Raw genomic sequence first — 457,830 nt, 5'->3', positions numbered from 1 at the left:
TCGTACTCCGCGAGGGAAGCGTTGAACTGGTCGGACATCTGGAGAATCTCCCTACTTGGCGCGCTTGTAGAACGGAAGTGCGACGACCTCGACCGGCTGCTTCTTGCCGCGGACGTCGACCAGCAGTGAGGTGCCGGGCTCGGCACTGGCCCGCGACACGTAGGCCATGGCGACGGAGTAGCCGAGGGTCGGGGACAACGCGCCCGACGTCACCTCGCCCACGACCTCGTCGCCGTTGAGCACCGCGTAACCGTGGCGCGGGGCGCGGCGCTCGGGGGTCTTCAGTCCGACCAGGACCGAGTCCACCCCGGACTCGGCGACCTTGGCCAGCGCGTCGCGGCCGACGAAGTCGCCGGGCTTGTCGAGCTTCACGACCCGGCCCAGATTCGCGTTGTACGGCGTCAGCGACGTCGTGAGTTCGTTGCCGTACAAGGGCATTCCGGCTTCGAGACGCAACGTGTCGCGGCAGCCGAGACCGCACGGCTTGAGTTCGTGCGCCTCGCCGGTGGACAGCAGCGCGGCCCAGACGGCCGGCGCGTCGGCGGGAGCGACGAAGAGCTCGAAGCCCTCCTCACCCGTGTAACCCGTGCGCGCGAGCAACGCGTCGACCCCGGCCACGGTGGAAGGGTACGAGGCGTAGTACTTGACTGACGCCAGATCCGTCTCGGTCAGGCCGGACAGGATCTCGACCGACTTCGGGCCCTGGATCGCGATCAACGCGTAGTCGGTCGACCTGTCGGTGACGACGGTGTCGAAACCGGCGGCGCGCTCGACGAGGGCCTCGGCGACGACAAGAGCGTTGGAGGCGTTCGCGACGACCATGAACTCCTGGTCGCCCAGGCGGTACACGATCAGGTCGTCGAGCACGCCGCCGTCGGCCTGGGTGATCATCGTGTAGCGGGCCTTGCCGACGGCCAGCGCGGAGATGTGGCCGACCAGCGCGTAGTCGAGGGCCTCGCCCGCCTGCGGTCCGGTCAGGACGATCTCACCCATGTGCGTGAGGTCGAACAGGCCCGCGGTGGTGCGCACCGCGTGGTGCTCGGCGAGCTCGGACGAGTAGCGCAGCGGCATCCGCCAGCCCGCGAAGTCGGTGAACATCGCGCCGAGCTGCTCGTGCTCGGCGTTCAGAGGCGTGAGGCGGGACATCAGAACGCTCCTCCAGGGTGCGCCGAAGAGCCGGACGCGGCCGGCTGAGGCATCAGAAGAATGACACGGTCCATCGGAGACTCCTCACTAGAGCGAGCCTCCCCCTCTGTCATGAGCCTGAGAGCTTCACCACCGAAGTGGCTTGCACCGTGGGCGAGGCTGCCGAGCAGCCTGCTTTCCAGAGTTGCCTTCGTCGCGCGGTACCTGTGCCTGAGAGATTCCGGGGAGGGATTGCTCCTTCGGCGCCCCTGCTGGAGGGGTCTCTTCCGCGCGACATCGACGGCCGTGTTCAGTTGGTAGCCCCAGACGCTAGCAGGCCAAACGTCACAGCGGCACGCCCTGCGCCGTCTTCTCGACCACCTTGCGCTCCGCCCAGAACGACAGGAACGGGACCGTGCCGGCGAGCAGCACCAGCAGGGTGCCCTTGATCGACCAGCGCAGCTTGAGCGCCAGGTCGACGGAAATCACCAGGTAGATGGCGTAGAGGAAGCCGTGGATCGGGCCGACGACCTTCATCGCGCCGCCCATGTCCGCGGCGTACTTGAGCACCATGGCCACGACCAGGAGCAGAAGGAAGACTCCGACCACGTAAGCCATGACCCTGAACCGGGTCAACGCACCCTTCATCTGCCCGCCTTCGCTCAACGACCGTCCCGCGCGTTGAGGTTCGCGAGCATGCGGTTGTAGGCCGCGAGCTCCGCGTCTTCTTCGTCGTCGAAGTGCTCGACAGGCGCGGGTTTGACGGCGTCAACGGTAGCCATCGGCTTCGGGACGGCCGCAACCGGCTCGGGTGCGAGATCCGCGTCACGGTTCTGGCGCGCCAAACGACGGAACCGCCACACCATGAAGAGGGGGAAGAGGCCGAAGAGCGGCCACTGGAGCACGTACCCGAGGTTCTGGAACGTGCCGCTGGCGGACTCGAAGCGCTGCCACTGCCACCAGGCGAGTCCGCAACAGGCGACCAACGCCGCCAGACAGGCGAACGCGATCAGCAACCGTTGGGGAGTAAGGAGGCCGCGCACGACCTCCACACTACTTGGGTGAGGCCTCCGCACCGGAGGCCGCCCGTGAGGGGTGCATGGATGTGGGGCTGCCGCCTCCGACAGCCCGGTCCACTACGCCACGCCGTCTCGGCGCTGCCTCTGCAGACGAGCAACGCACCAGGCCGCGGCGGAGCCACGACGAAGGTGCTGGAGAACCGTCATCGGTCCCAGGCGCCTCCCGAGATCGGCAGGAGACAGGCCGGCCGCGCGGTAGTCGAGCGCGCGCTGGTCCAACGGGCTGATGCCCGCGTCCCACCACTGCTCGGCTTCGGCGACGTCGCCCACCAGCTGCCAGTAGCTCGCCGCGGCGGCGAGCAGTGCCTCGGGTGCCTCCGGCGCCCGCTTGCGCATCGCGGCCACGTAGGCCGGATCCGCCGAGTCGACCTTGACCAAGCCACGCGACCCACTCCTGCCTCCCCGCTGCACGGGGATGCCTGGCGCCGAGGGGGGAGCCTCCGCGAGCCACGCGTTCTTGATCCGGTTCACCTCCTGCATCTCTGCGTCGTCAGACCGTTCAGCCGCCCACTGCTGCAACAGCTCGTGGACCCCGGAGTCCTCGACCATATGTGCCTCCTCGTCGGTCGGGGATCGGCCATTGCAGCGGAAGGTATTCGGTAGGTCTGACAATCGCCAGACCCTGAATCCCCAGAACACCCGTTACCAGTGCGTGATTGGCCTCATTCCACCCATCCGGCTCAACGCAGACGGCCGAGGATCACCGAACGTCACTAGTTGAGAGGGGTGGCCGTGCCGAAGAGGCTCCTGACGAAGGTGATGATCGACTCCGCGCCGTCCCGCAGCCAGCCGAGAGCCGTCTGGACCGCCGAAGCGGACTCTTCTGGCCGGGTGATCAGGAGGAACAGCACCAGCGCGACGCCCGCCAGCACTAGCACCTTCTTGAGGTTCACAGGTACCTCTCCGTCCGTGTGGTTCACCGGTCAGGCGGCGGACCGCCCGTGTCACCCGTCATGGTCCCTCATTCACCCTTGCGATGAACAACGACCACGCCCAACTCGTCCCAGGATCCACCAGCGACGCACGCCTGCACGACGGCCAACGTCACCCGAATGGCGGCTAAAGACAGGCCTCAACAGCGCCGATGTCCTGGGCACGAGGTGAACACGGGCTCCCTCGCATCCCACAGCTTGGAAGAGAGACTGTTGCACCGGGGCTCACCCGGATGCCGAACTCACCCCATCACGCACCGTCACGCCTTCGTGGCGCTATTAATGCGCACCCGAGCATTCATCCAATTACTCCAGACCGCCGCAGTTCCATAATTCGGCCGTCCGCCACACCCATGTCGGCAAGCACTTCCCCGGTGTTCACCCCGACGGGAACCGGGGCCGTCGGAACCGCCGCGGGAGTGCGGTCGAACCGGGGCGCCGGCGCCGGGTGCGGAGCACCGGCCACGTCGACGAACGCGGCACGCGCCTCGTTGTACGGATGCCGTGCCGCTTCGGCGGGGGTCAGCACCGGAGCCAGGCAGGCGTCCGTGTCCCGCGCGAGGTCCGCCCACTCGTCCCGCGACCGGGTCTTCACCGCAGCCGCGATGCGTTCCCGCAGCTCAGGCCAGTTCGCCGGGTCGTTGCGCGAGGGCGCGTCCTCCAGGCCCAGCACGCGCACCAGGTCGGCGTAGAACCTCTCCTCCAGTGCGCCCACCGCCACGTACTGCCCGTCGGCGGCCTCGTAGACGTCGTAGAACGGCACTCCACCGTCGAGCATGTTCTCGCCGCGCCCGCCCGACCACATGCCCGCTGACCGCATCCCGTGCAGGAACGTGGTCAGCAACGCCGCCCCGTCGACCATCGCGGCGTCCACGACCTGGCCGCGTCCGGAGCGCTCCCGTTCGTACAGTGCGGCGAGCACGCCCAGCGCCAGCAGCAGCCCTCCCCCGCCGAAGTCGCCCAGGAGGTTGATCGGGAACGACGGAGGCCCCCCGGCACGTCCCAGCGGCTCCAGCGCGCCCGCGACGGCGATGTAGTTGATGTCGTGGCCGGCGCGGTCGGCGAGCGGCCCGTCCTGGCCCCAGCCGGTCATGCGTCCATATACAAGGCGCGGGTTGCGGGCGAGGCACTGCGCGGGCCCGATGCCCAGCCGTTCGGTCACGCCCGGCCGGAAACCCTCGATCAGCACGTCCGAACGCTCGACCAGCCCGAGAACCAGCTCAGCACCCTCTGGCGTGCGGGTGTCGATCGCGACCGAGCGCCGGTTGCGGCCGAGGAAGTCGCCGGGGATCGTCTGCACGCTCCCCGGCTTGTGCACCTGGATCACGTCGGCGCCGAGGTCGGCCAGCACCATGGCACCGAACGGCGCGGGTGCGAGACCGGCGAGCTCGACGACTTTCAGACCTGCGAGGGGCCCGGTCACAGGGACCTCGCGATGATTTCCTTCATGATCTCGTTCGTGCCGCCGTAGATCCGCTGGACGCGGGCGTCGGACCAGGCACGTGCGATCGGGTACTCGTTCATGTAGCCGTAGCCGCCGAAGAGCTGCACGCACTCGTCGACGACCTTGCCCAACCGGTCACTGGCCCACCACTTCGCCATCGCGGCCGTGGGGATGTCCAACTCACCGCGAAGGTGCTTCTCGACGCACTCGTCGATGAACGCCCTGGTCACAGCTGCTTCGGTGGCGCACTCGGCGAGCTTGAAGCGGGTGTTCTGGAACTTCATCAGCTCCTTGCCGAACGCCGTGCGCTCCTTCACGTACTTGAGCGTCACGTCGACGGCCGCCTCGATGCCCGCGATGCAGCAGACGCCGATGATCAGGCGTTCCTGCGGCAACTGGTGCATCAGCTGGACGAAGCCGAGGCCTTCCTGGTCGCCCAGGAGGTTGGAGGCGGGCACCCGGACGTCGTCGAAGAACAGCTCGGCGGTGTCCTGGCCCTTCATGCCGACCTTGTCGAGCACGCGGCCGCGCCGGATGTCGTTCTCCACGACGAGCAGCGAGATGCCCTGCGCACCCTGGGCCGGGTCGGTCTTGGCCACGACGATCACCAGATCGGCGTGCACGCCGTTCGTGATGAACGTCTTCGAGCCGTTGATGACGTACTCGTCGCCGTCCCTGACGGCCTTCGTCCGGATGCCCTGCAGGTCGGAGCCCGCACCGGGTTCGGTCATCGCGATCGCGCCGACGTACTCGCCGGACGCGAGCTTGGGCAGCCAGCGCTGCTTCTGCTCCTCGGAGCCGTAGGAGTTGAGGTAGTGCGCCACGATGCCGCTGTGCACGCTGTTGCCCCACGAGCTGTCGCCGGCCCGTGCCTGTTCCTCCAGCAACACGGCCTCGTGGGCGAACGTGCCGCCACCGCCTCCGTACTCCTCGGGGATGCTGATGCACAGCAGCCCGAGCTCACCGGCCTTGCGCCACAGGTCGCGGTCGACCTGCTTCTGCTCGGCGAAGCGTTCCTGGTGCGGCGCGACCTCCTTCTCCATGAACGTGCGGGCGAGCTGGCGCAACTGGTCCAGGTCGCTGTCCATCCACCGCGATCGACGCTCTGCCATGCGGTCCACGTAACCACCGGGCGGTGATCCACGCCATGACCGCCGCGCCTGCACGGGCCCGAAAAACTGAGCGAAATTCCCACCCCGGTCGTCCAGACTGCCTCGTATGCAGATCCACCAGGTCATGCCGGACGAGTGGGAGCTCTGGCGCGACACCCGCCTGGACGCGCTGGCCAGCGACCCCGAGGAGTTCGGCTCCACCCTGGCGCGCGAGCAGACGTACACCGAGAACGAGTGGCGTGACCGCGCGGCGGAGGGCCTGAAACTCGTCGCGCTCGACGCCCGTCCCGTCGCCCTGGTCGCCGCCACCGCGCGGCCAGAGGGCCTCTACCTCTACTCGATGTGGGTGCGCGACTCCCACCGCGGCCGGGGCGTCGGCGAGGCGCTGGTCAGAACGGTGCAGGCGTGGGCGGCCGAGGAAGGCTGGAAGGTCGTGCGACTGCAGGTGTACGACCACAACCTGCCTGCTCGCCGCCTCTACGAACGCCTGGGTTTCGTCGACGCCGAAGAACCGGAGCACATGGAGTTCCGGGTGAGCTAATCGGTCACCCTTCACGGTCATGGCCAGCCCCTGCGCGCGGGCCTAGCGTGGTGTCATGAGCGAAGCCTTGATCTTCGACGCGGTGCGCACGCCGCGCGGCAAGGGGAAGCGCGGATCGCTGCACAGCGTGAAGCCCGTCGATCTGGCCGCCGGTGTGCTGCGCGCGCTGTCCGAACGCAACTCTCTCGACACCTCCGCGGTGGACGACGTCGTGTTCGGCGTGGTGTCCCCGCTCGGTGAGCAGGGCGGAGACATCGCCCGCACCGCCGTGCTGGCCGCCGGATGGGACCAGCGCCCGGCCGGGGTGCAGCTCAACCGGTTCTGCGCGTCGGGCCTCGAGTCGGTGAACCTCGCCGCGGCCAAGGTCGCGTCCGGGTTCGAGGACCTGGTGGTCGCGGGTGGCGTCGAGTCGATGTCGCGCGTGCCGATGGGCTCGGACGGCGGCGCGTGGGCGATCGACCCCGCGACGAACTTCGACCTGTCGTTCGTGCCGCAGGGCGTGTCGGCCGACCTGATCGCGACACTGGAGGGCTTCTCCCGCACGGACGTCGACGCGTGGGCCGCCCGGTCGCACGCCCGCGCGTTCGAGGCGCAGAAGGACGGCCGGTTCGAGCGGTCCGTGGTGCCGGTCGTCGACCAGAACGGCACGGTGGTGCTCAAGGAGGACGAGACGATCCGTCCCGAGTCCACTGTGGAGTCTCTCGGAAGGCTCAAGCCCAGCTTCCAGTTCCACGGCGACCTCGGCTACGACACCGTCGCGATCGACCGCTACCCCACCGTCGAGCGCATCAGCCACGTGCACACCCCGGGCAACTCCTCGCAGATCGTCGACGGCGCCGCGGCGATGCTGATCGGCTCCGCGGCCACGGGCAAGGCTCTCGGCCTGACCCCGCGCGCCCGGATCGTCTCCGTCGCCGTCGTGGGCACCGAGCCGACGATCATGCTCACCGGACCGGCACCGTCCGCGCGCAAGGCGCTGGACAAGGCTGGCCTCTCGGTCGAGGACATCGACCTGTTCGAGGTCAACGAGGCGTTCTCGTCGGTCGTGCTGAAGTTCCTGCGGGACATGGACATCCCCGAGGACAAGGTCAACGTCAACGGCGGCGCGATCGCGCTGGGCCACCCGCTGGGCGCCACCGGCTGCATGATCCTGGGCACGCTGCTGGACGAGCTGGAGCGCCGGGACCTGCGCCGCGGCCTGGCCACGTTGTGCGTGGGCGGCGGCATGGGTATCGCGACGATCATCGAGAGGGTCTGAGGCATGCCGTTCCACTACGACAAGGGCGAGGACGGCATCGTCACCCTGACGATGGACATGTCCGGCTCCGCCAACGTGATGAACGACGAGTACCGCGAGCTGATGGGCGACGCCGTCTCGAAGCTCGAGGGCGACGAGATCACCGGCGTGATCATCACATCCGCCAAGAAGACGTTCTTCGCGGGCGGCGACCTCAACGTGCTGATCGCGATCACGCCGGAGAACGCCTCGCAGGCGCTGGAAGGCGTCGAGGAGCTCAAGTCGCAGCTGCGCCGGCTGGAGAAGCTCGGCAAGCCGGTCGTGGCGGCGATCAACGGGACCGCGCTCGGCGGCGGGTTCGAGATCGCACTGGCCTCGCACCGCCGGATCGTGCTGAACGACAACAGCATCCGCGTCGGCCTGCCCGAGGCGACGCTCGGTCTGCTGCCCGGCGGCGGTGGCGTCACGCGCATGGTGCGCCTGCTGGGCGTGCAGAAGGCGTTGCCGTTGCTCATGGAGGGCAAGCAGCTGCGGCCGGAACGCGCGCTGCAGGCCGGAATCGTGCACCAGGTCGTGGACACCCGCGAGGAGCTGATCTCCGAGGCCAGCGCGTGGATCCTGGCGAACCCGGCGCCGACGCAGCCGTGGGACGTGCAGGGCGCGGGCGTGCCGGACCTGAAGTTCGGCGACCCCAACAGTTACGGCCTCCTCGCCGCGGCCCCCGCCGTGCTGAGCAAGAAGTCGCACGGCGTGTACCCGGCGCCGGAGAAGATCATGGCGACGGCCGTGGAGGGCGCCTACGTCGACTTCGACACGGCACTCCAGATCGAGGGCCGCTACTTCGTGGAACTGGCCTCCGGTCAGGTCTCCAAGAACATGATCACGGCGTTCTGGTTCAACCTCAACGAGGTCAACGGCCGCGCGTCCGCGACGGGACAGCGCGTGGCCAAGCTGGGCGTGCTGGGCGCGGGCATGATGGGCGCTGGAATCGCCGAGGTGTCCGCGAAGGCCGGTATCGAGGTGGTCCTGAAGGACGTCAGCCTCGCAGGTGCCCAGAAGGGCGCTCAGGGCCTGGAAGGCATCACGCCGACCGACTCCGACGACGACCTCGCGGGCTGCGACCTGATCATCGAGGCCGTGTTCGAGAACCGCGAGCTCAAGAACAAGGTGCTGCCCGCCGCGGAGGCGAAGGCGTTGCCGGACGCGGTGATCGCGTCCAACACCTCGACGCTGCCGATCACCGGCCTCGCGTCGGCGGTGACGGCGCCGGAGCGGTTCATCGGCCTGCACTTCTTCTCGCCGGTGCCGAAGATGCGGCTGGTGGAGATCATCCGCGGCGAGAAGACGTCCGAGGAGACGCTGCAGCGCGCGCTGGACTACGTGCGGCAGATCGGGAAGACGCCGATCGTGGTCAACGACTCGCGCGGTTTCTACACCTCGCGGACGTTCGGCACGTACGTGATCGAGGCGATCTCGATGCTGGCCGAGGGCGTGTCACCGGCGTTGATCGAGAACGTGGCGAAGAAGTCCGGCATGGCGGTCGGCCCGCTGGCGGTGTCGGACGAGGTGACGCTGTCGTTGCAGCTGAAGATCCACGACCAGACCGTCGCCGACGACCCGTCGCTGGTGTCGGAGAGCCCGGCGTACGACCTCATCCGCGAGCTGGTGTCCTTGGGGCGTAGCGGAAAGTCGACGGGCGCGGGCTTCTACGAGTACCCGGAGGGCGGCAGGAAGTTCCTCTGGCCCGAGCTCACCACCCGGTACGCGAAGGCCGACGCCGGGGTGTCCGAGCAGGACGTGCGCGACCGGCTGCTGTTCGTGCAGTCGCTGGAGACCGTGCGGTGCCTGGACGAGGGCGTGCTGACGTCCGTGGCGGACGCGAACATCGGCTCGATCTTCGGGTTCGGCTTCGCGCCGTGGAGCGGTGGCACGCTGCAGTTCATCAACTCCTACGGCGTGCAGGCGTTCGTGGAGCGCGCGGACTACCTCGCCGACACGTACGGGGAGCGGTTCCGGCCGCCCGCCTCGCTGCGGGAGCGCGACAGGTTCTGACCTTTTGGGACGTTTTGGAGTGCTTGCGGCCGTCCTCGTGGCGGCCGCATTCTCTTTCACATGAGAAAATTCTTCGTTGCGATGGTGTCCGCCGCGGCCGCGATGCTGGCGCTGGCGGGTCCCGCGTCGATCGACACGTTGTTGCCGGCCACCGACACGGTCGCCGTCGGCGACGCCTGGGACTGGTGAGTCAGGCCCGGTAGGAGCCGGGAGACGAGCCGGTCCAGCGTTTGAAGGCCCGGTGGAAGGCGCTCGCCTCGGAGAACCCGAGGCGCAGCGCCAGTTCCTCCACCGACTCCCCGCCCCGCACCAGCGACGCCACCGCCTGGTCGCGCAGCAACTGCTCGCGCACCTCGCGGAACGACGTCCCCTCGCCCGCCAGCCTCCTGCGCAACGTCGGTGCCGACACCCCGAGCTGCGCCGCCACGGCCTCCAGCCCGGACACCCCGCGCCCGAGCAACCGCCGCACGTGTCCCGCCGTGTCCGCGCCGTGGTCCCGGCGCGACAACAACTCCGCCGGCGAGTGCCGCAGGAACCGCTTGAGCGCCGCCTCGTCCTGCACGACCGGCATGCGCAGGAACTTCGGGTCGAACGCGATCGTGGTGGCGTCCGCGTCGAACCGCAGCGGACAGCCGAAGATCAGGTGGTACTCGGCGGCGTGCGCGGGTTCCGGATAACCGAACTCGGCGCCCTGCAACGGAATCCGGCGGCCGATGAGCCACGACGAGAACCGGTGCCACAGCACGAGCAGCGACTCGGTGAGGAAGTGGTCGGGGTCGCCGGGGATGTGGAGCGTGAAGCGGCCGTCGTCGAGCGACAGCTCCAGCGGGTCGTCGAAGAGCGCGTAGAAGGCGAGCCCGCGTTCGAGGGCCGACTCGAGGTCCGGGCAGTGCACGGCGAGCAGGCACATCATGGCGAACGTGCCGCGCTTCGACGGCCGTGGCCCGAAGCCCATGAACTCGTCGTCGAGGACTTCCCAGAGCGTCTGGATGAACTTCGTGTACTGCGCGGGAGTCACGCGCGCACGATCGTCCGCGAGAAGGCTTGAGGGGATGCCCGCGCCGTGCAGGACAACGGACGGCTCCGGGCACGCGCGGAGCGCCGCACGCACGTAGTGGATCGCCACGGTCCTGGTGTGCACGAACCACAGTAAACGCCACAGGCGGTGACGCGGCTCCGGGAGAGCAGGAGTCGCGTCACCGCCGCCGTGGGCCCACCCAGTGAGCCGTACTCCTTGCCAACGGGGCTTCCGCACGCCCATCGGCAAGGGACGATGTTGTGTTCGTTGACGTTAACGCTATGTGGTCTAGACCAAGAAAGTCAATAGTGCGAAGAGAGCAGCCAGGAGGCCGATGTTTCAGGCTTGTTCCAGTGGCGCTACAGCGAAGCCCGCACTGAACCGCTGGCACCAGATCACGACACTCCGAATGCCGGAAACATCCACGCCGGAAGGAATTTCGTACACCTGGTCGCCACGATTCCCCTTCAGCTTGCCGAGGCTCGTGAATCCCTGCCCGAACGTCTTCTCCGACGAGCCCGACGCGTGCGGCGACAGGTAAACGTAGAGGTCAGGGCCATCGCTCGTGTTCAACGCGGCGAACTGGACCGAATGCCCGCCACCCGGCAGCCTGATGAGGCTCGCCTTACCCGTGGTCGCGTGCTCAAGAGAGCGCCACTGTCCCGCCGCGACCTCTTTCGCCGTTTCGGCGGGCACCGGGACGGATGTGGAGACAGGCACTGATACAGGCGTTGAGACAGACGTGGAAGTCGGCGCGGCGGGCACGAGCAACGCGTCGTTCGTTTCGCGAACCGTGAGCAGCCTCCACGGCTGGAACAGGTACAACCCGACCCCGAGCGCGACGACGAGCAAAACTGACACGGGAATCAGGAATCGGCGATGACGCATACCGAAAATACTGGCCCAAACCGGACCGAAAAGAGCTTACGGAGTTGTTAGGGTCCCTGCCGTGGCGACACAGGCGAGGATCGGCCAGGCCGTGCTCGGCGTCCTGATGGTCGGCTGCGCGCTGACAGGCCTGTTCCCGAGACCCGTACCGCTCCTCTTCGCCATCGCGGCGGTGGGCACGGCCAACGCCGCGTTCCCGCTGATGCGCACGTTCGGCTCGGCGCTGCTGGGCGGGGTGGCGGCCTCCTCGATCGCCCTCTCCTCGGTCCCGTTCGTCACCTGCTCCTCGGAACGCTTCACCGACGTGTTCACCTGCTCGGGTGACGCTCCGACGTGGCATCTGACCGGAACCGTGCTGGTGGCAGGCCTTGCCGGGGCCAGTTTGGTGCTCGCCCGGATAACGGATCAGTGACGGCGATCACTCAACCGGGGCCGTCAAGGAGCCGATAAGGCATCCAGGCGAGCGTTCTCCTGCGACCGGGCCACCCGGTAATCTGCCGAAGAGCGTGATCGCCTGACTTCACACCGTGAGCATTGACGAGGAGGACTGCTGTGCGCGCACTGTGGGCCGCAGGTGGTTCCGCTGTGCTCGGGTCAGCGTTGCTCGGCGTGCTGGTAGGCATGGCGATCCACGGGGCGGCCGGCGAAGAACCGCCGGGCAGACCGCCTGCGTCCACCTGGATCTCGTCCACCCCCGGCACCGCGCCGAGCTCGACGGAGAGCTCGGCCGCGAACAGCAGCAGCGCGTCATCGAGCCCGAGCAGCTCGACCCCGAGCACCCAGCAGACGCCGAAGAAGACCACCCCGCCGCCGGCCGCGACGAACCCGGCCGAGGCCCCGCCCCCACCGGCGCAGACGACGACGGCGCCACCGTCCTCGTCCGGCTGGCCGTGCAGCCCGCTGAACCCGCTGCCGCCGCCCACCTGCAAGAACCTGGGCGGCTAGGCCGTGTCCTGCAAGTCTCGTCCGCGATAGTCGCGGCCGAGGGCCCCGGAGGCGGCACCGCCGGAACGCCCGAATACGCCCGGTATGAGGGCGCTCCGGCGGCACCGCCTCCGGGTCTCTCGACCGTGACTCTCATCGAACGGACCTGCAGGACACGGCCTAATCCCAGCACTCCGTCGCGCACGCGTTGATCGTCGTGCGCGACGGGGTCAGGACTTTCAGGCGGACTCGCGCCGCACCAGCACGGTGGGCAGCATCTGCTGCTTGCGCTTCACGGTCTCGTCCCTGAGCAGCTTCATCAGGTGCTCGACCATGTGCTTGACCTGCTCGTCCGAGTCCTGCCGCACCGAGGTCAGCGGCGGCGAGGTGTGCTCGGCGATGGTCACGTGATCGTCGAACCCGACGACGGCGACGTCTTCGGGAACGCGCTTCCCGGCTTCGTGCAACGACTCCAGCGCACCCGCGGCCATGAGGTCGGAGGCCACGAACACGGCGTCCAGCGCGGGAACCCTGGCCAGCAACGAGGACATGGCCTTCCGCCCGCCCTCGCGGGTGAACCCGCCGTCCTCGGTGAGCCGGGCGGTCCCCTTGTCGTCCAACGACATGGCGGACTTGAACCCGTTCAGCCGATCTATGGCGGACAGCTCGTCCAACGGGCCGGAGACGTGGACGATCTTCTTGCGCCCCAGCGACTTCAGGTGCTCGGTGGCGAGAACGGCGCCGCCCTCGTTGTCGTTGTCCACGAGGTGCATCCCCCGCAACGACCCCCAGGGCTTGCCCGCGTAGACCACCGGCAGCGGCAGCTTCTTCACGACGGAGACGACCTCGTCGTTGCGGTGCGGTGCGAACACCAGGGCACCGTCGACGTGGCCGCCGGCCAGGAACCGGTGCGCACGGGCCTGATCGTCCGGCGAGTGCACCAGCATCAGCACCATCTGCACGTCGACGTCGGCCAGTGCACGCGCGCCCGCACGGATCAGGCGCGCGAAGTGCGGGTCATCGAAGATCTTGGGCTCGGGCTCGGAGAACAGCACGGCCACGGCGCCGGTGCGGCGGGTGACCAACGCCCTCGCGGCGCGGTTCGGCTGGTAGCCCAGTGCCGACACGGCCGCGTTGACCGCCTCCAGCGCTTCCGGGCTGACCCGCGGCGACGCGTTCAGCACTCGTGACGCCGTGGCGCGGGAAACCCCTGCCCTCGCGGCAACGTCTTCCAACGTCGGACGCGCGTGGTTGGACACGAGCACCACCACTCCTCGATGAAAACCTTTGAGTCGCTAAGCAGCTTAGCCCCAAGCGATCTCCGAGGAGGGTCTCCGCGCTGATCAACGTGTTTTTTCGGCGACGTCCGTCGTGATCGGCGTCTTCAGAGCACGCGCGCGTGGCGTGATCGACACCCTCAGCAGACCGTCCTCCCGGCGTGTCGTGGTGGCGAGCCCGGCGCGGGCGGCGGTCCGGACGAGAGCGGTCTCCGAGGGCAGGCACCACGCCACGAGCTCCGAGAATCCGGCGGCGCGGGCGTCCGCCGCCAGCGCGTCGAGCAGGGCCGCGCCCACACCCCGGCGTTGCCAGGCGTCCTCGACCAACAGCGAGACCTCGGCGCAGTCCGGTGTGCCGGTGTGGATGAGCTGACCGAGCGCCACGACCTGGTCACCGCACTGGCCGACGATCGTGGTGCCGCGGGGCGGGCTGAGCAGGCGGTGCAGCCAGCGGCGGGGCACGGTGCGCATGCCGGAGTGGTAGCGGTTGAACATCGTCCGCATCGAACTGCGGGCGTGCAGGCCCGCGACGGCGTCCTCGTCGGAGGCGGAACCGGGGCGCAGGACCAGTGCCGCGCCGTCATCGGTGAGCAGTGCTCGCATCGACGGCGCCGGCGCGTCCACGAGGTCCAGCAACGCCTGGGCGCGGGTGAGTTCGACCTGGGTGAACCGGGCCCAGCCGCGCCGGGCCGCCCACTCTCCCAACTGGACCTGGCCGTCGCCGGCCTCGCCCACCGTGACGGAGTCGGCGGCCAGCACCTGACGGAGCGCCTCCCCGGTCTGGTCCGGGTCGGTCAGCGCCATCCGGGCCGCTCGCAGCACGGCGGTCGGTTCGTCCACGAGATCCCGGACGTCGGCCCTGGTGATCCCGACGCACTTGGCGCCCTCGCTGCGCACGGCCTCGACGAGGTCGGCGGGGAGCACGCCGGCCGCTGCCCGCACGACGATCTCGTCCAGCACCCCGCCGGGGACGGGGATCACGTGCAGGGCGAGAACGTTGCAGTCGGCGGCGGCCAGCCGGACGGTGACACGCGCGAGCGCGCCGGGGCTGTCGCTGAGTTCGAAGCGCAGGCGCCAGGTCGTCGTCATGACGTCAAGAGTTCATGGAAGTTGTTGCCGCGAGGCGAACCACGGGTAAAACGATTCTCATAGGGTCGCCGCATGAGGAGAACACTGGCCGTAGGCCTCACTTTGCTCACCGTCACGGCACTGGCCACGCCCACCAGCGCCGCTCCCGCCACGGCCGGCCAGAAGCCTCCCCGGCAGGCCACGCTGACGAACTTCGCCTTCCTCCCGGCGCTGACCTTCCTGCCCGGCAGCGAACCGAGCGGCGCGGCACTGGGAACGGCCCCGATCAACGGGGTCACGCCGCCCTTCGAGGACCAGCCGATCCAGGGCTTCAGCGGCCTCGTCCGCAACAGCGACGGCACGTTCGACGCCATTTCCGACAACGGCTACGGCACCAAGGCCAACAGCGCGGACTGGCTCCTGCGCATCAACCGCATCGCGCCGGACTTCACAACGGGCAGGGTCGACGTCGTCGGCGGCATCACGCTGACCGACCCGAACGGCCACATCCCGTTCCCGCTGACCAGGCAGGACCGGGTGATCACCGGCGCCGACATCGACATCGAGTCGGTCACCCGAGGCGCCGACGGCAGCTACTGGATGGGCGACGAGTTCGGCCCGTACCTGCTGCACTTCGACCGCGCGGGCCGTCTGCTCGCCCCACCCGCGCCGCTGCCGGGCGTGCGGGCTCCGGAGAACCCCGCCGGCAACCCGAACCTGGGCGGCAGCAAGGGCTTCGAGGGCATCACGCTCTCCCCGGACGGCAAGAGGATCAACGCGCTGCTGGAGGGCACCGTCGCCGGTGACACGCCGGGCACGCTGCGCCTCAACGAGTTCGACATCGCGTCCAACTCGTTCACCGGCACGACGTGGAAGTACCAGCTGGAGGACCCGAACTTCGCCATCGGCGACGCCATCGCGGTCGACGCCAACCGGCTGCTGATCATCGAACGGGACAGCGCGCAGGGCGCCGACGCGATCGTGAAGCGCGTCTATCTCGCGGACAAGCGTGACAAGAACAAGGACGGCAAGCTCGACAAGACCGTGGTCGCCGACCTGCTTAACCTCGCCAACCCGAAGCACGTCGGCGGGCAGGCGGACCCGTTCAAGTTCCCGTTCGTCACGATCGAGGACGTCACGATCCTCGACGACCGCACGATCGCGGTGCTCAACGACAACAACTTCCCGTCGTCGTCGGGCCGCACGCCCGGCAAGCCGGACGACAACGAGTTCATCACCATCAAGCTCGCCGAGAACCTGCACGCCGACCCCAGGGTCCTCCGCAGGCGCTAAACGAGAGAGCGCTCTCACCTGTGGACACAAGTATCCGCAGGTGAGAGCGCTGAGGCCCCCTCGGCCCGTCCTGTCGGCTAAACGGTGTAGCCGTGCGCGGGAAGCCCGTTCTGCCCGATGATCCGGGACAACGCGGCCGCGCTCTCCTTCACGGTTCGCTGCTGCGTCTCGAAGTCGACGTGCACGATGCCGAACCGCTGCGAATATCCGGCCGCCCACTCGAAGTTGTCGAGCAGCGACCACGCGAGGTAGCCGCGGATGTCGGCGCCTTCGGAGATCGCCCTGTGCACCGCGCGAACGTGGTCCACCAGGTACTTCTTCCGCTGCACGTCGTGCACCTGGCCTGAGGGGTCGACGACGTCCGGGAACGCGGACCCGTTCTCCGTGACCACCAGCGGCACGCCGCCCGCATCACGGGAGAGGCGCACCAGCAGTTCGGTGAACGCGTCGGCGTTCTGCTCCCACCCGAACCCCGTGAGCTCGCCCTGCGGCGGCTGCAACGCCACGCCGCGCAGTCCCGCGTGCGGACCGGCCGGCACGAAGTCGGGATCGGCGGGGGCGACGCGGGTCGGGTTGTAGTAGTTCACGCCGATCCAGTCGATCGGGGTCGCGATGGTCTCCATGTCCCCGTCGCGCACCACGTTCGTCCAGTCGCCCAGCCACGACGTGTCCTGCAGGACGTCGAGCGGGTAGCCGCGGCCCAGGACCGGGTCGAGCAGGATGCGGTTCTGCAGGCCGTCGACCTTGCGCACGGCCTCCTTCGACGCCTCCGAGTCGCTGTCGCCCCAGATGGTGCTGAAGTTCAGCACGATCGAGAGCCGGTGCGAGTCGGGTGCCTGCGCGCGCAACGCCTGCGTGGCGAGCCCGTGGGCCAGCAGCAGGTGGTGCGCCGCCTCCAGGGACGCCGTCGCGTCGGTGATGCCCGGCGCGTGGATTCCGTTGCCGTAGCCCAGGAACGCCGAGACCCACGGCTCGTTCAGCGTCGTCCAGGCCTGCACGCGGTCGCCGAGCCGTTCGTGCACGATGGCCGCGTACTCGGCGAAGCGGTAGGCGGTGTCGCGGTTGCGCCAGCCGCCGAAGTCCTCCAGGACCTGCGGCAGGTCCCAGTGGTACAGCGTCGCCAGCGGCTGGATGTTCTTCTCCAGCAACGAGTCCACCAGCCGGTCGTAGAACGCGAGCCCGCGCTCCTCGACCTGGCCGCTGCCGCTGGGCTGGATCCGCGGCCACGCGACGGAGAACCGGTACGAGGCGAGCCCGAGGGACTCCATCAGGTCCACATCGGACTGATAGCGGTGGTAGTGATCGCAGGCCGGGTCTCCCGTGTCGCCGGCCAGCACCTTGCCGGGCGTCGCGGCGAACGTGTCCCAGATCGAGGCGCCGCGACCGTCCGCGGTGGTCGCGCCTTCGATCTGGAACGCCGCGGTCGCCGCTCCCCAGAGGAAGTCCGGCGGGAAGGTCAGCACATCCCGCCCGACCTCGACGTCCGAGTCGGTCGTCATTCTCATCCCTTCACCGCGCCCTGCATGATTCCGCCGACGATCTGGCGCGACAGCAGGACGAAGATCGCGATCACCGGCAGCACCGCGATGGAGGCACCGGCGAGCATCAACGAGTAGTCGGTGTAGTACCCGCTGGCCAGCGTCGACAGGGCGACCTGCACCGTCGGGCTGTCGTTGGGGTCGAGCACGATCAACGGCCAGAAGAAGTCGTTCCACGCCGTCATGAACGTGAACATGCCCAGCACCGCCGCCTGTGGCCGCACCGCGGGGAACCCTACGTGCCAGAACGTCCGAAGCACCGAGCAGCCGTCCATCCGTGCGGCCTCGATCAGCTCGTACGGCACGGTCTCCTCGCACGCCTGACGCATCCAGAACACGGCGAACGACCCGATCAGCACCGGCACGATGACCGCCTGCAGCGTCCCGTACCAGTCGAGGTCGGACATCAGCATGTACAGCGGGATCACGCCGAGCTGCGTCGGCACCATCGCGGTGCCGAGCACGACGAGGAACAGCGAGTCGCGGCCCTTGAACCGCAGCCGCGAGAACGCGAACCCGGCCAGCGTGCCCAGCACGACGTTCGAGATCGCCACGCTCGCCGCCACGACGAACGAGTTCTGCATGGCGAGCCAGAAGTCGACGGTGTCGAAGACGCGGGTGATGTTCTCGACCAGGTTGCCGCCGGGAATCAGCGGCGGGACCTTCTCGCCGAGGACGGAGTTGTCCTTCGACGCGACGATGAACGAGTAGTACAGCGGGAAGATCGAGGCCGCCAGCACGGCGACCAGGAACCCGTAGAGCAGCGGACCTGCCTTGGCGTTCTTCATGGTCACTCCTTGCCCGCGATGCGCCGGGTCAGCGTGAAGTTGATGACCGCGACCACGAGGACGACCAGGAACAACATCCACGCGACGGTGGCCGCGTAGCCGGCGTCGAACAACCGGAAGCCCTTCTCGTACATGTAGAGCACCAGCGTCTGGAACTGCCGGTCGGAGCCGCCGGTCGAGTTGTTCGCGGCGAACCCGGGGTCGAACAGCGCGGGCTCGGCGAACAGCTGCAGACCGCCGATCGTCGAGGTGACGACGGTGAACAGGATCGTCGGTTTGATCGACGGCACGGTGATCGACCAGAACATCCGCCAGCGACCGGCACCGTCCAAGGTGGCCGACTCGTACATGTCCTTGGGCACCGACTGCATCGCCGCCAGGTAGAGCAGCGCGTTGTAGCCGGTCCAGCGCCACATGACCATTGTGGACACCGCGAGGTGCGAGGCCCACGTCTCGGCACGCCAGTCGATCGGGTCGATGCCGACGAAGCCCAGCAGGAAGTTCACGATGCCGAAGTCGCGGCCGAAGAACTGCGCGAACACCAGCGCCACCGCGGCGACCGAGATGACGTTGGGCAGCAGCACGCCGGCCCGCCAGAACGCACTGCCTCGCAGGCCTCGGTCCAGCAGCGCGGCGAGCCCCAGCGCGGCCAGCAGCTGCGGCACCGTCGAGAGCACGAACAGGCTCAGCGTGTTGAACAGCGCGTTCCAGAACTTGGTGTCGCCGAACAGCTCGACGTAGTTGGCGAGACCGACGAATCCCTGGTTGCCGTCGATCAGCTGCCAGTCGTGCAGCGACACCCACGCCGTGTAGATCAGCGGGTAGAGGCCGAAGATCCCGAACACCAGGAAGAACGGCGCGATGATCAGGTACGGCGTGTACCTGGCGTCCCAGTGGCTCAGCCGGAAGCGCTTCGGCTCCTTGGAAGGCGAAACCGAGACGGCCGGGGCCGTCTCGGTCTCTTGACGCGTCACCGTCACTTGGCGGCGTCCGTCGCTTCCTTGAGCGCCTGCGTCCAGGCGTCAGCAGCCGACTGCTTGCCCTGCTCGACACGGGTCAGCGCGGTGCCGAACACCGGTCCGACCTTCGAGTCCTTCGTGCCGCGGTAGGTCGGCTTCAACGACTCGGCGGAGGTCGCGAAGATCTGGCCGACCGGAGCCTTGTTGAAGTAGTCGTTGACCGTGGCCTGCACCTCGGCGTCCTGGTAGACCTTCGGCTGGCTCGGCAGGTTGCCGGTCTCCTTGAAGATCCGCTTCTGCTGCTCGGGGGCCGTGAGCCACTTGATCAGCTCGTAGGCCTCCTTGGGGTGCGCGCCCTGCTTCGGGATCGCGAGGAACGAGCCACCCCAGTTGCCGCCACCGCCGGGCGCCGTCGTCACGTCCCACTTCCCGGCAGCCGCGTCGCCGGCACCCGCCTTGATCAGCGCGAGCGCCCAGGCCGGGCAGGTGGTGGTGGCGAACGAACCCTGCTTCAGCGCGACGTTCCAGTCCTGGCTGAACGGCTCGAGAGCACCGGTCTGCTTCTTGGTGCCGAGCGCCGCCGCCGTGTCGAACGCCGTCTTGACCTTGTCGTTCTTCTCCGCGATGTACGAGTCGTCCTTCGCGAAGTAGCCCTCCTCGGTCTGGTCGAGAATCGCCTTGTAGACGTTGCGGCCGGTGTCGACGAACTTCACATCCGGCGTCTTGGCCGTGAACGTGTCCGCGGCCTTCGCGTAGTCGGCCCACGTCGGCCACAACTTGGCGACCTCGGCCCTGTCGGTGGGCAGACCGGCCGCCGCGAACAGGTCGCTGCGGTAGCAGAGCCCCAGGCTGCCCATGTCCGTGCCCAGCCCCAGCACGAACTCACCGCCGTCGGCCGTGCCCTGGTTCCACTTCCACCCGGCCCACTGGTCCTTCAGATCCTTGGCCCCGTACTCCGCCAGGTTCACGAACTTGTCCTTGGAGGCGCGGAACTGCGAGACCACGCCCTCCTCGAGGGCAACGATGTCCGCGGCACCACGGCCACCCGCGAGCTGAGTCGCGAGCTGCGTGTTGTGCTGCTCCATCTTGACCTTGCGCTGCTCGATCTTGATGTTCGAGTGCGAGGCCATGTACTCCTCGATGAGCTTGTCGTACCCGAAGTCGGAGAACAGACCCAGCGACAGCTCGATCTTGCCGTCGGCCCCGGAACTCCCGCCGCATCCTGCGACCAGAACCATCGCGAGGGTCGCAGCGACGCTGCCGACCAGTCTTGTGCTCATCCGTCCTCCTCGACGACGCCGTGAGCGGCGCTTAACTGTGATGAGAGCGCTCTCACACTCAACCGGAGAGGCGCGGGTGTCAAGCGGTCGACATCGTTCCGTAACTTTGTCGTGGCAGGCAACAAAAACCTGGACCGAAACGCCGAGCGTCTCGGATGGGGCGGCCACCGGGCCCCTGAGAACGACGAAGAGGGACGACCGGGCCCTCGCTCCGGTCGTCCCTCACCCCAGGTAGAGGGGGTTGCGGGCCAAAAGTGACGCGTGCTGCTCAAGATTTTTTCCGAGGTCGTGGTTCAGGTGTTGTCAGGCGGGTGTCGGGGCGGGTTGTTCATGCAGGTGAACATGTATTGAGTGGCTTGCGGGCCGAGGCGTGCGGCGCAGGTTGCGTGCGGGGCGTCGGGTTCCAGCAGGGTGGGTCGCGTTCCGTGCGGGCGGTCACCTTGCGAGGGTGGTCTGCGGCGCGGGAGCGGGTTGGCCGTGAACGCAGCGGAGGCCCGGTGCCCCGACAGCACCGGACCTCCACCGATCCCCCGGTCGTGCGGCCCCTGTTCCGCACTCCCGAACCCGCCTGGCCGCGGCCCCCGACTGCCGGGGCCAGGCGGGGTGTCCTACGCCTCCGCCATGCCCGCCACCACGGAGTTCCGCGCGGCCCGCCGAGCAGGCAGGGCTGCGGCGATGACCGCCGCGACCACGGCCAGCCCGAGCATGATGCCGATCTGACCGAACGGGATGGAGAAGCTGATCTTGAACTCCGAGTTGGAGATCGCCTCGACCAGCAGCCACCCGAATCCGGCGCCGAGGAGTACGCCCACGACCGCGCCGATCAGCGCCATCAGGATCGACTCGACCACCAGCATCTGCCGCAGCTGGCCCCTGGTCAGGCCCAGCGCCCGCAGCAGGGCGGACTCGCGGGTCCGTTCCAGCACCGAGAGCGTCAGCGTGTTCGCGATGCCGAACAGGGCGATGATCAGCGCCAGGCCGACGAGGGCCCAGATGAACATCAGGATCTGGTCGATCTGACCGTTCAGCTCCGCCTTGGTCTCGGCGGCGGAGTCCAGGACCGCCACCGGCGAGGTCGCGATGAACCGCTCCAGGTCAGCGCGGGCCACCGTGATGTCCGTGCCGGGCGCGAGCTTGATCAGCACGTTCTGGTAGCCCTTCGCGGGCTCCTTGAGCAGCGACTCGGCGGTCTTGAGCGTCACGATGCCGGTGCCGTAGGTGTTGTCCTTGATCAGCGCGACGACCTTGAGGTCCTTGCCGCTGATCGGGACGGTGGAGCCGATGGCGACGCCGGCGACCTTGGCCTCCTTCTCGCGCATCGCGATCTCGCCGTCCTTGAGCCCCGTCAACGTGCCCGCGGCGAGGTCCGGCCGCACCAGGGACCCGAGCGCCTCGACCGGGTAGCCGGTGACGTCGGCGTACTCGAGCTTCGGCGACTCGCCGTACGCCCTGAGCTCGGGCGCGACCATCTCGACGTTGCGCACCTTGGCGAGGTCGTCGGTGAACTTCAGCGAGAGCGGCTGGCTGTACACGTTCGACTTGATCGCGTAGTCCGCTGGGAACCGCTTGTCGACCTGCTCGTTCATGGTCGCGCGGCCACTTCCGGCCACGACCGTCACCATCGCGACGATGGTCACGCCGATCATCAACGCCGCTGTCGTCGCGGCCGTGCGCTTGGGGTTGCGGCCCGCGTTGGCCGAGGCCAGCTTCGCCGGGACGCCGCGCAGAGCCTTGCCGAACAGGCGGTTCACCAGCGGCACGTAGAGCGGGCCGAGCAGCAGCACCGCCAGCAGCAGCACCATCGTGGCGCCACCGGTGATGAACATCGCCGGCTCTTCCTTCTCCTGCTGGAGTCCGAAGTAGACGGCGGCGCCACCGGCCAGTGCGATCAGCGTCGCGATGATGATCCGCAGCTTGCCGGTGCGGGCGACGTCGTCGGAGCTGTCCGGCTGCGAGCGCAGGGCGGCCACCGGGGCGACCTGCGTGGCACGACGGGCGGGCAACACGGCCGAGAGCACGGTCACGACCACGCCGACACCGAAGCCCGCGGCGATGGTCACCCACGAGATCGGCAGGCGGATCGGGGCGTCCTCTCCGCCGGGGCCGCCGACGGTGCTGATGAACGCCTGCAGGCCCGCCGAGACGCCGACTCCGCCGAGAAGGCCGAGCACGGACGCCGTGAGGCCCATGAAGAGCGCTTCGGCGAGCACGCTGCGGAACACCTGCGAGCGGTTCGCGCCGACGCAGCGCAGCAGTGCGAGTTCCTTCGTGCGCTGGGCGACGAGGATCGTGAAGGTGTTGTAAATGACCATGCCCGCGACGACGAGCGAGATCGCGGCGAACGCGAGCAGAAACGTCTTGATCTCGCTCGCGGCGTCACCGACCTGGGCCAGCGTGGCCTGGGTCAACTGCTCGCCGGTCTGCACCTCGTAGCCGGTGCCGATGGCCTTGGTGACGTTGTCGACGAGCTGCTGCTGCGACACACCGGGCTTGGCGACCGCGACGATCTCGTAGATCCGCTGCGCCGGGACCACCGTGCGCAGGCCCTCCGGCGAGACCAGGACGTGGTCGCTGCCGGACATCGAGATGCTGCTGGCGCCCTGCTGGTAGGTGCCGACGATGGTGAACGGGTGCTCGGCGTTGCTCTCGTCGAGCAGCTTGAGCTTGTCGCCGACCTTGAGCTTCGCGACCTGTGCGGTCTTGACGTCGATCGCGGCCTCGTCGGCCTTGACCGGGAACTTGCCGTCCTTGAGGTCGAAGTCGCGCAGCTTCTCCGTCGTGGGCAGCGGCTGCACCAGCGCGCTGCGCGCCTTGCCCTCGCCGCTGAGCAACGCGGCGCTGCCGAACTCACGCGAGTCGGCGCCCTCGACACCAGGGGTGTTGCGGATCTTCTGCAGGAAGTCGGCGGGGATGCCGTCCTCCCGGTTGGGGCTGTTCTCGCCCATGTGCACGGCAGCGTCGACGTTGCGGGCGCTGCGGGCGAAGTTGTCCCTGGTCTGTTCCCCGACGGCGTCGCCGAGCACGAGCGTGCCCGTCACGAACGCGACGCCGAGCGCGATGGCGATGCTGGACAGCACCAGCCTCGCCGTGCGGGCCCGCAGGCCCGCAAGGATCGTCTTCAGCATCGGTAGCTCACGCCCCCAGGTGCGTGAGGGCGTTGACGACGGACTCGGTGGTGGGCTGGTGGATCTCGCCCGCGAGCCGGCCGTCGGCGAGCAGCACCACGCGGTCCGCGTAGCTCGCGGCCACCGGGTCGTGCGTCACCATGATCACGGTCTGGCCCATCTTGCGGACCGACATGCGCAGGAAGTCGAGCACCTCGGCGCCGCTGCGGGAGTCCAGGTTGCCGGTCGGCTCGTCGGCGAAGATGACCTCGGGACGGGCGACCAGGGCACGGGCACAGGCCACGCGCTGCTGCTGGCCACCGGACAGCTCGGTCGGGCGGTGCGTGAGGCGGTCGCGCAGGCCCAGCACGTTGACGATCGTGTCGAACCATTCCTTGTCGGGCTTGCGGCCGGCGAGCTCCAGGCCCAGCAGGATGTTCTGCTCGGCGGTCAGCGTCGGCAGCAGGTTGAAGGCCTGGAACACGAAGCCGACGCGGTCGCGGCGCAGCTTGGTCAGGTCCTTGTCGTTCAGCTTGGTGATCTCGGTCTGTCCGATGTGGATCGCGCCGCTGTCCACCGTGTCCAGTCCCGCGAGGCAGTGCATCAGCGTGGACTTGCCGGAGCCGGATGGGCCCATGATCGCGGTGAAACGGCCGGCCTGGAATGCCACGTTGACGCCGTCGAGCGCCCGCACCGCGGTGTCACCCTTGCCGTAGACCTTCACCAGGTTGTGGGCCGCCGCAGCGGTCCGGGTGCCGACCTCGGACGCCAGTGCTGACATGTACTTGCCTTCCTCACAGGGGGTGTTTCCTTGATGAGGAAGAAGCTATGAGGAAGCTGAGTGCGCGGACATCAACTCCGCGACGCGTAAAGCATCAGCCTGAGGTATGACAACCAGCGCTATTCCAGCAGACCCCGGTCGTACGCGATGGCCACGGCCTCCGCCCGCCGCGACGCCCCGAGCTTGGCCATGATCCGGGAAAGGTGCACGGAAACGGTCTTCTCGCTGATGTAGAGCTCCTCGCCGACCTCGCGGTTCGTCCGTCCCGCGGCCACCCGGCCGAGCACGTCGCGTTCCCGGGGGGTGAAGAGGTCGACCTGCTCGCGCACCGGTTCGTCAGCCCTGAGGGTGATGCGGGCCCGCTTGGCGCACGACGCCACAGCCTCGGCGAGCGGAACGGCCTTGAGCCTCGTCGCCACCTCGTCGGCCAGGCGCAGCTGCTCGGCCGCCTCCTCGCGGCGATCCGCCCCGAGCAACGCCTCCGCGAGCCGCCACCGGCACAGCGCCTGCTCGAACACGACCCCGTAGGCGAACTCGTCGACGGCGGCCTGCCACAGCTCCGGGTCGCCCGCTCCGGTCAGCCTGGACTCCTCGGCGAGCCCGCGGGCCAGCCACGCACGTCCCTCCGGACCGAGCACTCCGGCGCGCGGCTTGCCGTTCTCCGCGGTCAGCCGCACGTGCTCGGCGAGTTCGTGTCCCGCAGCGACCGCGTTCTTCCCGGCCTCGGCATCCCGCTTGCGGCGGGCCTTCGCGGCGATCTCCGCGTGCGCCGCGATGCCGATCGCGCCGATCCTGATGCCCGCGAGCATCCACGGACCACCGAGCTTGCGCGCCCACGCCAACGCGTCCGTGACGCGCTCGACGGCCAGTTCGGGACGGCCGCGCCACAACGCGAGCTCCGCGCCCGTACCGCCGTTGATCAGCGCGATCTGGATGTCGCGGTGCCAGTCGCTGCGCAGCTTCGTGATCATCCGCTCGGACTCGGCCAGGTCGCCGCGCGAGACCGTGAGGTGCGTGCTCGCGGACGCCAGCCGGGCCAGCACCGTCGACGACACGGACATGCCGGGCGGTTCGCTGGCCCACGCCGCGTAGTCCCAGTCGCCGATGTAGTAGTGCACGAGCACCTGCAGGATGCGGATCTCCAGCCCGTACATGCTCCACGTCAGGCCGGTCTCCTTGGCCCGGTCGCCCGCGAGGTTGTAGACGCGGGCGGCCTCGGCCAGTTCGCCGCGGTCGTAGTGCATCAGGCCGTAGTAGTACCAAGCCCTCAGTTCGTTGTTGAATGCTCCGACCTCGCGCGCGCACTGGATCGCGCGCTCGAAGCTGGCCTTCGCCTCGTCCGGCTGGCCGGCGTGGTCGTCGAGGATCGCCAGGGTGCCGAGCCCGTCCGCGACCGCACCCGGCGCGTTCGCCGTCTGGCCGTCCGCGATCGCGAGTTCGGCGGCCTCCCTGGCCTTGGCGTCCTTGCGTTGCTGGCGCAGGGAAGACGCCTTGCCCGCGAACACACGGGCGCGGGTGGGGCTGGGCTCGCGGTCCTGCACGAGGGCGAGCGCCTTGCCGAGGACCAGAAAGTGCTCTTCCTCGTTGCCGTCGAGGATCGAGAGCGCCTGCGAGAGCCGCAGCCAGACCTCGGCGGCCTCCTCCGGCGACTGCTCGGCGCTGATGGCCTTGGTGGCGCTGCGGGCGAACGCGACCGCGCGTTCCGGCTGCCCGGCCGTGCCCGCGACCCAGGAGGCGCGCCGCAGCAGCACCGACTCGTCCACATCGGACGGACGAGCGGCCTCGGCGACGGCGTTCCACAGGTTGAGCGCCTTCTCCAGGTACCGCAACGATTCCGCGGGCGCGCCGGCGCGTTCGGCCTCCTTGGACGCCTTGATCGAGGCCTCCAGGGCCTGCGGCAGGTCGTGGCTCTCGAAGGCGTGGTGGGCCAGCGCCGCCGCGCCACCGCGTTCGTCCGGCCGCTGGGCCAGGTGACGTGCGTAGGCGGCGTGCAGCCGGCCCCGTTCGCCGGGCAGCAGGTCGCCGTAGACCGCCTCCCGGACCAGGGCGTGACGGAAGGCGTAGACCTCGTCGTCGTTCACGACGAGCAGGTGGTGCTGGATCAGCTCGCGCAGGGCCGTGTCGAACGCGATGTCCGCCATGCCCGCGACCTCGTGCAGCCGGTAGTGGCGGACCCGGCGGCCCCAGACCGACGCGACGCGGACGACGTGCTGTGCCTCGGGGCCAAGGCTTTCGACCCGGCTGAGCAGCACGTCGGCGAGCGCGGAAGGCAGCGACCTGGCGTCGTCACAGGTGGCCACCGCGATGAGTTCCTCCGCGAAGAACGCGTTGCCCTCGGAGCGTTCCGCGACCTGCTGGACGACGTCCTCCGGCAGATCGTCGGACAGGGCCTCGACGAACCGGCGGGCGTCCGCTGCGTTGAACGGCGAGAGGTCCAGGCGGTCGACGGCGGGCAGCCGGACCAGCTCGGCCAGCAAGGGGCGCAACGGATGGCTGCGGTGCAGGTCGTCCGCGCGGTAGGTGCCGACGACCAGCAGACGCTGGGAACGCAGGCGGGACAACAGGAACGACAGCAGGTACCGGGTGGACGCGTCCGCCCAGTGCAGGTCCTCGACCACGAACAGCACGCGCTGCCGTTCGGAGAGATCACCGAGAAGCCCGAGCACGGCGTCGAACAGCTGGAGCTGTCCCACGTCCTGCTCGGGCCTGCGGCCTGGAATCAGGCTCGGCGCGATCATGCCCTCGGTGCCGGGCTCGCGTTCGGCGGGCAACGTCAGCTGCGGCAGCAACATCGCGAGCGCCGGCCGGTTCGCCACGTCGCTCTTCAACTTGCCCAGCGCCTCGGCGAACGGCAGGTACGGCAGGCCGGTCTCGCCGACGTCCAGACACCGTCCCATGAGGACCAGGGTGTCGTCGGCGCTCGCGGCCAGTTCGTCGATCAGCCGCGTCTTGCCCACACCGGCGTCACCGGCGAGCAGCACCGCCCCCGCGGTGCCCTCCCCGGCCTGTGCCAGCGCGGCACGCAACCGGTCCAGTTCCCGATCGCGTGCGACCAACGGAATTCCGGAACCAAGGCGCGCCACAAGAGGCATGCTCGCATAAGTCATGAGCGGGTGCTGCTGGGTTTTCCAGAGGTGCGGTGCATCACCCGGCTCAGCCACGACGGCCCGTTGCCGTTCGAGCGCTGCCAGTTGCACGCCGCGGTACCACGTCGGTAGTCGATTTCTGCCTTGATCGCCTCAGGGGTCCATTCGGTCATGGACCTGAGGTTCGTCCTGAGGGTCCCGGTGAGGCATCGGGCGATCACGCAGTCCTGCCCGCAGGACCCCTTACCCGACCGTCACCGCACGTGCGCGAGCCAGCCGGGCCCTTACCCCGTCGGCCTCCGGCGCTCCCAGCTCGCTGAACAGCGCCAGCGCGCGCTGCCAGTGCGCCGCCGCCCCCGCCGCGTTCAGCTGCTCGAACACCGCCGCGAGCCGGTCGTGCGCCAACGCCTGGTGGTACGGCGAGACGGCATCGCACGCCACCGCCAACGCCGTACGGGCCGAGGACAGCGCACCGTCCGTGTCACCGGTCTCCAGCAGAGCCGTGGAGATGTCGACGTGACAGGCCGCTTCCCCGCACTGCTCGCCGACCTCGTGGTACATCCGCAACGCCACGCGCAGCCACGGCATCGCGTCGTCGAAGCGCTGGGTGCTCAGGTACAACAGGCCGAGGTGGTGGTGGGCGTTGGCCTCGGCCCACTTCGAGCCGGCGATCCGCGAGATCTCCATGGCCTCGCGGTAGTGCGCCTCGGCCTCGGCGGCCCGGCCCAGGTCCTGCAACGTGCCGGCGACCGTCGTGAGGGCACGCGCCTGCTGGTGCACGTCCTCCTTGCGGCGAGCCACTTCCAGCGCGCCCTGCTGAGCCTGCAAGGCCTCTTCGAAGCGTTCGAACTGCAGCAGCGCGACGCCGAGGTTGAACTGCATGACGAACCGGGCGTCGTCGTCGTTCAGCGCGATGGCGGCCTGCAACGCGGCCTCGGTGAGGCGCAACGAGGTCTCGCGCTCGGTCCGCAGCCAGAGGTATCGCGACAACGTGTACGGCAGCTGCCACGCGTGGACGTGCCAGCCGGAACCCGAGGCGAGCTCGGCTGCGGCGATGAGGTTGGCGCGCTCGGCGTCGAACCAGGCCGTCGCGTCCGCGGCACCGGAGATCGCCGGCACGTGGACGGGCCGGTGCTCGGGCGCGACCAGGACGCTGCCGCGGTTGATCGGCAACAACCCGTCTGCGAGGTCCGCGCAGTGCAGGTAGTAGTCGAGCATCCGGCCGGTGGCGGCACGGCGTTCCGGCTCGGACAGCTCTCCGGCCAGCGTCTTCGTGTAGACGCGGACGATGTCGTGGGCGACGTGCCTGCCGGGTTCGCTGACGGACAGCAGGTTCGCGGCGGTCAACGCGTCCAGCGCGCGTTGGGCCTCCAGCAACGCCACGTCGCCCATCGCCGCGACCACGTGCGGGGTCAGGTCCGCGCCGGGGTGCAGGCCCACGATCGCCAGCAACCTCGACGGTTCCGCGGGCAACGCACGGCGTGAGGCGTCCAGGGCGGCTCGTACGGTGCCCTCACCGTCCTCCAGGCCGAGTGCGGCCAGGCGGCCCTGCTCGTCCTGCAGTTCCTCGACCAGTTCGGCCACGCGCAGACGAGGGGACACGGCGAGACGGGCCGCGGCGATCCGCAACGCCAGCGGCAGGCCGTCACACAGTTCGGCAAGTTCGCGCAACGCACCGGCCTCGATGTCCGACCGGCCGGCGATGCGGCCCAGCACGTCGACGGCGGCGTCCGGGTCGAGCATGTCCAGCTCGATCAGCTTCGCCTCGACCTGCGCGACCAGCCCGACCAACCGGCGGCGCGAGGTCACGACGACGCACGAGGGCGCTCCCGGCAGCAACGGCAGCAGATCGGCCGAGCTGCGGACGTTGTCGAGCATCACGAGCATCCGGCGATCGGCCAGCAACGTGCGCAGCAGCGCCGAGCGTTCGTCGACCGAGACCGGGGTGTCGCTGGCCGGAACGCCCAGCGCGCGCAGGAACCGGTTGAGCACCTCGCCGATCTCCAGCGGCTCCCGGTTCGGGTCGTAGCCGTGCACGTCGACGTAGAGCTGGCCGTCCGGGAACTCCTCGCGGACCCGGTGCGCCCAGTGCAGGGCCAGCGCGGTCTTGCCCACCCCCGCCGGACCGGTCACCAGCATCACCGGGCCGTCGTGGCCGCGCAGCAACGCGTCCATGAGGCCGAGTTCGGGGTCCCGGCCGACCAGCGCGACCGGAGCACGCGGTAACTGGGCGGGGATCGTCATCGGTGTGGGTTCGGGAGCACTCGGCTGTTGCGGCACGCGGACCGGCGCGCGTTCCGGCTCGGGACTGTCCCCCGCCAGCACCGCCTGGTGCACCCGGCGCAGTTCGGGACCCGGCTCGACGCCGAGCTCCTCGATCAGCACGGCGCGGGCCTCCCGGTACGCGGCCAGCGCCTCGGCCTGACGGCCCGCCTGGACCAGCGCCCGCATCAGCAGGCCGTGGCCGCGTTCGCGCAACGGGTGCTCGGCGACCATCGACCCCAGTTGCGAGACCAGTTCAGGGCCCTGCCCGATCGCGAGGCCCAGCTCGGCGCGTTCCTCCAGCACCGCCAGCCGGCGTTCCACGAGACGGCCGCGTTCGACGTCGGCGTGCAGGCCGGAGACACCGCCCAGCGGTTCGGCGCGGAACAACGCCAGCGCGTCGTCCAGCTCGACCGCGGCTCCGGCGAGATCACCGGCGGCACGCATGCGGTTCGCGAGCAGGACCTGACGTTCGAACACGTCGAGGTCGAGGGCTCCAGGCTCGACGCGCATCAGGTAACCGTCGCCGACCGAGGTCAGCAGCTCGGCGGGAGCCCTGCGCGCACGGGTCGGTTCGAGCGCCCTGCGCAGTCCGGCGACGTAGGTCTGGACCAGGTTCACCGCACTCGAGGGCACGTTGTCGCCCCACACGGCCTCGATGATCTGCCCGCGGTTGACCGGTGTGTTGCGCTCCAGCAGCAGGACCGCGAGGACGGCGCGCTGCTTCGCCGCACCGAGATCAACCTCTTGACCTGCGCGAACGACTCGGAGAAGGCCGAGAACCTCGAACCGAAGGGGTTCCTCGCCGTGCGTCACCGATATGTCCTTCGCCCGTGGTCCACCTGGAGCTTGAAGATCACTTCAGTAGGGCTCCAGTCGTGCTGTAGAAGCCATTCTTACGCTTAGCGTGTCCAACCAACCACAGACCGCGAGATCAACGGAAACCGAAGATCAGCGAGTCTGAGCAGGTTGGACCGGACAGCGGAACACCCGCTGCTCCCCATGATCGACGTGGGTCGGCCGGCGTGCAAGGGGCATCCAGCCCGCGGCGGCGGAACGCCGGCCGGCCCACGTCCCCTTACGCGAGAAGGCCCCGGCTGGTTGATCCAGCCGGGGCCTTCCTCGTTCTCGTCTTTCGATCAGCTGACAAAAGACCCTGTCTTCGCGGCGGTGAGGAACGTGTCCCATCCCGCGCCGCCGAACCTCAGCCGCGCCCCGTCCGCGTTCTTGCTGTCACGAACCGCCGCGCCTGATGGGACGAGCGCGATCTCGACGCACTCGGGCCCACCGGCCGACGACCTGCTGCTCTTGCGCCAACGCAAGCTTTCCACTCTGTTCACTCTCCGGTCGCGGTCACGCGAGAGTGCGAGCGATCTCCGTGATCAGGATTGACGATTCCCGCGGGGTCAGGGCGGAACTCACGAGACGCTCGAACATCTCGGCGTAGGAATGGACGTCCGACTGTTGTTCCAGGTAGACGCCGCTTCTGGTGCTCTCGATGTAGACGACGTCGGAGTCGAGCTGCTCGGGAAAGCTCAGGATGACGAACGGGCCGTCCATCGCAGCATGACCTCCGGCGCTGAACGGCACGACCTGCATCGTGACGTTCGGGAACGCACCGACTTCGAGAAGACGCGCCATCTGCACGCGCATCACCTCGGCGCCGCCGACGAGCCTGCGCAGGGCGGCTTCGTCGATCACGACGTGCAGGCGCAACGGGTCGTCCTCGCTGAGCAGGGCCTGCCTGGCCCTGCGCAACCGGACGCGGCGGTCGATCTCGGCGGCGCGCGCGTCCGGCAGCACCTGGGAGATCAACGCCCTCGTGTACGACTCGCACTGCAGCAGGCCCGGGATCATCAGCCCCTGATAGGTCCTGATCGAGTCCGCGTCGGCCTCGTACCCCACGTAACGACCGGGCACGATGTCGCCGAACTCGTCCCACCACGCCTTGCGACGGGCTTCCCTTGCCAGCTGAACCAGTTCCTCGAGGGTGGCGGCGTCCGCGCCGTAAACGTTGAGCATGTCCCGCACGTCACGCGGGCTCACCCCAACACGGCCGGTCTCGATGCGGCTGATCTTGGAGGCCGAGCACTCCAGGCGCTCGCCCACCTCCTCGATCGTCAGCCCTGCCACTTCACGCAGCCGCCGGAGCTCGCTCACGAGCCGGCGCTTGCGCAGAGTCGGGCTGCTACCCCGCATGACTCCTCCTGGACGGCATCCAACCTCCTGGCCGTTCCCAGTTTGAGAGCAAAGGAGCTCGTCGCAAAGAGACGTCATCCATTCGTGTACTGCAACTTGCAGATCGCAGGTTCGACGCGACAGTCTGCTGGGGCTGCTTACGTAAGGACTGGAGCTCTGAGCCTGATGGCCGTCACGGTGTTCAGCCAACTGGACAAGTCGCTGCACTCCCACCTGGCCACACTCACCGACCTCGCCGCACGTGGCGACGACCAGACCGCTCTCGTACTCGCCAGGGTTGAGTTGCCGAGGGTGGTCGCGGTGGTGAAGGCGTTGCTCGACGAGCACCAGCCCGACGAGCACGGCCGGTGCGCGACCTGCAAGCGCGGCTGGTTCTCACGGCGAATGCCCGCACCGTGCCGTGCTTATCTCTCGGCGCAGCTGATTTTGACCGTCGTCGGCCAGGAGACTGCGCACGGCAAGCATCTGCGCTCGGTAGGCTGAATTCCGGAACTCGATAGTTCTTCAGTTCCGACCCGACTTGGGCCGGCTCCGCACCCCCCGACCGGAGCCGGCCCTTCTTCGTGATCACCTCGCGTGACGGCGCCGCCCAAGATCAACACGGTTGGCTGAAAGATCTGTCACAGCACCGATTCCGGCCCCATCATTGAGGGCGACGCGGCCTGATCCCGCCCCATGATGCCTGTGCCGACACGGAGGTGTTCCCGTGCCGACCCCGCATGACCGCGCCGACGCGCTCGATGCCGTCCGGCCGCGCCGCATGCTGCCCTTAGAGCGCGTCTAGAGCGCTCCTCTTCAGCTCGCCTCCCCTCCCCGCCCTGTGCAGCCGTCGCACAGGGCCATGCCGCTATTCAGCAAAGGGAAATCTCGTGAACCATCAGCCCAGGTCCAACACCGGCGACCACACCCCGCACGGTCCACCGCTGATCCTCAGGAACGACCTGCCCGCGAGCTTCGTGCTGTTCCTCATCTCGATCCCGTTGTCGCTCGGCATCGCGCACGCCACGGGCGCGCCGCTGATGGCCGGGATCATCTCCGCGGTCATCGGCGGCGTGGTCGTCGGCGCGATCAGCGGAGCGCCGTTGCAGATCAGCGGGCCGGGGACCGGGCTGGTGGTGATCGTGGCCGGGCTGGTCGCGCAGTTCGGGTGGGCCGCCACCGCGGCGATCACGCTGGCCGCCGGAGTGCTGCAACTCGCGTTGGGGCTCACCGGGATCAGCCGCCTCGTGATGTCGCTGTCCCCCGCCGTGGTGCACGGCATGCTCGCGGGCATCGGCATCTCCATCGCCGTCGGGCAGCTCGTGGTGGTGCTGGGCGGCACGGCGGCGTCGACGGTGCCGGCGAACCTCGCGCTGCTGCCGGGAGAACTGGTCGGCGCCCACCTCGGGTCGGTGCTGGCCGGCGCCGTGGCGATCGCGGTTCTGCTGCTGTGGCCCCGTGTTCCGCGTGTCTCGCTGATTCCGGCGCCGCTGGTCGCCGTCGCCACGGCCACCGCGCTGGCGTTCGTGCTGCGCCTCGACGTCGCCAGGGTCGACCTGCCCGACAGCCATGCGCTGGTGTTCCCGGAGATGCCGCGAGGCAGCGTCGGCACCGTGCTCACGGCGATCGTCACGGTCGCGCTGGTGGCGAGCATGGAGTCGTTGCTGTCGGCCGTCGCCACGGACCGGCTGCACGACGGGCCGCGCGCCCGGCTGGACAAGGAGCTCATCGCGCAGGGCACCGGCAACGTGCTCGCGGGCGCGCTCGGCGGGTTCCCGATCAGCGGTGGCCTGGCACGCAGTTCCACGAACGTCGCGGCGGGCGCGAAGACCCGGTACGCCGCGATCTTCCAGGGCGTGTGGATCGCGGTGGCGGTGCTGGCGTTCGCACCGGCCCTGGAGCTGATCCCGTTGTCGGCACTCGCGGGTGTGCTGTTCGTCGTCGGACTCCGGCTCGTGTCGGTCGCCCGGATGCGGAACCTGGTGCGGCACCGGGAGTTCCTCGTCTACGCGGCGACCGCGCTCGGTGTCGTCCTCTTCGGACTGCTGGAAGGCGTGGTCGCCGGGCTCGCCATCGCGCTGCTGCGCGCGTTGTACCGGCTGACGCACTGCTCGGTGCGGGTCGAGAGCAACCGGGTGTACGTGCGGGGATCGTTGGTGTTCCTGGGAGTCGGGCGGCTCGTGCGGGAGCTGCGCAAGATGCCGCAGGGCGAGACGGTCGTACTGGAACTGCACGTCGACTACCTGGACCACGCGTCCTACGAGGCGATCAACGACTGGCGCGAGGGCTACGAACGGCTCGGTGGCCGGGTTCAGGTCGACGAGGTGCACGACACCTGGTACGACCGGGCGAACCAGGGCAAACCGGGGCGGCACAAGACGTTGCCCGGCCCGCTGCCGCGCTGGTTCGCACCGTGGTCGCACTGGCAGGGCACGCCTGGCCCGGTGACGCTGCCGGAGCAGCGGTCGTCCGTGGAAGGCGATCCGATGCTGCGCGGGATGCACGAGTTCGAACGCCGGTCCGCGCCGTTGGTGCGGCCGTTCCTGCACGAGCTGGCGGTGCGCGGACAGCGGCCCCAGCAGCTGTTCATCACCTGCGCGGACTCCCGCGTGGTGCCGAACCTGATCACCACGTCCGGGCCGGGCGACCTGTTCTGCGTGCGCAACATCGGCAACCTGGTGCCGATGCCGTCGGCGGGCGACAGCTCGGTCGGGGCGGCGATCGAGTACGCCGTGGAGATCCTCAACGTCAGCACGATCGTCGTGTGTGGACACTCCGACTGCGGTGCGATGAAGGCCTTGGTGAACGGGTCCGCGTCGCGCGGCTCGCACCTGCACTCGTGGCTGCGCAACGCCGAGCCGTCGTTGATCCGGTTCCACGCGCCGACGGCGCCCGGCTGCACGGACCTGCCGGTGGCCGACCGGCTCGCCGTCGCGAACGTCGCGCAGCAGCTGGACAACCTGCTCGCCCACCCGAGCGTGCGGGAGGCGATCGCCGCGGGCACGCTCACGTTGAAGGGCATGTACTTCGACATCTCGAACGCCCGCGTGTACCTGGTCGACCCGGACCGCAACGGGCTCGAACCGGTGACGGCACCGGCCTAGTGGCGCGACTCGGAACGTCGGCGAGGTAATCCACGCTCAGCAGGGCACCTCGCGGCGCCGCCCCCACGCCCCCGTACAACCAGTACGAAGACGTGGGGCGACACCACGATGTACCCGTCTGACCGCGAATTCCCCCGGCAACATTCCGAGCCACACCACTAGAAAAGCGAGGAGCCGCCCCGAAAATGATCGGGGCGGCTCCGTTGACGCTTACTGACTAGCAGCTGCCGATCCAGGAGCACTCCACGTCGAAGCGCTCCTTCGCGGGAACCTTCGTGCGGTCCTGCGCCGGGGCCTTGCGCTGCTGCGGCACCGACTGGACCTGCGGCGACACCAGCTGCGTGCCACCGTCGGAGGCCAGGCGCACGGCGATCCTGTCCTCGATGCTCTTCGGGCTGTTGAACAACAGGACGTTGTTCTGCACCACCGAGAACACCAGCTCCCGGCCGGCCTGCGTCTTCACGTAGCCGGACAGGCCCGAGACGCCGGACAGCGACCCGGTCTTGGCCTTCAGGTTGCCCGCGGCCGGGGTGTTCTTCATGCGGTTGACCAGCGTGCCGTCGACACCGGCGACCGGCAGCGACGCCTGCCACGCGGCGAACCACGGCTTGGTCTTCGCCTTGACCAGCACCGAGGTGAGGTCGTCCGGCGAGAACTGGTCGAGCCGGGACATGCCGGAACCGTCGAAGACCTCGACCGCGTTCGGGTCGACGCCCATACCGGACCACTTGGTGCTGAGCTGGTTGACGCCGTTGGTGAACGAGCCACCCGCGGTCTTGACCAGCACCTCGGCCAGCATGTTGTTGCTGTCCTTGAGCAACGGGACGATGAGCTCGCTGAGCTTCATCGACGTGTCGGTCGCGAGGACGGCGGCATTCGCCGGCGCCTTCTGCCTCTTCACGCCACCGGTGACGGTGATCCCGTTGGCCTGCAACGCCTTCTGGAACACCGACGTCACGAGCCCGGTCGGGTCCTTGACCGTCGAGAGCGCGGTGGTCTCGACGGACGTGGAACCGCTGACGAAGATCCGGTTCGTGCCGTGCTCACGTTCCACGGAGACGCCGCCGTTGCCGGTGGTCGCCGTGGACACGATCTGCACGTGGTCGTTCGCCGGTTCGGTCGTGACGACTGCCGGGGCGCCCGCCGCGGCGCCCGGCTTGACGCGCACGATCACGGTGCCCGCGCTGAACTTCGCGTCCGGCGAGAGCGTGAGCGCCGACGTCTCCGCGCTGTAGGCGTACGGCTCGTCGTCCCACGCCCAGCCCGTGCCGTACGGCTGCGCGTCGAACTTGGTGTCGTCGATGACGAGAGCGCCGTTCACCGTGGTGACACCGCTGGCCTTCAAGGTGTCCGCGAGCTGCTGGTAGCGCAGCCGGGACATCGTCGGGTCGCCGCCACCGCGCAGCACCAGGTCGCCGTCGAGCGCCGTCCCGGTCCTGGTTCCGGCCGAGACGAGCTCGGTCTTCCAGCGGTAGTCCGGGCCCAGCAGTTCCAGCGCCGTCGTCGTGGTGAGCAGCTTCATGTTCGACGCCACCTGGGAACGCCTGCTGCTCTGCCTGGTGTAGATCACTTCACCCGAGTTGGCGTCCCGCACGACCAGGCCGACATCCGCGCCCTTCAGCGCGTTGTCGGCCAGGATCGTGTCGAGATCAGCCGTGAGGGCCTCGTTGCCGACCGCCACGGCGCCGCCGCTGGACGTCAGGGTCAACCCTGCCGTCACAGCGACGACCGCCCCCAGAATGCCTAATTTCACGCTTCCACCTCTGATCGATCACCCGACCACAACGTGTGGAAGCTACCGGGCTTGTCGATGCGCCTGTAGGTGTGTGCCCCGAAGAAGTCCCGCTGTCCCTGGACGAGCGCGGCCGGCAGACGTTCCGACCGAAGTCCGTCGTAGTAGGCCAAAGCGGACACGAAGCCCGGCGTCGGCACGCCGGATTCCACTGCTCGCACCACAACCCGGCGCCACGCCGCCTCGGCGTTCTGCACCGCGTCGCGGAAGTAGTTGTCCACCAACAAGGACTCGATGTCCGCGTTCGCGTCGTAGGCCTCGCGGATGCGGTTGAGGAACTGCGCGCGGATGATGCAGCCACCACGCCAGATCGTCGCCATCGCGCCGAGGTCGATGTTCCAGTCGAAGTTCTTCGACGCCTCACGGATCATGTCGAAGCCCTGCGCGTACGCGACGACCTTCGACGCGTAGAGCGCCTGGCGCACGTCGTCGACCAGTTCGGCGTCCGGCTTCGCGACGACCTCGCTGGCACCGAACGCCTCGCGCACGGCCTTGCGCTGCTCGGTGTGGCCGCTCAGGCTGCGCGCGAACACGGCCTCGGCGATACCGGTGACCGGCACACCCAGCTCCAGCGCCTCCTGCACGGTCCAGCGGCCGGTGCCCTTCTGCTCCGCCGCGTCCTCGATGACCTGGACGAGCGGCGTGCCGTCCGCGTCGACGTGCTTGAGGACCTCGGCGGTGATCTCGACCAGGTACGACTCCAGGTCGCCCGAGTTCCACTGCGTGAAGACCTCGGAGATCTCCGCCGGCGTCTGCCCGCCGATGCGGCTCAGCAGGTCGTACGCCTCGGCGATCAGCTGCATGTCGGCGTACTCGATGCCGTTGTGCACCATCTTCACGAAGTGCCCGGCGCCGTCCGGCCCGACGTGCACGCAGCACGGCTGACCGTCCACCTTGGCCGCGATCTCCTCGAAGACCGGCCCGACGTGCTTGTAGGACTCGGCGGGACCGCCCGGCATGATGCTCGGGCCGTTGAGCGCGCCCTCCTCGCCACCGGAGATGCCGGCGCCGACGAACAGCAGCCCCTTCTCCTTCAGCGCGGCCTCACGGCGACGCGTGTCGTTGAAGTGGGCGTTGCCGCCGTCGATGACCATGTCGCCGGGTTCGAGGATCCCGCTCAGCTCGTCGATGACGGCGTCGGTCGGGCCACCCGCCTTGACCATGATGATGATCTGGCGCGGCGTCTGCAGGCTGTCGACCAGATCCTGCAGCGTCTCGGCGCCGACGAAGTCGCCCTCGTGGCCGTGCTCGTCGAGCAGGGCCTTCATCTTCGCGGGCGTCCGGTTGTGCACGGCAGTTTTGAAACCGTGCCGCGCGAGATTCCGCGCGAGGTTGCTGCCCATGGTGGCAAGACCGGTGACCGCGATACGTGCTTTGCCTTCCGTCATGCGCCACAGCCTGCCGTGTTCTCGGTGATTACGCGAGACGTCACAGGGTGTTCTCAGACTCCGTTTTACCAGGTGAACCGCGTCACGTGCCGGTACGTATTGCTAGGCGTAAGTTGGCTGCATGACGGAATTCACGAGCGTGGGACGCTCGGCGACCGACCGTGCCCCCAGGTACGGCTCGCAGCTGGTGAAGCACTTCACGGCCAAGGACCTCGAAGGGTCCTGGGAGGACACCCGCGGCTTCGTCCGCTTCTCGGCCGGCCTCGCGGAGTTCGAGGCCGCGGACGACGCGTTGATCATGCGCGTGGTCTGCACGTCGGAGGAGGACGTGGCCCGGCTGCAGGACGTCGTGGAACGGCACCTCGTCCGCTTCGGAACGCGCGACGAACTGTCCGTCACGTGGGACTCAGGTAGCGAGAACTGACGCCGCCAGCCCGATGAGAGCGGTCCCACAGACCCTCTCGAACATCGCGCGCGTCCTGGGCCTGTTCAACAGCCTGCCCAGCTGACGCGCAGACGGCACCACGATGACCCAGAACACCGCGAACACCCCGACCGTGACGGCGCTCAGCACGGCCGCCTGCGGAAGGGGCGCGGCGTTCGGGTCCATCGCCTGCGGGATGAGGCTCAGGAACGTGAGCATCACCTTGGGGTTCAACAGGTCGCACAACATGCCGCGCAGGAACACGTTCTTCTGCTGAGGCTGCTCTTCGATCGGCTTGTTCGCTGACCTCAGGGTCATGAACCCGATGTACGCGAGGTAGACCGCGCCGATCGCCTTGACCACGAACAGCGCCGCCGGAGCCGCCGCCACGAGCGCGGACAACCCGACCGTCGCGAGCGTCGCGTGGATCAGCAGCCCGGTGAGCACCCCGAGAGCCGCCTCGATGCCTTTGCGGAGGCTCCGGACCGCGTTCCCCATGACCAGTACGAAGTCGGGACCGGGCACGACCGTGATCACCACGAGTGCCAGCAGGAACGACGTCCACGCGATGTGCATGGCGCTGATCGTCTGTGGTTTGTTCGTGCGAGTTCCAGCAGGTCAGTACGATGTTCGGTTATGCGCGAACAAGCCGAACTGGATTCGGTCGACTGGCACATCCTGGAGGAGCTGCAGAACGACGCCACCCTGCCGAACCGCGCGCTGGCCGAGATCGTCGGCCTGGCGCCGTCGTCGTGTTTGCAGCGGGTGCGGCGGCTGCGCGACCTGGGCGTGATCACGGGGTGCCACGCCGTGGTCGACCCGGCTACGACAGGGCTGCCTCTGGAGGCCGTCATCTCGGTGAACGTGCGGCCGCACACCCGGACCGTGGTGGCCGGATTCCGGGCGTTCGTGATGGCGCAGCCGGAGACCCGGTCGATCTTCCACGTGTCCGGGCAGGCCGATTTCCTGATCCACATCGCCGTCGCCGGGTCCACGCATCTGCAGGCGTTCCTGATGGACAAGATCGCTTCGCGGACGGAGGTGCGGAACCTGACGAGCTCGGTGGTGCTGGAGCGGGTGGAGACGCGTGCGTTGACGCCGCCGGCGAACCTGCGGCCGACTCACCGGCGGCGCAAGGCCTAGCGCAACCGAGTCAGCCTGTCGAGGTCGAACGCCAATGGCGCAGGCTTGCTCAGCTTCACTTCACCCGTGCAGTCCTCTACAGGTTCGTAGATTCCATCGATCAATTCGAACGTCGTGAGGCTGATCGGTTCACCGAGTTCAACCAGCCAGTAGTGCGGGATTCCCGCCTTCGCGTACTGCATGGGCTTCGCCACGCGATCCACTCGCTCCGAGCCTGGAGACACGATCTCCACGGCGAGCACGACGTCCTCCGCAGCGAATCGCTTCGGGTTGCGGTTGGCTGCCTCGGTCGTCACCACGACGATGTCGGGCTTGCGCACGGTCGGCCGATCCGAGCTGTCCAGTGTCACATCGACATCGGCGTAAGCCGTGAGACTGTCGGGGAGTTGCTCGTCGAGCCAATAGGCCAGCCGGTTCTGAGCCTTCTGATGAGGGGGTACAGCAGCAGGTACCACGTGCAGGACTCCATCTACGAGCTCGAGGTTCTTGTCCTCTGGCATCGCGTCCCACTCGTCCAGGCTCATCAGGTGATTCCGCCACGCTCCCGAAGTCACGTGCGCACCTTCTTTCCGCCCTGAAGTATCCGCCACCAGTCAGTCTAGGCATCGGTTCAAGCAACACACGGCTTGATCACTCACAAGCGTGGTTCGAACAGGGGTGCGAGCTCACTCCCCATCGGGTGACGACTTGATCACCCGGATCAGCCCTTCCTGCACCACGGTGGCCACCAACGCCCCGTCCTGGGTGAAGAACCGCCCGGTGGCCAGCCCGCGATTCCCCGAAGCAGACGGCGAAGTGGTGTCGTACAACAACCACTCGTCGGCCCGGAACGGCCGGTGGAACCACATGGCGTGGTCCAGAGACGCCCCAAGAACCTTGTCCAGCCCCCAATAAACGCCGTGCCGAGCCAGCACCCCGTCCAGCAGCGTCATGTCCGAGGCGTACGTCATCACGCAGAGCTGCAGCATCGGGTCGTCCGGCAGCTTGCCGTCTGCCTTCATCCACACCTGTGACGCGGCTTGGCCCGGACCGTCCTCACGCGACTCCCACGGCGGCTCGGTCACGTAGCGGACGTCGATGGGGCGCGGGAACTTCAGGTTCACCAGCGGGTAGCTCTTGGCGGACTCGCTCCACGTCGGCAGCGACTCGGGGTCCGGCACGACGGGCATCTCCGACGAGTGCTCGACGCCCTGCTCGTCCAGCTGGAAGGACGCGGACAGCGAGAAGATGGCCTTGCCGTGCTGCACGGCCACGACGCGGCGAGTGGTGAACGAGCGGCCGTCGCGGATGCGGTCCACCTCGTACACGATCGGCACGCGCGGGTCGCCGGGGCGGATGAAGTACGAGTGCAGCGAGTGCACGCGCCGTTCCACCGGGACGGTGCGGCCCGCGGCGACCAGGGCCTGGCCCGCGACCTGTCCGCCGAAGACGCGCACGGGCGACTCGGCGGGCGACACACCTCGGAAGATGTTCTCCTCGATGCGTTCCAGGTCGAGCAACGCGACCAGGTCGTCCACTGCGGATTGTCCACTCAGGCCCGACGGGCTCGAAGCGGCGGCACGGGCGGCCTCAGTCACGGTGGAACTCTCCTAGGTCTGGGCAAGGCACCGGCCCTGCTCCCGGCACACGTCCAGTATGCGGGAGCAGGGCCGGCATCACGACAGGCCTGACTGAGAGTCAGAGCACTTACGCGTGGTCGTCCTCGCCCAGGCGGTGCACCCGGATGAGGTTCGTCGAGCCGATGGTGCCGGGGGGCGATCCGGCGACGACGACCATGAGGTCACCGGCGGAGTAGCGGCCGATCTCGATCATGGCCACGTCGACCTGGCGGACCATCTCGTCGGTGGACTCGACGCGCGGCACGATGAACGTCTCGGTGCCCCACGTCAGCGACAGCTGCGAGCGCACGGCCGGCTCCGGCGTGAAGGCCAGCAGCGGCAGGTGCGTGTGCAGGCGGGCGAGGCGGCGGACCGTGTCACCGGACTGCGTGAACGCGACCAGGGCCTTGGCGTTGAGGCGCTCGCCGATGTCGCGGGCCGCGTACGAGATCACGCCGCGCTTGGTGCGCGGGACGTGCGTCAGCGGCGGCACGACGACCGACTCGGTCTCGACGGCCTCGATGATGCGGCCCATGGTCTCCACGGACTCGATGGCGTAGCGGCCGACCGAGGTCTCGCCGGACAGCATCAGGGCGTCCGCGCCGTCGAGCACCGCGTTCGCGACGTCGGACGTCTCGGCGCGGGTCGGGCGGGAGTTCGTGATCATCGAGTCGAGCATCTGGGTCGCGACGATGACCGGCTTGGCGTTCTCGCGGGCGATCTGGATCGCGCGCTTCTGCACCAGCGGGACGTGCTCCAGCGGGAGCTCGACGCCCAGGTCACCGCGGGCGACCATGACGCCGTCGAAGGCCAGCACGATGGCCTCGAGGTTGTCCACGGCCTCCGGCTTCTCGATCTTCGCGATCACCGGGAGGCGCTTGCCGCCGCTGCGGTCCATGACCTGGTGGACCAGGTCGATGTCGGCCGGCGAGCGGACGAACGACAGGGCGATGAAGTCCACGCCCAGCGAGAGCGCGAACTCGAGGTCCTCGATGTCCTTCTCGGACATGGCGGGCACGGAGACGTCCATGCCGGGCAGCGAGAGGCCCTTGTTGTTGCTGACGGGACCGCCCTCGGTCACCTCGGCCACGACGTCGGAACCTTCGACGTCCACGACCACGAGCGCGACCTTGCCGTCGTCCACGAGCATGCGGTCGCCGACCTTGGCGTCCTTCGCGAGCTCCTTGTACGTCGTCGACACGCGGTCGTGCGTGCCCTCGACGTCCTCGACGGTGATGCGGACGATGTCGCCGGTGTTCCAGTCCACCGGACCCGCGGCGAAACGGCCGAGGCGGATCTTGGGGCCCTGGAGGTCGGCGAGGATTCCCACGGCGCGGCCGGACTCGTCGGCTGCCGCGCGGACCATGTCGTAAACCTGCTTGTGGTCGGCATGGCTGCCGTGGCTGAAGTTCATCCTGGCCACGTCCATACCGGCCGCTACCAGGTCACGGACCTTTTCCGGCGTGCCAGTGGCGGGACCGAGGGTACAGACGATCTTTGCGCGTCGACTCACGTGTAGAGAGAGTAGACCCCGTTCCTGGACCGATCCCGAACTACTACTCAGTAATGTTCTTTCCATGGGTCGAGTACTGCCTTTTGTGATCGCGGCGTCGCTCAGCGTCGTCGTGTTGTTCACCCCCGAGTCAGGTGTGCCGAGCTCACCACCTGGTACGGACAAGGTGGTCCACACGCTGCTGTTCGCACTGCTCGCGTTCACCGGCCTGTACGCGAAACTTCCTCGCATTTTGCCGCTGCTGGTCGTCTACGCAGGCGTTTCGGAGGTGCTCCAGCAGTTGGTCACGCCTCTTCACCGCAGCGGCGACGTGCTCGACGCGCTGGTGGACGTCCTCGGGATCGGTCTGGGCTGGGCTACCGCGACCTGGTGGTCTCGCTCACACCGACGTGGTCCTCGCACCACGCGTTGAGGTCCTTGAGCTGCTTCCACGACTTGCGCACCCGGTCAAGGCAGCCCGGCTCATGCAGCACGTCGTCCGGCTCCCAGACCTTGCGGACGTAGAGCGACCGGTGCTTGAGCAGGTCCAGGTGCGGGTGGTCGTCGGCGAACCCGCGCGGCTTCGACTTCATCACGTCGCCCGCCACCTGCCAGCCCTGCTTGACCAGCTTGTCCACGATCTTGCGCAGCAGAACGCCGTGCGCGCCGACCGAGGCCCGGTACCGGGCGAGCTGGTCGGACTGCATGTGGAACGAGCCGCCGCCGGTCATCAGGCCCTCGGGACTGAGCTGCACGTAGTACGCGCCGCCGCCGCGCCCCTTCTCGATGACAGCGCCGCAGTGGTCCTTGTACGGCGTCTTGTCCTTGGCGAACCGCACGTCGCGGTAGGGCCGGAACACCTTGCCCTCGCCGAACTCCTTCTCCAGTGCGAGCAGCAGCGCCTCCATCGGGGCGCGCACGTCGCGCAGGTAGGTCTCCTTGTTGTCGTCCCAGTACGCCTTCGAGTTGTCCAGGACCAAGCCGTCGTAGAAGTCAATGGCGTACTCGCCGAAACCGTCGAACGTCACCGAGTCAGCCTAGGCGGATCGCCCATGTGCGTGAAAATTCGTTTGAGAACACACAATCAGGCCATAATCCGGTGAATGCCACGCCGTATCAACGCGCTCGCGACCTGGCTCCTCCAACTCGGGCCGGACGAGGTGGCCGCGATACTCCTGTACCGCCGCGACGTCGCCGACCGCTTCATCCGGACGTTGAAGGACCTCGCGACACAACTGACCGACTCCGACTCGGTGCACGCCGTCGAGGACACGCTGGACCAGGGCGCGCTCGACGTGCTCGGCGCGATCGTGGCGCAGAACAACACGGGGACCGTCGACACGGTCTGCGCCGAACTGCACTGCACGGTCGGCGATTTCGAACGGGCGCTCGGTGAGCTCAAGCAACGGGCGCTGGCCTGGCCGGAGGGATCACGACTGATCGCGGTGAACTCGGTGCGGACGAGCGGTGCGGCACAGGGCGAGCTGACGTTGCGGCCGAAGACCCCCGGCAGGCGCAAGGCGTCCCAGGTCTCCCCCATCGTGTCCGCGATGTCCACTGTGGACGGAGTGGCGCGGCTGCTGGCGTACTGCGAGCAGGACACGTTCGACGCCCGCTACACCGGTGGCGTGGCGACCGTGGAGATCCGGCGGGTCGCGCGGGCGCTGCGGGTCTCGGACGGCGTGCTGCGGCTGTGGCTGGAGCTCGCGGCCGAGGCCCAGCTGGTCGGCGTGGAACGGTCGCGGCTGCTGCCGACCAGCCAGGGCGACGCGTGGCTCGACTCCCAGCCAGGTCCGCGACTCTCGGCGCTGGTCGCGGCGTGGCGGCGGATGGACTGGCGGCCGGAACCGGACCAGGCGCGGGCGGCGTTGCGCGACTACACCGGCGCCGCCGGGCTCCTGCTGCGCCGCAGCGCGCTGGAGCGGTTCTCGGCGGAGGAGGCCTTCACGAACATCAACGAACTCGTCGACGATCTCGTCTGGGAACGCCCCGCCGTGCACGACCCGCGGGCGACCATGGCGGTGATCAGCGAGATGGAGTCGCTGGGACTGGTGGCCGGTGGCGCGCTCACGCCGCTGGGAGTGGCGGTGCTGCACGACGGCGACGTCGACACCGCGGCCGGCGAGCTGATGCCCGCGGCGACGGAGAAGGCCGCGTTCCAGACGGACATGACCGCCGTGGTGAACGGCCTGCCGTCGCCCGAGCTGAGCGCGACGCTGAACCTGGTGGCGGACCTGGAGGACAACGACGCCGCGCGGGTGTGGCGCCTGTCCGCCGGCTCGGTGCGGCGTGCGCTGGACTCGGGGCTGTCCGCCGACGAGGTGCTCGCGCGGCTGAACGCCGTGTCGGAAGCCCCGTTGCCGCAGGTGATCGAGTACCAGGTGCAGGACGTGGCGCGGCGGCACGGACAGCTGACCGTGACGGACGTGGTGAGTTGCGTGCGGGGCTCCGATCCCACGCTGCTGCAGGAGATCGCCCGGTCGAAGCGGCTCGCGTCGCTCAAGCTGCGGTTCCTCGCGCCGACCGTGCTGGCGTCGGCCCAGCCGATGGCCGAGACGCTCGCGGCGTTGCGCCGGTGCGGGTACGCGCCGACCGGACTGGACGCCGGTGACAGGTCCATTGTGGAGAGTGTCGGCCGGCTGCGGGCCTCCGCCCGCGGCGAGCGCAAGCCGGAGCGGTGGTGGCGCACCGAGATGAACGACCTGGAGCTGACCCAGCTCGCGGTCCGGCTGGTGGAGCAGGAACGGCCGAGCGTCGGGCCCGGCGCGCCACGGGCCAACGCGGCGCGGATGCTGCGCGACCAGAACGTCTTCCTGCGTGACGAGGAGGTCGTGCTGCTGTCGTCGGCGCTGGTCGACGGGAGCCGCGTCGAGATCAAGTACGCGACCGGGCCGCGCAGGACCGACACGCACGTGATCGTGCCGACCAAGCACCTCGAAGGCGTGCTGAGCGCGGACTGCGAGGACGGGTCGAGCAGGGAGTTCGACATCGGGCACGTCCGCAAGGTCGCGCTGCCGGAATGAACAGCTGGTGAAGTCCCCCGGCGTGCGGTGATCACCTGCCGATACTGGAGGTGTGGCCGATCCGTTTTCCGCCGGACTGCTGATGGTGCTCGAGACCGTGCTGGAGCGCGTGCTGCTCGGTCTCTTCGACGTCGTGCACAAGGGCACCAGGGACAAGAAGCGCCAGCGCGAGCTGACCAGGCCGGGACCGCTGGTCGAGCGGGTCAGCTCCGAGCTAGCGCGCGGTGAGCTGAGCGCCGTCGAGCAGCACGAGTGGCAGGCCGCCGTGGACGCGGTGCGCGAGTCCATCGAGGCCTCCTTGCCGTTGCGGCCGGAGGAAGCGCTGCGGGTGATGCTGACGCCCGAGTCGCTGCGTGCCCACGTGATGTCCAGGTCGGAGAAGATCCGGCGCGCGGCGGGGCTGTCCGAGCAGGCCACGGCCGTCTACGACGCGTTGCTGCTGCGGGTGTGCGTCGCGGTCGTCGAACTGGTGTGGTCGCAGCCGGAGTACGCGCGGCGGCTCGCGGTGGAGACGTTCCGGACGGGCCGGGCGACCGCCGACGCCGTGGCACGGCTCGCGGACCAGCAACAACTCGCGCTGACGGCGTCGCACCGGGACTTCGAGGACCGCTACGCCGAGCAGGTCGCGCACGCGCTGGGAGGGCTGGAACTGTTCGGGGTGTCGCGCGGGCGGGCGCCGCGGCGGCAGTCGTTCGACACCTCGTACGTGTCGCTGGCGGTGGCGCGGGTCGGGGACACCGACGAGCTGACCGGGGCCGGGCTGCCGGTGGCGGCGGCGCTGGCGGACACGCCTCGGGTGCTGATCCGGGGCGGGGCGGGCGCGGGCAAGACGACGTTCCTGCGCTGGCTCGCGATGAACGCGCTGGGCGAGACCAGGACCTCGGGCGACGAGTGGCTCGGGCTGGTGCCGTTCTTCGTGCCGTTGCGGCAGTACACGTCGCTGCCGAAGCCGGAGGAGTTCATCTCGCCGACCGCCTCGATGATCGAGGAGGAGAAACCGTCCGGGTGGGTCACCGCGCGGCTCAGGGAGGGACGGGCGCTCGTCCTGGTCGACGGCGTGGACGAGCTGGTGTGGGAACGGCGGGCCGAGGCACGGCTGTGGCTGGAGAAGCTGGTCAGCGCCTATCCCGACGCCCGGTACGCGATCACGACCCGGCCGGCCGCGGTGCCGGAGGACTGGCTGGAGGACGTCGGCTTCAGCGCGTTCGACCTGTTGCCGTTGAGCGACAAGGGTGTGCGCGACTTCGTGGAGGCCTGGCACACCGCCGCCCGCGACGAGCCGGGGCTGACGCGGGACGCTCGGGTGTGGCTGACCGAGTGCGAGGCACGGCTGGTGGCGACGCTCGCGAAGCGGCCCGACCTGCGGCGGCTGGCGTCGAGCCCGTTGCTGGCCGGGCTGTTGTGCGCGTTGCACCAGGACCGGAACATGCACCTGCCGCGCGATCGCCGGTCGCTGTACGAGGCCGCGCTGGACCTGTTGCTGGTGCGGTGGGACGAGGACCGGGGGCTCGCGCTGCCGTCGTTCTCCAAGGAGGAGCAGCTCGTTCTGCTGCAACGGTTCGCGTACTCGCTGGTGCGCAACCGCGAGCTGATGGTGCCCCGCGAGGAGGCCGTGCACCGGCTCGGGAACGCGATGCGCGGGCTGCGGTCGCACGACATCGACCCGGACGAGGCGATGCAGCGGTTGCTCGAACGGGCCGGGCTGCTGCGGGAGGTCGCTTCCGAACGCGTGCAGTTCGTGCACCGGACGTTCCGCGACTACCTGGCGGCCAAGGAGGTCGTGGACGCGGGTGACCTGAACCTGTTGGTGGACAGGGCACATCTGGACGAGTGGCACGACGTCGTGGTGATGGCGGTCGCGCACGCCCGGCCGCGCGAACGGGCTCGTGTGCTGATGGACCTGCTGGCGGGCAACGACGACACGCGCAAGGACGAACGCGGGCGGGACAAGCTGCGGCTGCTCGCGCTGGCGTGCCTCGATCAGGCCGACGTGATCGAACCGGAGACCGCGCGGGCCCAGGTGACGGCCGCCGCCGCGGCGCTGATCCCGCCGAAGAGCTTCGCGCACGCCGACGCGTTGTCCGAGGCGGGGTCGTTCGTGGTCGACCTGCTGCCGGGACCGGAAGCATCTGAGGAAGCCGCGTACATCGTGCGGACGCTGGCGAACATCGGGGGCGAGGCCGCGTGGGAGCGGATCGCGGAGTTCGTGGCCGTCGACCACGCGATGGTCATCGACGAACTGCTGCGGGCGTGGCGGAACACGCCGGACGCGGAGAAGTACGCGAAGTCCGTGCTGTCCAAAGTGGATTTCGGTGACCGGCGGGTGGACGTCCGCGGCTGGCACCGGATCCAGTTCATCATGCACCTGGCGAAGCTGCGGTACGTGCGGTGCATCGGCAACATCAACCCGCTGGACCCGTTGGGCGCCATGCCGTCGCTGCACCGGCTGGAGCTGTGGCAGAACGAGGTGATGCGCGATCTCTCGCCGCTGGCCGGGTCGCGCTCGCTGAAGGAGCTGCACCTGAGCCGGTGCCGTCCGCTCGGGCGGATCGACCTGTCGCCGGTGAGGGACCTGGACGAGCTGCACCTGCACTTCAGCAGGGTCGAGCTGGAGTCGCTGGAGGGCGGTGCGCTGCGGCGACTCCAGATCCGCGACTCGGCCACCGACGAAGGCCTGAACTCGTTGCCCGGACTGCCCGCGTTGCGCGAGCTCGCGATCGACCACCGCCCGCCCTACCCGCTGGCGGGGCTGGAGCGGTGGCCGACCATCACGACGCTGGAGGTGTTCGGCGTGCCTTCGGCGGACGACCTGCGCGTCCTGCCGGTGCTGGAACACCTCGTGGTGCACCAGCCGGAAACGCCCGCCCGGCTGGAAGAACTGCGTCAGCGACTGCCGGGGATCAGCATCACCAGTTGATGTCGTCGAGGCTGCCCAAGGGCTTGCGCTCCGCCTCTTCCAACAGCTGCACAGACGCGGTGTCGGCCGCGTGCAGCTCGGCCGGGAAGGTGAGGCTCAGGCGCTTCTCCAGCTCGGGCAGCGACACCTGGAACACCCGGAACTCGTCCAGGTCGAGAGCCTCGGCCAGGACGATGTTCTGGGTGAGCAGGAACGCGCTGCAGCGCAGCTCGCCGGCCACCACGAACGCGATCGCCTTGTAGAACTCGCGCGGGATCGCGACGCTGCGGAACACCCTGTCGTCGGCGTTGAAGACCGGGCCGCCGTAGACACTGACCTTGAGGTTGTCGACGTCGACGTCGGCGAGCACCGCGTCCTCGAGCCGGCCCCATAGCCCTTCCTTGGTGCTCTGGTTGAAGTCGTCCATCTGCGGCGTGATGTTCGTGAAGAAGAACGAGTCCTTGTTCGCCTTCTGCGCCTCGGCCTTCGGGCCCCAGCACAGGTCGGCGCGGCGGGCGAGGTGGCCGCGGTCGAGCCGGTTGTCGCGGTAGAGCTCGTCGCCGGTCTGGAACTCGGCCGGGACGCGCGGGTCCTTGACGAACGGGATGCCGGTGCGGCTCAGTGCCTTCATCTCGCCGCCGTCGATGTTCCACGCGACCCAGCTCGCGAACTTGCGCGACTTGCTCATCGCGAGCGAGAAGTGCGTGTAGTCGATCGTGGTCGAGCCGTCGAGCTCGACCGCGTCGGCCGCTCCCGAGTCGGTCAGGACCGGGATCCCGGCAGTCGTGCCGAGGAACTTCGCGTCGAAGCCTGCGCTGGTCATGTGTCGCCCCCTACTGGTTCATCTTGAGGGTCGACGTCTCCCACAGGGCCGTTAGCCGCATACACCCGAACGGCCCAGTGTTCATCAGCTCTTCTTGACCAGTTTCCCGTCCGCCGCGATGAGCTGAACGGTGAAGGCGCCGCGACCCCGCGGTTGCGGCGCCTTTCGCTACCTGCCGACGAGGTCGACGGTCTTGCCCGCCCGCCGCGACTCGTCCACCCACTGGTCGATCGCCTGCCCGCAGGCCTGGTCGAGGTGCCGGACCCCGCTCAGATCCATCCGGACGTGCTCGCGGTCGACCCGATCCAGTTCGTCCAGCAGCCGGGGCAGCCGCAGGAAGGTCGCGTTGCCGCGCAACGCCACCCCCTCGGGCGTCACGACCACCGACAGCCTGGACACGTCCCAGGCCGTCTTGATCACCGCCGCCAGCAGGCCGGCCACGGTGCCGGTCAGCAGGTCGGTCGCCACGATGAGCCCGGCGGTCAGCACGAAGATGAAGCTCTCGGCCTTGTCCGTGCGCCACGACGTGACGACTTCCCGCAGGCCCAGCAGCTTCCAGCCCGCGTGGACCAGAACGGCCGCCAGCACGGCGACCGGGATCAGCGTCAGCAACCCCGGCAGCAGCACGACGAACAGCAGCAGCCACACGCCGTGCAGCACCCTGGACGCCTTCGTCCGGGCTCCTGCCGACACGTTGGCCGCGCTGCGCACGATCACCGCCGTCATCGGCAACGCGCCGAGCAGGCCGCAGATCGTGTTGCCGAGGCCCTGCGCGACCAGTTCCCTGTTGTAGCGCGTGCGCGGGCCGTTGTGCATGCGGTCGACGGCGGCCGCGCTGAACATCGACTCGGCGGAGGCGACGAGGGCGAACACCACCGCGGTGCCGATGATTCCGGTGTTCAGCAACGAGAAATCAGGCAGGTGCACGTCCGTCGACAACGTGCCGACCGTGATGCGGTCGACCGATGACGCGAACACCGCCGCCAGCGCGGTGCAGACGACCACGCCGACCAGAATGCCCGGCACGACCCGCATCGGGGTTCGCTGCCACAGCAACATGATCAGCACGGTGAGCAGGCCCAGCGCCAGCGCGACCGGGGACACGATCAGGTGCTTGAGCTGGCCGAAGATCAGCACCAGCCCGATGCCCGCGAGCATGCCCTGCACCACGGACGGGGAGATCGCGCGGAACCACCGTCCGCACCTGGCTAAGCCCAGCGCCGCCTGCAGCAGGCCGGCGCCGAGGACGATCACGCCCAGCGCCTGGATTCCGTGCCGGGACACGGCGTCCGCCACCAGCACCGTCAGCCCGGCGGCCGGTCCGCTCACCTGCATCGTGCTGCCCGGCAGCAGGCCGACGACGATGCCGCCGACCACGCCGGTCACGATGCCGAGCTCGGCCGGCACTCCGGACGCCACCGCCACACCCACGCACAGCGGCAGCGCCACGAGGAACACGACGACCGACGCGCCGAGATCGGTCCAGTACTTCTTCATCACGTCAGAAACCCCTACAGCGGAAGGAAGGCGTGCTCGGCACACGCGGAGACCTCGCCGGTCTCGATGTCGTAGAACCAGCCGTGGACGCGCAACGAACCCGAAGCGACCTTCTCGGCCACGAACGGGTACGCCAGCAGGGTTTCCAGCTGGGCGCGCACGTGTTCCTGTCCTTCCGTCCGCATCGCCGGATCGGACGCCTTCCGCGGCCGTCCGGGACGCAACCAGCCACGCATCGCGGGCAGGTGGTCGATGCCGCCGCCGTTCAACGCGCCCACCGCACCGCAGTGCGAGTGGCCGCAGACGACGATCTCGCTGACGCCGAGCTGCAGCACGGCGAACTCGATCGTCGCCATCTCGCTGGACGGCGCGGTCAGCGAATAGGGCGGGATGACGTTGCCCGCGGTGCGGAGTTCGAACAGCGAACCGGGCTCGGCGCCCGTGATCGCGGCCGTCACGATGCGCGAATCGGCGCACGTGATGAACATCGTGGTGGGTTGCTGACCAGCGGCGAGCTTGCGGCCGAGTGCGCGGGAACGCGATGCGGCGTGTGCGCGGGCATGCTGAACAAAGCGATGGAAGTCCATGGGAGTCCCTCACTGCTAAGGAAAAGTGTTTCGGATGATCGGGAAGTGGAGACTTCGATCAGTTTCGGAACACCTGCAGCGCAGGGGGTGTGCGCCAGACCACTATTGGTTCGGCGTTGGACACGAGCGTGAGAACACCGGGAACGGCGCGCGGCGTGAACACCGTGAAGAAGGACGGGGCGGCCACCCCGGACGTGCGGTCGACGGACGTGACCAGCAGGCGCAGGCGGCTCGTCTCGCGCTCCTCGCGCGGAGCTTCTTCCTTGGGGACAGAGGTCTTCGACTTCGGCGGCGGCGCGCCGATCGACACGGTGGACACGGCCGGGGTCAGCACGGCGCACAGGGCGACGACGACAGCGAGAAGAACGCTGCGCATGCTCACACCCCCCGACCGAGTTGATCTACGACTATCAGTTTCGCCCAAAGTGGACAAGTTCCGCGATATACGAGACCGACTTTGACCGAATCACACACTAGTTTCACCCGAAAGGGCTTCTCATTTCACGGAAACGTACGTATGCGGAGAGTGGTCCTGCCGCGTTGTAGATGCGCCAATTAGTGGACGACCGGCCGCCGATCCCTGCCAGCTCTGCACAATCGGTGACCGAATGCCAAAGGAGACGGTCGTGGCGAGGGTGTTCATCAGCCACGCGACGCAGAATGTGGCGATCGCGACACATATCCGCAACTGGCTCGAAGGTGACCACGAGATTTTCCTGGAAGTTCACCCCGAGGACGGGATCCAGGTCGGCGAGGCGTGGCGCGAGCGTTTGCACCACGAGCTGCGCAGGGCGGACGTCGTCGTGTGCGTCGTCAGCCAGGCTTCGGTCACGTCGAGCTGGTGCAACGCCGAGATCGCCATCGCCGACGCGCTGGGCACTCTCCTGCTGCCCGTGCAGCTCGACGGCGTCATCCACCCGTTGATCGGGCACCTCAACCACATCCCGCACGCCACCGCGCGCGAGCATCTCGAGAAAGCGCTGCGGCGGTTCGACACCGATGGCCGCAAGCTCGCGAAGGACCAGGAACCGTTCCCCGGACTGGACGCGTTCAGCACGGCGTTGAGCGCGGTGTTCTTCGGCCGTGACGCGGAGACCCGCGCGCTGGCCCGCAAGGTGCGCCGCGGGCCCGGTCTGCTCGCCGTCGTCGGCCCGTCCGGCTGCGGCAAGTCGTCACTCGTGAGGGCAGGCCTGCTGGCCCAGCTCGCGGACGACTCGCGCTGGCTCGTCATGCCGCCGTGGCTGCCGGGCAACGACCCGCTCGACGCGCTCGCCCGCGCGGTGCGCAAGACCGCCGCCCACGTCGGCCTCGACTGGACTGTGCAGGAGACCAAGGACCGGCTCGTCCTCGACGGGCTGCGCGGCGTCGCCCAGGAGCTCGTGGACGAGGACCGCAGACTGCTGATCACCATCGACCAGGCCGAGGAGCTCTTCACCCGCGCCGGCGAGAAGGACCGCCAGATCGTCGCGAGCCTGATCAAGGACGCGCTCGCGGACAACGTGCGGGTGGTCGCGACGCTGCGGTCGGAGTTCCTGGACGACCTGCGGACGTTGCCCGAACTGAGCGGTGTCCACCTCGGCAGCTACGTGCTGGCGCCGCTCGCGCGCGAGGTGCTCAACATCGTGATCACCGGCCCCGCCCGCGTGGCCGGGCTCAAGGTGCACCCGGAGCTGGTCGCGCTCCTGGTCGAGGACACGGCGAGCGGCGAGGCGTTGCCGTTGCTCGCGTTCACGTTGCAGCACCTGGCGATGGGCGTCCCCAGGGGCGGCACGCTCTCCAGCGAACTGTACGAGCATTTAGGCGGCGTGCACGGCGCTCTCGCCCGGCACGCAGACGACGTGCTCGACAGCGCCGTAGCGGAAACCGGGATGGGCAAGGAGGAACTGCTCGCCCGGCTCGCGGCCCTGGCCACGCTCGACCACACCGGCAGGCCGACCCGCAAACGCGTCAGCCCGGCCCAGCTGGACTCGCACGCCCGCGCCGCGCTGGAGGTGTTCGTCCGGCACCGTCTGCTCACCGCGAGCGGCGACAAGCAGGGCCGCTGGATCGGCGTGGCGCACGAGGCGTTGTTCACCGAGTGGCGGCCGTTGCGCGGTGCCATCGAGGAGCGGCAGATCGGCCTGCGCGCGGCCCAGTCCGTCGAGCTGGACGCCTCGCAGTGGATCGAGGGCGAACGCGCGGATCACCTGCTGCTCAACGAGGACACCTTCGCCGCCGTCGCGCCGCTGGTGGCGAACGACGACCTCTCCCCCGACGCCCGCCGGTTCCTCGCCATGAGCCGCAATCGGATCCACACGCTGCGAGGACAACGCCGGCGCGACCGCAGACGCACGGTCAGCTGGCTGGCGGTGTTCCTGGCCGCCGCGATCGGCGCGGCGGGGCTGGCAGCCTTCCAATGGCACAACGCCAGCGTCGACCGTGACAGGGCGACGGCACGCGCGCTCGTCGTGCAGGCGCAGGTCGCGCGCAACTCCTCGCCACAGCTGGCTTTGCGGCTCGGTCTGGCCGCGCACTCGCTGGCGCCCGACTCGGACACGAACGCCGAACTGGCCACCACGTTGCACAGGTCGTTCGGGGAGAGGTCGCCCGGCTCGTTCGCCCGTGCCTGCCAGGTCGCATCCGGTGGCCTGAGCCAGGTCGAGTGGCAGCGGTACCTGCCGGACCTGGCCTACCGCGACACCTGTGCGCCGGCTAGCGGGTGATGCCGAACTTCTCCCCGACCAGCCGCCAGAACGCGGGCACGGCGTCCTCGGCCGGGCACTGCACGATCTCCCGGGCGCCCTGCCTGCGTCTCTTGCGGCCGTCGAAGGTCAGCATGACGAACCCGTCCGGCACCGGCGGCAGCGACGACGGCGAGAACACCCTGATCGTCTCGTGGTTCCAGGACTTCGCGTCCAACGACACCACGACGATGTCGTGCATCGAGGTGGTCACACCCAGATGATCGGCCACACCGCTGGCGAGGACGCTCGCGACGATGTCCCGCATGTACTGGTGCGACTCGAAACCCTCGTGCTCGCGGCGCAGTTCGTCGAACCAGTCCGCGACGTCCGCCCAGTCCCCACGCATGGTCGCAGACCCTAGAGAAAGGCGAACGCCCCGCGCGACGTCATTGTCGCGCGGGGCGTCATGCTGCTCTCCGCTGGTCTGACGCCGTTGTCAGACCACAGCGAGCGGAAGCTGGTTCGGGATGACCGGCGACGGCAGGTTCGAGGAACCCGTGAGGAACCTGTCCACGGCGTTCGCCACGGACCTCCCCTCGGCGATCGCCCACACCACGAGGGAAGCGCCGCGATGCGCGTCCCCGCAGACGAACACGCCGGGCGCGGTCGTCTGCCAGTCGGAGCCGCACGAGATCGTGCCGCGCGCCGACAGGGAAATGCCCAGGTCGTCCAGAAGACGCATGTGCTCGACGCCCTCGAAGCCGATCGCCAGCAGCACCATGTCCGCGGGCAGGACCTCGATCTCGTCGGTCAACGGCACCACGGAACGGCGGCCGGACGAGTCCTTCTCGACGCGCACCTGCTGCAGTTCGATGAAGCGCACGTGGCCGTCGTCGTCACCCACGAAACGCTTGACCGCCACGGTGAAGCGGCGTTCGCCGGCCTCCTCGTGCGCGGGGTACGTGCGCAGGATGTGCGGCCACACCGGCCACGGCGAACGGTCGTCGTCGCGAACGGACGGCGGCGTCGGGTACTGGTCGAGCTGCGTCACGGACAGCGCGCCCTGGCGGGTCGCGGTGCCGTAGCAGTCGGCACCCGTGTCGCCGCCACCGATGACGATGACGTGCTTGCCCTCGGCCGAGATCCCGGACGGGCCGTCACCTTCGACGGCGCGGTTCGCGGGCACCAGGTGGTCCATCGCGAGGTGCACGCCCTTGAGCTCACGTCCAGGAGTCGTCTTGTCGTCACGGCCCCGCAGAGCGCCGACGGCGAGCACGACCGAGTCGAACTCGGCACGCAGTTCCTCGACCGTGATGTCGACGCCGACCTCGCAGCCGGTCACGAACTTGGTGCCCTCGCGGCGAAGCTGGGACAGGCGCCGGTCGAGGACCTTCTTCTCCATCTTGAACTCGGGGATGCCGTACCGCAGCAGGCCACCGAGCCGGTCGTCCCGTTCGTACACCACGACTTCGTGGCCCGCGCGGGTCAGCTGCTGCGCGGCGGCGAGTCCGGCGGGACCGGAGCCGACGATCGCGACGCGCTTGCCGGAGGACACCGTCGCCTGGGCCGGCTGCACGTAGCCGTTCTCCCACGACACGTCCGCGATGGTCTCCTCGACCCGCTTGATCGCGACGGCACCGCCCGCGTCGTGCGAGATCGCCAGCACGCAGGCGGCCTCACACGGCGCAGGGCACAACCGGCCCGTGAACTCCGGGAAGTTGTTGGTGGCGTGCAGGCGGTCCGAGGCGAGCTCCCAGTCGCCGCGACGCACCAGGTCGTTCCACTCGGGGATCAGGTTCCCGAGTGGACAGCCCGCGGTTCCGCTGTGGCAGAAGGGAATGCCGCAGTCCATGCACCGCGTCGCCTGTGTGCGCACGGCGTTGTTGCGGTCGACCGGGTCCTCGTGGAGGTAGACCTCGTTCCAGTCCTGCAACCGTTCCGGCTTCGGGCGCTTGGGCGCGTCGGAACGGGTGTGCTTCATAAAACCCTGTGGATCAGCCACGAGACGCCTCCATGACAGCCGCGTCAACGTCCCGGCCCTCGGCGCGCGCCAGACGCATCGCGTCCATCACTCGCTGGAAGTCGCCGGGCATGACCTTCGTGAACGCACCGGCTCGCCGGGTCCAGTCACCGAGCAGCGACGCGGCGACGGCGGAACCCGTGGCCTTGTGGTGCTTGGTGACGGCGTCCTTGAGCCAACGCAGGTCCTCGGCGCTGAGGCGCTGCAGATTCACCATCTCCTGGTTCACCGACAACGGGTCCAGGTCGAGTACGTACGCGATACCGCCGGACATGCCGGCCGCAACGTTGCGCCCGGTCGGCCCGAGCACCACTGCCCGGCCGCCGGTCATGTACTCGAACGCGTGGTCGCCCACGCCCTCCGCCACCAGCAGCGCGCCGGAGTTGCGGACGCAGAAGCGTTCGCCGACGCGTCCGCGCAGGAAGATCTCGCCGGACGTGGCGCCGTAGCCGATCACGTTGCCCGCGATCACCTGGTCCTCGGCGCGGAACGGCGCGTCCTCGAACGGCCGGACGATGATCCGCCCGCCGGACAGGCCCTTGCCGACGTAGTCGTTCGCGTCGCCGACCATCTCCAGCGTGATGCCGCGCGGCAGGAACGCGCCGAGCGACTGGCCGGCCGATCCGGTCAGCCTGACCTGGATCGTGTCGTCCTCCAGGCCCTCGCCACCGAAGCGGCGGGTGACCTCGGCTCCGAGCAGCGTGCCGACCGTGCGGTTGACGTTGCGGACGGGCAGCTCCAGCTTGACCTGGTGCGCGTCCTCCAGCGCCGCCTCGGCGAGCTGGATCAGCGTGCGGTCCAGTGCCTTGTCGAGGCCGTGGTCCTGGTCGCGGATCTTGCGCTTCGCCGTCGGGTACGGGGTCTCCGGCACCTCGAAGACCGGGTCCAGGTTCAGGCCCGCGGTCTTCCAGTGCTCGATCGCCTCGTCCTTGTCGAGCAGCTCCGCGTGACCGACGGCCTCGTCGATCGTGCGGAAACCGAGCTCGGCCAGGATCTCGCGGGCCTCCTGCGCGATGAACTCGAAGAAGTTCACGACGTGGTCGGCCTGACCGGTGTAGCGGGCGCGCAGATCCGGGTTCTGCGTGGCGACGCCGACCGGGCACGTGTCCAGGTGGCAGACGCGCATCATCACGCAGCCGGCGACGATCAGCGGCGCCGTGGCGAAACCGAACTCCTCCGCGCCCAGCAGCGCGGCCACGACCACGTCCCGGCCGGTGCGCATCGCGCCGTCGACCTGGACGGTGATGCGGTCGCGCAAACCGTTGAGCAGCAACGTCTGCTGGGTCTCGGCGAGGCCGATCTCCCACGGCGTTCCGGCGTGCTTGAGCGAGTTCATCGGCGAGGCGCCGGTGCCGCCGTCGTAGCCGGAGATCAGCACGACGTCCGCGTGCGCCTTGGCCACACCCGCCGCGACCGTGCCGACACCGATCGACGAGACGAGCTTCACGTGAACCCGTGCCTGCTCGTTCGCGTTTTTCAGATCGTGGATGAGTTGCGCCAGATCCTCGATCGAGTAGATGTCGTGGTGCGGCGGCGGCGAGATGAGACCGACGCCCGGCGTGGAGTGCCGGGTGCGCGCGACCCACGGGTAGACCTTGAAGCCGGGCAGCTGGCCGCCCTCGCCGGGCTTCGCGCCCTGCGCCATCTTGATCTGGATGTCCGTGGCGTTGACGAGGTACTCGCTCGTGACGCCGAACCGTCCACTCGCGACCTGCTTGACCGCGGAACGTCGTTCCGGGTCGTACAGGCGCTCGCGGTCCTCGCCGCCCTCACCGCTGTTCGACCGGCCGCCGAGGCGGTTCATCGCGATGGCAAGGGTTTCGTGCGCCTCGGCCGAGATCGAGCCGTAGGACATGGCGCCGGTGTTGAAGCGCTTGACGATCGAGCTGACGGGCTCGACCTCGTCGATCGGGATCGGCGTGCGGCCCTCGTTGCGGAACTTGAAGAGCCCGCGCAACGTGCCGCCCTGCCGGGAGATGCGCTCGACCTCCGCCGTGTACTGGCGGAAGACGTCCTCCTTGCGCGTCTTCGTGGCGTGTTGCAGCAGGAACACCGTCTCCGGCGTGAACAGGTGCAGTTCGCCTTCGCGGCGGTACGAGTACTCGCCACCGACTTCGAGCCTGCGGTGCGCACGATCGGTGGGGTTGTCCGGGTACGCGCGGCGGTGGCGCAGCGCCACCTCTTCGGCGAGCACGTCCAGGTGTACGCCGCCGAGCTTGGACTGCGTGCCGGTGAAGTACTCGTCCAGCAGGTCGTTCGACAGGCCGACCGCCTCGAAGATCTGTGCCGCGGTGTAGGCACCGACGGTCGAGATGCCCATCTTCGACATGATCTTCAGGACGCCCTTGACGAGCGCCTTGACGTAGTTGCGAACGGCCTTGTGCGCGCGGACGCCGGAGATGGCGCCCTGGCTGATCAGGTCCTCGATCGTCTCGAACGCGAGGTACGGGTTCACCGCGGCGGCGCCGTAGCTCAGCAGCGCGGCGACGTGGTGGACCTCGCGGCAGTCACCGGACTCGACGACCAGCGCGACCCGCAGGCGTTCCTTGGTGCGCACCAGGTGGTGGTGCACCGAGGAGACCAGCAGCAGCGACGGGATCGGCGCCATGCGGTGGTCCGAGTCGCGGTCGCTCAGCACCAGCGTCCGAGCACCGTTCGCGATGGCCTCCGACGCCTCGCGACGCACGCGCTCGATCGCGGCGGTGAGCGCCTCGCCGCCGCCGTCCACTTCGTACAGTCCGGACAGGACGGTGCAGGCGAAGCCCGGCAGGTCGCCGTCGTCGTTGATGTGGATGAGCTTGGCGAGCTCGTCGTTGTCGATGACCGGGTAGTCGAGCGTCACGTGGCGGCACGAGACGGGGCCGGGGTCGAGCACGTTCTGCTCGGGACCCATCACGCGCTTGACGGACGTGACGATCTCTTCGCGGATCGCGTCCAGCGGCGGGTTCGTGACCTGTGCGAAGTTCTGCACGAAGTAGTCGTAGAGCAGCCGGGAACGCTGGCTGAGCGCGGCGACCGGGGTGTCCGTCCCCATCGACGCGAGCGGCTCCATGCCATTGATCGACATGGGCGTGAGCAGGATCCGCAGCTCCTCCTCGGTGTAGCCGAAGGTGAGCTGGCGGCGCACGACCGACTCGTGGCTCTGCACCACGTGCTCGCGGTCCGACAGGTCGGCCAGGTCGAGCAGGCCGGCGTGCAGCCACTCGTCGTAGGGCGACTCCGAGGCCAGCGACGACTTGAACTCGTCGTCGTCGATGATGCGGCCCGCGGTGGTGTCCACGAGGAACATGCGGCCGGGCTGCAGGCGGCCCTTCGCGACCACCTGGTCGGACGGCACGTCGAGCACACCGGTCTCGGATGCCAGAACGACGCGGCCGTCGGCGGTCTGCCACCAGCGGGCGGGACGCAGGCCGTTGCGGTCGAGGACCGCGCCGACGAGGTCGCCGTCGGTGAAGGTGACGCAGGCCGGGCCGTCCCACGGCTCCATGAGGCTCGCGTGGAACTGGTAGAAGGCGCGGCGCTTCGGGTCCATCGTGGCGTGGTTCTCCCACGCCTCCGGGATCATCATCAGCACCGCGTGCGGAAGGCTGCGGCCGCCGAGGTGCAGCAGCTCCAGCACCTCGTCGAACGACGCAGAGTCCGAGCCGTCCGGGTTGCAGATCGGGAACAGCCTGGCGAGGTCGCCGGGGATGAGTTCGCTGTCCAGCAACGCCTCGCGGGCGCGCATGCGGTTGCGGTTGCCGCGGACGGTGTTGATCTCACCGTTGTGCGCGACGAACCGGAACGGGTGCGCGAGCGGCCACGACGGGAAGGTGTTCGTGGAGAAACGACTGTGCACCAACGCGATCGCCGAGTAGAGGCGCTCGTCGTGCAGGTCGGGGAAGAACGCCGGCAGCTGCTCGGTCGTCAGCATTCCCTTGTAGACGATCGTGCGCGCCGACAGGGAAGGGAAGTAGACGCTGCCCTCGTGCTCGACCCGCTTGCGCAGGCAGAAGGCCAGGCGGTCCAGGGCGATCCCGGCCTCGTCGCGCGTGCCCTTCACGAAGAGCTGCGCGAAGTGCGGCGCCACCGACATCGCGGTCGGGCCGACGTTGGCCTTCTCCGGTTCGGTCGGGACGTCGCGCCAGCCGAGAACGACGAGGTTCTCCTCTTCCGCGATGCGTTCGATCTCCTGCATCGCGGTGACGCGTTCTTCGGATTCAAACGGAAGAAAAGCGATTCCCGCCGCGTACTGATCGCGTTCCGGGAGGTCGAACTCGACCACAGCACGCAGGAACTCGTCCGGCAGCTGCAAAAGAATGCCAGCACCGTCACCCGAAGTGGGTTCGGCGCCCGCGGCGCCCCGGTGCTCCAGGTTCGCCAGCGCTGTCAAGGCATCGACGACGATGCCGTGGGAACGCCTGCCCTGGATGTCGGCCACCATGGCGACGCCGCACGCGTCGCGCTCATCAGCCGGGTCGTAAAGACCCTGGGGGCCGGGGATGGCGGAGAAGATCACTTCGCAGACCTCCTTCGTCGTCCTCGCTAAAGAACAATGTCCTCGTGCTCAGACCTCGTACCAACAGGTGGGAGCACGGGACGACGATGGCCCGCGTGTTGACGCGACTTTAACAGCCGCGAAACCCAGAGACACCCGCCAATGGGTGATCTAGGTCATGGATGTGTAACGATTCCCGGGCGGGGAGCGACATTGCGGCCAACATCGGCGTTCGTTACAGCCGGGTTAGCGTAACCGAACGTTCAACTTCGGCCAGCCGGATGAGAGTTGCGCGACATTCCCGGTTTGCCACTGGATGAGCTGGGTACCCAGACGTTTTCGCTGGTCGAGCCATTGTCGTCCCAGTTAGCGGACGCTCACTCGAATCCGGCCACAGCCACCGCGTCACTGTCCACAGGGGCAGACCGTGACTGTTCCCTGCCAAACGAGACCGAGGCCCCGTTCACCCCACGCCGCATGCGGGGAGAGCGGGACCTCGGCATACATGGAGGTCTGAGGTCTCGTGGCCGGAGGCGAGGAGACGCCTCCGGCCACGGACGTTCTCAGTGAGCCGCGACCGGCTCCTTCTTGTCGTCGCCCTCGGCGCCGGTCTGCTGAGCCAGCAGGTCGTCGACGTCGACGCTGTCGGGGTTGTCCAGCACCTCGCGCAGGCGGTCCTTGTCGAGACCCTTCTGCCAGGCGGCCACGACCAGCGAGCCGACACCGTTGCCGATCACGTTCGTGATGGCGCGGGCCTCGGACATGAACCGGTCGATGCCGACGATCAGCGCGATGCCGACCGCGGGGATGGCCGAGTGCGCCTCGAAGGCCTGCAGCGAGGCGGCCAGGGTGACGAGGCCGGCGCCGGTGACGCCCGCCGCGCCCTTCGACGCGATCAGCATGAACAGCAGCAGGCCGATCTGAACGCCGATCGACACGTCGTGACCGGTGGCCTGGGCGATGAAGATCGCACCCATGGTCAGGTAGATGCAGGTGCCGTCGAGGTTGAACGAGTACCCGGTCGGGATGGTGAGGCCCACGACCGACTTCTGGGCGCCCGCCGCCTCCAGCTTGACCATCATGCGCGGCAGCACCGACTCGGACGACGAGGTGCCGAGCACGATCAGGATCTCGTCCTTGATGTAGCGCAGGAACTTGAAGAGGCTGAAGCCCGCGAACTTCGCCACGAGGCCGAGCACCACGACGACGAACACGATGCAGGTCGCGTAGAACGAACCCATCAGCCAGAGCAGCTTGCCGAGCACGCTGCCGCCGAACTTGCCGACGGTGTAGGCGATGCCGCCGAAGGCACCGATCGGCGCCATGTACATGACGATCTTGATGATGCCGAACATCACCTTGGAGAGCGTCTCCATCGCGGAGACGACCTTGGCGCCGCGCTCACCCATGCCGGCGACCGCGACGGCCACGAGGATGGCGACCACGAGCACCTGGATCAGCTGGCCGTCGGTGAACGCGCTGACGAACGACTTGGGCACCAGGCTCAGGATGAAGCCGGTGACCCCGGTCTCCGCGGTCGAGGCGGACTTGAGCGTCGCGTCGGCCTGGCTCGCGTTCAGCGTGATGTCACCGCCGTGGTGACCCGGCTGGACGATGTTCACGACGATGAGGCCGATGGCGAGCGCCACCGTGGTCATCGCGGTGAAGTAGAGGATCGTCTTGAGCGCGAGCCCGCCCGCCTTGGCGAGGTTCCCGAGGCCCGCGATGCCGACGATGATCGTCGCGAAGATGGTCGGCGCGATGACGACCTTCACGAGGTTCACGAACAGGTCCGCGAGCCACTTCATCTCGGCAGCCTGTTTGGGGAACAGGAAGCCGACGGCAGCGCCCAGCACGATGGAGACCAGCACCCAGAAGTAGAGGTGCTTGTAGATCGGTTTGCGCCCTGTGGTCGTGGTGGCCACTGTTCCTCCTTGAACTACGTGTTGGGTGAGAGAGTGAGCCGCGCCACCCTGCCCGACAACCCGGCGTGAGGAAACTTCAGACAGCCCTGACGTAACAGCTAGGCTTCATCGGTGTCGCTTCGTCGTCGCACGCTTCTGGTAGGGGCCGGACTGGCTCTCGCCGGGTGTACTCCGCGCAGGGTCGAGGCGCCCGCCGAGCTTGTGCTCGCGACCGGCCCGGAAGGCGCGGTGTTCCGCGAGGTCGGGGGCGCTCTGGCGGCCGCGCTGGCCGAGCAGCTGCCCGGCACGAAGGTCACCGCCATCCCGACTGCCGCATCGGTGGAGAACCTGCAGCTGCTGCGCTCCGGTGAAGCCCAGCTCGCGCTGTCCTCTTTGGACCCGATCGACGACCCGCAGAGCGTCCGCGCGGTCGGCCGCCTCTACGACAGCTTCATGCAGATCGCGGTGCCGTCGGCGTCACCGATCCACACCTTCGAAGATCTCGCGGGCAAGCGGATCTCGCTGGGTCCCAAGGGTTCCGGTACGGAGTTCACCGCCGAGCGGATGATGGAGTTCTTCGCTCTGTCCGCAATGGACGAACGCATGGCGCACGCCGAGGCGTCCCGCCGCGTCGCCGACGGGTCGTTGGACGCGATGCTGGCGCTGACCGGCATCCCGACGCCCGCCATAACTGATCTGCGAGGCAACGTGCGGCTGATCAACATCCCGGACGAGGCGATCAAGCTCGCCGAGAAGTACAAGGGCCCGTACATCCCCGCGACCATCCCCAGCACCACCTACGAGAACGTGGCGGCGAACCAGACGTTCGCGGTGCCGAACCTGCTGCTGGCGCGCGAGTCGCTGAGCGCGGACGTCGTGGAGGTCGTGACGCGCACGGTGTTCACCGAGACCGCGCGAATCGTGGAAGGGCACCCGGAGGCGTCGCGGATAAACGTCCGCACCGGCATCGCGACCGGTCTCGTGCCGCTGCACGACGGCGCTATGCGCTGGTTCCGTTCCGTGAAGCGCTGAGGGCGACCTTCACGTCCAGGCCCGGGCCCGCGTCGTGCAGGGTGAGCGTGCCGCCGGCCGACTCGATCAGCTCGGCGCAGATCGCGAGCCCCATGCCGGTGCCTGGGACGTTCTGGTGCTTGGTGGCGCGCCAGAACCGCTGCAGCGCGAGCTCGCGTTCCTCGGCGCTCAGGCCGTCGCCGTCGTCGACAACGTGCAGCTCGCCGGGCCTGCCGATGACCACGACCTCGGTGGCGTTGGCGAGCCGGATGGCGTTGCTGACGAGTTCGTCCAGCACGCTGCCGAGGCCGCCGGGCGGTTCCTGCATGGTCAGGCCCGCCGGGACGTCGATCTTCAGCGTGATCCCGGACTTGCTCGCGAGCGCCTGCCAGGCCGCGCGGTGCGTCGCGAGGAGCTGGTCGATCTCGACGGGCTCGGTCTGCCGCGCGCTGTCGAGCCTGGTCGCGGCGAGCAGCGTGTCGAGCACGCGTCCCATCTCCTCGGCCTCCTCGACCGCGATCTGGTGCGCTTCCCGCGCGAGCTCGCCGTCCACGTGCGGTTCGAGGTTGTCGACGGCGAGCCGCAGACTGGCCAGCGGGTTCCGCAGCTGGTGCGACGCGTCCGCCACGAACGCCCTCTGCCTGTTCAGGGCCTTGCCGACGACGTCGACCATGATGTTGAAACTGCGCGCGAGCCTGCGAAGCTCCTGCGGCCCGCCGACCTCGTCCGCCCGCACGTCGAGGTTGCCCTGGGCGACGGCCGCGGTGGCCTCGTCGAGCCTGCCGACCGGGCGGAGCACCCACCGCGACATGGGCCAGGCGGCGGCGACCACGGCCAGCATCGGCGCGAGACCGGCCAGCGCCATCAGTCCCCACTGGCGCAGCACCTCGTTGCGCAGGCCGCCCGTCTGCGAGATGGTCACGACGGCGGCCACCACTTCGCTGTCCCGTCCGACGGGCTCGACCACGACCATCGGCCCCGTGCGCCACGGCCAGCCCGTGTACTCGGGCTCGGGTCGCACGCCGCCGTTCAACGCCGTGTTGAGGGCCCTCGCGACCTCGGGGTCGTTGCTGGGGTTGAACCCCTGCCGCGACGACATGAGGATCCGCCGGTCGGCGCTGACCAGGGCGACCGGGATGTCGTAGAGGTTGTCGTAGCGCTGGATCTCCTGGCTGAGTGCTTCCAGCCGGTCCGACTGCAACGCGCTCTCGCCGAGCGAGGCGAACCTGCTGGCGTCACCGAGGCGGTCGAGATAGGTCGTCTGCGTCTCGCGCTGCACGACCGCGGACGCCAAAGGGATGCCGAGCGCCGCCACGAGGGCGACGAGCAGCGGAACGGTGATGACGAGCAGTCGGCGGAGCATCGGTTGCGATTGTTCCGCACGCACCTGTGGATGTCTCTTGGAGGCTCGTCACGTGGCGAGTCGGTAACCCACGCCCCGGACCGTCTCGATCTTGGCGTGGCCGCCGAGCTTCCCGCGCAACGCCGCGATGTGCGTGTCCAGCGTCCGTGACGGCGCCTCCCAGTGCGCCTGCCACACCTGGTCCACGATGAAGTCGCGGCTCACGACCTCGCCCTTGCGGGTGGCGAGAAGAGCGAGCAGGTCGAACTCCTTGCGGGTCAACGAGAGCGGCTCACCGTCCAAAGTGACCGCACGCGTCGAGGTGTTGATCTGCAGCGGCCCGATCCGAAGCGGCCCTTCGCTCTCCGGTTCCGCGCGGTGCGTGCGCGTTCTTCTGAGGACGGCCTCGATCCGTGCGAGAAGCTCGGACGTGCCGAACGGCTTCACCACGTAGTCGTCAGCGCCCGCACGCAGACCGAGCACGCGTTCGCGTTCCTCGCCACGCGCGGTCACGGTGATCACGGCGGTGCCCGGACGGTGCCGCAACTCGCGCAGCACGTCCAGACCGTCGCCATCGGGCAGGCCGAGGTCGAGCAACACCACGTCGGCAGGTGCGGCACGCAGCGCGTCAGCGGCCGTGGCCACCCGATGCACCTCGTAGCCCGCATGCCGCAGTGCGGTCAGCAGGCCTCTGGCCACCCGGTCGTCATCCTCGACGACGAGCACGCGCACAGATCACTCCGGTTTGACGGACTCCGGGGAGTTCTTCTTGTCCTTCTCGGCGACGTCACCTTCGCTGCCGTCCTCGGCGACGTCGGTGACGCTCTTGTCCTCTGCCGCTTCCTCAGCGGCTTCCTGGGATTCGCCCGGCACCTCGGTCGTGCCTCGCAACGCGGCGACGTCCTCACGCTCACCACGCGACTTCGCGATGATGAAGTACGCGATCGCGCCGAAGAACACGATCGCCGACACGAACACGTTCACGCGCGTGCCGAGAATCAGCGTCGCCTCGTCGGTGCGCATCAGCTCGATCCAGAACCGACCGGCCGTGTAGCCCGCGACGTACAGCGCGAACACCCGCCCGTGACCGAGCCGGAACTTCCGGTCCGCCCACACGATCAGCAGCGCGACACCGAGGTTCCACAGCAGCTCGTAGAGGAACGTCGGGTGCACGACCTGGATCGGCGTGTGATCGATGGCGATACCGGCCAGCGCGTCCTCACGCCCCTCCTGCGTGACCCGGCGGTAGATCTCCAGACCCCACGGCAACGTCGTGTCGCCGCCGTAAAGCTCCTGGTTGAAGTAGTTGCCGAGCCGCCCGATGGCCTGCGCCACCACGATGCCGGGCGCGAGCGCGTCCGCCATCGCCGGCAGCGGAATGCCCCTGCGGCGGCACGCGATCCACGCACCGACGGCACCGAGTGCGATCGCACCCCAGATGCCGAGGCCGCCGTTCCAGATCTGCAGCGCCGCGAGCGGGTCCTTGCCCGGCCCGAAGTACTTCTGGTTGTCCGTGATGACGTGGTAGAGCCGCCCGCCGACGAGGCCGAACGGCACCGCCCACACGGCGATGTCCGTGACCTCGCCCTTGATGCCGCCGCGTGCGACCCAGCGGCGCTCACCCCACCAGATGGCGACGATGATGCCGGCGATGATGCACAGCGCGTAGGCCCTGAGCGGGAGGGGACCGAGGTACCAAACACCGCGGTCGGGACTCGGGATCGTGGCCAGGAGGGCGTCCAACACGGCGCCCACCGTACCGGTCGGCTTGTGAGCGTCTCGTGGGGACGCGCGATCGTTATCGGCCCGAACCCTGTCGGCGCCGATCACCGGACTCGGGGTTCGGGACCTTAGGGGGTTCGTGATCGCCGAACCGAGATACTCGGACGCGGTCTGGGCGGACTCCCGAAAGGTCGGACATGACGGTCCTGGTGGTCGGCGGCGGTATCGGCGGGCTGGCGACGGCGCTCGGGCTCGCGCGGGCCGGGCAACGCGTGACGGTGCTGGAGGCCGCGGCGGTGTTCGAGGAGATCGGCGCGGGCATCCAGGTCGGGCCCAACGGGTTTCGCATGCTCGACTCGGTGGGTGTGGGTGGCGCTGTGCGGGCTCGGGCGGTGCACGTGGACGAGTTGCGGTTGCGGTGCGGGGTGTCCGGGCGGCAGATCGCCGGATTGCCCGTCGACGAGGGCTTTCGGGAGCGGTTCGGCACTTATGCGGTGGTGCATCGCAACGACGTGCTCACGCCGTTGCTCGACGCCTGCCAGAACGACGAGCGGATCGACCTTCGGGTGAGCAGCGGCGTCGAGGCCTACACGCAGGACGCGGGCGGGGTCACCGCGGTGTTGCGGTCGGGCGATCTCGTGCACGGGGAGGCGTTGATCGGCGCTGACGGGTTGCGGTCCGCGGTGCGGCGGCAGCTCGTGGGCGACGGGGATCCGCAGGTGTCCGGGCACACGACCTTCCGCGCGGTCATTCCCGCTCAGAACGTGCCGCAGTCGTTGAAGGAGAACGTCGTCACGCTGTGGGCGGGGCCGCGCTATCACGTCGTCTGGTACGTGATCGCGGGCGGGCGGTACGTGAATCTCGTGGCCACCGTGGACAACGGCGCCACGGACCCCATGACCGGCAAGCCCGTCGAGCACGCCGAGGTGATGAAGCACTTCACGCCGTTGTGCGACGACGCGGCCCGGATCATGGAGCTCGCCGACGAGTGGCGGGCGTGGGTGCTGTGCGACCGCCCGCCGATCACGAACTGGCAGGACTCGCGGGTCGTGCTGCTCGGTGACGCAGCCCATCCCGTGCTGCAGTACGCCGCTCAGGGCGCCTGTCAGGCGTTGGAGGACGCCGTGTGCCTCTCGTCCGTGTTCGACCCCCGTGACGTGGCCGGCTCTTTTGCGCGGTACGTGGCGCTCCGCTCGGAGCGGACCGCGCGCGTCCACCACGCGTCACGGTGGATGGGGCGGGAGGTCTATCACCCGGCCGGCGAGGCGGCGGAGGTCCGTGACGCGATGTTCGCCTCGTGGACCACGGCCGACCTGCACGAACGGCTGGAGTGGCTCTACGGCTAGGAGGGCAGTTCGATCGTGACCGGGAACGGCCTGTCGAAGGTCAGCACGCCGTTCACGCTCCGCGCGATCTCGACGTACTCCCCCTCGTCTCCGAGTTCAAGCAGCGTCGCCTCGACAACCTTCTTCGCGGGATCGATGATCAAGTAGTAAGGAACTGAGGCTTCCGCGTACACATGACGCTTGAGCACGAGGTCGTTCATTCGCGTGCTCTTCGAGAGCACTTCGCCTGCGAGCACGAGGTTCGACACCGGGAAGGTGATGTCAGCATCACACGGCTTCACAACTGTGAAGTCCGGAATCAACAAGCGGCCGGTCGACAACGCGACATTGAGCTCGACAGTCGCCTCGAACTCAGCCGGACACGCGCGATCCAGCGTGGCGAACACTCTGCCCACCAGCCGCTGGTGCCGGTAACTCCCCAGCGGGCTCACGAGAAGCATCCCGTCGACGAGTTCGATGCGCTGACTGTGCTCCTCGGGGAGAGCGAGGACGTCTTCGAGCGTCCACGGCCCTTCGTGGGCGGGCAGCAGGACATCGGATCGAGCTTCGGCTGGCGCCGCCATTGGGCATCACCTCCGTTGACCGCCTGCGCACCACCAGTGTGGCACGCCGGTCGGATGGCTGGCTTGTGCATGAGCCCACGATCGCAGCTCAGACCGACAGTCAAACGGGGTTTTGGCCCCAACCGACGTAGATTCACTCGATCAGGTGTTCGAATCCATGTCATGCTCTTGGAGGAACATCAAGACCCCCCGGCAGGCAAAGCAAAACCGCCCGGCCAGAAGGCCGAGCGGCTTCACCGAACACAAGGAGAATCAGACGGTCGCCGGAGCCGACCGCACACCCTTGGCGAGGTCGGCGGCCAGCGCGCGCACCGCGGCGTCGCCCTCCGCCACGGCCGAGACGAACGCCGATCCGACGATGACGCCGTCCGCGAACCCGGCGATCTCGGCGGCCTGCGCACCAGAGCGCACACCCAGCCCGACGCCGATCGGCAACGAGGTGTGCTCACGCACCCGCGCAACCAGCTCGGGGGCTGCAGACGACACGACGTCACGGGCGCCCGTGACGCCCATGACCGCGGTGGCGTAGAGGAAGCCTGAGGACGCACGCGCGGTCATCGCGATGCGCTCCTCGGTCGACGACGGCGCCACCAGGAAGGTCCGGTCGAGCCCGTGCGCGGCGGAAGCGGCCATCCAGTCCTCGGCCTCGTCCGGAACGAGGTCGGGCGTGATGATGCCGAGCCCACCGGCGGCGGCGAGGTCGCGTGCGAACGCGTCCACGCCGTAGCGCAGCACCGGGTTCCAGTACGTCATCACGACCGCACGCCCACCGGCGTCGGTCACGGCGGACACCACGTCGAACAGGTCGCGCACGCGGAAGCCCGCGGCTCGCGCCTGCTCGGCGGCGGCCTGGATCGTCGGGCCGTCCATCACCGGGTCGGAGAACGGCAGGCCGACCTCGACCAGGTCACACCCGGCCTCGACCATCGAACGGAGGTAGTCCTTGGAACCTTCGACCGTGGGAAAACCCGCGGGCAGGTAGCCGATCAGTGCGGCACGCGACTCGGCGCGCGCGGCGGAGAAAACGTCGGACAACGACATCAGGCCTGTCCCCCGTCAGCGAGGCCGAAGTACTTCACGGCGGTGTCCATGTCCTTGTCGCCGCGTCCGGAGAGGTTCACGACGAGCAGTCCGTCCGGCCCGAGCGACGGCCCGAGCTTCAGCGCGCCCGCCAGGGCGTGCGCGGACTCGATCGCCGGGATGATGCCCTCGGTGCGCGAGAGCAGGGCGAACGCTTCCATGGCCTCGTCGTCGGTGACCGGGAAGTACTCGGCGCGGCCGATGTCCTTGAGGTGCGAGTGCTCGGGGCCCACGCCGGGGTAGTCGAGACCGGCGGAGATCGAGTGCGCCTCGGTGATCTGGCCGTCGTCGTCCTGCATGACGTACGACATCGCGCCGTGCAACGAGCCGGGCGTGCCGGCCGTCAGCGTCGCGCCGTGGCTGCCGCTGTCGAGACCGGAGCCACCGGGCTCGACACCGACGAGCCGGACGTCGAGGTCGTCGATGAAGCCGTGGAAGATGCCGATCGCGTTCGAGCCGCCACCGACACAGGCGACGACGGCGTCGGGCAGCCGACCGGCCTTCTCGAGGATCTGCTCGCGCGCCTCGATGCCGATGATCCGGTGGAAGTCGCGGACCAGCAGCGGGAACGGGTGCGGGCCCGCGGCCGTGCCGAGCAGGTAGTGCGTGTCGTCGACGTTGGTGACCCAGTCGCGCAACGCCTCGTTGATCGCGTCCTTCAGGGTGCGCGACCCGGACTTCACCGGGATGACCTCGGCGCCCAGCAGACGCATGCGGGCGACGTTCAGCGCCTGGCGCTCGGTGTCGACCTCGCCCATGTAGACGACGCAGTCGAGGCCGAGGAGCGCGCACGCCGTCGCCGTCGCCACGCCGTGCTGGCCGGCGCCGGTCTCGGCGATGACGCGCTGCTTGCCCATGCGCTTGGTCAGCAACGCCTGGCCCAGCACGTTGTTGATCTTGTGCGAACCCGTGTGGTTGAGGTCCTCGCGCTTGAGCCACACCTGCGTACCGGCGTGCTCCGCGAACTTCGGGGCCTCGGTCAGCAGGGACGGACGGCCCGCGAAGTCGCGGAGGAGACGCTGGAACTCGTTCACGAACTCCGGGTCGAGCCGCGCCTTGTCGTACTCGGCGGCCAGCTCGTCCACCGCGGCGATCAGGGCCTCCGGGACGAACCGGCCGCCCCACGGGCCGAAGTGGCCACGTGCGTCTGGATCATGCGGTGTGGGCGTGAACTGGCCCATCGGGTAGCTCCTCTAGCGCTGTAATCAACCGTGCCTTACCGGCTCGGCCGGGGGCACGCGGGGTGTGAGCCCGCGGTCACGAGCTTGTTCACGGCGGCCTTGGGGTCTCCGCTGGTCACCAGGCTTTCGCCGACGAGCACCGCGTCGGCACCGGCGCCGGCGTACGACATCAGGTCGCCGGGCCCGGTCACGCCCGACTCGGCGATCTTGATCGTCTCGAAGGGTAGTCCCGGAGCGATCCTGCCGAAAACGTCTTTATCGACCTCCAGCGTGTGGAGGTTGCGCGCGTTCACGCCGATCACCGACGAACCCGCTTCCAGAGCACGGTCCGCCTCTTCGGCGGTGTGCACCTCGACGAGCGCCGTCATGCCGAGCGATTCCACCCGATCGAGCAGCGACACGAGCGCGTTCTGCTCCAGCGCCGCCACGATCAGCAGCACCAGGTCCGCTCCGTGCATGCGGGCCTCGTGCACCTGGTACGGCGACACGATGAAGTCCTTGCGCAGCAGTGGGATCTTCACCGCCCTGCGCACCGCGTCGAAGTCCGCCAGCGACCCGCCGAAGCGGCGCTGCTCGGTCAGCACGCTGATCACCGACGCGCCGCCCGCCTCGTACGCGGACGCGAGGTCGGCAGGCTCCGGGATCTCCGCCAGCGCCCCCTTGGAGGGGCTGCGGCGCTTGACCTCCGCGATGACACCCACGTTCGGCCCACGCAGCACCGACAGCACGTCGAGCGGCGGAGCGGTTTTGGTCGCGCGCTCCTTGACCACCTCGAAGGACAACTGAGCCTCGCGAGCGGCGAGATCCTCACGCACACCTTCGAGGATCGACTCGAGAACCGTCACAGTGTTGCTCCCCTTCCCGCTACGGGGATGCTAACCCCGCCGGAGTAACGCCTCCGCCACCGGGGTTCAAGTGTCCACGCAGCTAACCGAGGCTGTGCGCCTGTCACATGCGTGAACGCGGATGAATGATCTTCACTCGTTCGAGGCAGGTCCGCCGGGGGTCTTATCGTCGGTCGGGTCATCCCCACGCTCCAGTGCGCGCCACAGGTCCGTCTCGGGGTCGTGCGCGCGGGCCTTCTGCCCGCCCATCCCGATCTTCGGCATCCTGGCCCCCAGCGCTACCTGAAGCGCGCCGGAACCCGCCATGAGCACGCCGCCGGCCGCCGCCAGCCAGTGGCCGGAGGCCGCCGCCACGATGCCGACGACGATCAGCACCGCGCCGAGGGCCCGGCGCGCCACCCCGCTCAGCGCGACGACCGCCGCGACGGACGCGAGGCACAGCAGCGCGACGGGCACCGAGCCGGCACCCCAGAAGGCGCCCGCCGCGCCCATCAGCAGGAGCGCGGCGGTCCACAGTGGAGAGTTAGCTTTCAACTGCCGGCGCCATCGTCTGGGCGGTGGCGATCGCGGCCAGCACCGCTCCCGCCTTGTTCAGGCACTCGTTGTCCTCGGACAGCGGGTCCGAGTCGGCCACGATGCCGCCACCGGCCTGCACGTACGCCACCCCTTCGCGCACCAGGGCGGTGCGGATGGCGATGGCGGTGTCCGCGTCCCCGGCGAAGTCGAAGTAGCCGACGACGCCGCCGTAGAGGCCGCGGCGCGTGGGCTCCAGTTCCTCGATGAGCTCCATCGCGCGCGGCTTGGGCGCACCGGACAGGGTCCCGGCCGGGAAGCACGCGGCGACCGCGTCGTAGGCCGTCTTGCCCTCGGCCAGCTCACCGGTCACGGTCGACACGATGTGCATGACGTGGCTGTACCGCTCGACCTTGAAGAAGTCGACGACGTGCACCGAACCCGGCTTGCAGACGCGGCCCAGGTCGTTGCGGCCGAGGTCGACGAGCATCAGGTGCTCGGCGCGCTCCTTGTGGTCCGCGAGGAGGTCCTTCTCGAGCAGGGCGTCCTCCTCGGGGTCCTCGCTGCGCCAGCGGGTGCCCGCGATGGGGTGCGTGGTCGCCTTGCCGTCGCGCACCGTCACCAGCGACTCCGGGCTGGATCCGACGATGTCGAACCCGTCCAGGCGCAGGAGGTACATGTACGGGCTGGGGTTCGTCGCGCGCAGCACCCGGTAGATGTCGAGCGCGTCGGCGTCCGTCTCGATCTCGAACCGCTGCGACACCACGACCTGGAACGCCTCGCCCGCGCGGATGGCCTCCTTGGCCTTCTCGACGGCCGCGAAGTGCTCGGCCTGCGAGCGCCGGCGCCGGAACTCCGGCTTGGGCCGCGCGAACACGGCGGCCGTCGGCGGCGCGGGCGTGTGCAGCGCCGTCGTCATCTCGTCGAGACGGCGCACCGCGTCGTCGTAGGCGGCGTCGACCCGTTCGGTCGAGTCGTCCCAGTTGATCGCGTTCGCGATGAGGGTGACGGTGCCCTCATGGTGGTCGAGCGCGGCGAGGTCGGTCGCCAGCAGCATGACCAGCTCGGGGATCTTCAGGTCGTCCTCGGCGATGACGGGCAGCCGTTCCAGGCGCCGCACCGCGTCGTAGCCGATGTAGCCGACCATGCCGCCGGTCAGCGGCGGCATGCCGGGCAACGGGTCGGTGCGCAGCACCTCGATGGTCTCGCGCAACGCCTGCAGCGGGTCACCGCCGTCGGGCAGGCCGACGGGCCGCGTGCCCGTCCAGTACGCCTCGCCGCCGGTCGCCGTGAGCGCCGCCGTGGACCGCACGCCGATGAACGACCATCGCGACCAGGAGCGGCCGTTCTCCGCCGACTCGAAGAGGAACGTGCCCGGCTGATTGGCCCCGAGCTTGCGGTACAGGCCGACCGGGGTCTCCGCGTCCGCGAGCAGCTTGCGCACCACCGGGATGACCCGGCGGTTGACCGCGAGCTCGCGGAACTCCTCACGCGTTGGGCTGACGGCCCCAAGACCAGCGGCGGCCACAGCCCCGATGACGCTCACCATGCCGTCAATTGTTGCATAAATTCAACAACTGTTGAACTATGGCCCGTGTGGAGCAAGTGAACCAGAAACGCCGAGGCCGTCGCGCCGCGGGCGAGGACACCAGGGCCGCGCTCGTCGCCGCGGCCCGCGAGGTGTTCGTGGAAAAGGGCTACGACGGTGCCACCGTACGCGCGATCGCCGCCAAGGCGGGCGTGGACGCCGCCATGGTCAACCACTGGTTCGGCGGCAAGGAAGGCCTGTTCGCGCAGGCGGTGCTGCAACTCCCCTTCGACCCTGCCGAGCTCCTCAAACGCCTGCTCGACGGCGCGGTCGAGGACGCGGGACAACGCATCGTCCGCACGTTCGTGACGGTGTGGGACGCGACCGGCGGCGGCACGTTCGCGGCACTGATCCGCAGCGTCACCAGCCAGCCCGAGGTGGCGGGCGCGCTGAAGCAGTTCCTCATCAACGCGATCTTCAAGAACGTGCTCGCGGAGATCGGCGCCGAGCACCGCGAACTCAGGGCCACGCTGTGCGCGACCCAGATGGTCGGGCTCGGCATCGTCCGGTACGTCGTGCGCTTCGAGCCGCTGGCGTCGGCCGACGTGGAGACCGTGGTCAGGACGATCGGCCCGAACCTCCAGCGCTACCTGACCGGCGACCTGGACTGACCGGTCACGCGTCAGCGAGCAGCACCGTGGCGTCAAAGCACGTGCGGTCGCCCGTGTGGCAGGCCGCGTCCACCTGGTCGACGGTCAGCAGCAGCGTGTCGCCGTCGCAGTCGAGCCGCACCTCGTGCACGTACTGCGTGTGCCCGGAGGTCTCACCCTTCACCCACAGCTGCTGACGGCTGCGCGAGTAGTACGTGGCGCGGCGGGTGGTGAGGGTGCGGTGCAACGCCTCGTCGTCCATCCACGCCACCATGAGCACCTCGCCGGTGCCGCGTTGCTGGGCGACCGCGCACACCAGGCCGTCCGGCGTGCGCTTGAGCCGTTGGCTGATGGCGGGATCTAGCGCGTTGCTCAACGGGGACCTCCCAGGTGTTCACGAGCCGGTCCGGTGTTGAGCAGGACCACTCCGTAGATGTGCACGGCGGACAGCACCCCGGAGGCGACGCGGGCCCACGCCGGTCCTTCGGCGAGCACGATGACCAGGTGCAGCAGCCCGACGAGAATGAAGACGATCATCGCCGGGTAGTGCATGAAACGCAGGCGCAGCAACAGGGCGGCCGCCACGGGCAGTTCCACGACCGCGAGGAACGACGGCAGCTTCAGCACGTCCGCGTCGCCGGTCGAGCGCCACAGGATCAGCCCGACCACGAAGAACACCAGGGCGCCGCCGAACGCGACCGCCGAGGCGACCCGCACCTCGACGGGCTTCATCGCACCACGACACCCGCCTGGCGCAGGCCGTCCTTGACCTCGCCGATGCGGAGTTGCCCGAAGTGGAAGACGCTCGCGGCCAGCACGGCGTCCGCGCCCGCGGCGACGGCCGGCGGGAAGTGGTCGACCGCGCCGGCGCCGCCGCTCGCGATCAGCGGCACGTCGACCTCGCGGCGCACCAGGTCGATCAGCTCGAGGTCGAACCCGGCCTTGGTGCCGTCGGCGTCCATCGAGTTCAGCAGGATCTCGCCGACGCCCAGCTCCTGGCCCTTCGCGGCCCACGCGATGGCGTCGATGCCGGTGCCGGTGCGGCCGCCGTGGGTGGTGACCTCGAAGCCGGTGCCGCCGGGCACGCGCCGGGCGTCGACCGACAGCACGATGCACTGCGCGCCGTACCGCTCCGAGCACTCCTTGAGCAGCTCGGGACGTGCGATGGCGGCGGTGTTGAGGCTGACCTTGTCCGCGCCTGCGCGCAGCAGCTTGTTGACGTCCTCGGGGCTGCGCACGCCGCCACCGACCGTGAGGGGGATGAACACCTGCTCGGCGGTGCGGCGGACCACGTCGAACGTCGTCTCGCGGTCGCCACTGCTGGCGGTCACGTCGAGGAACGTCAGCTCGTCCGCGCCCTCGGCGTCGTAGGCCCTGGCCAGCTCGACCGGATCGCCCGCGTCGACGAGGTTGGTGAAGTTGACGCCCTTCACCACCCGGCCCCGGTCGACGTCGAGACAGGGGATGACACGGACCGCGACTGACATGCGGGAAAGCCTACAAGGGGCGGGCGAGGACTACGCTGCGCGGCCATGATCACCGAACTCGGCGAAGGCAAGTACCTGCTGCTGACGACCTTCCGCAAGGACGGCACCCCGGTGCCCACGCCGGTGTGGGTCGTGCCGGGCGAGAGCGACGGTGTCATCTACGCCTGGAGCGGCCGGGACACCGGCAAGGTCAAGCGGATCAGGCGCAGCGGCGACGTCGAGATCGGGCCGTGCGACGTCCGCGGCAACCCGAAGGGCGACTCGGTCAAGGCCCACGCGGCGCTGCTCGACGACGAGGCGAGCGATGACGTGCGGTCGCGGATCACGAAGAAGTACGGGCTGTTCGGCTGGATGACCGTGGCCGGCAGCAAGCTGCGGCGCGGGCGGACCGGGTCGGTCGGCATCCGGATCACTGCGGCGAGCTGAGCGATCAACGTCGAGTCAACGTTGATTCGACCGATCAACGTTGACGGACTCCGGTCCACATTGACTCAACGTGGACGCCGTTGGATCAACGTGGACCAGCCCCACTCAAGCCCGAAATCGATACTGTCCACGCCGATGACAACGTTGTCTTCTGCCGTTCTGTGCATGGTGACCGGACGCGTCAACGTTGATTCCCTCGCGTCCATGTTGACTCAACGTGGATCAAGCGCGTCAACATTGAGTCCACGTTGATGCGTCAACCCGAGGTTGACCCGACGCTCGGCGTCAACCTAGAGTTGACGCGTGATCCAGTTGACCGACCTCATCGTCACCGTCGCCCGAGAGGCCGACGACGCGCTGGTGCGCCTGGCGAAGGCAGTCGAGCTGAGCGGTCAGCTCAACGAGCTCGGCGACCACCTGATCGGCCACTTCGTGGACGAGGCACGTCGCGGTGGGGCGAGCTGGGCCGAGATCGGCGAGAGCCTCGGCGTGACGAAGCAGGCCGCGCAGAAGCGGTTCGTGCCCAGGGAGTCGCCGGAGCTGTCCAAGCCCTCGACGGAGCGCTACACCCAGCGGTCGCGCCGGGTGATCGCGCTGGCCCGGCACCACGCGCGGTTCAGCGAGCGGATCGGCACCGAGCACCTGCTGCTGGGGCTGCTCGACGAGTCGGCGGGGCTCGCGGCCAAGACCATCGCGAAGCTGGAGTCGGGCGACGGCAGCACGCGGATCGCGACCCTGAACCGGCTCGACACCGAGGCCAAGCAGCGGCCGGAGAAGCAGCCGTACACGACGCACTGCAAGAAGGCCCTGGAACTGGCCGTGCGCGAGGCGCTGCGGATGGGCCACATGTTCATCGGGACCGAGCACATCTTGCTCGGCGTCCTGCTCGAAGCGGATGGGACCGCGGCCGACGTGCTGCACAACACGGGTGTGACGCACGCGGCCGCGGCCGCTCACATTGAGACCGTGGTCAACGGACCGCAGCGAGTGCTTCCGGGAGCGTGAAGTTGCCGGCGTACAGGGCCTTGCCGATGATCGAGCCCTCGACGCCGTCACGCGACAGCTTCGCGAGCGCGACCAGGTCGTCCACAGTGGACACCCCGCCGGACGCGATCACCGGGGCGTCGGTGCGGGCGCAGACCTCGCGCAGCAGCTCCACGTTCGGGCCCGTCAGCGTGCCGTCCTTCGACACGTCGGTGACCACGTAACGCGTGCAGCCGTCGCGGTCGAGCCGGTCGAGGACCTCCCAGAGGTCGCCGCCGTCCGACGTCCAGCCGCGGCCCTTGACCCGGTGGCCCTGCTCGGTGATGCGGACGTCGAGGCCCACCGCGATCTTCTCGCCGTACGTCGCGAGCGCCTTCGCGCACCACTCCGGGTCTTCCAGGGCGGCCGTGCCGAGGTTCACGCGAGCGCAGCCGGTGGCCAGGGCGGCCTCCAGCGACGCGTCGTCGCGAATGCCGCCGGACAGCTCGACCTTCACGTCGAGCTCGCCGACGACACGGGCGACGAGCTCGCGGTTGGAGCCACGGCCGAACGCGGCGTCGAGGTCGACGAGATGGATCCACTCCGCTCCGTCGCGCTGCCACTGCAGGGCCGCGTCGAGCGGCTCGCCGTAGTTCGTCTCGGTACCGGCTTCGCCCTGCACGAGCCGGACGGCACGACCGTCGGCCACGTCAACAGCGGGGAGGAGTGTGAACGTCACCCGAGCAGCCTAGCGTCCCCCAGCACGAGGGCGGCCACGCGCTCCTGGGCCTCCGTGGTGCGCGGGAACTTCGACGGGACCGGCGTGCCGGGGCCCGTCGCGGCAGGTCCGACGCCCGTCCACGGACCGAAGACCATGATTCCGACGAACGCGGGGTGCTGCCGCGCCAGCGCCATGTACAGGTACTGGGTGCTTTCGAGGTCCGCGTCGGTCCGGTCCGCGCACCACGACTGCGGCGCGGCTTCCGGCAGCAGGAAGAGCTCCTTGCCGGGAGCGCGCTCTTCCAGCTTGGTCATGCGCGCCTCCAACGCCTCGTACCCGACGCAGTACTCGTCGAAGCCGACCCAGTCGACGGCGGCGGGCACGCGGAAGGTGTCGTCGACCCGGACGCCAGCCTCGATCAGCATGACCTTCTTACCGGGAAAGGTGTTCTTGATCTGCTGGGCGGAGAACTCGACGTCCGCGAAGCTCGCGCCGTGGTGGAACGGCTCGTCCTGCAGCACGAACCCCGCCACCCGGTCTAGATAGGGCCGCACCTTCGACGCGAGGACCTGCCAGCGCTCGGCGGCGTTCGGGTACAGCGGGCAGCCGGCCGCGTCGCAGTCGAAGAACTCGTTGCCCGTGTGGACGACGCAGCCCTCAGGGGCGCAGTCCCGCAACACCTCGGGGCGGTAGGCGTCGGCGTCGCTGATCTGCACCCAGTTGAGGTTGCTGCGGCCGCGCACCTCAGGCAGGTGGTTGCCACCCGCGAGATTCAGCCGTGCGCCGAAGTAGCCGTAGTAGCGCAGCTGCGACCCCGGCGGCTTGCGCAGGTCGTCGGAGTTGAGCTGCTCGATGCGGAGATCGTCGACGAGGCTGACGGTCTTGTCGTTGTCGGAGTAGCGCCCGAGGTAGACCCACAGCCGTTCGGTCGGCACCGCCGTGCCCAGCGTGATCGTCTCGCGCCTGCCGTTGACCGTGAGGTCGAGCTTCGCCCCGGCGAGCTTCAGCGTCACGTCGAACGAGCCGTCGTCCTTGGCCGCGACGAACGCCGGCAGCGTCACGACGGGCTTGCCCGGCTGGAAGACCTGCACGCCTCCGTTGGCGCGCACCAGGAAGCCGAGGTCGATGTCCTGATTGGACACATAACCCCAGCTGTTCGCCGAGCGTCCCAACGCGATCGACGACCAGTCGCCGGACGTGCGGTCGCCCGCGACCGGGGTCAGCGTCGCCGAGATCGTGGACCCGGTGGACGGCGCGTCGAGCCGCACGGCCGTCGTACCGAGGTGCATGGACAGCTTGCCGCGATGGTTCGGGTGGCCGACCTGCGCGAACCACGGGCGCGGCACGTCACCGGTGTTCCACTTGCCGGACACGCGGCTGTACGTGACGGCGCCGGTGCCCTGGCGTTGCTTGAGGTTGTCGTTCAGGCCGTAGGTCGGGTCGGCGTCCACGGCGTTGTCGAAGGTGTCGTGGAACGGTGCCGGTGCGGCGTGCGCGCCCCCAGGCACGGCAACGCAGGCAGCCACGAGCGCGGCTACCGTCAGCAGTCGTGTGATCACGAAAAGCTAGTCAACCAGTTCTGCAGCAGGTGTGCCCCGGCATCGCCGGACTTCTCCGGGTGGAACTGGGTCGCCCACAGCGGCCCGTTCTCGACGGCCGCGACGAACTCGTCGCCCGAGTGGTCCGCCCACGTCACCAGCGGCGGCTTCAGGTGCTCGGCCGGCTCCAGCTCCCACCGGCGCACGCCGTAGGAGTGCACGAAGTAGAAGCGCGTGTCCTTGTCGAGGCCCGCGAAGAGCTTCGAACCCTCGGGCGTGCGCACGGTGTTCCAGCCCATGTGCGGCACGATCGGCGCTTCGAGCCGCTCGACGGTGCCGGGCCACTCGCCGCAGCCCTCGGTCAGGACGCCGTGCTCGATGCCGCGCTCGAACAGGATCTGCATGCCCACGCAGATGCCGAGCACCGGACGGCCGCCGGCGAGGCGCTCGCCGATGATCCGGGCGCCGCGCACCGAGTTGAGGCCCTCCATGCATGCCGCGTACGCGCCGACGCCGGGCACGACGAGGAGTTCCGCCTCGCGGGCGGCCTTCTGGTCCGACGTCACCTCGACATGGGCGCCGACCCGCTGAAGCGCGCGCTCGGCGGAGCGCAGGTTGCCGGATCCATAGTCAAGTACGACGACGCGTGCCACGCCGACCAGGCTAGTCGGTGGGGACCGCACCCTGCGTGACCGGTATGACCGGCAACACCGTGTTGATCGGTTTCGCGCGCACGAGCCGGCGCCTGAGCATGACCAGCAGGCCGCACATCACCACGAGGAGCACACCGCCGACGACGTAGTAGACGACCGCCGGAATGTTGAGCAGCACCGTCACCAACGCCGTCAGCACGATCAACGGGAAGATCAGCGCGAGCGGCCACATCTGCGCGCGCGGCGGTTCGAGCGTCCGCAGCACGAAGTCCGCCCGGCCCTCCTCGGTGAGCTCGGCGACCCGCGCGACCTCCTGCAGCCCCGCCGCCCGGAAGAAGTCGGGGATCGCCGCGTGGCCGTTCTCGAAGTCGCGGATGCGTTCGAGCGTGCCCTTGCGACTGGCCGCCGGGTACAGCGCGGTGAGCTTGTCGATGGCGTCGAGCTGCCACTTCTCCTTCTCCCGCAGGTTGACCATGCCCGCGGTCATGCGGTCGAAGGCCAGTCCGACGGGTCCCGACTGCTTCGCCTGCGCCGACAACCGCAGCACGGCCTCGCGCGAGCCCCACATCGAGGCGCGGCCGAGCGTCGTGGTGAACATGTAGAGCAACGCGGCTTCGTCGTTCCAGACGGCCAGCGCGGCGCCACCCCCGAGCTTGCGCACCCTGTTCGTCATGTACGCGGCCTCGTTGAGCTTGGTGGCCGGAGGAGGCAGCAGCACCGTGCCGGACGGGACCGGAACGAGCGCCGCGGGGCCCACGTTGCCGCTGTGCATGGCCTTCTGCAGTTCGGCGGCGTTCAACGGGGTCCAGATCAGCATTCTCACGCTCAACATCATTCCTGGTCCGTCTCGCGCGTCCGTGCAGACATGCCAAGGTTTTCGCGTTTCGAGACGGGCAGGGGTGCGAACGGCGGAAGGGTGCGCCGGGCATCCGGCCCGATCGCACCCTTCTGGCTCTCGATCACACCGTGCGCGAAGGCGCTCCGGTCCAGTCATCCCCCATGACTGCCAACATGTTTCTTCACCCCCTGAAGAAACTCCGCACAGCGCTCCCCAGCCCGACCACGTCGAGATCATGCGCCGCGTCATGGTCCTCGGCCGTGCCGTAGTTGCGGAGCTCTGCGTGTCGTTTGACACCTGTAGAACGAACGCGATGCGGGATTTGTTGCAGTGTCTCGGACACAAGATGAGACGAGGTTCCCTCCAGGTACGGCTCCACCACCATCACGTCGGCGTGATCGGTGTCCTGCACCGCCTTGCGCAGTCCGTCCGAGTCGAACGGCCGGACCGTGGCCGCGTACAACACCGTGACGTCGGCGTTCTCGGACTCGACGGCCTCGAGCACGCGGTCGAGCATCGGCCCGACGGCGACCACCACGCCGCGCTTTCCGTGGCGCAGCGTCGTGAACCCCTCCCCCACCGGATACGCCTGGGCGTTCTCGTGCAGCGAAAGCCTCATGTAGACCCGGTTGTCGTCCTTCAGCGCCTGACGCAGCAGCGGCGTCACCTCCTCCGGGTGTCCAGGTACGTGAACGGTCCAGCCGGGCAACGTGTCGAACAACGCGACGTCGCCCGGTGACTGGTGCGTGCGACCCCATGCCGGGTCGTCATAGGACGCGCCGATGCTCACGAACACCGCGCCCACGTCCTGATGTCCGATGTCGAGCTTGATCTGCTCGTACGGCCGTTCGACCAAGAACGGCGCGTAGCTGTGCACGACCGGACGCAGCCCCGCGAGCGCCAGACCGCTCGCCACGCCCACCATGGTCTGCTCGCGGATCCCGACGTCCACGACGCGTTCGTTCTCTTGAGGGAACTCGTTGCTGGAGATCACCGCGGTCACCACGGCGATGCGCGGGTCGGTGGCGATCTCGTCGTTGACCGCCTTCACGAAGGCCTGGCGCATGGTGGTCATCAGTAGCTCTTCTCGATCTTGGCGACCACCGCGTACGGGCGGTCGTGCGGCGCGGTCAGTGCGGTGAAGACGGCCTCGTGGTCGCGGCCGTCGACCTCGGCGGTCTGCCAGCCCTCGACGGCGAAGCGCTGGGCGATGCCGCCGGGCCAGCCGTACATCGCGGACTGGTTGTCGATCACGATCGTGGTGAGGTTCGAGACCCTGAGCCGCGACGCCACGGCGATCGCCTCGTGGTTGCTGCCCTCGTCCAGCTCACCGTCGCCGACCAGCACGAACGTGCGGCCGCGGCTCCCCGCGACACGCTGCCCGATCGCCGTGCCCACCGCGATGGGCAGCCCGTGGCCGAGCGAGCCGCTGCTGATCTCCACGCCGTTCACGAGCACGCGGTCGGGGTGCTGGCCGAGCGGGCTGTCCCACGACGTCCAGTCGTCCAAAGTGGACTCCTCGATGAACCCCTTCTCCGCCAGCACGGCGTAGTAGGCCATCGGGCCGTGTCCCTTGGAGAGCAGGAACCGGTCGCGGTCCGGATCGGCGACAGTGGCGGGCGTGACGTTGAGGACCTTGTCGTAGAGGACCCAGAGCACGTCGATCGTGGAAGCCGCCGCCCACTCGTGCTTCTCGTCCCCGGTCATCCTCGCGAAGAGCTCTGGTAGCCGCTGCATGCCACCAACTGTTCAACCTCGACCATGCTGGAGGTCAAGCGGTTACCATGATCCGGTGAGCAAGTTGCCGGAAATGCTGACCATCGGCCAGGTCGCCGAGCGCAGCGGCGTCCCCCACACCGCCCTGCGCTTCTACGAGGACAGGGGTCTGATCGCCTCCGTCCGCACCGCGGGCAACCAGCGGCGCTACCTGCGCTCGGTGCTGCGCCGGCTGGCGTTCATCCGCACCGCGCAACGCGTCGGCCTCACCCTGGAGGACGTCCGCGACGCCCTCGCCCAACTGCCCGACAGCCGCACGCCGACGAAGTCCGACTGGGAACGCCTCTCCCGCTCGTGGAAGACCGAGCTCGACGCCCGCATCGACGCCCTGTACCGGCTGCGCGACCGCCTCACCGGTTGCATCGGGTGCGGCTGCCTGTCGTTGCGCAGCTGCGCGTTGCAGAACATCGACGACGAGCAGGCCTCACACGGGCCGGGGGCTCCGAAGCTCAAGCCCGCCCTCGAGGGCGGCACCGTCTAGGAACTCCCGCACCGCGCGCAGATAGCCGCCGGGCTCGTCCACGTGCAGCATGTGGCCCGCGTCGTCGAGCACCACGGCGCGGGCCCGCGGGATCAGTTCGAGGGTGGGCTCGACCAGGCCGACCGGGAACGTCATGTCCTGCCGGCCGTGCAGCAGGAGCACCGGAATGCCGAGGTCGGCGATCCGCTGCGCGGCATCGGGAAGCCTCGGTGAGGTCAGGCCGCCTGTCTGGAGCTGGCGCACCCACTCCGCGCCGAACCGCACCTGTCCCAGCCGCTTCAGGTAGCCCGGCACCTGCCCGGCACGCCGGACGTTGGCCTCCACGCCCGCGAACGCGTCGGCCCGCACGCACTGTTCCGGCGTGAGGTCCTCGCGTTGCCACGGATCTTCTTGGCCCGCCATGATCTCGTCCCGCTCCGTCCATCCGTCGAAGGCGTCCGGCGGCACCGGCAACACACTGCTGCCCGACACGATCAGGCTGCGCACGCGTTCCGGATGAGTGATCGCGAACCGTTGCGCGACCATGCCGCCGTAGGAGTGGCCGAGGACGTCCGTCAGCTCGACCTCGAACGCGTCCAGCACTCGCACGAGGTCTTCCACGACGCCGTCCGGGTGGTACTCGGGCGCTCGCCCTGACCTGCCACACCCGCGCAGGTCCGGCATCAGCAGCCGGCAGTCCAGCCGGTCGAGCGGTTCGCGGAGGTAGCTGTGGTCCCAGTCGGGGCCGCCGTGGATCGCGAGCAACGTCCCGTCCCCGGTGCCCTCCTGCCAGGCCACGAAGATCTCGGTCTCGCCAGGAACCCGCCGCTCACGCCACATCCGGCCCATGAAACCGCAAAACCGGTGGACGCGCTGTGGTTTCCTGGTCGGGAAATGGAAGACGAACGAATGATCCGCCTCTCGAAGCGGATGTCCAAAGCGCTCCGGCACCAGCCCGAGCGCGTCGGCCTCACCCTCGACCCGTCGGGCTGGGTGCCGGTGGCCGACCTCCTGACCGCGCTCGGCATCTCCGAGGCCGACCTGCGCGAGGTCGTGGACCGCAACGACAAGAAGCGCTTCAGCATCGACGGCGACCGCATCCGCGCGAACCAGGGCCACAGCATCGAGGTCGACCTCGGCCTGCCGACCGCGATCCCGCCGGACCAGCTGTTCCACGGCACCGTCGCGCAGTACCTCGACGACATCCTGCGCGACGGCCTGCGCCCCATGTCACGCCACGACGTGCACCTCTCGCCCGACTGCGAGACCGCGCGGCGTGTCGGGGCCCGGCGTGGACGGCCGTTGATCCTGACCGTCGACGCCAGGGCGATGCACGCGGACGGGCACGAGTTCCGGCTCAGCGCCAACGGGGTGTGGCTCGCGCAGCACGTTCCGGCCGGCTACCTGGCCACGACGTGAAACGGACCGTCGAGGACGGCTACGACGCGATCGCGCAGCGGTACCTCGACTGGTCCGCACAGATCGCCGACGACCCCAGGCTGCGCTATCTCGCCGAGTTCGACGAGCGGCTGCCTGATGGGGCGAAGGTCCTCGAACTCGGCTGCGGCGCGGGCATTCCGTGCGGTCAGAAGCTCGCCGAACGGCATGACGTCCTCGGCGTCGACCTGTCACAGCGGCAGGTCGAGCTCGCCCGCGCGAACGTGCCGGCAGGACAGTTCGCGAAGGCGGACATGACCGCGCTCGACTTCCCGGACGGAGAGTTCGACGGCGTCGCGGCGTTCTACTCCATCCTGCACGTGCCGCGCGCCGAACAGCCCGCGCTCATCGCGAAGATCGCGCGCTGGCTCAAGCCCGGTGGCCTGTTCCTGGCCTCGCTCGGCAGCGGCACGCCGGACGTCACCGAGACCTGGCTCGGCGTCGAGATGTTCTTCGGCAGCAACACACCCGACGTGAACCGGGACCTGCTCGCGCAACACCTGGAGATCGTCATCGACGACCTGGTGACCATGCACGAGCCGGCCCCGGCGACGTTCCACTGGGTCCTCGCCCGCAAGGGCTAGATGAGCCAGAGGACGGCGCCGCCCACCGCCACGACGGTCAGCACCAGCAGGACGATCGCCATGAACTTGGCGGTCTTCCAGGTGGTGTAGACGCCACCGGCCAGGAAGCCCGCGAGGGCCAGCAGGCCGATGACGACGACTTCCTTCGGCATCAGAGGACGCCCTTGGTCGACGGGACGCCGCCGACGCGCGGGTCGGGCTCGGTGGCCGTGCGCAGGGCGCGGGCGATGGCCTTGTACTCGGCTTCCGCGATGTGGTGCGGGTCGCGGCCGTACTCGACGCGCACGTGCAGTGCGATCTGGGCGTGGAAGGCGAGCGACTCGAAGACGTGCCGGTTCAGCACGAACGGGTAGTTGCCGCCGATCACGAAGCTGTTGAACTGCTCCGGTTCGCCGCGGTGCACGGTGTACGGGCGGCCCGAGACGTCCACCGCGGCGTGCGCGAGGGTCTCGTCCATCGGGATCCAGCAGTCGCCGAAGCGGCGGATGCCCTTCTTGTCCCCCAACGCTTCCCGCAGCGCCTGGCCCAGGACGATCGCGATGTCCTCGACCGAGTGGTGGGCGTCGATGTGCGTGTCACCGGTGGCGCGGACGATCAGGTCGAAGCAGCCGTGCACGCCGAACGCGGTGAGCATGTGGTCGTAGAACGGCACTCCCGTGCTGATCTCTACCTGGCCGGTGCCGTCCAGGTCGATCTCCACGTAGACCGACGACTCCCTGGTGGTGCGTTCCACCTTGCCGACACGACTCACCGGCTGACCTCCTTGCTGGCCGCGAGGAAAGCGTCGTTCTCCTCGGGCGTTCCGATGGTCACCCGCAGGTGACCCGCGATTCCGACGTCCCTGATGAGCACGCCGTGGTCCAAATAGGACTTCCAGACCTCACGTGCGTTCTCGAACCAGCCGAACAGCACGAAGTTCGCGTCCGACGGGACGACCTGGAAACCCATGTGCGCCAACGCCGAGGACACCCGGTCGCGTTCCGCGGACAGGCGAGCCACCGAACCCAGCGTCTCCGGGCCGTGCCTCAGCGACGCCCGTGCGGCGGCCTGCGTCAGAGCGGACAGGTGGTACGGCAGGCGCACCAGTTGCAGCGCGTCGACCACGGCCGGGGCCGCCGCCAGGTAGCCGAGACGGCCGCCGGCGAACGCGAAGGCCTTCGACATCGTGCGCGAGACGATCAGGCGCGAACCGAACTCGTCCAGCAGCTTGATCGCGCTCTCCTGCGGGGAGAACTCCGCGTACGCCTCGTCCACCACGATCATGCCGGTGGTGGAGGCGATCAGCAGGCGCAGATCGTCCAGGGGGATCGACTGGCCGGTCGGGTTGTTCGGCGACGTCACGAAGACGACGTCCGGCCGCGTCTCGGCGATCACCGCGGCGGCCTTCTCCACGTCCAGCGAGAAGTCGGAACGGCGCGGGGCCGGTGACCACTCGGTGCGCGTGCCTGCGGCGATGATCGGGTGCATCGAGTACGACGGCTCGAAGCCCAGCGCCACCCGGCCCGGGCCGCCGAACGCCTGCAGGATCTGCTGGAGGATCTCGTTCGACCCGTTGGCGGCCCAGACGTTCTCGGACGTCAGCGTCACCGAGGTGGCCTCGGTCAGGTACGCCGCCAGGTCCTCGCGCAACGCCACCGCGTCACGGTCCGGGTAGCGGTGCAGCTCGCCGGCGATCTCGGCCACCGCCGCGACGACGTCAGCGGCCAGCGCGTCGGTCGGTGCGTACGGGTTCTCGTTGGTGTTCAAGCGATACGGGACGTCGAGCTGCGGCGCGCCATAGGGCGTGCGGCCGCGCAAGTCCTCGCGCAGGGGCAGATCCGACAGCTCCACCCGCGCGCCTACGACTGGCTTCATCGAGAGAACCTCGCTGTGACAGCCTGCCCGTGCGCGGGCAGGTCCTCGGCGTTGGCGAGCGCGACGACCTTGTCCGCGACCTCGCGCAGTGCTTCCTCGGAGTAGTCGATCACGTGGATGCCGCGCAGGAACGTCTGCACGGACAGCCCGGACGAGTGCCGCGCGCAGCCACCGGTCGGCAGCACGTGGTTCGAGCCGGCGCAGTAGTCGCCGAGCGACACCGGCGCGTACGCACCGACGAAGATCGCGCCCGCGGACCGGATCCGCGCCGCCACCTCGCGTGCGTCGCGCGTCTGGATCTCCAGGTGCTCGGCGGCGTAGGCGTCGACGACCCGCACACCTTCATCCACAGAGGACACGAGCACGATGCCGGACTGCTTGCCGCCCAACGCCGTGCGCACGCGCTCGCTGTGCTTGGTGGCACCGACGCGCTCCTCCAGCTCGGCGTCCACCGCGTCCGCGAGCTCTTCCGAGTCCGTCACCAGCACCGACGCCGCGAGCGGGTCGTGCTCGGCCTGGCTGATCAGGTCGGCGGCCACGTGCACCGGGTCGGCCGTCGAGTCGGCGAGGATCGCGATCTCGGTCGGTCCCGCCTCGGAGTCGATGCCGATCAGGCCGCGCAGCAACCGCTTGGCCGCCGTCACGTAGATGTTGCCGGGACCGGTGATGATGTCGACCGGGGCCAGTTCGGCACCGTCGGTGTCCACGCCGCCGTACGCCATGAGCGCCATGGCCTGCGCGCCACCCGCGGCCCAGACCTCGTCAACGCCCAGCAACGCGGCGGCGGCGAGGATCGTCGGGTGCGGCAAGCCTCCGAACTCTGCCTGCGGCGGCGAACACACGACCAGCGACTCGACACCGGCGATCTGCGCCGGCACGACGTTCATCACGACCGTCGACGGGTACACGGCGAGCCCGCCGGGCGAGTAGAGGCCGACGCGCGCGACCGGCACCCACTTCTCCGTCACGGTGCCGCCGGGCACGACCTGCGTGGTCGTCTCGGTGCGGCGCTGGTCGGCGTGCACGCGCCGGGTGCGCGCGATCACCTCTTCCAACGCCTCGCGGACGGCCGGGTCGAGCGAGGACAAAGCGGACGCAATGGCAGAAGCGGGCACACGGACAGAATCGGGACGAACGCCGTCGAACTTCTCCGTGTACTCGAGAACCGCGTCGACACCGCGTTCGGCGACCGCGGCCACCATCGGACGTACATGATGCAGAACCGCGTCCACGTCCACCTCGGCGCGCGGCACGACGGCGCGCAGCTGAGCAGGGGTCGTGGTGCGACCTCGCAGGTCGATGCGGTTGAGCATGCCCGACAGCCTAGTTCCTGCGGAAATCTGTCAACGGTCAGCCCGCTAACGGCGCTACCTCAGCCTGTGACACCACGGCCACGCTCGGTCGAGCACCACTCCGTCGCAAACCCCTGCTGATGATGGAGGACCCATGTTCACCAAGCGCCGCGGCAAGATCGCCGCAGTGCTCGCCATATGTCTGCCCGTGCTGGTCGCGGGCATGGCGGCACCCAGCAACGCCGACTCCGGCCGTTACCTGCTGGAAGTCACCGCGAACACGTCCGCCGAACGCACCCAGGTCGCCCAGATCGGCGTCGACGTGCTCGGCGCGGCGAAGCTCACCACGATCTCGGTCGTCGCGGACAAGGCGCAGTACCGGGCCCTGCAGGCCACCGGTCTGCCGCTCAAGTACGTCGGCGACTTCGAGAAGGAGCTCAAGAGCCTCGGCAAGGTCGACTTCTCCGACCCGCAGCCGGGTCAGGTCGGCACGCAGGACTTCCCGTCCGGCTACACGGGCTACCACAACTTCGCGGAGATGACCGCGGAGCTGCAGCAGACCGTCCGCGACCACCCGACGCTCGCGAGCCTGCGCAGCATCGGCAAGAGCTACCAGAACCGGGACATCTGGGCGCTCAAGGTCAGCGACAACGTCGCGACCGACGAGAGCGAACCCGAGGTGATCTTCACCTGCAACCAGCACGCCCGTGAGCACCTGACGGTCGAGCAGTGCCTGCAGATCATCAAGCGCTACACCGACAACTACGCGAACTCGGCGATCAAGAACCTCGTCGACACGCGCGAGGTCTGGTTCGTCCCGATGGTCAACCCGGACGGCGTCGAGTACGACATCGCCACCGGTTCGTTCCGCGGCTGGCGCAAGAACCGCCAGGGCAACGGCACCGACCTCAACCGCAACTGGGGCTACAAGTGGGGCTGCTGCGGCGGTTCCAGCGGTTCCACCACGTCGGACACCTACCGCGGCACGGCGGCGTTCTCGGCGCCGGAGACCACCGTCATCAAGAACTTCGTGGACTCGCGCGTCGTCGGTGGCGTCCAGCAGATCAAGACGAACATCGACTTCCACTCGTTCTCGGAGCTCGTGCTGTGGCCGTTCGGCTACACCACCGCGAACACCGCACCGGGCCTGGACGCGACCGAGGAACGCGCGTTCCGCACGCTCGGCCAGCAGATGGCCGCCACCAACGGCTACACGCCGGAGCAGGCGAGCGATCTGTACATCACCGACGGCAGCATCGACGACTGGATGTGGGGCCAGCACAAGATCTGGTCGTACACCTTCGAGATGTACCCGAGCAGCGGTGGCCTCAACAGCTTCTACCCGCGTGACACGGTCATCGCGGCGCAGACCAGCCGCAACGACCGCGCCGTCGACCTGTTCGTCGGCTACTCGGACTGCGTGAAGCGCGTCATCAACGTGAGCTGCTGATCCGGTCCAACGCCTGATCGATCTCCTCCGGCGTGACGAAGTAGTGCGGGGAGGCCCGCACTACTTCGTCCAGGCCCCGCCTCGTCATGTCGATCAGCGTCGACCCGCTCTGCGACACCGTGACGGCGACGTCGCGCTGCCAGAGCCGGTCCTTGAGCTCCATCGCCGGCACCCGGTCGCTCGTGAACGTGACGATGCCGGACTGCCGTTCGCCGAGGTCCTGAACGGTGATGCCGGGAATGCTCGCGAGACCCGTGCGCAAACGCTTGGCGCGGTCCCCCACCTCGGCCTCGACGACGTCCAGCCCCTTGGCCAGCGCGTACTTCGCGGCGGCGATCATGCCCAACCGGTCCGCGACGCTGTACTCCCACAGCTCGAACACCCGCGCGTCGTCCCGCGGCTCGTAGCGGTCGGGCGCGACCCACTCCGCCGCGCTGTGGTCCATCAGGCGCGGCTTCAGCCTGCGCCGCACCTCGTTCCGCACCACCAGCGCGCCCGTTCCGCGTGGCCCGCGCAGCCACTTGCGGCCGGTGCAGACGAGCATGTCGTAGTCGTGGCCGCGCAGATCGATCTGGCCGGTCGACTGGCAGGCGTCGAGCAGCACCAGCGCGCCGACCTCACGCGCCTTGGTGGTGACCTCGTTGACGGGGTTGACCAGGCCGCCGTTCGTGGGCACGTGCACGAGCGAGATCAGCTTGACCCGCTCGTCCAGCTCCAGGGCGCCGACGTCGAGCTGCCCGTGCCGGTCGGAAGGCATCACCTCGATGGTCGCGCCGGTCTCCTCGGCGCGGCGCAGCATCGGCACCGCGTTGCCGCCGTACTCGACCTCGGTGACCAGGATGCGGTCGCCCTTCGCCAGCGGGACGGCGTCGAAGGCCGTGAGCCACGACCGGGTCGCACTGTCGGTGAAGGCGACCTCCGAGGGCTCGCAGCCGAAGAGCTCGGCCAGCACGCCGTAGCCCGCCTCGATGTCGTCACGGCGTTCCGCGGCGGCCCGGTAGCCGCCGATCTCGGTCTCCCTGCGCAGGTGCCCGACCACCTCGTCGACCACTTCGGCCGGCGGGATCGAGGAACCGGCGCTGTCCAAGAAGATCAGGTCGCTCACCCGCCCCACTGTGCCACCATCGAACTCATGGGGGATCAAACTTTCGGTTACAGCGCACAGGTAAGACCGTTCCTCTGGGTGTTCATCGTGCTGACACCACTGGAGATCCTGCTCGTGGAGCTGATCGTGCCGTGGTTCTGGCTGCGGGCCGTGCTGCTCGCGTTCGGGGTGCTGAGCGCGTTGCTGCTCGGATGGCAGCTGTGGATGCTTCACAAGTTCAAGCACTCGGTGGACGACCGGTACCTCTGGCTGCGGTACGCGCGTGAGTTCGAATACAGGATTCCCTTGGCCGCCATCGAAAGCGTGACGCAGGGCACGACGAGCCGGACGTTGCACAGGACGCGGTCCGTTGTGGACGGCACGCTGGTGCTGGAGATCTCCAGCTCCACCAACGTTTCACTGCGGTTGAACGAACCGCAGGTGATCGATCTGGGCCGGCGCGGGGCGCACGACGTGACGAAGATCGAGTTCTGGGCCGACGACCCCGGCGACGTGGTTCGCGCGCTGCGAAAATAGGCTCACCCACATGGTGGAGATCCCCTACGGCAAGCGCATGCGGCCGAGGTACCTGCGGTTCCTGATCATCACGGCGGTCGGGATCGCGCTGGTCGCGTTCGCCCTGGACATCCCGTGGCTGCTCATCACGCTGATCGTCCTGGGTGTGCTGAACGCGGTCGTGTGCGTGAGCGCTCTCTACGTGCTGGCCAAGCAGCCGCACACGGTCTCCGAGGAAGAGCTGCGGCTGCGTCAGCTGGGGTTCTTCGACTGGCGCCTGCCGACCTCCGACCTCGGCGTCGCTCAGGTCGCCGAGCGCACCCACAAGGGGCAGCGCAGCGTCGAGGTGATCGGCGACGCGCTCGTCATCCAGTCGCTGACCAGGACGAACGTGTCCGTGCCGTTCCAGGAGCCGCAGCTCGTGAACCTCGGCAAGACGGGCGTGCAGCAGGTCGAGCGCGTCGAGTTCTGGGCGGACGACCCGGACCGCGCCGTCCGCGAGATCAACGCCCGGACTACTTAGGCTCCCACTTCTCCAGGTTCCACCACGGACCCCAGGCCAGCGCGCCGTAGGAGTTCGGGTCGACCACGGGCTGGTAGCCGTTCCACGAGTCGCGCATCACGTACGCGTGCTCGGGGAAGACCAGCACCGCCATCGACGGCGTGGCGATGAAAGCCTGCTGGAAGAGCTTGTACGCCACCGCGCGCTGCGCCGGGTCGATGATCCCGCGGCCGTTCTCGAGCGCGGCGTCGGCGGCGGGGCTGCCCTGGCCGCGCAGGTCGTAGAGCATCAGGTCGGGGTCGAACGGCGAGCCCTCGCCGTAGAGCAGCGCGTCCTGGGCCATCCGCGGCCGGATCGCCTCCCACGACAGGCCCGCGAGCTGCACGTCGACGCCCACGGCCTTGGCGTCGGCCGCGAACGCGGTGGCCAGGTCGGCGCGCAGGTCGTCGCCCAGCGGGTACATCAGCGTGAAACGGGCCGCGACGCCCTCGCGGACCCGGATGCCGTCCGTGCCGGGCACCCAGCCACCCACGTCGAGCAGCCGCGTCGCCTCGGTCTTGTCGAAGCGGAACTTCGCGGTCGGGTCGAACTCCTCCGCCAGCGCGTCCGGCACCGGCGTGTACGCGAGGGTGCCCTTGCCCTCGAGCAGGCCGTCGATCATGCCCTGGCGGTTCGCGGCGAAGTTCATGGCGAGCCGGACGGCGGCGTTGCCGGTGACCGGGCCTGCCGAGGGCAGCCGCACGGCGCGGTAGTCGGCGCTGCGGTGGTAGTTCACCTGCAGGCCGGACTTGGCCGCGAACTGCGTGGCGATCTTGGGCGGCAGCACCGTGCCGTCGAACTCGCCGTCCTGCATGCGGCGGGCGCGCTGGTTGTCGTCGGTGACGAAGACGACCGTCAGCTTCTTGACCTTCGGCGCGCCATCGAAGTAACCGTCGTTGGACTCCAGCAGCAGCCGGTCGCCCTTCTTCCACTCGGTGACCTTGTACGGGCCGGTGCCGATCGGCTGCCCCTCCGGCTTCGCCTGCTCGCTGGGCAGGATGCCGAGCACGAGCAGGTGCGGGAACGCGGCGTGCACCTGCGTCAGCGTGAAGCGGACCGTTGACGGGTCGACCTGCTCGACGCCCTTGAGGGTGCTGAACCGCTCCTTGACCGGGTTCTGCAGCGCGGCGGTGTACGTGGCCACGACGTCCTCGGCGCCGAACGTGCTGCCGTCGGTGAACTTCACGTCGCCGCGCAGCTTGACCGTCCAGCTCAGACCGTCCGCCGCGGGCTCGGGCAGATCGGCCGCGAGCTGCGGGGTCAGCGACCCGTCCTGGCGGTGTTCCACGAGCCCGTCGTAGATCTTCGACACGCCCTGCGCGCCGTAGCCGAGCAGCGGGTTCAGCGTCGTGGGCTCGTCGCGGTCCGCCAGCACGATCGACGTGCCGTTCTGCCCACCGTCCGGGCGGGGCGTGGGGGTCTCGGTGCAGCCCGCGACGGCCAGCAACACGACTAGGAGCAGTGGGGAACGCACGAGTCGGACCCTACAGTGATCCCCATGCGCGTCGCCGTGAGTCAGATCAGCTCGACCACCGATCCCCGCTCCAACCTGGAGCTCGTCCGCGACGCGGTGCGCAGGGCCGAGGGCGCACGGGTCGTTCTGCTGCCCGAGGCGACGATGTGCCGTTTCGGCGTGCCTCTCGGGCCCGTTGCGGAGCCGTTGGACGGGCCGTGGGCCTCGGCGGTGCACGAGATCGCGGCGTCGCACGACGTCGTGGTGGTGGCCGGGATGTTCACGCCTTCCGGTGACCGGGTGACGAACACGCTTCTGGTGACCGGGCCCGACATCCACGTGGGCTACGACAAGATTCACCTGTTCGACGCGTTCGGGTTCCAGGAGTCGCGGACGGTCGCGCCGGGTGTCGAGCCGGTGGTGTTCGAGGTGGACGGCGTCACTCTGGGCGTCGCCACCTGTTATGACATCCGCTTCCCCGAGCTGTTCACGAGGCTGGCGGACAAGGGCGCTTCGGCTGTGCTGGTCGGGGCGTCGTGGGGTGCCGGGCCGGGCAAGAAGGAGCAGTGGGAACTGCTCGTGCGGGCGCGCGCTCTGGACTGCACGTCGTTCGTCGTGGCCTGTGGGCAGGCCTATCCCGGTGATCTCGGGTCGTCCGCGCCCACCGGGATCGGGTACTCGACGGTCGCCGACCCGTTCGGGAACGTCGTCGTGCAACTGTCGGAACAGCCCTCCGACACGATCGTCGATCTCGACCTCGCGTCGGTGGAACAGGCCCGCGAGGTCCTGCCCGTGCTGGCGAACCGGCGCTTGACCTCCAGTTAGGTCGAGACCACAGGATCGAGGGCATGACGCTTCCCGAACTGCCCTCCTTCGTCCACGACCGCAAGAACCTCGACGGCTTCACGCTCTACCGCTCCGGCGACCCGCGCGACAGCCGCGAACCCGGCTGCGTCGTGCTCGTCACCGTCGACACCGACAGCGAGGCGACCGCACGAGCGTGGGTCGACTCGGTGTTCGTCGCGCTCGCCAGCGAGCCGAACCCGCACCCCGGCGGCATCTCCGCCGCCTTCCACATCAGGGACGACGGCCGGCGCGTGATCAACTACGCGGAGTGGGTCAGCGCCCAGGACCACGTCGACGCGCTGTCGGGCCGCGGCGGCGGTGTCGGCTCGGCGACGGCCGACTGGCGCCGGGTGCAGAACTTCCCCGGCGTCCAGCACGTGGGCGTCGAGCGGTACCGGCCGCTAGCGAAGGTCCAGGCCGAGGTCGAGTGACGGGCTGGAGTGCGTGAGGCCGCCGACCGCGAGGTAGTCCACGCCGGTCTCGGCGTACTGGCGGGCCACGTCCAGCGTGAGCCCGCCGGACGCCTCCAGCTTCACGCCGTCCGGACGGACCTTCACGGCCTGAGCGCACTGCTCGGGCGTGAAGTTGTCCAGCAGCACCAATTCCGCGCCTTCGGCCAGTGCCTCGTCGAGCTGCGCCAGGCTGTCGACCTCGACCTCCATCAGCAGCTCCGGCGCGTGCGCGCGGGCCGCCCGGATCGCGGCACCGACCGAACCGGCCGCGGCGACGTGGTTGTCCTTGATCAGGATGGCGTCGCCGAGACCCATGCGGTGGTTCACGCCGCCGCCCGCCCGCACCGCGTACTTCTGCAGCAAACGCAGGCCCGGCAACGTCTTGCGGGAGTCGCGGACGGCCGCGCCGGTGCCCTCGATCGCGGTCACCCAGCGGGCGGTCTGCGTGGCGATGCCCGACAGGTGGCAGATCAGGTTCAGCGCCGTGCGCTCGACCGTGAGCAGGCCGCGGGTCGGGCCGGTGAGCACCAGGGCGGGTTCGCCGGGAACCGCCTTGTCGCCGTCGGCGGCCTCGGACAGCACCTCGATCTCGGGCAGGTAGCGCTGAAAAGCGGTGCGTGCCACGGAAACCCCGCACAGCACGCCGGCTGCGCGAGGGGTGATCTCCGCGGTGGCGACGGCCTTCTCCGGCACGGTCGCCAGCGTCGTGGCGTCCAGGCCGTAGCGGAGGTCCTCCTCCAACGCGAGCTGGATGACCCGGTTCGCGTCGTCCCAATCGATGGTCATGCGACACCCTCTGCGAGAACAGGATCGGCCAGCACGGGCTGACCGGTCGGGGTGAGCCGGACGAGCTGACTGCGTTGCCACGCGGCGGAACGCTCGGTGAAGTCCGTGCGAACGTGGCAGCCACGCGACTCGGTGCGTTGCTGGGCCGCCGCGATCAGGGCGCGGGCGGCCATGGTCAGCGCCGCGTCCTCGACCAGTTCGCGCGACTCCAGCTGCTTGTCCACAGTGGACACGTCGAGCACCGAGCCGACGACGGCCAGGCCTTCGGCGTCACGGCCGATCGCGGCGTAGCGCGACATCACGCGCTGCAGCAGGTCCCGGTCCGCGACCGGGGCGGTCGGGAGGACGGGGTCCGCGGACCGGGCGGGTGCGACCAACCCGATCGCGAGATCGGCGGCGATGGTCTCGGCGGCACGGGTGCCGCAGACCAGGCCTTCGAGCAGGCTGTTGGAGGCCAGGCGGTTCGCGCCGTGCAGGCCGGTGCGGGCGACCTCACCGACGGCGTACAGGCCGATCACGCCGGTGCGGCCGTCGACCGTGGACACCACTCCCCCGCAGGCGAAGTGTGCTGCCGGAGCGACCGGGATCGGGTCCACGGCCGGGTCGACGCCCACCGAGACGCAGGCCGCGAACACGGTCGGGAAGCGGGTCGCCATGTCCTGCAACGCCGTCGCGTCCAGGAAGACGTGGTCGTCGACGCCACCGGGTTCCGCCGCCATGTGCCGGGTGATCGCGGCCGCCACGACGTCGCGCGGGGCCAGGTCTTCGAGCGGGTGCACGCCCTTCATCACGCGGGCGCCGGTCGCGTCGATCAGCACGGCGCCTTCACCGCGCACGGCTTCCGTGACGAGCGGGCAACGGCCGCGCGCGCCCCGGCCCGTGTAGAGGACGGTCGGGTGGAACTGGATGAACTCGACGTCCGCGGCCAGCGCGCCGGCCCTGAGCGCCAGCGCCAGCCCGTCACCCGTTGCCACCGAGGGGTTCGAGGTCGCCTGGTACATCTGGCCGAGGCCGCCGGTCGCCAGCAGCACGGCGGGCGCGGTCAGCACGCCCGGCACGCCGTTGCCGTCCAGCACCAGCAATCCCGCGACGGCGCCGAGCGGCGTCTTCACGGCGTCGACCGCGACGTGGTTCTCCAGCAGGGGAACCCGTCCGTCCACAGTGGCCTTGAGCAGCGCCCGCTCGACCTCGGCGCCGGTCGCGTCGCCACCGGAGTGCACGACGCGGAACGCGCTGTGGCCGCCTTCGCGGGTGCGTTCGAGCAGGCCGTCCGGCTTGGCGTCGAACACGGCGCCGCGCTCGCGCAGCCGGGCGACGGCCGCGGGACCGTCGGAGATGATCGCCGCGACGGCCACGTCGTCACAGAGGCCCGCGCCCGCCGTCAGCGTGTCCTCGATGTGCCGTGTGACCGAGTCGCCGGGATCGTGCTGGTCCTCCATGACGACGGCGACGCCGCCCTGGGCCCAGCGGGTGTTGCCGTCGTCGCCCGCGGCCTTCGTGACGACCAGGACCCGAAGTCCCAGCTCACGAGCCCGCAGCGCGGCGGTCAGACCCGCCACGCCCGTGCCGACCACGATCAGGTCGGCTCGCGCCTCCCAGCGCGCGGCCATCACTCACCGCCGCCGGGCTTGCCGATCTCGATCATGCGCTGCACGGCACCCTGGGCGCGCTGGGCGGTCTCCAGGTCCACGTGCACCTCGTCCAGACCGTCACGCACGCAGCGCAGCAGCGCGGCCGGCGTGATCATCTTCATGTAGGTGCAGGACGCGCGGTCGTTCACGGCGCGGAAGTCGATCTCCGGGGCGGCCTTGCGCAGCTGGTGCAGCATGCCGATCTCGGTCGCGACGAGCACCTTGGTGGCCTTCGTGCTGCGGGCCGCGGTGATCATGTCGCCGGTCGAGAGGATCTTGACCTTCTCCGCCGGGACGATGCCCTCGCCGCTCAGGTAGAGCGCTGACGTCGCGCAGCCGCACTCCGGGTGGATGAAGAGGTCCGCCTCCGGGTTCGCGGCGGCGCGCTCGGCCAGTTCTGGGCCGTTGATGCCCGCGTGGACGTGGCACTCGCCCGCCCAGATGTGCATGTTCTCGCGGCCGGTCTCGCGCCTGACGTGCGCGCCCAGGAACTGGTCCGGGAGGAACAGCACCTCGCGGTCGGCCGGGATCGAGCGCACCACGTCGACGGCGTTGGACGACGTGCAGCAGATGTCCGTCTCGGCCTTCACCTCGGCGGTGGTGTTCACGTACGACACGACCACCGCGCCGGGGTGCTCGGCCTTCCACTCGCGCAGCTGCGCGCCGGTGATCGAGTCGGCGAGCGAGCAGCCCGCGCGCTCGTCCGGGATCAGCACGGTCTTCTGCGGCGCGAGGATCTTCGCCGTCTCGGCCATGAAGTGCACGCCGCAGAAGATGATGGTCTGCGCGTCCGACTGCGCGGCGATCCGGCTGAGCGCGAGGGAGTCGCCGGTGTGGTGGGCGATGTCCTGGATCTCGGGCAGCTGGTAGTTGTGCGCCAGGATGACGGCGTCGCGCTCCTCGGCGAGGCGCAGCACCTCGTCTCGCCACGCGGCGTTCGGCTCGACTCCGCCGTACACACCCGACGCGGTTCGCTCCACAGTTGCGGTAGCGACCATCGCTGCCTCCTCGATCCAGGGTTTTCGCCTACTGGTCGAAAACGTGGCCGATAGTATCAGCCAGGTGGCAGGTGTGGGGCACGAAGTTCTGGCCGCTGTGTTGCGGGTGAGAGGTGCGTCACTCCAGGTCATGCTGTGGGAGCGCGCTCGGGAACCGCACGCTCACCGCTGGTCGTTGCCGGGTGGCGAGCTCCGGGTGGACGAGGACGTCGAGTCCTCCATCCGGCGGCAGCTGGCGGAAAAAGTCGACGTGCGACAGTTGTCACACGTCGAGCAGCTGGCCGTTTTCAGCGCCCCGGACCGCGTTCCCGGTCCCCGCGTCGTGGCGACGGCGTTCCTCGGACTGGTCCCTTCGGACGTCGATCCGGAGCGGCCGGCGGACACCGAGTGGCACTGCGTGGAGAAGCTTCCTCTGATGGCGTTCGACCACGCCTCCATCGTGCATCGAGCGCGGAACAGGCTGGGCTCGAAGCTGTCGTACACGAACATCGGCTTCGCCCTCGCACCACCGGAGTTCACGATCTCCCTGCTGCGCGACCACTACTCGGCGGCACTGGGCTACCGCGTGTCCGCCACGAACCTGCAACGCGTGCTCTCGCGCCGGTTGTTGCTGGAACCCACGGGTGGTACCGCTCCCCCCGGCCCGTCCGGCGGGCGCCCGGCGGCCCTGTTCCGGTTCAGCGCCAAGGGAATCTTGGTCACCGATCCGTTCGCCGTGCTCAGACCGCCTGGATCCGGCCGTCCGGCGGGCGGCGGAGGCACCACGTAACGTTGGGCGCGTGGCAGAGACGCTTCCGTTGTTCCCGCTGGGCACCGTGCTGCTGCCTGGGGCGTCGTTGCCGTTGCACATCTTCGAACCGCGCTACCGCCAGCTCGTCGTCGACCTGATGACGGGCTCGCTGTTCGGCCGCACGTTCGGCGTCGTGTGCATCAAGGAGGGCTGGGAGGTCGGAGCCGACAACGTCCACTCCCTGAAGGACATCGGCTGCTCCGCCGACCTCCTCGACGCCCGCCCGCTGCCCGAGGGCCGCTTCGACATCGTGACCCGCGGCGTGCGCCGCTTCCGGCTGCTGGACGTCGACACGACGACCGCGCCGTACCTCCTGGCCCACGTCGACTACCTGGACGACGCCCCGGTACCCGAGGCCGCACTGGAGGTCGTGCCGATCCTGGAACGCGGCGCCCGCGCGGCCCACGAGCGTTACTGCGGCGCCGCCTGGCACCGCGAGGACTGGTCATCGCCCGCCGAGGACAGCGACCTCGGCGCGCTGTCGTACCTGCTGGCCGCCGACTGCCTGCTGCCCGTCGAGGACCGGCAGCGGCTGCTGGAGGAGAGGTCGCCGGCCCGTCGGCTGCGGCTGGTGCGGCGGATGCTGCACCGGGAGACCGGGATTTTGAGCGCTTTGAAGGCGGTGCCGGTGCCGTTGACGGAGTTCGGGCACGTGCCGAGCCCGAACTAGCGCCGCGCACTGAACGCCGACGAGGTGGTTCGCACTCGGCAGGACCGAGGAACCCCTGGAACGGCCGACTTCCCGGCCGCCGCGGGTTCTCGCTGTCCTCGTGCTCAGGGCCCCTGAACATCGCCCCCGAATGCCTCTGCACTTCACGGGGCCACCCTGATCCGCACCACCGGAACGCCCGCCTCCCACGAGGGTCGCCGAGCTGTGCCCGCAGCACCGTTGAGCCGCGCCGCCAGGCGCCATCAAGCCCATCCCCGGCACGCCGATCGTCGGATCGTTGAATTGTGGCCTTGTGGGATTGTTGAACAATCCTTACTCTGAGGTCCACATCACACTCGACCACTCCTCCACCACGCTGCGAGGTGTCCCATGAGCACGTCCATGACCGAGGAGACAGGCCGTTTCGCCTGGTTCCGCAGTCTCGGCCAGAAGGGCAGGCGCGCGTTCGTCGGCGCCTTCGGCGGCTACGGGCTCGACTCCTACGACTACTGGGTCCTGCCCCTGAGCCTGGTCGCGATCAGCGGCTACTTCGGCCTCACCAAGGCGGAAGCAGGCCTGCTGGGCACGAGCACGCTGCTCATGAGCGCCATCGGCGGCGCGGTGGCGGGCGTCATGGCCGACCGGTTCGGCCGCTCGAAAACGCTGATCATCACGGTGGCGGCGTACGCGTTCTTCACCGTGCTGTGCGGCTTCGCGACCAACTACGAGACCCTGCTGGTCTTCCGCGCCCTGCAGGGACTGGGCTTCGGCGGCGAGTGGGCGGCCGGGGCGATCCTCGTGGCCGAGTACTGCAAGCCGAAGTACCGCGGCCGCACGGTGGCGTTCGTCCAGAGCGCGTGGGCGGTCGGCTGGGGGCTCGCGGTCATCGTCAACACACTGGTGGCGAGCTTGGCGGACCCGGCCATCTCCTGGCGCATCATGTTCTGGACGGGCGCGCTGCCCGCGATCCTCATCTTCTACGTGCGCCGCAACGTCGAGGACGCGCCGGAAGCCAAGGCGCAGCTCAAGGAACGCGGCACGTTCCCGAAGATCTTCCAGGGTCCGATCCTCAAGACCACGGTGTTCGCCGCGTTGCTCGCGACCGGCGTGCAGGGCGGGTACTACACGCTCGCGTTGTGGCTGCCCGCGTTCCTGCAGACGGGGCGCGGCCTCACGGTCATCGGCACGGGCGGGTACCTCGCGTTCCTCATCGTCGGCGCCTGGATCGGGTACGTGTGCGGTGGCTACCTCACGGACTACCTGGGGCGCAAGAAGACCTTCGTGGTCTTCGCCGTCGCCAGCGCGCTGCTGATCGTGGCCTACACGCAGATTCCCAACGGCGCCAACACGTTGGTCATGTTCCTCGGCTTCCCGCTCGGGTTCTGCATGTCCGCGATCTTCAGCGGGTTCGGCAGCTACCTCAGCGAGCTCTACCCGACGCAGCTGCGGGGCACCGGCCAGGGCTTCACCTACAACTTCGGGCGCGCGTTCGGCGCGGTGTTCCCCGGCGTGGTCGGCTTCATGGCCGACCGGCTGGGCATCGGCGGTGCGATGCTGTTCGGGGCGGCCGCGTACGGAATCGCGGTCATCGCACTCATCTGGCTGCCGGAGACGGTCAACAAGGAGCTGGAATGACGACCGCGGGACAAGCGCCGGGACAGGCGCAGGCCAACCTGATCGCCATCCCCAGGGACTGGGCGTACGACTTCCTCCTCTTCACCCACCGCAACCCCAAGCCGTGCCCCGTTCTCGACGTGCTGGACGCGGGCGAGACCGTCAGTGCCCTCAAGCAGGACGCGGACGTGCGCACCCACGCACCGCAGTACCGCATCTGGGAGAACGGCGAGCTCGTAGCGGAACCCGAGAACGCGACCGAGCACTGGCGCGACGACCTGGTGACGTTCCTGATCGGCTGCAGCTTCACCTTCGAGACGGCACTGACCAACGCCGGAGTGCCGCTGCGGCACGTGGAGCAGCAGAAGAACGTCTCCATGTTCGTCACGGACATCCAGTGCAGGCCTGCCGGACGGTTGCACGGCCCGATGGTCGTGTCGATGCGCTGGATTCCGGAGTCCCTTGTGGACATAGCACACAAGGTCACCGCGCTCATGCCGTCGGTGCACGGGGCACCGGTCGGCGCGGGAGACCCGAAGATGCTCGGGATCAGGAACATCGGCGAACCGGACTTCGGCGACTCCGTCGAGCACGAACCCGGTGACGTGCCGGTGTTCTGGGCGTGCGGCGTGACGCCACAGGCGGTGCTGATGAAGTCCAAGCCACCGTTCGCGATCACGCACGCGCCCGGTCAGATGTTCGTCACGGACATGCCGGACTTCGCCTATCGGGTCGGATAGGCCACCGCGAGGGCGGCGCCTCAGCCGAGGCGTCGCCCCAGGTCGTCCAGGCCGTTCCACGCCGTGCAGCAGCCGTACGCCAGCGCGGCACCGAGCGGCCACGCCAGAAGTCCCCACCACGTCTCCAGTGCGGGCGCGATGAGCAACGTGTCGTTCGGCTTGATCGACGCTGGCATCGGATAGCCGCCCAGTGCGAGCTTGACGCCCATCCACTGCGCCATCCACCCCGCCGCGAACGAGCCGGCGGTCATCCCCAGCATCACGACGGGCCCGCGCCGCTGCCGCAGCAGCCACGTCGCGATCCCCGTGACCACGCCGGCGCCGAACCCGATCAGCACGAACACCATCAGCGCGTCGAGCCGGTGGTAGCTCTCCACCCCGATCGGGTAGAACTTGCCGTCCTGCGGCGAGACGATCTTGAGCTGCGCCGGGGCCAGCCACGACCACAGGTACGCGGCGGGCAGCCCGAACGCGAACGTCGTCAGCGCCACCACCAAGCCCGGCAGCAGGTCCCGCTTCACCACGACCTTCGGCCGTGGCCGCATGTAGTAGTGGTAGACGTACGGCGGCTCCGGCACGGGTTCGATGCGCACCGGCGCTGCTTTCTCGTCCATTCGCGAGAGGTTACTACCGAGCCGACATGGTCTCTCCGTGGCGGCTGCAGCGCGCCGTCCAGCCGTCCGGGGTCACCTGGACGACCATGCGGCGCGCGCACTCCGCGCAGTACCGCGGCGGGTCGATCATGGACAGGCGCTGACGGCAGAACGCGTGGTCGCCGTCAGCTTCCTCTTTGCCGCAGAAGGAGCAGTACACGGTCGTAATCATCACAGGGTCTGGCTGAGCGCCTTGATGGGCATCGACAGTTCTTCGAGCATGTCGAGGTCCTGCTGCGCGGGACGGCCGAGGTTCGTCAGGTAGTTGCCGACGATGATCGCGTTGATGCCGCCGAGCATGCCCTGCTTCGCGCCCAGGTCGCCGAACGTCAGCTCACGGCCGCCGGCGAACCGAAGGATCGTGCGCGGCAGCGCCAGCCGGAACGCGCCGACCGTGCGCAGCGCCTCGGCGCCCTCCACGACCGGGTAGTTCTCGTACGGCGTGCCGGGGTTCGGGATGAGGAAGTTCAACGGAACCTCGTCCGGCTCCAGCTCCGCGAGCTGCACGGCGAACTCCGCGCGCTGCGCCAGCGTCTCCCCCATGCCGATGATGCCGCCGCAGCAGACCTCCATGCCGGCGTCGCGGATCATCCGCAGCGTGTCCCAGCGCTCCTCCCAGGAGTGCGTGGTCACGACCTCGGGGAAGTGCGAGCGGGCCGTCTCGAGGTTGTGGTTGTAGCGGTGCACGCCCATCGCGACGAGCTCGTCGACCTGCTCCTGCGTGAGCATGCCGAGCGAGCAGGCGATCTGGATGTCGTTGCCGTCCTCGCGGATGGCCTTGATGCCGTCGCGCACCTGCGAGAGCAGCCGCTTGTCCGGGCCGCGCACGGCCGCGACGATGCAGAACTCGGTCGCGCCGGTGTCGCGGGTCTGCCGCGCCGCGCGGACCAGGCCGGGGATGTCGAGCCACGCCGAGCGCACGGGCGAGGGGAACTGGCCCGACTGCGAGCAGAAGTGGCAGTCCTCCGGGCAGCCGCCGGTCTTGAGCGAGACGATGCCCTCGACCTCGACCTCGGGGCCGCACCAGCGCTCACGGACCTCGTGTGCGAGCGCCAGCAGGTCGGGGACCCGGTCCTCCGGGAGCTCCAGCACCTTCAGCACCTGAGCCTCGGTGAGCCCGACGCCTCGTTCGAGCACCTGCTCACGAGCTTCGTCGAGCACGTCGATCTGTTCCGGTGCTGCGGTCACGGTCTCTCCTCCTCCTGTGGCCTGGCGTGCACTATGCCGCACTGAATCCTTCATCGTGGAGCGACGTAGATCACTGGACCGCGAATTGAGCCGCGAACGTCTCCGGGTCGAACTCGCCGCCGAACCACGGTGAAAACGATCTCTTGGCAACGGCCAGGAAATCCACAGAACCGAGCTTCGTCACACCTTGGGGCAGAGCGCCGAGCAACGGGGCGCCCGCCGCCTCCGGCAGGTCGGCCAGGTTCGTGAGCGAGGCGAGGTCCGGGTGCAACGGCCAGCTGCCGACGACGACCCCGATCGACTCGAGCCCACGCCGCTGCAACGCCTCGGCCGTCAGCGCGGTCGTGTTCAACGTGCCGAGCCCGGCCTGAGCCACGATCAGGACGGGTGCGTTCACCGCCCACGCCATGTCGGCCAGGGTCGTCCCGCCCTCGTCGAACCGCACGAGCAGCCCGCCGGCGCCCTCGACCAGCACAAGGTCGTGGGTCTTGTCGAGCGCGGAGACCTCGGCCGCGACGTCTTGGGGACGCACGGTCGCCATGCCCGCCCGCTTCGCCGCGGTGGCGGGCGCCAACGGGTCGGGGTATCTGGCCAGCTCACGGGTCGTCACGTCGCCCGCCAGCCGCGCCACCTCCGCCACGTCGCCAGGCTCGCCGGGCAGCAGGCCGGTCTGCGCGGGCTTGAGCACCGCGACCCGTCTGCCTTCTGCCCTGGCCAGCGCCGCGATGCCCGCGGTGACGGCGGTCTTGCCGACCTCTGTCCCGGTTCCGGTGATCACCAGCACGCTCACAGATCCTCACCTTAGGCCTTGCACCCCACTCGGGGCCTCGCAGGCCGCTCGCGGAGTACGGCGGTCACATAGGGTGATCCCATGACCGAGCAACCGATCGTGATGTACGGCGCCGAATGGTGTGGCGACTGCCGCCGGGCCAAGTCGTGGCTGACCCGCAACAACGTGCCGTTCACCTACGTCGACGTCGAGAACGACGACGAGGCGCGGGACAGGGCCATCGCGATCGCGGGCCGCAAGAACATCCCCGTCGTCGTGCTGCCGAACGGCGAGTTCCTGGTCGAGCCGACCGACACTCAGCTCGCCGCCGCGATCACGCCCTGACAGATCGCCGCGATGTCGTCGTCCGTGCTGATGAACGGCGGCATCGTGTAGATCAGGTCGCGGAACGGCCGCAGCCACACGCCCGCGTCCACAGCGGCCTTGGTGGCTCGTGCCATGTCCACCGGCTCATGCAGCTGCACGACGCCGATAGCGCCCAGCACGCGCACGTCCCGAACGCCGGGCAACGCGCGTGCGGGCGCGAGTCCGGCCGTCAGACCGGCCGAGATGCGCGCGACCTCACGCTTCCAGTCCTGGGACAGCAGCAGGTCGATCGACGCCAGCGACACCGCCGCCGCCAGCGGGTTGCCCATGAACGTCGGCCCGTGCGCGAGCACCGGCACCTCGCCCTTGCTGATCCCGTCGGCAACCCGTGACGTGCACAGGGTGGCGGCCATCGTCAGATAACCGCCGGTCAGCGACTTGCCGAGGCACATGACGTCCGGGCTGACGTTCGCGTGGTCGGCGCCGAACAGCTCGCCCGTGCGCCCGAAACCCGTGGCGATCTCGTCGAACACGAGAAGCACGTCGTGCGTGTACGCGAGTTCACGAAGAACGTGCAGGTAGCGCGGGTCGTGGAACCTCATGCCGCCCGCGCCCTGCACGACCGGCTCGACGATGATCGCCGCCAGCTCACCCGCGTGCTCCTCGATCAGGTCGGCGAGGTGCTGGACGTACGCGGTGTCCATCTCCGCCGGCGGCGCGTCTGCGAAGACCTGCTCCGGCAGAATTCCACGCCACAACGAATGCATCCCGCCTTCGGGATCGCAGACGGACATCGGGTTGAACGTGTCGCCGTGGTAGCCGCCGCGCCACGTCAGCAGACGGTGCTTCTCCGGCCGGTTCTGCGAGCGCCAGTACTGCAGGCACATCTTCACCGCGACCTCGACCGACACCGAGCCGGAGTCGCACAGGAACACGTGCTGCAACTCAGAAGGCGTGATCTCGACCAGCTTCGCGGCGAGCCTGATCGCGGGCTCGTGCGTGAGCCCGCCGAACATCACGTGGCTCATCCGGCCGATCTGGTCGGTGACGGCCGCGTCCAGCACGGGGTGGCGGTAGCCGTGGATGGCCGCCCACCAGGACGACATGCCGTCCACGAGCTCGCGACCGTCCGCCAGCGTCAGCCGGACACCCGAGGCTTCCGAGACGAGCAACGGTTCCTGGGTGCCCGGCATCGGGCCGTACGGGTGCCAGACGTGCGCCTGGTCGAGCTTCAGCAGGTCGTCCACCCGGCTGAGATTAGGCGAGGCGCACCGGCAGGGTGTGCAGGCCGCGGACCAGCGTGCTGTCCCGCCACCCCAACGTCTCCGGCTCGGCGGCGAGCGTCAGGTTCGGGAACCGGGCGAGCAGCTGCGTGAGTGCCACGTCGAACTCCAGCCGGGCCAGCGGGGCGCCCAGGCAGAAGTGGATGCCGTGGCCGAACGCGACGTGGCCCTGCGCGGACCGCGTCACGTCGAGCTGGTCGGCGTTCTCGTAGCGCTGGGGGTCGCGGTTCGCGGCGATCAGCGACACCAGCAGGATCTCGTCGGCGGGCACGGTGACGCCACCGAGCTCGATCGGTTCCTTGGTGTAGCGGAACGTCGCGAGGTTGATCGGCCCCTCCAGCCGCAGGAACTCCTCGGTGCTCGCCGGGATCAGCTCCGGGCGGTCCTTGAGGACCTGCAGCTGCTCCGGGTTCTTCAGCAGCGCGAGCACCGCGTTGGCGATGAGGTTCACCGTCGTCTCGTGGCCCGCCACGAGCAGCAGGAACGCCATCGAGATCAGCTCTTCGGTGCTCAGCCGGTCACCGGAGTCATCGGTGTGCACGAGAGCGGAGAAGAACGAGTCGTTCGGCTCGGCCTCGGCGATGGCCGTGACGTGCTGGAACAGGAAGCCGGCCATCGCGGAGGCCGCGGCCTGGACCTGCTCGGGCGTGCCGAAGGACAGCAACTGGTTCGACCACTCGCGGAAGTCGTCGCGGTTGTCGATCGGGATGCCGAGCAGCTCGCAGATGACCGTGATCGGCAGCGGGAACGCGAAGGCCTCCAGCAGGTCGACCTCGTCGCCGTCGTTCAGCTTGGCGATCAGCTCGGCCGCGATCTCCTCGACGCGAGGCCGCATGAGCTCGATGCGGCGGGCGGTGAAGGCCTTGGTCACGAGCTTGCGCAGGCGGGTGTGGTGGGGCGGGTCCAGGTTGAGCATGTGGACGGCGAGCGTCGGCTCTACCTCGCGGCGTACGTGCGTCGCCGTGGAGTGCTTGGCCATCAGGTGGCCGCCCTCCGCGATGTTCTTGCTGACCCTGGGGTCGGTGAGAGCGATCTTCGCCTCGTCGTACCGAGTGACGAGCCAGGCTTTGAGGCCGTGCGGCAGGATCACTTCCTGCACCGGCCCCTCGGCGCGCAGCAGGCCGTGCACCGCGTGCGGGTTCTGGATGTAGTCGTCGGGCAACCGGGTGAGTGTCGTCACCTCACCCAGTTAACCCCGTTTACTCAACCCTCGCCACTATTTCTCGAGCGGCCTTCGTTCCTGGACCGTCCACGTGTTGCCGTCCAGGTCCGCGAAGTCGAAGAAGCTCGCGTAGTTGCGGCGAGCGGGGTCCCTGCCGGGGACGAACTCACCCTGCCAGTCGGGCATGCCCGCCTTGTGTCGCAACGGCCCTACCTGCAGCCCACGCCCGGCGAGGTCGCGGTGCGCGGCCTCGATGTCGCTCACCACGAGGTAGTTGCCGATTCCCGTGCCGAACTGGATCGAACACGCTGATCCCGGTGGAGTGAGCTGTACGACGCGGAATTGGTCATTCGGCCGATAGTCGACATCCAACTCGAATCCGGCCATTTTCGTGTAGAAGGTGATGGCCCGATCCACGTCGCTGACGGGCAATGTGACGACCTCGATGCGGTAGTCCATGTCAGACCAGCACCTCGCCGCCGTCGACGCCCAGCGAGATGCCGGTCATGAACGAGTTGGTGAGCGCGAAGAACACCGCGTCGGCGATCTCCGGAGCCTGTCCGACGCGTCCGGCAGGGCTCGTGGCCTCGCGGGAAGCGAACAGCGCGGCCTTCTTCTCCGCGCCGAGGCCGTCGTAGGCGCCGGTGTCGACGGTGCCGGGCGAGATCGCGTTGACCCGGATCGGCGCGAGCTCGACGGCGAGGCTCCTGGTCACCGCGTCCACGGCGGCGTTCGTGGCACCGACCGCGAGCATGCCCGGCATGACCTTGCGGGCGGAGGCACCGGAGAAGAAGACGAACGAACCGTCGCGCGGCATGCGCGGCGCGAAGTGCCTGGCCAGCAGGATCGGGCCGATGACCTTGACGTCGAACGAGGCCCGCACGGCGTCGCGGTCGAGGTCCGCGACGGTGCCACGCGCCCTTGCCGACGCGGTGGACACGACGTGGTCGACGCTCCCGATCCGTTCGGCGAGCGCGGCGACGCTGCTCTCGTCGGTCAGGTCGACGTGCTCGTCCTGGTTGCGCCCGGCCAGGACGACGGTGCCGCCGGCGTCGCGCACCCTGGCCGCCACCGCCCCGGCGATGCCGCTGTCACGACCGATGACCAGTACCTTCATCGCTGCTGCTCCTTGATCTCGTCGGGAGTGAGGCCGCGGTCGACGCCGTGCGGCACAACGGTTTGCCCTGGCTCCAAGGCCAGCTTCCGGTCGTCGAGGTAGACGTCGACGACGCCGGGTTCGAAGGAGACCCAGTCCGAGATCCGGGCGGACTCGGCCCACGCCTCTGGGTACGACCAGGCGGCGCGCTTGCGGTCCCCGATGTCGTAGTAGCTCGCCAAACCCTTGTAGGGACAGAAGGTCTCGCCTTCGACGTCCTTCAGCGCCGACGCGTCGATGTCCTCACGCGGCACGTACCAGCGCGGCGCGAAACCCGATTCGTACAGCGCCAGCGGCCTTGTCGTGTCTGCGATGACACGGTCGCCGTCGCGCACGACGAGGTGGCGTGTGGCCTGCCGGATGTCGACGCGGTGGTACGGATCGGCCGCGTGTCCGACGATGCGCTCGTCTTCCTCGTAGAACGCATCCATTGCGCGCCAGGCGAAAGCGACCCGATTCTCCAGCACCTTCGCATGGGTGGGCAGGTCGATGTGCTGCCACGCCGCGTGCTTCGCCGTCCCCACCGCGAACCACGCCGTCGCGCCGAGGTCGCGGTGGTTCGTCGTGCGTGTCTCTTCTTCGAGGCCCGTGACGTCACCTCGCGGGAAGTACGCGACCGGATAACGGCCAGGTTCGTGCAGCAGCACCACGTCCTCGCTGTCCGCGACCCACTCGCCCGCAAGCTGCACCCGCATCCGGCGGCGCAGTGGTTCGGCGAACAACAGCCGCTCCGGCAACGGCTCCGGCGTGAGGAACCGGCCCACGGCCTTCGCACCCAACGGCCCTTGCTGCCACGACAGACCCATGACCATCTCCTAACCCTTTAAGTGATGGTTGCTAGTTAGGCAGAGTGTCCTATAACCTGTAAAGGGTCACTTTGGAGGTTAGGAATGGACGAGGGACTGCTGCTCGGCCTGCTGAACACGACGCCGGTGATGGACGGCGTGCAGCATGACGAGCTCGCGGAGGCAGGTCCGCGGTGGCTGACCGAGCACGACCAGCCCGCCTCCGACGACGAGTGGCGCGCCCTGGTCGCAGCACGTGACGCCCTGCAGTCCGTGGTGCGGGGCCAGGCCGGACCTGCGACGCTGGCACCGTTCGTCGAGGACGTCCGGCAGTCGGCCTCCGTCGACGCGTCCGGCGTGGTGTGGCACCTCGACCTGCCCGAGGGACGGACCGCCGCCGCACGGGCCGTGCTCGCCTGGGACGCGCTGCGGGTGTCGAGCCCTGGCCGGTTGCGGGCGTGCGCGAACCCCGAGTGCCGGCTGTTCCTGATCGACCACAGCAAGCCGAACAGCGCCCGGTGGTGCTCGATGGCCGTCTGCGGCAACAGGATGAAGGCTCGCCGCCACTACCAGCGCACGCGAGGGGACAAGTGATGGCCCGCCTGCTGTCGCTCAACGTCGGACTACCCAAGGACGTTTCCTGGCACGACCGGACCGTCCACACCGGAATCTTCAAGCAGCCGGTCACCGGGCCGTTGACGGTCCGCAGGCTCAACATCGACGGTGACGGTCAGGGGGACCTCGGCGGGCACGGCGGCGAGAACCGCGCTGTTCTTGTCTACCAACGGGAGTCGTACGAGCACTGGCGGTCGGAGCTGGGCCGCACCTTCGAGTACGGCCAGTTCGGGGAGAACTTCACCGTCGAAGGCCTGGCCGACGCCGACGTGCACATCGGCGACCGGTTCCGCATCGGCACGGCCGAGTTCGAGGTCACCCAGCCGCGCGTCACCTGCTACCGCGTCGGCATGCGGCTGGCCGAGCCGCGGATGCCGTCGTTGATGGTCGCGCACGGCCGCCCCGGCTTCTACCTGCGGGTCATCACCGAGGGCGAAGTCCAGGCAGGCGACGAGATCGTGCGCACCGAGGTAGGCCGGCACCGGATGAGCGTGGCCGCGATCGACGCGTTGCTGTACCTGCCGGACCGCGACACCGAGCAGCTCGAGAAGGCCGTCGACATCCCCGCCCTGAGCCCTGGCTGGCAGGGTTCGTTCCGCGACCTGCTGACGCCCGCGGAGCCTGAACCCGTTGGCTGGCAGGGATTCCGCCAGTTGCGGGTCGAGGCGATCGTGCCGGAGAGCCCGTCCGTGACGTCGTTCCACCTCGCCGCCGAGGACCTGGCGCGTCCCGAACCTGGTCAATACCTGACCGTCCGCGTGCCGGCAGGCGTGCGGAGCTACTCGATCTCCTCGGACTCGTACCGGATCAGCGTCAAACGCGACGGCGTGGTCAGCACCTGGCTCCACGACCACGTGAAGGTAGGCGACACCCTCGACGTCGCCGCTCCCCGAGGCGACTTCACGCTGCACCCCGGCGACGAACCGGTGATCCTGCTGTCCGCGGGAGTCGGCGTCACCCCGGTGCTCGCGATGCTGCACGCCCTCAAGGGCACCGGCCGCGAGGTCTTCTGGTTGCACACCACCCGTTCCACCGACAACGCGTTCGCCACCGAAGTGCGGCAACTCAGCCCCGCGCACGAGCTCGTCCACTACTCGGACAACGGCCGGCTCACCCGCGAGAACCTCACCGACCTACCTGCCAACGCGAGCGCGTACCTGTGCGGCCCCAACGCTTTCATGGACGACATGCGCGAGGCCCTCATCGGCCTCGGCCTCGACCCGGCCCGCATCCACACCGAACTGTTCGGCGCCCGCACGGCCATCAACCCAGGCCTGGTCGGCACCGCAACCGTTGCACCGCACCAACCTGCGCTGGAGGGCACCGGCCCGAAGATCACGTTCTCCCGCAGCGGCCTCACGGTGGCGTGGCGCGAAGAGGACACGAGCCTGCTCGACCTGGCCGAGGCCTGCGACGTCCCGACCCGCTGGTCGTGCCGCACCGGCGTCTGCCACACCTGCGTGACCCCGGTGCTGTCCGGCACGGTCGTCAACCGGCCGGACCCGCTGGAACCGCCGGCTCCCGGCAGCGCGCTGATCTGTTGCGCGCGACCGGAAACCGATCTGGTCCTGGATCTCTAACGGTGGATCGTGATGCCGCGGATCGTCTTGAGGTCACCGAAGAGCGACGGCGTCGTGTTCACCCGGAAGTTGCCCACCACCATCATCTCCTTCGACTTGTCGCGCTTCTGCACCTCCAGGTGCACGGCGACCTGACCCTCGTGCGTCTTGAACACGCTCTTCAGTTCCTCGATCAGCTCCGGCGTGAGCGTCTTGGTGTGCAGGCCGAGGACGAGCGGCGGGTCCGCGCCGGGGTTCGCCTCCGCGTCGCTGATGTCGAGCGGGACGACACCGTCACCGAAGATCGCCATCTTGTCGTCGCGCCAGTTCACCCTGCCCTTGATGCACACGGCGGAGTCGAGCTCCAGGTCGTCGCGCAGCACCTCGTAGGACTTCGGGAAGAACAGGACCTCGATGGACGCGTCCAGGTCCTCGATGACCGTGATCGCCCACGGCAGGCCGTTCTTGTTCACCCGGCGCTCGATCGACGAGATCATGCCCGAGACGATCAGCTCGCCTTCCTTGGGCGGATCGTCGAGCACGACGGCGATCGGCCGTGGCGCGTACTTGCGCAGGATCCGCTCGGCGCCGTCGAGGGGGTGCGAGGACACGTACAGCCCCAGCATCTCCTTCTCGAGGCTCAGCATCTGCTTGCGCGGGTACTCCTCGGCGCCGAACTTGAGGTGCGCCAACGGAGAGCTGCTGTCGTCCTGGTCGTCGGCGCTGTCACCACCGAACAGGTCGAACTGTCCCTCCGCCTCCTTGCGCTTGATCGGGACGACGGCGTCGACCGCGTCCTCGTGCACCTGGATCAGCGACAGGCGCGGGTGGCCGAACGCGTCGAACGCGCCGGCCTTGATCAGTGACTCGATCACACGCTTGTTGCAGGCGACGAGTTCGGACTTGTCCATGAAGTCCGTGAAGGACGTGTAGGCGCCCTTCTCCTTGCGGCTCTTGATGATCGACTCGACGACGTTCGCGCCGACGTTGCGGATCGCGCCCAGGCCGAAGCGGATGTCCGTGCCGACCGCACCGAAGCGCAGCGCCGACTCGTTGACGTCCGGCGGGAGGACCTTGATGCCCAGGCGGCGGCACTCGGCGAGGTAGACCGCGGACTTGTCCTTGTTGTCACCGACCGACGTGAGCAGGGCGGCCATGTACTCGGCGCGGAAGTTCGCCTTGAGGTACGCCGTCCAGTACGAGATCAGGCCGTACGCGGCCGCGTGCGACTTGTTGAACGCGTAGCCGGCGAACGGGAGGATCGTGTCCCACAGCGCCGTGATCGCGTCGTCGGAGAAGCCGCGCGGGTCGTTGCGCATGCCCTGCTGGAAGCCCTCGAACTCCTTGGCGAGGACCTCGGCCTTCTTCTTGCCCATCGCCTTGCGGAGCACGTCCGCGCGGCCCATGGAGTAGCCCGCGACCTCCTGGGCGATGAACATGATCTGCTCTTGGTAGACGATCAGGCCGTGCGTCTCGCCGAGGATCACTTTGAGCGGTTCCTCGAGCTGCGGGTGGATCGGCTTGACTTCCTGACGGCCGTTCTTGCGGTCCGCGTAGTCGTTGTGCGCGTTCACACCCATCGGACCCGGGCGGTACAGCGCGCCGACCGCGACGATGTCCTCGAACGTCGTCGGCTGCATGCGGCGCAGCAGGTCGCGCATCGGCCCGCCGTCCAGCTGGAACACGCCGAGCGTGTCACCGCGGCCGAGCAGCGCGTAGGTCTCCGGGTCGTCGAGCGTGAGCTTGTCGAAGTCCGGGACCGCGTCCTTGCCGCGGTTGGCCTCGATGTTCTCGATCGCGTCGCCCATCACCGTGAGGTTGCGCAGCCCGAGGAAGTCCATCTTGAGCAGGCCGATGTTCTCGCACGACGGGTAGTCCCAGCCGGTGATGAACGAGCCGTCGTCGCGGTACCAGAGCGGGATGGACTCGGTGAGCGGGTCCTTCGACATGATCACCGCGCAGGCGTGCACACCGGCGTTGCGGATCAGGCCCTCGAGACCGAGCGCGGTGTCGAAGATCTCCTTCACCTGCGAGTCGGACTCCAGCAGCGACCGGACCTCGGCGGCCTCGCCGTAGCGCGGGTGGCTCTTGTTGACGATGCCGTTGAGCGGGATGTCCTTCGCCATGATCGGCGGCGGCAGCGCCTTGGAGATCTTGTCGGCGATCGCGAAGCCCGGCTGACCGTGGTGGACACGCGCCGAGTCCTTCAGCGCGGCCTTGGTCTTAATGGTGCCGAACGTGATCACCTGCGCGACCCTGTCGGCGCCGTACTTCTCGCTGGCGTAGCGGATCATCTCGCCACGACGGCGGTCGTCGAAGTCGATGTCGATGTCGGGCATGGCGGTGCGCTCGGGGTTCAGGAACCGCTCGAACAGCAGACCGTGCGGGATCGGGTCGATGTTCGTGATGCCCATCGCCCACGACACGGCGGCGCCCGCGGCGGAACCACGGCCGGGACCGACGCGGATGCCCACGCTGCGGGCGTAGCTGATCAGGTCGGCGACGATCAGGAAGTACGCCGGGAAGCCCTTGTCGATGATGACCTGGGCCTCGAAGTCACAGCGCTTGATGTACTCGTCGGGGACTTCCTGGCCCGTGAACCGCCACTCCAGGCCGCGCTGGATCTCCTTGCGGAACCACGAGGCCTGGTCCTCGCCCTCGGGCACCTCGAAGTTCGGGATCCGGTCCTTGACGCTCCAGATGTCGTCGTAGGACTCGACCATCGACGCGACGAGCAGCGTGTTGTCGCACGCCTCCGGCAGGTCCTTCCAGATCTGCCGCATCTCCTCGGACGACTTCAGGTAGTAGCCGTCACCGTCGAACTTGAACCGGTTCGGGTCGGTCAGCATCTTGCCGGACTGCACGCAGAGCAACGCGGAGTGCGTGTCCGCCTGGTCCTTGGTGACGTAGTGGCTGTCGTTGGTCGCCAGCGGCGGGATGGCGAGCTTCTTGCTGATCTCCAGCAGGCCGTCGCGGACCCGGCGCTCGATCTCCAGGCCGTGGTCCATCAGTTCCAGGAAGAAGTTCTCCTTGCCGAAGATCTCCTGGTAGTCGGCCGCGGCCTGGAACGCCTCGTTGACCTGGCCGAGCCGCAGCCGGGTCTGGACCTCGCCGGACGGGCAGCCGGTCGTGGCGATGATGCCGTCGGAGTGCTCCGCGACGAGCTCGCGGTCCATGCGGGGCTTGTAGTAGTAGCCCGTCTTGCTCGCCTCGGTGTGCAGGCGGAAGAGGTTGCGCAGGCCGTCCGCGTTGCGCGCCCACATCGTCATGTGCGTGTACGCGCCCGCACCGGAGATGTCGTCGCTGCGCTGGCCGGGATCGCCCCAGGCGACCGGCTTCTTGTGCAGGCGGTTGTGCGGCGCGAGGTAGGCCTCGATGCCGATGATCGGCTTGATGCCGGTCTTCATCGCCGTTTGGTAGAACTCGTCGGACCCGTACATGTTGCCGTGGTCGCTCATACCGACAGCGGTCATGCCGAGCCGCTCGGCTTCTTCGAACAACGGGGCCACCTTGGCCGCGCCGTCGAGCATCGAGTACTCGGTGTGCACGTGCAGGTGCACAAACGAGTCCGCCACGGTACCTCCAGGAGATCGAACGGACGCGTGGGAAGGACGCGAAATCCGGATCCGCCAACCCTATCCCGCCTCGAAGATCACCTCACGGAGGCTCGGGGGTTTGTCGCCGTGATCTCGATCCGGACAGGCGGTGGCACGGTGTTCCAGACCGCCAGGTAGCGTTCTTTTCGTGGTGCCCCCCGATCCCGTAGACGCCCGCCTGCTCGCTGTTCTCGCCGAGTCAGGTCGCGCCGCCGTGCACGAGATCGCCCAGCGCCTGGGGATGGACCCGCGCGAGGCCGCCATGCGTCTGATCACCCTCTCCGGCAGCGGCCTTCCGCTGCTCGTGGGCGTGGAGTGCGACCCGAACGGGGTGCGCCGGGCGCTGGCCAACGCCGCCGCCTACGGCAGTTACGTGGGCGGTCCGCCGTCCGGCCCGTACGCGGTGAACCAGAGCGGCCCCCACCCGGTCCAGCAGCAGCCCTACCCTCCTCAGGGTCCGGTCAGCCAGCCGTTCCCGGCCCAGCCCCAGGCCACCTGGGGCCCGCCCCAGTCAGCGGGCTGGGTGCGCGCGGACCAGCCGCAGCCCAAGCCTGTCGTCTCGCGGACCGGCAAGATCGGCACGGCCCTGGAGGCGGACAGCCTCGAAGGCGCCCGCCTGTCGATCCAGCTGATCGAGGTCGTCGACCCGGCGGACTTCCTGTTCACCGCCGCCGGCTACAAGCTCGCCGAGGGCGAACGGTCCGTGGTCGTGCACACCGAGGTGACGAACACCTCGCAGGTCCCGTACACCTCGCTGCCCGACATGTACCTCGTCCTGGTCACCAAGACCGGCGAGACCGTGACGAAGGCGCCCGTCTCGCTGTCCTCCCGGCCCGCGCACAAGCTCGGCGTGGCGCCGGGCGAGACCGCGGGCGGCCACAGCGTGTTCGTGCTGCCGGACGAGACCCAGGTGATCCAGGTCCGCTGGAGCGTGCGCCCCGAGGTGGACCTGAACACCCTGGTCTGGACCGTCGAGGACTAAAGCAGGGCCAGTGCTGCCGCGTGCACGCCAGGTGCGGCGGCCAGGTACTCGCGGGTCGTCAGCTCCCACGGCTTGCCGTCGAGATCCGTGACGACACCGCCCGCCTCCTGCACGAGCAGCACACCGGACGCGTGCGCGCGCACGTTGTCGTACTGCCAGTGCACGTCCATCCGTCCCGCCGCGACCTGGGCGAGCTGATGGGTCACCGGCACGGAGATCCGGACGTAGAGGGCTTCCTTCGCCATCGCGCTGTAGGCGGCGCCGACGCGGTCCGCCATCTCCGGGCCCTGGCCGGGCTGAGCCTGACCGGTGCCGGCCAGCGCGCCGTCCAATGAGGTCTTGTCCGAGACCTTGAGCCGGACACCGTTCAGGAACGCGCCGCCGCCCTCGGTGGCCGTGAACATCTCGTCGAACAGCGGGAAGTAGACGACCGCGAGCACCGGGCGGCCGTCGCGGACCAGGCTCACACCGATGTTCCAGTCCGTCATGCCGTGGACCGCGTTCATGTTGCCGCCGACCGGGTCGACCAGCCACCACTCGCCTGCTTCGAGCGGGCCGGAGCCGTGTTCGTCGTCGAGCCAGCGCGCGTCCGGGCGGATCTCGGCCAGTTCCGGCCTGAGCAGGTCGACGACGGCGGCGTCGTTGGCCCGGACGGCCTCGACGATCTCGGCGAGGCTGGAGGCGCGGGACTCCGTCGAGTAGCGCTTCAGCATGCGCGCTCCGGCACGGCGGACGGCGGCGGTGGTGGCGGTGAGCACTGCTTCCTCCAAGATTGACTGTCATGCAAGCGGATCTGAATCTGTTGACCGTGCTGGACGCCCTGCTCGACGAGGGCAGCGTGATGGGGGCGGCGCAGCGGCTGCACCTGTCGTCACCCGCGGTCAGCCGCACGCTCGGGCGGATCAGGAAGGTGACCGGCGACGACATCCTCGTGCGGACCGGCCACACGATGACGCCCACGCCGTACGCGCTGGGGATCGCCGACGAGGTGCGCCGGCTGGTGCGCGAGGCCAACGCCGTGCTGGCGCCGAGCCGTGAGCTGGACCTGGCCGAACTGGAGCGCACGTTCACCATCCAGTGCCACGACGCCCTCGCCTCGTCGGTGGTGCCGGCGTTGATCGCGCGGATCGCGGAGCAGGCGCCCGGCGTGCGGTTGCGGGTGCTCGCCGAGCAGTCCGCGGACACCGACGACCTGCGGCACGGCCGGGTCGACCTCGAACTCGGCGGCGGCACGCCCGGCCTCCCCGAGTTCCGCTCGGAGACGCTCGGCACCGACCCGCTCGCCGTGGTCATGCGGTCCGGCCATCCCTGCGCCGAACTGGATCTGCGCGCGTACGCGGCCTATCCGCACGTGGTGGTCTCCCGGCGCGGCCGGCTGACCGCCCCGATCGACGAGCTGCTGGCTGCGGAAGGCTTGCAGCGCAAGGTGATCGCGACCGTGGCGACCGTTCACTCGGCCCTGCAGATCGCGGCGGCGAGCGACGCGCTGATCACCACGACGGCGATCCTCTGCCGGCCGTTGATCGAGGCGTTCGGGCTGGTCACCCGGCCGCTGCCGGCCGAGTCACCGGAGGCGTCGATCAACTGCAACTGGCACCAGCGCTACGACTCCGACCTCGCCCACGCGTGGCTGCGCGACCTGGTGCGGACGATCCTCGCCGAGGTCCTAGCCCGGTAGCGGCAACGCCACGGCGCCGGGAAAGCGCGGGTTCTCGGCCTCGTCGAGCATCGCGGCGGCGACGGTCTCGCGGCTGACCTTCGCGGTGAGGTCGAACGGCGGCGCGTCGTCCAGGCCGACCGTGCGGCCGGGGCTCCCGGGCTCGTCGCTGAGCACGCCGGCGTGGAAGACGGTGCCACCGGCGGCGAGGACGGTGTCGTCGGCCGCGATCTTGTCCGGGATCCGGTCGCCCATCACCTTCCACAGCACCGCGGCGCCCTCTCCCGCCGCGTCGGCGGAGGCGCCCGTTCCGTACGCGCCGAGCCAGATGATCCGGCGCGGTCCGGCGGCGACCACGGCCTTGGCACCGTCGAGCAGGACGCCCGCCCGGTCCGTGCCGAGGCCGGACAGGACGACGGAATCGGCGTCGATGCTCAACGGCGTGCTCACGTCGCCGGCGACCTTGCGCAGGTTCGGGTGGTCGAGGGTGATCCGGCTCGGGTCGCGGGCGATCGCGGTGACGACGTGGCCGCGCTCCAACGCCTGGCGGGTGAGGGCGAAACCGGTCCGGCCCGAGGCCGCGAGAATGGTCAGGTGCATGCCGAGAACGCTATTGAGCACACCGATTAACATCAAGTGCAATGTCGTCAACCGGTGATTTACCCAAACGCAATCAGCCTTCTTCGCGCAGCTTTTCCAACGCCGCGGACAGGTCCTCCGGGTACTCGGACGTGAACGAGACCCACTGGCCGTCCGCCGGGTGGTGGAAGCCGAGCTGACGCGCGTGCAGCCACTGCCTCGTGATCCCGAGCCGCTTGGACAGCGTCGGGTCGGCCCCGTAGGTCAGGTCGCCGACGCACGGGTGGTGCAGCGCCGAGAAGTGCACGCGAATCTGGTGCGTGCGCCCGGTTTCCAGGTGCACCTCGACCAGCGAAGCGGCCCGGAACGCTTCCATCACCTCGTAGTGGGTGATGGACGGCTTGCCGTCCTGCATCACGGCGAACTTGTAGTCGTGCTTCGGGTGACGGTCGATCGGCGCGTCGATGGTGCCCTTGATCGGGTCCGGGTGGCCCTGCACAATCGCGTGGTAGACCTTGTCGACGGTCCGCTCTTTGAAGGCGTGCTTCAAAGCGGAGTACGCGGACTCGGACTTCGCGACCACCATCACACCGGTCGTGCCGACGTCGAGCCGGTGCACGACGCCCTGGCGCTCGGCGGCACCGGACGTGGCGACGCGGTGGCCGGAGGCGAGGAGCCCTCCGACGACGGTCGGCCCGGTCCAGCCCGGCGACGGGTGCACGGCGACACCGACGGGCTTGTCGATGACGATGATGTCGTCGTCCTCGTGGATGATGACCATGCCCTCGACGGGGATCGCCTGGACGGTGACCGGCTGCGGTGGCGCGGGCAGCGTGATCTCCAGCGTCGACCCGGCGATGAGCCGGTCGGACTTGCCGACGACCCGGCCGTCGACCAGCACCTCGTCGGAGTCGACGATGGCCGCGACGACGGTGCGGGACAGGCCGAGCAACTTCGCGAGGCCGGCGTCGACGCGCATGCCGTCCAGACCGTCGGGAATCGGCAGCGTTCGGTATCCGCTCACGCGGGGTGCCTCGACCTTCTTCTCCTTGCAGAACCCGCTGAATCTACCAGGAGCAGCTACTTCGACTCCGCCGCACCGTCGGACTCCGCGGTGGGCGTGGGCTCCACGACGAGCGCGGGCTCGTCCTTGTGGACGGTCCCGTCGTAGTCGTGCCGCAGCAGCGCCAGCACGATGATCGTGGCGCCACCGCCGACGATCGCCATGTCGGCGACGTTGAACACGGGCCACACCCGGCCGTACGGGTCGAACAGCGACAGGAAGTCCACGACGTGGCCGCGCATCGGGCCCGGCTCGCGGAACAGGCGGTCGGCGAGGTTGCCGACGGCGCCGCCCAGCACCAGGCCGAGGCCGACGGCCCAGCCCTGCGAACGGAGGTTGCGCGCGATCCAGAGGATGAACCCGGCGACGCCCAGCGCGATCAGCGCGAGGATCCACGTCTGCCCCTCGGCCAGTCCGAACGCGGCTCCGGGGTTGCGGACGAACGTCAGGTAGAGCACGCCGCCGAAGAGCTTGATCGGGTCGGCGCCCTCGAGGAACGCCACGGACACGACCTTGGTGAGCACGTCCAGGGCCAGCACGCCGCCGGCCAGGAGCGCGAGGATCTTCGTCCGCGGCTCCGGCAACGAGCCGGAGATCGAACCGGAGATCGAGAACTCGTCGTCGTCCTCCTCCGCCTTCGCGGGGGACTCCGCCGGTTCCTCCTCGGTCCTGCCCGCGGCCGGTTCCTCGACCACGATCGCGGGCGTCGCGGCCGTCTCAGGCTCGCTGACCTGCGCTTCCACCGGCTTGTCAGCGACCTTCCCGGCAGCCTTCTCGGCAGCTTTCTCCGCGGCCTTGGCCTCGTCACTCACCAGGTCATTGTCCACTACAGGGACTACGCGAGGAACGGCGGCAGGGTTCGGTTGTCGTCCTGGGGAACCCAGCGGCCGTCGCGCTGCGCGTAGGTCCACTTCGGACCCTCGGTGACGAGAGTGCGCAGCGCCGCGACCAAACGGTCCACGTGCTCGGGCGTCGTGCCGAGGCCGATCGACGCGCGCACGGCGCGTTCCTCGTGCGCTCCGACCTGCTTGACCAGACGCCCCACGATCACGTGCGCGCAGAACGCTCCGTCACGCACACCGATGCCGTACTCGGCGGACAGCGCCGCCGCGAGGAAGCCCGCGTCGAAGCCGGAGATGGTGAAGCTCACGACGCCCACCTTGTCGGCGTCGGTCAGGATCGCGAGCTCGCGCAGGCCGGGGATCGAGCGCAGGCCGTTCTGCAGGCGCGTCAGCAGTTCCTGCTCGTGCGCGACGGTCTGCTCCCAGTGCCGCGACAGGATCTCGCAGGCCGCGGCCAGGGCGTGCACACCGACGACGTTCGGGCTGCCGGCCTCGTGCCGCTCGGGCACCGCGGACCAGGCCACGCCGAGGCGGTCGCCGTGGTCGGTCACCTTCGAGGTCGCACCCCCGCCGACCAGGTACGGCTGGGCCTGCTGCAACCAGTCCGCGCGACCGACCAGCACACCCGCGCCGAACGGCGCGTAGATCTTGTGGCCGGAGAACGCGATGTAGTCGACGCCCAGCTCACGGGCGTTGATCGGGCGGTGCGGGGCGAGCTGGGCCGCGTCGAGCGCGATCCGCGCGCCGTGCCGGCGGGCGACCTTCGCGAGCTCCGCGACCGGCCACAGCTCCCCCGTGACGTTGGACGCCCCGGTGACGATCACGAGCCGAGGGCCGACCGGGGCGGCGGCCAACGCCCGGTCCAGTGCGACCACAGCAGCACCGGACGAAGACGGAGCGGGAACACGCTGAACGTTCGGCCCACGCCACGGCAGCAGTGCCGCGTGGTGCTCGCTGTCGAACAGGACGACGGCGGTGTTCTTGGGAACGCTGCGCGCCAACAGGTTCAGCGAATCGGTGGTGTTGCGGGTGAAGACGACGGCGTCGGAGGAGTGCGCCCCGACGAACCGGCGGATGCGGTCGCGGGCCTGCTCGTAGACGCGGGTCGAGACCTGCGAGGCGAACCCGGCGCCGCGGTGCACGCTGGCGTACCAGGGCAGCAGCTCGTCGACGGCGTCGCGCACTTCCTGCAGACAGGGCGCCGAGGCCGCGTGGTCGAGGTTGGCGTAGGTGACGCGCTCTCCGGTGACGAGCGGAACCCGCAGGTCAGCGCCGACGACAGCCGGAACGGCGGTGGTGGTTCCAGGGGTGATCGCGAGCGTCATCGAGCTGCCTCCGAGGCCAGGGGCCCCGTTGTGCGAAGGCCCGCGCTTGACCGGCGCCCCACGCGCCGGACCAGGTCCTCACCAAGGGCACCCCACCGCGGTTGGAGGGTTGCCGGCCAGCAAGCTTGGGCTTGACGCTGGCTCTCATGACCTGTCAACGACGTTAGCGGAGGCCGACGCGCTCGTCGACACCTGATTCAGATGCTGGGAAGCGTCGGTGACCGACTAATCGCCGGTCTCGCCCTTCCACCGTGCGTAGCGACCGGCGCGGTCGACGGCACGTACGCGCCGCTCAGCGGCATCGCGCGCTTCCTCGGTGGTGACGATGAGCAACTGGTCGTCCGTCTGCAGCCGGGTCGTCGGTTGTGGCGTGAAACTCTTTCCCGAGCGCACCACGAGGCTGACTGTGGCGCCGACGGGCAACCGCAGTTCGGTCATGTAGACGCCGTGCAGCTTCGACCCGCGCTGGATGTGCACCTGCAGCAGTTCGGCGCCCAGCTCGTCGAGCGGCGAGGAGTCGACCTGCACCTCCTGCGCCTCCCCCGTCTTCACCAGCCCGAGGCGCCGGGCGAGGAACGGCAGCGTCGTGCCCTGCACCACCGTCAGCACGATGACCAGCACGAACACCACGTCGACCAGTTCGCGCGCGCCCTCGACCCCCTGGATCAACGGGATCAGCGCGAACACGATCGGCACCGCGCCGCGCAGCCCCGACCAGGACAGGAAGGCCTGTTCCCGCCACGGCACCTTGAACGGCAGCGAGGCGAGGAACACCGACAGCGGCCGGCCCACGAACGTCAGCACCACGCCCGCGACCAGGGCGGGGAACAGCACGTCGAGCAGCCGCGACGGCGAGGCGTAGAGGCCGAGCAGCACGAAGAGCCCGATCTGGGCGAGCCAGCCGAGGCCTTCGGCGAACGAGAGGGTGTCGGCGCGGTGCGGCAGGCGGGCGTTGCCCAGGACCAGCGCGGCGACGTAGGTGGCGAGGAATCCGGAGGCGTGCGCGAGGTCGCCGGCCGTGTAGGCCATCACGCACACCGCCACTGTGGCGAGCGGGTACAGACCGGTGGAGGGCAGTGCCGCGCGTCTGAGCCCGGCTCCGCCGAGATAGCCGAGGGCGACGCCGATGAGCGCGCCCACGCCCAGTTCGTAGATCACCAGCAGCGGCGCGGTCCACGAGATCGCGTCCGACGAGGCCAGCAGCACGACGGCGATGTAGACGGGCGCGTCGTTGAGGCCGGACTCCAGTTCGAGCGCACCGGTGAGCCGCGGCCCCACGCCTAACGAGCGCAGGACGCTGAACACGGCGGCCGCGTCGGTGGACGACAGCACCGCGCCCCACAGCAACGCCATCCGCCAGTCGAGTCCGAGCAGGTAGTGCAGTGCCGTCCCGGTCACCGCCACGCTGACCACAACGGCCACTGTGGACAGTGCGACGCCCAGCCACAGCGAGGACTTCACCGCGTTCCAGCGGGTCGTGATGCCACCCTCGGTCAGGATCAGCACGAGCGCCGCGATGCCGAGGGACTGCGTCAGGTCGGCGTCGTCGAACTTGATGCCGAACGCGGCCTCGCCGAGCAGCACGCCGATGCCGAGGTACAGCAGGAGTGAGGGCAGCCCAAGCCGAGTCGACACCCGCACCGCGATCACGGAGATCAGCAGTACGGCCGCGCCGATGCCCAGAACGACCGTGACGTCACCCACCTGGACCATTCTGGTTGATCACCACCGATTCCGACGAATCCGACGATCGCCTCTACCGGGCTCATGCGCGGTGGAGCATGTTGATCTGTGGCTCAATCCCTAACCCTGCACGGAGTTGAACCATGAGGATCCTGATCGCGCTGGCGGCCGCCTTGATGGTGACCGGAGCAACAACAGCGCAAGCGGCCGCCCCTGCGGCTCTGGCGGCACCGAACATCAGCGTCGCGAACGTCCAAGCACACCTGAACCAGTTCCAGTCGATCGCGAACGCCAACGGCGGCAACCGCGCTCACGGACGACCGGGGTACCTGGCCTCGATCAACTGGGTCAAGAGCAAGCTCGACGCGGCCGGCTACACGACGCGCGTGCAGTCGTTCACCTACGGCGGCGCCACCGGCTACAACCTGATCGCGGACTACCCCGGCGGCGACGCGAACAACGTCGTCATGCTGGGTGGTCACCTCGACAGCGTCACGGCGGGCCCCGGCATCAACGACAACGGCACGGGTTCCGCGTCGATCCTGGAGGTCGCCCTCCAGGTGAAGGCAACCGGCTTCCAGCCGACCAAGCACCTGCGGTTCGGCTGGTGGGGCGCGGAGGAACTCGGGCTGCGCGGCTCGACGGCCTACGTGAACTCCCTGTCCACCACCGAGAAGTCGAGGATCAAGGCGTACCTGAACTTCGACATGACCGGCTCGCCGAACCCCGGCTACTTTGTCTACAACGGCGCCGACGGCCAGCCCACCGGTTCGGTGGCGCTGCAGCAGCGGCTGCAGGCGGGCTTCAACACGATCGGCGTCCAGACCGAGCTGACCAACGTCGGCGGCCGCTCCGACCACGCGGCGTTCGCACGGGCGAACATCCCGACCGGCGGCACCTTCACCGGCGCCGAGCAGACGAAGACCTCGGCGCAGGCGGCGAAGTGGGGTGGCACGGCCGGTCAAGCCTTCGACCGTTGCTACCACCGCTCCTGCGACACCACGTCGAACGTCAACGCCACGGCTCTCGACCGCAACGCGGACGTGATCGCCTACGCGTTGTGGAACACGGCGGCCTGATCATTTCGCGGTGAGCACCTGCACGGCCTCGTCGAGCACCGGTTCGACGAGGCCGGGCAGGGTCGCCCACATCTGCGCCTGGCCGAGGTAGAGGCTGAACGCGATGAGCGCGCGCTTCTTCGCGTGCTCGTGGTCGAACCCGAGCTGCTCGAACAGCTCGGTCAGGTAGCTCAAGCGTTTCTCCGTGACGCGCCGCAGGACCGGCGCGATCACCTCGTTCTCGGCGCCCGCCTGCAACGCCATCTCCACCGAGCCCTTGCGGCCGCGGTCGAGCACCGTGCCGAACAACGTCCTGAGCTTGTCCCGCGGTGACTTCTCCGCCTCGACCAGCTCGATGACCTTCTCGGTGTGCTCCCGCTCCCACCGCTCGACCGTCGCCTTCAGCAACGCCTCGCGGTTCGGGAAGTGGTGGTAGACGCTGCCTTTCGTGGCCCCGGCCTGTGCGGCCAGCGGTTCGATCGCCACCGCGGTGAGCCCGCCGTCGGCCAGCGCTCTCAGCGCTATCTCAGTCCAGTCATCGCGATTCCGCCGCACCACGCTTCCATACGCTACCGTACGTTTCAGGAACATACGGCAGCGTATGGAAGGGGATCCTCATGATCAGGAACGTCCACACCCGCGACCTCGGCGTGCCCGCGGGCCCGTTCGTCGACCGCATCCAGGAACTCTGGCCACCCGCGTGGGGCAAGCAGGAGTTCGACCGCCCGCTGGGGGTCGGCGCGGACGGCGGCCACGGCCCGATCCGCTACCGCTGCACCTCGTTCACACCCGGCGAGTCGATCACCTTCGCGTTCCGCGACGGCCACGGCACGCACACCCTGTCGGCGTCCGGCACCGTCGTGCGGCACGACCTGGTGGGCGACTTCCCGCTGGTCGCGCGGATCCGCTGGACGCTGGTGGTCCGCTGGCTGCACGACGCGTGCCTGGAGGACCTGTTCGACAACTTCGAACGCGCGGCGGGACGCGAGCCCGCCGCACCGGCCAGGTGGTCGCCCTGGGTCCGGCTGGTGCGGCGGGTGGTCGAATCGCAGATGAACCGTCAGGCGCAGCGCAGCTTCACGGGACCCGCGAAGTAGAGCCCGCCGAACACGTCGCCGTTCTCGGCGAGCACGTCCGGGAACACGTCGTGGGGCAACGGGTCGACCCTGCCGTCCGCACGCTGCACCGCGGCCCCCGACTCCCAGCGCGACATCTCGTCACCAGCGTCGTTGGCGGCCAGGACAGCGCCGCCGGGCAGCGTGCGGACGATCTCGCCCCGCAGGTTCCACTCCACCGAGATTCCCCGGTAGTCACCCTCCACCGCCGACGCCCCGTAGACGCGACCGTCCCGAATCAAACTCGGGAACACCTGGTAGTGCCCCTCCAGCGGCTGGAGTTCGACGCGCTCGCCCTGCCGATTCCACACGTAGTACCGCTGCGGCCCGTCTCCGCCGACGCCACCGACGACGTTGCCCGCGTCGTCGATTCCCTCAGTCCACCACGACCGCCCGTCGTCGGTGCCTTCGAGCAACCGCGGCAAGGCCACCCCGGCCGGCCACACCGCCAACGCTCCACCGGACTTGCCGACCACCTCACCGTCGGCGTTGATCGAGTGCACCGTCGACGACCTGCCGGGCAACTCGCCAAGCTTCTCCTCGCCACGCCACCGCCCGTCCTCACCGGCGCTGAGCAGCACACCGTTCCGGTTGATGTCGACGGAAGACCGCTGTACCGGGAACGTCACCGTCTCCGGCACCTCCTGATGCCAGACCACGACCGACTGGCCCCAGGTCGTCGAGGCCAGCCAGTCGCCGGCGCCGGCGAGAGTGCCGATCGAGGACTGACCTGCTGGAATCGGCAGATCAGTCCTGATCCACTCGCATCCCGTCTCCGCTTGTGCGGCGGTGGGTGCGACCAGCACACCCGTGATCAACACAGCGGCGCCCACCGTCAGGCGCCATCCCCCAGCAACCACGTGCCACCCCATCTCGGAGAGATCGACCGATCACCTGGAGGTGTCCGCTTCGGCGCAGGTGTTGCATCCAAAAGAAAAACGGCGTGTGCGGTGGACGAACCCACCGCACACGCCGTCAGCAGCGCCGTACTTACGCCTTCGCGACAGCGACCTTCACCTTCAGGCCGTCGCCGACCGTGCCCTCAGAAGAGCCCTCACCGAACACCACCGACGTCGTCAGCGTCTCGGCCTGCACGAACGACAGATGCGGCTCCACGGCGGAACGCACCGCGTCCGGAAGCTCCAGCGTCAGCGTGATCCGGTCGGACACGTCGAGCTGAGCGTCCTTGCGCGCCTGCTGCACCACGCGCACCAGGTCACGCGCGACGCCCTCGGCCTCCAGCTCCGGCGACAGCACCGTGTCGAGCACGACGACACCGGCACCGCCCGGCAGAGCGGCCGTGGCGGCGGGATCCGTTGCCACCAGGCGCTGTTCGTACTCGCCCTCGAACAGCTCGACACCGGCGGCGACGATCTTTCCGTCCACTTCGGACCAGTCACCGGCCTTGACGGCCTTGATGACCTTCTGCACGTTCGGCCCGAGCCGAGGACCGGCGGCACGCGCGTTGACGACCAGCTGGAACTGCCCGTGGGCGTCGACGTCCGTGGACAGCGACACCTCCTTGACGTTGACCTCGTCGCGCACGATCTCGGCGAAGTCCTCCAGCGAGCCCGCCACCGGCGACGCGACCGTCAGGCGCGCCAGCGGAAGCCGCACGCGCAGCTTGTTCGCCTTGCGCAGCGACAACGCCGTCGAGCAGACGTCACGCACCTCGTCCATCGCCGCCACCAGCGCGTCGTCCGCGGGCAGGTCCGACACCGACGGGAAGTCCGTCAGGTGCACCGAACGGCCACCGGTCAGCCCGCGCCACACGACCTCGGTCGTGTACGGCAGCAACGGCGCCGTCACGCGCGTGACGACCTCCAGCACGGTGTGCAGGGTGTCGATCGCGTCCTGGTCACCGTCCCAGAACCGCTGCCGCGACCGCCGCACGTACCAGTTCGTCAGCACCTCCAGGTACTCGCGCACCAGCTGGCACGCACCGGAGATGTCGTAGACGTCCATCGCCGCCTGGACGTCGCGCACCAGGTCGTGCGTCTTCGCCAGCGCGTACCGGTCGAGCACGTTCTTCGAGTCGACGCGCCACGTGCCCTCCTTCCCGGAAGCGTTGGAGTACAACGCGAGGAAGTACCAGGAGTTCCACAGCGGCAGCACCGCCTGGCGCACCGCGTCCCTGATGCCGCGCTCGGTCACCACGAGGTCGCCACCGCGCAGGATCGGCGACGCCATGAGGAACCAGCGCATGGCGTCCGAGCCGTCGCGGTCGAAGACCTCGTTGACGCTCGGGTAGTTCTTCAGCGACTTGGACATCTTCTGGCCGTCGTCACCGAGCACGATGCCGTGCGCCACGCAGTCGCGGAACGCGGGCCGGTCGAACAACGCCGTCGCGAGCACGTGCATGGTGTAGAACCAGCCACGCGTCTGCCCGTTGTACTCGACGATGAAGTTGCCCGGGTAGTGGTTCTCGAACCACGTCGCGTTCTCGAACGGGTAGTGCACCTGCGCGAACGACATCGAGCCCGACTCGAACCAGCAGTCGAGCACGTCCGGGATGCGCCGCATGACGGACCGACCGCTCGGGTCGTCCGGGTTCGGCCGCGTCAGGTCGTCGATGAACGGCCGGTGCAGGTTGTCCGGACGCACGCCGAAGTCGCGCTCCAGCTCGTCCAGCGACCCGTACACGTCCGTGCGGGGGAACTCGGGGTTGTCCGAGGTCCACACGGGCAGCGGCGAGCCCCAGTACCGGTTGCGCGAGATGTTCCAGTCGCGCGCGTTCTCGAGCCACTTGCCGAACTGGCCGTCCTTGATGTGGCCGGGCACCCAGTTGATCTGCTGGTTGAGCTCGACCATCCGGTCCTTGAACTGCGTGACCGCGACGAACCACGCCGACAGCGCGCGCTGGATCAGCGGGTTCGCACACCGCCAGCAGTGCGGGTACGGGTGGTCGTAGGTCTCGTGGCGCAGCAGCAGGCCCGCGTCCTTGAGGTCGCGGATGATCAGCTTGTTCGCCTCGAAGACGTGCACACCCTGGTACGGCGCCACCTCCGCGGTGAACTTGCCGTCCGGACCGACCGGCACGACGACCTCGATGCCCGCCGCGTCCGTCACGACCTTGTCGTCCTCACCGAACGCCGGTGCGATGTGGACGATGCCCGTGCCGTCGTCGGTGGTCACGTAGTCCGCGGCCAGCACCTGGTGCGCGTTCTCGCGGCCCACGAAGAAGTCGAACGGCGGCAGGTACTTCTTGCCCAGCAGGTCAGAACCCTTGTAGCGGGCGACGACCTCGGGCTCCTCGCCCAGCTCACGCGCGTACGCCGCGACACGGGCCTCGGCCAGCAGGTACTTGTCGCCGTCGGAACCGACCACGGTCACGTAGTCGACGTCCGGGTGCACGGCGGCGGCCAGGTTGCTCGGCAGCGTCCACGGCGTGGTCGTCCAGACCAGGGCCTTCTCACCGGACTCGAGGCGCAGCGCGACCGTGACGGCGGGGTCCTGCCGGTCCCGGTAGGCGTCGTCCATCTTGGTCTCGGTGTTCGACAGCGGCGTCTGGCAACGCCAGCAGTACCAGAGCACCCGGAAGCCCTCGTAGATCAAGCCCTTGTCCCACAAGGCCTTGAACGCCCACATGACGCTTTCCATGTAGTCGAGGTCGAGCGTCTTGTAGTCGTTGTCGAAGTCGACCCAGCGAGCCTGCCGCGTCACGTACTCGCGCCACTGGTCCGTGTACTGCAGCACGGACGTGCGGCAGGCCTCGTTGAACTTCTCGATGCCGAGCTCGTCGATCTCGTGCTTCTGCGTGATGCCCAGCTGCTTCTCGGCCTCGTACTCGGCCGGCATGCCGTGCGTGTCCCAGCCGAACCGGCGCTCGACGTGCTTGCCGCGCATCGTCTGGTAGCGCGGCACGACGTCCTTGACGTAGCCGGTCAGCAGGTGCCCGTAGTGCGGCAGGCCGTTGGCGAACGGCGGGCCGTCGTAGAAGACGAACTCGTTCTCGCCGCTCTCGCCCACCGGGTTGCGGTCGATGCTCGCCTGGAAGGTCTCGTCGTCCTTCCAGTACCCGAGCACGTCCTGCTCGAGGTTCGGAAAGGACGGCTGCGCCGGGACCTCGTTCGCTCCGGCCCTGGGGTAGGCCATCTTCACTGCTCCTCGCGGTCAGATGCGACACGCGAGGACGACACACCGATGTGGCTCGGTCCGCCGCGGTACCACCCCGCTTGCCCGTCTGACGACGAGCCTCTCGTTCTTCGGCTGTGACGGGCCGGTCCCGTCCGGTTCTACTGAGGCGCTCGCGCACCCGTTCTTCCGGAGGCTCCCCGGTGATGGCCGGATCGGTGCCTGTGAGTTACAGAGTAACCGCAGGCGCAAACCGTATGCTCGCGCGATGACGTTGACCATCGCGTTGTCGATCGTGCTGGCCCTGCTGTTCGTGGCGACGGGCGCGGGCAAGCTGTTCGGGGCGAAGGCGTCACTCGAGGCCCGCGACCACTTCCGGATGAACCCGGCGCTGTGGCGCACCATCGGCGCGCTGGAGTGGGCCGGTGCGGCCGGCCTGGTCGTCGGCCTGGTCACGTGGGAGTGGGTGGCGCACGCGGCCACCGTCGGGCTCGGGCTGCTGATGGTCGGCGCCACGATCACCCGGCTGAGGTACGACTCGAAGCCTTCTGGCGTGGTCGTGGACCTGGCGCTGCTGGCGTTGCTGATCATGCTGCTGTTCCTGGACCGGTGAGGCACGAGTTCCGCGTCCTCGGCGCACCTGAGATCCGGCTCGGCGCCGACCTCGTCGACGTCGGCCACGCCCGCCAGCTGAGCGTGCTGGCGGTGCTGCTGGTGGACGTCAACCAGGTCGTCGGCATCGACAAGCTGCTGGCACGGGTGTGGGACGACGCGCCGCCGCGGCAGGCCAAGGCCGCGCTCTACAGCTACATGTCCCGGCTGCGGACGGCGCTCGACGGCACCCCGATCGTCCGTCGCTCCGGCGGGTACGTGCTGGAGACCGACCCCGCGTCCATCGACCTGCACCGGTTCCGCTCGCTCGTCGCGCTCGGACGCCCCGACGAGGCCATGGCGCTCGTGCGCGGTGAACCGTTCGCGGGACTGCACGGCACGTGGTTCGCCGGTCTGCGCGAGACGCTGGCGGGCGAGATCACCGCCGCCGAACTCGACCGCACCGACGCGCGCCTGGCCGCCGGTGAGCACCTCTCGCTGGTCGCCGAGCTGACCGCCCGCACGTCCGAACGCCCGCTCGACGAACGGCTCGCGAGCCAGCTGATGCGCGCGTTGATCGGCGCCGGCCAACGCCCCGAGGCGCTCGCCCACTACTCGCAGCTCCGCGACCGGCTCGCGGACGAACTGGGCCTCGACCCCGGTCCCGCGTTGCGCGACCTGCACGCGTCGCTGGTCCAACGTCCACAGTGGAGTCCGCGCCAACTTCCCGCCGCCCCAACGGATTTCGCCGGCATGACGGCCGAGCTCGCGGCCCTCGACCTGGCCGGGCCGATCGTCACGATCACCGGCCCGGCCGGCACGGGAAAGACGCGGCTCGCGTTGCACTGGGCGCACGAACACGCCGCCGACTACCCGGACGGCCAGTTGTTCGTGGACCTCGACGGCTCCGATCCGGCCGACGTCGTCCGCGGGTTCATCATCGCGCTGGGCACCAGCCCTGACGGCATCCCACCGGAACCGCACGCGCAGACAGCGCTCTACCGCACGTTGCTGGCCGACCGGCGGATGCTGATCGTGCTCGACAACGCCGCGGACACCGCCCAGGTCGTGCCGCTGCTACCGGGCACGCCGCGGTGCCGTGTCGTCGTGACGAGTCGCGAACGCCTGCCCGGCCTCGTCACCGCGCACGGCGCACGCCCGGTCGTGCTCTGAGTAGAAATACTCATGGTGCGCTGAGCGGCGCCTCCCCCAGACTTCTCGACGAGGTGATTGGGGGATCACGTGAAATTTCTGGCGCTCGCCGCTGTGCTGAGCACCACCGTCGTCGCTCCGGTGCAGGAGTTCTCCTTCGAGGCCGAAGCCAACGCATGGCCGGTGCACGGCCGTTCCGCGCACCTGTCGGCGCCGACCGACGAGATCCGGGTCGGGCTCCGTCGAGCCGACAACACGATCAGGATCCACGCCGAGTACAACGGCCTGCGGGACTACCTCCTGGTCGAGCTGAAACGGCACGACGAACAGCTGATCACCGCCGGTTCGTACCACGACGAGCAGGTCAGGGTCTTCGGCGACGGCTTCGTCTGCACCGACGACACGGCCGACTTCACCGTTGACCGCGTCGAGTACAACGACGACGGGTGGACCGACGTGTTCGCGGCGTCGATCACGCACACCTGTGGAGACCAGCCCTTCAACGCGTTCCGGGCACGGGTCGACTTCAACCGCTGACATCCTGGGGGAACCATGATTCGCGCAGTTCTGACCGCATCCGCACTGCTGCTCGCCACCGCCACACCCGCGTCGGCCGACGCCACCGGCTACCTCTTCTGGGACTCCGACCCGAAGGCGCACCCGACTCAGGGCCGCTCCGGCAGCTGGACGCCGCCGGAGCTGTTCTCCGTGCGCGAGGACCCCGAGGAGGGCAACCTCATCCGGATCAAGGGCGAGTCCTCCGACGGGTGGGAGTACCTCATGATCGAGCTGTACCGCCACGACGGGCAGCGCATCACGGAGGGCCACTTCGAAGACCAGAAGGTCCTGGTCGTGAACCGCGGCCTCGGCTGGTACGACAACGCCGGCGACTTCGACGTCGACCACATCGCCTACAACGACGAGGGCCTGATCTCGGAGTTCGACGGCGCGATCGAGCACCACTACGAGGACGGGCCGGACGGCACGTTCCGCGCGAAGGTCAGCTACCGGCGCTGACGTCGGCGACAGTGGTCGTGTTCCGCCTGGACCGCCTGCGGAGCACGACCACCCCGACGACCACCAGCAGGAGCAGCACCACCCCACCCGCGATCGGCATCAGCCAGCGGTCGAGAAACGTCGGTGACGCCTTGTTCTCGCGGACGAACGCCCGGATCCGGTCCCGCAGCGCCGCGTCCTTGGTGAGCTCGCCGAACATCGCCGAGCCCGGCACGATCTCCAGCTTCGCGTTCGATGCGGCGCCGGCCACGTCCCGGGCATGATCGGGGAGTCCCACGGACTCGACGGCGTCGTCCTGCGCCGCGATGACGAGAGACGGCACCCGGACGGCGCCGATGTTGTCCACGGCGTTGAGGTCGGCGCTTTGCGTCTGGAAGGCCCGGAACGGTGAGAGCAGGAACATGCCCCTCAAACCGGGGATCTTCTCCGCCACCGTGGCGATCGCGGTGGCACCGGTGCCGGCACCGCCCGCGATGATCGAGGAAGCACCGCGGCTGTCGAGTTCCCGTGCCGCGCCCAGGACGTCGAGGTCGTACGAGTGCCTGTTCTCCTTGAGAGCCATGCTGCGCATCTCGTAGAGCAGCACCTGGTGGCCGTCGTCCGCGAGTTGGCGCGCCAGCGGCAGCCACTCGCAGACGGTCTCCAACTGGGCGTGGGCGAGGAGGACTCCGCTGGAGCCGCTGCCGAACACCAGTCCGGGCAGCTCGACGCCGTCCTCGGCCTTGAACGTGATGGCGTCCTCGCGCAGGTCGGCGGGCACGCACGGGTGCAGCTCGGTCTTGGGCTGCGCTACGGCTGGTGCGGTACCGGCCAGCACGAACCCGACAACGACCACGGCCCCCAGAAATGATCTCAGTGGCATGGCGGATTCATAGCGCACGAAGACATCGGTCGTCCGCGAAACGGACGCAACCGGTCCGTTCAGGCGTCGCGGGAGGCGGTACGGCTCCTGCGCACCAGCACCGCGTCAGGGGTGCAGTGGGCGCAAGGCGTGAACTGCAACTGCCGTGCCTCCTGCACCGGGAGGCCCAGTGTGGGCCTCCCGGCAAGCCAGGAGCACGAGCTCAGGTGATACCGGGGCCGCTCGTCCAGCACCCGGACCTCGTCCACCAGATCGGCCACGACGAGCAGGTCCGCCGCGTCGGTGTCCTCTTCCAGTGGTTCCTCGTCAGCAGGCGGCGTGTCGGCTTCCGCCGGCACCACCACCCGTTGATCATCAGCTGCAGCTTGTTGATCTACACTCTGCGCGTCGGCAGCGGGGTCCCCCGGTCGCCGTCGCCACCAGTCCCAAGCAAGGACCAGGGCGGCGAGCACGCTCGCGCCCACGGACGACCACGCCCAGATCGTGTTGGACGTGGCCAGCGCAGGAACGAGCAACCCGAGGGCTGCCAGCACCAGAAGTAGAACTACGAAGAGCACCTAGCGAACAGTAGTTCAGCCCGCTTCAGCGCGTGCGCCGAACGAGTAGCCCTGGGAACGACCCTCGGACGGAGCGGCCGGGCCGCGGTCCTGGAGGTCGCGCAGGGACGACTCGAGCATCGTCTTCAGTCGCGTGCGGTACTCGCGCTCGAACGTCTGCAGCTTGTCGATCTGCTTCTCGAGCGTGTTCTTCTCCTGGGTGATGTTGCCCATCACCTCGGCGTGCTTGCGCTGCGCGTCACGGTCCAGCGCGGTGGCCTTCTCACGGGCCTGCCGCTCCAGAGTCTCCGAACGCGTCCGCGCGTCGTTGAGCATGGTCTCGGCACGCGTGCGTGCCTCGTTGACCATCGTGTCTGCCTTGGCGCGGGCCTCGGACAGCAGCTGCTCGGACTTCGTGCGGGCCTCGGACAGCATTCCGTCCGCCTCGGCCTTCGCCTCGCCCGTCAGCCGGTCCGCCATCTCCTGGGCGAGACCCAGGACCTTCGCGGCCTGCACGTGGTGGTCTCCGCCACCACCGGGGGACGTCTGCTCCATGACCGAAGGCGGCGGGACCGGCGCCAGGCGGCGCGGCTCCTCGACCGGCATACGGGTCGTCATGGGGCTGGAGGAAGCCTTGGCACGCGCGTCGTCGAGGTCGGCGCGCGACGTCTCAAGCTGCTGGTCGAGCTGCTCGACCTGCTGACGGAGGTCGTTGTTCTCCTCGATCAAGCGGGCGAGCTCGCCCTCAACCAGGTCGAGGAACGCGTCCACCTCGTCCTCGTTGTAGCCCCGCTTGCCAATCGGCGGCTTGCTGAATGCAACATTGTGCACGTCAGCGGGGGTCAACGGCATCGGATCACCTCTCGCACTCCTGGGCTGCGGTCATCCCACGGTTCCCCGTCACCTGGGATCTGCGAATCGCATCAGAATGATAACGACTAGCCACAGCACAATAATCGATAGGTCCAGCCCGACGCCCCCGATCCGCACAGTCGGGATCACCCGACGGAGCCAACGGACCGGTGGGTCGGTGACCGTGTACACGGTCTCAAGCGTCACGGCTACGCCGCCCGCGGGGCGCCATTCCCTCGCGAACGTCCTCACCATCTCGACCACGACACGCGCGGTCAGGAACAGGGAGAACGCGAACAGGACGTAGAAGATGACGAGACGGATCGGGTCCACGGCTCAACTCTAACCGTGGTTCCCGAACCCACCTTCCGCCAGCTTCCTGCGGTCCTCCGCCGTGACGTCAACGTTCGGCGGTGAGAGAAGGAACACCCTGCTGGTGATCTTGTCCATGGACCCGCGCAGAGCGAACGCGAGTCCGGCCGAGAAGTCGACGAGACGCTTCGCGTCCGCGTCGTCCATGTCGGTCAGGTTCAAGATCACCGGTGTGCCGTCGCGGTAGTGCTCCCCGATCGTGCGCGCCTCGCTGTAGGTACGGGGGTGAAGCGTGGTGATGCGCGCCAACGGGTTACTTGCCGGTTCGGCAACGGGACGCAGCCTGCTCACGGGCTCGCGCTGCGGCTCGACAGCGAGTGCGCCGTGCACGGGTGCATCGGCACTCCAGCGTCGCGTGCTCGAGGGGCTGCCCCCGCGCCGCGACTCCGGCTCGTAGTCGTCCGACTCGTCGATGTCGGCCCGGTATCCGGAGCCCTGGAGCTCCGACCGGCCCGGTGTGAACACGCGGTTGCGCCGCGGATATGGGTCGTAGTCGTCGGCCTCGGCCGCGTACTCGGACCGGTAGTCGCCGTAGCGGCCGCGGTCGTCGTCGTAGCCGGGGTCGTCTGCGTACTCGGCGGGGACCATCCCGAAGTAGGCCTTCAGCTTGTGCAAAGCGCTCATTCCAGCCCCTCCTCGGCGGTTCCCCACTCTTAGGGACGGTGCGGACGGTCCCGAGGTTCCCGACAACCTACGGCGAGATTAGTCGCCGGCTGCCGAGCAACGCCGTTCCGACACGCACACAGGTCGATCCGTGCGAGATGGCATCTTCCAGGTCACCGCTCATTCCCGCTGACACTCCGATGGCAGTGGGATGATGATCACGTAGGCGAGATACCACCGAAACCAACGCCTGAAACGCCTGCGATGGGTTCATCGTCCGGGGCGCGACAGTCATCGCACCTCGGAGAATAAGATCACCCGAACGAGTGATCACGCCAGCCAGTTCCGCCACATCCGCAACAGCAACCCCACCGCGCGACGTGTCCCCGTCGATGCTGACCTGCAGCAACACGTCGAGCGTCCTGCCCTTCGCGTGCGCCGCCCTGGCCAACGCCTCCGCGAGCCGGACGCTGTCCACCGAGTCGACCTGATCGGCCCACTCGACGACGGACTTCGCTTTGTTGCGCTGCAATCGCCCGACCATGTGCCAACGAGCTTCTTCGAGATGTCTCAATTGGCCGACCTTCTCGCCGGCCTCCTGATCGCGATTTTCCGCGAAGTTCCGCAACCCGAGCCCGTAAAGGATCTCCACATCGCTCGCAGGCCAGGTTTTCGTCACCGCGAGCAACATCACCTCGTCCCGCCCCCGCCCCGCCGCCTCACATGCCTTGGCGATGCGTTCCTCGACCTCGGCGAGGTTCTCCTTCAGCTCCTCGGCCCGGTTCACGGCTCGATCCAGATGACCGACGCGAGCCGCCCGGTGGGCGCCTGCCGCCGATGGCTGAACAGGTCCTTCTCCTCGAACGTGCAGCGCGGGTCGACCCCGATCTTCCCGACCCCGGCGCTCCCGAGTTGGTTCCACAACCCGGCCCGAAGATCCAGTGCGGGCGTACCCTTCCGCGACTTCGACGCACTACCAGGCAAGTGCTTCTCGACGTCCCGCTGCATGTCAGCAGGCACCTCGTAACACTCGCCACACACCGAGGGCCCAAGCAGAACCTCGATGCGCTCAAGATCGGCCCCCAGCGCCATCATCGCCTTGAGAGCCTCGACAACCACCCCGACCCGAGCCCCAACGCGCCCAGCGTGCACCGCCCCGACAACCCCGGCCTCCGAATCACCGAGCAACACCGGCACACAGTCAGCCGTCAACACGACAAGCCCGAGACCAGCCCTTTTCGTCACAACGGCATCGGTAGCCTCAAGCGGCTCAGCCTGCGGCCCGTCCACGGTGGCAACAGTGCGCCCATGCACCTGCTCCATCCAGACCAACCGGTCGGGCGTAAGCCCAATGCCCTCCGCGAGCCGAGCACGATTGGCCTCGACCGCCTCCACGTCATCCCCGACGTGATCGCCGAGGTTGAACGACTCGTAGGACCCCTTGGACACGCCACCGGCGCGGGTGGTGACAACACGACGAATGCGCACCCCCACACCCTAGTTCGCACCAGCGACACCCTCCGGCGAGCCGTCCCAAGCCCAACGCACGCTCACGGCAACAAGCCCCACCCGCCCGCGAAGCCGAAGGCGAGCCGCCCCACCGCGATGCCGAAGGCGAGCCGTCCTTACCGAGCGGGCCCGGCGGTGGGGTCCCGTCACGAGTCGCACCACAGCTCTTGCTGCACCTGAGGGGTGAGGTCAAGTCGACACGCTTTTCGTCGACTTGACCTCACCCCTCAGGTGTGGCCCGCTCTTGGTTCGGCTCGTGACGGGACCCCACCGCCAACGCAACCCCACTACGAAACAGGCAGCCGCCCAACGCAACAGGCGTGCCATCAACCCACAGACGGCGCCACCCCCCCCCGATCAGATTGCCGGGGGTCTGGGGGCAGAGCCCCCAGGGAAAGCACCCAACGCAACCTGGCCGCCCGCAAGGTGACCACCCGCCCGCAAGGCGACCACCCGCCCGGTCGCGCCCACCACCCCAACGCAAGCCCCAGGCAACCCAACCACCCGCAAAACCACCGCCCGCCAGGCCACCACCCCACAGAGCCCAAGCTGACGCAGGCGTCCCCCCAATAGAAAGACCCCCTGAGCCCAAACGCTACTCAGGGGGTCCGACAAGATCATCACCACAAGTCACAACTCACAAGACCGCAACACCCACGGCCCATCCCAACACAGCCGCACCAAGCAGCCGCGCCGGCAACTCACCGCCGCATGAACGGCGGCACGTCCACCTCGTCATCCGGGTCCTCGGTAACCGGCACCGGCCGAGAAGGCAACGACCCGTTCGGAGACAACGACCGAGGCACAGAAGGCACGTACCCGTTCCCCTGAGCCGGCGAGGGCTGCGGCGGCACGGTGGTGTGAGGCTGCTGCACAGGCGGAGCCTGCCGAACCTCGGGCTGGGCCTGCTGCACGTGCTGCACCGGCTGCTGAACCGGAGGCGCCTGCACGGGCGGCGGAGTCTGCGCCACCGGCTGCTGGACGTGCGTGGGCACCGCGGTAGCGGAGGCGATGGGCCCGGTGGCGGTCCGAGGCTGCGAGGACAGCGCCGTCGGCTCCAGCTTCTTGTGCGTGGGGCCGCCGCTGTCGAAGCCGGCCGCGATCACCGTGACCCGGACCTCGTCGCCCAGGGAGTCGTCGATGACCGTACCGAAGATGATGTTCGCGTCCGGGTGCGCGGCCTCCTGGACCAGCGAAGCGGACTCGTTGATCTCGAAAAGGCCCAGGTCGGAGCCGCCGGCGATCGACAGCAGCACGCCGTGCGCGCCTTCCATCGAGGCTTCCAGCAGCGGCGAGTTGATGGCCTTCTGGGCGGCCTGCACCGCTCGGCCCTCTCCTCTGGCCGAGCCGATGCCCATCAACGCCGAACCCGCGCCGGACATGACCGACTTGACGTCGGCGAAGTCCAGGTTGATCAGACCGGGGGTCGTGATCAGGTCGGTGATGCCCTGGACACCGGAGAGGAGCACCTCGTCCGCGGACCGGAAGGCGTCCATCAGGCTGACGCCGATGTCGCCGAGCTGCAGCAGCCGGTCGTTGGGGATGACGATGAGCGTGTCGCACTCGTTGCGCAGGGCCTGGATGCCGTCTTCCGCCTGCTTGGCGCGGCGCTTGCCCTCGAACGAGAACGGGCGCGTCACCACGCCGATGGTCAGTGCGCCGAGCTTGCGGGCGATCGAGGCCACGACCGGCGCGCCGCCGGTGCCCGTGCCGCCGCCCTCACCGGCGGTCACGAAGACCATGTCGGCCCCCTTGAGGACCTCTTCGATCTCCTCGCGGTGGTCTTCGGCGGCCTTGTGCCCGACCTCGGGGTTCGCACCCGCGCCGAGGCCACGCGTCAACTCGCGGCCGATGTCGAGCTTGACGTCGGCATCAGACATCAGCAAGGCCTGGGCGTCGGTGTTCACCGCGATGAACTCGACGCCCTTCAGCCCGACCTCGATCATGCGGTTGACGGCGTTGACGCCGCCTCCACCGATGCCGACGACCTTGATCACCGCGAGATAGTTGTGCGGGGGCGTCATCGGATCCGCCTTCCTGATCGTGGTCCGCGCTGTGGTGCTGGGTGAGATGCACCCGGATTGAAACTCTCAACCTCTCATCGAGGTTCAGAGTTATGTCAACCCCGTATGTTCCTGCTGGACGGTAAGCACCGGCGGTGCGTCGGTCCAGCAGCCACGCCGTAGGGTCCCAACACTGTGCGCTACTACTCCCCGGTCGTGCCGTCAAGTAGTTGCGTACGATCCTGAGGACGACGCACCGCAAGCCTAGTCGGACGTCGAATCAGAGATCGTCTCGCCCATCCCTACGTCACTTCCACACCTTTCCAGGTGTCCCGTCGCTACTGTCGGTAGATGGGGATGAAGATGCTGAGCGTCGCGCTGGCCGCGATCGCTCTGGGGGCAGTGACGGTGGCGCCCGCGAGCGCCGCGACCGGGAACGACATCATCGAGATCAGGAGCGTCGCGCGGGGCGACTGCCTGCAGCCGGACAGTGCGCAGCCACACGCGGGTCCCGGTGCCGGAGCCTGCACCGGTGAACTCTCCCAGCGCTGGGAGGTGATCCCGGTGGGCGAGGGCAGGCAGCTGTTGCGCAATCTCGCGAGCACCGAGTGCCTGAGCGAGAAGTACGGCAGCTACTACTGCGACGACGAGGCCGCCGACATGCGCGTCGAACTGGTGCCGGACGGCTCCGGCCCGGTGCGCCTCAAGATCGTGGACGAGTACCTCACGGGCTTCACGTTCAGCGACGGATCGCGCGCCTTCTGGTTCTCCGGCTTCAGCGCCGGCGACGAGCAGCGGTGGCAGGTCCGCCAGGTGGGCAGGACGACCCCACCCGCCGACACCGCCGGTCAGGTCGTGAACATCCGCACGGTCGACTTCACCTACGGCTGCCTCTACCAGACCACCGACAACAAGCTCATGCCGTTGCAACTGCCGTGCGGGAAGACGGACTACCAGAAGTTCCAGCGGATCGAGCTCGGCAACGGGCGGACGGCGCTGCGTGGCCTGGCCAACGGCAAGTGCGTCGCCGCGAGCGCGAGTCAGCCCCTGGAGATCGAGGTGGTGTCCGACTGCTCACCCGACGACGTCCGCCAGCAGTGGAGCATCGAACCCACCATGACCGGGGCGGTCCGGATCCGGGAGGCCTCCGGCGAGCGACTGCTCACCCCCGGCGACGGCTGGGTGTTCCTGTACCCGCGCCAGAACAACTCGTGGCAGCTCTGGGAGCTGACGGCGGCCTAGTCGCCGACGGTGCCGTCCAGCAGTTCCCTGACCACGTCCAGCTGACCGGCGTGCCGGGCGGTCTCCTCGATGACGTGCGCGAGCACCCATCGGGCCGAGACCGTCCGGTCGCCCCGGAACGGCACCTCGGCGTCGAGCTCCAGGCCGGCGAGGATCTCCCGGCTCTCCGAGCACTGCGCGCGGTAGTCAGCGAGGAACCCGGCGAGGGTCTCGCCCTCTTCCACGCGCCAGTCCGCGTCGGGGTCCTCCATCGTGTACGGGGCCCGCGACGCACGTCCCGCGAGCACCACCTCGAACCAGTGGTGCTCCACCCACCGCACGTGCTTAAGCACACCGGCCGCCGTCGTGAGCTTCGACGGCAACACCGCCCGTGCCGCGTCGCCGTCGGCCAGGCCCTCGACCTTCAGCTCGATCGTGGCGCGCAGGTAGTCGAGCAGGGCCGTGTACGTCGCACGTTCATCGGCGACGAGTGGTGGTGCGGTGCGTGTCATGCGGCGCAGCCTGCATGAGGGTCAACGCGGCCGCACCGCATTTATCCGCTGGGCCGCGAGCCGTCCGGAGATCAGCACCGGGGGCACCCCGACGCCCGGTGTGGTCCCCGCACCCGCCAGCGCCACGTTCTCGGCGCCCCGTACGACGTTGCGCGGCCGGAACGGTCCCGTCTGCGCGAAGGTGTGCGCGAGCCCGAACGGCGTCCCGGCCGCGTTGCCCCAGTCCGTCGGCGTCACGAGCACCTCGTCCCGCACCGCCGCGCCGAACCCGTCCAGCCCGCGCGCTTCCAGCGTCCGCACCAGTTCGTCGCGGTAGCGGGGCCCGACGCGCGCCCAGTCGATCGGCCCGGTCCTGAGGTTCGGGCACGGCGCCAGCACGTAGTGCAGCCCGTCCTGCGCGTGCGTGACGAGCAACGACGGATCGGACATCAACCGTCCCTTGTGGACGATCTCGTCGAACGTGCCCCGCCACGCCGCCCCGAACAGGATGTTGTGGTGCCCGAGGTCCCACGTGCGGTCCGTCGCGGCGTGCAACACCACCGCAGATGGCGACCACCGATGTGGCAGCACCCTCTGCGGTGACTTCCCGAGCAACCGGTAGGCGTCCGGCAACTCACACGCCAAGACCACCGCGTCACACTCGATGCGCTCCTCGGCGGTGTGCACTGCCACCACACGCGCACCGCGCCACTCCAGCCGAGTGACCGTTGCGTCGTAACGGAACTCCGCACCGTGCTTCGTCGCAGCAGCAGCCAACGCCTGAGGCACCGCGTGCATCCCGCCACGTGGGTAGTACACGCCCGCGATGGTGTCCATGTATGCAATGACCGCGTACGCCGCGAGAGCCCGCTGCGGCGGCACACCGGCGTACAAAGCCTGGAACGAAAAGAGTCTGATCAGCCGTTCGTCTCGCAAGAACCGCCGCAACTGAGGTTCCAGCCGCCCGAACCCGCCCAGCGTCGCGAGCTTCACGAGCTCCGGCCGCAGCAGGTCGAACGGCGAGTCGAAGTTCGCGCCGATGAAGTGCTCGCGCTGCACCGAGTACAGCTCCCCGAGCCATCGCCGCAGCTCCCGGTACCCGGCCGCTTCCCTTGCCCCGCAGACGGTCCGGACCTCGTCCTCCATCGTGCCGGCATCGGTGTGCACCGCGATGGAGGACCCGTCCGCGAACCGGGCGCGATAGGCGGGATCGACCCGGTCGAGCGTCAGCCAGTCGGAAAGCCGTTCCCCCACCGCATCGAACGCCTCCTCCAGGTACTCGGGCATCGTCAGCACGGTCGGTCCGCTGTCCGCGGTGAACCCGCCGACGCGAACGGTGCCGGCCCGGCCACCCGGTACGCCGGACTTCTCGAGCACGGTGACCCGGCGACCGGTTCCCTGCAGGTGCAACGCGGCCGACAGGCCGGAGAGACCGGCGCCCACAACTACTACGTGGCCCGGCATGAGTACTTCCTTCGGGTGACAACGATCAATCTGGCTAATACCGCGAGTGGCTGTCCGATGAGCACGTTAGTCGTTCATCACCAGGAGGCATGTCTTGGCACCCGCACCCGCGTCCGTGCGTTCGCTCGTCATCGAGGCGATCGTGTTGGAACTCGTCACGAGCAGGCTGGGCAGCCTCGTCGTACGGGTCGCGATGGCGCGGCTGAAGCCGAACGGCTAGCGCGATCCTCAGGAGAATCCCTTGTGCTCCCAGCCGAATCCTCGGTCCCCGTACCGGCGTCCGCGCCGGCTTCCGACGCCGTCAAGGCCGCCGGCACCACGGCGCTGACAGCACGACCTCGAACTGAAGGACCGCAGTGGAACCATTTCCACCAGTAGTGACCGTAGGACCGGAGCCACCACCGAGACGCCGGCCGCCGTGGCTGGCGATCGGATTCGCGCTGGTGGCACTGACAGCGGGCGGAATCGGCTTCGGACTGGGCAGGGCCACCGGTCCCGACCTGCTGCGCTCCGCCGGTACGAGCTCGGCCACGCCGTCCACCTCGGCCTCGCCCAACGTGTTCACGGTCAGCGGCTCGATGACCGTCAACGGCAGCTGCGGATCGGGCGGCTACAGCGACATCCGGCTCGGCGGCCAGGTCGAGATCGTCAACCAGGACACCGAGGTGCTCGGCGTCGGCACGCTGCAGACAGGCGCGGGAGCCCGGTGCTCGTTCAAGTTCACCGTGAGCGGCATTCCTGAGGGAGAGCGGCTCTACGGCGCGAAGATCGGCAACGCCAACCGCGGTGTGATCTGGAAGGGCCAACAGGAAGCCAGGACTGAAGGCTTCCACCTGACGCTCGGCTGAGGTCTAGGAAACCGTGGCCAGGTCAGGCGATGACACGTCGTAGGTCTTGCCCTCCCGTGTGAGCAGCACGAGCAGCACGGCCCCCTTGCGCGCCGTGTCGTCGGAGCTGCCCCACTTCACCACGCGGTCGCCCGTGAGCGTCAGCTTCACGTCGGCACCGGTCGTCGCCGCCACCGACACCACCTCGGGCCGCAGCTTCTCCGGCAGCCCGTTCACGACCCCGACCACGGCGCGAGTGGCCGGGTCCGAGGACGAGGGCAGGGTGAGCACCAGTTCGGGGACGCCCGGTGCGGCGGCCGGGAGGATCGCGTAGTCCTTGCCGGTGGAGTCGATCAGGTGGAAGCCGTCGGGCAGCTTCACCGAGCCGACAGCTGCGCGTTCGGTGATCAGCAACCGGACCGTGCCGGGGAGCTGGCGTTCGACCTCGACCGCGGCGACGCGCGGGATGCCCGCCACGCGGTCGTGGATCTCCTTGAGGTCCAGGCGCGCCAACGGGGAGCCCGAGTCGATCGCCGCGACGGCACGGACCTCGTCCTCGGTGAGCGCCACGTTGCCGCGGACGTCGACCTGGCGGACGCCCAGCAACGGCGTGAAGAACACGCAGTAGGCCAAGGCCAGCACGGAAAGTACGGACAGCAACGCCACCAGGCGGCGACGCAGGATCACCCTGCGCCGCGCCCGGTACTCAGCACTCTTCGGTCTCCGGTTCGCGGAGCGAACTCGCGTGGACCTGCCGCGAACCGGTGCGCTCATGACAGGGCGCTGACGATCTCGGGGCCGAGCATCGTCACGTCGCCCGCACCCATGGTCACCACCAGGTCGCCCTCACGCACCAGTGACGCGACCAGCGCCGGCACTCGGTCGAACGAGGGCTCGTAGTGCACGGAGGCCGTGACCTGGTCCGCGATCAACGCGCCGGTCACGCCGGGCTCCGGCTCCTCGCGGGCGCCGTAGACGTCCAGCACGACGACCTCGTCCGCCAGCGACAACGCGGCGGCGAACTCGGTCGCGAACGTACGGGTCCTGGAGTACAGGTGCGGCTGGAACACCACGATCACACGGCCCGCGCCCGCGACCGGACGCGCGGCACGCAGCTGTGCATCGACCTCGGTCGGGTGGTGCGCGTAGTCGTCGTAGACGGACACGCCGTTGCCGCGGCCCTTGAACTCGAACCGCCGCCGCACGCCACCGAACGCGGCGAGGCCTTCGAGCAGTCCGGCCTGGTCGGCACCAAGCTCCAGACCGGCCAGCAGCGCGGCGATCGCGTTCAACGCCATGTGCTCGCCCGGCACCGCGACCCTGACCTCGATCGCCACACCGTCGATCTCGACCGACGCCAGTCCACCGGACTCGAGCGGCTTGTAGTCGACGAGACGCGCGTCGGTGGCCGAACGTCCGTACTCGCGCACACGAATCCCACGCGCACGAGCCTCGGTGATCAGCCGTGCCGCACCGGGATCGTCCACACAGGACACCAGCACGCCGCCGGGCACGATCCGTTCCAGGAACGAGTCGAACACGGCCGTGTAGGCCTCGACGGTGCCGTGGTGGTCGAGGTGGTCGGCTTCGACGTTCGTCACGACGGCGACGGACGGCGAGAAGAACAGGAACGAGCCGTCGGACTCGTCCGCCTCGGCCACGAACACGCCGCCGGTGCCCTGGTGGGCGTTGGCGCCGGACTCGTTCAGGTCGCCACCGATGGCGAACGACGGGTCGACACGGCAGTGCTGCAACGCGACGGTGAGCATCGACGTGGTCGACGTCTTGCCGTGCGTTCCGGCGACACACACGACGCGATGGTCTTCCATCAGCGCCGCGAGGGCCTCGGCGCGGCGCAGCACGGTGATGCCGCGCTCACGGGCCGCCGCGTACTCCGGGTTCGTGTCCTTGATCGCGGTCGACACCACGACCTCGGTCGGACCGCCGACGAGCTGGTCCAGGTTCGACGCGTCGTGGCCGACGGCGATCCGCGCGCCCTGAGCGCGCAGGGCCAGCACGGTCCGCGAGTCCTTGGCGTCCGAACCGGACACCTGCACGCCGCGGGCCAGCAGGATGCGGGCGATGCCGCTCATGCCGGCACCACCGATGCCGACGAGGTGAACTCGTTCGAGACTCACTTCTTGATCACCTCCAGCACGGAGCGGGCCAGGATCTCGTCCGCCTCGCGACGGCCGGTGCCGAGCGTCGCCGCGGACATCTGCGCGAGCCGGTTGCGGTCCGCCATCAGCGGCACCACCAGCGACGCGACCTTCTGCGGCGTCAGTTCCGAGTCCGGCACCAGCAGGCCACCACCCGCGGAGATGACCGGACCGGCGTTCAAAGCCTGCTCGCCGTTGCCGATCGGCAGCGGCACGAAGATCGCGGGCAGGCCGACGGCCGACACCTCGGCGACGGTCATCGCGCCCGAACGGCAGAGCACGGCGTCCGCGGCGGCGTACGCGAGGTCCATGCGCTCCAGGTACGGCACCGGCACGTACGCCGGAGCGCCCGGAACCTGTTGCACCGCAACGGAGTTCTTCGGGCCGTACGCGTGCAGCACACCAACGCCGGCGCGGGCGAACTCCGCCGCCACGGGCGCCACGGCCTCGTTGATCGAACGCGCGCCCTGCGAACCGCCGAACACCAGCAGCACAGGTGCGTGCGGGTCCAGGCCGAAGAAGCGGCGGGCCTCGTCGCGCAACGCGGCGCGGTTCAGCGTCGTGATCGACTGGCGCAGCGGGATGCCGATGATCTCCGCGTCGGTGAGACCGGAGTCCGGCACGGCCGCGGCGACGTGCGCGGCGAACTTGGCGCCGACCTTGTTCGCGAGCCCGGCCTTGGCGTTCGCCTCGTGCACGACGATCGGGATGCGGCCACGCGCGGCCAGGTACGCGGGCAGCGCCACGTATCCGCCAAACCCGACGACGACGTCCGCGCCGACGCGCTCCAGCACCTCACGGGTCTGCTTCACGGCGCCGCGCACGTTCAGCGGCAGCTTCAGCAGGTCCAGCGTGGGCTTGCGCGGCATCGGCACCGGCGGGATCAACTCCAGCGGGTACCCGCGGGCCGGCACGATCTTGCTCTCGAGGCCGCGCGCGGTGCCGAGCGCGACGACGCGTGCGTCCGGCCGCAGCCGCATGACCGCGTCGGCCAGCGCCAGTGCCGGCTCGATGTGACCCGCGGTGCCACCACCTGCGACCACGACGCACGGACCACTGGGGGCAGGGTGCCCGGTCAAGACTTCTCCCGATTTGGTGTTGGCGTAGGGATGATCGATCAGTTGTATCGCCCGCGACCGCGGGTCGACCTGCCTTGCTCTGAACGGCCCTGTGTCCGCCGCGATTCGCGGCGACGGTACTCCGAAGGCGGAGCTGAGCGTCCAGCCATACGACGTTCGTCGACGACCGGAAGTTGCGCGGTGCGCCTGCCCGGTGCGCGCGGAGGCGTGGACGGACGGACCGGCTTGCGCTTGGCGGGCGGCTTGTACGCCTCGGGCGCGGGCAGCCTGAGCAGCCCGCCGACCCGGCCGGGGCCAAGCGAACGCAGCGCCGCCACGGCCTCGGGCTCGTGCCGGGCGCAGTTCGCGAGGATGCCGAACACGACCATGGTCGTCACGATCGAGGTGCCGCCGGAGGAGATCATCGGCAACGTGAGGCCCGTGACGGGCAGCAGCTGCACCACGTAGCCGATGTTGATCGCGGCCTGCGCGACCAGCCACACCGTCAGCGTCGCGGACACGATCCGGATCCACGGGTCGGTGTTGCGCGACGCGATCCGCAGCCCGACCCACGCGAGCATGCCGAACAGCACCAGCACCAGCGCGCAACCGACGAACCCGAGCTCCTCGCCGATGACGGCGAAGATGAAGTCCGACTCGACGTTGGGCAGGTACCGCCACTGCGAGCTGCCCCGCGCGAGCCCCTTGCCGAACAGCCCGCCCTCGGCGAGCGCGAACATCGCCTGACGCGCCTGCAGGCCGGCGCCGTCGGGGTCGGCGTCAGGGTTGAGGAACGACGTCACGCGCTGCAGCCGGTACGCGGCACCGATCGCGAGCACGACGGCACCCGCGATCGCGCCACCGGCGATCACGCCGAACAACCGCATCGGCGCGCCCACGAACCAGAGCAGGCCGATCAGCACCACGCCGAGCGTGATCGTGCCGCCGAGGTCTGGCTGCAGCATGACCAGCGCGAACACCAGCATCGCGACCGGTACGACGGGCACCAGCAGGTGCCGGTACTGCGAGAGCAACGCCCGCTTGGTGACCAGGACGTGCGCGCCCCACAACGCCAGCGCGAGCTTCACGGCCTCGATCGGCTGGAAGGAGACGGGCCCGAGCATGAACCACGACCGGGCGCCACCGCGGACGTCGCCCAGCGGCGTCAGCACCAGCGCCAGCAGCACCACGCCGATGGCCATCGCGGCCGTCGAGAAGTGCCGGAGCTTGCGCAACGGGAACCGCAGCATCACCCAGAACAGCACGGCGCCGATGCACACGTAGATCAGCTGCTTCTGGAACACGCTGTACGCGGACACGCCCGACGCGACCTGTCCCGGCGCCGAAGCCGACAGCACCATCACCAGGCCGAGCACGGTGAGCATGCCGAAGATCGCGAGCAACAGGTGGAAGTCGGCCAGCGGCCTGCTCATCCACGACGTCAGACCGCTGCGCAACGAGGCGACGCGGCCCGCGGGACGAACCTTCCGCTTGCTTCTCGGCTTGTCGGCGACGACGGTCACCAGATCATCGTCTCCTGTGTCAAGCGCTCGAACGGGGATTCCTGGGGCGTGTCGTCCCTTTCGCTGAGACGTCTCACCCCTTTCGAACCCTACCGGCCACCCGTAAGGCGCTTTACGGCGTCCGTGAACGCCTGCCCGCGGTGGGCGTAGTCGCTGAACATGTCCATCGACGCCGCCGCCGGGGCGAGCAGCACCGTGTCACCGGGCTGCGCGAACTCCTGCGCGGTGCGGACGATCTCCTGCATCGGGTCCTCGTGGTCGGCGACGTCGAGCACACGCACCGGCACGTCCGGCGCGTGCTTCGCCAACGCGTCCGCGATGACCTGACGATCGGTGCCGATCAGCACCGCTCCTCGCAGCCGATGGGCCTCGGTGCGGACCATGTCCTCGACCGACGCGCCCTTCAGCAGGCCGCCGGCGATCCAGACGACGCTGCCGAACGCCCGCAGGGAGGCCACGGCCGCGTGCGGGTTCGTCGCCTTCGAGTCGTTGACGTACTTGACGTCCGCGGCGTCGACCGTGACGAGCACGGCACGGTGTGCGGCCGGTTCGAACGCCTCCAAGCCCTCGCGCACGGCCTCGGACGGCACGCCGTACGCGCGCGCCAGGGCCGTGGCGGCGAGAGCGTCCGCGATGCCGGGAGGGCCTGCCGGGCGGATCTTCGCGATCTCGACCAGCGCCTCGTCGTCGGCGAACGCGCGGTCGACCAGCCAGCCGTCGCGCACGCCGAGCTGGCCGTCCTCCGGCTCGTCGAGGGTGAAGCCGATCCGGTCCCGCGCGGGTGAGGCCTCCAGCAGGTCGCCGACGAGTTCGTCGTCGAGCCAGCCGATCGCGACCTCACCGGTGAGGATCTGAGCCTTGGCCTGGGCGTAGGCGTCCATGCCGCCGTGCCAGTCGAGGTGGTCTTCCGCGAGGTTGAGCAGCGCGCCCGCCTGCGGTCGGACCGAGGGCGCCCAGTGCAGCTGGAAGCTCGACAGCTCCACGGCGAGCACCCGGCGGCCGGCCAGCAGCGCGTCCACGACCGGCAGGCCGACGTTTCCACAGGCCACGGCGTCCGCGCCGGCGGCCTGCAGGATCGACTCCAGCATGCCGACCGTCGTGGTCTTGCCGTTCGTGCCGGTCACCGCGAGCCACACCGGCGGGTCGGCGAGTTCGGTGCCCATCCGCCAGGCCAGCTCGACCTCGCCGATCACCTCGATGCCCGCCGACGAGGCGGCCGCGAGCAACGGGCTCGACGGCTGCCACCCCGGACTCGTGACGACCAGCGATGTCCCGGCGGGAGGCTCGACCAGCCCCGGCACCAGTTCGACGCCTTCGAGCATGGTCTCCAGGGCCGCCAGCCGTTCCGGCGACGAGTCCGTCACCACGACCTCGGCGCCCGCCGCGAGCAACGCCTCCGCGGCGGACCTGCCGGTCACTCCAGCACCGGCCACCAGCACCTTTGTTCCGGCCAGCTTGGTCATAGCTCTAGAAACCGCCCGTCAGCCACTCGCTGTAGAACACGCCGAGCCCGAACATGCAGCAGATGCCGCCCATCAACCAGAACCGGATGATGACAGTGGTTTCCGCCCAGCCCGCTAGCTCGAAGTGGTGGTGGAACGGTGCCATTCGGAACAGGCGCCGTCGTGAGGTGCGGAAGACCGCGACCTGCAACGCCACCGACAGGGCCTCGACCACGAACAGACCACCGATGACGATCATCAGCAGCTCGGTGCGGGTCGCGATCGCGAGACCGGCGACGAGGCCGCCGAGCGCGAGCGAGCCGGTGTCACCCATGAAGATCTTCGCCGGAGCGGCGTTCCACCACAGGAAGCCGATGCAGCCCGCCATCGCGGCCGCGGCGATCACCGCGAGGTCCAGCGGGTCGCGCACGTCGTAGCACCCGGCCACGGCGTAGCTCGAGCAGTTGTAGCGGAACTGCCAGAACGAGATCACGACGTACGTGCCGAACACCATCGCCGACGAGCCGCCGGCGAGGCCGTCGAGGCCGTCGGTCAGGTTCACGGCGTTCGACCACGCGGCGACCATGCCGTAACAGAAGACGATGAACCCGATGACGCCGAACGAGACCACGGTGATGTCGCGGACGAACGACAGGTTGACCGACGCGGGCGTCAGGCCGTCCTTGTTCGGGAACTGCAGCACCAGGATCGCGAACGTGATCGTCGCGATGAACTGGCCGACCAGCTTCGCCGTCTTGTTCAGGCCCAGGTTGCGGGCCTTGCGGATCTTGATGAAGTCGTCGAGGAAACCGACGATGCCGAGCGACGTCGTGAGCATCAGCACGAGCAGGCCGGACGCCGTCGGGGTCTGCCCCGACGCCGAGGCCGACATCGAGTTCACGAGGTGCGTGCCGAGATAACCGGCCCACATCGCGACCAGGATGGCGAGGCCACCCATGGTCGGCGTGCCGCGCTTGGTCTTGTGGTGCTGCGGACCGTCCTCGCGGATCTCCTGGCCGAAGCCCTGGCGAGAGAAGACCTTGATCAGGTAGGGCGTCAGCAGGATCGACACTGCCAGTGCGATCGCTGCGGCGATCAGGATGCTCTTCACTTGGTTCCTGCCTCCAGCAGGGCCTCGGCAATGCGCCACAGGCGATAGGCGTTCGATGCCTTGACCAGCACGACGTCACCGGGCCGGACTTCCCCCTGGAGCAGCGCGATCGCCGCGTCCGCGTCCGGCACCCTGACGGATTCGTCTCCCCAAGATCCTTCCAGGTGCGCACCCTGGTGCATCGCGCGGGCCGCCTCACCGACGACCACGAGCTTGCTGATGTCCAGGCGCACCACCAGGCGGCCGATCTCGTCGTGCTCGCGCACGGCGTCGTCGCCCAGTTCCGCCATCGGGCCGAGGACGGCCCAGCTGCGGCGGGCGGGCGTGGTGGCGCGCGAGATCGTCGCCAGCGCCTTCAACGCCGCCCGCACCGAGTCGGGGTTCGCGTTGTACGCGTCGTCGATGACGGTCAGGCCGTCCGCCCGGTCGGTGATGACCATGCGGTGCGCGGAGACCCGTTCGGCCGCGCCGAGTCGCTGCGCCACCTCGGCCGGCGTGGCGCCCAGTTCGAGCGCGATCGCGGCCGCGACCAGCGCGTTGCCCACCTGGTGCGGGCCGTTCAGCGACAGCTTGACCTGGGCGTCGCCCTGCGCGGTCTTCAGCGTGAAGCTCGCGCGGGCCTGCTCGTCCAGCTCGATGTTCTCGGCGCGGACGTCCGCGTTCGAACTCTCGCCGACCAGGACGACCTTGGCCTTCGTGCGGCTCGCCATGCCCGCGACCAACTGGTCGTCGGCATTCAGAATGGCGACGCCGTCCTCCGGCAGCGACTCGATCAGCTCGCCCTTGCCCTGCGCGATGCCCTCACGGGAGCCGAACTCGCCGACGTGCGCGGTGCCGACGTTCAGCACGGCGCCGATCTTCGGCGGGGCGATCTCGGTGAGGTTCGCGATGTGGCCGATGCCGCGCGCGGACAGTTCGAGCACGAGGAAGCGGGTGTCCTCGGTGGCGCGCAACGCGGTCCACGGGTGGCCGAGCTCGTTGTTGAACGAACCGGGTGGCGCGATGGTCTCGCCCGTCGGGCTGAGCACCTGGGCGATGAGGTCCTTGGTGGACGTCTTGCCCGCCGAGCCGGTGATGCCGATGATCGTGAGGTCCTTGAGGCGGTCCGTCACGTGGCGGGCGAGCTTGGCCAGGGCTTCGAGCACCGCGGCGCCCTCGCCCGTCTTGTCGCCGGCCAGCACGTAGGCGTTGGCGTGCTTGGCCTGCACCGGCGGCGCGATCACCGCGGGAGCGTCGACCTCGCGGCCGGCCAGCACACCGGCCGCGGCCGACGCCATGGCCTGCGCGGCGAAGTCGTGGCCGTCCACGCGCTCACCGGGCAGTGCCAGGAAGAGGCCCCCCTCGGCGACCTTGCGGGTGTCGAACTCGATGGAGCCGGTGACCACCGGACTGCCATCGGTCGCGTGCAGGCGTCCGCCGACGATCTCAGCGATCTCGGCGAGCGTGAGTGCGATCAACGGTGCGCCTCTCTGATCGCGGCGGTCAGCGTCTCGACGTCCGAGAACGGTTGGATCACGCCGGCGATCTCTTGTCCCGTCTCATGTCCCTTGCCCGCCACGACGACGACGTCGCCCGGAAGAGCCAGCTCGACGGCCTTGCGGATCGCGAGCCTCCGGTCGCCGATCTCGAGCACCTCGCCCCGGTTCGGCGCGGCGAGAGCCCCTTCGAGCATGGCGGCCCGAATAGAGGACGCGTCTTCGCTCCTGGGGTTGTCATCGGTGATGATCAACACCTCGGCCCGTTCGGCGGCGGCCTCGCCCATCAACGGCCGCTTGGCGCGGTCCCGGTCGCCACCGCAGCCGAGCACGATGATCACCCGGCCGTCGGTCTTGGCGCGCACGGCGTCGAGTGCGAGCGCGACGGCGGCGGGCTTGTGCGAGTAGTCGACGACGGCCGTGAAGTCCTGGCCCTCGTCGATCCGCTGCATGCGGCCGGGCACCTGGACGTTCTTCAGACCCTCCGCGATCGCCTCTGCGCCGATGCCCTCCACGTGCAGGCAGGCGATGGCGAGCAGGGCGTTCGCGATGTTGAAGCTGCCCGCGAGCGGGAGGTGGATCCGGATGTCGCCATCGGGGCCGTGCGCGGTGAACGTCTGCTCACCGGTCGGGCTCACCTCGACGTCGCCGGCGGTCCAGGTGGCGGGCTTGGTCGTGGCGACGGTGATGGTGCCGGGCTTCACGAGCCGGTCGCCCCACTCGCCGTCGACGCAGACGACCTCCTTGCGCGCGCGGCCGTCGAACAGCTGCGCCTTGACCTGGAAGTACTCCTCCATGTCGGCGTGGAAGTCGAGGTGGTCCTGGCTCAGGTTCGTGAACGCGCCGATCTCGAACTCGGTGGAGGCGACGCGGCCCATGTGCAGCGCGTGGCTCGACACCTCCATCGCCACGTCGGTGACGCCGCGCTCGGCCATCACCGCGAACAGCGCCTGCAGGTCCGGCGCCTCTGGCGTGGTGTGCGAACTGCCGAGCTGCTCGGTGCCGATGCGGGTGCCGACCGTGCCGATCAGGCCGGTGTTCTTCCCGGCGGCGCGGAGCACGGCCTCGATCATGTAGGTGGTGGTGGTCTTGCCGGACGTGCCGGTGACACCCCACAGCTTGATCTTGGTCGACGGCTGTCCGTAGACGTGCGCGGCGAGCAGCCCCACGACCTCGCGGGGGCGTGGGTGGATCAGCACGGGCACGTCTTTGAGGGCGTCGCGGGCGGCTCCGGCCTCGTCCGTCAGCACGGCGACGGCACCGTTCGCGATCGCCGTGGCGGCGAAGTCGGCACCGTGCGCGTTGGCGCCCGGCAGCGCGGCGTAGAGGTCTCCGGCGACCACGTGCTGTGCACGCAGAGTGACCCCCGTCACCTGGACGTCGGCATGCGCTGGCCTGGTCAGGTGCACGTCGGCGACCGCGGCGAGAGCAGCCACGGAAGCAGGGCGAATGGCGTTGGGGCGGGGCGGGGCGGTCGCGACCTTGCCCTCGAGCTTGGCAGGCACGGGCAAGAGGCTACCGGCGTGCACGGAGTGGCCGAGCGGCGCGTTGGCGTTCGGGTGATGATCAGCGGCTCTGGGCCGTTCGAGTGCGCTCGCCGCTGGTCCTGTCCAGCGAGCCCGTCCGGCCGAACAAGTTCCTGCCCGCTTTGTGACTTAGGGCCCTGTGACCACTGGTGCGGCTGCGGTGAGGTAGGGAGCGGCAGGAGGCGGCAATGAACACCAGCACGGCGGTGGAACCCAGGAGATTTTCCTTCTGGGCACCCGATTTCAGTCGTTCCGTGACAGTCGGAGTCGACACTTCCGAGTCCGCGTATCACGCTTTCGAGTGGGCCGCGCGGCACGCGTGGTCGCTCCGGACGGATCTTCAGGTGTACCTCGCGGACCCCGGCGACACGACGGTCCAGCGGGTCCTGGAACGACTCCCCATGCTCACCGCCCACTTCCGCCCGAGCGGAGACGACCCGGTGGCCGCACTGGTGAGGGCGTCGGACTCCAGCGCGACCTTGGTCTTGGGGTGCAAAGGCGAACAGCACCGCAGCCTGGGGCTGGGCTCCCTCGTCCTCCCGGTGTTGCGCCGCGCGCGGTGCGGCGTCGTGGTGGTGCGCGGACGCCCTGAGGCGATCCGCGGCGAACACGGCTGGATCACCGCTGCCGTCGGCGGGTGCGAGGACCCGGTCGTGCTGCGGCGCGCGGTCGAGCTCTGCCGCACCCGCCGAGCGCGGCTCCGCCTGCTGCACATCCACCTGCCGGCCCAGCACGGCGTCCCGGTGCCGCGCGACGAGGCCACGATCCGCCGGGCCGTGTTGTTCCTGCGCACGACCGCTCCCGAACTGACCCCCGAGGTCCTGGTGGAGTCACGGCATCCGCACGAGGCCCTGGCCGCGCTGGACTCCGACCTCGTGGTCGTCGGGCGAGGCGGGCAGCACGACGGGGTCGGACTGGTCACGCGGGCCGCGCTCTACCACGCGTCCTGCCCGGTGCTGGTGGCCCGGCCGGAGCCGATGCACGACGACCGGGCGAAGCTCTAACAGCTCTTGCGCAGCACGGTTCCCGTGGTGCCCGGCAGGGCGACGAAGGTGACCGGGGCGTTGTGCTCGTTGAACTGCGTCTCGGCGAGCCGGACCGTGATCGGGGCACTGCCCGTCTTGTTCGCGTTGACGATCACGGTGCCGCACTCGAAGTCGCGCTGGTGCACGTTCGCGGCCACCTCGTGGTGCTCGCCCAGCGGCGCGCCGAGGTCCCAGTCGTACTCGGTGCGCCACTGCGAGGGGCCGTCGTAGCGGTCGGTCTCCGCGATCTCGGAGATCGCGGTGTGCTCGCCCTTGGCCAGCAGGTAGCTCGCGAAGGCGTAGCGGAACGGCTGCTCGGCGCCGCTGTGGTGCGGCTGGACCCAGGTGATCTTGCCCTTGGCCTCGTTGGCGGTGATCTGGGCGATCTGCCTGCTCCAGCCCTGCGAGTACTCGGAGAGCAGGTCCTTGTCGCCGAAGGTCAGCCACCACTCGTCGAAGCCGCCGTCGAGGTGCTCGACGTACGAGTCCCAGGCGCCGTCGTGCAGGCGGGCGTTGGACATGTTCGCGACGGTCTTGAGGCCCGCGTCCACGAACTTCTGCCTGGTGTTGGCGAGCATGGAGCGGTAGGCCTCGCGCATCGACTCGTCGGTCGGATACGCGGCCGGGCAGACGCCGTCGTGGTAGGTGTCGCAGGCGAACAGGGCGTTGTCCATGAACACGCCGTCGAAGACCTTGGCCGAGGACGCGACCACGTTGTCCGCCCAGGCGTTCTGGTAGCCGGCGTTGCCGACGTCCATCTGCCAGTGGCCCTCGTAGCCGTCGTACTCGAAGCGCTTGCCGGCGGAGTCGAGCAGGAACCACGACGGGTCGGCCTCGCAGTAGCCGACGCCGGTGGGGAGATCGGAATCGTCGGCGCCGTTCGAGCACGCATAGCTGCGCGTCGACGAGAGATCCTTGTAGACAAAGGTCTGGATCTTCGGATTGGCGGCCTTGAACTTCGCGGCAAGATCGGTTTCCCAGGCGTTGAGCACCACGTAGGAACGGCGCTGCGCCTCGGCGGCGATCATTTGATCATTTGTCGGGGTGCTGTTCATGTGCAGCCAGAAGGACTCGGTCTTCCATTCATCCTCACCTGCTTGAGCTGCGGGAACCATCGTCACCGCCAGGACCCCTGCCAAGATCGAATATCCGAGGAAACGCACGCCAAACCCCATCTCGCCTTGCCACTCCGGTTTCGGAGTATTAGACGTGATGGATTGCGTCTCATTACGAAGAATTTTCACTGTGAAACACTGGAATGTCCTGTTGTCACGCCTGGGCGTGGTTCAGGTCACTTGCAAAGCGGGCGTGCTCCACCAAGAATGCGCGCCCGCTGAATTGATCTACAGCTGCAACTGCACGAACGGCGTCTGCTCGACCGACATCGGCAGCTGGAACCGCTGGGTCAGGAAGGTCGCGATGTCGTGGAACAGAGGTGCCGCCGACGAGCTGAACTGGCTGCCGGTCGGCGCGTCGAGCATGATCCCCACGACGTAACGCGGATTGTCCGCGGGGAGGATGCCCGCGAACGTGATCCAGTACTGGGACTGGGAGTAGCACTTGCAGTTCTGGTCGATCTGCTGCGCCGTGCCGGTCTTGCCCGCGACCTGGTAACCGGGCAGGGCGGCCTGCTTGCCGGTGCCGTTCTGGTTCGCGTCCCGCGGGTCGGACTGCGTGACCGAGCGGAACATCTGGCGGACGGTCTTCGCGGTCTCCGGCGACACGACCCGCACGCCGTCCGGCCGCTGCTTCTCCGAACGCGCGCCCTCCTCGCCGATCTCGGCGCGGATCAGCCGCGGCGGGACGCGCACACCGTCGTTGGCGATGGCCTGGTACATGCCGGTCATCTGGAGCAGCGTCATCGAGAGGCCCTGGCCGATCGGCAGGTTGCCGAAGGTCGAGCCGGACCACTGGTTGAGCGGCGGGACCTGGCCCGCCTCCTCGGCCGGGACACCGGAGTTCGTGCGGCGGCCGAGACCGAACTTCTGCAGCATCTCGGCGTAGCGCTCCTGGCCGACCTCCTGCGCGGCGAGCAGCGTGCCGACGTTGGAGGACTTGGCGAAGACGCCGGTGAACGACATGGGCACCGTCGGGTGGTTCCACGCGTCCCTGATGGTCCGGTCGGCGACCTTGAGCGACCCCGGCACCTGCAGCACGTCGTCCGGCTTGAACAGGCCGTACTCGACGGCGGCGGCGGCCGTGACGATCTTGTTCACGGAGCCGGGCTCGAAGCTGTACGCGACCGCGGTGTTGCGCTTCTGGTCCTCGCTGGCCGTGCCGAAGTTGGTCGGGTCGTAGGTCTTGTCGTTGGCCATCGCGACGATCTCGCCGGTGCGGCTGTCCAGCACGACGGCGGAGGCGTTCTTGGCGCCCGACTTCTTCGCGTAGTCGGCGACCATCCGCTGCACCGCGTACTGGGTGTCGATGTCGATGGTGAGCTCGAGGCTCTTGCCTGGCTGCGGCTTCACGAGCTCGCGCTCGGTGTTCGGGATGACGAGGGTGTCGTCGCCCGACATCGTGTCGACCACGCGCCGGCCCGTGCGGCCCGCGAGCACGTTGTCCTGGGCGTTCTCCAGACCGAGGATGCCCTGGACGGTCGGCGGCTTCTCCTCCTGGCGCCAGTTCGCGGCGCCGATGATGTTGGCCGCCAGGTCGCCGTTGGGGTAGATGCGCTTGGAGCGGTACTCCGAGCCGATCTCCGCGGGGAACTTCTCGACGATCTTCGCGGCCTTGGCCGGTTCCGCCTCGCTGACCAGGACCTCGTAGGAGATGTCCTTGACGAGCTGCTGGTAGACGGTCTCCTCGTCGGTCTTCTCCCCGTTGACCTCCGGCCCCAGCGTCGACGAGATGAACTTGGCCATCTCACGCCCGCGGTCCTCGTAGGTCCCCGGATACTTCTTCTCGTCCTTCGCGTGCGCCTCGTCCCAGGCCTTACGCGCGCGCTGCGGAAGGATGTAGAGCGCGCGCACCTCGATCGAGAACGCGAGCTGGTTGCCGTTGCGGTCGAGGATCGACCCGCGCTCGGCGGGGATGTCGATGGGCGTCGTGCGCTGCTTCTGCGCCTGCGCCGACAGCTCGGCCGCCTGCAGGCCCTGCACCTGCACGAGCTTGACGCCCGCGATCAGCAGGGCGCCGATCAGCAGGATCCGGCCGACGCCGATGCGCAGCCTGCTGTTGCCACCCAGGCGCGCGGCCGGGCGGGAGCCGCGAACCGACAACGGCCGGCGCGGTCCCCTGGTCTGCGGACCGGGCATCAGCCACCCGCCGGAGGCGTCTGACCCGCCGGAGGAGTCTGGCCCGCGGGCGGTGCGGGCGGCTCGGAGGACGGCGGAGGCGGAGGCGTCGACTTGGTCGGCGCGCTCGGCTTGCCGAACTCCTCGATCGAACCGTCCGGGTTCTGCCGCAGCCGTGCCGGGTTCGACGGCTCGACCAGGCCCATCTCCCCCGCGCGGCGCGCGAGGTCGGTCGGCGACTCGAGCAGCGCCACCTCGCGGCGCAGCTGCTCCATCTGCAGCGTCAGCTTCTCGGCCTCCGCCCGCGCCTCCTGCAGCCGATAGGTGTCGGCGGCGGCCTGGGTGGAGAAGTACATGATCCCGGCGACGCCCGCGCCCAGCACGAGCATCACCAGCACGACGAACGGAGCCTTGGACACGGCCTTCTGCTGCGGGCTCGCGGAACCGCCGCGCAGGTTCGAGGCGCGCTGGGCCCGGCGCGCGTAGGCACGCTCGGCACCGGCGGTCCGCCGCCGGGCCTTGTCCTTCTCCTGGACCTTGTCCTGCTTCGGGGAGGGGTCGCGGGGTGACGATCCACCGACCCGTGCGGGTGCCGTCATCTCGGCTCTCCGATCCGCTCCGCCGCCCGCAGGCGCACCGGCGCCGCACGCGGGTTGTCCTCGATTTCCTTCTCGTTCGCGAGCTCCGCGCCCCTGGTGAGCAACTTGACCTCGGGTCCGTGACCCGGCAGCTCGACCGGCAGGCCCGGCGGCGTCTTGGACTTCGCCAGCTCCGCGATCGCCTGCTTCACCATCCGGTCCTCGAGGGACTGGTAGGACTCCACGACGATCCGCCCGCCGACGCGCAGCACGCCCAGAGCGGCGGGCAGAGCCAGCCGCAACGACTCCAGCTCGCCGTTGACCTCGATCCGCAGCGCCTGGAACGTGCGCTTCGCCGGATGGCCACCGGTGCGCCGCGAAGCCGCGGGCACGACGGCGTAGAGCAGCTCGACGAGCCGGCCCGAGTTCGTGAACGGCTCCTTCTCGCGCTCCCGCAGCACCGCGGAGGCGATCTTGCCCGCGAACCGCTCCTCGCCGTAGGTGGAGAGGATCCGCGCCAAGTCGCCGTGCCCGTACGTGTTCAGGATGTCCGCCGCCGTCATGCCGGTGCCCTTGGACATCCGCATGTCGAGCGGGGCGTCCTTCGAGTACGCGAACCCGCGCTCCTCCTCGTCCAGCTGCAACGAGGACACGCCGAGGTCCATCAGCACACCGTCCACGCGCGAGTAGCCGAGGTCTTCCACAGCTTCGTCGATGTGGTCGTAGGTGACGTTGACGAGATGAACGCGGTCACCGTGGCGAGCGAGACGCTTGCCAGCCATCTCGATGGCCTGCGGGTCTCGGTCGAGCCCGATGAGGATGAGTTCGGGGTGGGCGCTCAACAGCGCGTCGGAGTGGCCGCCCATGCCGAGCGTCGTGTCGACGACGACGGCGGGCTTGCCGGAGAGCGCTGGAGCGAAGAGTTCCAGGACACGATCCAGCAGCACCGGAACGTGCCGCGGCTGATCCATGGTCTCTCTACTCCCCTTATGCGCGTTTCGGGTGACGTCAGGTCCCCGCCCGCCCGTCGAACCTGGCGCCGGGGAAGGTGCGCCAGGGCCGATTCTCGAGCGGACCGAGGCCTCACGGCACCCGAATCGCGTGTGGAACATCCGGCCTGTTGCTCGGCTGACCGCCATCAGAAGACGCCCGGAATGACCTCCTCGCGAGCGGTGGCGTAGCCGTCCTCGTGCTCGTCGAGATAGGTCTGCCAGGCCGCCGCGTCCCAGATCTCCATCCTGGTGAACGCGCCGACGACCACGCACTCCTTGGTCAGCCCGGCATACCGGCGCAGTTCCGGTGCGATCAAGACGCGGCCCTGACCGTCCGGACGCTGCTCGTCCGTCCCTGCGAACAGATACCGCTGATAGGCGCGTACGGCGTCGTTGGTGAACGGCGCCTCGGCGACTTTCTTCGCCATCTGCTCGAACTCAGCCCGGGGAAACACGTACAGGCAGTGGTCCTGGCCCTTGGTGACCATGAGACCTCCCGCCAGTTCGTCCCGGAACTTCGCAGGCAGTGTCAGCCGACCCTTGTCGTCCAGGCGCGGGTAGTGAGTGCCGAGGAACATCGGCAGCCACCTCCCTCACCGGGCGACGGACCGGCAGCGGAGCCCCCGTCTGCCCCACCGGCCGCCACAGTACCCCACTTTTCACCACAGTCAACGTTGAAACAGGTGTCCACACAGCATGTCGTGACACATTTTCCCAGGTAGACGCCGTGGGGGAGCGTGGGGGGACGGTGGGGGAGCTGGTCAGTCACCACCTTCGCGGGTGAGGGTTCAGCCCGGAATTAGCACTCGAACGGCCTAGAAATTTCCGTCAAAACCAAGAGTTGCGGCGAGTTGGTGGGGGAAGGTGGATGCTGGTGGAGCGAACCCGATGTAGCCCGCAGGTGTAGGGCACTTAGCCGTGGTTTGACACACTGCGTGAAACGCTCACACGTCCGTGTTCCGGACACGGCTGCTGGAGGTTTAGTGACGCCGGGAAGCCCAAGCGCGAACAGTCATGCGCCGGTCGATCAGATTCTGGGAGAGTTGCACGGCGCCGTTCAGCGGATCGCCGCGAACGTCGAGCGGGTGCTCGTCGGTAAACCAGACGTGGTCCGCCTTGCGCTCGTGACGCTGCTCGCCGAGGGGCACCTGCTGGTCGAGGACGTGCCGGGTGTCGGCAAGACCTCGCTGGCGAAAGCGCTTGCCCGCTCCATCGACTGCACCGTGAGCCGAGTGCAGTTCACGCCCGACCTGTTGCCGAGCGACATCACCGGCTCCTCCATCTACAACCGGCAGGAGAACGACTTCGAGTTCCGGCCTGGACCGATCTTCGCGAACATCGTCGTCGGCGACGAGATCAACCGCGCCTCCCCCAAGACGCAGTCCGCTCTGCTGGAGTGCATGGAGGAGCACCAGGTCACGGTCGACGGGAACACGTACCCGCTGGGCGCGCCGTTCATGGTGATCGCGACGCAGAACCCGATCGAGATGGAGGGCACCTACGCCCTTCCGGAGGCACAGCGCGACAGGTTCACCGCGCGCGTGTCGATCGGGTACCCGGACCCGCAGGCCGAGCTGGCGATGGTCGACGAGCACGCGGGTCACAACCCGCTCGACGACCTGCGGCCGGTCTCGGACGCCGCGCAGATCCTGCGGCTGGTCGAGGCCGTGCGCCGGGTGCACCTGTCCCCCGAGGTCCGCAGGTACGCCGTCGAGCTGGTCTCGGCGACGCGGCGCCTGCCGGAGCTGCGGCTCGGTGCCTCGCCGCGATCCACGTTGCACTTCGTCCGCGCCGCACGCGCGCAAGCCGCGCTGGCCGGCCGTGACTTCGTGGTGCCCGACGACATGCACGCGATCGCGATCCCGGTGCTGGCCCACCGGCTGGTGCTCACGGCGGAGGCGCAGGCCGCTCGCCGGTCCCCCGCCGAGCTGATCAGGGCGCTGTTGCAGCGTGTGCCGGTGCCGACGGCGGCACTCGACCCGAGCGCGGCGTTCGTCCGCAGCATGAACAACAACAACGCAGGGACGCCACGCTAACGATGCGCACCGCACTCTCCGGTCTGACCACACGCGGAAGATGCTTGCTGGCCGCGGGGTTCGCCGCCGGAGTGTGCGCCGCGGTGCTGAACGAACGCGACCTGTTGCGGGTCGCCGCGTTCGTGATCGCGCTGCCCCTGCTGGCCGCGTGGCTCGCGACGAGGGCTCGGGTGGGGTTGCACGCCGCCCGGTTCCTCGCCCCGAGCCGGGTGCCGGTGGGTGCGGCGTCCGAGGTGAAGCTCGACCTGCGCAGCACCGGCCGGCTGCCCACGGGCGGGCTGATGCTGGAGGACACGGTGCCGTACGCCCTGGGCGCGCGGCCGCGGTTCCTGGTGGAGCGGTTGCCCCGCAACACGCCGACGACGTTGCGCTACCCGCTCAAGCCGGTGATGCGCGGTGTCCAGCAGGTCGGCCCGCTGATGGCGCGGATCACCGACCCGTTCGGCCTGGCCGAGTTCGACCGCGAGCTCGCGGGCCGGTCGCGGCTGGTCGTGGTGCCGCGCGTGGTCCGGCTGTCGGGTCTGCCCGGTGGTTCCGGCATGGGCGCGGGCGACGACGGCTCGGTGCGGCTGCGGGCCGGTCAGGGCGAGGACGACGCGATCGTGCGGCAGTACCGGCAGGGCGACGACCTGAGGAAGGTCCACTGGCGGTCGACGGCCCGGCGCGACGAGCTGATGGTGCGCGTCGAGGAACGTCCGTGGCGCGGCGGCACGACCGTGCTGCTCGACCACCGGGTGCACGCGCACCGCGGTAGCGGGCCCACGGCGTCACTGGAGTGGGCCATCTCGTTCGCGGCGTCGATCTGCCTGCACCTGCACCACTTCGGCCATCAGGTGCGCCTGGTCTCCGAGGACGGGCGGGTGCTCGCGGGTGGCTCGGCCGAGGGCGGGCACAGCGACCACGTGGTGCTGGACTCGCTCGCGGCGTTGCAGGGCTCGCACCGCCGTGAACTCACCGGCGGAATGGACCCCGGCGCGGGCCAGGAGGTCATCGCGGTGCTCGGCGCGCTCTCGCCGGCGTCGGCGGAGGAACTGATCCGGTACCGGCCGCGCGGTATGCGCAGCATGGCCGTGCTGCTGGACGTGAACGCGTGGGCGGGTGGCACGGACGCCGCCGCCCCGGACCCCGAGGACGCCCGGCGGCTGCTCAACGGCGCGGGCTGGGGCGTGGCGATCGCGAAGCCGTCCGCGTCGATGCAGCAGGTGTGGCAGGAGTTGTGCGCCTCGGCCGGTAACCGGGGTCCGTCGGTGCGCTCGGAGGTGGGCTGAGATGGGGACCCGTTCCGCTCCGGCGACGAGAGGGACCGAACCCGAGTGGTTCACCTCGGCGACGCCGTGGATCGCCGCGCTGGCGGTGCTCTGCGCGTCCACCGCGCTCTCCGGCGTGATCGAGGGCGACCTGTGGCTGGCGCGGATCGGCGTGGTGATCGTGGCTATCACCGTGACCGGCGCGTTCCTGCGCGCGACCCGGCTGACTCCGCCGCTGGTCGCCGTCGCCCAAGTGTTCGTGCTGTTGTGCCTGCTCACGGCGTTGCACACGCGGTCGGGCATCTTCCTGTTCATCCCCGGCCCCGATGCGCTGGGCGAGATCGGGGACGTGCTCGCGGACTCCGTGGCACAGGTGCAGACCGGGGTGCCGCCGGTGCACGCGTCGCCGGCGATCCAGGCGCTCGTGGTGCTGGCGATCGGCCTGGTCGCGGTGCTGGTCGACACGCTGGCCGTGGCCGCGGCGGCTCCGGCGGCGTCCGGGCTGGTGCTGCTGTGCGTGTTCGCGGTGCCCGCGTCGCTGGCCGACGAGATGCTGCCGTTCTGGACGTTCATCCTGGGCGCGGCGGCGTTCGCGATGCTGCTCGCGGTCGACGGCCAGCACCGGCACGAGGCGTGGCGCGGCCGGCTCGGTTCCGGGTCGGCGAGCGGGTCGGGCGGGTCCGCGACGTCGGTGGCGGCGATCGCGATGGTGATCGCGCTGATCGTCGGCGCGGGCTTCACGCTCGTCGGCACGGTCGGCAGGCTGCCCGGCGGCGGTGCCGGTGGCGGCGGCAAGGGCGGCATCGGGCTGAGCGAGATGACGTCGCTGCGCGGCATGCTCAACCGCGGCCGGACGGCCGAGGTGTTCTACGTGCGGGGCATGACCGACCCGATGTACATGCGGGCGTCGACGCTGGCCCAGTACGTGCCGAACAAGGGCTGGGAGCGCGGCAGCCCTCCTGGCGGCCAGCCCGCGCGCGGTGAGCTTCCGCCGCAGCCGGGCGATCGCGGCGAGGGCAAGACCACCCGGATCAACATCGAGCCGCGCGACTGGCGGAGCTTCTGGCTGCCGACCTACGGCGCCGTCCGCCGCATCGACACCCCGGACGACGACTACCAGTTCGACGCGAAGAAGGGCGTGATCTACACCCAGCGGGAGCGCGAACCGGAGTCGTACGAGATCGACACGGTGATGTCGACGCCGACGAAGCAGTCGCTGCGGCTGGCACCGACCCAGGCGAACGCCGTCGATCGTGAGTACTACAAGTTCGACGGGGTCGAGCAGGAGGTCGTGGACCTCGCGAAGAAGGTCGTCGAGGGCGCCACCAACGACTTCGACAAGGCGGCCGCGCTGACGGCGTTCTTCAACAGCCCCACCACCGATTTCAAGTACCAACTCGAGACCAAGGGCGACGTCACGACGGACGCGCTGAGCGACTTCGTGCTGCGGAGCAAGGTCGGCTACTGCGAGCAGTTCGCCTCGGCGATGGCCGTGATGGCCCGGGTGGTGGGTCTGCCGTCGCGCGTGGCGATCGGTTTCACCGCCGGTGTGCCGGCCGCGGACAACGCGTACCGCGTGATCAGCACCGACGACGCGCACGCGTGGGTCGAGATCTTCTTCCCGAACTACGGCTGGATGACCTTCGACCCGACCCCGGTCTCCGACGGCCGCGGCATCGTGCCGCCGTACCTGCGCGAGACCGCGCCTGGCCAGGAGGAGCAGCCGACCGCCGAGACGACGGCGACGTCGGTGGCGCCGTCCGCGACCGGCTCGGCCCAGGCCTCCACCTCGCCCGACGGCACCGACGGCGACCAGGGACTGCCGCAGGCGGGTTCCGAAGGACCGCAGCCTTGGCACCTGTGGGCGCTCGGCGTGGTGCTGGTGCTGGCGGCGTTGCTGTCGATCTTCCTGGTGCTGGCTCTGCTCGGCGTGATCAGCGCGGGCCTGATGGGCGTGTCGTGGGCGCGCAAGCTGCTGATACCGGCCGCGGCCGGGTTGTGGCTGATCGGTGTGGGGCTCGCGGCGGCGTTGCTGTCGTGGTGGCTCGCGGCGGTGCTCGTGATCGCCGGGATCGTGTTCACGCCGTTGCTGGTGCGTGCCGTGCGACGGCGCAACCGCCTGCACGCGGTGACGGCGCTCGGTCAGGGCGCGGCCACGGCGGCGTGGAGCGAGCTCATGGCGGAGTCGATCGACCGCGGCGCGCCGGTGCCGGCCGCCGAGACGATCAGGCTCGCCGCCCGCCGGTTGGCGCGCGAGCACAACCTGGACGACGCGGGCAAGAACGGGCTGCGGCTGGTGATCGGGGCGATCGAGCGTTCCTGGTACAGCCCGAACCCGACCGCCGACCCGGCGTTGCCCGGTGCGCTGGCCGCGGTGCGACAGTCGTTGCGACAGAACTCGCCACTGTCGTTGCGCGCGAAGCTGTTCCCGAAGTCGGTGCTCAAGCCGACGCCCGCGCCGACGGCCGAGACGCCCGACCGGGAGCCGGTCGGGGTGTAGGTCCGTGACATGACGATGGGCCCGCTCCCTGTTCGGGGGGCGGGCCCATCGCTTTGAGGCTTGGTCGGTTACTGCTCTTCGTCGAAGCGGCGGCGGAAGCGCTCTTCCATCCGTTCGGAGAACGAGCTGCGGCTGCGCGCGGGCTTGCCGTCCTCCTGCGCTCCTTCGGCGACCTGGTCACCGCGACGCAGTGTCGTCAGGGTGATGAGCACACCGAAGAACATGAGCAGGAAGCCGAAGACGCTCACCACGGGGATGCTGGCGATCGCGAGCTGCGGGAGCATCACGCCGGTGATGAGCGCGGCCACGCCGACCACGAACAACACGATGCCCTGCACACGGCGTCGCTTGGACGGCCGCCGCAACTTGGCGCCCCGTACGGTAGATGCGAACTTCGGGTCCTCGGCGTAGAGCGCGCGCTCGATCTGGTCGAGCAGTCGCTGCTCGTGCTCGGAGAGTGGCATCGTTCCTCCTCCGGCACAGCGGTCGCGGGCGCCGGGTGTTTTCGGTTTCCGCCGAACCCGGCGGACGACCCACCCTGGGGACGTCACCTTCCAGGATACGATCCGCGCGCCTCGGCGACTACCCAGTCGGCCTTCTCATACGGTCTGTTCTGTCACCATCATCCTCCTGGGGCAGTGGTGAGGCCTTCGTGAGGCTCTTTCCAGCCCGTTGTGGCCTTCCGTTCACACCTCGTTCGGCCGCGGGATCCATCCGGGACAGCCCCGCTTGCTCGGATCAGAGCCATGACCGAACTCATCGTCAACGGCGCCGCCGAGCAGGGCCTGACCGGCTGGCTCGTCGTCGCGGGCGCCCCCGTCGTGCTGCGGTACGACACGGGCCAGGGGTATCCGGGGCCCGGTGATCCCGGTCCGGCGCGGCGCGGCTCGTCGTTCTTCGGCGGCGGCGACACGCCACTGAGCACGCTGCGACAGAGCGTGACATTGCCGCGAAAGCCGTCTCAGTTCGCCGTGTCCTGCTGGCTCGGCGGCTACGCCGCGCAGCAGGACGGCGCCCGGCTGTCGGTCGAGTTCCTCGATTCCGGCGGCACACCGCGCGGTCTCGTGGTGCTCGGACCGGTGACGGCGGAGGAACGCTCCAGCCGCACGGGCCTGGTCGAGCGTTCGGTTCGAGGCACGGTGCCGCCGGGGAGCAGGACGGCGGTCGTGACGCTGCAGATGACCCGATCCGGTGGTGGTACGTCGAACGACGGCTACGCGGACAACATCTCGTTCACGGTGGAGGCCCGCTGATGCTGAACCGACGTGATCTCCTGCGCGCCGCGGCCGCCGCCGGTGCTCTCGGCACCGTGTGGCCGTTGTCGGCCGGCCTGTCCCCCGCGCAGGCTCACGCCGCCGCGCTCGACCTGGGCGCGTCGTGGGACGCGGCGCCGTTCTGCCTGGGCGTCGGATCCGGGGACCCGTTGCCGGACAGCGTGATCCTGTGGACGCGACTCGCTCCCGAACCACTGGCGCACGAGCAGCCGTTGCCCGAGATCGTCGAGGTCGAGTGGTCGGTCGCGCTGGATCGCACGATGCGTTCGCGCGTCGCGTGCGGGACCGTTGCGGCGTCGAACCTGTTGGGGCACAGCGTGCACGTGCCCGTGCACGGTCTCCGTCCAGGCCGCACCTACTACTACCAGTTCTCGGCTTTGGGCAAGCGTTCTCGCGTCGGACGCACCCGCACGGCCCCGGTCGGGCCGGTGTCCCGCGTCCGGTTCGCGACGGCGAACTGCCAGGCGTTCCACGACGGCTTCTACGCGGCACATCGCGGAATCGCGGCCGAGAACCTCGATTTCGTCGTGCACCTGGGCGACTACATCTACGAACACGGCCAGGTCGGCGGCACGCACGTGCGTGATCACGAGGGCCCCGCCGTGCTGTCCCTTGCGGACTACCGGCGCCGCCACGCCTTGTACAAGGGCGATCCGTCGCTGCGCGACGCCCACGCCGCCCATCCTTTCTTCTTGACCTGGGACGACCACGAGGTCGCCAACGACTACAGCGGAACCGACGGCTCCGCGCCGTTCGTGAAGCGCCGTGCCGCCGCCTACCAGGCCTGGTACGAGCACCTGCCGATCCGCGCTGGGAGCGCTCTCGAACCGCGGATCCACCGCCGCCGCCAGTGGGGGTCCCTGGTCGATCTGACGGTGCTGGACCTGCGGCAGTACAGGTCCGCGCAGAACCTCGCCGACGGCACGATCCTGGGCGCCGAGCAGAAGAAGTGGCTGCTGGACGGCATTTCTTCGGCCAGGGAAGCGTGGCAGGTGTGGATCAACTCGATCATGCTGTCGCAACTGGCCCGCACCGGCGGCGGCTACTACTTCACCGACCAGTGGGACGGGTTCCTGGCCGAACGCCGCGAGGTGCTCGGCCACGTCGCCGCGGAGGGCCTGAAGGACCTCGTCGTGCTGACCGGCGACTGGCACTCGGCGTTCGTGGACGACATCCGGCCGGACTTCGACGACCTCTCGTCGCCGGTGATCGGGACGGAGTTCACCGCGCACTCCGTCACGTCCGGCGCCTACTCGCCGGAGTGGAACGCGGTGAACGGGCCGGTGATGGGGGCGGCGAACCCGCACCTGAAGTACTTCGAGGGCAACAGGTACGGCTACGACGTGTACGAGGTGACGCCGCAGCGGTTCACCACGCACATGAAGGTGATCGGGGATCGGCGGGACGCGTCGTCGCCGGTGTCGACGCTGACCACGTTCCACGTCGATCGGGGGAAGGCCGGGAGTTACGAGGACCCGGCGACCATCGGCTCGCCCGCGCAGTACCGGCGGCCATGAGGGCGGCGCTGAAACGGCTCCGAAAACGGCCGTGAAAAGTGTCAGACCCGCTGAGTAAGCTCGGATTCGGGGGATCCCGGGCCCTGTGAGGCCGGAGGGTGGATCCCCCGAATCCGATGCTAGTCAGCGGGTCTGACAGTTCTGGACCGACAGTTCGAGGCAGGTCAGTCCTGGTCGGTCAGTTCTGGTCGGTCAGTTCTGGTCGGTCAGTTCTGGTCGGTCAGTTCTGGTCGGTCAGTTCTGGTCGGTCAGTTCTGGTCGGTCAGTTCTGGTCGGTCAGTTCTGGCCTGAGTCGGTCGGCCAGTTCCGGTCGATCAGCTTGCGATCTTGTAGGCGTGGATGATCGTCACCTCGCCGGTGTTGCCCGCCGCGTCCGTGGTCTTGGCGCGCAGCGAGGCGAACTTGGCGTTCTTCGGGTGGTGCACGATCGCCTTGTCGCCGGCGACCTGCACCTGCTTCCAGGTCGCGCCGTCGTCGAAGGACACCTCGACGGTGACGCGCTTGACCTTCGGCGTGTTCTGCGCCTGCTCGACCTTCAGCGGGACGAGCAGCACACGACCGTGCGCGGTGTCCTTGTCGTCGAGCTTCGGCAGGAAGCGGACCACCGTGAGCGGGAGGTGCGTGATCTCGCTGGTGTGCTTGGCCTTGAAGGTCCAGGCGCCGCTCACCTTGTTCGACAGCTCCGCGTCGCGGCTGTGTTCCATCTCGGCCCGGTAGGTGCCTTCTGCCGCCGGGACGTCGAAGATCGCGGCAGGACGGTCCTGCTCGCCGAGCTTGGTTCCGTTGTGGAACAACGAGGTCTTCGCCGTTCCGCCGGTGAACCTGCCCGCACCGCCGTTGCTGTCGGTGAAGAGCGGCACCCTGACGGCGATCTGGTCTTCGAACCTCGCGAGGCCGAAGCCGGGCGCCGACGGGACGGACGGGCCGAAGATCGCGGCGCCGAACGTCTGCGAGTACTTCTTGCCGCCCTTGAAGGAACGGTTGGGCGTCTCGGTCGAGTACTCGTTGTTGTTGTCCGGGCCGACCCGGTCGTAGATCCAGCTCCACGTGCCGGTCACGGTCGAGACGTAGTCGATCGCGCGGCCGCCTTCCGGCACCCGCGTGAACCAGCCGAAGCCGCCGCTGCCGTCGACCGGGTTCGGCATGACGGCGATGCCGTGCTGACGGCCCTCACCGGCGTAGCGGAAACTCGTCGTCATCTCGGCCAGCTCGTTCGCCTTGGCGGTGCGCTCGTAGCCGGTCGGCATGCCGTTCTCGGTGTACATCAGGCGATAGCTGACCGGGGTCTTCTCGTCGCGTGGTGTGCCCTCGAGCTGCTCGGCGATCGTCGTGGTGAAGCCCGGTGCGGCCGGTCCGATCTGGGCGGTGGACACCTGTCCCGCCAGTCCGTCGAAGAACGCCCAGCCGTGGCCGAAGGTCCTGCCCGCGACCTTGGTGGAGTAGCCGATGGTGCCGATCATGCCCTTGGCCGCGGCGTCAGGGGTCTTGAGTGCGACCGGCTTGGCGTTGCGCGCGTCGATCGTGATCGACCCCTTGCCGGTCACCTGGAACTTCGGCTGCACCTGGAACGCGACCTTGAAGTCCGGGGTGATGATGCCGCTGTCCACGAGGTACTCGCCCTTGGGCAGGCGGACGTTCTTGGCCAGTCCCGGATAGGCCTTGCCGGTCTTGGTGTTGACGAAGACCGTGCTGTGGGACTCGGCCGGGTTGCCGTCGCTGCCGAGCACCGAGACCGCGGTGTCATAACTCTCGACCTCGCGGTTGACGCTGACGAGCGTGCGCAGGCCGTTCGACGCGACGATCGCGCCGCTGTAGGCACCGTCCGGCGCGTTCGCCTTGGTGTCAGCGGTGATCACGGCCTTGGCCTCGCCGCCGGCGGGGATCGTGATCTTCGCAGGAGACACGGTGAACAGACCGGCGGGCGAGGGCTTGCCGTCCGGTCCCTTGACGTCCACGCTCAGGTCGAGCGTGACGGGCTCCTTGCCGGGGTTGCGGTAGGTGACCTCGCGGACGACCTTCTGGTCGTCGTCGTGCGGCCACTGCTGCACCCCGAAGTTGATGTTCGCCGGTTCGGCGATCACCTGCTGTGCCAGCATCTTCGGCACGTCCACGCGACCGGTGCCCTGGTCGAACGCCGTCAGCGACGGGTTGGCCTTGGCCGACGCCATGATGGTCGCCTTGAGCCGTGCACCGGTCCAGTCCGGATGCTGCTGCTTGAGCAGCGCGACGACACCCGCGACGTGCGGCGTCGCCATCGAGGTGCCGGACATCGAGACGTGGCCCTGCGTACCGGCCTCGGCCGCCACGATGTCGACGCCGGGCGCGGTGACGTCCGGCTTCACCGCACCGTCCGCAGCCGGGCCACGGCTGGAGAACGGCGCGATGCCGTCGTTGCGGTCCACCGCCCCGACGGTCAGCGCGGACTCGGCGCTACCGGGCGAGCCGATCGTCTCCGGGCTCCCGGAGTTGCCCGCCGCGATGACGAACAGCGCGCCGGTCTCCTGGGAGATCCGGTTGACGGCCTCCTCGATCGGGTCGATCTCCGGGGTGTCACCTCCTCCCAGGCTCATGTTGATGACGCTCGCGCCCTGCTCGGCCGCCCACTGCATGCCGCCGAGGATCGCCGACTCGCTGCAGCCGCCTGGCTGGCAGACCTTGCCGTCGAGGATCTCCGCGTCCGGCGCGACACCGCGGTACTGGTCGCCCTTGCTGGCGATGGTCGACGCGACGTGCGTGCCGTGCCCGACCTCGTCGGTGTTGTCCGGCGAGTCGGTGAAGTTCTTCTCGGCGATCTGCCTGCCCTGCAGATCCGGGTGCTTCTCGTCGACGCCCGTGTCGAGCACCGCGACCTTCACGCCCTTGCCGGTGACACCCGCCTGCCAGGCCGCCGGCGCGCCGATCTGCTTGGTGCTGCGGTCGAGCGACACCTTGCGGACGCCGTCCAGCCACACCTTCTCGACCGCGCCACCGCGCAGCGACTCCCAGGCGCTGCCCGACTTCTCGACCGTGCCGGTCACCAGTCCGTTGACCGATCCCTTGGCCGCCAACGCCGTGACGCCCGATCGTGCGCCCGCCGCCGGCCGCACGATCACAGGAACGGTGGTGCGCCGCGAGTCGTCGTAGCCGAACTCGGCCAACGACGTCACGTCGAACAACCTCGGGTCGAGCTTTCCGCTGTCCACCAACGCGATCGCGTCCGCGGGCACCACGTGCTGATGTCCGTCCCGCGTGAAGGTGCGCACCGGAAGCCTGCCCCGGCCGGGACCCGGCACGACCCGCACGACGCGGTCTCCCGCCAGCTCCACCCGGTCACCGGTGATCAGCGTGACGCTCCGATCCCCCTGCCCCGATGACTGCTCGCCCGCGTGCGCGACGGCCGTCGTCCCCGTGATCGTTCCGGTGGTGACGAGGCCTGCCGACAACGCGAGCGCGGTGATCCCCCGACGGGCACCTCGCTGTCCTGCTCTCACTGGTCTACCTCCAGCGCTAGATGAGGTGTTGCGTCAGTGACCGTAGGGACACCGAGCGTTACCCCACCTCCATCTGAAGGCCGGAGCTGCACAGGCGGATGTCATCCCGCAGAGGTACGCGGACTGGCCGATCGGCTGGTTGACACACCTCCTGTCGTTTCGGGCCGACCGTCATTTCGGGATTGAGTCGTGACCGTGCTTTCGTGCACACTTCGTGCTGTCGTCATCTGGGGGCGGCGCCGGGGGCTTTGGGGGAAGGTCGCTCTACTCATGCGTGTTTCGTTGCGTGCTGCCATTTCGGTCGCACTGCTCGTCGGTTTCTACGTCCTCGCCTTCGGGTTGATCGGCGGCCTGCTCGCGCTGGAGACCTACGCCCTGATCGAGCGGCCGTTCGTCGGCTTGAAGCTGGCGCTGTTCGTCGTGCCAGCGGTGTACGCGCTGGCCAAGGGCCTGATCTCACTGGAGCGCCGCGAGCGCGATGAGGTGCCCGGCATCCTCGTCACGCCCGAGGAGCAGCCCGCGCTCTGGGACCTCGTCCGGCGCCTGGCCGCCGACGCGGGCACCCGCCCGCCGGACGAGATCCGGATCCTCGCCGCAGTGAACGCCGGTGTCGCCGAGGACACCCGTTTCCTGGGTCTGCGCGTGCTCAAGCGCAGGATGTTCATCGGTGCTCCGCTGCTCACCTCCTTGACCGAGAAGCAACTCATCGCCGTGCTCGCCCACGAACTCGGGCACTACGCCAACAAGGACACGCGCCTCGCCGGCGTCGTCGTCTCGGGCCGTGACGCCATGCTGCGCGCCGGTTCCCACATGAACGCCGAGCAGTGGTTCCAGCGCATGATCGCCAAGCTGTTCCGCGGCTACGCCAAGCTGTACCTCCGTGTCTCCCAGGCGATCAGCCGCCGTCAGGAGTTCGCCGCCGACCGCCTCGCCGCCACCCTCGCGGGTTCGTCCGCCGCCGCGTCCGCACTGCGCGAACTGCCGGTGATCGACGCCGCGTGGAACCTCTTCACCAACCGTCACCTGACCGTCGCGTGGGAGCTCGGCTACCTGCCCACGACGTTCTTCGACGGCTTCGCCCGCCTGCGCACCTCCCCCGAACTCCACGAGGAGCTGGAGGAGATCCGCCAGCACCCGCACGACCCGGACCGCGGCCCGTACGACTCGCACCCGCCACTGCGGGACCGCATCACCGCGATCGAGGCACTCGGCCTCGAGCCCGAGTCGGGCTGGGGCGACCGCCCGGCACTGGAACTGCTCGCCGACCCGATGCCGTTGCTCGACGCCGCAGTGCTCAGCACCCTGGTGTCCGACGCCGCCGAGAAGGAACGCGTCGACTGGGCCACGCTCGGCCACATCGGCGCCAGAGCCCGCGTCGTGCGCGGCACCCAGCGGCTGCTGGAAACGTCCGCGGTCAAGATGAACCAGCGCCCGTCACTGACCACCGTGCTCGACGCGCTGGACGCCGGCCACCTCGCCGACCTCGGCACTCACCTGCCGGGCAACTCGGGCGCCGGTGCCCGAGCCCGCCGCGAGATGGCCCGCGGCGAAGTGCTGCCCGAGCTGTCCGCGTTGGTGGCACTGGCCTTCTCCGACGCGGGCCTCGCCCGCTGGGAGCTCGACTGGCTGGGACGGACCACGTTCGTCACCTCCTCCCACGAATTCGACATGGCCGAACACCTGGACGCCGCGGTCGCCGACCACGGCAGCACCGAGGGCCTGCGCGCCGCGCTGGCCGTAGCCGGTGTGGCCCCCGACTACCGCCCCGCGCACTGAACGTTCAGGAGAAGAACCCGTGGTGCTCTCACTTCTCTTCAAGCCCAAGGAACTCATCACCGTCATCCGCCTCATGCGCGAGGCGAAGCGGCTGGGCGTGGAGATCGACGAACTCCCATCCGACGTAGTCGCGGCTCACGTCCTGCCCAAGACACACCCCGAGCGCTACGGCCTCGTCCCCGACGCCGAGGTGACGGCCACGTCGCCGATCGAGGACCTGGCCCTCGCCGCCGTGAAGGACGACGTCCGCGCCGGCAACTGGGAGAACGCCGCCGACCTGGTCACCGCCACCCACGGCGACTGGGACCGCCGTCAGCGCGTGGTGTGGGCCTTGGCCGATCTCGCCGCCAAGGACGACGCCTGGATGAACGCCTGGCAGACCGCCCGCCCTGGCGACCCGCACTGGATCGTGGTGCACGCGATGTCGCTGGTCGCCCTGGCCTGGGACATCCGCGGCAGCGCCACCTCCTCCCAGACCACCCGCGAACAGTTCGAGGGCTTCCACCGAGTCCTGTTCGAGGCGCGCGAGGCCGCCGGCATCGCCGCCACCGTGCTGCCGGACGACCCGACGCCGTGGAACACGATGCTGACGCTCGCCCGCGGCCTGCAGGTGGACCACGACGAGTTCCGCGCGATCTGGACGGAACTCATGTCGCGCGATCCCTTGCACCACAACGGACACTCGCAGGCTCTGCAGTACTGGTGCCGCAAGTGGCACGGATCCGACGAGGAAGCCCTGGCGTTCGCCCTTGAGGCGGCAGCCAAGTCGCCCAAGTTCCTGTCGCTTCCGCTGCACGCCGCTTACGAGGCGGAGAGCACCTCGCCGGACATGTGGAAGTCGCCTGCGGTCGTGGGTTCCCTGGACGCGCTGCTGGCACGGCTCGCGGACGAGGGTGCCGACACTTATGCGCTTCGGGATGACCGCGGATATGCGATCTACGCTTTGCTTGAGCTGCAACGGTTCGAGGAAGCCGTGGGACAGTTCCGGGCTTTGGGAGCGTTGGCGGACGCTGGGCCGTGGGACTACTTCTCGGAGCCCCGGTTGAAGTTCCTGAGCTTGCGGGGAATCGCGGTCAAGGCGGCGGCCAAGGGCAAGGGCGTCAAGGCTCCGGTTCGGTAGAGATGGCCCGCTCCTTTCGGTTGGAGTGGTTGGGTTCTCGAGCCAGGCCGGATCCGGTCGGGCAGCGTCGGCGCGGCTTGGACGAGCCCGAATGCTTTGTGGGCGTGCGTGTCAGCCGATCGGTAGTGGGGTTCGGGCCTGCGGGACCGCGAGCGGGCGGCGGTCCATCACGGCCAGTTCCAGTTGGCGGGCCGGGGAGTCGCCCAGCAGTTTGCGGGCCAGGGTGGTGCCCTTGCGCGGGGCCAGGGCCAACTCGGCACGCAGGGCTTGGACGCCGACGTAGTGCGACACCTCGTCGAGGATGGCCCTGGTGTCCGGGATCGAGCGGGTGCGGCGGATCGCGTCCACGGCGGCGCGTTCCAGGGGCGCGACGTGGAAGCCCCTGCGCAGGGCCGGTTTGGGGAGGCGGTCCGTTCGTTCCAGGTGCAGGGTGGCGTGGCCCCAGGCTCTGGAGTGGCGTGGGGCCAGGACGTGGATCGCGTCCGCCGCCGGTAGGACGGATCTCATGCCGTGCAGGTAGAGGGCGTCGAACGCGGTGAGCATCGCGCCCTCGCCCGAGTAGAGGAGAGCCGCCTGCACCAGTTGTTCGCGTGACGGGCCTGCCCTGGACAGCAGGAAGATGGTCGGGAACAGGCGTTGCCAGGGACCGCCTGGGCGGGAGCGTTGGTCGATCAGGGACGAGGACAGTCCTATGTGGATCAGGGCTGCGACCGGGGCTACTCGGTGGACGAAGAGGGTGCCCAGGGCTTCCAGGTCGATGGGGTGGCGCATGGGTCAATGGTGCGGCTGGGAAGAGCCGGGGAACCGGGGGCGAGCGCAACCTGTGGACAACTTCGAGGTTGTGGACAAGTCGCGATCACTCGGGCTTCGGTTCGAACTCCGCTGTCCTTTTCGGACTCTCGCGCAGCAGCGACGCAGGCCGCACGGCCAGTGAGCCGAAGCGGGAACGGGCCTGGTCAGCGGCTTGCTCGGCTTCGCGCCAGCCATGTTCCGGGGCATCGAAGATCAGCTGCTGGGCGGAATCGGCGTTGTCAAGACCCTCTATTCGGACGCCGATCAGACGAACCGCGCCGGGTGGGGTCTGGGTGTCCAGCAGCTCGACGGCGATCCGGTAGACCTCCTGCGTCACGTCGGTCGCCACCGGCAGCGTGCGCGAGCGGGTGATCGTCGTGAAGTCCGAGAAGCGGACTTTGATCGACACGGTGCGGCCGAGCAGCCCCTTGGCGCGCAACGAACCCGTCGAACGCTCGGAGAGCCGCAGCAGTTCGCGGCGCAGCAGCGTGCGGTCCGCGACGTCGACCTCGAAGGTCTCCTCGGCGCCGATCGACTTCTCCCGCGACTCCGGCACCACCGCGCGTTCGTCGACCCCGGCGGCCAACGCGTACAGATGCTCCGCCAACGCCACACCGATCTTGCGGCGCAGGCGCGTGAGAGGCATCGCGGCGACGTCGGCGACGGTCCCCAGGCCCAGTTCCTCCAGGCGCGCGGCGGTTTTCGCGCCGACGCCCCACAACGCGGAGACCGGCAGCGGGTGCAGAAAGTCCAAAGACGCGGAGTGGGGCACGACCATCATGCCGTCGGGCTTGCACATGCCAGAGGCGAGCTTCGCGAGGAACTTCGTCGAGGCGACACCGACGGAACAACTCACGCCGTGAGCCGCGAACACGCGGGACCTGATCAACTCCCCCACGCCACCGGGTGTCAGGCCGAGCCGGCGAAGCGCCCCGCCGACGTCGAGGAACGCCTCGTCCAACGACAGGGGCTCCACCAGCGGCGTGATGTCGCGGAAGATCGCCATGACCCCGCGCGAGACCTCCTGGTAGAGATCGAACTGCGGCGGCAGGTACACGGCGTGAGGCGCCAACCGGCGAGCATGCGCGGTGGGCATCGCGGAACGCACGCCGTACTCACGCGCGAGGTAGTTGGCGGAACACACGACACCACGCCCGCCGACACCCCCGACCACGACGGGCACGGACTCGAGCTCAGGACGTTCGCGGATTTCCACCGACGCGTAGAAGGCGTCCATGTCGACGTGCAGCATCCGGCAGCCCGTGTCGTCAGGCCAGACGCCGTCACGCGCACGGAACCGGTCGACCAGGCCGCGTGGCAGGTTCGCACTGCGACCCATGAACACCCCTCTCGAACGTCAGTTCGAGGCAAATCCTACAGTTTGTACACGCGCGCCGCGTTCTCCGACGCGATGAGCCGTGCGATCCGGTGCGCGTCCTCCTCGGCGAAGGCATCGCGCCGCAGTCCATCGGCCAGAAAGTCCGACAACGCACGCCGGAACAGCAACGCACCGAGGTAGTACAACTCGGGCAGAGCGAACGCGTCGGACGAGAACAGGAACTTCCCGTACGGCACGATCTCCAACGCCTCCGCGAACACGCGCGACGCCTGATGCCCCAACCCGTGCGTCGCCAGCCCGAGGTCGCAGAACACGTGCGGGAACACCTGCGCGAGATACCCGGCCTGACGGTGGAACGGGTAGTTGTGCAGCAGCAACACCGGCACACCCAGCCCCGCGGTCGCGCGCAGGAACGGCGTCAGCAACGACGGATCGCAGCGGTGCAGATCGATGTCCGAATCCCCGTAGCCGACGTGGAACTGCAACGGCAGCCCGGCGTCCAACGCCTCCCACGCCAGCCACGTGATCACCACAGGGTCCTCCAACCGCCCCGCCGACCACGCCGACACCGCCCGCTCCACGTCCGCGTCGGCAGGCCGCACGCCCGAAAGACCCAGCCCCGTCCGGTACGCCGCAACGGACTTCGCCCCCACCGCTGAAGACGACGCGAGCCGCGACCGGACGGCCACCAGGAACTCCGCGGCGGACACCGACGGCCGCAAGGTCTCCGCCAGCACCTCCAGCCGCACGATCTCGTGCGCGACACCCCCGCCCAGCCCGGCCAGCTCCTCCGCCGACAACAACCGCTCCGGCTGGAACCCGCCGTCCACCAGGAACGTGTGGATCCCGGACGCCATCAGGAACGTCCGCGACACCTCGGCGATGTGCAGCGAGTTCCGCCGTTCGAGGTACTCCTCGGCCGGCGCGTGCCGGGGCAGGTCCAGCAACGGGGCGCACCACCTCCGCACCGCGAACCCGATCGCCGAGTCGAAGAACGACCCGCCCAGCGCAGAGACCGCATCGGCCTCCAGCAACAGCGACTCGAAGTCCGGGCGCGTGCTGTCGACCCTCAGCACACCGTGGCAGTGGTGATCTATCAGCCCGAGTTCGGCGACGAACGGCAAGATGCCCATAATCTTAGGATCGTGGACTCTGCGGAACGGGACCAGCGGTTCGACCGGGCGACGGAACTCTTCGACGGGCTCAACGCGCGGAACGTGAGCGTCGTGGCGCTCACGTGGGTCGACAACAGCGGCATCACCCGCACCAAGTCCGTCCCCCTGCGCAGGCTGGCCCACGCGGCGGCGCACGGGGTGGGCGCGTCACCGGTGTTCGACGTGTTCCTGTTCGACGACTGGATCATCCAGGGCCGGTTCGCCGGCGGCCCGGTCGGCGACCTGCGGCTGCACCCCGACCTCGACCGCCTCACGGTGCTCGCGGGTCAGCCGGGCTGGGCCTGGGCACCTGCCGACCGCCACTTCCAGAGCGGCGTCCCCTACCCGATGGACCAGCGCCTGCAAGCCCGGAAAGCGCAGAAGAACCTCGCGGACAAAGGCCTCACCGCCCAGGCGGGCTTCGAGATCGAGTGGTGCGTCGGCAAGTCCGGCACCGACGACTGGGTGCCCGCGACCAGCGGATCCGCGTACGGCCACGCCCGTCAGGTCGAGCTGTCCGCCTACTGCGTCGACCTGCTCAACGCCCTGGACCAGCAGGACGTCGAGGTCCTCCAGTTCCATCCCGAGTACGCCGCCGGCCAGTTCGAGGTCTCCACGGCACCGGAAGGCCTGGTGGCGGCCGCCGACACCGCCGTGCTCGTCAAGGAGACCATCCGCGCCGTCACGATCCGGCACGGCCTGCGTCCGTCGTTCTCCCACAAGGTCGTCAACGGCGGCGTCGGCAACGGCGGCCACCTGCACCTGAGCCTCTGGCGCGACGGCACGAACCTCTTCGACGGCTTCCAGGACGAGGCCAGGCGGTTCAGCGCGGGCGTCCTGACCCACCTCCGCGCGTTGTGCGCGGTCGGCTGTCCCTCTCTCGCGAGCTACCTCAGGCTCGTGCCGAACACGTGGGCCGCACCGTTCGTGGCGTGGGGCGAGGAGAACCGCGAAACGGCCCTGCGCCTGATCAAGGACAACCTCGAGATCAAGTGCTTCGACCTGACCGCGAACCCGTACCTGGTGGTCGCGGGTGTGGTGGCGGCCGGTCTGGACGGCATCGCGACCGAGGCCGTGCTCCCGGAGGGCCTCAACGTCGATCCGGCGCTGCTCGGTGACGTCCAGCGGCTGCCCACGTCGCTGAAGGAGGCTGTCGACGAGTTCGAGAAGGACACAGTGCTCACCGAGGCGTTCGACCTGGAGCTGGCGGGCACGCTCGCCGACGTGCGGCGCGGCGAGATGGAGCGCTACAAGGACGCGAGCCCGCAGGGCATCGCCAACATCACTCGCTGGCGCTATTGAGTTCCTTGCGCAGCCGCGTCAGCGCCCGGTGCTGAGCCACCCGTACGGCGCCGGGCGTCGAACCGACCGCTTCGGCCGTCTCCTCCGCTGACAACCCCACCATCACGCGCAGCACGACGATCTCGCGCTGCTTCTCGGGCAACACGCGCAGAAGCGTCGCCATCTGCTCGGAGAGTTCCCCCTGCATCGCCCGCTGCTCGGGTCCGGCCGCCGTGTCCATCGACTCCGGCAGCTCGGGCACCGCCTCGGAGCGGTTGCGCGAGAAGCTGCGGAACGAGTCCGCCACCTTGTGCGCCGCGATGCCGTAGACGAACGCCAGGAACGGACGCCCCTGATCGCGGTACGACGGCAGCGAGGTCAGCACGGCCAGGCACACGTCCTGCGCCACGTCGTCCGCCGACGCGAACGACCCAACGCGCGCACGGCAGTACCTGACGACCAACGGCCGGATGGTGCCGAGCAACCGTTCGATAGCGGCGCGATCACCGGTGACAGCGCGTGCGACGTGGTCGTCGGCCTTCTCGGGACGACCGGTGTAGTACGACGGCGAAGGTGGGTCGACCGGCTCTTTCCCACCTACGGCAGTCCGCTCCACCAGAGCGTCGACAACGCCTGGAGCAGCGGAGACCGGCCCACCGACGGACGAGCCCCTGACGGCTTCCGCGGGCACCTTGCGGTGCAGGCCGGGTGTGAACTCCACTCAGATCACCGTTCCTCTTCTGGACGCCGGCGCACCGCGAGACGCGCCCGCCGGATCCGTCCTTCGACCGCGCGCGGGGTGAGTCGCACCAACTCGGCGATCTCCGCATGCGAATAGCCCTGGTCATGAAGGAAGAGCAACCGCCTGCCGTCCTCGCTCAGCGTCGCGAACGCGGCGTTCGCGGCCTGCTGTTCGATGACCGCGTCCTCGGGAGTCCCCTCGGCCACGACGTGTTCGAGCGAGGCCAGGGTGTCCACGAGCCGCACGTCCTGCCATCCGTGCGCCTGCGTCTGCCAGCGCCGGTAGACGTTCGGGAACGCGAGCACGCACGCGTTGACGAAGTACTCGTTCAACGGCTGTCCGCGCTCGACCGACCACTCCCTGCCGAGCAAACCCCGGTCACGGAAGTAGACGAAGCCCTCGTAGACCGCGTCGTTCGCCATTTCCTCGGCCTCCTGCAGCGAGATCTCCTGCTGCTGCAGGTAGCGGCCGTGCCTCCCGCAGCGGGAGAACATGGCGCCGGACCGCACGAGCCTGGTAACGAACGTGAGGCCGTACCCGAGAAGCTGGCGGTGGAACTGGTCCCAGCGTGGCCCGGAAAGCCCCGACTCGCGGAAGTGCTGCACGAGCACCCCGTCGACGCGCAGCCGGTCGGCGGCAAGCGCTGAGTCCGAACTTCCCATGCCCCCTGGTCCCTATGTCGGTGTCTTCCTGCCCTCTAGGTATGTCGTTTGGGTGCGTCTACCCCACGCACTCGCCACGAATCGTCACAAATGCAAACGAATGTCACCCGATCGGGACAGCCAATGCGGCAATTTCCTTGCGAAGGCGACCCAGCGCCCGGTGCTGGGCAACGCGCACCGCACCCGGCGTCGAGCCCACGGCGTCCGCGGTCTCCTCGGCGGACAGCCCCACCACGACGCGCAGCACGAGAATCTCGCGCTGCTTGTCCGGCAGGAGGTGCAGCAGCCGTCCCAGGGTGCCGTTCAGCTCATCGCGGAGGACGAACTCCTCCGGTCCGGCGCCTCGCACCTCCTGATCGGGCACCTCGGCCACCGGCTCCGCACGGTTACGTCCGAGAGCCCGATGCGCGTCGGCGACCTTGTGCGCGGCGATGCCGTAGACGAATGCCAGGAACGGCCGGCCCTGCTCGCGGTACTTCGGAAGGGCCGTCAGCACGGCCAGGCAGACCTCCTGCGCCACGTCGTCCGCAGTTGTCGCGGAACGTCCGACACGCGCACGACAGTACTTCACCACCAGCGGTCGCAGGTAGCGAAGTAGCTGGTCAGTGGCCCTGTGCTCGCCTTGCACCGCCAGGCTCACCAGCTCTGCGGATAAAGCCGAACTCTCCATCCGAAGTGTCCCCTCGTCGACGTCCCGTGGAGGAGACGTGCGACGCGTCACTCCTTATGCGGAAAGTAGGGAGAAACTTCAAACGTCACCCGTTTGCAGCAACGAAGAGCGGTTGGTAATAGGCGTGGAGCGACCACTCCCCGTAATCGAAACCGGCTCGTTCCGCCAATCCGGTGATTTCGTGACGAGTAATCGCCCAATACCGTGCCTTGCCCACCACGACCCGCCACGGGTCGGCTTCGTGCAGTCGGAACATCTCCAGTTCGTACTGGTCGCCGTCCCAATGCCAGAGCTGGAACCACACGACCCGCCCCGGTCCGACGGACGGAGGGGTCGACAACGGCCGTTCGCCGCGGATCGCGTCGTAGTCGCGCGTTGAGAGGATGAGCCGGCCACCGGGACGGAGCACGCGCCGCATCTCTCGCAACGCCGCCAGCACGTCCTGGGCGGTCAGCAGGTGCGGCAGCGCGTTGTCCGCGGCCAGCACGACGTCGAACGAGGCATCGGCGAACGGCAGTGAGCGCATGTCCGCGGCGAACGCGGGCAAGGTGACGCCACGCGCAGAGGCCTCCACAACGGCCCGAGAGGCCGCCTTGGGGCTCAGATCGGTGCCCACGACCTCATAGCCGCGCAGAGCCAGACCGATCGCCTGTGTGCCGATGCCGCACGCGCAGTCGAGAACGCGCGCGCCCCGCGGGATGAACTCCGCGAGCTGCGACGCCTGCCGGGCCATCGACGCGTCCCAGTCCAGGAACATCAGGTCGTACGTCCCGGCCAGCCCGTCGTAGAAGGCGCCGGTCAAATCAGCTCCTCGACCCCCACGGACGTCCTCAGTTTCGCCAGCGCACGGTGCTGAGCCACCCGCACGGCACCCGGCGTCGAACCGATCGCCTCGGCCGTCTCCTCCGCCGTCAGACCGACGACCACGCGCAGCAGCAGGATCTCCCGCTGCTTGTCCGGCAGCCCGCGCAGCAGCTGGCCCAGCCGCACCGAGAGCGAGCCGAGCAGCGCGTTCTCCTCGGGGTCGACGGTCAGCGACGGCCCGTCCGGCACCTCGGCGACAGGTTCGGAGCGGTTGCGCGCCGAGACCCGATGCGCGTCCGCGACCTTGTGCGCGGCGATGCCGTAGACGAACGCCAGGAAGGGTCTTCCCTGCTCACGATAGGTGGGCAGGGCCGTCAGCACCGCCAGGCAGACTTCCTGCGCCACGTCGTCCGCCGACGCGTACGCCCTTTCATTGCGACCGACGCGCGCACGGCAGTACCGCGCCACGAGTGGTCGCACGGAGCCCAGCAGCCGTTCGACGGCGTGCCGGTCACCCGCTACGGCCTCGTTGACCAATGAGGCCAGCAGGTCGGAACTTTCCATCGCGTTGGTCCCTACGTCGGCGGCGGAGGCCATTATCTTTCGCCGCCGCCTTGTTTGGGACCACTCATCAGGGTCATAAAAGTCCCGAATGCAAAGGGTTTCACACGGCGGTGCGGCGGGCGAACACGTGCAGCCGGGCGGCGACGTCCCTGAGCGGGGACCGCGTGGCCGCGGCCAGTTCCAGCTCGGCGAGCGCGTCGGCGGCACCCGGATTCGTGTCCAGCACCACACCGGGCACGAGGTCGGAGACGATGCCATGACCTTGCAGGAGCTCGACGGAAAGCCCCGCCTCGAGAACCAGTTTCTCAAGACCCGGGACGTCGAACCGGCGCTGCAACGGGTCACGGGTACCCGCGAGCTGACCGGCGTCGTCGTCCAGCAACCTTCGCGCGTCGACGATACGGCCGGCGATCGCGCGGTGCAGGATCGCCGCGAACCGGTTCGCGACCAGCACCGACACCGCGCCGCCGGGTGCGACCGCGGCGGCCAGCGAGGCGAGCGCGGCCGGGGCGTCGTCGACGACCTCCAGCAGCCCGTGTGCCAGCACCAGATCGGCCTCACCAGCGGGAACACCCAACGAGTCCGTGTCGCCCTGGACCGCGTTGATGGTCACACCGGCCTCGCGCGCACGGGTGTTCAACGTGGCCAATGCGTTCGGCGAAGGCTCCACGACCGTGACCGCGCATCCCGCTGCGGCTAGGCGCACGGCCCAGACGCCGCTGCCGCCTCCGACGTCGAGCACACGGGGCGGTTCTCCACCCCTGCGCTCGCGTGCGGCGGCCAATTCGGCGTCGAGCACCCTCTGTACGGCGTCCGGTCGCATGTCCAACAGAGTAGGAGACCCTAGAGTAGGTCTGTGCATACGGTGTCCGTGCTCAGCCTCAAGGGAGGCGTCGGCAAGACGACGGTGGTGCTCGGCCTGGCCTCTGCCGCCCTCCGCCGTGGCGTCCGCACGCTCGTGATCGATCTCGATCCGCAGTGCAACGCCACGTCGACGCTGGAGCCCGAGGAGTCCAAGGCCAGCATCTACGACGTCCTGCAAGACCCGTCCGAGGAGAACGTCGAGCAGGCGATCCGCCCGAGCAGGTGGGGCGACGGCATCGACGTGTTGTCCGGGTCCGAGGACGCAGAGCTGCTCAACCACCCGGATCCGAACGAGTCCCGGCTGCATCGTCTGAAAGACGCGTTGCGCACGTTGCGCGACATGTACGACGAGTTCCCGTACCAGCTCGTGCTGCTCGACTGCCCGCCGTCGCTGGGCCAGCTGACCCGCTCGGCACTGGTGGCGGCCGACCGCGCGCTGCTGGTCACCGAACCGACGATGTTCGCGGTCGCGGGCGTGCAGCGGGCGTTCGAGGCGGTGCAGAACGAGCGGGAGAGCAACAACGCCGACCTGCAGCCGCTGGGCGTCGTGGTGAACCGGGTGCGGCCGCGCTCGCACGAGCACCAGTTCCGCATCGAGGAGCTGCGCGACATCTTCGGGCCGTTGGTGATGCCGGTGGCGTTGCCGGACCGTCTCGCCGTGCAGCAGGCACAGGGCGCGTGCATGCCGATCCACGAGTGGGGCACGCCGGGCGCACGTGAGGTGGCGCTGGCGTTCAACCTGCTGCTCGCCCGCATCCAGCGCATCTCGCGGAGCCGGCGCCGGGCCGTGCACCACGACTTCGACGACGACGAGATCCAGGAAGCGGTGGATGCCTGAGGGGGACACCGTCTTCCTGGCCGGCCATCGGATGCACGAGGCGCTGGCCGGGAAGACGCTGCGGCGCGGCGAACTGCGCCACCCCCGGCTGGCCGCACTCGATCTGGCCGGCCTCGACGTGCTCGGCGTGCGGACGTACGGCAAGCACATGTTCACCCACTTCTCCGACGGCAACAGCCTGCGCAGCCACTTCCGCATGGACGGCGCGTGGCACCTCTACCGGCCTGGCGAGCGCTGGCGCCGTCCCGCGCACCAGGCCCGTGCGGTGTTCGAGGTCGACGACCGGCAGGCCATCGGATTCGCGCTGCACGACATGGAGTTCGTGCCGACCGCACGCGAAGATGAACTGATCTCACATCTCGGGCCGGATCTTCTCGCGCCGGACTTCGACGCCGCTGAGGCCGTTCGGCGGTTGACCGCCGACCCTTCCCGGCCTGTCGGCCTCGCATTGTTGGATCAACGGGTCATGGCCGGCGTCGGCAATCTCTACCGCGCGGAAGTGTGTTTCCTGTTGCGTGTTCTGCCGACGGTCCCGGTGTCATCTGTGGATGCCCCGCGTGCGGTTGCGTTGTCACGCAAACTCTTGCAGGCCAACCAGTGGCGGCCGGAACAGAGCACCACGGGCGACCTGCGCGTGCAGCACTACGTTTTCGAGCGGACCGGCAAACCCTGTTTGCGTTGTCGCACAAGAGTCCGATCGGACGAGATCGACGGCAGATTTGTGTACTTCTGCCCAAAATGCCAGTCCGGTTGAACCGAGACGCTCTCCTGGCCGTGTGCCCCAATATGGCGGTAAATCTGGATGCGTTGCGCCCCGGCTTCACCGACGACCCCTATGCCGTGCTCAAGAGCCTGCGCGACGCGGGCCCTGTGCACCGGGTCGAGACCTTCGGCGTGCCGATGTGGCTCGTGACCCGATACCCCGACGTGCGCGCCGCGTTGGACAACCCGCTGCTGTCCTCGCACGGCTCCGCGCTCAGCGAACCTCTGCGCGGCCATCCGCACTTCGCGTCGTGGTGGTTCGGCGATCTGTCCGAGCACATGATGAACAGCGACGAGCCTGATCACACCCGCCTGCGCCGCGCGGTGTCGAGCCAGCTCACGCCCCGCCGCATCGCCGCCCTGCGTCCCCGGATCGAGCAGGTGGCCGCCAAGCTGGCCGACGGTTTCGCCGACTCGGGGCGCTGCGACCTGATCGCGGACTTCGCGGCGCCGCTGCCGATCACCGTGATCATGGAACTGCTCGGCGTTCCCGCCGTCGACCAGGAGAACTTCCGCTACTGGGCGGACGTGGTCACCGGGCTGGCGGACGGTGACGCGTCCTCTGCCCGTGAGGAGACCTCCGGCTACCTGCGCGACCTCGTGACGCACAAGCGCACGTCGGGTGACGACGACCTGATCGGCGGCCTGGCCCGCGCGACCGGCGAGTCCGCGCTGTCCGACAGCGAACTGGCCTCGCTGGCGTTCCTGCTGCTCGTGGCGGGCTACACGACCGCCGTCGACCTCGTCGGCAACGGCGCGCTGGCGTTGCTGCGCAACCCCGAGCAACTCGAACTGCTGCAGCGCTCGTCGACCCTGCTGCCCGGTGCCGTCGAGGAGTTCCTTCGGTTCGACGGGCCGATCTCGCACCTGCTGCGGTTCGCCACCCAGCCGCTGACGATCGGCGGCGTGCAGATCCCGGCGGGCGACGTCGTGCTGCTCTCGCTGGCCTCGGCCGAACACGACCAGAACCGCTATCCGCGGGCCGACCAGCTCAACATCGAACGGGCCGACCGCCAGCACCTGGCGTTCGGGCACGGCATCCACTTCTGCCTGGGCGCGCCGCTGGCCCGGCTGGAGGGCGAGGTGGCGTTCCGGACGCTGCTGGGACGCTGCGCCGGGCTGGCGCTGGACACCTCGCAGCCGCTGGGGTGGCGGGTGTCGCTCGGGAGCCGCGGGTTGCGGGGGTTGCCGGTGACGTTCCGGACGAAGCCGCGGATGCCGCTGGACGAGCAGGCGACGATCAAGGTGCCCAAGCCGATGTGACGCTGTGGAGCCTGTCGAGCTCCTGCCGCGCCTCGTCGAGGTGGCCCGCGTCCATCAGCCTCAGGAAGTGGTGGCCCAGGCCGGACGGCATCGGCAGCAGACCCTGGAAGCCCCGCCACAGCTCCTTCGCGACCAGCTCCTGCTCCGCGGACAGCTCGACGTGCAGATCGAAGTACCCGGCCCCCTCCAGGGTCTCGGCCCAGGCGGCGATCTCGTCCGCGTTCGGCTCGTCCGCCCAGGCCGACCTCGGTTCGAGGCGCTCGGCCGCGTTCTCAACCGAGTTGCCCACCGCCACGCTGACGGCCAGCGTCACGTCGTAGTAGGGCCTACCTGGCCGCCACAGCGCGATGAACGCTTCTTGTGCGGTGGCGCCGCCTGCGAGCAGAGCGCGCGCCTCTTCGGTGATGTCCCCCATGCCGCTCATCATGCCCAGGTGCGTAACGGTGTGGAGCTAAGTCGGCAACCATTAGCGTGAGTCAGCCGATGACAGCACCACGACATCCACCACCGCCGTCTCCCACCCGCGCGGCACGTGCGTTCGAGGAGATCTACGAGGCCGAGTTCGACGTGGTCACGTCGTACTTCGCGCGGCGCACCGCGGACCCGCAGACGGCCGCCGACCTGACCGCGGACACGTTCGTCGCGGCCATCACGTCGTTCGGCACGTTCGACCGCAGCCGGGGCACGGCGCGAGGCTGGGTTCTCGGCATCGCACGGCGGGTGTTCGCGCAGCACTGCGAGGCCGTCACACGCGGCCGGAGCGTGGTCGCGCGCATTCACGGACGGCGCGTGCTCGACACCGACGAGATCGCCGACCTGGTCACGCGCATCGACGCGGAACGGGAAGGCCGTGAGCTCATCGCCGCGATGGCGGCACTCAGTCCCGCCGAACGCGAGGTGATCGAACTCGTCGATCTGGTCGGGATGGCACCGAAGGACGCCGCGAAGGTGCTGGGCATGTCGTCCGGCGCGCTGCGGATCAGGCTCTTCCGGGTGCGCGGCAAGGTCCGCGACCTGGCATCGAACGGGGGACAGCGATGACGACGTTCAAGGACAACCTGCTCGACGACCTGATGCGCGAGCACGGTCAGACGGTCGAAGAGGCGCCAGAACAGCGCAGGAGGTCCGCACGGCCGTTGCTGGCCGCGGCCGGTGCGCTCGCCATCGCCGGTGCGGCGACCATCGCGATCACCGGCACCAGCAGCGAGGCCTACGCGGTCACCAAGAACGCCGACGGCAGCGTCACGGTCACCATCCGGGACATCAAAGGAGTCGACGCGGCCAACGCGAAGCTGCGCGAGTACGGGATCGGCGCGAAGGCCGTGCCGATGTCACGGGACTGCGCGGCCCTGGACGAGACCAAGATGGACCTCCTCGGCGGCTACGTGCTTCCCCGCATCTCGGACAACGGCTCGGTCACGATGAGCCCGGGTGACGTCCCGGCCGGATACTCGGTGCTGCTCGGCGTCTCGAACCTGCCGAACCGCAACACCGGGCTGGGCTTCACCGGCCCGATCCGCAACCCGGCGCCGGACTGCCTGGCCGAAGTCGGTAACTAGAGGGGTGCGCGCCCACCCTGAGCTGGCGTTATAGGGTGGGCGCGTGGTGTACAAGCAGGTGGTTCGCAAGGCGTTGTTCGGAATGCACGGCGGCGACGCGGAGCGGGTCCACGAGACCACGCTCGACGTCATGGCCAAGTTGAGCCCGCTGGCGAAGTTCGCCCGCAACCAGAACAACCCGCGCACCGTCTTCGGTGTCCGCTTCCCGAACCCGGTGGGTCTCGCGGCGGGCCTGGACAAGGACGGGCGCGCGCTGCCGGCGTGGGCCGCGCTGGGGTTCGGGTTCGTCGAGGTCGGCACCGTCACGTGGCACGCGCAGCCGGGCAACCCGAAGCCGCGCCTGTTCCGGCTCCGCGAGGACGAGGCGATCATCAACCGGATGGGCTTCAACAACGCGGGCGCGCAAGCGCTTGCCGCGAAGCTCGACAGGACGCCGCTGAAGGCGCCGCTGGGCATCAGCCTCGGCAAGTCCAAGATCACGCCGGTCGAGGACGCCGTCCAGGACTACCTGAACTCGCTGAACGCCCTGAAGGACCACGGCGACTACTACGCCATCAACGTCAGTTCGCCGAACACGCCCGGTCTGCGCAGCCTGCAGGACAAGGGCGCGCTCACCGAACTCGTCCAGACGCTCACGCGGGCCACGGACAAGCCGATGCTGGTCAAGATCGCGCCGGACCTCACCGAGGACGCCATCACCGAGGTCATCCAGGTGTGCGTCGACAACGGCATCAAGGGCCTCATCGCCACGAACACCACGTTGAGCCGTGAGGGCCTCACGAGCGCTCATCAGAGCGAGACCGGCGGTCTGAGCGGCAGGCCGCTCACCCAGCGCGCGAACGACGTGGTCCGGTTCATCACGAAGAACAGCGACCTGCCGGTCATCGGCGTCGGCGGCATCGCGACCGCCGACGACGCCAAGCGCATGATCGACGCCGGCGCGAGCCTCGTGCAGATCTACACCGGGTTCATCTACGAGGGCCCCGGGCTCGTGTCGAGGATCAACCGGGCACTGAGGTGAGCGTGCGTTCGACGTGCTCCCAGCGGCCGACCGGACGGTAGCCGCGCAGCACGGTGAACAACGAGCGCAGCACCGCGACGAAGTCCACGAACACGATCACCATCAGCAGCGGGTAGGCCAACGGCGCCAAGGCCAGCAACGGCGCCTTGGCCCGCCACGGTTCGGAGATGTCGCCGATGATCGTGAACAACGCCACGCCCGTGTAGACCGCGCACAGCAGAAGAATGCCGGTGAACCAGCCCGTCTGGAACGTCGCGGTGACGACGACGTAGATGAACACCGGCTCGAACAGCACGAGGACCTCCCCCGCCGCCGTGTACGGCAGGTGCACCCACGAGAGAAGACGCGTGCACGACCTGCCGAAGAAGAGCGAACGGTGCTTGTAGAACGCCTGCAGCCGTCCGAACTTCCACCGGAACCGTTGCCGCAACAGGCCTTTGAGCGACGGCACGGCCTGCGTGTACGCGATCGCGTCGGCCGCGAAGATGATGCGCCAGTCGAAGTTGCCGCGCACGGACAGGATCTTCATCGAGAAGTCGATGTCCTCGGTCATCGTGTCGGTGTCGAAGTATCCGCACGCGCGCACGACCGACGTCCGGAACATCGAGCCGACACCGCCGATGACGTACTCGCAGTTGAACACCGTGTAGCCCTGCTTGAGCCGGTGCACCACCGCGTACTCCAGGCGCTGCACCCAGCCCAGCACACCGCGCTGGTCGGCGATCTTCACGTTCGCCGCCGCGGCGAGCACCATCGGGTCGGCGAAGTGCGCGACCATCTTCGAGACGGCGGTGCGGGACAACGTCGAGTCGGCGTCCAGCACCATCACCAGGCCGTCGCCGACGAGGTGCATGCCGGCGTTGATCGCCGCCGCCTTGCCCGTGTTCTCCTGTGAGACGACGTGAACGCGGGAGCCGAAGTGCCGCAACGCGGCCACCGTGCCGTCGACAGAGCCGTCGTCGACCACGACCACCGACACGTCCCCGTAGTCACTGTCCAGAACGGACTGCACCGCGCGGGCGACGCACAACTCCTCGTTGTAGGCCGGGATGACGACCCACACCGTTGGCGCGTAAGGCAACGGACGTGAGCGGCACAACGAGAGATCGTAGAGATCGGCCGCCACCAGAACGACGCACACGCGGACGACACCGATCATCGCCAGCGGAACCATGAGCCACGCGAGCGACGTCATCGGCGATGGCGCAGCAGTCGGATGCGGGTCGCGGCCAAGCTGCCCGCGATGATCGCGCAGGCCATGAACAGCACCACGAAGTACGCGGCGACCATGGTGAATCTCCCTCCCTGGACCGGAAACTGGATCGGTCCGAAGTGGAGGGACGAAAACCACACAAACGGGTGTCGGTCAGTTACTGCGTGCAGCCTTGAGCCAGCGCATGATCGGATGCAGGATCACGACGAGCAGCGAGCCCCACACCATGCCGCCCATCTCCAGGTCGCCGATCCCGATGGTCAGGTCGCCGACACCGGCCACGAGCGCGGCGCCACCGACCATCGCGTTCACGGGGCTCGCCAGGTCGACGCCGCGGTCCATCCAGATCCGCACGCCGACCAGCACGATCAGGCCGTAGAGCACGAGCGTGCAGCCGCCGAGCACGCCCGGCGGGATGGTCCCGAACAGCGCGATGGCCTTCGGGGAGAACGCCAGCAGCGTGGCGAACACACCGGCGAACGCGAACGCCGCCGTCGTGTACACGCGGGTCACGGCCATCACGCCGATGTTCTCGGAGTACGTCGTCGTCCCGGCGCCACCACCCAGACCGGACAACGCGGTCGACAGCCCGTTCGCGATGATCGCGTCGCCCGCGCTGCCGTCGAGGTTGCGCCCCGTCAGCGCCGCGACAGCCTTCACGTGCCCGACGACCTCGGCCACCAGCACGATCACCACGGGCAGCATCAGCAGCACCACGGACGGCCGCAGCTCCGGCTGGTACAGCTTCGGCAGGCCGACCCACGCCGCGTCGCGCAGCGCGGTGATCCGCTCGGACGACACGGCGCCGAACGCCAGGCCGCCCATCCAGATCGCCACGAAGCCGATCAGGATCGAGAACCGGAACACCAGGCCGCGGCCCAGCACGCCGGCCAGCAGGATCACGGCGGTGGTCAGTGCGGCGACCAGGGGCTGCTCGGCGAAGTTCGAGGTGGCCTGGTGCGAGAGGTTCAGGCCGATGATGATCACGACGGCGCCGGTGACGACCGGCGGCATGACCGACTCCAGCAGCCGCACGCCGAGCGCCTTGACCGCGATGCCGACGACGATCACCAGCAGACCCGCGGCGACGACACCGCCGAGCTGCGCGGAGATGCCCTGTTCGCGCGCGGCCACCAGCGGCGCGACGAAGGCGAACGACGAGCCGAGGTAGCTCGGGACGCGGTTCTTGGTGATCACCAGGAACAGCAGCGTGCCCAGGCCCGAGAACATCAGGGTGGTGGCGACGGGCAGACCGGTGGCGGTGGGAACGATCACCGTCGCGCCGAACATGGCGACCAGGTGCTGCACTCCGAACCCGATGGTGAGCGGCCAGCTCACCCTCTCCTGGGGTGCGACGGTCTCACTGTCGGTGATCCGACCGTCCCCGTGCACGGTCCACAACGCCAACGCACTGCCTCCCGGCAATTCAGCCGGACTTCCCGCAGACCGGCCCCGGAATCCTGCCACGCCATGTAGCGGCTACGGCTAGATAACGGTCCGATAATCACACGATTGCCCTAAGGATCTCCAGAGAGAACCGCCGAATAGGCGCACTCGATTACGGAGCGTCACATTCTACGCGCTTAATAGCCTGACACGTCTCGCATCGCGGACGCGAGACCGGCCATGTGGTCCGTGGCGTCGTCCAGCACCTCGCCCGGGTTCTGGAACTGCGTGCTCGCCGCCAGGGCCTTGCCCGCCTCGGCCACCAACGCACAGTAGCGGTCCACGCCGTCCGCCAGTTGCCCCCGGAGCACCCGCACGCCCTCGACCAACGACGCACGCTCCAGCGGCGGCGCTGTGTCACGAGCGCGTTCGACGGCCTGGAGCTGTGCGGAGACCGCGCGGATCGCCGAGGAGGCCTCCTGGGCGGTCTGGCGGGCGTGCTGGACGGACTCGGTCGGCATCGACGTGAGCGCCGGCGAGTCGAGCTGCACGAGCAGCTGGGTCATCGTGTCCTCGGCGCCGTGCAACTTCTCCATCGGAACGCGCGCGGACGAGATGTGCGCCGGCAGCGGCGGCCGGGGCGGTGGTGGCGGTGCCAACGCGAGCCGTTGCCGGGCGACGCCCAGCTCACGCAGTTTGAACCCGCTGCGCACGGCGAGGACGGCGGGCACCGCCGCGCCGATCGAGCCGGTGACGGCGGCCCACGTGCCGAGCACGCCGGTGAAGCCCAGCACCGCGAGGGTGCCGAGCATCGAGATGACGATCAGCCAGAACGTCAGCACGGCGTTCGTGCGCTTGCGCTTGCGCTCGAGCTTGGCGCGCGGGTCGTTCCACTTCTGCATGCGGTAGCGCGCCTGCTCGGCCAGCGGGTGGCCCTGGAGCGACGCACCCAACTCGTTGACGACCTTGCGGACGATCTCGTTGTTGGGACGGTTTCTCCAGGGCTCCATGATCACCTGCTGGCTCCTTCTGTCCCGCTCAGTTCTGCTGAGCCGGCGGGACCTGCTGCTGCGTGGTCTTCTGCTCTGACTGGACGCGCTGCGCGATCTCGGCCTGGATCTGCGCGGCCGCGCTGTTGCCCGCGGTCACCTGGGCCGGCGTGTTCGCCTGACCACCGTGCATGGACGCGCGGATCTGCTCCAGACGCGACGAACCGGCCATCTGGGTCGTCGAGGCCTGCACCTCGAGCATCCGGCCCTGCACCGAGTTCTGGGCGAGCTCGGCGGACCCGATCGCGGTCGCGTAGCGCTTCTCGATCTTGTCGCGAACCTCTTCCAGCGACGGCACGTTGCCCGGCGCGGCGAGTTCGCTCATCTGGGTCAGCGACGCGGAGACCTGCTCCTGCATCTTGGCCTGCTCCAGCTGGCTGAGGAGCTTGGTGCGCTCGGCCAGCTTCTGCTGCAACATCATCGAGTTGCGCTCGACGGCCTGCTTGGCCTGCGCGGCAGCCTGCAGCGACTGGTCGTGCAGCGTCTTGAGGTCTTCGATGCCCTGCTCAGCGGTGACGAGCTGGGTGGCGAAGCTCTGCGCCGCGTTCTCGAACTGCGTCGCCTTCTGCTCGTCGCCCTTGGAGCGCGCCTCGTCGGCGAGCACGAGGGCCTGACGGGCGGAGGCCTGCAGCTTCTCGACGTCGCCCAGCTGGCGGTTCAGCTTCATCTCCAGCTGACGCTGGTTGCCGATGACGGCCGCAGCCTGCTGAGAGAGGGCCTGGTGCTGCCGCTGCGCCTCCTCGATGGCCTGCTGGATCTGCACCTTCGGGTCAGCGTGCTCGTCGATCTTCGACGAGAACGACGCCATCAGGTACTTCCAGAACTTCACGAACGGACTGGCCATCTCCTACGCCTGCCTTCTCGGTGCCGGTGTTGGATCCATCGTCTCAATTGTGCGTCGGCGTATCCACCGACACGGGGAGATATCCGGGAACACCCTGACCCACCCCGGGACTTAGGAGTACACGCCTGACGACGTGCCAATCCTGCCCGCCCCCGCGCCAGGAGACGCGGTGACCCAGCGTGCTGTGGCCAACCCGTTGCCTGCTAACCGGCACGCCGCCCTCGTTGTCAGTTGAACGTGCGACGGGCCGAACTTGTTGCAGACGGTCACGTGGCGGCGGCCACAGTCGGTGACACGTCACCCGAATGCAGGCGACCCCGCTCGCCATCGGGGCAAGCGGGGTCGTGGATGACATGGGGTTACGCCGCGACGACTGCCTTGGGCGTCTCGCCGATCTTGCTCGTGAGCCTGTGAGTCAGCATGGGCTGCAGGCGCAGATCGGACAGGTCGTCCGAGAGCGTGGACGGCAGCACGCGGCCACCTTCCAGCTTGCCCCGGTCCGAACGTCCGTCCGGGACGGTGTCGGGAACCGTGTCCGGCGTCTGCTGGACGGCGCCGATGTCGGAGGCCACGTGGTGCAGCAACTCGGACAAGGGCAGTTCTAAAGCGTCACATATGGCCGCGAGGAGCTCGCTGGACGCCTCTTTGCGGCCGCGCTCCACCTCGGACAGGTACCCCAGGCTCACGCGGGCGGTCCGAGAGACCTCGCGCAGCGTGCGGCGTTGGTTGGTGCGGGCATGGCGAAGTCGATCACCGATCGCCTCGCGTAGCAGCACGGTCATCGCGCGCCTCCTTCCGGCCGGCCGTGTCCCTACGTTACCGATCGACACCGACAACGGGCACTGACTTCCGAACACGTCCGCCAAGGGCGAACGAACGCGGAGTCATCATTTGTTCCCGGCGTCGGTCACCAGCAGGTAATCCGAGAGCAGGACCAGCGCTTTTTCCACGGCGGCGGAACGGACCGCTCTGCGGTCGCCACTCACCGTGATTGTCCGCACTGTGGACACTCCAGGGCCGCTCAAGCCGATGTGGACCGTCCCCGGAGCGACTCCGTCCTGCGGATCGGGGCCGGCGACCCCGGTGAGCCCGATTCCCCAGTCCGATCCGCACCTCTTCTTGGCGCCTTCGGCCAGTTGGATCGCGACGTCGGGATGCACGGCTCCGTGCTCGTCGAGCAACCGCTGGTCCACGCCCGCGAGCTCGTGTTTGAGCTCGGTCGCGTAGACGATCAACCCACCGCGGACCACGGCACTCGCCCCCGGTGTGTCGACGATCGTCGCGCACAGCAGACCCGCGGTCAGCGACTCGGCCGTGGCGACGGTCTGGTTCTTCGCTTTGAGCAGTTCGACGACGCTGGTCACAGCACCGCCCGTCCTGCCCTTGCCTTCATCTTGAACGCGTGGATGACGTAATCGATTCCCGTGACGATGGTGAGGACCAGCGCAACGGCCATGATCACCCACGCGATGAGTTGCAACACGTCGTTCTGCGGGAGCACGAACAGCCCGATCGCGATGACCTGGGCCAGCGTCTTGGCCTTGCCGCCGCGGCTGGCCGGGATGACGCCGTAGCGGATCACCCAGAACCGCAGCAGCGTGATGCCGATCTCGCGCACGGCGATGGTGATCGTGATCCACCACGGCAGCACGTCGAGGATGCTCAGGCCCACCAGCGCGGACCCGGTCAGCGCCTTGTCCGCGATCGGATCGGCGATCTTGCCGAAGTCGGTGATGAGCCCGTGCTTGCGGGCGAGCGTGCCGTCGATGTGGTCGGTGAAGCTCGCGACGGCGAAGATCCCGAACGCGATGAGGCGCCACGTCGTGTCGAAGCCGCCCGCTTCGAACAGGGAGAACAGGAAGACCGGAACGAGCAGCATCCGCGCCACCGTGAGGACGTTGGCGACGTTGAGCAGCGGGACCTTCCTGGCCTCAGTCATGTCGCGATGACCTCTACGACCAGGTCGACGCCCTCGGAGTCGACCACGCGGCAGCGCACGAAGTCGCCGCGCCTGAGACCCTCGGCCTCGAGCACGATGCACTCGCCGTCGACCTCGGGCGCCTGGTGCTCGGCCCGGCCGACGCAGTCGCTCTCGTCGTCCTCCTCGTGCTCGATCAGCACGACGACCTCGTCGCCCACCCGGTCCTCGGCGCGCTGGCTGGTCAGCTCCTCGACGAGGTTGCCGATGCGCTGCACCCGTTCCGCGATGGTGTCGGCGTCGAGCTTGCCGTCGAGCCCCTCGGCCTCGGTGCCGTCCTCGTCGGAGTACCCGAAGATGCCGACGGCGTCGAGTCTCGCCTCCGTGAGGAAGCGTTCGAGTTCCTGCAGGTCCGCCTCGGTCTCGCCGGGGAAGCCCACGATGAAGTTGCTGCGGATGCCCGCCTCGGGCGCGTGCTCGCGGATCTGCCACACGAGCTTGAGGAAGCTGTCGGTGTCGCCGAACCGGCGCATGCGGCGCAGCACGTTCTCGCTGGAGTGCTGGAACGACATGTCGAAGTAGTTCGCGACCTTGTCGGTCTTCGCGATGGCGGCGACGAGGCTGGGCTTGGTCTCGGCCGGCTGCAGGTAGCTCACGCGCACCCGCTCGACGCCGGGAATGCTCGCGAGGCGCGGCAGCAACTGCTCCAGCGCACCCTGGTCACGCGGCAGGTCCTTGCCGTAGCTCGTCGAGTTCTCGCTGACGAGGAACAGCTCCTTGACGCCGTTCTCGGCGAGCCACATGGCCTCGGCCACGATCTCGTCCGGGAGCCGCGACACGAACGCGCCGCGGAAGCTCGGGATGGCGCAGAAGCTGCACCGGCGGTCACAGCCGGACGCGATCTTCAACGGCGCCACGGGAGCGTCGTCCAGACGCCTGCGCTGGACCTTGGTCGGTCCCCAGCCGTGGCCGGGCACCTGGACGTCCTTGCTGGCTTCCTGGCGCTTCACCGGCGTGATCGGCAGCAGCGTGCGGCGGTCCACCGGCACGTGCGACTCGACGGGCTTGCCGTGCAGCACGTCCTGCAGGCGTTCGGCCAGGTCGTTGTACTGGTCGAAGCCCAGGACCGCGGCCGCCTCGGGGAGGCTGTCCGCGAGCTCCTTGCCGTAGCGCTCCGCCATGCACCCGACCGCGACCACCTTGGCCCCGGTGTCGGACGCGGCGAGCAGCGTGTCGACGGAATCCTTCTTGGCCTGCTCGACGAAGCCGCACGTGTTGACGACGACGACGTCCGCGCCCTCGTCCACCAGCTCCCAGCCGCCCTCACCGAGGCGCCCGGCGAGTTCTTCGGAGTCGACCTCGTTGCGGGCACAGCCCAGGGTCAGCAGCGACACACGTCGCGGAGTGGTGGGAGAAGACACGGCGCTCAGAGTAACCGGGTCGGGCTGTCAGGCCGGAATCGTGCCCACCTCATACTTGATGGTTGTGACCAGTGGGGTAGTCGTGCGGCGCGCCCGCACCAGTGATGTGCGCGCCATGAAGGCGCTGATCGACGGGTACGCGGGCAAGGTCCTGCTGTCCAAACCGCTGGTCACGCTGTACGAGGCGGTCCAGGAGTTCTGGGTGGCCGAGGAGGACGGCGAGCTGCTCGGCGTCGGCGCCCTGCACGTGATGTGGGAGGACCTGGCCGAGATCCGATCCGTCGCGGTCTCCCCCATGGCACTGGGCAAGGGCGTCGGTCACCGGATCGTGGCGCAGCTCATCGCGACGGCCAGGGAGCTGCAGCTCGCGCGCATCTTCGTGCTCACGTTCGAGACCAAGTTCTTCACCAAGCACGGCTTCGTCGAGATCGAGGGCACGCCGGTGAGCCCTGAGGTCTACGAGGAGATCATGCGGTCGGTGGACGAGGGTGTCGCCGAGTTCCTCGACCTGAGTTACGTGAAGCCGAACACGCTCGGCAACAGCCGGATGCTCCTGGAGTTGTAACTCTTCGAGTAATTACTCGAAGAGTCTTGACTCAAAGAACCACGCGCACCAGGATCTGCGGTGTGCCCGAATCGCTGACCGTCGACGAGCTCGCTGCCCGGATCGGCCTGCCCAGCAGCACCATTCGCATGTACCAGACGAAGGGTGTGCTGCACGCGCCGAGACGGCAGGGACGCGTGGCGTACTACGACGCCTCGCACGTCGAGCGGTTGACGTTGGTGCAGCGGTTGCAGCAGCGGGGGTTCTCGCTGCCGGCGATCGCCGAGCTGATCACGGCACGTGAGAAGGGCGAGTCGGTCGCCGCGGTCCTCGGCTTCAGCGAGGCCGAGGGGCCCGACGACTGGGTTCGGATCAAGGTGCGCGACATCAAGCACCTGATTCCGACAGGAGATGTCCAACCGCGACTCCTCCTCCGGGCTATGCGGTTGGGCTTGGTGCGGTGGAAGTACGGCTGGCCGCACACGCGTCGCTGGGCACTCGAAGCGGGCGGCAGGCTTGCCGGCCTCAGGGTGCCCAGCGATGACGTCATGGACAGCTTCACGCGCCTGCGCACGGCGACCGACGCGGTGGCGGCGGACTTCGTTCGGTTGTTCGAGCGGCAGTTCTGGCCTGAGCTGGCACGGAAGGCCGGTGACGAGAACCAGCTCGAGAACGTTCGGGCGTTGCTGGTCGAGCTGACGTACACGGCGGAGACCGCGGTGGTGGGGACGCTGCGGGAGTCGATCCGGGACGCGGCGGAGGAGTTCGCGTCGCGGCACGGCTTGTTGCCCAGCGACGACTACCAGCCGGCGTGGGCCGAGCAGCCGTTGCCGCCGATCGCCGAGAACCTCATGGATCCGGCGGGGGACCTGCCGAGCGAGCAGGAGATCGAGAACTTCCTGCGAAGGGGGGACGAGGATGAGCCTGGTCGCTGATCCCGCCTGGCACGCGCAGGTTCGGGACGAAGGCCTCGTCGTCTACGCGGGAGCCGATCTCGCGTATTTGATTCCAGACCTGCCCAGGGCGGTGGGCGTGGCGCTGGCAGGACTGTTCGAGCCAGTTTTGAGGGGAGTGGCTCGAACGGTCGACGAAAGCCGGTTGGGGGAACCGGTTCGCCGGCACGTGGCCCAGCTGAGGACCCTGGGCGCTCTCCGCCCGGCCGGGTTGCCGAACGACGACGCGAAGCCGGTGGGGGTCGGCACGCGCGTCGTCGGGGAGGCACCCGCCGGGCTGGTAGAGCGGTTGCCGCACAACGAGAATCCGGACCTTCTGCTCGTCGTGCGGACGACCGGCACGCTGGTCGACCTGATCGAGGTGGCGCGCGAAACGACGGTTCCGCACCTGTTGCTGGACCTCGCGTACCACCACACCGCCGCTGTCGGGCCCTTCGTGGTGCCCGGCGCCGGCGCGTGCCTGGCGTGCCTCGCGGTGCGGACGGGACGGCGGTGGGGGGATCCACCGCCTCCCCCGCATCCTGGGGCTCTCCGGCACGAGTTCCCGATATCCCTTGCCATGCAGGCGATTCAGAACATCCGCGGTGGCTCACTGGCCCTGCTGGACGCGGTCGTGACCGTCGACCTCGACGAGTTCACGACGACGCGCGAGAGCGTGCTGCCCGCCGCCGACTGCGAGATCTGCCCGAAGGTCCAGTTCGGGCGCGTGTCACTTCCTTGGGGGAACCTTGAACGCGACGGCAGTCCGGTTACCTGACCAGTTCTCACCGGGTGCGGCCGCCGCCAACGCCGCGACGCCCACCTGCTGCTGTTGTTGCTGCTGTTGCGCGGTTTCCTCGGTCGGCGCGGCCGTGCAGATCCCTGCCGCGCTGTACGAGGAGACGAAAGAGCTCCCGAGGCCTCGCAGCCTGCTCGTGCTTCCCGCCGCGATCTTCCCGTTGCTGGTTGTCGTGCTGCCGTTCGCCGCGATGGGTGCGGACTTCGACATTCCCTGGGGCTGGTGGCTCGGCGGCGGCTTCGTGGCGGCGCTCGCGTGGGCCACCGCCGCCGGGTTCATCGCCAAGTCGCCGAATCCGGTGGGAAGTGTGGTCCGGCTGCTCGGCTGGGTCGCGCTGTGGTGCCTGGAGCCGTTCGTCGTGCTGTTCACGCTGGGGCCGATCGCCAGTGTCGACGAGGGGGCCGCGGCGGTCGCAGGCGTGCTCTACCTCGGCGGAGCGCTGGGGCTCGGTTGCTGGATCTTCCAGCGCTACCGGAGGAAGCGATGAAGACCGTCGCCGAAGCACTGATCGAACGCGCGGTCGGCTGGCGGCAGGGCGTCGTGTCGCAGCTGCATCCCGTGCCGCACAGTCTGTCCGATGTGGACGTCGAAGGCTGGGCCGCGGTGCCGGAGCCGTTCGCCACCGGCGGCACCTCCGGTGGCACGTCGAAGGTCGCGGCGGTGGCCGAGGCGCTGGAACGACATGCGGCCGCGCGGGCGCCGCTGGAGATCGCCACGGACGGCGAGTGCTGGCCGTTGGAAAGCTTCAGCCTGCACACGGTCGAGCAGCGCGTGGCCCCGAACTACCGCTACCGCAAGGGATACGTCGACACGCCGTACACGCGGGCATGGACGTTGCCCGGCAACGAACCGATCCGCGTGCCCGCCGGTCTCGTCGGCCTGGACGCCTCGTACGGGCTGCCCGCGACGTCGTCGGGGCTCGCGGCCGGCCCATCGACGACCAGCGCCTTGCTGCGGGCGGTTCAGGAACTGGTCGAGCGCGACGCGTTCACCACGACCTGGCTGCATTCCCTTGCACCGCAACGGTTCGCCGCCGACCTGCCGCACGGCGCCATGGCGTTCGACCTCACGCCCGCCTACAGCCCGCATCCGGTGGTCGCCGTCGCGGGTTCGCTGCCGATCGCGGGCAAACCGCGCCCGACGCTGGGTCTCGCCTGCCGCGCGACCGTGGCGGAAGCGGTGCGCAAGGCCTACGAGGAGTGGATCCAGGGCACGGTGTTCATCGAGGTCTGGCTTGCGCGCAACGGCGACCGGCCCGTCGAGGAGGCCACCGACTTCGACAAGCACGCCGTCTACTACACCACGCACCCGTCGAAGTGGGACGCGCTGCCGTGGTTCGGCGGCTTCGAGACGGACCCGCCGCGCGACGCCGAAGCCCGAGGCACCAGCGAGGAACTGACCGAACTCGTGCACGCGCTCGACCACGCGGACGTCCGCCTCGCCTACCGCGAGCTCACGACACCGGAGCTGTCGGCCGTCGGACTGCACTGCGTCCGCGTCCTGTCCCCCGACCTCGCGCCACTGCACTCGGACCACCGCTGGCCGCACCTCGGCGGCCGCGCCCGCGAGCTCGACTGGCGCTACCCGCACGCCTCACCGGGCGTGTTCCCCAATCCCGCACCGCATCCGCTGGGGTGATGCCGATGTTCGACGACTTCTGGGCCGCGAGCCGGTTCTCCCCGCTGCACCAGCGCAGGCTCGGTGACCGGCTGCGCGACTACCGGCCGCAGCCGGCGTTGATCGACCCGCTCGAACTGCCTTCGCCGCCGGTTCCGCTGCCCCGTCCGCACGACCGGTTGCAGAAGCTGTTCCAGGCACGCAGAAGCACGCGGGAGTTCGCTCCGAAACCGTTGACGGACAAGCAACTCGGCACCGTCCTGGGCGCGCTGTCGGACAACAGCTGCCCGTCCGCGGGCGGGCTGCATCCGTTGCGCTGCTACGCGTTCTTCGACGGCCGCGCGGTCCGTTACGACATCGCCCGGCACGCGCTGCAGGACATCGGCCCGGCCCCGGAGAACCTGGCGGAGATCCTCGGAACGCCTTCGACGCCACCGCTGACGATCGTCCTGGTGTTAACGGACAAAGACTCGTTCGAGAAGTACGGCGAACGCGCGGGGCGCTTCGGCTTGATCGAAGCAGGTGCCGCGGCGCAGACCATCTGCCTCCGTTTGGCGGAACAGAAACTGGGCGGCTATCTGCTCGGCGGAGTAGCGGACAACGAAATGCTGCACGCGTTGGGCCTCCCCCGCGAACTTCGCGTGGCCACGGCGATCGCCTGCGGGCACATGATCACCTGACGTTCATCAGATCGTGTCTACCAAGGACAGTCGATCACCCGCTACAACTGGCGAGACCCTGCTCACACTCCGAGGAGCTCGCCATGTCGACGAAGACCCTGCGCTCGGCATTCGTGGGTGCCGCCGCCTCCATCGCCCTGATCTTCACGAGTGCCCCCGCGCACGCCGTGGACATCGTCGCGGTGACCGACGACTACCTCTACACGAAGACCATCAGCCAGTTCACAACATTGCGCGCGCAGCAGCCCTACGCGGGCCAGCTCGACTGGTCGTCCGACGGCTGTTCGTACTCGCCGGACAACCCCTTCGGCTTCAAGTTCCTGCCGACCTGCGAGCGCCACGACTTCGGCTACCGCAACCACAAGCGGCAGGGCCGGTGGAACGAGACGAACCGCCTGCGCATCGACAACAACTTCAAGTCCGACATGTACAAGCAGTGCGGGTCCAACTGGGCGTGCAAGCGCACCGCCGACCTGTACTACGCCGCTGTGCGCGAGTTCGGTGGCAGCGCGAGCTCCACTGCCACGAGCATCCAGAAGGCCGGCCTGAAGTAGGACCTCGTCGCGAACGACCGCCTTGATTTCGCCGGACGCGACAAGGCGGTCCTTCCGGCCAGTGGTTGCCGAACAGGTTGACAGCACACGCGATCATTCGTTCATGCCAGGAGTCATGAGCGCATTGGTCACCGCCAGCGCAGCCATCTTCGGCGTGCTCGTCGGGGCAGGCCTCCAGTTCTTCCAGGCCAGACGCATTCACCTGTGGCAGCAGCAGACCGCTGACCGCACCGAACTGCGCTCGGCCGGTGCCGGCTACCTGACGGCGACGTTGCAGCTGGCCCAGTTTCTGACGCGTGCGGGACAACAGCGGAGTTCGTCAGGCGCGAAGCCGGACGTCGACGAGATCCACGACCTCGTGCGAGTGGCGACTGAGGCCAGAACCCAGTTGGACCTGGTGGGCGGCGAAGCCGTGTTCGCGACGACCAAGCGTTATCACTGGGAGCTGGTCGACATCGCGGCTGCCGTGGAGAAGGGACAACCGACGACCGACAGCAACGTCGGCATCATGACCGCTGATCTCAGGCGTGCCCTGATGAACCAGATCAGAAAGGATCTGGGACGGCCACCGGTGCTCCAGCGTTGGCCGCATCGAGGCGGGGAGACGTCCAGCACCGGTGAGCGCTAGTCCTCGTCGTCGGCGGGGCCGCCTCCGCGCATCAGGTAGACCACGGACTCGAGCTCGTCCGGCTTGATCAGCACCTCACGTGCCTTCGAGCCCTCGGACGGCCCGACCACGCCGCGGGTCTCCAGCAGGTCCATGAGGCGCCCCGCCTTCGCGAACCCGACGCGCAGCTTGCGTTGCAGCATCGACGTCGAGCCGAACTGCGACGTCACGATCAGCTCGGTCGCCTGCACGAGCAGTTCCAGGTCGTCGCCGATGTCGGCGTCGACCTCCTTCTTCTCCGCCGCCTTCTGCGCCGTGACGCCGTCGGTGTACTCCGGCTGCGCCTGGTTCTTGGTGAACTCGACGATCGCCGAGATCTCCTCGTCGCCCACGAACGCGCCCTGGATGCGCACCGGCTTCGACGCGCCCATCGGCAGGTACAGGGCGTCGCCCATGCCGATCAGCTTCTCGGCGCCCGGCTGGTCCAGGATGACCCGCGAGTCCGTCAACGAGGACGTCGCGAAGGCCAGGCGTGACGGCACGTTCGTCTTGATCAGGCCGGTGACGACGTCGACGGACGGACGCTGCGTCGCCAGCACGAGGTGGATGCCGGCCGCACGGGCCTTCTGCGTGATGCGGACGATCGCGTCCTCGACATCGCGCGGGGCGGTCATCATCAGGTCGGCCAGCTCGTCGACGATCGCCATGATGTACGGGTACGGCCGGTAGACGCGCTCGGAGCCGGGCGGCGCGGTGATCTCGCCGGACTTCACCTTGCGGTTGAAGTCGTCGACGTGACGCACGCGGTTGACCTGCATGTCCTGGTAGCGCTGTTCCATCTCCTCGACGAGCCACGCCAGTGCGGCCGCAGCCTTCTTCGGCTGCGTGATGATCGGCGTGATCAGGTGCGGGATGCCCTCGTACGGCGTCAGCTCGACCATCTTCGGGTCGATGAGGATCATGCGGACCTCGTCGGGCGTCGCGCGGGCGAGCAGCGAGACCAGCATCGAGTTCACGAACGACGACTTACCGGAACCGGTGGAGCCCGCGACCAGGAGGTGCGGCATCTTCGTCAGGTTCGCGGTGACCATGTGGCCCTCGATGTCCTTGCCGAGGCCGATCACCATCGGGTGCGTGTCCTTGACCGTGGACGACGCGCGCAGCACATCGCCCAGCCGCACCATCTCGCGGTCGCTGTTCGGGACCTCGATGCCCACGGCCGACTTGCCGGGGATCGGCGCCAGCAGGCGGACGTTGTCCGTCGCCACGGCGTACGCGATGTTCTTGGTCAGCGCGGTGATCTTCTCGACCTTCACGCCGGGGCCGAGCTCGACCTCGTAGCGCGTGACCGTCGGGCCGCGGGTGAAGCCGGTGACCTGGGCGTCGATCGAGAACTGGTCCAGCACTCCGGAGATCGCCTCGATCATGAGGTCGTTCGCCTTGCTGCGGGTCTTCGGCGCGTCGCCGTCCTTGAGCACGTCCGGCGGGGGCAGCTGGTACTCGCCCTCGACGGCGCGCACGGCCATCGCCGGTGCCGCTGCCTTCTTCTCCTTCGGAGCGGGCTTCGGGGCCGGCTCCGAAGAATGCTCTTCCAGCGGAAGTTCGGACTGCGTCTCTTCCTCGACGGGTTCGACGGCCTGACGACGGCGGGACGGACGGCGCAGGCGCACCGGCTTTGGTTCCTCGACAGGCTCTTCCTCGTCCGAGGGCTCGTCCGACGACTTGGTGCCGGGGTGCAGCAGCGAGCGAATGCGTTCGGGCGCCTGGCGAATCGGCGTGTGCGTCACGACCAGCAGGCCGTAACCGAAGATCAGGAACAGCAACGGCCCGGCGACCCACGGCGTCAAACCCTGCGCCAGGAACCCACCGGCCAGATAACCGAGGGCTCCACCGGCGCTGCGGCGTTCGATCGGGTCCATCGGCAGGCCGCCGATGAGGTGGAACATTCCGAGCACGCCGATCATCATCAGCAACGAGCCGATGATCAGCCGCGGCCGCGCGTCGGGCAACGGGTCGGTGCGCATCAGCGTGACGCCGATGCCGAGCAGCACGACCGGCACGATCACCGCCGGGAACCCGACGGAGCTGCGCACGGCGACGTCGACCCACTGCCCGACCGGTCCGCCCGCCTGCCACCACACGCCGGCGCCGGTGATGACCGCCAGTGCGATCAGCAGCAGCCCCAGGCCGTCACGGCGATGTTCGGGATCGAGGTCCTTGGTACGGCTGACGGTGCGCACGATGCTGCCGACACCACGGCCCAAAGCACCCCACACGGCACTGATGGCGCCGCCGCTCTTGCGTGGCGCGGGCTTTCTGGACGCGGTGGATCGCGCCCGCGGCTTGGCTGGTGCTTTGCCGCGTGACGTGGTCTTTCTCGAAGTCCCTGAGCGCCCGGCCATGTGTATAAGGTAGTCCCTCGCGTCTCACCAGCCACGTTCGCAACTGGGACGCGTGCGAAACCTCATGGTTCCCCGGAACCGGCACGGTGTCGTTCCGACACGCCGTACGCTGCCCCGCGTGTCCACACCGCTTTTCTGGCGCGTGCTCATGGTGGTCGACCGGGGCCTGATCGCGCTGACTGGCAAGCTCGAGGTCTCGGGCGACATCCCGCCGGACCTTCTCGGCAAGCCGTTGCTGCTCGCCTCCAACCACATCGGCAACCTCGACCCGATGGTGCTCATCGCGGCCTGCCGCAAGATCGGCGTCAACCCGCGGTTCATGCTCGCGGGCGGTCTGCTCGACGCACCGATCATGGGCCCGGCGCTGAAGGCGTGCGGTCACCTGCGCGTCGACCGGCGGTCGGCGAACGTGGGTGAGGCGATGCACCGGGCCGTGGAGGCGTTGCGGAAGGGCGGCGACCCGATCGCCGTCTACCCCGAGGGCAAGATCAGCCTCGACCCCGGTCTGTGGCCGGAGCGCGGCAAGACCGGCGTGGCCCGCATGGCGTTGGGCGGCGGCATCCCGGTGATCCCCATCAGCCAGTGGGGCGCGCACGAGGCCGTGTACTGGGGCAACCTGCACGTCTCCGGCTGGAGGGACGCTTTGCCCTACCTGACGTCCTGGCTGCGCGCGGTGCGCAAGCGGCCGACGTTCAAGGTCCACTTCGGCAAGCCCGTCGAGCTCACGGACCTGAACGCCGAGACGATGGGCGACGCCCGGCGCGCGCACGAGCGGATCATGACCTCGATCACCGAGGGCTTGGTGCCGTTGCGTCTCGACGAGCCGGACGTGCCGAAGTTCCACGACCCGACCCGCCCGACGACCGGCGTCTCGCCCTGGCGGCCCGCCTGATCGAGTAGCCGATCACCGTGATCAGCATGAGCAGCGGCATCGGGTTGCCCCTCCACAGGCTGATCGCGAAGTCGATCACCGGGATGACCAGTGCCGCGACGAACGTGAACGTGCTCGCCGTGGGCAGCTTGACCTTCGAGTCCGCCCACGGCGTGCGCCCCCACGGTTTCGCGACGCTGAGCCACGCCTGGAACGCGATCGCGCTGATCATGAGCGCGGTGCCGACCGGCATCCACGCGGTGACGTGCCCGTTCAGGGCCTCCTGCAGGTTGCCGCTCAGGATGAAGATGCCTATGTAGAGCTGGCTGACCGTGATCACGAACTTCGCGAGCACCCACCAGTGCCGGAAGTAGCCCCACGGCGTCGTGGCGCTGAGCATGAAACCGCTGAACGCGCTGGTGTTGGCCATGATCGCGAGCACCTCGTGGTCGAGGTAGCGCGCCATCCGGAACGCGCTGAGATCGCCCGTCCTCATGCCGTGGAGCACCAGGGCCAGCAGCGCCACGGCCTGACTGAGCCAGCCCACGGACGTGACGACGTGCAGCCACACCAACAGGGTCCGAGCGCGCTTCTGCATGACGTGTAGCTTGCCTACACATCAGCGCGCGCACATCAGGGATCGCCCCTAGGAGAGCTCGTGCAGCCGTGCCCGCACTTCGGGAGTGAGCGGATGGTCGTAGTCCTCGTAGATCGTCAGCGCTTCCAGCAGGTGCGTCCGCGCCACGTCCGGCTGACCGGCACTCGTCTCCCCCAGGCCGTGCAACGCCTCCGCGAGACTCTTGCGGTCGCCGAGCACGCGCAGGAACGCGACGGCGTGGCGGAACGAGTCGCGCGCCTCGACGCGCTGCCCCAGCTTCGCCTGCGCCCAGCCGATGCTGACGAGTGCCATGGCCTTGCCGTGGGGGGCGTCGTGCGAGTCCATCAGCTCGAACGCCGTGCGCGCCGACTCCAGCGAGGCCTCGAACTGGCCCGCTGAACGCAGGTTGTCGCTCAGGAACAACCTCGTGCCGCCCTCGCCGAACCACGAACCGACCTCGGCGTGCCCGCGCAGCGCCTCGCCGAACCGATCGACGGCGAGATCGAACTGGCGCAGGCCGCCGTACGCCATGCCCAGGCCGGTCAGACTCCACGCGGCACCGGCGGAATCGCCGATCTCGCGCCGGATCGCGAGCGCGCGATCGAAGAGTTCCAACGCGTCCGCGAAACGCTGCCCGCGGAACGCCGAGAGCGCCTGGCCGTGCACCGCCCACGCGCGCGCGGCCTGGTTGCCGTCACGCGCGGCGGTGCGTTCGGCGACGCGGTACGTGCGAGTCCACTCGTCCAGCGCACTCGACACGATGAAGTAGTTCCACAACGCCACCGGGATCTGCCACGCCGCCGGCGAGTGCTCCTCCTCCGCGAGCCTCGTCGCTGCCAACAGGTTCGCGGATTCCCTGCGGCACCAGGTGAAGGCCTCGTCGTGCGAAGTGAAGTCCTGAGTGGACAGTGGTGGCAGCAGGAACGCGGGGTGGTCGGGCGGCGCGATGACGGTGCCCGCGGCGTTCGCGGTGTCGAAGTACCAGCCCAGCAGGCGTTTCACGGCCTCGTCGCGGCCGTCCGACGACTCCTCGGTGGCGCTGAGTTCCGTGGCGTACAGGCGAAGCAGGTCGTGCAGCCGGAACCGGCCGCGCGCGACCTCCTCCAGCATGTGCCCGCCCGCCAGCACGTCCAGCAACGTCCGCGCCCGCGACACCGGCGCACCCACGAGCGCTGCCGCGGCGTTCAGGCTGATCTCGGCGCCGGGATGCAGGCCGATCAGCCGGAACATCCTGGCGGCGTCCGGTTTCAGCGCCAGGTACGACCACGAGAAAGCGGCACGCACGGCCGTGTCCTCGTCGTCGCCCGTGGCCAGCACGTTCAACCGGTCGTGCTCGTCGGCGAGATCGCTCGCGAGATCGGCCAGCGTGAGGTGCGGGCGCGTGACGACGCGTTCGGCCGCGATCCGCACCGCGAGCGGCAGATGCCCGCACAGTTCGACGAGCTTGGCCGCGGCGGCGGGTTCGGCGGCGACGCGGTCCGCGCCCACCGCGGACGTCAGCAGCGCCAGCCCTTCGTCGCGGGTCAGGATCGACAACGTCAGCGAATGCGCGCCATCACGGGCGACCAGGCCGCCGAGGTGGTTGCGGGACGTCACGAGCACCATCGACGTCGACCGGCCCGGCAGCAGCGGACGGACCTGCTCGGCCAGCCGCGCGTTGTCGAGCAGCACCAGAACCCGTTTGCCCGCAAGGACACTGCGGTACAGCGCGGACTTCGCGGGCAGGTCCTCCGGAATGCGTTCGGACGGCACGCCGAGACTCTGCAGCAGCTGGTGCAACGCGGCGGCGGGCTGCACGGGCGGCGACGACGAGTCGAACCCGCGCAGGTCGACGTGCAGCTGACCGTCCGGGAACCGCGACGCCACCTGATGCGCGAACCGCACGGCCAGCGCGGTCTTGCCGATGCCGCCGGTACCGGTGATCGCGACGAGCACCGGCGCGTGGTCGTGCGGAACGACCTCGGCGAGCTTCGCGAGCTCCTTCTCCCGGCCGGTGAAGTCGCGGATCTCGTGCGGCAGCTGGACCGGCACCAGCACGGGCGCGGCGGGTTCGGGCTGCGGGTCGTGACGGCCGATGAGCACCTGTTCGTGCAGGTGGCGGAGTTCTGGGCCGGGCTCGATGCCCAGTTCCTCGATCAGCAGCCGACGCAGGTCCGTGTAGACGGCGAGCGCCTCCGCCTGCCGGCCGCCGCGGAACAGCGCGGACATCAGCAGGCCGTGCAGCCTCTCGCGCAACGGATGCGCGCTGACCAGCGTCGTGAGCTCCGCCGCCACCTCGGCCTCACGCCCGACCGTCAGCATCAGCGCCGCACGCTGCTCCACGGCCGTGAGTCGCATCTCGGCCAGGCGCGCGCGTTCCACCGCCGCGAACGGTCCCGGTACACCGTCCAGAGCGAGGCCACGCCACAGATCCAGCGCGGTGTCGAACGCCGTGATGGCCTCGGCGGGCCTGTCGCGCAGACGTCCGGCCTCGTCCAGATGCGCGCGGAAAACAGCGGCGTCCGAACTACCGGACGGAAGCCTCAGCAGGTATCCAGCGTCCGTGGAGAGCAGGACGGAACTCGGCGCCCGCGACGCCCTGTCCGGCTCGAAGAGCCTGCGGAGTCCCGCGACGTAGGTGTGAATGCCGTTGTCGGCGCTGGCGGGTGGATCTTCGCCCCACACGGCGTCGATCAGCTCACTGCGCGACACGACGTGATTCGCGCGCAACGCGAGCACGGCGAGCACAGCTCTCTGCCGCGGCGGACCGAGCGTGAGCTCCTTGCCGTCCACCGTGGCCGCGAGCGCGCCCAGCAAGCTGACGCGCAACTCGTTCTGCACCCTGTTTCTCACTTCGTCGCTGTCCGCGTTCAGCTAGCAACCTACCGTCAGTTTTCGTCCAGAAGCCATCCAGAAGGCGTGCAGAGAGGTTCTCCACACTTCACTCAGGTGGATTGGGCCGAAATGAGGGGCGGGGAATGAACGCGGCCGAGGTATTCGACACGCTCGGGCTGGAATACCAACGCGCTTGGTCGCACCAGCCCGCACTGCACGGCACTCTCGCGTGGTTCGCCGCGACCCAGCCCTCCGGCTCGCGCGTCCTGGACATCGGCTGCGGCACGGGCGTTCCCGTGGCGCGGACGCTGGCCAAGGCGGGCATGAGGGTCACCGGTCTCGACGTCTCCCCGGTGATGGTCGACATCGCGACCACCCAGGTCCCCGACGCCACGTTCCACAAGATCGACATCCGCGACTTCGAGTCACCTCCCGGTTCGTGGGACGTCATCTGCGCCGTCTTCTCGCTGTTGCAGATGACCCAGGCCGAGATCATCCAGACCCTCGGCCGGATCTCGACCTGGCTGCGGCCCGGCGGCCACTTCTTCCTCGCCACCGTCGCCGTCGACGTCGAACAGGTCACGCTGCCCTGGATGGGCCAGGAGATCGAGGTGTCGTCGTTCTCCGAGGAGAACTTCGAGGCACGACTGGGCGAGGTCGGCCTGCGGGTCGTGCGGCGGAGCCGGCCGGTCTTCACCCCGTCCTACCCCGGCGCCATGCCCGAGGAGTCGCTGCACCTGGTGTGCCAGCGCCCCTAGTGCTGCTCCGCCAGCGCCCGGCCGATGAAGTGCGCCGACAACAGGGCGAAGATGTAGGCCTGCAGGACCTGCACCAGCGCCTCCAGGAAGAACAGCGCGATGGCGAGCGCGAAGCCCAGCAGCGACACCGGCTTGAGGTAGATCGGCGCGTTGAACAGCAGGAACTCGCTGCCGATCGTGAACACCAGGATCAGCAGGTGGCCAGCGAACATCGCCGCGAACACCCGGATCGCGAGGTTCACCGGGTCGAAGAAGAACTTGAGGATGACCTCGGTCGGGATCAGCAGACCCCACAGCACGGGCTTCGGCACGCCCGGAATGACGAACTGGTTGCGCAGATAGCCCCTGAGCCCGAACTTCCTGATGCCCACGTAGTGGTAGAGCGGGAAGATGATCAGCAGCGCGACGGCCGCCGGGAACCCGCTGTGCGTGAACGTCGGGAACTGAATGAACGGAATCAACCCGTAGAGGTTGTTCACGAGCACGAAGCAGAAGATGCTGACGATCAGCGGCACGTACGGCGCGAATTCTTTCGCGCCTATCTGCTCACGCGCGATGGTGTTGCGGCCGAAGTCGTAGACCGACTCGGCGGCGAACTGCCAGCGCGACGGGATCAGCTTCATGCTCCTGGTGGTGACCAGGAAGAACGTCAGGATGATCACCACCGACAGGACCAGCAGCGCCTGCGGTTTGGTGACGGAGAAGTCGAACGGCAGGCCCAGCGGCTCGTGCCAGGTGAAAATAGGTGGAAGCAGAATGTCTTCTTTGCCCGGAGGGCTGAAGACGTCATTACCGGCCATAGGGCGAACCCCCTCGTCCATGGTCTGGGACTAGACCTTAGCGGACGAGGGGGACGCAGATCACAGCAGGGTCACGGTCACACCGGAATGACGGTCGGCACGATCATCGGCCGGCGACGGTAGGTCTCCGCCACCCAGCGCCCGACGACGCGCCGCACGGCCTGAGCGATCCGGTGCGTGTCGGCGATGCCCTCGGCCTCGGTGCGCGCCAGCTCCATCTCCACGAGCGGCACGACGGCCTCCAACGCCTTGGGGTCGTCGGAGAAGCCGCGGCCGGAGATCGTCGGCGCCGTCACGGCCCGGCCGGTCGTCTGGTCGATGGCGACCGAGATCGAGATGAAGCCGCCCTCGCCCAGCACCAGCCGGTCCGACAGCGTCGACTCGCCGACGTCGCCCACGGACAGGCCGTCGACGTACACGTGGCCGACGACGACACGGCCGGACACCGCCGCCTTGCCGTCGATCAGGTCCACGACGACGCCGTCCTCGGCGATCACGACGTGGTCCTCGGCGACGCCGGTGGCGACCGCCAGAGCCGCGTTCGCCCTCAAGTGCCTCCACTCGCCGTGCACGGGCATCACGTTGGACGGCCGCACGGCGTTGTAGAGGAACAGGAGTTCGCCGGCCGGTGAGTGGCCGGAGACGTGCACCTTGGCGTTGCCCTGGTGCACGACGGTCGCGCCGAGCTTGGCGAGGCCGTTGACGACGTTGAAGACCGCGTTCTCGTTGCCGGGGATCAGCGACGACGCGAGGATCACCGTGTCGCCCTCGCGGATCGAGATCTGGCGGTGGTCGCCGCGGGCCATGCGGGACAGCGCCGACAGCGGCTCGCCCTGCGATCCGGTGGAGACGAAGATGACCTCGTTCTCCTCCATCCGCATCGCGACGTCGAGGTCGACGAACAGGCCGTCGGGCACGTTCAGGAAGCCCAGGTCGGACGCGATGCCCATGTTGCGGACCATCGAGCGGCCGACGAACGCGATCTTGCGCTTGTACTGCACGGCGACGTCGAGGACCTGCTGGACGCGGTGCACGTGCGAGGCGAAGCAGGCGACGATGACCCGCTGATCCGCCTTGCGGATCACGTTCTCCAGCACGGGGCCGATCTCGCGCTCGGGCACCACGAAGCCGGGCACCTCGGCGTTGGTCGAGTCGACCAGGAAGAGGTCGACGCCCTCGTCGCCGAGGCGCGAGAAGCCCGCCAGGTCGGTCAGGCGGCCGTCCAGGGGCAGCTGGTCGAGCTTGATGTCACCGGTGTGCAGCACCAGACCCGCGGCGGTGCGGATGGCCACGGCCAGCGCGTCCGGGATGGAGTGGTTGACGGCGAAGAACTCGAGCTCGAACGGCCCGTACGAGCGCCGTTCCCCCTCCTTGACCTCCACGAGCCGCGGGGTCTGGCGGTGCTCACGGCACTTGGCGGCGAGCAGCGCCAGCGTGAAGCGGGAGCCCACGACCTGCACGTCGGGGCGCAGCTTCAGCAGGAACGGGACCGCGCCGATGTGGTCCTCGTGGCCGTGCGTCAGGACGACGGCATCGATGTCGTCGAGCCGGTCCTCGATGGCGCGGAAGTCCGGCAGGATCAAGTCCACGCCCGGTTGGTCGTCTTCGGGAAAAAGAACGCCGCAGTCGACCACGAGCAGCCTCCCGGCATGCTCGAAGACGGTCATGTTGCGGCCGATCTCGCCAATTCCGCCGAGTGCGACGACGCGGAGGCCGCCTTCCGGCAGTGCGGGCGGTAGTTCGGTCGATTGGGTCACGCGTTGACTCCCAGTTCGGCCGCGATGGCCTCGATGTCCTCGGCTGCGGCAGGCACCAGCGGCAGACGGGGCTCACCCACGTCCAGTCCGCGCAGGCGCAGCGCAGCCTTCGTGTACGTCACGCCGGGAACCCGGCGGAATGGTCGCAGCAACGGCAGCAGCGACTCGTGGATTTCTTTTGCCCGGACCACGTTTCCGGATTCATACGCATCAATGAGATCCCGCAGGCGATCCGCCGCGAGGTGGCCGATGACACTCACGAACCCGACGGCGCCCACGGACAGCCACGGCAGGTTCAGCGGGTCGTCACCCGAGTAGTAGGCGAGGTCGGTGCTCGCGATCACCCTGCTGCCCGCGTGCAGGTCGCCCTTGGCGTCCTTCACGGCCAGGATCCGCGGATGTTCCGCCAGGCGCAGAAGGGTGTCGACCTCGATCGGCACGACCGCGCGCGGCGGGATGTCGTAGAGCATCACCGGCAGTTCCGACGCGTCCGCGACGGCGGTGAAGTGCGCCAGCAGACCTGCCTGCGGCGGCCTCGAGTAGTACGGCGTCACGACCAGAGCGCCGTGCGCTCCGGACTTCTCGGCCTGCTGCGCCAGGTGAACGCTGTGCGCGGTGTCGTACGTGCCGGCGCCGGCGACCACGGTCGCGCGGTCGCCCACGGCTTCGACGACGGCCGTGATCAGCGCGGCCTTCTCCCGATCGGTCGTCGTCGGGCTCTCGCCGGTCGTGCCGTTCACGACCAGGCCGTCGTTGCCCAGGTCCACCAGGTGTTTCGCCAGTTCCTGCGCCTTGGGGAGATCGACCTCGCCGCGCGAGTCGAAAGGCGTGACCATAGCGGTGAGAACGCGGCCGAACGGGCGGTCCGGCCCTGCGTACGGGCTTCCTGGCATGCGCAGAAACTACCCGAGTTCACACACTTCGGTTCAACGACCGCACCCGTTGCACCGCGTCGGCGTCACCGCTGTATTCCACGCGAGCCTCATCGCGCCCGAACGCGAGCATCACGAGCTCGGACACCTCACCGGTGATCACCACTCCGTTCGCGCCCTGTTTGGCGACGATGTGCTCGCCATCAGGCCGTACGAGCGTCACGCCAACAGGCGAAGACTTGTACGTCATGCGCGCGGTGAACGGCAGCATCTTCCACAGCGCGGCCTCGCGCCGGGCGTCGTACGGCCGTGGCTCCCAGTCGGCCTGTGCGCGTCGCACGTCCTCGTGGTGCACGAAGTACTCGGCCGTGTTCAAGAGGTCGTCGACCGGCTTGATCCAGAACGGCGGCGTGCGCACGAGGTCCAGGAGCTCACTCCACGCCTTGTGCGCGTAGTCCTGCTGGACCTTCTCCGTCCACTTCACGAAGACCGGCAGCAGAATGCCGGGCGCGGTGTCCGGACGCCGCTCGCGGATCGCGAGGTGCGCTGCCAGGTCCTTGGCCGACCAGGTGCCGCACAACGTCGGCGCGTCCGGGCCGAGCTCGGTCATCAGGTCGACGAGCTCTTTGCGTTCGTCACGGGCGACACTCACCCGCCCATTGCACCACAGCCGGCTGTCAGGCCTCGTTCGGCTTGTAGCACTTGGTGAACCCGTCCGGCTTGGCCGACTTGTCGGCCAGCAGGCTGACCACCTGGTCGCGCTTCAGGTTCTCCGGGTAGCCGGGCCAGTCCGGTTCCTGGCCGTCGACGTGCAGCTCGTCCAGCCAGTAGCCGGACTGACCGGAGGTCTTGGCGAACTCCAGGTCGCAGCCCTTCACCCGCACCACCACCTCGATGGTCTTCTCCGAGGACTTGATCGTGCGCTTGCCGACCTTCTTGGCCTTCTTCGCCGTCTCGGTGCTGGGCTCGCCGACGGTGGTGAAACCGGCGGCCTTGAGCTCGGCGACGAACTTGTCCTCGTTGCCGGAGCAGGCCGAAAGGGTGGCCACGCAGCCGAGCACCAGCAGGGCGGAAACGATCCTTCTCTTCACACGTGGCAGGAAATCGCCCGGCACCGGCCGGCGACGAGTGAACTCGCCAAGCGTTACCGCTCCGTTAGCTGTCCTTCTTCGTGCTGATCGTGCCGTCCAGCTTGCTGCCGTCCTTGGCGCCGGCGATGCACCAGATCTTGCGCTCGGCGTTGCCGCTCTTGTCCTTGGTCCACGCGCTCTGGCTCGGGACCAGCGTGGTGAGCTTGAGCTTCGCGCCGTCCTTGACCCACGGCGAGTTCAGCGTCATCTCGCACCGGGCGACGCCGAGGCTCTTCAGCGACTCGACGCCCGGATACGCGGCGTCGGGAAGGTTCGACTGGACGGGCAGCGTGTCGATCACGTCGAAGACCTCGAAGTCGTGCGGTTTGTCGCACTCCTCCTTGGTCTCCGAGTCGAGCAGCTTGGCCGGTGCGACGTCACCGATTCCGCACGTGTTCTCGTAAAGACCGAACACCGGGACTTCGGCGCCCTCGCCGTAGGTGAGCGCCGTGCTGCCACTGCTGGCACCAGGCGTCGTGAACGCCTTGTGCGCGTAGATGCCGCCCGTGAACGCCGCTGCCGCGATGACGACGGCGCCGACCAACGCGAAGATGCGGTTGCGCTTCTTCTTCGCCGGATCGACGGCCGCGGCCTGCTGGTACTGCTGGGTCTGCGCCGGCGCGATGCCGGTGGGCGGCGTCGGCTGGTTGCCGATGCTGGCGAGCATCGCGCGGGCCTGCGGGCCGGACAGCCGGGCGTTCGGGTCCGCGATCAGCAGACCGGTGATGACGGCGCTCAGCACGCCCGTCGCACGGGTCAGGCGCGGCGTCTCGCTCATGATCGCGTGCAGCGTCGAGGCCGTGGAGGAGCGCTCGAACGGGCTCCAGCCCTCGACGGCGTAGCAAAGCGTGGCTCCGAGGGCCCACAGGTCGGACGCGGGGCCCGCCTCGTGGCCGTGGATGCGTTCCGGCGCCATGTACGCGGGCGAGCCGATGAGGCTGCCGCTGGTGGTCAGGCGCGGGTCGTCGACGGCCTGGGCGATGCCGAAGTCGGTGAGCTTGAGCTTGCCGTCCGGGCGCACCATCAGGTTGCCGGGCTTCACGTCGCGGTGCACGATTCCGGCCTGGTGCGCGGTTTCGAGCGCCGACAACGCCTGCAGCGCGATCGACACGACCTGGTTCTGCGGCATCGGTCCGTGCGTGCTGATCAACGTCGACAGCGTCGCCGCGTCGACCAGCTCCATGATGATGTAGGTCAGGCCGTTCTCGTTGATCGCGTCGTAGACCGTCACGACGGCGGGGTCGTTGAGCTTGCCGGCGGTGCGCGCCTCACGCAGGGCGCGCTCTTCGAGCACGCGGCGTTCCTCGTGCGCGATGCCGTCCGGCAGGTGCAGTTCCTTGATCGCGACGAAGCGTCCGATGTGACGGTCCTGGGCGCGCCAGACGATGCCCATGCCGCCACGTCCGAGCTCCGCGATCAGGGCGTACCTGCCCGCGATGACGCGTGGTTCGACAGCCTGTCCGTGCAACGTGCGCTCCTACAGCCTCGGAACCGGGATCGTTGACGGTACTTCAGACCCGCCACGTGGAGGATCGGTTCCTAGGCTTCCGGCGCTACACCCACTTCGTGACCTGCGGCACGCAAGGCGAGCACCGCACGCTCCAGATCTGTGTGCTTCACCAACAGGTGGTCCGTGTCGTAAGTGGACAACGCGAACAGCGAGACGCCCGCGGCCGCCAGTTCACCGGCCAGAGCGGCCATGATGCCGGTGAGCGTGAACTCCAGCGGCCCGCGCACGGTGAGCAGCCGCCAGCCCTTCTCCGCGGTGTCACCGTCCACAGCGAACGATGCCGGCGCGATGATCGACAACTCGGCCGGGGTCCTGGTGACGGACACCAGCACGTCGGTGAGGTCGAGCAGCCCGGCGGGGACGGGAGCGTCCGCCGCCAGGCGCGTGACCGCGTATTCGCCGGGCCGGACGTCCACGATGAGCCGCTTCATGGGCGTCAGCCTTCAACCACCAGTGGGCTGGAAGCAACTTCTGTGCCGTCCGGGAGTGTCGAGATGACGAAGTCCGCGAACGCGTTCGGCGCGGCCTTGGTCAGTTCGCGCAGGCAGGCGATGGCGAGCTCACGCAGTTCGACGTTGATGTGCTCGGTGGCGCGCATCGCGATGAAGTGCCGCCACGAGCGGTAGTTGCCCGTCACGACGATCTCGGTGCCGGTGGCGTTGGGCAGCACGGACCGTGCGATCTGCCGCGCGCGCCGGCCGTTCACGGTCTTCTCCAGGCTCTGCACGAGGTCCTCGTACGCCTTGAGGCTCGCCTCGGTCGCGGCGACGAACCGCGCGTGCAGCTCGGGGTCCTTCGCGATCAGGTCCGGCTCCACGACGTCGGTCGGGTCGGTGCGCTGGGAGAGCTGCGAGTACGAGAAGTGCCGGTGCCGGATCAGCTCGTGGGTGACCGAGCGGGACAGCTCGGTCAGGTAGAGCGACGCGCTGCCGTGCTCGAACGCGGCGAGGTGCCCGACGTCGAGCAGGTGGTGCAGGAACGTCGCGTTGGTGTTCGTCATGGGGTTCGAGCGGTCCCACGACTGGTAGCAGGCGCGGCCGGCGAACTCGACGAGCGCCGCGCCGCCGTCCGCGTCGGTCGTCCACGGCACGTCGTCCGGTGGGACGAACTCGGTCCTGGCCACCAAACGCACTCTCGGCATGCGCCGAGATTAGCCCTGACATCAGGTGGTGGTTGCACGATGTCGAAAGTGACGTCATAGTGGTGTCATGGATCTGTCGCCGTACATCGCGTCACTGCGCGAGGACCTGGCGACGGCCGCATCAGCGGGGGACGAGAACACCCGTCGAACGGCCGCCGCGTTGTCCGCAGCGCTCGAGCCAGCCGCGCGACTGGCAATCATGAACGCACTGTCCGACCTGGCCGCGGAGGTCACCGCCTCCCTGGACGGCCAGGTCGTGGACGTTCGACTGGCAGGCCGTGACGTCCAGGTGGTCGTCACCGGCTCGGCCGAACCGGAGCCGGAACCGGCCCCGCGGCACGAGATGCCGAACTTTGGCGCAGGTGACGCCACGGGTGACATCAGCCGCATCACCCTGCGCATGATCAACGAGCTCAAGTCGAAGGCCGAGGCCGCCGCGGCGGCTCAGGGCGTGTCGCTGAACTCGTTCATCCAGCAGGCCGTGGGCGGCGCGGTGCACAGCAAGCACAAGCATCACGGACACAAGGGGTGGAGCGGAAACGCCGGCTCGGGCTCGCGTGTCCGCGGATGGGTGCAGGGGTGAGCGCGATGACCGAACCGACTTCAGAACCGACCGAACCGACTCCGGAACCGGCTTCCGGACCGACGGAGCCCACGGGCGTGGTGCGTCAGCAGAGCTTCGAGTTCGCGGGCGTCGCCGAGATCGACATCTCGCTGCTCAGCGGCCGGGTGCAGGTGCAGCTCGTCGACGGGCCCGGTGTGCACGTCGAGGTGCGGCACGACCCGAACGCGGGCAACTCGTGGACCGAGGGTCTGACCAGCGTGCTGAGCTGGGTCAGCGGCCAGTTCGGCGCCGACAAGGCGACTCCCCCGTCAGGTCCGGAGGAGGCCGTGCGCGACGCACGCGTCGAGCTGCTGGGCAACCGTTTGCGCATCGAGTCGTCCAAGGCGCTGCCGTTGCGTGCAGTACCGCTCTCCGTGGTGGTGACGGCTCCCGTGGGGTCGCACGTGTCGTCACGGACCGGTGCGGCTGACGTCATCGTCACGGGCGGTGCGGGTCGCCTCGACCTGAACACCGGCACGGGCACCGTGTCCGCGGACCGGGCGACCGGCGAGGCCAAGGTGAACTCGGGCGCCGGCACCGTGCGCCTGGGCACGATGCTGTCGTCGCTGAAGGCCAAGACGGGCAGCGGTGACGTCGAGGTGTCGTCGATCGGCGGCACGAGCACGCTGATCACCGGGACCGGCGACGTGTGGCTGGGCGCCGTGCAGGGCAACGTCCAGGTCCGCACCGGCAGCGGCGATCTGACCGTGGCCGACGCGGCGTCCGGGGAGATCCAGCTCGGCACCGGCTCTGGCCACATCCGCGTCGGCATCCGGCAGGGCACGCTGGCCCGCATCGACCTGGTGTCCACGTCCGGCAACGCCCGCAGCGACTTCGACGTCTCGTCCGCGCCGCTGGGTGACGCCACTTTGTCGGTCACGGGCCGCACGGGCAGCGGCAACGCTCTGGTGACCGCCGCTTCAAGCTGACCGGGGGGTCGGGTAAGGCCCGGACGACGTCCTCACGGCTCCTGGAACGGTTTGGAGCCGCCGGGGACGTCGTCCGGGAAGATCGGGCAGCGGATCTCGCCGGTCAGGAACTTCCGGACGAAGCTCGAGAAGTTCCCGCCGTACGACCAGCTCTGCATCATGTCCGTGATCACCACGGTCCACTCGTCGGGCTCGCCCTGGGTGTACCAGAGGCAGTGGTCGCCGTTCACCGTCATGCCCCAGGGCAGCAGACCGGGTGAGTCCGGGTGCACGCGCAGACCTGGCTGCCGCCGCAGCGCGCGCAGCATCTTCGGTGCCGTTGACATCCAGTTCATGAAACCGGCACGTGCCGTTGGGTGCAGGATCCGGACGTAACCGCCCACAATGAGTGGCGGATAGGCCTCGGCGAGATGCACGTAGTCGCTGGGCAGCGCGGTGCCCGCCCGCGCTTTGACCGCGTCCCAGTCGACCGGGTCAGGCCGCCTCTCGGGCGCTCCCAGCAGATCGATCCACTCGTCAGGCGGCACCGTTCACCTCCGTGACCCTCAAGCATCGCCTGTGGCACTAGGGATTCGGTTGTACCGCAGTCCGGCGACGACCAGTGAGACGACGGCGTCGAACGCGTCCTGAATGTGAGGATTCCCCCACTCCTGGGCGTGCGCCGGGTGGTGGAACACCTGCGTCGCGTCCCACACCGCCTGCGCGGTCTTGTCCACGTCGTCGGTCACGAACTCATGGGTGTCCACTCCCGCACGAATGATGCGCGCGACCTGACCGACCAGGTGCTCCAGGTGGTACTCGATGACCGCGCTGTTCTCACCCACGAGCGTCCGGAACGTGGTGAACAGCTCCACGTCCTCGGTGTGCGAGAGCCGCTTCTTGTCGAAGAGCCGCTGCAGCCAGTCCCTCAGCATGTCGGAGGCGGAGAGGGCCGGGTCGAACTCCCTCTCCATCTCCTCGTGGATCGCGTCGAGCCAGCGCCGGGTCACGGCCTCCCGGAGCGCGGCCTTGGTCGCGAAGTGGCGGTAGACGCTGCCGTGGCTGACCCCGAGCGCCTTGGCGACGTCGACCACCGTCGCCTTGGCGGGGCCGTACCTGCGCAGGACCTCTTCGGTCGCCGCGAGGATCGCCTCCGAGGTCAACGCCTCCGCCACTTCATCTCACCTCTCGCTGTCCAGCATGGCCATCTGCTCGGCCGCGTAACGCGTGCCCGCGGCGGCTCCGAGCGGAGCGACGGCCTCGATCTCCCGCAATTCTGCCTCGGTGAACGTCACGTCGACGGCACCGACCGCCTCGTTCAGCCTCGCACGCTTGGTCGTGCCGACGAGAGGCACCACGTCCTCCCCGCGCGCCGCGACCCACGCGATCGCGAGCTGCGCGACCGTGACGCCCTTGTTCTTCGCGATCTCGTCGAGCTTCTCGACCAGGCTCTGGTTGCGGGTCAGGTTGTCGCCCTGGAACCGGGGCGCGTGACCACGCCAGTCGCTCGCGTCGAGGGTGAGCGGCGTCGCCGAGATCAGGCCGCGCGACAGCACGCCGTACGCGGTGATGCTGATGCCGAGCTCACGGGTGGTCTGCAGGATCTCCCGCTCGACACCGCGCTCCAGCAGGCCGTACTCGATCTGCAGGTCCGCGATCGGGTGCACGGCGTGCGCGCGGCGGATGGTCTCGGCGCCGACCTCGCTCAGGCCGATGTGCCGGACGCGGCCCTTGTCGATCTGCTGGGCGATGGCGCCGATGGTGTCCTCGATCGGCACGCTCGGGTCGAGCCGCGCCGGCCGGTAGATGTCGACGTGGTCGGTGCCGAGGCGCTCCAGCGAGTACGCGAGGAAGTTGGCCACGGCGACCGGCCGGGTGTCGAACCCGATGAACGCGCCGTCGGCGTCGCGCATGCCGCCGAACTTGACGCTGAGCTGCACCTCGTCGCGACGGCCCTTGATGGCCTCGGCGACGAGCATCTCGTTGTGGCCCTGGCCGTAGAAGTCACCGGTGTCGAGCAGCGTGACGCCCGCGTCGAGGGCGGCGTGGATGGTCGCGATGCTCTCGTCCCGGTCGGCCGGGCCGTAGGCGTTGGACATGCCCATGCAGCCCAGGCCGATGGCGGACACGACCGGGCCGGTGGCTCCGAGCTGACGCTTCTGCATTTCGAACCCCTTCGTCTCTTCGGTATCTCCACCATGCCCTATGGACTGACAGATTTCAATATCTGTCAGTCCATAGTTGTTCGGTTTATTGACAAAAGAGTTTTGAACGTTCAAAGTCTTTTTTGCGATGAGAGACGTGATCTATCTGGACCGGATGGAGCAGGCCGAGACCCTGCTCAAGCCGCAGCGCGTGGAGGTGCTGCGGCAGCTCGCCGCGCCGCGTTCGTGCACCGAGGTCGCCGAGGTGCTCGACCAGACGCCGCAACGCGTGCACTACCACGTGAAACAGCTGGTCAAGGCCGGTCTCGCGACCCAGGTGTCCGAACGCAAGGTGCGCGGCGTCCAGGAAGGCCTCTATCAGGCCGCGGCGCGGTCGTACTGGTTGTCGCCGCGGCTGGTCGGCCGGATCGGGTCGCGCGACGAGCTCGTGCTGGGCCACCTCGTCGACCTCGCCGAGCAGGTGCAGGCGGACGTGGCGGCGCTGGACCGCTCCAGCGAACTGCCGTCCGTCGGCGTGTCCGGCGAGATCCGGGTGCGTCCCGAGGAGCGGCAGCAGTTCCTGGCCGAACTGCAGACGACGTTGCAGGACCTCTTCACCCGTTATGGCGGCGCGGAAGGGGATGCGTTCCGCATCGCGCTCGCCTGCTACCCAAAAGGAGAAGACCGATGAGCACCGGAACCGTCCGCGTCCGCACGTCCGCGCCCGCCGAGAGGATCTACCGGGCGTTGACGACCGCCGGCGACCTGCGGGTGTGGCTGGCCGAGCACGCCCAGGTGGACCTGGAGGGCGGCGAGTACGAGTTCTGGGGGCGCTACACGCCGGAGGGTGAACGCGGCCGGCAGAAGCTGCTGGGCTTCGACGACAGGTCGGTGCGCTACTCGTGGTTCCTCTACGGCACCGAATACACCGTTGAGCTCGGCATCGAGGAGCGTGACGGCGAGACCGTCATCGCGGCGACGCAGTCCCCCTACCCGGAGTGGGGCGACGGCAAGGACGAGTCCGAGATCCTCCTGACGTTCTGGCCACTCGTGCTGGGCAACCTGGTCGAACACGTCGAGGGCCGGCCGGTGCTGGGGTTCTGTGACTTCACGTCGCCCGAGCAGCGGTTCGAGTTCGACATCGCGGCGACGCCGGCGGCCATCATCGAGGCGCTGACCGAGCCCGCCCTGTTCGCGCGGTGGTTCGGCGCCCGGATGGAGATCGAGCCGCACGTCGGCGGCCGGTGGGCGATGGGGAGTCTCGCGGAGGAGGAGAACCCCGCGAAGGTCATCGCGCTGGACGAGGCGAACCTCGCGCTGGAGTTCCCCGGCGGGATGGTGACGTCGTGGGAGATGAAGGGCTCGGAGGGCAAGACGCGGCTGACGTTCGTGCAGAGCGGCTTCGACACGGCCAACCCGCCCTACGGGCCGTGGATGGGCTGGCTGTCCGGGTTCGCGGACCTGCGCCGCATGCTGGAACTGCCGGGCTGGCGCCCGATGTGGCACTCGTTCGACATCCCCGGTGTGCCTGACGGCGTTCTCGTCCTCGAATAATCAGGTGCGAAACAGGCGGGTGAGAGCCAGATCATTCGGTTCTCACCCGTTTGCGCCTGGTTTTCGTCGGTCGCTGCTCGATAGCTTCGGGGTCGTGCTCGAGTCAGCGCGCATCGCCGTGGCAGCAGTCCTGATCGCCTTCTCCGTGACGGCGGCGATCCTCTTCGGTTACTAGATCCAGGCCATCACGATCGCCGGTGAGGCCGCGAGAAGGCTGAACCTCGCGAAGCGGCCCACCAGGCCGGTCGCGACGAACATCGTGGTGGACATGCCCGCGAGGCCGGCGAGCACGCTCGTCGCCATGAACGGCGGCACCCCGACCAGGGCGCTCACCCCGTGCGTGCCGGCCATCCAGTTCGGGTGCGCCTTGCACTTCACGTTGATCCAGTCGCCCCAGCGGTGCATGCGCGTACCGGGTCCGAACCAGCGCCTGAGTCTGGACGGCTTGTCGCTCGGCTTGCGGTGCAGGAACTTCGGCAGGTGGATGTCGCCCCGCGCGGCGTAGAAGTACAGCAGCTTGCCCAGCACCTGGCCGACCGCCACCGAAAGGCCGACGATCCAGAAAGACGTGTCGGGCCAGCGCGCGCAAAGTCCCAGGACGAACATCTCGATGCTGATCAGGGGAACGATGGCTGAGCCGAGCGCGACCCCGAAGGTGAGGCCAACCAGGGCTAGCACCCGGCCGAGGTTACACAGATCTCAGTCGCCGAGTCGGACGGTCAGCGGACCGGACACCCGGACCTCGCGCAACGGACGACCGCCTGCGTCCAACGTGCGCACCGTGCCATCCCCCGTCCAGCCCAGCCGTTCGTAGAAGTTCCGCGACGCCTTGTCGGCTTCCGGCACCCACGCGATACCTCGCGTGGCACCGGTCTCGTCGAGCCTCCTCGCCGCCTCCGCGACGAGCCGCGTGCCGTGCCCGCGCCGCCCCCAGCGGGGTTCCACCAGGACGCTGAGCAGCGCGGTAGTCGTCGCGTCGTCCGGGAGCGTTCCGTCCGCTTTGGCCACCTCGCCGTCCGGCGCCTTGCTGGCCACGACGAATCCGACGGTCCACTCCCCCTCGGTCGCTTTGAGCACCGCGCCGCTCTGGACGGCGAGCGCCCACGCGTCGTCGGCGTCGAGCGTGTCCAGCACGTCCTGCGGGAGCAGTTCGGCATAAGCGAGCCGCCACGTCTCCCGATGGATGCGGACGATCTCCGAAAGGTCAGCAGCGGTGGCGATCTCCACGCCGGCGTCGGCCATAAACGCAGCTTATCGACGCCGTGTCGCGGAATTGTCAGGGGTGCGTGGCAACATCGGCCACGTGCAGAGGATGAGTGCGGACGTCGCCCGTCGAATCGCCCTGGGCGCCCAGGGCTTCACCGACCTTCGGCCGTCGGCGGCCACCCGCAGACACCTGCAGCGCGTCCTGTCCCGCGTGCAGTTGCTGCAGATCGACTCGGTGAACGTGGCCGTGCGCGCGCACTACATGCCGCTGTTCTCCCGCCTCGGCTCCTACGAGCCCACGCTGCTGGACGAGGCCGCCTGGACGCACTCCACGCGCAAGCCCCGCATGCTGGTCGAGACCTGGGCGCACGAGGCGTCCCTGGTGCCGGTGCTCGACTGGCCGCTGTTCCACTCGGGCGCGAAGAAGCGCGGCTGGTGGCAGAACTACCAGACCATCCTCGAACGCTCCCCCCAGCTGGTCGACGACGTGCTGGCCGCGGTGAAGGAACTCGGCCCGATCGGCGCCGGCACCCTGGAGAAGGCCCTCATGGGCGACTCAGGCCGCGCGAAGGGCCCGTGGTGGGACTGGTCCGAGGTCAAGCGCATCTGTGAGGTCCTGTTCGGCGTGGGCATCCTGACGACGGGCACCCGCCGCTCGTTCGAGCGCCTCTACGACCTGACCGAACGCGTCATCCCGGCCGAAGTCCTGGCCCAGAAGTGGACCGCGGACGAGGGCGCCCGCGAACTGGTCCTGCGCTCCGCCGTCGCGCTGGGCGTGGCCACCGAACCCGACCTGCGCGACTACTACCGCCTCGACCCGCGCCGCTCCCAGGCCGCCGTCGCCTCCCTGGTGGAGGAGGGCGTGCTGGAACCGGTGGCCGTCGACGGCTGGCGCGGCGTCGGCTACCGGCACGTCGACGCGCGTGCCCCGCGCCGGGTGGCCGGCCGCGCGCTGCTCTGCCCGTTCGACCCGCTGATCTGGGAGCGGGCCCGCACCGAGCGGATCTTCGGGTTCCGGTACCGCATCGAGATCTACGTGCCGGAGCCTCGCCGCGTGCACGGCTACTACGTGTTCCCGTTCCTGCTGGACGGCTCGCTGGTGGCCCGTGTGGACATCAAGGCCGACCGCGCGGCCGGGGTGCTGCGGGTGCAGTCGGCGTGGGCCGAGGAAGGCGTGGATCGGCCTCGGGTCGCCGCGGAGCTGGCCGCGGAACTGCGGCACATGGCCGACTGGCTGGGGCTGGAGGACGTGCTGGTGGTGCAGAAGGGCGACCTGGCGGCGGAACTGATCGCGGCCGTGATCAACGGCTGACCGGTTCGCGTCAGTCCGGTTTCACGAAACGGGCGACTCCCCTGCCGACCGCGATGTGCCAGTGCAGGTGCCTGTTGTGCTGCTCGCTGCCCAGCGTCGTGAGCACCTGGCAGCCGCCGTGCTGATCAACCGCCTGGGCGGCGACGGTCTTGACGGTGGCGAGCAGTTCCAGGGCGAGGACGTCGTCGAGGTCGAGCAGGGACACGACGTGCCGGGTGGGGATCACGATGACGTGGTCGGTACCGAAACCCGGTAGAGGCGGGCGGAAGGCGAGCGTGTTCTCGGTCCGGACGAGCACTTCGACCTCGACCTTGCCCGGGATGACGTCGTCGCAGTACCAGTCCGGCCCCATGCTGCCCCCGTGCTCACGCTGACGCAGGGGTACCCCCTGATCGGGAACCCCTGCGTTTCAACGTACTCGGCACCACCGACAAGATCAGGCGTGCAGTTCGATGGCCTTGCGCATCGTCTCCCGCGCCCGGCCGCGGTCCCCCGCGATGTCGTACGCATAGGCGAGCCGGAACCAGACGCGCCAGTCGTCGGGCGAAGCCTCGACCTCGGCCCGGCGCTCCTCGAACCACTCGTCGGCCGCGTCCCGATCCACGCGCCCGGACGGGCGGCGCGGCAGGTGCGAGACGTCCGGCAGGAGACCGTCCGCGTCGAGTTCGCGGGCCATCTTCTCGGTCTCCCACCCGAAGCGCAGGTTGGAGTACACGAGCCAGACGCCGAGCAGCGGCAGGATCAGCACGCCGACGCCCAGCAGCACGCCGACCACCTCGCCGGTCTGCAACAACGCCAGGGCGCGGCCGGTGAGCAGGACGAAGTAGACCGCGAGGGCCGCGATCAGCACCCCGACGGTGACGCGGACCTTCACAGGTCCAGGTACTTGTCTAGGCCGACGGCGAGCCCGGGACGGCCGACGATCTCCCGCACACCCAGCACGACGCCGGGCATGAAAGAGGTGCGGTGCAACGAGTCCTGACGGATCGTCAGGGTCTCGCTCTCGCCGCCGAACACGACCTCCTGGTGCGCGATCATCCCGGCGATCCGCAGCGAGTGGACCCGAACGCCGTCGACGACAGCGCCGCGTGCGCCCGCGTCGTCCTGCGTGGTCGCGTCGGGCATCGGGTCCATGCCCTCGCGCGCGGCCGCGATCAGGCGGGCGGTGTGGGCGGCCGTGCCCGACGGGGCGTCGGCCTTGCCCGGGTGGTGCAACTCGATGATCTCGGCCGACTCGTAGTAGTGGGCGGCGATCTCCGAGAAACGCATCAGCAGCACGGCACCGATGCCGAAGTTCGGCGCCACCAGCACACCGACCGAAGGCTGGTCCGCGAGCAGTGCCTCGACCTCGGCGAGCTTCGCGTTGTCGAAACCGGAAGTGCCGACGACGCAATGGATTCCGTTGGCGATGCAGAACGAAAGGTTCCCCATCACCACGTCGGGGTGCGTGAAGTCGACGACGACCTGAACGCCCGCGTCGACGAGTGTGGACAACGGGTCATCGGCGTCGATGGCCGACACGACCTCCATGCCCTTCGCGGCCTCGACCGCGCGGACCACCTCGGAACCCATGCGGCCCCGCGCGCCGAGAACTCCGACGCGAATCATGCAATCACCTCGTGTACCTGGTCCGGCAGATCGTCGACGTGATCGTAGGGGCCGACCACCGCCGCAGCGACGGGGCGGCGCAGCAGATCACGTGCGAGCGACGCCACTTCGTCGGCCGACACGGCGTCGATCCGCGCCAGCGTGTCCTCGACGCTCAGGTGGTCGCCGTAGTTCAGTTCGGACTTGCCGATGCGCGACATCCGGGAACTGGTGTCCTCCAGACCCAGCACGAGCGCGCCGCGCAGCTGTCCCTTGCCGCGCGCCACTTCCGCGTCCGACAGGCCGCCGCGCGCGACGTCCACGAGCACCTCGCGGATGACGCCGGCTGTCTCACCGAGACGGTCCGGCTGGCAGCCCGCGTAAACGGCGAACGTGCCGGTGTCCGCGTACAGGCCGACAGACGAGTAGACCTGGTACGCCAGGCCTCGCCGTTCGCGGACCTCCTGGAACAACCGGGAGCTCATGCCACCGCCGATGGCCGCGTTCAGCACGTTCAACGCGAAGCGGCGCTCGTCGTGGCGGTCGATACCGCGCATGCCGAGCATCAGGTGCGCCTGCTCGGTGTCGTCGGTGTGCAGCACCAGTTTGCGGGCGTCGGCGATGCGCGCGCGACCCGCTCGTGGCACCACCGCGCTGCCCTCCCGCGACAGCCGGTCGCCGACGGCCTTGCGCACCAGGCGCATCACGTGCGTGTGCTCGATGTTGCCCGCGACGGAGAACACCATGCGCGGCAACGTGTACCGCTTCTTGTAGAACGAGTAGAGCGCGTCGCGTTCCATGTCCTGAATGGACTTCTCGGTGCCGAGAACCGGACGCCCCAACGCATGCCCGCCGAACAACGACTCGATGAACGCGTCGTGCAGCAGGTCCTCTGGGTCGTCGTCGCGCATCGCGATCTCTTCGAGCACGACACCGCGTTCGGTCTCGAAGTCACGCGGACCGCAGATGGCCTCGAACACCACGTCCGCGACCAGGTCCACCGCGAGCGGCAGGTCCTCGTCCAGGACGTGCGCGTAGTAGCAGGTGTGCTCCTTCGCGGTGAACGCGTTCAGCTCGCCGCCGACCGCGTCGATCTCCTCCGCGATGGCCGCCGCCGTGCGTCGCGCGGTTCCCTTGAACAGCAGGTGTTCCAGGTAGTGCGCGGCACCCGCGACCTCGGGCCGTTCGTCACGGGACCCGACCTGCACCCACAGCCCGACCGACGCGGACCGCACGCTCGGGATGCGCTCGGTGATGACCCGCAGGCCCGAGGGCAGCATGCTGCGCCGCACCTCGGACCCCGTGGACATCTCGAGCACCCGCGTGCTGCCCGGCCGCTGGAGGTGCCCCAACTGACCGGGACGCGGACGGCCGCGGGTGGATGCACCCGCGGCCGTCACGTTGTTGTCTGTCGCACTCACTGCGCGGGAGCCGCCTCAGCGGCCTCGGTGGCCTCGACGGCCTCCGGGGCGTCAGCCGGCTTCGCGGCCTCGTCCTCGTTCACGACGACGAGGCTGATCTTGCCGCGCTGGTCGATGTCGGCGATCTCGACGCGGAGCTTGTCCCCGACCGAGACGACGTCCTCGACCTTCGCGATGCGCTTGCCGTTGCCCAGCTTCGAGATGTGGACGAGGCCGTCCTTGCCGGGCAGCAGCGAGACGAACGCGCCGAACGCCGCGGTCTTCACCACGGTGCCCAGGAAGCGCTCGCCGACCTTCGGCAGCTGCGGGTTCGCGATCGCGTTGATCATGCCGATCGCGGCCTCGGCCGAGGGGCCGTCCGCCGCACCGACGTAGATCGTGCCGTCGTCCTCGATGGAGATGTCGGCACCGGTCTGCTCGGTGATCGAGTTGATCATCTTGCCCTTCGGGCCGATGACCTCGCCGATCTTGTCGGTCGGGATCTTGACCGACGTCACGCGCGGAGCGAAGGCGCTCATCTCGTCCGGGTCGGAGATGGCCTCGGCCATGACCTCCAGGATGGTGTAGCGCGCGTCGCGGGCCTGGCCCAGCGCCGCCGCCAGCACCTCGGACGGGATGCCGTCGAGCTTCGTGTCGAGCTGCAGCGCCGTCACGAACTCCTTGGTGCCGGCGACCTTGAAGTCCATGTCGCCGAACGCGTCCTCGGCACCGAGGATGTCGGTCAGCGCCACGTAGCGGGTCTCACCGTCGACCTCGTCGGAGACGAGACCCATCGCGATGCCGGAGACCGGCGCCTTCAGCGGGACACCCGCGTTGAGCAGCGACAGCGTCGACGCGCAGACCGAGCCCATGGACGTCGAGCCGTTGGAGCTCAGCGCCTCGGACACCTGGCGGATCGCGTAGGGGAACTCCTCCCGCTTGGGCAGCACGGGCATGATCGCCCGCTCGGCCAGCGCGCCGTGGCCGATCTCGCGGCGCTTCGGCGAACCCACGCGGCCGGTCTCACCGGTCGAGTAGGGCGGGAAGTTGTAGTGGTGCAGGTAGCGCTTGTGCGTCTCGGGAGCCAGCGAGTCGATCTGCTGTTCCATGCGCAGCATGTTCAGCGTGGTGACACCCAGGATCTGGGTCTCGCCGCGCTCGAACAGCGCCGAACCGTGCGTCCTCGGGATCACGGCCACCTCGGCACCGAGGTCACGGATGTCCGTGAGGCCACGGCCGTCGATGCGGACGTTGTCGCGCAGGATGCGCTGGCGCACGAGCTTCTTGGTCAGCGAGCGGAACGCGGCGCCGACCTCCTTCTCGCGACCCTCGAACTGCTCGGCCAGCTTCTCCAGCGTGGCGGCCTTGACCTCGTCCAGCTTGGACTCGCGCTCGGCCTTGCCCGCGATGGTCAGCGCCTGCGCCAGCTCGCCGGAGGCGGAGGACTCGACGGCCTCGAACGCGTCGGCCTGGTAGGCCGGGTACGTCGGGTACTCGCCGGTGGCCTTCGCGGCGACCTGGGCGAGCTGCGCCTGGGCCTCGCAGAGGACCTTGATGAACGGCTTGGCGGCCTCGAGGCCGGCGGCCACGACCTCTTCGGTCGGGGCGGTGGCGCCCTCGGCGATCATGTCGATCACGTTGTCGGTGGCCTCGGCCTCGACCATCATGATCGCGACGTCGCCGGAGTCGACCACGCGGCCCGCGACGACCATGTCGAACACGGCCTTCTCGAGCTGCTCGTAGGTCGGGAAGGCGACCCACTGGCCCTCGATCAGAGCGACGCGGACGCCACCGATCGGGCCGGAGAACGGCAGACCCGCGAGCTGCGTCGACGCGGACGCGGCGTTGATCGCCACGACGTCGTACAGGTCCTTCGGGTTCAGGCTCATCACCGTGATGACGACCTGGATCTCGTTGCGCAGACCGTCCACGAAGGACGGGCGCAGCGGACGGTCGATCAGGCGGCAGGTGAGGATGGCGTCCGTGCTGGGACGGCCCTCACGCCGGAAGAACGAGCCGGGGATGCGGCCCGCGGCGTACATGCGCTCCTCGACGTCCACCGTGAGGGGGAAGAAGTCGAAGTGCTCCTTGGGGTGCTTCGACGCCGTCGTGGCGCTCAGAAGCATGGTCTCGTCGTCCAGGTACGCCACCACGCTGCCGGCGGCCTGACGCGCGAGGCGCCCGGTCTCGAAGCGGATGGTGCGCGAGCCGAACTGGCCGTTGTCGATAACGGCAGTCGCCTCGTGGACCTCGATGTCCGTCATTTACTTGTTACTCCTCGTCTTTTGGACACCGCTCACGCGTTTTGACGAGGCCGGTCTTCGATCGAAGTCCCCTGGGGCGTTTCCACCAGGAGGCCACTACCGAGGACCGGCGGAAGACTGCTTCGCGCGATGCGGGTCCTGATGTTTCGTTCCTCTTTGCAACCAGGGATCTGTATACACCCGGTTGTACGCCGCGGGGGAGTGACCGGCCGGTCACTCCCCCGCGGCAAGTATCACCTGCGCAGACCGAGGCGCTGGATCAGCGCGCGGTAGCGGTTGATGTCCACCTTGGTCAGGTAGTTCAGCAGACGGCGGCGACGGCCGACCATCAGCAGAAGACCACGGCGGGAGTGGTGGTCGTGCTTGTGCTGCTTCAGGTGCTCCGTGAGGTCAGCGATGCGCTTGCTCAGGAGGGCCACCTGGGCCTCGGTGGAGCCGGTGTCCGAGTCGTGCAGACCGTACTCACCGAGGATGGACTTCTTCTGATCCGTGGACAGTGCCACTAGGTAAATCTCCTACTTGTTCAGGTCCGTGCGGCCCCGCCCGCCGAATTGCTGGCCGGGGTAGCCGGTACTGGCCGCCACGGACCGCAGCCAGACCCAACTGCGAAGGCTATCAGGCACAGTGCTCAGCGGCGCGCTGACGTGCGCAACCCCACCCGATTCACGGGTGTGCGGGCACCGTCGGCGCTGCTCACGAGCGCTGTTTCGCGCCACTGTCCGGCGCGCTCACTCATTGTCGTGCGCACCGGCGGGCCGTGCCAACCGAATTAATTCACTTCACCGGATAACCCGCGGCGCGGATGGCGCGGCGGAACAGTTCGGCGATCGCGGGGAAGTCCTCGTGCAGCAGATCCGCGGCCTGCTGGAGCTCGACGCGGTCGGCGACGCGGCGCAGCACCGGGTACGCGACGCTCTCGTCCCCGTTGACCGGCAACGAGTCACGCGACACCGTCGGCTTGGACTCCCGCACGTCGTCGAGGGCCCGCTGCAACGCCTCCGGCGCCCCTGTCGCCACGTCCGGAGTGAGGATCTTGCGCTCCAGCATGATCATCCGGGCGAGCACGGAGGGGTTGCCGATCTTGGCGCGCCGGCCGCTCATCACCTGGCTGAGCATCGGCGCGCTGATCCCGAGCACGTCCGCGAGCTGGGCCTGGGACACGTTGAAGGCCACGACCAACCGGCGCACGCGGTCACCCAGAGGCTCCCCGTACCACTCCCTTTGCAGGGCGAGGTTGCGCTGAACGATCTTGTGGTCCTCCACGTCGCCCTCTCCAGTAGCACGTTCTCCGAGACGCATCCTGCCAGTCTGCAACCGCGCAGACGTCCGCTTCGCCCAATCTGACGGTCACGACTCGGTGAGCAGTTCCCTCGTTCGGTCTACATCTCGATGCATTTGTTCGAGCAGGGCTTCGACGGAGTCGTACTTCTCCATCTCGCGCAGCCTGTCGACGAAGTCCAAGGCGACGCGCTGCCCGTAGTAGTCCTCGTCGACGTCGAGCACGAACGCCTCGACCCGACGTTCCCTGCCGGAGAAAGTCGGGTTGGTGCCCACGGAGACCGCGGCCTTCAGCGTCTTGCCCTTGGCGTCGGTGAACCAGCACGCGTAGATGCCGTCCGCCGGAACGGCCGCGAACTTCGGCGTCGACAGGTTGGCGGTCGGGAACCCGAGGTCCTTGCCGCGCCCGTCGCCCTTGACGACGATCCCCTCGAGCCGGTGCGGCCGGCCCAGCGCCTCCGCCGCCGCCTTCACGTCGCCGGCGTCGATGCACGCCCGGATGTAGGTGGACGAGTACGTCACCTCTTCTGCGGACACCAGATCAGCCCCCTCGGTCACGAATCCGAACCGCTGCCCGAGCTGGCGCAGCATCGCGACGTTACCCAACGCCTTGTGCCCGAAGGTGAAGTTCTCCCCCACCACGACGGCCGCCGCGTGCAGCTTCTCGACCAGCACCTCGTGCACGAACTGGTCCGCGGGCATCCTGCTGGTCTCCAGGCTGAACGGCACCACCACGAAGTGGTCGATGCCCAGCTCCTCGACCAGCTCGGCCCGCCGCCGCAGCGTGGTGAGCTGCGCGGGGTGGCTACCGGGCCGCACCACCTCGGACGGGTGGGGGTCGAAGGTCATCAGCACGCTCGGCAGGCCGCGCTGCTCCGCGAGTTCGACGGCACGTCCGATGAGCGCCTGGTGGCCTTTGTGGACACCGTCGAACACACCGATGGTCACTACGCAGCGGCCCCAGCCGCCGGGAAGGTGATCTAGTCCGCGCCAGCGTTGCACGGTGATCAGCCTACGACGCCCGCCCCGCCCCATGCCCGCCCACCTCGCAAGACGGTCCGAACTCGGGCACACCGTCACTCAGCCGGGCTCAGCACGACGATCGGCTTGCAGGCGGTGCCCTCGTCCTTGACCAGCGCGATGACGTGCCCGTCCGGCCCGAACACCCCGTAGGTCCCGTCGATCCCGCCCGCGCGCAACCGCTGCCCGTGCGACAGCGCCGAGGCCTCGGTCGGGTCGATCTCCCGGCGCGGGAACGCCGTCGCGACCGCCGAGTCCAGGTCCAGCGACAGGCCGGGCGTCTCCTCCAGCTGCGCCAGGGTCTTGGCCACGCGGAGGTCGAACGGACCGACCCTGGTGCGCCGCAACGCCCCCAGGTGACCGCCGACGCCCAGTGCGGCGCCGAGGTCGCGGGCCAGCGCGCGCACGTAGGTGCCGGACGAGCATTCGACCATCACGTCGAGGAGGACCTTCTTGTCCTCGCGACGTGAGAACAGCACGTCGAACCGGTGCACGGTCACGGGGCGTGCGGGGATCTCGACTTCCTCACCGGCGCGCACCCGTGCGTAGGCGCGCTTGCCGTCGATCTTCACCGCGGAGACGGACGACGGCACCTGCTGGATCGGGCCGGTCAGCTTCGCGATCTCGGCGGCGATCGCGTCGTCCGCGACATCGGAAGCGTCCTCAGTGGACAGAACCTCGCCCTCGGCGTCGTCCGTCGTGGTGGACGCGCCGAGCACGATCGTCGCCAGGTAGGCCTTGCTGTCGAGGGCGAGGTGGCCGAGGAGCTTCGTCGCCCGTTCGATGCCGAGCACGAGCACGCCGGTCGCCATCGGGTCCAGCGTGCCGGCGTGCCCGACCTTGCGGGTGCCGAGAATCCTGCGCACACGCGCCACCACGTCGTGCGAGGTCATGCCGTCCGGTTTGTCGACGACGACCAGGCCCGGTGCAACAGAAGGTTTCACGGCGCAGAAGCTTAAGCGACGTGCAGAGCGTCCCAACGACGACGCCGGATCTGCACCGGAACCGTCTCGCCGCGCTCCTCCGCCTCGAACACGGCGGCACGCGCGCGACGCCACCACACGAGCATCCGCCAGCCGCCCAGAACCAGCACCAGCACGCAGAAGCTCAACGCCACGCGGAACGCCGTGACCGGCGCCAGCACACCCTCGACGAGGTCCAGCAGCACGCCGACGCCCAGCGCGGTCATGGTCACCGCGAGGAAGCCGCCGACGTTGACCAGGCCGCTCGCGGTGGACTGGCGATGCGACGGGTTGTAGTCACGGGCCAGCGCGAACGCCACGCCCGAGATCGGCCCGCCCACGGTCAGCACGAGGAACACCACGGCGATGACCGGCGTCGGCACGTGCCCGCCAGGCCACAGCAGCAGCACGCCCCACCCGGTGAACGCGAACGCCAGGAACCCGACCGAGATCGGCATGCGCCACTCGGGGTTGCGCGAGAAGATCCCGCCGATGATCGGGCTCGCCACGATCGCGCCGATGACGAGCAGCCCGAGCGTGGAGGACGCGGCGCGCGGTGACATCCCCTGCGCCTGCACGAGGTACGGGTAGCCCCACAGCAGACCGATCACGGCCGGCGTCGACATGGTGCTGAAGTGCGCCCAGAACCCGAGCCGGGTGCCGGGCACGCGCCACGCCTGCCGCACCTTCGGCCAGATCTTGCGCACCGGCACGACTTCCGGCTTCGGCGCGACGAAACCGGCCGGCACGTCCCGCACCCGCGAGAACGCCACGACCGAGTACAGCGCGGTCACCCCGCCAGCGATGAGGAACGCCCACGTCCACCCGATCGAACCGAGCATGAGCGTCAGCGGCACGGTGGCGACGAGGTTGCCGACGCCGCCGATCGCGGCCGTGACCGCGACGACGAGAGAGTACTGGCGCGGCGGGAAGTGCGTCGCGACGAGCCGGATCACGCTGATGAACGTCATCGCGTCGCCCATGCCCAGCACGGCCCGCGCGACGAGCCCGAGCCCGTACGAGTCGGCGATGGCGAAGAGCACCTGGCCGGTGCCCATGAGCAGGGCGGCGACGGTGAGCACCCGGCGCGGCCCGTAGCGGTCCACCAGCAGGCCGGTGGGGATCTGCATGAGGGCGTAGACACCGATCTGCAGCACGGTGAACACACCGAGTTGCGCGGGTCCGAGCCCGAAGCGTTCGCTCGCCTCCAGTCCGGCCACGCCGAGCGTGGTGCGGTGGAACAGGGCGGCGAAGTAGACGAAGACGGCGGTGGTCCAGATCAGCCACGAGGTGCGGGTGGCGCGATCGACCGGTGGCAAGGCGGCACTCTCCCAGGTCGGAGTCAGGCAGACATTAGTTACATCGCCTAAACAACCTTCTTGGTAACGATTTCATGCCGTGAGGTCGGACACAGCGCTCTAACGGACCGCGCCCTCGACGGCCCACTCCCCCGAGCGTGTGCGCCACACCACGGCCAGCAGCCGCAGCACCATGAACGCCGACAGCCCCGTCCAGATCCCGGCGAGCCCCCACCCGAACGCGTACGAGGCCCACACGAGCGGCAGGAACCCGATCACCGCGGATCCGAGCGTCGCGGTCCGCATGAACTTCACGTCGCCGGCGCCGAGCAGCACACCGTCCAACGCGAACACCACGCCCGCGATCGGTTGCAGCGCAACGAAGAACCACCACGCGTTCGGAATCTCGCCCAGCACCCCGGCGTCCGTCGTGAACGCCCGCGGCAGCACGGGGAACAGCGCCGCGAACACGACCCCGAGCCCGATGCCGAACACCAGCCCGTACCGCGTGATCTGCCAGGCGAGCTTCTCCGCCTGCCTGCGCTTCGACGCCCCCAGCGCCGCGCCGACGAGCGACTGCGCCGCGATGGCCAGCGAGTCGAGCACAAGTGCGAGGAACGTCCACAGCTGCAGCACAACCTGATGCGCGCCCAAGGCAGCTACGGACGACCGTGCCGCCACGGAGGCCGCGCTGATGAAGCACGCCTGGAACGCCAGGCTCCGCAACACCAGATCACGTCCCATGCCGAGCTGCGCGCGCATGGCGGTCCACTGCGGCTTCAACGACACGTGCTCCGCGAAGAGCGCCTTGAAGAACAACCCGGCCGAGAGCACCTGCGCCACCACGTTCGCGACCGCGGAGCCCTCCAGCCCCCAGCCCGCGCCGTAGACGAGCGCCGGGCACAGCACCGCGCTGATGCCGTTGCCGATCAGGATGTACTTCAGGGGCCGTCTGGTGTCCTGAACACCGCGCATCCACCCGTTGCCGGCCATCGTGACGAGGATGAACGGCGCACCGAACAACGCGATGCGCACCCACTCCACCGCCGCGTCCGCCACGGCGCCGCCACCGGCGAGCAGTTCCGCCAGCGGCCGCGCGAACAGCTGCCCCAGAAGCACGACGAGCACCCCGGCCGCCAGCGCCAGCCACGTCGCCTGCACGCCCTCCTCGACGGCCTCCTGACGCCGCCCAGCCCCGTGCAACCGAGCCGTGCGCGCCGTCGTGCCGTACGAGAGGAACGTCAGCTGCGTCGACACCTGCGTGAGCAGCACACCGCCGAGCGCGAGCCCGGCGAGCGGCAACGCCCCCAGGTGCCCCACGACAGCCGTGTCGACGAGCACGTACAACGGCTCGGCGGCCAGCACCCCGAGAGCGGGCACCGCCAGCCCGATCACCCGCCGAGCGGGAACCCGATCCTCCACCGGACGAACCTATGCGGTGATGGGCACGGCCGTGCGGTGATGGCTGCCACTCACGACCCTTGGGGCAACCCGAACACCTGCTCGCGCGCCACGGCCAGCGCCGAGTGCAACGCTCCTGCCCGCACCGGGTTGGCGGTGATCTGCGCGAGGTACACCGGCGTCCGCGGCACCACGAGCTTCAACAGCTCGGCGGCCACGAGATCGCACAACGTCTCGCCACCCGCGTGCGCCACGCCACCGGACAGCAGCACCAGCTCCGGGTCGAGCACGCACACGACGTTCGCGAGCCCGAGCGCGATCCGGTGCGCGAGAACCGTGAGGAACGCCCGTCCCTCGGTGCCGGCGTTGAGCGCGTGCGCCACCGCTTCCAGCCCCGACGACTCCTTGATGCCGTACTCGGCCGCCAGCCGCACGATCGCGTCGCTGTCGACCTGGTCGCCGTAGCGCCCGCCGGGCACCTGCATGGAGTCGATCTCGCCCGCGCCGCCGGTGACGCCGCGCAGCAGCACTCCGTTGACCACGACGGCCGACCCGATCTCGTCCGCGGGCCAGAACAGCACGAAGTTGCGCACGCCGGCCGCCTTGCCGGAGCTCATCTCCTCCAGCGCGGCGAGGTTGATGTCGTTCTCGATCGACACCGACGTGCCGAACAGCTCGCGCAACGTCGACGGCAGGTCGACGGCCACCAGTCCCGGCAGGTGCGGCGCGAACCCGAGATGCCCGGTGGACGGATCCACGGCACCCGGCGTGCCGACGACGACGTGCGCCAGCGCGTCGAGCTTCAGCCCGGCCAGCGCCGCCGCCTTCTGCACCGTCTCCCGGAAGGCCTGAAGGGTGTTCTCCTTCGGCATCGGCGCGCTGTGCTCGGCCAGCAGCGACCCGGTGATGTCCGCGATGGCCACGTCGATCAGCTCGGCCGTCAACGCCACCGCGGCCACGTACCCGACGCCGCCGTTGACGGCCCACATCTGCGCCCGAGGTCCACGCCCGCCGCCGCGCAACCCCGTGCGGACGACCATGCCGTCCTCTTCGAGCCGCGCCAGCAACTGGGCGGTCGCGGGCTTGGACAGCCCGATGACCTCCTCCAGCTCGGCCCGCGTCATCGCCCCACTGCGCAGCAGCGTCTCGATCGCGGCCCGGTCGTTGATCTCCCGCAGCAGCCGCGGGCTCCCTGTCCGTGTCATGACTCCACCCGCTCCAACGCGCCCTTCAGCGCGGCGACGACCTGCTCGGCGGCCCCGTCGAACGTGAACCCGGCCGCCAGCCGATGCCCACCGCCCCCGAGGATCTGCGCCACCTCACGAACGTCGACCCGGCTCACTGCCCGCAGCGACACGGACCAGAACCCAGGCCGCAGTTCCTTCAACACGGCCGCGACCTCGGCCTCGGAGGCGGAGCGCACGACGTCGATGACGCTCTCCACCTCTTCGCTACGCACGCCACGCGCGTCATCGAGACTCACGACCGCGTGCGCCAGTCCCAGGCCGTGTGCGGCCTTCTGGTCAAGCTCTGCTTTGGCCAGTACCCGCGACAACATGCCGAGGTATGCGAACGGATGTGCGTCCATCAACGGCCGCGTAACGGCATACGCGTCCACTCCGGTCTCAAGCAACCGTGCGGCGGTGTGGTGAGCCTCAGGCCCGGCCTTCCGAAAGCCCCCGGTATCGGTCACGAGTCCGGCGTAAATGCACCGGGCAATGGGCTCGTCGATCTCGACGTCCATCTCGTCGAGCAACTTGAGCGCAATGAGCGCCGTGGCTTCCGCGTGCTCGTCGATGCAGTGCAACGTTCCGTACCGCGTGTTCGACACGTGGTGGTCCACAACGATGACAGGCCCCGTGCAGGCCGCCACGCGACCGGCGAGCGGTCCGAGCCGCTGCAGGCTTCCCGTGTCCATGACGACCAGGAACCCCGGCTGCTCCGGCACCTCGTCGCGGTGCACCAGCAACCCCGCCGTGTCCAGCGCCTTCAGGCTTTCGGGCACGCCCTCTGGCTCGCCGAAGGCCACCCGCACCGTCACTCCGCGCCGGTGCAACGCGAGTCCCACCGCGAGGGCACTCCCGAGCGTGTCCGCGTCGGGGTTGATGTGACTGAGAAGGGTCACATCACGGGCGCCGGCCAGTAACCGCGCGGCCTCGGCAATGGTGGTGCTCAGGTCGTCTGCCACAGGGAGACGTTAGCCGCTCACCGTCTCGAAATGTTGTACGGCACCCTCAGACAAGACAGTTTCCATCCGGTTTCCGCGCCTGTGTGCCATGTGGACGAACGGCCGGGCAACACAAAAGCGGGACACGTTCGCACGTGTCCCGCCTTGGTCAGCACTCGTCAGTCCTCGTCTTCGTCCTCACGAGGAGCCTTGTACGGGTCGGCCTCGCCGGCGGGAGCAGCTCCCACCGCGCGCCGAGCCACCTCGGCGTCCAAGGCCTGTGCCTTGGCGAGAAGCTCTTCCATCTTCCGAGCCTCGTCGGGCACGGTGTCGGTCATGAACGTCAGCGTGGGCGTGAAACGCACCCCCGTCTGAGCTCCGACCATCGACCGCAGCACACCCTTGGCGCTTTCCAGGGCCAGAGCGGCTCCGACGTAGTCGGGCTCCACGTTCAGTCGCTCACCGAGCACCGTGTAGTAGATGGTCGCGTCGTGCAGATCCCCGGTCACCTTGGTGTCGGTGATCGTGACCCGAGCCAACCGCGGATCCTTGACCTCGTGCTCCAGAGCCGAAGCCACGATCTGCGAGATCCGCTTGGCGAGCTTGCGGGCACGTGCCGTGTCGGCCACGAGCCTCCCCTTCCTAGTCGTCCTCCGGCCCGACGAATCGCGTCCGGGCGGAGAGCATTTCAAGTTCAGGGCGTCCCGCGACCAGCCTTTCGCAGCCGGCGAGAACGTCCCTGACGTGCTCCAGGTCGGCGGCGACTGCCGCGACCCCGATCAAGGCGCGCCGATGCAGGTCGAGATGACCCGCTTCGGAGACAGCGACCTCGAAGCGCTTGCGCAGTTCGGCCACGAGGGGCCGGACCACCGAGCGCTTCTCCTTCAACGAGTGGACGTCGCCCAAGAGCACGTCCAGTTCCAGAGCCCCCACGTACATGGGCAAGATCCTCCAGAAGAAAAGGGTGCGGAGCCACCGGTTAAACGGCTCCGCACCCCTCATCGACCGACTAGGCGCGCGGCTTCTCGCGCATCTCGAAGGTCTCGATGACGTCTTCCAGCTTCAGGTCGCTGTAGTTGCCGAGCGTGAGACCACACTCGAAACCTTCGCGAACCTCGGTGGCGTCGTCCTTGAACCGCTTGAGCGAGCTGATCGGGAGGTTCTCCGCGATCACCTTGCCGTCACGGATCAGGCGAGCACGCGCGTTGCGGCGGATCTCGCCCGACAGGACCATGCAACCCGCGATCGTGCCGACCTTGGAGGACTTGAAGACGTCGCGGACCTCGGCGCGGCCGAGCTGGACCTCTTCGAACTCCGGCTTGAGGAGACCCTTGAGGGCCGCCTCGATCTCGTCGATCGCCGAGTAGATGACCGTGTAGTACCGGACGTCCACACCTTCGCGGTTCGCGAGCTCGGTCGCCTTGCCCTCGGCCCGGACGTTGAAGCCCATGACGATGGCGGAACCGGCCACGGCGAGGTTGATGTCGCCTTCGGTGATGCCACCGACACCGCGGTGGATCACGCGCAGCTCGACGTCGTCGCCGACCTCGATCTTCATGAGCGCGTCCTCGAGGGCCTCGACGGTACCCGAGTTGTCACCCTTGATGATCAAGGTGAGAGCGCTGGTCTCCTTGAGCGCTGCGTCCAGGTCTTCCAGGCTGACGCGCTTGCGCTTCGCCGCGTTGGCGGCGTTGCGGGTGCGGGCCTGACGACGCTCGGCGATCTGGCGGGCGACGCGGTCCTCGTCGACGACGAGGAACGAGTCACCGGCGCGCGGCACCGAGGTCAGACCGATGACCTGCACCGGACGCGACGGGGTCGCGACGATGACGTCATCGCCGTGCTCGTCGACCATGCGGCGGACGCGACCGTAAGCGTCACCCGCGACGATCGAGGAGCCGACGCGGAGCGAACCGCGCTGGACGAGCACCGTGGCGACCGGACCTCGACCGCGGTCGAGGTGAGCCTCGATCGCGACACCCTGGGCCTCCATGTCCGGGTTGGCCCGGAGGTCCAGCGAGGCGTCGGCGGTCAACAGGATGGCCTCGAGGAGGCTGTCGATGTTGATGCCCTGCTTCGCGGAGATGTCGACGAACATCGTGTCGCCGCCATACTCCTCGGCGACGAGGCCGTACTCGGTCAGCTGCTGGCGGATCTTGGAGGGGTTCGCACCCTCCTTGTCGATCTTGTTGACCGCGACCACGATCGGCGCCTGAGCTGCCTGCGCGTGGTTGATGGCCTCGACCGTCTGCGGCATCACGCCGTCGTCAGCGGCGACGACGATGACCGCGATGTCGGTCGCGTTCGCACCACGAGCACGCATGGCGGTGAACGCCTCGTGACCCGGGGTGTCGATGAAGGTGATGAGCCGCGGGTTGCCCTCGAGCTCGGTCTGCACCTGGTAGGCACCGATGTGCTGGGTGATGCCACCGGCCTCGCCCTCGGCGACCTTCGCCTTGCGGATGGTGTCGAGCAGGCGCGTCTTACCGTGGTCGACGTGACCCATGACGGTCACGACCGGCGGACGGATCTGCAGGTCGTCCTCGCCGCCGGCGTCCTCGCCGTAGGTGATGTCGAACGTCTCGAGCAGCTCGCGGTCCTCCTCCTCGGGGGACACGACCTGCACGACGTAGTTCATCTCGGTGCCGAGCAGCTCCAAGATCTCGTCGGACACCGACTGGGTCGCCGTGACCATCTCGCCCAGGTGGAAGAGCACCTGCACGAGCGACGCCGGGTTGGCGTTGATCTTGTCGGCGAAGTCGGTCAGCGAGGCACCGCGCGGCAGGCGGATCGTCTCGCCCTGCCCCTTGGGCAGGCGGACGCCACCGACCGAAGGCGCCTGCATGTTGTCCATGTACTCCTGGCGCTTCTGCCGCTTGGACTTGCGTCCACGACGCGCCGGACCACCCGGACGACCGAAGGCACCAGCGGTACCGCCGCGACCAGCGCCGCCGCCGCCACCGGGGCGACCGCGGAAACCGCCGCCACCGGCCGGGGCACCGCCGCCGCCACCGGGACGGAAGCCGCCACCAGCGCCACCGCCGCCGCCACCACCGGGACGGAAGCCGCCACCAGCGCCGCCACCGCCGCCGCCACCGGGACGGAAGCCGCCACCGCCGCCACCGCCACCGCCGCCTCCGCGGAAGCCGCCGCCACCGCCGCCGCCCCCACCGGGACGACCGCCGCCACCGCCGCCGCCACCAGGACGACCGCCACCGCCGCCGCCACCGGGACCAGGCCGGTTACCGGCCGGACGGTTGCCCGGCATCATGCCGGGGTTCGGACGCGGGGGCATGTTGCCCGGGTTGGGACGAGGACCGCCCTGACCGGGCCCACCGGGACGGGGACCGCCCTGGCCGGGACCGCCGGGACGACCGCCCTGTGCGGCAGCCGGACGCTGACCACCCTGGCCGGGCGCACCACTCGGACGAGGGTTCGCCGGACGCGGGTCGCCGGGCTTCGGGCCGGAGGGGCGCTCGCCCTGCTCCGGACGCGGGCCGGGACGAGGCCCAGGACGCGGCGAGGGAGCGTTGCCGCCACCGACGCCGAAGGGGTTGTTGCCCGGGCGCGGGGCGCGCGGGCCGGCAGGCTTGGAAGACTGCGGGCGCGGCGGAACCACGGACGGGGGCTGCGCACCAGCGGACGCGGCCGGAGCCTGCGGCTGCTGGGGCTGGGACTGCTGGGGCGCCTGCTGCGGAGCCGGGCGCGGGCCCGGACGCGGACCGCCACCCGGCTTGGAGCCACCGGAAGCCGGAGCAGCCTTGGGGGCGGCCGGAGCCGACGCGGCGGGTGCCGGTGCGGCGGCCGGAGCCTGGGGCTGCTGCTGAGGTGCGGGCGCTGCGGCTGCGGGAGCCGCGGGAGCCGGAGCCTGCGCGGCAGGAGCTGCCGGAGCGGGCTTGGGCGCCGGTGGGCGCGGGGCGGCCGGACGCGGTCCGGAAGAGCCCTTCTGCGCGCCGGACTGGTTGTCGGAAGCTGCGGGCTTCTGCTCCGCCGGTGCGGCGGGCGCTGCTGCAGCGGGTGCGGGTGCCTTGGGCTTCGGAGCGGACGGCTTGGGAGCCGGCTTCGAAGACTTGGCCTCGTAGGCGTCGCGAAGCCGACGGGCCACGGGGGCCTCGACGGTCGACGACGCGGACTTGACGTACTCACCCTGATCGGCGAGCTTGCTCAGAACTTCCTTGCTCGTAACACCAAGCTCTTTCGCGAGCTCGTGCACGCGGGCCTTGCCTGCCACTGGTCTCCTAAGTAGTGAGGCCGGCGGGCAAGTCCCATCGACCTCGTCTTAACGTCGCGCGTTCATGTCTTCAGCTTCACGGCTGACTCATGACGGGTCGACCTGCTTCCTTGTTGCTTGTTGGCCGCGGGGCTGTCCCGAGGCCAAGTTCCCTTGCTGCTGCTCCACGTGCTCGCGCAGCGAAGCGACGTCGAGTGCTCCCTGGACCTTGAAGGCCCGCGAGAACGCCCGTCGCCGCTCGGCGTTGCGGAGACATTCGAGATCGAAATGCAACCAAGCACCTCGACCAGGAAGCCGCCGACGGACGTCCGGAACCACCGAACCGTCCACCGCGACCACACGCAGCAGCTCAGACGGCAACGTCCGGGTACGGCATCCAATACACGTACGAACAGGGCCGATGTGCTGGGAAACCGATCCCGACGTTGAACCGTTGATAATTCTATCCCCTGGAGCTCACTCAGCCGAACCGGATGTGACCGCACCGGCTGCCGGAGCCTCCGCGTCACTGCGGATGTCGATGCGCCAGCCCGTCAGACGGGCGGCCAGGCGGGCGTTCTGCCCCTCCTTGCCGATCGCCAGCGAGAGCTGGAAGTCCGGCACCACGACACGCGCCGTCTTGGCGCGCTCGTCGAGCACTCGCACAGACACAACCTTGGCCGGGGACAAGGCATTCCCGACGAACGTGGCGGCGTCGTCCGAGTGGTCGATGATGTCGATCTTCTCGCCACCGAGCTCGTGCATGACGTTGCGCACACGGGCACCCATCGGGCCGATGCAGGCGCCCTTGGCGTTCACTCCGGCGACCGTGGTCTTCACCGCGATCTTCGAACGGTGACCTGCCTCACGTGCCACCGCGGGGATCTCCACGGTGCCGTCCGCGATCTCCGGGACCTCGAGGGCGAACAGCCGCCGCACGAGGTTCGGGTGGGTGCGCGAGAGGGCGATCTGCGGCCCGCGCGCACCGCGGGACACGCTCACGACGTAGCACTTGATGCGCTCGCCGTGGTTGTACTGCTCGCCCGGCACCTGCTCGGCCGGCGGGAGCACTCCCTCGGTGTCGCCGACCTGCACGACGACCATGCCACGGGCGTTCGCACGGGCGTCGCGCTGGACGACACCCGCGATGATCTCGCCCTCCTTGGCGGCGAACTCACCGAACGTGCGCTCGTGCTCGGCGTCGCGCAGGCGCTGCAGGATGACCTGCCGCGCCGTCGTGGCCGCGATGCGGCCGAAGCCCTCGGGAGTGTCGTCCCACTCCTCCCGAATCGCACCGTCCGGCGCGATGTCCTGCGCGATCACGCGCACGACCCCGGTCTTGCGGTCGATCTCCACCTTCGAATGCGTGGCATGCCCATCGGTGTGCTTGTAGGCGGTCAGCAGTGCTGACTCGATCGCCTCCAGGACCGTCTCGAAGGGGATGTCCTTTTCACGTTCGATCGCCCTCAGGGCGGCGATGTCGACGTTCACCTCGGCTCCTCCTTCGGTGCTTTCCGAGTGAGCCGAGCCAGTTCCTCGACCGGCGGCTGCTTGAACTCGATCTCCATGACCGCGCGTTCGATATGGCGGTACTCCACGCGCCGCAGCTCGTCCTTGTGCAGCAGCTCGACCCCGGTCTCGTCGCACTCGCCGACCCGGCCGAACCACTCGGCCTGTTCCGGCTGCTTGATCTTCACGAGACGCAGGTGAGCGCGCTTCCAGTGGCGCGGGCGCGTCAGGGGGCGGTCGACACCCGGCGAGGTGACCTCGAGGGTGTACGGCCCGTTGATGATGTGGTCGTGCTCGTCGAGGGTGGCGGAGACCACGCGGCTCGCCTCGGCGACCTCGTCGAGCCCGATGCCGTCCTCACCGTCCACGACGACCTTGACCAGACGGCGGCGCCCAGCCTGATTCACGTCGAGCGCGTCGAGGTCGAAGCCGGCGGCCTCGAGAGCTTCCCGCACAACGGGTGCTAGCTGCGCGGAAAGGTCTCCGCGCGGCGGGCTGGACACGTGGTGTCTCCTTCAGTTCGAACGCATGAAAACCCCGGCCGACGGTACTTTCGGCGGCCGTGGACGACCAGACTATCTCGTTCGCCCGGCTCCCACCGCGCCGCACGGCTGCTGGCAATATGGGTTCGCGTGATCTCCGAATCGGTCAGCCGCCGCCGTGTGCTGTTCGCGGTGGCCGCCGCACCGCTCGCCGTTGCGTGCACCACAGAACCTCCGCCGCCACCGCCGCCGGACCCGCTGTCGGCCCTCGCGGCGCAGGCGCGTGCCGACGCCAAGCTGGCCCAGGCGCTGACGACGGTGCCCGCGGCCGCGGAGATCGCGAAGGCCCGCGAGACGCACGCCACGTTGCTGCAGGCCGAGGTCGACCGCGAACGCCCGCCGCAGTCGTCCACCGCGCCGCCCGCCCCGACCTCGCCGCCCACGCCTCCCGACCCGCTGGCGGCGCTGCGGACCGCGCTCGACGAGTCCGTCCGGGAGGCCTCGGCCGCCGTCGCCTCGCTGCCCGCCCACCGCGCCGGTCTCGTCGGCTCGGTGGCCGCCGGCTGCGCCTCGCTGCGGGAGGTGCTCGCATGAGCGTCGAATCCGTGCAGACCGCGCTCGGCACCGAGCACGCGGCGTTGTGGACCTACGGCATGGTGTCGGCGTTCCTGGGCGACCAGGCGGCCGCCGTGGCGGAGGGCGCGAACCTGCACCGGGCACGCCGCGACACGACCGAGCGGTGGCTGCGTGACCACGGCTCGACCCCGAACCCGCCCGCCGCCGCCTACCTGCCGCCCGCGCCGGTGTCGGACGGGCCGTCCGCGCTCGCCGCGCTGGTGGCCGTCGAGCAGGACACCTGTGCCGCGTGGCACGGCGTGCTGGAGCGGACCGACGACCCCGGGCTGCGCACGTCGGCGCTGGAAGCCCTGACGACGGCCGCCGTCCGTGCGACCCGCTGGCGCAGGACCGCGGGGACGACCCCGGCGTCGATCACGATGCCGGGCGTCGCCTCGGGCTGACGGCGCTAGCCGCCGAAGGAGGACGCGAGCCTGATCGCGTCCGCGGAGACCCGCTTCATCTCCTTGTTGTGCGCGAGCGCGTCGGCGCCCCTGGTCGGCGAGTCGGACTCGACGATCACGACCAGCTGGTCGCGTTGCTCGGAGGCGTACCCGCCGTTGGCCAGCGTGGTCAGCGGCGGCACGCTGATGGCCTTGTCCAGCACCAGGTCCTTGACGTTGCCGGTGCCGTCCTTCTGGGTCAGTTCGCGCAACTGCCGTGCCTCGTCCACCGTCTTCATCTTCACCACGGACACCGACGAGTACACGGTGCTGCCGCTGGGCAACTTGGCCGTGTAGAAGGCACGCGTCAGCTGAAGACATGGCGTGGTCTTGAAGAAGGCCTGCGTCTGGCTCGTCGCGTGGGCCGCGCAGTCGCTGTCCTTCACCGGTTCCGGCAACTCCGGCACGGTGGTGAACTCGAACTCCCCTGCGGTCTTCTGCGGTTGCGCGACCTGCCGGTCGATCGGGTCCGACGGCTGCAGCACCCACCACACGAACCCTGACACCACCGCGACGCCGACGAGCGCCAGCGCCTTGCCCACCCAGGTCGACTTGCGCTGGGGCGGAGGCGGCGGCGCGGGCAAGTGCCCCTGGCGGTTGTCCATGATCGACTGCAGCTTCACGAGCTCGTCGGCCGGGTACAACGGCGCGGTGTCGGTGGGCCTCGGTGGGAAGCGAGGCATGTTCTGGGTCACCTCTTCAGGTGACTGGCGTGGTTCCGACACAAGGACCCACGGTAACGGACGGCAGTCACGCGAGCGCTTCGAGCACCCGGTCAACGTCCTCGATCGTGTTGTACATGTGACACGCATACCGTGTGCGACCTGCACGAACCGAGGAAACAACGCCCTGAACGGGTGGCCTGCCCACCGAGACGATCGCCGAGCCGTTGGGCGGCAGGCCCAGTCCATTCAGGAGGCGATCCGTCAGTTTCACGCAGTGCGCGCGCACGGCTTCGAGGTCCAGTGTGGCCACCCACGGAAGCGCGACCGCCGCACCGACGTGTGAGAACCACGTCGGCGAGAGGTCGAACCGCCGTGCGTCCGAACGGAGCACAAGATCGGTGCCGTAGTTCTCGCCCGTGCTGTACCAGTTGGCGGCCAACGGCTTGAGCGACGGCATCCGGTCCGGCCGCACCGCCATCCAGGCCGCGCCGCGCGGTGCCATCAGCCACTTGTAGGCCACGCCGACGACGAAATCGGCCCACGCCAACGACAACGGCCTCCACCCGGCGGCCTGCGACACGTCGAGCAGCACCGCTTTCCCGGACGCCCTCAACGCTTCGAGGTCCGCGATCTTCCCGTCGGCCGACTGGACCACGCTCATCGCGACGAGGTCGCACTCATCCACTGTGGACACCATCTGGTGCCCGGCGGCGACGAACGGCAACGTGACGCTGGTGAAGTCGCCGGGATCCGCGAAGACCTTCGAGCCGACCGGCAACGACTGCGCGACCAGCGACACGAACTGCGACACCGTGGCGCCGCAGGCGACCGACGCGGAGGGCACCCCGATCAGCCGTCCGAACGCCTCGCGCGAGGTCTCCACGGCCTCGTTGAACGTGGACGACGTGTCCTGGCCGCGCCGCCACCGTTCGTGCGACGCCGTCACCGCGTCGGCGACGTGCCGTGGGGGCACACCGATGGACGCCGTGTTCAGGTAACCGGGCTCGACGTCGAAGACCGCTCCGAAGGCCTCACGCATGCGCGAGCTGCTTACCGCGCTTACGGCGCGCGTAGACCTGCTTCTTCACCCGTGCGATCACGGTCCCATCCTGCCCGACGACGTCGGTCTCGAACCAGATCAAGGCCTTCTCGCCACCGCCGGTCTGCTCCAGCACCTGCGCGACGTGCTCGTCGGTCAGCCGGAACTCGGCGTACACGGTGCCGCGGCCGGGCGCGACGAATTCGATCTCGCCCGCCTGGTCCCACACGACGTGGTCACCCTGGAGCTGGTTGAACAGCAGCAACACCCAGAACGGGTCGGTCATCGCGAACAGCGAACCGCCGAAGTGGGTGCCGAAGAAGTTGCGGTTCCACGGGCGTAGACGCATCCGCACCCGTGCGTACCGGTAGTCCGGTGAGATCTCCACGACGCGGACGCCGGCGAACAGGAACGGCGGCCACAGGTTCATCCCGAGGCGCAGGCGGCTTGCCTTCATAAAAAACAGTGTTACACAACACTCGCCAGACTGTCCGCAACTTCCTCCGGCGAGGGCATGTGACGTATCTCCCGGGTGATCTGACCAGCGGCTTCGCGGTAGGAGGAGTCCGCGAACAGCTGCCGCACGCAGTCCGCGATCGGTCCCGCACTGAACGCGGCGGGACGCAGTGCCGCACCGGCCGCGACGAGCGCGTCGGCGTTGCCGAACTGATCAGCCCCCTGCGGCAGCAGGACCTGGGGAACCCCCGCGGCGAGCGCGCCCAGCATCGTGCCGCTGCCGCCGTGATGAACGGCGACGTCCGCGTACCGCAGCACCTCCGCCTGGGGCAGCCACGGGTACACGGTCACGTTCGGCGGCACGTCGCGGAGTCCGCCCCGTGGCGCGGCCACGATCACCTGCGCTTCGGAGATCTTGCCGAGCCCCACCACCGCCTCGGCGAGCAGTTCGCGCGTGCCGAACGCCGTACCGAGCGTGAGGTAGATCAGCTTCCCCGCGGTGCGCACCGGCACGTCACCGGCCGGCGAGAACGGCACCGGCCGCAGCGAGATCCGGTCCTCCTTCAGGAACGCGGCGTCCTGCAACGACGGCGGGCAGATGTCGAGGTGCCGTCCGCCGGTGGGCCGCACGAAGCCGATGCCGTCGGGGAACATCCGCCCGAACCCGTGCCACAACGTGGGAAACCCGCGACGCCGCGCCTCGGACACGACCTCGGGCACCGCCCACTCACCGATCACGAGGTCAGGCAGCAACCGCTCCAACTCTGGCGCGATGTCCTCGGCGTAGATCTCCCCGAACACGACCCCCGGCCGGAACGGCCGCAGCCCGAGCTTCCCGAGCACCGGGTGCATCTCCTCACCGACCGCGTAGTGCACCTCGTGGCCGGCGGCGCGGAAGGCCGACGCCAGCGGGATCAACGGATAGGTGTGGCCGACGGTGGCCATGCTGGCGAAGAGCACGCGCATGATCTGACGATACTGAGTCCTCATGGGAACCAACCGCGAGAAGATGATCAACGGCGAGCCCTACCTGCCTGCGGACCCCGAGCTGGACGCGGACCGGCGCCGCGGCTGGCGTGAGATGGCCCGGTTCAACGCGCACGACCCGGAGGACCTCGACGGGATGTACGCGATCCTCAAGGGGTTCGTCGCGGAGATCGGCGAGAACTCGACGTTCATGCAGCGCCTGCAGATCGAGTACGGCTACAACACCCGCGTGGGCGCGAACAGCTTCATGAACTACGGCGGCGTCATCCTCGACTGCGGCCCGGTGACCATCGGCGATCACGTGATGATGGGTCCGAACGTGCAGTTGCTCACGGCGTTGCATCCCATCGAGGACCACGACGCGCGGATCGAGGGCTGGGAGACGACCGCGCCGATCGTCATCGGGGACAAGGTGTGGTTCGGCGGCGGCGTGATCGTCTGCCCCGGCGTCACCATCGGCAACAACACGGTGGTCGGCGCGGGCAGTGTCGTGACGCGCGATCTGCCTGCTCACGTGCTCGCAGTCGGCAACCCCGCACGGGTGGTTCGTAAGATCTGAGGTCATGCGCAGCGAGGAGATCGAGATCCGCACCGGTGCCGACGAGGTCGTGCACGACCTGACCCGGGAATGCCAGCGGTTCCTCGACAGCGAGAGCGGCGACGGCCTGCTGCACGTGTGGGTGCCCCACGCGACCGCGGGCGTCGCCATCATCGAGACGGGCGCGGGCAGCGACGACGACCTGCTGACCGCGTTGGAGCGCATCCTGCCCCGCGACGTGAAGTGGCGGCACCGGCACGGCACCCCTGGTCACGGCCGTGACCACGTGATGCCCGCGCTGGTGCCGCCCTACGCGACGATCCCGGTGCTAGGCGGTGTGCTGACGCTCGGCACGTGGCAGTCCATCTGCCTCGTCGACACCAACGTCGACAACCCCGTCCGCACGGTCCGTCTGAGCTTTCTCGCCGGCTAGTTCAGCTTTGTTCATGACCAGCAGCGCCAGCCCTGCGACCGCGATCCCGCCGAACACCCACCACTCGGTGCTGACAGACCCGTTGTACATGAGGCTGCGCAGTCCTTCCGCCGAGAACCGGAACGGCGTCCACGACCACAGGACGGCCCGGTAGGCCGGGTCGAGCAGCTCCGGCACCTGTCCCGCGACGGCGGGCGCCATCAGGTAGAGCAGGCCGAGGACGCCCATCGCGCGGATGCCGAGGTGCTTGAACAGTCCGGCCTGCAGCAATGCGAACGACACGGCGACGGCGAGCATGAACGCGAGCGCCTCTGCGGTGAACGTGACGCCCCACCACGCCAGCAGGCCCGTGGTCGAGCCGGTGACCAGGACGGCCGTGGTCAGCGCCGACAGCCACCTCAGCTTTTTGCCTTTCAGCACCACGAACAGCAGTCCGGCGATCATCCCGCCGACCCACAGCAGCGCTGACGCGGCGAGCGGCGCGGTGCGTTCGGCGGCCGTCGGTGTCTGCGCGTCGATCCTGACCGGCAGCCCGGCGCCTTGGGCGACACCGGTCAGCACCTGCTGCGCGACCTGGGTGCCGGACGGGTTGACCGCGGGGTTCAGCCGGATCGTCGCCTGGCCGGGCGCGATCTCCAGGACCCCGTAGACCTCCTTGTCCCGCAGGAGGTTCCGCGCCTCGTCCGCGGACACGACCCGGATGTCGACCTCGGCCGAGTCGGCCGCCCTGACCTTCTCCGCGACCGGCGGAGGCGCCACGACGGCGAGCGGAACGTCGTGCGGGTGCACGGTCGCCTGCACGCCGAAGGTCAGCAGGCCCAGGAGAAACGCCACCACCGCGCCTGCGACGGCGGTGACCAGCGCGGTGCGCATCATCTGCTCCTCGAAGTTCATCGTGCGTTGAATTTAACGGGCACGCTACGCCTCGCGTCCTCTCGAAGTCAACGCATGATGAATTAAGCCTCTGTCGGACCCACCAGGTACCGTTTGCCCGTGACTTACCCAGGTGGCGGCGGACAGGGCGGCTGGAACGACCAGCAGGGCTGGGGCCAGCAGCAACAGGGTGACCACCCCAGCGGTGGCTACCAGACCGGTGGCTACCAGACCGGCGGCTATCCGCAGACCGGTGGTTTCCCGCAGCAGCCCCAGTTCCCGCAGCAAGGTCAGTTCCCGCAGCAGGGTTACGGCGGGTACGGCGGCCTCGGCGTGTACGGGGGCTTCGACAACGAGCCGCCGAAGAACAACAAGACGACGCTCTGGCTCGTGATGGGCGCCGTCGTCCTCGTCCTGCTCGTAGGCGGTGGCCTCACCTGGTTCCTGCTCACGCGCCCGGACAACACGACCGCGCAGCCCGACCCGTCCACCTCGAACAGCACCTCCGCGCAACCGACCGACACCGCGTGCCAGAAGAACGATGGCCAGCAGTGCATCGAGACGGGGCTCGGCTACAACTACGTGGTCCCGAAGAACTGGGACGTCATCGCCGATGCCAAGATCCCGGTCGAGGGGTTCGAGGGCGTCCAGCTGTCCAGCATCACCACCTACGGTGACTACACCTGCGAGGGCAAGCCGTTCACCAAGGGCACCAACGGCGGCACCCTGCTCCCGAAGAGCGACATCACCAAGGCGGCCACCGACTTCACCAAGGCCCTCGCCGCGCAGTACTACTCGTCGGGCGGCGACCCCAAGGTGACGACCGCGGAACCCAAGCCGGTGAAGATCCAGCACACCCAGAAGGACGGCAAGAAGGTCGTCGTCGACGGCGTGCAGATCGACGCCACGGTCACCCAGACCGGCAACAAGTGCCTGGCGAGCAAGGGCATGGTCAAGGTCGTGGTGCTCAACGGCAGCAACAAGCTGCACGTGCTGGCCGTGAACGGCGACCTGGAGGGCGGCGGAGGCGGCACCAACCCGCCGCTGCTCAAGGAGTCCGACCTGCAGAAGATGGTCGACTCGCTGACGCCGACGTCCTAGGACGCGGACCTACCGCGCGCCGCCGTTGGACGTGACAGCGGCGGGCAACGGGTTCTCGGCGGTGATCTTCTCCAGCACCGCCAGCGCCTTGCTCTCCCACAGCTCGAGCCGCAGCTCCTGGAACGTCATCATCGCCTGCTCCACGATCGCGATCGCGTGGAACGTCTCCCCGCGCTGCGACACGAGCTGGGCGAGGTCGAGCCGGATCCGCGCGGCCCCGACCCGGTCGAGGTTCTCCTCGCACAGCCGGATCGCGCGCCGCAGCAGCCGCCCCGCCTCGGCGAACATGCGCATGCGGCCGTGGATCAGGCCGAGCGAGTGCAGCGCGTAGCTCTCCCCCACGGTGTCACCGGAACGCTGCACCATGCCGAGCACCGACGTGATGAGCTGCTGCGCCTGCTCGTACCGGCCCTGCACCAGCATCGCGCTGCCGAGCCGGTACAGGACCTGGGCCTCGACGCGCGGGCTGGAGATCTCACGGCACATGCCCAGGGCGCCGCGCAGCTGACCGACCGCCAGCTCGTGTTCGCCGCGGTCCAGCGACAACTGCGCGAGCTGCGACACCACGTAGGCCTGGCCGACGACGTCGCCGACGCGTTTGAAGCCCACCAGCGACTGCTCGAAGATCCTCAGCGCGATCTCCGGACGGCCTTCGTTGTACTCCAGCAGGCCGAGGTTGCGGCGCACCAACGCCAGCCCGTGGGTGTCGTCGAGCTCCATGAAGAGCTCCAGAGCGGGTTCCAGCGCCGTGCGGGACGCCTCCATGCGGCGCTGGCTGTGGTGCAACGACCCGAGCGAGCACAGCAGGGCCGCGGTACCGCGCTTGTTGCCCGCCCTGCGCACGGCGTCCAGGGCTCGTTCGTGGGTCTGCTGCCAGTCGTCGAGGTAGCTGCGGGTCTCGAACAACGTCACGAGCGTCGTGGCGAGGTCCCAGCACAGCTCGTCCAGGCCGGCGTCGGCGGCCTGGATGACGGCGGCGCAGATGTTCGGGCGTTCGCTTTCCAGCCAGCCCAACGGGTCCTGCAGCACCTGGTCGAGGTACGGGGCGCTGGGCTGCCAGCGCCGGCCGGTGCCGTGCAGGACGGTGAAGTCGCCGCCGTAGAGGCGCTGGTGAGCCTGTTCGGCCATCGCGAGCCAGCCGCCGGCCACGCGTTCGACCGAGGCCAGTTGCGTGGCCGGGGCCTCGTGCACCACGAGCTGTTCCTTGGCGAACAGGCGGATCAGGTCGTGGAAGCGGTAGCGGGGCAGGCCCGTGATGTCGCTGCCGACCACGTCCAGCAACTGGGCGTCGACCAGGCGCTCCAGCAGGTCGAAGCCGCGGTGGCGGTCGTCGTCGGTGAGCGCCGAGGCCGTCCAGACGGGCAGGCTTTCCGCTTCCAGCAACGACATCAGCCGCATCACCCGGCACGTGTCGGGCTCCAGGCCGTCGTAGGTCAGCGACAGGCTGGCGCGCACGACCATGTCGCCGTGCACCAGTTCGTCGAGGCGGTGCCGTTCGTCGGCGAGGCGGCCGACCATCGAGGCGAGACTCCAGTGCGTGCGTGCGGCGAGGCGGGCGCCGATGATGCGCAACGCCAGTGGGAGCCCTCCCACGACGTCCACCAACGCGGCCGCGGCGACCGGTTCGCCCTGCAGGCGTTGCGTGCCGATGATGCGCCCCAACAACTCCAGCGCGTCATCGGAGTCCATGAAGTCGACGTCGACCAAATGAGATCCGGCGAGACCGGTCAGCCGGGTGCGGCTCGTGACCACCACACCGCACGTGGGCGAGCCCGGAAGTAGCTGGTGCACCTGCGACTCGCTGCCCGCGTCGTCCAGAACCACCAGCACCCGGCGGTTCGCGAGCATGCTGCGGTACATGTCCGCGCGCTCGTCGACGCCGTCGGGCAAGGTCGAGCCCACGGCGCCCAACGCGGACAGGAACCGGCCGAGCACCTCGGCGGGTGTTGCCGGTTTCGCCTGGGTACCGCGCAGGTCGCAGTACAGCTGGCCGTCCGGGTAGGTCTCGGCGGCGACGCGATGGGCCACGTACACCGCGAGAGCACTCTTACCGATGCCCGCCTTGCCCGAGATGTTCACCACCGGCATGGTCATGTGGTCGCCCGCGAGAATGCTCTCAGCGCGCGCCACGACGTCCTGGCGGCCGATGAAGTCCGAGATGCTGGCCGGAAGCTGGTGCGGTGACACGACGTTCTGCACGGTGACCGGAACCGGCTTCTCCTGATCGAGGCGCAGCACCTCGTCGTCGGTCAGGATCGCGGTCTCTAGCTTGCGCAACTGGTCGCTCGGTTCGAGGCCCAGGTGTTCGATGAACAGATCGCGGCCGGCGCGGTAAACGTCGAGCGCCTCGGACTGGCGGCCGGAGCGGTAGAGCGCGAGCATCAACTGACCGCGCGGGCGTTCTCGCAGCGGGTGTTCCGTCACCATGCTCTGCAATTCACCGATGAGTGCGTGATGTCGGCCCAGCAACAACTCGATGTCGACGCAGTTCTCCAGCACCGACAAGCGTTTCTCGTCGAGGCGCAACGCTTTGTTCTGCAACGTGGCTCCGGCGCCACCGAGTGCGGGTCCGCGCCACAACGCCAAAGCCGCGCGCAACACCGTCGACGCTTCTTCCATGCGGCCTTGACGGACAGCGGCGTCGGAGTCGGCCACGCGGCGTTCGAAGAGGAAGTTGTCGATCTTGTCCGCGGCGACGCGCAGCAGGTAGCCGGGCTGACGGGTCTCGATCTGGGCGTCGACGCCGACTCTCGCGAACTCCCGCCGGAGCGCGGACACGCAGATCTGGATCTGCGCCCGTGCGGTCGACGGCGGGGTGTGCTCCCAGACGAGGTCGATCAGCTGGTCCATGCTGACAACGCGATTGGCTTCGAGCAGCAATGCGCCCAGGATCGTCTGCTGACGTCCCGGCGGCACCTGTACCTGCTCCTCCGCTCCGATCACCTCGATCGGACCGAGCAGTTTGAAAATCAGTTCCTCATCAGGGGCGGAGCTCATGACGGACGACCCCTCGCGCCTCTATTTCCCGCAATGCCCCTGCACCTCACGCCCCGGTCGTTTTCACCATTACCGAATCACATTTGCCGAAGACGAGGAAAAGGCACTTCCAGGACGTCATCTCAAGATCGGTTTAAGATGAAAATCCTTCACGTCTCGTGTTTGACCTCCGGTTGCATCAAGCGCAGACGGCCACTCCGATGGGTGATGATCTCCGAAGTTAGCCTCGGCGGGTAAAACTGTCAAGATCCTTCTTGTGCATGACTACACGATCCACCATAATGCGCTCGATCTCAATAGGCATCTCATTTGGAGATGATCAGATCCGGGGCATCATGGCAGATCAACGAGTACGTGAACCCGAGAATTCATCGTTGCGGCGGCGGACTTCACGACGATCCTACGGCATGCCACCAAGCAGCCTGAACGTCTCATCGGGACTACTCCGAGCGGCACAAGCCGTTCGTTCGGATCGCTAACCGCACCCAACCATTGCGGTACACCGCACCTAATTCTCCGGATAAGCGACCACCCTGCGTAGTAACAGCTGTGTGCTGACTGATGGGTCAGCTATTGAAGCGTCTCAATTGGTTCCGCGGGCTCCGCCATCGCGGCCGATTGATACGCGGTGGGTGCGCGATAGAGCGGCGATGGGCGGCACTTCTAACTTCGTTCTCAGACACCACTCGAAGGTGTCTGAAGCACAACTCAAGCCAAGGACAGACCACGAAGAAAGAGGCCGACATGATCCGCAGGACGACCGCTGCCGCTCTGGTTCTCTCCGCCATCCCGGCGGCCCTGGCGATGACGCTCTTCTCCGGCACCGCGCAGGCCGACGACGACACCCCGTGGGGCAAGGGCGCGGGCGGTGACACCCCCTGGAGCCAGATCGTCAACGACGGCGACACCCCCTGGGGCCAGATCATCAACGATGGCGACACTCCTTGGGGCACAGTCACTTCCGACGACACCCCGTGGGGACGGTCCATCACGCTGCCGACGCTTCCGGCCGACGGCGACACCCCGTGGGGCGACGACACTCCTTGGGGCTGATCTCTCCCCCTCCGTCCGGATAGTCACCCAAGGAGGCCAGAACCATGCGATTCCACCTGCTGGGCTCACTGGAAGTCCTCGACGACGACCTGCCCGTGCCGTTGGGCGGCGTCAAGCAGCGCGCGGCTCTGGGTTTCCTCCTGCTGCACGCCAACCGAGTGGTGGCGACGAGCAAGTTGCTCCAGGCGTTGTGGGCACGGGACGTCCCGCCCACGGCGCGCAAGATGCTCCAGAACGCCGTCTCAGGGCTGCGAGGCGTTCTCACTCCCCACGGCAGCAACCCCGAAGGGTCAGCACTGCTGCTGACCCACGCGCCGGGGTACCTGCTGCGCGTGGACCAGAACTCCCTCGACCTGTCGCGCTTCCAGCAACTGACCGAACAGGGACGAGTTGAACTGTCCACCGGCAACTGGCCCGCCGCCGCGAAGGTGCTCCGCAAGGCACTGAGCTTGTGGCGCGGCCCGGTGCTCGCGGATCTTGCGGAGACCGGCATCAACTGGCCGGAGTTGACCGCCATCAAAGACGGGCGGCTGGCGACGCAGGAGGACTGCTTCGAGGCAGAACTCGCCTGCGGAAGGCACTACGAGATCATCGGCGAGCTGGAGTCGCTGATCGAGGTGGAGCCGTATCGCGAACGACTCAACGGGCAGTTGATGCTCGCGTTGTACCGGTGTGGCCGGCAGGTGGACGCGCTGAGCGTCTACCGCCGTACCAGGGCGGCGCTGGTGGAGGAACTCGGCCTCGAACCGGGCCGCGAGCTCCAGGAACTGGAGCGCGCGATCCTCGACCACGCCCCCATGCTGGACCTTCCGCCGTCGGTGCAACGCAGGCACCTGCTCTCCGTCGGCCAGGCCTTTCCCGTGCCCGCTCCCGTCGTGATCACGCCACCGGCGGCGGAACCCGTCGCTCCGGTGGCCGCGATGAACGTGATGACAGTGGAACGCAAGCTCATCAGCGTCGTGATGGTGTCGGCCCAGCTCGGTCTCGCGGCCGGCGACGGTGACCCGGAGGACGTCGACGCGGTGCACCAGGAAGTCGCTTCCGTCGTCTCCGCCGAGGTCTCCCGCCTGGGCGGCGTCGTCGGCGGCAACGTCGGGTCCGTGTTCCTGGCTCTGTTCGGTGTGCCCAAGACCGCCGAGGACGACGCCGATCGTGCCGTGCGTGCCTCGTTGGCCATTCGCGACCGGTTGGCTGCTGTCGCTGACGTGCAGATCGGTGTGGCGACCGGCGACTCTCTCGTGCGTCTGCCTTCGTCTGGTGCGCCCACTGCCACGGGCGTGCTGCTCGACCAGTGCCGTCAGCTGATGGCGTTGTCTCCGCTGGGTGCCGTTCATGCGTGCTCCGCGACCCGTGAGGCCGCCGGTTCCGTGACGTGGGAAGCCGATGGCTCCCCGACCGGGGGCTGGCAGGCGGTGTCGTGCGTGTCACCGCGTGGTGCGACCCGCCGTTCGCAGGCCGCCGTGCCGTTCGTGGAACGTGAACGTGAGTTGCTGGTGCTGCAAGGGCTTCTCGACGAGGTCCGCACGCGCCGACGCCCGCACTTCGTGACCGTGCTCGGTGAAGCGGGCGTGGGCAAGACACGGCTCGTCAACGAACTCACGTCTTCCTGCTCGACCGCATTGCGTGGAACCGCAACGGCTTTCGGCGACGACCACGGTTATGGGCCGCTTTCGGACGTCGTGAGCGGCTTCTCCTCCTTCGAGACCCTGCGGGCCGCTCTCGCGTCGCTGGTCGGCGTCGGTGAGCTCGCGGACCGGCTGCACAGCAGCCTCGCCTGCCTGGCCGAACCCGGTCCCGGCGTGCGGGCCGACTTCCCGGCGTGGCGGCGGTTCCTGGAGGAGGTCGCGGAGTCCGATCCGCTGGTCGTCTTCCTGGAGGACGTGCACTGGGCGAACGACGTGGTGCTCGACTTCGTGGAGGAACTGAGCGAGCACGCCGGTTCCGTGCCGTTGCTGGTGATCGCCACCGCGCGGCCGGAGTTGCTGCAGCGCCGGCCGGCGTGGTTCGGCGGCAAGCGCAACGCGACCACGATCAGCCTGGAGCCGTTGTCCCACAACGGAACTCGCAGCCTGCTGAACTCGTTGCTGCAGACTAGCGAGCTGTCGTCCGAACTGTGGCAGGCGCTCGTGACGTGCGTGGGCGGCAACCCGTTGTTCGCCACCGAGTACGCCCGCATGGTCGCCGACCCGCGCATGCCGTGCGTGCAGAACGACACTTCGCTGCCGGTCCCGCCATCAGTGCGTGGAGTGCTGACCGCTCAGCTCGACTCGCTGCCGTTCGAGGTGAAGGCCGTGCTTCAGGACGCCGCCGTCGCGGGTGATCTGGTGTCACCAGGAGCGGTGGCCGCGACGGGTCAGCGGGACGCTCTCGAGGTCGCCAAGGCCCTGGAACTGCTGGAACAGCGCGACTTCCTGCGCCGTCAGGGCCGCAACAGCGAGACAGGCGAGATCGAGTACGGGTTCCGGCATCTGCTGGTGCGCGACGTCGTGGCCGACCAGTTGCCCCGCGCCGAGCGCGCGGTGAAGCGGGAACGGGCGCAAGCGTGGCTGGAGGAGCCGGCGCTGGACCTCACCGACCGCCGGGCGGGCTGACCGCTTCCCTGGTGAAACGCTGAACGCCGGGCCGCGCGCCCCACCCCCCAGCGCGCTGCCCGGCGTTCAGTTCTCGTTTCAGCTGGTGACGACCTGCACCAGGTGGTCGACGGCCTCCGCCACCGGCACCTCGACGCGTTCGCCCGAGCGGCGGTCCTTGACCTCGACCGTGCCGTCCTTCAGGCCGCGGCCGATCACCAGGATCGTCGGGATGCCGACGAGCTCGGCGTCCGCGAACTTCACGCCGGGGCTCGCCTTGCGGTCGTCCAGCAGGACGTTGAGACCCTTGGCGCTGAGCTGCTTCGCGAAGTCCTCACCGGCGTTCATCAGCGTCTCGTCCTTGCCGGCGACCACGACGTGGACGTCGGCGGGGGCGACGTTGCGGGGCCAGATCAGGCCGCGGTCGTCGTGCGACTGCTCCGCGATGACCGCGACGAGCCGCGAGACGCCGACGCCGTACGAGCCCATGGTGATGCGGACGGGCTTGGAGTCCGGGCCGAGGGCGTCGAGCGAGAACGCGTCCGCGTACTTGCGGCCGAGCTGGAAGATGTGGCCGATCTCGATGCCGCGCGCGGCGACCAGCACGCCCTTGCCGTCCGGCGACGCGTCGCCCTCGCGGACCTCGGCGACGTCGATGACGCCGTCGGGGGTGAAGTCGCGGCCCGCCACCAGGTCGACGACGTGGTGGTCGGCCTTGTCCGCGCCGGTGACCCAGGCGGTGCCCGTGACGACGCGGGGGTCGGCGAGGAAGCGGATGCCGTTGGCCTGGATGGCTCCCGGGCCGATGTACCCCTTGACCAGGAACGTGTTCTTGGCGAAGTCGGCCGCTTCCAGCATCGCGACCTCGGCCGGTTCGAGCGCCGCTTCGAGGCGCTTGAAGTCGACCTCCCGGTCACCGGGGACGGCCACCGCGAGCAGCTCCCAGTCTTTGCCGGGGTGCTTGACCTTCACGAGGACGTTCTTCAGCGTGTCCGCCGCGGTGAACTTGCGGTCGGTGTTCGCGTTGAGGAAGTCCACCAGCGTCTCGATGGTGGGCGTGCTCGGCGTGTGGTGCACCTGCGCGGCGGGCTTGTCCTCGATCGACTGCTCGGCGGGCACGGGCGTCGCCACGGCCTCGACGTTCGCCGCGTAACCGGACTCGGTGCTGCGCACGAACGTGTCCTCACCCGTCTCGGCGACGGCGAGGAACTCCTCGGACGCCGAGCCGCCCATCGCGCCGGACGTGGCGGAGACGATCACGTACTCCAGGCCGAGCCGGTCGAAGATGCGGATGTAGGCGTCGCGGTGGTCCTTGTACGACTGGCTCAGGCCCTCGTCGGTGAGGTCGAACGAGTACGAGTCCTTCATCAGGAACTCGCGGCCGCGCAGGATGCCCGCACGGGGACGCGCCTCGTCGCGGTACTTGGTCTGGATCTGGAAGAGCGTGACCGGGTAGTCCTTGTAGGAGCTGTACTCACCCTTCACGGTGAGGGTGAACATCTCCTCGTGCGTGGGGCCGAGTAGGTAGTCGGCGCCCTTGCGGTCCTTCAGGCGGAACAGGTTGGGGCCGTACTCCTCCCACCGGTTCGTCGCCTCGTAGGGCTCCTTGGGCAGCAGCGCGGGGAATTGGATCTCCTGCGCGCCGAAGGCCTCCATCTCCTCGCGGACGACGGCCTCGATGTTGCGCAGGACCTTGAGGCCCAGCGGCAGCCAGGTGTACCCGCCCGGCGCGACGCGGCGGACGTAGCCGGCGCGCACCAGCAGCTTGTGGCTGGGCACTTCGGCGTCCGCCGGATCCTCGCGAAGGGTGCGCAGGAACAGCGACGACATCCTGGTGATCACGGTGGGTACTCCTCGTTCACGGGCAGTTGAAACAGCCTACTGGTTGGACGTTCCCCGAAATCGCGCGCGGTGCTTCGTTTGGGCTCTGACCTGCGGCGACCGGAATTGTCAGACCCTCTGAGTAGCGTCCGTCGCATGCCTTTGACCATTGCCATGATCACCATCGACACGGGCGACGCGCGCAAGCTCGCGGAGTTCTGGACGGCCGCTCTGGGCACCACGATCCAGAACGACTGGGGTGAGTTCATCGTGCTCGCACCGAACACCGAGTCCGGTCCCGCGCTAGGCATCCAGCAGGTGCCGAACGCGACGCCGGGCAAGAACAGAGTCCACTTCGACTCGCACGTGCCGGACCGCTTGGCGGAGGTCGCCCGCCTCGTCGCGCTCGGCGCCACGGAGATCGCGGTGCACAGCGTTCCCGGGCTCGTCTGGACCGTGCTCGCCGACCCGGACGGCAACGAGTTCTGCGTCGGCCAGGCCGGCGAAGAACTCTAGTGCCCTGGCCCGTTGCGGTGAATTCGCTCGCCGACGGGCCGGGGGCACGCCACTACAGCGCGACCGGCAGCCCGTAGTCGATCCAGGTCCGCGCCACCTCGAACCCGGCGCGCTCGTACACGCCGAGCGCACGGGTCGAGTTGGCCGAGTCCACGGAGAGCCCGGCGCGGTGATAGCCCTGTGCCCTGCCCTGAACCAGCGTGCGGCTCAGCAAGGCCGTGGCCACACCCCGCCCGCGATGCTCCTCCAGGGTGCCGACGTCCCCGATCCACAACTCGCGGACGCCCGTCATCTCCTCGACGACCGGGTAGTGCCGTGCGAGCACGAACCCGACCACGGCGCCTTGAGAGAGCGCCAGAAAGGAGGACTCCGGAACGAACCGCTTGCTGTCGGTGAACGACGCCGCCCATTCCTCGGGGCTGCGCTCGACCGACCCCCAGTGCTGGGCGAAGGCCGCGTTGCAGACCAGGCGGACCTCTTCGTCGCGAGCCGCGGAGAACGGCACGAACTCGTAGCCGGACGGGATCGGGACCTGGGCGAGTGACTCGCCCAGTGCCACCTCCAGCTCGTAGAAGTAGCGGTCGGCGCCGAAGCCGAGCTTCTCGACCAGCGCGACATGTCCCTCGGCACGGCTCTCGACCATGGTGCACACGGCGAGCGGCAGGTCCGGGTGTCGTGCGATGTGGAGGTCGTGCGCCAGGGTGGCGAGGCGTGGCAGCAGTTGCTGCCCGATGCCCTCGCGCCGGAACTCGGGGTGGACCGCTCCGTCGAGCCGGACGCGGTGCGTGCCCACGGGGTTGTCGCGCAACGCGACCAGCCCGTACGCCGCAAGCCTTCCGCCCGTGAGCACGGCCAGCGACCCATCGGGCAGGTCGGCCTTGCCGAACGACTCGGCGAAGTCCTCTTCGGACAACAGTTCGCCGGTGTCGTCGACCGCCTCGGCCGCGTTGTAAAGCGCGGCCACCGCCGGGATGTCCGCTGTCGTGAGCGGGCGCCACACGAGTTCCACGTCGAATGACGCTACGGGGAGGGGATACCGCCAACAACCGAATAACGCGTTGCCCGCGATGAGCCACCGGGGCCATCCTGCGAGCGATGACGCCACCAGAGATCGCACCGCTGCACGAGGACCTGACGTTCCACGGGCCCCTGTCCGAACAACGAGCAGCCCGCCTCATCCGCTCACTCCTGCCGCTGGACGACGCCCACGTGCTGGACGTCGGCTGTGGCTGGGCGGAGCTCCTCCTGCGGACCCTGGAGGCCGCTCCCACGGCCACCGGTACCGGCGTCGACCTGAACGCCGCGGACATCGCGCACGGCCAGGCCAACGCCGAGGCCCGAGGCCTGACTGACCGCGTCAGTCTGCAGGTGGCCGACGTCGCTCAATGGCACCCGGACCGGCCGGCCGACGTCGTGATCGTCAACGGCGCCAGCCAGGTGTGGGGCGGAGACCCGTTGCAGCACACGGCGAACGCGCTCACAGCGGCGAAGCAGCTGCTGCGCGCGGGCGGCAGGCTCCTGCTGGGCGAGGGTTTCTGGGAACGCGAGCCCACCGAGGACCAGCTGGCGGCGATGCCGGTGCCACGCGACCAGTACGGCTCGGTGGCCGACCTGGTGGACCTCGCGCACGCCCACGGCTACCGCATGCTCGCGGTGGAGCAGGCGAGCCTCGACGAGTGGGACGTGTTCGAGAACGGGCACGGCCTCGCCTGGGAACGCTGGCTGCGCGACAACCCGGACTCCGAGCACGCAGCGGAGATCAGGGCGAAGGCCGACACCTCCCGCACCTACCGGCTGCGGGGGTGGCGCGGCACGCTCGGTCTGGCCTACCTGACGCTCCAGGCGCCATGACCTCGCAGGCTCCACGAGGTCCGGCACAGCTCAGTGGCGGACCGGAGCCTGCCACTGAGTCACGTGTGCCGAGGGTGTTCGGCCGGCCGGGCTCGAACCGGCGTCCACCCGGAGAGTCGAGCCGGGCGTTCTACCGCTGAACTACAGCCGAACGAACGACAGCCTGCTCATCCCGCCGCGTCCTGTCCACCGAATACCGGAGCCTTGCCGCTGTAGACGCCGGCACGGCGCAATGCCATGCCCCACAAGGGATCCGCGACGGCCACGCCGTGCACGAGTTCCGGGGTCGGGCGGAAGCGGGCGGTGGCGCCGTGCGCGGGTGGAGCCGACCAGCCGGAGCGAGCCGGGTCCATGTCGAACGTGCGGCAGGCGCGTTCGACATCACCGCGCGTACATGTCGCGGTGCCGTCGAGAACCTCCCACGGCAGCGGCAGAGCAGCCCACACGTCGGTGTCCGAGTGCAGGTCGCCTCCTGTGTCGCGGTGCCACCACGCGAGGTCGGCCGCCATCAGCCGCATCGCCTTGCCCGGCCACGCGTCGACCAGCAGTTCGGTGGCTCCGGCGGCGTGCAGGCTGGAGATCCAGCCCGCACGGGCGGCGTTGTAGGCGCGCGCGAAGGTGTTCCAGGTGGACGAGTCGTGTCCTCGGCGGACGACCATGTTCGCCTGCTCGAAGTCGTTCTCCCACCAGAGGTCGCCCAGCACGGATGCCGCCGCTCGCGTGGCCGCCGACCAGCGGCCGATCTGGTTGCCGAGCTGCTGCGGCGTCAGGTGTCCCAGCACCTCCTCGGTCGGGTGGGCCAGCGCGATCATCGCCCAGTCCGTGCCGGGGGCGAGGCGGCAGCGGCGCAGCAGCGCCGCCGATACCTGGTCGAACGCGTTGTCGCGGCCGAGCAGCGTGAACCGGCGGCGCAGCTTGCGCCGGGCCGTGTAGTAGGCGATGAAGCAGGCGGCGTCGACGTCCGCGCGGAAACGGTCGCGGTCGATCGCGTCGACGAAACCGGCGGCCGCAAGCAGGGTGACGTCGCGCGTCACGATCACGCGGTCGAGGCGGTCCGCCTTGGCCGACAGCCTGCGCAGCATCCGGAAACGCCGGTTGTACTGGCGCTTCGACAGACCGATGCCCGCGGCGGCTCGCTCGTCGCGGTTCAGGCGGTCGGAGAGGAAGTCCGTGCGGTCCGGGTCCCAGCCGATCTCCGCGCCCACGAGCGACGCGAACTCCAGCACGGACAACGGGTCGTCCGCGTCGACGGCACCGTCCACGCCGAACACGACCCGTGTCGCGGCCACCTGACGGGCGGCGCCGACCGGGCGGGCGTAGTCGTCGCTCATGCCCGAGAACCCGTGCCAGCGCTGCGCGTGCGTCGCCACCTCGCCGATCACTCGGTGCTCGGCGTCCGTCAGCTTCGGGAGCGCCTCCAGCACGAGGACGGCCACGTCCTCCGGGCGCGGCCGGGCGTCGAGCGAGCGGTACAGGCGGTCGAGTGCGTCCACGCCTTCCAGATCACCACGCCCTGTCCAGCTGTTTTCCGGCTTTGCCCTACCCTTTTCAACCGTGCTGGTGCTGCTTCCCCCGTCGGAGACCAAGGCGATCGGCGGCGAGGGCGCGCCGCTCGACCTCGACGCGCTGTCGTTCCCCGAGCTCAACCCGGTGCGCGACAAGCTGGTGTCCGCACTGGCCGATCTCGCGCTGGACGTCCCGGCGAGCCTCAAAGCGCTCGACATCTCCGAACGCCAGGTCGACGAGGTGCATCGCAACGCGGCGCTGCGCACGTCGGAGACCACGCCCGCGCTGCTGCGCTACACCGGCGTGCTCTACGACAACCTGGACTTCCCGTCGCTCAAGAAGGCCGCGAAAGAACGCGCCTACCAGCGGCTCGCGGTCGCGTCCGCGCTGTTCGGGGCTGTTCGCGGTGGCGATCCCGTGCCCGCGTACCGGTTGTCCGGCGGGAGCACGCTGCCCGACCACGGCAGCCTGCGGACGTTGTGGAAGCCCGCGCTGGAGCCTCTGTTCTCCGACACCGGCGAGTTCGTCGTCGACCTGCGTTCCGGCGCGTACTCGAGCCTCGCGCGGATCCCGCACGCCGTCGTCGTCCGGGTGATCACGAGCAAGGGCAAGGTCGTGAGCCACTTCAACAAGGCGCACAAGGGGTTGCTCGCGCGCGCCATCGCGACGTCCAGCGCGGAGCCGGGCGACCTGAAAGGACTGGTCAGGCTCGCGCAGAAGGCCGGGCTCACCATGGTGCCGACGGGCGAGAAGACGGCGGACCTGATCACCGGTTAATTCGGTTGCGGGCACCGGACCCGCAGGGCAAGCTTCCCTCCGAAGCGTGACGACGAAGCTGGATCGAGGAGGTGCGTGATGTCAGAGCCTGTCTTTGGACGTGGCACCGCGTTCGCGACCCGTCCAGCCGCCTCTCGCGCCTGATCAGCACCGTTTGATCGCAGAGCGCCAGTGGGGCGGTCACCTTCATCTTTTGGGAGACCCCACCGTGCGCGAGCACGATCTTTTCGAACGTTACGAATCTGCTTTCGATGGCGCCGACGACACCATGCGGCGCAAGGGAAAGCGCACCAACCGGATCGCCGACGACGCGGGACCGACGCGTCGCGGCCGGATGACAGAAGAAGAGAAGCTGCGCGTCTCTCGGCTGCGCGAGGACCAGCTCAGCACCGCGGACACCCCCGAGGACGGCGACCGCTGGTCCACGTGGGGCGAGGCCGACCAGGGCCCGAAACCGCACCCCGACTGGCTCATCACGGAACTGGCCGCGGTCGACCGCGAGCTGGGCATCGTGAAGACCGGCAAGGAGGCGGACGTCTTCCTGCTGGAACGCGCCATCGGCGACAGGTCGACCCTGCTCGCCGCGAAGCGCTACCGCAGCAACGACCACCGGATGTTCCACCGCGACGCGGGGTACCTCGAGGGTCGTCGCATGAAGAAGTCCCGTGAGACGCGGGCGATCGCGAACCGCACCGCGTTCGGGCGCAACCTGATCGCGGAGCAGTGGGCGGTGGCGGAGTTCGCCGCGCTCTCCCAGTTGTGGCAGATCGGCGCGGCCGTGCCGTATCCGGTGCAGCGCAGTGGCACCGAGCTGCTGCTGGAGTTCATCGGGGACGCCGACGGCACCGCGGCACCGCGGCTCGCGCAGGCCCGTCCCGACGAGGACGAGCTGCTCGACCTGTGGCGCCAGCTGGTCGCGACGCTGATGACGCTCGCCGAGGCGGGCATCACGCACGGCGACCTCTCGGCGTACAACCTGATGGTCCACGACGGCAGGCTGATCATGATCGACCTGCCGCAGGTGGTCGACCTGGTCGCGAACCCCCGCGGCCCCGAGTTTCTGGACCGCGACGTCCGCAACATCTGTGGCTGGTTCGCCTCGCGCGGCCTGCCGCACGAGATCGGCGACCCGTCCGCGCTGGTCACGACGCTGCTGAACGTGGCGGGTATGGCCTGACGCACGTTGCGCGCCCGGCCGTGTCCAACGACACTGCCGGGCGCGCAAGGCTTCGCGATAGATCAGCTAGACTGTGCTGTACACCGATGCAGGCTTGACGGCCGTTGACCGGTGTTTCCACCCACTCATCAGCGGCGTGACCATCACGCCGGGCCCGTCCTTGTGATCGGCACCGCGGTAGCACGCGGGGCAGCCTCGAGACGTGCCATGTCCCGGAGGTTTGTTTTGCCATCAATGTCCGAAGGCCGTTCCGAGCGTGGACAAAGCCGCAGGTCACCGCGGCGCCGTTCGGGTCGCCAGGGCAACTCCTCGCGTCCGCAGCAGCGGGTCGAGGAACCGATCGTCGCCGAGGTCTTCGAGAGCACGCTGCCGGAAGGCCCGCTGCCCTCGTTCGCTGAACTCGGCTTGGCAGACGCGCTGATCAAGTCGCTCGTCGCCAACGAAATCACCGAGCCGTTCCCGATCCAGGCGGCCACCCTTCCCGACGCCATGGCCGGCCGCGACATCCTCGGCCGTGGCCAGACCGGCTCCGGCAAGACGCTGGCGTTCGGCCTCGCGATGCTGACCCGCCTCGCGACCGGCCGCTCGCAGCCGAACAAGCCGCGCGGCCTGATCCTCGTCCCGACCCGCGAGCTCGCGATGCAGGTGGAGACGGCTCTCACGCCGCACGCCCGCTCGCTGGGCCTGTGGTGCCGCGTCATCGTCGGCGGCACGTCGTTCCCGCGCCAGATCGAACACCTGCGCCGCGGCGTCGACCTGCTGATCGCGACGCCGGGCCGCCTGTCCGACCACGTCCGCCAGGGCACGTGCGACCTCGGCTCCGTCGAGATCACCGCGCTGGACGAGGCCGACCAGATGGCGGACATGGGCTTCATGCCCCAGGTCCGCGCGATCCTCGACCTGACCCCGCAGGACGGGCAGCGCCTGCTGTTCTCCGCGACGCTCGACGGCGACGTGGACAAGCTGGTCCGCCAGTACCTGCACTCCCCGGTGACGCACTCGGTGGCCCCGGCCACCGCCAGCGTCACGACCATGGAGCACCACCTGCTGTTCGTGTCCGCAGAGGACAAGCAGAACGTGGTGAACGAGGTGGCCGCACGCGAGGGCCGCACGATCATGTTCGTGCGCACCAAGCACCACGTGGACCGCCTGGCCAAGAAGCTCCGCTCGATGGGCGTCAACGCCGGCGCGCTGCACGGCGGCAAGGCGCAGAGCGCGCGTACTCGCGTGCTCGGCGACTTCCGCGACGGCACCATGCCGGTGCTGATCGCCACCGACGTCGCCGCCCGCGGCATCCACGTCGACGACGTCTCACTGGTCGTCCACGTAGACCCGCCGGCCGACCCGAAGGACTACTTGCACCGCGCAGGCCGCACGGCCCGCGCAGGCCAGTCCGGCACGGTCGTCACCCTGGTCACGCACGACCAGCGCCGCGCAGTCCAGGGCATGGCCGCACGCGCGGGCATCCGTCCGGAGAGCACGAAGGTGCGCCCCGGCGACGACGACCTGGTCCGCATCACCGGCGCCCGCATCCCCAGCGGCGAGCCGATCATCGAACGCGAGAAGCCGGCCCGCCGCAGCGGTGGCTCCGGCGGTCGTCGCTTCGGCGCTCCCGCCGCCGGTGGCAGCAGCAGCGGTGGCTACCGCGGCGGCTCCGGCCGGCGCACCGAGGGCGGCGAGTTCCGCGGTGGACCGCGCCGTTCGGAGCGTTCCGAGGGTGGTCGCACGTTCGGGCGAACCGAGCGCAGCGCCTCTGGTCGGCCGCGCCGGGCAGCACCGCAGCACTGAGCTTGATCTGATCGACGGTTGAGGCCGCTTCCCCGCTTCGGGGTGGCGGCCTTCGCCGTGTGCGGGGTCGGCGGCCTTCTATTGGCTGAAGGTCTGCCTTTGCCGCGCGGGTCGTCTCCTGGCGTTGCGGGGACTGCCTTGGGCGTACGTGCGCTGGGCGCCTCGTCTACGACAGCCAGACCGCCTTGCCGTGCGTGGCTGCTACTTCGCGGTGGAAGAAACGGCCTCGCCATACGCGCGGGAGGCCGCCTCTCATGACTGACAGCCCGCCTTGTCCGTACGCGCGCACCCGCTACCAGTCCAAGGCGGAAGAACGTTCTTCGCTATGCGCGCGGAAAGCCGCCTCTCCACGACTGACAGCCCGCCTTGTCCGTACGCGGCGCACGGTTACCACTCCGCGTCGAGGACCCTCGACATGGTGGGCCACACCGCCTACTACTCCGGACAGACGACCTTGCCGTGCGCGGGCCAGGCCGCTTCCCTCCTTGCCAAGCTGCCTTCGCGTTTCTCCACCTGGAAGAGGGGACTTCGCCGTTCCCCCGGCGAGTTGTCCACAGATCGGTGAGCGGTGGGTTGACACGCCCGAATCGTCGTTAGGTTGAGTGGAGGCAGGTGGTCAGCCCCCTGGGTGGGCGGGGCCTGAGCTGTGGGCGTTTTCGGTGCGGCAAGTAAGGTGCGGCATGGGGCGGAACTGGTACCTGCTGTGGGGCGGCAGCGCCATCTCGGCGTTGGGGGACGGCATCTTCCTGGCGGCACTTCCGCTGCTCGCCACCACGCTCACCCAGGACCCGAAGCTGATCGCCGGCGTCAGTTTCTTCGGCACACTCCCCTGGCTGCTGGTCTCGCTCTCGGCGGGCGCGGCCGCTGATCGGTACGACGGACGGCGCCTCCTTCTCACGGCCCTGTGGGTCCAGTGCGCGCTCATGGCCCTGCTCGCCACTTTCCACGGCGCACACATCGCTTTCCTGTACGGCATGGCGTTTCTGATCGGCACCGCCGAGACCGTGCCGAGGGCGGTCGGGCAGCCGCTCATCAAGGCCACCGTGGAGAACCATCTGCTGGAGCGGGCGAACGGGCGGCTGTTCGCATCTCAGGCGGTGGCGTTGCAGTTCGTCGGACCGCCGCTGGGTGGGTTGTTGTTCGCGATCGCCGTTCCCACCCCGTTCTGGGTCAACGCGTTGACGTTCGCCATCGCGGCGGCGCTGGTCACCAGGATGCGCACCGAACGCAAAGAGCCGACGGCCAGGCCGAAAGCCAGGGAAGGCATGCGATGGCTGTTGCGGCACAAGGCGCTCAGGACCATCACGGTCGTGTCGGCGACGACGAATCTGTGCATCGCGATGACGATGGCGACGCTGGTGTTGTTCGCCCAGCAGAGACTTGGGCTGACGAACGCCGGGTTCGGGGCGTTCCTGGCCACTCTCGCGTGTGGTGGGGTCGCGGGCGGGCTGCTCGCGGAGCGGTTGCTTGCGAGGTATCGCGACACGGTTGCGGCGACCGTGGTGCTGATTCCGTTGATGTGGCTGGGAATCGCGACGGTCGCCCACGACCTTCCCACTGTTGCGGCGTTCGCGGTGGTGAGTTCGTTCTGCACGGCCGTGTGGGGCGTGGCGACCTCGAGCTTCAGACAGCGTGTGGTGCCTACTGAACTGCTTGGGCGCGTCAGCAGCGCGCAGACCCTGATCACCTGGGGTGTTCAGCCGGTCGGCGCGCTGCTGGGCGGGTTCGTCGCGGACTCCTTCGGGCTACTGGCTCCTTGGTACGTGTCCGTCGCGCTGCGCACCGCGGTCGGGCTGCTCAGCCTGAAATCACTGCGCGCTCACTTCAGATCGCCGCCGCGAACTGCGCCGAGTACAGCCGGTGGTACGCGCCTTCCTTAGCCAGCAGGTCTTCGTGCGTACCCTGTTCGACGATGCGCCCGGCCTCCATCACCAGGATCAGGTCGGCGTCGCGGATGGTGGACAGGCGGTGGGCGATGACGAACGACGTGCGCGACGAGCGCAGGGCCGCCATGGCGTGTTGCACCAACGACTCCGTGCGGGTGTCGACTGAGCTGGTGGCCTCGTCGAGGATCAGCAGCGTCGGGTCGGACAGGAACGCTCGCGCGATGGTGAGGAGTTGTTTCTCGCCCGCGGAGACGTTCGAGCCCTCCTCGTCGATCACGGTGTCGTAGCCGTCGGGCAGGCAGCGCACGAAACGGTCCACATAGGTCGCTTCGGCCGCGGCGAGGATCTCCTCTTCTGTGGCACCTGGTTTGCCGTAGGCGATGTTGTCGCGGATGGTGCCGCCGAACAGCCAAGTCTCCTGCAGCACCATGCTCGCCTGTGCGCGCAGGTCCGCGCGGCGCAACGAGGTGATGTCCACGTCGTCCAGCAGGATCCGGCCGCCGCCGAGTTCGTAGAACCGCATGATGAGGTTCACGAGTGTCGTCTTGCCCGCGCCGGTGGGGCCGACGATGGCGATCATCTGGCCTGGTTCGGCCACCAGTGAGAGGTTCTCGATCAGGGGCTTGTCCGGGTCGTAGGAGAACGACACGTCCTGGAACTCGACCTTGCCGCAGCGCCACGGTGGCGGCACGGCGTCCGCCGGGTCCGGGCGTTGTTCCGGTGCGTCGAGGAGTTCGAACACGCGCTCCGCCGACGCCACGCCGGACTGCAGCAGGTTCGACAGGGAGGCGGCCTGGGTGAGCGGCTGGGTGAACTGGCGCGAGTACTGGATGAACGCCGTCACCTCGCCCAGCGTCATGCCGCCGGTGGTGATGCGCAGGCCGCCGATCACGGCGATGGCGACGTAGCTCAGGTTCGACAGGAACATCATCGACGGCATGATCAGGCCGGACACGAACTGCGCGCCGGCCGCCGCCTCGTACAGCTCGTCGTTGCGGCGGCGGAACTCCGCCTCCGACTCCTGCTGCCTGCCGAACGCCGTCACCAGCTGGTGGCCGCTGAACGCCTCCTCGATGTGCGCGTTCAGCCGGCCGGTGTGCTTCCACTGCGCCACGAACTGCTTCTGCGCGCGCTTGCCGATCGCGCGGGTCAGGGCGACCGAGATCGGGATGACGAGCATCATCACCGCCGCGAGCAGTGGCGAGATCACGAACATCATCACGGTCACGCCGATGATGCTCAGAACGGCGGTGAGCAGCTGGCTCATGGTCTGCTGCAACGTCGTCGAGATGTTGTCGATGTCGTTGGTGACGCGGGAGAGCAGCTCGCCGCGCGGCTGGCCGTCGAAGTACTTGAGCGGCAACCGGTGCAGCTTCTCCTCGACGCTCTCGCGCAACCGGTAGACCACGCGCTGCACCACCGTGTTCAGCAGCCGTCCCTGCAGCCAGCTGAACAGCGAGGCCAGCACGTACAGACCCAGCGCGAACGAGAGCACGCCCGCCAGCGAACCGAACTTGATCCCGTCCCCGGTGAGGCCGTTGAAGATGATGTCGGTGGCGTCGCCGAGGATTTTCGGGCCCAGCACGGTGAACGAGATGCCGAGCACTCCAAGCCCGACGACGAAGGCGAAGGTGACGCGTTCCGGTTTCATCAGACCGGCCACGCGCCGGGCCGACGTGCCGAAGTCCGCCGCCTTGCTGACCGGCGCCTGCATGGCGAACCGGCCGGCCGGACCGGCCATCGGTCGCGGCTGCTCACGAGCGGTGGTGGTCATGACGCTTCCTCCGGCGTGAGCTGGGAGTGGACGATCTCCAGGTAGGTGGGGCAGTTGTCCATCAGCTCGCGGTGCGTGCCCCTGCCGACGATCTCGCCGTTCTCCAGCACGAGGATCTGGTCGGCCTGGGCCACCGTGGAGACCCGCTGCGCCACGACGATCACGGCGGCGTCGCGCGTGTACGGCCGCAGTGCCGCGCGCAACGCCGCGTCGGTGGCGAGGTCGAGTGCGGAGAACGAGTCGTCGAACAGGTACACGTCCGGCCTGCGCACCAGTGCCCGGGCGATGGAGAGCCGCTGCCGCTGACCTCCGGACAGGTTGGTGCCGCCCTGGGAGATCGTGGCGTCGAGCCCGCCCATCGCGGTGACGAAGTCGCGCGACTGCGCGATGTCCAGCGCCGTCCACATCTGCTCGTCGGTGGCGTCGGGCGCGCCGTGCTGAAGGTTCGATCGCACGGTCCCGGTGAACAGGTACGACACCTGCGGCACGAGACCGATCCGCGAACGCAACGCTTCGGGATCCTGCGCCCGCACGTCGACGCCGCCGACCCGCACCTCCCCCGCCGTCACGTCGATCAGCCGCGGGATCAGGCTCATCAACGTGGTCTTGCCGGAGCCGGTGCTGCCGATGATCGCGGTGGTCTGCCCGGCGCCCACGCTGAACGACGTGCTCCTGACCACCGGCGCGTCGGCTCCGGGGTATCGGAACTCCGCACTGTGGAAGGACACCTCTCCGCGTCCGAAAGACGCGGCCACCGGCTCGACGGGAGCGTGCACCGACGGTTCGGTCTCGATGACCTCCATGATCCGCCCCGCGCTGACGGAGGCACGCGGCACCATCGTGGAGATGAACGACGCCATCATCACCGACATCAGGATCTGCAGGAGATAGGCGAGGAACGCGGTCAGCGCGCCGACCCGCATCTCCCCGTCCGCCACGCGGTGCGCCCCGAACCACAGGACCGCGACGCTGGACACGTTGAAGATCAGCATGACCGTCGGGAAGATCATCGCCTGCAGCCGGCCCGCCCTCAGCGCGATGTCGGTGAGCTGCGCGTTGGCGTCGGCGAACCGCTCGGTCTCCGCCTTCTCCCGCACGAACGCCCGCACCACACGCACGCCGGTGAGCTGTTCGCGCAGGACCCGGTTCACGTGGTCGATGCGCTCCTGCTGGCGGCGGAACAACGGCACCATTCGCACGGTGATCATGGCGACCGCGACCGCCAGCACCGGCACGCACACCAGCAGCAGCCACGACAGCCCGACGTCCTCGCGCAGCGCCATCACCACGCCGGCCACGGACATGATCGGTGCCGCGACGAACATCGTCGTCAGCATCACCACCAGCACCTGGATCTGCTGCACGTCGTTCGTCGTGCGGGTGATCAGCGACGGTGCCCCGAACCGCGCGACCTCCTGCGCGGAGAACGAGCCGACCCGGTGGAACACCCCGGACCGCACGTCCCGCCCGAACGCCATCGCCGTGCGGGTGCCGTACCGGACGGCCACGATCGAACAGGCGATCTGCAGCAGCGAGACGACGAGCATCCAGACGCCCTGATCCACGATGTACGAGGTGTCTCCGCGTGCCACGCCGTTGTCGATGATGTCGGCGTTGAGGCTCGGCAGGTACAGCGAGGCGACCGTGCCGACGAGCTGCAGCGCCACGACGATGGTCAGCTCCCTGCGATACGGCCGCAGGTAGGTCGTCAGCAGGCGGGTGAGCACTCGGTCCCCGCCTGGTGGCGAGGCTGTCTGGGTGGACAAGCAAGGCTCCTGTGGGTCGAGAGGTGCACGAAAAAACCACCGTCCAGACCGAAGCCTGGACGGTGGTGAGTAAAGCCGCAAAGTGAATTAGCTACTTCTTGGCCGCCGCCTTGAACGTCCACTGGGCAACGGATCCGGAGCAGGACGCCGCCGTCACCTTGCCGGACGCGTCCCGATAGCACTTGGTGTTGTACTGCATGTCCGAAATGGTCTTGTTCGGGTTGATGGACCACTGCTGGGCCGGTCCGCCGTCGCACTTCTTCAGCAGCACCTTGCCCGAGGACAACGTGGTGCACTGCTGGGGCGAACCCTGCTCCATGAACGCGCCGTGGAACTTGAACTGCTGGTTCTCGGCACCGCTGCAGGTGGCCGTCGTGAGCTGCGCGCCGGACGAGCCGCCCTGCAGGCACTTGCCGGTCGAGACGTTCTTGTACTCGCCGTTGGTGGTCTTGGGCTTCGCGCCGCCGTAGCACTCGCCGGTCGAGGTGTTGAAGATCGGCGTCGAGTCCACCTGCAGGTTCGACGGCGGGTTGAGGATCGTCTCCTCCATCACCGGCTTGCCATCGTCGTGGTAGTTCGTCAGCGCGTCCTCGCAGTCGATCGCGTTCATGGCGTTGCCGCCCTTGCCGCCGATCCACGCGTCGAAGTGCCACAGCTTCGGGCCGCCGTTGGGGCCGTTGCCGTTCCAGTCCTGCTCACAGGAGGAACAGGAGTCCTCCATGACGAAGTACTTCTTGACCCGCGGGAAATAGATCTTCGTTCCCGGCTTGGCCTCTTTGCTGGACGTCGCGAACGTGATCGGGTCCGACCACGTGCCCTTGCCGCCGGCCGTGTCGTGGAGCCCCGGATAGGCGATGTCGCCTCCAGGCGGCGTGTTGTCGTACCAGCCGTAGAAGGTCCAGAAAACCTGTTGGGATGCCGCGTTCGCCGGGGTCGAAACGACCAAACCGGACATCGCAAGCACAATGCCTGCCACCAAAGACAGGGCGCGTTTCATGCGGGCCTCCGCAAAACCGGTGGACTTGGCGGCGTGAATGCAGAGTCCACCGGATGCGCGGCTTTTGTAAAGAAACTTATCTAACTATTTGCGGAAGCAATCCCGGCGACGGGGCCGACCACGATGATCGCCGGAGGACGAATCTCGTGCGCCTTCACGTCGGCACCCAGGGAGTCCAAAGTGGACCGCAGAACGCGCTGAGATGCCGTGCTGCCCTCCTGGATCACGGCGACGGGGGTCGAACCGGGACGGCCTTCCATCAACGCCGTGGCGAACGCACCGGCCCGTTCGACAGCCATCATCAGCACGACGGTGCCGCGAAGGCGTGCGATCGCGGACCAGTCAACGAGAGAGCGCGGGTCGTCCGGCGCGACGTGACCAGAGACGACGACGACCTCGTGCGCCACGCCTCGGTGCGTCACCGGCACACCGGCCAGGGCGGGCACACCGAACGCCGACGTCACGCCCGGCACCACGGTCACCGGGATCCCGGCCTCGGCGCACGCCAGCAGTTCCTCGAAACCGCGCCCGAAGACGTACGGGTCGCCGCCCTTGAGCCGGACGACGAACTTCCCCTCCTTGGCGCGGTCGATCAGCGTCTGGTTGATGAACTCCTGCGTCGCCGCACGGCCGTACGGGATCTTCGCCGCGTCCACGACCTCGACGTGCGCGGGCAGCTCCTCCAGCAGCTCGCGCGGTGCCAGCCGATCGGCCACGACGACGTCCGCGTGAGCCAGCAATCGCTTGCCCTGCACGGTGATCAGTTCGGGATCACCGGGTCCGCCACCCACCAGCGCCACGCCGACCGGCGGAGCGGCCTGGTCCGCGATGCGCCCGTCGCGCAACGCCGCCACGAGCCCGTCCCGCACGGAAGCCGACCGGCGGTGCTCGCCACCCGCCAGCACGCCGATCAACATGCCGTCGTGCGTGCCCGTTGCCGGCGTCACGGCCGTGCCCTCGACGGCGATGTCCGCGCGCACGCAGAACACACGCTGCGAGAGCGCTTCTTCGCCGATCTGCGTGTTCACCTCGACGTTCGACGTGCACGCCACCACGTACCACGCGCCCTCGACGTCTCCAGCCTCATAACGCCGCTCGTGCCACGTCAGTTCTCCCGCGTCGACCATGCCCTGCACGGCGGGTGTGACGGACGGCGACACGAGCTCGACGACGGCGCCGGACGCGATCAGGCGAGGTAGACGGCGCTGCGCGACCGTGCCTCCGCCGACCACGAGGACGCGCCGGCCCCGCAGGTCGAGGCCGGCCAGGTAGTGCTGTTCAAAGGGCATGCGTAGAAGCATCCACACCGGACACGCCGTGTCCAGCCGAAGGGAACATGGTCACAGCGCCAGCAGCTCGAAAGAGGTCGCGAGGCCCCCTCCGAACTGCTTCCCCACCGCCTCCGCCATCTGCCTCAGGAACGGCTCCGGATCCGCCATGTCGCCGCTCAACGCCTCCAGATACGCCTTGTGCGCGCGTAGAGAGGCCACCGAAGCGTCGAACGAGTCGGTGATGTCCACGGCGTGCGTCGCCAACGGCGAGGACGCCGCCGCCACGTACTTCACGCCTTCCCACTTTTCCAGCCCGAGGTCCGGGAAGATCCACCGGTTGCCCGCGTCCCGCACCGCGTCGACGGTCGCGCGTCCGACGGCGATGTGGTCGGCCATGTTCAGGCCGCCGCCGGGCCAGGTCTCGCGGTAGTTGCCCGTGATCACGATCTCCGGCCGGTGCCGGCGGATGGCGGCCGCGATGTCGCGCCGCAGCGGAAGGCCGTACTCGATGGTGCCGTCCGGGTGGTCGAGGAACTCGACGTCGGTCACGCCGACGGCCACGCACGCCGCGATCTGCTCCGCGACCCGCAACGGACCGCAGACACTCGGTTCCATCGAGTCGATGCCGTTCTCACCACGGCACGCGAGCAGGTACACCACGTTCTTGCCTTGAGCGGTCCACCGCGCGATGGCGCCCGCACCGCCGTACTCCATGTCATCGGGATGAGCGACGACGACCAGCGCGCTCGACCAGTCTTCCGGCACAGCTTCCAGATCAGGCATGCGTGCAGGGTGCGCGCCAAGGCACGCACCCTGCAACAGACAAACGACGGCTTACAGCTGAGCGGTGATCGCCGAGTAGTACGTGGCGATCCGGCCGTACACGCCGGGGTAGCCGGCACCGGCGCAGCCGCGGCCCCACGAGGTGTCACCGATGAGCTTGCCGCCGAACACCAGCGGGCCACCGGAGTCGCCCTGGCAGGTGTCGGTGCCGCCCTGCGGGAAGCCCGCGCAGATCATCGAGCTGTTGCTGTACTGCGAGTACGCGGTCTTGCAGGTCGAGTCCGAGGTCAGCGGCACGTTGGCCTTGAGCAGGTACCGCGAGGCGGAACCGCCCGAGGACGTGGTGCCCCAGCCGAGGATCAGCGCGGAGTTGCCGGCCGTGTAGAGCGCGGTGTCGGACGGCGTAGCCAGCGGCATGGTGGCCGAGCTGATGTTGCGGTCCAGCGTCAGCACGGCCACGTCGTACCCGGCGGTCGCGGTGGTGTAGCTCGGGTGCACCCAGATCTTGGTCACGTTCGCGACCGTGCCCGCGGTGCTCTGCTTGTCGTCACGGCCGTGCACGACGCGCACGCTGGAGGCCGAACTGCCCTTCACGCAGTGTGCGGCCGTGACGACCTTGTTGGCCTTCGTCAGCGTGCCTCCGCAGAACTGCGAACCGGAGGTCGAGGCCAGGTAGACCACCCACGGATAGGTCGAGGTGCTCGCTCGCGTACCGCCGACGATCATCGGCGACACGTCGCTCGCGTTGGCCGGGGCGATGAAGAAGATGCTCGCGAGAGCGGACACCACGACGGACACGATCAGGCGATGCAGGGTTTTCGCCATGTTTGCCAGTCCTTCCCGATGACACTGTGTGTGCAGGGTGTACAGCAGCGGCACACACAGCGTCACGGGCGGAGATTCGGCGGCGTAACCGCCATTAGTCGCACATGTCCGACTTCACAATTGACCTACTTGAGGATGTCGCGAGCTTTGAACGCGGCCGTAACCGTGGCGGCATCCGCGTCACCGTAGAGCTTCTTGGCCGTGGCGACGGTCGCCTCGGCGGCAGCCTTGAACGTCGTGTTCGGCGTGTAGGAGAACTGCGACTCCAGCACGATCTTCGCCGCCTTGTCCCGGCCGAACGCCCTGTAGACGTCGAACAGCGCCCGCGACCAGATCTGGCCGTCGAAGTGCACCTCGTTCTGGCGGTCGCCCACCTTCAGCTCGGTGTCGGCACGACGGATGCAGTGCGGCGTCGTGGTCGTGTACGAGGTCGAGTCCCAGTCCATGATGCACGCCAGCGGGGCCTTGGCCGTGTCCTGCGAGTCACGCGAGGACAGCACCAACGCCCACCAGTCGCCGAAGCCCTCACCGATCGAGCCGCCGTCGAGGGACGAGCCGAAGCCCGGTACCTGGGCGTCCTGGATCGCGTGGCCGAGCTCGTGCCACACCACCTCGACGTCCTCGGCGTCGTCCACCCCGCCGGTGCCGAAGGTGATCTGGTCCTTCGACGGGTCGTAGAACGAGTTGTCCTCGGTGAGGCCCAGCGTGGTGATCTTCTGCGCCTCGTTGTTGATGTTCTTGAACCCGAGGCTCTGGATGTACTTCTGCGCCTCCGTCACGCCCCAGTAGGCGTTGACCTGTTCGAACAAGTCGTTGTTCCGCGTGTACTCGAACTTGTTGCTCTTGTTGTACGCGAGCTTGCTCTTGGCGCCGGTGATCGTCGCGTAGCTGCCCTTGAGGTAGCCGGAACCGTCCAGATCGGACAGCGTGACCGACTTGTACGCGGCGGCGGGCACGGCCGAGTCGGCGTCGTTGGCGTCCTTCAGGTTCTGGTTCTGCTGCGAGACAACGGGGTTCGGGCTGAACACCTTGCCGGTGCCGTTCGCGTGCTTGACCAGGCTCTCGGTCTTCACGACGGCACCGGACTCCGCGTGCACCAGCGTGCGCTCGGATCCCTTGCCGTTGTCGGAGATCACCTCGTAGACGAGGCCGGTGCCGGGCAGCACCTTCAGGTTCGCGCCCTCGGGGGCACTGACCTTGGTCTTGGCGTCCTCAGCGGTCACGGCAGGGGTGACGTCGACCGAGCCGACGGCGAGCCGGCCGTCGTCGACGGTCTTCACACCGGTCGCCTTGTCGACGTGCTCGACGTAGTAGGCGCCCAGCACGGGTTTTCCGTCGAACGTCTGCTCGTACCAGGTGTGCGTGGCGGTCAGGGAGTCGCGAACGGTCAGCAGCCGCAGGCCTTCCTTGGGTGCGGCGGCCTGGGCGGTGATCGTCAGCAGGGACAGCGCGACGCCGGCGGTGCAGGCGACAGCGACGAGACGACGGGCTCTCATGCCGGTCTCCAGTGCTTTCGGGCCCGGTGCAGGGGTGGGCCGTGTGCATGGCGACGCTAATCAAGAAAACTTCAGCGGAGACCCTACGAAAGAAGGAAAAACATCAGCGTTCCCATACTCCGGGAACAACAATTACGTCGGCTTCGACCGGATTGTCCAGCGTTGGTCCGGTTCCAAAAGCGACGAACGCGACCGCGGCCCCACGTGAGGCCAAATCGCACGCGCCCTCGTGGCCGACTTCGGTGCCAGAGCGCAGAAGCGGCCCGACGGCGTCGATCGCCTCCGGCGTCCCGATCACGAACGCGGCGCGCCGGATCTCCGCCTCCGCACGGGGCGTGCGCTCCTCGGCGGAGCCGGGACCGAGCCCGACCAGTGCGAGCCTGCCGCGCGGCAGTACCCGTGCCGCGGCCACGGTCACGTTGTCCCGCTTGAACTTCTCGGCCGCCAGCTCGATCTGACCACCGTGGCCGATGCTGCGCGCGCCCCGCAACGCGGCCGCCTCCGCGACACTCGCGGTGCCCATCGAGTTGCGCACCACCGAACTCGGGTTCGGCACCCCGATCTCGGCGAGCTCCTCGGTCGGGAACGTCAGCAGCTCGGCGGTGTCGCCGTGCCAGAAACCCCAGTCCTCCACGGCGTCCACGATGCCGGGTTCGTCCGCCTTGGCGTCCGCCGTCGCGAATGCCTTGATGGCACGCAGATCCAGACCGCCGTGGGTGTCCAGTTCCGACAGTGCGGCGCCCACGCTCGTGGCCGACGCACCGCGCGTCGAGCCGACACCGACGACGAGCGTGCGCGGCACGATCCGCAGCACGTTGTCCTTGGTCGCGGCGGCCCGGTCGTCGATGACGATCACCCACGTCGCGTCCTCGCCACCCGCCACGACGTTGGGCGGCAGCGCGGGCAGCGGGAAGTTCAACGGGTTGCGCAGCACGACCAGCTCGCCCGCCTCGATGGCGGCGGTGCAGGCCGCGACGTCGCCGTCCGCGGTGGCGTCGAGCTGCTCGACCAGCTCGTCCAGCACCGAGTCGATGGACGGGCCGCTGGTCACCACGGCCGTGCGGTTCAGCAGGTCCGCGACGTGGCGGGCGAACACGTCCACGTCACCGGCCAGCGCGACGACGAAGTGCTCGTCCACGCACACCACGGCGGGGTCGGATCGCCTGTCCCGCAACAAGGGCGCGATCAACCGGACCGCGGTGGCCGCGTCCAGGAACAGCACGACCGCGCCCAGCCGGGACCAAAGGCCGCGGACGGCGGGCTTGACGGGACCGTCGGGGACGACCGCGTCGGCACCGAGCAGACCGGCCAGATCTGCGGCGTCACCACGGTGGGCGGCACCGGCGAACACGCCGATCACTTCTTGGTTCCCCACAACACGGTCACCGGTACGGCCGGCGCGAATCCGGAATCCAGCAGACGTGAGGCGGTCCAGTGCACGCCCTCGACCTCGTATCCCGCGGCCTGCAACGCGTCGCGCGCGGGCACGATCTCGTCCACACCCTCCGTCGCGATGACGACGCGCTTGGCCGAGGCCGCCGCGCTCGCCTTGACCGCGCTCAGGTTGCCGCGGCCGACGAACACCGCGTCCGGGCGCGGCAACGAAGGCGCGTCCAGCTCGGCTTCCTCGACGCGGACATCGACGCCATGCGCGGAGGCGTTCGCGATGATGCGCACGCACTGCACGGGATCCGGCTCGACCGCGATGACCGCGGCGCCCAGCCGGGCACACTCGACGCCCACCGCGCCGGAACCGGCCAGCACGTCCCACACCAGCACGCCGGGACGGGGGGCGAGGCGGGCCAGCACGAACGCGCGGACCTCGGCGCCGAGCACGTGCGTGCGGCTCCCGAAGGCGTCGTCCGGCAGCGCCCAGCCGTCGGTCGCGCGGAGGAACTCGTTGTCCGCCAGGCACAACACGGCGTCCGGTGCGGTCCAGCGCCTCGTCACCGCGTCCCGTGGGTCCACAGTGGTCAGTTCGCCGGAGTCCTGCACGATCAGGGAGCGGCGCCAGCCCGCGAGGCCCGCGCCGATCTCGGCGGGCCCGATGCCGTCGGCCAGCTTGACGAGCACGGCGGAGCGGGCGCGGCACACGTTCAGCGCGGGGCGCAGGCCGTCCGCCGCGTCGACGATCTCGACGGGGCGGCCCGCTGCCTCCAGCAGCTTCTCGACCGACATCAGTTGCCGGCGGTGCGCTTGGGCTTACGGGCGGTCGGCCGCTTCTTGGGAGTGGCCGTCGATGCGCGGACCGTCGGCGGCTTCGGCTTCTCCGCCGCGACCACCACCAGCTTCGGCTTCGGCGCGGGCTCCTCGGCGGGCTTGCGCACCGACTGTTGTATTTCCTCCACCGCCGTCCACGCCGGGTTCGGCTCGGCGACGGGCGCGGTGGCGGGAGCGGGCGCGGACGTGGGAATGGGCTCGTCCACGCGGGTCGCGATGCGCGAGGCCGCGCGGCGGGACCAGCGGGTCGGGCGGGCTGCGCGCAGCGGCTCGTCCACCGACGTCGTCGCCGAGGCCGAGACACGACGCGTGGACGCCTTCACCGCGGCACCGACGAGGAACAGCGTCGAGCGGTACAGCTTGTGCTGCTTCACCACCGACTCCAGCTCGCCGACCGTGGTGTGCACGATCAGTTCGTCGGCCTGGCTCACCTTGTAGGCGACGACGACCGGCGTGGCCTCGGAGTACCCGCCCTGCAGCAGCTTCTCCACGAACTGGCCGGTGCGCGCGCCCGAGACCGTGGCGGCCATCGTGGTCTGCAGCGCGGCGAACTCGCTCACGAGCTCGCTGCTCTCCGGCGAGATCAGCACGGTGGACGACGCCTCGGTCAGCGTCAGCTCGCGGCCGATCTTGGCGGCAGCTGCGGCGACGACGGACACACCCGGCACGACCTCGACCTCGAGACCGAGACGCACGCACAGGTCGTGCTGCTCCTGGACGCCACCACCGGTCGCGGCGTCGCCCGAGTGCAGGCGCACGACGACCTGACGCGACGCGGCGGCACGGCGGTACACATCCGTGATCTCCTCGGGCGTGACGCGCGAGAAGTCGACCAGTTCGGCGTCGGCGCGGGCGTGCTCGCGGACGCACTCGAGGTCCACCGCCGCGGGCGCCCAGATGACGACGTCGGCTTCCGCGATGCGGCGCGCGCCTCGGAGAGTGATGAGGTCGGCGGCACCGGGACCGGCGCCGACGAAGGAGACCCGACCGGTCGTCGTCACGACAGCTCCACAGGGGGTTTCGGGGAGAGACTTAAGCGATGACCGTACCGTCTGCCACTCCTGCCACGAACGGGTGGCAGGCCCGCACGAATCGGGCTACGGCCTCCGGATCACCGGCGGGGTGCGTGTGCAGGTACGACGCGTGCACGCCGCCCACCACGAACCCCTCGGCGACGGGCCGTGAATCGACGCCGCGCCAGTGCCACGCGGGCGGGGTGGAGTGCGGTGTGGACAGCTGGGTCCGGTGGAACTCGTGGCCGGTCACGCGGCTGCCCGGCGGGTGCAGCGGTGAGCTCGCGGAGGCCACCGCGTCCCGATAACCGAGGGTCAGCTTCGGGGTCATGAACCCCTCGGCGTCGAGCACGCCGCACATCGGGTGCCCGTCCAGTGATCTCGCGAGGTACAGCAACCCTCCGCACTCGGCGTGGACCGGCGCACCCGAACGAGCGAACCGAGCCACTGCCTCGCGCAACTTCGCGTTGCCTGACAAAGCTTCCGCGTGTTGCTCCGGAAATCCGCCGGGCAGGACGAGGCCCGCCGTGCCCTCCGGAAGGTCTTCGTCGTGGAGCGGATCGACGACGGCGACGGCCGCTCCCGCCGCCTTCAGCACCTCGACGTGCTCGGCGTAGCCGAACGTGAACGCCGCTCCGCCCGCCACGGCGACCACCGGTTCGTTCGCGACGCGGTCGACCTGGGGTTCCCACGCGGCGACGGCCATCGCGGGCACCGACGAGGCCAGCCTGCGCACCGCGTCGAGGTCGACGTGCTTGCCCACCGCGGCGGCGATCGCGTCGACCGCGGCGACGGCCTCCGGACCGTGCTCCGCCGCCGTCACGAGCCCCAGATGCCGTGAGGGCAAGGAGAACTGCGGATCGCGCGGCAGCACGCCGAGCACGTCGAGGCCGACCTCGTCGCACGCCGACCGCAGCACCTGCTCGTGCCGTTCCGAGCCGACCTGGTTGAGGATCACGCCGCCGAGCCGGACTGTGGGGTCGTAGCCGCGGAAGCCGTGCAGCAGCGCGGCGAGCGACCGGCTTTGCCCGCGTGCGTCCACGACGAACAGCACGGGTGCGTTGATCAGCTTGGCCACGTGCGCGGTCGAGCCGATGCCGGCGGTGTCGATGCGGCCGTCGAACAGGCCCATCACGCCCTCGACGACGGCGATGTCGCAGCCCTTGGAGCCGTGCGCGAACAGGCCGGGGATCCGGTGCTCGCCGACCATCACGGGGTCGAGGTTGCGGCCCGGCCTGTTCGTGGCGAGCGAGTGGTAGCCGGGGTCGATGTAGTCGGGTCCCACCTTGAACGGCGCGACCCGCGACCCGGCCTGGCGCAACGCGGCCATCAGGCCCGTCGCGACGGTGGTCTTGCCGCTGCCCGAGGCCGGGGCCGCGACGACCAGCCTGTTCACCACTCGATCCCCCGCTGGCCCTTCTGCCCGGCGTCCATCGGGTGCTTGACCTTGGTCATCTCCACCACGAGGTCGGCGGCGTCGATGAGCTTCTGCGGCGCGTACCGGCCGGTGATGACGACGTGCTGGTGGCCGGGCCGGTTCGCCAGCGTCTCCACGACCTCGTCGACGTCGATCCAGCCCCAGTGCAGCGGGTAGGTGAACTCGTCGAGCACGTAGAAGCCGTGGCGTTCGGCGTTGATCCGGCGCTGGATCTCGTGCCAGCCCTCGAGCGCGGCGGTGGCGTGGTCGTCCTCGGTGCCCTGCTTGCGGGTCCAGGACCAGCCCTCGCCCATCTTGTGCCACTCGACCGCGCCGCCCTCGCCGGTCTCGTCGTGCAGCCGGCCGAGCGCCTTGAACGCGGTCTCCTCGCCAACCTTCCACTTGGCGGACTTCACGAACTGGAACACGCCGATGTCCCAGCCCTGGTTCCAGCCGCGCAGCGCCATGCCGAACGCCGCCGTCGACTTCCCCTTCATCTCACCGGTGTGCAGCATCAGCAACGGCCGGTTGCGGCGCTGCCGGGTGGTCAGGCCGTCCTTCGGCACCTCGGTGGGTTGTCCTTGAGGCACTGGGTTCTCCTTGCTCGTTGGTCGCTGCTCCGCAGACTCCGGTGAGGTCGCCCGGAGTCTGGCGCGAACTCACGCGGCCCGGACGACGCCGGCGAGGTGGTCGGCGCTGAGCTGGTCGAGCTTCACGCAGGTGCCCTGCAACGCCTCGGCGATCTTCTGCGCGAGGCCGAGGCGGACGTGGCCCTGTTCGCAGTCGACGACCACGACAGCGGTCTTCTCGAGCAGGGTCGCGGCCTTGAGCGCGTCCTTGGTCGGGTCGCCGCCCAGGCCGGACGACGTCGCGCGGCCGTCCGTCAGCAGCACGACGAGCGGGCGCTTCTGCGGGTCGCGCATCCGTTCGATCTCCAGGACGCGGTGGGCCTTCATCAGGCCGTCCGCAAGCGGGGTCCGGCCTCCGGTGCGCATCTTCTTGAGCCTGGTGGCCGCCGCGTCCACGGAGGTCGTCGGAGGCAAAGCGACTTCGGCCTGGGTGCCGCGGAACGTCACCACGCCGACCTTGTCCCGGCGCTGGTAGGCGTCGCGCAGCAACGAGATCACCGCGCCGCTGACGGCCGACATCCGCTTCTGCGCCGCCATCGAGCCGGACGCGTCGACGACGAACAGGACGAGGTTCGACTCCTTGCCCTCCCTGACCGCCTTGCGCAGGTCGGAGGCGGTGAGCAGCAGTCCGGGGCCACTGCGGCCACGCGCTCGCTGGTGCGGCGCGGCGTTCGTGAGCGTGTCGACCAGGTGCAGCCCGTTGCCGTCCACTTTGGACGATCGGACGATCCGGCCGGTGCGGGCGCGGGCCCGGGAACGCTTGCCCGGCGCGCCCTCCCCGACTCCGGGGACCTCCAGCAGGCGTGCCTTGAACGCGGGCGACGGCTCCGGTGCCGGACGGTCGCCGGGCGCGTTCCCGTTGCCCTTCGGGCCTTCCTGCGGCTCGGGCAGCTCGCCACCGCCGGGACCGTCGTCGTCCGGGCCCTCGTCCGGCTCTTCCGCGTGCTCGGCGGCCTGGCGCATCGCGTCTTCGAGCTGCTGCTCCTCGATGCCGGGCTCGTCGAACGGGTCGCGGCGGCGCCGGTGCGGCAGGGCAAGCCTGACCGCGGTCTCGACGTCGGTCTCCTCGACGCTTTCGGCACCTCGCCACGCCGCGTGGGCAGTCGCCGCACGGGCGACGACGAGGTCCGCGCGCATGCCGTCGACCTCGAAAGCCGCGCAGACAGCGGCGATCCGGCGCAACTCACTGTCCGGAAGGGACACTCGCGGCAGCTTCTGCTGGGCGTCGGCGATCTGCTGCTTGAGCTTCGCGTCCTCCGCCTCCCACTTCGCCGCGAACGTCACGGGGTCGGCCTCGTAGGCGAGCCGGCGCCGGATCACCTCGGTGCGCACGCTCACGTCCCGCGCCGCCTTCACCGCCACGGTCAGCCCGAACCGGTCGAGCAGCTGCGGCCGCAGCTCGCCCTCCTCGGGGTTCATGGTGCCGACCAGCAGGAACTGCGACGGGTGCGAGACCGACACACCCTCGCGTTCCACGTGCGCGCGCCCCATCGCGGCGGCGTCGAGCAGCAGGTCGACCAGGTGGTCGTGCAGCAGGTTGACCTCGTCGACGTAGAGCACGCCCCGGTGCGCCGAGGCCAGCAGCCCTGGCTGGAACGCCCGGACGCCCTCGGTCAGCGCCTTCTCCAGGTCGAGCGACCCGACCAGTCGGTCCTCGGTGGCGCCGACGGGCAGCTCGACGAGCTTGGCCGGCCGCCGTTCGACGCCGTCGTGGGGCCCGTCGGGGCAGTCGGTGCTGCCGGGCACGCAGCCGAAACGGCAGGCTCGAGACACGTCCAGTTCGGGCAGAAGCGCGGCGAGGGCACGCACGATGGTCGACTTCGCGGTCCCCTTCTCGCCGCGGACGAGAACGCCGCCGATACCGGGATGTACGGCGTTCAACAGCAGGGCAAGCCGGAGGTCGTCATGGCCGACGACAGCCGAAAAGGGGAACATGCTCGGCGAAGTCCTTCCTCGGGTGTCCACGCCCGCGGTCGGTGATCAAGAGGGGAACGAGTTCCTGACTCCCGGTTCTCTCACTACCGGTCACAGTCGCGGGACGGCGCCGGATTCGCACCGGCTTCCTCGCACTCCCCTCACAGCCCCGGCATCGTCGCATTTCGCACCGCCGGGTCCAACAGCCAGGTGAGCGACGTCGCGTCAGGAATGCGGTAGTCTTGGCTTGCGCAGTCGCACTAGCGCTGTGAAGTGGACCCGGCAGCCTTCCGGACGGTGGGTGGGCCGGGTTTCGCGGTTTTCAGAGGACTTCCACCGCGGTCACCAGTGGCTCCACTCGTTTCTTCCAGTGCCCACCGCGATGCCAGCACCACGCGATCGCGTCGGGCAACGCCAGCAAGGGCTCCTCGTGGGCGCGATGGTGCCGGTAGACGAGCGTGTCGTGACAGCCGAGATCTCGAACACAGCGGTAGAGCAGCTTCTTGTCCGCCTCCAGGACGGAATCGTCCTGTTCGAGCACCAGCATCGAGACACCGGAACCGGCGAGGTCGGCGACCAGGCGAACGAGGCAGGCATCACGCTGGCGCCGGCGGGCGTGCGCTGACCCGTCGTAGATCGTGACCTCGGACGCGATCTCCACGACGACGTCGAGGATCTGCTTCCTCCGCTGGTCGGACTCCTTGTGGAAGTGGATGCGCCGTTGGTTGGCCATGATCAGGCCTCGGACGATGCGACGAGCGGACGCGAGGTCACCGGGCACCAACGCGGCAGCAGTGACCAGGTAGCCCTTCTCCTTGGTCTCGTCCACGAACACGTGGGCGGTCATGCCGAACTGCCTCCTGATCACATCCCGAGATCTGATCGTGACAGAAGGCTTGGCGACACGATTGAGCGACGTCGCCCTAGATCAGGCTCTGGAACTCCGCCCAGGCCTCCGCGACCTCGTCCGCCGTCCACTCCAGCGCGGGCTCGGCGATCGTGATCTCGTTCTTCGCGAGCATGCCGTCCCGCCAGAAGTTGCCGAGGAACTTGCCGCTCACCTCGGTCAGCCGCTGCGGGTCGCCGGGCAGGTGCAGCGCGAACTGGTGGGTGTGCGGCTCGGGCAGGCCCATGGCGGAGGCCACGACCTTGGCGTGCTCGACGTAGGTGCCCAGCCGGGGCAGCACGGTGTCCAGGCCGTGCAACGCGGACAGCGCCGCCGGCCACTGCTGGAACAGCATGCCGCCGTACCGGTGCCGCCACACCCGTGCCTGGTCGACGAAGTCCTGGGTGCCGGCGAGCGCCGCGCCGGAGATGCCTTCGAGGGACTTGTAGAACGACACGTAGACCGAGTCGAACAGGCCCGCGATCTCGGGCAGCGGTTTGCCCAGGCCGAAGGTGCTCTCCCACAGCCTGGCGCCGTCGAGGTGCACGACCGCGTCACGTTCGCGGGCCGCGTCGACGAGCGAGGTCAGCTCGTCCCAGGTCGGCAGGACGAAACCGGCCTCGCGGTCCGGCACCTCCAGCAGCAGCGTCCCGTACGGCTCCGGGCAGGTGGCGACCTCGGAGTTCGCCACCTTGATCGGGCGCAGACCGGACAGCACGGTCAGCGCGTCGTCCTCGTGGTTCAACGGATGGGCTTGCGGGTGCATCGCCACGATCGGGTTGTGCGTGCGGTCGGCCCAGCACCGCAGCGCGATCTGCTGCGCCATGGTCCCGGTCGGCACGAACAGCGCGGCCTCGGTGCCCAGGAGCTGTGCGACCCGCGTCTCCAGCGCGCCCACCGGGCCGCCGTCGCCGTAGCGGTCGGGGTCGACGTCCGGAACCGGGCCGAGCCTCTCCAGGAGCGTCTTCTTGCGGGTTCCGGAGAGCTGTCGGTTCATCACCAACGCATCAAACCTCAGCGGCGAGCGTGTCCGCGAGCGAGATAACGCCTGCCCTGATTTCCTGAGCCGTCATGCCCTGGGCCAGCAGGAACTCGATGTGCTCGCCCCGCAGCACGGCCAGCACGGTGTGCGCCTTGAACGTCGAGCCGACCAGCCGGGCCAGCCGCTCGACGGTGATCCGGAAGTTGCCCTCGCAGCTGCGCACCGTCGTCCGTTCCACGGCGATGACCAGCGGCAACGACGCGAGCACGTGGTCGAACAGCGTGCCGGCGAACTCTCCGGCGGAGCGGCACTCCAGCGACGCCGTCTGGATCCAGGAGGCGGCCGTCTCGTCGACCACGGCCCTGACCAGGCCCGCCTTGTCGCCGAACCGCCGGAACACGGTGCCCTTGCCGACGCCTGCCGCCGTGGCCACGTCCTCCACCGACACGGCGTCGATGCCGCGCTCGCCGATCAGCCGGGTGGCGGCGGCCAGGATCGCGGCCCGGTTGCGGGCGGCATCGGCACGTTCCAACGAACTCTCCCTTGACACGAGCGGACCGGCAGTCCGTATTCTAGCAAACGGACCAGCGGTCCGCTTATCCAGGGGAGGCAGCGAATGAAGGCAGTGCGGTTCCACGAGTTCGGCGGGCCCGGGGTGCTGAAGGTCGAGGAGGTGCCGGATCCGGCCGGCGACACGCTCGTCGACGTCACCGCGATCGGGCTCAACTACGGCGAGACGGTGATCCGCCGGGGCAAGGGCAAGGAGCTGTTCCCGTGGTATCCGGGACCATCGCTTCCCGTCACCCTCGGCTCGGAAGTCGTTGGCACCACAAGAGAAGGCCGACGGGTCATGGGTGTGCCCCGCGACGGGGCCTACGCCACCAAGGCCGTCGTCGAGCACCCGATCGACGTGCCCGACGACGTGAGCGACCACGAAGCCCTTGCTCTACTGCTGCAGGGCACCACGGCGGTCGCGGCAGCCAAGGCGGCCCGCATCCAACCGGGCGATCGGGTGCTCGTGGAGGCGGCGTCCGGTGGCGTCGGCGGTCTGCTCGTGCAGCTCGCGGAACGGGCGGGCGCGACCGTGCTCGCGGCGTCCAGCAAGGGCGGTCTCGGCTACGACTGGGACGGCCTCGACCCGGTCGACGTCGTCTTCGAGTCCATCGGCGGCGAGGTCGGGAAACGCGCGTTCGAGCTGCTCAAGGACGGCGTCGGCCGCATGGTCGTGTTCGGCTACGCGAGCGGCGAGCCGTTGGACGTGACGGCGAGCGACATCTTCCGCAAGGGCGTCGCGGTCATGGGCCTGCCCCGCGACGTCACGCCGGAAGAGGTGTTCGAGCTACAGCTCAAACCGATCCTCGGCGACGTCTACCGGCTCGACGAGATCGCCGAGGCGCACAGTGCGCTCGAAGCCCGCACCACGACGGGCAAGCTCATCGCGCGACCGTGACCGACCGGGGCGCCCGGAACGACAGCAGCTGAAGCCACTCCGGCTGCGAGCCGTCCAGCCGCAACGACGGCTCGTGCTCGGCCACCGTCCGCAACGTCACCGCGGCCTCCAACCGAGCCAGCCCGGCGCCGAGGCAGAAGTGACGGCCGTAGCCGAACGCCAGATGCCGGGGATCGGTCTCCTTGCCGCTCAACAACAACACGAGCTCCGCACCGGCAGGCACGCGCACACCGGACAGCACGACGTCACGCGCGGTCAGCCGCCGCCACGTCACCACGGGCGTCTCGGTCCGCAGCACGTCCTCGACGAAAGCCTCAGCCACACCAGGCGAACCCAGACGCGCCCACAACGCGCGGTCCTGCAACGCCCGGCGCAACGCCGTGGACAACAACTGGGTCGTCGTCTCCTGGCCCGCGATCAGCAGGAAGTAGCACAGGCCGGCGGAGTCCTCAGCGGACACTCCGGCATCGGCCAGCGCGCAGAACAACTCGCCGTCACGGGCGTGGTAGCGCTTGATCAGCCACTGGTGGAAGTCGCCGACGTCGTCGACCAGCTCCAGCTGCCGTTCACGCGAAACGTCGCCCCAGAAGAACTCCAGCGACCCGGAGCTCCACCGCTTCAACGTCGGGATGTCGACGTTCTCCAGCCCCAGCAGGTCCATCAGCACGATCGCCGGGAGGTCCCACGCGAGCGAGCGCACGAGATCCGTGCCACCCAGCCGTTCCAAAACCAGGGAACGGATGCGAGGCTCCGCAGCGGCAACGCGAGCCGGAGTGAAGAACGACGCGACGAGGTGGCGCAACTGAGCGTGCGAGTCGGAACCGTTGTTCGCCAAGGTCGGCGGCAGGGAAAAGCGGGCGCGAACCAGGGAACGCAACGCGGCCGTGCCGACCGGAGTCACGGCGGTCAGCGCGTTGTCGGGCAGGTAGGTGACCGGATCGGCCAGCACGGCGCGGACGTCGTCGTAGGCCGACACCACCCAGCGTCCGCCGAGGAACTGCACCGGCGAGGTGAGTTCGGCGCGCGTGAAGGTGAACAGGTCCACGAGCGGCACGCTAGCGGGCGGATGGGAGACTCACGCGGTGACCGTGAGCACAACTGAGGCGATTTCCAGTGGTGGTGAGTCGACGCTCGACTGGATCGACACCCGCTCCGAAGCGCGAGTCAAGGCTGGCCTGAGCCGGCGGCTGCGGCCGCGCACGTCGGACTCGACGGACCTCGACCTCGCGAGCAACGACTACCTGGGGCTCGCCAAGGACAAGCGCGTCGCGGGTGCCGCGGCCGCCGCCACGCTGAAGTGGGGTTCCGGCTCGACGGGATCACGCCTGGTCACGGGCTCGACGGAGCTGCACGCCGAGCTGGAGTTCGAGCTCGCGAACTTCTGCGGCTCGCAGTCCGCGCTGGTGTTCAGCAGCGGGTACATGGCGAACCTCGCCGCGGTCACGGCGCTGACGGGCCCCGGCACGGCGATCGTCGCTGACCAGCACATCCACGCGTCGCTGATCGACGGCACGCGCCTGTCGAAGGCCGACGTCGTCGTCGCGGACCACTGCGACGTCGGCAAGGTCCGGCACGCGCTGGAGACGCGCGGCAAGCGGCGCGCGATCGTCGTCACGGACTCGGTGTTCAGCGTCGACGGCGACATCGCCCCGCTGAACGAGCTGCACGAGGCCTGCCGCGCGACGGGTGCGGCGCTGGTCGTGGACGACGCGCACGGACTCGGTGTCGTCGGACCCGGTGGCCGGGGCGCGGTCGCCGAGGCGGGCATCATCAAGGCGCCGGACGTGATCACCACGCTGACGCTGAGCAAGTCGCTGGGTGCGCAGGGCGGTGCGGTCCTCGGCCCGAGCCGGGTGATCAAGCACCTGATCGACACCGCGCGCCCGTTCATCTTCGACACCGGTCTCGCGCCCAGCAGCGTGGCGGCGGCCCTCGCGGCGATCAAGATCCTGCGCGAGGAGCCCGACCGTCCCGAACGGGCGCTGACCGTGGCGCACGACCTGAGCAACCGCCTGAAGGAAGCCGGTTTCCAGGTCAGCACGCCGACCGCGGCCGTGGTGAGCGTGCGCGCGCCGTCGCCGGAGCAGGCGTTCCAGTGGGCCGAGAACTGCCGCGCGAGCGGTGTCGTCGTCGGCTGCTTCCGGCCGCCGTCGGTGCCGGACCAGATCAGCAGGCTGCGGCTCACCGCGCGCGCCGATCTGACCGAGGCCGACATCGAGCGCGCGGTGCGCGTGATCAGGGAGAGCGCCGCATCCGCAGGTGTGGAATCCCGTCCTCGATGAACTCGGCGCCCTCGGCGACGAACCCGAACGACGCGTAGAAGTCGGCGACGTACGTCTGCGCGTCGAGCACTGACGGCGCGGTGCCGATGTCCACCAGCGCGGCCTGCATGAGGCGACGGCTGAAGCCGCGGCCACGGGCCATGCGCGCGGTGGCGACGCGTCCGACGCGGAACGTGCCGTCTGCCTCTTCGAGCAGTCGCAGGTACGCGAGCGGCTCGTGTGATCCCTCGGACTCCAGCCAGAAATGCCGTGTGCCCTGGTCGAGATCGCGACCGTCGACGTCCGCGTAGACGCAGTTCTGCTCCACGACGAAAACGTCCTGGCGCAGCCGCAAGATCGCGTAGAGCTGGGCGGGGCTCAGGTCGAGTCCCCACTGACGGCGCAGGGTGGCCGGAAACTGTGTGGTTCGCACCTGGTCGTGGATATCAGAAGCCCAGCGTCTGCCGGTAGTGAGCGAGCCGGGTGTAGACACCAGGTTCATCTGCGCGTGCGCAGCCGCGGCCGAACGACACGACGCCCGCGAGCCTGCCGCGCACCACGAGGGGCCCGCCGGAGTCGCCCGTGCAGGCGTCCCGGCCACCTCGCCCGGCGCACAGCATCGCGCCCGGCCGGTAGTCCGGTTCCTTCAGCAGGCACTCGGAGTCGGACAGGATCGGCACCGTCACCTTGCGCAGCGACATGGCGGGCGGGGTGTTCTCGGCGGTGCGGCCCCAGCCGAGCACCACGCCGTCGTCACCGACCTCGCCGAGCGCGATCGTCCGGTACGGCACCGGGTTCGCGAGCGTCAGTATCGCCACGTCGTCGCCCTTGGTGACCTCGACGTAGTCGGGGTGCCGCCACACGCTCGCGACCGCCGCGTCGACGCCTTCGGCCTTGTCCCGCAGGTCGGTGCGGCCGGCGACCACGCGCAGCTGCTCGGCGGGGCGCTGGTTCTTGCCGAGCACGCCCTTGAGCGTCACGCAGTGCGCGGCCGTCATGACCTTGTCCGGGGCGACGAGCGCGCCACCGCAGATCAGCTGACCGTCCGTGGTGGTGATCGCCACAACCCACGGGGTGTCGGCCACCCGCGCGGGTGTCCCCCCAACGATCGCATCAGCGGACGAACCACCGCTGACCAGCGCGATCACCGCTACCAGCACGGCACACCGCTTACCCCTCACGGACCACTCCTCGTTGCGCCAGGTGGACGATCGGTCACCAACGGTAGCGATCGCGCTAGGACGGCGTCAAAACCGGAGATTCTCGTGTTAATGTCCCATCAGGCCGGAGATTTTGCGGTCTATGACTTAGATCACGGGGGTATGTACGGTGTTGTTCGACTTCGGCCAGGTTCCGGCCTTTCTCATCGCGTGCGCGGTCGTCATCGTGACCCCCGGTGTCGACGCGTTCCTGCTGCTGCGCACGTCACTGCGGTCGGGCACCCGCGCCGGACTGCTCGCGCTGGGCGGCATCCACTCGGCCGCGGCGGTCCAGGTCGCACTGGTGATCTCGGGTCTCGGAGTGGTGCTCGCGCAGTACCCGATGGTGCTCACGGCGCTGCGCTGGATCGGCGCCGGCTACCTGCTCTACCTGGCGATTTCCATCACGCGCGGCCTGATCAAGCGCTCCGGCGGCGAGCCGGAGGAGGTCATGAGCACGCGGCCGTTCCGGCAGGGCTTCCTGACCAACATCACGAACCCGAAGATGATCCTGTTCTCGCTCGCGTTCCTGCCACAGTTCATCGGATCGGGTGAACCGGCGCCTCAGCTCGCGATGCTCGCCGTCGTGTTCCTCGGACTGGCGGCGGTGTGGGAGCTGATGATCGTTCTGGCGGCCTCACGGGTGGCCGGGAAGCTCAAGCGACCCGGTGTGACGACCGCGCTCGACGCTGTCTGCGCGGCCGTCTTCCTCACCATGTCGGTCGGCTTGGTGCTCTAGTCAGCTCACGCGGCGAGGTGGAAGTACCACCGCTGGAGCTGCGGGTTCCGGGGGATCCTGTCGTACAGGTACAGGGGCGAACCGGGCGTGAGGTAGTTGCCCTTGGCAACGTTGCGGAGCAGGTAGCCGCCGAACAGGTCGGGCCCCTCCACCTGCCACCGCTGCTGCGGATCGGTCGTGGCGCAGTCCCCTGCCAGGTCGACGCTCTGCACCGCGGTCGTCCCCGGCTTGGGACGCAGGCAGCGCTCACCCACCTTGAGCTGGATGACCCCACCGCCCAGTTCGACCCGCTGGTACGGCGCCCCAGGGCACACGGCCATGGCGGCACCGCCGGCGCAGTTGTCGGTCTTCTCGACAGCCCACCACCGGGAGTTCTCCAGGGTGACCAGCGCACCGGTGGTGTCCGGCAGCGGCGTCACCGAACCGACCTCGGTCACGACCCAGCGCTGGTGGTCGCTGTCCTGCTCGGTGTCCGGGATGATCTTGAGGTCGTACTCGTCGTACCAGGTCGTGTCGGCGTACCCGTTCCACGTGGCCAGCTTGAGCCTCGTCGCCCCGGACGCGTCGGTGACGAACTCCCAGCGCTGGTGCCGGTCGTTCTCGTCGCACCGGTCCGTGACGAGGGAGAACTCCCCGTCGACGCACCACCGGTCGGCCACGTTGCGCAGGAAGAACTGCCCGTTCGGCAGGCCGACCTTCTCCCACCGCTGGGTGTCCGCGCCGGTGCAGGCAGCCATCTCGACCTGGAAGTAACTGCTCCTGGCCGAGGTCATGCACTGGTCGCGGGCGACGCCCTTGACCTCGATGATCGGGTTCCCGGCGGGCTCGGCGCTCGCGGGAACTGTGGTCATTGCCCCCAGGGTGAGCGCGGCCGCGATGGCGGCGACGACACCCAATGATCTTTTCCCCATGCCCCGCACGCTACGGACCTACGATCGGGTTCGTGGCGGATCGACTGCAGTCACTGCGGGACGCGCTGGCCGCACGTCCCGGCGAGCCCGTGCCGTTCGACGTGCTGGCCGCCGAGGTGTGGCCGGACGAGCCGCCGATGCATCCGCGGGCGGCGTTGCGGACGCTGGTCAGCCGGTTGCGCGGCATCGAGCAGGTGATCACCGAACCGACCGGGTACCGGCTGGTGCCGCGGCCGCCCGCGCCGTGCCAGCTGCCCGCGGACCTGCCGGACTTCGTCGGCAGAAGAGAAGAGATCGCGCGGCTGGAGCTGATCGACGCGCCGGTGCGGGCGATCACCGGGCTGCCCGGCGTCGGCAAGACCGTGCTCGCGATCAGGGAGGCGCACCGGCTGCGGCCCGAGTTCCCGGACGGGCAGCTCTACGTCAACCTGCGCGGCTTCTCCACCGGGCCGGCGATGACGGTCGGGCAGGCCCTGGAAAGGTTCGTGAAGGCGCTGGGCGGCGGGCCGAACGACGACTACCACGAGCTGCTGCGGAACCGGCGGGTGCTGGTGGTGCTCGACAACGCGACCGCCGAGGTGATCGAGCCCCTCCTGCCGGCCGCCCCCGGCTGCGCCGCGCTGATCACGAGCCGCCAGGACCTGCCGCAGTTCGCGCAGGTCAACCTGTCCGTGCTGGCCGAGCAGGAGGCACGGGAGCTGCTCAAGGGCATGCGGGTCGAAGGGGACACGAGCGAGCTGATCGGGCTGTGCGCGCGGCTGCCGCTGGCGTTGCGGATCGCCGGGGCGAACCTCGCCGGGCGGCACCTGCCGGACTACGTCGAGGAGCTGCGCGAGCACCGCCTCGAAGCGTTGGAGATCGAGGACGACGACACGGCCGTGCAGGCGACGTTCGACCTCTCGTACCGCAAGCTCTCGCCGCGGGCGCGCAGGACGTTCGACTTCCTCGGCGCGGTGCCCGGCCCGGACATCCCGCGCGACCTGGCCGGCGCCGCGACCGACGAGCTGGTCGCGGCGAACCTGGTGCAGCAGAACAACAACCGCTACCAGCTGCACGACCTGCTGCGCCTCTACGCGCACGAACGGGCGACCGAGCAGGACCGGCAGACGGTGTTCGACTGGTACCTCAGGCGGGCCGACGGCGCCGAAGCACAGCTGCAGGTCGGTTTCACCCGGCTGCTTCCGTCCACTCCGGACTCCGTCGCGTTCGCGGACCGCGACGCGGCGATGGCCTGGTTCGAGGCGGAACGGCCGAACCTCGTCGCGCTCGCCGAGGACCACCCCGACGCGGCGCTGGTGGTGGCCACGAGGCCGTACCTGCTGCTCACCGGCCAGTACGCCGACCTGCGCACGATCGCGCGCGCCGCGTTGGACGGCGGCGAGACCGGGCGGCGCGCGGCGGCGATGCGGGTCTGCCTCGCCTACCTCGACTGGCGGTCCGGCGAGCACCGGACGGCGATCGAACACAGCGAACGGGCCATCGACGAGTACCGCGCCGCCGGTGCGCAGGCCCCGGAGGCCACCGCGCTCAACATCCTCGCCGGGATCCACCACGACCTCGGCGACCTCGCCCGCGCTCGCGAGCACCTCGCGTCGGCGATCGAGCTCTACGGGCCCAACGGCATGCGGTCGCAGCTGATCGGCGGTCTCGGCAACCTCGGGCTGGTCGACCTGGAACTCGGCAGGCTCTCCTCCGCCGAGGACGCGCTGCGCCGGTCCGTCGAACTGGCCAGGGAGATCGACGACTGGCAGCACCTCGCGAACGGCCTCAACAACCTCGGCGTGGTGCTCGCGGCCCGGCAACGGCACGCGGACGCGGAAGCCGCGTTCAGCGAGTCCCTCGACCTTTCGCGCCGGCACGGGCTGCGGCCGATCGAGATGTCCGCGCGGGTCGAGTACGCGGAGCTGCTCATCGCCGTCTGCCGCCGCGAAGAAGCCCGTGACCACGCCGAACGCGCGCTCGAACTGGCGGGCGACGACGACCTGTTCATCGAGGTCGACGCCTGCCTGGTGCTCGCGGAGATCAACCGGTCGGTCGCCGGGTACGACGAAGTGCTGCGCCGCGCGGCCGACGCCGGGTTCCGCATCATCGAGGTGCGCGCGCTGGCGGGCAAAGCCGCGTTGACGCAGGACGAAGCGTTGTACGACAAGGCGATCGAACGAGCGGAGAGCGCGGGACTGCGCCACCGGGCCGACCTGGTCAGGAAACTCCGCTCAGGTACGTCGTGACGCGCGTGTAGACGCCGGGCGCGTTCGGACGGGCGCAGCCGATGCCCCACGACACGATGCCCGCCAACCGGCCGTCGACCACGAACGGACCACCGGAGTCGTCGACGCACGCGTCGATGCCGCCGTCGGGATATCCCGCGCAGAACATGGCCTGGGCGTCGTAGCGCGCGTAGGTCGCGGCGCACTGCTCGTCCGGCATGATCGGCACGTAGGCCTTGTGCAGCAACGGACTCTTGGCCGTGTCGTTCTCCGCCTGCCGCCCCCAGCCGTACACGACACCGACGCTGCCGTTCATGTAGACGCCCGGTGCGGCGACCGGCAGCGTCCGGTACGGCATCGGCTCGGCGAGCGTCAGCAGGGCGATGTCCTTGCCACGCGAGGGAGTCGAATAGCCGTCGACGAGTTCGTACGACGTGGCGACCGAGGTGGATCCGCCGTCGGTGCGCAGGTCGAGCCGCCCACCGACGACGGTGATCGAGCCGGGAGTGCGGCCCTGGACGCAGTGCGCCGCCGTGACCACCTGCCCGGGACCGAGGAGCGCGCCACCGCAGAACTGGTGGCCCGACGACGTCGTCAGCGCCACCATCCACGGCACCTCACCGGCGTTGTCCACCACTTCACCGCCGACGATCCGAGGTGCGGCGTGAGCCGGGATCACCGTGATCACGAGCAGGACCAGAACCGCCAGCAGTCGCATGTGGACCAGCAGAGCCCAGCGGCCTACGGGTCGACAACCCCAGGCGGCGAAGCATCCACGACCGAGTGAAGATCCTTGGCGTAGCGGGAGATCCGGACGTACACGCCGGGCTTGTTCTTGCGCGCACAGCCCTCGCCCCACGACGTGACGCCGACGAGTTTGCCGTCCACCACGATCGGGCCGCCCGAGTCGCCCTGGCAGGTGTCGACCTTGCCGCCCTCGTAACCCGCGCAGAACATGTCCGCCTTCACGAACTGCGGGTAGGTGTCGACGCAGAAGTCGTCCGGCAGCACCGGCACGGTGGCCTGCATGAGGAAGCGGGACGTCTTGCCGTTCTCCGCCGTGCGTCCCCAGCCGAGCGCGCGCAACTGCGTTCCTGGCTGGTAGAGCGCCCGATCGGACAGTTCGGCGAGCGGCAGCGGCCGGTACGGCAGCGCTTCCTTCAGCGTCAGGACGGCCACGTCCTCGCCCTCGTCGGCGGAGACGTACTGCTTGTGGATCCAGATCTTCGTGACGATCGCCGTCACCCCGGCCGTGCGGTCCTGCTTGTCCTCGCGGCCCGCGACGACCTTCAGCTCACTCGGCGAGCGGCCGAGCGCGCAGTGGGCCGCGGTGAGCACCTTCGCCGGCGCGACGATCGTGCCACCGCAGAACTGGCCGCCGCGGTCGTCGACGAGGTAGACGGCCCACGGGTTGGCCTCGATGGAGGCCCGCTCACCGCCAACGACCTGCTCGTTGGCGGCGGCGGTGCCCGTTGAAGCGAGCAATGAGGAGAGAACCAACACCAGGAGTCGTCTCATGACTCCAGATGGTAGCTACTCCGCTGGGCCGTTCGGAGCAACCTTGCTCCAGACCCTGCCTGCCGCGCCCATGACCGACTCACCGATGTCGTTGATCGTCTTGATCAGCGGGTCGGCGGAGTTGCTCATGGAGTCCTTGTAGGACCGGGCGGCGGACTTGATGTCGTCGCCGAGGTTCGTCGTCGGCCTGTCGTCCTCACGGCGCGCGTAGGTGCCCGTGAGGATCTCGCGGTACTCCTCGCTCGCCGACCAGCGCTGCAGTTCGGCGGCCCGCACCACGACCAGCGGGTGCGTGCGGGTCTCGGTGTGCAGGAGCTTGAGGATGCTGTCGCGAATGTCCTCGACCTCCTCGTACTCCTTGGCCTGGGCTAGGAACGACGCGATGTCGACCTGCTGACCGAGGTCGCCCGCGAGCGCGAGGTGCGTGCGCAGCGCGGCCTGCGGGTCCTGGCAGGCCAGCAGGCCCGCCCGGTCGCAGGACAGCTCGGTCTTGCGCTGCCACTCGCGCAGCGCCGCGATGACCGCCCGCATGGCGATCGCACCCGCGGGCACCCACGCGAACGACGTCGTGAGGTCGACCAGCCTGCGCAGCAACGTGTTGTAGAGCGCGTGGCCCGACATCGCGTGGCCCATCTCGTGACCGATCAGGAAGCGCAGCGACTCGTTGTCGAGCAGATCGACCGAACCGGTGCTGATCACGATGAACGGCTTGTCGATGCCGTAGGTGTAGCCGTACGCCTGCGCGTTGCGCTCGACGAAGAGCTCGGGCACCTCCGCGAGGTCGAACGTCGCCGCCACCTCGTTGCGGATGCGGTCGAGCGTCGGGTACTGCTTGGGGCCCACTCGGACGGAGGACGCCACCTGAAGCAGGCGCTCACCCCGCTCGGTGAAGGCTCCGGCGACCGCCTTGAGGATCGGTGCCACGGCGGGCACCGCCCTCAGCACCGCGAGGGCGCCTCGGTCGGCAGGATGCTCATAGGCGCGTGGGCTGATGCCCGGGAACCGCACCCTCGATGATTGCTCAATATCCCCCGTCACTCCCCCAGGTTAGACACGATCCGGACAAGGGTGCACGGAATCACGACTGGACCGTTGCAAACTTGCGCGGTGAGCAGCGACGAAGACACCACAGTTCTGCCGTTGCGCGGCGGAGCCTCAGCGACTTTGGTCCGCCGCCGTGCGGTCGCCAATGACCGTGGGGCGATCCTCTACGTGCACGGTTTCGCGGACTACTTCTTCCAGGAGCACGTGGCCGCGCACTACACGGCCCAGGGCTATGACTTCTACGCCGTTGACCTGCGCGGATACGGCCGGTCGCTGCGTGATGGCGAGGTGCCGAACTACACGACCGACATGGCCGTGTACTTCGAGGAGATCGACGCCGCGATCGCCGTCATTCGTGAAGAGCATTCGCGTGTGGTGCTGATGGGGCACTCGACCGGCGGCCTCACCAGTTCGTTGTGGGCGCACGAACGACGCTCCAGCGACCTGATCGACGCGTTGGTGCTCAACAGCCCGTGGCTCGACGTCGTCGAACCGCCGTTCATGCGGCAGGTCGTGAAGCTGATCGGCGGGATCGCGCCGAAGGTGAAGATCCGCGCGAACCTCGGTGAGGCGTACGGGGCCGCGATCCACAACTCGCGCAACGGCGAGTGGGACTTCGACCTGAAGTGGAAGCCCCTGGCCGGCTTCCCGGTGCTGGCCGGGTGGATCCGGGCGGTGCTGCTGGCGCAGGAGAAGGTCCACAACGGACTCGACGTGCGGGTCCCTGTGCTGGTGCTGCACTCCGACAAGAGCATGTTGAACGCTCGCGAGTGGAGCGAGGACGTCTCGAAGGCGGACGCCGTGCTCGACGTCGAGGGCATGCGCAAGTGGGGTCCGAAGATCGGATCATCGGTCAAGGTCGTGGAGATCAAGGCCGGCATGCACGATCTGTTCCTGTCGCCTGAGCCAGTGCGTGCGGCGGCGCTTGCCGAGGTCGACGAGTTCCTGAAAACGGCTTGACCTCGTTGTAGGTCGAGGTTCGAGACTGGTCGTCATGAACATCGACTTCAACGCCTGGTACGCGCTCGAAAGCGCGATGCAGGACGAGAAAAGCCGTCGCGTGAGCCGGGCGACGTTGAAGCGTGTCGCCCGGTTCGCCCACCCGCAACGGCGTGCCGTGTACGGACTTCTGGCCACCTCCTCGGTCGCGGCGGTGCTCGCGGTGGCCTCGCCGGTGCTGGCCGGACGCGTCGTCGACACCATCATCGGCGGCCGCGACTTCGATCTGGTCGTGTGGCTCGCGCTAGCGATCGCCGGGGTGGCGGTGCTGGAGGCCGGGTTCTCGCTGGCCGAGCGGTGGCAGTCGTCGCGCATCGGCGAGGACCTGATCCTGCGGCTGCGGCAGGCCGTCTTCGACCACGTGCAACGGATGCCGATCGCGTTCTTCACCCGCACGCGCACCGGTGCGCTGGTGTCGCGGCTGAACAACGACGTGATCGCGGCGCAGCGGGCGTTCTCCGAGACGATCTCCGGTGTCGTCACGAACGTGATCGCCCTGGTTCTGACCCTGATCGTGATGCTGACGCTGTCGTGGCAGGTCACGGTGCTCGCGATGGTGCTGCTGCCGATCTTCCTGCTGCCGGCTCGGCGGATGGGCAAGCGTTTGGCGTCGATGCACCGCGAGGCCGCGAACCTCGACTCGATGATGACGACCCAGATGACCGAGCGGTTCTCCGCGCCGGGCGCGACGTTGATCAAGCTGTTCGGCCGGCCTTCCATCGAGAGCGCCGAGTTCGGGTCGCGGGCACGGCGCGTGCGCGACATCGGCGTGCGGACGGCGGTGGCGCAGTGGCTGTTCCTCGTGGCGTTGACGCTCGTGTCCTCGCTGGCGTTGGCGCTGGTCTACGGGCTGGGCGGGTACTTCGTGTTCGCCGGGCAGATGGCGCCGGGCACGATCGTGACGCTGGCGCTGCTGCTGACTCGTCTGTACGCGCCGTTGACGGCGTTGGCCGGCGCACGGGTGGACGTGATGACGGCGCTGGTGTCGTTCGAGCGGGTCTTCGAGGTGCTGGACCTGCCGCCGCTGATCAAGGAGAAGCCCGAGCCGGTCGTCGTTCCCGATGGTCCGGTGCGCGTCGAGTTCGCGGACGTGCAGTTCGCCTACCCGTCCGCGGACAAGGTCTCGCTCGCCTCGCTGGAGGAGGTGGCGTCGCTCGACACCCGCGGCGGCGAGGTGATCCTGGGCGGCGTGTCGTTCGTCGCAGAGCCCGGTTCGCTGATCGCACTGGTCGGCGCGTCGGGTGCGGGCAAGTCGACGATCGCGTCGCTGCTGCCCCGCCTGTACGACGCGGACTCCGGCGCCGTCCGGCTGTCCGGTGTGGACGTTCGCGACCTGTCGTTCGACTCGATCCGCGAGACCGTCGGCATGGTGACGCAGGACGGGCACCTGTTCCACGAGTCGATCGGCGCGAACCTGCGCCTCGCGGCTCCGTCGGCCACCGACGAGGAGATCTGGGACGCGCTGACCCGCGCCCGGCTGGCGGACCTGGTGGCCTCGTTGCCGGACCAGCTGGACACCGTGGTCGGTGAACGCGGCTACCGCCTGTCCGGTGGCGAACGGCAACGGCTGACCATCGCCCGGCTGCTGCTGGCCAAGCCCCGCGTGGTGATCCTGGACGAGGCGACCGCACACCTGGACTCGCGCTCGGAGGCCGCCGTGCAGGAGGCGCTGGTCGAGGCGCTCGCAGGCCGGACGTCGCTGGTGATCGCGCACCGGCTGTCGACCATCCGTGCGGCAGACCAGATCCTCGTCGTCGATGCCGGTCAGATCGTCGAACGTGGTACGCATGAAGCGTTGCTGGCCCTGGAAGGCCACTACGCCAAGCTGTACCGCACTCAGTTCAGCGAAGAACCGATCGGAGCACCGTGAGCATCCCCTCGCCCGACAACCTCTACCCGTTGCCGGACTACGCCCGCACGGTGCTGCTCAAGCCGTTGGTCAAGAACCCGCAGATCGAGATCGGCGAGTACACCTACTACGACGACCCGCACCACGCCACGGAGTTCGAGCAGCGCAACGTCCTCTACAACTTCGGCGCCGAGAAGCTCGTCATCGGCCGCTACTGCGCTCTGGCAGAAGGCGTGCGGTTCATCATGTCCGGCGCCAACCACAGCATGGCGGGCGTGTCGACGTTCCCGTTCACGATCTTCGGCGGCGTCTGGGGCGAGAAGACGCTCGACATCGCTCTCGGCGCACCGAGCCGCGGCGACACGGTGGTGGGCAACGACGTCTGGATCGGCTACAACGCCCTGATCATGCCGGGCGTGCGGATCGGCGACGGCGCGATCATCGCCGCCGGTTCCGTGGTGGTGTCGGACGTTCCGGCGTACGGGATCGTGGGCGGGAACCCGGCCGGGTTGATCAAGAAGCGCTACAGCGACTCGGAGATCGAACTGCTGGAACGCATCGCGTGGTGGGACTGGCCGGTGGAGAAGGTGACCGAGCACGTCCGCGTGATCATGGGCGGCACGCCCGCCGAACTCGCGGAGGTCGAATGAGAACGTTGCTGATCACCGGCCCGGTCGGGGTGGGCAAGACGACGATCGCCGAGGCAGTCGGCGCACACCTGGCCAAGTCCGGGAGGCCGGTCGCCGTCGTGGACCTCGACTGGCTGTCGCAGTGCCGGCCCGCGCCCTCCGGCGACCCGTTCCACTTCGAACTGCAACTGAGCAATCTCCGAGCGGTGACGCCCAACTACGCCAATGCCGGCGCGAGTCGCCTCGTGCTCGCGGGTGTCGTCGAGAGCCAGGCCGATCGCGAGCGGTACGCCGAGGCCGTCGGCGGGCCGCTCACGGTCTGCCGGCTGAAGGCGGACCTGTCCGTGATCCACGAGCGGCTCGTCGCGCGGCACCACGACGAGGCGGAACTGAGGTGGCACCTGAACCGCGCCGACGAGCTCGAGACTCTGTTCACGTCGTCATCGATCGAGGACTTCGTGATGGACGCGAACCGGCCGGTGGACCAGGTATCGCTCGAAGTGGGGCTGGAGTGGCTGCTCCGGGAGCCGGCCCAGTTCTACTCCTCGGCGTCGGACTGAACGTCAGATCGGGTAACCGGTCGCGGCGACGTGGTCGGTGACGGCGGCCAGGGTGGTGGCGGGGTTGAGCGCGGTCACGACGTCCGCGGTCAGCGGGAGCCCAGCGTAGAAGTGCCGCACCGCATCGAGGTCGACCAACATCTCGTAGTAGTCCTGCGCCCAGTCCTGGAACGCCTCGGGCGTGCCGTCGGTCAGCAGGGCGAACAGCCAGTCGGCCCCGTCGTCACCTCCATCGGGGAACGCGATGTCTCCGTGCCGCCAGGCGGTGTCGCCGTGCTCACGCCACAAGCACACGGTGAGGTACGGCATGTCGAACTCATCGGAGAACGCCGGTTCCTCCACGCACTTCCGGAACACGTCGGGCACGGTGTCGAGAACACCGGGCCACGGCTCGTCGTCATCGGTGGCGTAAGGACTCATCGGTGACTCGTGGTCGAAGCCGCGCACGTACGCTCCCGCAGCCGTGAACACGATGTCGTACTCGTTGCCCGCGCCGTCCCGCATCGACGCCAACTCCTCGCCAGGCGCCCAAGTGGTGCTGTAGTGGTAGTACCGGTCATCGCTGTCGGGGCTGAGCACGACGTCCAGCGCGGCCATCGCACGGCACAGCGCGCGTAGTTCCGGAATGGCGGGCAGGCGATGGGCGACGTCGTACGCGGTCATGCCGACATCCAAGCAGTGGTCACGAGTGGGGATCGGCCGTATGGCGTCCGAGTGAAATTTCGCGACGGACTGCGCTGATCGCGCGATCATGGGCACATGGAGTACGACCGCTACTGCGACCTGACCATGCGGGGCGGCACGACCAGCGGTGTCGTGTACCCCCTCGCGGTCGCCTCGTTGTCCCGCCACTACGAGTTCAAGCAGATCGGTGGCGCGTCCGCCGGTGCGATCGCCGCGGGGTTCACGGCGGCGGCCGAACGTGGGCGGGCCTCCGGTGGGTTCGAGAAGCTGGCTGGGCTGATCGACTGGTTCACCTCAGGTTCGGGCGCGGAGCGGTGGCGGATGGCTCAGCTGTTCCAGCCCGCCGAGAAGACCCGTGCGCTGTATCGGATCGTCATCGCGTCCATGCAGAAGCGCGAGACGACTGGGCGTAGCGCGATCTCGTGCCTGTTCTTCGCGTTGCTGGGTGCGGTCGGGTTGCGCGCGAAGTCGGTGCTGGCACTGATGGCGTTGTTGTGGCTGGGCGGGCCTGTGCTGTTCTCGGCTTGGCTCGCGCCCTCGGCTTATCCGGGCTGGATCGCGGCACTGGTCGTCGTGCTGGCGGTGGCGTGCCTGGTGATGGTGTTGTGGCCGTTGCGGTCGAGTTTGCCTTGGCCCGCCTGGGTGTTCGCGGCCGTGCCACTCGTTCTGGGGCTGGCGTTCTCGCGGCATTACGCGACAGCGGCGATCGTGCTGCTCGTGTGGCTGGTGCTGTCGCTCGCGGCCGTCAGCGCGTTGATCGTCACGTACGGGTATGCGATGCAGCGGTTCCTGAAGGCCAACGCGACGTCCATCCACTTCGGACTCGTGCCCGGCACCGGCGACTACACGCCGTCGTGGCTCGATCGGTTGGCCGGCGTACCGAAGTCGACGGGCGTGCCGCCGCTGGCCGACTGGATCGCCGACCGGCTGGACGACCTCGCGGGCACGTCCGACGCGTTGACGTTCGGGGACCTCGGCGACATCAACCTCGTGCTGATGACCACGGATCTGTCCGAGGGGCGGCCGTACCGGTTGCCGTTCAAGGAAGAGTGGCAGTACTGCGAGGAGTGCCTCGGCTACGTGTTGCCGAGCCGGGTGGTCGAGCAGCTCAACGGGCTCGAGACGGCCGCCAAGTGCCCGCTGCACGAGTACATGCCGCTGCGGGAACTGCCTCCTCGCGACCAGTTGCCGGTCGTGCTCGCCGTGCGGATGTCGCTGTCGTTCCCCGGCCTGATCGCCGCCGTGCCGCTGTGCCGGGACGGGCGCGTGCACTGGTTCTCCGACGGCGGCATCACCAGCAACTTCCCGATCCACTTCTTCGACGCGCTGCTGCCGCGCTGGCCCACGTTCGGCCTGACCATCCAGCCCTATCCGAACGGCGACAGGACCGACGTGTGGCTGCCGGAGCAGGACGCCTCGGCCTCCGGCACCCCCTACTCGTCCATCGGCTCGGTGCCGCGGTTCCTGGTGTCCATCCTGGACACGTTCCTGGACTGGCGCGACACCATGCAGTCCGCGCTCCCCGGCTACCGCGGCCGCATCGCGCACGTGCGGCAGTCCGACGACGAGGGCGGCTCGAACCTGTTCATGCCGCCCGCCACGATCAAGCGGCTGGCGTTGCGCGGGCAGCAGGCCGGCGACATGCTGCGCGAACGGTTCCAGCAGCAGCGCAACACCGACCGCTACCGCTGGATCCGGCTGCGCATGGCGCTGCGCGAGTACCAGGAGCTCGGCGAGCAGGCAGCCGACCGCGATGCTCTGTACGAGGAGTTGCTGCGGCGGTTCGAGATCCCGGCCGAACTGCACGACTGGTTCCGCACTCCCCCTGCCGACGGTGATCCGTTCCGGGACGGGATCGAGGTCGCGCTGGACCACGTCGGGCGGCTCAAAGACGACGGTCCGTTCGACGGGGTGCCGCCGGTGGATCCGGATTTGCGGCTGACGCCACCCGAGTAGGCGCGCTAGCCTGGGACCCATGACGCGTCGATTTAGCCGCCCCCGACCTGCGTGGGTGGCGCGCGCCTGAAAGACCTTCCCGTCGGTCGGGGGACTCCGCAGTCAGGAACCCAGACCGGAGAACGGGAAACCCCATGTACCGCACCGAAGAACTCGTGCACGCCCTGAACGTCCGCGATCTCACCGATCCCGCGCAGGGCCCGCACGCGATGCAACTCCTCATCGCCGACCTCAGGCAAGCGCTGGACAACCCGCGGGAAGTCCGCCACCACCCGGTCGTCCCGGTAGAGCACAACTACGAACACCTCGGCTACCCGAAAGACGCGATCACCCGGGACGCCCGCTACACCAGGTACGTCAGCGAGACGTGCATGTTGCGCAGCCACACCACGGCGATGATCCCGCCGGCGCTCAAGAACGCGACCCCGGACGTGACGTTGCTCTGCCCCGGCCTGGTCTACCGCCGCGACACGGTCGACCGCCTGCACACCGGCACACCGCACCAGCTGGACGTCTGGCGGATCAGCACCGCGGAGGAGCCGCTCGACGACCTCATCCACACGGTCGTCACGACCCTGTTGCCGGGCAAGCGTTATCGCACGGTCGACGCCCAGCACCCGTACACCACGCACGGCAAGCAGATCGACGTCGAGCACGACGGCGAGTGGGTCGAAATAGCCGAATGCGGAAGGGCCGCGCGGCACGTCGTCAAACACCACCCGCACGGCCTCGCGATGGGCCTCGGACTGGACCGGATCCTGATGCTGCGCAAGGGAATCCCGGACATCCGCCTGCTGCGCAACACAGATCCGCGCATCAGCACGCAGATGCTGGACCTCACCGAGTACCGGCCGATCTCCCGGCACCCGGCCGCGATCAGGGACATCTCGATCATCGCGAACGACGAGGAGGACGCCGAAACTCTGGGCGACCGGATCCGCGCGCTCGTGCCGGAGGACGTCGTCGAGGAGATCGAGATCCTCAGCGAAACGCCATCAGAACAGCTGCCGCCGCACGTCCAGCAGAGGCTGGACACCAAGCGCGGTCAGAAGAACGTGCTCATCCGCGTGACGATGAGGGCGCCGGAGCGCACCCTCACCGACCGCGAGACGAACGAGATCAGGGACAGGCTGCTTCAGGGCTTGCGGCCGACAGCGCCGTAGATGCCCACGTGGGCCTCGTCGAAGGAGTCCGGGCGCCAGTCGTTGACCGCGACGACGCCCGGCTCCAGCATCTCCATGCCGTCGAAGAACCGCGTCACCTCGGCGTGCGTGCGCATGGTGAGCTTGTTGTCCGAGTTGCTGTAGATCTTGGCGACCTCACGGGCCTCGGCGAGCTCCTCCTCGGACAGCGTGTCCCAGGTGGCGTGGGTGATGGCCAGGTACGAGCCCGACGGCAGGTCGGCCATGTACTGGGCGATGGCCTCGTACGGGCTGTCGGTGTCCGCGACGAAGTGCAGCGCGGCGATGACCAGCACACCGACCGGGCGGGAGAAGTCGAGCGTCTCGCGGGCGCCGGCAAGCACCGAGGACGTGGCGCGCAGGTCGGCGAGGATCGCGTTCGCGTTGGGGTTGTCGGCGAGCAGGGCGTTGCTGTGCGAGACGGCGACCGGCTCGAAGTCGACGTAGACGACGCGCGCGTCCGGGTTGTCGTGCTGGGCGATCTCGTGGACGTTGCCCACGGTCGGGATGCCGGAGCCCAGGTCGAGGAACTGGTCGACGCCCTGCGTCAACAGGTGGCGGACGACCCGGCGCAGGAACGAGCGGTTCGCCTGCGCGCTCTGGGCGACGCCGGGGAAGATCTGCTCCACCTGCTTGGCGGCGGCACGGTCGGCTTCGAAGTTGTGCGAGCCGCCCAGGTAGTAGTCGTACATCCGCGCCACGCTCGGGCGGGTGACGTCGACCGTGGACGGGACCCACTTCAGCTCTTCCATCACGTGCGCATCCTCCGTCGTCGCCGCACGGGTGTCCACCACCACACATCCGAACCGGGATGGTTTCGGTCACGTGTGAGAGGACATGCCCTCCAGCACCGCTGAGCTCCACGCGAGGTTCCGCCATCTCAGGGAACGCTCGCCGGTGCACTTCGACGCCGATATCGGTGGCTGGTGCATCACCCGTTACGACGACGTACTGACAGTGCTCGGCCTGGACGCGGGCGACCCGGACCCGTTACCCAAACGGGTGATCACGCACGCCATGAAGGTCGTCCGGCCCGTGGTCACCATGTGCGCCATCGAGTTGCTCGACGCCGACGACGCCACGTTCGCGCAATCGCTCGCGGCCACGGCGGCCAAGGCGTTCACGCTCGCGCACGGCGTGGAAGCGTTCGCCGCCACGTCCCTGGCCACGACGCAGGCGTTCCTCACGAACGCGATGCACGCGCTGCACGATCATCCGGCCCAGGCCGAGCTGCTCAGGAACGAACCGGCGCTCGCGCGGGACGCCGTCGAGGAGCTGCTGCGGTTCGACACCCCGGCTCCCCTCGCTCCCGCCCGCCGGACGCCCCGCCCCGTCGTGCTGAGCGGGCGTACGGTCGAGGCAGGCGAGCTGCTCCTGCCGTTCGTCGCGGCGGCCAACCGGTGCTCGGTGAAATTTCCCGGCGGCGAGCGTCTCGACCTGCGACGCAAGCCCGTGGGCGTGCTGGCCGCGTGCCCCACGAGCACCGCGCTCGCCCGCGTGACCGGTGAGATCGCGCTGGTCAGACGCCTCCGGGCAGCTGCTCGCTGACAGCGAACACGCCAGGGGAACACCACCCCACTCCAGATGGTTGAGCGGTACAGACTCAACTTTGGAGGGTGACGAGATGGGCGAGACTCTGGCCCTGCCGGTACTGCCGCTGGACGACGTCGTGGTGCTGCCTGGCATGGTGGTGCCGATCCGCATCTCCGGTGCGGACGCGAGCGCTGAGGCCCGTGCGGCCGTAGACGCCGCCACGACCGCGGCAAATCATCAAGTGCTCCTCGTTCCACGGCTGGACGGGAAGTACGCAGCAGTAGGCACACTGGCCGAGATCGAACAGGTGGGCCGTCTGCCCGGTGGCGAACGCGCTGCCGTCGTGCGCGGCACCAAGCGCGTGCGCATCGGCACGGGCACCACGGGCCCAGGCGCGGCGCTGTGGGTCAACGCGACGATCGCGGACGACTCCCCGATCACCGACCGGACCCGCGAGCTCGCGAAGCAGTACCGCGCGCTCGTGACGAACATCCTGCAGACGCGTGGCGCTTGGCAGATGGTCGACTCGGTGCAGCAGATCAGCGACCCGTCGGCGCTGGCCGACCTTGCGGGCTACGCCTCCTACCTCGACGACCAGCAGAAGATCTGGCTGCTGGAGACGAGCGACGTCACCACCCGGCTGGAGAAGCTGGTGGAGTGGGGTCAGGCGCACCTGACCGAGCTCGACGTCAACGAGACGATCGCCAAGGACGTCAAGGAAGGCGTCGAGAAGCAGCAGCGCGAGTTCCTGCTGCGCCAGCAGATGGCCGCGATCCGCAAGGAACTGGCCGAACTCGACGGCAAGCCCGCGACCGAGCAGGAGGACTACCGCGCCCGCGTCGAGGCGGCGGACCTCCCGGACAAGGTGGCGAAGGCCGCGCTGGCCGAGGTCGACAAGCTGGAGCGCACCTCCGAGCAGTCACCTGAGGTGGGCTGGATCCGGACGTGGCTCGACACCGTCCTCGAAATTCCGTGGAACGAGCGGACCGAGGACTCCTACGACATCAAGGCGGCACGCGAGATCCTCGACGCCGACCACGCGGGCCTCGACGACGTGAAGCAGCGCATCACGGAGTACCTGGCCGTGCGCAAGCGTCGTGCCGAGCGCGGCATGGGCGTCGTGGGCGGACGTCGTTCGGGCGCCGTGCTCGCGCTGACGGGCCCTCCTGGCGTCGGCAAGACGTCGCTCGGCGAGTCCGTGGCACGGGCGATGGGCCGCAAGTTCGTTCGCGTGGCGCTCGGTGGCGTCCGGGACGAGGCAGAGATCCGCGGTCACCGCCGCACGTACGTCGGCGCGTTGCCGGGCCGGATCGTCCGGGCGATCAGCGAGGCCGGTTCGATGAACCCGGTCGTGCTGCTCGACGAGATCGACAAGGTCGGCTCCGACTACCGCGGCGACCCGACGGCGGCGTTGCTCGAAGTCCTGGACCCGGCGCAGAACCACACGTTCCGCGACCACTACCTGGAGGTCGAGCTCGACCTCTCGGACGTCGTGTTCCTCGCGACCGCGAACGTGCTGGACACGATCCCGGCACCGCTGCTCGACCGCATGGAACTCGTGCAGCTCGACGGCTACACCGAGGACGAGAAGGTCACGATCGCCGGCGGTCACCTGCTGCCGCGCCAGATCGAACGCGCCGGCCTCACGCCTGAGGACATCACGTTCGAGAAGCCCGCGCTGCACCAGCTCGCGAGCGAGTACACGCGGGAAGCCGGTGTGCGGCAACTGGAACGGGCCCTCGCGCGCATCCTGCGCAAGGCGACCGCGAAGGTGGCACTGGGCGAGACGGAGTTCCCGATCACGGTCGACCAGCCGTCGCTCAAGTCCTACATCGGCAGCCCGAAGAACACGCCGGAATCAGCGGAGCGCACCTCCGTCCCGGGCGTGGCAACGGGTCTGGCCGTCACGGGTGTCGGTGGTGACGTGCTGTTCATCGAGGCCTCGCTGGCCCCGAAGGACACCGGCGCGTCCGGCGTCACGCTGACGGGCCAGCTGGGCGACGTGATGAAGGAGTCCGCGCAGATCGCGTTGTCCTACCTGCGTTCGCACGACGAAAGGGCCGCGGCGCTGGCCGACCGGGGAGTGCACATCCACGTCCCGGCGGGTGCGGTGCCGAAGGACGGCCCGTCCGCGGGCGTCACGATGACGACGGCGCTGGCGTCACTGCTGTCCGGCCGCCCGGTGCGCTCGGACGTGGCGATGACGGGCGAGATCTCGTTGACCGGCCGGGTGCTGCCGATCGGTGGCGTGAAGCAGAAGCTGCTGGCCGCTCACCGTGCGGGCATCACGACCGTGCTGCTGCCTCAGCGCAACGAGCCGGACCTGGAGGACGTGCCGGAGTCGGTGCGTGAGCAGCTGACCGTGCACTTCGTCTCGGACGTGGCGCAGGTGCTGGAGCACGCGCTCTCGAAGGAGACCGTCGCCACGACCGTTGCGGCGTAACGGAAACAGACCCCTCGTGGGGGCAGTAGCGGCGACTACTGCCCCCACGAGGCTTTTCGTGTCTACAGGCCAACATCGATGACGAGTCGGTTCGGACTCGTCAACGTGAACACCCGATGCCACGACGCGGAGTTGGCATAACCAACCGCAACTCCCAGCACGGCCTCGAAGTCGCAGGTGAGCGCGACCCCGCGGATGTTGCTCAGGCCAGGCGTCGCGAAGTTCCGCGACCCGGTGTACGTCAGGTTCCCGTTGTCGTCGTGCGCGGCCGCGCCGATCAACGTGACGGCCAGGATCTCCTGGATCCCCGGCCCGGCAACGGTGATCGGGTTCCCGGACGCGCAGTGCGACACGCCGGTGACCTCACGGACCCGGTACTCGGTCGGCAACCCGGACAGGTCCAGCACCATCCGGCTGAAGCCGTTGTGCTGCCCGGTCCTGATGTCCGACAGCGTGGCCGTGCTCTGCGCCGACGCCATCGGCGCCATCGTGAACACCGCCGCCACCGCCACTAGCACCGCGACAAGTCGTCTGTTCATCTCGGCCCCCTCTCAGGGCTCTTCCCACACCCTGAAGACGTGTGACCCAGACCACAGTTGCGTCAGTACGAGTAGATGTCGATGACGACCCGGTCGGGGTTGGTCAGCGTGAAGACCTTGTGCCACGAGTTCGGGTTGTCGTAGCTGACCGCGATGCCCATCGTCGCCTCGAAGTCGCACGTGAAGGCGATGCCCTTAACGTTGGTCAGCCCCTGCGGCACGAAGTTGCGCGGACCGGTGTACGTCGGGTTGTAGTTCTCGTCGTACGACGCGGCACCGAAGAACATCGTCTCCAGGACCTCGTTGCCCGCCATCGGAACCGGGTTGCCCGAGGCGCAGTTCGAGACCTCGGTCGCCTCCCGGGACATCGAGTTGCTCGGCAGCCCGTTCAGGTCGAGCACGACCCGCTCGTACCCGTCGTGCTTGCCGGTACGGATGTTCGTGAGCTCGGCATGCCCCTGCGCCGACGCAACCGGAACGAACGTGAACACCGCGGCCACCGCGAGCAGCACCGCACCAAGACGCTTCTTCACTCGTCTCCCCAGTCAGCTGTTGTTGATGTCGACCACGACCCGCGTCGGGTTGTCCAGGAACGTGATCTTGTACGACAGCCCCTTCGGCGCGTACCCGATCGCGAAGTCCAGGTGACCCTCGAAGTCGCACGTGTTGGTGACGCTCTTGACCTTCGCCAGCCCAGGCGTGTCGAACGCACGCGGCCCGGGATAGTTGTGCGCGTTCGCGGACCGCATGCTCACGACCAGGAACTCGTCGCCCTTGGCCGTGATCGGCTTGCCGGACGCACAGTGCTCCAGCGAGGTCGCCCGGTACTCCGTCACGCTCGGCCGTGGCCCGTTGAAGTCGAACACGACCCGGTCGAACCCGGCGTGCAGCCCGGTCCGGATGGCCGTCAGCTCGTTCCCCTCAGCCGCCGACGCGGCCGGCACGACACCGACCGCCATCCCCACGGCGACAAGCGCTGCTGCTGCGATTCGCTTCATCTCTCCCCCTCTTCACCAGAAAGTCCCCCCGCGCAGGTCACGCGCGACCAGGCCTCCTGGTTGCCCACTACCCCAGAAAGTCCTCCAGCGGCACCGGCGTCAGCCCGTCCTGCTTGGCCCGGTTCAGAAACGCCGTGAAGTCCTCGACGAACGTCGTCCGGAAGTGCATGAGCACGATGTCGCCGCGGTTGAGCTTGTCCCCCTGCTGGAACTGCACGCGCCCGTCGTTGACCGCCGCAGTCCAGTTGACCAGCGCCTTGAACCCGCAACTGGCCGCCGCGTGACGAGTAGTCGCGTCGTAGTTCCCGAACGGCGGCCGGAACAACGTGGGCCGCTTCCCATAATCCCCAGCGAGAAAGTCCGCGTTGCCGCAGATCTCGTTCTTCTGGAACTCCAACCCCTTGCCCTGCAGGTTCGGGTGGTTGGTCGTGTGGCTGTGCACCGTGACGGGCAACTGCTTGAAGTAGTCCTTGTGCCCTTCGGCGTACTTCGTGTTCAGGAAGACCGACGGCCACACCCCGGCCTCGATCATCAGCTCACGAGCCTTCGGATGCTGCACGGCCCCGTCGTCGATCGTGATGAACACGTACGGCTTGTCAGTTTGAATGTGCGTGACGACGGGCACCATCCCGTCAGCGATCGCAGGCGCCTGAGCCTGCACGGTCCCGTACGGATAGGGCGGCTCGAACATCCGCTTGGGCCGCTCGGCCGTAGTGGTCGTCACCGGCGGCACAGACGTGGTCAGCACGGGCCCGCCGGCCCCGGATTCGGGCGCGTCCGCACACGCCACCACTCCGGCAACCAGTAAAAACGCAGCAAAAAGCCGCAACCTCGACATCAAAAATCCCCCTCCACGCGAAAGACGCCGCGCAGGCCGTCATGGTTGCACGGGGATAGGGTCGAAGTGATCACAAAAGGAGGACTCCCATGAGCCTCGAGCGCCCAGTCGCTCCCGACCCCTACCAGCTGCTCCCGCAGGTCGGCACCTTCACCGTCACCTCGACGGACGTGCGCGACGGCGAACAGCTGGACGACGCCCAGGTCTTCGAGGGCGGCAACACCTCACCCCAACTCTCCTGGTCAGGCTTCCCGGAAGAGACCCGCAGCTTCGTAGTCACCTGCTACGACCCGGACGCCCCCACCCCGTCGGGCTTCTGGCACTGGGTGGCCGTGAACCTCCCGGCCACCACCACACAATTGGACACCGGCGCAGGCACCTCAGACGCCACACTTCCGGGTGACGCCTTCCACGTCCGCACCGACTACAGCACCCGAGCCTTCGGCGGCGCCGCCCCACCCAAGGGCGACCACCCACACCGCTACTACTTCGTGGTGCACGCAGTAGACGTAGACAAGCTGGACGTGGACCAGGACGCCTCCCCAGCGGTGGTCAGCTTCAACCTGGCCTTCCACACCCTGGCAAGGGCAATCATCACCCCGACCTACCAGCACTAACAGCAAGCGCCTAATCGCCCGCGATGCCGAAGGCGAGCCGTCTTTACCGCGCGGTCAGGGCGGTGGGGTCCCGTCACGAGTCGCACCACAGCTCTTGCTGCATGTGAGAGGGAGGGTCAAGTCGACACGCTTTTCGTCGACTTGACCCTCCCTCTCACATGTGGCCCGCTCTTGGTTCGGCTCGTGACGGGACCCCACCGCCAACGCAACCCTCAAAGCAACGCGCAGCCGCCCAACGCAACAGGCGTGCCATCAACCCACAGGCGGCGCCACCCCCGATCAGATTGCCGGGGGTCTGGGGGCAGAGCCCCCAGGGGAAGCACGCAAGGCGACCAGCCGCCCGCAACCGGGGAACGCAAACAAAGCCGCGGACCCCGTAAGCCCCACGTAACCCCCAACCAGGGAACACCCCCCACCCAGAAATGGTTGGATCCACACGTGAGGCACTTCGACCTGGTCATCATCGGCACCGGCTCCGGCAACAGCATCCCGACGGACGCCATGGCAGGCTGGCAGATCGCCATCCTGGAAAAGGGGACCTTCGGCGGCACCTGCCTGAACGTGGGCTGCATCCCCACAAAAATGTTCGTCCACACCGCAGACCAGGCCGCAGCCCCGGCCAACGCCAAAAAGCTAGGCGTAGACGCCACGCTGGACGCAGTCCACTGGCCAGAAATCCGCGACCGAATCTTCAACAGGATCGACCCGATCGCGGAAGGCGGCCGAAACTGGCGCGCCAACGAGAACGCGAACGTAACGGTCTACGAGGGCACGGCCAAGTTCGTGAACGCGAACACGATCGACACGGGCACCGGCGAGACCATCACCGCGGACCGGATCGTCGTAGCGGCAGGCAGCCGCCCGAGCATCCCGGACATCGCGGACCTGGACACGACGGGTTTCCACACCAGCGACACGATCATGCGCCTCGACGAGCTCCCCGAGAGCCTGGTCATCGTCGGCAGCGGCTTCATCGCCTCCGAGTTCGCCCACGTCTTCAGCAGCTTCGGCGTCAAGGTCACGCTGATCGCCCGCTCGAACCTGCTCCTGCGCCACGAGGACCTGGAGATCGCCACCCGCTTCACGGACATCGCGAAGCAGAAGTGGAACGTCCTGCTCAACCGCAAGACCACCCGCGCCGAAAAAACGGACGCCGGCGTCAAACTCCACCTGGAGGGCCCCAACGGCGAGGAAACCGTTGAGGCACAACAGCTCCTCATCGCCACGGGCAGGCAGCCCAACAGCGACCTCCTCCAGGTCCAGAACGCCGGCCTCGACACGCACGCCGATGGCCGCGTGAAGGTGGACGAGTACCAGAAGACGTCCCAGCCGCACATCTACGCGCTGGGCGACATCAGCTCGGACTACCAGCTCAAGCACGTCGCGAACCACGAGGCCAAGGTGGTGCGGCACAACCTGCAGCACCCGGACGACCAGATCAAGAGCGACCACCGCTTCGTGCCGGCCGCCGTCTTCTCCAACCCGCAGATCGCGAGCGTCGGTCTCACCGAGGAACAGGCCAAGGAAAAGGACATCCGGTACGTCACCGCGACCCAGGCCTACGCGTCGATCGCGTACGGCTGGGCGATGGAGGACACGACCGGATTCGCGAAGCTGATCGCGGACCCGGCCACCGGACAGCTCCTCGGCGCGCACATCATCGGGCCGCAGGCGTCGACGGTGATCCAGCCGCTGATCCAGGCGATGAGCTTCGGTCTGGACGCGAAGTCCATGGCACGGGGCCAGTACTGGATCCATCCGGCGATGCCGGAACTGGTCGAGAACGCGTTGCTGAACCTGCCGCTGGACTGAAGTCCTTGAACGACAGGACTTCTGCCGCTGCCGCGAACGGCAATCTCCGACCAGGATGCAGCGATGACAGACAAAGTCCTCGTCGCCTACACCTCTGAAGTGGCCGCCACCGACGAGATCGCCCAGATCATCGGCACCGAACTCGCGGGCTGCGGGCTGAGAGTCATCGTGCTCCCGGTCACCGCGGCCGAAACGCTGTACGGGTTCGGTGCCGTGATTCTGGGTGACGCCGCCACACGCGATGCGCATCGGTTCGTGCGGCGGCACAAGGTTTCCCTCAAACACACGCCCGTGTGGTTGTTCCACCGCGGCATTGCCCCGGCACCGAACGACGTCACGCGCATGGCCAGGAAGCTCAACGCCCACGGGCCGATCAGCTTCGGCGGCGACGCACCGGACTGGGATCGGGCGAAGGCGTGGGCCCGTTACCTCGCCGACCAGCTCACGGTGCTGCACCGCGGGTTCGTCTCCAACTAGGCCTGCTGGATCCGGACGGTGTTGCCCGCCGGGTCGCGGAAGACGCAGTTGCGCACACCCCACGGCTGGTCGGCAGGCTCCTGCACGACGTCCGCGCCACCGGACTGAAGCTTGTCGAACGCGCCTTCGAGATCGGGCGTGGACAGGTTGATGAACCCGTACGAGCCGTTCTCGATCATCTCGGCGATCGCGGTGCGCTGAACGTCCGTCAGACCCTCTGCCATGGCCGGCGGTTCCAGCACCACGGCAGAGCCGGAGCCGACAGGCGCGACCGTGATCCACCGCATCGTGCCCTGGCCGACGTCGGCGCGGACCTCCCAGCCGAGCAGGTCGCGGTAGAACGCGAGCGAGGCCTCGGGGTCGGTGTGCGGGAGGAACGTGGTGTGAATGCTGATGTCCATGGCCGCAACGCTAGGACCAGCGAGAACGCGCCGCTTCTCGATTCCTGACCGACTGCCCGACCGACCGGCTAGACGTACCGGGGACGCCCGGCGATCATGCCGAGCACGGTCAGCGCGGCCAGCAGCACCAGCTGCAGCGTCAACGACACTGTCCAGGTGCCGGTGGCCTCGCGCAGCACACCGAACGCGAACGGCCCGGAGGCCGCGATCAGGTAGCCGAGGCTCTGCGCCATGGCCGACAGCCTGGCAGTGTCCGAAGTGGACTTCGTGCGCAGCGACATGATCAGCAGTGCCAGCGGGAACATGCCCATGCCGAACCCGATCAGCACCACCCAGAGTCCGGGTGCGGCGGCGGGTGCCACCAGCATGCCCAGAATCCCGGCGAACGACAGCACTCCCAGCGCCAGCACCACCGGCGCCTGGCTGGAGAACCGGGCGGCGATCGGCGGCACGAACAGGCTCACCGGAACGCTGAGCAGCATCGAGCCGGCGAGCAGCATGCCGGCGGTGTTCCTGTCGACGCCGGAGTCGACGAGCATCGCGGGCAGCCAGCCCATGACGGTGTAGGCGAACAACGACTGCAGGCCGAAGAAGACCGTGATCACCCACGCCAGCGGGCTGCGCAGCAACGACCGCTTCTCGACCGGCGCGGCCGACCGCACCACGGAAGCCGCCTCACCGTGCCGTGCCGCGGCGAACCACACGACCACCGCACCGGCCGACAACAACGCCCACGCGCCGACGGCCGGCCGCCAGGAGCCGAGCCAGTCCTCCAGCCGAGGAGTCAGCGCCGCGGCCAAAGCCGCACCAGCGGCGAGCGCTCCCGTGTACACGCCGGTGATCAGGCCGACCTTGTTCGGGAAGGACGCCTTCACCACCACCGGGATCAGCACGTTGGACACCGCGATGCCCGCACACGCGACAAAGGTGCCGCCCAGCACGACCCACGGACCGTCGATCACGCGCAGCACCAGGCCGAGCGTGAGCACCCCCAACGACAGTCCGATCGCACGAGCCATGCCGAGGCGGCGACCCAGCCAGGGGGCCGCGAAGGCCGCGAAGCCGAAACAAAGCGCCGGAACGGCCGTCAGCGCACTGGTCCAAGCGGCCGAAACCCCAAGGGCGGCGCGGACATCACCGAGCACCGAGGCCAGACTGGTCACCGCAGGGCGGAGATTCGCGGCAGCGAGGGCGACCCCGATCGCGAGCAACGCGGACCCGACCAGCGGAACGTGACGATTCATGACGACCGTCACCCTGCGACCTGGATCGGTGGCAGTCTGTGCGGCAAGAGTCGTCTGCTTCATCGTCACGGGCACCACTATCGCAGACGTAGGATGTTCGGATGAAAGGATGACGCTGTGCCGTTGGCCACTACCCGACGGGCGGGCCTCGTCGACCAGGTGATCGAGCAGATGCGTAGCGCGATCACGACTGGTGAATGGCCCGTCGGGCAGCGCATCCCGCCCGAGCCCGAGCTGGTCACCGCGCTCGGGGTGGGTCGGAACACGGTCAGAGAGGCCGTGCGCGCGCTTTCCCACGCCGGACTGCTGGAGGTGCGGCAGGGCGACGGCACGTTCGTCCGCGCGACCAGCGAGCTCTCCGGCGCGGTCCGCCGCATGTGCGGGACGGAACTGAAGGAGGTGCTCCAGGTCCGCCGCACCCTCGAGATGGAGGGCGCACGCCTGGCCGCGAAGCACCGCACGGACGCCGAACTGACGCGCCTCACCGAGTTGCTGCAGAAGCGCGACACGGCGATGGAGGCCGAGCAGTGGGCCGAGGTGATCGAGCACGACACCGCGTTCCACGTGCTGCTCGTGCAGTGCTCGCACAACGCGCTTCTAGCCGAGCTCTACCAGGGCTTGACCGAGGCCGTCAAAGCTTCGGTGGCGGCCTCTGTCGACACCAGCCAGCCTGGTACCGACCAGGTGTCGCACACCGGGCTGCTGCACGCGGTCCGGGACGGTGACCAGGAGAAGGCGGCGATCGAGGCAGGCGGTTTCTTCGAGGAGCTGATCGAGAAGTTCTGCTGAACCGCGGACAATGGCTGTCCGCATGAGCTCATAGCGTGGGGGCCATGGAGATCACGCCGTTCCGCATCGAGATCCCGCAGACCGACGTCGACGACCTCCGCTCACGCCTGAACAACGTGCGCTGGCCCGAGGAGGACCTGCCGGGTGTCGGCTGGTCCTACGGCATCCCCCTGAGCTACCTGCGCCCGCTGGCCGAGTACTGGCGTAACGGGTTCGACTGGCGCGCGCAGGAAGAGCGGCTCAACTCCTTTCCGCAGTTCACGACCGAGATCAGCGGGCAGCGCATCCACTTCCTGCACGTCCGCTCGAAGAACCCGGACGCGACGCCGTTGCTGCTGATCCACGGCTGGCCCGGCTCGTTCGTCGAGTTCCTGAACGTGATCGGGCCGCTGTCCGAGGACTTCCACCTCGTCATCCCGTCGATCCCCGGCTTCGGCTTCTCCGGCACGGTCCGCAAGCCCGGCTGGAACGTCCTGCGCGTCGCGTGGGCGTTCGCGAAGCTGATGGAGGGCCTCGGGTACGACCGCTACGGCACGCAGGGCGGCGACTGGGGTTCCGGCATCGCGCAGGAGATCGGCCGGGTGTTCCCCGAGCAGGTCATCGGCGTGCACGTGAACATGCTGCAGACGTTCCGGCCGCAGGGCGTGAACGACCTCTCGCCCGAGGAGCTGCGGGCGCTGGAGTCGCTCGACCACTACCAAAAAGATCTCTCCGGCTACATGCACCTGCAACGCAGCCGGCCGCGCACGCTCTCCTACGCGCTGACGGACTCGGCCGTCGGGCAGCTCGCGTGGATCGTGGAGAAGTTCCACGACTGGACGGACAACGAGGGCGCGCCCGAGGACGCGGTGGACCGCGACCAGATGCTGACCAACGTGTCCGTGTACTGGTTCACCGGCACGGCGGGCTCGTCGGCGGCGCTGTACAAGGAGCAGTCGGCGACCTGGGGTCAGCAGCAGCCTTCGACGGTGCCGACCGGCGTCGCGGTCTTCCCGCACGACCTGAGCCTGCCGGTGCGATCGCTGGCGGAGAAGATGATCCCGTCGATCGTGCACTGGACCGAGTTCGACCGCGGCGGTCACTTCGCCGCGATGGAGGAGCCGGACCTTCTGGTCCAAGACATCAGGAAGTTCTTCGGATCACTGTGAGCACAACACTTTCCAACCGCACCCTCAACCGCACGCTGCTCGCGCGGCAGCTGCTGCTCGAGCGGACGTCCATGCCGATCGTGGAGGCCGTCGAACATCTCGGCGGACTCCAGGCCCAGGCACCGATTCCGCCGTACCTCGCGCTGTGGACGCGGCTCAAGCCGTACGAGGTCGACGCGCTGAGCAACCTCATCATCGACCGCTCGCTGGTCCGGATGACGTTGTGGCGCGGCACTTTGCACCTGATCTCGGCCAACGACGTGTACTTGATGCGCACGGCGTTGCAGCCGGAGCTCAACAAGTGGGCGAAGATCGTGATGCCGCCCGCCACCCGCGTCGAGATCGACCTCGACAAGCTGGCTCGCATCACGCGCGAGTACATCGACGCCGAACCGCGCACGGTCGCGGAGATCGGCGCGCACCTCGAGGAGCACTTCCCCGAGGCCAAGGCGCGCGAGATGTCCACGCAGGCGCAGCTGCTGGTGCCGATGATCCAGGTGCCGCCACGCGGGATCTGGGGCGTGGGCGGCGTCCCGCAGAACGTCGCGATGGCCTCCTGGCTCGGCCGGGAGCTTCCCGAACAGGCCGCGGTGCCGGAGCTGATCAAGCGGTACCTGCGGGCGTTCGGACCGGCGACGCTCGCGGACATGCAGGCCTGGTCGAGGTTGATCGGGCTCAAGGCGCACGCGGCCGGCCTCGATCTGGTGGAGTACAAGAACGAGGAAGGCAAGGTGCTGCTCGACGTGCCGGACGGCGTGATCGTGTCCGAGGACGTGCCGGCGCCCGCGCGGCTGTTGCCCGCGTTCGACAACGTGTTGCTGGGCCACGCCGGCCGGAAGCGGATCATGAGCGAGGACGCGCGGTCGCGGTGGGGCGCGGTGCGCAACGGCGTGTTCCCGCCGACGTTCCTCGTGGACGGGTTCCTGCGCGGCACGTGGAACGTGGTGGAGAACAAGGACGCGGCGACGCTGACGATCGAGCCGTACTTCAAGACCACGAAGAAGGACATGGCCGGCGTCATCCGCGAGGCCAAGGCGGTGCTGAAGGTGATGTCCCCCAAGAAACCGCACGTGATCCTCGCTCCCTAAGCCAACTGCTTGATCACGTCCAGAGCCGCGGTGATGGCGGGCCTGCGCGAGGCCTGGGTCCGCCACACCGCGTACAGCCGCCGGGTGGGCGTGGGCCGCAACGGCACGGCCTTGACGCCGTCCGGCACCTCCTCCCTGCCGAGTCTCGGGATCAGTGCGACACCGATCCCCTTGGCCAGCAGGGCCATCTGCGTCCGGTACTCGCTGATCCGGTACGCCACCACGGGTTCGATGCCCGCGCCGTGGAACGTCCGCTCCAGCCAGTCGAAGCAGATCGACCCCTCCGTCTGGCAGATCCACCGCTCGCCGGCCAGGTCGACGGGTTCGAGGAACTCCTTGCGCGACAACGGGTTCGTGTGCGGGATCAGCACCTCGGCGACGTCGTCGCCGATGAAGACGCGGGACAGCGACTCCGGCACCGGAAGCGGCGTGTTCGCCCAGTCGTGCACGATCGCCAGGTCGAGCTCGCCACGGGCGACGGCCTCGGTGGCGTAGGGCGGGTCGATCTCCGTGAGCCGCACGTCCAGGGCCGGGTGCTGCTCGGCCAGGCTCACCAGGACGTCGGGCAGCAGCCCGCGCGAGGCCGTGGCGAAGGCGCCGACGCACAGGCGGCCGATCGCGGCGCCGCGCTGTTCCTCCAGCGCCACCTCCGCCTCCTCGACCAGCTTGAGGACCTGGGCGGCGGTGTCGGCGAGCAGGCGGGCGGCGTCGGTCAGGCGGACGCCGCGGCCGTTGCGTTCCAGCAGCGTGGTGCGGGTTTCGCGTTCGAGTTTCGCGATCTGCTGCGAGACGGCGGACGGCGTGTAGCCGAGCACGTCCGCGGCGGCGCCGACCGTGCCGTGCACGGCGATGGCGTGCAGCGCCTTCAGCCTTCCCAGATCGAGCATGTAGCAATGCTAAACCCATCACCTTAGAAAGCGGAACTGGTGCTAAATAGTTAGCTCGCGCAAGCTTGAGGCATGAGTCCCCGTCACCTCCTGCTCGCCGTGCTGGTCGCCGCCATCTGGGGCTTCAACTTCGTCGTGCTCAAGGTCGGTCTGGACGAGTTCCCCCCGATCCTGTTCTCCGCGCTGAGGTTCCTCGCGGCGGCGGTGCCCGCGCTCTTCTTCGTCGGCAGGCCGTCGGTGCCGTGGCGCTGGATCATCTCGGTCGGGCTGGTGCTGGGCGTCGCGAAGTTCAGCTTCCTGTTCATCGGCCTCAAGGCCGGCATGCCGTCCGGGCTGTCGAGCCTGGTGCTGCAGAGCCAGGTGATCTTCACGACGGTGTTCGCCGCGATCGTGCTGCGCGAACGGCCGAAGCCCGTGCAGATCACCGGCATCGCGCTGGCCGTCGCGGGCATCGGGGTGATCGCGTGGGACTACGGCCTCTCGTCACCGCTGCTCGGGTTCGCGCTGATCATCGCGGCGGCGGCCTGCTGGGGCGTGTCGAACGTGCTGATGCGGTACGCGCGGCCCGCGGACACGTTGCGGTTCATGGTGTGGGTGAGCGCGGTGGCGGTGCTGCCGTTGTTCGCGCTGTCGGCGCTGACCGAGGACATGAGCGCGCTCGGCCGCCTGGACTGGAGCGGGGCGGCCGCGGTCGGGTACGTCGCGTGGATCTCGACGCTGCTTGGGTTCGGCATCTGGGGATTCCTGCTGCGCCAGTACGAGTCGTCCGTCGTGGCGCCGTTCTCGTTGCTGGTGCCGGTGTTCGGGATGCTCTCGGCGTGGGCGTTCCTCGGCGAGGACCTGAGCGGGCTGCAGGCGGCGGCCGGTGGCCTGGTGCTGGCGGGGCTGGCTATTCCGCTGCTGCTGGGGCGCCGGGCGGCACGAACGGCAGTCCTGCCGGAGCCCCTCGTTCCAGCAGGTCGATGACGGCCTTCGTGTCGAGGTGATCGGCGACCAGGTCGCCCAGCAGGTCCAACTGGGCCTCGCGGGCGGCCTGGAAGCTCACGTCACCCAGTTCGAAGTCACGGCCCGCGCGTTCGGCCGCCCAGCGCAGGAACCTGCGGCGGAACGCGTCGTTCTCCAGCAGGCCGTGCCAGTGGGTGCCGAGGATCCTTTCGGTCTGCGCGCCTTCCGTTCCGATCAACGGCTCCTCGGCGCTGCGGACGACCTGGCCGTGGTGGATCTCGTAGCCGGTGACGGGTTCGTCCCACGCGGTGCCCGACGGCGTGGCGAGCGTTTTGCGCGGCTGGAAGCGGATGTCGACGTCGAGCAGGCCCAGTCCGTCAATCGTGCCGTTCTTGGATTCCACGTCGTCCTCGATGCGCCTCGACAGCATCTGGAAGCCGCCGCAGATACCGAGAACCGGGCCGTCGAAGCGTTGGATCGCTTGCGCCAGGCCGGTTTCCCTGAGCCACCCGAGGTCGGCGACGGTGGCCTTGGAACCGGGCAGCACCACCAGGTCCGCGTCGGCCAGCCGGGACGGCTCCGTCACGAACCGCACCGAGACACCGGGCTCGCAGGCCAGCGCCTCCACATCGGTGGCGTTCGAGATGCGCGGCAACCGGATCACAGCGACCCGCAGCCAGTCCTTGACCGGCGGCCGAGGCCTGCCGATCACGCCGTCCGCGTTGTAGGACAACGAATCCTCGGCGTCGAGCCACAGTTCCTCGCGCCACGGCAGCACGCCGAGCACCGGCCGTCCGGTCAGCGCTTTGAGCTGGTGCAGACCCGGTTCGAGCAGCCTCGCGTCGCCGCGGAACTTGTTGACGACGAAGCCGGAGATCAACGCCTGGTCCGCCGCGTCCAGCACCGCGACCGTGCCGAAGAGGTGCGCGAACACGCCACCGCGGTCGATGTCTCCGACGACGATCACCGGCAGGTTCGCGTTGACGGCCAGTCCCATGTTCGCGATGTCGTTGGGGCGCAGGTTGATCTCGGCCGGCGAGCCCGCGCCCTCGCAGATGACGACCTCGTGGTCCCGCCTCAGCCCGTCCAAAGTGGACAACACGGTGCCGAGCAGCTGCTGCTTGCGTTCGCGGTAGCTCAGCGCGGAGACCTCGCCGACCGCCTGACCGAGCACGACGACCTGCGACGTGCGGTCGCTGCCGGGCTTGAGCAGCACCGGGTTGAACCGGACGCTCGGCTCCTTGAACGCCGCCCGCGCCTGCACCGCCTGAGCGCGCCCGATCTCGCCACCGTCGAGTGTGACGAACGAGTTGTTCGACATGTTCTGGGCCTTGAACGGCACGACGTCAACGCCCTGGCGTGCCAGAAAGCGGCACAGACCGGCCACCAGGACGCTCTTGCCCGCGTCCGAGGTCGTCCCACAGATCAACATCGCGCCCCGCATGGACGCCAATGCTGCCATCATCACCCCCATGCTCACCGTCGTGCTCATGCACAGCCCGTTCCTCGGCCCGTCGAGCATGCGCCCGCTCGCCGACGAACTGGCCTCCGACGGGGTGGCCGTCCTGCTGACCGACCTGCAGATGACGATCAACGAGGCACCGGTGCACCAGCGGCTGATCGGCGCCTTCTCCGACGCCCTGGAGGACTCCGGCGTCGGCGGCCCGCTGGTGCTCGTGGGCCACAGCGGCGCGGGCCCGTTGCTGCCGTGCTTCGCCGACGCCCTCGAGGTGGAGGTGGCGGGCCTCGTGTTCCTCGACTCCGACCTGCCGACGCCGGGCAGGTCGTGGCGCGAGACCGTCGATCCCGCCCTCGTGAACAAGGTCAAGGCGTCCGTGCGGGACGGCAAGCTGCCGCGCTGGGACCGCTGGTTCGACTCGGACCCGCTGAAGCTCGTGCCCGCCGGCCTGCGCGAGGAGATGCGCGACGAGGCGCCCGAGGTGCCGTGGGAGTTCCTGAAGGAGACGCGCCCGAGCGTCGAGTGGTCCGGGGCGTGCGGGTACGTGCAGCTGTCGCCGTTCTACGACGCCGCGGCGGCTGAGGCCACCGAACTCGGCTGGCCCGTGGAGCGCCTGGAGTCACACCACCTGGCGGCCGCGACGTCGCCTTCGGCTGTCGCGGCCGCGCTGAAGGCAGTGATCAGCAAACTGTGAGGATCTCCGAGCCGGTCTCGGTCACGACGATCGTGTGCTCGAACTGAGCGGTCCAGCTCTTGTCCTTCGTGGTGACGGTCCAGCCGTCGTCCCACATCTCGCCCTCGTAGTCCCCGAGGGTGATCATCGGCTCGATCGTGAACGTCATGCCGGGCTCCAGCACCGTCTTCACCGACGGCTCGTCGTAGTGCAGGACCACGAGCCCGCTGTGGAACGTGCGCCCGATGCCGTGGCCGGTGAAGTCGCGCACGACGCCGTAGTTGAACCGGTTCGCGTACGCCTCGATGACGCGGCCGACGACGTTGAGCTCACGGCCGGGCTTCACGGCCTTGATGGCGCGCATGGTCGCCTCGTGCGTGCGTTCGACGAGGAGCTTGGCCTCCTCGGAGACGTTGCCCGCGAGGAACGTGGCGTTCGTGTCGCCGTGCACGCCGCCGATGAACGCGGTGACGTCGATGTTCACGATGTCGCCGTCCTCGACGACCGTGCTGTCCGGGATGCCGTGGCAGATGACCTCGTTGAGCGAGGTGCAGCACGACTTCGGGAAGCCGCGGTAGCCCAGCGTCGACGGGTACGCGCCGTTGTCGCACAGGAACTCGTGCGCCACGGCGTCGATCTCGTCGGTCGTCACGCCCGGCACCACGACCTTGCCGGCCTCCTGCAACGCCTGGGCACCGAGGCGCCCGGCGATCCGCATGGCCTCGATGATCTCCGGCGTCTGCACCCACGGGTCGGTGCCGCGCGTCGGCGCGGGCTTGTCGACGTACTCGGGACGCACGATGCGCGAAGGCACCTGACGCCGCGGAGATTGCACACCAGGCTGCAGAGGGGCACGAACAGGCATGCGTTCCAGATTAGCCGCCCAGTCGCGTACTGCCCCGAACCTGGTCCTCCGCCCGCGGCTCCGGCACCCGCGGCGCCGGCAGCAGGATGCCTGCCCGGAGCAGGCGTTCACGCATGGTCAGATCCTTGGTCTTGCTCATCACGGCACCGCCTTGAGGAACCTCGCCGCCACGTCCACGGCTGGAGTCGAAGTTTCTCCGCTGAGCACCAAGGTCGCGAACGCGAGATCTCCTCGGTAGCCCATGAACCACCCGTGTGAGTGCACGCCGTCACCGAACTGCGCGGTACCAGTCTTGCCGCGCACGTCCCCGTACGGCTTGAGTTGTGGTGCAGTGCCCGACTCGATGACCTCCCGCATCATCGCGCGCACCGGGTCGAGCGCGGCGATGGGCGGTGCGGTGGGCTGTTTGTCCGCTTTGGTCTCCTTGCCGCGCACCAGCTGCGGCACCGGCATCGAGCCCTTCGCGATGGACGCCCCGACCAGCGCCATGCCGAACGGCGAGGAGAGCACCTTGCCCTGGCCGAACGCGTCCTCGGCCCGTTCCACGACGTCGGTCGCGGGCGGCACGGAACCGGTGATCGTGGTGAGGCCCGCGATGTCGAAGTCGACGCCGAGGCCGAGCGACAGGGCGGCGTTCGGCAGCAGCTCCGGCGTCATGTCGACGGCGAGCGTCGCGAACGTGGTGTTGCAGGAGAACGCGAACGCCGAGTGCAGCGGGATCGTGCCCTTGTCGAACTCGCTGGAGTTCGGCACGATCCGCCGGCCGTCGATGGTCGTCTTGCCGGGGCACGGCACCGGGGTGTCGGCGTTGACCTTGCCGGACTGGAGCACGGCCAGCGCGGAGACCGCCTTCATCGTGGAGCCCGGCGGGAAACGGCCGGTCAGCGCGAGGGCGCCCTGGGCGTCGGCAGGGTCGTTCTGCGCGACGGCCAGGATGTCGCCGGTCGACGGCTGGATGGCGACGAGGATCGCGGGCTGCGTGACCGGCTCGACGGCGTCCTCCGCGGCGGCCTGGACCGCCCGTGACAGCGCGATGGTCACGGCCTTGGCGGGCTCGGGGGCCTTGGAGTGCAGTTCCTCGACCTCGGTGCCCTGCGCGTCGACCGTGCTGATCCGGAAGCCCGCGTTGCCGGCGATGTCGTTCTCGACGAGCTTGCGCACGGCGGGCAGCACCTGGGTGGCGAAGTTGCGGCTCGGTGCCAGCAACGACGTCTGCGAGCTGAACCGCACGCCGGGCAGTTCGTAGATCAGCGGCTTCACGGACTGGTAGTCCGGGTCGCGCAGCGCCGCCACCTGGTAGGCCTGGCCTTCGGGGGTCTTCGTCACGCCGTCGGTGATCGTCTGCTGGGTGATGGCCTTGTCGAGCGGGTTCAGCGCGTCGGCGAGGGACTTGGAGACGGCGGCGACGTCACCGGCCTCCTTCGCGACGAGCATCACCGAGACGACGCGTTCCGGTGCGAGCAACGGCGTGCCGTCGCGGTCGAGCACCGGCGCCGGGTCCGGCGTGAGCTCGGCGAGCTTGACGGACTGCTGTGGGGCGAGCTTCGGGTGCGCCACCGACGACGCCCAGTGCACCTTCCAGGCGTCGCCTTCCTGGCGCACGTCGAACTTGGTCGAGTACGTCCAGTGGCGGTTCTTGCCGAGGTTCCAGTCGAGCGTGACGGACGCCTCCGACGCCAGCTCGCCGTTCTTGCGGATCTGGTCGACCTTGCTGCTCAGGCCTTCCGGTTTGAGCGCTCCCCGGAACTTGTCCAGGGTCTCCTTGGCGTCGGCCGGGTTGTCGGTCATCCCTGCGGCACCCTGCACGTCACCGGACGCGAGCTTCGCCAGGAAGTCGTTGGTGATCTCCGGAGCCCCCGGTTCCGACTTGAACAGCCCACAGCCGCTCACCGTCACCAGCACCACCGTGATCGTCGCGAGAAGTCGCACTCGCGCGAGTATGCCCGTTCAGAAGAGGACAGTGGCGTATTGCCCGACTTGTTCGAAACCGATTCGGCGGTAGGCGGCCTGGGCCACGTGGTTGTAGCCGTTGACGTAGAGGCTGGCCGTGCGGTTGAGGACCCTGGTGAGCCGGTCGGCCACCGCCGCCGTTCCGGCCGTGCCGATGCCCTCGCCCCGGCGGTCCGGACGCACCCAGACGCCCTGGATCTGGCCGACGCGCGACGACATGGCGCCGATCTCGGCCTTGAACACGACCTCGCCGTGCTCGAACCGCGCGAACGCACGACCTGCGGCGATCAGCTCCGACACACGGGCCCGATAACCCGCTCCGCCGTCCTCGGCGCACGGGTCGATGCCGACCTCTTCGATGAACATGGAGATCGCGGCCGGCAGGTAGCGGCCGATCTCGCTGGGACGGACCTGGCGCACCAGCGGGTCCGGGGTGATCTTCGGGCTCGACGAGATCGCCATCAACGGCTGGTCGCCGCGCACCTCGCGGGCGGGGCCCCAGTCGGGCTGCAGCTCGTCCCAGAGCGTGAGGACCTGCTCGGCGGGACCCACCAGGCTGGAACACATGCGGCCCCTGCGGCGGGCGCGGTCCGCGAACATGCGCATCGCCGACGCGCTGCCCTTGAGCGGGATCAGGTTCGGCCCGGAGAAGCACAGGCCGTCGACCCGGCCCCGCAGGGGCCGGGAGTCCGAGCCCCACATCTCGCCGCCCAGACGCCACGGGTCGAGGCCGGCCACTTCCACCCTGGCCGCGACCATGCAGGCGGCTACGGGGTCGTTGTCGAAGACCCCGCGCACATCGATCAGGTCGCGTTCGTCGAGAACGCGCGCTCCGGCCAGCCTCAGCACGTCATCTAGCGTGCCAGATGAACGGTGTGTGTGGCATCAGCCAACAGTGCGCCAGTGCCCCGACACACGGTGAAGGGGCGCCTCGCGAAGTGAGACGCCCCTTCAGTCGTTCAGGTACTAGCCAGATCGCTAGCCGACGGTGACGGCGGGGGTTCCGCCCTCGACCGGTTCCATCTCCTCGGCGAGGCGCATGGCCTCCTCGATGAGGGTCTCCACGATCGCGTGCTCGGGCACGGTCTTGATGACCTTGCCCTTGACGAAGATCTGGCCCTTGCCGTTGCCGGAAGCGACGCCCAGGTCGGCCTCGCGGGCCTCGCCGGGGCCGTTCACGACGCAGCCCATGACGGCTACGCGCAGCGGCACCTCCATGCCCTCCAGACCGGCCGTGACCTGCTCTGCGAGCGTGTACACGTCCACCTGCGCGCGACCGCAGGACGGGCAGGAGACGATCTCCAGCTTGCGCGGCCGCAGGTTGAGCGACTGCAGGATCTGGTGACCGACCTTGATCTCCTCGACCGGCGGGGCGGACAGCGACACCCGGATGGTGTCGCCGATGCCCTGGCGCAGCAGCGCGCCGAACGCGACGGCCGACTTGATGGTCCCCTGGAAGGCCGGACCGGCCTCCGTGACGCCCAGGTGCAGCGGGTAGTCGCACTGCTCGGCCAGCAGTTCGTACGCGCGCACCATGACGACGGGGTCGTTGTGCTTGACGGAGATCTTGATGTCGTGGAAGTCGTGCTCGGCGAAGAGGGACGCCTCCCACATCGCCGACTCGGCCAGCGCCTCGGGCGTGGCCTTGCCGTACTTCTTGAGCAGGCGGGGGTCGAGCGAACCGGCGTTGACGCCGATCCGGATCGGGGTGCCGTGGTCCTTGGCGGCGGCCGCGATCTCCTTCACCTGGTCGTCGAACTTGCGGATGTTGCCCGGGTTGACCCGGACAGCGGCACAACCAGCCTCGATGGCGGCGAAGACGTACTTCGGCTGGAAGTGGATGTCGGCGATCACCGGGATCTGGGACTTCCTGGCGATCGCGGGCAGAGCGTCAGCGTCGTCCTGCGACGGGCAGGCGACGCGCACGATGTCGCAGCCAGACGCCGTCAGCTCCGCGATCTGCTGCAGAGTCGCGTTGACGTCGGACGTCAACGTGGTCGTCATGGACTGGACTGAGACGGGGAACTCGCTGCCGACACCGACGTTGCCGACCATCAGCTGCCTGGTCTTGCGACGTTCCGACAGCACCGGCGGCGGCAGTGCCGGCATTCCGAGCATCACGCCGTCACTCATGGGTTGTGCACCTTTCCGTGGATCACTTATTGCAACCTGATCGGGTTGACGATGTCGGCGGTCACGGTCAGCAGCGTGATGGCGCCGCCGATGAAGATGACCACGTAGGTGAGCGGCAACAGGCGCATGTAGTTGACCGGGGCGCCGGCGGGCTTCCCGCGCAGCTTCCTCAACCAGTCTCGCACCCGTTCGTAGAGGTTGACGGCGATGTGACCACCGTCTAGGGGAAGCAACGGCAGGAGGTTGAACACACCGACGAAGAAGTTCAGGCCCGCCAGCATGAGGATGAAGAACGCCCACAGGCCTCGCTCCGCGGCGTCACCACCGAGGCGCGACGCACCCACGACGGAGATCGGGGTGTCGAGGTCACGCTCGCCGCCGCCGATGGCCTTGACCACGGCTGGGATGCGCTCCGGGAAGCGCATGAGGCCCTTCCAGGTGTTCACGAACATGTCGCCGGTGAACGCCAGGGACGCCGGGACCGCCGCGAGCGGGCTGTACTCGAAGTTCTGCTGCCAGGTGACGCCGATGGCGCCGACCTCCTTGACCTCACGGCCGCCCTTGCCGTCCGTCACCTCGCGGGTGACCTTCGGCACGTTCACCGTGAGCGCCAGTTCCTTGCCGTCGCGCAGGACCTTGAACTCGGTCGGCCCGCTCAGTTCGCGGGTGATCGTGAGCATCTCGGACCACGTCGAGATCGGCTTGCCCGCGATGGACGTGACCTCGTCGCCGGGCTGCAGGCCCGCGTCCTTGGCCGGGGCCGGGGCGCCGGACTGGCACGGCGCGGTGAGGCCCACGGTGTGGTTCTGCACGCACGGCGTGATCTCGGCGAGAACCGGCAGGTCCTTGTTGTTCGGCAGGCCGAGCGACATCGCGAGGATCAGCAGGATGACGAAGCCGAGGATGAAGTGCGTGATCGAGCCGGCGGACAGCACGACGACGCGCTTCCACACCTTCTGGTTGTAGAAGGCGCGCTTGCGGTCGTCCGGGTGCACCTCGTCGAGCGCCGTCATGCCGGTGATCTCGCAGAAGCCGCCGGCCGGGATCGCCTTCAGGCCGTACTCGGTCTCGCCCTTGCGGAACGAGAAGAGCTTCGGGCCGAAGCCGATGAAGTAGCGGGTGACCTTCATGCCGAAGGCCTTCGCGGTCAGCAGGTGCCCGAACTCGTGCAGCGCGATGGACACCGCGATGCCGGTCGCGAACAGCAGCACCCCGAGGATGTTGATGAATGTGTTCACGGAAAGCTCAGTTCCTTCCAACCAGCTCGCGGGCACGTGCTCGTGCCCAGTCCTCGGCGGCCAGGACCTCCGCGACGTCCGCGGGGTCCTTCTGCCAGTCATTCGCCTCGCCGAGAACCTGGCCGATGGTGTCCACGATCGACAGGAACGACGTGTTGCCGGCGACGAAGGAGGCGAGTGCCTCCTCGTTCGCGGCGTTGTAGATCGCAGGAAGACAACCACCGGTGGTGCCTGCCTGCCGCGCGAGTTCGACCGCCGGGAACGTGACGCTGTCCAGGGGTTCGAACGTCCACGAGGTGGCGGTGTCAAAGGTACAGGCGGCCGCGGCACCCGCGACGCGCTCGGGCCACCCCAGCCCCAGTGAGATCGGCAGCCGCATGTCCGGAGGCGACGCCTGCGCGAGCGTCGAGCCGTCCGTGAAGGTCACCATGGAGTGGATGATGGACTGAGGGTGCACCACGACGTCGACGCGGTCGTAGGGGACCCCGAACAGCAGGTGCGCCTCGATCAGCTCCAGGCCCTTGTTGACCAGGTTCGCCGAGTTGATCGTGACGACCTGCCCCATCGACCAGGTGGGGTGCGCCATCGCCTGCTGCACGGTGATGGCCTCGAGCTCCTGGCGCGTCTTCCCGCGAAACGGCCCGCCGGACGCCGTGAGCACCAGCTTGTGCACCTCGTCGTGGGTGCCACCGCGAAGACACTGCGCGAGCGCCGAGTGCTCGGAGTCGACCGGCACGATCTGGTCGGGCTTGGCCGCCTTCAGCACGAGCGCCCCGCCCGCGATGAGCGACTCCTTGTTCGCGAGCGCGAGCACGGCCCCGGTCTCCAGGGTCTTCAGCGACGGCTCAAGCCCCCTGGACCCGTCCATGCCGTTGAGGACCACGTCCGCGGGACACGCCTCGATCAGGTCGACCATGCTGGTCAGCGTCCTGACACCGGGCACCTCAGCGCCGTTGGCCACGGCGACTGTCTTCACGTCGAACTCTGCCGCCTGCTCCTTGAGCAGGTCGAGCTGACGTCCACCCGCGCCGAGCCCGACGACCTTGAAGCGGTCGCGGTTGCGCCGGATGACGTCGAGCGCCTGGGTGCCGACAGAGCCGGTCGAGCCCAGGATCAGGACAGTGCGTGGAGTACTCATCGCTCCTCATTGTTCCGGAGAGTGCCTGAGAGCCCGGCACAGCCCGTTACTTTGATAACGGAGCGGTCTTGAAGGTGTGAAGTCGCCAGTTCGAGGGCATTCCATCGGCGTCAAGTCGTTGGAAGGAGACTCTCCGTGGGCATCCTCGGATGGATCGTGCTCGGCCTGCTGGCCGGAGCCATTGCCAAGGCCATCATGCCGGGCAAGGACCCAGGCGGAATCATCATCACGATGCTGATCGGCATCGTTGGCGCGATCTTGGGCGGATTCATCGGATCCGCGGTGTTCGGGACCGATCTGGGCTCGTTCTTCGATCTCCGGACCTGGCTGCTGGCCATCGTCGGATCGCTGGTCCTGCTGGGCATCTACCGCCTGGTGACGGGTCGGCGCAGTCGCGTTTAGCCGCTCAGACGTTTGAGGCCGTTCGGGTGACACCCGAACGGCCTTTTCGTTTGGTCGCTGCTTCGCAGACTCCGGCGAGTTCGCCGGGAAGCTGGTCGTCCGGCCACCGCTTCGCCCCGATTGGGCTTCGCCGAATCGCGATGAAGGGGCGACCGGACGACCAGCGCGAACTCGCGACCACCCCGGCGCGCCCTGTCAGGTCGCGATGCCCGCGTCCCGCGCCAGCAGAGCCGCCTGCACCCGGTTCGTGAGCCCCAGCTTGGCCAGCAACCGCGACACGTACGTCTTCACCGTCGCCTCGGACATGTGCAGCTTCGCGCCGACGTCGGCGTTCGACATGCCCTGCCCGAGCAGCGCCAGCACCTCGACCTCGCGGTCGGTCAGCCCCTCGACGGCCTTCTGCGCCTCCTGCCGCTTCGGCTGCCCGGACGTCGCGACCATGCCGACCACGCGTGAGGTCACCATCGGCGAGAGGTACGCCTCGCCGTTGTTGACGGCGCGCACAGCTCGTAGCAGTTCCTCGGGTGCGGAGTCCTTCAGCAGGAAGCCGGCGGCACCGTCGGACAGCGCGCGCACGATGTTGTCGTCCTCGCCGAACGTCGTCAGCATGACGACGCGCACGGACGGTGCGACGACGCGCAGTTCCTTGGCACACGCGAGGCCGTCCATGCGTGGCATGCGGATGTCGAGCACGGCCACGTCGACTCGGCGCTCGCGGACGATCTGCAGCGCCTCGCGGCCGTCGCCGGCCTCCGCCACGAGTTCGATGTCGTCGGCGGTACCGAGGATGGCCTTGATGCCGGCGCGCATCAGCGGCTCGTCGTCGGCGATGAGCACCCTGATCATTGACCTGTCCTCTGCACGTGGATCTTCTTCTCGACCAGCTTGCCGTCTCGGAAGCAGAAACGCACCACTCGGGTGCCCTTCGCGAGGTACGACTGCTCATCGGTGATGTGGTAGACGCAGCGCGCGCCTGGCGGTTCAGGTGAAGCCTGCGACTTGCGTTCGCCGTCCGCCACCAGCGGTTCGTCCCCGTCCGGGAGCAGCGCGAGCACGTCCGCCTCGGACTGGCCCTCCTGGATCCGGTCGAGGTTCTCCTGCGACACGACCTCGGTCACCGGCTGGGCGCCGAGGTAGGTGAAGCCGCCGATGATGGTCGTCAGCACCAGGGACGCGCCCGCGATCGAGCCGACGCCCGCCCACTTGCGGATGCCGCGCGGCGACTCGGTCTCGTCCTGCTCGTCCTCGGGCTCGTCGGGGAGCGGTGTCTCCTCGTACGGCAGCACGGCGGCGATCCGGAAGCCGCCGGACGGCAGCGCGCCGACGTGCAGGATTCCGCCTGCCACGCGGACGCGTTCGGTCAGGCCGATCAGGCCGACGCCCGGCTCCTGGACCGGCGAACCGTTGCGCGACGGGTTGTTCCGCACCTCGACGACCAGGGCGTCCGGCTCGTACTTCACCGTCACCTGCACCGCGGCGCCTGGCGCGTGCTTGGCGGCGTTGGTCAGGCCTTCCTGCGCCACGCGATAGGCGGCGTGAGAGACACGTGACGGCAACGGATGTGCCTGCCCGCCGCGCACCAGACTGACCAGAACACCGGCCTTGCGCGCGTCGCTCACCAACGAGTCGATGGACTCCGCGGTCCGTGTGGCGGGGTCGTCGTCGGGACCGTCCTCGGCCCGCAGCACGCCGATGATCGACCGCAGCTCCCCCATGCCCGTCAACGCGGCCGAGCGCAGCACCCCGATCGCCTCGCGCTGCTTGTCCCCCAGCGACGGGTCCAGCGCCAGCGCGCCGGCGTGCACGGAGATCAGCGACAACCGGTGGCCGAGGCTGTCGTGCATGTCCTGGGCGATGCGGCTGCGTTCCCGCAGGCGCACCTGCCGCGACAGCATCTTGTGCTCGCCACGCATGCGCGCCTCGCGGTCCCGCATGGCCTGCACCAGCGCCTCGCGTTGCGCCAGGTACCGCCCGACGAGGAACGGCAGCGCCACTCCCACGCCGAAGATCGTGATCAGGATCAGCATCCCGTAGACGGGCTCGATGTCGAGCGGGCGCTGGTCCCAGTCCCACAGCAGCACGACGACGATGAACGTGAGCGTGGTCGTCGCCACCGCCTTGACCCACGACTCGATCCGGCGCCCCGCCGTGTAGCTCACCAGCACCATCAACGCGGGCCCGCCGAACGGAAGGGCCGCGGCGCCGATCAGCACCACCGCCGGCAGCACGTGCCGCAACGGCAGCAGCACCAGGTAGGTCGCGACGTAGGCGATGAGCAGCCAGCCCGTCACCCTCGTCTCCGCCCACGGCCCCGGCCACAGGTCCAGCAGGATCGCGCCGACCATGACGAGCAGGTCGCCGACGAGCCGCACCGGCGTCAGCGACCGGAACCGGGCCAGGGTGTCGGCGAGCGCCGCCTCGGCCCTGGTCCGCACAGCAGTAATCACGGTTTCAAGCTACGAGACGTCCCATGTCCGCGCGGCACGCTGGAGTATCGAATTGACGCGACGAAAGTTGACTCCGTGGTTGATCCAGGCCGCGTGGAACCACTTAGACGAGGGTCGAAGGACCCGTTCGGCCCATGATCATCTCGGCATACTCCGCCCCCTGCACATCAATCTCAGGGGGAAACATGAGAAAAGCGTTGTGTGTGCTGTTCGCCGCCGCCTTGGCGCTGATGTCGTTGCTGGGGACGGCGGCAGCGGCGACGCCGGCCGAGATCAACCTGAGCGGTCCGGCCGAGGTGGGCGCGCCGGTGTCCGACGTCTCGGCTCAGGCCCTGTCGTGCGGCAGCGGCAACATGTGCGCGTGGCCGGTCGGCGACGGCAGCAGCAGCCGCTGCAGCTGGGGCACCGCCGACCCCGACTGGCGGGGCGGGGACGTCAGGTGCTCCTGGTCGGGGAGCCGTCAGGTGCGGGCGGTCGAGAACGCCGGTGCCAGCACGGCCTACGCCAGGGTGTGCCTGTATCCGGGCGCGAACTACACCGGGAGCGTCGCCTACTACGTCGTGCGAGGCGCGGAAGCGCCGAACTTCCCGAACGCGCTGATCCGCTCCCACAAGTGGGTCACCGGGAACACCTGCTGGTGACCGGCTGACAGCCGAGGGCCGTCCGGCAGCGTCCGAAGTGGACGCTGCCGGACGGCCCTCGGCCGCGTTCATCGACCGGCTGCCAGCACCCGCAGTCCCAACGGGGTGATCAGGTGCCGGGCGAAGTTCTCCTCTCGTTCGGTGGCGATGAGACCCGCCTCGCGCAGTACGCCGGTGTGATGGCTCACCGTGGCGGGGGCGACGCCCACCAGCCTCGCCAGCCTGGTGGTGGTGCTCCCGCCGATCACCGACCTCAGGATCGACGCCCTGGTGGCGCCCAGCAGTGCGGTCAGCTGATCACCGCCCGCTCGCCCGCCGGCCAGCAGGCGGGACTCGGTCCGGATCGGGAAGACCAGCGCCGGCGGATCGGCCAGGGCCACCGGGTGGCGCAGGGCGAAGTAGCAGGGGATCAGGGTGAGACCCCGGCCGCCGAGGTGCAGGTCGCGGTCGTGCGCGTGGTCGACGGACAGCACCGGCGGATGCCATCGGGCGGCGTCCCCGAGCGACCTCAGCAGTCCTTCCGGGCCGAGGTGCAGGTACTGGTGGATCCTGGCCGCCGCATCGGTGCACAGGCCGTCCTCGATGATCGGCAGGTGCGGCTCGATCACGCACCGGCGGTAGACGTGCAAAGCCTGACGAAGCGCGGCGGACCCGGTCGTGGAGAGGTCGTCCGGCCAGCAACATGCGGCGTGCGGCGCCGCTGTCATCACGGTGTGCAGTGCCATCCGCAGATCCGGGTCGCGTGCGGCCACCTCGCGCACATGTCGGCGCCACGGCTCGAAAGACAGGTCGCATTCCCCGCGTCGCAGCATCTGAGCGCTGCCGGCGATCTCCCACCTCAGGTCGGCTTCCAGTTTCAACCGCGTGTGCGCGACGTCCCGATCAGTGAAATGGATGTGCAACTGCGGCACGTCGTCCTCCCCCAAGGAACTGGCCTACACCGGAGAAGTCATCCGCGCCGAGGCGGAGATACAGCCCTGGCAAGAAGTTAGGCCAGCCGAGCGACAGCTCCCGCCTTGCGCGCCCGCCACGACGCGATCACCACGCCGATGACCAGAAGCAGCGCCGTCGCGGTCACCATCAACGTCGACAGCGCCACGATCTCCGGCGAGATCCCGCGTTTCGACGCCTGCGCGTAGACGAACACCGGCAACGTCGTCGACCCGACCCCGGTCAGGTACGACGAGATCACCACGTCGTCGAACGACAGCAGGAACGCGAACGCCGCGCCCGCCACCACCGCGGGCGCCACCAGCGGCAGCGTCACGGTCCGGAAGGCCACGAACGGCGACGCCCCGAGGTCGGCCGCGGCCTCCTCCATCCGAACGTCCATTCCGGACACCCGCGACCGCACCACCACGACCACGAAGCTCAGCGAGAACGCCACGTGCGCGAACAACAACGCGCCGAACCCGAGCGGAATCCCGGCGAGCCGCACGAAGAACCCCAGCATCGCCACGCCCATGACGACCTCGGGCACCACCAAAGGCAGTGACAGCAACACCGTCCAGAGCCCACGGCCGGGAAACGCGCGCCGCAGACCGAACGCCGCCAGCGTCCCGATCACCGTCGAGATCGCCGCCGACGCCAGCGCCAGTTGCAAGGTCAGCTGCAACGACGCGAAAACGCGCGTGTCGTCGAGCAGTTCCGCATACCACTGCAAAGAGAACCCGCTGATCCGCGACAACGACCGCGACGAGTTGAACGACGCGATGGCGAGCCACGCGATCGGTGCGTACAAGAACAGGAAGACCAGGGCCACGACAGCACCGAGCGCCCACGGACGACGGTTCACAGCACGTCCTCCCCACGCCGCCCGCGCAACACGAGCACGAACACCACCAGCACGAGCAGCAGCACGGCCATCGCCGAGCCCAGCGGCCAGTTGTTGCCGCCGCGGAACTGGTCGTCGATCACCGACCCGAACGTCGACTGCTCGACGCCGCCGAGCAGCTTCGGCGTCACGAAGTCACCGGCCGCGGGCACCAGCACCAGCAACGACCCGGCCAGCACACCGCTCAACACCCCCGGCAGCACCACGCGGAAGAACGTCGACACGCGCCCGTGCCCGAGGTCGTACGACGCCTCCATCAACCGGACGTCGAACCGCTCGCACGCCACGTACAGCGGCAGCACCATGAACGGCAGAAAGCCGTACGTCAGACCGAGAATCACCGCTCCATGCGTGAGCAGAAAACCGCCGTCGCGGTCCAGCCCGACCCACCCGAGCACGGTGTTCACGAGCCCTTCTCCGTCCAGCAGCGCCTTCCACGCGTAGATCCGCGCGAGGTAGCTCGACCAGAACGGGATCAGCACCGCCGCGAGCAACGCCGTGCGGTACCTGCCGCCGTGCCGCGCGATGAACCACGCCAGCGGAAAGCCGAGCAGCAGACAGGCGACGGTCGTGGCGCCGGCGTACAGCAGGGTCCGTCCGAAGATCGGCAGGAACGCCGGGTCCAGCGCCGTCAGGTACGCCTGCGTCGTCCACGGCAGCACCGCGCGGGCGACCCCCGTGTTGCGCGTCGCGAAGCTGAACTCGACGACCACGACGAGCGGCGCGATCAGGAAGAATCCCAGCCAGAGCCCGGTCGGGGCGAGGAGGGCGTTGGCCTTCAGCCAGCGTCGGAGCACGAGCACACATCTTGCCACGCGAACATCCGTGTACCGTTGTGAACATGAGTGTTCACCTGTTGCAGACGGCGACATCCGTGCTGCTCAAGGACCCGACCGCGTCCCTGGGCGACGTCGCGCGGGCCGCCGGTGTCGGCAGGACCACACTCCACAAGCGCTTTCCCACCCGGACGGCGCTGGTCCGCGCCCTCGCGAGCGACGCGCTGGACCTGATCGACTCGGTGGCGTGCCACGTCGACTTCGACAGCGATGACGCACTGGAAGACCTCATTACGCGCCTGGTCACTCTCGGTCCGCGGGTGGAGTTCCTGCTCCGCTTCCCCGGCCTCGACCGCGACGAGGAACTCGCGGCCCGCATCCGTGGGATGGACCGGCCCGTGCTCGACCTGATCACCCGGCTGCAGGGCACGAGACTGCGCCGCGACCTGCCCGCGTGGTGGATCCTGAACACCCTCTACGCCGGGCTCTTCAACGCCTGGGAGGCGATCAGCGACGGCCGTATCGCGCCGCTGGACGCTCCCCGGTTCGTGCTGACCACGGTGTTCGAGGGGGTAAACAGTGCTGGAGCAACTGACCGGACATGAAGACCCGCATCCGATCTACGAACGGCTGCGCGCGCACGGGCCACTGTCCAAGGACGGTGGCCTCTGGGTGACGACGAGCCACCCGCTGATCAACAAGATCCTGCGCGACCGGCGGTTCGGCGTCCGGTTCGCCGACGGCAGCTATCCGGGCAACGGCAGCCTGCTGCCCGAGTCGTTCCTGGAGCTCGACCCGCCGGACCACACGCGGCTGCGCCGGATCGCCACGCCGGCGTTCAGCCCGAAGAAGATCGACGAGTATCGGACGCGCGTCGAGAAGGTCGCGGAGTCGTTGCTCGACAAGGACGAGTTCGACCTGATCACGGACTTCGCGGCGCCGTTGCCGATCTCGGTGATCAGCGACCTGCTCGGCATCCCGGACGCCGACACGGCCGAGTTCGCGGACTACGGCGCGCTGGTCGCGGCCTCGTTCGACTCGGGCGTCACCGCGGAGATGGCCAACGCCAACGACAAGGTGCTGGAGCTGTTCGATCGGCTCATCGCGCAACGCCGCAGGACGCCCGGCGACGACGTGATCAGCTCGCTCGTGGCCGCCGAGGCCGAGCAGAAGCTCACGGCGCGGGAAATGCTCGGCACGCTGGTGTTGCTGCTGGTCGCGGGCTTCGAGACCACGGTGAACCTGATCGGCAACGGCACGCGCGCGCTGCTCGACCACCCGTCGCAGTGGAAGCTCTTCCAGGCCAATCCCGAGCTCGCGTCCGCGGTCGTCGAGGAGACGCTGCGTTGGGCGCCGCCGGTGCAGCTGACCAGCAGGATCGCGCACGAACAGGTCGGCGAGATCGGCAAGGACGAGATGGTGACGCTGCTGATCGGCGCCGGGAACCGCGACCCCGAGGTCTATCCGGAGGCGCACAAGTTCGACGTGATGCGGGTGCACAAGCCGGAGCACCTCGCGTTCTCCAGCGGCGTCCACTACTGCCTGGGCGCGACGCTCGCCAGGATGGAGGGCGAGGTGGCGTTCCGCGCGCTGGCCCGCCGGATGCCGGATCTGCGGCAGACGGGTCCGGTGGCGTTCCGCGACTCGGTGGTGATCCGCGGGATGAAGTCGTTCCCCGTCAGCCGGTCTTGACCTTCGTCCACGCGTCGGCGTAGAGCGCTTCGGCGTCGCCGCCGAGGTCCTTGGTGAACGGGAGCTTCGCCAGCTGTTCGTCCGGTGGGTAGACCACCGGGTCGTTCAGCAGTTCCTTGTCGATCAACGGCTTCGCGGCGGCGTTGGGACTGCCGTACCGGACGGCGTTGGACAGCGCCGCACCCGCTTCCGCACCGAGGACGTAGTCGATGAACCGGTGCGCGTTCCCGGCGTGCGGCGCGTCCTTCGGGATGACGAGCAGGTCCACGTAGGACAGTCCGCCCTCGGTCGGGATGGCGTACCCGATGTCGTCGTTGGCGGCACGCGCCTGGAACGCGTCACCGGAGTACGACTGCGCGAGCCGCACCTGGCCCGAGGTCAGCGGTTCGATCACGTCGGAGGTGATCTGGCCGAGCTTCTTCTTCAACGACAGCAGGAAGTTCGCCGCGTCGTCGATCTGCTTCGCGTCTGTGGTGTTCGGGTCGTGGCCGAGTTTCAAGAGCCCGATCGCCATGCCGTCGCGGGCCTCGTCGAGGATCGAGCTGCGGCCCTGCGCGTTCGGCAGGTCGAAGGCGTCGAACCCGGTGACGTCGCCGCCGATCTGCGACTTCGAGTACGCCAGACCCGTTGTGCCCCAGGCCCACGGCACGGAGTACCTGTTGCCGGGGTCGTACTCGGCCTCGGCGAACCGCTGCTCCAGGTTGCGCAGGTTGCCGATCGCGTCGTGGTCCAGCGGCTGCAGGAGACCGGACCGCAGGAACCGGCGGAGGAAGTTGTCGCTCGGCACCACCAGGTCGTAACCCGCCTGGCCGGACGCGATCTTGGCTTCCATCTCGTCGTTGGTGGAGAAGTTGTCGTAGGTGACCTCGATGCCGCTCATGGCCGTGAAGCCGGGCAACGTCTCCGGCGCGATGTAGTCGGTCCAGTTGTAGAAGTTGAGCTGGGGCTCGTCGGTCAGGTTCACGGCCTTGCCCGCGCTCGGACCGCCGGTGTTCGTGGGCGCGGGACCGACCGCGCAGGCGGCGAGCGCGAAGAAGGCCATCGAGCCCAGCATCGTGCGGCGGGTCACCCGAGGGCTGTCGACGTCCCACAGCCGGGCGATCCGGACGTGCTCAGCCATCCTTCTGCTCCAGCAGCACGGTGAACTCGGGGTCCCAGGCCATCCGCACCGTCTGGCCGGGCGCGCCGGCGTCGTCGATGCGCTGGGCGTTCTGCACGAACGCCGTGAGCACACCGCCGGGGGTGTCGACCACGAACTGCGTGGAAACGCCGGTGTAGACGACGTCCTGAACGACGCCCTGGAGCACGCACCAGCCCGTCGGCGGCTCGGCGGTCTCGTTGAACAGGTGCACCTTCTCCGGGCGCACCGTCGCGGCGACCTTCTGGCCGTGGCTGACCTTGCCGGAGAACTTGGCACGCAGGTTCGTGGCGCCGGGAGCCGTCAGCGCGGCGAACTCACCGTCCACACCGGACACCTCGGCGTCGAGGATGTTCGACGTGCCGATGAACCCGGCGACGAACCGGGTCGCGGGACGTTCGTAGACGTCCTCCGGGTAGCCGACCTGTTCGATCTTGCCCGCGTTCATCACGGCGATCCGATGCGAGAGGACCAGCGCCTCTTCCTGGTCGTGCGTGACGTAGAGGAACGTCGTGCCGACCTCGCGCTGGATGCGCATCAGCTCGATCTGCAACTCCTTGCGGAGCTTGGCGTCGAGCGCGCCGAGCGGTTCGTCCAGCAGAAGCAGCTGTGGACCGGCCGCGAGCGCACGAGCGATGGCGACGCGCTGCTGCTGACCACCGGAGAGCTGCGTGGGCCTGCGCTTGGCGAACTGCGACAACCGCACCAGTTCGAGGTGCTCGCCGACGCGTTTCTCCAGCTCGTCGCCGCGGATCTTCTTGCGCTTGAGGCCGTAGGCGACGTTGTCCCACACCGACATGTGCGGGAACAGGGCGTACGACTGGAAGACGGTGTTGACGTCCCGCCGATAGGGAGGGACGCCCACCATGTCGTTGCCGTCGAGCTCGATGCGGCCCTCGTCGGGGTCGACGAAACCGGCGATCATGCGCAGGACCGTGGTCTTGCCGCAGCCGGACGGGCCGAGCACCGAGAAGAACTCGCCCTCGTGGACGTTCAGCGAGACGCCGTCGACCGCCACCTGGTCGGAGAAGCGCTTGCGCACGCCGTGGAGACCGATCTCGACGGGGGCGAACGTGTCCGGGGTGGAGGCCTCGGCGGGAGAGAAGCCGGTCAAGTCGAGGCGCCTTCGCAAGATCGAACGGGTAGGCCTCGAAGAGCCTAAACCCGTGCGACCTCGCTCGTCAGTCGTGCGCGCGCGACCTCACACCTCCGCGCTCGCCGTCATGTGCGACGATGACCTCGTAATCCGGATGAGCAGTGGAGGAAACCGTGGCTACGTCCTCGGAACTGGACAAGCGTCCTGCCGTCGACCCTCACGAGGAACCGTCGCACGAGTGGGGCTGGCACGGCACGTTCCCCAAGGGCACCCGCATCGCGGGCTGGCTCTCGGCCGGCTTCTGCTTCCTGATGCTGATCGGCAACCACCACGGCAAGACCGAGAACATCTTCCTCATCGCCACGGGCGTCTCGATCATCGTCTTCCTGGTCTGGGACACGGCTCGCCGCCGGACGTCCTGGCGCCGTTAGAGCGTCTCGAGCACGATCTTGCCCTGGGTGCGGCCAGTCTCGCCCAGGGCATGTGCTTGTCCGGCGTCCTCCAGGGGGAACGTCGCGGCGACGTGCACCTTGAGCTCGCCCGACTCGACCAGCGCCGCGATCGCCCGCAGGCCCGCGCGGTCGGGTTCGACCAGGATCGGACTGGTCCTGATGTCATCGCGGATCGGCCTGTCCACTCCGGACGGCACGCCGACGAACAACCCGCCGGGACGCACCGAGTCCGGTGACGCGCCGCCGACCAGGTCGACGAACAGGTCGACGTCGTTGCCCGCGTAGTCGCCCTGCGTGTAGTCGATCACCTCGTCGGTGCCGATCTCCTTCAGGAACGCGTGCTTGGGCTCACGCGCCGTGCCGATGACATACGCGCCATGCGCCTTCGCGATCTGGACCGCGAGGTGGCCGACACCGCCTGCCGCGGCCGTGATCAGCACCTTCTGCCCCGGCTGCACGTCCGCCGTGTCGACGAGGATCTGCCACGCGGTGAGCGCGGCGAGGGGCAACGCGGCCGCCTCGACGTGGGTGAGGCTCGTCGGCTTCTTCGCGAAGTGGCGGGACGGCGCGGTGACGTACTCGGCGTAGGCGCTCGCGGCGCGCGGGAACCACGGCATGCCGTAGACCTCGTCGCCGGGCTTGAGGGTCGTGACACCGAAGCCGACCTCCTCGACCACACCGGAGACGTCCCAGCCGTTGATGAACGGGAAGGTCTGCATCCCGGCCATGCCGCTGCCGGCCCGGGTCTTCCAGTCGACCGGGTTGACGCCGGCCGCGTGCACCCTGACCAGGACCTCCGTCGGGAGCGGCGCGGGCTTGGGCACGTCGCTGAGGGTGAGAGGGCCGCCGAACTCGTTCTGGATGATCGCTCGCATGCTGTCCAGCATGGGAGAGTTGGTCACTCTTCGCAATCAGGCACTATCTAGTGCACTAGGTACCTGGTAGAAACTAGCCGTGATCAGGGACGTTTATCTCAAGATGTGCCCGTGCCGCGACCTGCTGGACATGGTCGCGTCGAAGTGGACGGCGCTGGTGATCGGCGACCTGGAGGACGGGCCCAAGCGGTTCGGTGAGCTCAAGCGCCGGCTGGAGGGCGTCAGCCAGAAGATGCTCACGCAGACGTTGCGCACGTTGGAGCGCGATGGGCTCGTCACGCGCACGGTGTACCCCTCGGTGCCGTTGCGCGTCGAGTACGAGCTGACCGAACTCGGGCGCAGCGTCACGGAGCCGCTGGCCGCACTGCGGTTGTGGGCGCAGAAGAACTACGAGTCCGTGGCCGAGGCGCGCGAGACGTTCGACGGTTCCGAACCGCTCGGCCTGGAACCCGCCACGGCCCGCTAGCCGACGACCCAGCCGAACTGGAACTCCCGCTGATAGCCCTCGCAGTTCACGTCGAGCGAGTCGAAGTGCGTGCCCTTGAACAGACAGCGGTACAGCGGCAGCGCGGGCACGTCGGCGGGCTTGCCGGTGAAGACGTGGCCGAGCGGGGCGGCGCTGACGACCGTCTGACCTTCGCAGGTGGGCGAGACCGAGGTCATGTGGTCCTCGGACCCGTTGAGGCGGCAGGCGTAGAGCGGCTTCGTGCCCGCCTCCTCCTTCGCGAGTAGCTTGCCGAGGGTGTTCGCCTCCGCCGCGAACCCGGCCGGCGTCGCCACGCGTGACGTGCCGCTGAAGTGAAAGCCACCCGCCTTCAGGTGACGGGTCAGCACCAGCGTCTCGCGCGGCGGCTTCGGCTGCGTCGTCGGCGGCTGGGCCGGTTGCGTCGCCTGGGAGGGCTTCGCCTGGCTGGACGACGGCACCGCGCTGCTGCTCGGCGCGGCACTGCTGCTGCTCGCCGGTGCGCTCGACGCGGTGCTGCTCGCGTTCGACGACGGCTGTTCCGAGCTCGGCCCCTGCTGTGCGGCGGCCGTGCCCCGCTGGGTCTCCGGCTTGAGGAGGAACACCGCGGTGAGCGCGATCACCACGACCGCGGCCGCGGCACCGGCGAACACCCCGATCTTCTTGCGGGACTTGGGCTTCTCGTCCCAGTCGGCGTGCGTCGGGGTGTTCGGCGCGACGTAGGCGGTGACCGGTTCGATCACCACCGTCTGCTCGGACGGCGTCAGCGGCTTGACCGTCTTCGTGGCGCCGCTGAGTCGTTCCCGCAACTGGGCCGCGGTGAGACGGTGGGTGTCGTCCTGAGCCAGCAACGCCATGATCGTGTCGGCGAGCGGGCCCCTGGTCCGTTGCAGGACCGGCTCCTCGTACATGATCGCGTGCATGGTGGCCGCGGTCGTGTCGCGCTGGAACGGCGAGCGGCCCTCGATCGCGTGGAACATGGTGGCGCCCAACGCCCACAGGTCGCTCGCCGGCGAAGGTTGCTTGCCCGCGAACAGTTCCGGCGCCATGTAGCCGGGCGAGCCCATGATGCCGCCGGTCGCGGTCAGTCCCGGATCGTCCATCGCGCGGGCGATGCCGAAGTCGGCGAGCTTCACGCGTCCGTCGGGCAGCACCATGATGTTGCTGGGCTTGACGTCCCGGTGCACGATGCCCGCCGCGTGCGCCGCTTCGAGCGCGTTGAGCGTCTGCAGGCCGATGTCCGCGACCTCGTCCTCGGTGAGAGCCCTGCGGGTCATGACCTCGGAGAGCGTGGGCGCCTCGACGAGCTCCATGACCAGGTAGGTCACGCCGTGCTCGACGATGACGTCGTAGATGCCGACGACGTTCGGGCTGTTCAGGCGGCCTGCCGTGCGGGCCTCCCGCAGCACGCGCTCGGTCTCGGTGGTCCGCAGCTCCTTGAGCGCGACCTGCCGTCCGATGACCCGGTCCTCGGCGAGCCAGACGACCCCCATGCCGCCCCGGCCCAGCTCCCGGATCGTCGCGTATCTGCCCGCGACCAGCCTCGTGTCTTCCCCCACGACGCCGCATGGTAGCCGCACGGTCGCGTCGGCCGGTTTCCTGTCCGGTTCTGTCCGCTGACAGTGCGTGCGGGGTTCGCTACCGTTCGAGATGGTCTAGACCGCTTCCCTGTCATCGCGTTGAAGGCGGTCTTTCTCATGTCTTTTGGCGTGTTGCTCGCGGCGTTGTCCCTGCTCAGTCCCATCGTGGACGACCTGCCGGACGAGTTCCGGCAGCCTTCGCCCACCTTCTCCGCACAGTCCGTCGTGTGTGATGGCGACGGGGTGAGCGGCAAGCGCGTTCAGGCCGTGTACGTGCGCGGCGATCAGTCCGCGGACCGGTATCCGCAGCTCGTGGCCCAGTTCCAGACGTTCGCCGACCAGATCGACAACTCGTTCGTCGAGGCGGCCTCACGCCTGGGCGGCGGCGTTCGGCACGTGCGTTTCGTGACGCAGGCCGACTGTCGCGCGAAGGTCGACAACGTTGTCGTTCCCCAGTCGGCGATGTCTTCCCCTTCGGCTGTCGCGGATCAACTGGCTGCTCGCGGCTACAACCGCACCGATCGCAAGTACCTGTTCTGGCACGACTCCGGCGGTTGCGGCGTGGCGTGGGGCGCGCCGGGCGACGACCGTCCCGGTGCCGACAACGGCTACAACTCGGGACCTTCCTACGCCGCAGTGGGAACGGGCTGCTGGACGTGGCAGGCCAGCGGCCACGAACTGCTGCACACGCTGGGCGCCGTGCAACGGTCGGCACCGCACTCCACGGCGTTCGGTCACTGCTGGGACGACCAGGACATCATGTGTTACAACGACGGCGGCATCCCGAACCCGCCCGGCGGCCTGGTGAACGTCTGCCCCGGCGCCCCGGAGAACCAGCTCGACTGCGGCGGCGACGACTACTTCCACACCAACCCTGCTTCTGGTTCCTATCTGGCGACGCACTGGAACGTGGCGCGCAGCCAGTTCCTGACCTCGTCGGGCTCCGGCACGATCGTGGGTGTGGGCGGAAAGTGCGTCGACATCAGCAACTCCGGCACCGCCGACGGCACCGCGATCCAGCTCTGGGGCTGCAACGGCAGCGGCGCCCAGCAGTGGTCACGAGTCGGGGACACGTTGCGCGCCTTGGGAAAGTGCATGGACGTCAACGGGTCCGGCGTCGCGGACGGAACGGTCGTGCATTTGTGGACGTGCAACGGAACCAGCGCGCAGGTGTGGTCGCGCGTCGGCACCACGTTGCGCAACCCGCAGTCCGGCAAGTGCCTCGACGCCGCCGGCAACTCCTCCGCTGACGGCACGAAGCTGAACATCTGGACGTGCACGGGCGGCGCGAACCAGAACTGGCAGCTGTAGATGTGTCGGCCCCCGCTTGTGTCTGAGTGGGGGCCTTTCTCACCCTTCGGGCGCGGTTGCAGGTATGCGCATACAACAGTTTGCTCACCTGTACATCCAGGTGAGAGGACATGAATCATGTCGGTGACCGACGAACTGCTCGCCAACAACGCCACGTACGCCGCCCAGTTCTCCGGCCCGCTCCCCCTGCCACCGGCCAAGCACGTGGCCGTCCTGGCGTGCATGGACGCCCGCATCGACGTGTACCGCGTGCTGGGCCTTCAGGAGGGCGAGGCACACGTCATCCGCAACGCCGGCGGCGTCGTGACCGAGGACGAGATCCGTTCGCTCGCCATCAGCCAGCGCCTGCTCGGCACCCGCGAGATCATCCTCATCCACCACACCGACTGCGGCATGCTGACGTTCACCGACGACGAGTTCAAGCGCTCGATCCAGGACGAGGTCGGCATCAAGCCCTCCTGGGCCGCCGAAGCGTTCGGCGACCTGGAGGAGGACGTGCGCCAGTCTCTCGCGCGCATCGTCGGCAACCTGTTCGTGCCGGTGAAGGACTCCGTGCGCGGCTTCGTGTTCGACGTGGCGACCGGCGTGCTGACCGAGGTGAAGCCCTAAATGCACACCCAGCAGTAGAGCCGTTCCTCGTTCTTGACCGCCTCCGCCGCCAGCGCTTGGAGCTCACGCAGGATCTCGGCCAGCACGACGGGATCGGACCCGTTCAGCTCCTCGATCTGCGCCCAGGCCACGGCGACATCGGTCAGCTCGCCCGCTTCGGCAAGCCCGTCCCTCAGCCCGTCGGTGACGGTGAGGACCAACCTCTCACCGTCATCTTCGATGGCCAGGTCGTCACCGCACCGCGGGTCCTCGAACACCTCGTCGTAGGGCCTGCCGGTGAGCAACTCTTCCAGCTGCCCCATCACCACAACAGGATCGAGGGACTTGGTCTCGACCGTCCTGAACGGACTGCTCACGGGCCCGTCGTCGATCGTGGCGGCCGCGAGCTCGTCCGACGGCGCGGCGAAGTAGTCGTACATCACTCCCATGATCGGAGTTTCGCAGAATCCCGGCCCTGCGTCAGGTGTTCGCACTGACCCGATGCTCGTCGCAGTAGGCGACGTGCATCCAGTCCCAGATCCGCTCGACCGCGATGTCCGCGCAGACGTGCTCGCCAGGGTTCTCGTGCATGTGCCGCGGCCCGTCCTCGATCAGCTCACGCCACCGGTCTCCGTTGAGCGCGAACGACTTCCAGCTCCCGGTGAGGAACAACGTGTCCGCCGCGAAGTGGTGCCGCACGACGTCGCGGTAGGCACGGCGCAGCGGTTGATGATCCGGTGTCAGCAGGCTTTCGACCGCCGGGAACCCTCTGCTTTGGACGGTGTGCGGCCTTCCCCGCCCGAGCCGGGCCCGCACCTCTTTCCACCGTGACGGCGGAAACCCGAGACTGTGGTGCATCAACACGAGGTCCAGCAACGGCTCATCGTCCGCCCCGAACGACCGGCAGTCGTACTCGGTCTCACGCAACGGCAAGTAGACCAACGTGCGCGGCGACCGCATCGCGAACTCCCACGCCATCGCCAGTTCCAGTGCCGCGGACTTGTCCACGATCAGCTGCACGCCCCGAAACCCGTCGTACGTGTCGTACATGGGCGCGTGCTTCAACGGCCGGGCCGGCCGCACCACCCGGTACTCGTCCCGCCCCAGCCTCACCGTGCTGACAAGCGTGCGCCAGCGTTCCCCCTCGAGTTTCATCTGCGCGTGCTCACCCGGTGGTCGTCGCAATACACGACGTGCAGCCAGTTCCAATGCTGGTCTTTGGCGGTGACCTCAGCACAGCAGTGCGTGCCGGGGACCTCGTGCATGTGCTGCGGGCAGTCCTCGATCAACTGCCGGAACGCCTCCCCGCCGGCCTGGAACGTGGACCTGCTGCCGACGACGAACACGGTGCCTTCCACGATCTCGCCACGCAACATCTCCCGGCTCCATCGCGGCACCGGCCGCTCTCGCGGCATCCCTTGGCACACAACGGTGTGCGGCCGCCCACCCCGAAGCTTGGCACGCACGTCCCGCCACCTCGACAGGCGAAACCCAAGGCTGTGGTGCAACAGCACCATGTCCAACGCGGGCCCGTCGCTGCTCCGGCACTCGCAGTCGCTCCGCCGCAACGGCAGGTACACCAACGTGCGCGGCGACCGCATCGCGAACGCCCAGGCCATGGCGATGTCGAGCGCCGCCGCCTTGTCCACACACGTCTCGACGCCCATGTACCCCTCGTACAACGGCGCATGACGCAACGGCCGGGCCGGCCGCACCACCCGGTACTCGTCCCGCCCCAGCCTCACCGTGCTGACGAGCGTGCGCCAGCGTTCCCCCTCGAGTCTCATCGCGGGGGAACGGTAGAGGCTGACGTGGGCGTTCAGCGACTGATTTCGACGTCGACATCGCATCAACGTTCCATCCACAACAGTGCCGAACCCTGCGCACATGGCGCCCAGCAGACCCTTCTCGATCTACTTGCTCAAGGAGCCGTTCGACGCCACCAACGCGCTCGAAGCGGAGAACTCACTGCGCTCGGTGGACGCCGAAAACCTCCCAGCCGAGGCGACCTTGCTCGTCCACGACGGCCCGAGACGCGCGCCTTGGTGGAAGAACTACTTCGGGGTTCAGCGCCCGCTTCTCCAGTCGAGCTTCGGGTTCATCAGGCACACAGCTCCGCGCAAACCACCCAGGACGAGGACCGGACGGAGAGGTCAGCCCTCGGCGGCGAGCTGACCGCAGGCCGCCGCGATCTCCTGACCTCGCGTGTCCCGCACGGTGCACTCGACACCCTGCTCCCGCACCCGCCGCACGAACTCCCGCTCCACCGGCTTCGGCGACGCGTCCCACTTCGACCCCGGCGTCGGGTTCAGCGGGATCAGGTTCACGTGCACGAGCTGCCCGAGGTACTTGCGTAGCTTCTTGCCGAGCAGATCCGCCCGCCAGCCCTGGTCGTTGATGTCGCGGATGAGCGCGTACTCGATCGAGACACGACGGCCGGTCTTGTCCGCGTAGCCGCGCGCCGCCTCCAGCACCTCGGCGACGTTCCACTTCGTGTTGACCGGCACCAGCGTGTCGCGCAGCTCGTCGTCCGGCGTGTGCAGCGACACGGCGAGGCGGACCTGGAGGTCCTCCTCGGTCAGCTTCTTGATCGCGGGCACGAGGCCGACCGTCGACACCGTCACGTGGCGCTGCGAGATGCCCAGGCCGTCCGGCGCCGGGTCGCAGATGCGGTGAACGGCCTCGAGGATGCGCTTGTAGTTCGCGAGCGGTTCGCCCATGCCCATGAACACGATGTTCGAGAGCCGGCCGGGGCCGCCGGGCAGGTCGCCGTCGCGCATGGCGGCGGCACCCATCCGCACCTGGTCCACGATCTCCGCGGTCGACAGGTTGCGCTGCAGGCCGCCCTGGCCGGTCGCGCAGAACGGACACGCCATGCCGCAGCCGGCCTGCGACGAGATGCACAGCGTCGCGCGGTCCGGGTAGCGCATCAGCACCGACTCGATGAGCGTGCCGTCGTGCGCGCGCAGCAGCGTCTTCGACGTCGTGCCCTCATCTGCCGTGACCTTGCGCACGACCGTGAACAACGGCGGCATCAGGTCGGCGACGAGCTTGTCGCGCGTGCTCGCCGGGATGTCGGTCATCTCGGCGGGGTCGACGGTCAGGCGGCTGAAGTAGTGGTTCGACAGCTGCTTCGCCCGGAACGGCTTCTCCCCCAGGGCCGCAACGGCTTCCGCGCGTTGGGCGGGTGAGAGGTCGACCAGGTGGCGCGGCGGCAGGCCGCGCTTGGGCGCGTCGAAGACAAGGGGAAGCGAGGTCATAGCACATCTAGTGTCCCACGAACTTCACCAACACAAGACCGTTGCATCGCGATAGGTTCCGATATATCGTTAGCGACATGATGATGAAACCACACCACAGAGAGCACCACCACAGGCATCGCCGCGGACCCTTCGGGGGCGGCGGCAGGGGCGGCCGCCAGAGGCGCGGCAACGTCCGGGCGGCGGTTCTGTCCTTGCTGGCAGAACGGCCGATGCACGGCTACGAGATCATTCAGGAGATCGCCAAGCGCACTGGCGGCGTGTGGAGCCCGAGCCCCGGCTCGGTCTACCCGACGCTGCAGATGCTCGCCGACGAAGGCCTCGTCTCCGCACTGGAAGAAGGAGGCAAGAAGCTGTTCACGCTCACCGAGCACGGCAGGGCGGAGCACACGGCCCCGCCCTGGCACGACATCGACATCCAGCTCGACCCGGTCGACGGCGAACTGCGCACAGCGGTCCGGCTGCTCGGCGCCGCGATGGAGCAGATCTCCCACGCGGGCACGCCCGAGCAGAAGACCCGCGCCGCCGAGCTCTACAACGAGTTGCGCCGCAAGCTGTACGCGATCCTCGCCGAGGAGTGACCTACCACCGGTCGTGCACGTGCGGCCGGATCAGCTCGTCGTACACCGCCGTGACGGCCTTCTCGTCCACCGGCTGCAGCTCAGCGGCCTGCGCATTGGCTCGAGCCTGCTCCACGTTGCGAGCACCGGGAATCACCACCGTGACGCCGGACTGGTCCACGATCCACCTGAGCGCGAACTGCGCCATCGTGGCACCTTCCGGCACCAGCGGCCGCAGGCGTTCCACCGCCTCCAGGCCCACCTCGTAGGGAACCCCGGAGAAGGTCTCGCCGACGTCGAAGGCCTCGCCGTTGCGGTTGTAGTTGCGGTGATCATCCGCACCGAAAGTCGTTGCCTTGTCGTACTTCCCGGTCAACAACCCGGATGCGAGCGGCACCCGCGCGATGATCGCGACCCCCGCCTCGGCGGCCTGCGGGAGCACCTCTTCGAGAGGCTTGAGCCGGAACGCGTTCAGGATGATCTGCACGCTGGCCACGTGCGGACGCCTGATCGCCTCCAGCGCCTCCTCGACCTTCTCCACCGACACGCCATAAGCAGCGATCCGTTGCTGCTCAACCATCTCGTCCAAGGTGTCGTACACCTCGTCACGGCTGTAGACCGCAGTGGGCGGGCAGTGCAGCTGCACGAGATCCAACGTGTCGACACCCAGATTGCGGCGGCTCCGGTCGTTCCACGCGAGGAAGTTCTCCCGGCTGTACCCCTCCGCGACCTGCGCCGGCAGCCGCCGCCCCATCTTCGTGGCGACGAACACCCCGTCGTCCTTGCGCTCCTTGAGGAACCGCCCGACGAGCGTCTCACTACGACCATCGCCGTACACGTCAGCGGTGTCGAAGAAGTCGACCCCCGTGTCGGCCGCGGCGTGCAGCAACGCGAGCGCGTCGCTCTCGTCCACCTCGCCCCAGTCGGCGCCGAGCTGCCAGCAGCCCAGCCCCACGACGCCGACCTGGCGGTTCAACCTGCCTGCGTTTCGCTTCTCCACGAACCGAAGCCTAGTCGCGGATCACACGATCAGCCCTTTCGGCTTGCGCCGGACGTGCAGGCGATAGCCGACCGGAAAACTCAGTCCGTTCACGGAGGCGATCGCCCGTTCGGCGACCTTCGCGGAGAACTCGATGCGCAGCACGGCCTCCAGGTCCTCCCGCTTCTCGAACCGCCACTCCGCCGTGACGCGCCGCAGTGAGAACCCGTTGTCCGCGAAGAACTTCTCGACCACGGCCGGGTCGTAGCGCGGTTCGTCGGCGCGCAGCCAAGGCCCGTACGGATCGGCCGAGCCGTCCAGGTCCACGATCGCGAGCGCGCCGCCCGGCCGCAGCACGCGGTCCGCCTCGCGCAGTCCCGGTTCGCAGCCAGGCCCGAAAAAGTAGGCGGTGCGGGCGTGCACCACGTCGGCGGAGGCGTCGTCGAGCGGAAGTCGTTGCGCGGGACCGGAAACGACGCGCGCGTTGGCCAGTTCCGCCGTCCGGTGCCTGGCTCGGACGACCAGAGGTGGGTGCGGTTCGACGCCCGTGACGGACTTCGCGGTGCGCGCGATCAACGGCAGGTGGAATCCGTCGCCGCAGCCGATGTCCACCACGTCCTGGCCGTCAAACGGACATTCTTCGCTTAACGCCGTCCAAATCGCGCCGTGGACGTCCTGTGCGCGGTTCTCGACCTCGTAGACGTCGGGCCAGTGCCAGATGTTCGGACTGGGCACGACCTCTGCCGGACGCACCGCGTTCAGCGCCGCTCGCACGAATCCCCTCACGAAGACACTGTAGGGCCTCCATTTGCCGATGACCGTTCGAATTCGTCCATCTACGGCGTAGCGTTATGGCACTTCTTTCCCTGCAGGAGGCGGCAGTGTCGATCGCGCCCAACACGCCCCAGCTCGCGCCGTTGCTGTCCGGAAGTCCGTGCTGGGTCGAAAGATCCGTCGACGACCTCAAGGGCGCGATCGAGTTCTACACCGGCCTGTTCGGCTGGCACTACGCCGACGACGACGGCTACACCGTGGCGATGGTGGACGGCGTTCCCGTCGCCGGACTGCCGCAGGGCGAACCGAACGAGTGGCGGTTGTACCTGGTCACGCCGCATGCGCGCGCGACCGCGGAGAAGGCTTTCCACCTCGGTGGATCGGTGCTGCGCAACCCCGAGGACGCCGCCGACCACACGCAGAGCACGGTGATCGCCGACCCGACCGGCGCAGTCGTCGGGTTCCGGCACGTGCCACCGGACTGGCGGTTCGGCACGGGCGGGCACGGCGCCTACGCGTGGGCCGAGCTGAACACCCGTGACGGCGCGGCGGCCGACGAGTTCTTCGGCGAGTTGTGCCACTACGACATCACGCAGATCGGCGACGGCCACCGATTGGACTACGCGTCGTGGTCCGTCGAGGGCACCGAGGTCATCGGCCGGCAGAAGATGGGGCGCGAGTTCCCGTACGGAGAGCGCTCCCACTGGATGGTGTACTTCAACGCCGCGCCCGAGATCGGCACCGACTCGGTGGCGTACCGGGTGCTGGAACTGGGCGGCCGGGTGACCGTGGAGCCCTACGACACCCCGTTCGGACGCATCACCGTGGTCGAGGACCACGCGGGAGTGGCGTTCTCCGTGATCGACCAGTCCCGCGTGATCGAGGCCGAGCCGCGCACCGAGGTGGACGACCCGTACGACGACTGAGTGCCGGCTACTGCACGAAGAGGTGCAGCAGCAGCCAGGAGGCGACGGCGGACGGGAGCAGCGAGTCCATCCGGTCCATCAGGCCGCCGTGGCCGGGCAGCAGCGTGCCCATGTCCTTGATGCCGAGGTCGCGCTTGATCAGCGACTCGACCAGGTCGCCAGCGGTGGCCGTGACGACGAGCACGGCGCCGAACAGCGCGCCCTGCCACCACTGGCCGTCGAGCAGCGTCGTCACCGTGATCGCGCCGCCGACCGCACCGGCGGTCAACGACCCGGCGAAGCCCTCCCACGACTTCTTCGGGCTGATCGTGGGCGCCATCGGGTGCTTGCCGAGGAAGACACCGGCCGCGTAGCCGCCGACGTCGGAGAGCACGACACCGATGATGAACGCGAACGCGCGACCCGCACCGTCTTCAGGAACGACGAGCATGGCCGCGAACGCCGCGAACAACGGGATGTACGCGATGGTGAACACCGACGCGCTCAGGTCGCGCAGGTAGCCGTCCGAGCCGCCGCGGAACCGCCAGATCATGCACACCAGCACGGTGACCACGAACGCGGTCATCATGCCGGAGCGCTCCAGCGGCCACGACAGCCAGATGATCGCCTGGCCGCCGATCAGCGCGGGCCACAGGGCGACGTTGATGCCGGCCTTCTTGAAGGCGTTCGCGATCTCCCACGTCGACACCGCCGCGGCGGCAGCGACGATGCCGATGAAGGTCTCCTTGACCGTCAGCAGCGACACGATGATCATCGCGCCGAGGCCGACGCCGACCAGGATCGCCGACCGCAGGTCACGACCTGCGCGCGACGGCTTGGACGTGGGGACGTCCGCGGGACCGCCTGCCACCTGTGCTCCCATCAAGACCTCCGCCCGGCCTGGGCATTCACGCCTGCGGCGACTCGGCCGGGCGAACCATCAGTGGAACATCAGACTTCGAGAAGTTCGGATTCCTTGTGCTTCACGAGCTCTTCGACCTGCGCGACGTAGCGGTGGGTCAGAGCCTCGAGCTCCTTCTCACCCCGTGCGCCGTCGTCCTCGCCGACCTCGCCGTCCTTGACGAGCTTGTCGATCTCTTCCTTCGCCTTGCGACGAACGCCGCGCAGGGCGACCTTCGCGTCCTCGCCCTTCGACTTCGCGACCTTCACCATGTCCCGGCGTCGCTCCTCGGAGAGCTGCGGGATGACGATGCGGATGATCGACCCGTCGTTGCTCGGGTTGAGGCCGAGGTCGGAGTCCCGGATCGCCTTCTCGATGGCGTTCAGCTGGCCCGCGTCGTACGGCTTCACGACCGCCATGCGCGCCTCGGGAACGGTGATGCTCGCCATCTGGTTCAGCGGCGTCATCGAGCCGTAGTAGTCAATGTGGATTCGGTTGAACATCGAGGGAGTCGCACGACCGGTTCGGACGGAGGAGAGGTTCTCCTTCGCCACCGAAACCGCCTTTTCCATCTTCTCCTCGGCGTCGAGGAGGGTCTCGTCGATCACGACTGCTCCTTGCTCTGCGTGTTCGTGCCCAATTCCCGGTCCTGGAGAGATCCCACCAGGTCTAGAAGGCCGGGCGGCCACCGGGGGTGCTGACCAGAGTGCCGATCTTCTCACCACGCACCGCGCGCGCGATGTTCCCCTCGGTGAGGAGGTTGAAGACGAGGATCGGCATGTTGTTGTCCATGCAGAGGCTGAACGCCGTCGCGTCGGCGACGTTGAGGCCGCGCTCCAGCACCTCGCGGTGGGTGATGTTGTCGAACATCAGCGCGTCCGGGTCGATCTTGGGGTCGGCCGTGTAGACGCCGTCGACGGCCTTGGCCATCAGGACGATCTCGCAGCCGATCTCCAGCGCGCGCTGGGCGGCCGTGGTGTCCGTGGAGAAGTACGGCAGGCCGGCGCCGCCGCCGAAGATCACGACGCGTTCCTTCTCGAGGTGACGCATCGCGCGGCGGGGGATGTACGACTCCGCGACCTGCGTCATCTGGATGGAGGTCTGCACGCGGGTGTCGATGCCGTGCTCGCGCTCGAGGAAGTCCTGCAGCGCCAGGCAGTTCATGACCGTGCCGAGCATGCCCATGTAGTCGGCGCGCGAACGGTCCATCCCGCGCTGCTGGAGCTCGGACCCGCGGAAGAAGTTGCCACCACCGATCACGACGGCGACCTGCACGCCGGACTTGTGGACGGCCGCGATCTGCTTGGCCACTGTCTGGACGACATCGGGATCGACACCGACGCCACCACCGCCGAACATCTCGCCACCGAGCTTGAGCATCACCCGGTTGTAGCCGTGGCTACCTTCTTCGCTCACAGGTCCTCTCCTCGCGCTTTTGGCCTGGAAACTTCTGTGGACACGCCAAGGGCGGGGTCGCTGGTACCTGCAACCCCGCCCTCATGCGAATCAGCTCTGGCCGACCTCGAACCGAGCGAAACGGGTAACCGTCACGCCGGCCTCGTCCAGAAGAGCCTTGACCGTCTTCTTGCTGTCCGTCACGGAAGCCTGCTCAGTGAGCACGACGTCCTTGAAGAAGCCGTTGACGCGACCCTCGGTGATCTTGGGGAGCGCGCCCTCGGGCTTGCCCTCCTCGCGAGCGGTCTCCTCGGCGATGCGACGCTCGTTGGCGACGAGCTCCTCGGGGACCTCGTCACGCGTGACGTACTTCGGGCGCATGGCGGCGATCTGCATCGCGGCACCCTTGGCGACCTCGGCGTTGTCACCGGTGTACTCGACGAGCACGCCGACGGCGGGCGGCAGGTCGGCAGCGCGCTTGTGCAGGTAGACCGAGACGGTGCCGTCGTAGTCGACTGCCTTGGCCAGCTCGAGCTTCTCGCCGATCTTGGCGGAGAACTCCTGGACCAGCGCGTCCACGGTCTTGCCGTCGACCTCGACGGCCTTGAGGGCGTCGACGTCGGCGACCTTGTTGGCCTTGGCGAGCGCGACGATGTCGTCGGCCAGGGCGATGAAGTCGGCGTTCTTGGCCACGAAGTCGGTCTCGCAGCGCAGCTCGATCATCGCGCCGTCCTTGACGGCCACGAGGCCGTTGGACGTGGTGCGCTCGGCGCGCTTGCCGACGTCCTTGGCGCCCTTGATGCGCAGGATCTCGACGGCCTTGTCGAAGTCGCCGTCCGCCTCGTCCAGCGCCTTCTTGCAGTCCATCATGCCGGCGGCGGTCAGCTCGCGGAGCTTCTTGACGTCCGCGGTGGTGTAGTTCGCCATCGTTTTCCTTCTGCGATGTACGCGCTTAGGTCACGAGGTGCCCGCTTGTCGCGGGCACCTCGTGGGGGAAATCAGGACTGGACGGGCTGCTCGGCCGAAGCCGGGACCTCGGCCGGAGTCTCGGCCGGAGCCGGAGCTTCGGTCGCGACGGCGGCGTTGGTGGTCAGGAGCTCCTGCTCCCACTCCGCCAGCGGCTCGTCGGCGGCGACGTCGGGCTTGTCCTGGCCCTCGGCGGCGTCGCGGCGGGCACCGGAGCGCTGCATGAGACCGGCGGCGGCGGCCTCGGCCACCACCTTGGTCAGCAGGGCGGCGGAGCGGATCGCGTCGTCGTTGCCCGGGATCGGGAACTCGACCTCGTCCGGGTCGCAGTTGGTGTCGAGGATCGCGACGATCGGGATGTTCAGCTTGCGAGCCTCACCGACCGCGATGTGCTCCTTCTTGGTGTCCACGATCCACACGGCGCTGGGCACCTTGGACATGTCGCGGATACCGCCGAGCGTGCGCTCCAGCTTGTCCTTCTCGCGGTTCATCATCAGGATTTCCTTCTTGGTGAAACCCTGGAAACCGCCGGTCTGCTCCATCGACTCGAGCTCCTTGAGGCGCTGAAGCCTCTTGTGGACCGTCGAGAAGTTGGTGAGCATGCCGCCCAGCCAGCGCTGGTTCACGTAGGGCATGCCGACGCGGAGCGCCTCGTTGGCGATGGCCTCCTGCGCCTGCTTCTTCGTGCCGATGAACAGGATCGACCCGCCGTGCGCGACCGTTTCCTTCACGAACTCGTAAGCCCGGTCGATGTAGGTCAGCGTCTGCTGCAGGTCGATGATGTAGATGCCGTTGCGCTCAGTGAGGATGTAGCGCTTCATCTTCGGGTTCCAGCGTCGGGTCTGGTGCCCGAAGTGCACGCCGCTGTCAAGCAGCTGCTTCATGGTTACGACGGCCATGGCCGGTTCGCACCTCATCTGTCGGGACGCGCGAGGTCTCACCTTTGCGCGTCAGTTCGGTTTTCGCTTCCGGCCGGGTTCGGCCTTCAGCCCTGGTGCCGAAGCCGCCGTTCGTACCCACTGAGCATCTCTGCTCCGTCGGGACCGTCGAACGTCGTGACTCGACCCTGCTGGGATCAGCCGGTCGGATCTGCGTTGGCACGCGAAGTCGTCCCGCGCACAGACGGGACGCGCCCAAAAGTCTACTCCCCACCCCCGACAAACTTCGAATCGCCCCCACCTCGCCGGGGGTAGTTGTCCACAACCGGCGAGTAATCCACAGATTCCCAATACCCGCTGGTCCCCGGCACACCCTCCCGCGACCGTTGACCCATGCCCCTCCTCCCCGCCGCACTGCTCGTCTCGACGCTCCTGGCCCCTGCCCCGGTCCGGTTCGCCTGGCCGCTGCCACCGCCCCACTCCGTGGTGCGCGCGTTCGAGGCGCCGGCCTCGCCGTTCGGTCCCGGTCACCGCGGCGTCGACCTCTCCGCGCCCGCCGGCACAGCCGTCCTGGCCGCGGGCGACGCCACCGTGGTGTTCGCGGGCGCGGTGGCAGCCAGAACGCTGGTGTCCCTGGAACACCGCAGCGGCCTGCGGACCACCTACGAACCGATCGCCCCCACCGTCACGACCGGTCGCCCGGTGCGCCGGGGCGAGGTGATCGGCCACCTGCAGGCGGGCCACTGCCCGTCTCCCTGCCTGCACTGGGGCGCCCGCCGGGACCACGCCTACCTGGACCCGCTCCGCCTGGTCGGCACGGGCCGGGTGCGGCTTCTGCCCCTGACCACGCCCTCCCGGGGCGGCTAGCAGTCCTCCGTCGCGCGGCGCTGTCCCCCGTGCGGCGCTCCGATCGGGCGCTTCCCGCCGTTCCCACGGCGGTTGAGCAGCGGCGCACCCCGACACACGCCGCAAGCGCCCGTCAGGTGGCCGGGAGACGGCCGTCCCCTCACCTCGCCCGTCTCCCGGCCTGCCTGTTCGCCCGTTGCCCGGTTTCCGAGGCGCCCGAACGCCTGCCGTGCGGTTGCGGTCCGGCTGCCTTCGAGCTGCTCACCTTTCGGTACAGCGGTTCGCCGGACGCACTACTGCGGCCGCTCCCGTTCGGCATCAGCGGGGCGCTCGACACACCTGGTCGTTCGCTGCCCGACTTCAGGGTCAGCAGTTCGGTGGGATGCCCGAGTGGGCACAGGGCGTGCTGGGAGCAGACCAAAGGGCCACCCGTTCGAGTGAATTAGCCCTGGCAACGGACGGAAAGAAGGTTCAAGCCACCTTGAGGAGGCCCGCACGACTTCTCGGTACGGGTGTCCGGCAGCCCGGCGCTCGCCAGGCTGCTGGAGTGGGACGAGGTGCGGTCAGGCCTCGGACTGCTCGTTGAGCTTGGTGCGCAGGCGCAGGACGGCGCGGGTGTGCAGCTGGCAGACCCTGGACTCGGTCACGCCGAGGACCTTGCCGATCTCGGCGAGGGTCAGGTTCTCGAAGTAGTAGAGGGTCACGACCACGCGGTCGCGTTCTGCCAGCTGGGCGATCGCGTCGGCCAGCTGACGGCGGCTGTCCTGGTCGACGAGGCTCGCCACCGGGTCTTCCGCGCCGTCGTCCGGGAGCGATTCGGCCAGCGAGGAGCCGCCCTTGTTCGGGGCGATCAGCTCGTCCAGGGCGACGACGCTGGTGAGCTGGAGCTGGCCGTAGAGCTCGCGCAGTTCGGCCAGGCCGATCTTGAGCTCTGCGGCGAGCTCGCGGTCGGTGGGCGTGCGCTGCAGCTTGGCGCCGAGGCGTTCGAGGGCTCGTTCCACGTCGCGGGCGCGGCTGCGGACCGAGCGCGGCACCCAGTCCTGCGAGCGCAGGTCGTCGAGGATCGCACCGCGAATGCGCTGCATGGCGTAGGTCTCGAACTTGAGGCCGCGCTCCGGCTCGAACTTCTCGATCGCGTCGACCAGGCCGAAGATGCCGGACTGGATCAGGTCGGCCACGTCCACGTGGGCGGGCAGGCCGGTGCCGACGCGGCCGGCGACGTACTTGACCAGCGGCGCGTAGTGCAACACCAGGCGGTCGCGCTGGCTCTGCTCGCGGGACTCGCCGTAGCCGCGCCACAGCGCGACGATGCCGGCCTCGACGTCGTCACCGGACCGCACGTCCGCGCGCGTCACCGCAGTCGGAACGGCAGCGGGCGTGCCGTTGACATGCGTGTTGGCACCGGGCTCGGGGGTCTCCTCGGTGCGTGGCGCGCCGTTCTGACAGTGCCCGTTGCTCGCCTGCTTCGACACTGGTGCGGGCAGGACGGGTTCAGGGGGCACGGTCGCCGTACGCGATCCTCCCCCTGCGGCGTCAGGAACGGGGGTGGGTTCGGTCATGGATCGCCTTCAGCCGTTCGACAGTGACGTGTGTGTAAAGCTGAGTCGTTGCGAGCGTAGCGTGACCAAGCAGTTCTTGGACGGTGCGCAGGTCCGCTCCTCCTTCCAGCAAATGGGTCGCAGCGGAGTGGCGCAACCCGTGCGGCCCGATGTCGGGTGCGTCCGGTACGACGGCGACGACCTCGTGCACGAGAGTGCGAACGGCTCGCTGGTTCAGCCGGCCGCCGCGGGCGCCGAGGAACAGCGCCGGTGGCGAATCCAGTGCTACCAGGGCGTTTCGGCCCTCGTCCACCCACCGCCGCAGCGCTCGCTCGGCCGGCACGCCGAACGGCGTGCTGCGCTCGCGTCCACCTTTGCCCAGAACTCGAATCACCCTTAGGGAGTAGTCCACGTCGTCGAGATCAAGACCACAGAGTTCGGCCACGCGGATACCTGTGGCGTACAGCAACTCCACCACGGCCTGATCACGCAGCGCAACCGGATCGCCTTCGGACGCGCCAGAGGATACGGCCCTCATCGCGTCCTTCGCCTGGTCCTCGCGCAGCACGGACGGCAACGTCCGATGCGGTCGCGGAGCGGCGAGCCGAGGCCCCGGATCCGAGGCCAAACGCCCAGCTCTGTGCGCCCACGCGGTGAACGTGCGCGCGGCAGCGGCACGGCGCGCGAGTGTCGTGCGGCTCGCACCAGCAGTGCGTTGCGCGGCAAGCCATGACCGCAAATTCGTCAGGTCGATGCGCTCGACCTCCGCGTTTTCCGGGATATTCCCCGCGACGTGTCCAAGCAATGCCACGACATCACCGATGTAAGCGCGCACCGTGTGCGGCGACAGATCACGCTCCAACATCAGGTGCCGTTCGTACTGCCGCACCACGTCTGCCACGGTCGCCGGCAGTTTTTCGCGCAGGCGAACGAGATCGACACGACGTGTCCGACCATGCGGCGGCGGGGACATAGGCCAAGACGCTGCGCCAGTCGAGGCGTTTGGTCAAGTATCGCCACACCCCCGCGCCATTTGAGAGCGCTCTCATGATCGGGAACACGATAACGTTTCAACTCCCTGTGACGAGCAGGGGTTTGGCGTCACGCACAGATCACCTTTCGGAGTAGTGATGGCAGCCAGCACCACCGTCCGAACAGCCGATGAGCTCGCTCGCCGAGTCGTGCGCAAGATCGCTCCTGAGGAGCTGTCCTCGTTCGACATCGTCGCCGCTCCGTACCTGGAGAGCCCCAAACAGGCCGAACGCCGCCTGCGCCAGGCCCACGACGACCCGCTGGGCTTCGGCCTGGGCGACATCGTCGCGATGGCGACCCCGGTGATCGCCCTCGTGTCCGGCAGCGTGATCACCGCCGTCTCCGACAGCGTCGGCAAGGCCGTCAGCGACGGCACCACCAACGCCGTGCGCAAAGCGTGGCGAAAGCTCCGCGGCAAGCCCGTCGCACAACTCGAACTGCCGTCCACGCCGCTGACCACGCCCCAGCTCGCCGAGGTGCGCCAGATCGCCCTTGAGCGTGCTCTCTCGCTCGGCATGGACCAGCAGAAGGCCGACGCGCTCGCGGACGCCGTCATCGCCGCCCTCGTGCTGCGCGACAACGCCCAGGACAGCGGCGACGACGCCAGACCCGAGGCCGGTGACAACTCCGGATGACGGCAGAGAAGCCGCAGGTCAACCCGAGGCACTACCGTCCGAGATGATCCTTCTGCTTCTCCTCCTCGCCGTGACGGTGCTGCTCAACGTCTTCTTCGTCGCGAACTGGCTGTCCAGCCTCGAACAGGGCGGCGCAGGCTCCTACCTGCAGAAACTGCAGATGCTCCTGACGCCGGGCCTGGCGGCCTACGGCTTCTACACCGCGGTCCGCGTCCGCCGCTCCACACCGATCGCCGACACCGGCCTCCGCGAGGCCGGCAAGGCGGTGGCGGAACTCGTGCGGCAGGTGAACCCGCCGCGCCACGTAGATGTGCGCCTCGGCAAACGACTGGGCAGCCGCGCCTACGTCACCGGCGCGCCACGCAAGCCGATCGTCGTGCTGGGCCCGGAACTCCTGGCCCTGCACTCGATGACCGGCGAACGCAAAGCCGTGTTCGACGCCGTGGTGCGCCACGAACTCGCCCACGTGCACGCAGGCGACCTCTGGTGGTACCAACTGGCCACCGTCCTGCGGTTCTCGAACCTCTCCACCGGCTTCTTCGCCCTGCTCGTGCTGTGGCTGGAAGTCCTGCTGGACCGCGGCGACGTCACCTCCTTCCTCGTGAGCACACTGCGCCTGGCCGCACTGACCCTCGTCACCGAACTGATCGCTCGCGCCTTCCTGCGCGCCCGCGAACACGCCGCCGACCTGCACGCGGCCGAGTTCGGCGTGGAAGGCCTCCTGGCCGCTGTCAAGGCGCACGAGACCGACCAGACCCGCTCGGTGGTCCGCTCCTGGCTCCGCCATCACCCCGGAGCCGACGAACGCTCCCAGGCCCTGACGAACCCGCTGCGCCTGCTGGCCTCACCGATGGGCCAGGTGTCACTGGGCGCCGCCGCGGCGGGCGCGGCCTTCGTGACGTTGCAGGACATGCTCCTCAGCGGCGCCACCGAGGACAGGAGCACCCCGATCTTCACCGGCGTGGCGATCGGCATCCCGCTGACGCTGTTCGCGGCCTTCTGCCTGTGGCGCGGCGCCTGGCAGGAAGACCGCAACCGCTTGCGCCCCCTGCTCACCGCCGCCGCACTACTCAGCGGCCTGGTGATCGGCAGCCACCTGCCGCTCTACACCCAGATCTTCGATCAGGCTCCGATCGGCGTCCCGATCGCACCATCCGTACTCCTCGCACTTGCTCTGGGAATCCTCGGCCTGTGCTGGTGGCTCGACGCACTCGGCACGTCATGGCATCGCACCGACCCGAGCGCTTCCCGAATGCCCTCCTTCCTCACGTATGCCGTGCCTTGCGCCTGCGTTGCCGGCGGCTGGCTGTTCGCGGTCTTGTGGACCTGGTCAGCCAGACTGCGTGGCATCTACCTCGGCTGTCCGGCCGAGGAGGCCAGGAACCTGCCGATCTGCCAGTCCCCGACGCCGCAGTCCGACGTCGCGATGACGGTCGCGAGGGACTTCGGCATCACGTTCTGGTCGATCCTCACGGCTGCGGTCGTCGTGACAGCCCTCGCCGTCCCGCGCTACCTCCGCACCCGCTGACCCGTCCGTCCACAGTGGACAGAACTCACCTCATCTCCAGCTTCTGCCAGCCCCCGTCGAGCTGAAGCGCCAGCCCGGCGAGTTCCAACTCGGGCAACAGCGCCCGCACCCGCTCCAACGGCACCCCGGACTCGACCGACACCACCTCGGCACTGACCCCGTTCCGCTTCCCGAGGGCCTCGTACACCCGCATGGCCTCCCCGTGCGGCGCGCCGAGGTCGCTCTCCTTCTCGGCGGGTTCGGTGGCGAGGTCGTCACCGAACCGCCCCACCGACTCCACGATCTCGGCGACCGAACTCACCGACACCGCCCGCCCGTCCCGCAACAACTCGTGACAGCCAACAGAACTCGCCGACGTCACAGGCCCCGGCACCACCATCAACGGCCGCCCCAGCGCAAGCGTGATCGCGGCCGTGTTCTTGGCCCCGCTACGCCGCCCGGCCTCCACGACGACGGTGCCGCCGCCCAACGCGGCGATGAGCCTGTTGCGAGTGAGAAACCGATGCCGCGCGGGCATAACGCCAGGCGGGTACTCGCTGACGATCAGGCCTTCCCGCGCGACCTTGGCGAGCAGTCCCTGATGCCCGGCGGGATAGGCGACGTCCGCCCCGCACGCCAGCACCGCGAGCGTCAGCCCACCGGCACCGAACGCACCGCGGTGGGCAGCACCGTCAATCCCATACGCGGCACCGGAAACAACGGTCATGCCAGCCAACGCCAACCCGTAGGCGAACTCGCCGGCAACCTGCTCCCCATACCCGCTGGAAGCCCGCGACCCGACCACGGCCACAGCCTTGTCCACCGCCTCAGCAAGGAAATGCGGCCCACGCACCCACAACGCGAGCGGCTCGCCTCCACACCTGCGGCCGCCCACGTTCTCCAGCGCGAGCAACGGCCACCGAGGCCACTCCTCGTCTTCAGGGATGACCAGCCGCCCACCAGCCTTGGCAATCGCGGCAAGGTCCGCGTGAGCCCGCTCCTCCGCCCGCCGGGCAGCCGTCTGACTGGCCACGGACGGCGAAATTTCGCCGGCTCGCACACGTTCCGCGGCCTCGACCGGCCCGACTTGGGCGACCAGCGCCGCGAGGGCCGCCGGATAGGGCTCCGCGACACGGGACAGGTAGGCCCTTGCCAGACGAACGGCATCGGTGGCCGGGTCGCTCGCTGGAACGACGGCCGGGTCGGCGGCTCGGGTGGCGGCCGGGCTGACGGTTGGTACGGCGGCTTGGTGAGCTGCCGGAACAGCCAGCGATGTGGTGCGCCGAGTGGTGGTGGGCGATGCGGCGAGTGGGGTGCCGACCAGCGGCGCGCTGGGTGGCATGACGCGCGCGACGGCGGATTCGCCGGCCGGATCGGTTGCTGGAACGGCGACCGGGTCGACGGCTCCCGTGGTGGCCGGGTCGATGGGCGCAGCTGTCGGCGACGCGGTGAGTGGGGTGGTCGGCGTGGTGATCACCGGAACCACCACCAGGGCAGCCAGCGGTGCCAGGGGTCGGGGCGCCACGGACTTGGCGGGCTGACACCGGATGTGCGCTTCCGGACTGTGCACTGCAGTTGCAGGAAAGCGGGCACGGCGGCCGTGATGGCAGTTGCCGAGGTCGCGGCGGGGATCAGGAGAGGGGTCATGGGGCGGGCTCCTTGTTCGAAGGTGCTGAGGTTCGTGAAGTGGTAGGTGAACGGGTCGCCCGCTGGGGAAGGCGGGCGACCCGCTCGGGACCGGACACGAACCGAGGCTCGAGGCTCGTGTCCGGTGGTTCGGACGCCTGGGTTGGGACAGGCGTCCGAACGTCTCGGTGGATCGGTGCCGGGCGCGGAGTGGGAGTGGGACTCCGCGCCCGGCTGCTTGAGGGAGGCCGCTGGCGCCGGACAAGTCGCGCCTGAACGGCAGGTCTGGGACCCAGGCAGGCAGGGATTCGGCAGGCATGGGTGTCCCAAGGCAGACCTGGGCCGGTGGGATCTGGGGCGGTGGGATCTGGGTGTGAGCGGATTGAGGTGTCTGGAGGGCGAGCGGGCGCTCGCAGGGGACGAGCGCCCGCTCTGCTGGGGCCGGACGCGGAGTCGGGGCGTTGAAGCTCCGCGACCGGCGGCTTGGGGCGGAGCGACAAGCTCCGCGGGCGGTGGTTTTGGGTGCAGCGTGAAGCTGCGCTGCTCACGGCTCGGGCTGTGGCGTGCAGCTGCTCACGGCTGGGGTGGCGTGTAGCCGCTCAGAGTTGGGGTGGAGCTATGTGGCGCCATGCGGCTTGGGGTGTCGGCGTGGCTGGTGTGGCGCGGGTGCGGTTAAGGGGCTCGGCGTTCTCGGAACTGGAGGGCTGCGGCCACGTGGTCCTGGGTTGGGCGGTCGGCTTCGGCCAGGTCGGCGAGGGTCCAGGCGACTCGTAGGCAACGGTCTGCGCCTCTGCCCGTCAGGGCGCCTACGGCCAGGGCTCGGTCCAGGAGGGCCGTGGTTGGTCTTGGCAGGGCGAACTCTCGGCGTAGGGCCGGGCCTGGGACCAGGGCGTTGGCCTGCCAGGTGTGGCCGTGGGCCGACCAGCGGGTGGCGGCTCGGGATCTGGCTTTGAGCACTCGTTCGCGGACCACCGATGTCGGTTCTGGTGGGGCGGCGTCGGCGTTGGACATGGCCGTGGTGGCCCTCATTCGGACCCTGAGGTCCACGCGGTCGAGGAGTGGGCCGGAGAGGCGGGTCTGGTAGCGGCGGCGGACTGTGGCCGTGCAGATGCAGTCGACTTCCTTCGGCGGGGCGCACGGACACGGGTTGGTGGCGAGGATCAGCTGGAAGCGGGCCGGGTAGCGGGCTATGCCGTCTCGGCGGGGGATGCGGACCTCGCCTTCCTCCAGGGCCGTGCGGAGGGTGTCGATGGTCTTCTGGCCGAACTCGCAGGCCTCGTCGAGGAAGAGGACGCCCTTGTGGGCTCGGGAGGCCGCGCCCGGCTTGGCCATTCCGCTGCCGCCGCCTATGAGGGCCGCTATCGACGTCGTGTGGTGGACGTTGACGAACGGCGGGCTGGCCACCAGCGGGTAGCCGGAAGAGAGGACGCCTGCCACCGAGTGGACTGCGGTCACCGCCAGGGAGTCCTGGCGCGACAGCGGTGGAAGCAGGCCGGGGAGGCGTTCGGCCAGCATCGTCTTGCCGGTGCCCGGTGGGCCCGTCAGCAGGAGGTGGTGGGCGCCTGCCGCAGCCACTTCCAGGGCCCAGCGGGCTTCTGGCTGGCCCACCACGTCGGCGAGGTCCGGGGCGTCCGGCAGCGGTGGGTCGACGCAGGCGGGTGGGGGTTGCAGCGTCACGTCCTCGCCGCGCAGCCAGGCCAGGACCTCGCGGAGGGTCTGGGCTCCGTGGAGTTCGATGCCGTCCACCAGGGCGGCTTCCGGCAGGGCGTCGACCGGGACGATGGCCGCTTTGAGGCCTGCTCGGCGTGCGGCCAGCAGGGCGGGCAGGACGCCTCGGACCGTGCGGACCCGGCCGTCCAGGGCCAGCTCGCCCAGCAGGACGGTGGTGGCCAGGCGATCGCACGGGACCGAGCCGGCGGCGGCGAGGGTGGCGCAGGCGATGGCGACGTCGTAGCTGCTGCCGCCCTTGGGCAGGTTCGCCGGGGACAGGCCCAGGACGATGCGCTGCTTCGGCCACTCCTCCTCGCTGTTGCGGACGGCGGCCTTCACCCGTTCCTTCGACTCGTGCAAGGACGCGTCGGGAAGCCCCAGGAGGTGGGTGCGTGGCTGGCCCACGCCCACGTCGGCCTCGATCTCGACAGCCAGGCCGTCGACGCCGTAGAGGGCGACGGACCACGCCTGCGCCAGGCCCATCTCAGGCTCCCCGCAGGTGCTGCAGGCGCGCTTCGCCGGAGGGAGGCCAGGTGACCGAGATCAGGTCGACGCGGACGTTGCACCAGCCGACGCCGTGCGCCGCCAGCCACCGCAGGGCTGTCCGGCGCAGGCGCGAGAGCTTGCGCTCGTCCACCGCCTCGTCCGGGCGGCCCCAGGCCGGGCCGGACCTGGTCTTGACCTCGCAGACGACCAGCCGGTCGCCCTCCACGGCCACGACGTCGAGCTCGCCGTCGCGGCACGTCCAGTTCCGCGACAGGACCACCAGGCCCTGCTCTTCCAGGTACCTGCACGCCAGGTCCTCGCCCTGACGCCCCTTCTCCTGCTGCCTGGTCTCGACCGATGCCTGTGCCACCACTGCCCTCGCCTCCCTGCGGGTCGTTGGGTACGACCTTGCAGGGCGGGGCGGGAGGAGCGACGGGGCTGAGGGGAATCTGTGGACAACTCAGCGCCTGTGGACAAGTCGGCCGTTGTGGATCTTGAAACGGCGGATTTGTCGGTGGGGTGTGCTAGTGGCGTGGCCTGAACCGTTGCCGCGCGAACTCGCCGCCAACGTTTCGGGTCACGCCACCAGTTGCCTACGTGGGGAACGGCCCACTTTCCGGCAAACGCAGGTCCGGCTTGTCCAGCTCCTCCACGTTCACGTCCTTGAACGTGATGACACGAACGTTCTTGACGAACCTCGCGGGGCGGTACATGTCCCACACCCACGCGTCCGACATGCGCACCTCGAAGTACACCTCGCCATCGGCGTTGCGCACCTGCACGTCCACCGAGTTGGCCAGGTAGAAACGCCGTTCGGTCTCCACGACGAACGAGAACTGGCTGACTATGTCGCGGTACTCCTTGTACAGCGACAGTTCCATCTCGGTCTCGTACTTCTCGAGATCCTCTGCACTCATTACGCCTCCGCGCGGGTCATCTGCTCCGCGCCCTCACTCGTCGCGAGCTCCCCGGCGTCAGCCGGGGTTGCATCATTCTGGACCACAGCCTGCGCGGTCGTGCCGCGCGCCACCCTGTGCGGCGCGGCGAGGCCGTGCTTGACTGCCGCCGCTGCCACATTTACATACGACCAGCGATGCTCCGCACACGGCCCGTGCTCCATCAACGCCGCCGTGTGTTCCGGCGTGCAGTACCCCTTGTGCACGTTGAAGCCGTACTGCGGGTGACGGGTGTGCAGCTCGGCCATGATCCGGTCCCGCGTGACCTTGGCCAGCACCGATGCCGCCGCCACGCACGCCGCCGCCTGGTCGCCCTTGAGCACCGCCACGTTCGGTGCGGGCATCCCCGGCACCTTGAAACCGTCCGTCAGCACGTAGCCGGGGTGGGTCGCCATCTGCGCGACCGCACGCCTCATGCCCTCGATGTTCATGACGTGGATGCCCAGCCAGTCGATGTCGGCGGGCGACACGACCACGACCGAGTGATCCAGCGCACGCTTGAGCACCAGGTCGTACATCCGATCGCGTGCCGACGCCGTCATCAGCTTCGAGTCGTTCAGACCTTCGAACCGCGAAGCATCACCCGGTCGAAGGACACACGCGGCGATCACCAACGGGCCGGCGCACGGCCCGCGCCCTGCCTCGTCGACGCCGGCGACGGGCCCCAGGCCCCGGCGCTCCAGCGTGCTCTGCAAAGCCCAGTTCCCGGACGAGCCCCGCACCACCGCGCGAGGCGGCATCAGCATGGTCATCGGCGGAATCGGTCTCGCACTCGACGTCCGAGCAGCAGAAGCGGCCACGCCGCGACGATACCGAGCCCCAGCGGGACGTTCTGCTGCCATCCCGGCGCACCCATCGACACGGTCTGCGGGTCGTGGTCCGTCACCCCGCCCCACCTCGACGGAGGCAGCACGATCACGCGCGCCTTGCCGATCACGTCGTCCACCGGCACGAGGCCGTTGAGGCCGCCCTGACCCTGGCAGCGCGAGTCACACGAGTGGTTGCGGTTGTCGCCGAGCACGAACAGCATGCCGTCCGGGATCTTGAGCTCCTCGAACGACTCCTGCTCGGCCGGCGTGCCCTCGTCGAAGTGCTTGTACGGCTCGTCCAGCGCCTTGCCGTCGACCGTCACGCGGTTCTGCTCGTCGCAGCACTTCACGGTCTGCCCGCCGACGGCGATCACGCGTTTGACGAAGTCCTCCTCGTTCGCCGACGGCAGCCCGATCAGCGATCCGAGCCACGACAGCCCCTGCGAGATCGGGTTGGCCGGCTCGTCGGAGATGAAGTCGTTCTGCCACGACGGCGGCCCGCGGAACACGATCACGTCGCCCGGCGACGGGTCGGTGAAGCGGTAGGTGACCTTGTCCACGAGCACCCGGTCGCCATAGCACTCGGTGCAGCCGTGCAGCGTCGCCTCCATCGACTCGGAGGGGATCATGTAGACGCGGCCGAGGAAGATCTGGATGCCGATCGCGAGTCCGAACGCGACCAGGATGAGGACCGGCAGTTCCTTCCAGAAGTTGCCCTTTTTCTTCTGCTTCGCGGGCTTGTCCGAAGCGTCCGAACTGGGCTCGTCACCGGACGGGTTCTGCTCTGGAGCGTCGTCGACCACGAGATCAGCCTAGGGGCTGGGGGTTGTGATCCGACACAACACTCCACCGATCTTTCGGGAAAACGACGTACCGGGCTTTCCCGATGACGTTCTCGACGGGCACCGTGCCCGCTACGCCCCCGCCGCCCTGTTTGCGCGAGTCGGTGGAGTTCATCCGGTTGTCCCCCATGACGAACAACCGTCCGTCCGGCACCCGGATCGGCTCGAACGGCTCGTGGTCAGCGGGCGAAGTGCCTTGCTGCCAGTGCACATACGGCTCGTCGAGCGATTTTCCGTCCACAACGACACGGTGCTGCTCGTCGCAACACATCACCGTCTGACCGGGCAATGCGATCACGCGCTTCACGAAGTCGCGCTCGTTCGCGGGCGAGATGCCCAGCAGCGAACCGATGTTCTGCACGAAACCCGCGACGGGATTCGTCGACGGGGCGGCGCGGAAGTCGTTGGAGGTCCACGCCTCGGGGCCGCGGAACACGACCACCTCGCCCGCCTCGATGTCGCCGAAGCGGTAGGTGATCTTGTCGACCAGCACGCGGTCGTTCTCGCAGCCGGTGCAGCCGTGCAGCGTGTTCTCCATCGACGCCGAGGGGATCACGTAGACCCGCACCACGAACGCCTGGATGAGCACCGTCAGCACGACGGCCGTCATGACGACGTAGAGGATTTCTCTCCAGACAGGAGTACGCCCCCGCTCCGGTTCATCCGGTGCGGAGGCGTCCTCGAAGTCTTCTGGGCTCGAAGCCACCGGTCAGGAGACCGGACGGGCCTCGCGCTTCTCCTTGATCTTGGCGGCCTTGCCGCGCAGGTCGCGCAGGTAGTACAGCTTGGCGCGACGCACGTCACCGCGGGTGGCGACCTCGATCTCGGCGATGTTCGGGGAGTGCACCGGGAAGGTGCGCTCGACGCCGACGCCGAACGAGACCTTGCGGACGGTGAAGGTCTCGCGGATGCCGCCGTTCTGACGACGGATCACGACGCCCTGGAACACCTGGACGCGCTCGCGCGAGCCCTCGATGACGCGGACGTGAACCTTCAGCGTGTCACCGGCGCGGAAGGCCGGGATGTCAGTGCGCAGCGACTGGGCGTCAAGCGCGTCCAGGATGTTCATCGGTGGTTCCTCACGTGTCTTGAACTCCCCAGAGCATGTTCCATGGCTGTGCACGACATGATGGGGGCTCGGCTTGGTGCGCACGCCGATGTGACACCGGCTGCGGCAACTGTTCCAGTGTGCCAGACCAGGCACTCCGGAATGAAATCGGGCTTACTCCCCGCCTTCGCGCAGGTGCGTGAGCAGGGCGCGGTCGTGCTTGTCGAACGCCTCCGCCGGCAGCGATTCCAGCAGGTCAGGACGCCGTTCGAAGGTGCGGGCGAGTGACTGGTCACGACGCCAGCGGTTGATCAGCTTGTGATTGCCGGAACGCAGCACGTCGGGCACCGCGAGTTCGCGCCACACCTCGGGCCGCGTGTAGCTCGGCCCTTCGAGCAGCCCGTCCTGGAACGAGTCCTCGGCGTGCGACTTCGGGTTGCCGAGCACGCCGGGCAGCAGCCGTGCGACCGCTTCCACGATCGCGAGCACCGCCACCTCGCCACCGACGAGCACGTAGTCCCCTATGGACACCTCATCGACGCGTACGCGCCGTGCGGCGTCATCGACCACACGCTGGTCAATGCCTTCGTAGCGACCGCACGCGAACACGAGATGCGACTCGTTCGCGTACTCGTGCGCGACTTCCTGCGTGAACGGACGTCCGGCCGGCGTCGGCACGATGAGACGCGTCTCGTCCGTGCAGACGTCATCCAGGGCAGGACCCCAGATGTCGGCCTTCATGACCATGCCGGGCCCACCGCCGTACGGGCTGTCGTCGACAGCCTTGTGCACGTCCTGGGTCCAGTCACGCAGGTCGTGCACGCCGACGCTGATCAGGCCCTTGTCGATCGCCTTCCCGAGCAACGCGGCACGCAGCGGCGCCAGGTACTCGGGGAAGATCGTGACGACGTCAATCTGCATCGAGCAGGCCCTCTGGCGGGTCGATCACGACACGGCCGCCGCGAACGTCCACAGTGGGCACGATCTGGCTCACGAACGGGATCAGCGCTTCCCCGCTGTCACGGATGACCACGAGCAGCTCACCGCCGGGGCCGTGCAGGATCTCCTTGACCGTGCCGATCTTCGTACCGTCGACGAGTTCGGCCGTGAGCCCTTCGAGCTCGTGGTCGTAGAACTCGTCGGGGTCGCCGGTCGGCGGCAGGTCGTCCGTACTGCCCAGCAACAACGTGCCGCGCAACGACTCCGCGACATCGCGCGTGACGACTTCCTCGAAACGCACGAGCAGCCGCCCGGCATGAGGCCGGGCGGCTGACACGGTGAGGCTTCGGGACGTGCCGTCACGCAGCTTGGCCTGAATCTTCTGCCCGAGCGCGAACCGCAACTCGGGTGAATCAGTGCGCACGTCAATGGAGAGTTCACCAGTGATCCCGTGCGCCTTGGCCACACGGCCGACGACGACGTCCATTTGCCCTTTGCAGCTTCGTTCAGCGGTCGGTGTCGACGACGTCGACCCGGACACCACGACCGCCGATACCGGCCATCACGGTGCGCAGAGCCGTCGCGGTGCGACCGCCACGACCGATCACCTTGCCGAGGTCGTCCGGGTGGACGTGGACCTCGAGGGTGCGGCCGCGGCGGGTCGTGACGAGGTTCACCCGGACTTCGTCCGGGTGGTCGACGATGCCGCGAACTAGGTGTTCGAGGGCGTCAGCCAACAAACTCACGCCTCGTCCTTGGGCGCCTCGGCCTCAGCCTTGGCCTCAGCCTTGGGGGCGTCGTCGGCCTTCTTGGCCTTCTTCGCCTTCGGCGTGGTGGCGTCGGTCATCGGCTCCTCGTTCGCGGCGGCGAGCGCGGCGGCGAAGAGCTCGGCCTTCGGGGTCTTCGGCTCCTTGACCCGCAGCGTGCCCTCGGTGCCCGGCAGGCCCTTGAACTTCTGCCAGTCACCGGTGATCTCCAGCAGACGCTGGACCGACTCGGTCGGCTGCGCGCCGACACCCAGCCAGTACTGCGCGCGCTCGGAGTCGACCGCGATGAACGACGGCTCTTCCTTGGGGTGGTACTTGCCGATCGTCTCGATGGCCTTGCCGTCGCGACGGGTGCGCGCGTCGGCGACCACGATGCGGTAGTACGGCTGGCGGATCTTGCCGAGACGCTGAAGCTTGATCTTGACGGCCATTGGCCTGGTACTCCTCGAAGCTCTGTGTTGATGATTCGCACAGTCGTGGCCCGGGCAGAGGGGCCGGCCACGACGGACAGCGAGCAATTCTGCCAGATGGGGACCGGTGGATCCGAATCGGGTCCCTACGCGAACGGCCGCACGGTGCCGAGCGCTTCCTTCACGGCACGAGCGTGTGCGACCGCTCCTGGCGTGTCGCCGTGCACGCACAACGACTCCGCACTGGTCTTGAGGACGGTGCCGTCGACGGCGACGAGTTCGCCCTGGAGCAGCCGGTGCGCTCGTTCGACGATCTGCGCGGTGTCTGTGACCAGCGCGTTCGGCTGACTGCGCGGGACCAGCGTGCCTTCCGGCGTGTAGCCGCGGTCGGCGAACGCCTCCTGGACGGGCCTCAGGCCTGCCAGAGCGGCCTTCTCGAGCAGCTGGGAGCCCGGCAGGCCGAGAACGGGCAGGTCCTTGAACGCCTTGACGCCGTCGACCACGGCTTTGGCCTGCTTCTCGTGGTGCACCGTCGCGTTGTAAAGCGCGCCGTGCGGCTTCACGTACGCGACCTCGGCGCCTGCTGCTCGCGCACACGCGTCGAGCGCACCGATTTGGTACAGCACCTCGTCGGCCAGTTCGGTGGGATCGACGTCGATGAACCGCCGCCCGAACCCGGCCAGGTCGCGGTAGCTGACCTGGGCGCCGATCTTCACGCCGTTCTTCGCGGCCTCCTCGCAGACCTTGCGCATCGTGGACGGATCACCGGCGTGGAAGCCGCACGCGACGTTCGCGCTGGTGATGACGCCCAGCAGTGCGGTGTCGTCGCCGAGCTTCCAGATGCCGAAGCCCTCGCCGAGGTCGCTGTTCAGGTCCATCACATGACCCCGACCGAGGCGAGCAGGAGTGTGAGTCCCGGCAGGAAGTTGTTCATCACGTGCGCCACGATGCTCGCTCCCAGCCTGCGGGTGAGCAGCCGGGCTATGCCGATCGGGATGGCGATCACCAGCAGCAACGACGTGCGCAGCGGCTCGAAGTGACCGATCGCGAAGATCACCGTGGTGAGCCCGAACGCGGCCCAGCGGCTCCAGCCCTGGCGTTCGACGGCGCCCCACAGCAGGCCGCGGTAGATGATCTCCTCGCAGACCGGCCCGATGAGGCTCACGTATAGGAACATCGTGATCGCCGCGTAGAGCGGCAGGGTCGAGCCGGACAGCAGGTCGCCGACCGCGCTCGTGGCGTTCTCCTCGCCGACGACCATCGTCCAGAGCGTGGCGGCGGAATAGGTGAGGACGAGGCCGAGGATGCCCAGCTTCAGACCTGTGGCCAGGTCCTCCTTGGTCATGCTCATGCGCAGGTCGATCTTCGGGCCGTTGCCGCGGACGTACGTGATCACGATGGCGGTGCCGGCCGCGAGGACCGTCGGCACGATGAAGCCGACCAGGACCAGCGGCACCGACTCGAACAGGTTCACGCCGAACTGCTTCGTGATCGCCGTGATGAACACGGCACTCAGGATGAAAACGGCTTCCACCAGCAGGAACGCGCCGAACCCCCAGCGCTGGCCGACCCGTTCGGGCTCCGGGTTGCGGCTGATGTCCCGCACGCTCTCGATGAAGCCGCGCTTCGGCTTCAGGGATTCCGCTTCACTCACGCTCTGCAATCTAGTCACGCGGCGGCTACCAGCGGACGAACAGCAGGCACTGGCACACTCATGATCAGCCCACCTCGCGATCGACGGCTTCTGAAGCACCGATGCGCTGTCGGTGCCTCGCGATACGCTTGGAGTGGGGACCGCGAGCCCCCTTGGGGGACGCTGCCGCCCCCGAATCCGAGGCTACTGTGCGGCACCGACACGAACGGGGCCAAGCACCTGGCCAAAAGATGGTCAGATCGAGTCCCCGCCGGATGTCCCACTCCTGGTGTGTGGATCGGCGAACAAACGCTGCTACTAAACCCCCGCGCCGCTGATCATCAACGCCGCAATGTCGTCTCCTGCTCCATGTGCGAGAGCTTGGCCGGGTTGCGCACCGCGTACAGGCCGCTGATCCGGCCGTCCTCGACGCGCACCGCGATCACGGTGTCCAGCTCGCCGCCGAATCGCACGATCAGCGCCGGATATCCGTTGACCTGGGCGGGTTCCATCGTCCATCCGGTGACCTTCAGCATGCCGCCGAGCAGCATCCGTGCCACCTTCGAAGCACCCGTGACGGGACGCGGGACCGCCTGCTTCACGCCGCCGCCGTCGCCGAGGAACACGACGTCCGGCGCCAGCAGGTCCAGCAGAGCCTGGAGATCACCCGTTTCGGTGGCGCGCTGGAAGGCCGCCAGCGCCTCGCGGGACTGCGACTGGGTCACGACCTCGCGCGGCCGGCGGGCGGCCACGTGCGAGCGGGCCCGGTGGGCGATCTGACGGACGGCGGCCGGGTTCTTGTCGACGGCGGCGGCGATCTCGTCGTAGTCCAGGTCGAAGACCTCGCGCAGGACGAAGACCGCCCGCTCGGTCGGGGTGAGGGTCTCGAGGACCAGCATCACCGCCATCGAGACGCTGTCGGCCAGTTCGACGTCCTCGGCGACGTCCGGGGCGGTCAGCAACGGCTCCGGCAGCCAGGAGCCGACGTAGGACTCCTTGCGACGGCCCAGGGTGCGCAGGCGGCCGAGTGCCTGGCGGGTGACGATCCGGACCAGGTAGGCGCGATGGTTCTCGACCGTGCCGTGGTCCACGCCCGACCACTTCAGCCACGTCTCCTGCAGCACGTCCTCGGCGTCGGCGGCCGAGCCGAGCATCTCGTAGGCGATCGTGAAGAGCAGGTTGCGGTGGCTGACGAACGTGTCGGTGGCGGCGTCCATGGACACAAGACACCAGCCGGCGGCCGTTTGTGACAGTGGGCTGGATCACAGTCACAGGATTCGAGGCAGCGGCATCTCGTGGTCGTCAAGCAAGTCCACGAGGGAGGAAACAATCATGGAACCGCGCTTCAACCTCTTCGGCACCGAGACCGGCAGCAAGCTCGCGAAGCGGTTCGCGGGTCTCGGGCAGGCCGTGCACCAGACGTCGCTGCCCGCCATCACGGCGGAACTGGTCAGCCTTCGGGCGAGCCAGCTGAACGGCTGCGGCTTCTGCCTCGACATGCACGTCAAGGAGGCCATCGCGGCCGGCGAGGACCCGCTGCGCCTGCACCTGGTGGCCGGGTGGCGCGAGACCACGGTGTTCACCGAGGCCGAGCAGGCCGCGCTGGCGTTCACCGAGGAGGGCACCGTGCTCACCAGGGACGGCGTGAGCGACGAGACCTGGGAGAACGTCCGCAAGCACTTCGACGACGAGCAGGTCGCGGCGCTGGTCTGCCTGCTCGGGCTGATCAACGCCGCCAACCGGATGGCCGTCATCACGCACCAGAAGGGCGGCTCGTACCAGATCGGTGCGATGGCCCAGTTCCAGGACTAGTGGATCCGGCCCCTGAGCATGATCATGCGCGGCGTCCGGAGGACCTCCAGGTTCTCCCGCGGGTCCTCGTCGTAGACGACGATGTCCGCGGCCGCGCCCTCGGTCAGCGACGGGAAGCCGAGCCACTCGCGAGCACCCCACGACGCGGCGCCGATGGCGTCCAGAGCGCTCATCCCCACGCCGTGCAGCGCAACGATCTCGTCGACGATGCGGCCGTGCTGGATGCCACCGCCCGCGTCGGTGCCCGCGTAGACGGGAACGCCCGCCTCGATCGCGGACGCGACGGTGGTGGAGACGCGTGCGTGCAGGTCACGCATGTGGTTCGCGTACCTGGGGTACTTGCCGGCCCTGTCCGCGATGCCGGGGAACGTCTCGATGTTGATCAGCGTGGGCACCAGCGCGGTGCCGTGCTCGGCCATCAGCGAGATCGTGTCGTCGGTCAGGCCGGTGCCGTGCTCGATGCAGTCGATGCCCGCGTTGATCAGGCCCGGCAGCGCGTCCTCGCCGAACACGTGGGCCGTGACCTTCGCGCCGGCGGCGTGGGCGACCTTGATGGCCTGGGCCAGTTCGTCGTCCGTCCACAGTGGAGTCAGATCGCCCTCGCCGCGGTCGATCCAGTCGCCGACGAGCTTGACCCAGCCGTCGCCGTACGCGGCCTGCTCGGCCACGGCCGTCGCCAGGTCCGACTCGACCTCCACGCCGATGTGCGGGAGATAGCGCTTCGGGCGGGCGATGTGCCGGCCGGAGCGGATGATCCGCGGCAGGTCCAGACGCTCCTGCAACGGCGTCGTGTCGATCGGTGAGCCGCAGTCGCGGATCAGCAACGTGCCCGCGGCGCGGTCCGTGAGCGCCTGCTCGACGGCCTCGGGCAGCTCGACGCCGCCCTGCGGGCCCAGGCCGACGTGGCAGTGCGCGTCGACCAGGCCCGGGACCAGGAACCCGCCGTCGACGACGGTCTGCGCGTTCGGCACCGGCTGAGTGCGGACACGGCCGTTGACGACCCACAGGTCCCGCGGTTCGCCGTCCGGCAGGACAACGCCGCGCAGGTGCATGGTCACTTCTTCTTGTCGTCCCCGTCGAACTTGAACTTCGTCGGGTCGAAGCCGGGCGGAAGCTCGTTCAGGCCGCCCAGGTTCGGCAGGCCACCACCGGGAGGCATGCCCGGAATCCCACCAGGAGGCATGCCGGGCATGCCGCCGGGGAACATCCCTGGCGGGAAGCCGCCCTTGATCTTGGGGGGCGTCGGGCCGCGTCCGCCCTTGCCCTTCTTCCCCTTCTTGCCCTTGCGGGTCTTGCTGCCGCCACCGCCGCCGAAGCCCATCCGGCCGGCCATCGACGCCATCATCTTGCGGGCCTCGAAGAAGCGGTTGACCAGGTCGTTGACGTCGCTGACCTTGACGCCGGACCCGTTCGCGATGCGCAGCCGGCGGGAGCCGTTGATCAGCTTGGGGTCGTCGCGCTCGGCCGGGGTCATGCCGCGGATGATCGCCTGGATGCGGTCGAGGTGCTTCTCGTCCAGCATCCCGAGCTGGTCCTTCATCTGCCCGGCGCCGGGCAGCATGCCGAGCAGGTTCGCGATCGGACCCATCTTGCGGATCGCGAGCATCTGCTCCAGGAAGTCCTCCAGCGTCAACTGGCCGGAGTGCAGCTTCGCCGCGGCCTTCTCGGCCTGGTCCTGGTCGAAGTGCTGCTCTGCCTGCTCGATCAGGGTGAGGACGTCACCCATGCCGAGGATGCGCGACGCCATCCGGTCCGGGTGGAAGACGTCGAAGTCCTCGAGCTTCTCGCCGTTGGACGCGAAGAGGATCGGCTGGCCGGTGACCTCGCGGACCGACAGCGCGGCACCACCGCGGGCGTCACCGTCGAGCTTGGTGAGCACGACACCGGTGAAGCCGACGCCGTCGCGGAACGCCGTGGCGGTGTTGATCGCGTCCTGACCGACCATCGCGTCGACCACGAACAGGATCTCGTCCGGGTTGACCGCGGCCCGGATGTCGATGGCCTGCTGCATCATCTCCTCGTCGACGCCCAGCCGGCCGGCCGTGTCGACGAGAACGATGTCGTGCTGCTTGGCCTTGGCCTCCGCGATGCCGAGGCGCGAGACCTCGACGGGGTTGCCCACGCCGTTGCCGGGCTCGGGAGCGAAGACGGGCACGCCCGCGCGCTCACCGACGACCTGGAGCTGCGTCACCGCGTTCGGGCGCTGCAGGTCGGCGGCGACGAGCAGCGGGGTGTGGCCCTGGCCCTTGAGCCACTTGGCCAGCTTGCCCGCGAGCGTCGTCTTACCGGCACCCTGCAGACCCGCCAGCATGATCACCGAGGGCGGGTTCTTCGCGAGGTTCAGCCGCCGCGTCTCGCCACCGAGGACGTTGACGAGCTCCTCGTTGACGATCTTCACGACCTGCTGCGCCGGGTTCAGCGCCTGGTGGACCTCGGCGCCCTTGGCGCGCTCCTTCACCTTCGCGATGAAGTTGCGCACAACGGGCAGCGCGACGTCGGCCTCGAGCAGGGCGACCCTGATCTCGCGGGCGGTCGCGTCGATGTCGGCGTCGCTGAGCCGGCCCTTGCCGCGAAGGCCCTGGAGAACCGTGGTCAGCCGGTCGGAAAGCGTGGAGAACACGTCGTCCAGACTAGCTAACCGAACGTTCACCCGATCCCGTGGCTCGCCAGGGCGTCCAGGAGCACCGGCTCACGACGTCCGACCGGAGCAGTGGAGATCTGCGCGAACCGCAGCCCGGCCGACACCGCTGCTCCATCCGCCACCGGATCGTCGCCGACGTACAGGCACTCGTCCGGCTCGACGTCGAGCCGGACGCACGCGGCGTCGAAAGCGCGTGCGGACGGCTTCGAGACACCGATCTCGTAGGACAACGCGAAGGCGTCCACGGACAGCGACTCGCGCGCGAACACGCGGCGGATGTCCCACGAGATGTTGCTCAGCACCCCGACCTTCAGCGGCTTCACGACGTTCAGGGCCGCGGCCGTGTCGGTGTAGGGCAGCCAGAACGCCGGGTTGTGCAGGCGCTGGAACAACTCGTCGGTCATCGTGAGCCCCGCCAGCCGGAACAGGGTCCAGTGGGCGGAACGGTTGGCCAGCACCGTGAGGTCACGGGCGTCCCACACCGCGCGCTCGGCGGCGTTCATTCGCGCCACGAACGGCGCCGGGGCCCGCAGCACGGTGAGGTGCCGCGGCGAGAGCCATTGGTAGGTCGGGCGCCCGAAGAGGGTGCCTGCGAAGTCGAAGAGGACAGCCTTGATCACGACACCATGATGCGCAGACCACCCGAGGTCCTCGCACGGGTGAGGAGCGTCACGCCGCTGAATCCGAACGGCACCCAACCGGCCTCGAACTGCGCGCGCATCGACGAACCGCGGCGGACGTGTCGCTCGAAAGCGTGAGTGCGGACGACGCGCTTTCGGGCGATCTGGCCGTCCAGGGCCTGGGCCGCCGAGGCGTCCAGCCACAGGAAGTGGCGGGAACGCCCCGACAGCAGTCCGGCGAGCACCAGCATGAAGCGCGTGCCGGGCCTGGTGGACGGCTCGTGCACCACCAGCAGGCCCGCGCAGAACATCGCTGACCAGAACACGCGCAGCCGGTGCGTGAGGTGCACGAAGACGCGCCAGTACTTGTACGGCAGAGGTACGCGCGGTTCCAGCCACGAGCGCACCTGGTCGGAGTCGAGCACCGTGACCGGCTCGTCCGCGTCGAGGCGGGTGAGCAGCGTCGTCTTGCCCGCGCCGGGAATCCCGGCGAGGACTACGAGCGAGCGCTTGCGCACCCGGACGACTGCGGTCTGCGTGTTCAACACGGCGGTCATGTCCTAGAAGACGTCTTGACCATCCTTCTCGTTCAGTTTGGTCCGATTTCGGCCGAAATGCACGGGGTTCAGCGCCAGACGACGGCGTGATAGGTGCCATTGGCGAAGTTCGCGACGCCGATGACCTGCCCGACCTCGCTCAGCCCGCTCACGGAGTGACGTGCGGCACCCGACAGCGTCGGCAGCAACGTCTGCGTGCCCGCCATGTCCCAGGTCGCCGCGGAGGTGCCGACGGTGCCCGCGACGAGCCAGGAGCTGTTCACCTCGGAGGCGGTCGACGGCGCGGATGCCAGCGTCTCCACCCCACCGCCGAAGACGTCCCAACGGGTCGCCTGGGACGACACGACGCCGACCGCCGCCCCGTTGTCGTTGATGTCGGACGGCCGCGCGCCCGTTCCCAGCTGGGTCTTGCCGCCGCGCAACCACAGCACGCCACCGGCGCTCGTGGTGCCGACCGCGTCGCCGAGTTGGTTGACCCCGGCGAACGTGCCCGTGTCGAGCACGGTCCGCACGCCAGAAGCGTTCCACCGGACCACGTCGGCACCGCTGGTGCCGATGACCCAGTCGCCGTTGGTGATGCGCGACGCGCTGCCCGTGCCGAGGACCCTCGCCTCGCCCCACGACTCCCACCGCACCACCTGGCTGACGCCGTTGATCGTGGCGGTGCCGATGACGGTGCCGGAATCGTTGATGTCGTAGGCGACCGAACTCGTCGCCCCCGCGACGGCCAACTGGACCAGAGTCCCGGAGGAGTTCCACTTCACGGCCTGTGTCGCGCCCGCGGAGGTCACGGCATAACCGACGACAACGTTGTCGCGGCTGATGGCTGCCGCCCACGAGTCGAAGCCGAGGTCCGCGAGCTTCTTGATGCCGTCCCAACGGTCCCAACGCACGGCGTGCTGCGTGGTCCCGGTTCCGTAGGAGACGCCGGCGATCGTGCCGGAGTCGTTGATGTCGATCGCCGTGCTCCGGAGATCACCCGGCAACGTGCCGAGGTCCTCGACGGCGAGCGGAGCGGCTTGGGCGGTGGCGGGAATGATCAGGGCCGCGACGACGGCGGCCACCATGGCGGTTCTCAAAGTTCTTCCTCCCCAGTCAGAACAACGAGAACCTGACACTGCCCGGACGGCGCGAAGGTTGTCCAGGAAGCTGTCTCGTTGTCAGAACCGGGAAACAGCGGCGGTGGTGCGAGTGCGCGGTACCTCCCCCGGCGCCGTCACTCGTCACCACCACCCTCTGCCCGTCCGGGAAGCGATCCACCCCTCGAGGACGCTTTCCGGACACCACGAACACTGCCGTGTTTCGGAACCGCGCAGGAGCGTGAGCACCCGGAGAGGTTGTGCGTAGAGCTACTCAACCTCTACCTGGCCGCGTCGAGCACCGCCCGTTCGATCCGGCGCCGGTCGAGGTCGGAGCCCGCGATGCTGAACGAGTCGACGACCGTCGCGCCCAACGTGGACACGCGCGCCCACTGCACGTCGGCGCCGCACTGCTCCAGCGCACCGGCCACGCGGTGCAGCAGCCCGATCCGGTCGGCGGCCCGCAGTTCCAGCACCACCGCGCCGGTCGCCTCGTCGTCGAACCACAGCACCTTCGCGGGCGGCGGGTCGAGCGGCGGGCCGCCGTAGTCGCGTTCCTTCGCGGCGAGCTTGTCGGCCAGCGGAAGCGAGCCGTCGATCGCCCTGGACAGCTGTTCGCGCAGCAGCGCCGCATCCGGCAGCGAGCCGAACCGCGGTGACACCGTGAACGCGTCCACCGTCGCGCCGCCGTGCGAGTACAGCGTAGCCGCGTGGACCTCCAGCGAGTTCAGCGCGAGCACACCGGCGGCCTTGGACAGCAGTCCAGGACGGTCCGGCGCGATCACCGTCACGACCGCAGCGTGGTCCTGCTTCTCCAGCAGCACGTCCGGTTTTCCGGACGTCGCAACGCGTTCCGCCATCGCCACGTGCACCGGGTCGAGCGGTTCCGGCTTCGGCAACGCCTCCCCCGCCATCGCCTTGCGGCAGCGGGAGACCAGGTCGGCCATCAGCGCGGCCTTCCAGTCCGTCCACACGCCAGGACCGGTCGCGATGGAGTCCGACTCCGCCAGCGCGTACAGCAGTTCCAGCAGGACCGCGTCGCCGCCGAGCGTCTCCACCACGCGGTGCACGGTCGCCTCGTCCTCGACGTCGCGCCGGGTCGCGGTGTGCGGCAGCAACAGGTGGTGCCGGACCATCGCGGACAACGTCTCGACGTCCTGCGGCCACAGCCCGATCCGCTCGCCGATCTGGGTCGCCAGCGCGGCCCCGACCTCGGAGTGGTCCTGCTGCCGGCCCTTGCCGATGTCGTGGATCAACGCGCCGAGCAGCAACAGGTCGGGCCGTGACACCGTGGTCACCAGCCGGGCCGCGTGGGCGACGGTCTGCACCAGGTGCCGGTCGACCGTCCACACGTGCGCGGCGTCGCGCGGCGGCAGGTCCCGCACCGCACCCCACTCGGGGAACAGCCGGCCCCACAGATCCGTGCGGTCCAACGCTTCCACGACGTCCACGAGCCCACTGCCGCTGCCCAGCAACGCCAGCAGCTCCTCACGGGCCTCGCGCGGCCACGGCTGGCGCAGCTCCGGCGCCGAGTCCGCGAGCCGGGACAACGTTCCCGTCGCGATCGGATGTTTGCTGCGTGCCGCCGCCGTCGCGACGCGCAACAACAACGCGGGATCACGGCTGGGAATCGCGTCACGGGCGAGCGAGACCTCAGCCCCGTGCAGCACAACGCCTTCATCCAACGGCCTGCGCGGCGGCTGTCCCCTCAGGAACGCACCGAGCCCGCGTTTCGGTGCGGCCGCACGGGCGGTCCGCATCGCCACGTCAAACGCGTAGACGACAGTGCGTGCGGCTGAGGAAAGCGAACGGGCCAAAGCGAAACGGTCCGTCAGACCGAGCGCGGAGGCCACCTCGTCGCCGTCCTGCGCCCGCAGCACGTCGCGAGGTTTCCGTGCGGCACGACGAAGTTCGGTGCGCACGTCCAGCAACAGCTTGCGGGCTTCGTCGACGTCGGCGGAAGGTCTGTCCACCACCTGCGCGATCGACAGCGCGTCCAGGATCGTGATGTCCCGCAACCCGCCGCGGCCGTGCTTGAGGTCGGGTTCGACGCGGTGCGCGATCTCGCCGCTGCGGCCCCAGCGCTTCTGCGACGACTCGGAGATCTCGTCCAGCCGGTTGCGCACGTTCCCGCGCCACGCCTGCTTCGCGCCCTCGGCGAGCTTCTGGGTGACCTCTGGGTCGCCCGAGATGTGGCGGATGTCCAGCAGTCCCAACGCGGTTCGCAGATCTCCCGCGGCGACTCTCAGAGCCTCACCGACCGTGCGGACCGAGTGGTCGAGCCCGATGCCGGAGTTCCACAGTGGATACCAAAGCTTCTCGGCTATCTCGTCGACGTTCTTGACGCCGTTGTGCACCAGGACCAGATCCAGGTCGGAATAGGGCACGAGCTCGCGCCGCCCCAGCCCGCCGACCGCCACGAGCGCGATACCCGATCCGGATATCCCCGCTCCCCCCGCATGTTTGGTCAACCAGAACTCGTGCAGGTCCACGAGTGCTTCGCGCAAAGGTTCGGCGGCCAAGCGACGACGACCTGGCACGAGCAGCCTTTCGCGGGCTCGCACCAGGTCGTCAGCCGTGACGACGGCCGTTTCGTTGTTCTCCACGGGCCGTCTCCTAATTGTTAAAGCGCATCCGATCCACGTTCGCCCGTGCGCACACGAACGACGGTTTCGACCGGAGTCACCCACACCTTGCCGTCACCGATCTTGCCGGTGCGGGCGGCCTCGACCACCGCTTCCAGCACCTTCTCGACGGCGGTGTCGTCGATGACGACCTCGATCTTGATCTTGGGCACGAAGTCCACCGAGTACTCCGCACCGCGGTAGACCTCGGTGTGGCCCTTCTGGCGCCCGTAGCCCTGCACTTCACTGACCGTCATGCCCAGCACCCCGAGCTGTTCGAGGGCGCCCTTCACGTCGTCCAGCGTGAACGGCTTGATGATCGCGGTGACCAGCTTCATTTCTTGTTGCTCCCCTCGAGGACCGCGGTCGCGCCAGCGGCCACGCTCGGCTTGCCGGTACCACGCGCACTGGTGAGGCTGCCGTACTCGTAGGCGCGCTCAGCGTGCTCAGCCTCGTCGATGCTCGCGACCTCGGCCTCTTCCGACGCGCGGAAGCCGACGGTGAACTTCACCAGGTAACCGAGCGCGAGGCTCAGGACGAAGGAGTAGCCGAGCACCGCGAACGCACCGACGGCCTGACGCCAGAGCTGGTCGACGCCGCCGCCGTAGAACAGACCGTTGATCTTGGCCGGGGCCGCCTCGCTGGCGAACAGGCCGATCAGGATCGTGCCGGACAGACCACCGACGAGGTGCACGCCGACGACGTCGAGCGAGTCGTCGAAGCCGAAGCGGTACTTGAGCGACACGGCCAGGGCGCAGAGGACACCGGTGATCGCACCGATCGCGATGGCGCCGATCGGGGTGACGGCGGAGCAGGCGGGCGTGATGGCGACCAGACCGGCGATGACACCCGACGCGGCACCGAGCGTGGTGGCCTTGCCGTCCCGGATGCGCTCGGTCAGCAGCCAGCCGAGCATCGCGGCGCAGGTGGCGACGATGGTGTTGACGAACGTGACGCCCGCGGTGCCGTTGGCGCCCAGGGCGGAACCGGCGTTGAACCCGAACCAGCCGAACCACAGCAGACCGGCGCCGAGCACGACCAGCGGCAGGCTGTGCGGCTTCATCGGCTCCTTCGGCCAGCCGACGCGCTTGCCGAGCACGATCGCGAGAGCCAGACCAGCGGCACCGGCGTTGATGTGCACCGCCGTACCACCGGCGAAGTCGATCGCGAGAAGCTTGTTGGCGATCCAGCCACCGGGGTCGATGACGTTGCCGGCCTCGTCCTTGCCGTCGAAGTCGAACACCCAGTGCGCGACCGGGAAGTACACGATCGTGGCCCACAGGCCGGCGAACAGCAGCCACGGGCCGAAGCGGGCGCGGTCGGCGATCGCACCGGAGATCAGCGCGACCGTGATGATCGCGAACATCGCCTGGAACGCCACGAACACCGTGCTCGGGATCTTGCCGAACAACGAGTCGGCGGCCAGCAGCCCGTCAAGGCCGAAGTACTCGAACGGCTTGCCCAGCAGGCCTCCGCCGACATCCGCGCCGAATGCCATCGAGTACCCGAAGAGCACCCACAGGACACCGACCACGGCCATAGCGCCCAGGCTCATCATCATCATGTTGAGCACGCTCTTCGAACGGACCATGCCTCCGTAGAAGAAGGCAAGGCCCGGCGTCATCAGCAGCACCAATGCGGCGCTGGTGAGCACCCAGGCGGTGTCCCCTGTATCCACTTCGACCTCCACTGCACGTCGGTTGCAGGGAGCATCGAGATGTCCTGTTTCACCCACCCACGCCCAACGTTTCGCGGAGGTGAACTGTGGGGCCCACGTTGTTACGTCCGCGTTTCACGCCGTTCACGGACTCGATTCGGCCACCTCACGGCGGCGAAGTGGTCACGAGACGTAGCGCGAAGCTCCTGCTTTCCGGGGACACGGGCTCCTCGTTGGAGGTCGCTCGTGACAGCACGATGCCCCGGCACGAACACCGGGGGCATCGCGACCGACAGGTGCTAGCGAACCGAGAACGGACCCACCGGGATCCGCGGCTTCGCGGACATGATCGACGCCTCGGCAGGAGGCTCGACAGCGGCACACGACGTGCCGTTGCGCGGCAGCTTCAGCGAGACCAGGTACTCGTTGTTGATCTTCAGCGTGCACTCGCTGCGGTCGTAGACGCCGTGGCCCCAGCCTTCGTAGGTCACGAAGACGGTGGTGTCACGGGACTGACGGTGCGCGTTGACCGCCCACTCGTAGGCCGTCGCCGGGTCGTGCTTGGCGTTGGTGAGCAGGATCTTCGGAGAGTTCTTGATCTTCAGCGGGTGCTGCGGGTTCGTGGCCTTCGGGAACCCGACGCAGCCCATCATGGCGCCGTGACCCAGCGAGGAGCCACGCGTGTTCGGCGCGATCCGGTACTCGGACTTCACCAGCGACTGGTACTCGCCCCACGAGCTGACGCGAAGGTTGTAGTCGTTGCAGAAGATGCCGGGGAACGGGTTGTCGAACGTCTCCTCGGCCGCGAAGGCCGAGAAGGCCGCCTTCGGCGCCTGCGCGCCGTCGATGATCTGCTTGATCTGGTCGGCGAAACCCTTCCAGTTCGGCCCGTAGGCCATGCTGACCACACCGCCGCCGAGGTCCTCCGGCGTCAGCTTGGCGTTCGGGTCCCAAGGCGCGGGCACCTCGCCGCGCTCCGCCTTCGCGAGCAGGTCCTTCCAGATCTTGCGGAGGTCCTGACCGTGGAACGGCGACGACGCGTCCCGGTCGTTCCACTTGATCCACTCGTTGAACGAGTCCTCAGCCGTGCGCGCCTCGGAGTCGAGGAACTGCTTCGTGCCGAGGCTGTGATCCATGTTGGAGTCGATGATCATGGCGCGGATGTTCTTGCCGAACTTCTCCGCGTAGTGCTGGCCCATGATCGTGCCGTACGAGATGCCGTAGTAGTTGATCTTCTTCTCGCCCAGCGCGCGGCGGATGGCGTCGATGTCCTGCGCCACCTCGTCGGTCGAGGCGAAGTTGAAGATCGCGCCGCTCTGCTTGGCGCAGTCCTCGCGCAGCACCTTGTTGAACGTGACCAGCGCGTCGAACTCGGCCTTGGTCTTCGGGTAGCTCGACGGCGTCTTCTGCAGCAACTCCGCGGAGCACTTGATCGGCGCACTGCGCGCGACACCACGCGGGTCGAACCCGATGACGTCGAACTTGTCGATGATCTCCTTGCTGAAGTACTGGTCCGCGAACATCGAGAAGTCGACGCCCGAACCACCCGGTCCACCGGGGTTGATCACCATCGCGCCGATGCGCTTGGACGGGTCGGCCGCCTTGAGACGCGACACGGCCAGCTTGAACTTCTCACCGTTCGGCTTCGAGTAGTCGATCGGCAACTCGAGGAAGCCGCAGTCGACCGTCGGCTTCTCCTCGCACGGCTTCCAGTCGACCGCGCCGACCTGGTACTCCGGCTGCCCTTCCGGAGCCGCGATCGCGACCTGACTCGCTCCTAGAACCAATGCAGAACTGGCGATCGCGGCACCAAAGGCGCGCACCATCGGTTGCATGGAATTCCTCCCTGATCCCCGAACTTGCGGGAGGAACGCTTCCACCGATCGTGTGACGCAGACAACCAACCTAGGTAGGGAGAAGAATCAGCCCGTGGTCGTACAACCACCGTCAGTTAGTCGTTTTGGCCCACATCGTCTGCAGGTGGGCTAGGCCGTCACTCGTAGGGGTGCCGAGGATTCGGAGGCGTGCCATGCCGCCATCCGGATAGATGTCGAGCCGGACCGCCGTCACCTCGGTCGTTTCCACGACGAACCGATGCCGCGTGTCGGGTTGCAGCCGGGTGCGCGGGAGCAGGTCGAACCACGTGTCCGGGTCGGCGCGCTCGTCGCAGCCGCGGACGGACGCCCAGCCTGGCGCGTTGCCCTTGAAGTGGCTGGTGTCGAGCTCGACCAGTTGCACGGCACCGGGTGCGGCGAGCCTGAGCGACACCCAGTCGTTGCCGTCGTCACGCCGGCGCGCGGTCTCCCAGCCCTCCCCCATGACCGTGGCCTGCCCAGGGGCGATGAGGTTGTTGGGCGAGCTGTAGAACATGTTGCTGCAGCCGGTGACGACCGCACCGTTCTCCAGCGCGGCGAGGTCGATGCCACCCACGAGCAGACGTGGGTCCGCGAGCGGTTCGCCGTGCACGCGCAACCGAGCCACACCGCCGTCCGGATCAATGGTCAGCCGTACGTGCGTGACGCGGCGTCCCTCGGTGACGTCGAAGTAGTGCTTCTCGTCGCCTTTGAGCGCGGTGCGTTCGACCAGCGGGAACCACTCGGTGATCTCGTCGGCGCCCGGATAGCCGTCGACCTGGGCGCCCTCGACCCAGCAGAACGGCGGGTAGTTGCCCTTGAAGAACGCCGTGTCGACGACGATCCCGCGCACGACACCGGGCATGCCGAGCCTGACCACCGCCTGGTCCACGCCCGCCTCACGACGGCGGCGGGTCTCCCAGCCGTCGTAGACCTGGCCTTTGTGACCGAAGGTGTAGGTCTGGTAGACCGGCTCGGCGGGCTTGATCAGGTTCTCCCGCTCGGCGAACAGCTCGTCGTTCGCCCACACCACACCACCTCCGACCGCGCGCGAGGCGAGATCGGGCAGCCGGGTCCACTCGGTCATGCTTCTCCTCTTCTGAGCAGCTTTCCTTTGGGCAAACTTGCCCTGGTCTGACTGATTTCCTTGCCCCGCAACCACGTCTGACGCACGACGCCGTTCAGCGTGCGGCCGTGGTACGGCGTGACCGGGTTGCGGTGGTGGAGCTTGTTCTTGTCCACCACGAAGGTCTCGTCCGGTGCGAACACCACGAAGTCCGCGTCCTTGCCGACCTCGATGGCGCCCTTGGTCTCCAACCCGACCTGGCGCGCCGGATGCGTGGCCATCCAGCGGACGACGTCCGTGAGCTGGAAGCCGCGCTCCCGTGCGCCCGTCCACACCGCCGGCAGACCGAGCTGCAACGACGCGATGCCACCCCACGCCGTCGCGAAGTCGCCTTCCTTCAGCTCCACCGTGCTCGGCGAGTGGTCGCTGACGACCAGGTCGATCACGCCGTCGCGCAGCCCCTGCCACAACGCCTCGCGGTTCTCCGCCTCACGGATCGGCGGGCAGCACTTGAACTCCGTCTGCCCGTCGTGGATCTCCTCGGCGGTGAACGTGAGGTAGTGCGGGCAGGTCTCGGCGGTGATCTGCAACCGGTCGCGCTTCGCGGCCTCCAGGATCGAGAGCGCGTCCGACGACGAGAGGTGCAGGACGTGCGTGCGCGCGCCGGTCCTGCGGGTCAGTTCCACGACGTCGCTGATCGCCTTGTTCTCGGCCTCGCGCGGCCGTGACGCCAGGAAGCCCGCGTAGTCCGGCTCCGAGTCACGGACCGTGTGCGCGTCCTCGGCGTGCACGATCGTCAACGCGTCGAGCGTGGCCAGCTGCCGGAGAGCCGCTTCCAGTTCGGCGGTCGTCACGGCCGGGAACTCGTCCACGCCCGAGTGCAGCAGGAAGCACTTGAAGCCGAAGACGCCGGCCTCGTGCAACGGCTTCAGGTCGGCGAGGTTGCCGGGGATGATCCCGCCCCAGAACCCGACGTCCACCGACACTGCCGCGGCGGCCTTGCGCTTGATCTCCAGCGCCGCCACCTCGACCGTCGGCGGGATGCTGTTGAGCGGCATGTCGATGATCGTCGTGACGCCACCAGCGGCTGCGGCACGGGTCGCGGTCTCGAAGCCCTCCCAGTCGCTGCGACCTGGGTCGTTGACGTGCACGTGCGTGTCGACCAGGCCTGGCAGCAACATCTCGTCGTCCGCCAGGTGCACGACGTTCGGCGAGTCGATGCGGGGCTCGACGGCCACGATCCGGCCGTCGGTCACACCGACGTCGCACGCGATCTCACCCTGCGGGGTCACGACCCTGCGGGCGCGGAAGACCAGGTCCATGGCACTCACTCTGACACCCAGTCGCGGGCGATGCGACCGCCGAGATCAACCAGCAGCGTCTCCGCCTGAGCCATGCACCGGGTCACGTCCGGCTCGATGTCCAACAGCGCGTAGGCGGCCTTGAGCCCCAGGTCACCGGGTTCGACCGAGCACTGCCCCGCCACCGCGACCACCGGCACGTCACCCGAGGCCTTGACCACCCCGTACGGCGCCTTGCCGTGCCGGGTCTGCGCGTCCAGCGATCCCTCGCCCGTGACCACCAGCGACGCGTCCGCCACGGCCTGCGCGAACCCGGCCAGTTCCAGCACCACCTCGATGCCGGGCCGGAACCGCGCGCCCAGCACCGCGAGCGCCGCGAACCCGATCCCGCCGGCCGCGCCCGCTCCCGGTTCCGACGCGTGCTCGGGGCCGACGCGCTGGGCGAACGCCTCGAGCCGCGCTTCGAGGACCTTCACCTGCTCGGGTGACGCTCCCTTCTGCGGCCCGTAGACCGCCGCGGCTCCGGTTGGACCGAGCAGCGGGTTGTCCACGTCCGAGGCCAGCACGAGGTCGACGCCGTCGAACGACGCCTTGCCCAGCGCCTCCAGCATCCCGGCGCCGCCGTCCGTGCACGCGCTGCCGCCCAGCCCGAGCACGATCGTGGTGCAGCCGACGTCCAGAGCGGCTTTCAGCAGCTCACCGACGCCGTAGCTGGTGGCGTCGAGGGGCGAGGGCCGTTCCAGCAACGTCAGCCCGGCCGCCGAGGCCACCTCGACCACGGCGGTCGTGCCCTTGACCGCGAAGGACGCGGGCACGGGCCGCCCTGCAGGCCCGGTTACCCAGCGCCCCACCTTCACGAACCCGGCGGCGACGGCGGCGTCGACGGTGCCGTCGCCGCCGTCGGCCACCGGGAGGAGGCGCACGTCCACGTCCGGGACCGCCTCCCGCAGGCCGCGCGCGACGGCGGCAGCGACCTGCGGGGCGGTGAGCGATCCCTTGAACTTGTCCGGCGCGACGATCACTGAACTCACGGCAGCGGCTCGAATTCCTTCATCGCGGCGATCGACGTGCCGTTCGCGGTGTTGCCCTCGCGTTCGATCATGATCTCCACGAGCACCGGCCGTGACGTGCGGTCTGCCTCCTTGCGCGCCCACTCCAGCGAGCCGCGGATCTCGCCGGGATCGACGACCCGGACGCCGGAGCAGCCGTAGGCCTCCATGATCTTCACGTTGTCCGAGCCACTCGTGTCGTAGTGGATGTCGACCTCGTACTTCATGTCGTAGCCACCGTGGTCCTCGGCCATCCGGATCAGGCCGAGGTACTCGTTGTTCAGCATGATCAGCACGAACGGCACGTCGTACTGGGCGCCGACCGCGAGCTCCTCCACCAGGAACTGGAACGAGTAGTCGCCGACGATGCCGACGACCTCGGCGTCCGGCCTGGCCTTCTTCACGCCGATCGCCGCCGGGATCTCCCAGCCGAGGGGACCGGCCTGGCCGCAGACCTGGTAGTGCCGCGGCTTGTGCGCCTTCTGGTGCTGGCCGGACCAGATCTGGTAGAGCCCGATGGCCGTGACGAAGTAGGTGTCCGGGCCGTAGAACTCGTTGATCTCCTTGAAGACCCGCGGCGCCTTGACCGGCACTGTCTCGAAGTCCTCGCGCCGCAGCAGCGTCCGCTTGAGCTCCTGGCAGCGGTCGACCCACTCGCCGGCCGCCCGCGGTCCACGAGCCTTCGCTTTTCCGAGGAGTGCCTGCAGGAAGAGCTTGGTGTCCGCGACGATCCCGAGGTCGGGACCGAACACCTTGCCGATCTGCGTCGGCTCGACGTCGACGTGGATGAACTTGCGGTCGCCCCGATAGGTCGCGAGGTCACCGGTGTGCCGGTCGCCGAAGCGCGCGCCCAGCGCCAGCACCAGGTCCGACTCCAGGAACGACGCGTTGCCGTAGCGCTGCGAGGTCTGGATGCCGGTCATGCCCGCGTAGAGCGGGTGGTCCTCGTCGATGGCGCCCTTGCCCATCAGCGTGGCCTGGATCGGGATCTGCAGGAACTCAGCCAGGTCCAGCAGTTCGGCGGACGCCTCGCCGAGGATGACACCGCCACCCGCGAGCAGCAGTGGGCGTTCCGCGGCCAGCAACATCTCCAGCGCGCGCTCGACCCGTGCGTCGGAAGGCACGATTTTGGGCACCGGCAACGGTTCGTCGATGCTCGAGTCCCACTCGATCTCCTGCTTCTGCACGTCGATCGGCAGGTCGATCAGGACCGGGCCCGGACGGCCGGAGCGGGCGATCCGGAACGCCTCGCGGAAGATCCACGGCATCTGCGCGGCTTCCTTGACCTGCACCGCCCACTTCGTGACAGGAGCGGCGATCGAGACGATGTCGACGGCCTGGAACGCCTCCTGGTGCAGCTTCGACACCGCGGCCTGGCCGGTGATGCAGAGGATCGGCACGGAGTCGGCCTGCGCGGTGTAGAGCCCGGTGATCATGTTCGTGCCGGCGGGACCCGAGGTGCCGATCGCGACGCCGACGTTGCCGGTCGTGCGCGACCAGCCGTCCGCCATGTGCGTGGCGCCCTCCTCGTGCCGCACGATCAGGTGCTCGATCGAACCGTCCTGCTCCATCGCCTTGTACAGCGGCAGGATCGCGGCGCCGGGGCAGCCGAACACGGTGTCGATGCCCTCGGACTTCAGGACCTCGACGACCGCTTGCATGACTGGGATCTTCGGCATTTGTCAGGACCTTCCCGCGAAGTTCTCGATGACCTTGAGCAGCGCGGAGTGGTCGAGCGACCCGTAACCCTGCGCGCGTGCCGCCGCGACCAGCGCGGCGATCTGGTTGGTGACCGGCAGCGCGACGTCGGCGGCGCGTGCCGCGTCCAGTGCGATGCCCATGTCCTTGTGGTGCAGGTCGATCCGGAAGCCGGGCTGGAACTCGCGCGCGATCATCGACTCGCGCTTCAGGTCCAGGATCCGGTTCGCCGCGAGACCGCCCGCGAGCACGTCGAGGCCGGCCTTCGGGTCGACGCCGGACGCCTCCAGCAGCACGATCGACTCGGCCACGAGGGCGTAGATGCCGCCGACCATCAGCTGGTTCGCGGCCTTCACGACCTGGCCGGCACCGTGCGGTCCGACGTGGACGATCGTCTTGCCGACGACCTCCAGGAACGGCCTGGCTGCGGCGAAGTCGGCCTCGTCGCCACCGACCATGATGCTCAGACTCGCCTGCACGGCACCGGTCTGACCGCCGCTGACCGGCGCGTCGAGCACGCGGATGTTGCCGAGTTTCTTCGCGATCCCGATCGACGTGGACGGGCGGATCGTGCTCATGTCGATCAGCAGCGTGCCGTCGTCGAACGTGACCTCGTCGATCACCGCCTCGACCTGCGGGTGGTTCGGCAGCATCGTGATGACGACCTCGGCGCCGCTCACGGCCTCCTGGGCGGATGCCGCGGCTTTGCCACCGTCGGCGACGAGCTTCTCGAGCGAGGCTGAACTGAGGTCGAAGCCCGTCACGTCGTGCCCGGCGGCTACGAGGTGGGCCGCCATCGGGCTGCCCATGATGCCGAGTCCGATGAAACCGATGCGGGTCATGCTTGATCCCTCCAAGCGAAGGAGTGGGTGACGGGCTTGTACTCGGCGCCGACGAAGCCCGTGTAGCCGTTGGCGCGGAGTTTCTGCAGGTGCCCGAAGAGGTCGAGCTCGCCGGTGCCGGGCTCACCGCGTCCGGGAGCGTCGGCGATCTGCACGTGACCGATGCGGTCGACGTGGTCGGCGAGGATGTCGAGGTCGTCGCCGTTCGTGGCGAGGTGGTAGAGGTCCGCGAGCAGCTTCACGTTGCCGCGGTCGATCTCGTCGATGAGCTCGAACGCCTGGTGGGCGGTCTTGATCGGGTACTTCGGCGCGCCGCTGAGCGGTTCGATCACGAGCTGGGCGCCGATCTCCGCCGCGACGTCGGCGGCGAAGCGGTAGTTGGAGACGGTCTGCGCGGTCGTCTCGAAGTTGCCGTGCAACGCGTTGAGCGTGCGGCAGCCGAGGCGGGCCGCGATGGCCGTGGTGATCTCGACGTTCGTCCGGAACTCCGTCTCGCGGCCCGGCCAGCTCGTGAGCCCGCGATCTCCCGCCGGCATGTCGCCCGCGAAGAAGTTGAGGCCGACGAGGCGCACCTGCGCGTCGACGATGGCGTTCTCGAACGCCTCGATCTCCCGTGTCTCGGGTACGGCGTCCGCGAACGGCCACCAGATCTCGACCGCGTCGAACCCGGCGGCGCGTGCCGCTGCCGGACGCTCCAGCAGGGGTAGCTCCGTGAAGAGCATGGACAGGTTTGCGTCGAACATCTTGGGCTGTTCCTTCCCACCCAGGGGAAATTCCACTCTGCGGAAGTTGGATTTCGCTCTATGGAGACACTAGACATCTCGCTCGACCCAGGTCAAGAATGTGGAAGTTAGATTCCGCGATACAGAAACTTGGAGAGCCGTGGACAGCTTCAACAGCGCCCCGGAGGCCGAACTGCGACCTCTGCTCACCGAGTGCCTCGCGGTACCCCGCTGGATCGACGCGATGGTGGCGGGCAGGCCCTACGCGTCGATGGATGCACTCCTCGCGGCTTCTTCGGTTGCCGCACAAGGACTTTCCGACGAGGAGGTGCTCGGCGCCATCGCCGGGCACCCGCGCATCGGCGAACGACAGAAGACAGGTGGGGTGTCGGCGAAGTGGTCGCGGTCCGAACAGTCCGGCGTGGACAGCTCCCAGGCTGATCGCCTGGCGGCCGCCAACGCCGCGTACGAGGATCGGTTCGGGCACATCTACCTGGTGTGCGCGACCGGCCTGAGCGGTGCGGAGATGCTCGGCAACCTGTCCACCCGGATGGACAACCCGCCGGACGTCGAGCTCCGCGTCGTCAACGACGAACTCGCGAAGATCGCCGCCTTGCGGCTGCAGAAGCTGATCGGGAGCTGAACATGGCCATCGTCCTGGGCCCCAACCAGTACGGAAAGGCGGAGAACCGCCTCGTCACGGTGTTGCGCAACGGTTCCGTGCACACCATCAAAGACCTGACCGTCAGCACCTCGCTGCGCGGAGACCTCTCCGACACGCACCTCACCGGTGACAACACCAAGGTGCTCGCGACCGACACGCAGAAGAACACCGTCTACGCCTTCGCGAAGGAGGCGCCCGTCGGTGAGATCGAGGACTTCGCGCTGCGCCTGGGCCGCCACTTCGTGGGCACGCAGGAAGCCATTTCCGGCGCGCGGGTCCTGATCGACGAGCACGCGTGGGAGCGCATCGACGGCCACGACCACGCGTTCTCGCAGGGGTCGAACGAGAAGCGCACCACCGCCGTGACGATCGAGGGCTCACAGGCGTGGGTCGTGTCGGGCGTACGCGACCTCGTGGTGCTGAAGTCGACGGGTTCGGAGTTCCACGGCTATCCGAAGGACCCGTACACGACGTTGAAGGAGACCGACGACCGCATCCTCGCGACGTCCGTGACGGCCCGCTGGCGTTACGCCGGCACGGACGTCGACTGGGCGAAGTCGTTCACGGAGATCCGGTCCGTGATGCTGAAGACGTTCGCGGACAAGCACTCCCTGTCGTTGCAGCAGACGCTGTACGCGATGGGCGAGGCGGTGCTGAACGCACGCCCGGAGGTCGCCGAGGTGCGGCTCTCCATGCCGAACAAGCACCACTTCCTGGTGGACCTGAGCGCGTTCGGCCTGGAGAACGACAACGAGGTCTTCTACGCCGCGGACCGCCCGTACGGGCTCATCGAGGGGTCGATCCTGCGGGACGACGCTCCGGACGCCGGCCAGGCCTGGAGTACTTTGCCAACCTTCTGAACACCACCGGGTTGAGCAGGGACGCCGGCGTGGCGACCATGTGCACGACCCGGACGAAGCGGCGGAACAGGTCGGGATCCTGCACGATCCCGGCCTGCCACTTCTTCAGGTACCAGCCGAGCAGGCCGCCGCGCCGGGTCTCCACCCAGCTGCGGTCGGCGTTGCTGGACATCGCCCACGACGCCTTCGAGGCCTTCGCGATCTTCCGCTGGAACGCCCGGCATCCCTTGGCGCTGAAGTCCTTGTGCCGCCGGAACAACAGCGCCTCCATCGCGGCCACCGTGATCCCTTGCCCGTACACGGGGTTGAACGCGCACACGGCGTCTCCCACCGCCACGAGTCCGCCCGGCCAGTTCGCCAGGTCCTCGAAAGCGTTGCGACGACTGGCCGTGCGCGCGAACAGGTAGACGGGTGTGAGCGGTTCGGCGTCGGCGAGCATCTTGGAGATCGGTACCCGCAACGAGTCCAGGAACTCCTGGTAGCCGTCGAGGTCGCGCGGCGGGTGATCACCGATCGCGCCCTGTGCGGTGACCATGATCCGGTCGCCCTCGACGCGCATCGCCGCGACGCCGCGCGGCAGGTTCGGTGCGGACAGGCTTTCCGCGTACACCACGGGAAAGTCCTCCGGCGCGGTGTAGATCCGGGTCGCGTACCCGGTACCGGAGTCGACCACCTCGGGTTCCGGCGTGGTGATCCCGGCTTCGGTGAGCCAGGCCGCCAGCTTCGACGACCTTCCGGACGCGTCGACGACCAGGTCCGCGTCGATCCTGCCGTCACGGGTGAGCACGCCGTCGACATTGCCGTCGCGAAACGACAGCCCGGTGATGTGCACGCCGTCCACGATCTCGGCGGTGGCGCGCCGCCTGATGCAGGTCTCCAGCAGCGGACGGCTCAGCGACAACAGCGGCAGGCCCATGTGCGTCGTGGCGAGCCAGCCAAGAGGGTTGAGGATCTGCATGTCCCCCGCGTCGGCGAGCACCGCCCCCTCCGCCACGAGTTCGTCGCGCAGCCCGGGAAACAGCTCTTCCAGGAGTTCGCCGCCGCGCACCAGCAGTCCGTGCGTGTGCCTGCCCTGCGGCACGCCCGCGCGATGCTCCGGCTCGTTCGTCAGCTTGTCGCGTTCCAGGACAACGACGTCGTGGGACTCGCCGAGCACGCGAGCCGCCAGCAACCCGGCGATTCCCCCACCTATCACCACGGCCTTCATGAGGCCATTCAACCAGCGATCAGCTGAGAGTCAGCGGTTCTCGGTCGTGCGCAAGGACATCTGCTGATCACGCCACGAGTGGAACAGGTCGGCCTCGGAGTACCAGCCGACGCTGGTCGGCCGTTCGCCGGAGATCATGAACTCGATCAGCAGCTGCCGGAACAGGCCGAGCGGAACGCCGACGCCGGGAGGGAAGTCCGTGTACTTCTCGTTGACGTACGGCGCTTCCTCGGACCCCTTGGGCCAGCCCATGAAGCTGTTGTCGACGTAGTACATGTAGCCCCACGCGCCGCGCACGGCGAGCACGACGTTGTGGTCCGGGTCGCCCTCGGAGGTGAGGTCGCGGCCGAAGTGGTCGAGCGATCCGTCGTTGCACTCCGGCCGCCCCAGCAGCCTGATCAACGTGTCCACGTCCGCCTCGCACGCGACGACCTGGTACTTGTGCTCGGCAGCGTCGAGGTCGGGTAGCCCGGTCCACAGGCCCGCTCGCATGCTCATGCGAGCCACCCTGCACCCATTGCCCGCACTATTCGACACCCATTGACAGAACCACACGAACGGGTGATGACCCGATCAGCTCGAACGGGTGGCGAGCCCCCGCAGTGCTGACTCGTCCAGACCTGTCGCGACCTGCACTTCCACCGGATCGAGCGCACCGCAGTCCACCGCTCGGAGGAAGAACGAGGACAACGCCTGGGCGGTCGCCGGCTCGTCCAGAACACCTCCGGAGACGTTCTCCACGTACGCCTTCAACCGCGCCGCGTCCGCCTCCAGACCTTCGCGGTAGAAGCCGTAAACAGCCGCATATCGTGTCACCAGTTGTGCCGGGTGCAGGTCCCAACCCTGGTAGAAACCGTGCTCCAGCGACCGTCGCGTCAGCCGGTAGTGCGTGTCCCAGCCGTGCTTCTTCTGATCACCGACCGGGAGCACGTTGGTGGAGCCGTCCGACAACCGGACCCCGGTGCCAGCAGCGGAAACCTGCATCACGTGCCGGGCGAAGTCGCACGCGCCGTGAGCCAGGTGCTGCTGCGCCGCGGACAGCCCGCAGCCCGCCGTGTAGTCGTAGGTGCCGAAGTGCAGACCTGTCACCCGGCCGCGGCCCGCCTCGATGAACCGCGGGATGGCAAGGCGACCGGTTCCATCCACAATGGACTGCGTCGTCTCGACCTGGATCTCGAACTTCAGGTCCTTGCCGAAGAGGTCGAGCACCTCCCCGAACACCTCGACCTGGTCGACTGATGTCACCTTGGGAAAAGTGATGACGAAACCTGGCGGAATCTCTCCCAGTGCTGTCAGGAAGATGTCCAGCGTGCGCAGTCCGCGCTCGCGCAACTCCGCCGTGTCGAACGACTTGATCCGCAGCCCGAACGACGGCGGCGCGGTGCCGTCGGCGAGCCAGCGCGACACGAGGTTCGCCGTGCTCTCGGCGTCCATGTCCTCGACGTCGTCCTCGGGCGCGCCGTAGCCGTCCTCGAAGTCGATCCGCAGGTCCTCGATCGGCTCTCTGCGGAGCTTGTCCTCGACGCGCTTGAGCACGCCCTCTGGCAGTTCCGGGAGAAGTTCCGGTTCGATCGACTCCAGCGCCTCGCGGCCCCAGTCGGCGATCGTGGACCCGATGATGCGTCCGGCGGGCACGTAGCACGTGTGCACGGGCTGACGGCCCACCGGCCAGCCGCGTTCCACAGTGGACAGCCGCGCGGTCACCCGCGCGACGTCCTCCGGGGACAGCGATGTCTCGTACATCAGATGCGCTCGTACGCCGGCAGCGTCAGGAAGTCCACGAAGTCCTCGGACAACGCGACCTGCTCGAACAGCTCGACGGCCGCCGCGACGTGCGGCCCCTCCAGCCCGTTCCCGACTCGCGCCAGCACTTCCCGCACGGCGTCGGCGGTGACCTGCGTGCCGTCGTCGAGCACGACCTTGTTGTTGATCCACTGCCAGATCTGGGACCTGCTGATCTCCGCGGTGGCCGCGTCCTCCATCAGGTTGTGGATCGCCGCCGCGCCGTTGCCGCCCAGCCAGGACGCGATGTAGCGCACGCCGACGTCGACAGCGGCCTCCAGTCCGGCCCGCGTCGCCGCGCCGCCCGCGGACTTGAAGTCGAGCAGCTGCTCGACCGTGACGCTGACCTCCGGACGCTGCTTGTCGATCTGGTTCGGCCGGTCACCCAGCACTCCGTCGAAGATCTCCCGGCAAATCGGCACGAGATCAGGATGCGCAACCCACGACCCGTCGAAACCATCAGTCGCCTCGCGCGTCTTGTCCTCGCGAACCTTGCGCAACGCGTTCTCGGTGACCTCGGGGTCACGGCGGTTCGGGATGAACGCGGCCATGCCACCCATGGCGAACGCCCCGCGCTTGTGGCACGTCTTCACCAGAAGCTCGGTGTACGCGCGCATGAACGGCGCCGTCATCGTCACGCTGTTGCGGTCCGGCAGCACGTAGTCCGCACCCGCGTCACGGAAGTACTTGATGACGCTGAAGAGGTAGTCCCACCGACCGGCGTTGAGCCCCGACGCGTGGTCACGCAGTTCGTAGAGGATCTCGTCCATCTGGAACGCGGCCGGAATCGTCTCGATGAGCACCGTGGCGCGAATCGTGCCGTGCGGCACGTTGAGCAACTGCTGCGCCGTCGTGAAGACGTCGTTCCACAGCCGTGCTTCGAGGTGCGACTCCATCTTCGGCAGGTAGTAGTACGGATTGCCGAGTTCGGCGTTGTGGAAGAAGTGCAGTCCGAAGTCGACCAGCGCGCCCACAGCGTTCTTGCCGCCGAACTGAAGGTTGCGCTCGTCGAGGTGCCACCCACGCGGCCGCACGACGATCGCCGGGTACGGCCCGCCCTTGAGCTTGTACTCCTTGCCCTCCGGCGAGGTGAACTCGATCGTCTCGCGCGCCGCCTCGTACAGGTTCACCTGCCCCTGCACGACGTTGTCCCAGTGCGGCGTGTTCGCGTCCTCAAGATCCGCGAGCCACACTTTCGCCCCGGAGTTCAGCGCGTTGATCGTCATCTTGCGCTCGGTGGGCCCGGTGATCTCGACGCGCCGATCACGAAGTGCCTCCGGCGCCTCGGCCACCCGCCACTCACCGTCCCGCACGTCCTGCGTCTCGGGCAAAAACCCAAGGGGCCGGCGCTCCTTGCGAAGGGCGAGCAACTCGTCCCTGCGGGCGGCGTGCGCCTCATGCAGCTTCGCGACGAACTCAAGAGCCTCTTCGGTCAGGACCTGCACCTGGATCCACCTCTCTCGGTTTTGCTGTGTGGACTATAGTTTTTGCATTGCGGAACTGCAATGAGAGGAGCCGCACGTGTCCACTGGTGGCGTGCAGTCCTTGCAAAGAGCCTTCGACCTGCTGGAACGCCTGGCAGACGCAGGCGGCGAAGCCTCACTTTCCGAGCTAGCGGCATCGTCAGGCCTACCGCTCCCAACGATCCACCGCCTGATCCGCACCCTTGTCACGCTGGGCTATGTACGCCAGAACAGCAACCGGCGCTACACCCTCGGCTCCCGCCTGATCCGCCTGGGCGAGACCGCCTCACGCCAATACGGCACCTGGGCACGCCCCCTGCTGTCGCAACTAGTCGACTCGGTGGAGGAAACGGCAAACCTGGCAGTCCTGGACGGCGACGAGGTCGTCTACGTGGCGCAGGTGCCGTCAAAGCACTCGATGCGCATGTTCACGGAGGTGGGCCGCCGCCTGCTGCCGCACGGCACCGGCGTGGGCAAGGCGATGCTCTCGCAACTACCGCGTTCAGACGTACGCGCACTGCTGGAACGCACGGGCCTGCCCGCGTACACGTCAAACACGATCACCGACGCAGGTGAACTGCTCGACTCGCTGGACGAGATCTCGGCACGCGGCTTCGCTCTGGACGAGTCCGAACAGGAACTAGGCGTCCGATGCATCGCGGTACCGGTGATCGGCGGCCCGACCTTGGCCGCAGTGTCGGTGTCAGGCCCGGAGGGACGACTCACGAAGGAAGCGGTAGCCCGAATCCTGCCGGAGGTGCTGGCAGTCGCGAAGCGACTGGCAGACCAGGCAGCAACGGCCTGATCACCCGCGAAGCCGAAGGCGAGCCGTCCTACCGAGCGGGCCAGGCGGTGGGGTCCCGTCACGAGTCGCACCACAGCTCTTGCTGCATGCAGGTAGGGGTGTCAAGCGGGCACGCTTTTCGCCCGCTTGACACCCCTACCTGCATGTGGCCCGCTCTTGGTGCGGCTCGTGACGGGACCCCACCGCCAACGCAACCCCACTACGCAACAGGCAGCCGCCCAACGCAACAGGCGTGCCATCAACCCACCCACGGCGCCACCCCCCGATCAGATTGCCGGGGGTCTGGGGGCAGAGCCCCCAGGGGAAGCACCCAACGCAACCCGCCAACGCAACAGGGGAACGCTACGCAAAAAGCGCACACACCCACGCTGACGCAGGGGTCCCCCCGTTCCGGGAACCCCTACATCACAACGTACTCAGAGGGTCCGACAAGATCAGCCAAGCAGAGCATCCACAAACGCCCCAGGCTCGAACGGCGCCAGATGATCCGCACCTTCCCCAAGCCCAACCAGCTTCACCGGCACCCCAAGCTCCCGCTGAACCTGAAAAACAATCCCACCCTTGGCAGTACCGTCCAACTTGGTCAGCACAATGCCAGTGATGTCCACCTGCTCCGCGAAAACCCGAGCCTGAGTCAGCCCGTTCTGCCCGGTGGTCGCATCCAAAACCAGCAGAACCTCATCCACCACAGCCTGCTTCTCGACAACGCGCTTGACCTTGCCAAGCTCGTCCATCAGGCCCTTCTTGGTGTGCAACCGCCCAGCGGTATCGATCAAAACCGTGTCAACCCCGGTGTCCACACCACGCTTCACAGACTCAAAGGCCACAGAGGCAGGGTCCCCACCCTCAGGCCCACGCACAGTCTCCGCGCCAACCCGCTTACCCCAGGTCTCCAACTGGTCAGCAGCAGCAGCACGGAACGTGTCAGCAGCCCCCAGCAAAACGGTCCGCCCGTCAGCGACCAAAACCCGCGCCAACTTGCCGGTGGTGGTGGTCTTGCCAACCCCGTTGACCCCAACCACGAGCAACACAGCGGGCTTGCCGGCGTGCGGCAGGGCCTTCAAGGACCGGTCCATCTTCGGCCCGAGAGCGTCGACCAGCACCCCACGCAGCAAAGCCTGCGCCTCAGCCTCGGTCCGCACCCCGGACCCGGCGAGCTTCGACCGCAGGATCCCGACGATCTCGGTGGTCAGCGCCGCGCCCAGGTCTGCGATCAGCAGCGTGTCCTCGACGTCCTGCCACGAGTCCTCGTCCAGGTCTCCCGCACCCAGCAGTCCCAGCAGCGAGGTGCCGAAGGCGTTGCGCGACTTCGAGAGCTTGCCGCGCAGCCGTTCCAGGCGGCCGGAGGTGGGCTCGATCTCCTCGACCTCGGACGCCTCGACGGGCAGGTCGACCTCGACGAAGCCGCGCTTCGCCGAGTCGCGCGGCACGGAGGCGTCGTCGCCCACACCCGGCTGGCCGTCCACCTCGGTGCGGTCGGCGACCGGGTGCTCCACCGGAGCGACCTCGGCGACGGCGACCGCCTCGGCCTCGGTGGCGTCAGGGGCGGCGGGAGTCAGTGAGATCCCGGACGACGCCTGGTATCCGCCAGGCCTCGGCGCCTCCTCCTTCTGGGTCAGGCTGATGCGACGGCGACGCGTCAGCACCACACCGGTCACCAGCGCGGCGATCAGCACGACCGCCACGACGACGAGGATCAGGACAAGGGAGGACGTGGGCACGGGCTCATGGTTTCACAGACCCTCATGTGACCTGTCAACCATGTATTGCTCATTTAGGCGAAGATTTCACCAAGGCTCTTGCATCCCGCCACGCTGTGGAATAGACCACACGTCGTGAGGGTGATCGGACTGATTTCCGGCACGTCGATGGACGGCATCGACGTGGCCGTCGCCGACCTGTCGATCAACGGTGACGTGGTCGAACTCGTGCCGGTGCAGTGCGCCGAGCATCCCTTCCCCAAGGACCTGCTGGAGAAACCGCGGGACCTCGCCGAAGTGTGCGCCTTCGACACGTCGCTCGGGCAGGCTTTCGGCGAAGTCGCCGCCGGGTACCTGCCGGCGGACCTGATCTCCTCGCTCGGGCAGACCGTGCACCACGAGGTCCAGGACGGCGACTGCCTCGGCACCCTGCAGCTCGGCCAGCCCGCCTGGATCGCCGAACGGACCGGCGTCCCCGTCGTCGCCGACCTCAGGGTCCGCGACGTCGCCGCTGGAGGCCAGGGGGCGCCGCTGGCCAGCACGCTCGACGCGCTGTGGCTCGCCGGCATGGCCGAGGACGCGCCCGCGATCGCGCTGAACATCGGCGGCATCGCCAACATCACCGTCGTCAGACCCGGCAGCCGGCCGATCGCCTACGACACAGGCCCCGGCAACGCGCTGATGGACGCCGTCATGGAGGTCCTGTCCCACGGCGAACGGCGCCAGGACACGAACGGCGAGTTCGCGAGCAGAGGCACAGTCCGCGAGGACATCCTCAAGAAGCTCCTCGCCGACCCGTACTACGCGACGCCGTGGCCCAAGTCGACGGGCAAGGAACACTTCAACGCCGAGTACCTCCAAGGCTTTCCCACGGTCCAGGCCGAGGACATGCTCCGCACGCTCGCCGAACTCACCGCCCGCACCATCGCCGACGCCTGCCGCGCGCACGACGCGAGCGTGGTCGTCGCGTCCGGCGGCGGCATGCGCAACCCGGTGCTCGTCGAGGCGCTCACCAAGGCGCTCGACCCGATCCCGTTGAAGATCAGCGACTCACTGGGCCTGCCGCGCGACGGCAAGGAGGCCTACCTCGCCGCGCTGCTCGGATTCCTGACGTGGCACGGGATCGCGGGCAACACGCCGTCCGCGACCGGCGCGTCCGGACCGCGGCTGCTCGGCAGCATCACGCCCGGCAACGGACCGCTCAGGATGCCGGAGCCCGTCACCACCGCCGTGACCAAGCTGAATGTGGGGGACCCGAAGTGCGCGGACTAGACCTCGCGATCATCGCCCTGTTCCTCGTCGGGATGCCGTTGCTCGGCATGTGGATCGGCGGCAGGCAGAAGTCGTCCACCGACTACTTCGTCAGCGAGAAGCGCATCTCGTGGTGGGTCGTCTGCCTGTCGGTCGTGTCCGCGGAGACCTCGACGCTCACGGTGCTGAGCGTGCCGGTGATCGCCTACATGGCGACGCCCGCGCAGGGCGGCATGACGTACCTGACGCTCGCGCTCGGCTACATCGTCGGCCGGATCATCGTCAGCTTCGTGCTGCTGCCGCGCTACATCGCCGGTGACCTCGTCACGGCGTATGCCTTCCTGGGCAAGCGATACGGCAACGGCATGCGCGCCACGGCGTCCGTGACGTTCCTCTTCACCCGCCTGCTCGCGGACGGCATCCGGCTCTTCGCCACAGCCATCCCGATCAAGCTCGTGCTCGCGCAGTACGGCATCGACGCCAACTACTGGGCGATCATCCTGGCGCTCGGCATCGCGATGGTGTTCTACAGCTTCTTCGGCGGCGTGCGCGCGGTCGTGTGGGTCGACGCCATCCAGATGCTCTGGTACGTCCTCGGCGGCGTCGTGGTGATCTGGTGGCTGTCCGGTCAGCTGCCGGACGGCTGGTTCTCGAAGGCCGTCGACGTCAACAAGTTCCAGATCTTCGACTTCACCTCGTCACCGCTGACCGGCGCGTACCCGTTCATCGCCGCGTTCTTCGGTGGTGCGCTGCTGTCGATGGCCTCGCACGGCGCGGACCAGCTGATCGTGCAGCGGCTCATGTCCACGAAGGACGTGAAGTCCGCGCAGAAGGCGTTGATCGCCTCCGGTTTCGTGGTGTTCCTGCAGTTCGCGTTCTTCCTGTTCATCGGCGTGATGATGTGGGCCTTCTACAACGGCGTCGACCCGGTGAAGGACCTGAAGCTCGGCAACAAGGACGAGCTCTTCGGCTACTTCATCGTCAACTCGCTGCCGTCGGGCCTGTCCGGCTTCGTGATCGCCGGCATCCTCGCCGCCGCGCTGTCGTCGTCGCTGGGCGCTTTGGCCTCCAGCACGGTCACAGACGTCTACGAACGCATCCGCAAGACCCCGATGACCGACGACGAGCGCCTGCGCCACGGACGGATCTGGACCCTCGTGTGGGCTGGTCTGCTGATCGTCTGCGCGGGCCTGTTCGCCTCCTCGAACAAGACCACGGCGGATCCGATCGTGGTGCAGGCGCTCGGCATCGCCGGCTACACCTACGGCGCGCTGCTCGGGGCCTTCCTCCTCGGCCTCATCTTCAAGCGCGTCACGCAGGTGGACGCGATCATCGCGTTCGTGTCGACGGTGCTGGTCGTCGGTTTCGTGATTCTCGGTGTCAAGTTCGCCGGCAGCACGCCGACGATCAACTTCGGCAAGGCGACTGCCGACCTGAAGTCCTTGACCGGCTGGTGGAACACGCCCCTGGGGGTGGCGGTCACACTGCTCGTGGGTGGGTTGTTGTCACTGAGGCGTTCACGCGGTGTGACGGTAGGCGACGAGCTCGATGTGAAGGCGGAATCCTAGGCGGGCGAACATGTTCTGCGACGACTCGTTGCCCGCGTGGATCGACGCGGCGGCCTGCGGCCTGGCACCGTGGTCCGCCGCGAGTTTCCACAGCAGTTCGGTGATGAGAGCAGCGCCCACGCCCTGACCGCGAACATCGGGTTCGACGGCCACGAAATCGACGTAGTACTCCTCGGGTTGGGCCTTGCCCGCGGCGTAGCCGAGCACGCGCCGGCCGTCCATGGCGACGACGATCGTGCGCTTCTGCGGATCGGATTCGACGAGTTGCTTCCCGGACAGGTAGGTCCGCGGGAAACATCGCTCGTGCAGGACCGCGACGGCCTCGTGCACGAACCGATCGGTCGGGAGGACGCGCATCTCACGGTCGCTGGGACATTTGGCGTCCCTGAGCAGCAACGTGCGCAGGTCCCCGTTGTCGAGGACGTGGATGGCACTCGCCTTGCCCGCGCTGAAGGCGTGCCGTTCGGCGAACGCCGCCAGTCGTCTGTGGGCTGTGTGCCCGTAGAGCTCCAGATCGGAGATGCCGGTGAGGAGCTCGGTGGCGCGGCGGAACATCGCGTCGGCGGTCTGGTCCCAGATGCGGCTGCCCGCGGGGTGGTTGACCGGTACGTCGACGAACGGTCCGTGCAGCCACGCACGGCCGAGCTCGGCGTCGATCTCCACGCTGAGCATGCCGGTGATGTTGTCGTCGGCATCGACGGCCACCACCGTGCAGTCCGCCCAGCTGGGCTCGAACTCGCCGAGCTCCGCGCGGAGCTCTTCGACTGTCTCACCGAGGTACCCGATGTGATGCGCGTTGTCGGCCTGGAGCCGGACCAGCAGCGCCATCGTGGCGCCGAGGTCGCCAGGTTCGGCGAAACGGATGTCGTACATAGAAGGAATGGTTGCTCGCACGGCCGTTCGAAGCGAGGGAGTTTTCCGCGGTCTCAGGTCACGATCGTGCGGCTCTGTAAAATGGCGTGGATGTCCCCCGTCCGAGACCTCGAAGAGCTGGCAGCCAGGAACGCGTCGGCGCAGGCCAAGGCCCATGCCGGCGACTTCAGGGGAGCGGCGGCCGAGTTCAGGTCGCTCGTGAAGGACCACGTGGCCGCGATGGGCGCGGACGATCCCCTGACTCTCGGCGTTCGCCTGAACCTCGCGCGGGTGCTCGGCACGGCCAAGCAGTTCCGCAAGGCCATCGAGGTCTGTGAGCCGCTGCAGCGCGACCAGGTCCGCGTCCTCGGTCCCGAGCACGACGACGTCCTGGAGACCACTCAGCTGCTGGCGAACCTGCGCTACCAGGCCGGTGACGCCGAGGGCGCGGTCGAGGATCTCGAGCGGTTGCTGGCGGCCCTGTCCCGCGTGCTCATGCCCACGCACGACCGGATCGCCAAGGTGAAGCGCGACATCGCGTACTTGAAGCGCCCTACATGACGCAGGAGACAACACTCACACCGGCGCCCTCCCCCGCGCTGGTATGCCGTAGCACGAACACCGACGTCACGGGCACAACACCCAGATTCGGGCTTGCAGGGCAGGTGAGGGTGGGGGACTCTTCTACGGTGAGTGAGGAAACGATCCAACTCGATCTCAACGAATCCGGGGTGGCCGTCGACCTGCCCTTGCCGCCGAACATCCGGGACGGTGTCCAGGGAGTTCCGTATCGGCCGGTCGAATTCCGAGACGATGATCTTCCGTCAGCTCTGGAACGCGCTGCCGCCTGGTTGCGGCAGACCCAGGACTGGCTGGGCGAACCCGTGGACGTGATCGCAGTCCATCTCGACTACGACGACACGCACGGCAACCCGTACTACGACCTCAAGCTGCTGTGCAACGACGAGGATCTGGCGGGCGTGCCAAAGATCATGCGAGAACACGAAGGGGCTCCTACCGACCAGTAGGTTCCCTAGGCTACCGTTCGGAAGCATGTCGGATCGCGTATATCCCCCGGTGATCGCCGCAGCGAAGCTCATGTTCAAGGTGCTCGACGTGCGGCTCACCGTGGAGGGGGCGCACCACGTCCCGCGCACTGGTGGAGCGGTGCTGGCGTCGAACCACGTCAGCTACCTCGACTTCATCTTCGCGGGATACGGGGCGCATCCCTCGGGGCGCCTCACGCGGTTCATGGCGAAGCACGAGATCTTCGCCAACAAGATCGCAGGCCCGCTCATGCGCGGCATGCACCACATCCCCGTCGACCGGAGCGCGGGCCAGGCCTCCTACCAGCAGGCTCTGTCCGCGCTCCGCACCGGCGAGGTCGTCGGGATCTTCCCCGAGGCCACCATCAGCCGTTCGTTCACGGTCAAGGACATCAAGTCCGGCGCGAACCGCCTGGCCCACGAGGCCGGCGTGCCGATCATCCCCGTCGCGCTGTGGGGCACCCAGCGACTGTGGACCAAGGGCCGTCCCAAGGACCTGACCCAGCGGCACGTGCCGGTCACCATCCTCATCGGCGAGCCGTTCGAGCCCTCCCCCGGCGACTCCGGCGACGACGTGCTGCGCAAGCGCATGCAGGACCTGCTGGACACCGCGCAGGCCTCCTACCCGACCGAGCCGGGCGCCTGGTGGGCACCGGCGCACCTCGGCGGCACCGCACCCACGCCCGAAATGGCGGCCAGGCTGGACTCGCGCGGCGCCTGACCCGGCGATACAAGGTTTCCACAAGCCTCGTCCGGCAGAGTGGCCCGTGCGCACCTGAAGTGATGAGGTTGAACTGGGGGATCTCATCCCCTCAGGCGCGTAGAGGCCGCGGCCGGGGCTGGTTAAAGCCCCCCAGGCACCGCTCCGGCCGCCCTCTCAGACCTCTGCGTCCGCCGTGTCCGGCGGTTCGGGCGAAGGTTCCTCCACGGGCTCTGCGGTCTGCACGGGCTCTGCGGTCTGCACGGGCTCTGCGGTCTGGGCGGGCTCCGCGGTCTCCACCGGCTCCGCCGCCGCAACGGGTTTCGCCGCCACACGCGCGGGCACGTCGCTGGACGTGCGCAGCCGCTGCGAGATCACCTGCGAGATGCCGTCACCGCGCATCGAGACGCCGTACAGGGCGTCCGCGATCTCCATGGTCGGCTTCTGGTGCGTGATGATCAGCAGCTGCGACTTCTCCCGCAGCTGTTCGAACAGGGTGATCAGCCGGTGCAGGTTCGTGTCGTCCAGCGCGGCCTCGACCTCGTCCATCACGTAGAACGGTGAGGGGCGGGCGCGGAAGATCGCGACCAGCATCGCGACCGCGGCCAGCGACTTCTCGCCACCGGAGAGCAGCGACAGGCGCTTGACCTTCTTGCCGGGCGGGCGGGCCTCCAGCTCGATGCCGGTGGTCAGCATGTCGTCGGGCTCGGTCAGCACCAGCCGGCCTTCGCCGCCGGGGAACAGGACCTTGAAGACGACCTCGAACTCACGCGCCACGTCCTCGTAGGCCAGCGTGAAGACCTCGAGGATCTTGTCGTCGACCTCCTTCACGACGGTGAGCAGGTCGCGGCGGGTGTCCTTGATGTCCTCCAGCTGCGTGGAGAGGAACTTGTAGCGCTCCTCCAGCGCCGCGAACTCCTCCAGCGCCAGCGGGTTCACCTTGCCCAGCAACGACATGTCGCGCTCGGCACGCTTGGCGCGACGCATCTGGGTGTCGCGGTCGAACGGCATCGGCTGCGGCTCGGAGACCTGCTCGCCGCGTTCCTTGGCGGCCTGGTACTCCGCCATCTCGGCGGCAGAGGCGGGCACCATGACGTCGGGCCCGTACTCGTTGGTCAGGTCTTCCAGGCCGATGCCGAAGTCCTCGGCGATCTTCGTTTCCAGCTGCTCGATGCGCATGCGCTGCTCGGCGCGCATGACCTCGTCGCGGTGCACGGCGTCGACGAGCTTCTCCAGCTCGCCGGACATCTCCCGCACCAGGGCGCGCACCTGGGTCAGCAGGAGTTCGTGCTGCGCACGGCGTTCCTGCGCCTGGTCGCGCTCGCGGGCGGCACGGGACAGCGAGATCTCGATGCGTTCCAGCGCCTGCTCACCGCCGCGAGCGACGGCCTTCGCGACCACAGCGCCACGGGCACGGTGCTGGGTCGCGCGCGCATGGCGTTCGCGTGCCTCACGCTCGGCGCGGGCGGCACGACGGAGGCCCTCTGCTTTGCCCTGCAACGCCCGCGCGCGCTCTTCCGCAGTGCGCTGCACCAGACGTGCGTCCATCTCGCCCTGGCGGGCCTGAGCGAGCTCCGCGGCCAGTTCGTCGCGTTGCTGGGTGTCCGGCTCGTCGTCGAGGGTCTGCTCCTCCTCGGCCATCAGCAGCCGCTCTTCGAGCTCGCCCAGCTTCATCAGGGCTTCCTCGCGCGACCGCTCGACCTTGGCGCGCTGCTCGGAGATGCGGTTGACCTCGGCCTCCGCCGAGCGCACCGCCGTGGCCATCCGGTTCAGCCGCTCGCCGGAGCGGGCCTGGCGGACCTTGGCCTCCTGCATGGCCTCCTTGACCGCGTCGAGCACCTTGCGGCGGGCCTGCTGCTCGGCGCGGGCGCCTTCGAGTGCGGCCGAAGCGTGCTCCAGCGCCCGTTCGGCGGTCGCGAGCTGCTCCTGCGCCTCGTCGACGGCGGCCTGCACCTCGATGACGCTCTGCCCCTGGGCACCCGAGCCACCGACGGCCCAGTCCGTGCCGAAGAGGTCGCCCTCCCGGGTCACCGCGCGGCCGTGGAACCCAGCCGCGGTGTCCAGATCTCCCACCACGGCAAGGCGATCGAGCGCGCGAGCCAACGCAGGGCGCAACGCCTCGGGCGCGTGCACGACGTCGATCGCCCACCTCGCGCCGTGCGGCAGGTAGCCCCACTGACTCGTGTCCACAGTGGATCCGTGCGAGCCGATCAGCACGCCCGCGCGGCCGCCGTCCTTCTCCTTCAACAGCTTCAGGGCCGCGAGCGCGCCGTCGCCGGACGAGACGGCGACGGCGTCGGCGATCGGGCCGAGCGCGGCGGCCAGCGCCACCTCGAAACCGGGCTCGACGGTCAGCAGCGCGGCGACGGAACCCAGCAGGCCGGGCACGTCCGACGCGAGCAGCGCGCCCGCGCCGTCCTTGCGCGTCAGGCCCAGCGAGAGAGCGTCCACACGGGCTCGCCACGACGCGATGTCGCGTTCCGCCGTGCGTTCTGCCTTGACCAGTTCCTCGACGCGCTGCCTGGCCGCGTCGTTGGACTGCACGGCCTGGCGGTGGCGTTCGTCGAGGCCGTGGTCGTCCTCGTCCTCGGTGCCGGTGATCTCGCGGGCCTCGGCCAGTTCCATCGACGCGAACTCGACGCGTTCGGAGGCCTCGGACAGCGTGACGGACAGTCGTTCGATCTCCTCGGCGGTCGCGCTCGTCTTGCTGCGCAACGCTTCCACCTGACCGGACAGGCGGGCGAGGCCCTCGCGGCGGTCGGCGATCGCGCGGACGGCGGCGATGTGCGCCTTCTCCGCCTGCGAGACCATGCGCTCCAGCTCGGCGCGCGTCTCCACGGCCTCCGCCAGCGCGATGCGGGCCTCGGTCACGCCTTCCTGGAGCTCCAGCTCCATCTCGGCGGTCTCCTCGGCCTCGCGGTCGAGGTCGTCCGGGTCGCGGCCCCTGCTGGGCGCGTCCACGACGTCGGACAGGTGACGGGCTCGTTCGGCGGCGAGGCGCACGGTGCCGCGGAGGCGTTCCTCCAAAGCGGACAGCCGGTACCAGGTGTCCTGCGCGGCCTGCAGCTTCGGCGCGTCGGCGGCGACCCGCTCCTCCAGCTCGTTCTGCTGGTACTGCGCGGCCTGCAACGACTTCTCGACCTCGGCGCGGCGCACGCGGGCCTTCGCCTCGTCGTGCTCCTCCTGCGCGATGGTCTCGCGCTGCGTCACCAGGTCGTCGGCGAGCAGGCGGAGTTTGCTGTCCCGCAGCTCGGACTGGACGACCTGCGCGCGGCGGGCGATCTCGGCCTGCTTGCCCAACGGCTTGAGCTGGCGGCGCAGTTCGGCGGTGAGGTCGGTGAGGCGGGTCAGGTTCGCCTGCATCGCCTCGAGCTTGCGCAGCGCCTTTTCCTTGCGCTTGCGGTGCTTCAGGACGCCTGCGGCCTCTTCGATGAACGCGCGCCGTTCCTCCGGTTTGGACTCGAGGATCGCGGCGAGCTGGCCCTGACCGACGATCACGTGCATCTCGCGGCCGATGCCGGAGTCCGAAAGCAACTCCTGGATGTCCATCAGGCGGCAGGAGTTGCCGTTGATCTCGTACTCGGTGGCGCCCTCGCGGAACATGCGGCGGGTGATCGACACCTCGGTGTACTCGATCGGCAGCATGCCGTCGGCGTTGTCGATCGTCAGCGTCACCTCGGCGCGACCGAGCGGCGCGCGGCCGGACGTGCCGGCGAAGATGACGTCCTCCATCTTGCCGCCGCGCAGGTCCTTGGCGCCCTGCGTGCCCATCACCCAGCGCAGCGCGTCGAGCACGTTGGACTTGCCGGACCCGTTGGGGCCGACCACACAGGTGATGCCGGGCTCGAAGCGCAGCGTGGTAGCCGAGGCGAAGGACTTGAAGCCCTTCAGCGTCAGGCTCTTGAGATGCACGCCGGGCAGACTACCCAAGCGCTTGCGGTGGGTGCGGGAGGCGTGGGTTGACCTGCGCGTCTATGGACGGAGAGTGACCAGGAGCCCGCTCTCGTCCGACACCTCCATGCGTTCGATCTGGTCGACCCTGAACGACGTGGAACCGGGAATCCGCTCGTCAGCCCCATGATCGGAACCCCACCAGCCGCCGACCTCCCGCTGGCCCTGCCGGTCGAACACGATGACCTTGCAGCGCGCGCCGGGCCTGACCTCGCCGAGCTTGAACCACATCTCGGTGCCCCAGGTCTTCGAGACCATCGACACCTCGCCGTTCACACCGCTGGCCGCGTCCTTGGCGGCCCAGATCGGGGTGGGCGGCTGGGACGACGAGGGCGGCGCCGCCGTGTCCTTCGACGGGGTCTGCCGCAGGAAGAAACTGCCACCGACCAGCGCCAGGAGCACGAGAACGGCCGCGCACACGACCAGCACGCGACGCTGGTCGTGCTTCGGTGCAGGCGGGCTGGCGGGGATCTCGTCGAGGTTCTCGACGTCCTCCAGGGTCAGGCGGCTGAGCAGGCCCGGCAACGGGGCCAGCCGCAGCATCTCGGCCTGGCAGCAGTCGCAGGTGCCGAGGTGACGTTCGAACGCGGCTCGTTCCTTGAGATCGAGCGAGCCGAAGAGATAGGCGCCGACGTCGACGGTGTGCTGGCAGCTCACGCCTCGGTCACCCCTCTTTCCTCCAGCGCGTCGCGCAGCGCCCGCAGTGCGTAGAAGCAGCGCGACTTGACCGTGCCCGGCGGGATGCCGAGCGTCTTGGCGGCCTCCGCGACGGTGCGGCGGCGGTAGTAGAGCTCGATGACGACCGTCCGGTGCTCAGGCGTGAGCGCCCGCAGCGCCGACGCGATCTGCCACGTCTGCAGCACGTGTTCGACCTGGTCGCTGACCGGTGGCAGGTCCACCGGTTCGAGCGGCACCTCGGTCGCGCGTGCGTTGCGGCGGCGGTAGCCGGAGATCACCAGGTTCTTCGCGACCGTGTAGAGCCACGGCGCCGCGTCGTCCGGTTTCAACTCCTCGTGGTGCCGCCACGCGCGGAGCAGGGTCTCCTGCACGACGTCCTCTGCCTGCTGATAGTCGCCATCGACCAGCCGCAGCACGTAGTGCAGCAGCGGGCCCCTCCAGCGGTCGTACAGCTGGATGAGGACGTCTTCTGACGAGTCCACGATCTCCTACTACGCCATCTCTCCGAGAACGGTTCAGCGCTCGATGAACCCTGCCAGGTCTCCCCTGGCGTCGGACCACTGCTCACCGACAGATTCGACGTGTCCGGGGGTTTCACCCGAACGGAGAGCATTCAGCAGTTGTTCACAGTTCTCCCGCGAACCCTCGGCAACGACCTCGACCCGCCCATCAGGCCTGTTCGAAGCACTCCCGACCAGGCCCAGTTCTAGCGCCCTGGCTCGCGTCCACCAGCGAAAACCAACACCCTGAACCCGTCCTCGCACCCACGCGTTTAGTCGCACGTCCACCTCCGAATGGTTGCGTAGTCACGCCAGGTGATCGAGGACGCACTCTGGGGTTGTCACCCATTAGTGGTACGGTCCCGGCTCGTGAGTGCCCGCAGCCTCTTACTCGGCCTGCTGATCGGTGCAACCGGAATCGGCGGCCTCGCCCTCTCCGGCACCTCCCCTCTCGGCATCGGTTTCACCAATGCCGCGCAGCAGGAGAGCACCGAAGCAGCGAACCAGTTCGGAACGGGCAACGCCGCCGCACCCAACGGCAACAGACCGCAGCCCGACGGCGGCAACGCCGACACCGGCGCCCCCGCCTCCCAGACGTCCTCCTCGGTGCCCGCCACCTCGGCGACGTCCGAGACGCCTTCCTCCACGCCTTCGACGCCGGCGTCCCCGTCCACGACGACGCCACCCCCCGAGGCGCCGAAGCCGCCCGCTCAGCCGCCCGCGCAGCAGCCGACCGGCCAGACGCCGGAGCAGGCCGTGCTCGCGCTCACGAACGACGCCCGTGCCGCGGCAGGGTGCAAGGCCCTCGTGATCGACGACCGCATCACGACCGCCGCGCAGGCCCACAGCACGGACATGGCGACCAAGAAGTACTTCTCCCACACGTCGCAGGACGGCAGGACGTTCGACGTGCGGATGAAGGAAGCCGGCTACCCGAAGCCCGGCGGCGAGAACATCGCGATGGGCTACCCGACCGCCGCGGCGGTCGTGGACGGCTGGATGAAGTCCACCGGTCACCGCCAGAACATCGAGAACTGCAGCTTCACCACGATGGGCGTGGGACTGGACACCCGTGGCAACTACTGGACCCAGAACTTCGGCCGCTGACCGTTCGAGCAGGGGAAACTTCGTGTACGAGAGCCCGGAACCGGACTCGCGCTCGCGCTTCTACCGAGGTGCGCCGCAGGTCGTCCTAGCCGCCTCAGGCGTCGTGCTGGCGACCGTCTTCGCCGCCGTCGCCTCCTTCGCAGCCGGCTCGAACAGCGCCTCCGAGTCGCCGGCGACCCAGCCGCCGCGCAAGGAGGCCGTGCGCGACGCCCTGAGCATCGTCCCGACCTCCGCGCCGACCACGACCGTCGAGCAGACGTCGTCGGCCCCGGAGACCACCACCGCCACCTCGGCGACCACGACGACGAAGAAGCAGACGCGCGTCACCACCATCACGCGTCCCGACGGCACCACGACGACGGTCACGACCGACGACCCGCCGCCGGTGATCACCTCGTCGTCCACGACCACCACGACGAAGTCCACGACCACGACAACGTCGACGACGACCACCACGACGGACCCGACGACAACGACGACGGCGCCCTAGGGTTACGCCCGTCACCGCCAAGTGACGCAGAGCTACACGAAGGTGTGGCTCTGCTGAGGCGATGGTTCGTTTCCGCCGATAACTCGAACGCAAGTCCATCCGACCGGGTTTCCCCCGAGGAGCGAGTGGTGTTCGAGGAAGATCATCCGCAGTCACCGACAGAGCAGGCCCGGCCGAAGAAGCGCATGGGCACGGCAGTGATGCTGGCTGCGGGCGGCGTGGTCGTGGCGACCCTGTTCGCCACCGTGGCCTCCATGCTGGCCGCCTCCGGCCGCGAAGCGAGCCCGGAACGCACGTCCGCCGACATCGTGCAGACCATCACGAGCGTCGCCCCCGACGGCAGCACCAGCACCGTCGTGGTCACGGTGTCCTCCGGCGCCCCGAAGCCGTCGTCCGCACCGGACCGCAAACAGGCCGCCCGCCCGCAGGACCAGCCGCAGCCGGGCACGCCGGACCAGCCACAGCTGACCACCGACCCGGCGAAGCCGACCAGGCCGACGCACAGCACCCCGCCGCCGTCTCAGACCGAGCCGCCGTCGTCGACTCCTCCGTCTTCGGCGTCGCCGTCCACCGAGCCGCCGTCGTCCTCGGCGTCGAGCACGCCGCCGCCGGACCCGAAGCCCTAGTCCGGCAGGGTCCGGAGCGTGGCGAACGCCAGCCGGCGAACGCGCTTGGTCCGGCCCTCGTCCGCCAGTGCCCGCAGCACCACCGGAGCGGGTACCTCGGCGAGCCGCAGCTGCAACCAGTCGGACCACGCCCACACGTCGATTTCCTCGCGGGTGAGGTCCTCTGCCTGGCGCAGCACTCCGATCTCATGGCTCCTGCTTCGCACGTACTCGTCGCCGGCCACCTCGAACCACACCGAGTGTTCGTCGGTCAGCGGAAGTACGGCCAGCACGACCGACTTGGCCAGCACGCTGTCCGGTTCGTGTCGCAAGGCCGCGTGCAGCAGGTCGAGCAGGCCGAAGGACGCCTGGTAGAGCTCCCACCTGCCGTGCTCGGACGCCAGATCGGCGACGCGCCCGGTGGCCGACACGAGCTCGGCGAGCGCCTGGCCGAACGGGCTCGGCCTCACGTCGGCCAGCCCTGCGATCCGCAGCCAGGTCCTGACCTCGACAGCGGCGGCCGGTTCGAGCCTGGAGAGGTCGATCGGCCTGTCCCGTGCCGCCACCAGCACCTCGCAGACGATCTCCCCGAACCACGCGGAGGCCGTCCGCGAGGCGCTGGTCGGCTCGACCTGATCGCGTCGCAGTTCGTGCACGACCCCATCGACGACGACCGCGCACGTGGCGTCGGTGGCGGTGAGAACGACCCCGGCGGCATCGGTGCCGAGCACCACCACCGTCTCGTGCGGCTCAAGGTCGTCGCGCTCGATGAACACCGCCGCCGGAATCCCGTCGAGGGCCGAGAGGACGTGCCGGTAGTCGTGCGGCGCGGCGAGCCGGAACGCGCGCGAACCCGGCCAGACCACGACGGCCCGGGAAGTGTGCACCTGGTCCCAGAGGTGATCGGCGAACGCCTCCCAGCTCCGGTGTGCGCCGATCCTGGCGGACAGGTCGATCACGCGCACCCCGGCGGCAGCCGCGTCCGCTTCCACCCGGTCGAGTCCGCCGGGCGGCACCTCGACCACTCCGTGCTCGAACAAGGCTCCCCTAGAGTTCGAACCGATACCCCATGCCGGGCTCGGTGAGCAGGTGCCGCGGCCGCGCGGGCTCCGGCTCCAGCTTGCGCCGCAGCTGCGCCAGGTACACCCGCAGGTAGTGCGTCTCCTTCTCGTACGCGGGCCCCCACACGTCGCGCAGCAGCTGTTTCTGCGCGACGAGCTTTCCCGCGTTGCGTGCGAGCACCTCCAGCAGGCCCCACTCGGTGGGCGTGAGGTGGACCTCGGTGCCGTCCTTGAGCACGCGCTTCGCTGCCAGGTCGACGGTGAACGAGGCCGTCTTCACGATCGGCTCGTCCTCGGGGCCTGCTGCGGCCGAGCGGCGGACGGCGGCGCGCAGGCGGGCGAGGAGTTCATCCATGCCGAATGGTTTTGTCACGTAGTCGTCGGCGCCGGCGTCGAGGGCGTCGACCTTGTCGGTCGAGTCGGTTCGGGCGGACAGCACGATGATCGGCAGGCTGGTCCAGCCGCGCAGGCCCGCGATGACGTCGGTGCCGTCCATGTCGGGCAGGCCTAGGTCCAGCACCACCACGTCCGGTTTGCCGTCGGCCGCCCGGCGGAGGGCCGTGGTGCCGTCGGGGGCCGTGAGGACCTCGTAGCCGCGGGCCGAGAGGTTGATCCGCAGGGCGCGCACGATCTGCGGCTCGTCGTCGACCACCAGTACTTTTGTCACGCGACCCTCTCCTCTGCGGGGAGTGAGATCACCACGGTGAGGCCTCCACCGGGTGTGTCCTCCATGGTGATCGTGCCTCCCATCGCCTCGGTGAAGCCCTTCGCCACGCTCAGACCGAGACCAACGCCACCTGGCGTGCGATCGCCCAGGCGCTGGAAAGGGGCGAAGACCTGGTCCGCCGTGCCGCTGGGCAGGCCCCGGCCGTGGTCGACGACGCGCAGCTCCACCACGGAGCCGTGGGCCGACGCTCGCAACGCCACGGCTCCGGCGTAACGCAGTGCGTTGCCGACGACGTTCGCGATCACTCGTTCGAGCAGGCCCACGTCGGCGCGCACGGGCGGCAGTGACTCCGGGACGTCGACCTCGATGTCGCCGGGCTGGCCGACCAGGGCCCGCGCCACGGCCTCGTAGTAGTCGACGGCGCGGAACTGCGGTTCCACGGCACCTGTGGCGAGGCGGGAGGAGTCGAGGAGGTTGTCGACGAGGCCGGTGAGCCTGTCCGCAGACTCCTCCACCGCCTCCAGCAGCTCGGCCGTGTCGGAGTCCGAGAGTCGCAGTTCCGGGTCGCGCAACGAGCCCACGGACGCCTTGATCGACGTCAGTGGCGTGCGGAGGTCATGGCCGACGGCGGACAGCAATGCGGTGCGCAGCTCGGTGCGGGAGGCCTGGCGCTGGGCTTCGAGGGTCTGCTCGGCCATGCGTTGCTGCCTCAGCGCGAGCAACGCCTGGCCCGCGGCCGCTTCGAGGACCCGGCGGTCGGACGCCGGCAGCGAACGGCCGCGCAGCGCCAGGTGCACTTCTGGGGTCACGGCGATGTCGACGTCCGCGTCGTCGGGCTCGTCGCACGGGCTGACGCCGACGCACGCGACGCGTTCCCAGGAGCCGTCGACTCGTTCCAACAGCGCGGCGGACGTCAGTCCGAAGTTCTCCGTCACCTTCTCCAACAGCCGTGCGAGCGGATACGGGTTCGTCAGCACGGTGCGCGCGTACGACGCGAGGAGCGTGGCCTCGGTGCGAGCGCGCGCTGCCTGGGTTGCACGGCGAGCGGCGTGGTCCACCACCAACGCCGTGGAGACGCCCACGATGATCATCGCGAAGAAGGTGAGCACGTTCTGCTGGGCGTCGATGGTGAACGTGTAGAAGGGCTCGGTGAAGAAGAAGTTCAGCAGCAACGCGTTGATCAGCGCGGCGGCGATCGCGGGGCCGAGCCCGCCGACTATCGCGACGACCAGCGTCACCAGCAGGTAGCCGATGACGTTCGTGGAGAAGTTCAAGCCGCCTCGCAGCGACGCACCGGCCGCGGTGACCAGCGCGGGACCGGCCACCGCGAGGAACCAGCCCCAGGCGAGCCTGCTCGGCTTCAACGGGCTGCCCGCGAACCGGGCACGCCAGCCGCTGGTCGTCGCCGGGTGCGTGACCATGTGGACGTCGATCGCTCCGGACGCCTGCACGACGGTGGAGCCGATACCTGCCGAGAACACGCGCGCGAACCGCGAACGACGCGAGGTGCCGACCACGAGCTGTGTGGCGTTGACGCCCCGTGAGAACTCCAGCAGCGCCGTCGGCACGTCATCGCCTACAACGGTGTGGAACGTGGCACCGACGTCCTCAGCGAGCTTGCGGTACTTCTGCAGTGAGTGCGGATCGGCGCCTGCGAGGCCATCACCGCGAAGTACGTGCACGACGAGAAGGTCGCCACCCGCGCGCGTGGCGATGCGACGCGCACGACGGATGAGAGTCTCGCTCTCCGCGCCACCGGTGATCGCGACGACGACGCGTTCGCGCGTCTCCCACGTGTCGGTGATCCGCTGCTCGGTCCGGTAGCGCAGCAACGCGACGTCGACCTGGTCGGCGACCCACAGCAACGCCAGTTCGCGCAACGCCGTGAGGTTTCCGACGCGGAAGTAGTTGCCGAGCGCGGCGTCGATCTTGTTCGCCGCGTAGACGTCACCGTGTGCGAGCCGGCGGCGCAGCGCTTCCGGCGTGAGGTCGACGAGTTGCGTCTGGTCGGCTTTGCGCACGACCTCGTCGGGCACCGTTTCCTTCTGCGGCACGCCGGTTATGCGGTGAACGACGTCGTTGAGCGATTCCAGGTGCTGAATGTTGACTGTCGACAGCACATCAATCCCGGCTTCGAGGAGTTCCTCGACGTCTTGCCACCTCTTTGCATTACGGGATCCCGGCGCGTTCGTGTGAGCCAGTTCGTCGACCACGGCGAGCTGCGGCGCACGCGCCAGCACGGCGTCGACGTCCATCTCGGTGAGTTCGACGCCACGGTGCGCGGAGTGCCTGCGCGCGACGATTTCCAGGCCTTCGACCAGTTCGGCGGTCTTCGCACGCCCGTGGGTCTCCACAAATCCGATGACCACATCTGTGCCGCGTTCCCGCCTGCGGTGCGCCTCACCGAGCATGGCGAACGTCTTACCGACACCGGGAGCGGCGCCGAGATGGATGCGAAGCTCGCCACGTCGGGGTTTCGGACTCACCGGCCCAGTCTGCTCCTGACCTGGCATGGACCGTTCGGTGGTATGCGCTGCGCCACACGGCTAAACGAGTGCGCCTTCCCACAGTTCTGTCAGAAGATCTGTCTCGTTGAATCATGCTTCAGCACGGCGCCCGTTCGAGTGAGCTTCGCTGCGCTTTTTACGCCGTTTACCAGCACATTTAAGTGTGCCGGACGCGCGCCGTGACACCCCGCGTCACCACAACGGCCGAATGGGTTATCGGCAGTTGGCGGATAGCGCGCGGAGCGTGAATGAGGGAAAGTGCCAGGGTTCGTGTCCGAATTCGGACAATCACATGCGCGCGGAGAAACGATGCCCACCACCGTCACCAACCACGAGGCACTTCAACTCGTGGTGGCCGTGCACCGGCTGGTGCGAAGTCTTCGGCAGGCCGCTCCGGCCCGCCGTTTGCAACCCACCCAGTTATTGGTGCTGTCAGAACTGAGCGCCCACGGCCCGATGCGGATCGGCGAGATCGCGGTGCGCGCCTTGTGTTCGCAGCCGACCGCCACAACCGTCGTGACCAGCCTGGAGTCCACCGGCCTCGTCCGTCGCGAGCCAGATGCCGCCGACGGCAGAGCAACGATAGTCGTGCTCACCGAAGTCGGCCGCGAGACGATCCTGTCGCTCGCTCACGGCGAAGCCGAACTATTGAGTGAAAGAATGTCCGAACTTTCGCCAGAAGACAGAGAACACCTACGGTCGGCCATGCCGGTTTTGCGGGGCCTGGCCGAACCACAGCAGAACAAGTAGGAGCGGGACCCCCCGACGGGCCCCGCTCCTACGATTACTTGCTGGGTGACACGGAAGTGGGTGGCACCGAGCTCGAAGGTGCGCTTCCAGAACTCGACGGCGGCACACTGTCCGTTGATGACGGAGCGGACACGCTCGGTGCCACCGTGTAACAAACACCGTTTTGGTAGTCGATCTTCGCCCGCGGATAGCGGTTAGCCGGAATCACCGGCTCAGGCCCGTTACCGGGGTCATTGCAGCTGTTGTAGCTTCGCGGCGCGTTGATGGGCTGGCCGTCCTGGTCGTACAACAGCACGTTCGTGAGCAACTTGCCGTTCTCGTCGTACGCGTAGATGTTCTGGTACGTCTCGACCATCGGCTGCGGGTAGGACGAGCGCGATGACGAGCCGTACGCCAACTGGTTCGCCGTCACGTCGATCACCTGGAAGAGCAGTCCCACCGCGAGCGCCGACGCGGGCAGGCTGAACCACAGCCACCGCCGGTCGATCTTGGCGCGCGGCCCGGCGAACACCGACACCACCGCGACCGCGGCGAGCGCCAGGAATCCGAGGATGTCGCGACTGGCGAGCAGCACCGCCCCAAGCCCGATCAGACAGGCCCGGATCAACCACCACGCGGGCTGCAGCGACTTCAGGTAGGTGAGCGCCCGTTCCGCCGGCGTCCCCTGCTCCGGCGTCAGCCACTTCTTCAGCCGGTGGGTCTCCGGCAGGTTCATGATCTCCTGCTGGAGCGGCCCGCGGTCGTGCACCAGAGCGAAGCTGAGCACCAGGATCACCGCGGGCAGCAGCAGAATCGCCGACTGCCGCAACGCCGCTGTCCCCGCCAGCAGCGTGATACCGGTGGCGGCGACGAGCCCCCACGCGGCGACCCGAGGCCTGGTCAGCCAGCCGCCCTTCGTGGTGACCGGCAACCGCTCGGTCTTCGGCGGATACCCGGCCGCCTGCCGCAGTTCCTGCGCGTACTGGTCAGGAGACCCGAGCCGCCGCTCCAGCGTCTCGTCCTCACCGAGTTCCGTGGACAGTTCGGCGACGTGCGCCTCGACGTCCTCCATGATCTCGGCGACCTCGTTGGGCGGCAGGTCGTCGAGGGCGGCGCGCATCCCGGCCAGGTAGTGCTCGACACCGAGCGCTTGGGTGTTCATGCTGCGACCTCCTCGAGCAGGCCGTCCAGCGTGCTGGCGAACGACCTCCACGTCTCCCTCGACTCAGCCAGGCGCGCCCGCCCGGTCTCGTTGATGCTGTAGTACTTGCGGTGCGGGCCTTCTTCGCTCGGCACCACGTACGAGGTCAGCATCCCCGCGTTGTAGAGCCGCCGCAGCGTGCCGTACACCGACGCGTCACCCACTTCGTTCAGTCCCCCGGCGCGCAGTCTGCGCACCACGTCGTACCCGTACCCGTCGTCCTTGCGCAGAACCGCAAGCACGGCCAGGTCCAGCACCCCTTTGAGCAGTTGACTGGTGTCCATCGCCCCTCCGCCTCGGCTTGGTGGTCGAAATCGGCGAAGCCCATTTCGGCCGCCAAACGAACCCCGTCTTTCCGGAGAGTCAGCACTGTTGCGTTATGGAGGCTACTACGCAGTGCGCAGTACTGTCTAACGCGCGTTACGGCTTCGAGATTTGAGACGCCGAACAAGGGTGTGACTACAGGACGCTCAGGCGCGTGCGCCGGTTGTCACCGGGGGCGCGAGCAGGGGAAAGAAAGCCTCAAGCCCTGGGGCGAGGCTGGCAACGCGGGCACGAGTACGAGGAGCGGTTCATGAACGGCTCGCGCACGATCGCGGCGCCACACCGTTTGCAGGGCCGGTTCTCCTGGCCGTAAGCACTGAGCGAGCGGTCGAAGTACCCGGACTGCCCGTTGATGTTGACGTACAGGGCGTCGAACGAGGTCCCGCCCTGGCCGAGCGCCTCACGCATCACGTCGGTGGCGTGGTCCAGCAGCTCAGCAGCTTTGACCTTGGCCAGCTTGTCCGTCATCCGGGTGCCGTGCAGCTTCGCGCGCCACAGGGCCTCGTCGGCGTAGATGTTGCCGATACCGGACACGAGGGTCTGGTCCAGCAAAGCGCGCTTGACCTCGGTGTGACGCAGGCGCAACGCGCGCACGGCAGCATCACGGGAGAACAAGGGATCCATGGGGTCGCGAGCGATGTGCGCGACGGAGTCGGGGACCAGGGTGCCGTCGACCTCGACCAACTCGGCCAGAGCGAGGCCGCCGAAGGTGCGTTGGTCAACGAAACGGAGTTCGGGTCCGCCGTCGTCGAACGTGAAACGGACGCGCAGATGCCTCTCGTCGGGGGCCGACGAGGGTTGGACGAGCATTTGGCCGCTCATGCCCAGGTGCGCGAGCATGGCGGCCTTGTCGGCCAGTTCGACCCAGAGGTACTTGCCGCGGCGCTTGGCTGCCACCATCGGTTGCGAGACCAAGCGCGCGCAGAAGTCCAAGGAACCCAGGTCGTGCCGGCGGATGGCGCGTGGGTGCAACACCTCTACCGAGGAGATGACCCGGCCGGCGACGTGGGCTTCGAGGCCGAGGCGTACTACCTCGACCTCTGGGAGTTCGGGCACGTCAGGCTTCGGACTTGCCCTCGTCGACGGGCATGGCCTCGATCATGGTGGCCTGCGGCTTGGTGGGCTTGAGCACCCACACACCCGCGCGGCTCGTGTCCCTGACCAGCACAAGTCCCTGGATTCCTCCGCTGCGGGAGGCGTTCACCGGGCCGTGATTGGTGCGCGTGCGGCGGTTCGTGCGGTTCCTGGTCGCATACATTTGCGGTCTCAGTCTTCCTCGGTTGGGGAGATCCCTGGCGTCACCGAGGCGCCATTCTGTCCGTTCTTGGCCCTGACCGACTCCTGCTCGGCCTTGGCCCGTTCCGACAGAACATGATAAGCCGCTTCGGCGGCTTTCTGCTCGGCTTCCTTCTTGGTGCGCCCATCACCCTTGCCGTAGGGCTGGCCACCGACGAGCACCGTGGCGGTGAACTCCTTGCGGTGGTCCGGCCCCTGGTCGTCCACGCGGTACTCCGGGACGCCGAGACTGGCTTGAGCGGTGAGCTCCTGCAGGCTTGTCTTCCAGTCCAGTCCAGCACCCAAGAGCGGAGCTTTGGCCAAGAGCGGATCGAACAGCCGGTGAACGAACGTTCGTGCGGTATCGATACCGAACTGCAGGTACACCGCACCGATGACGGCCTCGAGACCGTCAGCGAGAATGCTCGCCTTGTCCCTGCCCCCGGTCAGTTCTTCGCCACGACCGAGCAACAGGTGTGCACCGAGCCCGCCCTCACTCAGGTTGCGCGCGACGCCGGCCAGCGCGTGCATGTTGACCACGCTGGCACGGAGCTTCGCGAGCTGACCTTCTGGAAGGTCGGGATGAGTGCGGTAGAGGTGGTCGGTGACGACCAGCCCCAGTACCACGTCTCCCAGGAACTCGAGACGCTCGTTCGGCGGCAAGCCGCCGTTCTCGTACGCGTAAGACCTGTGGGTGAGCGACAGCACGAGCAGCTCGGCGTCCAGGTGGACGCCGAGCGCTTCGAGCAGGTCCGCGCGGTCCGCTTGCGGTGCGCGCGGCGGCTTTCCCCCCACTACGTCGCCGAGGAGATCAGGCCGGCTGAGCGACCTGGCGGCCAGCGTACTGACCACAGGCCGGGCAGGCGACGTGCTGCGGCTTCGGCTGGCGGCAAGCCTTGTTGGAGCACGCCACCAGGTGCACGGCAGACGTCTTCCACTGGGAACGGCGCGCACGGGTGTTCGAACGCGACATTTTCCGCTTCGGGACGGCCACGACTACTTCTCCTCCGAGTTGTCATCGCTGAACCGCTCTTGCAACGCGGCCCAACGAGGGTCAATCGTCTCATGCCCGTGGTCGGGCCCGAGCTCCGCCCACCTGCCACCACACTCGGAGCAAAGCCCCTTGCAGTCCGGCTCGCAGAGCGGTGCCTGCGGCAGCGCGAGAACGATGGCGTCCCGCACCACAGGCTCGAGGTCGATCAGATCGTCGACGATCCGGCTGACCTCGTATTCATCAGTGGTCTCGTCCGTGGTGCTGTCCGGCCACGCGTAGAGCTCCGTGATCCGGACTTCAACCGCATCGGTGAGCGACTCGAGACACCTCGAGCACTCGCCTTCGACCTTCGCGGACGCTGTCCCCGACACGAGCAGGCCCTCCACGACCGATTCGATCAGGAGGTCGAGCTCAACTTCCCCGCTCTCGGGCACCGCGATCACCCCGAGCAGCCCCACACCTTCACCGGGGACCGACCTCGAGAAGGGTCGGCTCAGACCGGCGCGACGGCCGATGTCCCTGGTGTCGATGACCCAGGGACTGGATGCTGTGGGACGCGTGGACGCGTGACGATGCTTGTTCATGATTTCGGGTTTTGCCGGCGGGGACCTACCACGTCCAGCCGGTCCAGGGTACGGGACGACGCCCCCGCGCGTGAAATCGGCAGGTGATCGCACCTGTCCGACGTAGCACGAATCACACGTTCAGGTGCGCTCCGAGCCGCTGATTCGTCAGGAACCGTAGTCGAAAGGCGCCGCGGCGCCCGCGACGGCCGGTCCGCGCAGGTGCGAACGGCCCTTGCCGACCGACCTGAGCGTGTGCGCGAGGAGGTCCTCGAAGTCCGCGAGCTTGCCGTCCACGTACGCGTCGCACTCCGACCGCAGCCGGATCGACTCGCTCTGGGCGCCGTCGAGCAGTCGCGCCGACTCGGCGTGCGCCGCCCGGACGACCTCCTGCTCGTTGACGAGCCTCGCCTGCTCGGCGCGGCCGTCCTCGGTGGCGCGCTCGTAGTTCGCGCGGCCCGCCTGGATCATGCGCTCTGCCTCGGCGTGCGAGCGGCCCACCAGGTCGTCGTACTCCTGGCGGCCGGCGGACACGGTCCGTTCGGCCTGATCTTCCGCCTCGGCGATCATCCGCTCGGCGCGGGCGCGCGCGTCGGACAGCATCGCCTCCGCTTCGGCCTGCGCCTCGGCGAGCATGCGATCCGCGTCGGCGCGTGCCTTGGACACACCCGACTCGGCCTCGTGCTTGGCCTTGCCGACGACCTCGTCGCGGTGGTCCAGCACGTCCTGCGCGTCGTCGAGTTCGGCAGGGATCGCGTCACGCACGTCGTCGAGCAGTTCGAGCACGTCGCCGCGTGGCACCACGCAGCCCGAGGTCATCGGTACTCCGCGCGCTTCCTCGACGATCGTGACGAGCTCGTCGAGTGCCTCGAACACCCGGTACACGTCTCACTCCCTAACCCCTGTGACTCCCACCCACAAGTGTGCCCTGCCGATCTCCCGGGGAGAGGGAGATCGGCAGGGCGTGTCAGGATTTGCCCACATCCAGCCGGGGGAAAACGTGAAGATCACAATCAGGCGTGCCGTCGCCGCCGACGTCCACCCGATCGTGGCGATGCTGGCGGACGACCCGCTCGGCGCGCGGCGCGAGACGCCGGGCGACCCGGCCTATCTGAAGGCGTTCGAGGTGATCGACGCCGACCCGCACCAGTACCTGGCAGTGGCGGTCGACGGTGACGAGGTCGTGGGCACGCTGCAGCTGACGTTCACGTCCGGCCTGTCGCGCCTGGGCATGACCCGCGCGACCGTCGAGGCCGTGCGGGTGCGTTCCGACCAACGCGGCAACGGCCTCGGCGAGCACCTGATGAGGTGGGCGATCGACGAGGCGCGCGCACGCGGTTGTGGTCTGGTGCAGCTGACGACGGACGCGTCACGCGTGGACGCGCACCGGTTCTACGAACGACTCGGGTTCACCGCGTCACACGTGGGGATGAAGCTCGCGCTCTAACGAGTCTCGGCGAGGCGCTGCTGCAGCCGCTGCTCGATGGACGCCGGCAGCAGCGTCGAGACGTCGCCACCGTACGTCGCGACCTCCTTGACCAGCGAGGACGCCAGGTAGGAGTACTGCGGGCTGGCCTGCATGAACAGCGTGTCGACACCGGTGAGCTGGTGGTTCATCTGCGCCATCTGCAGCTCGTAGTCGTAGTCGCTGACCGCGCGCAGGCCCTTCACGATGGCCTTGATGTTGTTCTCGCGGCAGTAGTCGACCAACAGCCCGTGCCACGAGTCCACGCGCACGTTGTCCCACTGCGCCGTGACCTCGATCAGCATCTCCTGGCGCTCTTCGACGTCGAACAAGGTGCGCTTGTTCTTGTTGATGAGCACGGCGACGACAACCTCTTCGAAGAGGTGCGCGGCTCTCCCGATGATGTCCAGGTGACCGTTGGTTACCGGGTCGTAGGAGCCGGGGTACACGGCACGCGTCATGCGCCGGACGTTAGCACCCGATCGGACGCCTCCAGGCGTGTCCGTGGTTCTCGTCACCCATCAGTACGCACCTGCGCCCAGTACACGGCCGTGTCCCCGTAACGCTTGGCGCGCAAGGATTCCACTTCTTCGGGCCACGCTGGTTCGCCGCTTCGCGAAGCACGTTCCACGATCAAGATGGCGTCCTCGGTGAGCCTGGGCACGATCCCGCGGAGCACTTTGGCGAGCTCGTCGTCGCCCACGGCGTACGGCGGGTCGGCGAACACGACGTCGAACTTCTCGCCCTCAGCCGTGACGTACGCCTCGGCTGTGCGATTCACGACGACCGTGTTCGCGAACCCGAGCTCCTTGGCGTTGCCCTTGAGGACGTCGGCGGCCCGCTTGTCCGACTCGACGAACGTCGCGTGCGCCGCACCCCTGCTGAGCGCCTCGAAGCCGAGCGCCCCCGACCCGGCGTACAGGTCGAGCACCTGCGCGCCGTCGAGGTCGATCATCGCTTCGAGAGAGCTGAACAACGCCTCCCGCACGCGGTCGGACGTGGGGCGCGTGCCCTTGGGCGGGACCTTGAGCCTGCGGCCTCCCGCGGTCCCGGCAACAATTCGTGTCACCGGTCCATCGTCCCAGGTGCGCCTCTCAGGCGAGCGCCTGCCACCAGCCGTCGACCTCGGCCGGCTTGTCGACGTCCACCCGTTCGCCGGGCCTCGGCACCGCAAGCTTCAGCCCGCCGGCCTTGATCTCCCGCCACACGCGGTCGATCGGCTCGCCCCACGGGTGCAGCGCGAGGTTGAACGTCGCCCAGTGCACCGGGATCAGCAGCTCGCCACCGAGGTCCTTGAACGCCTGAACGCCTTCCTCCGGCGTCATGTGGATGTCCGCCCACGCGTCGTTGTACGCGCCGACCTGCATCAGCACCACGTCGAACGGCCCGTGCTCCGCGCCGATGGCCGCGTAGCCCGGGAAGTAGCCGGTGTCGCCGCTGTAGAACACGGCACGCTCACCGCGCTTGATGACCCAGGACGCCCACAGCGTCACGTTGCGCTGCACCGAACGGCCGGAGAAGTGTTGTGCCGCAGTGCAAGTGAGCGTGAACCCGTTGACGGTGTGCGACTCGTCCCAGTCCAGTTCCACGACACGGTCGGCGGGCACGTCCCAGCGGGCCAGGTGGGCGCCGAGCCCGAGCGGCACCACGAACACCGCGGACGTTCCCGCGGTCAGCGCCCGCACGGTCTCCATGTCGAGGTGGTCGTAGTGGTCGTGCGAGATGACGACCGCACTCACATCAGGCAAATCAGACAACTGATGCGGAACCGGATGCAGCCGCTTCGGGCCGAGGTGAGCGGACGGCGAGACGCGGTCACTCCACACAGGATCGAGGAGCACGGCGGCGCCGTCGACCTCGATCAGCGCGGACGCGTGGCCGTACCAGGTGACGTGCAGTCCGTCGGTGACCGGCGTGGCGGGTCCCACCAGCGGCACCGCCACCGCCGGCCTGCGGTCCTGTCCACCGCGCACGAAGTCGCTGATCGAGAACGAGTCCCGGTCCGGGACCGTGCGGACTTCCTTGTCGTTGTGGAACTTCCCGTCGCGGAAACGCGGCGAGCGCGACATGTGGACCGGATCCGGCTTCCCGCCGAGCTGCCGGGGCACGTCCTTCAGCGCCCACGCCACGCCCGCCAGGCCGAGCAGTCCGGCCAACGCCTTCTTCATGTGCGAAACCCTCTTCCCCTGACTCCCGTGCCCGGTGCAACGCAGGGAATCGTCGTGGAGTTCCGCGTGTCCCGCACAGCGAAAGGGCCCGGCCTCGACGAGACCGGGCCCTTCACGAGACGGGTTACTCCAGGATGATCAGGAGGTCGCCGCCCTCGACCTGCTGGGCGCCGCGCAACGCCAGGCGCTGAACGACACCTGCCTTCGGGGCGGTGATCGCGGCCTCCATCTTCATGGCCTCGATCGTCGCGACGGTCTGGCCGGCGTCGACGCGGTCGCCCTCGGCCACCGCCGCCGTCACCACGCCGGCGAACGGGGCCGCCACGTGGTTCGGGTTCGAGCGGTCGGCCTTCTCGGCGGCCGGGATGTCGGCGTCCACCGAACGGTCGCGGACCTGGATCGGCCGCAGCTGGCCGTTCATGGTCGCCATGACCGTGCGGATGCCCCGCGCGTCGGCCTCGGAGATCGCCTCCAGGCCGATCAGCAGCCGGACGCCCGGCTCCAGGTCGACGGAGTACTCCTCGCCGGGACGCAGGCCGTAGAAGAAGTCCTTGGAGCGCAACACAGACGTGTCGCCGTAGGCGTCGCGGTGCGTGCGGAACTCCTTGGTGGGCCCCGGGAACAGCAGCCTGTTCAACGTCGCCCGCCGGTCGTCGGCGAGACCGGCCTCGTCCTCGGCGGACAGCTCCTCGACCGGCTTCGGGGCGGGGCGACCTTCGAGGGCCTTGCTGCGGAACGGCTCCGGCCAGCCCCCAGGCGGGTCGCCCAGCTCGCCGTGCAGGAAGCCGATCACCGACGCCGGGATGTCGAACTTGCCGGGGTCCGCCTCGAAGTCCTTCGGTGCGACGCCCGCGCCCACGAGGTGCAGCGCGAGGTCACCGACGACCTTGGACGACGGCGTCACCTTCACGAGGTGGCCGAGCATGCGGTCGGCGGCCGCGTACATCGACTCGATCTCCTCGAACTTCTCACCGAGACCGAGAGCGACGGCCTGGGTGCGCAGGTTCGAGAGCTGACCACCGGGGATCTCGTGGTGGTAGACGCGGCCGGTCGGACCGGGGATGCCGGACTCGAACGGCGCGTAGATCTTGCGCACGGACTCCCAGTACGGCTCCAGGTCGCAGACGTTCTGGAGGTTCAGCCCCGTGGAGTGCTCGGTGTGGTCGGTCAGCGCCACGATCGACGACAGCGGCGGCTGCGACGTCGTGCCCGCCATCGACGCGGTCGCGCCGTCGATCGCGTCCACGCCCGCCTGGATCGCGGCCAGGTAGGTCGCGAGCTGGCCACCGGCCGTGTCGTGCGTGTGGAGGTGGACCGGGAGGTCGAACTCCTTGCGCAACGCGGTGATCAGGCGCGACGCGGCGGGTGCCCGCAGCAGGCCGGCCATGTCCTTGACGCACAGCACGTGGGCGCCGGCGCCGACGATCTGCTCTGCCAGCTTGAGGTAGTAGTCCAGTGTGTACAGACGTTCGTCCGGATTGGACAGATCGCTCGTGTAGCAGAGCGCGACCTCGGCGATCGCCGTCCCGGTCTCGCGCACGGCCTCGATCGCCGGGCGCATCTGCTCGACGTCGTTCAGCGCGTCGAAGATCCGGAAGATGTCGATGCCGGTGTTCGTCGCCTCCTGCACGAACGCCTTGGTGACCGCCTCGGGGTACGGCGTGTAGCCGACCGTGTTGCGGCCGCGCAGCAGCATCTGCAGGTTGATGTTCGGCACCGCTTCGCGCAACGACGCGAGGCGCTCCCACGGGTCCTCCGCGAGGAACCGCAGCGCCACGTCGTAGGTCGCGCCGCCCCAGCACTCCAGGGACAGCAGCTCCGGCGTCATGCGCGCGACGTGCGGTGCGACGGCGAGCAGGTCCTTGGTGCGCACTCGGGTGGCGAGCAGCGACTGGTGGGCGTCGCGGAACGTCGTGTCGGTGACGCCGACGGCCTTGCTCTCGCGCATCCACCGCGCGAAGCCCTCGGGGCCGAGCTCGACCAGCTTCTGCTTGGAGCCGGGGGGCGGCTCGGCGTTCAGGTCGATGACCGGCAGCTTCTCGCGCGGGTCGACCGCGGTCGGGCGGGTGCCGTTCGGGTGGTTGACCGTGACGTCCGCGAGGTAGGTCAGCAGCCGCGTGCCGCGGTCGGCCGAGTGGCGCGCCGTCAGCAGGTGCGGGCGCTTCTCGATGAACGACGTGGTGACGCGGCCCTCGTAGAAGTCCGGGTCGTCCAGCACGGCCTGGATGAACGGGATGTTCGTGGACACACCACGGATGCGGAACTCCGCGATCGCACGGCGCGCACGGGCGACGGCGAGTTCGAAGGTGCGGCCGCGGCACGTGAGCTTCACGAGCATCGAGTCGAAGTGTGGGCTGATGGCCATGCCGGCGCCCGCCGTGCCACCGTCGAGGCGGATGCCGGAACCACCGGGCGAGCGGTAGGCGCTGATCGTGCCGGTGTCCGGGCGGAACCCGTTGGCGGGGTCCTCCGTGGTGATGCGGCACTGCAGCGCCGCGCCGCGCAGCTGCACGGTCTCCTGGGACAGGCCCAGGTCGTCGAGCGTCTCGCCGGACGCGATGCGCATCTGCGACTGCACCAGGTCGACGTCGGTGACCTCTTCGGTGACCGTGTGCTCGACCTGGATGCGCGGGTTCATCTCGATGAAGACGTAGTGGCCCTGCGGGTCGAGCAGGAACTCGACGGTGCCGGCGTTGCGGTAGCCGATGTGCCTCGCGAACTTCACCGCGTCGGCGCAGATGCGGTCGCGCAGCTCGGGAGCGAGGTTCGGCGCGGGCGCGATCTCGATGACCTTCTGGTGGCGCCGCTGCACGGAGCAGTCGCGCTCGAAGAGGTGGATCACGTTGCCCTGGCCGTCGGCGAGGATCTGGACCTCGATGTGACGCGGTTCGACCACGGCCTGTTCGAGGAACACGGTCGGGTCGCCGAACGCGGACTCCGCCTCGCGGGACGCGGCCTCGAGGGACTCGCGCAGCGCGGCCGGTTCGTCGACCTTGCGCATGCCGCGGCCACCACCACCGGCGACTGCCTTCACGAAGACCGGGAAGCGCATCGTCTTCGACGCTTCGAGCAGCGCGTCGATGTCGGAGGACGGCGGGCTCGACTCCAGGACCGGCAGCCCGGCCTCGCGAGCGGCGGCGATGGCGCGCGCCTTGTTGCCCGTCAGCTCCAGAACCTCGGCCACGGGGCCGACGAAGGTGAGACCTGCCTCACGGCACGCCATCGCGAGTTCCGGGTTCTCCGACAGGAAGCCGTAACCGGGGTAGATCGCGTCGGCGCCGGCCTTGCGGGCGGCCTTGATGATCTCCTCGACGGAGAGGTAGGCGCGGACGGGATGTCCGGGCTCACCGATCTCGTACGACTCGTCCGCTTTCAACCGGTGCAGCGAGTTCCGGTCCTCGTGCGGGAAGACGGCGACCGTTCCCGCGCCCAGTTCGTAGGCGGCGCGGAACGCGCGAATCGCGATCTCGCCGCGGTTGGCGACAAGAACCTTGCGGAACATCCGTGCCCTCCCGGTGTTACTCGGCAGTCATCAGTCGTGGCACGTTACCGTGCGACTCTTGCCTGTTGGGAGGACTGTCCCACGTGATGGGTGTCATCCTGATCGGTCTTGCTCACACCAATTCTCGCGTGATGAGAGCAAAGTGGATACCCACCACCCGGTCAGACTGCGGCCGGTAGTGGGTTTAACCAGATCGAGTGACGATCTTCGCGACTATCTCGGTAGGGTGAGCCATATGGCCGGGGCTGATGGAGCCGGGCAGCCTACTGCCCGCACACCGCATTTCGACGTTGTCCTTCGTGGTTACAACCAGCGACAGGTGAACGAACGAGTCACCCGCTTGGAGTTCGACCTCAAGAACTCGAACCGCTCCCGTGACGCGGCCGCCGCGCAGGTGGGGGAGCTCACCAAGCTCCTCAACTCGATGCGCGCCGATCTCGACAAGACCAAGATCCAGCTCCAGAACCTCGCCAGCAGTCCCGTGAGCGCGTCGAACGTCACCGAGCGTGTGCGCGTGATGATGAGCCTGGCCGAGGAAGAGATCGCGGACATCCGCAAGGACGCCCTCGACAAGGCCGCCGCGACGCGCGGCGAGGCCGAGAGGTGGGCCGCGGAACAGCGCGACGCCCACCAGCGGCTGCTCGCCGAGACCGAGGCGCGCCGCAAGCAGCTCGAGATGAACTACCAGCAGCGCCACGCCGAGCTGGACCAGCAGACCGCCGGCCGCAGGTCCGAGCTGGAGGCCGAGCACTCGGCGTTGCAGGCGAAGCTCGCCACCGAGCACGAGGCGCTGGTCGCGGAGGTGCGCGCGAACGGTGAGCGCGTCACCGCCGAGTTCGAGAAGAAGTCCGCGGACCTGGACGCCCATCGCGTCGAGCTCGACGCGAAGTACAAGGCGTACCACGACGAACTGGACAAGGAGTACGACGGACTCAAGGCGACGCTGACCGCCGAGCACCAGAAGGTGATGGCGGACGCGCGGTCCGAGGCCGAGCGGATCTCCGCCGAGGCCGAGGTCAAGCGCGTCGAGACGCTGCAGAGGCTCGACGACGAGCTCAAGGCCAGGCAGGCGGAGGCGGAGAAGGCCCTCGCCGAGCTCGAGGCCGAGTCGCTGGCGAAGGCCGAGAAGATCTCTTCCGAAGCGTCCGCACAGGCGATCGCCCTGGTCAGCGCGGCGGAGGAGAAGGCGGCGACCACCTTGCGCGTCTCCGAGGACAAGGCGACGACCACCGTCGCGGAGGCCGAGCAGAAGGCCTCGACCACCGTGCGAGAGGCCGACGCGAAGGCCGTCGCGCTCGTCCGCGACGCCGAGGCCAGGACGTCGGCACTGGTGCGCGAGGCCGAGGAGAGGTCAGCCGCGGCCGTCGCCGAGGCCGACCAGCGCGCGGCCGCCGCGTCCGAGAAGGAGTCGTCGCTGCGTTCGGCGCACGACAACCTCGCCACGCAGTTCCACGCCGCGCAGGCAGCGGTGGAGGCGGCGATGTCGGTGCTCAAGCCTCTGGAGGACGGCTCGGCGGACGAGGCAGACGCGGCCCCTGCCCCGGCCCGTGAGCAGAAGACCGAGCAGCTGCCGAAGCCGCGGCAGCAGGACTAGAGGTTCATCCGGGGAACGGCGGCAGGCTGCTCGTGGCCCAGCTCGTGTGGCAGCTGCCGTTCGCCGCGAAGTCGCTCGCGAACCCGATGAACTCCCTGCCGTCGAGTGACGGCACGCCGGTCGGGTGGTAGTTCGGGCAGTAGTTGTCGCGTGCCCCCGGCACCGGAACGGGCGCGGGAATCTCGTACCAGCCGTCCCTGCCGCCGTTCTCGGAGACGAAGATCGTCCTGCCGTTGCCGGGATCGACCTTGCCGTTGGCGGACATCAGCATCTGCCCCATGAGCAGCACACGTCCGGTGGCGGTGCCGTTGGGCGCGAGCACGATCGACGGCGTGTGCGCGAAGTACTTGCCGTCCTTCGTCGTCGGCCGCTTGCCGTGCCACTTCGGATCGCCCCAGTTCACGCCGTCCCGTGACGTGCGGTGGTACGCCTCGCAGAAGTACTGGTTCGGCTGCGAGCAGATCTCGTACATCATGTAGTACTCGCCCGTCGGCAACCGCTTGACCTGCTGCATCCCCGGCCGCAGCCAACCGGGCTGGACGGCGACGACCTTCTGCTTGGCCGACCAGATGACGCCGTCGTTGGAGACGGTCCGCCCGATGTACTGGCTGTGCCCCACTTCCGACTCGTCGGAGAAGTAGCAGTTGAGCCTGCCCTCGGCGTCGACCGACAGGTCCGGCTCCCACAGCCCGCCTCCAGGCCGGGCCCGCGCGCACTCCGACAGGTACCGCCACGACTCGCCGGCGTCGTCGCTGCGCCAGATCCGCGCCTTGAGGGTCTCCGCCTTGAAGCCGGCCGAGCCGGCCCACAACACCGTGCCCGCGGGCATGTCACCGACCCGTTGCGGCAGCTCGTAGAGGTGCCCGCAGCAGGTAGCGGTCGAGCCGGCCTCGTCGGTGAACGCGGCGATCTTCTTGAACCGCTTGCCGTTGCGGCTTGCTTTGAGCACGTCCACGACGTGGTCCCCGTGCAGCGCCACCAGGATCGAGCCGCGCTGCGGGCCGTGTTCGAGGCGGATCGCGTGCGGGTAGCGGGACTCCTCGCCTGTCAGCACGACGGGGCTCGCCAGGGCCGGGCTCGGGCTGGAGAGGACGGTGAGGGCGGCGGCCAGCGCGGTGATGATCATGCGACGCACGGGTGGGAACGTACCCAGTTCACCGGACAATTCCGGCACCTGGCACGCGCACACCTTCAGGTGATGTGGACGGGGGGGTGCGGGTGGGTGGAGACGGACGCGGCCAGGCCAGGTGGGGCTCGTGGCGGGGCGCGTGGGTGGAGACGGACGTGGCCAGGCCAGGTGGGGCTGGTGGCGGGGCGGGTGGCGAGCCAGCGGGGTGGCGGGTCGTCGGGGTAGCGGGCCGTCGGGGTAGCGGGCCGTCGCGGGGTGGCGGGCCGTCGCGGGGTGGCGGGCCGTCGGGGTAGCGGGCCGTCGCGGGGTGGCGGGCCGTCGGGGTAGCGGGCCGTGTGGGGTGGGCAAGCCAGGGTGGCAGGACACGCGAGATCGCAGACCAAGCAGGGCGGCGGCCAGGTGAGCAGGGGCACGCGCCGGCTCCGCGCCCCTCCCACACGCGGGCAGGACCCCGCGGCGCACACCCTGCGGCATGACCCCCGCGCCTCGTCCGCGCACACACGGCTCGACCTCTGCCGCACGAACCCTCGCGCCTCACCCCCACACGCGGCCCTAACTCCGCCGCACAGACTCCGTGCCTCGACCGCGCCCACATGTGGCACCGGCCGCGCGGCGCGGTCCCGGCGGCTAGGTCTTCTCCAGGAAGTCGGCGCGTTCCTCCGTCAGCAGCGTCGCCACCATCCCCGCCAACCCCGGATGCTCGGCCAGGTCCGGGTCGGCGTCCACGACCTGCTGCGCCGCCGTGCGGGCGTCCGCGATGATGTCCTCGTCGCGCAGCAGGGACAACATCTTCAGGCCCGAGCGGCGGCCCGACTGGGCGGCGCCCAGGATGTCGCCCTCGCGGCGCAGTTCGAGGTCGAGCTGGGCCAGTTCGAAGCCGTCCAGTGTGGACTCGACGGCTCGCAGGCGTTCCATCGTGGCCGTCATCTCCGGCATTTCGGTCACCAGCAGGCACAGGCCCGGGGCGCTGCCTCGGCCTACGCGGCCGCGGAGCTGGTGCAGCTGGGAGACGCCGAAGCGGTCCGCGTCCATGATGGCCATGACGGTGGCGTTCGGGACGTTGACGCCCACCTCGATGACGGTGGTGGCCACCAGGACATGGACCTCGTTGGCCGCGAAGGCGCGCATCACCGCGTCCTTCTCGTCCGGGGGCATGCGGCCGTGCAGGATCTCGATTCGCAGGCCGCGCAACGGGCCCTGCGCGAGCATGGTGGCCACGTCGATCACGGACAGGGCTGGGCGCTTGTCCTCGTCTTCGGACTTCGCCGGTTCCTCGTCACCGATGCGCGGGCAGACGAAGTACGCCTGGTGACCCTTCGCCACCTCCTCGCGCACTCGGGCGAAGGCGCGGTCGAGCCAGGCCGGCTTTTCGCGGACGGGGACGACCGAGGTCTTGATCGGTGAGCGGCCGCCGGGCAGTTCGCGCAGGGCCGAGACTTCCAGGTCGCCGTAGACCGTCATGGCGACCGTGCGCGGGATCGGGGTCGCGGTCATCACCAGCACGTGCGGGTTTTCGCGTTCGCCGCGTGCCGAGAGCGCTGCTCGTTGTTCCACGCCGAAGCGGTGTTGTTCGTCGACCACGACGAGGCCCAGGGAGTGGAACTCCACCTTCTCCTGGATGATCGCGTGCGTGCCGACGACGATGCCCGCCTCGCCGGTCACGATGTCGAGCAACGCCTGACGGCGCTGGGCCGTGTTCATCGAGCCGGTCAGCAGCGTCACGCGCGTGGCGTCCTCCGCGCCGCCGAGCTGGCCTGCCTGGGCGAGGTCGCCGAGCATCTCGGTCAACGAGCGAGCGTGTTGTGCCGCAAGGACTTCCGTGGGTGCGAGCATGGCGGACTGACGGCCCGCGTCGACGGCCTGGAGCATCGCTCGCAACGCGACCATGGTCTTACCGCTACCTACTTCTCCTTGCAGGAGGCGGTTCATCGGGACGGTCGACTCGAGGTCCGAGGCGACCTGCTCGCCGACCTCCACCTGGCCTGCCGTCAGCGTGAACGGCAGCCGCGCGTCGAACGCGTCCAGGATGCCGCCGGACCTGCGCGCACAGGCAGGCGCCGGACGGGCCGTGGACGCCTTGCGGCGCTGCGCCAGGGCCAGCTGCACGGCCAGCGCCTCGTCCCACTTCAACCGCAGCTGCGCCACGGAGATCTGCGCCCAGCTTTCCGGCCGGTGGATCGACCGCAGCGCGTCCTCCAGGCCGATCAGGCCCTGCTCGAGACGGAAATCCTCGGGCAGCGGGTCCTCGGGCACGCCGTCCCAGATCTCCAGGAGCTGCTTCACGCAGTTCGCGATGTTCCACGTGTTGATGTGCTGCGACGCCGGGTAGACGGGCAGGAAGGCCTGCAGGAACGACGATCCGTCCTGCTCCGCGGTGAGGACCTCGAACGCCGGGTGCACCAGCTGCAGGTTCTGCCGGTAGCGGCCGACCTTGCCGGCGAACAACGCGCGCGTGCCCGGCAGGAGTTCCTGCTCGGCGACGAACGCGGGCTTGCCGAAGAACACCAGGTGCAGCTCCGACGTGCCGTCGGTGATGACGGCCTCGGTCATCTGGCCGCGACGCGCCTTCATCTGGCGCTTCTGGCACTTGCGGACCTCGGCCTGCACCGTGACGTGCTCGTCGATTTCCAGCGACCTGATGTCGGTCAGCTTCCCGCGCTCGTCGTAGCGGCGCGGGTAGTGGCGCAGCAGGTCACCGACCGTCGTGAGGCCGAGGCCGGTCTCCAGTGCGTCGGCGGTCTTCTTGCCGAGCAACGGCTGCAGCTTGTCGTCGAAGGAGATCATCGCGCCCTATTGAACTACTCGACACCGACAAAAATCACGGCGTCCGGCTGACCGCCCGGATACGCCGTCAGCTCGACCTCCGGATGGGTGACCCTCAGGTGGTCCTCCAGCACGTCGGTCAGGCCGTCGGGCGCGTCGGCGCCCAGGATCACCGTCACCAGTTCGCCGCCGCCCGCCAGCATGCGGTCGACCAGGCGGCAGGACAGGTCCATCAACGACTCCGGCGCCGCTGGGCCAGGCTCGATCAGCACGACCTCGCCGTCCAGCATGCCCAGCAGATCGCCCGGCTGACAGCGACCCACCCACGTGAGGGCCTCGTCCGCGGCGATCGCGAGCTCGCCACGGCGGGTGGCGGCGGCGGCTTCGGCCATGGCGACAACGTCGTCACCGGCGCGCCGAGAGGAATCGTGCACCGCCAACGCCGCGAGGGCCTGCACGGGCGAGAACGTCGGCACCACCACTACGTCCTGCCCTGCGGCCTGTGCGTACGCCACGGCCTCTTCCAGAGCCTCACGGATGTCCGGATCACCCGGCAGCACCGCGACGTGACGCGCGCGCGTCGACACGATGGCCGACAACAGGTCCGTGGGCGTCGCAGTAGTGGAAGCCAGGTCGAACACCGCGGCGCCTTCCGCACGGAACAGGTCCACGGCGCCGCTCACCACCACCACGATCGCCCGGTCGCGCACGAACCGAGAAGCCTGCGCGGCGATCTGGTCAGCGAACCGCGCCACCGTGATCCGGTGCGGGCGCCCGGCGCGCACACCTGCCTCGACGGCCGCGCCGATGTCGTTGCAGTGCACGTGAACGGTCCACAAGGAGGCCCCGTCCCCCACGACCGACACGCAGTCGCCCAGCCCGTTCAACGTGGCGCGTACCTCGGCCACCGCCTCGTCGGAGGTGTCGTCGAGCAGGTACATGACCTCGTACTCGAACTCCGACGACCCGCTCTCGCGCTCGGTCGTCAGCGACTCCGGCGTGCGCGGCAGCAAGGGCGCGTCCATCGGCGTTTCCACACTTTGGCCGGTGATCACCGCGGCCAGTGTGTCCAACAACACAACGAGCCCTCGTCCGCCCGCGTCGACCACCCCGGCCTTGGCCAGCACGGCCAACTGACGGGGCGTATCGGCCAATGCGACGGCACCCGCGCGCGACGCCGCCATCACCACGTCGTCCAGTTCGTCCGACTCGCAGTCACGAGCAGCCTCGGACGCGGCGTGCAGCACGGACAGAACCGTGCCGGGAACGGGCTTGGACACAGCGGCCGTGGCCAGCTCGTCGGCCCGGTGCAGACCCTTGCGCAACGCCGTGCCGGTCACGAGCGACACGTCCTGCACGGTCTCCGCCAGGCCTCTGAGCACCTGAGACAGGATCACGCCCGAGTTCCCGCGCGCCCCCGCCAGCGCGCCGCGGGCCAGCGCCGAGAGCGCGTCTCCCACCGTCGACATGGGCGAGCGCAGCAGCGCGTCGAGCGCCGACTGCATCGTGTGCAGCAGGTTCGTACCTGTGTCACCATCCGGCACGGGAAAGACGTTGATCTGGTCGATCGACTCCCGATTGGCGTCCAACGACCGCACGCAGGCGTCTGCCCATCTGCGCACCGCGACCGCATCCATGACCTGCATGGCGGCGAGAGTATCCACCCGGTTTGGTCGCAGGTGATGCCACCGGTTACCCTCGTTGAGTTGCCGTGCCCGGTTGAGGCTTGTGCACGCTTGCGCGCCCACCGGGACGCGAGACCTACCGCTTGAGAAACCTGAAGGAGTGGCTGACGTGGCTGCCGTGTGCGACGTCTGTGCGAAGGGGCCGGGCTTCGGCCATTCGGTTTCGCACTCCCAGCGGAAGACGAACCGCCGCTGGAACCCGAACATCCAGTCTGTGCGCGCCAAGGTTTCGGCCTCGCAGCGCCAGCGGATCAACGTGTGCACGTCCTGCCTGAAGGCCGGCAAGGTCGTGCGCGGCTGATCACCGCCACAGTTCGTTTTTACTTCGAGAAGAGCTCGGCTTCGGCCGGGCTCTTCTCGCGTTTCAGGGCCCGGCGCACGAACACCAGGCAGGCCACACCGGTGAGCAACGCTCCCGTGCCACCGAGCGCGAACACCGCTCGTGGCCCCATGACCAGCAGCAACCCGCCTGCGGCAGCCGTTCCGAGCAGGTTCGCGCCGATCACCATCGACCCGACCGCGGCGAACGCCCGCCCACGCATCTCCTCAGGTGTGCGCAACCGCACGACGGCGTTCAGCGCCACGTTGTGGACCCCGTTCGACACACCGCCGATGACCCAGCCCGTCCCTGCCGCCGCGAAGAACGGGAACGCCGCCGGGACCAGCACGCCGACGCCCGTGGTGGCCGCGGCGAAAGCGATCGCGTGGGCCACCTGCGAAACGGTCCGCAGCCGCGCCGCCACCCGGTTGCCGACCAGAATCCCGCCCAGCCAGCACGCCTGCATCGCGCCCAGCACGAACTCGTCGCCGTGCAGCACGTACCGCACGAACGCGGGGTCGGCCACGTTGACCACTACGACCGCGCCGACGCAGAAGGCGAGCCCGACGATCGTCGTGAACAGCACGACGTCCTGCCGCACGTGCCGAATGCCCGCGAGCGCGCTGGGGCGTGCCTCGTGGGTGCGTGACGGACGGCGTTCCGAGCGCACGAAGGCCAGCATCACCGCATAGGCGAGGAAGGTGCCGCCGTCGATGAGCAACGCCACGGGGTGTCCGAAGAACCCGGCGAGCAACGCACCACCGGTGACGCCCGCAATGCTGCCGAGACTGCGCCCGGTGCTGAGCCACGCGTACCCGCGCGTCGCTTCTTCCTCACCGGCGATGTGCGGCACCAGAGCGGAGATGCAGGGCTGGGCGATCGCACGGCCGCAGCCGGAAAGGAACACCAGCGCCACCACGAACACGGGCTGCCCCATCAACGGCGCGACAGCCGAGATCGCGACGCCCTGGAAGGCCAGCGCGATGATCAGCAGGCGGCGGTTGGGCAGCCGGTCGACGAGCATTCCGGCGAGCGGCGCGCCGAGCACGAACGGCAGCAGTTCGGCGACCAGGATCGCGGCGACCAGCAACGGACTGATCGGCGTTGCCCAGAACAGCAGGACGAGCAGCGACAGAGAATTGCCGAACTCGCTGACGGCCGCGCCCGCGGCCGTCAGCGTCAGATCACGTCTTGCCGGGGCAATTACGGGAGCTTCCAGTCGATCGGGTCGGCGCCCTGCTTCTCCAGCAGTTCGTTGGCGCGGCTGAACGGCTTCGAACCGAAGAACCCGGCGTGCGCGGAAAGCGGCGACGGGTGCGCGGATTCAATGGCGGGCAACGGTTCCAACAACGGGCGCAGGTTGCGCGCGTTGCGGCCCCACAGGATCGACACGAGAGGTGCGTCGCGAGCGGCGAGAGCCTTGATCGCCTGCTCCGTCACCTTCTCCCAGCCCTTGCCCTGGTGGGAGTTCGCCTTGCCGGGCTGCACGGTCAACGCCCTGTTGAGCAGCAGAACACCGCGCTCGGACCACGGGGTCAGGTCGCCGTTGGACGGCAACGGGTGCCCGAGATCCTCGGCGTATTCCTTGTAGATGTTCACCAATGACTTCGGAATGGGTCGCACGTCGGGGGCCACCGAGAACGACAGGCCGACCGCGTGGCCGGGCGTCGGATACGGGTCCTGGCCGACGATCAGCACCTTCACCTGGTGGAACGGCTGCTGAAAAGCACGCAGCACGTTCTCACCCGCGGGAAGATAGGTGCGACCGGCGGAAACCTCCGCGCGCAGGAACTCACCCATGGCGGCGATCTGGTCAGCAACGGGGGCGAGAGCTTCAGCCCAACCGGCTTCGACAACTTCGTTGAGGGGACGAGCCACGGCTGTGAACCCTATCTCACTCAATCGAGCCGACGGAGCTTCTCCCGGTACAAAGCGATGTTCTGAACGTATTTCTCGACGATGAATGCCCAGGCCTGTTCTGGCACAACGTGTCCGGCACGTTCGCGGGCGGGAACTCCCAGCACCATCGTGCGTTCGCGGACGTGGCCGTCGAACGAGACCACCGCGCCGGCGCCGACGATCGCGCCCTTTTCCACGATGGAACCGTTGAGCACCACCGAACCCGACGCGATCAGGCATTCGTCCGCGACCGTCGCGCCCTCGATGTGGACGTTGTGGCCGATGACGCACGATGATCCGATGTGCACCGGATGGACCTCGGTGCAGTGGATGACCGTGCCGTCCTGGATCGACGTGCGCTCGTCCACGACGATGCGCCCGTAGTCGCCGCGCAGCACGGCTTGCGGCCACACCGACGAGAACGCGCCGATGCGGACGTCACCGATCACCGTCGCGTCCGGGTGCACGTACGCCTCCGGGTGGATCTGCGGCGTGTAGTCCCCCAGCGCATAGATGGCCATGCGCCCGAACCTACAACGACTTCCCGAAGCAGCGACTCTCCGGGTGGTCCCGGTACACGCCGAAGTTGTCGATCCGCTCGTAGCCGCTGGACGTGTACAGGGCGATCGCCTCGGGTTGCCGCAATCCGGTCTCCAGCACCATCCGCAACAGCCCTGCTTCGCGCGCCGTGGCTTCCAGATGCGCGAGCACGAGCCGAGAGAGGCCCTTGCCGCGTGCGGAGTCGACGACGTACATCCGCTTGATCTCGGCGGCGCCGTCGAGTTCGTCGTTCACGCGCCAGCCGCCGCACGTGACGGGAACGCCGTCCAGGTACCCGATGACGAAGTAGCCCAGGGGCGCGGCGAACTGCGCCGGATCGACCGGCGTGATGTCGACGTCGCCGTAGCGCTCGACGTAGACCTGCTGGAGGTCGGCGATCATCTTGACCGAGTCTGGATGGTCATACGCGCGCGTGCATAGTTCCACGGGGTTGAAGTCTACGCGCGCCAGTGCTCCCAGCCAGGAGGTTTTTCGTAGGTCCTGCCGTCGACCGTCACGCCTTCGCCCGCGCGGACCGTGCCGATGGTCGTCCAGTTCGGCGGAACCGACTTGGGGCCGGGGAACGTCGCCGCGAGGGCGTGGTCCTCGCCTCCGGTGAGCGCCCAGTGCCGCGCGTCCCCGCCGAGCGCGGACGCGACGTCGAGCAGGCGCGGGTGCAACGGCAGCAGTTCGGTGCGGATGTCGATCGCCACGCCGGAGGAGTCCGCGATGTGGCCCAGGTCCTGCAGCAGTCCATCTGAGACGTCGATCATCGAAGTGGCGCCCGCCTCGGCGGCCCTGGGGCCTTCCTCGTACGGCGGTTCCGGGGTGCGCTGGGCGTTCACGATGCCGACCGGGGAACGGAATCCGCGGCCGAGCACGGCCAGTCCCGCGGCGGCCCAGCCGAGCCGTCCGGCGACCGCCACGACGTCCCCGACGAGCGCTCCCGACCTCGTGATCGGCTCGAGCCCGTTCATGTCTCCCATGGCGGTGATGGAGATCACGAGCGTTCCGGAGCTGACCATGTCGCCCCCGACGATGCCCGCGCCGGCCGTCGCCGCCTCCTGCCAGAGTCCCGACATGATCCCCTCGACGACGGACGCGGGGGTGTCGGCGGGGCAGGCGATGCCGACGAGCAGGGCGGACGGCAGCGCGCCCATGGCGACGACGTCGGCGAGGTTCACCGCGGCCGCTTTTCGGCCCACCTGCTCGGGACTCGACCAGTCGAGTCTGAAGTGGACACCCTCGACGAGCACGTCCATCGAGGCGACGACCCGTCCGTCCGGGACGGCGACGACGGCCGCGTCGTCACCGGGACCGAGGATGGTCGTCTCCGGCTGCGCCCGACCGGCCGTCACCCGGTGGATGAGAGTGAACTCACCCACATCGGCGACCGTCTCCGCGTCGCGCGGCGGCTCCGGACGCAAAGTTGCCTCCCAATCTGAGCATTCGGAACCCCAACTGGGGTACGTTGCGTGACACGTTCCTACCTCGACCCAACCTGTCGCGACGAAGGGGCACGCCGTGGTGCATGCATACATCCTCATCCAGACCGAGGTCGGCAAGGCCGCCGCAGTCGCCTCCGAGATTTCCGGGATCGCCGGAGTAGCCACCGCCGAAGACGTCACCGGGCCGTACGACGTCATCGTGCGCGCCGAGGCGGAGACCGTCGACCAGCTCGGCCAGCTCGTGGTCGCGCGCATCCAGAACGTCGAGGGCATCACTCGTACGTTGACCTGCCCGGTGGTACATCTCTAGCCCGTGTTGTCATAACCGGGTGACTCAGCAGGAATCCACGTCGGCGCTGTCCCGGCCGCTGCTCGCGGCGGTCGGGCTCGCTGTCGTGCTCGCCATCGGTGTCGCCGGACTCGGTCTGGTGCTGGGCACCGGAAACCAGACGGAGGACGTACCCGGTCGCACGGGTCCCCTCGCACTGGTCTCGATCGACGCCCCCGACGCGGGCTCACCGACGTGCGTGACCCTGACCGAGAAGCTGCCGGTGGGGCTGCCGTCCGGGAAGGACATGCTGCCGCGCCGGGAACTCGCCTCGCCCGCACCTCTCGCGACGGTGGCGTGGGGTGATGCCAAACACGATCCGGTGGTCCTGCGCTGTGGCCTGCCGCGGCCGAACGAACTGTCGGCGACCTCGCAGCTGCGGGTGATCTCCGACGTGCAGTGGCTGCAGCTGCCCGGTTCCGGCAGTTCCACCTGGGTGATCGTGGACCGCGGCGCGTACGTGGCGCTGACGGTGCCCGACGAAGCGGGCACCGGACCGTTGCAGGACATCTCCACGACGGTGCGCGACCTCCTGCCCAAGCAGCCGGTCAAGACAGCGCCCTAGCGAAGTCCCGAACCGCGGGCGATCGCCGTCTCGATCAACGTGGTCAGCAGCGTCGAGAAGTCGATGCCGGTCGCGTCCCACGCCTTGGGGTACATGGAGATCGGTGTGAAGCCGGGCATCGTGTTGAGCTCGTTGATGATCAGCTCGTTCTGCTCGGTCAGGAAGAAGTCCACCCTGGACAGTCCCTGGCAGTCGAGCGCCTTGAACGCGGTGACGGCGAGCTCGCGCAGCCGCGCGGTGATGTCGTCGTCGAGCTTCGCCGGGATGTCGGCCTCGTAGGAGTCGTCGACGTACTTGGCGTTGAAGTCGTACCACTCGACGCTCTCGCCGACCGGACGCAGTTCGGCGGGCAGCGAGGCCTCGACGCGGCCGTCCGGGAACTCCAGCACCGCGAGCTCGATCTCGCGGACGTTCGGCACGGCGGCCTCGATGATGACCTTGGGATCGTGCTGGCGCGCCTCGAAGATCGCGGCGTCGAGGTCGTTCCAGTCGGACACCTTCGAGATGCCGACGGACGAGCCGGCGCGCGACGGCTTCACGAACACCGGCAGCCCGAGGTGCTCGCGCTCGTCGAGGGTGAGCGTGGTCGCGGCGCGGTCGAGAGCGACGAACTTGCCGACGTCGAGTCCCTCGGCCTGGAGGATCTTCTTGGCGAAGACCTTGTCCATCGCGGCGGCGCTGGCGAACACGCCGGGCCCGACGTACGGGACGCCACCGAGTTCGAGCAGCCCCTGGATCGTGCCGTCCTCGCCCCACGCGCCGTGCAGCAGCGGGAAGACGACGTCGACGTCCTTGAGCGCCTGGCCGGGTTCGATCGCGGCGACGGTCTGGTTGCGCAGCGTGGGGAGGTTGCCGGCGCCTGCCTCCAGCGCGTTCGGGTCCGTGCCGAGTGCCCACTGCCCCTGCGGCGTGATGCCGACCGGCACCACCTCGAACCGGTCCGCGTCCAGGTAGGGCAGGACGCTCTTGGCGGACTGGCAGGAGACCTCGTGCTCGGAACTGCGGCCGCCGAAGACCACGGCCACCCTCGTCTTGCGCTGCGTCATGCGGGCGACCCTACCCGTTTGGGCGATTGTGCCCACCTGCCAGTTAGCCTCGGTCGCGTGCTGGAGATCAAACCACTCGACCTGGACGACGACGCCGAACTCCACGCCTACGCCGACGTGCGGATCGCGGCGCATCCGGCGTCGAACAGGGAGCAGATCATCGCGTCCTTGCATGAGAAGCACCCGGATTTCGACGAGATGGTCCGCCTGATCGCCCGCCGGGACGGCGAAGGCGTCGGCATCACGTCCGTGGGTCTGCTCGGTGGTCTGAACGCACGGCTGGCCATCGGTCCGATCACGGTGCATCCGGCGCACCGCGGGCAGGGCGTCGGCACCGCGCTGCTGGACGCGTTGCTGCCGGAGTTGCGCGCCCGCGGCCAGGACACGTTCGAGAGCTGGGGTGTGATCAAGGGCAGCGTGGGCGAGCACTGGGCGGTGGCGCGCGGGTTCCGCGTGGCCGCGTCCAGAGTGATGCAGCTGCTGACGTTCGCCGGCACCGATCCGGCTTCCTGGGAGATCGAGGCACCACCCGGATACCGGCTGGAGCGGTGGATCGGTACGACGCCGGAGCACCTCCTGGCGTCGGTCGCCGCGACCCGGCAGTCGATCCACGACGCGCCGGCCATGGAGTCCGCGCTGCGGGCACCGGAGTGGACGCCGGAGGTGGTGCGAGCCGAGGAAGCCGAGGCGCGCGCCGGCGGTGTCGAGCACCGCGTCGCCGTCGCGGTCGAGGAAGCCACCGGCCTCGTGGTCGCGCTGACCGACGTTCCACTGCAGCCCGGCGACTCGGCGCACACGCGCTGGGGAAGCACGATGGTCACGCCCGCCCATCGCGGCCACGGACTCGCCCGAGCCGTCAAGGCGCACATGCTGCGCTGGTTGCTCGCGGACCGGCCCGCGCTCGAAAGCGTCGACACCGGGACGGACGCGACCAACGCCGTCATGATCAGGGTGAACGAGCAGCTGGGCTTCGTCACCGACCGCGAGGTGGTCGTCGTCAGCCGTTCCCTGTGAGCAGCTCCGTCAGCACCGGCAGGGCGTTCACCAACTGCTCCCGCGAGCACGCGCTGTAGCCGATGACAAGACCGTGGAGCTTGGCCCGATTCACGTAGTGCCTGGCCAGGCCGTCCACCCGCAGGCCACGTTCGAGCGCCTGCCGCGTGAGTTCGCGTTCCCGTTCGGCGCCGGTCAACAGCACCACGACGTGCGCGCCCGCGTCGTCCCCGAGCACCTCGATGCCGGCGTCCGCGAACGTGTCGATGATGAGCGCGCGGCGTTCCGACAGCTCGCGGCGCAGCTTGCGCAGGTGCCGGCCGAGGTCGCCCATGCGGGCCAGTTCGACGACGACCCGCTGGCCCGCGGCGGACGGGCTGGTGCCGGTCAGGTCACGGTGTTCCAGCACGGTCGTGGCGATGTGCTCGGGCGCGACCATCCAGCCCGCGCCCAGGGTTGGCGTGAGGATCTTGCTCGTCGTGCCGAGGTGGACCACGACGTCCGGGGCGAGCGCGGCCAGTGACGGCAGCGGGGCGACGTCGTAGCGGAGTTCGCCGTCGTAGTCGTCCTCGATGACGAGCCAGCCGTCGCGCCGGGCCCGTTCGACCAGCGCGACCCTGCGCCCCGCCGACATGCGGCCGCCCAGCGGGTACTGGTGGGCGGGCGAGCAGTAGACGGCCTTCACCCCCGCCGGCACGGCGTCCGGCAGCAGCCCTTCGGCGTCGACCGCCGCTTGGACGACCTTCAGGCCGTTGGCGCGGAAGACGCCCACCGCCCGTTGGTAGCCGGGTTCCTCGACGGCCACGGCGTCGCCGCGCTTCAGCACCGCGACCGCGATCTCGGTGAGCACGGCGGTGGTGCCGCCTGTCGCGAGCACCGGGTCGGCGTTGACGGCCAGGCCCCGGTGGCGCAGCAGGTGTTCGGCGATGACCTCGCGGTATTCCGGCAGGCCCGCGCGTTCAGGACGGGACAACGGGGGTGCGTCCGCCGCCGCGCGCCACGCCCTGCGCCAGGCCGCGCGGTCGAGGCCACCAGCCCAGGGCGCGCCGGTGCCGAGGTCCACGAAGTCGGTGATGGCGGGCGCGACGGGCTTGCGCGAACGCTTGCGCAACGGGCCTGGCGGCGTCGTGGTGACGTACGTGCCGGAGCCGTGCCGACCGGCGATCCAGCCTTCCGCGTGCAACTGTTCGTAGGCGGCGGCAGTGACCGTGCGGGAGACTCCGAGACTGTCGGCCAACGCGCGCGTGGACGGCAATCGGTCGCCCGCGCGAAGCCGTCCTTCCGACGCCGCCGAACGGAGTGCGTCGGCGAGTTGGACGGCGAGCGGTTCGGCGGACTCGCGGTCCAGCGCGACGGGAAGTGCGGTCTCTGCCAAAGTGGCCTTCTCAGATCGATCAGAAATGGCGCTTCAATGATGCCACTTCCGCGCGCACAGTAGAGACATGACCTCTGACGTGCAGCTCTCCCCCACCCCGCGCAGCACCGTGATCCGCGGCAAGAAGCGAGCCGTCGAAGACCGCCAGGTGCTCTACGACATCCTCGACGCGGGCATGGTGTGCCATCTCTCCGTGGAGGTCGACGGGGCGCCGTTCCTCATCCCCACCGCGTACGGACGGGACGGCAACACCATCTTCCTGCACGGGTCGACGGGCTCACGGTCCATCAGGAGCATGCTCGAAGGCAAGCAGGTCTGCGTCGCGGTCACGCTGGTGGACGGCGTCGTCTACTCGCGGTCGGTGTTCCACCACTCGATGAACTACCGGTCGGCGATCATCCACGGCACCGCGAAGATCGCCGAGGACACCGAGCACGCCCTGCGCACGATCGTCGAGCACGTGACACCGGGCAGCTGGGACTACGCGCGCCGGCCGTCCAAGAAGGAACTCGCGCAGACCGCCGCGCTGGAGATCGACCTCACCGAGGCGAGCGTCAAGGTGCGCGACGGCGGGCCTGGCGAGGAGCCGTCCGACCTCGAAGCGAACCTCGTGTGGGCCGGGCACATGCCGCTCATCCAGTCGTGGGGCGCGCCGGTGCCGCACGAGACGGACAAGGCCATCCCGCCGCACGTCAGCGAACGGGCCCGTTGACCGGGTCGTATCGGTACGAGGTCATGGCGCGTGTGCCGTGGCGGTACACGTGGATCGACACGGCCGGATCCACACCATCGTTGCGCACCTGGTGCACGTAGCCGGGGCCCCACACGCGCGACTGACCGGCGTGAAGTGTGTGCACGACCTGGATCTTCGTGGTCACGACCTCGGTCAGCAGGCCGTTGACCACGGTGAACGCGCCCGAAGTGTGGTCGTGGTCGTGCAGCGACGCGACCTGACCGGGGAGCCAGCTCATCAGCCAGATCTCCTGGTCACCGGTCTTGTCGACCAACGCCGAGAAGCGCTCCTCGGGGTCGTACCGGAGCAGGTGCTTCCAGCGGTCGCGGTCGGCCGCCCACGCCAAAGCAACCCGGACGGGGTGCAGCAGCTGGGTGTTTTCAGGCAGTACGACGCTGTTCTCGGGAACGGCGAACATGGTGGAAAAGTCCTAACCAGGCGAGTGCGCGAAAAGAGGACGCGGGACTATCGCCGGGTACAACAGCAACATGCGTTGAAGGACATGGTGGAGAGGGTCCCGAAACCGGGACCCTCCGTCAATCCAGTCCCAAGGAGTGGGACACGTCCGCGACCAGATCTCGAGTGTCCTCACAGCCGGCCGAGAAGCGCACCAGGCCCTCGGGCACCGGGTCGCCGAACTGGGCCCGCCGGTCCGCGGTCGAGTGCAGGCCGCCGAACGACGTCGCCGCCGACACGAGCTTCGAACGCGACAGGAACTCCTCCACGGCGGCCACGTCCGGAAGTTCGAACGTCAGCACGCCGTTGAACCGCCGCATCTGCTGCGCCGCCACGAGGTACGAGGGATCGTCCGACGCGCCCGGCCAGCGCAGGTTGGCGACCCGGCCTTTGAGCAACGCGTGGATCGCCGCCGCGTTCTCCGCCTGCCGAGCGAGCCGCAAATCCAGGGTTCCCAGGCCGCGCAACGCGAGCCACGTCTCGAACGGCCCGGGAATCGCGCCGCTCATCGTCCGCGCGTCCCGCACCTTCGCCGCCAGCTCGGGAGAAGCCAGCGTCACGTGTCCGAAAAGGACGTCGCTGTGGCCGGCGACCGCCTTGGTGTCCGAGGCCACGACGATGTCCGCGCCCAGTTCCAGCGGTCGTTGTCCCAACGGCGTCGCGGTCGTGTTGTCCACGGCCAGCAACGCGCCGGCGGCGTGCGCCAGAGAGGCCAGCTCCGCGATGTCGCAGACGTCCAGACCGGGGTTCGACGGCGTCTCCAGGAGGACCAGCCGGGCACCCTCGAAGGACGGGTACGGCCCTGCCGTCGGCACCTCGACCACGTTCACGTCCATTTCGGACACGAACTTCCTGGTCAGGAAGTAACCGTCCGACGGGACGACCAGAGTGTCCCCAGTGGACAGAACCGTCCGCAGCAACGTCGAGATGGCCGCCATCCCGGACGGGAAGACGACGCACTCCCCGCCCTCCAAAGACCCCAGAGCGGATTCGAGGGCCCGCCAGGTCGGGTTGCCGGCGCGGCCGTAGTAGTCCTCGCCGCCCAGGTGGTACGCCGACGCGAACACCGGCTGCGCGCCGAACGGATCCCCTGGCTCGCCTGAAACGGCGTGGACGACCCGCGTGCCGTCCCCGAAGTCGGGGCTCACTGGCGTTCGTGCTTCCGGTCGCGGCCCAGCAGCGCGGCACCGAGGTCCCGCACGCTCAGCCCGTCGTGGCAGACCTGATGGATGCCTTCGGTGATCGGCATGTCGACGCCGTTCGCCGCCGCGAGTTCGCGGATCGACGAGCAGGACTTCACGCCCTCGGCGACCTGTCCGTGCGCGGCTTCCTGCGCCTGCGCGAGAGTGTCACCACGCCCGAGCCGTTCGCCGAAGGACCGGTTGCGCGACAACGGCGACGCGCACGTCGCCACCAGGTCGCCCAGTCCGGCCAGGCCCGCGAACGTCAGCGGGTCGGCACCCAGCGCCGCGCCCAGCCGTGCCGTCTCGGCCAGGCCGCGCGTGATGATCGACGCCATCGTGTTGTCGCCGTAGCCCATGCCCGCGGCCATGCCGCACGCCAGCGCGATGACGTTCTTGCACGCCCCGCCCAGCTCGCAGCCGACCACGTCGGTGTTGGTGTACGGACGGAAGTACGAATTCGAGCACGCGTGCTGCAGGTCGACCGCGCGGTCGTGGTCCGTGCACGCGATGACGGTCGCGGTCGGCTGCTCGACGGCGATCTCCTTGGCCAGGTTCGGCCCGGACACCACGGCGACCTGCGACTCGTCGACGCCGGCGACCTCGCGGATCACCTCGCTCATCCGCTTGAGCGTGCCGAGTTCGACGCCCTTGGACAGCGACACCAGCGTCGCGTCCGGTGGCAGCAGTTCCTTCCACGCCGACAGGTTCACCCGCAGCGTCTGCGACGGCACGGCCAGCACCACCGCGTCCGCCCCGTCCAGCGCCTTCGCCGGGTCGGAGGTGGCCGTGAGGTTGGCCGGCAACGAGATGCCGGGCAGGTAACCGGAGTTCACGCGGGTCTCGGTGATCTCCGACGCGACGTCCTGACGCCGCGCCCACAGCACGACCTCGGGACCGGAGTCCGCGATGACCTTCGCGAACGCCGTGCCCCACGAACCGGAGCCGAGCACCGCAACACGTTCGATCGGCATGGTGTTCAGGCCTTCCTGGGTCCGTAGAAGCCCTCGGGGGCCGGCTCCTGACGCACCTCGGCCAGGTGCTCCTTGACCGCGCCCATCAGCAGGTCCGTGACCTCGCGCAACATCGGGAGCGTCTCCTCCCTGCCGCGGTAGGCGGAGAGGTCGACCGGTTCGCCGACGAAGTGCGTGATCGTCTTGCGCGGGAACGGCCGGAACTTCTTCGCGTAGTGGTTGTAGAGGTCGAGCGTGCCCCAGCGGGCGACGGGGATGACCGGGCCGTCGTGCTGCAGTGCCAGCCGGGCCACGCCGGTGCGGGAGTTCGCGGGCCAGCCGTCGGGGTCCCTGGTGATCGTGCCCTCGGGGTAGATCACCACGATCTGACCGGTCGCCAGCGCCTTGTGCGCCTCGCGCAGGCTCTGCTGGGCGTCCGTGGTGCCTCGGTAGACGGGGATCTGGTTCGCGCCCTTCAGGATCCGGCCCATGATCGGCACGTTCCACAGGCTGTGCTTCGCGAGGAAGTGCGGCACCCGGTAGTTGCGGTGCACGAACACGGCGTCGTAGCACGGGTCGAGGTGCGAGATGTGGTTCATGACGAGCAGTGCCGCCCCCTGGCGCGGGATGCGCTCCCCGTGCAGGATCCGGTGCCTGCCCAGCACGAACGACATGGGGTAGACGATCGCCGCGGCGACCCCGACCCAGAAGCCGCCCTTCTCCCTGTTGGCCACGAGGCCTCTCCTCACCTGCTAGATCTGCGCCCGAGAGCACAGTAGTCCGCGAATCGTGGACTATGGCGAGGTGCGGGATGAAGTTGACCTAGTGGTCCCGGTCAAGACCCTCGACAGGGCCAAGACCAGGCTGACCAGCGCGACCGGCGGAGATCCGGTCTCACACGCGGCGCTGGCGCTCGCGCTCGCCCTCGACACGGTGAGCGCCGCGATCGCCACCCCCGGCGTCCGCCGAGTGGTCACGATCACATCGGATCCGGCCGTCGCGTCCGAAATGGCCGCTCTCGGTGTCGAGTCGCTGCCGGAACCCGCCGAGCCCGGTCTCAACTCGGCCTTGAAGCACGGCGCGCGCACGCTCCGCTCGTCCCGCATCGGCGCGCTCCAGGCGGACCTGCCGGCGCTCCGGCCCGACGAGTTGCAGGCCGCGCTCGAAGCTTCGGCCAGCCGACGTGCGTTCGTCCCGGACCGTCAGGGCACCGGCACGACGCTGCTCCTCGCCGCGCCTGGCGGAGAACTCGACCCGAGGTTCGGCGTCGGGTCGGCAGGGCACCACCGCGTTTCCGGTGCGGTCGCGCTGATCGGCGCGTGGCCGTCGTTGCGCTGTGACGTGGACACGGAAGAAGACCTACGGCTCGCGCTCATGCTCGGCCTCGGCACTCACACCGCGAACGCCTTGCCCGCCTGGACAACCTGAGCAGTCCTCACGCGTCTTCCCGGATGATCACGACTTGGGGAGACTGATGCGAGCGCTCATCGCGCTGGCGGGCGTCACTGCGCTCGCAGGCTGTGTGGCCGCCTATCCGATCGACCGTCCGCCCGACTACAGGGCCGAGAACAACCTCAGCACGTGCGGGGTGGACCTGCCCCAGGACTGGAAGGACCTGCTGTCGCGCACGACGACAGAGGCGGGCTCGCACGAGAAGGTCATCGTGGTCGCGGCGGACGCGGACGGCGGCACGACGCTGGTGAAGACCACGCGCAACAGGACCACCGAACTCGTGCTGCGCGACCACGGCAAACGCCAGCAGGTGGTCGCGATGCAGAACGACGGGCAGGTGTTCGGCGTCGAGTTCGACGGCCGCTGGGTGACGTTCTCCACCACGCCGAACCCGGCCAACCTCGCCACCACGACCTACGTGTGGGACTCGCGCAACGACGGCGCACCCGCCGAGATCGGCGGCTACGGTGCCGTGGTGCACAACGGCAAAGCCGCCTGGTCGGACCGTGCGGGCGTGCACTTCTACGACCTGGCCAAGAAGAAGGACAGGATCGTCGGCCAGGGCAAGACTCCCGTGTTCTTCGGCGACGCGGTCATCTGGCAGGAGGACGGGAAGTTCCGCGGTGAGGGAGCGCTGCCGGAACAGCTGGCGAACGCGACCCCCGGCACCAGCGTGGCATCCGATGGCCGCACGGTGGTGTGGACGCAGGGCGACAAGCTGCGCGGGTGGCGCGACGGCTGGCCGGAACCCCGTGACCTGGCCGGGATCAAGCTCACGCCGACGAGCGAGGGCATCCTGTTCCCGCGGGTCAGCGGGGACTTCGTGTCGTGGGTCTCGGGGTCGTCCTACGTCACGGACATCCGCAGCGGCGCGACCATGCACACGACCGAAGGCGCGTACTGGCTGGAAGTCCACGGCGGAGTGCTTACGCAGCAAGGATGGCGCGTCGCGGCCACCGCGCCGCTCTCGGAGCTTTCACCGCTGCGCAGGTGTTAAGGCCGTGACGAACGCCACGAAAGTGTTGGTTCAAGCAACTCAACGGGGAACCCCGGCACCTTTACATCCGTATCCCCTGCTGCAAACGACGTATCCCCCGACGTCGTTCCCCGACGCGTTGTCCTGAGGTGTACCTGCATGAGTTCATTGACGCACGCCGACTACCTGGCGTTGCGCCGTTTTCCCGCCCTCGACGGCCTGCGAGCCATTGCCGCGGTGCTGGTCGTCTTCTTCCACTACGGCGGCCCCGACTGGCTCCAGGGCTGGGCCGGTGTCCAGATGTTCTTCGTCCTCAGCGGATTCCTGATCACCACGCTGATGCTGCGCGAGGAGACCAGGACCGGCGAGATCTCGCTCGGTGAGTTCTACCTGCGGCGGGCGTTCCGGATTCTGCCGGTCTACTTCGTGCTCCTGCTCGTGACCGTCGTGGCGTCCGCGATCGCCGGCACGTTCTTCAGCAACGGGATCGGCTCCGCACTCAAGTACTTCCTCACGTTCACCAACGAGTTCGCCGGCGCCAGCCCGTACGGGCAGTCCTGGTCGCTGGGCATCGAGCAGAAGTTCTACCTGGTCTGGCCGCTGGTCGCGATCGCGCTGGGCACCGTGGTGCTGCGGCGCCGCGCCGGTGCCGCCGTCCTGGGCATGCTGCTCGCGCTGGTGGTCGTGAACTTCACGGCGTCGCACAGCAACCCCGGCTGGCCGCTGCACTACTTCTCGATCCTGACCGGCGTGCTGCTCGCCATCGCGTTGCACAGCCCGCGCGGATTCGCCCTGCTGCGCCCACTGACGAACCGGGTCGCGCAGGTGGTCGTCGCCGCGGGATTCGTCGCGGTGCACCTGAGCGTGAAACCGATCGCCGCTTTCCTCGACGGGATCAACGGAATTCCCGGTCACGTGCTGGTCATCCCGGTGTACGCGCTCGCGACGGCGGTGCTGCTGACCGCGATGGTCGCGCCGGGACCGGCCACGACCTTCCTGTCCACCAAGCCGATGCAGTTCGTCGGCGAGCGTTCGTACTCGCTCTACCTGGTCCAGACGATCGCCGCGACGATCATCGCGTTCTTCTGGCCCGCGTTGTTCGGTCTCGGCCAGTCCGTCGTGGTCACGGCACTGGGGCTGGCGCTGGCGAGTGTCCTCTACGTGACCGTGGAGATCCCGATGATCAACCTCGGCCGGCGCGTGATCACCCGCCAGCGCGCGAAAGCCGCCGTCAGGGCAGGTCTCGCTCAGCAGGGTGCGCCGCAGGCTCCCACGCCGCAGTCCGAGTCGTCGCGGCTCGCGACCATCGGGCAGGCCCAGCCGTAGAACGGGTTCGGGGCGAGCGGCACGGGTTCCCGGTCGCTCTCCCTGGCCAGTTCCGTGGCGTGGTGCGCGGTGAGCGTCACGGGGGTGCCGCTCGCCTGCGCCTCGTAGGCGCCCTTCTCCAGTTGAAGGATCTCGACGCCACGCGAGATGTCCGCCACGAACACGGTGTTGCGGTGCCAGTACGGCGCCCACGACGTCGCGGTGTCCGGCCGCCAGTACCCGATCTGGATCGGCTTGGCGGGGTTGGAGATGTCGAGGAACCTCGTGCCCTGGTTGTACCAGGAGTAGGCCACGATCCTCTTCTGCACGTCGAAGTAGTGCGCGGAACACGTGACGTCGCCGGGGATCGTGCCCTCCTGGTCGTCCGGGCTCCAGATGCCGACGGTCCTCATCTCCTTGGGCTGCTCGCCCCAGCCCTCACCGTTGTGCGTGCCCTGCAGCGAGGAGATGACGAACCGGCCCTCGGTCTTGCAGGTGGGCGAACCGAACGCCTCCTCGGTGTGCAGCAGGAGTGAGCCAGGCGGGTTCTCGCGCGTGGGCAACGGACCGTCGAGCAGCGTGCGGCCGATCGGGCGGAACGAGTTGTGCGTGAACGAGGTCGGCATGTCCGCCTTCGGCACCGTTCCGCCCGCGTACGCGACGGGATCCCACGCCTTCGCCTCGCGGTACTTGCCGCTCAACGGGTCGCGGTGCCAGCCCTGCGTGTAGTAGCCGCGGGTGCCGTCATCGCCCGCGACCCACGCGATTCCCTGGGCGTCGACCTGGACGTCGTGCGTGATCTTCCCCTCGCCGGCCTTGCCGCGGACGTCGACGGAGACCGGAAGTTCCTTCGGGGTCTTCGGATCGCGGATGTCGGTGACGAAGATCCGCCCGGTCTTGGCGTCCGACCTGTCCAGTCCTGCCGTCCAGAGGAACTGGCAGTCGTTGACGCAGGTGCTCGTGTGACCGGTGTTCTGCCGGTGAAAGCTGAGGATCTTGAGGTCGGCGGGGTCCACAGCGGACACGATGTAGTTGCCGGTCGGGCGGTCGCCGGGCAGTGCGCGCCCGAACGAGTTGACCTCGCGCGCCAGGAACGCGAGCTTGCGCTTCGGGTCGACGTTGATGTCCTCGTTCTCCCAGAAGCGCTTCGTCGGGTCGTCGCCCGGCAGCGCCATCTCCTCCTTGGTGAGGTGGTCGAGGAGCTTGGGCTTGTCGAGGTCGGTGACGTCGAACGTCTTGAGCCCGGTCTCCATGCTCACGAACGCCACGTCGCGCTTGCCGTACTGGGCGAACGCGATCGAGATGGCCCGTTCGGTACCGGGAAGTGAGGCTTTCAGGCGGACGTTCTTCGCCGCCGCCTGCAGTCGTGGTTTGTCCACCTTCGGTGTCCTGGGTTCGGCTGAGGCAGCCGAAGCCAGTCCTGCCGTGGTGAAGGCCAACAGGGTCGCCGCGGTGATCGTGGCAATAACCTTCATGAATCGACCCTGGCAGCGCGCCGAAGAAGACGTGTAGGTCCGAACGTCTAGGGTTCTGGTCCGTGCAGGCGACCGTGTCTAATTTTAACAGTGACGGCTCTGCCGTCGTTCTGCGTGATGACGGCGTTCTCGTCGACGTGAGTGCCGAAGCCGTCACGGCGGGTGGCTGGCGAATGCTGCGTCCGGGGCAGCGGGTGACCCTCGAACGTAGTCCCGGCGGGGCCGTTACCGCTCTTCGCATGCCTGTTCTGTGACGAGGAGTTCACCAGACGGACGTCCTGCTTGGGGGCGCTCACGGCGATAGTGCGCCACAATGCGTGACGTGAGCAAGGACGACGACAACGACGGTAAGGCGACCCCCTCGCGACGCCGCGCCTCGCGTGCGAAGGCGGAAGCGGCGACCCCGCGCAAGCAGCCTCGCGCGGCGACCCGGCGAGTGTCCACGACGCGGGCGAAGGTCGAACGGGGGCCCACGGCCGCCGCTCCGTTGCGCGGCGTGCCTTCCGCACCGCCCGCCGTGACGTCGAGCGCGATACCGACCGACCTGCCGGACGACCGGTATTTCAACCGTGAACTGTCCTGGTTGGACTTCAACGCCCGCGTGCTCGCCCTGGCCGAGGACTCCTCGCAGCCGTTGCTGGAGCGCGCGAAGTTCCTCGCGATCTTCGCCTCGAACCTGGACGAGTTCTACATGGTCCGGGTCGCGGGCCTGAAGCGTCGCGCGGAGACCGGTCTCTCGGTCCGCAGCGCGGACGGGCTCACCCCGCAAGAGCAGCTCGTGTCGATCTCCAAGCGCACGCAGGAACTCGTGGAGCAGCACGCCCGCACGTTCCTCGACCACATCCGGCCTGGTCTGGAAGAGCACCGGATCAGCATCGTGACGTGGGGCGACCTCACGGACTACGACCGGTTGAGGCTCTCCAACTACTTCAGCGAGCAGGTGTTCCCGGTCCTGACGCCGCTGGCGGTCGACCCGGCGCACCCGTTCCCCTACATCTCGGGGCTGTCGCTGAACCTCGCGGTGACCGTGCGCGATCCCGAGGGCGGCGGCGAGCGGTTCGCCCGCGTGAAGGTGCCGGACAACGTGCCGCGCCTCGTGCGGGTGGAGGGGGACCGGTCGTCCACTTCCGCGACCTTCCTGCCGCTGGAGGAACTCATCGCCGCGCACCTGGGCGAGCTGTTCGCCGGCATGGAGGTCATCGAGTGCCACGCGTTCCGCGTGACGCGCAACGCGGACCTCGAGGTCGAGGAGGACCGCGACGAGGACCTGTTGCAGGCGCTCGAACGCGAGCTCGCGCGGCGCCGGTTCGGCCCGCCGGTGCGGCTGGAAGTCGCCGACGACATGACCGAGCACATGCTCGAACTGTTGCTGCGGGAGATGGAGGTCGACCCGCACGACGTCGTGACCGTGCCCGGCCTGCTCGATCTGTCGTGCCTGTGGCAGCTCTACGGCATCGACCGCAAGACGTTGAAGGACCCGGCGTTCGTGCCGGCGACGCACCCGGCGTTCGGGGAGCGCGAGACGCCGAAGAGCGTTTTCGCGACGCTGCGCGAGGGTGACGTTCTCGTGCACCACCCGTACGACTCGTTCTCCACGTCCGTGCAGCGCTTCATCGAGCAGGCCGCGGCCGACCCGCACGTGCTCGCCATCAAGCAGACGCTGTACCGCACCTCGGGCGACTCGCCGATCGTCGACGCGCTGATCGACGCGGCCGAGGCGGGCAAGCAGGTCGTGGCGCTGGTGGAGCTGAAGGCGCGCTTCGACGAGCAGGCGAACATCAAGTGGGCGCGGGCGCTGGAAAAGGCGGGCGTGCACGTCGTCTACGGCCTGGTGGGCCTGAAGACGCACTGCAAGACGTCGTTGGTCGTGCGCCAGGAAGGCTCGACGATCCGCCGCTACTGCCACATCGGCACCGGCAACTACAACCCGAAGACCGCGCGGTTGTACGAGGACGTCGGCATCCTGACGGCCGAGCCGACGATCGGCGCGGACCTCACCGACCTCTTCAACGTGCTGACCGGTTATGCGCGCCAGGACGAGTACCGCTCGCTGCTCGTCGCTCCCTACGGCGTCCGCAAGGGAATCGTCGACCGCATCAACCTGGAGATCGAGCGCGCGCAGGCGGGCGAGCCCTCCGGTGTTCGTATCAAGGTGAACTCGCTCGTGGACGAGCAGGTCATCGACGCGCTGTACCGGGCGTCGCAGGCCGGTGTGCC

450 protein-coding genes, 1 tRNA gene and 4 riboswitches (2 of these 455 only partly in view) are annotated in these 457,830 nt (G+C 68.8%); of the genes, 145 read left to right on the top strand and 306 right to left on the bottom strand.

What is annotated here, in order from left to right:
• The 8 genes from glyA to OG205_RS42400 form a co-directional block, all read right to left on the bottom strand.
• Positions 1-38, bottom strand: the 5' portion of a protein-coding gene (gene glyA / locus OG205_RS42435; protein WP_319977207.1) for a serine hydroxymethyltransferase. Its footprint begins 1,228 nt before the window's first position; 38 of the gene's 1,266 nt are visible here — the first part of the coding sequence; its start codon is at positions 36-38; its stop codon lies off the left edge, out of view.
• Positions 39-51: 13 nt separating this feature from the next.
• Positions 52-1,146 carry a glycine cleavage system aminomethyltransferase GcvT gene (gene gcvT / locus OG205_RS42430; protein ID WP_330273409.1) on the bottom strand — a complete coding sequence of 365 codons (1,095 nt, stop codon included), beginning with the start codon at positions 1,144-1,146 and terminating at the stop codon, positions 52-54.
• 99 nt (positions 1,147-1,245) lie between these two features.
• Positions 1,246-1,333: riboswitch (glycine riboswitch) on the bottom strand.
• Position 1,334: 1 nt separating this feature from the next.
• Positions 1,335-1,425, bottom strand: a riboswitch (glycine riboswitch).
• Between the two features lie 45 nt (positions 1,426-1,470).
• Positions 1,471-1,773: a DUF3817 domain-containing protein gene (locus tag OG205_RS42425; protein WP_093597120.1), complete on the bottom strand. Its 303-nt coding sequence runs from the start codon at positions 1,771-1,773 to the stop codon at positions 1,471-1,473.
• A gap of 14 nt (positions 1,774-1,787) precedes the next feature.
• Positions 1,788-2,168 carry a hypothetical protein gene (locus tag OG205_RS42420; protein WP_330273408.1) on the bottom strand — a complete coding sequence of 127 codons (381 nt, stop codon included), beginning with the start codon at positions 2,166-2,168 and terminating at the stop codon, positions 1,788-1,790.
• Between the two features lie 93 nt (positions 2,169-2,261).
• Positions 2,262-2,753, bottom strand: coding sequence for a transcriptional regulator (locus tag OG205_RS42415; protein ID WP_090012227.1), 492 nt, complete (start codon positions 2,751-2,753; stop codon positions 2,262-2,264).
• A 164-nt stretch (positions 2,754-2,917) separates the two neighbouring features.
• Complete coding sequence (locus tag OG205_RS42410) at positions 2,918-3,097, bottom strand: hypothetical protein (RefSeq protein ID WP_330273407.1); 180 nt, start codon at positions 3,095-3,097, stop codon at positions 2,918-2,920.
• Between the two features lie 337 nt (positions 3,098-3,434).
• A complete protein-coding gene (locus OG205_RS42405) occupies positions 3,435-4,559 on the bottom strand; it encodes a CaiB/BaiF CoA transferase family protein (RefSeq protein WP_330273406.1) in 1,125 nt (374 codons plus the stop codon).
• Positions 4,556-5,692: an acyl-CoA dehydrogenase family protein gene (locus OG205_RS42400; protein ID WP_330273405.1), complete on the bottom strand. Its 1,137-nt coding sequence runs from the start codon at positions 5,690-5,692 to the stop codon at positions 4,556-4,558. Before OG205_RS42400 ends, OG205_RS42405 begins: the two co-directional genes overlap by 4 nt.
• Before the next feature lie 106 nt (positions 5,693-5,798).
• On the opposite strand from OG205_RS42400, the gene OG205_RS42395 reads away from it, so the two are divergent.
• Genes OG205_RS42395 through OG205_RS42380 form a run of 4 tightly spaced genes read left to right on the top strand, consistent with a single transcriptional unit; the run spans position 5,799 to position 9,711 of the window.
• The gene (locus OG205_RS42395) at positions 5,799-6,233 is read left to right on the top strand and encodes a GNAT family N-acetyltransferase (RefSeq protein WP_330273404.1); all 435 of its coding nucleotides are present in this window, start codon (positions 5,799-5,801) and stop codon (positions 6,231-6,233) included.
• 55 nt (positions 6,234-6,288) lie between these two features.
• Positions 6,289-7,491, top strand: coding sequence for an acetyl-CoA C-acetyltransferase (locus OG205_RS42390; protein WP_319977214.1), 1,203 nt, complete (start codon positions 6,289-6,291; stop codon positions 7,489-7,491).
• Positions 7,492-7,494: 3 nt separating this feature from the next.
• Entirely contained in the window at positions 7,495-9,522 is a 2,028-nt protein-coding gene (locus OG205_RS42385) for a 3-hydroxyacyl-CoA dehydrogenase NAD-binding domain-containing protein (RefSeq protein WP_330273403.1), read from the top strand.
• A gap of 60 nt (positions 9,523-9,582) precedes the next feature.
• Positions 9,583-9,711: a hypothetical protein gene (locus OG205_RS42380; protein ID WP_330273402.1), complete on the top strand. Its 129-nt coding sequence runs from the start codon at positions 9,583-9,585 to the stop codon at positions 9,709-9,711.
• Position 9,712: 1 nt separating this feature from the next.
• Here the strand turns inward: OG205_RS42380 and OG205_RS42375 are convergent, their stop codons facing one another.
• Together OG205_RS42375 and OG205_RS42370 are read right to left on the bottom strand one after the other, a co-directional pair.
• A complete protein-coding gene (locus OG205_RS42375; RefSeq protein WP_330273401.1) occupies positions 9,713-10,663 on the bottom strand; it encodes an AraC family transcriptional regulator in 951 nt (316 codons plus the stop codon).
• 216 nt (positions 10,664-10,879) lie between these two features.
• On the bottom strand, positions 10,880-11,392 hold the full coding sequence (locus OG205_RS42370; RefSeq protein WP_330273400.1) for a DM13 domain-containing protein: 513 nt from the start codon (positions 11,390-11,392) through the stop codon (positions 10,880-10,882).
• 97 nt (positions 11,393-11,489) lie between these two features.
• Here OG205_RS42370 and OG205_RS42365 point away from each other — a divergent pair, with 97 nt between their 5' ends.
• Positions 11,490-11,840 carry a hypothetical protein gene (locus tag OG205_RS42365; protein ID WP_330273399.1) on the top strand — a complete coding sequence of 117 codons (351 nt, stop codon included), beginning with the start codon at positions 11,490-11,492 and terminating at the stop codon, positions 11,838-11,840.
• A 10-nt stretch (positions 11,841-11,850) separates the two neighbouring features.
• Here the strand turns inward: OG205_RS42365 and OG205_RS42360 are convergent, their stop codons facing one another.
• From OG205_RS42360 to OG205_RS42350, 3 genes are all read right to left on the bottom strand, one after another.
• Positions 11,851-12,351 carry a hypothetical protein gene (locus OG205_RS42360; protein ID WP_330273398.1) on the bottom strand — a complete coding sequence of 167 codons (501 nt, stop codon included), beginning with the start codon at positions 12,349-12,351 and terminating at the stop codon, positions 11,851-11,853.
• Positions 12,352-12,591: 240 nt separating this feature from the next.
• Positions 12,592-13,620 carry a LacI family DNA-binding transcriptional regulator gene (locus tag OG205_RS42355; RefSeq protein WP_442916671.1) on the bottom strand — a complete coding sequence of 343 codons (1,029 nt, stop codon included), beginning with the start codon at positions 13,618-13,620 and terminating at the stop codon, positions 12,592-12,594.
• Positions 13,621-13,695: 75 nt separating this feature from the next.
• Positions 13,696-14,718, bottom strand: coding sequence for a GNAT family N-acetyltransferase (locus OG205_RS42350; protein WP_330273396.1), 1,023 nt, complete (start codon positions 14,716-14,718; stop codon positions 13,696-13,698).
• Positions 14,719-14,790: 72 nt separating this feature from the next.
• Here OG205_RS42350 and OG205_RS42345 point away from each other — a divergent pair, with 72 nt between their 5' ends.
• The gene (locus OG205_RS42345; protein WP_330273395.1) at positions 14,791-15,990 is read left to right on the top strand and encodes an esterase-like activity of phytase family protein; all 1,200 of its coding nucleotides are present in this window, start codon (positions 14,791-14,793) and stop codon (positions 15,988-15,990) included.
• A gap of 77 nt (positions 15,991-16,067) precedes the next feature.
• Here the strand turns inward: OG205_RS42345 and OG205_RS42340 are convergent, their stop codons facing one another.
• From OG205_RS42340 to OG205_RS42290, 11 genes are all read right to left on the bottom strand, one after another.
• Positions 16,068-17,489 carry a GH1 family beta-glucosidase gene (locus OG205_RS42340; RefSeq protein ID WP_330273394.1) on the bottom strand — a complete coding sequence of 474 codons (1,422 nt, stop codon included), beginning with the start codon at positions 17,487-17,489 and terminating at the stop codon, positions 16,068-16,070.
• A 2-nt stretch (positions 17,490-17,491) separates the two neighbouring features.
• Entirely contained in the window at positions 17,492-18,316 is an 825-nt protein-coding gene (locus OG205_RS42335) for a carbohydrate ABC transporter permease (RefSeq protein WP_330273393.1), read from the bottom strand.
• Positions 18,317-18,318: 2 nt separating this feature from the next.
• Positions 18,319-19,218, bottom strand: coding sequence for a carbohydrate ABC transporter permease (locus tag OG205_RS42330; protein ID WP_319977842.1), 900 nt, complete (start codon positions 19,216-19,218; stop codon positions 18,319-18,321).
• Positions 19,219-19,292: 74 nt separating this feature from the next.
• The gene (locus tag OG205_RS42325; protein WP_330273392.1) at positions 19,293-20,555 is read right to left on the bottom strand and encodes an ABC transporter substrate-binding protein; all 1,263 of its coding nucleotides are present in this window, start codon (positions 20,553-20,555) and stop codon (positions 19,293-19,295) included.
• A gap of 608 nt (positions 20,556-21,163) precedes the next feature.
• Entirely contained in the window at positions 21,164-23,680 is a 2,517-nt protein-coding gene (locus OG205_RS42320) for an ABC transporter permease (protein ID WP_330273391.1), read from the bottom strand.
• A gap of 7 nt (positions 23,681-23,687) precedes the next feature.
• Positions 23,688-24,440: an ABC transporter ATP-binding protein gene (locus tag OG205_RS42315; RefSeq protein ID WP_330273390.1), complete on the bottom strand. Its 753-nt coding sequence runs from the start codon at positions 24,438-24,440 to the stop codon at positions 23,688-23,690.
• 119 nt (positions 24,441-24,559) lie between these two features.
• Complete coding sequence (locus OG205_RS42310) at positions 24,560-27,532, bottom strand: helix-turn-helix transcriptional regulator (RefSeq protein ID WP_330278356.1); 2,973 nt, start codon at positions 27,530-27,532, stop codon at positions 24,560-24,562.
• A gap of 11 nt (positions 27,533-27,543) precedes the next feature.
• A complete protein-coding gene (locus OG205_RS42305) occupies positions 27,544-27,699 on the bottom strand; it encodes a hypothetical protein (protein WP_330273389.1) in 156 nt (51 codons plus the stop codon).
• A gap of 70 nt (positions 27,700-27,769) precedes the next feature.
• Positions 27,770-30,604 carry an AfsR/SARP family transcriptional regulator gene (locus tag OG205_RS42300; RefSeq protein ID WP_330273388.1) on the bottom strand — a complete coding sequence of 945 codons (2,835 nt, stop codon included), beginning with the start codon at positions 30,602-30,604 and terminating at the stop codon, positions 27,770-27,772.
• Between the two features lie 323 nt (positions 30,605-30,927).
• On the bottom strand, positions 30,928-31,119 hold the full coding sequence (locus tag OG205_RS42295; RefSeq protein WP_330273387.1) for a DUF397 domain-containing protein: 192 nt from the start codon (positions 31,117-31,119) through the stop codon (positions 30,928-30,930).
• 22 nt (positions 31,120-31,141) lie between these two features.
• Entirely contained in the window at positions 31,142-31,987 is an 846-nt protein-coding gene (locus OG205_RS42290; RefSeq protein ID WP_330273386.1) for a helix-turn-helix domain-containing protein, read from the bottom strand.
• A gap of 165 nt (positions 31,988-32,152) precedes the next feature.
• Here OG205_RS42290 and OG205_RS42285 point away from each other — a divergent pair, with 165 nt between their 5' ends.
• Both OG205_RS42285 and OG205_RS42280 read left to right on the top strand, forming a co-directional pair.
• Positions 32,153-32,470 (top strand): hypothetical protein, encoded by a 318-nt coding sequence (locus OG205_RS42285; protein WP_093597178.1) that lies wholly within the window; start codon positions 32,153-32,155, stop codon positions 32,468-32,470.
• A gap of 386 nt (positions 32,471-32,856) precedes the next feature.
• Positions 32,857-35,070, top strand: coding sequence for a SulP family inorganic anion transporter (locus OG205_RS42280; RefSeq protein WP_330273385.1), 2,214 nt, complete (start codon positions 32,857-32,859; stop codon positions 35,068-35,070).
• 217 nt (positions 35,071-35,287) lie between these two features.
• Here the strand turns inward: OG205_RS42280 and dacB are convergent, their stop codons facing one another.
• Both dacB and gndA read right to left on the bottom strand, forming a co-directional pair.
• A complete protein-coding gene (gene dacB / locus OG205_RS42275; protein WP_330273384.1) occupies positions 35,288-36,823 on the bottom strand; it encodes a D-alanyl-D-alanine carboxypeptidase/D-alanyl-D-alanine endopeptidase in 1,536 nt (511 codons plus the stop codon).
• Positions 36,820-38,250 carry an NADP-dependent phosphogluconate dehydrogenase gene (gene gndA / locus OG205_RS42270; RefSeq protein WP_330273383.1) on the bottom strand — a complete coding sequence of 477 codons (1,431 nt, stop codon included), beginning with the start codon at positions 38,248-38,250 and terminating at the stop codon, positions 36,820-36,822. The genes dacB and gndA overlap by 4 nt, the downstream gene beginning before the upstream one ends.
• Positions 38,251-38,371: 121 nt before the next feature.
• Between gndA and OG205_RS42265 the strand changes: the two genes are divergently transcribed.
• Positions 38,372-38,674, top strand: coding sequence for a DUF2218 domain-containing protein (locus OG205_RS42265; RefSeq protein ID WP_330273382.1), 303 nt, complete (start codon positions 38,372-38,374; stop codon positions 38,672-38,674).
• On the opposite strand, the gene OG205_RS42260 is transcribed toward OG205_RS42265, so the two are convergent.
• Entirely contained in the window at positions 38,657-39,250 is a 594-nt protein-coding gene (locus OG205_RS42260) for a LysE family translocator (protein WP_330273381.1), read from the bottom strand. The genes OG205_RS42265 and OG205_RS42260 overlap by 18 nt on opposite strands.
• Before the next feature lie 60 nt (positions 39,251-39,310).
• On the opposite strand from OG205_RS42260, the gene OG205_RS42255 reads away from it, so the two are divergent.
• On the top strand, positions 39,311-39,817 hold the full coding sequence (locus OG205_RS42255; RefSeq protein WP_330273380.1) for an Lrp/AsnC family transcriptional regulator: 507 nt from the start codon (positions 39,311-39,313) through the stop codon (positions 39,815-39,817).
• Here OG205_RS42255 and OG205_RS42250 read toward each other — a convergent pair.
• The 3 genes from OG205_RS42250 to pyk form a co-directional block, all read right to left on the bottom strand.
• Entirely contained in the window at positions 39,814-40,341 is a 528-nt protein-coding gene (locus OG205_RS42250) for a Uma2 family endonuclease (RefSeq protein ID WP_330273379.1), read from the bottom strand. The genes OG205_RS42255 and OG205_RS42250 overlap by 4 nt on opposite strands.
• Before the next feature lie 141 nt (positions 40,342-40,482).
• Complete coding sequence (gene tesB / locus OG205_RS42245; RefSeq protein WP_330273378.1) at positions 40,483-41,394, bottom strand: acyl-CoA thioesterase II; 912 nt, start codon at positions 41,392-41,394, stop codon at positions 40,483-40,485.
• Between the two features lie 109 nt (positions 41,395-41,503).
• Positions 41,504-42,928 (bottom strand): pyruvate kinase, encoded by a 1,425-nt coding sequence (gene pyk, locus OG205_RS42240; RefSeq protein WP_330273377.1) that lies wholly within the window; start codon positions 42,926-42,928, stop codon positions 41,504-41,506.
• Positions 42,929-42,992: 64 nt separating this feature from the next.
• On the opposite strand from pyk, the gene OG205_RS42235 reads away from it, so the two are divergent.
• Positions 42,993-43,340, top strand: a complete 348-nt coding sequence (locus tag OG205_RS42235; protein WP_330273376.1) for a VanZ family protein — start codon at positions 42,993-42,995, stop codon at positions 43,338-43,340.
• On the opposite strand, the gene OG205_RS42230 is transcribed toward OG205_RS42235, so the two are convergent.
• Positions 43,285-43,935 carry a DUF2461 domain-containing protein gene (locus OG205_RS42230; protein WP_330273375.1) on the bottom strand — a complete coding sequence of 217 codons (651 nt, stop codon included), beginning with the start codon at positions 43,933-43,935 and terminating at the stop codon, positions 43,285-43,287. The genes OG205_RS42235 and OG205_RS42230 overlap by 56 nt on opposite strands.
• A gap of 75 nt (positions 43,936-44,010) precedes the next feature.
• Here OG205_RS42230 and OG205_RS42225 point away from each other — a divergent pair, with 75 nt between their 5' ends.
• Both OG205_RS42225 and OG205_RS42220 read left to right on the top strand, forming a co-directional pair.
• Positions 44,011-45,930 (top strand): helicase-associated domain-containing protein, encoded by a 1,920-nt coding sequence (locus tag OG205_RS42225; RefSeq protein ID WP_330273374.1) that lies wholly within the window; start codon positions 44,011-44,013, stop codon positions 45,928-45,930.
• 52 nt (positions 45,931-45,982) lie between these two features.
• The gene (locus tag OG205_RS42220; protein WP_330273373.1) at positions 45,983-48,847 is read left to right on the top strand and encodes an NACHT domain-containing protein; all 2,865 of its coding nucleotides are present in this window, start codon (positions 45,983-45,985) and stop codon (positions 48,845-48,847) included.
• Here the strand turns inward: OG205_RS42220 and OG205_RS42215 are convergent.
• From OG205_RS42215 to OG205_RS42200, 4 genes are all read right to left on the bottom strand, one after another.
• A complete protein-coding gene (locus tag OG205_RS42215) occupies positions 48,837-49,649 on the bottom strand; it encodes a DNA/RNA non-specific endonuclease (RefSeq protein ID WP_330273372.1) in 813 nt (270 codons plus the stop codon). The two genes, OG205_RS42220 and OG205_RS42215, sit on opposite strands and share 11 nt — an antisense overlap.
• A gap of 168 nt (positions 49,650-49,817) precedes the next feature.
• On the bottom strand, positions 49,818-51,146 hold the full coding sequence (locus OG205_RS42210) for a SulP family inorganic anion transporter (protein ID WP_330273371.1): 1,329 nt from the start codon (positions 51,144-51,146) through the stop codon (positions 49,818-49,820).
• Between the two features lie 14 nt (positions 51,147-51,160).
• Positions 51,161-51,733: a carbonic anhydrase gene (locus tag OG205_RS42205; protein WP_319977248.1), complete on the bottom strand. Its 573-nt coding sequence runs from the start codon at positions 51,731-51,733 to the stop codon at positions 51,161-51,163.
• A 58-nt stretch (positions 51,734-51,791) separates the two neighbouring features.
• Complete coding sequence (locus OG205_RS42200; protein WP_330273370.1) at positions 51,792-52,109, bottom strand: hypothetical protein; 318 nt, start codon at positions 52,107-52,109, stop codon at positions 51,792-51,794.
• 250 nt (positions 52,110-52,359) lie between these two features.
• Here OG205_RS42200 and OG205_RS42195 point away from each other — a divergent pair, with 250 nt between their 5' ends.
• The gene (locus OG205_RS42195) at positions 52,360-54,435 is read left to right on the top strand and encodes a toll/interleukin-1 receptor domain-containing protein (protein ID WP_330273369.1); all 2,076 of its coding nucleotides are present in this window, start codon (positions 52,360-52,362) and stop codon (positions 54,433-54,435) included.
• Here the strand turns inward: OG205_RS42195 and OG205_RS42190 are convergent.
• The 4 genes from OG205_RS42190 to dctA form a co-directional block, all read right to left on the bottom strand.
• A complete protein-coding gene (locus OG205_RS42190) occupies positions 54,425-54,802 on the bottom strand; it encodes a hypothetical protein (RefSeq protein ID WP_330273368.1) in 378 nt (125 codons plus the stop codon). The two genes, OG205_RS42195 and OG205_RS42190, sit on opposite strands and share 11 nt — an antisense overlap.
• A 90-nt stretch (positions 54,803-54,892) precedes the next feature.
• The gene (locus OG205_RS42185; RefSeq protein ID WP_330273367.1) at positions 54,893-56,398 is read right to left on the bottom strand and encodes a glutamate synthase subunit beta; all 1,506 of its coding nucleotides are present in this window, start codon (positions 56,396-56,398) and stop codon (positions 54,893-54,895) included.
• Positions 56,391-60,914 (bottom strand): glutamate synthase large subunit, encoded by a 4,524-nt coding sequence (gene gltB, locus OG205_RS42180; protein ID WP_330273366.1) that lies wholly within the window; start codon positions 60,912-60,914, stop codon positions 56,391-56,393. The genes OG205_RS42185 and gltB overlap by 8 nt, the downstream gene beginning before the upstream one ends.
• 542 nt (positions 60,915-61,456) lie before the next feature.
• Positions 61,457-62,818: a C4-dicarboxylate transporter DctA gene (gene dctA, locus OG205_RS42175; protein WP_330273365.1), complete on the bottom strand. Its 1,362-nt coding sequence runs from the start codon at positions 62,816-62,818 to the stop codon at positions 61,457-61,459.
• A gap of 111 nt (positions 62,819-62,929) precedes the next feature.
• Between dctA and OG205_RS42170 the strand changes: the two genes are divergently transcribed.
• Entirely contained in the window at positions 62,930-63,829 is a 900-nt protein-coding gene (locus OG205_RS42170; protein ID WP_330273364.1) for a TAXI family TRAP transporter solute-binding subunit, read from the top strand.
• On the opposite strand, the gene OG205_RS42165 is transcribed toward OG205_RS42170, so the two are convergent.
• From OG205_RS42165 to lgt, 3 genes are read right to left on the bottom strand one after another with little or no spacing between them, the layout of a single operon-like run.
• Positions 63,798-65,171, bottom strand: a complete 1,374-nt coding sequence (locus OG205_RS42165; protein ID WP_330273363.1) for a sensor histidine kinase — start codon at positions 65,169-65,171, stop codon at positions 63,798-63,800. The genes OG205_RS42170 and OG205_RS42165 overlap by 32 nt on opposite strands.
• A 48-nt stretch (positions 65,172-65,219) precedes the next feature.
• On the bottom strand, positions 65,220-65,882 hold the full coding sequence (locus OG205_RS42160; protein ID WP_330273362.1) for a response regulator transcription factor: 663 nt from the start codon (positions 65,880-65,882) through the stop codon (positions 65,220-65,222).
• 3 nt (positions 65,883-65,885) lie between these two features.
• Positions 65,886-66,893: a prolipoprotein diacylglyceryl transferase gene (gene lgt / locus OG205_RS42155; protein WP_330278355.1), complete on the bottom strand. Its 1,008-nt coding sequence runs from the start codon at positions 66,891-66,893 to the stop codon at positions 65,886-65,888.
• A gap of 176 nt (positions 66,894-67,069) precedes the next feature.
• Between lgt and OG205_RS42150 the strand changes: the two genes are divergently transcribed.
• Positions 67,070-68,218 carry an FAD-dependent monooxygenase gene (locus OG205_RS42150; RefSeq protein ID WP_330273361.1) on the top strand — a complete coding sequence of 383 codons (1,149 nt, stop codon included), beginning with the start codon at positions 67,070-67,072 and terminating at the stop codon, positions 68,216-68,218.
• Here OG205_RS42150 and OG205_RS42145 read toward each other — a convergent pair.
• The 6 genes from OG205_RS42145 to OG205_RS42120 form a co-directional block, all read right to left on the bottom strand.
• Positions 68,215-68,781, bottom strand: a complete 567-nt coding sequence (locus tag OG205_RS42145) for a Uma2 family endonuclease (RefSeq protein ID WP_330273360.1) — start codon at positions 68,779-68,781, stop codon at positions 68,215-68,217. The genes OG205_RS42150 and OG205_RS42145 overlap by 4 nt on opposite strands.
• Before the next feature lie 252 nt (positions 68,782-69,033).
• Complete coding sequence (gene trpA, locus OG205_RS42140; RefSeq protein WP_442916670.1) at positions 69,034-69,822, bottom strand: tryptophan synthase subunit alpha; 789 nt, start codon at positions 69,820-69,822, stop codon at positions 69,034-69,036.
• A complete protein-coding gene (gene trpB / locus OG205_RS42135; RefSeq protein WP_330273359.1) occupies positions 69,822-71,042 on the bottom strand; it encodes a tryptophan synthase subunit beta in 1,221 nt (406 codons plus the stop codon). Before trpB ends, trpA begins: the two co-directional genes overlap by 1 nt.
• Before the next feature lie 35 nt (positions 71,043-71,077).
• Positions 71,078-71,887 carry an indole-3-glycerol phosphate synthase TrpC gene (gene trpC / locus OG205_RS42130; RefSeq protein WP_093597267.1) on the bottom strand — a complete coding sequence of 270 codons (810 nt, stop codon included), beginning with the start codon at positions 71,885-71,887 and terminating at the stop codon, positions 71,078-71,080.
• 132 nt (positions 71,888-72,019) lie between these two features.
• Positions 72,020-72,421, bottom strand: coding sequence for a hypothetical protein (locus OG205_RS42125; RefSeq protein ID WP_330273358.1), 402 nt, complete (start codon positions 72,419-72,421; stop codon positions 72,020-72,022).
• The gene (locus OG205_RS42120) at positions 72,411-73,949 is read right to left on the bottom strand and encodes an anthranilate synthase component I (protein WP_330273357.1); all 1,539 of its coding nucleotides are present in this window, start codon (positions 73,947-73,949) and stop codon (positions 72,411-72,413) included. The genes OG205_RS42125 and OG205_RS42120 overlap by 11 nt, the downstream gene beginning before the upstream one ends.
• 38 nt (positions 73,950-73,987) lie before the next feature.
• Here OG205_RS42120 and OG205_RS42115 point away from each other — a divergent pair, with 38 nt between their 5' ends.
• A complete protein-coding gene (locus OG205_RS42115; RefSeq protein WP_330273356.1) occupies positions 73,988-74,599 on the top strand; it encodes a TetR/AcrR family transcriptional regulator in 612 nt (203 codons plus the stop codon).
• Between the two features lie 4 nt (positions 74,600-74,603).
• On the opposite strand, the gene hisI is transcribed toward OG205_RS42115, so the two are convergent.
• From hisI to hisF, 3 genes are read right to left on the bottom strand one after another with little or no spacing between them, the layout of a single operon-like run.
• The gene (hisI, locus tag OG205_RS42110) at positions 74,604-74,954 is read right to left on the bottom strand and encodes a phosphoribosyl-AMP cyclohydrolase (RefSeq protein WP_330273355.1); all 351 of its coding nucleotides are present in this window, start codon (positions 74,952-74,954) and stop codon (positions 74,604-74,606) included.
• Entirely contained in the window at positions 74,951-75,310 is a 360-nt protein-coding gene (locus OG205_RS42105) for a hypothetical protein (RefSeq protein WP_319977264.1), read from the bottom strand. The genes hisI and OG205_RS42105 overlap by 4 nt, the downstream gene beginning before the upstream one ends.
• Positions 75,307-76,065: an imidazole glycerol phosphate synthase subunit HisF gene (hisF, locus tag OG205_RS42100; protein WP_330273354.1), complete on the bottom strand. Its 759-nt coding sequence runs from the start codon at positions 76,063-76,065 to the stop codon at positions 75,307-75,309. Before hisF ends, OG205_RS42105 begins: the two co-directional genes overlap by 4 nt.
• Before the next feature lie 45 nt (positions 76,066-76,110).
• Between hisF and OG205_RS42095 the strand changes: the two genes are divergently transcribed.
• On the top strand, positions 76,111-76,491 hold the full coding sequence (locus OG205_RS42095; RefSeq protein ID WP_319977266.1) for a PPOX class F420-dependent oxidoreductase: 381 nt from the start codon (positions 76,111-76,113) through the stop codon (positions 76,489-76,491).
• A 303-nt stretch (positions 76,492-76,794) separates the two neighbouring features.
• Positions 76,795-77,496, top strand: a complete 702-nt coding sequence (locus OG205_RS42090) for a Clp protease N-terminal domain-containing protein (protein WP_330273353.1) — start codon at positions 76,795-76,797, stop codon at positions 77,494-77,496.
• Here OG205_RS42090 and priA read toward each other — a convergent pair.
• The 6 genes from priA to OG205_RS42060 form a co-directional block, all read right to left on the bottom strand.
• On the bottom strand, positions 77,462-78,193 hold the full coding sequence (gene priA / locus OG205_RS42085; protein WP_330273352.1) for a bifunctional 1-(5-phosphoribosyl)-5-((5-phosphoribosylamino)methylideneamino)imidazole-4-carboxamide isomerase/phosphoribosylanthranilate isomerase PriA: 732 nt from the start codon (positions 78,191-78,193) through the stop codon (positions 77,462-77,464). The two genes, OG205_RS42090 and priA, sit on opposite strands and share 35 nt — an antisense overlap.
• The gene (locus OG205_RS42080) at positions 78,190-79,734 is read right to left on the bottom strand and encodes a hypothetical protein (protein WP_330273351.1); all 1,545 of its coding nucleotides are present in this window, start codon (positions 79,732-79,734) and stop codon (positions 78,190-78,192) included. Before OG205_RS42080 ends, priA begins: the two co-directional genes overlap by 4 nt.
• A complete protein-coding gene (gene hisH / locus OG205_RS42075; protein WP_330273350.1) occupies positions 79,731-80,366 on the bottom strand; it encodes an imidazole glycerol phosphate synthase subunit HisH in 636 nt (211 codons plus the stop codon). The genes OG205_RS42080 and hisH overlap by 4 nt, the downstream gene beginning before the upstream one ends.
• A gap of 10 nt (positions 80,367-80,376) precedes the next feature.
• Positions 80,377-81,189 carry a hypothetical protein gene (locus OG205_RS42070; RefSeq protein ID WP_330273349.1) on the bottom strand — a complete coding sequence of 271 codons (813 nt, stop codon included), beginning with the start codon at positions 81,187-81,189 and terminating at the stop codon, positions 80,377-80,379.
• 196 nt (positions 81,190-81,385) lie between these two features.
• Positions 81,386-82,279 carry a transketolase family protein gene (locus OG205_RS42065; protein ID WP_330273348.1) on the bottom strand — a complete coding sequence of 298 codons (894 nt, stop codon included), beginning with the start codon at positions 82,277-82,279 and terminating at the stop codon, positions 81,386-81,388.
• Complete coding sequence (locus OG205_RS42060) at positions 82,279-82,941, bottom strand: thiamine pyrophosphate-dependent enzyme (protein WP_330273347.1); 663 nt, start codon at positions 82,939-82,941, stop codon at positions 82,279-82,281. Before OG205_RS42060 ends, OG205_RS42065 begins: the two co-directional genes overlap by 1 nt.
• Before the next feature lie 73 nt (positions 82,942-83,014).
• On the opposite strand from OG205_RS42060, the gene soxR reads away from it, so the two are divergent.
• Positions 83,015-83,461, top strand: coding sequence for a redox-sensitive transcriptional activator SoxR (soxR, locus tag OG205_RS42055; RefSeq protein ID WP_442916863.1), 447 nt, complete (start codon positions 83,015-83,017; stop codon positions 83,459-83,461).
• Here the strand turns inward: soxR and OG205_RS42050 are convergent.
• Entirely contained in the window at positions 83,405-84,280 is an 876-nt protein-coding gene (locus OG205_RS42050; protein WP_330273345.1) for an alpha/beta fold hydrolase, read from the bottom strand. The genes soxR and OG205_RS42050 overlap by 57 nt on opposite strands.
• Before the next feature lie 54 nt (positions 84,281-84,334).
• On the opposite strand from OG205_RS42050, the gene OG205_RS42045 reads away from it, so the two are divergent.
• Both OG205_RS42045 and OG205_RS42040 read left to right on the top strand, forming a co-directional pair.
• On the top strand, positions 84,335-84,859 hold the full coding sequence (locus OG205_RS42045) for an RNA 2'-phosphotransferase (protein ID WP_330273344.1): 525 nt from the start codon (positions 84,335-84,337) through the stop codon (positions 84,857-84,859).
• Positions 84,856-85,461, top strand: a complete 606-nt coding sequence (locus OG205_RS42040) for a class I SAM-dependent methyltransferase (RefSeq protein ID WP_330273343.1) — start codon at positions 84,856-84,858, stop codon at positions 85,459-85,461. The genes OG205_RS42045 and OG205_RS42040 overlap by 4 nt, the downstream gene beginning before the upstream one ends.
• Here OG205_RS42040 and OG205_RS42035 read toward each other — a convergent pair.
• The 4 genes from OG205_RS42035 to hisD are packed head-to-tail and all read right to left on the bottom strand — an operon-like array spanning position 85,458 to position 88,628.
• Positions 85,458-85,613: a hypothetical protein gene (locus OG205_RS42035; RefSeq protein WP_330273342.1), complete on the bottom strand. Its 156-nt coding sequence runs from the start codon at positions 85,611-85,613 to the stop codon at positions 85,458-85,460. The two genes, OG205_RS42040 and OG205_RS42035, sit on opposite strands and share 4 nt — an antisense overlap.
• Positions 85,613-86,212 carry an imidazoleglycerol-phosphate dehydratase HisB gene (gene hisB / locus OG205_RS42030; RefSeq protein ID WP_319977280.1) on the bottom strand — a complete coding sequence of 200 codons (600 nt, stop codon included), beginning with the start codon at positions 86,210-86,212 and terminating at the stop codon, positions 85,613-85,615. Before hisB ends, OG205_RS42035 begins: the two co-directional genes overlap by 1 nt.
• Entirely contained in the window at positions 86,209-87,315 is a 1,107-nt protein-coding gene (locus tag OG205_RS42025) for a histidinol-phosphate transaminase (RefSeq protein ID WP_330273341.1), read from the bottom strand. The genes hisB and OG205_RS42025 overlap by 4 nt, the downstream gene beginning before the upstream one ends.
• Positions 87,312-88,628, bottom strand: a complete 1,317-nt coding sequence (gene hisD / locus OG205_RS42020) for a histidinol dehydrogenase (protein ID WP_330273340.1) — start codon at positions 88,626-88,628, stop codon at positions 87,312-87,314. The genes OG205_RS42025 and hisD overlap by 4 nt, the downstream gene beginning before the upstream one ends.
• A gap of 133 nt (positions 88,629-88,761) precedes the next feature.
• Between hisD and OG205_RS42015 the strand changes: the two genes are divergently transcribed.
• A complete protein-coding gene (locus OG205_RS42015; RefSeq protein WP_442916667.1) occupies positions 88,762-90,057 on the top strand; it encodes a M14 family metallopeptidase in 1,296 nt (431 codons plus the stop codon).
• Here OG205_RS42015 and OG205_RS42010 read toward each other — a convergent pair.
• On the bottom strand, positions 90,041-91,162 hold the full coding sequence (locus tag OG205_RS42010) for an aminotransferase class V-fold PLP-dependent enzyme (protein WP_330273339.1): 1,122 nt from the start codon (positions 91,160-91,162) through the stop codon (positions 90,041-90,043). The genes OG205_RS42015 and OG205_RS42010 overlap by 17 nt on opposite strands.
• Before the next feature lie 27 nt (positions 91,163-91,189).
• Here OG205_RS42010 and OG205_RS42005 point away from each other — a divergent pair, with 27 nt between their 5' ends.
• Entirely contained in the window at positions 91,190-91,678 is a 489-nt protein-coding gene (locus tag OG205_RS42005) for a hypothetical protein (RefSeq protein ID WP_330273338.1), read from the top strand.
• A gap of 10 nt (positions 91,679-91,688) precedes the next feature.
• Entirely contained in the window at positions 91,689-92,180 is a 492-nt protein-coding gene (locus OG205_RS42000; RefSeq protein ID WP_330273337.1) for a hypothetical protein, read from the top strand.
• Here the strand turns inward: OG205_RS42000 and OG205_RS41995 are convergent.
• The gene (locus OG205_RS41995; protein ID WP_330273336.1) at positions 92,173-93,672 is read right to left on the bottom strand and encodes an ABC transporter substrate-binding protein; all 1,500 of its coding nucleotides are present in this window, start codon (positions 93,670-93,672) and stop codon (positions 92,173-92,175) included. The genes OG205_RS42000 and OG205_RS41995 overlap by 8 nt on opposite strands.
• Positions 93,673-93,696: 24 nt before the next feature.
• On the opposite strand from OG205_RS41995, the gene OG205_RS41990 reads away from it, so the two are divergent.
• Both OG205_RS41990 and OG205_RS41985 read left to right on the top strand, forming a co-directional pair.
• Positions 93,697-94,476, top strand: a complete 780-nt coding sequence (locus OG205_RS41990; RefSeq protein ID WP_330273335.1) for a carbon-nitrogen hydrolase family protein — start codon at positions 93,697-93,699, stop codon at positions 94,474-94,476.
• A 23-nt stretch (positions 94,477-94,499) separates the two neighbouring features.
• Positions 94,500-94,928 carry a hypothetical protein gene (locus tag OG205_RS41985; protein WP_330273334.1) on the top strand — a complete coding sequence of 143 codons (429 nt, stop codon included), beginning with the start codon at positions 94,500-94,502 and terminating at the stop codon, positions 94,926-94,928.
• On the opposite strand, the gene nadC is transcribed toward OG205_RS41985, so the two are convergent.
• From nadC to nadA, 3 genes are read right to left on the bottom strand one after another with little or no spacing between them, the layout of a single operon-like run.
• Positions 94,899-95,735, bottom strand: coding sequence for a carboxylating nicotinate-nucleotide diphosphorylase (gene nadC, locus OG205_RS41980; protein WP_330273333.1), 837 nt, complete (start codon positions 95,733-95,735; stop codon positions 94,899-94,901). The genes OG205_RS41985 and nadC overlap by 30 nt on opposite strands.
• The gene (locus tag OG205_RS41975; RefSeq protein ID WP_330273332.1) at positions 95,732-97,345 is read right to left on the bottom strand and encodes an L-aspartate oxidase; all 1,614 of its coding nucleotides are present in this window, start codon (positions 97,343-97,345) and stop codon (positions 95,732-95,734) included. Before OG205_RS41975 ends, nadC begins: the two co-directional genes overlap by 4 nt.
• On the bottom strand, positions 97,345-98,364 hold the full coding sequence (gene nadA, locus OG205_RS41970; protein WP_330273331.1) for a quinolinate synthase NadA: 1,020 nt from the start codon (positions 98,362-98,364) through the stop codon (positions 97,345-97,347). The genes OG205_RS41975 and nadA overlap by 1 nt, the downstream gene beginning before the upstream one ends.
• A gap of 73 nt (positions 98,365-98,437) precedes the next feature.
• On the opposite strand from nadA, the gene OG205_RS41965 reads away from it, so the two are divergent.
• The 4 genes from OG205_RS41965 to OG205_RS41950 all read left to right on the top strand — a co-directional run bounded on the left by OG205_RS41965 (position 98,438) and on the right by OG205_RS41950 (position 102,157).
• Positions 98,438-99,133, top strand: a complete 696-nt coding sequence (locus tag OG205_RS41965; protein ID WP_442916666.1) for an NUDIX hydrolase — start codon at positions 98,438-98,440, stop codon at positions 99,131-99,133.
• Between the two features lie 10 nt (positions 99,134-99,143).
• Complete coding sequence (locus tag OG205_RS41960; RefSeq protein ID WP_319977293.1) at positions 99,144-99,824, top strand: LON peptidase substrate-binding domain-containing protein; 681 nt, start codon at positions 99,144-99,146, stop codon at positions 99,822-99,824.
• Between the two features lie 369 nt (positions 99,825-100,193).
• Positions 100,194-101,438: an MFS transporter gene (locus OG205_RS41955; protein ID WP_330273330.1), complete on the top strand. Its 1,245-nt coding sequence runs from the start codon at positions 100,194-100,196 to the stop codon at positions 101,436-101,438.
• Positions 101,435-102,157 carry a putative hydro-lyase gene (locus tag OG205_RS41950; RefSeq protein WP_330273329.1) on the top strand — a complete coding sequence of 241 codons (723 nt, stop codon included), beginning with the start codon at positions 101,435-101,437 and terminating at the stop codon, positions 102,155-102,157. The genes OG205_RS41955 and OG205_RS41950 overlap by 4 nt, the downstream gene beginning before the upstream one ends.
• A 20-nt stretch (positions 102,158-102,177) precedes the next feature.
• Here the strand turns inward: OG205_RS41950 and OG205_RS41945 are convergent, their stop codons facing one another.
• The 4 genes from OG205_RS41945 to bioD all read right to left on the bottom strand — a co-directional run bounded on the left by OG205_RS41945 (position 102,178) and on the right by bioD (position 104,788).
• A complete protein-coding gene (locus tag OG205_RS41945) occupies positions 102,178-102,771 on the bottom strand; it encodes a DUF2567 domain-containing protein (RefSeq protein WP_330273328.1) in 594 nt (197 codons plus the stop codon).
• A gap of 13 nt (positions 102,772-102,784) precedes the next feature.
• Entirely contained in the window at positions 102,785-102,982 is a 198-nt protein-coding gene (gene bsaP / locus OG205_RS41940) for a biotin synthase auxiliary protein BsaP (RefSeq protein WP_319977297.1), read from the bottom strand.
• Entirely contained in the window at positions 102,982-103,998 is a 1,017-nt protein-coding gene (bioB, locus tag OG205_RS41935) for a biotin synthase BioB (RefSeq protein ID WP_330273327.1), read from the bottom strand. The genes bsaP and bioB overlap by 1 nt, the downstream gene beginning before the upstream one ends.
• 70 nt (positions 103,999-104,068) lie before the next feature.
• Positions 104,069-104,788: a dethiobiotin synthase gene (gene bioD / locus OG205_RS41930; protein WP_330273326.1), complete on the bottom strand. Its 720-nt coding sequence runs from the start codon at positions 104,786-104,788 to the stop codon at positions 104,069-104,071.
• Positions 104,789-104,869: 81 nt separating this feature from the next.
• On the opposite strand from bioD, the gene OG205_RS41925 reads away from it, so the two are divergent.
• Positions 104,870-105,112 (top strand): glutaredoxin family protein, encoded by a 243-nt coding sequence (locus OG205_RS41925; RefSeq protein ID WP_330273325.1) that lies wholly within the window; start codon positions 104,870-104,872, stop codon positions 105,110-105,112.
• Here OG205_RS41925 and OG205_RS41920 read toward each other — a convergent pair.
• From OG205_RS41920 to OG205_RS41900, 5 genes are all read right to left on the bottom strand, one after another.
• Positions 105,085-106,287 carry an adenosylmethionine--8-amino-7-oxononanoate transaminase gene (locus OG205_RS41920; RefSeq protein WP_330278351.1) on the bottom strand — a complete coding sequence of 401 codons (1,203 nt, stop codon included), beginning with the start codon at positions 106,285-106,287 and terminating at the stop codon, positions 105,085-105,087. The two genes, OG205_RS41925 and OG205_RS41920, sit on opposite strands and share 28 nt — an antisense overlap.
• A gap of 64 nt (positions 106,288-106,351) precedes the next feature.
• Positions 106,352-107,557 carry a cytochrome P450 family protein gene (locus tag OG205_RS41915; protein WP_330273324.1) on the bottom strand — a complete coding sequence of 402 codons (1,206 nt, stop codon included), beginning with the start codon at positions 107,555-107,557 and terminating at the stop codon, positions 106,352-106,354.
• A gap of 36 nt (positions 107,558-107,593) precedes the next feature.
• Positions 107,594-107,998, bottom strand: a complete 405-nt coding sequence (locus tag OG205_RS41910; RefSeq protein WP_330273323.1) for a VOC family protein — start codon at positions 107,996-107,998, stop codon at positions 107,594-107,596.
• 1 nt (position 107,999) lies between these two features.
• On the bottom strand, positions 108,000-108,656 hold the full coding sequence (locus OG205_RS41905; protein WP_330273322.1) for an SDR family oxidoreductase: 657 nt from the start codon (positions 108,654-108,656) through the stop codon (positions 108,000-108,002).
• The gene (locus tag OG205_RS41900; protein ID WP_330273321.1) at positions 108,653-109,501 is read right to left on the bottom strand and encodes a DUF427 domain-containing protein; all 849 of its coding nucleotides are present in this window, start codon (positions 109,499-109,501) and stop codon (positions 108,653-108,655) included. The genes OG205_RS41905 and OG205_RS41900 overlap by 4 nt, the downstream gene beginning before the upstream one ends.
• Before the next feature lie 84 nt (positions 109,502-109,585).
• Here OG205_RS41900 and OG205_RS41895 point away from each other — a divergent pair, with 84 nt between their 5' ends.
• Together OG205_RS41895 and OG205_RS41890 are read left to right on the top strand one after the other, a co-directional pair.
• Positions 109,586-110,074, top strand: a complete 489-nt coding sequence (locus OG205_RS41895) for a CGNR zinc finger domain-containing protein (protein WP_330273320.1) — start codon at positions 109,586-109,588, stop codon at positions 110,072-110,074.
• On the top strand, positions 110,074-111,675 hold the full coding sequence (locus tag OG205_RS41890; protein ID WP_330273319.1) for an MOSC domain-containing protein: 1,602 nt from the start codon (positions 110,074-110,076) through the stop codon (positions 111,673-111,675). The genes OG205_RS41895 and OG205_RS41890 overlap by 1 nt, the downstream gene beginning before the upstream one ends.
• On the opposite strand, the gene dnaE is transcribed toward OG205_RS41890, so the two are convergent.
• Positions 111,672-115,184, bottom strand: coding sequence for a DNA polymerase III subunit alpha (gene dnaE, locus OG205_RS41885; protein WP_442916862.1), 3,513 nt, complete (start codon positions 115,182-115,184; stop codon positions 111,672-111,674). The genes OG205_RS41890 and dnaE overlap by 4 nt on opposite strands.
• A gap of 214 nt (positions 115,185-115,398) precedes the next feature.
• On the opposite strand from dnaE, the gene OG205_RS41880 reads away from it, so the two are divergent.
• Positions 115,399-116,232: an AsnC family protein gene (locus tag OG205_RS41880; protein ID WP_330273317.1), complete on the top strand. Its 834-nt coding sequence runs from the start codon at positions 115,399-115,401 to the stop codon at positions 116,230-116,232.
• On the opposite strand, the gene OG205_RS41875 is transcribed toward OG205_RS41880, so the two are convergent.
• Positions 116,229-116,990, bottom strand: a complete 762-nt coding sequence (locus OG205_RS41875; RefSeq protein WP_330273316.1) for an inositol monophosphatase family protein — start codon at positions 116,988-116,990, stop codon at positions 116,229-116,231. The genes OG205_RS41880 and OG205_RS41875 overlap by 4 nt on opposite strands.
• A gap of 23 nt (positions 116,991-117,013) precedes the next feature.
• On the opposite strand from OG205_RS41875, the gene OG205_RS41870 reads away from it, so the two are divergent.
• A complete protein-coding gene (locus OG205_RS41870) occupies positions 117,014-117,910 on the top strand; it encodes a LysR family transcriptional regulator (protein WP_330273315.1) in 897 nt (298 codons plus the stop codon).
• Here the strand turns inward: OG205_RS41870 and OG205_RS41865 are convergent.
• The 5 genes from OG205_RS41865 to OG205_RS41845 all read right to left on the bottom strand — a co-directional run bounded on the left by OG205_RS41865 (position 117,899) and on the right by OG205_RS41845 (position 123,411).
• Positions 117,899-118,489, bottom strand: a complete 591-nt coding sequence (locus OG205_RS41865) for an NAD(P)-dependent oxidoreductase (protein ID WP_330273314.1) — start codon at positions 118,487-118,489, stop codon at positions 117,899-117,901. The genes OG205_RS41870 and OG205_RS41865 overlap by 12 nt on opposite strands.
• Positions 118,490-118,562: 73 nt before the next feature.
• On the bottom strand, positions 118,563-119,447 hold the full coding sequence (locus tag OG205_RS41860) for an RluA family pseudouridine synthase (RefSeq protein WP_330278350.1): 885 nt from the start codon (positions 119,445-119,447) through the stop codon (positions 118,563-118,565).
• 101 nt (positions 119,448-119,548) lie between these two features.
• Positions 119,549-120,343: a signal peptidase II gene (gene lspA / locus OG205_RS41855; RefSeq protein ID WP_330273313.1), complete on the bottom strand. Its 795-nt coding sequence runs from the start codon at positions 120,341-120,343 to the stop codon at positions 119,549-119,551.
• A gap of 23 nt (positions 120,344-120,366) precedes the next feature.
• Entirely contained in the window at positions 120,367-121,698 is a 1,332-nt protein-coding gene (locus OG205_RS41850) for an aminotransferase class V-fold PLP-dependent enzyme (RefSeq protein ID WP_330273312.1), read from the bottom strand.
• 37 nt (positions 121,699-121,735) lie between these two features.
• Positions 121,736-121,850, bottom strand: a riboswitch (SAM riboswitch).
• A gap of 73 nt (positions 121,851-121,923) precedes the next feature.
• A complete protein-coding gene (locus OG205_RS41845; RefSeq protein ID WP_442916665.1) occupies positions 121,924-123,411 on the bottom strand; it encodes a potassium/proton antiporter in 1,488 nt (495 codons plus the stop codon).
• A 113-nt stretch (positions 123,412-123,524) separates the two neighbouring features.
• Here OG205_RS41845 and OG205_RS41840 point away from each other — a divergent pair, with 113 nt between their 5' ends.
• Entirely contained in the window at positions 123,525-124,460 is a 936-nt protein-coding gene (locus OG205_RS41840; protein ID WP_330273310.1) for a M28 family metallopeptidase, read from the top strand.
• On the opposite strand, the gene OG205_RS41835 is transcribed toward OG205_RS41840, so the two are convergent.
• Positions 124,461-124,997, bottom strand: a complete 537-nt coding sequence (locus tag OG205_RS41835) for a TetR/AcrR family transcriptional regulator (RefSeq protein ID WP_330273309.1) — start codon at positions 124,995-124,997, stop codon at positions 124,461-124,463.
• A gap of 59 nt (positions 124,998-125,056) precedes the next feature.
• On the opposite strand from OG205_RS41835, the gene OG205_RS41830 reads away from it, so the two are divergent.
• On the top strand, positions 125,057-125,536 hold the full coding sequence (locus OG205_RS41830; RefSeq protein ID WP_330273308.1) for an SRPBCC family protein: 480 nt from the start codon (positions 125,057-125,059) through the stop codon (positions 125,534-125,536).
• Here OG205_RS41830 and OG205_RS41825 read toward each other — a convergent pair.
• Both OG205_RS41825 and ileS read right to left on the bottom strand, forming a co-directional pair.
• Positions 125,500-126,387, bottom strand: a complete 888-nt coding sequence (locus OG205_RS41825; protein ID WP_330273307.1) for a hypothetical protein — start codon at positions 126,385-126,387, stop codon at positions 125,500-125,502. The two genes, OG205_RS41830 and OG205_RS41825, sit on opposite strands and share 37 nt — an antisense overlap.
• Positions 126,388-126,544: 157 nt before the next feature.
• On the bottom strand, positions 126,545-129,649 hold the full coding sequence (ileS, locus tag OG205_RS41820) for an isoleucine--tRNA ligase (RefSeq protein WP_330273306.1): 3,105 nt from the start codon (positions 129,647-129,649) through the stop codon (positions 126,545-126,547).
• Between the two features lie 247 nt (positions 129,650-129,896).
• Between ileS and OG205_RS41815 the strand changes: the two genes are divergently transcribed.
• The 4 genes from OG205_RS41815 to OG205_RS41800 all read left to right on the top strand — a co-directional run bounded on the left by OG205_RS41815 (position 129,897) and on the right by OG205_RS41800 (position 132,388).
• Positions 129,897-130,241, top strand: a complete 345-nt coding sequence (locus tag OG205_RS41815; protein ID WP_036014530.1) for a DoxX family protein — start codon at positions 129,897-129,899, stop codon at positions 130,239-130,241.
• A complete protein-coding gene (locus OG205_RS41810) occupies positions 130,238-131,392 on the top strand; it encodes an AfsR/SARP family transcriptional regulator (protein ID WP_330273305.1) in 1,155 nt (384 codons plus the stop codon). Before OG205_RS41815 ends, OG205_RS41810 begins: the two co-directional genes overlap by 4 nt.
• Positions 131,393-131,461: 69 nt before the next feature.
• Entirely contained in the window at positions 131,462-131,908 is a 447-nt protein-coding gene (locus tag OG205_RS41805) for a hypothetical protein (protein ID WP_330273304.1), read from the top strand.
• Positions 131,909-131,923: 15 nt separating this feature from the next.
• On the top strand, positions 131,924-132,388 hold the full coding sequence (locus tag OG205_RS41800) for a hypothetical protein (RefSeq protein WP_330273303.1): 465 nt from the start codon (positions 131,924-131,926) through the stop codon (positions 132,386-132,388).
• On the opposite strand, the gene OG205_RS41795 is transcribed toward OG205_RS41800, so the two are convergent.
• From OG205_RS41795 to ftsZ, 8 genes are all read right to left on the bottom strand, one after another.
• Complete coding sequence (locus tag OG205_RS41795; RefSeq protein WP_330273302.1) at positions 132,372-133,250, bottom strand: hypothetical protein; 879 nt, start codon at positions 133,248-133,250, stop codon at positions 132,372-132,374. The two genes, OG205_RS41800 and OG205_RS41795, sit on opposite strands and share 17 nt — an antisense overlap.
• A gap of 59 nt (positions 133,251-133,309) precedes the next feature.
• Positions 133,310-133,807 (bottom strand): hypothetical protein, encoded by a 498-nt coding sequence (locus tag OG205_RS41790; protein WP_330273301.1) that lies wholly within the window; start codon positions 133,805-133,807, stop codon positions 133,310-133,312.
• Positions 133,808-133,822: 15 nt separating this feature from the next.
• The gene (wag31, locus tag OG205_RS41785) at positions 133,823-134,638 is read right to left on the bottom strand and encodes a DivIVA-like cell division protein Wag31 (RefSeq protein WP_093597422.1); all 816 of its coding nucleotides are present in this window, start codon (positions 134,636-134,638) and stop codon (positions 133,823-133,825) included.
• A gap of 48 nt (positions 134,639-134,686) precedes the next feature.
• Positions 134,687-134,962, bottom strand: a complete 276-nt coding sequence (locus tag OG205_RS41780; RefSeq protein WP_319977848.1) for a YggT family protein — start codon at positions 134,960-134,962, stop codon at positions 134,687-134,689.
• An 18-nt stretch (positions 134,963-134,980) separates the two neighbouring features.
• On the bottom strand, positions 134,981-135,634 hold the full coding sequence (locus tag OG205_RS41775) for a cell division protein SepF (RefSeq protein WP_330273300.1): 654 nt from the start codon (positions 135,632-135,634) through the stop codon (positions 134,981-134,983).
• 67 nt (positions 135,635-135,701) lie between these two features.
• Positions 135,702-136,400 carry a YggS family pyridoxal phosphate-dependent enzyme gene (locus OG205_RS41770; RefSeq protein WP_330273299.1) on the bottom strand — a complete coding sequence of 233 codons (699 nt, stop codon included), beginning with the start codon at positions 136,398-136,400 and terminating at the stop codon, positions 135,702-135,704.
• On the bottom strand, positions 136,397-137,101 hold the full coding sequence (gene pgeF, locus OG205_RS41765) for a peptidoglycan editing factor PgeF (RefSeq protein ID WP_330273298.1): 705 nt from the start codon (positions 137,099-137,101) through the stop codon (positions 136,397-136,399). The genes OG205_RS41770 and pgeF overlap by 4 nt, the downstream gene beginning before the upstream one ends.
• Before the next feature lie 722 nt (positions 137,102-137,823).
• The gene (gene ftsZ, locus OG205_RS41760; protein WP_330273297.1) at positions 137,824-139,146 is read right to left on the bottom strand and encodes a cell division protein FtsZ; all 1,323 of its coding nucleotides are present in this window, start codon (positions 139,144-139,146) and stop codon (positions 137,824-137,826) included.
• A 330-nt stretch (positions 139,147-139,476) separates the two neighbouring features.
• On the opposite strand from ftsZ, the gene OG205_RS41755 reads away from it, so the two are divergent.
• On the top strand, positions 139,477-140,367 hold the full coding sequence (locus OG205_RS41755) for an RICIN domain-containing protein (protein ID WP_330273296.1): 891 nt from the start codon (positions 139,477-139,479) through the stop codon (positions 140,365-140,367).
• Here the strand turns inward: OG205_RS41755 and OG205_RS41750 are convergent.
• Both OG205_RS41750 and crtI read right to left on the bottom strand, forming a co-directional pair.
• Complete coding sequence (locus tag OG205_RS41750) at positions 140,364-140,858, bottom strand: DinB family protein (RefSeq protein WP_330273295.1); 495 nt, start codon at positions 140,856-140,858, stop codon at positions 140,364-140,366. The two genes, OG205_RS41755 and OG205_RS41750, sit on opposite strands and share 4 nt — an antisense overlap.
• Positions 140,859-140,879: 21 nt before the next feature.
• Positions 140,880-142,301 (bottom strand): phytoene desaturase family protein, encoded by a 1,422-nt coding sequence (crtI, locus tag OG205_RS41745; protein WP_330273294.1) that lies wholly within the window; start codon positions 142,299-142,301, stop codon positions 140,880-140,882.
• A 94-nt stretch (positions 142,302-142,395) separates the two neighbouring features.
• Between crtI and OG205_RS41740 the strand changes: the two genes are divergently transcribed.
• A complete protein-coding gene (locus tag OG205_RS41740) occupies positions 142,396-142,521 on the top strand; it encodes a hypothetical protein (protein ID WP_281251341.1) in 126 nt (41 codons plus the stop codon).
• 223 nt (positions 142,522-142,744) lie between these two features.
• On the top strand, positions 142,745-143,149 hold the full coding sequence (locus tag OG205_RS41735) for a hypothetical protein (RefSeq protein WP_330273293.1): 405 nt from the start codon (positions 142,745-142,747) through the stop codon (positions 143,147-143,149).
• A gap of 3 nt (positions 143,150-143,152) precedes the next feature.
• On the opposite strand, the gene OG205_RS41730 is transcribed toward OG205_RS41735, so the two are convergent.
• The 8 genes from OG205_RS41730 to OG205_RS41695 form a co-directional block, all read right to left on the bottom strand.
• Positions 143,153-143,815: a cell division protein FtsQ/DivIB gene (locus OG205_RS41730; protein ID WP_330273292.1), complete on the bottom strand. Its 663-nt coding sequence runs from the start codon at positions 143,813-143,815 to the stop codon at positions 143,153-143,155.
• Positions 143,816-143,898: 83 nt separating this feature from the next.
• Positions 143,899-145,266, bottom strand: coding sequence for a UDP-N-acetylmuramate--L-alanine ligase (gene murC, locus OG205_RS41725; RefSeq protein WP_330273291.1), 1,368 nt, complete (start codon positions 145,264-145,266; stop codon positions 143,899-143,901).
• Complete coding sequence (murG, locus tag OG205_RS41720) at positions 145,263-146,366, bottom strand: undecaprenyldiphospho-muramoylpentapeptide beta-N-acetylglucosaminyltransferase (RefSeq protein ID WP_330273290.1); 1,104 nt, start codon at positions 146,364-146,366, stop codon at positions 145,263-145,265. Before murG ends, murC begins: the two co-directional genes overlap by 4 nt.
• A 38-nt stretch (positions 146,367-146,404) precedes the next feature.
• Positions 146,405-147,868: a putative lipid II flippase FtsW gene (gene ftsW, locus OG205_RS41715; protein WP_442916664.1), complete on the bottom strand. Its 1,464-nt coding sequence runs from the start codon at positions 147,866-147,868 to the stop codon at positions 146,405-146,407.
• Between the two features lie 89 nt (positions 147,869-147,957).
• Positions 147,958-149,331, bottom strand: coding sequence for a UDP-N-acetylmuramoyl-L-alanine--D-glutamate ligase (gene murD / locus OG205_RS41710; RefSeq protein WP_330273289.1), 1,374 nt, complete (start codon positions 149,329-149,331; stop codon positions 147,958-147,960).
• A gap of 4 nt (positions 149,332-149,335) precedes the next feature.
• Entirely contained in the window at positions 149,336-150,421 is a 1,086-nt protein-coding gene (gene mraY, locus OG205_RS41705; protein ID WP_330273288.1) for a phospho-N-acetylmuramoyl-pentapeptide-transferase, read from the bottom strand.
• Entirely contained in the window at positions 150,418-151,878 is a 1,461-nt protein-coding gene (locus OG205_RS41700) for a UDP-N-acetylmuramoyl-tripeptide--D-alanyl-D-alanine ligase (RefSeq protein WP_330273287.1), read from the bottom strand. Before OG205_RS41700 ends, mraY begins: the two co-directional genes overlap by 4 nt.
• Positions 151,875-153,401, bottom strand: a complete 1,527-nt coding sequence (locus tag OG205_RS41695) for a UDP-N-acetylmuramoyl-L-alanyl-D-glutamate--2,6-diaminopimelate ligase (protein ID WP_330273286.1) — start codon at positions 153,399-153,401, stop codon at positions 151,875-151,877. Before OG205_RS41695 ends, OG205_RS41700 begins: the two co-directional genes overlap by 4 nt.
• A 275-nt stretch (positions 153,402-153,676) precedes the next feature.
• Here OG205_RS41695 and OG205_RS41690 point away from each other — a divergent pair, with 275 nt between their 5' ends.
• Positions 153,677-154,426 (top strand): universal stress protein, encoded by a 750-nt coding sequence (locus tag OG205_RS41690; RefSeq protein WP_330273285.1) that lies wholly within the window; start codon positions 153,677-153,679, stop codon positions 154,424-154,426.
• On the opposite strand, the gene OG205_RS41685 is transcribed toward OG205_RS41690, so the two are convergent.
• The 5 genes from OG205_RS41685 to mraZ form a co-directional block, all read right to left on the bottom strand.
• On the bottom strand, positions 154,423-155,475 hold the full coding sequence (locus OG205_RS41685) for a putative glycoside hydrolase (protein WP_330273284.1): 1,053 nt from the start codon (positions 155,473-155,475) through the stop codon (positions 154,423-154,425). The two genes, OG205_RS41690 and OG205_RS41685, sit on opposite strands and share 4 nt — an antisense overlap.
• A gap of 315 nt (positions 155,476-155,790) precedes the next feature.
• Positions 155,791-157,701, bottom strand: coding sequence for a peptidoglycan D,D-transpeptidase FtsI family protein (locus OG205_RS41680; protein WP_330273283.1), 1,911 nt, complete (start codon positions 157,699-157,701; stop codon positions 155,791-155,793).
• Positions 157,701-158,279, bottom strand: a complete 579-nt coding sequence (locus tag OG205_RS41675; RefSeq protein ID WP_330273282.1) for a hypothetical protein — start codon at positions 158,277-158,279, stop codon at positions 157,701-157,703. Before OG205_RS41675 ends, OG205_RS41680 begins: the two co-directional genes overlap by 1 nt.
• Positions 158,276-159,229 (bottom strand): 16S rRNA (cytosine(1402)-N(4))-methyltransferase RsmH, encoded by a 954-nt coding sequence (rsmH, locus tag OG205_RS41670; protein WP_330273281.1) that lies wholly within the window; start codon positions 159,227-159,229, stop codon positions 158,276-158,278. The genes OG205_RS41675 and rsmH overlap by 4 nt, the downstream gene beginning before the upstream one ends.
• A 167-nt stretch (positions 159,230-159,396) precedes the next feature.
• On the bottom strand, positions 159,397-159,828 hold the full coding sequence (gene mraZ / locus OG205_RS41665) for a division/cell wall cluster transcriptional repressor MraZ (protein WP_030479478.1): 432 nt from the start codon (positions 159,826-159,828) through the stop codon (positions 159,397-159,399).
• A 405-nt stretch (positions 159,829-160,233) separates the two neighbouring features.
• Between mraZ and OG205_RS41660 the strand changes: the two genes are divergently transcribed.
• The 3 genes from OG205_RS41660 to OG205_RS41650 are packed head-to-tail and all read left to right on the top strand — an operon-like array spanning position 160,234 to position 165,033.
• Complete coding sequence (locus OG205_RS41660) at positions 160,234-161,286, top strand: AAA family ATPase (RefSeq protein ID WP_442916663.1); 1,053 nt, start codon at positions 160,234-160,236, stop codon at positions 161,284-161,286.
• Between the two features lie 2 nt (positions 161,287-161,288).
• Positions 161,289-162,554 carry a DUF58 domain-containing protein gene (locus OG205_RS41655; protein WP_330273280.1) on the top strand — a complete coding sequence of 422 codons (1,266 nt, stop codon included), beginning with the start codon at positions 161,289-161,291 and terminating at the stop codon, positions 162,552-162,554.
• Between the two features lies 1 nt (position 162,555).
• Positions 162,556-165,033, top strand: a complete 2,478-nt coding sequence (locus OG205_RS41650) for a transglutaminaseTgpA domain-containing protein (protein ID WP_330273279.1) — start codon at positions 162,556-162,558, stop codon at positions 165,031-165,033.
• A 68-nt stretch (positions 165,034-165,101) separates the two neighbouring features.
• Here the strand turns inward: OG205_RS41650 and OG205_RS41645 are convergent, their stop codons facing one another.
• A complete protein-coding gene (locus OG205_RS41645; protein ID WP_093597478.1) occupies positions 165,102-165,497 on the bottom strand; it encodes a DUF3040 domain-containing protein in 396 nt (131 codons plus the stop codon).
• A 282-nt stretch (positions 165,498-165,779) separates the two neighbouring features.
• On the opposite strand from OG205_RS41645, the gene OG205_RS41640 reads away from it, so the two are divergent.
• A complete protein-coding gene (locus tag OG205_RS41640; protein WP_330273278.1) occupies positions 165,780-166,286 on the top strand; it encodes a hypothetical protein in 507 nt (168 codons plus the stop codon).
• Positions 166,286-167,824 (top strand): alkaline phosphatase D family protein, encoded by a 1,539-nt coding sequence (locus OG205_RS41635; protein ID WP_330273277.1) that lies wholly within the window; start codon positions 166,286-166,288, stop codon positions 167,822-167,824. The genes OG205_RS41640 and OG205_RS41635 overlap by 1 nt, the downstream gene beginning before the upstream one ends.
• Before the next feature lie 314 nt (positions 167,825-168,138).
• Here the strand turns inward: OG205_RS41635 and OG205_RS41630 are convergent, their stop codons facing one another.
• Positions 168,139-171,294, bottom strand: a complete 3,156-nt coding sequence (locus tag OG205_RS41630) for a S8 family serine peptidase (RefSeq protein WP_330273276.1) — start codon at positions 171,292-171,294, stop codon at positions 168,139-168,141.
• Positions 171,295-171,564: 270 nt separating this feature from the next.
• Here OG205_RS41630 and OG205_RS41625 point away from each other — a divergent pair, with 270 nt between their 5' ends.
• Together OG205_RS41625 and OG205_RS41620 are read left to right on the top strand one after the other, a co-directional pair.
• Positions 171,565-173,070 (top strand): M48 family metallopeptidase, encoded by a 1,506-nt coding sequence (locus OG205_RS41625; RefSeq protein WP_330273275.1) that lies wholly within the window; start codon positions 171,565-171,567, stop codon positions 173,068-173,070.
• A 19-nt stretch (positions 173,071-173,089) separates the two neighbouring features.
• Positions 173,090-174,190, top strand: a complete 1,101-nt coding sequence (locus OG205_RS41620; protein ID WP_330273274.1) for a DUF4034 domain-containing protein — start codon at positions 173,090-173,092, stop codon at positions 174,188-174,190.
• Between the two features lie 111 nt (positions 174,191-174,301).
• On the opposite strand, the gene OG205_RS41615 is transcribed toward OG205_RS41620, so the two are convergent.
• The 3 genes from OG205_RS41615 to OG205_RS41605 form a co-directional block, all read right to left on the bottom strand.
• The gene (locus tag OG205_RS41615) at positions 174,302-174,961 is read right to left on the bottom strand and encodes a hypothetical protein (protein WP_330273273.1); all 660 of its coding nucleotides are present in this window, start codon (positions 174,959-174,961) and stop codon (positions 174,302-174,304) included.
• Positions 174,962-175,046: 85 nt separating this feature from the next.
• Positions 175,047-176,321: a DNA polymerase IV gene (locus OG205_RS41610; protein ID WP_330273272.1), complete on the bottom strand. Its 1,275-nt coding sequence runs from the start codon at positions 176,319-176,321 to the stop codon at positions 175,047-175,049.
• A gap of 35 nt (positions 176,322-176,356) precedes the next feature.
• Positions 176,357-177,457 carry an amidohydrolase family protein gene (locus OG205_RS41605; protein ID WP_442916861.1) on the bottom strand — a complete coding sequence of 367 codons (1,101 nt, stop codon included), beginning with the start codon at positions 177,455-177,457 and terminating at the stop codon, positions 176,357-176,359.
• A gap of 9 nt (positions 177,458-177,466) precedes the next feature.
• On the opposite strand from OG205_RS41605, the gene OG205_RS41600 reads away from it, so the two are divergent.
• Entirely contained in the window at positions 177,467-178,777 is a 1,311-nt protein-coding gene (locus tag OG205_RS41600) for a glutamine synthetase family protein (RefSeq protein WP_330273270.1), read from the top strand.
• Here OG205_RS41600 and OG205_RS41595 read toward each other — a convergent pair.
• The 6 genes from OG205_RS41595 to OG205_RS41570 form a co-directional block, all read right to left on the bottom strand.
• Entirely contained in the window at positions 178,758-179,477 is a 720-nt protein-coding gene (locus OG205_RS41595) for a sigma-70 family RNA polymerase sigma factor (protein WP_442916662.1), read from the bottom strand. The two genes, OG205_RS41600 and OG205_RS41595, sit on opposite strands and share 20 nt — an antisense overlap.
• A gap of 5 nt (positions 179,478-179,482) precedes the next feature.
• Positions 179,483-180,160, bottom strand: coding sequence for a sigma factor-like helix-turn-helix DNA-binding protein (locus OG205_RS41590; RefSeq protein ID WP_330273269.1), 678 nt, complete (start codon positions 180,158-180,160; stop codon positions 179,483-179,485).
• Positions 180,161-180,263: 103 nt separating this feature from the next.
• The gene (locus OG205_RS41585) at positions 180,264-180,830 is read right to left on the bottom strand and encodes a sigma-70 family RNA polymerase sigma factor (protein ID WP_330273268.1); all 567 of its coding nucleotides are present in this window, start codon (positions 180,828-180,830) and stop codon (positions 180,264-180,266) included.
• An 85-nt stretch (positions 180,831-180,915) separates the two neighbouring features.
• A complete protein-coding gene (locus tag OG205_RS41580) occupies positions 180,916-181,632 on the bottom strand; it encodes a class I SAM-dependent methyltransferase (protein WP_330273267.1) in 717 nt (238 codons plus the stop codon).
• A complete protein-coding gene (locus OG205_RS41575) occupies positions 181,629-182,198 on the bottom strand; it encodes a sigma-70 family RNA polymerase sigma factor (RefSeq protein WP_330273266.1) in 570 nt (189 codons plus the stop codon). Before OG205_RS41575 ends, OG205_RS41580 begins: the two co-directional genes overlap by 4 nt.
• Positions 182,199-182,298: 100 nt before the next feature.
• The gene (locus OG205_RS41570; protein ID WP_330273265.1) at positions 182,299-183,021 is read right to left on the bottom strand and encodes a class I SAM-dependent methyltransferase; all 723 of its coding nucleotides are present in this window, start codon (positions 183,019-183,021) and stop codon (positions 182,299-182,301) included.
• A 33-nt stretch (positions 183,022-183,054) separates the two neighbouring features.
• On the opposite strand from OG205_RS41570, the gene OG205_RS41565 reads away from it, so the two are divergent.
• From OG205_RS41565 to OG205_RS41555, 3 genes are read left to right on the top strand one after another with little or no spacing between them, the layout of a single operon-like run.
• On the top strand, positions 183,055-183,900 hold the full coding sequence (locus tag OG205_RS41565) for a ParA family protein (protein WP_030479497.1): 846 nt from the start codon (positions 183,055-183,057) through the stop codon (positions 183,898-183,900).
• Complete coding sequence (locus tag OG205_RS41560; protein ID WP_330273264.1) at positions 183,893-184,654, top strand: Fpg/Nei family DNA glycosylase; 762 nt, start codon at positions 183,893-183,895, stop codon at positions 184,652-184,654. The genes OG205_RS41565 and OG205_RS41560 overlap by 8 nt, the downstream gene beginning before the upstream one ends.
• Positions 184,655-184,686: 32 nt before the next feature.
• Positions 184,687-185,925, top strand: coding sequence for a cytochrome P450 family protein (locus OG205_RS41555; protein WP_330273263.1), 1,239 nt, complete (start codon positions 184,687-184,689; stop codon positions 185,923-185,925).
• Here OG205_RS41555 and OG205_RS41550 read toward each other — a convergent pair.
• Positions 185,903-186,340: a hypothetical protein gene (locus tag OG205_RS41550; RefSeq protein WP_330273262.1), complete on the bottom strand. Its 438-nt coding sequence runs from the start codon at positions 186,338-186,340 to the stop codon at positions 185,903-185,905. The genes OG205_RS41555 and OG205_RS41550 overlap by 23 nt on opposite strands.
• A gap of 68 nt (positions 186,341-186,408) precedes the next feature.
• On the opposite strand from OG205_RS41550, the gene OG205_RS41545 reads away from it, so the two are divergent.
• Genes OG205_RS41545 through OG205_RS41535 form a run of 3 tightly spaced genes read left to right on the top strand, consistent with a single transcriptional unit; the run spans position 186,409 to position 188,505 of the window.
• Positions 186,409-186,966 (top strand): RNA polymerase sigma factor, encoded by a 558-nt coding sequence (locus OG205_RS41545; RefSeq protein ID WP_330273261.1) that lies wholly within the window; start codon positions 186,409-186,411, stop codon positions 186,964-186,966.
• Complete coding sequence (locus OG205_RS41540; protein WP_330273260.1) at positions 186,963-187,484, top strand: hypothetical protein; 522 nt, start codon at positions 186,963-186,965, stop codon at positions 187,482-187,484. The genes OG205_RS41545 and OG205_RS41540 overlap by 4 nt, the downstream gene beginning before the upstream one ends.
• Before the next feature lie 43 nt (positions 187,485-187,527).
• Positions 187,528-188,505 carry a quinone-dependent dihydroorotate dehydrogenase gene (locus tag OG205_RS41535; protein ID WP_330273259.1) on the top strand — a complete coding sequence of 326 codons (978 nt, stop codon included), beginning with the start codon at positions 187,528-187,530 and terminating at the stop codon, positions 188,503-188,505.
• Here OG205_RS41535 and OG205_RS41530 read toward each other — a convergent pair.
• The 8 genes from OG205_RS41530 to rimO all read right to left on the bottom strand — a co-directional run bounded on the left by OG205_RS41530 (position 188,486) and on the right by rimO (position 196,336).
• On the bottom strand, positions 188,486-189,700 hold the full coding sequence (locus OG205_RS41530) for a glycosyltransferase (RefSeq protein WP_330273258.1): 1,215 nt from the start codon (positions 189,698-189,700) through the stop codon (positions 188,486-188,488). The two genes, OG205_RS41535 and OG205_RS41530, sit on opposite strands and share 20 nt — an antisense overlap.
• A gap of 171 nt (positions 189,701-189,871) precedes the next feature.
• On the bottom strand, positions 189,872-191,056 hold the full coding sequence (locus tag OG205_RS41525; protein ID WP_330273257.1) for a uracil-xanthine permease family protein: 1,185 nt from the start codon (positions 191,054-191,056) through the stop codon (positions 189,872-189,874).
• 245 nt (positions 191,057-191,301) lie between these two features.
• The gene (gene pspM / locus OG205_RS41520; protein WP_330273256.1) at positions 191,302-192,114 is read right to left on the bottom strand and encodes a phage shock envelope stress response protein PspM; all 813 of its coding nucleotides are present in this window, start codon (positions 192,112-192,114) and stop codon (positions 191,302-191,304) included.
• A 28-nt stretch (positions 192,115-192,142) separates the two neighbouring features.
• Positions 192,143-192,997: a PspA/IM30 family protein gene (locus OG205_RS41515; RefSeq protein ID WP_330273255.1), complete on the bottom strand. Its 855-nt coding sequence runs from the start codon at positions 192,995-192,997 to the stop codon at positions 192,143-192,145.
• A gap of 359 nt (positions 192,998-193,356) precedes the next feature.
• Positions 193,357-193,779, bottom strand: coding sequence for a helix-turn-helix domain-containing protein (locus tag OG205_RS41510; RefSeq protein WP_319977387.1), 423 nt, complete (start codon positions 193,777-193,779; stop codon positions 193,357-193,359).
• Between the two features lie 105 nt (positions 193,780-193,884).
• A complete protein-coding gene (locus OG205_RS41505) occupies positions 193,885-194,361 on the bottom strand; it encodes a CinA family protein (RefSeq protein WP_330273254.1) in 477 nt (158 codons plus the stop codon).
• A complete protein-coding gene (gene pgsA, locus OG205_RS41500) occupies positions 194,358-194,936 on the bottom strand; it encodes a CDP-diacylglycerol--glycerol-3-phosphate 3-phosphatidyltransferase (RefSeq protein ID WP_319977389.1) in 579 nt (192 codons plus the stop codon). Before pgsA ends, OG205_RS41505 begins: the two co-directional genes overlap by 4 nt.
• Positions 194,933-196,336: a 30S ribosomal protein S12 methylthiotransferase RimO gene (gene rimO, locus OG205_RS41495; protein ID WP_330273253.1), complete on the bottom strand. Its 1,404-nt coding sequence runs from the start codon at positions 196,334-196,336 to the stop codon at positions 194,933-194,935. The genes pgsA and rimO overlap by 4 nt, the downstream gene beginning before the upstream one ends.
• Positions 196,337-196,400: 64 nt before the next feature.
• On the opposite strand from rimO, the gene OG205_RS41490 reads away from it, so the two are divergent.
• From OG205_RS41490 to OG205_RS41455, 8 genes are all read left to right on the top strand, one after another.
• On the top strand, positions 196,401-196,901 hold the full coding sequence (locus OG205_RS41490) for an amino-acid N-acetyltransferase (RefSeq protein ID WP_330273252.1): 501 nt from the start codon (positions 196,401-196,403) through the stop codon (positions 196,899-196,901).
• Positions 196,902-196,963: 62 nt separating this feature from the next.
• On the top strand, positions 196,964-197,815 hold the full coding sequence (locus OG205_RS41485; protein WP_330273251.1) for a MerR family transcriptional regulator: 852 nt from the start codon (positions 196,964-196,966) through the stop codon (positions 197,813-197,815).
• The gene (locus tag OG205_RS41480) at positions 197,799-198,590 is read left to right on the top strand and encodes a hypothetical protein (protein ID WP_330273250.1); all 792 of its coding nucleotides are present in this window, start codon (positions 197,799-197,801) and stop codon (positions 198,588-198,590) included. Before OG205_RS41485 ends, OG205_RS41480 begins: the two co-directional genes overlap by 17 nt.
• Before the next feature lie 94 nt (positions 198,591-198,684).
• Positions 198,685-199,098, top strand: a complete 414-nt coding sequence (locus OG205_RS41475) for a hypothetical protein (protein ID WP_330273249.1) — start codon at positions 198,685-198,687, stop codon at positions 199,096-199,098.
• Positions 199,095-200,249, top strand: coding sequence for a YcaO-like family protein (locus OG205_RS41470; RefSeq protein WP_330273248.1), 1,155 nt, complete (start codon positions 199,095-199,097; stop codon positions 200,247-200,249). The genes OG205_RS41475 and OG205_RS41470 overlap by 4 nt, the downstream gene beginning before the upstream one ends.
• 5 nt (positions 200,250-200,254) lie before the next feature.
• A complete protein-coding gene (locus OG205_RS41465) occupies positions 200,255-200,908 on the top strand; it encodes a nitroreductase family protein (protein WP_330273247.1) in 654 nt (217 codons plus the stop codon).
• Between the two features lie 83 nt (positions 200,909-200,991).
• Positions 200,992-201,462, top strand: a complete 471-nt coding sequence (locus OG205_RS41460) for a phospholipase (RefSeq protein ID WP_330273246.1) — start codon at positions 200,992-200,994, stop codon at positions 201,460-201,462.
• Between the two features lie 115 nt (positions 201,463-201,577).
• Positions 201,578-202,090, top strand: coding sequence for a hypothetical protein (locus OG205_RS41455; protein WP_330273245.1), 513 nt, complete (start codon positions 201,578-201,580; stop codon positions 202,088-202,090).
• Here the strand turns inward: OG205_RS41455 and OG205_RS41450 are convergent.
• Entirely contained in the window at positions 202,087-204,471 is a 2,385-nt protein-coding gene (locus tag OG205_RS41450) for an FtsK/SpoIIIE family DNA translocase (protein ID WP_330273244.1), read from the bottom strand. The genes OG205_RS41455 and OG205_RS41450 overlap by 4 nt on opposite strands.
• 148 nt (positions 204,472-204,619) lie before the next feature.
• On the opposite strand from OG205_RS41450, the gene OG205_RS41445 reads away from it, so the two are divergent.
• Complete coding sequence (locus OG205_RS41445; RefSeq protein WP_330278346.1) at positions 204,620-205,363, top strand: lysophospholipid acyltransferase family protein; 744 nt, start codon at positions 204,620-204,622, stop codon at positions 205,361-205,363.
• On the opposite strand, the gene OG205_RS41440 is transcribed toward OG205_RS41445, so the two are convergent.
• A complete protein-coding gene (locus OG205_RS41440) occupies positions 205,260-205,940 on the bottom strand; it encodes a hypothetical protein (RefSeq protein ID WP_330273243.1) in 681 nt (226 codons plus the stop codon). The two genes, OG205_RS41445 and OG205_RS41440, sit on opposite strands and share 104 nt — an antisense overlap.
• 48 nt (positions 205,941-205,988) lie before the next feature.
• Entirely contained in the window at positions 205,989-208,760 is a 2,772-nt protein-coding gene (locus tag OG205_RS41435; RefSeq protein ID WP_330273242.1) for an AfsR/SARP family transcriptional regulator, read from the bottom strand.
• 137 nt (positions 208,761-208,897) lie between these two features.
• Between OG205_RS41435 and OG205_RS41430 the strand changes: the two genes are divergently transcribed.
• Positions 208,898-209,512: a class I SAM-dependent methyltransferase gene (locus tag OG205_RS41430; protein WP_330273241.1), complete on the top strand. Its 615-nt coding sequence runs from the start codon at positions 208,898-208,900 to the stop codon at positions 209,510-209,512.
• On the opposite strand, the gene atpB is transcribed toward OG205_RS41430, so the two are convergent.
• The 8 genes from atpB to thyX form a co-directional block, all read right to left on the bottom strand.
• A complete protein-coding gene (gene atpB / locus OG205_RS41425; RefSeq protein WP_330273240.1) occupies positions 209,509-210,312 on the bottom strand; it encodes a F0F1 ATP synthase subunit A in 804 nt (267 codons plus the stop codon). The two genes, OG205_RS41430 and atpB, sit on opposite strands and share 4 nt — an antisense overlap.
• A gap of 77 nt (positions 210,313-210,389) precedes the next feature.
• Positions 210,390-212,069, bottom strand: a complete 1,680-nt coding sequence (locus tag OG205_RS41420) for a ribonuclease J (protein WP_442916661.1) — start codon at positions 212,067-212,069, stop codon at positions 210,390-210,392.
• Positions 212,066-212,962: a 4-hydroxy-tetrahydrodipicolinate synthase gene (gene dapA, locus OG205_RS41415; RefSeq protein WP_330273239.1), complete on the bottom strand. Its 897-nt coding sequence runs from the start codon at positions 212,960-212,962 to the stop codon at positions 212,066-212,068. The genes OG205_RS41420 and dapA overlap by 4 nt, the downstream gene beginning before the upstream one ends.
• Before the next feature lie 19 nt (positions 212,963-212,981).
• The gene (locus OG205_RS41410; protein ID WP_330273238.1) at positions 212,982-213,593 is read right to left on the bottom strand and encodes a TIGR03085 family metal-binding protein; all 612 of its coding nucleotides are present in this window, start codon (positions 213,591-213,593) and stop codon (positions 212,982-212,984) included.
• A gap of 25 nt (positions 213,594-213,618) precedes the next feature.
• A complete protein-coding gene (locus OG205_RS41405) occupies positions 213,619-214,032 on the bottom strand; it encodes a hypothetical protein (protein ID WP_330273237.1) in 414 nt (137 codons plus the stop codon).
• 64 nt (positions 214,033-214,096) lie between these two features.
• Positions 214,097-215,539 carry a serine/threonine-protein kinase gene (locus OG205_RS41400; RefSeq protein ID WP_330273236.1) on the bottom strand — a complete coding sequence of 481 codons (1,443 nt, stop codon included), beginning with the start codon at positions 215,537-215,539 and terminating at the stop codon, positions 214,097-214,099.
• Between the two features lie 71 nt (positions 215,540-215,610).
• Positions 215,611-216,012 (bottom strand): ACT domain-containing protein, encoded by a 402-nt coding sequence (locus tag OG205_RS41395; protein ID WP_330273235.1) that lies wholly within the window; start codon positions 216,010-216,012, stop codon positions 215,611-215,613.
• Between the two features lie 5 nt (positions 216,013-216,017).
• Entirely contained in the window at positions 216,018-216,722 is a 705-nt protein-coding gene (thyX, locus tag OG205_RS41390; protein ID WP_330273234.1) for an FAD-dependent thymidylate synthase, read from the bottom strand.
• Positions 216,723-216,789: 67 nt separating this feature from the next.
• Between thyX and OG205_RS41385 the strand changes: the two genes are divergently transcribed.
• Together OG205_RS41385 and OG205_RS41380 are read left to right on the top strand one after the other, a co-directional pair.
• On the top strand, positions 216,790-217,305 hold the full coding sequence (locus OG205_RS41385; protein ID WP_319977423.1) for a toxin-antitoxin system HicB family antitoxin: 516 nt from the start codon (positions 216,790-216,792) through the stop codon (positions 217,303-217,305).
• Between the two features lie 5 nt (positions 217,306-217,310).
• Positions 217,311-218,255, top strand: a complete 945-nt coding sequence (locus OG205_RS41380) for a DUF4097 family beta strand repeat-containing protein (protein ID WP_330273233.1) — start codon at positions 217,311-217,313, stop codon at positions 218,253-218,255.
• Between the two features lie 32 nt (positions 218,256-218,287).
• Here OG205_RS41380 and OG205_RS41375 read toward each other — a convergent pair whose 3' ends face one another.
• Genes OG205_RS41375 through OG205_RS41365 form a run of 3 tightly spaced genes read right to left on the bottom strand, consistent with a single transcriptional unit; the run spans position 218,288 to position 220,399 of the window.
• Positions 218,288-218,782 carry a hypothetical protein gene (locus tag OG205_RS41375; protein ID WP_330273232.1) on the bottom strand — a complete coding sequence of 165 codons (495 nt, stop codon included), beginning with the start codon at positions 218,780-218,782 and terminating at the stop codon, positions 218,288-218,290.
• Positions 218,783-218,800: 18 nt separating this feature from the next.
• Positions 218,801-219,409: a TetR family transcriptional regulator gene (locus OG205_RS41370; RefSeq protein ID WP_330273231.1), complete on the bottom strand. Its 609-nt coding sequence runs from the start codon at positions 219,407-219,409 to the stop codon at positions 218,801-218,803.
• Between the two features lie 6 nt (positions 219,410-219,415).
• Entirely contained in the window at positions 219,416-220,399 is a 984-nt protein-coding gene (locus OG205_RS41365; RefSeq protein ID WP_330273230.1) for an aldo/keto reductase, read from the bottom strand.
• Between the two features lie 127 nt (positions 220,400-220,526).
• On the opposite strand from OG205_RS41365, the gene OG205_RS41360 reads away from it, so the two are divergent.
• Both OG205_RS41360 and OG205_RS41355 read left to right on the top strand, forming a co-directional pair.
• The gene (locus OG205_RS41360) at positions 220,527-221,069 is read left to right on the top strand and encodes a helix-turn-helix domain-containing protein (RefSeq protein ID WP_319977429.1); all 543 of its coding nucleotides are present in this window, start codon (positions 220,527-220,529) and stop codon (positions 221,067-221,069) included.
• Positions 221,066-221,932, top strand: a complete 867-nt coding sequence (locus OG205_RS41355) for an SRPBCC domain-containing protein (RefSeq protein WP_330273229.1) — start codon at positions 221,066-221,068, stop codon at positions 221,930-221,932. Before OG205_RS41360 ends, OG205_RS41355 begins: the two co-directional genes overlap by 4 nt.
• Before the next feature lie 171 nt (positions 221,933-222,103).
• Here the strand turns inward: OG205_RS41355 and OG205_RS41350 are convergent, their stop codons facing one another.
• Complete coding sequence (locus OG205_RS41350) at positions 222,104-222,610, bottom strand: hypothetical protein (protein ID WP_442916660.1); 507 nt, start codon at positions 222,608-222,610, stop codon at positions 222,104-222,106.
• Positions 222,611-222,631: 21 nt separating this feature from the next.
• Entirely contained in the window at positions 222,632-223,174 is a 543-nt protein-coding gene (locus tag OG205_RS41345; RefSeq protein WP_330273228.1) for a GNAT family N-acetyltransferase, read from the bottom strand.
• A gap of 70 nt (positions 223,175-223,244) precedes the next feature.
• On the opposite strand from OG205_RS41345, the gene OG205_RS41340 reads away from it, so the two are divergent.
• On the top strand, positions 223,245-224,450 hold the full coding sequence (locus OG205_RS41340; RefSeq protein ID WP_330278343.1) for a winged helix-turn-helix domain-containing protein: 1,206 nt from the start codon (positions 223,245-223,247) through the stop codon (positions 224,448-224,450).
• A 10-nt stretch (positions 224,451-224,460) separates the two neighbouring features.
• Here the strand turns inward: OG205_RS41340 and OG205_RS41335 are convergent, their stop codons facing one another.
• The 19 genes from OG205_RS41335 to rimP all read right to left on the bottom strand — a co-directional run bounded on the left by OG205_RS41335 (position 224,461) and on the right by rimP (position 244,049).
• Positions 224,461-224,802, bottom strand: a complete 342-nt coding sequence (locus OG205_RS41335) for an HIT domain-containing protein (protein ID WP_330273227.1) — start codon at positions 224,800-224,802, stop codon at positions 224,461-224,463.
• An 84-nt stretch (positions 224,803-224,886) separates the two neighbouring features.
• Positions 224,887-225,324 carry a tetratricopeptide repeat protein gene (locus OG205_RS41330; protein WP_093597626.1) on the bottom strand — a complete coding sequence of 146 codons (438 nt, stop codon included), beginning with the start codon at positions 225,322-225,324 and terminating at the stop codon, positions 224,887-224,889.
• Positions 225,321-226,058, bottom strand: a complete 738-nt coding sequence (dapB, locus tag OG205_RS41325; protein ID WP_330273226.1) for a 4-hydroxy-tetrahydrodipicolinate reductase — start codon at positions 226,056-226,058, stop codon at positions 225,321-225,323. The genes OG205_RS41330 and dapB overlap by 4 nt, the downstream gene beginning before the upstream one ends.
• Complete coding sequence (locus OG205_RS41320) at positions 226,055-227,347, bottom strand: M16 family metallopeptidase (RefSeq protein ID WP_330278342.1); 1,293 nt, start codon at positions 227,345-227,347, stop codon at positions 226,055-226,057. The genes dapB and OG205_RS41320 overlap by 4 nt, the downstream gene beginning before the upstream one ends.
• A 107-nt stretch (positions 227,348-227,454) precedes the next feature.
• Positions 227,455-229,701 carry a polyribonucleotide nucleotidyltransferase gene (locus OG205_RS41315; protein ID WP_330273225.1) on the bottom strand — a complete coding sequence of 749 codons (2,247 nt, stop codon included), beginning with the start codon at positions 229,699-229,701 and terminating at the stop codon, positions 227,455-227,457.
• Between the two features lie 233 nt (positions 229,702-229,934).
• Complete coding sequence (gene rpsO, locus OG205_RS41310) at positions 229,935-230,204, bottom strand: 30S ribosomal protein S15 (protein WP_045318466.1); 270 nt, start codon at positions 230,202-230,204, stop codon at positions 229,935-229,937.
• Positions 230,205-230,475: 271 nt separating this feature from the next.
• Positions 230,476-230,964, bottom strand: coding sequence for a helix-turn-helix domain-containing protein (locus OG205_RS41305; protein WP_319977437.1), 489 nt, complete (start codon positions 230,962-230,964; stop codon positions 230,476-230,478).
• A gap of 84 nt (positions 230,965-231,048) precedes the next feature.
• Positions 231,049-231,981 carry a bifunctional riboflavin kinase/FAD synthetase gene (locus OG205_RS41300; protein ID WP_319977438.1) on the bottom strand — a complete coding sequence of 311 codons (933 nt, stop codon included), beginning with the start codon at positions 231,979-231,981 and terminating at the stop codon, positions 231,049-231,051.
• A 74-nt stretch (positions 231,982-232,055) separates the two neighbouring features.
• Positions 232,056-232,943 carry a tRNA pseudouridine(55) synthase TruB gene (gene truB, locus OG205_RS41295; RefSeq protein WP_330273224.1) on the bottom strand — a complete coding sequence of 296 codons (888 nt, stop codon included), beginning with the start codon at positions 232,941-232,943 and terminating at the stop codon, positions 232,056-232,058.
• A gap of 11 nt (positions 232,944-232,954) precedes the next feature.
• Complete coding sequence (locus OG205_RS41290) at positions 232,955-234,280, bottom strand: MFS transporter (RefSeq protein WP_330273223.1); 1,326 nt, start codon at positions 234,278-234,280, stop codon at positions 232,955-232,957.
• Between the two features lie 99 nt (positions 234,281-234,379).
• Positions 234,380-235,681, bottom strand: a complete 1,302-nt coding sequence (locus tag OG205_RS41285) for an MATE family efflux transporter (RefSeq protein WP_330273222.1) — start codon at positions 235,679-235,681, stop codon at positions 234,380-234,382.
• Positions 235,682-235,731: 50 nt separating this feature from the next.
• The gene (locus tag OG205_RS41280) at positions 235,732-236,865 is read right to left on the bottom strand and encodes an ROK family transcriptional regulator (RefSeq protein WP_330273221.1); all 1,134 of its coding nucleotides are present in this window, start codon (positions 236,863-236,865) and stop codon (positions 235,732-235,734) included.
• On the bottom strand, positions 236,862-237,848 hold the full coding sequence (locus tag OG205_RS41275; RefSeq protein ID WP_330273220.1) for a DHH family phosphoesterase: 987 nt from the start codon (positions 237,846-237,848) through the stop codon (positions 236,862-236,864). Before OG205_RS41275 ends, OG205_RS41280 begins: the two co-directional genes overlap by 4 nt.
• A 158-nt stretch (positions 237,849-238,006) precedes the next feature.
• Positions 238,007-238,456, bottom strand: a complete 450-nt coding sequence (gene rbfA / locus OG205_RS41270; protein WP_330273219.1) for a 30S ribosome-binding factor RbfA — start codon at positions 238,454-238,456, stop codon at positions 238,007-238,009.
• A gap of 13 nt (positions 238,457-238,469) precedes the next feature.
• Positions 238,470-238,766, bottom strand: coding sequence for a DUF503 domain-containing protein (locus OG205_RS41265; protein WP_330273218.1), 297 nt, complete (start codon positions 238,764-238,766; stop codon positions 238,470-238,472).
• Positions 238,767-238,836: 70 nt separating this feature from the next.
• Positions 238,837-242,058, bottom strand: a complete 3,222-nt coding sequence (infB, locus tag OG205_RS41260) for a translation initiation factor IF-2 (RefSeq protein ID WP_330273217.1) — start codon at positions 242,056-242,058, stop codon at positions 238,837-238,839.
• Between the two features lie 87 nt (positions 242,059-242,145).
• On the bottom strand, positions 242,146-242,388 hold the full coding sequence (locus OG205_RS41255) for a YlxR family protein (protein WP_245822111.1): 243 nt from the start codon (positions 242,386-242,388) through the stop codon (positions 242,146-242,148).
• A gap of 126 nt (positions 242,389-242,514) precedes the next feature.
• Positions 242,515-243,528 carry a transcription termination factor NusA gene (gene nusA / locus OG205_RS41250; protein WP_319977446.1) on the bottom strand — a complete coding sequence of 338 codons (1,014 nt, stop codon included), beginning with the start codon at positions 243,526-243,528 and terminating at the stop codon, positions 242,515-242,517.
• Positions 243,525-244,049: a ribosome maturation factor RimP gene (gene rimP, locus OG205_RS41245; RefSeq protein WP_330273216.1), complete on the bottom strand. Its 525-nt coding sequence runs from the start codon at positions 244,047-244,049 to the stop codon at positions 243,525-243,527. The genes nusA and rimP overlap by 4 nt, the downstream gene beginning before the upstream one ends.
• 129 nt (positions 244,050-244,178) lie before the next feature.
• Here rimP and OG205_RS41240 point away from each other — a divergent pair, with 129 nt between their 5' ends.
• Positions 244,179-244,622, top strand: coding sequence for a hypothetical protein (locus OG205_RS41240; RefSeq protein ID WP_330273215.1), 444 nt, complete (start codon positions 244,179-244,181; stop codon positions 244,620-244,622).
• Positions 244,619-245,047 carry a ferritin-like domain-containing protein gene (locus OG205_RS41235; protein ID WP_330273214.1) on the top strand — a complete coding sequence of 143 codons (429 nt, stop codon included), beginning with the start codon at positions 244,619-244,621 and terminating at the stop codon, positions 245,045-245,047. The genes OG205_RS41240 and OG205_RS41235 overlap by 4 nt, the downstream gene beginning before the upstream one ends.
• A gap of 5 nt (positions 245,048-245,052) precedes the next feature.
• Here OG205_RS41235 and OG205_RS41230 read toward each other — a convergent pair whose 3' ends face one another.
• The 4 genes from OG205_RS41230 to OG205_RS41215 form a co-directional block, all read right to left on the bottom strand.
• Positions 245,053-245,769, bottom strand: coding sequence for a hypothetical protein (locus OG205_RS41230; protein ID WP_330273213.1), 717 nt, complete (start codon positions 245,767-245,769; stop codon positions 245,053-245,055).
• 67 nt (positions 245,770-245,836) lie between these two features.
• On the bottom strand, positions 245,837-246,790 hold the full coding sequence (locus OG205_RS41225; RefSeq protein ID WP_330273212.1) for an aminotransferase class V-fold PLP-dependent enzyme: 954 nt from the start codon (positions 246,788-246,790) through the stop codon (positions 245,837-245,839).
• Complete coding sequence (locus OG205_RS41220; protein WP_330273211.1) at positions 246,783-247,247, bottom strand: DUF4442 domain-containing protein; 465 nt, start codon at positions 247,245-247,247, stop codon at positions 246,783-246,785. The genes OG205_RS41225 and OG205_RS41220 overlap by 8 nt, the downstream gene beginning before the upstream one ends.
• An 11-nt stretch (positions 247,248-247,258) precedes the next feature.
• A complete protein-coding gene (locus OG205_RS41215) occupies positions 247,259-248,212 on the bottom strand; it encodes a glycosyltransferase (RefSeq protein ID WP_330273210.1) in 954 nt (317 codons plus the stop codon).
• Positions 248,213-248,234: 22 nt separating this feature from the next.
• Between OG205_RS41215 and OG205_RS41210 the strand changes: the two genes are divergently transcribed.
• Together OG205_RS41210 and OG205_RS41205 are read left to right on the top strand one after the other, a co-directional pair.
• Entirely contained in the window at positions 248,235-248,792 is a 558-nt protein-coding gene (locus OG205_RS41210; RefSeq protein WP_330273209.1) for a sugar O-acetyltransferase, read from the top strand.
• Positions 248,793-248,796: 4 nt separating this feature from the next.
• Positions 248,797-249,204, top strand: a complete 408-nt coding sequence (locus OG205_RS41205) for a YjbQ family protein (RefSeq protein WP_330273208.1) — start codon at positions 248,797-248,799, stop codon at positions 249,202-249,204.
• Here the strand turns inward: OG205_RS41205 and OG205_RS41200 are convergent.
• Positions 249,100-250,098 (bottom strand): ABC transporter permease, encoded by a 999-nt coding sequence (locus tag OG205_RS41200; RefSeq protein WP_330273207.1) that lies wholly within the window; start codon positions 250,096-250,098, stop codon positions 249,100-249,102. The genes OG205_RS41205 and OG205_RS41200 overlap by 105 nt on opposite strands.
• 99 nt (positions 250,099-250,197) lie before the next feature.
• Between OG205_RS41200 and OG205_RS41195 the strand changes: the two genes are divergently transcribed.
• On the top strand, positions 250,198-251,178 hold the full coding sequence (locus OG205_RS41195; protein ID WP_330273206.1) for a hypothetical protein: 981 nt from the start codon (positions 250,198-250,200) through the stop codon (positions 251,176-251,178).
• A gap of 9 nt (positions 251,179-251,187) precedes the next feature.
• On the opposite strand, the gene OG205_RS41190 is transcribed toward OG205_RS41195, so the two are convergent.
• Positions 251,188-254,175 carry an AfsR/SARP family transcriptional regulator gene (locus OG205_RS41190; protein WP_330273205.1) on the bottom strand — a complete coding sequence of 996 codons (2,988 nt, stop codon included), beginning with the start codon at positions 254,173-254,175 and terminating at the stop codon, positions 251,188-251,190.
• A gap of 744 nt (positions 254,176-254,919) precedes the next feature.
• Here OG205_RS41190 and OG205_RS41185 point away from each other — a divergent pair.
• Both OG205_RS41185 and OG205_RS41180 read left to right on the top strand, forming a co-directional pair.
• Entirely contained in the window at positions 254,920-255,228 is a 309-nt protein-coding gene (locus OG205_RS41185; RefSeq protein ID WP_330273204.1) for a hypothetical protein, read from the top strand.
• A 44-nt stretch (positions 255,229-255,272) separates the two neighbouring features.
• Positions 255,273-257,819 carry a BTAD domain-containing putative transcriptional regulator gene (locus tag OG205_RS41180; protein ID WP_330273203.1) on the top strand — a complete coding sequence of 849 codons (2,547 nt, stop codon included), beginning with the start codon at positions 255,273-255,275 and terminating at the stop codon, positions 257,817-257,819.
• A 78-nt stretch (positions 257,820-257,897) separates the two neighbouring features.
• Here OG205_RS41180 and OG205_RS41175 read toward each other — a convergent pair whose 3' ends face one another.
• On the bottom strand, positions 257,898-259,640 hold the full coding sequence (locus tag OG205_RS41175; RefSeq protein WP_330273202.1) for a proline--tRNA ligase: 1,743 nt from the start codon (positions 259,638-259,640) through the stop codon (positions 257,898-257,900).
• Between the two features lie 135 nt (positions 259,641-259,775).
• On the opposite strand from OG205_RS41175, the gene OG205_RS41170 reads away from it, so the two are divergent.
• Positions 259,776-260,135: a VOC family protein gene (locus OG205_RS41170; RefSeq protein WP_330273201.1), complete on the top strand. Its 360-nt coding sequence runs from the start codon at positions 259,776-259,778 to the stop codon at positions 260,133-260,135.
• Between the two features lie 52 nt (positions 260,136-260,187).
• Here the strand turns inward: OG205_RS41170 and OG205_RS41165 are convergent, their stop codons facing one another.
• Positions 260,188-261,144, bottom strand: a complete 957-nt coding sequence (locus OG205_RS41165; protein WP_330273200.1) for a GNAT family N-acetyltransferase — start codon at positions 261,142-261,144, stop codon at positions 260,188-260,190.
• An 86-nt stretch (positions 261,145-261,230) separates the two neighbouring features.
• On the opposite strand from OG205_RS41165, the gene OG205_RS41160 reads away from it, so the two are divergent.
• Positions 261,231-261,986: an SAM-dependent methyltransferase gene (locus tag OG205_RS41160; protein WP_330273199.1), complete on the top strand. Its 756-nt coding sequence runs from the start codon at positions 261,231-261,233 to the stop codon at positions 261,984-261,986.
• A gap of 77 nt (positions 261,987-262,063) precedes the next feature.
• Here the strand turns inward: OG205_RS41160 and OG205_RS41155 are convergent.
• Both OG205_RS41155 and OG205_RS41150 read right to left on the bottom strand, forming a co-directional pair.
• Positions 262,064-262,137, bottom strand: a tRNA-Ser gene (locus OG205_RS41155).
• A 16-nt stretch (positions 262,138-262,153) separates the two neighbouring features.
• The gene (locus tag OG205_RS41150) at positions 262,154-263,479 is read right to left on the bottom strand and encodes a hypothetical protein (protein WP_330273198.1); all 1,326 of its coding nucleotides are present in this window, start codon (positions 263,477-263,479) and stop codon (positions 262,154-262,156) included.
• A gap of 61 nt (positions 263,480-263,540) precedes the next feature.
• Here OG205_RS41150 and yaaA point away from each other — a divergent pair, with 61 nt between their 5' ends.
• The 4 genes from yaaA (at position 263,541) to OG205_RS41130 (ending at position 269,114) form a co-directional block, all read left to right on the top strand.
• Complete coding sequence (gene yaaA / locus OG205_RS41145; RefSeq protein WP_330273197.1) at positions 263,541-264,269, top strand: peroxide stress protein YaaA; 729 nt, start codon at positions 263,541-263,543, stop codon at positions 264,267-264,269.
• Positions 264,270-264,477: 208 nt separating this feature from the next.
• Entirely contained in the window at positions 264,478-265,446 is a 969-nt protein-coding gene (locus OG205_RS41140; RefSeq protein WP_442916659.1) for a serine protein kinase RIO, read from the top strand.
• 234 nt (positions 265,447-265,680) lie between these two features.
• The gene (locus OG205_RS41135) at positions 265,681-267,234 is read left to right on the top strand and encodes a DEAD/DEAH box helicase (RefSeq protein WP_330273195.1); all 1,554 of its coding nucleotides are present in this window, start codon (positions 265,681-265,683) and stop codon (positions 267,232-267,234) included.
• Positions 267,235-267,914: 680 nt separating this feature from the next.
• Entirely contained in the window at positions 267,915-269,114 is a 1,200-nt protein-coding gene (locus OG205_RS41130) for an MFS transporter (RefSeq protein WP_330273194.1), read from the top strand.
• Here OG205_RS41130 and OG205_RS41125 read toward each other — a convergent pair.
• From OG205_RS41125 to OG205_RS41050, 16 genes are all read right to left on the bottom strand, one after another.
• Positions 269,059-270,861 (bottom strand): ABC transporter ATP-binding protein, encoded by a 1,803-nt coding sequence (locus tag OG205_RS41125; protein ID WP_442916860.1) that lies wholly within the window; start codon positions 270,859-270,861, stop codon positions 269,059-269,061. The two genes, OG205_RS41130 and OG205_RS41125, sit on opposite strands and share 56 nt — an antisense overlap.
• Positions 270,862-270,890: 29 nt before the next feature.
• Complete coding sequence (locus OG205_RS41120) at positions 270,891-272,621, bottom strand: ABC transporter ATP-binding protein (protein WP_330278339.1); 1,731 nt, start codon at positions 272,619-272,621, stop codon at positions 270,891-270,893.
• A gap of 130 nt (positions 272,622-272,751) precedes the next feature.
• On the bottom strand, positions 272,752-273,615 hold the full coding sequence (locus tag OG205_RS41115) for an RICIN domain-containing protein (RefSeq protein WP_330273193.1): 864 nt from the start codon (positions 273,613-273,615) through the stop codon (positions 272,752-272,754).
• A gap of 122 nt (positions 273,616-273,737) precedes the next feature.
• Positions 273,738-274,946 (bottom strand): uroporphyrinogen-III C-methyltransferase, encoded by a 1,209-nt coding sequence (gene cobA, locus OG205_RS41110; RefSeq protein ID WP_330273192.1) that lies wholly within the window; start codon positions 274,944-274,946, stop codon positions 273,738-273,740.
• A 51-nt stretch (positions 274,947-274,997) separates the two neighbouring features.
• The gene (locus tag OG205_RS41105; RefSeq protein WP_330273191.1) at positions 274,998-275,711 is read right to left on the bottom strand and encodes a PIG-L deacetylase family protein; all 714 of its coding nucleotides are present in this window, start codon (positions 275,709-275,711) and stop codon (positions 274,998-275,000) included.
• 51 nt (positions 275,712-275,762) lie between these two features.
• A complete protein-coding gene (locus OG205_RS41100) occupies positions 275,763-276,536 on the bottom strand; it encodes a S1 family peptidase (RefSeq protein WP_330273190.1) in 774 nt (257 codons plus the stop codon).
• Between the two features lie 125 nt (positions 276,537-276,661).
• Positions 276,662-278,032, bottom strand: coding sequence for a M36 family metallopeptidase (locus OG205_RS41095; protein WP_330273189.1), 1,371 nt, complete (start codon positions 278,030-278,032; stop codon positions 276,662-276,664).
• A 103-nt stretch (positions 278,033-278,135) separates the two neighbouring features.
• Entirely contained in the window at positions 278,136-279,407 is a 1,272-nt protein-coding gene (locus OG205_RS41090) for a cobalamin biosynthesis protein (protein ID WP_330273188.1), read from the bottom strand.
• Positions 279,389-280,210, bottom strand: coding sequence for a hypothetical protein (locus OG205_RS41085; RefSeq protein ID WP_330273187.1), 822 nt, complete (start codon positions 280,208-280,210; stop codon positions 279,389-279,391). The genes OG205_RS41090 and OG205_RS41085 overlap by 19 nt, the downstream gene beginning before the upstream one ends.
• Complete coding sequence (locus OG205_RS41080; protein WP_330273186.1) at positions 280,210-281,253, bottom strand: cobalt-precorrin-4/precorrin-4 C(11)-methyltransferase; 1,044 nt, start codon at positions 281,251-281,253, stop codon at positions 280,210-280,212. Before OG205_RS41080 ends, OG205_RS41085 begins: the two co-directional genes overlap by 1 nt.
• Before the next feature lie 31 nt (positions 281,254-281,284).
• Complete coding sequence (locus OG205_RS41075; RefSeq protein ID WP_330273185.1) at positions 281,285-282,664, bottom strand: cobyrinate a,c-diamide synthase; 1,380 nt, start codon at positions 282,662-282,664, stop codon at positions 281,285-281,287.
• Positions 282,658-283,272, bottom strand: coding sequence for a cob(I)yrinic acid a,c-diamide adenosyltransferase (gene cobO / locus OG205_RS41070; RefSeq protein WP_330273184.1), 615 nt, complete (start codon positions 283,270-283,272; stop codon positions 282,658-282,660). The genes OG205_RS41075 and cobO overlap by 7 nt, the downstream gene beginning before the upstream one ends.
• A gap of 69 nt (positions 283,273-283,341) precedes the next feature.
• Positions 283,342-285,246, bottom strand: coding sequence for a putative cobaltochelatase (locus tag OG205_RS41065; protein ID WP_330273183.1), 1,905 nt, complete (start codon positions 285,244-285,246; stop codon positions 283,342-283,344).
• A gap of 38 nt (positions 285,247-285,284) precedes the next feature.
• Positions 285,285-285,400, bottom strand: a riboswitch (cobalamin riboswitch).
• A gap of 147 nt (positions 285,401-285,547) precedes the next feature.
• Positions 285,548-286,072 carry a hypothetical protein gene (locus OG205_RS41060; protein ID WP_330273182.1) on the bottom strand — a complete coding sequence of 175 codons (525 nt, stop codon included), beginning with the start codon at positions 286,070-286,072 and terminating at the stop codon, positions 285,548-285,550.
• A 76-nt stretch (positions 286,073-286,148) separates the two neighbouring features.
• Positions 286,149-287,108 carry a threonine aldolase family protein gene (locus OG205_RS41055; protein WP_330278338.1) on the bottom strand — a complete coding sequence of 320 codons (960 nt, stop codon included), beginning with the start codon at positions 287,106-287,108 and terminating at the stop codon, positions 286,149-286,151.
• A gap of 10 nt (positions 287,109-287,118) precedes the next feature.
• Complete coding sequence (locus OG205_RS41050) at positions 287,119-287,625, bottom strand: helix-turn-helix domain-containing protein (protein ID WP_330273181.1); 507 nt, start codon at positions 287,623-287,625, stop codon at positions 287,119-287,121.
• A gap of 84 nt (positions 287,626-287,709) precedes the next feature.
• On the opposite strand from OG205_RS41050, the gene OG205_RS41045 reads away from it, so the two are divergent.
• Entirely contained in the window at positions 287,710-288,543 is an 834-nt protein-coding gene (locus OG205_RS41045; RefSeq protein WP_330273180.1) for a quinone oxidoreductase family protein, read from the top strand.
• Here OG205_RS41045 and OG205_RS41040 read toward each other — a convergent pair.
• Positions 288,527-289,588, bottom strand: coding sequence for a hypothetical protein (locus OG205_RS41040; protein ID WP_330273179.1), 1,062 nt, complete (start codon positions 289,586-289,588; stop codon positions 288,527-288,529). The genes OG205_RS41045 and OG205_RS41040 overlap by 17 nt on opposite strands.
• Before the next feature lie 43 nt (positions 289,589-289,631).
• Between OG205_RS41040 and OG205_RS41035 the strand changes: the two genes are divergently transcribed.
• Positions 289,632-290,825 carry an 8-amino-7-oxononanoate synthase gene (locus OG205_RS41035; RefSeq protein WP_330273178.1) on the top strand — a complete coding sequence of 398 codons (1,194 nt, stop codon included), beginning with the start codon at positions 289,632-289,634 and terminating at the stop codon, positions 290,823-290,825.
• Here the strand turns inward: OG205_RS41035 and OG205_RS41030 are convergent.
• Together OG205_RS41030 and OG205_RS41025 are read right to left on the bottom strand one after the other, a co-directional pair.
• Positions 290,779-291,237, bottom strand: coding sequence for a GNAT family N-acetyltransferase (locus OG205_RS41030; RefSeq protein WP_330273177.1), 459 nt, complete (start codon positions 291,235-291,237; stop codon positions 290,779-290,781). The genes OG205_RS41035 and OG205_RS41030 overlap by 47 nt on opposite strands.
• 13 nt (positions 291,238-291,250) lie before the next feature.
• Positions 291,251-291,985 (bottom strand): serine protease, encoded by a 735-nt coding sequence (locus OG205_RS41025; RefSeq protein ID WP_330273176.1) that lies wholly within the window; start codon positions 291,983-291,985, stop codon positions 291,251-291,253.
• 148 nt (positions 291,986-292,133) lie between these two features.
• Here OG205_RS41025 and OG205_RS41020 point away from each other — a divergent pair, with 148 nt between their 5' ends.
• Entirely contained in the window at positions 292,134-292,742 is a 609-nt protein-coding gene (locus tag OG205_RS41020) for a LysE family translocator (protein WP_330273175.1), read from the top strand.
• 5 nt (positions 292,743-292,747) lie between these two features.
• Here OG205_RS41020 and OG205_RS41015 read toward each other — a convergent pair whose 3' ends face one another.
• A complete protein-coding gene (locus OG205_RS41015; RefSeq protein ID WP_330273174.1) occupies positions 292,748-293,653 on the bottom strand; it encodes a hypothetical protein in 906 nt (301 codons plus the stop codon).
• A gap of 32 nt (positions 293,654-293,685) precedes the next feature.
• Between OG205_RS41015 and OG205_RS41010 the strand changes: the two genes are divergently transcribed.
• Complete coding sequence (locus tag OG205_RS41010; RefSeq protein WP_330273173.1) at positions 293,686-295,881, top strand: tetratricopeptide repeat protein; 2,196 nt, start codon at positions 293,686-293,688, stop codon at positions 295,879-295,881.
• Here OG205_RS41010 and OG205_RS41005 read toward each other — a convergent pair.
• Genes OG205_RS41005 through OG205_RS40995 form a run of 3 tightly spaced genes read right to left on the bottom strand, consistent with a single transcriptional unit; the run spans position 295,853 to position 298,416 of the window.
• The gene (locus OG205_RS41005) at positions 295,853-296,578 is read right to left on the bottom strand and encodes a S1 family serine peptidase (protein WP_330273172.1); all 726 of its coding nucleotides are present in this window, start codon (positions 296,576-296,578) and stop codon (positions 295,853-295,855) included. The genes OG205_RS41010 and OG205_RS41005 overlap by 29 nt on opposite strands.
• A 23-nt stretch (positions 296,579-296,601) precedes the next feature.
• Positions 296,602-297,378, bottom strand: a complete 777-nt coding sequence (locus OG205_RS41000; RefSeq protein WP_330273171.1) for a S1 family peptidase — start codon at positions 297,376-297,378, stop codon at positions 296,602-296,604.
• 15 nt (positions 297,379-297,393) lie between these two features.
• Positions 297,394-298,416 carry a M48 family metallopeptidase gene (locus OG205_RS40995; RefSeq protein ID WP_319977491.1) on the bottom strand — a complete coding sequence of 341 codons (1,023 nt, stop codon included), beginning with the start codon at positions 298,414-298,416 and terminating at the stop codon, positions 297,394-297,396.
• A 69-nt stretch (positions 298,417-298,485) separates the two neighbouring features.
• Here OG205_RS40995 and OG205_RS40990 point away from each other — a divergent pair, with 69 nt between their 5' ends.
• Genes OG205_RS40990 through OG205_RS40975 form a run of 4 tightly spaced genes read left to right on the top strand, consistent with a single transcriptional unit; the run spans position 298,486 to position 302,459 of the window.
• The gene (locus OG205_RS40990; RefSeq protein WP_330273170.1) at positions 298,486-299,382 is read left to right on the top strand and encodes an alpha/beta hydrolase; all 897 of its coding nucleotides are present in this window, start codon (positions 298,486-298,488) and stop codon (positions 299,380-299,382) included.
• Between the two features lie 34 nt (positions 299,383-299,416).
• On the top strand, positions 299,417-301,291 hold the full coding sequence (locus OG205_RS40985; RefSeq protein ID WP_330273169.1) for an ABC transporter ATP-binding protein: 1,875 nt from the start codon (positions 299,417-299,419) through the stop codon (positions 301,289-301,291).
• Complete coding sequence (locus OG205_RS40980; RefSeq protein WP_330273168.1) at positions 301,288-301,920, top strand: CatB-related O-acetyltransferase; 633 nt, start codon at positions 301,288-301,290, stop codon at positions 301,918-301,920. Before OG205_RS40985 ends, OG205_RS40980 begins: the two co-directional genes overlap by 4 nt.
• Positions 301,917-302,459: a hypothetical protein gene (locus tag OG205_RS40975; protein WP_330273167.1), complete on the top strand. Its 543-nt coding sequence runs from the start codon at positions 301,917-301,919 to the stop codon at positions 302,457-302,459. Before OG205_RS40980 ends, OG205_RS40975 begins: the two co-directional genes overlap by 4 nt.
• Before the next feature lie 3 nt (positions 302,460-302,462).
• Here the strand turns inward: OG205_RS40975 and OG205_RS40970 are convergent, their stop codons facing one another.
• The gene (locus OG205_RS40970) at positions 302,463-303,122 is read right to left on the bottom strand and encodes a hypothetical protein (protein ID WP_330273166.1); all 660 of its coding nucleotides are present in this window, start codon (positions 303,120-303,122) and stop codon (positions 302,463-302,465) included.
• A gap of 96 nt (positions 303,123-303,218) precedes the next feature.
• Here OG205_RS40970 and OG205_RS40965 point away from each other — a divergent pair, with 96 nt between their 5' ends.
• Positions 303,219-305,099: a patatin gene (locus OG205_RS40965; RefSeq protein WP_330273165.1), complete on the top strand. Its 1,881-nt coding sequence runs from the start codon at positions 303,219-303,221 to the stop codon at positions 305,097-305,099.
• A gap of 134 nt (positions 305,100-305,233) precedes the next feature.
• Positions 305,234-306,262 (top strand): PheS-related mystery ligase SrmL, encoded by a 1,029-nt coding sequence (gene srmL, locus OG205_RS40960; RefSeq protein ID WP_330273164.1) that lies wholly within the window; start codon positions 305,234-305,236, stop codon positions 306,260-306,262.
• Here the strand turns inward: srmL and OG205_RS40955 are convergent.
• Complete coding sequence (locus OG205_RS40955; protein WP_330278337.1) at positions 306,235-307,032, bottom strand: SAM-dependent methyltransferase; 798 nt, start codon at positions 307,030-307,032, stop codon at positions 306,235-306,237. The two genes, srmL and OG205_RS40955, sit on opposite strands and share 28 nt — an antisense overlap.
• An 85-nt stretch (positions 307,033-307,117) precedes the next feature.
• Here OG205_RS40955 and OG205_RS40950 point away from each other — a divergent pair, with 85 nt between their 5' ends.
• Both OG205_RS40950 and lon read left to right on the top strand, forming a co-directional pair.
• On the top strand, positions 307,118-307,828 hold the full coding sequence (locus tag OG205_RS40950) for a hypothetical protein (protein WP_330273163.1): 711 nt from the start codon (positions 307,118-307,120) through the stop codon (positions 307,826-307,828).
• A gap of 76 nt (positions 307,829-307,904) precedes the next feature.
• Positions 307,905-310,256 (top strand): endopeptidase La, encoded by a 2,352-nt coding sequence (gene lon / locus OG205_RS40945; protein ID WP_330273162.1) that lies wholly within the window; start codon positions 307,905-307,907, stop codon positions 310,254-310,256.
• 62 nt (positions 310,257-310,318) lie between these two features.
• On the opposite strand, the gene OG205_RS40940 is transcribed toward lon, so the two are convergent.
• The 4 genes from OG205_RS40940 to OG205_RS40925 form a co-directional block, all read right to left on the bottom strand.
• A complete protein-coding gene (locus tag OG205_RS40940; RefSeq protein WP_330273161.1) occupies positions 310,319-310,795 on the bottom strand; it encodes an AMIN-like domain-containing (lipo)protein in 477 nt (158 codons plus the stop codon).
• Positions 310,796-310,857: 62 nt separating this feature from the next.
• Positions 310,858-311,328, bottom strand: coding sequence for an AMIN-like domain-containing (lipo)protein (locus OG205_RS40935; protein ID WP_330273160.1), 471 nt, complete (start codon positions 311,326-311,328; stop codon positions 310,858-310,860).
• 12 nt (positions 311,329-311,340) lie between these two features.
• On the bottom strand, positions 311,341-311,793 hold the full coding sequence (locus OG205_RS40930; RefSeq protein ID WP_330273159.1) for an AMIN-like domain-containing (lipo)protein: 453 nt from the start codon (positions 311,791-311,793) through the stop codon (positions 311,341-311,343).
• A gap of 67 nt (positions 311,794-311,860) precedes the next feature.
• Positions 311,861-312,517, bottom strand: a complete 657-nt coding sequence (locus OG205_RS40925) for a polysaccharide deacetylase family protein (RefSeq protein WP_330273158.1) — start codon at positions 312,515-312,517, stop codon at positions 311,861-311,863.
• Positions 312,518-312,720: 203 nt separating this feature from the next.
• Here OG205_RS40925 and OG205_RS40920 point away from each other — a divergent pair, with 203 nt between their 5' ends.
• The 3 genes from OG205_RS40920 (at position 312,721) to OG205_RS40910 (ending at position 315,537) form a co-directional block, all read left to right on the top strand.
• Positions 312,721-313,248 (top strand): YbhB/YbcL family Raf kinase inhibitor-like protein, encoded by a 528-nt coding sequence (locus OG205_RS40920; protein WP_330273157.1) that lies wholly within the window; start codon positions 312,721-312,723, stop codon positions 313,246-313,248.
• 438 nt (positions 313,249-313,686) lie between these two features.
• Positions 313,687-315,060, top strand: coding sequence for a mycothione reductase (locus OG205_RS40915; RefSeq protein ID WP_330273156.1), 1,374 nt, complete (start codon positions 313,687-313,689; stop codon positions 315,058-315,060).
• A 63-nt stretch (positions 315,061-315,123) separates the two neighbouring features.
• Entirely contained in the window at positions 315,124-315,537 is a 414-nt protein-coding gene (locus OG205_RS40910; RefSeq protein WP_330273155.1) for a hypothetical protein, read from the top strand.
• Here the strand turns inward: OG205_RS40910 and OG205_RS40905 are convergent.
• A complete protein-coding gene (locus tag OG205_RS40905; RefSeq protein ID WP_330273154.1) occupies positions 315,534-315,938 on the bottom strand; it encodes a VOC family protein in 405 nt (134 codons plus the stop codon). The two genes, OG205_RS40910 and OG205_RS40905, sit on opposite strands and share 4 nt — an antisense overlap.
• Positions 315,939-316,006: 68 nt before the next feature.
• The gene (locus OG205_RS40900; RefSeq protein WP_330273153.1) at positions 316,007-317,182 is read right to left on the bottom strand and encodes an MFS transporter; all 1,176 of its coding nucleotides are present in this window, start codon (positions 317,180-317,182) and stop codon (positions 316,007-316,009) included.
• Positions 317,183-317,299: 117 nt separating this feature from the next.
• On the opposite strand from OG205_RS40900, the gene OG205_RS40895 reads away from it, so the two are divergent.
• The 3 genes from OG205_RS40895 to OG205_RS40885 are packed head-to-tail and all read left to right on the top strand — an operon-like array spanning position 317,300 to position 320,207.
• The gene (locus tag OG205_RS40895; RefSeq protein ID WP_330273152.1) at positions 317,300-317,971 is read left to right on the top strand and encodes a FadR/GntR family transcriptional regulator; all 672 of its coding nucleotides are present in this window, start codon (positions 317,300-317,302) and stop codon (positions 317,969-317,971) included.
• Between the two features lie 44 nt (positions 317,972-318,015).
• Positions 318,016-319,119, top strand: coding sequence for an epoxide hydrolase family protein (locus tag OG205_RS40890; protein ID WP_330273151.1), 1,104 nt, complete (start codon positions 318,016-318,018; stop codon positions 319,117-319,119).
• Positions 319,116-320,207, top strand: a complete 1,092-nt coding sequence (locus tag OG205_RS40885) for a winged helix DNA-binding domain-containing protein (protein ID WP_330273150.1) — start codon at positions 319,116-319,118, stop codon at positions 320,205-320,207. Before OG205_RS40890 ends, OG205_RS40885 begins: the two co-directional genes overlap by 4 nt.
• Here the strand turns inward: OG205_RS40885 and OG205_RS40880 are convergent.
• Complete coding sequence (locus tag OG205_RS40880) at positions 320,204-321,094, bottom strand: LysR family transcriptional regulator (protein WP_330273149.1); 891 nt, start codon at positions 321,092-321,094, stop codon at positions 320,204-320,206. The genes OG205_RS40885 and OG205_RS40880 overlap by 4 nt on opposite strands.
• A gap of 72 nt (positions 321,095-321,166) precedes the next feature.
• On the opposite strand from OG205_RS40880, the gene OG205_RS40875 reads away from it, so the two are divergent.
• Positions 321,167-322,060: an EamA family transporter gene (locus tag OG205_RS40875; protein WP_319977514.1), complete on the top strand. Its 894-nt coding sequence runs from the start codon at positions 321,167-321,169 to the stop codon at positions 322,058-322,060.
• Here OG205_RS40875 and OG205_RS40870 read toward each other — a convergent pair.
• Positions 321,984-323,483, bottom strand: a complete 1,500-nt coding sequence (locus tag OG205_RS40870) for a cobyric acid synthase (RefSeq protein WP_330278336.1) — start codon at positions 323,481-323,483, stop codon at positions 321,984-321,986. The genes OG205_RS40875 and OG205_RS40870 overlap by 77 nt on opposite strands.
• 28 nt (positions 323,484-323,511) lie before the next feature.
• Between OG205_RS40870 and OG205_RS40865 the strand changes: the two genes are divergently transcribed.
• Positions 323,512-324,192, top strand: a complete 681-nt coding sequence (locus OG205_RS40865; RefSeq protein WP_330273148.1) for a hypothetical protein — start codon at positions 323,512-323,514, stop codon at positions 324,190-324,192.
• Here OG205_RS40865 and map read toward each other — a convergent pair.
• The 7 genes from map to dxr all read right to left on the bottom strand — a co-directional run bounded on the left by map (position 324,179) and on the right by dxr (position 331,495).
• The gene (map, locus tag OG205_RS40860) at positions 324,179-325,036 is read right to left on the bottom strand and encodes a type I methionyl aminopeptidase (protein ID WP_330273147.1); all 858 of its coding nucleotides are present in this window, start codon (positions 325,034-325,036) and stop codon (positions 324,179-324,181) included. The two genes, OG205_RS40865 and map, sit on opposite strands and share 14 nt — an antisense overlap.
• A 10-nt stretch (positions 325,037-325,046) precedes the next feature.
• A complete protein-coding gene (locus OG205_RS40855; protein WP_330273146.1) occupies positions 325,047-325,175 on the bottom strand; it encodes a hypothetical protein in 129 nt (42 codons plus the stop codon).
• Entirely contained in the window at positions 325,175-326,965 is a 1,791-nt protein-coding gene (locus OG205_RS40850) for a penicillin-binding transpeptidase domain-containing protein (RefSeq protein ID WP_330273145.1), read from the bottom strand. The genes OG205_RS40855 and OG205_RS40850 overlap by 1 nt, the downstream gene beginning before the upstream one ends.
• 18 nt (positions 326,966-326,983) lie before the next feature.
• Entirely contained in the window at positions 326,984-327,835 is an 852-nt protein-coding gene (locus tag OG205_RS40845; protein WP_330273144.1) for a GNAT family N-acetyltransferase, read from the bottom strand.
• 129 nt (positions 327,836-327,964) lie between these two features.
• Positions 327,965-329,095: a flavodoxin-dependent (E)-4-hydroxy-3-methylbut-2-enyl-diphosphate synthase gene (gene ispG, locus OG205_RS40840; RefSeq protein WP_036016096.1), complete on the bottom strand. Its 1,131-nt coding sequence runs from the start codon at positions 329,093-329,095 to the stop codon at positions 327,965-327,967.
• Between the two features lie 50 nt (positions 329,096-329,145).
• Positions 329,146-330,357, bottom strand: coding sequence for a M50 family metallopeptidase (locus OG205_RS40835; protein ID WP_330273143.1), 1,212 nt, complete (start codon positions 330,355-330,357; stop codon positions 329,146-329,148).
• A gap of 7 nt (positions 330,358-330,364) precedes the next feature.
• On the bottom strand, positions 330,365-331,495 hold the full coding sequence (gene dxr, locus OG205_RS40830) for a 1-deoxy-D-xylulose-5-phosphate reductoisomerase (protein ID WP_330273142.1): 1,131 nt from the start codon (positions 331,493-331,495) through the stop codon (positions 330,365-330,367).
• Between the two features lie 135 nt (positions 331,496-331,630).
• Between dxr and OG205_RS40825 the strand changes: the two genes are divergently transcribed.
• Positions 331,631-331,897 (top strand): GlsB/YeaQ/YmgE family stress response membrane protein, encoded by a 267-nt coding sequence (locus tag OG205_RS40825; RefSeq protein WP_093593468.1) that lies wholly within the window; start codon positions 331,631-331,633, stop codon positions 331,895-331,897.
• Positions 331,898-332,092: 195 nt separating this feature from the next.
• On the opposite strand, the gene OG205_RS40820 is transcribed toward OG205_RS40825, so the two are convergent.
• The gene (locus tag OG205_RS40820; RefSeq protein WP_030479625.1) at positions 332,093-332,743 is read right to left on the bottom strand and encodes a response regulator; all 651 of its coding nucleotides are present in this window, start codon (positions 332,741-332,743) and stop codon (positions 332,093-332,095) included.
• Positions 332,740-334,344, bottom strand: coding sequence for a sensor histidine kinase (locus OG205_RS40815; protein ID WP_330273141.1), 1,605 nt, complete (start codon positions 334,342-334,344; stop codon positions 332,740-332,742). The genes OG205_RS40820 and OG205_RS40815 overlap by 4 nt, the downstream gene beginning before the upstream one ends.
• A gap of 185 nt (positions 334,345-334,529) precedes the next feature.
• Here OG205_RS40815 and OG205_RS40810 point away from each other — a divergent pair, with 185 nt between their 5' ends.
• Entirely contained in the window at positions 334,530-334,985 is a 456-nt protein-coding gene (locus OG205_RS40810) for a hypothetical protein (protein ID WP_330273140.1), read from the top strand.
• A gap of 68 nt (positions 334,986-335,053) precedes the next feature.
• Here the strand turns inward: OG205_RS40810 and OG205_RS40805 are convergent, their stop codons facing one another.
• The 3 genes from OG205_RS40805 to OG205_RS40795 all read right to left on the bottom strand — a co-directional run bounded on the left by OG205_RS40805 (position 335,054) and on the right by OG205_RS40795 (position 337,616).
• Positions 335,054-335,896, bottom strand: a complete 843-nt coding sequence (locus tag OG205_RS40805) for an ArsR/SmtB family transcription factor (protein ID WP_330273139.1) — start codon at positions 335,894-335,896, stop codon at positions 335,054-335,056.
• Positions 335,897-335,973: 77 nt separating this feature from the next.
• Positions 335,974-336,780, bottom strand: coding sequence for an ABC transporter permease (locus OG205_RS40800; RefSeq protein ID WP_330273138.1), 807 nt, complete (start codon positions 336,778-336,780; stop codon positions 335,974-335,976).
• Positions 336,777-337,616, bottom strand: a complete 840-nt coding sequence (locus OG205_RS40795) for an ABC transporter permease (protein WP_330273137.1) — start codon at positions 337,614-337,616, stop codon at positions 336,777-336,779. Before OG205_RS40795 ends, OG205_RS40800 begins: the two co-directional genes overlap by 4 nt.
• 44 nt (positions 337,617-337,660) lie before the next feature.
• Between OG205_RS40795 and OG205_RS40790 the strand changes: the two genes are divergently transcribed.
• Both OG205_RS40790 and OG205_RS40785 read left to right on the top strand, forming a co-directional pair.
• Positions 337,661-338,200, top strand: a complete 540-nt coding sequence (locus OG205_RS40790) for a TetR/AcrR family transcriptional regulator (protein ID WP_330273136.1) — start codon at positions 337,661-337,663, stop codon at positions 338,198-338,200.
• Positions 338,175-339,287 carry a cytochrome P450 gene (locus OG205_RS40785; RefSeq protein WP_330273135.1) on the top strand — a complete coding sequence of 371 codons (1,113 nt, stop codon included), beginning with the start codon at positions 338,175-338,177 and terminating at the stop codon, positions 339,285-339,287. Before OG205_RS40790 ends, OG205_RS40785 begins: the two co-directional genes overlap by 26 nt.
• Here the strand turns inward: OG205_RS40785 and OG205_RS40780 are convergent.
• Together OG205_RS40780 and OG205_RS40775 are read right to left on the bottom strand one after the other, a co-directional pair.
• Complete coding sequence (locus OG205_RS40780; RefSeq protein WP_330273134.1) at positions 339,274-340,407, bottom strand: polyamine ABC transporter substrate-binding protein; 1,134 nt, start codon at positions 340,405-340,407, stop codon at positions 339,274-339,276. The two genes, OG205_RS40785 and OG205_RS40780, sit on opposite strands and share 14 nt — an antisense overlap.
• Entirely contained in the window at positions 340,400-341,539 is a 1,140-nt protein-coding gene (locus OG205_RS40775; protein ID WP_330273133.1) for an ABC transporter ATP-binding protein, read from the bottom strand. The genes OG205_RS40780 and OG205_RS40775 overlap by 8 nt, the downstream gene beginning before the upstream one ends.
• A gap of 155 nt (positions 341,540-341,694) precedes the next feature.
• Between OG205_RS40775 and OG205_RS40770 the strand changes: the two genes are divergently transcribed.
• Entirely contained in the window at positions 341,695-341,952 is a 258-nt protein-coding gene (locus tag OG205_RS40770) for a DUF2631 domain-containing protein (protein ID WP_330273132.1), read from the top strand.
• On the opposite strand, the gene OG205_RS40765 is transcribed toward OG205_RS40770, so the two are convergent.
• Positions 341,949-342,848: an NADP-dependent oxidoreductase gene (locus OG205_RS40765; RefSeq protein ID WP_330273131.1), complete on the bottom strand. Its 900-nt coding sequence runs from the start codon at positions 342,846-342,848 to the stop codon at positions 341,949-341,951. The two genes, OG205_RS40770 and OG205_RS40765, sit on opposite strands and share 4 nt — an antisense overlap.
• A 103-nt stretch (positions 342,849-342,951) precedes the next feature.
• Between OG205_RS40765 and OG205_RS40760 the strand changes: the two genes are divergently transcribed.
• Entirely contained in the window at positions 342,952-343,314 is a 363-nt protein-coding gene (locus OG205_RS40760; RefSeq protein ID WP_330278335.1) for a winged helix-turn-helix transcriptional regulator, read from the top strand.
• On the opposite strand, the gene OG205_RS40755 is transcribed toward OG205_RS40760, so the two are convergent.
• Positions 343,311-344,870: a serine/threonine-protein kinase gene (locus OG205_RS40755; RefSeq protein ID WP_330273130.1), complete on the bottom strand. Its 1,560-nt coding sequence runs from the start codon at positions 344,868-344,870 to the stop codon at positions 343,311-343,313. The genes OG205_RS40760 and OG205_RS40755 overlap by 4 nt on opposite strands.
• Positions 344,871-345,008: 138 nt before the next feature.
• Here OG205_RS40755 and OG205_RS40750 point away from each other — a divergent pair, with 138 nt between their 5' ends.
• Both OG205_RS40750 and OG205_RS40745 read left to right on the top strand, forming a co-directional pair.
• A complete protein-coding gene (locus OG205_RS40750) occupies positions 345,009-346,202 on the top strand; it encodes an RICIN domain-containing protein (RefSeq protein WP_330273129.1) in 1,194 nt (397 codons plus the stop codon).
• A gap of 117 nt (positions 346,203-346,319) precedes the next feature.
• The gene (locus tag OG205_RS40745) at positions 346,320-346,811 is read left to right on the top strand and encodes a beta-class carbonic anhydrase (protein WP_330273128.1); all 492 of its coding nucleotides are present in this window, start codon (positions 346,320-346,322) and stop codon (positions 346,809-346,811) included.
• Here OG205_RS40745 and OG205_RS40740 read toward each other — a convergent pair.
• From OG205_RS40740 to rlmN, 4 genes are all read right to left on the bottom strand, one after another.
• The gene (locus OG205_RS40740) at positions 346,808-347,239 is read right to left on the bottom strand and encodes a hypothetical protein (protein WP_330273127.1); all 432 of its coding nucleotides are present in this window, start codon (positions 347,237-347,239) and stop codon (positions 346,808-346,810) included. The genes OG205_RS40745 and OG205_RS40740 overlap by 4 nt on opposite strands.
• A 31-nt stretch (positions 347,240-347,270) precedes the next feature.
• Positions 347,271-347,945 (bottom strand): hypothetical protein, encoded by a 675-nt coding sequence (locus OG205_RS40735; RefSeq protein ID WP_330273126.1) that lies wholly within the window; start codon positions 347,943-347,945, stop codon positions 347,271-347,273.
• Positions 347,942-348,577, bottom strand: coding sequence for a hypothetical protein (locus OG205_RS40730; protein WP_330273125.1), 636 nt, complete (start codon positions 348,575-348,577; stop codon positions 347,942-347,944). Before OG205_RS40730 ends, OG205_RS40735 begins: the two co-directional genes overlap by 4 nt.
• Positions 348,578-348,943: 366 nt before the next feature.
• Positions 348,944-350,050, bottom strand: coding sequence for a 23S rRNA (adenine(2503)-C(2))-methyltransferase RlmN (gene rlmN / locus OG205_RS40725; protein ID WP_330273124.1), 1,107 nt, complete (start codon positions 350,048-350,050; stop codon positions 348,944-348,946).
• A 194-nt stretch (positions 350,051-350,244) separates the two neighbouring features.
• On the opposite strand from rlmN, the gene OG205_RS40720 reads away from it, so the two are divergent.
• Positions 350,245-350,631 carry a PadR family transcriptional regulator gene (locus OG205_RS40720; protein WP_330273123.1) on the top strand — a complete coding sequence of 129 codons (387 nt, stop codon included), beginning with the start codon at positions 350,245-350,247 and terminating at the stop codon, positions 350,629-350,631.
• Position 350,632: 1 nt separating this feature from the next.
• Here the strand turns inward: OG205_RS40720 and OG205_RS40715 are convergent, their stop codons facing one another.
• Entirely contained in the window at positions 350,633-351,610 is a 978-nt protein-coding gene (locus OG205_RS40715; RefSeq protein ID WP_330273122.1) for an aldo/keto reductase, read from the bottom strand.
• Positions 351,611-351,631: 21 nt separating this feature from the next.
• A complete protein-coding gene (locus OG205_RS40710; RefSeq protein WP_330273121.1) occupies positions 351,632-352,375 on the bottom strand; it encodes a class I SAM-dependent methyltransferase in 744 nt (247 codons plus the stop codon).
• Positions 352,376-352,440: 65 nt separating this feature from the next.
• On the opposite strand from OG205_RS40710, the gene OG205_RS40705 reads away from it, so the two are divergent.
• Entirely contained in the window at positions 352,441-353,289 is an 849-nt protein-coding gene (locus OG205_RS40705) for a VOC family protein (protein ID WP_330273120.1), read from the top strand.
• 7 nt (positions 353,290-353,296) lie between these two features.
• On the opposite strand, the gene OG205_RS40700 is transcribed toward OG205_RS40705, so the two are convergent.
• From OG205_RS40700 to rpsB, 5 genes are all read right to left on the bottom strand, one after another.
• Positions 353,297-354,151 (bottom strand): phosphatidate cytidylyltransferase, encoded by an 855-nt coding sequence (locus OG205_RS40700; protein ID WP_330273119.1) that lies wholly within the window; start codon positions 354,149-354,151, stop codon positions 353,297-353,299.
• Positions 354,152-354,219: 68 nt separating this feature from the next.
• Entirely contained in the window at positions 354,220-354,777 is a 558-nt protein-coding gene (gene frr / locus OG205_RS40695) for a ribosome recycling factor (protein ID WP_330273118.1), read from the bottom strand.
• A 61-nt stretch (positions 354,778-354,838) separates the two neighbouring features.
• On the bottom strand, positions 354,839-355,549 hold the full coding sequence (gene pyrH / locus OG205_RS40690) for a UMP kinase (protein ID WP_396426237.1): 711 nt from the start codon (positions 355,547-355,549) through the stop codon (positions 354,839-354,841).
• A gap of 126 nt (positions 355,550-355,675) precedes the next feature.
• Positions 355,676-356,491 (bottom strand): translation elongation factor Ts, encoded by an 816-nt coding sequence (gene tsf / locus OG205_RS40685; protein WP_330273117.1) that lies wholly within the window; start codon positions 356,489-356,491, stop codon positions 355,676-355,678.
• Positions 356,492-356,562: 71 nt separating this feature from the next.
• Positions 356,563-357,429: a 30S ribosomal protein S2 gene (gene rpsB, locus OG205_RS40680; protein ID WP_330273116.1), complete on the bottom strand. Its 867-nt coding sequence runs from the start codon at positions 357,427-357,429 to the stop codon at positions 356,563-356,565.
• A 372-nt stretch (positions 357,430-357,801) separates the two neighbouring features.
• Here rpsB and OG205_RS40675 point away from each other — a divergent pair, with 372 nt between their 5' ends.
• The gene (locus OG205_RS40675; RefSeq protein ID WP_330273115.1) at positions 357,802-358,275 is read left to right on the top strand and encodes a M23 family metallopeptidase; all 474 of its coding nucleotides are present in this window, start codon (positions 357,802-357,804) and stop codon (positions 358,273-358,275) included.
• Positions 358,276-358,817: 542 nt separating this feature from the next.
• Here OG205_RS40675 and OG205_RS40670 read toward each other — a convergent pair.
• Entirely contained in the window at positions 358,818-359,813 is a 996-nt protein-coding gene (locus OG205_RS40670; protein WP_330273114.1) for a FliA/WhiG family RNA polymerase sigma factor, read from the bottom strand.
• The gene (locus OG205_RS40665) at positions 359,788-360,765 is read right to left on the bottom strand and encodes a tyrosine recombinase XerC (protein ID WP_330273113.1); all 978 of its coding nucleotides are present in this window, start codon (positions 360,763-360,765) and stop codon (positions 359,788-359,790) included. Before OG205_RS40665 ends, OG205_RS40670 begins: the two co-directional genes overlap by 26 nt.
• A gap of 157 nt (positions 360,766-360,922) precedes the next feature.
• Between OG205_RS40665 and OG205_RS40660 the strand changes: the two genes are divergently transcribed.
• Together OG205_RS40660 and OG205_RS40655 are read left to right on the top strand one after the other, a co-directional pair.
• Entirely contained in the window at positions 360,923-361,459 is a 537-nt protein-coding gene (locus OG205_RS40660; protein WP_330273112.1) for a hypothetical protein, read from the top strand.
• 43 nt (positions 361,460-361,502) lie between these two features.
• Complete coding sequence (locus OG205_RS40655) at positions 361,503-362,987, top strand: M48 family metalloprotease (protein WP_330273111.1); 1,485 nt, start codon at positions 361,503-361,505, stop codon at positions 362,985-362,987.
• A 25-nt stretch (positions 362,988-363,012) separates the two neighbouring features.
• Here the strand turns inward: OG205_RS40655 and dprA are convergent, their stop codons facing one another.
• The 15 genes from dprA to OG205_RS40580 all read right to left on the bottom strand — a co-directional run bounded on the left by dprA (position 363,013) and on the right by OG205_RS40580 (position 375,409).
• Positions 363,013-364,443 (bottom strand): DNA-processing protein DprA, encoded by a 1,431-nt coding sequence (gene dprA / locus OG205_RS40650; RefSeq protein ID WP_330273110.1) that lies wholly within the window; start codon positions 364,441-364,443, stop codon positions 363,013-363,015.
• A gap of 821 nt (positions 364,444-365,264) precedes the next feature.
• On the bottom strand, positions 365,265-366,785 hold the full coding sequence (locus tag OG205_RS40645) for a YifB family Mg chelatase-like AAA ATPase (protein ID WP_330273109.1): 1,521 nt from the start codon (positions 366,783-366,785) through the stop codon (positions 365,265-365,267).
• A gap of 1 nt (position 366,786) precedes the next feature.
• A complete protein-coding gene (locus OG205_RS40640; protein WP_319977555.1) occupies positions 366,787-367,158 on the bottom strand; it encodes a YraN family protein in 372 nt (123 codons plus the stop codon).
• A 223-nt stretch (positions 367,159-367,381) separates the two neighbouring features.
• The gene (locus tag OG205_RS40635; protein WP_030468024.1) at positions 367,382-367,705 is read right to left on the bottom strand and encodes a DUF2469 domain-containing protein; all 324 of its coding nucleotides are present in this window, start codon (positions 367,703-367,705) and stop codon (positions 367,382-367,384) included.
• Positions 367,705-368,496, bottom strand: coding sequence for a ribonuclease HII (locus OG205_RS40630; RefSeq protein WP_330273108.1), 792 nt, complete (start codon positions 368,494-368,496; stop codon positions 367,705-367,707). Before OG205_RS40630 ends, OG205_RS40635 begins: the two co-directional genes overlap by 1 nt.
• Positions 368,493-369,356, bottom strand: a complete 864-nt coding sequence (gene lepB / locus OG205_RS40625; RefSeq protein WP_330273107.1) for a signal peptidase I — start codon at positions 369,354-369,356, stop codon at positions 368,493-368,495. The genes OG205_RS40630 and lepB (OG205_RS40625) overlap by 4 nt, the downstream gene beginning before the upstream one ends.
• A gap of 4 nt (positions 369,357-369,360) precedes the next feature.
• Positions 369,361-370,101, bottom strand: coding sequence for a signal peptidase I (lepB, locus tag OG205_RS40620; RefSeq protein WP_442916657.1), 741 nt, complete (start codon positions 370,099-370,101; stop codon positions 369,361-369,363).
• A gap of 3 nt (positions 370,102-370,104) precedes the next feature.
• Positions 370,105-370,464, bottom strand: coding sequence for a 50S ribosomal protein L19 (gene rplS, locus OG205_RS40615; RefSeq protein ID WP_319977558.1), 360 nt, complete (start codon positions 370,462-370,464; stop codon positions 370,105-370,107).
• 153 nt (positions 370,465-370,617) lie between these two features.
• Positions 370,618-371,364, bottom strand: coding sequence for a tRNA (guanosine(37)-N1)-methyltransferase TrmD (gene trmD / locus OG205_RS40610; protein ID WP_330273106.1), 747 nt, complete (start codon positions 371,362-371,364; stop codon positions 370,618-370,620).
• Complete coding sequence (gene rimM / locus OG205_RS40605; protein ID WP_330273105.1) at positions 371,354-371,869, bottom strand: ribosome maturation factor RimM; 516 nt, start codon at positions 371,867-371,869, stop codon at positions 371,354-371,356. Before rimM ends, trmD begins: the two co-directional genes overlap by 11 nt.
• A gap of 19 nt (positions 371,870-371,888) precedes the next feature.
• A complete protein-coding gene (locus OG205_RS40600; RefSeq protein WP_030479664.1) occupies positions 371,889-372,128 on the bottom strand; it encodes an RNA-binding protein in 240 nt (79 codons plus the stop codon).
• Positions 372,125-372,580 carry a 30S ribosomal protein S16 gene (gene rpsP / locus OG205_RS40595; RefSeq protein WP_330273104.1) on the bottom strand — a complete coding sequence of 152 codons (456 nt, stop codon included), beginning with the start codon at positions 372,578-372,580 and terminating at the stop codon, positions 372,125-372,127. Before rpsP ends, OG205_RS40600 begins: the two co-directional genes overlap by 4 nt.
• A 125-nt stretch (positions 372,581-372,705) precedes the next feature.
• Complete coding sequence (locus tag OG205_RS40590) at positions 372,706-373,437, bottom strand: LamB/YcsF family protein (RefSeq protein WP_330273103.1); 732 nt, start codon at positions 373,435-373,437, stop codon at positions 372,706-372,708.
• Positions 373,437-374,213 (bottom strand): CPBP family intramembrane glutamic endopeptidase, encoded by a 777-nt coding sequence (locus OG205_RS40585; protein ID WP_330273102.1) that lies wholly within the window; start codon positions 374,211-374,213, stop codon positions 373,437-373,439. Before OG205_RS40585 ends, OG205_RS40590 begins: the two co-directional genes overlap by 1 nt.
• A gap of 320 nt (positions 374,214-374,533) precedes the next feature.
• Entirely contained in the window at positions 374,534-375,409 is an 876-nt protein-coding gene (locus OG205_RS40580) for an RNA polymerase sigma-70 factor (protein WP_330273101.1), read from the bottom strand.
• A 115-nt stretch (positions 375,410-375,524) separates the two neighbouring features.
• On the opposite strand from OG205_RS40580, the gene OG205_RS40575 reads away from it, so the two are divergent.
• A complete protein-coding gene (locus tag OG205_RS40575) occupies positions 375,525-376,004 on the top strand; it encodes a carboxymuconolactone decarboxylase family protein (RefSeq protein WP_330273100.1) in 480 nt (159 codons plus the stop codon).
• On the opposite strand, the gene OG205_RS40570 is transcribed toward OG205_RS40575, so the two are convergent.
• The 15 genes from OG205_RS40570 to OG205_RS40500 all read right to left on the bottom strand — a co-directional run bounded on the left by OG205_RS40570 (position 376,001) and on the right by OG205_RS40500 (position 393,734).
• Positions 376,001-377,056, bottom strand: coding sequence for an amidohydrolase family protein (locus tag OG205_RS40570; RefSeq protein ID WP_330278334.1), 1,056 nt, complete (start codon positions 377,054-377,056; stop codon positions 376,001-376,003). The two genes, OG205_RS40575 and OG205_RS40570, sit on opposite strands and share 4 nt — an antisense overlap.
• 2 nt (positions 377,057-377,058) lie before the next feature.
• On the bottom strand, positions 377,059-378,624 hold the full coding sequence (gene ffh, locus OG205_RS40565) for a signal recognition particle protein (RefSeq protein WP_330273099.1): 1,566 nt from the start codon (positions 378,622-378,624) through the stop codon (positions 377,059-377,061).
• Positions 378,625-378,650: 26 nt separating this feature from the next.
• The gene (locus OG205_RS40560) at positions 378,651-379,265 is read right to left on the bottom strand and encodes an HAD family hydrolase (RefSeq protein WP_330273098.1); all 615 of its coding nucleotides are present in this window, start codon (positions 379,263-379,265) and stop codon (positions 378,651-378,653) included.
• Positions 379,262-379,822: an AAA family ATPase gene (locus tag OG205_RS40555; RefSeq protein ID WP_330273097.1), complete on the bottom strand. Its 561-nt coding sequence runs from the start codon at positions 379,820-379,822 to the stop codon at positions 379,262-379,264. The genes OG205_RS40560 and OG205_RS40555 overlap by 4 nt, the downstream gene beginning before the upstream one ends.
• 68 nt (positions 379,823-379,890) lie before the next feature.
• Positions 379,891-380,901, bottom strand: coding sequence for a hypothetical protein (locus OG205_RS40550; RefSeq protein WP_330273096.1), 1,011 nt, complete (start codon positions 380,899-380,901; stop codon positions 379,891-379,893).
• A 281-nt stretch (positions 380,902-381,182) separates the two neighbouring features.
• Positions 381,183-383,507: a [protein-PII] uridylyltransferase gene (locus tag OG205_RS40545; protein ID WP_330273095.1), complete on the bottom strand. Its 2,325-nt coding sequence runs from the start codon at positions 383,505-383,507 to the stop codon at positions 381,183-381,185.
• 17 nt (positions 383,508-383,524) lie between these two features.
• Complete coding sequence (locus tag OG205_RS40540; protein ID WP_030479675.1) at positions 383,525-383,863, bottom strand: P-II family nitrogen regulator; 339 nt, start codon at positions 383,861-383,863, stop codon at positions 383,525-383,527.
• A complete protein-coding gene (locus OG205_RS40535) occupies positions 383,860-385,203 on the bottom strand; it encodes an ammonium transporter (protein ID WP_330273094.1) in 1,344 nt (447 codons plus the stop codon). Before OG205_RS40535 ends, OG205_RS40540 begins: the two co-directional genes overlap by 4 nt.
• A gap of 278 nt (positions 385,204-385,481) precedes the next feature.
• Positions 385,482-387,017, bottom strand: a complete 1,536-nt coding sequence (locus OG205_RS40530) for an alpha/beta hydrolase (protein WP_330273093.1) — start codon at positions 387,015-387,017, stop codon at positions 385,482-385,484.
• Between the two features lie 112 nt (positions 387,018-387,129).
• Positions 387,130-388,122 (bottom strand): allantoicase, encoded by a 993-nt coding sequence (alc, locus tag OG205_RS40525; protein WP_330273092.1) that lies wholly within the window; start codon positions 388,120-388,122, stop codon positions 387,130-387,132.
• On the bottom strand, positions 388,119-389,423 hold the full coding sequence (gene allB / locus OG205_RS40520) for an allantoinase AllB (protein ID WP_330273091.1): 1,305 nt from the start codon (positions 389,421-389,423) through the stop codon (positions 388,119-388,121). Before allB ends, alc begins: the two co-directional genes overlap by 4 nt.
• Positions 389,424-389,428: 5 nt before the next feature.
• Positions 389,429-390,433: a glycerate kinase family protein gene (locus OG205_RS40515; RefSeq protein WP_330273090.1), complete on the bottom strand. Its 1,005-nt coding sequence runs from the start codon at positions 390,431-390,433 to the stop codon at positions 389,429-389,431.
• Positions 390,430-392,130 (bottom strand): glyoxylate carboligase, encoded by a 1,701-nt coding sequence (gene gcl / locus OG205_RS40510; RefSeq protein WP_330273089.1) that lies wholly within the window; start codon positions 392,128-392,130, stop codon positions 390,430-390,432. The genes OG205_RS40515 and gcl overlap by 4 nt, the downstream gene beginning before the upstream one ends.
• Positions 392,131-392,133: 3 nt before the next feature.
• A complete protein-coding gene (locus tag OG205_RS40505; RefSeq protein WP_330273088.1) occupies positions 392,134-392,991 on the bottom strand; it encodes an NAD(P)-dependent oxidoreductase in 858 nt (285 codons plus the stop codon).
• A complete protein-coding gene (locus OG205_RS40500) occupies positions 392,988-393,734 on the bottom strand; it encodes a hydroxypyruvate isomerase family protein (protein ID WP_330273087.1) in 747 nt (248 codons plus the stop codon). The genes OG205_RS40505 and OG205_RS40500 overlap by 4 nt, the downstream gene beginning before the upstream one ends.
• 100 nt (positions 393,735-393,834) lie before the next feature.
• Here OG205_RS40500 and uraD point away from each other — a divergent pair, with 100 nt between their 5' ends.
• Together uraD and pucL are read left to right on the top strand one after the other, a co-directional pair.
• Positions 393,835-394,356, top strand: coding sequence for a 2-oxo-4-hydroxy-4-carboxy-5-ureidoimidazoline decarboxylase (gene uraD / locus OG205_RS40495; RefSeq protein ID WP_330273086.1), 522 nt, complete (start codon positions 393,835-393,837; stop codon positions 394,354-394,356).
• Positions 394,357-394,358: 2 nt separating this feature from the next.
• Positions 394,359-395,237: a factor-independent urate hydroxylase gene (gene pucL / locus OG205_RS40490; protein WP_330273085.1), complete on the top strand. Its 879-nt coding sequence runs from the start codon at positions 394,359-394,361 to the stop codon at positions 395,235-395,237.
• On the opposite strand, the gene OG205_RS40485 is transcribed toward pucL, so the two are convergent.
• From OG205_RS40485 to aceB, 4 genes are all read right to left on the bottom strand, one after another.
• On the bottom strand, positions 395,164-396,444 hold the full coding sequence (locus OG205_RS40485) for an FAD-dependent oxidoreductase (protein ID WP_330273084.1): 1,281 nt from the start codon (positions 396,442-396,444) through the stop codon (positions 395,164-395,166). The two genes, pucL and OG205_RS40485, sit on opposite strands and share 74 nt — an antisense overlap.
• Positions 396,445-396,474: 30 nt before the next feature.
• The gene (locus tag OG205_RS40480; RefSeq protein WP_330273083.1) at positions 396,475-396,942 is read right to left on the bottom strand and encodes an Imm1 family immunity protein; all 468 of its coding nucleotides are present in this window, start codon (positions 396,940-396,942) and stop codon (positions 396,475-396,477) included.
• A gap of 75 nt (positions 396,943-397,017) precedes the next feature.
• Positions 397,018-398,187, bottom strand: coding sequence for a DUF6986 family protein (locus OG205_RS40475; RefSeq protein WP_330273082.1), 1,170 nt, complete (start codon positions 398,185-398,187; stop codon positions 397,018-397,020).
• On the bottom strand, positions 398,187-399,671 hold the full coding sequence (gene aceB / locus OG205_RS40470; RefSeq protein ID WP_330273081.1) for a malate synthase A: 1,485 nt from the start codon (positions 399,669-399,671) through the stop codon (positions 398,187-398,189). The genes OG205_RS40475 and aceB overlap by 1 nt, the downstream gene beginning before the upstream one ends.
• 76 nt (positions 399,672-399,747) lie before the next feature.
• Between aceB and OG205_RS40465 the strand changes: the two genes are divergently transcribed.
• Entirely contained in the window at positions 399,748-400,494 is a 747-nt protein-coding gene (locus tag OG205_RS40465) for an IclR family transcriptional regulator (RefSeq protein ID WP_330273080.1), read from the top strand.
• A 434-nt stretch (positions 400,495-400,928) separates the two neighbouring features.
• Here OG205_RS40465 and ftsY read toward each other — a convergent pair whose 3' ends face one another.
• Positions 400,929-402,215, bottom strand: a complete 1,287-nt coding sequence (gene ftsY / locus OG205_RS40460) for a signal recognition particle-docking protein FtsY (protein ID WP_330273079.1) — start codon at positions 402,213-402,215, stop codon at positions 400,929-400,931.
• Positions 402,216-402,335: 120 nt separating this feature from the next.
• On the opposite strand from ftsY, the gene OG205_RS40455 reads away from it, so the two are divergent.
• The gene (locus OG205_RS40455; RefSeq protein ID WP_330278333.1) at positions 402,336-403,466 is read left to right on the top strand and encodes an anhydro-N-acetylmuramic acid kinase; all 1,131 of its coding nucleotides are present in this window, start codon (positions 402,336-402,338) and stop codon (positions 403,464-403,466) included.
• Positions 403,454-405,013, top strand: a complete 1,560-nt coding sequence (locus OG205_RS40450; protein WP_330273078.1) for a sodium:solute symporter — start codon at positions 403,454-403,456, stop codon at positions 405,011-405,013. The genes OG205_RS40455 and OG205_RS40450 overlap by 13 nt, the downstream gene beginning before the upstream one ends.
• Here OG205_RS40450 and OG205_RS40445 read toward each other — a convergent pair.
• Positions 404,963-405,886 carry a GNAT family N-acetyltransferase gene (locus tag OG205_RS40445; protein WP_330273077.1) on the bottom strand — a complete coding sequence of 308 codons (924 nt, stop codon included), beginning with the start codon at positions 405,884-405,886 and terminating at the stop codon, positions 404,963-404,965. The two genes, OG205_RS40450 and OG205_RS40445, sit on opposite strands and share 51 nt — an antisense overlap.
• 90 nt (positions 405,887-405,976) lie before the next feature.
• On the opposite strand from OG205_RS40445, the gene OG205_RS40440 reads away from it, so the two are divergent.
• The 3 genes from OG205_RS40440 (at position 405,977) to OG205_RS40430 (ending at position 407,632) form a co-directional block, all read left to right on the top strand.
• Positions 405,977-406,426 carry a tetratricopeptide repeat protein gene (locus tag OG205_RS40440; RefSeq protein WP_330273076.1) on the top strand — a complete coding sequence of 150 codons (450 nt, stop codon included), beginning with the start codon at positions 405,977-405,979 and terminating at the stop codon, positions 406,424-406,426.
• A 128-nt stretch (positions 406,427-406,554) separates the two neighbouring features.
• A complete protein-coding gene (locus tag OG205_RS40435) occupies positions 406,555-406,893 on the top strand; it encodes a hypothetical protein (RefSeq protein ID WP_330273075.1) in 339 nt (112 codons plus the stop codon).
• A gap of 25 nt (positions 406,894-406,918) precedes the next feature.
• A complete protein-coding gene (locus OG205_RS40430; protein WP_330273074.1) occupies positions 406,919-407,632 on the top strand; it encodes a lysophospholipid acyltransferase family protein in 714 nt (237 codons plus the stop codon).
• Positions 407,633-407,788: 156 nt separating this feature from the next.
• Here OG205_RS40430 and smc read toward each other — a convergent pair whose 3' ends face one another.
• From smc to OG205_RS40410, 4 genes are read right to left on the bottom strand one after another with little or no spacing between them, the layout of a single operon-like run.
• On the bottom strand, positions 407,789-411,523 hold the full coding sequence (gene smc, locus OG205_RS40425; protein ID WP_330273073.1) for a chromosome segregation protein SMC: 3,735 nt from the start codon (positions 411,521-411,523) through the stop codon (positions 407,789-407,791).
• Positions 411,524-411,583: 60 nt separating this feature from the next.
• The gene (locus OG205_RS40420) at positions 411,584-412,219 is read right to left on the bottom strand and encodes an anti-sigma factor family protein (protein WP_330273072.1); all 636 of its coding nucleotides are present in this window, start codon (positions 412,217-412,219) and stop codon (positions 411,584-411,586) included.
• Positions 412,216-412,722 carry a sigma-70 family RNA polymerase sigma factor gene (locus OG205_RS40415; protein WP_093593275.1) on the bottom strand — a complete coding sequence of 169 codons (507 nt, stop codon included), beginning with the start codon at positions 412,720-412,722 and terminating at the stop codon, positions 412,216-412,218. The genes OG205_RS40420 and OG205_RS40415 overlap by 4 nt, the downstream gene beginning before the upstream one ends.
• 33 nt (positions 412,723-412,755) lie before the next feature.
• Complete coding sequence (locus tag OG205_RS40410; RefSeq protein WP_330273071.1) at positions 412,756-413,028, bottom strand: acylphosphatase; 273 nt, start codon at positions 413,026-413,028, stop codon at positions 412,756-412,758.
• An 81-nt stretch (positions 413,029-413,109) separates the two neighbouring features.
• Between OG205_RS40410 and OG205_RS40405 the strand changes: the two genes are divergently transcribed.
• From OG205_RS40405 to OG205_RS40395, 3 genes are all read left to right on the top strand, one after another.
• Complete coding sequence (locus OG205_RS40405) at positions 413,110-413,847, top strand: CAP domain-containing protein (RefSeq protein WP_330273070.1); 738 nt, start codon at positions 413,110-413,112, stop codon at positions 413,845-413,847.
• 22 nt (positions 413,848-413,869) lie between these two features.
• Positions 413,870-414,337, top strand: coding sequence for a hypothetical protein (locus OG205_RS40400; RefSeq protein ID WP_330273069.1), 468 nt, complete (start codon positions 413,870-413,872; stop codon positions 414,335-414,337).
• Positions 414,338-414,465: 128 nt separating this feature from the next.
• The gene (locus OG205_RS40395) at positions 414,466-414,963 is read left to right on the top strand and encodes a hypothetical protein (RefSeq protein WP_330273068.1); all 498 of its coding nucleotides are present in this window, start codon (positions 414,466-414,468) and stop codon (positions 414,961-414,963) included.
• On the opposite strand, the gene OG205_RS40390 is transcribed toward OG205_RS40395, so the two are convergent.
• From OG205_RS40390 to OG205_RS40380, 3 genes are read right to left on the bottom strand one after another with little or no spacing between them, the layout of a single operon-like run.
• Positions 414,960-415,982, bottom strand: coding sequence for a hypothetical protein (locus OG205_RS40390; RefSeq protein WP_330273067.1), 1,023 nt, complete (start codon positions 415,980-415,982; stop codon positions 414,960-414,962). The genes OG205_RS40395 and OG205_RS40390 overlap by 4 nt on opposite strands.
• 7 nt (positions 415,983-415,989) lie before the next feature.
• Positions 415,990-416,670 carry a response regulator gene (locus OG205_RS40385; RefSeq protein ID WP_330273066.1) on the bottom strand — a complete coding sequence of 227 codons (681 nt, stop codon included), beginning with the start codon at positions 416,668-416,670 and terminating at the stop codon, positions 415,990-415,992.
• Positions 416,667-419,183, bottom strand: a complete 2,517-nt coding sequence (locus tag OG205_RS40380) for a DUF4118 domain-containing protein (RefSeq protein WP_442916655.1) — start codon at positions 419,181-419,183, stop codon at positions 416,667-416,669. The genes OG205_RS40385 and OG205_RS40380 overlap by 4 nt, the downstream gene beginning before the upstream one ends.
• Before the next feature lie 303 nt (positions 419,184-419,486).
• On the opposite strand from OG205_RS40380, the gene OG205_RS40375 reads away from it, so the two are divergent.
• Complete coding sequence (locus tag OG205_RS40375) at positions 419,487-419,927, top strand: MarR family winged helix-turn-helix transcriptional regulator (RefSeq protein ID WP_319977601.1); 441 nt, start codon at positions 419,487-419,489, stop codon at positions 419,925-419,927.
• 34 nt (positions 419,928-419,961) lie between these two features.
• Here the strand turns inward: OG205_RS40375 and OG205_RS40370 are convergent, their stop codons facing one another.
• The 8 genes from OG205_RS40370 to OG205_RS40335 form a co-directional block, all read right to left on the bottom strand.
• On the bottom strand, positions 419,962-421,068 hold the full coding sequence (locus tag OG205_RS40370; protein ID WP_330273064.1) for a DUF1700 domain-containing protein: 1,107 nt from the start codon (positions 421,066-421,068) through the stop codon (positions 419,962-419,964).
• Complete coding sequence (locus OG205_RS40365) at positions 421,065-421,391, bottom strand: PadR family transcriptional regulator (RefSeq protein WP_089917641.1); 327 nt, start codon at positions 421,389-421,391, stop codon at positions 421,065-421,067. Before OG205_RS40365 ends, OG205_RS40370 begins: the two co-directional genes overlap by 4 nt.
• A gap of 238 nt (positions 421,392-421,629) precedes the next feature.
• Positions 421,630-422,487: a bifunctional DNA-formamidopyrimidine glycosylase/DNA-(apurinic or apyrimidinic site) lyase gene (mutM, locus tag OG205_RS40360; protein WP_330273063.1), complete on the bottom strand. Its 858-nt coding sequence runs from the start codon at positions 422,485-422,487 to the stop codon at positions 421,630-421,632.
• Position 422,488: 1 nt separating this feature from the next.
• Entirely contained in the window at positions 422,489-422,689 is a 201-nt protein-coding gene (locus OG205_RS40355; protein WP_330273062.1) for a hypothetical protein, read from the bottom strand.
• Between the two features lie 8 nt (positions 422,690-422,697).
• Entirely contained in the window at positions 422,698-423,501 is an 804-nt protein-coding gene (rnc, locus tag OG205_RS40350) for a ribonuclease III (RefSeq protein ID WP_330278332.1), read from the bottom strand.
• A gap of 16 nt (positions 423,502-423,517) precedes the next feature.
• On the bottom strand, positions 423,518-423,700 hold the full coding sequence (gene rpmF / locus OG205_RS40345; RefSeq protein ID WP_030467958.1) for a 50S ribosomal protein L32: 183 nt from the start codon (positions 423,698-423,700) through the stop codon (positions 423,518-423,520).
• Positions 423,701-423,702: 2 nt separating this feature from the next.
• Positions 423,703-424,284: a YceD family protein gene (locus OG205_RS40340; protein ID WP_330273061.1), complete on the bottom strand. Its 582-nt coding sequence runs from the start codon at positions 424,282-424,284 to the stop codon at positions 423,703-423,705.
• A 147-nt stretch (positions 424,285-424,431) separates the two neighbouring features.
• On the bottom strand, positions 424,432-425,148 hold the full coding sequence (locus OG205_RS40335; RefSeq protein WP_330273060.1) for a DivIVA domain-containing protein: 717 nt from the start codon (positions 425,146-425,148) through the stop codon (positions 424,432-424,434).
• A 121-nt stretch (positions 425,149-425,269) separates the two neighbouring features.
• On the opposite strand from OG205_RS40335, the gene OG205_RS40330 reads away from it, so the two are divergent.
• Positions 425,270-425,710: a GNAT family N-acetyltransferase gene (locus tag OG205_RS40330; RefSeq protein ID WP_330278331.1), complete on the top strand. Its 441-nt coding sequence runs from the start codon at positions 425,270-425,272 to the stop codon at positions 425,708-425,710.
• Here OG205_RS40330 and coaD read toward each other — a convergent pair.
• From coaD to OG205_RS40310, 4 genes are all read right to left on the bottom strand, one after another.
• Positions 425,707-426,189: a pantetheine-phosphate adenylyltransferase gene (coaD, locus tag OG205_RS40325; RefSeq protein WP_319977615.1), complete on the bottom strand. Its 483-nt coding sequence runs from the start codon at positions 426,187-426,189 to the stop codon at positions 425,707-425,709. The genes OG205_RS40330 and coaD overlap by 4 nt on opposite strands.
• A gap of 53 nt (positions 426,190-426,242) precedes the next feature.
• The gene (gene rsmD / locus OG205_RS40320; RefSeq protein WP_330273059.1) at positions 426,243-426,797 is read right to left on the bottom strand and encodes a 16S rRNA (guanine(966)-N(2))-methyltransferase RsmD; all 555 of its coding nucleotides are present in this window, start codon (positions 426,795-426,797) and stop codon (positions 426,243-426,245) included.
• Between the two features lie 25 nt (positions 426,798-426,822).
• Complete coding sequence (locus OG205_RS40315; protein ID WP_330273058.1) at positions 426,823-427,896, bottom strand: MBL fold metallo-hydrolase; 1,074 nt, start codon at positions 427,894-427,896, stop codon at positions 426,823-426,825.
• 124 nt (positions 427,897-428,020) lie between these two features.
• Complete coding sequence (locus OG205_RS40310) at positions 428,021-431,398, bottom strand: pyruvate carboxylase (RefSeq protein WP_330273057.1); 3,378 nt, start codon at positions 431,396-431,398, stop codon at positions 428,021-428,023.
• Positions 431,399-431,717: 319 nt separating this feature from the next.
• On the opposite strand from OG205_RS40310, the gene OG205_RS40305 reads away from it, so the two are divergent.
• On the top strand, positions 431,718-432,992 hold the full coding sequence (locus OG205_RS40305) for a hypothetical protein (RefSeq protein WP_330273056.1): 1,275 nt from the start codon (positions 431,718-431,720) through the stop codon (positions 432,990-432,992).
• A gap of 4 nt (positions 432,993-432,996) precedes the next feature.
• Here the strand turns inward: OG205_RS40305 and OG205_RS40300 are convergent, their stop codons facing one another.
• The 3 genes from OG205_RS40300 to OG205_RS40290 form a co-directional block, all read right to left on the bottom strand.
• Positions 432,997-434,127, bottom strand: coding sequence for an exo-alpha-sialidase (locus OG205_RS40300; RefSeq protein WP_330273055.1), 1,131 nt, complete (start codon positions 434,125-434,127; stop codon positions 432,997-432,999).
• A 621-nt stretch (positions 434,128-434,748) separates the two neighbouring features.
• Positions 434,749-436,905 carry an ATP-dependent DNA helicase RecG gene (gene recG / locus OG205_RS40295; RefSeq protein WP_330273054.1) on the bottom strand — a complete coding sequence of 719 codons (2,157 nt, stop codon included), beginning with the start codon at positions 436,903-436,905 and terminating at the stop codon, positions 434,749-434,751.
• 14 nt (positions 436,906-436,919) lie between these two features.
• Positions 436,920-438,530, bottom strand: coding sequence for a DAK2 domain-containing protein (locus OG205_RS40290; RefSeq protein WP_330273053.1), 1,611 nt, complete (start codon positions 438,528-438,530; stop codon positions 436,920-436,922).
• A 148-nt stretch (positions 438,531-438,678) separates the two neighbouring features.
• On the opposite strand from OG205_RS40290, the gene rpmB reads away from it, so the two are divergent.
• Complete coding sequence (rpmB, locus tag OG205_RS40285) at positions 438,679-438,870, top strand: 50S ribosomal protein L28 (protein ID WP_258947721.1); 192 nt, start codon at positions 438,679-438,681, stop codon at positions 438,868-438,870.
• A gap of 19 nt (positions 438,871-438,889) precedes the next feature.
• Here rpmB and OG205_RS40280 read toward each other — a convergent pair whose 3' ends face one another.
• From OG205_RS40280 to OG205_RS40260, 5 genes are read right to left on the bottom strand one after another with little or no spacing between them, the layout of a single operon-like run.
• Positions 438,890-440,065 carry an MFS transporter gene (locus OG205_RS40280; protein WP_330278330.1) on the bottom strand — a complete coding sequence of 392 codons (1,176 nt, stop codon included), beginning with the start codon at positions 440,063-440,065 and terminating at the stop codon, positions 438,890-438,892.
• Between the two features lie 26 nt (positions 440,066-440,091).
• Positions 440,092-440,766: a uracil-DNA glycosylase gene (locus tag OG205_RS40275; protein WP_319977624.1), complete on the bottom strand. Its 675-nt coding sequence runs from the start codon at positions 440,764-440,766 to the stop codon at positions 440,092-440,094.
• Between the two features lie 20 nt (positions 440,767-440,786).
• Complete coding sequence (locus tag OG205_RS40270; protein ID WP_030479727.1) at positions 440,787-441,308, bottom strand: gamma carbonic anhydrase family protein; 522 nt, start codon at positions 441,306-441,308, stop codon at positions 440,787-440,789.
• Between the two features lie 10 nt (positions 441,309-441,318).
• Positions 441,319-441,729 (bottom strand): GNAT family N-acetyltransferase, encoded by a 411-nt coding sequence (locus OG205_RS40265; protein ID WP_330273052.1) that lies wholly within the window; start codon positions 441,727-441,729, stop codon positions 441,319-441,321.
• A 56-nt stretch (positions 441,730-441,785) separates the two neighbouring features.
• Positions 441,786-442,754 (bottom strand): thiamine-phosphate kinase, encoded by a 969-nt coding sequence (locus OG205_RS40260; protein ID WP_330273051.1) that lies wholly within the window; start codon positions 442,752-442,754, stop codon positions 441,786-441,788.
• Positions 442,755-442,851: 97 nt separating this feature from the next.
• Between OG205_RS40260 and OG205_RS40255 the strand changes: the two genes are divergently transcribed.
• Entirely contained in the window at positions 442,852-443,085 is a 234-nt protein-coding gene (locus OG205_RS40255; RefSeq protein ID WP_030467939.1) for an Lrp/AsnC ligand binding domain-containing protein, read from the top strand.
• 19 nt (positions 443,086-443,104) lie between these two features.
• Complete coding sequence (locus tag OG205_RS40250) at positions 443,105-443,668, top strand: DUF3515 domain-containing protein (RefSeq protein WP_330273050.1); 564 nt, start codon at positions 443,105-443,107, stop codon at positions 443,666-443,668.
• Here OG205_RS40250 and OG205_RS40245 read toward each other — a convergent pair.
• Positions 443,665-444,714 carry a D-alanine--D-alanine ligase family protein gene (locus OG205_RS40245; protein WP_330273049.1) on the bottom strand — a complete coding sequence of 350 codons (1,050 nt, stop codon included), beginning with the start codon at positions 444,712-444,714 and terminating at the stop codon, positions 443,665-443,667. The genes OG205_RS40250 and OG205_RS40245 overlap by 4 nt on opposite strands.
• Positions 444,715-444,771: 57 nt before the next feature.
• On the opposite strand from OG205_RS40245, the gene OG205_RS40240 reads away from it, so the two are divergent.
• Positions 444,772-445,728, top strand: coding sequence for a GNAT family N-acetyltransferase (locus tag OG205_RS40240; protein ID WP_330273048.1), 957 nt, complete (start codon positions 444,772-444,774; stop codon positions 445,726-445,728).
• Here OG205_RS40240 and pdxR read toward each other — a convergent pair.
• A complete protein-coding gene (pdxR, locus tag OG205_RS40235) occupies positions 445,712-447,082 on the bottom strand; it encodes a MocR-like pyridoxine biosynthesis transcription factor PdxR (protein WP_330273047.1) in 1,371 nt (456 codons plus the stop codon). The genes OG205_RS40240 and pdxR overlap by 17 nt on opposite strands.
• A 67-nt stretch (positions 447,083-447,149) precedes the next feature.
• Between pdxR and OG205_RS40230 the strand changes: the two genes are divergently transcribed.
• Positions 447,150-447,794 carry a pyridoxamine 5'-phosphate oxidase family protein gene (locus OG205_RS40230; protein ID WP_330273046.1) on the top strand — a complete coding sequence of 215 codons (645 nt, stop codon included), beginning with the start codon at positions 447,150-447,152 and terminating at the stop codon, positions 447,792-447,794.
• Here the strand turns inward: OG205_RS40230 and OG205_RS40225 are convergent.
• The 4 genes from OG205_RS40225 to OG205_RS40210 form a co-directional block, all read right to left on the bottom strand.
• Positions 447,775-448,233 carry a cysteine dioxygenase gene (locus OG205_RS40225; protein ID WP_330273045.1) on the bottom strand — a complete coding sequence of 153 codons (459 nt, stop codon included), beginning with the start codon at positions 448,231-448,233 and terminating at the stop codon, positions 447,775-447,777. The genes OG205_RS40230 and OG205_RS40225 overlap by 20 nt on opposite strands.
• 118 nt (positions 448,234-448,351) lie before the next feature.
• On the bottom strand, positions 448,352-449,419 hold the full coding sequence (locus OG205_RS40220; RefSeq protein WP_330273044.1) for a cystathionine gamma-lyase: 1,068 nt from the start codon (positions 449,417-449,419) through the stop codon (positions 448,352-448,354).
• Positions 449,416-450,426 carry an NAD(P)H-dependent glycerol-3-phosphate dehydrogenase gene (locus OG205_RS40215; protein WP_330273043.1) on the bottom strand — a complete coding sequence of 337 codons (1,011 nt, stop codon included), beginning with the start codon at positions 450,424-450,426 and terminating at the stop codon, positions 449,416-449,418. Before OG205_RS40215 ends, OG205_RS40220 begins: the two co-directional genes overlap by 4 nt.
• Before the next feature lie 5 nt (positions 450,427-450,431).
• Positions 450,432-451,139, bottom strand: coding sequence for a lysophospholipid acyltransferase family protein (locus OG205_RS40210; protein WP_319977636.1), 708 nt, complete (start codon positions 451,137-451,139; stop codon positions 450,432-450,434).
• A gap of 70 nt (positions 451,140-451,209) precedes the next feature.
• On the opposite strand from OG205_RS40210, the gene cofC reads away from it, so the two are divergent.
• The 3 genes from cofC (at position 451,210) to OG205_RS40195 (ending at position 454,159) form a co-directional block, all read left to right on the top strand.
• Positions 451,210-451,833, top strand: coding sequence for a 2-phospho-L-lactate guanylyltransferase (cofC, locus tag OG205_RS40205; protein WP_330273042.1), 624 nt, complete (start codon positions 451,210-451,212; stop codon positions 451,831-451,833).
• A gap of 46 nt (positions 451,834-451,879) precedes the next feature.
• Positions 451,880-452,854, top strand: a complete 975-nt coding sequence (locus OG205_RS40200; protein WP_330273041.1) for a hypothetical protein — start codon at positions 451,880-451,882, stop codon at positions 452,852-452,854.
• A 138-nt stretch (positions 452,855-452,992) separates the two neighbouring features.
• A complete protein-coding gene (locus OG205_RS40195) occupies positions 452,993-454,159 on the top strand; it encodes an acyltransferase family protein (protein WP_330273040.1) in 1,167 nt (388 codons plus the stop codon).
• Here OG205_RS40195 and OG205_RS40190 read toward each other — a convergent pair.
• Positions 454,081-455,613, bottom strand: a complete 1,533-nt coding sequence (locus OG205_RS40190) for an LVIVD repeat-containing protein (protein ID WP_330273039.1) — start codon at positions 455,611-455,613, stop codon at positions 454,081-454,083. The two genes, OG205_RS40195 and OG205_RS40190, sit on opposite strands and share 79 nt — an antisense overlap.
• Positions 455,614-455,935: 322 nt before the next feature.
• Here OG205_RS40190 and OG205_RS40185 point away from each other — a divergent pair, with 322 nt between their 5' ends.
• Positions 455,936-457,830, top strand: partial view of an RNA degradosome polyphosphate kinase gene (locus OG205_RS40185; RefSeq protein WP_442916654.1) — the 5' portion only. Its footprint extends 379 nt past the window's final position; only the first 1,895 of its 2,274 coding nucleotides appear in the window; its start codon is at positions 455,936-455,938; its stop codon lies beyond the right edge, outside the window.

This window comes from Lentzea sp. NBC_00516, from assembly GCF_036346835.1.
GTDB lineage: Bacteria > Actinomycetota > Actinomycetes > Mycobacteriales > Pseudonocardiaceae > Lentzea > Lentzea sokolovensis.
The sequence above is the reverse complement of the archived record's forward strand: the minus strand, read 5'-3'. Positions and strand labels throughout refer to the sequence as shown.

Bases quoted from the DNA above. Each gene is read 5' to 3' on its own strand.
- OG205_RS41205 (WP_330273208.1), top strand. From the start codon at position 248,797: ATGCGCAGCGAGGAGATCGAGATCCGCACCGGTGCCGACGAGGTCGTG.
- OG205_RS40985 (WP_330273169.1), top strand. From the start codon at position 299,417: ATGAACATCGACTTCAACGCCTGGTACGCGCTCGAAAGCGCGATGCAG.
- OG205_RS41510 (WP_319977387.1), bottom strand. From the start codon at position 193,779: ATGACCGTGCTGCTACGCGAGGCGATCGGTGATCGACTTCGCCATGCC.
- OG205_RS42395 (WP_330273404.1), top strand. From the start codon at position 5,799: ATGCAGATCCACCAGGTCATGCCGGACGAGTGGGAGCTCTGGCGCGAC.
- OG205_RS40265 (WP_330273052.1), bottom strand. From the start codon at position 441,729: ATGATCGCCGACCTCCAGCAGGTCTACGTCGAGCGCTACGGCGACGTC.
- OG205_RS40660 (WP_330273112.1), top strand. From the start codon at position 360,923: ATGGCAGCCAGCACCACCGTCCGAACAGCCGATGAGCTCGCTCGCCGA.
- gcvT (WP_330273409.1), bottom strand. From the start codon at position 1,146: ATGTCCCGCCTCACGCCTCTGAACGCCGAGCACGAGCAGCTCGGCGCG.
- OG205_RS40670 (WP_330273114.1), bottom strand. From the start codon at position 359,813: ATGACCGAACCCACCCCCGTTCCTGACGCCGCAGGGGGAGGATCGCGT.
- dnaE (WP_442916862.1), bottom strand. From the start codon at position 115,184: ATGCTCGACGGCGCGGCCAAGGTGGCCCCGTTGTTCGAAGAAGCCGAG.
- OG205_RS42065 (WP_330273348.1), bottom strand. From the start codon at position 82,279: ATGACCACCATGCGCCAGGCCTTCGTGAAGGCGGTCAACGACGAGATC.
- OG205_RS41005 (WP_330273172.1), bottom strand. From the start codon at position 296,578: ATGCGACTGCTGGCGGTTCTGGTCCTGCTCGTGATCACGGTGATCCCG.
- OG205_RS41680 (WP_330273283.1), bottom strand. From the start codon at position 157,701: ATGCCCGGTCCGCAGACCAGGGGACCGCGCCGGCCGTTGTCGGTTCGC.
- OG205_RS41225 (WP_330273212.1), bottom strand. From the start codon at position 246,790: ATGCGTGAGGCCTTCGGAGCGGTCTTCGACGTCGAGCCCGGTTACCTG.
- OG205_RS40880 (WP_330273149.1), bottom strand. From the start codon at position 321,094: ATGCTCGATCTGGGAAGGCTGAAGGCGCTGCACGCCATCGCCGTGCAC.
- OG205_RS40480 (WP_330273083.1), bottom strand. From the start codon at position 396,942: ATGAGCATGCGAGCGGGCCTGTGGACCGGGCTACCCGACCTCGACGCT.
- OG205_RS41755 (WP_330273296.1), top strand. From the start codon at position 139,477: ATGGGGATGAAGATGCTGAGCGTCGCGCTGGCCGCGATCGCTCTGGGG.
- OG205_RS41100 (WP_330273190.1), bottom strand. From the start codon at position 276,536: ATGGCGAAAACCCTGCATCGCCTGATCGTGTCCGTCGTGGTGTCCGCT.
- OG205_RS41440 (WP_330273243.1), bottom strand. From the start codon at position 205,940: ATGCAGAAGCGCGCTCGGACCCTGTTGGTGTGGCTGCACGTCGTCACG.
- OG205_RS41830 (WP_330273308.1), top strand. From the start codon at position 125,057: ATGATCAGGAACGTCCACACCCGCGACCTCGGCGTGCCCGCGGGCCCG.
- OG205_RS42005 (WP_330273338.1), top strand. From the start codon at position 91,190: ATGGGGGATCAAACTTTCGGTTACAGCGCACAGGTAAGACCGTTCCTC.
- OG205_RS40270 (WP_030479727.1), bottom strand. From the start codon at position 441,308: ATGGCCATCTATGCGCTGGGGGACTACACGCCGCAGATCCACCCGGAG.
- OG205_RS41615 (WP_330273273.1), bottom strand. From the start codon at position 174,961: ATGCGCCACCCCATCGACCTGGAAGCCCTGGGCACCCTCTTCGTCCAC.
- OG205_RS42120 (WP_330273357.1), bottom strand. From the start codon at position 73,949: ATGGTGAGCGTCATCGGGGCTGTGGCCGCCGCTGGTCTTGGGGCCGTC.
- nadC (WP_330273333.1), bottom strand. From the start codon at position 95,735: ATGACCATCGATTGGGACGACGCGAACCGGGTCATCCAGCTCGCGTTG.
- OG205_RS41515 (WP_330273255.1), bottom strand. From the start codon at position 192,997: ATGGCCAGTCCGTTCGTGAAGTTCTGGAAGTACCTGATGGCGTCGTTC.
- OG205_RS42235 (WP_330273376.1), top strand. From the start codon at position 42,993: ATGGGTCGAGTACTGCCTTTTGTGATCGCGGCGTCGCTCAGCGTCGTC.
- OG205_RS40735 (WP_330273126.1), bottom strand. From the start codon at position 347,945: ATGAAACTCGAGGGGGAACGCTGGCGCACGCTTGTCAGCACGGTGAGG.
- nadA (WP_330273331.1), bottom strand. From the start codon at position 98,364: ATGGTCGCTACCGCAACTGTGGAGCGAACCGCGTCGGGTGTGTACGGC.
- trmD (WP_330273106.1), bottom strand. From the start codon at position 371,364: ATGCAGATTGACGTCGTCACGATCTTCCCCGAGTACCTGGCGCCGCTG.
- OG205_RS42320 (WP_330273391.1), bottom strand. From the start codon at position 23,680: ATGCTGAAGACGATCCTTGCGGGCCTGCGGGCCCGCACGGCGAGGCTG.
- OG205_RS41215 (WP_330273210.1), bottom strand. From the start codon at position 248,212: ATGCGCGTGCTCTTCGCCAGCATGGCCACCGTCGGCCACACCTATCCG.
- OG205_RS41130 (WP_330273194.1), top strand. From the start codon at position 267,915: ATGGGGCGGAACTGGTACCTGCTGTGGGGCGGCAGCGCCATCTCGGCG.
- murD (WP_330273289.1), bottom strand. From the start codon at position 149,331: ATGACCAAGCTGGCCGGAACAAAGGTGCTGGTGGCCGGTGCTGGAGTG.
- OG205_RS40750 (WP_330273129.1), top strand. From the start codon at position 345,009: ATGTCTTTTGGCGTGTTGCTCGCGGCGTTGTCCCTGCTCAGTCCCATC.
- OG205_RS40500 (WP_330273087.1), bottom strand. From the start codon at position 393,734: ATGTTCGACGCAAACCTGTCCATGCTCTTCACGGAGCTACCCCTGCTG.
- OG205_RS40900 (WP_330273153.1), bottom strand. From the start codon at position 317,182: ATGAATCGTCACGTTCCGCTGGTCGGGTCCGCGTTGCTCGCGATCGGG.
- OG205_RS41540 (WP_330273260.1), top strand. From the start codon at position 186,963: ATGACGACGTTCAAGGACAACCTGCTCGACGACCTGATGCGCGAGCAC.
- OG205_RS41055 (WP_330278338.1), bottom strand. From the start codon at position 287,108: ATGAACCGACAGCTCTCCGGAACCCGCAAGAAGACGCTCCTGGAGAGG.
- OG205_RS41635 (WP_330273277.1), top strand. From the start codon at position 166,286: ATGCTGAACCGACGTGATCTCCTGCGCGCCGCGGCCGCCGCCGGTGCT.
- OG205_RS42400 (WP_330273405.1), bottom strand. From the start codon at position 5,692: ATGGCAGAGCGTCGATCGCGGTGGATGGACAGCGACCTGGACCAGTTG.
- OG205_RS41585 (WP_330273268.1), bottom strand. From the start codon at position 180,830: ATGGAGAGTTCGGCTTTATCCGCAGAGCTGGTGAGCCTGGCGGTGCAA.
- OG205_RS41170 (WP_330273201.1), top strand. From the start codon at position 259,776: ATGCCTTTGACCATTGCCATGATCACCATCGACACGGGCGACGCGCGC.
- OG205_RS41355 (WP_330273229.1), top strand. From the start codon at position 221,066: ATGAGCACCGGAACCGTCCGCGTCCGCACGTCCGCGCCCGCCGAGAGG.
- OG205_RS40485 (WP_330273084.1), bottom strand. From the start codon at position 396,444: ATGAAGGCCGTGGTGATAGGTGGGGGAATCGCCGGGTTGCTGGCGGCT.
- OG205_RS42210 (WP_330273371.1), bottom strand. From the start codon at position 51,146: ATGAAGAAGTACTGGACCGATCTCGGCGCGTCGGTCGTCGTGTTCCTC.
- OG205_RS41160 (WP_330273199.1), top strand. From the start codon at position 261,231: ATGACGCCACCAGAGATCGCACCGCTGCACGAGGACCTGACGTTCCAC.
- OG205_RS42200 (WP_330273370.1), bottom strand. From the start codon at position 52,109: ATGCGCAGCGTTCTTCTCGCTGTCGTCGTCGCCCTGTGCGCCGTGCTG.
- OG205_RS41200 (WP_330273207.1), bottom strand. From the start codon at position 250,098: ATGAACTTCGAGGAGCAGATGATGCGCACCGCGCTGGTCACCGCCGTC.
- OG205_RS42045 (WP_330273344.1), top strand. From the start codon at position 84,335: ATGGAAGACGAACGAATGATCCGCCTCTCGAAGCGGATGTCCAAAGCG.
- wag31 (WP_093597422.1), bottom strand. From the start codon at position 134,638: ATGCCGTTGACCCCCGCTGACGTGCACAATGTTGCATTCAGCAAGCCG.
- OG205_RS41395 (WP_330273235.1), bottom strand. From the start codon at position 216,012: ATGAAGCGGCTCATCGTGGACGTCCGGCCCGGCGAATACGCGGTCACG.
- OG205_RS41380 (WP_330273233.1), top strand. From the start codon at position 217,311: ATGACCGAACCGACTTCAGAACCGACCGAACCGACTCCGGAACCGGCT.
- OG205_RS40930 (WP_330273159.1), bottom strand. From the start codon at position 311,793: ATGAAGCGAATCGCAGCAGCAGCGCTTGTCGCCGTGGGGATGGCGGTC.
- OG205_RS40655 (WP_330273111.1), top strand. From the start codon at position 361,503: ATGATCCTTCTGCTTCTCCTCCTCGCCGTGACGGTGCTGCTCAACGTC.
- OG205_RS42425 (WP_093597120.1), bottom strand. From the start codon at position 1,773: ATGAAGGGTGCGTTGACCCGGTTCAGGGTCATGGCTTACGTGGTCGGA.
- OG205_RS40645 (WP_330273109.1), bottom strand. From the start codon at position 366,785: ATGGGCCTGGCGCAGGCGTGGTCCGTCGCCCTCTACGGCGTCGACGGC.
- OG205_RS40870 (WP_330278336.1), bottom strand. From the start codon at position 323,483: ATGCGGGGCGCGATGTTGATCTGTGGGACGACCTCGGACGCGGGCAAG.
- OG205_RS41815 (WP_036014530.1), top strand. From the start codon at position 129,897: ATGACGTTGACCATCGCGTTGTCGATCGTGCTGGCCCTGCTGTTCGTG.
- OG205_RS42285 (WP_093597178.1), top strand. From the start codon at position 32,153: ATGGCCGTCACGGTGTTCAGCCAACTGGACAAGTCGCTGCACTCCCAC.
- OG205_RS41340 (WP_330278343.1), top strand. From the start codon at position 223,245: ATGAGTGCGGACGTCGCCCGTCGAATCGCCCTGGGCGCCCAGGGCTTC.
- OG205_RS41870 (WP_330273315.1), top strand. From the start codon at position 117,014: ATGCAAGCGGATCTGAATCTGTTGACCGTGCTGGACGCCCTGCTCGAC.
- OG205_RS41445 (WP_330278346.1), top strand. From the start codon at position 204,620: ATGGTGGTCGACCGGGGCCTGATCGCGCTGACTGGCAAGCTCGAGGTC.
- pspM (WP_330273256.1), bottom strand. From the start codon at position 192,114: ATGGAGCCCTGGAGAAACCGTCCCAACAACGAGATCGTCCGCAAGGTC.
- OG205_RS41360 (WP_319977429.1), top strand. From the start codon at position 220,527: ATGAGAGACGTGATCTATCTGGACCGGATGGAGCAGGCCGAGACCCTG.
- OG205_RS41590 (WP_330273269.1), bottom strand. From the start codon at position 180,160: ATGGGAAGTTCGGACTCAGCGCTTGCCGCCGACCGGCTGCGCGTCGAC.
- OG205_RS41180 (WP_330273203.1), top strand. From the start codon at position 255,273: ATGCGATTCCACCTGCTGGGCTCACTGGAAGTCCTCGACGACGACCTG.
- OG205_RS40975 (WP_330273167.1), top strand. From the start codon at position 301,917: ATGAGAACGTTGCTGATCACCGGCCCGGTCGGGGTGGGCAAGACGACG.
- OG205_RS42250 (WP_330273379.1), bottom strand. From the start codon at position 40,341: ATGAGCCTGGACGAGTGGGACGCGATGCCAGAGGACAAGAACCTCGAG.
- OG205_RS41985 (WP_330273334.1), top strand. From the start codon at position 94,500: ATGACGCTTCCCGAACTGCCCTCCTTCGTCCACGACCGCAAGAACCTC.
- OG205_RS42150 (WP_330273361.1), top strand. From the start codon at position 67,070: ATGACGGTCCTGGTGGTCGGCGGCGGTATCGGCGGGCTGGCGACGGCG.
- OG205_RS41385 (WP_319977423.1), top strand. From the start codon at position 216,790: ATGGATCTGTCGCCGTACATCGCGTCACTGCGCGAGGACCTGGCGACG.
- OG205_RS42205 (WP_319977248.1), bottom strand. From the start codon at position 51,733: ATGGACTTCCATCGCTTTGTTCAGCATGCCCGCGCACACGCCGCATCG.
- OG205_RS40590 (WP_330273103.1), bottom strand. From the start codon at position 373,437: ATGGACCTGAACAGCGACCTCGGCGAGGGCTTCGGCATCTGGAAGCTC.
- OG205_RS40215 (WP_330273043.1), bottom strand. From the start codon at position 450,426: ATGCCGATCGAACGTGTTGCGGTGCTCGGCTCCGGTTCGTGGGGCACG.
- OG205_RS40965 (WP_330273165.1), top strand. From the start codon at position 303,219: ATGGAGTACGACCGCTACTGCGACCTGACCATGCGGGGCGGCACGACC.
- OG205_RS40675 (WP_330273115.1), top strand. From the start codon at position 357,802: ATGCCCCTCCTCCCCGCCGCACTGCTCGTCTCGACGCTCCTGGCCCCT.
- OG205_RS40445 (WP_330273077.1), bottom strand. From the start codon at position 405,886: ATGTACGACATCCGTTTCGCCGAACCTGGCGACCTCGGCGCCACGATG.
- hisF (WP_330273354.1), bottom strand. From the start codon at position 76,065: ATGTCAGTCGCGGTCCGTGTCATCCCCTGTCTCGACGTCGACCGGGGC.
- OG205_RS41575 (WP_330273266.1), bottom strand. From the start codon at position 182,198: ATGGAAAGTTCCGACCTGCTGGCCTCATTGGTCAACGAGGCCGTAGCG.
- OG205_RS40375 (WP_319977601.1), top strand. From the start codon at position 419,487: ATGCCCACCACCGTCACCAACCACGAGGCACTTCAACTCGTGGTGGCC.
- OG205_RS41210 (WP_330273209.1), top strand. From the start codon at position 248,235: ATGGGAACCAACCGCGAGAAGATGATCAACGGCGAGCCCTACCTGCCT.
- OG205_RS40780 (WP_330273134.1), bottom strand. From the start codon at position 340,407: ATGGCTGAGCACGTCCGGATCGCCCGGCTGTGGGACGTCGACAGCCCT.
- OG205_RS40950 (WP_330273163.1), top strand. From the start codon at position 307,118: ATGCCCTCCAGCACCGCTGAGCTCCACGCGAGGTTCCGCCATCTCAGG.
- rpsP (WP_330273104.1), bottom strand. From the start codon at position 372,580: ATGGCCGTCAAGATCAAGCTTCAGCGTCTCGGCAAGATCCGCCAGCCG.
- OG205_RS41865 (WP_330273314.1), bottom strand. From the start codon at position 118,489: ATGCACCTGACCATTCTCGCGGCCTCGGGCCGGACCGGTTTCGCCCTC.
- OG205_RS40475 (WP_330273082.1), bottom strand. From the start codon at position 398,187: ATGTACGAGACATCGCTGTCCCCGGAGGACGTCGCGCGGGTGACCGCG.
- OG205_RS40940 (WP_330273161.1), bottom strand. From the start codon at position 310,795: ATGAACAGACGACTTGTCGCGGTGCTAGTGGCGGTGGCGGCGGTGTTC.
- OG205_RS41220 (WP_330273211.1), bottom strand. From the start codon at position 247,247: ATGAAGGCAAGCCGCCTGCGCCTCGGGATGAACCTGTGGCCGCCGTTC.
- OG205_RS42050 (WP_330273345.1), bottom strand. From the start codon at position 84,280: ATGTGGCGTGAGCGGCGGGTTCCTGGCGAGACCGAGATCTTCGTGGCC.
- OG205_RS41095 (WP_330273189.1), bottom strand. From the start codon at position 278,032: ATGAGAGCCCGTCGTCTCGTCGCTGTCGCCTGCACCGCCGGCGTCGCG.
- OG205_RS41015 (WP_330273174.1), bottom strand. From the start codon at position 293,653: ATGGGGAAAAGATCATTGGGTGTCGTCGCCGCCATCGCGGCCGCGCTC.
- OG205_RS40790 (WP_330273136.1), top strand. From the start codon at position 337,661: ATGAGTGTTCACCTGTTGCAGACGGCGACATCCGTGCTGCTCAAGGAC.
- OG205_RS42345 (WP_330273395.1), top strand. From the start codon at position 14,791: ATGAGGAGAACACTGGCCGTAGGCCTCACTTTGCTCACCGTCACGGCA.
- OG205_RS40855 (WP_330273146.1), bottom strand. From the start codon at position 325,175: ATGAGCAAGACCAAGGATCTGACCATGCGTGAACGCCTGCTCCGGGCA.
- thyX (WP_330273234.1), bottom strand. From the start codon at position 216,722: ATGCCGAGAGTGCGTTTGGTGGCCAGGACCGAGTTCGTCCCACCGGAC.
- OG205_RS40575 (WP_330273100.1), top strand. From the start codon at position 375,525: ATGGAACCGCGCTTCAACCTCTTCGGCACCGAGACCGGCAGCAAGCTC.
- recG (WP_330273054.1), bottom strand. From the start codon at position 436,905: ATGATCTCCTTCGACGACAAGCTGCAGCCGTTGCTCGGCAAGAAGACC.
- OG205_RS41895 (WP_330273320.1), top strand. From the start codon at position 109,586: ATGGACGAGGGACTGCTGCTCGGCCTGCTGAACACGACGCCGGTGATG.
- OG205_RS40380 (WP_442916655.1), bottom strand. From the start codon at position 419,183: ATGCCAGGTCAGGAGCAGACTGGGCCGGTGAGTCCGAAACCCCGACGT.
- OG205_RS40760 (WP_330278335.1), top strand. From the start codon at position 342,952: ATGTGCCCGTGCCGCGACCTGCTGGACATGGTCGCGTCGAAGTGGACG.
- OG205_RS42265 (WP_330273382.1), top strand. From the start codon at position 38,372: ATGACGGAATTCACGAGCGTGGGACGCTCGGCGACCGACCGTGCCCCC.
- dxr (WP_330273142.1), bottom strand. From the start codon at position 331,495: ATGAGTACTCCACGCACTGTCCTGATCCTGGGCTCGACCGGCTCTGTC.
- OG205_RS41550 (WP_330273262.1), bottom strand. From the start codon at position 186,340: ATGGGGGACATCACCGAAGAGGCGCGCGCTCTGCTCGCAGGCGGCGCC.
- OG205_RS40920 (WP_330273157.1), top strand. From the start codon at position 312,721: ATGAGCCTCGAGCGCCCAGTCGCTCCCGACCCCTACCAGCTGCTCCCG.
- OG205_RS40190 (WP_330273039.1), bottom strand. From the start codon at position 455,613: ATGAAGGTTATTGCCACGATCACCGCGGCGACCCTGTTGGCCTTCACC.
- OG205_RS40195 (WP_330273040.1), top strand. From the start codon at position 452,993: ATGAGTTCATTGACGCACGCCGACTACCTGGCGTTGCGCCGTTTTCCC.
- OG205_RS42350 (WP_330273396.1), bottom strand. From the start codon at position 14,718: ATGACGACGACCTGGCGCCTGCGCTTCGAACTCAGCGACAGCCCCGGC.
- OG205_RS41685 (WP_330273284.1), bottom strand. From the start codon at position 155,475: ATGATCGCCGCCGAGGCGCAGCGCCGTTCCTACGTGGTGCTCAACGCC.
- OG205_RS41045 (WP_330273180.1), top strand. From the start codon at position 287,710: ATGAAGGCAGTGCGGTTCCACGAGTTCGGCGGGCCCGGGGTGCTGAAG.
- OG205_RS42380 (WP_330273402.1), top strand. From the start codon at position 9,583: ATGAGAAAATTCTTCGTTGCGATGGTGTCCGCCGCGGCCGCGATGCTG.
- OG205_RS41265 (WP_330273218.1), bottom strand. From the start codon at position 238,766: ATGTACGTGGGGGCTCTGGAACTGGACGTGCTCTTGGGCGACGTCCAC.
- OG205_RS42000 (WP_330273337.1), top strand. From the start codon at position 91,689: ATGGTGGAGATCCCCTACGGCAAGCGCATGCGGCCGAGGTACCTGCGG.
- OG205_RS41955 (WP_330273330.1), top strand. From the start codon at position 100,194: ATGAGCACGTCCATGACCGAGGAGACAGGCCGTTTCGCCTGGTTCCGC.
- OG205_RS40970 (WP_330273166.1), bottom strand. From the start codon at position 303,122: ATGACCGCGTACGACGTCGCCCATCGCCTGCCCGCCATTCCGGAACTA.
- OG205_RS42145 (WP_330273360.1), bottom strand. From the start codon at position 68,781: ATGGCGGCGCCAGCCGAAGCTCGATCCGATGTCCTGCTGCCCGCCCAC.
- ispG (WP_036016096.1), bottom strand. From the start codon at position 329,095: ATGCCGGCACTGCCGCCGCCGGTGCTGTCGGAACGTCGCAAGACCAGG.
- gndA (WP_330273383.1), bottom strand. From the start codon at position 38,250: ATGACGGAAGGCAAAGCACGTATCGCGGTCACCGGTCTTGCCACCATG.
- OG205_RS41135 (WP_330273195.1), top strand. From the start codon at position 265,681: ATGTCCGAAGGCCGTTCCGAGCGTGGACAAAGCCGCAGGTCACCGCGG.
- OG205_RS41945 (WP_330273328.1), bottom strand. From the start codon at position 102,771: ATGGACGAGAAAGCAGCGCCGGTGCGCATCGAACCCGTGCCGGAGCCG.
- OG205_RS41610 (WP_330273272.1), bottom strand. From the start codon at position 176,321: ATGGGTCGCAGTGCGAACCTGCCACGCGGCCTGGTCGACCGGTTCCGT.
- pucL (WP_330273085.1), top strand. From the start codon at position 394,359: ATGGCCATCGTCCTGGGCCCCAACCAGTACGGAAAGGCGGAGAACCGC.
- OG205_RS41335 (WP_330273227.1), bottom strand. From the start codon at position 224,802: ATGGGGCCGGACTGGTACTGCGACGACGTCATCCCGGGCAAGGTCGAG.
- OG205_RS41570 (WP_330273265.1), bottom strand. From the start codon at position 183,021: ATGCGACCGGACGCCGTACAGAGGGTGCTCGACGCCGAATTGGCCGCC.
- OG205_RS41545 (WP_330273261.1), top strand. From the start codon at position 186,409: ATGACAGCACCACGACATCCACCACCGCCGTCTCCCACCCGCGCGGCA.
- OG205_RS41060 (WP_330273182.1), bottom strand. From the start codon at position 286,072: ATGACCGCCCACGTGTTCGTGGACGAGACCAAGGAGAAGGGCTACCTG.
- OG205_RS41315 (WP_330273225.1), bottom strand. From the start codon at position 229,701: ATGACGGACATCGAGGTCCACGAGGCGACTGCCGTTATCGACAACGGC.
- bsaP (WP_319977297.1), bottom strand. From the start codon at position 102,982: ATGATTACGACCGTGTACTGCTCCTTCTGCGGCAAAGAGGAAGCTGAC.
- OG205_RS42225 (WP_330273374.1), top strand. From the start codon at position 44,011: ATGCCACGCCGTATCAACGCGCTCGCGACCTGGCTCCTCCAACTCGGG.
- coaD (WP_319977615.1), bottom strand. From the start codon at position 426,189: ATGACGCGTGCCGTGTACCCCGGCTCCTACGACCCGGTAACCAACGGT.
- crtI (WP_330273294.1), bottom strand. From the start codon at position 142,301: ATGCCGGGCCACGTAGTAGTTGTGGGCGCCGGTCTCTCCGGCCTGTCG.
- OG205_RS40290 (WP_330273053.1), bottom strand. From the start codon at position 438,530: ATGCAGGTCATGGATGCGGTCGCGGTGCGCAGATGGGCAGACGCCTGC.
- OG205_RS42315 (WP_330273390.1), bottom strand. From the start codon at position 24,440: ATGTCAGCACTGGCGTCCGAGGTCGGCACCCGGACCGCTGCGGCGGCC.
- rplS (WP_319977558.1), bottom strand. From the start codon at position 370,464: ATGAACATCCTGGACGCGCTTGACGCCCAGTCGCTGCGCACTGACATC.
- OG205_RS42215 (WP_330273372.1), bottom strand. From the start codon at position 49,649: ATGACCAGCGCAGGCTTCGACGCGAAGTTCCTCGGCACGACTGCCGGG.
- OG205_RS40310 (WP_330273057.1), bottom strand. From the start codon at position 431,398: ATGTTCCGCAAGGTTCTTGTCGCCAACCGCGGCGAGATCGCGATTCGC.
- OG205_RS40580 (WP_330273101.1), bottom strand. From the start codon at position 375,409: ATGGACGCCGCCACCGACACGTTCGTCAGCCACCGCAACCTGCTCTTC.
- OG205_RS41800 (WP_330273303.1), top strand. From the start codon at position 131,924: ATGATTCGCGCAGTTCTGACCGCATCCGCACTGCTGCTCGCCACCGCC.
- mraZ (WP_030479478.1), bottom strand. From the start codon at position 159,828: ATGTTCCTCGGCACTCACTACCCGCGCCTGGACGACAAGGGTCGGCTG.
- OG205_RS41345 (WP_330273228.1), bottom strand. From the start codon at position 223,174: ATGGCCGACGCCGGCGTGGAGATCGCCACCGCTGCTGACCTTTCGGAG.
- OG205_RS40340 (WP_330273061.1), bottom strand. From the start codon at position 424,284: ATGAACAAGCATCGTCACGCGTCCACGCGTCCCACAGCATCCAGTCCC.
- OG205_RS41125 (WP_442916860.1), bottom strand. From the start codon at position 270,861: ATGGCCGGTCCGGCCGGCCGGTTCGCCATGCAGGCGCCGGTCAGCAAG.
- rlmN (WP_330273124.1), bottom strand. From the start codon at position 350,050: ATGACCTCGCTTCCCCTTGTCTTCGACGCGCCCAAGCGCGGCCTGCCG.
- OG205_RS42415 (WP_090012227.1), bottom strand. From the start codon at position 2,753: ATGGTCGAGGACTCCGGGGTCCACGAGCTGTTGCAGCAGTGGGCGGCT.
- OG205_RS41860 (WP_330278350.1), bottom strand. From the start codon at position 119,447: ATGCGCGTCGACGCCGGCCTCGCGAAGTTGCTCGGCCTGTCCCGCACC.
- OG205_RS40890 (WP_330273151.1), top strand. From the start codon at position 318,016: ATGGAGATCACGCCGTTCCGCATCGAGATCCCGCAGACCGACGTCGAC.
- alc (WP_330273092.1), bottom strand. From the start codon at position 388,122: ATGACCGAGTGGACCCGGCTGCCCGATCTCGCCTCGCGCGCGGTCGGA.
- OG205_RS41975 (WP_330273332.1), bottom strand. From the start codon at position 97,345: ATGGCCGCGCGCTGGGAGGCGCGAGCCGACCTGATCGTGGTCGGCACG.
- OG205_RS41320 (WP_330278342.1), bottom strand. From the start codon at position 227,347: ATGTCCACGGGGTCCGAGGTGCGGCGCAGCATGCTGCCCTCGGGCCTG.
- lon (WP_330273162.1), top strand. From the start codon at position 307,905: ATGGGCGAGACTCTGGCCCTGCCGGTACTGCCGCTGGACGACGTCGTG.
- OG205_RS42025 (WP_330273341.1), bottom strand. From the start codon at position 87,315: ATGAAGCCAGTCGTAGGCGCGCGGGTGGAGCTGTCGGATCTGCCCCTG.
- OG205_RS40730 (WP_330273125.1), bottom strand. From the start codon at position 348,577: ATGAGACTCGAGGGGGAACGCTGGCGCACGCTCGTCAGCACGGTGAGG.
- OG205_RS42390 (WP_319977214.1), top strand. From the start codon at position 6,289: ATGAGCGAAGCCTTGATCTTCGACGCGGTGCGCACGCCGCGCGGCAAG.
- OG205_RS41675 (WP_330273282.1), bottom strand. From the start codon at position 158,279: ATGACGGCACCCGCACGGGTCGGTGGATCGTCACCCCGCGACCCCTCC.
- OG205_RS40315 (WP_330273058.1), bottom strand. From the start codon at position 427,896: ATGAAGAAGGCGTTGGCCGGACTGCTCGGCCTGGCGGGCGTGGCGTGG.
- OG205_RS40430 (WP_330273074.1), top strand. From the start codon at position 406,919: ATGTCGGATCGCGTATATCCCCCGGTGATCGCCGCAGCGAAGCTCATG.
- OG205_RS42165 (WP_330273363.1), bottom strand. From the start codon at position 65,171: ATGCTCCGCCGACTGCTCGTCATCACCGTTCCGCTGCTCGTCGCCCTC.
- OG205_RS41845 (WP_442916665.1), bottom strand. From the start codon at position 123,411: ATGGTCCAGGTGGGTGACGTCACGGTCGTTCTGGGCATCGGCGCGGCC.
- OG205_RS41280 (WP_330273221.1), bottom strand. From the start codon at position 236,865: ATGACACGGACAGGGAGCCCGCGGCTGCTGCGGGAGATCAACGACCGG.
- OG205_RS41560 (WP_330273264.1), top strand. From the start codon at position 183,893: ATGCCTGAGGGGGACACCGTCTTCCTGGCCGGCCATCGGATGCACGAG.
- OG205_RS41990 (WP_330273335.1), top strand. From the start codon at position 93,697: ATGCGCGTCGCCGTGAGTCAGATCAGCTCGACCACCGATCCCCGCTCC.
- OG205_RS41230 (WP_330273213.1), bottom strand. From the start codon at position 245,769: ATGCCTCGCTTCCCACCGAGGCCCACCGACACCGCGCCGTTGTACCCG.
- OG205_RS42115 (WP_330273356.1), top strand. From the start codon at position 73,988: ATGGCCCGTGTGGAGCAAGTGAACCAGAAACGCCGAGGCCGTCGCGCC.
- map (WP_330273147.1), bottom strand. From the start codon at position 325,036: ATGCCTGTTCGTGCCCCTCTGCAGCCTGGTGTGCAATCTCCGCGGCGT.
- OG205_RS40440 (WP_330273076.1), top strand. From the start codon at position 405,977: ATGTCCCCCGTCCGAGACCTCGAAGAGCTGGCAGCCAGGAACGCGTCG.
- gcl (WP_330273089.1), bottom strand. From the start codon at position 392,130: ATGCCGAAGATCCCAGTCATGCAAGCGGTCGTCGAGGTCCTGAAGTCC.
- trpA (WP_442916670.1), bottom strand. From the start codon at position 69,822: ATGTCGTTGTCCGACGTTTTCTCCGCCGCGCGCGCCGAGTCGCGTGCC.
- OG205_RS42105 (WP_319977264.1), bottom strand. From the start codon at position 75,310: ATGAAGCCCGTCGAGGTGCGGGTCGCCTCGGCGGTCGCGTTCGGCGGC.
- dapA (WP_330273239.1), bottom strand. From the start codon at position 212,962: ATGCCAGGAAGCCCGTACGCAGGGCCGGACCGCCCGTTCGGCCGCGTT.
- OG205_RS41850 (WP_330273312.1), bottom strand. From the start codon at position 121,698: ATGACGCTCGCGATCACCCCTGGAACCACCACCGCCGTTCCGGCTGTC.
- OG205_RS42255 (WP_330273380.1), top strand. From the start codon at position 39,311: ATGCGCGAACAAGCCGAACTGGATTCGGTCGACTGGCACATCCTGGAG.
- OG205_RS40530 (WP_330273093.1), bottom strand. From the start codon at position 387,017: ATGCAACCGATGGTGCGCGCCTTTGGTGCCGCGATCGCCAGTTCTGCA.
- OG205_RS40630 (WP_330273108.1), bottom strand. From the start codon at position 368,496: ATGACCATGCTGATGCCGCCTCGCGCGGTGGTGCGGGGCTCGTCCGGG.
- OG205_RS42305 (WP_330273389.1), bottom strand. From the start codon at position 27,699: ATGACCGAATGGACCCCTGAGGCGATCAAGGCAGAAATCGACTACCGA.
- OG205_RS41530 (WP_330273258.1), bottom strand. From the start codon at position 189,700: ATGACGTCGCTCGCGTGGCTCATGGTTCCGCTGGCGATGATCGGTGTC.
- OG205_RS41775 (WP_330273300.1), bottom strand. From the start codon at position 135,634: ATGAGCGCTTTGCACAAGCTGAAGGCCTACTTCGGGATGGTCCCCGCC.
- allB (WP_330273091.1), bottom strand. From the start codon at position 389,423: ATGGACCTGGTCTTCCGCGCCCGCAGGGTCGTGACCCCGCAGGGTGAG.
- soxR (WP_442916863.1), top strand. From the start codon at position 83,015: ATGCTGACCATCGGCCAGGTCGCCGAGCGCAGCGGCGTCCCCCACACC.
- OG205_RS40910 (WP_330273155.1), top strand. From the start codon at position 315,124: ATGACAGACAAAGTCCTCGTCGCCTACACCTCTGAAGTGGCCGCCACC.
- OG205_RS41920 (WP_330278351.1), bottom strand. From the start codon at position 106,287: ATGCCGGGCACCCAGGAACCGTTGCTCGTCTCGGAAGCCTCGGGTGTC.
- OG205_RS40810 (WP_330273140.1), top strand. From the start codon at position 334,530: ATGAGAAAAGCGTTGTGTGTGCTGTTCGCCGCCGCCTTGGCGCTGATG.
- OG205_RS42340 (WP_330273394.1), bottom strand. From the start codon at position 17,489: ATGACGACCGACTCGGACGTCGAGGTCGGGCGGGATGTGCTGACCTTC.
- OG205_RS41795 (WP_330273302.1), bottom strand. From the start codon at position 133,250: ATGCCACTGAGATCATTTCTGGGGGCCGTGGTCGTTGTCGGGTTCGTG.
- OG205_RS40905 (WP_330273154.1), bottom strand. From the start codon at position 315,938: ATGGACATCAGCATTCACACCACGTTCCTCCCGCACACCGACCCCGAG.
- OG205_RS40700 (WP_330273119.1), bottom strand. From the start codon at position 354,151: ATGGGAGCACAGGTGGCAGGCGGTCCCGCGGACGTCCCCACGTCCAAG.
- rpsB (WP_330273116.1), bottom strand. From the start codon at position 357,429: ATGGCCGTCGTAACCATGAAGCAGCTGCTTGACAGCGGCGTGCACTTC.
- OG205_RS41235 (WP_330273214.1), top strand. From the start codon at position 244,619: ATGAGCGTCGAATCCGTGCAGACCGCGCTCGGCACCGAGCACGCGGCG.
- OG205_RS41105 (WP_330273191.1), bottom strand. From the start codon at position 275,711: ATGCCTGATCTGGAAGCTGTGCCGGAAGACTGGTCGAGCGCGCTGGTC.
- OG205_RS40225 (WP_330273045.1), bottom strand. From the start codon at position 448,233: ATGTTCGCCGTTCCCGAGAACAGCGTCGTACTGCCTGAAAACACCCAG.
- OG205_RS42095 (WP_319977266.1), top strand. From the start codon at position 76,111: ATGATCACCGAACTCGGCGAAGGCAAGTACCTGCTGCTGACGACCTTC.
- cobA (WP_330273192.1), bottom strand. From the start codon at position 274,946: ATGCCCTTTGAACAGCACTACCTGGCCGGCCTCGACCTGCGGGGCCGG.
- OG205_RS41085 (WP_330273187.1), bottom strand. From the start codon at position 280,210: ATGTCGGTCGAGAAGCTGCTGGAGGCAGCGGGCCGCCCCGTCGAGATC.
- OG205_RS42190 (WP_330273368.1), bottom strand. From the start codon at position 54,802: ATGCGTGGGGACTGGGCGGACGTCGCGGACTGGTTCGACGAACTGCGC.
- OG205_RS41465 (WP_330273247.1), top strand. From the start codon at position 200,255: ATGTTCGACGACTTCTGGGCCGCGAGCCGGTTCTCCCCGCTGCACCAG.
- atpB (WP_330273240.1), bottom strand. From the start codon at position 210,312: ATGGCCGGTAATGACGTCTTCAGCCCTCCGGGCAAAGAAGACATTCTG.
- OG205_RS40865 (WP_330273148.1), top strand. From the start codon at position 323,512: ATGCTCACCGTCGTGCTCATGCACAGCCCGTTCCTCGGCCCGTCGAGC.
- OG205_RS40570 (WP_330278334.1), bottom strand. From the start codon at position 377,056: ATGCACCTGCGCGGCGTTGTCCTGCCGGACGGCGAACCGCGGGACCTG.
- rimM (WP_330273105.1), bottom strand. From the start codon at position 371,869: ATGGACGTCGTCGTCGGCCGTGTGGCCAAGGCGCACGGGATCACTGGT.
- OG205_RS41890 (WP_330273319.1), top strand. From the start codon at position 110,074: ATGGCCCGCCTGCTGTCGCTCAACGTCGGACTACCCAAGGACGTTTCC.
- OG205_RS40955 (WP_330278337.1), bottom strand. From the start codon at position 307,032: ATGGAAGAGCTGAAGTGGGTCCCGTCCACGGTCGACGTCACCCGCCCG.
- OG205_RS42335 (WP_330273393.1), bottom strand. From the start codon at position 18,316: ATGAAGAACGCCAAGGCAGGTCCGCTGCTCTACGGGTTCCTGGTCGCC.
- pyrH (WP_396426237.1), bottom strand. From the start codon at position 355,549: ATGCTCAAGCTCGGTGGCGAGATGTTCGGCGGTGGTGGCGTCGGTGTC.
- trpB (WP_330273359.1), bottom strand. From the start codon at position 71,042: ATGGGCCAGTTCACGCCCACACCGCATGATCCAGACGCACGTGGCCAC.
- OG205_RS40230 (WP_330273046.1), top strand. From the start codon at position 447,150: ATGACCTCTGACGTGCAGCTCTCCCCCACCCCGCGCAGCACCGTGATC.
- OG205_RS40705 (WP_330273120.1), top strand. From the start codon at position 352,441: ATGGCACTTCTTTCCCTGCAGGAGGCGGCAGTGTCGATCGCGCCCAAC.
- OG205_RS40365 (WP_089917641.1), bottom strand. From the start codon at position 421,391: ATGGACACCAGTCAACTGCTCAAAGGGGTGCTGGACCTGGCCGTGCTT.
- OG205_RS41950 (WP_330273329.1), top strand. From the start codon at position 101,435: ATGACGACCGCGGGACAAGCGCCGGGACAGGCGCAGGCCAACCTGATC.
- OG205_RS41625 (WP_330273275.1), top strand. From the start codon at position 171,565: ATGCGTGTTTCGTTGCGTGCTGCCATTTCGGTCGCACTGCTCGTCGGT.
- OG205_RS42290 (WP_330273386.1), bottom strand. From the start codon at position 31,987: ATGCGGGGTAGCAGCCCGACTCTGCGCAAGCGCCGGCTCGTGAGCGAG.
- OG205_RS41640 (WP_330273278.1), top strand. From the start codon at position 165,780: ATGACCGAACTCATCGTCAACGGCGCCGCCGAGCAGGGCCTGACCGGC.
- OG205_RS41430 (WP_330273241.1), top strand. From the start codon at position 208,898: ATGAACGCGGCCGAGGTATTCGACACGCTCGGGCTGGAATACCAACGC.
- OG205_RS42035 (WP_330273342.1), bottom strand. From the start codon at position 85,613: ATGCCGAAGGAAGTCGTCGTCATCGGCCTGCTGGCCCTCGCGGGCTTC.
- OG205_RS40370 (WP_330273064.1), bottom strand. From the start codon at position 421,068: ATGAACACCCAAGCGCTCGGTGTCGAGCACTACCTGGCCGGGATGCGC.
- OG205_RS42015 (WP_442916667.1), top strand. From the start codon at position 88,762: ATGTTCACCAAGCGCCGCGGCAAGATCGCCGCAGTGCTCGCCATATGT.
- OG205_RS40555 (WP_330273097.1), bottom strand. From the start codon at position 379,822: ATGACCGCCGTGTTGAACACGCAGACCGCAGTCGTCCGGGTGCGCAAG.
- dapB (WP_330273226.1), bottom strand. From the start codon at position 226,058: ATGATTCGCGTCGGAGTTCTCGGCGCGCGGGGCCGCATGGGTTCCGAG.
- OG205_RS40875 (WP_319977514.1), top strand. From the start codon at position 321,167: ATGAGTCCCCGTCACCTCCTGCTCGCCGTGCTGGTCGCCGCCATCTGG.
- OG205_RS40245 (WP_330273049.1), bottom strand. From the start codon at position 444,714: ATGACGCAGCGCAAGACGAGGGTGGCCGTGGTCTTCGGCGGCCGCAGT.
- OG205_RS41925 (WP_330273325.1), top strand. From the start codon at position 104,870: ATGACCGAGCAACCGATCGTGATGTACGGCGCCGAATGGTGTGGCGAC.
- OG205_RS41840 (WP_330273310.1), top strand. From the start codon at position 123,525: ATGAGGATCCTGATCGCGCTGGCGGCCGCCTTGATGGTGACCGGAGCA.
- OG205_RS41555 (WP_330273263.1), top strand. From the start codon at position 184,687: ATGGCGGTAAATCTGGATGCGTTGCGCCCCGGCTTCACCGACGACCCC.
- pgsA (WP_319977389.1), bottom strand. From the start codon at position 194,936: ATGACTGAGGCCAGGAAGGTCCCGCTGCTCAACGTCGCCAACGTCCTC.
- OG205_RS40665 (WP_330273113.1), bottom strand. From the start codon at position 360,765: ATGTCCCCGCCGCCGCATGGTCGGACACGTCGTGTCGATCTCGTTCGC.
- OG205_RS41065 (WP_330273183.1), bottom strand. From the start codon at position 285,246: ATGTTCCCCTTTTCGGCTGTCGTCGGCCATGACGACCTCCGGCTTGCC.
- OG205_RS41655 (WP_330273280.1), top strand. From the start codon at position 161,289: ATGCGCACCGCACTCTCCGGTCTGACCACACGCGGAAGATGCTTGCTG.
- OG205_RS41455 (WP_330273245.1), top strand. From the start codon at position 201,578: ATGAGCGCATTGGTCACCGCCAGCGCAGCCATCTTCGGCGTGCTCGTC.
- OG205_RS41190 (WP_330273205.1), bottom strand. From the start codon at position 254,175: ATGAGCTCCGCCCCTGATGAGGAACTGATTTTCAAACTGCTCGGTCCG.
- OG205_RS40745 (WP_330273128.1), top strand. From the start codon at position 346,320: ATGTCGGTGACCGACGAACTGCTCGCCAACAACGCCACGTACGCCGCC.
- OG205_RS40355 (WP_330273062.1), bottom strand. From the start codon at position 422,689: ATGTATGCGACCAGGAACCGCACGAACCGCCGCACGCGCACCAATCAC.
- OG205_RS40820 (WP_030479625.1), bottom strand. From the start codon at position 332,743: ATGATCAGGGTGCTCATCGCCGACGACGAGCCGCTGATGCGCGCCGGC.
- OG205_RS41115 (WP_330273193.1), bottom strand. From the start codon at position 273,615: ATGTCCGGTTTGGTCGTTTCGACCCCGGCGAACGCGGCATCCCAACAG.
- OG205_RS41365 (WP_330273230.1), bottom strand. From the start codon at position 220,399: ATGCAGAAGCGTCAGCTCGGAGCCACCGGCCCGGTCGTGTCCGCCATC.
- srmL (WP_330273164.1), top strand. From the start codon at position 305,234: ATGTACCGCACCGAAGAACTCGTGCACGCCCTGAACGTCCGCGATCTC.
- ileS (WP_330273306.1), bottom strand. From the start codon at position 129,649: ATGGCCTACCCCAGGGCCGGAGCGAACGAGGTCCCGGCGCAGCCGTCC.
- OG205_RS40635 (WP_030468024.1), bottom strand. From the start codon at position 367,705: ATGAGTGCAGAGGATCTCGAGAAGTACGAGACCGAGATGGAACTGTCG.
- tsf (WP_330273117.1), bottom strand. From the start codon at position 356,491: ATGGCGAACTACACCACCGCGGACGTCAAGAAGCTCCGCGAGCTGACC.
- OG205_RS40505 (WP_330273088.1), bottom strand. From the start codon at position 392,991: ATGACCCGCATCGGTTTCATCGGACTCGGCATCATGGGCAGCCCGATG.
- OG205_RS41905 (WP_330273322.1), bottom strand. From the start codon at position 108,656: ATGAAGGTACTGGTCATCGGTCGTGACAGCGGCATCGCCGGGGCGGTG.
- OG205_RS42060 (WP_330273347.1), bottom strand. From the start codon at position 82,941: ATGCAGCGGCTACCAGAGCTCTTCGCGAGGATGACCGGGGACGAGAAG.
- OG205_RS41650 (WP_330273279.1), top strand. From the start codon at position 162,556: ATGGGGACCCGTTCCGCTCCGGCGACGAGAGGGACCGAACCCGAGTGG.
- OG205_RS41460 (WP_330273246.1), top strand. From the start codon at position 200,992: ATGTCGACGAAGACCCTGCGCTCGGCATTCGTGGGTGCCGCCGCCTCC.
- OG205_RS41480 (WP_330273250.1), top strand. From the start codon at position 197,799: ATGAGCCTGGTCGCTGATCCCGCCTGGCACGCGCAGGTTCGGGACGAA.
- OG205_RS41000 (WP_330273171.1), bottom strand. From the start codon at position 297,378: ATGAGACGACTCCTGGTGTTGGTTCTCTCCTCATTGCTCGCTTCAACG.
- OG205_RS42325 (WP_330273392.1), bottom strand. From the start codon at position 20,555: ATGAGCACAAGACTGGTCGGCAGCGTCGCTGCGACCCTCGCGATGGTT.
- OG205_RS41185 (WP_330273204.1), top strand. From the start codon at position 254,920: ATGATCCGCAGGACGACCGCTGCCGCTCTGGTTCTCTCCGCCATCCCG.
- OG205_RS41910 (WP_330273323.1), bottom strand. From the start codon at position 107,998: ATGGACTACCGCATCGAGGTCGTCACATTGCCCGTCAGCGACGTGGAT.
- OG205_RS42310 (WP_330278356.1), bottom strand. From the start codon at position 27,532: ATGCCTCTTGTGGCGCGCCTTGGTTCCGGAATTCCGTTGGTCGCACGC.
- OG205_RS42385 (WP_330273403.1), top strand. From the start codon at position 7,495: ATGCCGTTCCACTACGACAAGGGCGAGGACGGCATCGTCACCCTGACG.
- OG205_RS40540 (WP_030479675.1), bottom strand. From the start codon at position 383,863: ATGAAGCTGGTCACCGCGATCATCAAGCCGTTCACGCTGGACGACGTG.
- OG205_RS41645 (WP_093597478.1), bottom strand. From the start codon at position 165,497: ATGCCACTCTCCGAGCACGAGCAGCGACTGCTCGACCAGATCGAGCGC.
- OG205_RS41450 (WP_330273244.1), bottom strand. From the start codon at position 204,471: ATGGCCGGGCGCTCAGGGACTTCGAGAAAGACCACGTCACGCGGCAAA.
- ftsZ (WP_330273297.1), bottom strand. From the start codon at position 139,146: ATGACGCCCCCGCACAACTATCTCGCGGTGATCAAGGTCGTCGGCATC.
- hisD (WP_330273340.1), bottom strand. From the start codon at position 88,628: ATGCTCAACCGCATCGACCTGCGAGGTCGCACCACGACCCCTGCTCAG.
- OG205_RS42260 (WP_330273381.1), bottom strand. From the start codon at position 39,250: ATGCACATCGCGTGGACGTCGTTCCTGCTGGCACTCGTGGTGATCACG.
- rsmH (WP_330273281.1), bottom strand. From the start codon at position 159,229: ATGGATCAGCCGCGGCACGTTCCGGTGCTGCTGGATCGTGTCCTGGAA.
- OG205_RS41750 (WP_330273295.1), bottom strand. From the start codon at position 140,858: ATGACACGCACCGCACCACCACTCGTCGCCGATGAACGTGCGACGTAC.
- OG205_RS41470 (WP_330273248.1), top strand. From the start codon at position 199,095: ATGAAGACCGTCGCCGAAGCACTGATCGAACGCGCGGTCGGCTGGCGG.
- OG205_RS41900 (WP_330273321.1), bottom strand. From the start codon at position 109,501: ATGGGTCTGTCGTGGCAGCAAGGGCCGTTGGGTGCGAAGGCCGTGGGC.
- OG205_RS40740 (WP_330273127.1), bottom strand. From the start codon at position 347,239: ATGGGAGTGATGTACGACTACTTCGCCGCGCCGTCGGACGAGCTCGCG.
- OG205_RS40200 (WP_330273041.1), top strand. From the start codon at position 451,880: ATGCGAGCGCTCATCGCGCTGGCGGGCGTCACTGCGCTCGCAGGCTGT.
- OG205_RS40765 (WP_330273131.1), bottom strand. From the start codon at position 342,848: ATGCGAGCGATCATCCAGAACGAGTTCGGCGGCCCTCTCACCCTCAGC.